Annotated in this window: 413 protein-coding genes, 1 tRNA gene and 9 pseudogenes (2 of these 423 running past the window's edge); 197 read left to right on the top strand and 226 right to left on the bottom strand. The window is 59.7% G+C overall.

Features of this window, described 5'->3' with window-relative positions; all coding sequences use genetic code 11:
• A protein-coding gene (locus ACA041_RS05765; protein WP_018926510.1) for a YajQ family cyclic di-GMP-binding protein crosses the window boundary here: on the bottom strand, positions 1 to 240 show its beginning. 246 nt of this gene lie to the left of the window's left edge; 240 of the gene's 486 nt are visible here — the first part of the coding sequence; its start codon is at positions 238 to 240; its stop codon lies off the left edge, out of view.
• 135 nt (positions 241 to 375) lie between these two features.
• Here ACA041_RS05765 and ACA041_RS05760 point away from each other — a divergent pair, with 135 nt between their 5' ends.
• The 3 genes from ACA041_RS05760 to ACA041_RS05750 are packed head-to-tail and all read left to right on the top strand — an operon-like array spanning position 376 to position 3,959.
• Complete coding sequence (locus ACA041_RS05760) at positions 376 to 1,293, top strand: putative 2-dehydropantoate 2-reductase (protein ID WP_497440261.1); 918 nt, start codon at positions 376 to 378, stop codon at positions 1,291 to 1,293.
• Between the two features lie 45 nt (positions 1,294 to 1,338).
• Positions 1,339 to 3,375 carry a sensor histidine kinase gene (locus ACA041_RS05755; RefSeq protein ID WP_497440260.1) on the top strand — a complete coding sequence of 679 codons (2,037 nt, stop codon included), beginning with the start codon at positions 1,339 to 1,341 and terminating at the stop codon, positions 3,373 to 3,375.
• 2 nt (positions 3,376 to 3,377) lie between these two features.
• Complete coding sequence (locus ACA041_RS05750) at positions 3,378 to 3,959, top strand: cob(I)yrinic acid a,c-diamide adenosyltransferase (protein WP_497440259.1); 582 nt, start codon at positions 3,378 to 3,380, stop codon at positions 3,957 to 3,959.
• 123 nt (positions 3,960 to 4,082) lie between these two features.
• On the opposite strand, the gene ACA041_RS05745 is transcribed toward ACA041_RS05750, so the two are convergent.
• The 4 genes from ACA041_RS05745 to secA form a co-directional block, all read right to left on the bottom strand.
• The gene (locus ACA041_RS05745; protein ID WP_497440258.1) at positions 4,083 to 5,027 is read right to left on the bottom strand and encodes a Nudix family hydrolase; all 945 of its coding nucleotides are present in this window, start codon (positions 5,025 to 5,027) and stop codon (positions 4,083 to 4,085) included.
• The gene (locus ACA041_RS05740) at positions 5,024 to 5,656 is read right to left on the bottom strand and encodes a glutathione S-transferase family protein (RefSeq protein WP_497440257.1); all 633 of its coding nucleotides are present in this window, start codon (positions 5,654 to 5,656) and stop codon (positions 5,024 to 5,026) included. The genes ACA041_RS05745 and ACA041_RS05740 overlap by 4 nt, the downstream gene beginning before the upstream one ends.
• Before the next feature lie 220 nt (positions 5,657 to 5,876).
• On the bottom strand, positions 5,877 to 7,094 hold the full coding sequence (gene argJ, locus ACA041_RS05735) for a bifunctional glutamate N-acetyltransferase/amino-acid acetyltransferase ArgJ (RefSeq protein WP_497440256.1): 1,218 nt from the start codon (positions 7,092 to 7,094) through the stop codon (positions 5,877 to 5,879).
• A gap of 121 nt (positions 7,095 to 7,215) precedes the next feature.
• Positions 7,216 to 9,951: a preprotein translocase subunit SecA gene (gene secA, locus ACA041_RS05730; protein WP_497440255.1), complete on the bottom strand. Its 2,736-nt coding sequence runs from the start codon at positions 9,949 to 9,951 to the stop codon at positions 7,216 to 7,218.
• A gap of 307 nt (positions 9,952 to 10,258) precedes the next feature.
• Here secA and ACA041_RS05725 point away from each other — a divergent pair, with 307 nt between their 5' ends.
• The gene (locus tag ACA041_RS05725) at positions 10,259 to 10,714 is read left to right on the top strand and encodes a DUF721 domain-containing protein (protein ID WP_497440254.1); all 456 of its coding nucleotides are present in this window, start codon (positions 10,259 to 10,261) and stop codon (positions 10,712 to 10,714) included.
• 36 nt (positions 10,715 to 10,750) lie between these two features.
• Here ACA041_RS05725 and ACA041_RS05720 read toward each other — a convergent pair whose 3' ends face one another.
• Positions 10,751 to 12,238 (bottom strand): helicase HerA-like domain-containing protein, encoded by a 1,488-nt coding sequence (locus tag ACA041_RS05720; protein ID WP_497440253.1) that lies wholly within the window; start codon positions 12,236 to 12,238, stop codon positions 10,751 to 10,753.
• 174 nt (positions 12,239 to 12,412) lie between these two features.
• Between ACA041_RS05720 and ACA041_RS05715 the strand changes: the two are divergent.
• From ACA041_RS05715 to gpgF, 5 genes and pseudogenes are all read left to right on the top strand, one after another.
• Positions 12,413 to 13,444 (top strand): annotated as a pseudogene (locus tag ACA041_RS05715) (HAMP domain-containing protein); the annotation flags it as partial.
• Between the two features lie 93 nt (positions 13,445 to 13,537).
• A complete protein-coding gene (locus ACA041_RS05710) occupies positions 13,538 to 14,302 on the top strand; it encodes a methyl-accepting chemotaxis protein (protein WP_497442011.1) in 765 nt (254 codons plus the stop codon).
• A gap of 188 nt (positions 14,303 to 14,490) precedes the next feature.
• Positions 14,491 to 15,612 carry an N-acetylglucosaminyl phosphatidylglycerol synthase gene (gene gpgS / locus ACA041_RS05705; RefSeq protein WP_497440252.1) on the top strand — a complete coding sequence of 374 codons (1,122 nt, stop codon included), beginning with the start codon at positions 14,491 to 14,493 and terminating at the stop codon, positions 15,610 to 15,612.
• A complete protein-coding gene (gene gpgD, locus ACA041_RS05700) occupies positions 15,605 to 16,381 on the top strand; it encodes an N-acetylglucosaminyl phosphatidylglycerol deacetylase (RefSeq protein WP_497440251.1) in 777 nt (258 codons plus the stop codon). The genes gpgS and gpgD overlap by 8 nt, the downstream gene beginning before the upstream one ends.
• Complete coding sequence (gpgF, locus tag ACA041_RS05695; protein ID WP_497440250.1) at positions 16,378 to 17,373, top strand: glucosaminyl phosphatidylglycerol flippase; 996 nt, start codon at positions 16,378 to 16,380, stop codon at positions 17,371 to 17,373. Before gpgD ends, gpgF begins: the two co-directional genes overlap by 4 nt.
• Here gpgF and ACA041_RS05690 read toward each other — a convergent pair.
• The 3 genes from ACA041_RS05690 to purU all read right to left on the bottom strand — a co-directional run bounded on the left by ACA041_RS05690 (position 17,370) and on the right by purU (position 19,411).
• Positions 17,370 to 17,549 (bottom strand): hypothetical protein, encoded by a 180-nt coding sequence (locus ACA041_RS05690; RefSeq protein WP_497440249.1) that lies wholly within the window; start codon positions 17,547 to 17,549, stop codon positions 17,370 to 17,372. The genes gpgF and ACA041_RS05690 overlap by 4 nt on opposite strands.
• 729 nt (positions 17,550 to 18,278) lie before the next feature.
• Positions 18,279 to 18,476 (bottom strand): hypothetical protein, encoded by a 198-nt coding sequence (locus ACA041_RS05685; RefSeq protein ID WP_497440248.1) that lies wholly within the window; start codon positions 18,474 to 18,476, stop codon positions 18,279 to 18,281.
• A gap of 86 nt (positions 18,477 to 18,562) precedes the next feature.
• Entirely contained in the window at positions 18,563 to 19,411 is an 849-nt protein-coding gene (gene purU, locus ACA041_RS05680; protein WP_497440247.1) for a formyltetrahydrofolate deformylase, read from the bottom strand.
• A gap of 338 nt (positions 19,412 to 19,749) precedes the next feature.
• Between purU and mvaT the strand changes: the two genes are divergently transcribed.
• Positions 19,750 to 20,127, top strand: coding sequence for a histone-like nucleoid-structuring protein MvaT (gene mvaT, locus ACA041_RS05675; RefSeq protein ID WP_007933316.1), 378 nt, complete (start codon positions 19,750 to 19,752; stop codon positions 20,125 to 20,127).
• A gap of 100 nt (positions 20,128 to 20,227) precedes the next feature.
• Here the strand turns inward: mvaT and sbcB are convergent, their stop codons facing one another.
• A complete protein-coding gene (gene sbcB / locus ACA041_RS05670) occupies positions 20,228 to 21,658 on the bottom strand; it encodes an exodeoxyribonuclease I (protein WP_497440246.1) in 1,431 nt (476 codons plus the stop codon).
• Positions 21,659 to 21,844: 186 nt separating this feature from the next.
• Here sbcB and ACA041_RS05665 point away from each other — a divergent pair, with 186 nt between their 5' ends.
• Genes ACA041_RS05665 through ACA041_RS05640 form a run of 6 tightly spaced genes read left to right on the top strand, consistent with a single transcriptional unit; the run spans position 21,845 to position 28,537 of the window.
• Entirely contained in the window at positions 21,845 to 22,570 is a 726-nt protein-coding gene (locus ACA041_RS05665; RefSeq protein ID WP_497440245.1) for an RDD family protein, read from the top strand.
• Positions 22,567 to 23,544 carry a stage II sporulation protein M gene (locus ACA041_RS05660; RefSeq protein WP_497440244.1) on the top strand — a complete coding sequence of 326 codons (978 nt, stop codon included), beginning with the start codon at positions 22,567 to 22,569 and terminating at the stop codon, positions 23,542 to 23,544. Before ACA041_RS05665 ends, ACA041_RS05660 begins: the two co-directional genes overlap by 4 nt.
• Complete coding sequence (locus ACA041_RS05655) at positions 23,531 to 25,051, top strand: DUF4129 domain-containing protein (RefSeq protein ID WP_497440243.1); 1,521 nt, start codon at positions 23,531 to 23,533, stop codon at positions 25,049 to 25,051. The genes ACA041_RS05660 and ACA041_RS05655 overlap by 14 nt, the downstream gene beginning before the upstream one ends.
• Positions 25,048 to 26,211, top strand: a complete 1,164-nt coding sequence (locus ACA041_RS05650) for a DUF4350 domain-containing protein (protein ID WP_497440242.1) — start codon at positions 25,048 to 25,050, stop codon at positions 26,209 to 26,211. The genes ACA041_RS05655 and ACA041_RS05650 overlap by 4 nt, the downstream gene beginning before the upstream one ends.
• Complete coding sequence (locus ACA041_RS05645) at positions 26,208 to 27,209, top strand: AAA family ATPase (RefSeq protein WP_497440241.1); 1,002 nt, start codon at positions 26,208 to 26,210, stop codon at positions 27,207 to 27,209. The genes ACA041_RS05650 and ACA041_RS05645 overlap by 4 nt, the downstream gene beginning before the upstream one ends.
• A complete protein-coding gene (locus ACA041_RS05640) occupies positions 27,206 to 28,537 on the top strand; it encodes a DUF58 domain-containing protein (protein WP_497440240.1) in 1,332 nt (443 codons plus the stop codon). Before ACA041_RS05645 ends, ACA041_RS05640 begins: the two co-directional genes overlap by 4 nt.
• Before the next feature lie 178 nt (positions 28,538 to 28,715).
• Here ACA041_RS05640 and ACA041_RS05635 read toward each other — a convergent pair whose 3' ends face one another.
• Together ACA041_RS05635 and ACA041_RS05630 are read right to left on the bottom strand one after the other, a co-directional pair.
• Complete coding sequence (locus ACA041_RS05635; RefSeq protein WP_497440239.1) at positions 28,716 to 29,075, bottom strand: PilZ domain-containing protein; 360 nt, start codon at positions 29,073 to 29,075, stop codon at positions 28,716 to 28,718.
• Positions 29,076 to 29,328: 253 nt separating this feature from the next.
• Positions 29,329 to 29,703: a tetratricopeptide repeat protein gene (locus tag ACA041_RS05630; RefSeq protein WP_497440238.1), complete on the bottom strand. Its 375-nt coding sequence runs from the start codon at positions 29,701 to 29,703 to the stop codon at positions 29,329 to 29,331.
• A gap of 157 nt (positions 29,704 to 29,860) precedes the next feature.
• Here ACA041_RS05630 and pyk point away from each other — a divergent pair, with 157 nt between their 5' ends.
• Entirely contained in the window at positions 29,861 to 31,312 is a 1,452-nt protein-coding gene (gene pyk, locus ACA041_RS05625; RefSeq protein ID WP_497440237.1) for a pyruvate kinase, read from the top strand.
• A 196-nt stretch (positions 31,313 to 31,508) separates the two neighbouring features.
• Here the strand turns inward: pyk and ACA041_RS05620 are convergent.
• The 3 genes and pseudogenes from ACA041_RS05620 to ACA041_RS05610 all read right to left on the bottom strand — a co-directional run bounded on the left by ACA041_RS05620 (position 31,509) and on the right by ACA041_RS05610 (position 34,320).
• Positions 31,509 to 32,256 (bottom strand): annotated as a pseudogene (locus ACA041_RS05620) (enoyl-CoA hydratase-related protein).
• A 29-nt stretch (positions 32,257 to 32,285) separates the two neighbouring features.
• Entirely contained in the window at positions 32,286 to 33,221 is a 936-nt protein-coding gene (locus ACA041_RS05615; RefSeq protein WP_497440236.1) for an iron-sulfur-binding ferredoxin reductase, read from the bottom strand.
• Positions 33,214 to 34,320, bottom strand: a complete 1,107-nt coding sequence (locus tag ACA041_RS05610) for a GGDEF domain-containing protein (protein WP_497440235.1) — start codon at positions 34,318 to 34,320, stop codon at positions 33,214 to 33,216. Before ACA041_RS05610 ends, ACA041_RS05615 begins: the two co-directional genes overlap by 8 nt.
• 301 nt (positions 34,321 to 34,621) lie before the next feature.
• On the opposite strand from ACA041_RS05610, the gene ACA041_RS05605 reads away from it, so the two are divergent.
• From ACA041_RS05605 to ACA041_RS05585, 5 genes are all read left to right on the top strand, one after another.
• Positions 34,622 to 36,145, top strand: a complete 1,524-nt coding sequence (locus ACA041_RS05605; protein WP_057960547.1) for a fumarate hydratase — start codon at positions 34,622 to 34,624, stop codon at positions 36,143 to 36,145.
• Between the two features lie 106 nt (positions 36,146 to 36,251).
• Complete coding sequence (locus ACA041_RS05600; RefSeq protein WP_497440234.1) at positions 36,252 to 38,018, top strand: sensor histidine kinase; 1,767 nt, start codon at positions 36,252 to 36,254, stop codon at positions 38,016 to 38,018.
• Entirely contained in the window at positions 38,012 to 39,346 is a 1,335-nt protein-coding gene (locus ACA041_RS05595) for a sigma-54-dependent transcriptional regulator (RefSeq protein WP_497440233.1), read from the top strand. Before ACA041_RS05600 ends, ACA041_RS05595 begins: the two co-directional genes overlap by 7 nt.
• 299 nt (positions 39,347 to 39,645) lie before the next feature.
• Positions 39,646 to 40,965, top strand: coding sequence for an MFS transporter (locus ACA041_RS05590; RefSeq protein WP_497440232.1), 1,320 nt, complete (start codon positions 39,646 to 39,648; stop codon positions 40,963 to 40,965).
• 239 nt (positions 40,966 to 41,204) lie between these two features.
• A complete protein-coding gene (locus ACA041_RS05585) occupies positions 41,205 to 41,834 on the top strand; it encodes a flavin reductase family protein (protein ID WP_497440231.1) in 630 nt (209 codons plus the stop codon).
• Here the strand turns inward: ACA041_RS05585 and ACA041_RS05580 are convergent, their stop codons facing one another.
• Both ACA041_RS05580 and ACA041_RS05575 read right to left on the bottom strand, forming a co-directional pair.
• The gene (locus ACA041_RS05580; protein WP_497440230.1) at positions 41,835 to 42,065 is read right to left on the bottom strand and encodes a hypothetical protein; all 231 of its coding nucleotides are present in this window, start codon (positions 42,063 to 42,065) and stop codon (positions 41,835 to 41,837) included.
• A 41-nt stretch (positions 42,066 to 42,106) separates the two neighbouring features.
• Positions 42,107 to 42,460 carry an antibiotic biosynthesis monooxygenase family protein gene (locus tag ACA041_RS05575; protein WP_497440229.1) on the bottom strand — a complete coding sequence of 118 codons (354 nt, stop codon included), beginning with the start codon at positions 42,458 to 42,460 and terminating at the stop codon, positions 42,107 to 42,109.
• Positions 42,461 to 42,793: 333 nt separating this feature from the next.
• On the opposite strand from ACA041_RS05575, the gene ACA041_RS05570 reads away from it, so the two are divergent.
• A complete protein-coding gene (locus ACA041_RS05570; RefSeq protein ID WP_497440228.1) occupies positions 42,794 to 43,723 on the top strand; it encodes an AraC family transcriptional regulator in 930 nt (309 codons plus the stop codon).
• A gap of 152 nt (positions 43,724 to 43,875) precedes the next feature.
• On the opposite strand, the gene ACA041_RS05565 is transcribed toward ACA041_RS05570, so the two are convergent.
• From ACA041_RS05565 to ACA041_RS05540, 6 genes are all read right to left on the bottom strand, one after another.
• Positions 43,876 to 44,931 (bottom strand): ABC transporter ATP-binding protein, encoded by a 1,056-nt coding sequence (locus ACA041_RS05565; RefSeq protein WP_497440227.1) that lies wholly within the window; start codon positions 44,929 to 44,931, stop codon positions 43,876 to 43,878.
• 17 nt (positions 44,932 to 44,948) lie between these two features.
• On the bottom strand, positions 44,949 to 45,797 hold the full coding sequence (locus tag ACA041_RS05560; RefSeq protein WP_497440226.1) for an ABC transporter permease: 849 nt from the start codon (positions 45,795 to 45,797) through the stop codon (positions 44,949 to 44,951).
• Positions 45,794 to 46,702: an ABC transporter permease gene (locus tag ACA041_RS05555; RefSeq protein WP_497440225.1), complete on the bottom strand. Its 909-nt coding sequence runs from the start codon at positions 46,700 to 46,702 to the stop codon at positions 45,794 to 45,796. Before ACA041_RS05555 ends, ACA041_RS05560 begins: the two co-directional genes overlap by 4 nt.
• A gap of 164 nt (positions 46,703 to 46,866) precedes the next feature.
• Entirely contained in the window at positions 46,867 to 47,970 is a 1,104-nt protein-coding gene (locus ACA041_RS05550) for an ABC transporter substrate-binding protein (RefSeq protein ID WP_497440224.1), read from the bottom strand.
• Between the two features lie 218 nt (positions 47,971 to 48,188).
• Entirely contained in the window at positions 48,189 to 49,637 is a 1,449-nt protein-coding gene (locus tag ACA041_RS05545; RefSeq protein WP_497440223.1) for an aldehyde dehydrogenase family protein, read from the bottom strand.
• A complete protein-coding gene (locus ACA041_RS05540; RefSeq protein WP_497440222.1) occupies positions 49,634 to 51,271 on the bottom strand; it encodes a 5-guanidino-2-oxopentanoate decarboxylase in 1,638 nt (545 codons plus the stop codon). The genes ACA041_RS05545 and ACA041_RS05540 overlap by 4 nt, the downstream gene beginning before the upstream one ends.
• A 159-nt stretch (positions 51,272 to 51,430) precedes the next feature.
• On the opposite strand from ACA041_RS05540, the gene ACA041_RS05535 reads away from it, so the two are divergent.
• A complete protein-coding gene (locus tag ACA041_RS05535) occupies positions 51,431 to 52,312 on the top strand; it encodes a LysR substrate-binding domain-containing protein (RefSeq protein WP_497440221.1) in 882 nt (293 codons plus the stop codon).
• Between the two features lie 58 nt (positions 52,313 to 52,370).
• Here the strand turns inward: ACA041_RS05535 and ACA041_RS05530 are convergent, their stop codons facing one another.
• Positions 52,371 to 53,252, bottom strand: coding sequence for an MBL fold metallo-hydrolase (locus tag ACA041_RS05530; protein ID WP_497440220.1), 882 nt, complete (start codon positions 53,250 to 53,252; stop codon positions 52,371 to 52,373).
• A gap of 220 nt (positions 53,253 to 53,472) precedes the next feature.
• Here ACA041_RS05530 and ACA041_RS05525 point away from each other — a divergent pair, with 220 nt between their 5' ends.
• Positions 53,473 to 54,378: a LysR family transcriptional regulator gene (locus tag ACA041_RS05525; RefSeq protein WP_497440219.1), complete on the top strand. Its 906-nt coding sequence runs from the start codon at positions 53,473 to 53,475 to the stop codon at positions 54,376 to 54,378.
• A gap of 129 nt (positions 54,379 to 54,507) precedes the next feature.
• Entirely contained in the window at positions 54,508 to 54,684 is a 177-nt protein-coding gene (locus tag ACA041_RS05520; RefSeq protein WP_497440218.1) for a hypothetical protein, read from the top strand.
• Positions 54,685 to 54,693: 9 nt separating this feature from the next.
• Here ACA041_RS05520 and ACA041_RS05515 read toward each other — a convergent pair whose 3' ends face one another.
• Complete coding sequence (locus ACA041_RS05515; RefSeq protein WP_497440217.1) at positions 54,694 to 55,590, bottom strand: helix-turn-helix domain-containing protein; 897 nt, start codon at positions 55,588 to 55,590, stop codon at positions 54,694 to 54,696.
• A 372-nt stretch (positions 55,591 to 55,962) separates the two neighbouring features.
• Here ACA041_RS05515 and ACA041_RS05510 point away from each other — a divergent pair, with 372 nt between their 5' ends.
• Positions 55,963 to 57,480 (top strand): MDR family MFS transporter, encoded by a 1,518-nt coding sequence (locus ACA041_RS05510; RefSeq protein ID WP_497440216.1) that lies wholly within the window; start codon positions 55,963 to 55,965, stop codon positions 57,478 to 57,480.
• An 86-nt stretch (positions 57,481 to 57,566) separates the two neighbouring features.
• Here ACA041_RS05510 and ACA041_RS05505 read toward each other — a convergent pair whose 3' ends face one another.
• From ACA041_RS05505 to ACA041_RS05490, 4 genes are all read right to left on the bottom strand, one after another.
• Positions 57,567 to 58,415: a cache domain-containing protein gene (locus tag ACA041_RS05505; RefSeq protein ID WP_497440215.1), complete on the bottom strand. Its 849-nt coding sequence runs from the start codon at positions 58,413 to 58,415 to the stop codon at positions 57,567 to 57,569.
• A gap of 90 nt (positions 58,416 to 58,505) precedes the next feature.
• The gene (locus ACA041_RS05500; protein ID WP_497440214.1) at positions 58,506 to 59,378 is read right to left on the bottom strand and encodes an ATPase; all 873 of its coding nucleotides are present in this window, start codon (positions 59,376 to 59,378) and stop codon (positions 58,506 to 58,508) included.
• Positions 59,379 to 59,485: 107 nt separating this feature from the next.
• Positions 59,486 to 60,478: an NAD-dependent epimerase/dehydratase family protein gene (locus tag ACA041_RS05495; protein WP_497440213.1), complete on the bottom strand. Its 993-nt coding sequence runs from the start codon at positions 60,476 to 60,478 to the stop codon at positions 59,486 to 59,488.
• A 54-nt stretch (positions 60,479 to 60,532) separates the two neighbouring features.
• The gene (locus ACA041_RS05490) at positions 60,533 to 61,426 is read right to left on the bottom strand and encodes a LysR family transcriptional regulator ArgP (protein WP_497440212.1); all 894 of its coding nucleotides are present in this window, start codon (positions 61,424 to 61,426) and stop codon (positions 60,533 to 60,535) included.
• 95 nt (positions 61,427 to 61,521) lie between these two features.
• Between ACA041_RS05490 and ACA041_RS05485 the strand changes: the two genes are divergently transcribed.
• The 3 genes from ACA041_RS05485 to ACA041_RS05475 all read left to right on the top strand — a co-directional run bounded on the left by ACA041_RS05485 (position 61,522) and on the right by ACA041_RS05475 (position 63,304).
• The gene (locus ACA041_RS05485) at positions 61,522 to 61,923 is read left to right on the top strand and encodes an ACT domain-containing protein (RefSeq protein ID WP_497440211.1); all 402 of its coding nucleotides are present in this window, start codon (positions 61,522 to 61,524) and stop codon (positions 61,921 to 61,923) included.
• 5 nt (positions 61,924 to 61,928) lie between these two features.
• Positions 61,929 to 62,531, top strand: a complete 603-nt coding sequence (locus ACA041_RS05480; protein ID WP_497440210.1) for a LysE/ArgO family amino acid transporter — start codon at positions 61,929 to 61,931, stop codon at positions 62,529 to 62,531.
• A 176-nt stretch (positions 62,532 to 62,707) separates the two neighbouring features.
• On the top strand, positions 62,708 to 63,304 hold the full coding sequence (locus ACA041_RS05475; protein WP_497440209.1) for a superoxide dismutase: 597 nt from the start codon (positions 62,708 to 62,710) through the stop codon (positions 63,302 to 63,304).
• 175 nt (positions 63,305 to 63,479) lie between these two features.
• Here ACA041_RS05475 and ACA041_RS05470 read toward each other — a convergent pair whose 3' ends face one another.
• Complete coding sequence (locus tag ACA041_RS05470; RefSeq protein ID WP_497440208.1) at positions 63,480 to 63,743, bottom strand: DUF6124 family protein; 264 nt, start codon at positions 63,741 to 63,743, stop codon at positions 63,480 to 63,482.
• Positions 63,744 to 66,009: 2,266 nt separating this feature from the next.
• Here ACA041_RS05470 and ACA041_RS05465 point away from each other — a divergent pair.
• The 7 genes from ACA041_RS05465 (at position 66,010) to ACA041_RS05435 (ending at position 78,007) form a co-directional block, all read left to right on the top strand.
• The gene (locus tag ACA041_RS05465; RefSeq protein ID WP_497440207.1) at positions 66,010 to 68,073 is read left to right on the top strand and encodes a putative bifunctional diguanylate cyclase/phosphodiesterase; all 2,064 of its coding nucleotides are present in this window, start codon (positions 66,010 to 66,012) and stop codon (positions 68,071 to 68,073) included.
• 255 nt (positions 68,074 to 68,328) lie between these two features.
• Complete coding sequence (locus tag ACA041_RS05460; protein WP_497440206.1) at positions 68,329 to 69,681, top strand: imelysin family protein; 1,353 nt, start codon at positions 68,329 to 68,331, stop codon at positions 69,679 to 69,681.
• Between the two features lie 320 nt (positions 69,682 to 70,001).
• On the top strand, positions 70,002 to 71,429 hold the full coding sequence (locus tag ACA041_RS05455) for a di-heme oxidoreductase family protein (protein WP_497440205.1): 1,428 nt from the start codon (positions 70,002 to 70,004) through the stop codon (positions 71,427 to 71,429).
• 27 nt (positions 71,430 to 71,456) lie between these two features.
• Positions 71,457 to 72,521, top strand: coding sequence for an imelysin family protein (locus ACA041_RS05450; RefSeq protein ID WP_497440204.1), 1,065 nt, complete (start codon positions 71,457 to 71,459; stop codon positions 72,519 to 72,521).
• A 14-nt stretch (positions 72,522 to 72,535) separates the two neighbouring features.
• Positions 72,536 to 73,633, top strand: coding sequence for a DUF1513 domain-containing protein (locus ACA041_RS05445; RefSeq protein WP_497440203.1), 1,098 nt, complete (start codon positions 72,536 to 72,538; stop codon positions 73,631 to 73,633).
• Between the two features lie 173 nt (positions 73,634 to 73,806).
• The gene (locus tag ACA041_RS05440) at positions 73,807 to 74,955 is read left to right on the top strand and encodes an efflux RND transporter periplasmic adaptor subunit (RefSeq protein ID WP_497440202.1); all 1,149 of its coding nucleotides are present in this window, start codon (positions 73,807 to 73,809) and stop codon (positions 74,953 to 74,955) included.
• Positions 74,956 to 74,968: 13 nt separating this feature from the next.
• A complete protein-coding gene (locus ACA041_RS05435; protein ID WP_497440201.1) occupies positions 74,969 to 78,007 on the top strand; it encodes a multidrug efflux RND transporter permease subunit in 3,039 nt (1,012 codons plus the stop codon).
• 171 nt (positions 78,008 to 78,178) lie between these two features.
• On the opposite strand, the gene ACA041_RS05430 is transcribed toward ACA041_RS05435, so the two are convergent.
• From ACA041_RS05430 to colR, 5 genes are all read right to left on the bottom strand, one after another.
• Positions 78,179 to 78,406 (bottom strand): hypothetical protein, encoded by a 228-nt coding sequence (locus ACA041_RS05430; protein WP_497440200.1) that lies wholly within the window; start codon positions 78,404 to 78,406, stop codon positions 78,179 to 78,181.
• A gap of 2 nt (positions 78,407 to 78,408) precedes the next feature.
• Complete coding sequence (locus tag ACA041_RS05425; protein WP_497440199.1) at positions 78,409 to 79,122, bottom strand: lipopolysaccharide kinase InaA family protein; 714 nt, start codon at positions 79,120 to 79,122, stop codon at positions 78,409 to 78,411.
• A 3-nt stretch (positions 79,123 to 79,125) separates the two neighbouring features.
• On the bottom strand, positions 79,126 to 79,794 hold the full coding sequence (locus ACA041_RS05420) for a class I SAM-dependent methyltransferase (RefSeq protein ID WP_497442010.1): 669 nt from the start codon (positions 79,792 to 79,794) through the stop codon (positions 79,126 to 79,128).
• 159 nt (positions 79,795 to 79,953) lie between these two features.
• Entirely contained in the window at positions 79,954 to 81,237 is a 1,284-nt protein-coding gene (locus tag ACA041_RS05415) for a sensor histidine kinase (RefSeq protein WP_497440198.1), read from the bottom strand.
• Positions 81,227 to 81,910, bottom strand: a complete 684-nt coding sequence (colR, locus tag ACA041_RS05410; RefSeq protein WP_008032118.1) for a two-component system response regulator ColR — start codon at positions 81,908 to 81,910, stop codon at positions 81,227 to 81,229. Before colR ends, ACA041_RS05415 begins: the two co-directional genes overlap by 11 nt.
• 218 nt (positions 81,911 to 82,128) lie before the next feature.
• Here colR and ACA041_RS05405 point away from each other — a divergent pair, with 218 nt between their 5' ends.
• A complete protein-coding gene (locus ACA041_RS05405; RefSeq protein ID WP_497440197.1) occupies positions 82,129 to 82,872 on the top strand; it encodes a phosphatase PAP2 family protein in 744 nt (247 codons plus the stop codon).
• 192 nt (positions 82,873 to 83,064) lie between these two features.
• Here ACA041_RS05405 and groL read toward each other — a convergent pair whose 3' ends face one another.
• The 4 genes from groL to ACA041_RS05385 form a co-directional block, all read right to left on the bottom strand.
• Positions 83,065 to 84,708, bottom strand: coding sequence for a chaperonin GroEL (gene groL / locus ACA041_RS05400; RefSeq protein ID WP_074874047.1), 1,644 nt, complete (start codon positions 84,706 to 84,708; stop codon positions 83,065 to 83,067).
• Between the two features lie 49 nt (positions 84,709 to 84,757).
• Positions 84,758 to 85,051, bottom strand: coding sequence for a co-chaperone GroES (locus tag ACA041_RS05395; RefSeq protein WP_007948593.1), 294 nt, complete (start codon positions 85,049 to 85,051; stop codon positions 84,758 to 84,760).
• Positions 85,052 to 85,298: 247 nt separating this feature from the next.
• A complete protein-coding gene (locus ACA041_RS05390) occupies positions 85,299 to 85,775 on the bottom strand; it encodes an FxsA family protein (protein WP_128872612.1) in 477 nt (158 codons plus the stop codon).
• Positions 85,776 to 85,841: 66 nt separating this feature from the next.
• Positions 85,842 to 86,573 (bottom strand): HugZ family pyridoxamine 5'-phosphate oxidase, encoded by a 732-nt coding sequence (locus tag ACA041_RS05385; protein WP_497440196.1) that lies wholly within the window; start codon positions 86,571 to 86,573, stop codon positions 85,842 to 85,844.
• A gap of 165 nt (positions 86,574 to 86,738) precedes the next feature.
• On the opposite strand from ACA041_RS05385, the gene ACA041_RS05380 reads away from it, so the two are divergent.
• Positions 86,739 to 87,497, top strand: a complete 759-nt coding sequence (locus ACA041_RS05380) for an SDR family oxidoreductase (RefSeq protein ID WP_497440195.1) — start codon at positions 86,739 to 86,741, stop codon at positions 87,495 to 87,497.
• Positions 87,498 to 87,622: 125 nt separating this feature from the next.
• Here ACA041_RS05380 and apbC read toward each other — a convergent pair whose 3' ends face one another.
• Complete coding sequence (apbC, locus tag ACA041_RS05375) at positions 87,623 to 88,717, bottom strand: iron-sulfur cluster carrier protein ApbC (protein WP_497440194.1); 1,095 nt, start codon at positions 88,715 to 88,717, stop codon at positions 87,623 to 87,625.
• Positions 88,718 to 89,024: 307 nt separating this feature from the next.
• Here apbC and metG point away from each other — a divergent pair, with 307 nt between their 5' ends.
• The 8 genes from metG to ACA041_RS05335 all read left to right on the top strand — a co-directional run bounded on the left by metG (position 89,025) and on the right by ACA041_RS05335 (position 95,900).
• Entirely contained in the window at positions 89,025 to 91,076 is a 2,052-nt protein-coding gene (gene metG / locus ACA041_RS05370; RefSeq protein WP_497440193.1) for a methionine--tRNA ligase, read from the top strand.
• A 129-nt stretch (positions 91,077 to 91,205) separates the two neighbouring features.
• On the top strand, positions 91,206 to 91,775 hold the full coding sequence (locus ACA041_RS05365; RefSeq protein WP_497440192.1) for an electron transport complex protein RnfA: 570 nt from the start codon (positions 91,206 to 91,208) through the stop codon (positions 91,773 to 91,775).
• Positions 91,772 to 92,782, top strand: coding sequence for an electron transport complex subunit RsxB (gene rsxB, locus ACA041_RS05360; protein ID WP_497440191.1), 1,011 nt, complete (start codon positions 91,772 to 91,774; stop codon positions 92,780 to 92,782). The genes ACA041_RS05365 and rsxB overlap by 4 nt, the downstream gene beginning before the upstream one ends.
• Entirely contained in the window at positions 92,769 to 93,761 is a 993-nt protein-coding gene (locus ACA041_RS05355) for an RnfABCDGE type electron transport complex subunit D (RefSeq protein ID WP_497440190.1), read from the top strand. The genes rsxB and ACA041_RS05355 overlap by 14 nt, the downstream gene beginning before the upstream one ends.
• Positions 93,758 to 94,369, top strand: a complete 612-nt coding sequence (locus tag ACA041_RS05350; RefSeq protein WP_497440189.1) for an RnfABCDGE type electron transport complex subunit G — start codon at positions 93,758 to 93,760, stop codon at positions 94,367 to 94,369. Before ACA041_RS05355 ends, ACA041_RS05350 begins: the two co-directional genes overlap by 4 nt.
• Positions 94,362 to 94,949 carry an Rnf-Nqr domain containing protein gene (locus tag ACA041_RS05345; protein ID WP_497440188.1) on the top strand — a complete coding sequence of 196 codons (588 nt, stop codon included), beginning with the start codon at positions 94,362 to 94,364 and terminating at the stop codon, positions 94,947 to 94,949. Before ACA041_RS05350 ends, ACA041_RS05345 begins: the two co-directional genes overlap by 8 nt.
• Positions 94,950 to 94,974: 25 nt before the next feature.
• A complete protein-coding gene (gene nth / locus ACA041_RS05340; protein ID WP_497440187.1) occupies positions 94,975 to 95,613 on the top strand; it encodes an endonuclease III in 639 nt (212 codons plus the stop codon).
• 107 nt (positions 95,614 to 95,720) lie between these two features.
• Positions 95,721 to 95,900, top strand: coding sequence for a PA3496 family putative envelope integrity protein (locus tag ACA041_RS05335; RefSeq protein ID WP_007898493.1), 180 nt, complete (start codon positions 95,721 to 95,723; stop codon positions 95,898 to 95,900).
• Between the two features lie 88 nt (positions 95,901 to 95,988).
• Here ACA041_RS05335 and ACA041_RS05330 read toward each other — a convergent pair whose 3' ends face one another.
• Positions 95,989 to 96,615 carry a response regulator gene (locus ACA041_RS05330; protein WP_497440186.1) on the bottom strand — a complete coding sequence of 209 codons (627 nt, stop codon included), beginning with the start codon at positions 96,613 to 96,615 and terminating at the stop codon, positions 95,989 to 95,991.
• Positions 96,616 to 97,109: 494 nt separating this feature from the next.
• On the opposite strand from ACA041_RS05330, the gene ACA041_RS05325 reads away from it, so the two are divergent.
• Positions 97,110 to 97,805, top strand: a complete 696-nt coding sequence (locus tag ACA041_RS05325) for a hypothetical protein (RefSeq protein WP_497440185.1) — start codon at positions 97,110 to 97,112, stop codon at positions 97,803 to 97,805.
• 145 nt (positions 97,806 to 97,950) lie between these two features.
• Here ACA041_RS05325 and ACA041_RS05320 read toward each other — a convergent pair whose 3' ends face one another.
• Together ACA041_RS05320 and ACA041_RS05315 are read right to left on the bottom strand one after the other, a co-directional pair.
• Positions 97,951 to 99,168, bottom strand: coding sequence for an argininosuccinate synthase (locus ACA041_RS05320; protein WP_007898502.1), 1,218 nt, complete (start codon positions 99,166 to 99,168; stop codon positions 97,951 to 97,953).
• 128 nt (positions 99,169 to 99,296) lie between these two features.
• Positions 99,297 to 100,205, bottom strand: coding sequence for a flagellar protein MotY (locus ACA041_RS05315; protein ID WP_497440184.1), 909 nt, complete (start codon positions 100,203 to 100,205; stop codon positions 99,297 to 99,299).
• Between the two features lie 158 nt (positions 100,206 to 100,363).
• Here ACA041_RS05315 and pyrC point away from each other — a divergent pair, with 158 nt between their 5' ends.
• Together pyrC and rnt are read left to right on the top strand one after the other, a co-directional pair.
• Entirely contained in the window at positions 100,364 to 101,410 is a 1,047-nt protein-coding gene (gene pyrC / locus ACA041_RS05310) for a dihydroorotase (RefSeq protein WP_497440183.1), read from the top strand.
• Positions 101,407 to 102,084 carry a ribonuclease T gene (gene rnt, locus ACA041_RS05305; RefSeq protein ID WP_497440182.1) on the top strand — a complete coding sequence of 226 codons (678 nt, stop codon included), beginning with the start codon at positions 101,407 to 101,409 and terminating at the stop codon, positions 102,082 to 102,084. The genes pyrC and rnt overlap by 4 nt, the downstream gene beginning before the upstream one ends.
• A 95-nt stretch (positions 102,085 to 102,179) precedes the next feature.
• Here the strand turns inward: rnt and ACA041_RS05300 are convergent, their stop codons facing one another.
• Entirely contained in the window at positions 102,180 to 102,782 is a 603-nt protein-coding gene (locus ACA041_RS05300) for a peroxiredoxin (RefSeq protein WP_008032158.1), read from the bottom strand.
• Between the two features lie 314 nt (positions 102,783 to 103,096).
• Between ACA041_RS05300 and ACA041_RS05295 the strand changes: the two genes are divergently transcribed.
• Complete coding sequence (locus ACA041_RS05295; RefSeq protein ID WP_497440181.1) at positions 103,097 to 103,315, top strand: bacterioferritin-associated ferredoxin; 219 nt, start codon at positions 103,097 to 103,099, stop codon at positions 103,313 to 103,315.
• Positions 103,316 to 103,514: 199 nt separating this feature from the next.
• Positions 103,515 to 103,988 carry a bacterioferritin gene (gene bfr / locus ACA041_RS05290; protein WP_010457685.1) on the top strand — a complete coding sequence of 158 codons (474 nt, stop codon included), beginning with the start codon at positions 103,515 to 103,517 and terminating at the stop codon, positions 103,986 to 103,988.
• A gap of 278 nt (positions 103,989 to 104,266) precedes the next feature.
• Here bfr and grxD read toward each other — a convergent pair whose 3' ends face one another.
• The 3 genes from grxD to plzR form a co-directional block, all read right to left on the bottom strand.
• Positions 104,267 to 104,608, bottom strand: a complete 342-nt coding sequence (grxD, locus tag ACA041_RS05285; protein ID WP_046047090.1) for a Grx4 family monothiol glutaredoxin — start codon at positions 104,606 to 104,608, stop codon at positions 104,267 to 104,269.
• 97 nt (positions 104,609 to 104,705) lie between these two features.
• Positions 104,706 to 106,811 (bottom strand): molybdopterin oxidoreductase family protein, encoded by a 2,106-nt coding sequence (locus tag ACA041_RS05280; protein ID WP_497440180.1) that lies wholly within the window; start codon positions 106,809 to 106,811, stop codon positions 104,706 to 104,708.
• Between the two features lie 134 nt (positions 106,812 to 106,945).
• Entirely contained in the window at positions 106,946 to 107,236 is a 291-nt protein-coding gene (gene plzR / locus ACA041_RS05275; RefSeq protein ID WP_497440179.1) for a PlzR type 4 pili assembly inhibitor, read from the bottom strand.
• 392 nt (positions 107,237 to 107,628) lie between these two features.
• On the opposite strand from plzR, the gene argF reads away from it, so the two are divergent.
• Together argF and ACA041_RS05265 are read left to right on the top strand one after the other, a co-directional pair.
• Positions 107,629 to 108,549 carry an ornithine carbamoyltransferase gene (gene argF / locus ACA041_RS05270; RefSeq protein ID WP_497442009.1) on the top strand — a complete coding sequence of 307 codons (921 nt, stop codon included), beginning with the start codon at positions 107,629 to 107,631 and terminating at the stop codon, positions 108,547 to 108,549.
• The gene (locus ACA041_RS05265) at positions 108,546 to 109,655 is read left to right on the top strand and encodes an ABC transporter ATP-binding protein (protein WP_497440178.1); all 1,110 of its coding nucleotides are present in this window, start codon (positions 108,546 to 108,548) and stop codon (positions 109,653 to 109,655) included. The genes argF and ACA041_RS05265 overlap by 4 nt, the downstream gene beginning before the upstream one ends.
• 120 nt (positions 109,656 to 109,775) lie before the next feature.
• On the opposite strand, the gene ACA041_RS05260 is transcribed toward ACA041_RS05265, so the two are convergent.
• Both ACA041_RS05260 and ybaK read right to left on the bottom strand, forming a co-directional pair.
• The gene (locus ACA041_RS05260) at positions 109,776 to 110,558 is read right to left on the bottom strand and encodes a PhzF family phenazine biosynthesis protein (RefSeq protein WP_497440177.1); all 783 of its coding nucleotides are present in this window, start codon (positions 110,556 to 110,558) and stop codon (positions 109,776 to 109,778) included.
• Positions 110,559 to 110,660: 102 nt separating this feature from the next.
• Entirely contained in the window at positions 110,661 to 111,131 is a 471-nt protein-coding gene (gene ybaK, locus ACA041_RS05255) for a Cys-tRNA(Pro) deacylase (protein WP_497440176.1), read from the bottom strand.
• Positions 111,132 to 111,502: 371 nt separating this feature from the next.
• On the opposite strand from ybaK, the gene ACA041_RS05250 reads away from it, so the two are divergent.
• The 10 genes from ACA041_RS05250 to aauR all read left to right on the top strand — a co-directional run bounded on the left by ACA041_RS05250 (position 111,503) and on the right by aauR (position 123,641).
• Positions 111,503 to 112,354, top strand: coding sequence for an MIP/aquaporin family protein (locus tag ACA041_RS05250; protein WP_497440175.1), 852 nt, complete (start codon positions 111,503 to 111,505; stop codon positions 112,352 to 112,354).
• 75 nt (positions 112,355 to 112,429) lie between these two features.
• Positions 112,430 to 113,935 (top strand): glycerol kinase GlpK, encoded by a 1,506-nt coding sequence (glpK, locus tag ACA041_RS05245; protein WP_497440174.1) that lies wholly within the window; start codon positions 112,430 to 112,432, stop codon positions 113,933 to 113,935.
• Between the two features lie 95 nt (positions 113,936 to 114,030).
• Complete coding sequence (locus ACA041_RS05240) at positions 114,031 to 114,786, top strand: DeoR/GlpR family transcriptional regulator (protein ID WP_497343380.1); 756 nt, start codon at positions 114,031 to 114,033, stop codon at positions 114,784 to 114,786.
• A 219-nt stretch (positions 114,787 to 115,005) separates the two neighbouring features.
• On the top strand, positions 115,006 to 116,544 hold the full coding sequence (gene glpD, locus ACA041_RS05235; protein ID WP_497440173.1) for a glycerol-3-phosphate dehydrogenase: 1,539 nt from the start codon (positions 115,006 to 115,008) through the stop codon (positions 116,542 to 116,544).
• Between the two features lie 446 nt (positions 116,545 to 116,990).
• On the top strand, positions 116,991 to 117,905 hold the full coding sequence (locus ACA041_RS05230) for a glutamate/aspartate ABC transporter substrate-binding protein (RefSeq protein ID WP_497440172.1): 915 nt from the start codon (positions 116,991 to 116,993) through the stop codon (positions 117,903 to 117,905).
• Between the two features lie 195 nt (positions 117,906 to 118,100).
• Positions 118,101 to 118,847: an amino acid ABC transporter permease gene (locus ACA041_RS05225; RefSeq protein WP_150763762.1), complete on the top strand. Its 747-nt coding sequence runs from the start codon at positions 118,101 to 118,103 to the stop codon at positions 118,845 to 118,847.
• Positions 118,847 to 119,518, top strand: a complete 672-nt coding sequence (locus tag ACA041_RS05220) for an amino acid ABC transporter permease (RefSeq protein WP_497442008.1) — start codon at positions 118,847 to 118,849, stop codon at positions 119,516 to 119,518. Before ACA041_RS05225 ends, ACA041_RS05220 begins: the two co-directional genes overlap by 1 nt.
• Positions 119,515 to 120,249, top strand: a complete 735-nt coding sequence (locus ACA041_RS05215; RefSeq protein ID WP_150763764.1) for an amino acid ABC transporter ATP-binding protein — start codon at positions 119,515 to 119,517, stop codon at positions 120,247 to 120,249. Before ACA041_RS05220 ends, ACA041_RS05215 begins: the two co-directional genes overlap by 4 nt.
• Positions 120,250 to 120,414: 165 nt before the next feature.
• Positions 120,415 to 122,316, top strand: a complete 1,902-nt coding sequence (gene aauS, locus ACA041_RS05210; RefSeq protein ID WP_497440171.1) for a two-component sensor histidine kinase AauS — start codon at positions 120,415 to 120,417, stop codon at positions 122,314 to 122,316.
• Positions 122,313 to 123,641 carry a two-component response regulator AauR gene (gene aauR, locus ACA041_RS05205; protein WP_497440170.1) on the top strand — a complete coding sequence of 443 codons (1,329 nt, stop codon included), beginning with the start codon at positions 122,313 to 122,315 and terminating at the stop codon, positions 123,639 to 123,641. The genes aauS and aauR overlap by 4 nt, the downstream gene beginning before the upstream one ends.
• Positions 123,642 to 123,829: 188 nt before the next feature.
• Here aauR and ACA041_RS05200 read toward each other — a convergent pair whose 3' ends face one another.
• Complete coding sequence (locus ACA041_RS05200) at positions 123,830 to 124,861, bottom strand: alpha/beta fold hydrolase (protein WP_497440169.1); 1,032 nt, start codon at positions 124,859 to 124,861, stop codon at positions 123,830 to 123,832.
• Positions 124,862 to 125,034: 173 nt separating this feature from the next.
• Positions 125,035 to 125,430, bottom strand: a complete 396-nt coding sequence (locus ACA041_RS05195; protein ID WP_497440168.1) for a hypothetical protein — start codon at positions 125,428 to 125,430, stop codon at positions 125,035 to 125,037.
• 27 nt (positions 125,431 to 125,457) lie between these two features.
• Here ACA041_RS05195 and ACA041_RS05190 point away from each other — a divergent pair, with 27 nt between their 5' ends.
• Positions 125,458 to 130,671: a dermonecrotic toxin domain-containing protein gene (locus ACA041_RS05190; RefSeq protein WP_497440167.1), complete on the top strand. Its 5,214-nt coding sequence runs from the start codon at positions 125,458 to 125,460 to the stop codon at positions 130,669 to 130,671.
• Positions 130,672 to 130,773: 102 nt separating this feature from the next.
• Here the strand turns inward: ACA041_RS05190 and metE are convergent, their stop codons facing one another.
• Positions 130,774 to 133,086: a 5-methyltetrahydropteroyltriglutamate--homocysteine S-methyltransferase gene (gene metE / locus ACA041_RS05185; RefSeq protein ID WP_497440166.1), complete on the bottom strand. Its 2,313-nt coding sequence runs from the start codon at positions 133,084 to 133,086 to the stop codon at positions 130,774 to 130,776.
• Between the two features lie 120 nt (positions 133,087 to 133,206).
• On the opposite strand from metE, the gene metR reads away from it, so the two are divergent.
• Positions 133,207 to 134,124, top strand: coding sequence for a transcriptional regulator MetR (gene metR / locus ACA041_RS05180; protein WP_138968990.1), 918 nt, complete (start codon positions 133,207 to 133,209; stop codon positions 134,122 to 134,124).
• Positions 134,125 to 134,245: 121 nt separating this feature from the next.
• Here metR and ACA041_RS05175 read toward each other — a convergent pair whose 3' ends face one another.
• From ACA041_RS05175 to nosR, 4 genes are all read right to left on the bottom strand, one after another.
• A complete protein-coding gene (locus ACA041_RS05175) occupies positions 134,246 to 134,743 on the bottom strand; it encodes a GNAT family N-acetyltransferase (RefSeq protein ID WP_497440165.1) in 498 nt (165 codons plus the stop codon).
• Between the two features lie 2 nt (positions 134,744 to 134,745).
• On the bottom strand, positions 134,746 to 135,384 hold the full coding sequence (locus ACA041_RS05170; protein WP_497440164.1) for a LysE family translocator: 639 nt from the start codon (positions 135,382 to 135,384) through the stop codon (positions 134,746 to 134,748).
• Between the two features lie 22 nt (positions 135,385 to 135,406).
• Positions 135,407 to 135,841, bottom strand: coding sequence for an NUDIX hydrolase (locus tag ACA041_RS05165; RefSeq protein WP_497440163.1), 435 nt, complete (start codon positions 135,839 to 135,841; stop codon positions 135,407 to 135,409).
• Between the two features lie 200 nt (positions 135,842 to 136,041).
• The gene (gene nosR, locus ACA041_RS05160) at positions 136,042 to 137,421 is read right to left on the bottom strand and encodes a response regulator c-di-GMP phosphodiesterase, NosR family (protein WP_497440162.1); all 1,380 of its coding nucleotides are present in this window, start codon (positions 137,419 to 137,421) and stop codon (positions 136,042 to 136,044) included.
• Between the two features lie 256 nt (positions 137,422 to 137,677).
• Between nosR and ACA041_RS05155 the strand changes: the two genes are divergently transcribed.
• The 5 genes from ACA041_RS05155 to ACA041_RS05135 are packed head-to-tail and all read left to right on the top strand — an operon-like array spanning position 137,678 to position 146,028.
• Positions 137,678 to 139,984, top strand: a complete 2,307-nt coding sequence (locus ACA041_RS05155; protein ID WP_497440161.1) for an EAL domain-containing protein — start codon at positions 137,678 to 137,680, stop codon at positions 139,982 to 139,984.
• On the top strand, positions 139,981 to 141,855 hold the full coding sequence (locus ACA041_RS05150) for a putative bifunctional diguanylate cyclase/phosphodiesterase (RefSeq protein ID WP_497440160.1): 1,875 nt from the start codon (positions 139,981 to 139,983) through the stop codon (positions 141,853 to 141,855). Before ACA041_RS05155 ends, ACA041_RS05150 begins: the two co-directional genes overlap by 4 nt.
• Before the next feature lie 44 nt (positions 141,856 to 141,899).
• Positions 141,900 to 142,859, top strand: coding sequence for a cytochrome-c peroxidase (locus ACA041_RS05145; RefSeq protein WP_497440159.1), 960 nt, complete (start codon positions 141,900 to 141,902; stop codon positions 142,857 to 142,859).
• Positions 142,856 to 144,667, top strand: a complete 1,812-nt coding sequence (locus ACA041_RS05140; protein ID WP_497440158.1) for a DAHL domain-containing sensor histidine kinase — start codon at positions 142,856 to 142,858, stop codon at positions 144,665 to 144,667. The genes ACA041_RS05145 and ACA041_RS05140 overlap by 4 nt, the downstream gene beginning before the upstream one ends.
• Entirely contained in the window at positions 144,664 to 146,028 is a 1,365-nt protein-coding gene (locus tag ACA041_RS05135) for an ATP-binding protein (protein WP_497440157.1), read from the top strand. Before ACA041_RS05140 ends, ACA041_RS05135 begins: the two co-directional genes overlap by 4 nt.
• Before the next feature lie 68 nt (positions 146,029 to 146,096).
• Here ACA041_RS05135 and ACA041_RS05130 read toward each other — a convergent pair whose 3' ends face one another.
• Positions 146,097 to 146,918, bottom strand: coding sequence for a carbon-nitrogen hydrolase family protein (locus ACA041_RS05130; RefSeq protein ID WP_497440156.1), 822 nt, complete (start codon positions 146,916 to 146,918; stop codon positions 146,097 to 146,099).
• Positions 146,919 to 147,045: 127 nt separating this feature from the next.
• On the opposite strand from ACA041_RS05130, the gene ACA041_RS05125 reads away from it, so the two are divergent.
• Positions 147,046 to 147,846, top strand: a complete 801-nt coding sequence (locus ACA041_RS05125) for a helix-turn-helix transcriptional regulator (protein ID WP_497440155.1) — start codon at positions 147,046 to 147,048, stop codon at positions 147,844 to 147,846.
• A 20-nt stretch (positions 147,847 to 147,866) separates the two neighbouring features.
• Here the strand turns inward: ACA041_RS05125 and ACA041_RS05120 are convergent, their stop codons facing one another.
• The 4 genes from ACA041_RS05120 to ACA041_RS05105 form a co-directional block, all read right to left on the bottom strand.
• Positions 147,867 to 149,423: a glucosyltransferase domain-containing protein gene (locus tag ACA041_RS05120; protein WP_497440154.1), complete on the bottom strand. Its 1,557-nt coding sequence runs from the start codon at positions 149,421 to 149,423 to the stop codon at positions 147,867 to 147,869.
• Positions 149,377 to 150,318: a glycosyltransferase family 2 protein gene (locus tag ACA041_RS05115; RefSeq protein ID WP_497440153.1), complete on the bottom strand. Its 942-nt coding sequence runs from the start codon at positions 150,316 to 150,318 to the stop codon at positions 149,377 to 149,379. The genes ACA041_RS05120 and ACA041_RS05115 overlap by 47 nt, the downstream gene beginning before the upstream one ends.
• Positions 150,315 to 150,689, bottom strand: coding sequence for a GtrA family protein (locus ACA041_RS05110; protein WP_497440152.1), 375 nt, complete (start codon positions 150,687 to 150,689; stop codon positions 150,315 to 150,317). Before ACA041_RS05110 ends, ACA041_RS05115 begins: the two co-directional genes overlap by 4 nt.
• Positions 150,690 to 150,860: 171 nt before the next feature.
• On the bottom strand, positions 150,861 to 152,282 hold the full coding sequence (locus ACA041_RS05105; protein ID WP_497440151.1) for an amino acid permease: 1,422 nt from the start codon (positions 152,280 to 152,282) through the stop codon (positions 150,861 to 150,863).
• A 606-nt stretch (positions 152,283 to 152,888) separates the two neighbouring features.
• Between ACA041_RS05105 and ACA041_RS05100 the strand changes: the two genes are divergently transcribed.
• Positions 152,889 to 156,026 carry a transglycosylase domain-containing protein gene (locus ACA041_RS05100; protein ID WP_497440150.1) on the top strand — a complete coding sequence of 1,046 codons (3,138 nt, stop codon included), beginning with the start codon at positions 152,889 to 152,891 and terminating at the stop codon, positions 156,024 to 156,026.
• A gap of 157 nt (positions 156,027 to 156,183) precedes the next feature.
• Positions 156,184 to 161,307 (top strand): NEL-type E3 ubiquitin ligase domain-containing protein, encoded by a 5,124-nt coding sequence (locus tag ACA041_RS05095; protein ID WP_497440149.1) that lies wholly within the window; start codon positions 156,184 to 156,186, stop codon positions 161,305 to 161,307.
• Between the two features lie 88 nt (positions 161,308 to 161,395).
• Here the strand turns inward: ACA041_RS05095 and ACA041_RS05090 are convergent, their stop codons facing one another.
• The 5 genes and pseudogenes from ACA041_RS05090 to ACA041_RS05070 form a co-directional block, all read right to left on the bottom strand.
• A complete protein-coding gene (locus ACA041_RS05090) occupies positions 161,396 to 162,181 on the bottom strand; it encodes a hypothetical protein (protein WP_497440148.1) in 786 nt (261 codons plus the stop codon).
• Between the two features lie 52 nt (positions 162,182 to 162,233).
• Positions 162,234 to 162,734, bottom strand: a complete 501-nt coding sequence (locus ACA041_RS05085; RefSeq protein WP_497440147.1) for a CS1 type fimbrial major subunit — start codon at positions 162,732 to 162,734, stop codon at positions 162,234 to 162,236.
• Between the two features lie 33 nt (positions 162,735 to 162,767).
• Positions 162,768 to 162,980, bottom strand: a pseudogene (locus ACA041_RS05080) (molecular chaperone); the annotation flags it as partial.
• Between the two features lie 43 nt (positions 162,981 to 163,023).
• A pseudogene (locus tag ACA041_RS05075) lies at positions 163,024 to 163,488 on the bottom strand (pilus assembly protein PapC); the annotation flags it as partial.
• Positions 163,489 to 163,600: 112 nt separating this feature from the next.
• Entirely contained in the window at positions 163,601 to 164,101 is a 501-nt protein-coding gene (locus ACA041_RS05070) for a CS1 type fimbrial major subunit (protein WP_497440146.1), read from the bottom strand.
• A gap of 518 nt (positions 164,102 to 164,619) precedes the next feature.
• On the opposite strand from ACA041_RS05070, the gene ACA041_RS05065 reads away from it, so the two are divergent.
• From ACA041_RS05065 to ACA041_RS05055, 3 genes and pseudogenes are all read left to right on the top strand, one after another.
• Entirely contained in the window at positions 164,620 to 165,201 is a 582-nt protein-coding gene (locus ACA041_RS05065) for a PadR family transcriptional regulator (protein ID WP_497440145.1), read from the top strand.
• Positions 165,198 to 165,983, top strand: coding sequence for a siderophore-interacting protein (locus tag ACA041_RS05060; protein ID WP_497440144.1), 786 nt, complete (start codon positions 165,198 to 165,200; stop codon positions 165,981 to 165,983). The genes ACA041_RS05065 and ACA041_RS05060 overlap by 4 nt, the downstream gene beginning before the upstream one ends.
• Before the next feature lie 3 nt (positions 165,984 to 165,986).
• A pseudogene (locus tag ACA041_RS05055) lies at positions 165,987 to 166,094 on the top strand (outer membrane lipoprotein carrier protein LolA); the annotation flags it as partial.
• 16 nt (positions 166,095 to 166,110) lie between these two features.
• Here ACA041_RS05055 and ACA041_RS05050 read toward each other — a convergent pair.
• The 3 genes from ACA041_RS05050 to ACA041_RS05040 all read right to left on the bottom strand — a co-directional run bounded on the left by ACA041_RS05050 (position 166,111) and on the right by ACA041_RS05040 (position 167,243).
• A complete protein-coding gene (locus tag ACA041_RS05050; RefSeq protein WP_497440143.1) occupies positions 166,111 to 166,752 on the bottom strand; it encodes a Pr6Pr family membrane protein in 642 nt (213 codons plus the stop codon).
• Positions 166,753 to 166,754: 2 nt separating this feature from the next.
• Complete coding sequence (locus ACA041_RS05045) at positions 166,755 to 166,985, bottom strand: VF530 family protein (RefSeq protein WP_007944895.1); 231 nt, start codon at positions 166,983 to 166,985, stop codon at positions 166,755 to 166,757.
• Positions 166,986 to 167,111: 126 nt separating this feature from the next.
• Complete coding sequence (locus ACA041_RS05040) at positions 167,112 to 167,243, bottom strand: hypothetical protein (protein WP_497440142.1); 132 nt, start codon at positions 167,241 to 167,243, stop codon at positions 167,112 to 167,114.
• 133 nt (positions 167,244 to 167,376) lie between these two features.
• Here ACA041_RS05040 and ACA041_RS05035 point away from each other — a divergent pair, with 133 nt between their 5' ends.
• The 9 genes and pseudogenes from ACA041_RS05035 (at position 167,377) to cmoB (ending at position 179,780) form a co-directional block, all read left to right on the top strand.
• The gene (locus tag ACA041_RS05035; protein ID WP_497440141.1) at positions 167,377 to 168,759 is read left to right on the top strand and encodes a carbohydrate porin; all 1,383 of its coding nucleotides are present in this window, start codon (positions 167,377 to 167,379) and stop codon (positions 168,757 to 168,759) included.
• A gap of 226 nt (positions 168,760 to 168,985) precedes the next feature.
• Entirely contained in the window at positions 168,986 to 171,397 is a 2,412-nt protein-coding gene (locus ACA041_RS05030; protein ID WP_497440140.1) for a glucose/quinate/shikimate family membrane-bound PQQ-dependent dehydrogenase, read from the top strand.
• A 501-nt stretch (positions 171,398 to 171,898) separates the two neighbouring features.
• Positions 171,899 to 172,262: pseudogene (locus ACA041_RS05025) on the top strand (DUF6124 family protein).
• Positions 172,263 to 172,487: 225 nt separating this feature from the next.
• Entirely contained in the window at positions 172,488 to 174,905 is a 2,418-nt protein-coding gene (lon, locus tag ACA041_RS05020; RefSeq protein ID WP_497440139.1) for an endopeptidase La, read from the top strand.
• A 190-nt stretch (positions 174,906 to 175,095) separates the two neighbouring features.
• Positions 175,096 to 175,488 carry a protease inhibitor I42 family protein gene (locus ACA041_RS05015; protein WP_497440138.1) on the top strand — a complete coding sequence of 131 codons (393 nt, stop codon included), beginning with the start codon at positions 175,096 to 175,098 and terminating at the stop codon, positions 175,486 to 175,488.
• Positions 175,489 to 175,490: 2 nt separating this feature from the next.
• Positions 175,491 to 176,129, top strand: a complete 639-nt coding sequence (locus ACA041_RS05010) for a lysoplasmalogenase (RefSeq protein ID WP_497440137.1) — start codon at positions 175,491 to 175,493, stop codon at positions 176,127 to 176,129.
• Positions 176,130 to 176,372: 243 nt separating this feature from the next.
• On the top strand, positions 176,373 to 177,920 hold the full coding sequence (locus ACA041_RS05005; protein WP_497440136.1) for a M4 family metallopeptidase: 1,548 nt from the start codon (positions 176,373 to 176,375) through the stop codon (positions 177,918 to 177,920).
• A gap of 127 nt (positions 177,921 to 178,047) precedes the next feature.
• Positions 178,048 to 178,827 (top strand): carboxy-S-adenosyl-L-methionine synthase CmoA, encoded by a 780-nt coding sequence (cmoA, locus tag ACA041_RS05000; protein WP_497440135.1) that lies wholly within the window; start codon positions 178,048 to 178,050, stop codon positions 178,825 to 178,827.
• Positions 178,824 to 179,780 carry a tRNA 5-methoxyuridine(34)/uridine 5-oxyacetic acid(34) synthase CmoB gene (cmoB, locus tag ACA041_RS04995; RefSeq protein ID WP_497440134.1) on the top strand — a complete coding sequence of 319 codons (957 nt, stop codon included), beginning with the start codon at positions 178,824 to 178,826 and terminating at the stop codon, positions 179,778 to 179,780. The genes cmoA and cmoB overlap by 4 nt, the downstream gene beginning before the upstream one ends.
• Positions 179,781 to 179,913: 133 nt before the next feature.
• Here cmoB and tadA read toward each other — a convergent pair whose 3' ends face one another.
• The 7 genes from tadA to treP all read right to left on the bottom strand — a co-directional run bounded on the left by tadA (position 179,914) and on the right by treP (position 189,351).
• The gene (tadA, locus tag ACA041_RS04990; protein WP_497440133.1) at positions 179,914 to 180,411 is read right to left on the bottom strand and encodes a tRNA adenosine(34) deaminase TadA; all 498 of its coding nucleotides are present in this window, start codon (positions 180,409 to 180,411) and stop codon (positions 179,914 to 179,916) included.
• On the bottom strand, positions 180,411 to 181,787 hold the full coding sequence (locus ACA041_RS04985; protein ID WP_497440132.1) for a multicopper oxidase family protein: 1,377 nt from the start codon (positions 181,785 to 181,787) through the stop codon (positions 180,411 to 180,413). Before ACA041_RS04985 ends, tadA begins: the two co-directional genes overlap by 1 nt.
• Before the next feature lie 116 nt (positions 181,788 to 181,903).
• Entirely contained in the window at positions 181,904 to 182,197 is a 294-nt protein-coding gene (locus ACA041_RS04980) for a PTS sugar transporter subunit IIB (RefSeq protein ID WP_497440131.1), read from the bottom strand.
• Between the two features lie 2 nt (positions 182,198 to 182,199).
• Positions 182,200 to 184,728, bottom strand: a complete 2,529-nt coding sequence (ptsP, locus tag ACA041_RS04975) for a phosphoenolpyruvate--protein phosphotransferase (RefSeq protein ID WP_497440130.1) — start codon at positions 184,726 to 184,728, stop codon at positions 182,200 to 182,202.
• 56 nt (positions 184,729 to 184,784) lie between these two features.
• Complete coding sequence (locus ACA041_RS04970; RefSeq protein ID WP_497440129.1) at positions 184,785 to 186,008, bottom strand: maltoporin; 1,224 nt, start codon at positions 186,006 to 186,008, stop codon at positions 184,785 to 184,787.
• A gap of 107 nt (positions 186,009 to 186,115) precedes the next feature.
• Positions 186,116 to 187,762 carry an alpha,alpha-phosphotrehalase gene (gene treC, locus ACA041_RS04965; RefSeq protein WP_497440128.1) on the bottom strand — a complete coding sequence of 549 codons (1,647 nt, stop codon included), beginning with the start codon at positions 187,760 to 187,762 and terminating at the stop codon, positions 186,116 to 186,118.
• Positions 187,763 to 187,908: 146 nt separating this feature from the next.
• A complete protein-coding gene (gene treP / locus ACA041_RS04960) occupies positions 187,909 to 189,351 on the bottom strand; it encodes a PTS system trehalose-specific EIIBC component (protein WP_497440127.1) in 1,443 nt (480 codons plus the stop codon).
• Between the two features lie 239 nt (positions 189,352 to 189,590).
• Between treP and treR the strand changes: the two genes are divergently transcribed.
• Complete coding sequence (treR, locus tag ACA041_RS04955; RefSeq protein WP_497440126.1) at positions 189,591 to 190,295, top strand: trehalose operon repressor; 705 nt, start codon at positions 189,591 to 189,593, stop codon at positions 190,293 to 190,295.
• Positions 190,296 to 190,305: 10 nt separating this feature from the next.
• Here treR and ACA041_RS04950 read toward each other — a convergent pair whose 3' ends face one another.
• From ACA041_RS04950 to ACA041_RS04925, 6 genes are all read right to left on the bottom strand, one after another.
• On the bottom strand, positions 190,306 to 190,824 hold the full coding sequence (locus ACA041_RS04950; RefSeq protein ID WP_497440125.1) for a helix-turn-helix transcriptional regulator: 519 nt from the start codon (positions 190,822 to 190,824) through the stop codon (positions 190,306 to 190,308).
• Positions 190,825 to 190,828: 4 nt separating this feature from the next.
• Complete coding sequence (locus tag ACA041_RS04945) at positions 190,829 to 191,107, bottom strand: hypothetical protein (RefSeq protein WP_497440124.1); 279 nt, start codon at positions 191,105 to 191,107, stop codon at positions 190,829 to 190,831.
• Positions 191,108 to 191,417: 310 nt separating this feature from the next.
• Positions 191,418 to 192,995, bottom strand: coding sequence for a glutamine-hydrolyzing GMP synthase (gene guaA / locus ACA041_RS04940; protein ID WP_497440123.1), 1,578 nt, complete (start codon positions 192,993 to 192,995; stop codon positions 191,418 to 191,420).
• Positions 192,996 to 193,093: 98 nt separating this feature from the next.
• Positions 193,094 to 194,563: an IMP dehydrogenase gene (guaB, locus tag ACA041_RS04935; RefSeq protein ID WP_109634587.1), complete on the bottom strand. Its 1,470-nt coding sequence runs from the start codon at positions 194,561 to 194,563 to the stop codon at positions 193,094 to 193,096.
• 142 nt (positions 194,564 to 194,705) lie between these two features.
• Positions 194,706 to 195,254, bottom strand: coding sequence for a sugar ABC transporter ATPase (locus tag ACA041_RS04930; protein ID WP_128872687.1), 549 nt, complete (start codon positions 195,252 to 195,254; stop codon positions 194,706 to 194,708).
• 97 nt (positions 195,255 to 195,351) lie between these two features.
• Positions 195,352 to 196,119, bottom strand: a complete 768-nt coding sequence (locus tag ACA041_RS04925) for a sulfite exporter TauE/SafE family protein (RefSeq protein ID WP_497440122.1) — start codon at positions 196,117 to 196,119, stop codon at positions 195,352 to 195,354.
• Positions 196,120 to 196,302: 183 nt separating this feature from the next.
• Between ACA041_RS04925 and xseA the strand changes: the two genes are divergently transcribed.
• A complete protein-coding gene (gene xseA, locus ACA041_RS04920) occupies positions 196,303 to 197,682 on the top strand; it encodes an exodeoxyribonuclease VII large subunit (protein ID WP_497440121.1) in 1,380 nt (459 codons plus the stop codon).
• Between the two features lie 3 nt (positions 197,683 to 197,685).
• Positions 197,686 to 198,507, top strand: a complete 822-nt coding sequence (locus tag ACA041_RS04915) for a peptidoglycan DD-metalloendopeptidase family protein (RefSeq protein ID WP_497440120.1) — start codon at positions 197,686 to 197,688, stop codon at positions 198,505 to 198,507.
• Between the two features lie 138 nt (positions 198,508 to 198,645).
• Here the strand turns inward: ACA041_RS04915 and ACA041_RS04910 are convergent, their stop codons facing one another.
• A complete protein-coding gene (locus tag ACA041_RS04910) occupies positions 198,646 to 199,002 on the bottom strand; it encodes a hypothetical protein (protein ID WP_497440119.1) in 357 nt (118 codons plus the stop codon).
• A 397-nt stretch (positions 199,003 to 199,399) separates the two neighbouring features.
• Between ACA041_RS04910 and leuA the strand changes: the two genes are divergently transcribed.
• Entirely contained in the window at positions 199,400 to 201,079 is a 1,680-nt protein-coding gene (gene leuA, locus ACA041_RS04905; RefSeq protein ID WP_497440118.1) for a 2-isopropylmalate synthase, read from the top strand.
• 207 nt (positions 201,080 to 201,286) lie between these two features.
• Here leuA and ACA041_RS04900 read toward each other — a convergent pair whose 3' ends face one another.
• The 21 genes from ACA041_RS04900 to trmJ all read right to left on the bottom strand — a co-directional run bounded on the left by ACA041_RS04900 (position 201,287) and on the right by trmJ (position 220,334).
• Positions 201,287 to 202,078, bottom strand: coding sequence for an amidohydrolase (locus ACA041_RS04900; RefSeq protein WP_497440117.1), 792 nt, complete (start codon positions 202,076 to 202,078; stop codon positions 201,287 to 201,289).
• Entirely contained in the window at positions 202,066 to 203,214 is a 1,149-nt protein-coding gene (locus ACA041_RS04895) for a pyridoxal phosphate-dependent aminotransferase (RefSeq protein ID WP_497440116.1), read from the bottom strand. Before ACA041_RS04895 ends, ACA041_RS04900 begins: the two co-directional genes overlap by 13 nt.
• Before the next feature lie 294 nt (positions 203,215 to 203,508).
• A complete protein-coding gene (gene der, locus ACA041_RS04890) occupies positions 203,509 to 204,978 on the bottom strand; it encodes a ribosome biogenesis GTPase Der (protein ID WP_497440115.1) in 1,470 nt (489 codons plus the stop codon).
• 236 nt (positions 204,979 to 205,214) lie between these two features.
• Complete coding sequence (gene bamB, locus ACA041_RS04885) at positions 205,215 to 206,366, bottom strand: outer membrane protein assembly factor BamB (protein WP_497440114.1); 1,152 nt, start codon at positions 206,364 to 206,366, stop codon at positions 205,215 to 205,217.
• Complete coding sequence (locus ACA041_RS04880) at positions 206,359 to 207,000, bottom strand: tetratricopeptide repeat protein (RefSeq protein WP_497440113.1); 642 nt, start codon at positions 206,998 to 207,000, stop codon at positions 206,359 to 206,361. The genes bamB and ACA041_RS04880 overlap by 8 nt, the downstream gene beginning before the upstream one ends.
• A 40-nt stretch (positions 207,001 to 207,040) precedes the next feature.
• Positions 207,041 to 208,330 carry a histidine--tRNA ligase gene (gene hisS, locus ACA041_RS04875; RefSeq protein ID WP_497440112.1) on the bottom strand — a complete coding sequence of 430 codons (1,290 nt, stop codon included), beginning with the start codon at positions 208,328 to 208,330 and terminating at the stop codon, positions 207,041 to 207,043.
• 23 nt (positions 208,331 to 208,353) lie between these two features.
• Positions 208,354 to 209,463, bottom strand: a complete 1,110-nt coding sequence (ispG, locus tag ACA041_RS04870; protein ID WP_010457850.1) for a flavodoxin-dependent (E)-4-hydroxy-3-methylbut-2-enyl-diphosphate synthase — start codon at positions 209,461 to 209,463, stop codon at positions 208,354 to 208,356.
• Positions 209,464 to 209,466: 3 nt separating this feature from the next.
• Positions 209,467 to 210,465 carry a RodZ domain-containing protein gene (locus ACA041_RS04865; RefSeq protein WP_497442007.1) on the bottom strand — a complete coding sequence of 333 codons (999 nt, stop codon included), beginning with the start codon at positions 210,463 to 210,465 and terminating at the stop codon, positions 209,467 to 209,469.
• A complete protein-coding gene (pilW, locus tag ACA041_RS04860) occupies positions 210,465 to 211,223 on the bottom strand; it encodes a type IV pilus biogenesis/stability protein PilW (RefSeq protein WP_497440111.1) in 759 nt (252 codons plus the stop codon). The genes ACA041_RS04865 and pilW overlap by 1 nt, the downstream gene beginning before the upstream one ends.
• 12 nt (positions 211,224 to 211,235) lie before the next feature.
• A complete protein-coding gene (gene rlmN / locus ACA041_RS04855) occupies positions 211,236 to 212,384 on the bottom strand; it encodes a dual-specificity RNA methyltransferase RlmN (RefSeq protein ID WP_074873948.1) in 1,149 nt (382 codons plus the stop codon).
• Positions 212,385 to 212,412: 28 nt separating this feature from the next.
• The gene (gene ndk, locus ACA041_RS04850; RefSeq protein WP_007916882.1) at positions 212,413 to 212,838 is read right to left on the bottom strand and encodes a nucleoside-diphosphate kinase; all 426 of its coding nucleotides are present in this window, start codon (positions 212,836 to 212,838) and stop codon (positions 212,413 to 212,415) included.
• 92 nt (positions 212,839 to 212,930) lie between these two features.
• The gene (gene iscX, locus ACA041_RS04845) at positions 212,931 to 213,131 is read right to left on the bottom strand and encodes a Fe-S cluster assembly protein IscX (RefSeq protein WP_017340315.1); all 201 of its coding nucleotides are present in this window, start codon (positions 213,129 to 213,131) and stop codon (positions 212,931 to 212,933) included.
• A gap of 14 nt (positions 213,132 to 213,145) precedes the next feature.
• Entirely contained in the window at positions 213,146 to 213,487 is a 342-nt protein-coding gene (gene fdx, locus ACA041_RS04840) for an ISC system 2Fe-2S type ferredoxin (protein WP_059403383.1), read from the bottom strand.
• Complete coding sequence (gene hscA / locus ACA041_RS04835; RefSeq protein ID WP_497440110.1) at positions 213,487 to 215,352, bottom strand: Fe-S protein assembly chaperone HscA; 1,866 nt, start codon at positions 215,350 to 215,352, stop codon at positions 213,487 to 213,489. The genes fdx and hscA overlap by 1 nt, the downstream gene beginning before the upstream one ends.
• 51 nt (positions 215,353 to 215,403) lie before the next feature.
• On the bottom strand, positions 215,404 to 215,925 hold the full coding sequence (gene hscB, locus ACA041_RS04830) for a co-chaperone HscB (protein ID WP_497440109.1): 522 nt from the start codon (positions 215,923 to 215,925) through the stop codon (positions 215,404 to 215,406).
• Between the two features lie 8 nt (positions 215,926 to 215,933).
• A complete protein-coding gene (gene iscA, locus ACA041_RS04825) occupies positions 215,934 to 216,257 on the bottom strand; it encodes an iron-sulfur cluster assembly protein IscA (protein ID WP_007903589.1) in 324 nt (107 codons plus the stop codon).
• A 34-nt stretch (positions 216,258 to 216,291) separates the two neighbouring features.
• Positions 216,292 to 216,678 carry a Fe-S cluster assembly scaffold IscU gene (gene iscU, locus ACA041_RS04820; RefSeq protein WP_150798805.1) on the bottom strand — a complete coding sequence of 129 codons (387 nt, stop codon included), beginning with the start codon at positions 216,676 to 216,678 and terminating at the stop codon, positions 216,292 to 216,294.
• 84 nt (positions 216,679 to 216,762) lie between these two features.
• Entirely contained in the window at positions 216,763 to 217,977 is a 1,215-nt protein-coding gene (locus ACA041_RS04815) for an IscS subfamily cysteine desulfurase (RefSeq protein WP_497440108.1), read from the bottom strand.
• 50 nt (positions 217,978 to 218,027) lie between these two features.
• On the bottom strand, positions 218,028 to 218,519 hold the full coding sequence (gene iscR / locus ACA041_RS04810; protein WP_150748552.1) for a Fe-S cluster assembly transcriptional regulator IscR: 492 nt from the start codon (positions 218,517 to 218,519) through the stop codon (positions 218,028 to 218,030).
• Between the two features lie 264 nt (positions 218,520 to 218,783).
• Positions 218,784 to 219,560 (bottom strand): serine O-acetyltransferase, encoded by a 777-nt coding sequence (gene cysE / locus ACA041_RS04805; protein WP_497440107.1) that lies wholly within the window; start codon positions 219,558 to 219,560, stop codon positions 218,784 to 218,786.
• A 3-nt stretch (positions 219,561 to 219,563) separates the two neighbouring features.
• Complete coding sequence (trmJ, locus tag ACA041_RS04800; RefSeq protein WP_128869516.1) at positions 219,564 to 220,334, bottom strand: tRNA (cytosine(32)/uridine(32)-2'-O)-methyltransferase TrmJ; 771 nt, start codon at positions 220,332 to 220,334, stop codon at positions 219,564 to 219,566.
• Between the two features lie 145 nt (positions 220,335 to 220,479).
• Here trmJ and suhB point away from each other — a divergent pair, with 145 nt between their 5' ends.
• Complete coding sequence (suhB, locus tag ACA041_RS04795; protein WP_008070994.1) at positions 220,480 to 221,298, top strand: type III secretion system regulator SuhB; 819 nt, start codon at positions 220,480 to 220,482, stop codon at positions 221,296 to 221,298.
• Positions 221,299 to 221,545: 247 nt separating this feature from the next.
• Here the strand turns inward: suhB and ACA041_RS04790 are convergent, their stop codons facing one another.
• From ACA041_RS04790 to queA, 6 genes are all read right to left on the bottom strand, one after another.
• A complete protein-coding gene (locus ACA041_RS04790; RefSeq protein WP_497440106.1) occupies positions 221,546 to 222,094 on the bottom strand; it encodes a glycine zipper 2TM domain-containing protein in 549 nt (182 codons plus the stop codon).
• 119 nt (positions 222,095 to 222,213) lie between these two features.
• Positions 222,214 to 223,128: a protein translocase subunit SecF gene (gene secF, locus ACA041_RS04785; protein ID WP_497440105.1), complete on the bottom strand. Its 915-nt coding sequence runs from the start codon at positions 223,126 to 223,128 to the stop codon at positions 222,214 to 222,216.
• Between the two features lie 9 nt (positions 223,129 to 223,137).
• A complete protein-coding gene (gene secD / locus ACA041_RS04780; RefSeq protein WP_497440104.1) occupies positions 223,138 to 225,006 on the bottom strand; it encodes a protein translocase subunit SecD in 1,869 nt (622 codons plus the stop codon).
• Positions 225,007 to 225,069: 63 nt separating this feature from the next.
• Complete coding sequence (gene yajC, locus ACA041_RS04775) at positions 225,070 to 225,405, bottom strand: preprotein translocase subunit YajC (RefSeq protein WP_007982729.1); 336 nt, start codon at positions 225,403 to 225,405, stop codon at positions 225,070 to 225,072.
• Positions 225,406 to 225,448: 43 nt separating this feature from the next.
• Positions 225,449 to 226,564, bottom strand: a complete 1,116-nt coding sequence (tgt, locus tag ACA041_RS04770) for a tRNA guanosine(34) transglycosylase Tgt (RefSeq protein ID WP_497442006.1) — start codon at positions 226,562 to 226,564, stop codon at positions 225,449 to 225,451.
• Between the two features lie 14 nt (positions 226,565 to 226,578).
• Positions 226,579 to 227,628: a tRNA preQ1(34) S-adenosylmethionine ribosyltransferase-isomerase QueA gene (queA, locus tag ACA041_RS04765; RefSeq protein ID WP_008025479.1), complete on the bottom strand. Its 1,050-nt coding sequence runs from the start codon at positions 227,626 to 227,628 to the stop codon at positions 226,579 to 226,581.
• A 107-nt stretch (positions 227,629 to 227,735) separates the two neighbouring features.
• On the opposite strand from queA, the gene ACA041_RS04760 reads away from it, so the two are divergent.
• A tRNA-Leu gene (locus tag ACA041_RS04760) sits at positions 227,736 to 227,820 on the top strand.
• Positions 227,821 to 227,978: 158 nt separating this feature from the next.
• Positions 227,979 to 228,308, top strand: a complete 330-nt coding sequence (locus tag ACA041_RS04755) for a hypothetical protein (protein ID WP_497440103.1) — start codon at positions 227,979 to 227,981, stop codon at positions 228,306 to 228,308.
• A 226-nt stretch (positions 228,309 to 228,534) separates the two neighbouring features.
• Here the strand turns inward: ACA041_RS04755 and ACA041_RS04750 are convergent, their stop codons facing one another.
• The 3 genes from ACA041_RS04750 to ACA041_RS04740 form a co-directional block, all read right to left on the bottom strand.
• Positions 228,535 to 228,927, bottom strand: coding sequence for a hypothetical protein (locus ACA041_RS04750; protein WP_497440102.1), 393 nt, complete (start codon positions 228,925 to 228,927; stop codon positions 228,535 to 228,537).
• A 468-nt stretch (positions 228,928 to 229,395) separates the two neighbouring features.
• Entirely contained in the window at positions 229,396 to 230,367 is a 972-nt protein-coding gene (locus ACA041_RS04745) for a hypothetical protein (RefSeq protein WP_497440101.1), read from the bottom strand.
• Positions 230,368 to 230,378: 11 nt separating this feature from the next.
• Positions 230,379 to 230,867, bottom strand: coding sequence for an Hcp family type VI secretion system effector (locus tag ACA041_RS04740; protein ID WP_497440100.1), 489 nt, complete (start codon positions 230,865 to 230,867; stop codon positions 230,379 to 230,381).
• Between the two features lie 604 nt (positions 230,868 to 231,471).
• Here ACA041_RS04740 and ACA041_RS04735 point away from each other — a divergent pair.
• From ACA041_RS04735 to ACA041_RS04725, 3 genes are all read left to right on the top strand, one after another.
• Positions 231,472 to 231,783 (top strand): DUF3077 domain-containing protein, encoded by a 312-nt coding sequence (locus ACA041_RS04735; RefSeq protein WP_497440099.1) that lies wholly within the window; start codon positions 231,472 to 231,474, stop codon positions 231,781 to 231,783.
• Positions 231,784 to 231,954: 171 nt separating this feature from the next.
• Entirely contained in the window at positions 231,955 to 233,091 is a 1,137-nt protein-coding gene (locus ACA041_RS04730; protein WP_497440098.1) for an ImmA/IrrE family metallo-endopeptidase, read from the top strand.
• Positions 233,088 to 233,588, top strand: coding sequence for a DUF4411 family protein (locus ACA041_RS04725; protein ID WP_497440097.1), 501 nt, complete (start codon positions 233,088 to 233,090; stop codon positions 233,586 to 233,588). Before ACA041_RS04730 ends, ACA041_RS04725 begins: the two co-directional genes overlap by 4 nt.
• A 437-nt stretch (positions 233,589 to 234,025) precedes the next feature.
• Here ACA041_RS04725 and ACA041_RS04720 read toward each other — a convergent pair whose 3' ends face one another.
• The 5 genes from ACA041_RS04720 to ACA041_RS04700 all read right to left on the bottom strand — a co-directional run bounded on the left by ACA041_RS04720 (position 234,026) and on the right by ACA041_RS04700 (position 236,955).
• Positions 234,026 to 234,496 carry a hypothetical protein gene (locus ACA041_RS04720; protein WP_497440096.1) on the bottom strand — a complete coding sequence of 157 codons (471 nt, stop codon included), beginning with the start codon at positions 234,494 to 234,496 and terminating at the stop codon, positions 234,026 to 234,028.
• 113 nt (positions 234,497 to 234,609) lie between these two features.
• Positions 234,610 to 234,975, bottom strand: coding sequence for a hypothetical protein (locus ACA041_RS04715; protein WP_497440095.1), 366 nt, complete (start codon positions 234,973 to 234,975; stop codon positions 234,610 to 234,612).
• Complete coding sequence (locus ACA041_RS04710) at positions 234,972 to 235,943, bottom strand: hypothetical protein (RefSeq protein WP_497440094.1); 972 nt, start codon at positions 235,941 to 235,943, stop codon at positions 234,972 to 234,974. Before ACA041_RS04710 ends, ACA041_RS04715 begins: the two co-directional genes overlap by 4 nt.
• An 11-nt stretch (positions 235,944 to 235,954) precedes the next feature.
• Complete coding sequence (locus ACA041_RS04705; protein WP_497440093.1) at positions 235,955 to 236,443, bottom strand: Hcp family type VI secretion system effector; 489 nt, start codon at positions 236,441 to 236,443, stop codon at positions 235,955 to 235,957.
• A 173-nt stretch (positions 236,444 to 236,616) separates the two neighbouring features.
• On the bottom strand, positions 236,617 to 236,955 hold the full coding sequence (locus ACA041_RS04700; RefSeq protein WP_497440092.1) for a hypothetical protein: 339 nt from the start codon (positions 236,953 to 236,955) through the stop codon (positions 236,617 to 236,619).
• Between the two features lie 90 nt (positions 236,956 to 237,045).
• Between ACA041_RS04700 and ACA041_RS04695 the strand changes: the two genes are divergently transcribed.
• The gene (locus ACA041_RS04695; protein WP_497440091.1) at positions 237,046 to 237,357 is read left to right on the top strand and encodes a DUF3077 domain-containing protein; all 312 of its coding nucleotides are present in this window, start codon (positions 237,046 to 237,048) and stop codon (positions 237,355 to 237,357) included.
• A 162-nt stretch (positions 237,358 to 237,519) separates the two neighbouring features.
• On the opposite strand, the gene ACA041_RS04690 is transcribed toward ACA041_RS04695, so the two are convergent.
• The 3 genes from ACA041_RS04690 to ACA041_RS04680 form a co-directional block, all read right to left on the bottom strand.
• Complete coding sequence (locus tag ACA041_RS04690; protein ID WP_150748538.1) at positions 237,520 to 237,888, bottom strand: PH domain-containing protein; 369 nt, start codon at positions 237,886 to 237,888, stop codon at positions 237,520 to 237,522.
• Between the two features lie 59 nt (positions 237,889 to 237,947).
• Complete coding sequence (locus tag ACA041_RS04685; protein WP_497440090.1) at positions 237,948 to 238,400, bottom strand: hypothetical protein; 453 nt, start codon at positions 238,398 to 238,400, stop codon at positions 237,948 to 237,950.
• 360 nt (positions 238,401 to 238,760) lie between these two features.
• Positions 238,761 to 239,120 carry a potassium channel family protein gene (locus ACA041_RS04680; protein WP_497440089.1) on the bottom strand — a complete coding sequence of 120 codons (360 nt, stop codon included), beginning with the start codon at positions 239,118 to 239,120 and terminating at the stop codon, positions 238,761 to 238,763.
• A 434-nt stretch (positions 239,121 to 239,554) separates the two neighbouring features.
• On the opposite strand from ACA041_RS04680, the gene ACA041_RS04675 reads away from it, so the two are divergent.
• The 6 genes from ACA041_RS04675 to ACA041_RS04650 all read left to right on the top strand — a co-directional run bounded on the left by ACA041_RS04675 (position 239,555) and on the right by ACA041_RS04650 (position 247,339).
• On the top strand, positions 239,555 to 240,031 hold the full coding sequence (locus tag ACA041_RS04675) for a formate dehydrogenase subunit gamma (protein WP_497440088.1): 477 nt from the start codon (positions 239,555 to 239,557) through the stop codon (positions 240,029 to 240,031).
• On the top strand, positions 240,028 to 241,590 hold the full coding sequence (locus ACA041_RS04670; RefSeq protein WP_497440087.1) for a formate dehydrogenase beta subunit: 1,563 nt from the start codon (positions 240,028 to 240,030) through the stop codon (positions 241,588 to 241,590). Before ACA041_RS04675 ends, ACA041_RS04670 begins: the two co-directional genes overlap by 4 nt.
• On the top strand, positions 241,587 to 244,469 hold the full coding sequence (gene fdhF / locus ACA041_RS04665) for a formate dehydrogenase subunit alpha (protein ID WP_497440086.1): 2,883 nt from the start codon (positions 241,587 to 241,589) through the stop codon (positions 244,467 to 244,469). Before ACA041_RS04670 ends, fdhF begins: the two co-directional genes overlap by 4 nt.
• The gene (locus tag ACA041_RS04660; RefSeq protein WP_201196574.1) at positions 244,466 to 244,687 is read left to right on the top strand and encodes a formate dehydrogenase subunit delta; all 222 of its coding nucleotides are present in this window, start codon (positions 244,466 to 244,468) and stop codon (positions 244,685 to 244,687) included. Before fdhF ends, ACA041_RS04660 begins: the two co-directional genes overlap by 4 nt.
• A 139-nt stretch (positions 244,688 to 244,826) precedes the next feature.
• Positions 244,827 to 246,758 carry an alkaline phosphatase D family protein gene (locus ACA041_RS04655; protein ID WP_497440085.1) on the top strand — a complete coding sequence of 644 codons (1,932 nt, stop codon included), beginning with the start codon at positions 244,827 to 244,829 and terminating at the stop codon, positions 246,756 to 246,758.
• Positions 246,759 to 246,838: 80 nt separating this feature from the next.
• Complete coding sequence (locus tag ACA041_RS04650; RefSeq protein ID WP_497440084.1) at positions 246,839 to 247,339, top strand: P-loop NTPase family protein; 501 nt, start codon at positions 246,839 to 246,841, stop codon at positions 247,337 to 247,339.
• 225 nt (positions 247,340 to 247,564) lie between these two features.
• On the opposite strand, the gene ACA041_RS04645 is transcribed toward ACA041_RS04650, so the two are convergent.
• Positions 247,565 to 248,740 (bottom strand): aspartate aminotransferase family protein, encoded by a 1,176-nt coding sequence (locus ACA041_RS04645; protein WP_497440083.1) that lies wholly within the window; start codon positions 248,738 to 248,740, stop codon positions 247,565 to 247,567.
• A gap of 102 nt (positions 248,741 to 248,842) precedes the next feature.
• On the opposite strand from ACA041_RS04645, the gene ACA041_RS04640 reads away from it, so the two are divergent.
• Positions 248,843 to 249,748 carry a LysR family transcriptional regulator gene (locus tag ACA041_RS04640; protein ID WP_497440082.1) on the top strand — a complete coding sequence of 302 codons (906 nt, stop codon included), beginning with the start codon at positions 248,843 to 248,845 and terminating at the stop codon, positions 249,746 to 249,748.
• A 43-nt stretch (positions 249,749 to 249,791) separates the two neighbouring features.
• On the opposite strand, the gene msrA is transcribed toward ACA041_RS04640, so the two are convergent.
• Both msrA and msrB read right to left on the bottom strand, forming a co-directional pair.
• Complete coding sequence (gene msrA / locus ACA041_RS04635; protein ID WP_497440081.1) at positions 249,792 to 250,499, bottom strand: peptide-methionine (S)-S-oxide reductase MsrA; 708 nt, start codon at positions 250,497 to 250,499, stop codon at positions 249,792 to 249,794.
• A gap of 57 nt (positions 250,500 to 250,556) precedes the next feature.
• Positions 250,557 to 251,075: a peptide-methionine (R)-S-oxide reductase MsrB gene (msrB, locus tag ACA041_RS04630; protein WP_497440080.1), complete on the bottom strand. Its 519-nt coding sequence runs from the start codon at positions 251,073 to 251,075 to the stop codon at positions 250,557 to 250,559.
• A gap of 151 nt (positions 251,076 to 251,226) precedes the next feature.
• Between msrB and ACA041_RS04625 the strand changes: the two genes are divergently transcribed.
• From ACA041_RS04625 to ACA041_RS04605, 5 genes are all read left to right on the top strand, one after another.
• Positions 251,227 to 251,937, top strand: a complete 711-nt coding sequence (locus ACA041_RS04625) for a response regulator transcription factor (protein ID WP_497440079.1) — start codon at positions 251,227 to 251,229, stop codon at positions 251,935 to 251,937.
• Positions 251,938 to 251,942: 5 nt separating this feature from the next.
• Positions 251,943 to 253,463: a sensor histidine kinase gene (locus ACA041_RS04620; RefSeq protein ID WP_497440078.1), complete on the top strand. Its 1,521-nt coding sequence runs from the start codon at positions 251,943 to 251,945 to the stop codon at positions 253,461 to 253,463.
• 218 nt (positions 253,464 to 253,681) lie between these two features.
• Positions 253,682 to 254,182 (top strand): hypothetical protein, encoded by a 501-nt coding sequence (locus tag ACA041_RS04615; protein WP_497440077.1) that lies wholly within the window; start codon positions 253,682 to 253,684, stop codon positions 254,180 to 254,182.
• Between the two features lie 106 nt (positions 254,183 to 254,288).
• Complete coding sequence (locus ACA041_RS04610; RefSeq protein WP_497440076.1) at positions 254,289 to 254,993, top strand: hypothetical protein; 705 nt, start codon at positions 254,289 to 254,291, stop codon at positions 254,991 to 254,993.
• Between the two features lie 222 nt (positions 254,994 to 255,215).
• Positions 255,216 to 256,646, top strand: coding sequence for an aminotransferase-like domain-containing protein (locus ACA041_RS04605; protein ID WP_497440075.1), 1,431 nt, complete (start codon positions 255,216 to 255,218; stop codon positions 256,644 to 256,646).
• Between the two features lie 67 nt (positions 256,647 to 256,713).
• Here ACA041_RS04605 and ACA041_RS04600 read toward each other — a convergent pair whose 3' ends face one another.
• The 10 genes from ACA041_RS04600 to ACA041_RS04555 form a co-directional block, all read right to left on the bottom strand.
• Positions 256,714 to 257,514, bottom strand: coding sequence for an N-acyl homoserine lactonase family protein (locus ACA041_RS04600; RefSeq protein WP_497440074.1), 801 nt, complete (start codon positions 257,512 to 257,514; stop codon positions 256,714 to 256,716).
• Between the two features lie 14 nt (positions 257,515 to 257,528).
• Entirely contained in the window at positions 257,529 to 258,488 is a 960-nt protein-coding gene (locus tag ACA041_RS04595; RefSeq protein ID WP_497440073.1) for a diiron oxygenase, read from the bottom strand.
• Between the two features lie 67 nt (positions 258,489 to 258,555).
• Positions 258,556 to 259,314: a TauD/TfdA family dioxygenase gene (locus ACA041_RS04590; RefSeq protein ID WP_497440072.1), complete on the bottom strand. Its 759-nt coding sequence runs from the start codon at positions 259,312 to 259,314 to the stop codon at positions 258,556 to 258,558.
• Positions 259,315 to 259,335: 21 nt separating this feature from the next.
• Positions 259,336 to 260,208 (bottom strand): branched-chain amino acid aminotransferase, encoded by an 873-nt coding sequence (locus ACA041_RS04585; RefSeq protein WP_497440071.1) that lies wholly within the window; start codon positions 260,206 to 260,208, stop codon positions 259,336 to 259,338.
• A 24-nt stretch (positions 260,209 to 260,232) separates the two neighbouring features.
• Positions 260,233 to 261,573 carry a KamA family radical SAM protein gene (locus tag ACA041_RS04580; RefSeq protein WP_497440070.1) on the bottom strand — a complete coding sequence of 447 codons (1,341 nt, stop codon included), beginning with the start codon at positions 261,571 to 261,573 and terminating at the stop codon, positions 260,233 to 260,235.
• 40 nt (positions 261,574 to 261,613) lie between these two features.
• Complete coding sequence (gene yfcF / locus ACA041_RS04575; RefSeq protein WP_497440069.1) at positions 261,614 to 262,261, bottom strand: glutathione transferase; 648 nt, start codon at positions 262,259 to 262,261, stop codon at positions 261,614 to 261,616.
• A gap of 224 nt (positions 262,262 to 262,485) precedes the next feature.
• Positions 262,486 to 262,953, bottom strand: coding sequence for a cupin domain-containing protein (locus tag ACA041_RS04570; RefSeq protein WP_497440068.1), 468 nt, complete (start codon positions 262,951 to 262,953; stop codon positions 262,486 to 262,488).
• Positions 262,954 to 263,036: 83 nt separating this feature from the next.
• Positions 263,037 to 263,531, bottom strand: coding sequence for a RidA family protein (locus ACA041_RS04565; protein WP_497440067.1), 495 nt, complete (start codon positions 263,529 to 263,531; stop codon positions 263,037 to 263,039).
• 47 nt (positions 263,532 to 263,578) lie between these two features.
• A complete protein-coding gene (locus ACA041_RS04560; RefSeq protein ID WP_497440066.1) occupies positions 263,579 to 264,859 on the bottom strand; it encodes an ATP-grasp domain-containing protein in 1,281 nt (426 codons plus the stop codon).
• 42 nt (positions 264,860 to 264,901) lie between these two features.
• A complete protein-coding gene (locus ACA041_RS04555; RefSeq protein ID WP_497440065.1) occupies positions 264,902 to 266,002 on the bottom strand; it encodes an MFS transporter in 1,101 nt (366 codons plus the stop codon).
• Between the two features lie 147 nt (positions 266,003 to 266,149).
• Here ACA041_RS04555 and ACA041_RS04550 point away from each other — a divergent pair, with 147 nt between their 5' ends.
• Positions 266,150 to 267,568, top strand: coding sequence for an aminotransferase-like domain-containing protein (locus ACA041_RS04550; RefSeq protein ID WP_497440064.1), 1,419 nt, complete (start codon positions 266,150 to 266,152; stop codon positions 267,566 to 267,568).
• 256 nt (positions 267,569 to 267,824) lie between these two features.
• Here ACA041_RS04550 and cyoE read toward each other — a convergent pair whose 3' ends face one another.
• From cyoE to ACA041_RS04490, 12 genes are all read right to left on the bottom strand, one after another.
• Positions 267,825 to 268,712, bottom strand: coding sequence for a heme o synthase (gene cyoE, locus ACA041_RS04545; protein ID WP_497440063.1), 888 nt, complete (start codon positions 268,710 to 268,712; stop codon positions 267,825 to 267,827).
• An 11-nt stretch (positions 268,713 to 268,723) separates the two neighbouring features.
• Positions 268,724 to 269,059, bottom strand: a complete 336-nt coding sequence (cyoD, locus tag ACA041_RS04540; RefSeq protein ID WP_194691338.1) for a cytochrome o ubiquinol oxidase subunit IV — start codon at positions 269,057 to 269,059, stop codon at positions 268,724 to 268,726.
• Complete coding sequence (locus tag ACA041_RS04535; protein WP_497440062.1) at positions 269,060 to 269,686, bottom strand: cytochrome o ubiquinol oxidase subunit III; 627 nt, start codon at positions 269,684 to 269,686, stop codon at positions 269,060 to 269,062.
• A gap of 3 nt (positions 269,687 to 269,689) precedes the next feature.
• On the bottom strand, positions 269,690 to 271,720 hold the full coding sequence (gene cyoB / locus ACA041_RS04530; RefSeq protein ID WP_497440061.1) for a cytochrome o ubiquinol oxidase subunit I: 2,031 nt from the start codon (positions 271,718 to 271,720) through the stop codon (positions 269,690 to 269,692).
• Between the two features lie 3 nt (positions 271,721 to 271,723).
• On the bottom strand, positions 271,724 to 272,668 hold the full coding sequence (gene cyoA, locus ACA041_RS04525) for a ubiquinol oxidase subunit II (protein ID WP_497440060.1): 945 nt from the start codon (positions 272,666 to 272,668) through the stop codon (positions 271,724 to 271,726).
• Positions 272,669 to 273,493: 825 nt separating this feature from the next.
• A complete protein-coding gene (locus ACA041_RS04520) occupies positions 273,494 to 274,003 on the bottom strand; it encodes a disulfide bond formation protein B (RefSeq protein WP_338920591.1) in 510 nt (169 codons plus the stop codon).
• A gap of 239 nt (positions 274,004 to 274,242) precedes the next feature.
• On the bottom strand, positions 274,243 to 275,019 hold the full coding sequence (locus ACA041_RS04515; RefSeq protein ID WP_497440059.1) for an ABC transporter substrate-binding protein: 777 nt from the start codon (positions 275,017 to 275,019) through the stop codon (positions 274,243 to 274,245).
• 319 nt (positions 275,020 to 275,338) lie between these two features.
• Positions 275,339 to 275,791 (bottom strand): molybdopterin synthase catalytic subunit MoaE, encoded by a 453-nt coding sequence (gene moaE, locus ACA041_RS04510; protein WP_497440058.1) that lies wholly within the window; start codon positions 275,789 to 275,791, stop codon positions 275,339 to 275,341.
• Positions 275,792 to 275,794: 3 nt separating this feature from the next.
• Positions 275,795 to 276,037, bottom strand: coding sequence for a MoaD/ThiS family protein (locus ACA041_RS04505; RefSeq protein ID WP_169843163.1), 243 nt, complete (start codon positions 276,035 to 276,037; stop codon positions 275,795 to 275,797).
• The gene (moaC, locus tag ACA041_RS04500; protein WP_033061025.1) at positions 276,034 to 276,507 is read right to left on the bottom strand and encodes a cyclic pyranopterin monophosphate synthase MoaC; all 474 of its coding nucleotides are present in this window, start codon (positions 276,505 to 276,507) and stop codon (positions 276,034 to 276,036) included. The genes ACA041_RS04505 and moaC overlap by 4 nt, the downstream gene beginning before the upstream one ends.
• A gap of 155 nt (positions 276,508 to 276,662) precedes the next feature.
• A complete protein-coding gene (locus ACA041_RS04495; RefSeq protein ID WP_497440057.1) occupies positions 276,663 to 278,057 on the bottom strand; it encodes a PhoH family protein in 1,395 nt (464 codons plus the stop codon).
• Positions 278,058 to 278,406: 349 nt separating this feature from the next.
• The gene (locus ACA041_RS04490; RefSeq protein WP_497440056.1) at positions 278,407 to 279,531 is read right to left on the bottom strand and encodes a polysaccharide deacetylase family protein; all 1,125 of its coding nucleotides are present in this window, start codon (positions 279,529 to 279,531) and stop codon (positions 278,407 to 278,409) included.
• A 243-nt stretch (positions 279,532 to 279,774) separates the two neighbouring features.
• Here ACA041_RS04490 and yaaA point away from each other — a divergent pair, with 243 nt between their 5' ends.
• The 15 genes from yaaA to ACA041_RS04415 all read left to right on the top strand — a co-directional run bounded on the left by yaaA (position 279,775) and on the right by ACA041_RS04415 (position 299,697).
• Complete coding sequence (gene yaaA / locus ACA041_RS04485) at positions 279,775 to 280,554, top strand: peroxide stress protein YaaA (protein WP_497440055.1); 780 nt, start codon at positions 279,775 to 279,777, stop codon at positions 280,552 to 280,554.
• A gap of 825 nt (positions 280,555 to 281,379) precedes the next feature.
• Positions 281,380 to 282,696, top strand: coding sequence for a nucleotide sugar dehydrogenase (locus ACA041_RS04480; RefSeq protein ID WP_497440054.1), 1,317 nt, complete (start codon positions 281,380 to 281,382; stop codon positions 282,694 to 282,696).
• 184 nt (positions 282,697 to 282,880) lie between these two features.
• Positions 282,881 to 284,362 carry a mannuronan synthase gene (gene alg8, locus ACA041_RS04475; RefSeq protein WP_497440053.1) on the top strand — a complete coding sequence of 494 codons (1,482 nt, stop codon included), beginning with the start codon at positions 282,881 to 282,883 and terminating at the stop codon, positions 284,360 to 284,362.
• A 35-nt stretch (positions 284,363 to 284,397) separates the two neighbouring features.
• Positions 284,398 to 285,567 carry a PilZ domain-containing protein gene (locus ACA041_RS04470; protein WP_497440052.1) on the top strand — a complete coding sequence of 390 codons (1,170 nt, stop codon included), beginning with the start codon at positions 284,398 to 284,400 and terminating at the stop codon, positions 285,565 to 285,567.
• A 15-nt stretch (positions 285,568 to 285,582) separates the two neighbouring features.
• Positions 285,583 to 287,103 carry an alginate biosynthesis TPR repeat lipoprotein AlgK gene (gene algK / locus ACA041_RS04465; protein ID WP_497440051.1) on the top strand — a complete coding sequence of 507 codons (1,521 nt, stop codon included), beginning with the start codon at positions 285,583 to 285,585 and terminating at the stop codon, positions 287,101 to 287,103.
• Positions 287,100 to 288,587: an alginate export family protein gene (locus tag ACA041_RS04460; protein WP_497440050.1), complete on the top strand. Its 1,488-nt coding sequence runs from the start codon at positions 287,100 to 287,102 to the stop codon at positions 288,585 to 288,587. Before algK ends, ACA041_RS04460 begins: the two co-directional genes overlap by 4 nt.
• 26 nt (positions 288,588 to 288,613) lie before the next feature.
• Positions 288,614 to 290,200, top strand: a complete 1,587-nt coding sequence (algG, locus tag ACA041_RS04455) for a mannuronan 5-epimerase AlgG (protein ID WP_497440049.1) — start codon at positions 288,614 to 288,616, stop codon at positions 290,198 to 290,200.
• A 10-nt stretch (positions 290,201 to 290,210) separates the two neighbouring features.
• Entirely contained in the window at positions 290,211 to 291,671 is a 1,461-nt protein-coding gene (locus ACA041_RS04450; protein ID WP_497440048.1) for an alginate O-acetyltransferase, read from the top strand.
• A 7-nt stretch (positions 291,672 to 291,678) separates the two neighbouring features.
• A complete protein-coding gene (locus ACA041_RS04445; protein ID WP_497440047.1) occupies positions 291,679 to 292,800 on the top strand; it encodes a mannuronate-specific alginate lyase in 1,122 nt (373 codons plus the stop codon).
• A 211-nt stretch (positions 292,801 to 293,011) separates the two neighbouring features.
• Positions 293,012 to 294,577 (top strand): MBOAT family O-acyltransferase, encoded by a 1,566-nt coding sequence (locus ACA041_RS04440; RefSeq protein ID WP_497440046.1) that lies wholly within the window; start codon positions 293,012 to 293,014, stop codon positions 294,575 to 294,577.
• An 11-nt stretch (positions 294,578 to 294,588) separates the two neighbouring features.
• Positions 294,589 to 295,764 carry an alginate O-acetyltransferase gene (locus ACA041_RS04435; protein WP_497440045.1) on the top strand — a complete coding sequence of 392 codons (1,176 nt, stop codon included), beginning with the start codon at positions 294,589 to 294,591 and terminating at the stop codon, positions 295,762 to 295,764.
• 14 nt (positions 295,765 to 295,778) lie between these two features.
• Complete coding sequence (locus ACA041_RS04430; protein WP_497440044.1) at positions 295,779 to 296,432, top strand: alginate O-acetyltransferase AlgF; 654 nt, start codon at positions 295,779 to 295,781, stop codon at positions 296,430 to 296,432.
• A gap of 216 nt (positions 296,433 to 296,648) precedes the next feature.
• A complete protein-coding gene (locus tag ACA041_RS04425; protein ID WP_497440043.1) occupies positions 296,649 to 298,100 on the top strand; it encodes a mannose-1-phosphate guanylyltransferase/mannose-6-phosphate isomerase in 1,452 nt (483 codons plus the stop codon).
• A gap of 220 nt (positions 298,101 to 298,320) precedes the next feature.
• Positions 298,321 to 298,785: a multidrug transporter gene (locus ACA041_RS04420; protein ID WP_497440042.1), complete on the top strand. Its 465-nt coding sequence runs from the start codon at positions 298,321 to 298,323 to the stop codon at positions 298,783 to 298,785.
• An 87-nt stretch (positions 298,786 to 298,872) separates the two neighbouring features.
• Positions 298,873 to 299,697, top strand: a complete 825-nt coding sequence (locus ACA041_RS04415; protein WP_497440041.1) for an SDR family oxidoreductase — start codon at positions 298,873 to 298,875, stop codon at positions 299,695 to 299,697.
• A gap of 147 nt (positions 299,698 to 299,844) precedes the next feature.
• Here ACA041_RS04415 and ACA041_RS04410 read toward each other — a convergent pair whose 3' ends face one another.
• The gene (locus tag ACA041_RS04410) at positions 299,845 to 300,726 is read right to left on the bottom strand and encodes a LysR family transcriptional regulator (RefSeq protein WP_497440040.1); all 882 of its coding nucleotides are present in this window, start codon (positions 300,724 to 300,726) and stop codon (positions 299,845 to 299,847) included.
• 110 nt (positions 300,727 to 300,836) lie between these two features.
• Here ACA041_RS04410 and ACA041_RS04405 point away from each other — a divergent pair, with 110 nt between their 5' ends.
• Both ACA041_RS04405 and ACA041_RS04400 read left to right on the top strand, forming a co-directional pair.
• The gene (locus ACA041_RS04405; RefSeq protein ID WP_497440039.1) at positions 300,837 to 302,216 is read left to right on the top strand and encodes an MFS transporter; all 1,380 of its coding nucleotides are present in this window, start codon (positions 300,837 to 300,839) and stop codon (positions 302,214 to 302,216) included.
• Positions 302,213 to 302,611 (top strand): DUF4440 domain-containing protein, encoded by a 399-nt coding sequence (locus ACA041_RS04400; RefSeq protein ID WP_497440038.1) that lies wholly within the window; start codon positions 302,213 to 302,215, stop codon positions 302,609 to 302,611. Before ACA041_RS04405 ends, ACA041_RS04400 begins: the two co-directional genes overlap by 4 nt.
• A gap of 144 nt (positions 302,612 to 302,755) precedes the next feature.
• On the opposite strand, the gene ACA041_RS04395 is transcribed toward ACA041_RS04400, so the two are convergent.
• The 4 genes from ACA041_RS04395 to ACA041_RS04380 are packed head-to-tail and all read right to left on the bottom strand — an operon-like array spanning position 302,756 to position 307,537.
• Positions 302,756 to 303,610 carry an efflux RND transporter periplasmic adaptor subunit gene (locus tag ACA041_RS04395; protein ID WP_497440037.1) on the bottom strand — a complete coding sequence of 285 codons (855 nt, stop codon included), beginning with the start codon at positions 303,608 to 303,610 and terminating at the stop codon, positions 302,756 to 302,758.
• Between the two features lie 10 nt (positions 303,611 to 303,620).
• Positions 303,621 to 303,821 carry a DUF1656 domain-containing protein gene (locus ACA041_RS04390; RefSeq protein ID WP_007896379.1) on the bottom strand — a complete coding sequence of 67 codons (201 nt, stop codon included), beginning with the start codon at positions 303,819 to 303,821 and terminating at the stop codon, positions 303,621 to 303,623.
• Positions 303,811 to 306,003 carry an FUSC family protein gene (locus tag ACA041_RS04385; protein ID WP_497440036.1) on the bottom strand — a complete coding sequence of 731 codons (2,193 nt, stop codon included), beginning with the start codon at positions 306,001 to 306,003 and terminating at the stop codon, positions 303,811 to 303,813. Before ACA041_RS04385 ends, ACA041_RS04390 begins: the two co-directional genes overlap by 11 nt.
• A gap of 34 nt (positions 306,004 to 306,037) precedes the next feature.
• On the bottom strand, positions 306,038 to 307,537 hold the full coding sequence (locus ACA041_RS04380; RefSeq protein ID WP_497440035.1) for an efflux transporter outer membrane subunit: 1,500 nt from the start codon (positions 307,535 to 307,537) through the stop codon (positions 306,038 to 306,040).
• Between the two features lie 262 nt (positions 307,538 to 307,799).
• Between ACA041_RS04380 and ACA041_RS04375 the strand changes: the two genes are divergently transcribed.
• From ACA041_RS04375 to ACA041_RS04360, 4 genes are all read left to right on the top strand, one after another.
• Complete coding sequence (locus ACA041_RS04375; RefSeq protein ID WP_497440034.1) at positions 307,800 to 308,768, top strand: LysR family transcriptional regulator; 969 nt, start codon at positions 307,800 to 307,802, stop codon at positions 308,766 to 308,768.
• A 436-nt stretch (positions 308,769 to 309,204) separates the two neighbouring features.
• Complete coding sequence (locus ACA041_RS04370; protein ID WP_497440033.1) at positions 309,205 to 309,510, top strand: DUF6124 family protein; 306 nt, start codon at positions 309,205 to 309,207, stop codon at positions 309,508 to 309,510.
• 176 nt (positions 309,511 to 309,686) lie between these two features.
• The gene (locus ACA041_RS04365) at positions 309,687 to 310,661 is read left to right on the top strand and encodes a 2-hydroxyacid dehydrogenase (RefSeq protein ID WP_497440032.1); all 975 of its coding nucleotides are present in this window, start codon (positions 309,687 to 309,689) and stop codon (positions 310,659 to 310,661) included.
• Between the two features lie 221 nt (positions 310,662 to 310,882).
• Complete coding sequence (locus ACA041_RS04360; RefSeq protein WP_497440031.1) at positions 310,883 to 311,392, top strand: DUF2165 family protein; 510 nt, start codon at positions 310,883 to 310,885, stop codon at positions 311,390 to 311,392.
• Between the two features lie 11 nt (positions 311,393 to 311,403).
• On the opposite strand, the gene ACA041_RS04355 is transcribed toward ACA041_RS04360, so the two are convergent.
• Positions 311,404 to 312,306: a DMT family transporter gene (locus ACA041_RS04355; RefSeq protein WP_497440030.1), complete on the bottom strand. Its 903-nt coding sequence runs from the start codon at positions 312,304 to 312,306 to the stop codon at positions 311,404 to 311,406.
• A gap of 278 nt (positions 312,307 to 312,584) precedes the next feature.
• On the opposite strand from ACA041_RS04355, the gene ACA041_RS04350 reads away from it, so the two are divergent.
• Positions 312,585 to 313,460 carry a helix-turn-helix domain-containing protein gene (locus tag ACA041_RS04350; protein WP_497440029.1) on the top strand — a complete coding sequence of 292 codons (876 nt, stop codon included), beginning with the start codon at positions 312,585 to 312,587 and terminating at the stop codon, positions 313,458 to 313,460.
• A 134-nt stretch (positions 313,461 to 313,594) separates the two neighbouring features.
• Here the strand turns inward: ACA041_RS04350 and ACA041_RS04345 are convergent, their stop codons facing one another.
• The 8 genes from ACA041_RS04345 to ACA041_RS04310 all read right to left on the bottom strand — a co-directional run bounded on the left by ACA041_RS04345 (position 313,595) and on the right by ACA041_RS04310 (position 321,792).
• Positions 313,595 to 316,024, bottom strand: a complete 2,430-nt coding sequence (locus ACA041_RS04345; protein WP_497440028.1) for a TonB-dependent siderophore receptor — start codon at positions 316,022 to 316,024, stop codon at positions 313,595 to 313,597.
• A 215-nt stretch (positions 316,025 to 316,239) separates the two neighbouring features.
• Positions 316,240 to 317,229, bottom strand: coding sequence for a FecR family protein (locus ACA041_RS04340; RefSeq protein WP_497440027.1), 990 nt, complete (start codon positions 317,227 to 317,229; stop codon positions 316,240 to 316,242).
• A complete protein-coding gene (locus tag ACA041_RS04335) occupies positions 317,226 to 317,789 on the bottom strand; it encodes an RNA polymerase sigma factor (RefSeq protein ID WP_497440026.1) in 564 nt (187 codons plus the stop codon). The genes ACA041_RS04340 and ACA041_RS04335 overlap by 4 nt, the downstream gene beginning before the upstream one ends.
• A 4-nt stretch (positions 317,790 to 317,793) precedes the next feature.
• Entirely contained in the window at positions 317,794 to 318,120 is a 327-nt protein-coding gene (locus tag ACA041_RS04330) for a DUF3325 domain-containing protein (RefSeq protein WP_497440025.1), read from the bottom strand.
• A complete protein-coding gene (locus tag ACA041_RS04325; protein ID WP_497440024.1) occupies positions 318,120 to 319,700 on the bottom strand; it encodes a PepSY-associated TM helix domain-containing protein in 1,581 nt (526 codons plus the stop codon). The genes ACA041_RS04330 and ACA041_RS04325 overlap by 1 nt, the downstream gene beginning before the upstream one ends.
• Positions 319,697 to 320,002: a DUF3649 domain-containing protein gene (locus ACA041_RS04320; RefSeq protein WP_497440023.1), complete on the bottom strand. Its 306-nt coding sequence runs from the start codon at positions 320,000 to 320,002 to the stop codon at positions 319,697 to 319,699. Before ACA041_RS04320 ends, ACA041_RS04325 begins: the two co-directional genes overlap by 4 nt.
• Before the next feature lie 216 nt (positions 320,003 to 320,218).
• Positions 320,219 to 320,629: an HPF/RaiA family ribosome-associated protein gene (locus tag ACA041_RS04315; protein WP_497440022.1), complete on the bottom strand. Its 411-nt coding sequence runs from the start codon at positions 320,627 to 320,629 to the stop codon at positions 320,219 to 320,221.
• A gap of 215 nt (positions 320,630 to 320,844) precedes the next feature.
• A complete protein-coding gene (locus ACA041_RS04310; protein WP_497440021.1) occupies positions 320,845 to 321,792 on the bottom strand; it encodes a LysR substrate-binding domain-containing protein in 948 nt (315 codons plus the stop codon).
• Between the two features lie 135 nt (positions 321,793 to 321,927).
• Here ACA041_RS04310 and ACA041_RS04305 point away from each other — a divergent pair, with 135 nt between their 5' ends.
• The 3 genes from ACA041_RS04305 (at position 321,928) to ACA041_RS04295 (ending at position 325,273) form a co-directional block, all read left to right on the top strand.
• A complete protein-coding gene (locus ACA041_RS04305; protein WP_497440020.1) occupies positions 321,928 to 323,304 on the top strand; it encodes an L-serine ammonia-lyase in 1,377 nt (458 codons plus the stop codon).
• A gap of 63 nt (positions 323,305 to 323,367) precedes the next feature.
• Positions 323,368 to 324,669: a serine/threonine transporter gene (locus tag ACA041_RS04300; protein ID WP_497440019.1), complete on the top strand. Its 1,302-nt coding sequence runs from the start codon at positions 323,368 to 323,370 to the stop codon at positions 324,667 to 324,669.
• A 286-nt stretch (positions 324,670 to 324,955) separates the two neighbouring features.
• Positions 324,956 to 325,273 (top strand): DUF3509 domain-containing protein, encoded by a 318-nt coding sequence (locus ACA041_RS04295; protein WP_497440018.1) that lies wholly within the window; start codon positions 324,956 to 324,958, stop codon positions 325,271 to 325,273.
• Here ACA041_RS04295 and ACA041_RS04290 read toward each other — a convergent pair.
• On the bottom strand, positions 325,270 to 325,770 hold the full coding sequence (locus ACA041_RS04290) for a phosphate-starvation-inducible protein PsiE (protein WP_497440017.1): 501 nt from the start codon (positions 325,768 to 325,770) through the stop codon (positions 325,270 to 325,272). The two genes, ACA041_RS04295 and ACA041_RS04290, sit on opposite strands and share 4 nt — an antisense overlap.
• A gap of 299 nt (positions 325,771 to 326,069) precedes the next feature.
• Here ACA041_RS04290 and ACA041_RS04285 point away from each other — a divergent pair.
• Positions 326,070 to 326,309 (top strand): annotated as a pseudogene (locus ACA041_RS04285) (YebG family protein); the annotation flags it as partial.
• A 217-nt stretch (positions 326,310 to 326,526) separates the two neighbouring features.
• On the opposite strand, the gene ACA041_RS04280 reads toward ACA041_RS04285, so the two are convergent.
• Positions 326,527 to 327,546, bottom strand: coding sequence for a Glu/Leu/Phe/Val dehydrogenase family protein (locus ACA041_RS04280; protein ID WP_497440016.1), 1,020 nt, complete (start codon positions 327,544 to 327,546; stop codon positions 326,527 to 326,529).
• 183 nt (positions 327,547 to 327,729) lie between these two features.
• Here ACA041_RS04280 and ACA041_RS04275 point away from each other — a divergent pair, with 183 nt between their 5' ends.
• Complete coding sequence (locus tag ACA041_RS04275) at positions 327,730 to 328,533, top strand: SirB1 family protein (protein WP_497440015.1); 804 nt, start codon at positions 327,730 to 327,732, stop codon at positions 328,531 to 328,533.
• 118 nt (positions 328,534 to 328,651) lie between these two features.
• Here the strand turns inward: ACA041_RS04275 and maiA are convergent, their stop codons facing one another.
• From maiA to hmgA, 3 genes are read right to left on the bottom strand one after another with little or no spacing between them, the layout of a single operon-like run.
• Positions 328,652 to 329,287: a maleylacetoacetate isomerase gene (gene maiA / locus ACA041_RS04270; protein WP_497440014.1), complete on the bottom strand. Its 636-nt coding sequence runs from the start codon at positions 329,285 to 329,287 to the stop codon at positions 328,652 to 328,654.
• 12 nt (positions 329,288 to 329,299) lie between these two features.
• Complete coding sequence (fahA, locus tag ACA041_RS04265) at positions 329,300 to 330,604, bottom strand: fumarylacetoacetase (RefSeq protein ID WP_497440013.1); 1,305 nt, start codon at positions 330,602 to 330,604, stop codon at positions 329,300 to 329,302.
• 3 nt (positions 330,605 to 330,607) lie between these two features.
• Entirely contained in the window at positions 330,608 to 331,912 is a 1,305-nt protein-coding gene (gene hmgA, locus ACA041_RS04260; protein WP_497440012.1) for a homogentisate 1,2-dioxygenase, read from the bottom strand.
• 163 nt (positions 331,913 to 332,075) lie between these two features.
• Here hmgA and ACA041_RS04255 point away from each other — a divergent pair, with 163 nt between their 5' ends.
• Entirely contained in the window at positions 332,076 to 332,864 is a 789-nt protein-coding gene (locus ACA041_RS04255; protein WP_497440011.1) for an IclR family transcriptional regulator, read from the top strand.
• Here ACA041_RS04255 and ACA041_RS04250 read toward each other — a convergent pair.
• From ACA041_RS04250 to ACA041_RS04240, 3 genes are all read right to left on the bottom strand, one after another.
• The gene (locus ACA041_RS04250; protein WP_497440010.1) at positions 332,857 to 335,409 is read right to left on the bottom strand and encodes a helix-turn-helix transcriptional regulator; all 2,553 of its coding nucleotides are present in this window, start codon (positions 335,407 to 335,409) and stop codon (positions 332,857 to 332,859) included. The genes ACA041_RS04255 and ACA041_RS04250 overlap by 8 nt on opposite strands.
• A gap of 141 nt (positions 335,410 to 335,550) precedes the next feature.
• Entirely contained in the window at positions 335,551 to 336,918 is a 1,368-nt protein-coding gene (locus tag ACA041_RS04245; protein ID WP_497440009.1) for a DUF1329 domain-containing protein, read from the bottom strand.
• Positions 336,919 to 336,940: 22 nt separating this feature from the next.
• Positions 336,941 to 338,734: a DUF1302 domain-containing protein gene (locus ACA041_RS04240; RefSeq protein WP_497440008.1), complete on the bottom strand. Its 1,794-nt coding sequence runs from the start codon at positions 338,732 to 338,734 to the stop codon at positions 336,941 to 336,943.
• Between the two features lie 605 nt (positions 338,735 to 339,339).
• On the opposite strand from ACA041_RS04240, the gene ACA041_RS04235 reads away from it, so the two are divergent.
• The 3 genes from ACA041_RS04235 (at position 339,340) to ACA041_RS04225 (ending at position 341,815) form a co-directional block, all read left to right on the top strand.
• Positions 339,340 to 340,107, top strand: a complete 768-nt coding sequence (locus ACA041_RS04235; protein WP_497440007.1) for an N-acetylmuramoyl-L-alanine amidase — start codon at positions 339,340 to 339,342, stop codon at positions 340,105 to 340,107.
• Positions 340,108 to 340,517: 410 nt separating this feature from the next.
• Positions 340,518 to 341,561: an S-type pyocin domain-containing protein gene (locus ACA041_RS04230; RefSeq protein ID WP_497440006.1), complete on the top strand. Its 1,044-nt coding sequence runs from the start codon at positions 340,518 to 340,520 to the stop codon at positions 341,559 to 341,561.
• On the top strand, positions 341,558 to 341,815 hold the full coding sequence (locus tag ACA041_RS04225) for an immunity protein (protein WP_497440005.1): 258 nt from the start codon (positions 341,558 to 341,560) through the stop codon (positions 341,813 to 341,815). Before ACA041_RS04230 ends, ACA041_RS04225 begins: the two co-directional genes overlap by 4 nt.
• A gap of 56 nt (positions 341,816 to 341,871) precedes the next feature.
• Here the strand turns inward: ACA041_RS04225 and ACA041_RS04220 are convergent, their stop codons facing one another.
• From ACA041_RS04220 to ACA041_RS04200, 5 genes are all read right to left on the bottom strand, one after another.
• The gene (locus tag ACA041_RS04220) at positions 341,872 to 342,783 is read right to left on the bottom strand and encodes an SDR family oxidoreductase (protein WP_497440004.1); all 912 of its coding nucleotides are present in this window, start codon (positions 342,781 to 342,783) and stop codon (positions 341,872 to 341,874) included.
• 294 nt (positions 342,784 to 343,077) lie between these two features.
• The gene (locus tag ACA041_RS04215; protein ID WP_497440003.1) at positions 343,078 to 343,980 is read right to left on the bottom strand and encodes an alpha/beta fold hydrolase; all 903 of its coding nucleotides are present in this window, start codon (positions 343,978 to 343,980) and stop codon (positions 343,078 to 343,080) included.
• Positions 343,980 to 344,762, bottom strand: coding sequence for a class II aldolase/adducin family protein (locus ACA041_RS04210; protein WP_497440002.1), 783 nt, complete (start codon positions 344,760 to 344,762; stop codon positions 343,980 to 343,982). The genes ACA041_RS04215 and ACA041_RS04210 overlap by 1 nt, the downstream gene beginning before the upstream one ends.
• 138 nt (positions 344,763 to 344,900) lie before the next feature.
• Positions 344,901 to 345,587 carry an LrgB family protein gene (locus ACA041_RS04205; protein ID WP_497440001.1) on the bottom strand — a complete coding sequence of 229 codons (687 nt, stop codon included), beginning with the start codon at positions 345,585 to 345,587 and terminating at the stop codon, positions 344,901 to 344,903.
• Positions 345,577 to 345,954 (bottom strand): CidA/LrgA family protein, encoded by a 378-nt coding sequence (locus tag ACA041_RS04200; RefSeq protein WP_497440000.1) that lies wholly within the window; start codon positions 345,952 to 345,954, stop codon positions 345,577 to 345,579. The genes ACA041_RS04205 and ACA041_RS04200 overlap by 11 nt, the downstream gene beginning before the upstream one ends.
• 96 nt (positions 345,955 to 346,050) lie before the next feature.
• Here ACA041_RS04200 and ACA041_RS04195 point away from each other — a divergent pair, with 96 nt between their 5' ends.
• A complete protein-coding gene (locus tag ACA041_RS04195) occupies positions 346,051 to 346,947 on the top strand; it encodes a LysR family transcriptional regulator (protein WP_497439999.1) in 897 nt (298 codons plus the stop codon).
• On the opposite strand, the gene ACA041_RS04190 is transcribed toward ACA041_RS04195, so the two are convergent.
• Positions 346,928 to 347,383 carry a flavodoxin gene (locus ACA041_RS04190; RefSeq protein ID WP_497439998.1) on the bottom strand — a complete coding sequence of 152 codons (456 nt, stop codon included), beginning with the start codon at positions 347,381 to 347,383 and terminating at the stop codon, positions 346,928 to 346,930. The genes ACA041_RS04195 and ACA041_RS04190 overlap by 20 nt on opposite strands.
• Before the next feature lie 142 nt (positions 347,384 to 347,525).
• Here ACA041_RS04190 and ACA041_RS04185 point away from each other — a divergent pair, with 142 nt between their 5' ends.
• Both ACA041_RS04185 and ACA041_RS04180 read left to right on the top strand, forming a co-directional pair.
• Positions 347,526 to 348,002 (top strand): PAS domain-containing protein, encoded by a 477-nt coding sequence (locus tag ACA041_RS04185; protein WP_497439997.1) that lies wholly within the window; start codon positions 347,526 to 347,528, stop codon positions 348,000 to 348,002.
• A gap of 56 nt (positions 348,003 to 348,058) precedes the next feature.
• Entirely contained in the window at positions 348,059 to 348,664 is a 606-nt protein-coding gene (locus ACA041_RS04180) for a hypothetical protein (RefSeq protein ID WP_497439996.1), read from the top strand.
• 1 nt (position 348,665) lies between these two features.
• Here the strand turns inward: ACA041_RS04180 and ACA041_RS04175 are convergent, their stop codons facing one another.
• Positions 348,666 to 349,625 (bottom strand): MerR family transcriptional regulator, encoded by a 960-nt coding sequence (locus tag ACA041_RS04175; protein ID WP_497442005.1) that lies wholly within the window; start codon positions 349,623 to 349,625, stop codon positions 348,666 to 348,668.
• 222 nt (positions 349,626 to 349,847) lie between these two features.
• Here ACA041_RS04175 and folM point away from each other — a divergent pair, with 222 nt between their 5' ends.
• The 4 genes from folM to ACA041_RS04155 all read left to right on the top strand — a co-directional run bounded on the left by folM (position 349,848) and on the right by ACA041_RS04155 (position 351,907).
• The gene (gene folM, locus ACA041_RS04170) at positions 349,848 to 350,558 is read left to right on the top strand and encodes a dihydromonapterin reductase (protein ID WP_497439995.1); all 711 of its coding nucleotides are present in this window, start codon (positions 349,848 to 349,850) and stop codon (positions 350,556 to 350,558) included.
• Between the two features lie 21 nt (positions 350,559 to 350,579).
• Positions 350,580 to 351,140 carry a GTP cyclohydrolase I FolE gene (gene folE, locus ACA041_RS04165; protein WP_497439994.1) on the top strand — a complete coding sequence of 187 codons (561 nt, stop codon included), beginning with the start codon at positions 350,580 to 350,582 and terminating at the stop codon, positions 351,138 to 351,140.
• A gap of 2 nt (positions 351,141 to 351,142) precedes the next feature.
• A complete protein-coding gene (gene folX / locus ACA041_RS04160; protein ID WP_497439993.1) occupies positions 351,143 to 351,514 on the top strand; it encodes a dihydroneopterin triphosphate 2'-epimerase in 372 nt (123 codons plus the stop codon).
• Positions 351,515 to 351,610: 96 nt separating this feature from the next.
• The gene (locus tag ACA041_RS04155; RefSeq protein ID WP_461984293.1) at positions 351,611 to 351,907 is read left to right on the top strand and encodes a DUF1244 domain-containing protein; all 297 of its coding nucleotides are present in this window, start codon (positions 351,611 to 351,613) and stop codon (positions 351,905 to 351,907) included.
• 124 nt (positions 351,908 to 352,031) lie between these two features.
• Here ACA041_RS04155 and ACA041_RS04150 read toward each other — a convergent pair whose 3' ends face one another.
• The gene (locus ACA041_RS04150) at positions 352,032 to 353,030 is read right to left on the bottom strand and encodes a LysR family transcriptional regulator (RefSeq protein WP_497439992.1); all 999 of its coding nucleotides are present in this window, start codon (positions 353,028 to 353,030) and stop codon (positions 352,032 to 352,034) included.
• A gap of 395 nt (positions 353,031 to 353,425) precedes the next feature.
• On the opposite strand from ACA041_RS04150, the gene ACA041_RS04145 reads away from it, so the two are divergent.
• From ACA041_RS04145 to ACA041_RS04110, 8 genes are all read left to right on the top strand, one after another.
• Positions 353,426 to 353,800 (top strand): cupin domain-containing protein, encoded by a 375-nt coding sequence (locus ACA041_RS04145; protein WP_497439991.1) that lies wholly within the window; start codon positions 353,426 to 353,428, stop codon positions 353,798 to 353,800.
• A 14-nt stretch (positions 353,801 to 353,814) separates the two neighbouring features.
• Positions 353,815 to 355,050, top strand: coding sequence for a diaminopimelate decarboxylase (gene lysA, locus ACA041_RS04140; RefSeq protein WP_497439990.1), 1,236 nt, complete (start codon positions 353,815 to 353,817; stop codon positions 355,048 to 355,050).
• Positions 355,051 to 355,456: 406 nt separating this feature from the next.
• Positions 355,457 to 355,795: a HopJ type III effector protein gene (locus tag ACA041_RS04135; protein WP_497439989.1), complete on the top strand. Its 339-nt coding sequence runs from the start codon at positions 355,457 to 355,459 to the stop codon at positions 355,793 to 355,795.
• A 220-nt stretch (positions 355,796 to 356,015) separates the two neighbouring features.
• Positions 356,016 to 357,266: a 2-aminoadipate transaminase gene (locus ACA041_RS04130; RefSeq protein WP_497439988.1), complete on the top strand. Its 1,251-nt coding sequence runs from the start codon at positions 356,016 to 356,018 to the stop codon at positions 357,264 to 357,266.
• A gap of 130 nt (positions 357,267 to 357,396) precedes the next feature.
• Entirely contained in the window at positions 357,397 to 358,371 is a 975-nt protein-coding gene (locus ACA041_RS04125; RefSeq protein WP_497439987.1) for an amino acid ABC transporter permease, read from the top strand.
• Between the two features lie 6 nt (positions 358,372 to 358,377).
• Complete coding sequence (locus ACA041_RS04120; RefSeq protein ID WP_497439986.1) at positions 358,378 to 359,169, top strand: amino acid ABC transporter ATP-binding protein; 792 nt, start codon at positions 358,378 to 358,380, stop codon at positions 359,167 to 359,169.
• Between the two features lie 46 nt (positions 359,170 to 359,215).
• A complete protein-coding gene (locus ACA041_RS04115; protein ID WP_497439985.1) occupies positions 359,216 to 360,043 on the top strand; it encodes a transporter substrate-binding domain-containing protein in 828 nt (275 codons plus the stop codon).
• A 230-nt stretch (positions 360,044 to 360,273) separates the two neighbouring features.
• Positions 360,274 to 361,557, top strand: coding sequence for an NAD(P)/FAD-dependent oxidoreductase (locus ACA041_RS04110; protein ID WP_497439984.1), 1,284 nt, complete (start codon positions 360,274 to 360,276; stop codon positions 361,555 to 361,557).
• 182 nt (positions 361,558 to 361,739) lie between these two features.
• Here the strand turns inward: ACA041_RS04110 and trxB are convergent, their stop codons facing one another.
• Positions 361,740 to 362,702 (bottom strand): thioredoxin-disulfide reductase, encoded by a 963-nt coding sequence (trxB, locus tag ACA041_RS04105; RefSeq protein WP_064679687.1) that lies wholly within the window; start codon positions 362,700 to 362,702, stop codon positions 361,740 to 361,742.
• A gap of 315 nt (positions 362,703 to 363,017) precedes the next feature.
• On the opposite strand from trxB, the gene cysZ reads away from it, so the two are divergent.
• Both cysZ and ACA041_RS04095 read left to right on the top strand, forming a co-directional pair.
• Positions 363,018 to 363,770, top strand: a complete 753-nt coding sequence (cysZ, locus tag ACA041_RS04100; protein WP_497439983.1) for a sulfate transporter CysZ — start codon at positions 363,018 to 363,020, stop codon at positions 363,768 to 363,770.
• Between the two features lie 40 nt (positions 363,771 to 363,810).
• Positions 363,811 to 365,010: a glycosyltransferase family 4 protein gene (locus tag ACA041_RS04095; RefSeq protein WP_497439982.1), complete on the top strand. Its 1,200-nt coding sequence runs from the start codon at positions 363,811 to 363,813 to the stop codon at positions 365,008 to 365,010.
• A 136-nt stretch (positions 365,011 to 365,146) separates the two neighbouring features.
• Here the strand turns inward: ACA041_RS04095 and ACA041_RS04090 are convergent, their stop codons facing one another.
• From ACA041_RS04090 to ACA041_RS04080, 3 genes are all read right to left on the bottom strand, one after another.
• Positions 365,147 to 366,250: an NADH:flavin oxidoreductase gene (locus tag ACA041_RS04090; RefSeq protein WP_497439981.1), complete on the bottom strand. Its 1,104-nt coding sequence runs from the start codon at positions 366,248 to 366,250 to the stop codon at positions 365,147 to 365,149.
• A 217-nt stretch (positions 366,251 to 366,467) separates the two neighbouring features.
• Positions 366,468 to 366,950 carry a glutathione peroxidase gene (locus ACA041_RS04085; RefSeq protein ID WP_497439980.1) on the bottom strand — a complete coding sequence of 161 codons (483 nt, stop codon included), beginning with the start codon at positions 366,948 to 366,950 and terminating at the stop codon, positions 366,468 to 366,470.
• A gap of 121 nt (positions 366,951 to 367,071) precedes the next feature.
• Entirely contained in the window at positions 367,072 to 367,557 is a 486-nt protein-coding gene (locus ACA041_RS04080; protein ID WP_007901600.1) for an FKBP-type peptidyl-prolyl cis-trans isomerase, read from the bottom strand.
• Between ACA041_RS04080 and ACA041_RS04075 the strand changes: the two genes are divergently transcribed.
• Genes ACA041_RS04075 through yihG form a run of 3 tightly spaced genes read left to right on the top strand, consistent with a single transcriptional unit; the run spans position 367,526 to position 370,927 of the window.
• The gene (locus ACA041_RS04075) at positions 367,526 to 367,864 is read left to right on the top strand and encodes a DUF3565 domain-containing protein (protein WP_497439979.1); all 339 of its coding nucleotides are present in this window, start codon (positions 367,526 to 367,528) and stop codon (positions 367,862 to 367,864) included. The two genes, ACA041_RS04080 and ACA041_RS04075, sit on opposite strands and share 32 nt — an antisense overlap.
• 60 nt (positions 367,865 to 367,924) lie before the next feature.
• Entirely contained in the window at positions 367,925 to 370,024 is a 2,100-nt protein-coding gene (gene pta / locus ACA041_RS04070; RefSeq protein WP_497439978.1) for a phosphate acetyltransferase, read from the top strand.
• Positions 370,025 to 370,927: a 1-acylglycerol-3-phosphate O-acyltransferase, YihG family gene (yihG, locus tag ACA041_RS04065; RefSeq protein ID WP_497439977.1), complete on the top strand. Its 903-nt coding sequence runs from the start codon at positions 370,025 to 370,027 to the stop codon at positions 370,925 to 370,927.
• A 108-nt stretch (positions 370,928 to 371,035) separates the two neighbouring features.
• On the opposite strand, the gene ACA041_RS04060 is transcribed toward yihG, so the two are convergent.
• The 5 genes from ACA041_RS04060 to cysD all read right to left on the bottom strand — a co-directional run bounded on the left by ACA041_RS04060 (position 371,036) and on the right by cysD (position 376,674).
• Positions 371,036 to 371,944, bottom strand: coding sequence for a hypothetical protein (locus tag ACA041_RS04060; protein WP_497439976.1), 909 nt, complete (start codon positions 371,942 to 371,944; stop codon positions 371,036 to 371,038).
• Between the two features lie 3 nt (positions 371,945 to 371,947).
• Entirely contained in the window at positions 371,948 to 372,532 is a 585-nt protein-coding gene (locus tag ACA041_RS04055; protein WP_497439975.1) for a 2OG-Fe(II) oxygenase, read from the bottom strand.
• Complete coding sequence (locus ACA041_RS04050) at positions 372,513 to 373,067, bottom strand: hypothetical protein (protein WP_497439974.1); 555 nt, start codon at positions 373,065 to 373,067, stop codon at positions 372,513 to 372,515. Before ACA041_RS04050 ends, ACA041_RS04055 begins: the two co-directional genes overlap by 20 nt.
• A gap of 781 nt (positions 373,068 to 373,848) precedes the next feature.
• The gene (gene cysN, locus ACA041_RS04045) at positions 373,849 to 375,747 is read right to left on the bottom strand and encodes a sulfate adenylyltransferase subunit CysN (RefSeq protein WP_497439973.1); all 1,899 of its coding nucleotides are present in this window, start codon (positions 375,745 to 375,747) and stop codon (positions 373,849 to 373,851) included.
• A 9-nt stretch (positions 375,748 to 375,756) separates the two neighbouring features.
• Positions 375,757 to 376,674: a sulfate adenylyltransferase subunit CysD gene (gene cysD / locus ACA041_RS04040; RefSeq protein WP_497439972.1), complete on the bottom strand. Its 918-nt coding sequence runs from the start codon at positions 376,672 to 376,674 to the stop codon at positions 375,757 to 375,759.
• Positions 376,675 to 376,797: 123 nt separating this feature from the next.
• Between cysD and ACA041_RS04035 the strand changes: the two are divergent.
• A pseudogene (locus ACA041_RS04035) lies at positions 376,798 to 376,923 on the top strand (outer membrane lipoprotein carrier protein LolA); the annotation flags it as partial.
• Positions 376,924 to 376,949: 26 nt separating this feature from the next.
• Here ACA041_RS04035 and ACA041_RS04030 read toward each other — a convergent pair.
• The gene (locus tag ACA041_RS04030) at positions 376,950 to 377,708 is read right to left on the bottom strand and encodes a Nif3-like dinuclear metal center hexameric protein (RefSeq protein ID WP_497439971.1); all 759 of its coding nucleotides are present in this window, start codon (positions 377,706 to 377,708) and stop codon (positions 376,950 to 376,952) included.
• A 102-nt stretch (positions 377,709 to 377,810) separates the two neighbouring features.
• On the opposite strand from ACA041_RS04030, the gene algW reads away from it, so the two are divergent.
• On the top strand, positions 377,811 to 378,971 hold the full coding sequence (algW, locus tag ACA041_RS04025) for a Do family serine endopeptidase AlgW (protein ID WP_497439970.1): 1,161 nt from the start codon (positions 377,811 to 377,813) through the stop codon (positions 378,969 to 378,971).
• A gap of 125 nt (positions 378,972 to 379,096) precedes the next feature.
• On the opposite strand, the gene hisC is transcribed toward algW, so the two are convergent.
• The 10 genes from hisC to ACA041_RS03975 form a co-directional block, all read right to left on the bottom strand.
• Positions 379,097 to 380,149 (bottom strand): histidinol-phosphate transaminase, encoded by a 1,053-nt coding sequence (gene hisC / locus ACA041_RS04020; protein WP_497439969.1) that lies wholly within the window; start codon positions 380,147 to 380,149, stop codon positions 379,097 to 379,099.
• A 2-nt stretch (positions 380,150 to 380,151) separates the two neighbouring features.
• Positions 380,152 to 381,489 carry a histidinol dehydrogenase gene (gene hisD / locus ACA041_RS04015; protein ID WP_497439968.1) on the bottom strand — a complete coding sequence of 446 codons (1,338 nt, stop codon included), beginning with the start codon at positions 381,487 to 381,489 and terminating at the stop codon, positions 380,152 to 380,154.
• 125 nt (positions 381,490 to 381,614) lie between these two features.
• Entirely contained in the window at positions 381,615 to 382,250 is a 636-nt protein-coding gene (hisG, locus tag ACA041_RS04010; protein WP_007901570.1) for an ATP phosphoribosyltransferase, read from the bottom strand.
• Positions 382,251 to 382,391: 141 nt separating this feature from the next.
• Positions 382,392 to 383,657, bottom strand: coding sequence for a UDP-N-acetylglucosamine 1-carboxyvinyltransferase (murA, locus tag ACA041_RS04005; protein ID WP_128872995.1), 1,266 nt, complete (start codon positions 383,655 to 383,657; stop codon positions 382,392 to 382,394).
• 22 nt (positions 383,658 to 383,679) lie between these two features.
• A complete protein-coding gene (locus ACA041_RS04000) occupies positions 383,680 to 383,919 on the bottom strand; it encodes a BolA family protein (RefSeq protein ID WP_128872996.1) in 240 nt (79 codons plus the stop codon).
• A 115-nt stretch (positions 383,920 to 384,034) separates the two neighbouring features.
• A complete protein-coding gene (locus tag ACA041_RS03995) occupies positions 384,035 to 384,340 on the bottom strand; it encodes an STAS domain-containing protein (protein WP_497439967.1) in 306 nt (101 codons plus the stop codon).
• The gene (locus tag ACA041_RS03990; RefSeq protein WP_497439966.1) at positions 384,337 to 384,990 is read right to left on the bottom strand and encodes an MlaC/ttg2D family ABC transporter substrate-binding protein; all 654 of its coding nucleotides are present in this window, start codon (positions 384,988 to 384,990) and stop codon (positions 384,337 to 384,339) included. The genes ACA041_RS03995 and ACA041_RS03990 overlap by 4 nt, the downstream gene beginning before the upstream one ends.
• A gap of 11 nt (positions 384,991 to 385,001) precedes the next feature.
• Entirely contained in the window at positions 385,002 to 385,469 is a 468-nt protein-coding gene (gene mlaD / locus ACA041_RS03985) for an outer membrane lipid asymmetry maintenance protein MlaD (protein WP_128872999.1), read from the bottom strand.
• Positions 385,469 to 386,266, bottom strand: coding sequence for a lipid asymmetry maintenance ABC transporter permease subunit MlaE (mlaE, locus tag ACA041_RS03980; protein WP_497439965.1), 798 nt, complete (start codon positions 386,264 to 386,266; stop codon positions 385,469 to 385,471). The genes mlaD and mlaE overlap by 1 nt, the downstream gene beginning before the upstream one ends.
• A complete protein-coding gene (locus ACA041_RS03975; RefSeq protein ID WP_497439964.1) occupies positions 386,266 to 387,075 on the bottom strand; it encodes an ATP-binding cassette domain-containing protein in 810 nt (269 codons plus the stop codon). The genes mlaE and ACA041_RS03975 overlap by 1 nt, the downstream gene beginning before the upstream one ends.
• A gap of 277 nt (positions 387,076 to 387,352) precedes the next feature.
• Here ACA041_RS03975 and ACA041_RS03970 point away from each other — a divergent pair, with 277 nt between their 5' ends.
• The 10 genes from ACA041_RS03970 (at position 387,353) to ACA041_RS03925 (ending at position 394,380) form a co-directional block, all read left to right on the top strand.
• On the top strand, positions 387,353 to 388,327 hold the full coding sequence (locus tag ACA041_RS03970) for a KpsF/GutQ family sugar-phosphate isomerase (RefSeq protein WP_497439963.1): 975 nt from the start codon (positions 387,353 to 387,355) through the stop codon (positions 388,325 to 388,327).
• Positions 388,327 to 388,851, top strand: coding sequence for a KdsC family phosphatase (locus ACA041_RS03965; protein WP_497439962.1), 525 nt, complete (start codon positions 388,327 to 388,329; stop codon positions 388,849 to 388,851). The genes ACA041_RS03970 and ACA041_RS03965 overlap by 1 nt, the downstream gene beginning before the upstream one ends.
• Positions 388,852 to 388,858: 7 nt before the next feature.
• The gene (gene lptC / locus ACA041_RS03960; RefSeq protein ID WP_497439961.1) at positions 388,859 to 389,431 is read left to right on the top strand and encodes an LPS export ABC transporter periplasmic protein LptC; all 573 of its coding nucleotides are present in this window, start codon (positions 388,859 to 388,861) and stop codon (positions 389,429 to 389,431) included.
• A complete protein-coding gene (gene lptA, locus ACA041_RS03955; RefSeq protein WP_497439960.1) occupies positions 389,418 to 389,966 on the top strand; it encodes a lipopolysaccharide transport periplasmic protein LptA in 549 nt (182 codons plus the stop codon). The genes lptC and lptA overlap by 14 nt, the downstream gene beginning before the upstream one ends.
• Complete coding sequence (gene lptB, locus ACA041_RS03950) at positions 389,966 to 390,691, top strand: LPS export ABC transporter ATP-binding protein (protein WP_007901537.1); 726 nt, start codon at positions 389,966 to 389,968, stop codon at positions 390,689 to 390,691. Before lptA ends, lptB begins: the two co-directional genes overlap by 1 nt.
• A 184-nt stretch (positions 390,692 to 390,875) precedes the next feature.
• Positions 390,876 to 392,369, top strand: a complete 1,494-nt coding sequence (locus ACA041_RS03945) for an RNA polymerase factor sigma-54 (protein WP_162439252.1) — start codon at positions 390,876 to 390,878, stop codon at positions 392,367 to 392,369.
• Positions 392,370 to 392,443: 74 nt separating this feature from the next.
• On the top strand, positions 392,444 to 392,752 hold the full coding sequence (gene hpf, locus ACA041_RS03940; RefSeq protein WP_003178005.1) for a ribosome hibernation-promoting factor, HPF/YfiA family: 309 nt from the start codon (positions 392,444 to 392,446) through the stop codon (positions 392,750 to 392,752).
• A gap of 12 nt (positions 392,753 to 392,764) precedes the next feature.
• Positions 392,765 to 393,229, top strand: coding sequence for a PTS IIA-like nitrogen regulatory protein PtsN (gene ptsN, locus ACA041_RS03935; protein WP_497439959.1), 465 nt, complete (start codon positions 392,765 to 392,767; stop codon positions 393,227 to 393,229).
• Positions 393,230 to 393,231: 2 nt separating this feature from the next.
• Positions 393,232 to 394,089, top strand: a complete 858-nt coding sequence (rapZ, locus tag ACA041_RS03930) for an RNase adapter RapZ (protein ID WP_497439958.1) — start codon at positions 393,232 to 393,234, stop codon at positions 394,087 to 394,089.
• A gap of 15 nt (positions 394,090 to 394,104) precedes the next feature.
• Positions 394,105 to 394,380, top strand: coding sequence for an HPr family phosphocarrier protein (locus ACA041_RS03925; protein ID WP_497439957.1), 276 nt, complete (start codon positions 394,105 to 394,107; stop codon positions 394,378 to 394,380).
• A gap of 11 nt (positions 394,381 to 394,391) precedes the next feature.
• Here ACA041_RS03925 and ACA041_RS03920 read toward each other — a convergent pair whose 3' ends face one another.
• The 6 genes from ACA041_RS03920 to pmbA form a co-directional block, all read right to left on the bottom strand.
• Positions 394,392 to 395,285, bottom strand: coding sequence for a ZIP family metal transporter (locus ACA041_RS03920; RefSeq protein ID WP_497439956.1), 894 nt, complete (start codon positions 395,283 to 395,285; stop codon positions 394,392 to 394,394).
• Between the two features lie 30 nt (positions 395,286 to 395,315).
• The gene (locus ACA041_RS03915; RefSeq protein ID WP_497439955.1) at positions 395,316 to 395,927 is read right to left on the bottom strand and encodes a superoxide dismutase; all 612 of its coding nucleotides are present in this window, start codon (positions 395,925 to 395,927) and stop codon (positions 395,316 to 395,318) included.
• 2 nt (positions 395,928 to 395,929) lie between these two features.
• Positions 395,930 to 396,358, bottom strand: coding sequence for a DUF2753 family protein (locus ACA041_RS03910; RefSeq protein ID WP_497439954.1), 429 nt, complete (start codon positions 396,356 to 396,358; stop codon positions 395,930 to 395,932).
• A 27-nt stretch (positions 396,359 to 396,385) separates the two neighbouring features.
• Positions 396,386 to 397,762, bottom strand: coding sequence for a class II fumarate hydratase (locus ACA041_RS03905; protein WP_497439953.1), 1,377 nt, complete (start codon positions 397,760 to 397,762; stop codon positions 396,386 to 396,388).
• Complete coding sequence (locus ACA041_RS03900) at positions 397,743 to 398,150, bottom strand: FagA protein (RefSeq protein ID WP_497439952.1); 408 nt, start codon at positions 398,148 to 398,150, stop codon at positions 397,743 to 397,745. The genes ACA041_RS03905 and ACA041_RS03900 overlap by 20 nt, the downstream gene beginning before the upstream one ends.
• Before the next feature lie 250 nt (positions 398,151 to 398,400).
• Complete coding sequence (pmbA, locus tag ACA041_RS03895; protein WP_497439951.1) at positions 398,401 to 399,747, bottom strand: metalloprotease PmbA; 1,347 nt, start codon at positions 399,745 to 399,747, stop codon at positions 398,401 to 398,403.
• A 108-nt stretch (positions 399,748 to 399,855) separates the two neighbouring features.
• Here pmbA and yjgA point away from each other — a divergent pair, with 108 nt between their 5' ends.
• On the top strand, positions 399,856 to 400,380 hold the full coding sequence (yjgA, locus tag ACA041_RS03890) for a ribosome biogenesis factor YjgA (RefSeq protein ID WP_064679728.1): 525 nt from the start codon (positions 399,856 to 399,858) through the stop codon (positions 400,378 to 400,380).
• 48 nt (positions 400,381 to 400,428) lie between these two features.
• Here the strand turns inward: yjgA and tldD are convergent, their stop codons facing one another.
• From tldD to mreB, 8 genes are all read right to left on the bottom strand, one after another.
• Positions 400,429 to 401,871: a metalloprotease TldD gene (gene tldD / locus ACA041_RS03885; protein ID WP_497439950.1), complete on the bottom strand. Its 1,443-nt coding sequence runs from the start codon at positions 401,869 to 401,871 to the stop codon at positions 400,429 to 400,431.
• A gap of 5 nt (positions 401,872 to 401,876) precedes the next feature.
• Entirely contained in the window at positions 401,877 to 402,737 is an 861-nt protein-coding gene (locus ACA041_RS03880; RefSeq protein WP_497439949.1) for a carbon-nitrogen hydrolase family protein, read from the bottom strand.
• Positions 402,738 to 402,933: 196 nt separating this feature from the next.
• Entirely contained in the window at positions 402,934 to 406,737 is a 3,804-nt protein-coding gene (locus ACA041_RS03875; RefSeq protein ID WP_497439948.1) for a YhdP family protein, read from the bottom strand.
• Between the two features lie 73 nt (positions 406,738 to 406,810).
• Positions 406,811 to 408,268: a ribonuclease G gene (rng, locus tag ACA041_RS03870; protein WP_497439947.1), complete on the bottom strand. Its 1,458-nt coding sequence runs from the start codon at positions 408,266 to 408,268 to the stop codon at positions 406,811 to 406,813.
• 57 nt (positions 408,269 to 408,325) lie between these two features.
• Positions 408,326 to 408,922, bottom strand: coding sequence for a Maf family protein (locus ACA041_RS03865; protein WP_497439946.1), 597 nt, complete (start codon positions 408,920 to 408,922; stop codon positions 408,326 to 408,328).
• A 48-nt stretch (positions 408,923 to 408,970) separates the two neighbouring features.
• On the bottom strand, positions 408,971 to 409,462 hold the full coding sequence (gene mreD / locus ACA041_RS03860) for a rod shape-determining protein MreD (protein WP_064679735.1): 492 nt from the start codon (positions 409,460 to 409,462) through the stop codon (positions 408,971 to 408,973).
• Positions 409,462 to 410,580, bottom strand: a complete 1,119-nt coding sequence (gene mreC / locus ACA041_RS03855) for a rod shape-determining protein MreC (RefSeq protein WP_497442004.1) — start codon at positions 410,578 to 410,580, stop codon at positions 409,462 to 409,464. Before mreC ends, mreD begins: the two co-directional genes overlap by 1 nt.
• Before the next feature lie 185 nt (positions 410,581 to 410,765).
• Complete coding sequence (gene mreB, locus ACA041_RS03850) at positions 410,766 to 411,803, bottom strand: rod shape-determining protein MreB (RefSeq protein ID WP_002555108.1); 1,038 nt, start codon at positions 411,801 to 411,803, stop codon at positions 410,766 to 410,768.
• A gap of 210 nt (positions 411,804 to 412,013) precedes the next feature.
• Here mreB and gatC point away from each other — a divergent pair, with 210 nt between their 5' ends.
• From gatC to ACA041_RS03820, 6 genes are all read left to right on the top strand, one after another.
• Complete coding sequence (gatC, locus tag ACA041_RS03845; RefSeq protein ID WP_045061473.1) at positions 412,014 to 412,301, top strand: Asp-tRNA(Asn)/Glu-tRNA(Gln) amidotransferase subunit GatC; 288 nt, start codon at positions 412,014 to 412,016, stop codon at positions 412,299 to 412,301.
• A gap of 16 nt (positions 412,302 to 412,317) precedes the next feature.
• On the top strand, positions 412,318 to 413,769 hold the full coding sequence (gene gatA, locus ACA041_RS03840) for an Asp-tRNA(Asn)/Glu-tRNA(Gln) amidotransferase subunit GatA (protein WP_497439945.1): 1,452 nt from the start codon (positions 412,318 to 412,320) through the stop codon (positions 413,767 to 413,769).
• Between the two features lie 10 nt (positions 413,770 to 413,779).
• On the top strand, positions 413,780 to 415,225 hold the full coding sequence (gene gatB / locus ACA041_RS03835; protein ID WP_497439944.1) for an Asp-tRNA(Asn)/Glu-tRNA(Gln) amidotransferase subunit GatB: 1,446 nt from the start codon (positions 413,780 to 413,782) through the stop codon (positions 415,223 to 415,225).
• A 148-nt stretch (positions 415,226 to 415,373) separates the two neighbouring features.
• Positions 415,374 to 415,748: a septal ring lytic transglycosylase RlpA family protein gene (locus tag ACA041_RS03830; RefSeq protein ID WP_497439943.1), complete on the top strand. Its 375-nt coding sequence runs from the start codon at positions 415,374 to 415,376 to the stop codon at positions 415,746 to 415,748.
• A 50-nt stretch (positions 415,749 to 415,798) separates the two neighbouring features.
• Positions 415,799 to 416,860 (top strand): calcium/sodium antiporter, encoded by a 1,062-nt coding sequence (locus ACA041_RS03825; RefSeq protein ID WP_497442003.1) that lies wholly within the window; start codon positions 415,799 to 415,801, stop codon positions 416,858 to 416,860.
• The gene (locus ACA041_RS03820) at positions 416,857 to 417,237 is read left to right on the top strand and encodes a carboxymuconolactone decarboxylase family protein (protein WP_497439942.1); all 381 of its coding nucleotides are present in this window, start codon (positions 416,857 to 416,859) and stop codon (positions 417,235 to 417,237) included. Before ACA041_RS03825 ends, ACA041_RS03820 begins: the two co-directional genes overlap by 4 nt.
• A 146-nt stretch (positions 417,238 to 417,383) precedes the next feature.
• Here the strand turns inward: ACA041_RS03820 and ACA041_RS03815 are convergent, their stop codons facing one another.
• From ACA041_RS03815 to ACA041_RS03775, 9 genes are all read right to left on the bottom strand, one after another.
• On the bottom strand, positions 417,384 to 418,325 hold the full coding sequence (locus tag ACA041_RS03815) for an AEC family transporter (protein ID WP_497439941.1): 942 nt from the start codon (positions 418,323 to 418,325) through the stop codon (positions 417,384 to 417,386).
• 198 nt (positions 418,326 to 418,523) lie between these two features.
• Positions 418,524 to 420,077 carry a galactarate dehydratase gene (garD, locus tag ACA041_RS03810; protein WP_497439940.1) on the bottom strand — a complete coding sequence of 518 codons (1,554 nt, stop codon included), beginning with the start codon at positions 420,075 to 420,077 and terminating at the stop codon, positions 418,524 to 418,526.
• Positions 420,078 to 420,088: 11 nt separating this feature from the next.
• Positions 420,089 to 421,456 (bottom strand): MFS transporter, encoded by a 1,368-nt coding sequence (locus tag ACA041_RS03805; RefSeq protein WP_497439939.1) that lies wholly within the window; start codon positions 421,454 to 421,456, stop codon positions 420,089 to 420,091.
• A gap of 153 nt (positions 421,457 to 421,609) precedes the next feature.
• Positions 421,610 to 423,055, bottom strand: a complete 1,446-nt coding sequence (locus ACA041_RS03800) for an aldehyde dehydrogenase family protein (RefSeq protein WP_497439938.1) — start codon at positions 423,053 to 423,055, stop codon at positions 421,610 to 421,612.
• Positions 423,056 to 423,116: 61 nt separating this feature from the next.
• Entirely contained in the window at positions 423,117 to 424,028 is a 912-nt protein-coding gene (kdgD, locus tag ACA041_RS03795) for a 5-dehydro-4-deoxyglucarate dehydratase (RefSeq protein WP_046045831.1), read from the bottom strand.
• Positions 424,029 to 424,485: 457 nt separating this feature from the next.
• The gene (locus tag ACA041_RS03790) at positions 424,486 to 425,235 is read right to left on the bottom strand and encodes a FadR/GntR family transcriptional regulator (protein WP_497439937.1); all 750 of its coding nucleotides are present in this window, start codon (positions 425,233 to 425,235) and stop codon (positions 424,486 to 424,488) included.
• A 190-nt stretch (positions 425,236 to 425,425) separates the two neighbouring features.
• On the bottom strand, positions 425,426 to 427,153 hold the full coding sequence (locus tag ACA041_RS03785) for an ABC transporter ATP-binding protein/permease (RefSeq protein WP_497439936.1): 1,728 nt from the start codon (positions 427,151 to 427,153) through the stop codon (positions 425,426 to 425,428).
• 97 nt (positions 427,154 to 427,250) lie between these two features.
• Positions 427,251 to 427,817 carry a response regulator transcription factor gene (locus ACA041_RS03780; RefSeq protein WP_497439935.1) on the bottom strand — a complete coding sequence of 189 codons (567 nt, stop codon included), beginning with the start codon at positions 427,815 to 427,817 and terminating at the stop codon, positions 427,251 to 427,253.
• Complete coding sequence (locus ACA041_RS03775) at positions 427,810 to 429,072, bottom strand: ATP-binding protein (RefSeq protein WP_095129467.1); 1,263 nt, start codon at positions 429,070 to 429,072, stop codon at positions 427,810 to 427,812. The genes ACA041_RS03780 and ACA041_RS03775 overlap by 8 nt, the downstream gene beginning before the upstream one ends.
• Before the next feature lie 319 nt (positions 429,073 to 429,391).
• On the opposite strand from ACA041_RS03775, the gene ACA041_RS03770 reads away from it, so the two are divergent.
• The 9 genes from ACA041_RS03770 to ACA041_RS03730 all read left to right on the top strand — a co-directional run bounded on the left by ACA041_RS03770 (position 429,392) and on the right by ACA041_RS03730 (position 441,400).
• A complete protein-coding gene (locus ACA041_RS03770; protein ID WP_497439934.1) occupies positions 429,392 to 430,108 on the top strand; it encodes an SIMPL domain-containing protein in 717 nt (238 codons plus the stop codon).
• A 516-nt stretch (positions 430,109 to 430,624) separates the two neighbouring features.
• A complete protein-coding gene (locus ACA041_RS03765) occupies positions 430,625 to 432,250 on the top strand; it encodes an ABC transporter substrate-binding protein (protein WP_497439933.1) in 1,626 nt (541 codons plus the stop codon).
• Between the two features lie 305 nt (positions 432,251 to 432,555).
• Positions 432,556 to 434,157, top strand: a complete 1,602-nt coding sequence (locus ACA041_RS03760) for an ABC transporter substrate-binding protein (protein WP_497439932.1) — start codon at positions 432,556 to 432,558, stop codon at positions 434,155 to 434,157.
• Positions 434,158 to 434,326: 169 nt separating this feature from the next.
• Positions 434,327 to 435,760 carry an OprD family porin gene (locus tag ACA041_RS03755; RefSeq protein WP_497439931.1) on the top strand — a complete coding sequence of 478 codons (1,434 nt, stop codon included), beginning with the start codon at positions 434,327 to 434,329 and terminating at the stop codon, positions 435,758 to 435,760.
• 78 nt (positions 435,761 to 435,838) lie between these two features.
• The gene (locus tag ACA041_RS03750; RefSeq protein WP_497439930.1) at positions 435,839 to 437,434 is read left to right on the top strand and encodes an ABC transporter substrate-binding protein; all 1,596 of its coding nucleotides are present in this window, start codon (positions 435,839 to 435,841) and stop codon (positions 437,432 to 437,434) included.
• A 74-nt stretch (positions 437,435 to 437,508) separates the two neighbouring features.
• Positions 437,509 to 438,519, top strand: a complete 1,011-nt coding sequence (locus tag ACA041_RS03745; RefSeq protein WP_064679756.1) for an ABC transporter permease subunit — start codon at positions 437,509 to 437,511, stop codon at positions 438,517 to 438,519.
• 10 nt (positions 438,520 to 438,529) lie between these two features.
• Positions 438,530 to 439,441 (top strand): ABC transporter permease subunit, encoded by a 912-nt coding sequence (locus ACA041_RS03740; protein WP_497439929.1) that lies wholly within the window; start codon positions 438,530 to 438,532, stop codon positions 439,439 to 439,441.
• Positions 439,442 to 439,451: 10 nt separating this feature from the next.
• Complete coding sequence (locus ACA041_RS03735; RefSeq protein ID WP_497439928.1) at positions 439,452 to 440,420, top strand: ABC transporter ATP-binding protein; 969 nt, start codon at positions 439,452 to 439,454, stop codon at positions 440,418 to 440,420.
• Positions 440,420 to 441,400: a peptide ABC transporter ATP-binding protein gene (locus ACA041_RS03730; protein ID WP_064679758.1), complete on the top strand. Its 981-nt coding sequence runs from the start codon at positions 440,420 to 440,422 to the stop codon at positions 441,398 to 441,400. Before ACA041_RS03735 ends, ACA041_RS03730 begins: the two co-directional genes overlap by 1 nt.
• Before the next feature lie 190 nt (positions 441,401 to 441,590).
• On the opposite strand, the gene ACA041_RS03725 is transcribed toward ACA041_RS03730, so the two are convergent.
• Positions 441,591 to 441,824, bottom strand: coding sequence for a hypothetical protein (locus ACA041_RS03725; protein WP_497439927.1), 234 nt, complete (start codon positions 441,822 to 441,824; stop codon positions 441,591 to 441,593).
• Positions 441,825 to 442,026: 202 nt separating this feature from the next.
• Here ACA041_RS03725 and ACA041_RS03720 point away from each other — a divergent pair, with 202 nt between their 5' ends.
• Positions 442,027 to 442,374 (top strand): nuclear transport factor 2 family protein, encoded by a 348-nt coding sequence (locus tag ACA041_RS03720; RefSeq protein WP_497439926.1) that lies wholly within the window; start codon positions 442,027 to 442,029, stop codon positions 442,372 to 442,374.
• Between the two features lie 218 nt (positions 442,375 to 442,592).
• Here the strand turns inward: ACA041_RS03720 and ltrA are convergent.
• Both ltrA and ACA041_RS03710 read right to left on the bottom strand, forming a co-directional pair.
• A pseudogene (gene ltrA / locus ACA041_RS03715) lies at positions 442,593 to 444,043 on the bottom strand (group II intron reverse transcriptase/maturase).
• A gap of 480 nt (positions 444,044 to 444,523) precedes the next feature.
• Positions 444,524 to 446,107 carry a peptide chain release factor 3 gene (locus tag ACA041_RS03710; RefSeq protein ID WP_150745476.1) on the bottom strand — a complete coding sequence of 528 codons (1,584 nt, stop codon included), beginning with the start codon at positions 446,105 to 446,107 and terminating at the stop codon, positions 444,524 to 444,526.
• Positions 446,108 to 446,553: 446 nt separating this feature from the next.
• Between ACA041_RS03710 and ACA041_RS03705 the strand changes: the two genes are divergently transcribed.
• The 5 genes from ACA041_RS03705 (at position 446,554) to ACA041_RS03685 (ending at position 451,671) form a co-directional block, all read left to right on the top strand.
• Entirely contained in the window at positions 446,554 to 447,270 is a 717-nt protein-coding gene (locus ACA041_RS03705) for an ABC transporter permease (RefSeq protein ID WP_128871943.1), read from the top strand.
• Positions 447,271 to 447,290: 20 nt separating this feature from the next.
• The gene (locus tag ACA041_RS03700; protein WP_497439925.1) at positions 447,291 to 448,208 is read left to right on the top strand and encodes a glycine betaine ABC transporter substrate-binding protein; all 918 of its coding nucleotides are present in this window, start codon (positions 447,291 to 447,293) and stop codon (positions 448,206 to 448,208) included.
• 18 nt (positions 448,209 to 448,226) lie between these two features.
• Positions 448,227 to 448,880 carry an ABC transporter permease gene (locus ACA041_RS03695; RefSeq protein ID WP_307339599.1) on the top strand — a complete coding sequence of 218 codons (654 nt, stop codon included), beginning with the start codon at positions 448,227 to 448,229 and terminating at the stop codon, positions 448,878 to 448,880.
• Entirely contained in the window at positions 448,877 to 450,034 is a 1,158-nt protein-coding gene (locus ACA041_RS03690; RefSeq protein ID WP_497439924.1) for an osmoprotectant ABC transporter ATP-binding protein OsmV, read from the top strand. The genes ACA041_RS03695 and ACA041_RS03690 overlap by 4 nt, the downstream gene beginning before the upstream one ends.
• Positions 450,035 to 450,507: 473 nt before the next feature.
• Positions 450,508 to 451,671, top strand: a complete 1,164-nt coding sequence (locus ACA041_RS03685; protein ID WP_064679767.1) for a type III PLP-dependent enzyme — start codon at positions 450,508 to 450,510, stop codon at positions 451,669 to 451,671.
• Between the two features lie 169 nt (positions 451,672 to 451,840).
• Here the strand turns inward: ACA041_RS03685 and ACA041_RS03680 are convergent, their stop codons facing one another.
• Together ACA041_RS03680 and ACA041_RS03675 are read right to left on the bottom strand one after the other, a co-directional pair.
• A complete protein-coding gene (locus ACA041_RS03680) occupies positions 451,841 to 452,554 on the bottom strand; it encodes a tetratricopeptide repeat protein (protein ID WP_497442002.1) in 714 nt (237 codons plus the stop codon).
• A 57-nt stretch (positions 452,555 to 452,611) separates the two neighbouring features.
• The gene (locus ACA041_RS03675) at positions 452,612 to 453,292 is read right to left on the bottom strand and encodes a Fe2+-dependent dioxygenase (protein ID WP_497439923.1); all 681 of its coding nucleotides are present in this window, start codon (positions 453,290 to 453,292) and stop codon (positions 452,612 to 452,614) included.
• Positions 453,293 to 453,499: 207 nt separating this feature from the next.
• Here ACA041_RS03675 and ACA041_RS03670 point away from each other — a divergent pair, with 207 nt between their 5' ends.
• Together ACA041_RS03670 and ACA041_RS03665 are read left to right on the top strand one after the other, a co-directional pair.
• Complete coding sequence (locus ACA041_RS03670; protein ID WP_497439922.1) at positions 453,500 to 455,815, top strand: TonB-dependent receptor; 2,316 nt, start codon at positions 453,500 to 453,502, stop codon at positions 455,813 to 455,815.
• A 237-nt stretch (positions 455,816 to 456,052) separates the two neighbouring features.
• Complete coding sequence (locus tag ACA041_RS03665; protein ID WP_497439921.1) at positions 456,053 to 458,581, top strand: PepSY domain-containing protein; 2,529 nt, start codon at positions 456,053 to 456,055, stop codon at positions 458,579 to 458,581.
• Positions 458,582 to 458,649: 68 nt separating this feature from the next.
• Here ACA041_RS03665 and ACA041_RS03660 read toward each other — a convergent pair whose 3' ends face one another.
• Together ACA041_RS03660 and ACA041_RS03655 are read right to left on the bottom strand one after the other, a co-directional pair.
• Entirely contained in the window at positions 458,650 to 460,191 is a 1,542-nt protein-coding gene (locus ACA041_RS03660; RefSeq protein ID WP_497439920.1) for an alkaline phosphatase D family protein, read from the bottom strand.
• Positions 460,192 to 460,283: 92 nt separating this feature from the next.
• Positions 460,284 to 461,373: the 3' portion of a PTS fructose-like transporter subunit IIB gene (locus ACA041_RS03655; RefSeq protein ID WP_497439919.1), read on the bottom strand. Its footprint extends 650 nt past the window's final position; the window shows 1,090 of its 1,740 coding nt (coding positions 651–1,740); the start codon falls outside the window, past its right edge — the gene reads right to left on this strand; its stop codon occupies positions 460,284 to 460,286.

Here is a 461,373-nt window from a genome sequence, read left to right as displayed (position 1 = left end):
GACTTCAAGGCACTGCACGTCGATTTTGCGCTTGACCAGGGCCAGCTTGAGGATCTCAATCATCGCTTCGAGCTGGAAATCGGCCTCAGCGGTCAGGTTGACGGTCAGGTCCTTTTCCTTGAACTCGAAGCTGCCTTTGCCTTTCAGGTCATAACGACGATCGAGTTCCTTGACGGCGTTCTCGACCGCGTTGGTGACTTCGTGTTTGTCCAGTTCGGATACCACGTCGAACGACGGCATGTAATCTCTCCAAATAAAAAGGCGCACCAATGGAGCACGCCTGGCTTGCGGTTAAAATCCGCGCTGATTATAACGGGTCTTTCCCATCATTCACTGCGGGCCTCCCATGCGCGCCTCAAACAGAGCGAAAAACTGATGTCCACCACCTGGCATGTTCTGGGCGCCGGCAGCCTCGGTACCTTATGGGCGACACGCCTGGCACGGGCCGAGGTGCCGGTCCGGCTGATTGTGCGCGACGCCGCGCGCCTGCGTGACTATGAGGCGGCAGGCGGGTTGACGCTGGTCGAACACGGTGAAGCGCAACGCTATCCCATACCCGCCGAGACGCCCGACAGCGGTGAACCGATCAAGCGCCTGCTGGTGGCCTGCAAAGCCTACGACGCCGAGCACGCCGTGGCGCAACTGGCGCCGCGCCTGGCCCCGGGCGCCGAGCTGATTCTGTTGCAGAATGGCCTTGGCAGCCAGGACGCCGTCGCGGCACAGGTTCCGCAGGCGCGTTGCATTTGCGCTTCGAGCACCGAAGGGGCCTTTCGCGATGGCGACTGGCGCGTGGTATTCGCCGGGCACGGATACACCTGGCTGGGGGACGCCGGTCATCCGGTGGCGCCGATCTGGCTGGATGATCTGGACGCCGCGGGTATTCCCCACGAATGGAGCACCGAGATTCTGACCCGGCTGTGGCGAAAACTGGCACTCAACTGCGCGATCAACCCGTTGACCGTGCTGCACGATTGTCGCAACGGCGGCCTGCAGGACCATCATTGCGAAGTCGCCACCCTGTGCGTCGAACTGACGGAACTGCTCGAACGTTGCGGCCAGCCGGCAGCCGCCGAGGATCTGCAATCGGAAGTCGAACGGGTGATCCACGCCACCGCCGCCAATTATTCGTCGATGTACCAGGACGTCAGCCAGCGGCGCCGGACCGAAATCAGCTACCTGCTGGGTCATGCCTGCAAAGTTGCCTCACGGCATCAGTTGAACCTGCCGCACCTCAATCAACTTCAGCAGCGGTTGACGACCCATCTGCACAGCCGTGGATTGCCCAGCGACTGAGCAGCGGCTACGCTGGCCACTTGTTCCTTTGCAGCGATTAACCTGATGCCATTGCGCCAGCGCCTTGAAAACCTTCCAGTCGGCCAGAAACTGCTGGCCGCCCTGCTGGTGCTGTTGACCACCGTCCTGCTGGTCGCCAACCTGACCTTTATCAGCGCTGCGTACTACATCTCCCAGGAAAGCATGGCCCCCCAGGCCTTGCAGACCATCGGGCGACTGGTGTCCAACCCGAGCCTGGTGTCCGACGCCCTGAAGTCGCCGCAAAGCGCCGAACGCCTGCTCAATGAACTCAACAGCTATTCGCCCCTGCGTGCCGCGGCCCTTTATGACGGCAAGGGCGAGCGTCTGGCGCAATTGCAGCATGGCGACAAACTGAACCTGCCCGAACGCTACCGGCACATCGAATCCTGGCAGGCCACCGAATTTCGCAGCAATCAAGTGATCACCCTGCCCCGCCCCGGTACCGCGCCCGGGCACCTGTTACTGGTGGCCAGCAGCGAATTGCCGATGGCGTTCTACACCGGCACCCTGACCGCCAGCCTCGGGATCCTGATCTTCAGTGTGCTGTTATGGCTGGTGATCGCCCGGCAGATCAAACGCCTGATCACCCGGCCGATCCATCAGCTCGAGGAGTTGTCCCGGCAAGTCACGCGGGAGGAGAACTACGCCCTGCGCGCCTCTCGTGGCAACCATGATGAAATCGGCAGCCTGGCCGAGGCGTTCAATACCATGCTCTCGCGCATCGAGGCCCGCGAGCAGCAACTCAAGCGGGCGCGGGATGATTCCCAGGCGGCCTATGACCAGGCCCAGGGCCTGGCGGAAGAAACCCGTCATACCAATCGCAAACTGGAACTGGAAGTCCAGGTGCGCAGCAAGATCGAGAAAAAGCTCACCGGGTTCCAGAACTACCTCAACAGCATTATCGACTCCATGCCCTCGGCCCTGATTGCCCTCGACGAGCAGCTCTATGTCACCCAGTGGAATCAGGAGGCCAGTGCCCTGTCCGGCACGCGCCTGGACGAGGCCTTGAACCAGCCGATCTTTCTCGCCTTCGAACCGCTCAAGCCGTTTCTGCCGCAACTCAAGCAAACCGTCGAACAGCACACCGTGGCGAAGATCGAGCGGGTGACCTGGTTCAAGGACGAAGAACCCAGGCACTATGCCTTGACGTTCTATCCGTTGATGGGCGGCGCCGGGCGCGGCGTGGTGATCCGGATCGACGACATCACCCAGCGCCTGTCGCTGGAAGAAATGATGGTGCAGTCGGAAAAAATGCTCTCGGTGGGCGGTCTCGCCGCCGGCATGGCCCATGAGATCAACAACCCGTTGGGTGCGATCCTGCACAACGTGCAAAACATTCGTCGGCGCCTGTCCCCGGACCTGCCGAAAAACCTAGAGCAGGCCGAACAAGTCGGTATCGCGCTGGAAACCGTCAACCAATACCTGCAGGCGCGTGAAGTACCGCAGTTGCTCGACGGCATTCAACAGGCGGGCGCCCGGGCGGCGAAGATCGTCACCCACATGCTCAGCTTCAGCCGCCGCAGCACCCGGCAGATGGCGCCGTGCGATCTGCCGGCGCTGATCGATCAGGCAGTGGAAATCGCCGGTAACGACTTCGATCTGGCCATCGGTTTCGATTTCAAGGGGCAGGCGATCATTCGCCAGTTCGATCCGGCATTGGGCCCGGTGCCCGGCACGGCCAACGAATTGGAACAGGTGCTGCTCAACCTGTTGAAAAACGCCGCTCAGGCGATTCACCAGCGCGAAGACGACCGCGAACCGGGACGGATCATTCTGCGCACCCGGCTGAACCCTCCCTGGGCGGAAATCCAGGTCGAGGACAACGGCATCGGCATGAGCGAGAGCGTGCGCAAGCGTACGTTCGAGCCGTTCTTTACCACCAAGGAAATCGGCCAGGGCACCGGCCTTGGCCTGTCGGTTTCGTATTTCATCATCACCAACAACCACAAGGGCCAGATGGAAGTGCAATCGACCCTCGGACAAGGCACCTGCTTTACCTTGCGCCTGCCCTTGGCGGGCACCCCGCTCGTCTCTCAAGAACTCAATCAGCTATCGAGGTAACCATGGGCTTTCGCTTGTCGAAAATTTACACCCGCACCGGCGACAAAGGCGAAACCGGGCTGGGAGACGGTCGCCGCGTGCCCAAGGATCATCCGCGGATCGAGGCCATTGGCGAGGTCGATACCCTGAACAGTCAGGTGGGTGTGCTGTTGGCCGGGTTGGCGGCGCAATGTGGCGAGTTTCCAGGGCTGAGCGAAGTGATCGAGGTGTTGGCGCCTTGTCAGCATCGGTTGTTCGACCTGGGTGGCGAACTGGCGATGCCGGTGTATCAGGCACTGGACCTGGCAGAGATTGAACGGCTGGAGGCGGCGATCGATCTGTGGAATGAAGAGCTCGGGCCATTGGAGAATTTCATCTTGCCGGGTGGTTCGGCGTTGATTGCCCAGGCTCATGTGTGCCGGAGCCTGGCCCGCAGTGCGGAGCGGCGGTGTCAGCAGTTGAATGCGACTGAACCGCTGGCCGGGGTTGGCCTGGCCTATATCAATCGGTTGTCGGATTTGTTGTTTGTGGTGGCGAGGTTGATTGCCAGGCGGCAGGGGGTTGCGGAGGTTTTATGGCAGGCGGCGGTGAAGCCTGGGGTTTAGGCGGCGCCTGTCAGGACGCCATCGCGAGCAAGCTCGCTCCCACAGTGGACCGAGTTCTTCCTGAAGAAATGCGATCCACTGTGGGAGCGAGCTTGCTCGCGATGAGGCCGCCTCACCGCAGAATCAGGCCTCAGGCCAAAACGCCCGAATCCCCGCCACACCCTGCGCCCCGGCCTCCCAGGCCTTCTGCTGCTCAGCCGGGCCAACACCACCAAGCAAAAACACCGGCTTGCTGAAACCTTCGATCAACGCCGAAGCCTGCTCCCAACCCAAAGGCTGAGCATCCGGATGAGTCTGGGTCGGCTGCACCGGCGACAGGGTCACAAAGTCCACGCCCATCTGTTCGGCCAGCGCCAGTTCTTCAGCGTTATGGCAAGACGCCGCCAACCAGCGCGATGCCGGTAGCGGGCGACCCGCCGCCGCGTACTTGCGCAGTTGCTTTGAAGTGATGTGCCAGCCGGCCGATGGAAAATCCCCCAGCCATTCAAACGGCCCCTTGATCATCAGCTGCGCCTTGCCGGCACACAGCCCCGCTGCGTCCACCGCCAGATCGCGGTATTTCGGATCGTAGCCGTTGGGCGCCCGCAGCTGGATCAGTTTGATACCGCCCGCGATGGCTTTCTGAATACCGCGCAGCAGCGCCGGGGTTTCCAGGTCTTCAGGGGTGATCAGGTACTGCGCGGGGAGTCGTGCTGCCGCGACGATCGGCTGGTTGGCCGCCGGGAACTCGTAGTTCAGCAGGTCACGGGGCGCGACCCATTCCAATGGCTGGCCTTCGGCGCCATGGGGCTCGCCGGAAAAGTCCGAGACTTCCCAGACGTCCAGCAACACCTGCTTGTCGGGGTAATCGTGCCGGACCTTGATCAACGGGCGCGCCGCGTTGACCACGATGCCCAGCTCTTCATGGAGCTCGCGGGCCAGGGCGGTTTCGACGGATTCGTCGTCCTCGACCTTGCCACCCGGGAACTCCCACAGGCCGCCCTGGTGCTGGGTGTCGGCACGACGGGCGATGAGTATTTTGCCGCTGCTATCGCGGATGACGGCGGCGGCTACATGCACTCGTTTCACTGACCCACCTCCTCCAGACCTGCTTTCTGCCAGGCCTTGAAGGCTGACCATTGGTAGATAGTGTTGACGTAGGCTTCGTCCGCCGCCGGCAGCTTCACCTGATAGGTACGCAGGCGCACGGCAATCGGTGCAAAGAAAGCATCGGCCAGGGTGGCACCGCCAAACAGGAACGGTCCGGTTTCGCTCGCGCTGGTGCGGCACTCGGCCCACAACGCCAACATGCGATCGATGTCGGACTGGACGTCAGCCGGCATCGGCGACAGCGGGGCGTCGTGGCTCAGGTCGAATGGCATGTGATTGCGCATGGCAAAGAAACCGCTGTGCATCTGCGCACAGGCCGAACGGGCCTGGGCACGGGCGGCAACGTTCCTGGGCCAGAGGCCGGCGTCGGGGAACTGTTCGGCCAGGTATTCGGCAATGGCCAGGGAATCGGCGATGGTGCCGTGTTCGGTCTTCAGCAGCGGGACTTTCGCGGTGGGCGAATGCTTGAGCAGCCGTTCGCGGGTGTCCGGCTGGTTGAGCTTGATCAATTCTTCGGTGTGAGGGGCGCCAGCCAGGTCGAGGGCCAAGGCGCCGCGCAGGGACCAGGAGGAATACAGTTTGTCGCCAATTATCAGGTGGAGGCTCATGTTCGGGACCTTTTGATGGAGGGAACAAGCCAGTCTATGCAGTGACTGACAGACCGTCATCGCGAGCAAGCTCGCTCCCACATTTGATCCTGCAGCACACACCTATTATGTTCACTGAAGATCCCTGTGGGAATCCTGCAGCAAACACCTGTTGTGTTCACTGAAGATCCCCTGTGGGAGCGAGCTTGCTCGCGATTGCAGCGACACGGTCTAAACGTAATTACGTGCGGTACTCAGCGTTGATCTTCACGTACTCGTGGGACAAATCAGTGGTCCAGATGGTTTCGCTGCAATCGCCGCGACCCAGTTCGATCCGGATGGTGATTTCTGCCTGCTGCATCACCGCCGCGCCCTGGGCTTCGGTGTAGGTCGATGCGCGGGCGCCACGGCTGGCGATGCACACTTCGCCGAGGAACACGTCGATCTTGCTCACGTCCAGGTCCGGTACCCCGGCACGCCCCACAGCGGCCAGGATACGGCCCCAGTTCGGGTCGGAGGCGAACAGCGCGGTCTTGATCAACGGCGAGTGGGCCACGGTGTAGCCGACGTCCAGGCACTCCTGATGATTGCCGCCGCCGTTGACTTCGACGGTGACGAACTTGGTCGCGCCCTCTCCATCGCGAACGATGGCCTGGGCCACGTCCATGCACACTTCGAACACCGCCTGCTTGAGCTTGGCGAACAATTCACCGCTGGCCGTGGTGATTTCCGGCAGCGCAGCCTGACCGGTGGCGATCAGCATGCAGCAGTCGTTGGTCGAAGTGTCGCCATCGATGGTAATGCGATTGAACGACTTGTTGGCGCCGTCCAGCAGCAGGTTTTGCAGCACTTCGCGAGAGACTTTGGCGTCGGTGGCGATGTAGCCGAGCATGGTCGCCATGTTCGGACGGATCATGCCCGCGCCTTTGCTGATACCGGTGACGGTGATGGTCACGCCGTCATGCTCGAACTGGCGGCTGGCGCCCTTGGGCAGGGTGTCGGTGGTCATGATGCCGGTGGCGGCAGCTTCCCAGTTATTCACCGACAGATCATCGAGTGCGGCCTGCAGCGCGCCTTCGATCTTCTCGACCGGCAGCGGCTCACCGATCACGCCGGTGGAGTACGGCAGAACCTGGCTGGCATCGACGCCGGTCAATTCAGCCAGCCTGGCGCAGGTGCGCTCGGCGGCGGCCAGGCCTGGTTCACCGGTGCCGGCGTTGGCGTTGCCAGTGTTGGTCAGCAGGTAGCGCACCGGGCCTTGCACGCGCTGTTTGGCCAGGATCACCGGCGCTGCGCAAAACGCGTTCAGGGTAAACACGCCCGCCACGGTGGAGCCTTCGGCGCAGCGCATGACCACGACATCCTTGCGCCCGGGGCGCTTGATGCCGGCCGAGGCGATACCGAGTTCAAAACCGGCAACCGGGTGCAACGTTGGCAAAGGACCAAGACCAACAGCCATGAATGCGCTCCTTAATAAATGATGTCAGCACCGTTTTCAGCAAAGACGGTGGTTTAAATGGCAAAACGCCGCGACGGCTGAAGCCGGTCGCGGCGAGGGTATTTCAGCGTACAAACGGGTGTTACTGGATCTGCCCGTGGCAATGCTTGAACTTCTTGCCCGAACCGCAGTAGCACAGTTCGTTGCGGCCCAGCTTCTGTTCGTTGCGCACCGGTGCGGTGGCGAGGGCTACATCGACCTCTTCACCGAGCAACTCCGGCTGCTCGAGACCCGGTGCTTCGTCGTGCTGGAACTGCATGCGCGCCGCCAGTGCCTCGGCTTCCTGACGCAGGCGTTGCTCTTCTTCGATCGGGTCTTCGCGGCGCACCTGAACGTGGGACAGCACACGGATCGAATCGCGTTTGATCGAATCCAGCAGCTCGGAGAACAGCGTGAACGACTCGCGCTTGTATTCCTGCTTCGGGTTCTTCTGGGCATAGCCACGCAAGTGGATGCCGTGACGCAGGTGATCCATGGTCGACAGGTGGTCTTTCCACAGGTCGTCGAGCACACGCAGCACGATTTGTTTCTCGAAGGTGCGCAGTGCTTCAGCACCGGCCTGGTCTTCTTTCTCGTTGTACGCGGCGATCAGTTCGCTCAGCAGCTTCTCGCGCAGGGTTTCTTCGTAGAGATGATCGTCTTCGTCGAGCCATTTCTGGATCGGCAACGCCACACCGAAGTCGCTCTGCAATGCCGCTTCCAGACCGGCCACATCCCACTGCTCAGGCAGCGATTGCGGTGGAATGTGCGCGCTGACAGTGGCGTTGAGCACGTCCTGACGGAAATCGGAGATGGTTTCGCCGATGTTGTCCGCGGCGAGCAACGTATTACGCATGTGATAGATCACTTTACGCTGTTCGTTGTTGACGTCGTCGAACTCGAGCAGTTGCTTGCGGATATCGAAGTTACGGCCTTCAACCTTGCGCTGGGCCTTCTCGATGGCGTTGGTCACCATACGGTGCTCGATCGCTTCACCTGACTGCATGCCCAGGGCCTTCATGAAGTTCTTCACCCGGTCGGAGGCGAAGATACGCATCAGGCTGTCTTCCAGGGACAGGTAGAAGCGGCTGGAACCGGCATCACCCTGACGACCGGCACGACCACGCAGCTGGTTGTCGATCCGACGCGATTCGTGACGCTCGGAAGCGATCACCTGCAGGCCGCCCGACTCCAGCACTTGCTGGTGGCGTTTCTGCCAGTCGGCCTTGATCTGGGCGATCTGCTCCGGCGTTGGATTTTCCAAGGACGCGACTTCCACTTCCCAGTTACCGCCCAACAGGATGTCAGTACCACGACCGGCCATGTTGGTGGCGATGGTCAGTGCGCCCGGACGACCGGCCTGGGCAATGATCTCGGCTTCCTTTTCGTGAAACTTGGCGTTCAGGACCTTGTGTTCGATGCCTTCCTTGTCGAGCAGGGTGGACATGTGCTCGGAGGTTTCGATGGTCGCAGTACCCACCAGCACCGGACGGCCCTGGGTCATGCATTCCTTGATGTCATTGATGATCGCCGCGTATTTCTCTTCGGCGGTCAGGAACACCAGGTCGTTGTAGTCTTTACGCGCCAGCGGCTTGTTCGGCGGGATCACCATGACCTGCAGGCCATAGATCTGATGGAACTCGAACGCTTCGGTATCGGCGGTACCGGTCATGCCGGACAGCTTGTTGTACAGGCGGAAGTAGTTCTGGAACGTGGTCGATGCCAGGGTCTGGCTTTCGGCCTGGATGTTCAGGTTTTCCTTGGCTTCGATGGCCTGGTGCAGACCTTCGGACAAACGGCGGCCCGGCATGGTACGACCGGTGTGTTCGTCGACCAGAACCACCTGGCCGTCCTGCACGATGTATTCGACGTTGCGATTGAACAGTTTGTGCGCACGCAGGCCAGCATAAACGTGGGTCAGCAGGCCCAGGTTGTGGGCCGAATACAGGCTCTCGCCTTCAGCCAGCAGGCCGACGCTGGTGAGCATGTCTTCGATGAACTGGTGACCGGCTTCGTTGAGCTCGACCTGACGGGTCTTCTCGTCGACGGTGTAGTGGCCGGCCTTGGTGACTTCGCCTTCCACTTCTTCGACGTGCAATTGCAGCTGCGGGATCAGTTTGTTGATCTCGATGTACAGCTTGGAGCTGTCCTCGGCCTGACCGGAAATGATCAGCGGGGTACGGGCTTCGTCGATGAGGATGGAGTCGACTTCGTCGATCACGGCAAAATTGAGTTCGCGCTGGAATTTCTCTTCCATGCTGAACGCCATGTTGTCGCGCAGGTAGTCGAAACCGAATTCGTTGTTGGTGCCGTAGGTGATGTCGGCAGCGTACGCGGCGCGCTTCTCTTCCGGCGGCTGGAATGGCGTGACCACGCCGACCGTCATGCCGAGGAACTCGTAGAGCGGACGCATCCAGTTGGCGTCACGGCGGGCCAGGTAGTCGTTCACGGTCACAACGTGCACGCCCTTGCCGGACAGCGCGTTGAGGTAAACGCCCAGGGTTGCCACCAGGGTCTTGCCTTCACCGGTACGCATTTCCGCGATCATGCCTTCATGCAAGGTCATGCCGCCGATCAGCTGGACATCGAAGTGGCGCATACCCATGACACGCTTGCCGGCTTCGCGGGCGACCGCAAAGGCTTCCGGCAGCAGTTTGTCGAGGGTTTCCCCTTTGGCGATGCGGGCCTTGAACTCGTCTGTCTTGGCACGCAATTGATCGTCCGAAAGGGCCACCATTTGCTCTTCGAAGGCATTGACGAGTTGCACCGTCTTGAGCATGCGTTTGACTTCACGCTCGTTCTTGCTTCCAAAAAGTTTCTTTAACAAAGGCGCAAACATATCGGCAGGATCTTCCACACTAAAGGGATGGAGGGCGGCCCCGTGAGTCGCCCGAGCAGCCCTCATGGCCGCATGCGAACGAGCATTCTACCCGGAAACGATGGTGAGGAAAGTGGCGTTATTCCACGATGCTGGCACAGCGCTGTGACGGGGCTCATTTAAAATAAGGGCTTTTTGCTCAACTTCAAGCCATTCACCGCATAAGTTACCCGTTGATTTAATGGGTAAAGCGCTCGCAAAGCAATGGGTCGGGCGCCTGCGGTGCTTTCTGCTACCATGGCCGCTCTGTTACTTCAGGTGTCTGATCATGGCATTTCGCCCTCTTACGGCCAGAGCACCCGCCGTTCTGCTTCGCGAAGCCAAACCGCTCAAAGCCATCTTCGGCCACGCTCAACGCCTGGGTCATTTGCAACGCCTGGTGGAAAGCCAGTTGCAGCCTGCTGCCCGCGAACATTGCCATGTGGCGTCGTGGCGCGAAGGCAGTTTATTGCTGATTGTCACCGACGGTCACTGGGCCACTCGTTTGCGTTATCAGCAAAAGCGTCTGCAACGGCAATTGCAGCTGTTCGATGAGTTCGCCAGCCTGACGCGGATCCTGTTCAAGGTGCAGCCGCCGACCGTACAGCAGGGGGCGGCTGGGCATACCATCAGTTTGTCGATCGATGCGGGCGCGACCATTCAGGCCACGGCCGATGGCATCAGCGATCCGAATCTGCGGGCAGCGCTGGAGCGCCTCGCGGCGCACGCCAAACCCAAGGATTGATACAAATCCAATGTGGGAGCGGCGGTGCCCGCTTTGTTAGCGGCGTTTGCTGCCGCCGAGCAGCGAGCCCATCAAACCGCGTACCAGTTGTCGGCCCAATTGATTCGCCGCCTGGCGCATCGCTGATTTCAACGCCTGTCCCGCTGCCGTACCGAGGAATTCCCCGGCCTTGTCGGTGAAACTGGGCTCTTCGGCTGCCGGCTTACCTGGAGCAGCGTCCGGCTCTGGGGCCAATCCTTTGCGCCCCATCAGCACTTCATAGGCAGATTCCCGGTCAATCGGCTTGTCATACCGCCCCTTGAACGGCGAGCCGGCGATCAGCACGGTGCGCTCAGTCTCGGTCAGCGGCCCGATCCGCGATTGCGGCGGTGCAACCAATACACGCTGGACCATTCCCGGCGTGCCCTTGTCTTGCAGGGTACCGACCAGCGCCTCGCCGATGCCCAACTCCGTCAACACCGACAAGGCGTCAAATGCCGGGTTCGGCCGGAAGCCCTCGGCCACCGCACGCAGGGACTTCTGCTCCTTGGCGGTGAACGCGCGCAATCCATGCTGAATGCGCAGGCCCAGTTGCGCCAGTACGTCATCCGGCAAATCGCCTGGCGACTGGGTAACGAAATACACGCCGACACCTTTGGAGCGAATCAGCCGCACCACCTGCTCCAGACGATCCTGCAAGGCCTTGGGCGTACCGGCGAACAACAAATGCGCCTCATCGAAAAACAGCGCCAACAGCGGCTTGTCGCAATCGCCGCGCTCGGGCAGTTGCTCGAACAGTTCGGCCAGCAGCCACAACAGGAACGTTGCATACACCTTCGGCGCTTCGTGGACCAGGCGACTGGCATCGAGCAAGTGAATGCGCCCGCGGCCATCGGCGCCCGGTTGCAGAATGTCTTCAAGTTGCAGCCCCGGTTCGCCGAACAGCGCTTCTGCACCCTGTTGTTCCAGGGTTGCCAGACGCCGCAACAGTGCCTGGCTGGAACCGGTGGTCATCAACGCGGCATCATCACCCAGCAATTCAGGCTGCTCACGCAGGTGATTGAGCAGCGCCTTCAGATCCTTCAGATCCAGCAGCAACAGCCCTTCGCGGTCCGCGACCTTGAACGCGGCATACAGTGCCGACTGCTGGCTGTCGGTCAATTCCAGCAGGCTGCCGAGCAGCAACGGCCCCATTTCACTCAAGGTCGTACGCAAGGGATGCCCGGACTGACCGTGAATGTCCCACAAGGTTACCGGGTACGCCTGGGGTTTGTGGTTCAGCCAAGGCATCCCCGCGATCCGCTCGGCGACCTTGCCCTGAGGAGCTCCGGCAGCGCCCAGGCCGCACAGGTCGCCTTTGATATCGGCCGCGAACACCGCCACGCCGGCGTCGCTGAAGGCTTCGGCCAGACGCTGCAGGGTGACAGTCTTGCCGGTGCCGGTAGCGCCCGCAACCAGGCCATGCCGGTTTGCCAGCCGCATGGCCTGGGCAATCGGCTGCCCGCTGAGGTCGGCACCGATAACGAGTTGCAGTGAATCAGGCATTTTGTCACCCCATGGTTAAGCTTTGATCCTTCACGGCCGATATAAAAGACTGAATAGCATCGGTAGTTCCCTAGGGAGAGTACGGAAATATCAGCTTGTTCTCACTGCCGCCCATTGTGCGTTCCTTTATAAAAGCACGCCTTTGGCACCAAGACCTTAGCGGAACCCCAAGCCATGAACAAAAATCTGCGTTTCAGCCATAAAATCCTGCTTGCCGCTGCCCTCATCGTCATGGCCGCCTTTGCCTCGTTCACGCTGTACAACGACTATCTGCAGCGCAACGCCATCCGCGAAGACCTGGACAACTACCTCAATGAGATGGGAGACGTCACCGCCCACAACATCCAGACCTGGCTGGCCGGTCGTATCCTGTTGATCGACAACCTCGCCCAGAACATCGCGATCAATCCTGAGCCGTCCACCGTCGCCAGCCTGCTTGAGCAGAAAGCCCTGACGTCGACCTTCATGGCGTCCTACCTGGGCGATGCCACCGGCAGCTTCACCATTCGTCCGGATACCAAAATGCCCGCCGGTTTCGATCCACGGGTGCGTGCTTGGTACAAAGGCGCTGAAAGCAGCAGCACAGCGACCCTGACCGAACCCTATATCGATGCGGCCACTGGCCAGACCATCATCTCCATCGCATCCGCTTCAAAAAAGGCCGGGCAAAGTGTAGGGGTGGTGGGCGGCGACCTGAGCCTGCAGACCCTGATCGACACCCTTAGCGCCCGGGACTTCGACGGCATGGGCTACGCCTTCCTGGTCAGTGCCGACGGCAAGATCCTGGTCCACCCGGACAAAGCCCTGGTGATGAAGACCCTGAGCGAGGCCTATCCGGACAATGCCCCGCGTATCAGCCGCGACTTCAGTGAAGTGGAAGTCGACGGCAAGACCCGCATCGTCACGTTCACTCCGATCAAGGGCCTGCCCTCGGTCAACTGGTACATCGGTCTGTCGATAGACAAGGACAAAGCCTTCTCGATGCTCACCGAGTTTCGTGCCTCGGCGGTCGTCGCGACGCTGATTGCCGTGGCCATCATCATTGCCCTGCTGGGCATGTTGATTCGTATGCTGATCCAGCCGTTGCATGTGATGACCCGCGCCATGGCAGACATTGCCGACGGCGACGGTGACCTGACCAAACGCCTGACCATCCAGAACAACGATGAATTCGGCGTCCTCGGTACCGCGTTCAACCGCTTCGTCGAGCGTATTCACGGCTCGATCCGCGAAGTGTCCTCCGCCACCGGGCAAGTCAACGAAGTGGCTTTGCGCGTGGTAGCGGCCTCGAACTCGTCGATGTTCAACTCCGACCAACAGGCTTCACGCACCAGCAGCGTCGCCGCGGCCATCAACCAGCTTGGCGCCGCCGCCCAGGAAATCGCCCGCAACGCCGCGCAAGCGTCGAGCCAGGCCAGCGATGCCCGCAGCCTGGCTGAAGATGGCCAGCAAGTGGTGGATCGCAGCATTGTCGCGATGAATCAGCTGTCGAGCATGCTTAGCGCCTCGAGCAACAATATTGAATCGCTGAACAGCAAGACCGTGAACATCGGGCAAATTCTCGAAGTGATCACCAGCATTTCCCAGCAAACCAATCTGTTGGCGCTCAACGCCGCCATCGAAGCGGCGCGCGCCGGTGAAGCCGGACGGGGTTTTGCCGTGGTCGCCGATGAGGTCCGCAACCTGGCCCACCGCACGCAGGAATCGGCGCAGCAGGTGCAGACCATGATCGAAGAACTGCAAGTCGGCGCCCGCGAGTCCGTCAGCACCATGAGCGATAGCCAGCGCCACAGCCAGGACACGGTGGTCATCGCCAACCTGGCGGGTGAACGGCTTAACAGCGTCACCTTGCGCATCGGTGAAATCGACGGCATGAACCAGTCGGTGGCGACGGCGACCGAAGAGCAGACGGCTGTGGTGGAGTCGATCAACGTCGACATTACCGAGATCAACACGTTGAATCAGGAGGGGGTGGAGAATCTGCAGTCGACGTTGCGCGCTTGTGCGGATCTTGAGCAGCAGGCGGGGCGGCTCAAGCAGTTGGTAGGCAGTTTCCGTATTTAGTGTCTGATAGGGCCTCTTCGCGGGCAAGCCCGCTCCTACAGGTTCACGCAAACCCTGTGGGAGCGAGCCTGCTCGCGAAGGCGGCCTGTAATACACCGCAAAAACCCCGCCCGCCCCCGTCCACAAAACCCCAACCGAACATCTATCCTTCATAAAGGTCAACCAAGGGAGAACTACGGACCGGAGGGATGTTCATCGTGCATATCGCTGACATAACCATGTTCTACGCCCCTGCCAGCGGTGGCGTGCGCACTTATCTGGATGCAAAGCACCGTCGCCTGGGCAACAAGCCGGGCATCCGCCATAGTTTACTGATCCCTGGTTCCTCCTTGAGTGAACGGGATGGCGTTTACACGGTTCCGGCTCCCGCCCTGCCCTTCGGCAAAGGTTATCGTTTCCCCCTCCGTCTCGCGCCCTGGCGCAATGTCCTGCAGGATCTGCAGCCCGACCTGATCGAAGTCGGCGACCCTTACCTCACCGCCTGGGCTGCACTCGATGCCCGTCGGCAACTCGATGTGCCGGTGATCGGCTTTTATCATTCAGACCTGCCGCTGCTGGTCAGCAACCGCATGGGCAACTGGGTAACGACCAATGTCGAAGCCTATGTCAGCAAACTCTACGGCAACTTCGACCGGGTCCTGGCGCCGAGCCAGGTGATGGCCGACAAGCTGATCGGCCTCGGGGTGAAAAACGTCTACGTGCAACCCCTCGGTGTCGACTTGCAAACCTTCCATCCTGAGGCGCGGGACCCGGGTCTGCGGGCCGAACTGGGGATCGATGAACATACTCACTTGCTGATCTTCGCCGGACGCGGTTCCAAGGAAAAAAACCTGCCGGTCCTGCTCGACTGCATGAAACGCCTGGGCCGGCGCTATCACCTGCTGCTGGTTGGCTCGTCGATGCCAGCCCTGGTGCCGGATAACGTCACCGTGGTCGATGAGTTCTGCCCGGCGGTGCAAGTCGCCCGGCTGATAGCCAGCGCCGACGCGCTGCTGCATGCCGGTGACCAGGAAACCTTCGGCCTGGTGATTCTTGAAGCCATGGCCAGTGGCATTCCGGTGGTGGCCGTGGCGGCTGGGGCCTTTCAGGAAATCGTCACCGATCAATGCGGCTTGTTGTGCCCGCCGAACAATTCCATGGCGATGGCCAACGCTGTACGCGAATTGTTCAGTACAGGCAGCGCCATTCTGGGCAAACAGGCTCGCAGCCATGCCGAGCAGCATTACTCCTGGGATACGGTGGTCAACAGCCTGCTGGGACACTATCACGCCGTGCTCGGCAACCACTGGTCGCTGGCCGCCAATGGTTGAGTCCATGAACCCGCCCGGCTTGCTACTGGTGCTGCACGACGTCGCGCCACAAACCTGGGCCGATTACCAACCCTTTGTCGCCGCGGTCGACGCCATGGGCGCGGTGCCGATGACCTGGCTGGTGGTCCCGGATTTTCATCGCCAGAATAATCTGGACGCCCATCCGGATTTTCGACGTATGCTCTGCGGCCGGGTCATCCGTGGCGACGAACTGGCGCTGCACGGTTACTTTCATTGCGATGAAGCCCCCACGCCCAGTAACCCGCGAGACTGGTTCATGCGTCGGATCTACACCCACGAAGGGGAGTTTTACAGCCTGTCCACAGATGCCGCCCTCACCCGCCTGCGCGCCGGCATCGACCTGTTCCACCGATACGACTGGCCGTTGGCAGGTTTCGTCGCCCCGGCCTGGCTGATGAGTGAAGGCACGCGCCAGGCCTTGCGCCAATTGCCTCTGAGCTACACCAGTGACCCGCAACATCTCTATCGCCTGCCGGATTTTTCGCCGATCGACGCCCCTGGGCTGGTCTGGAGTGCGCGCAGTAACTGGCGTCGGGGCTTGTCGAAACTGCTCAGCGACCAGCGCGAACGACGCTGGCGGCAGGCACCGGTGATTCGCCTCGGCCTGCACCCGGTGGACATGCGCCATGAGTTCTCCCGTACTTACTGGCTGCAGACGCTCAAGCGCCTGCTCGACGGTGGGCGAGTGCCGATGACCAAGGCGCGCTGGCTGGCCATGCAAACCGACGCTGTCGGACGCGCCGCATGAGTCGCGGGATCCTGCTGCTCGTCGCGCTGCTCGCCGCAGTGCTGATTCCCTCATTGCTGGGGGGTAACGAAACCTGGTCTCGACTGCGAAGCTTTCCGCTGCATTGGCTGCTGATCATGTTCGGCATGATCCTGTTGTGCTGGGTGCTGAACACGATGCGCTTGCGTCTGTTGCTCGGCGATCAGCGCGACAAGGTGGGCCGGATCAAGAGCCTGGGGGTGGTGATGGCCGCCGAGTTCGCGTACTGCGCCACCCCCGGCGGCAGCGGCGGGCCACTGACCATCATGGCGCTGCTGGCGCGTAATGGTGTGCGTCCGGCCAAGGGCAGTGCCGTGTTCGCCATGGATCAGCTGAGCGATCTGCTGTTTTTCCTCTGCGCCCTGAGCGGGATTCTGATTTATGCCCTGTTCCAGCACCTGAGCGAGCGCATGGAATGGCTGCTGACCGTCAGCGCCGTTTCGATGGCTGGCGGCTTGCTCACCTGTGTGGTGGTGGCGCGCTACCACCGTCTACTGATTCGCCTGAGCGGTCGCTTGCTCGTTCGACTCAACGTCAAAGGCACCACGCGCCTGCGCTGGGCGCGAAAACTGCTGCACTTCCTGGCGGCGTTTACCGACACGTTGAAGTTGCCCTGTCAGACATTGATCACGGTGTTTGCCCTGACCTGCCTGCATTGGGTCTTGCGTTACAGCGTGCTGTATCTGGCGTTGCGCGGGCTCGGAGCGGATTTGCAGTGGGCCTGGAGCTTTCTGATCCAGATGCTTTCATTGAGTGCAGGGCAATTCAGCCTGCTGCCGGGCGGTGCCGGTGCGGCGGAGCTGACCTGCGCCGCCCTGTTGGCGCCGATGGTGGGAAAATCCACCGCGGCGGCGGCAATTCTGATCTGGCGGGCGGTGACTTATTACTTCTATCTGCTGGTGGGCGGGCCGGTGTTTTTGTTGATGCTCGGGCGGCCGCTGTTGAAGAAATTGATGAAGTTCAAGCAGGCTTAGGAGCGTGGGCATGCTTTGGCTGAGTTTTTTTGATCGTGTACATATCCGTTTTTGCGGTAACGGCTACTTAGGGTTCCGCCCTTACGGCGGGTCACTTTGAAAAACGGAATGCCGCCCAGCGCAAAGTAACCAAACGCTTTTATCCCGCCATTCGGTGCCTCGCTCAGGCTCGGCATGCCCTCACTCCGGCATTGCTCCGGGGGCCCGCCGCCATCGGCCATCCATGGCCGGGGGCGGCTACCGCGGCATCCTTGCCGCGGTGCCTCCTGCGCAACGCCTGCGTTCGGCCTCTGGGAAAGGGGCGGCAGATCTGAAGCCAAAGCAAAGCAAAGCCAAGCAAGATCAAAAGATCGCAGCCTCGCTTCGCTCGACAGCTCCTACAGGGGCAGGTGATCGGGGCGTACACAAATCCCGAGTCCGGCAAAGATCAAGTGGGAGCGAGCCTGCTCGCGAATGCGAACTGACATCCGGCGTCGATGTCGACTGGCACGGCCTCTTCGCGAGCAGGCTCGCTCCCACAGGTAATCGAGTCGTACACAAATCCCCTGTCCGACCAGCCCGGCCGGTAGGCCGCATCGCTTTGGCTTTGCTTTTGCTTTTGCTTTTGCTTTTGCGGTATACGCCCCCTCGAGAGGCCGAGCGCAGGTTCTGCGCAGTGGGCAACCCGGCATGGATGCCGGGTTAGCCGCCCCCGGCCATGGATGGCCGATGGCGGCGGGCCCACGGAGCAGGACCGGAGCGAGGGCATGCCGAGCCTGAGCGAGGCACCGAACGAAAGGGGCAAGAGCCCTTGGTTACTTGGGGCTTTTCCAAGTGACCCGCCGTCAGGGCGGAACCCTAAGTAGCCGTGACCGCAGAAACGGATATGTACACGTTCAAAAAGCCCAATCGGCCATTGCCAAACTTCACGTCTGCTTCTCCGGCACCCCACCCCCCACAGGTACAAAGTCAGGCTCCGAATTCAAAGCGTCCCACAACTGCGCAGCACCAGGAAACTCCGTACCATCCTCAGCGCTCAAGTCATCCGGATCATAACGACTCAAACACCCCTCACCCAACGTGGCAGGCGCTCTGGAAGTGGCTTTGTCGAGTGGATCGGCCATAAACATATCCTCAGGTCAGCAACGGCAAAGGGCCTGAAGCAATTGAACGCCCAGGCCCCTTGAACTTCAACCGTACTGTATCGCTGTCAGAACACCACGGTCTTGTTGCCATGCACCAACACCCGATCCTCCAGGTGATAACGCAGGCCACGGGCCAGTACCATCTTCTCGACGTCGCGACCGAAACGCACCATGTCTTCAATACTGTCACTGTGGCTGACGCGCACCACGTCCTGTTCGATGATCGGGCCGGCGTCCAACTCTTCGGTCACGTAATGGCAAGTAGCGCCGATCAACTTCACGCCACGCATGGATGCCTGGTGATACGGCTTGGCACCGACAAACGAAGGCAGGAAGCTATGGTGAATGTTGATGACCTTATGGGCATATTCGCTGCACAACGCGGGCGGCAGAATCTGCATGTAACGGGCAAGTACCACCACTTCGGCATCGTGCTGTTTGACCAGGCGCGAGACTTCGGCGAATGCCGGTTCCTTATCCTGCGCATTGACCGGCACATGGTAGTAAGGAATGCCGTGCCACTCGACCATGCTGCGCAGATCGTCATGGTTGGAAATCACGCAGGAAATTTCGCAATCCAGTTCGTCGCTGTGCCAGCGGTGCAGCAAGTCGGCCAGGCAGTGAGACTCGCGACTGGCCATCAACACCACGCGCTTCTTTTGCTCGGTATCGGTGATGCGCCAGTTCATCGAGAATTCTTCGGCAATGGGTGCAAACGCTTCGCGAAAGGCCTCAATACCGAAGGGCAGCGAATCGGCACGAATTTCGTGACGCATGAAGAACCAGCCACTGAGATTGTCCGAGTGGTGGCTCGCTTCAGTGATCCAGCCATTATGTGACGCCAGAAAGTTACTGACTTTAGCAACGATGCCGACGCGGTCCGGGCAAGCAATCACCAGCCGAAAAGTGCGCATGAGGGTCAAACTCCAGAACTTCGCAAAGGTCGCCATTCTAGCGATTGCGCAGCAAAACTGCAGTATTGATGACGTCTGGCGATGCAGGAAGGTGGGCGAGCCGGGTTCAGGCTACACCTGCCCCCCGCGCGATGGTGTTCTTTTAGCCATTCTTCAAGTGCCAAAAATGTGACTGTCTGTGATGCCTGTTGACGACGATTAAACTGTGCCGGAAATTTGCGGCCTATTCACCGCAACTAAATTAAATAAACTTGGGTTAAATGTTTACTTGATGAAACAGCCTGACTATTATTGCCGCACTGTCACCTGCCACCAGCGCCCAACATAAGGTAGTCCTCATGTCCTTGATCAACGAATACCGTGCCACCGAAGAAGCTATCAAAGAGCTGCAAGCCCGTTTGAAGAACCTGTCCCAAGACGACAAACTGCAAACCGAGCTGGAATTTGAAGGCAAACTGCGCACCTTGATGGGCGAATACTCCAAGTCCCTGCGTGACATCATCGCGTTGCTGGATCCTGAGTCCAAAACCAAAGCTCCACGCGGTGGCGCAGTAAAAACTACCGGCACCAAACGTGCTCGCAAAGTTAAACAATACAAAAACCCGCACAACGGCGAAGTCATCGAAACCAAAGGTGGCAACCACAAGACTCTGAAAGAGTGGAAAGCCAAGTGGGGCGGTGATGTGGTTGAAGGTTGGGCTACTCTGCTGGGCTAAGCCGCAGAGCTTTGTCAAAGATTCGTCCGCGACAAAAATAACGCCAGCCGCTGCTGGCGTTTTTTTATGCCCGACGTTCAATCCGACGACATGTTCGTTTTCAAAGACTCAAACGTTTGCGTAATTCCTCAACATAATTGTGCCAATCATTCAACACCCCTCGCTGAAACGATGTAGCTGTAGCGCTCAATTGGGCGCTGGCTTCTACAAAAGTTTCCAGTGTATTGGGCGCCCCCCACTCGGATGCCGTCAGACGGTTCTGACAGAATATTCGCCAGCGTTGTTGCTCTTCGAAACTCAACGTATCGGGGAAGTTACGTGCGCGATATCGAAACAATAATTCCGGCAAGCGTTCATCATCGAAAGGCCACTGCGCTTGTGCCAATTGCCCAGGATCCGCCGCTCTGACCTGCTCACATAGGCGCCGATCCCGATCACCGATAAAACCATCGTATAACTGTTGCTCGGGATCCTGGCTCGGGGTGAAATCCTCGTTGGCATAAATGGCCTGAACTTTATCTCGCCAAACTGATTGTGCGTCACTTAGTCGCAGCGCGCGCTCCTGATAGAGCGTCATATCCAGTTCCAGGCGTTGCTGATCTTGGGGGCGAAGCACCGACAGCGGCGCCACCACCGGACATTTATTGATGTGGATGAGCTTGAGCGGCACCGGCAACTCGCCCTCGGCCAGATCATCGCGACGGGTATACAAGCGCTGACGCAAGGCTTCGACACTCAGATCCAGCAAGCCTTGGGGATCCAGGTGCAAGTCACAAACAATCAGAGCGTTCTTGTTACGCGGATGCCAGGCCAGGGGCAGCACCACACCAACATAGTTGCGCGCCGCCGAAAAGCGCCCGGAGATGTGCACCATTGGCTGCAACAGTCGAATCTGATCCATCACCTTTTGCTTGGCGCGCAATTGAAACAGCCAGTCATAGAGCTTCGGCTGCTTTTCGCGGATCAGCCGCGCAAGGGCGATCGTGGCGCGAACGTCCGACAGCGCTTCATGGGCATGGCCGTGATCGATACCGTTGGCGGCACTCAGGCGCTCCAGCTTGAGCGTCACACGCCCCTCGTCGTCCGTCGGCCAAACCAGGCCATCGGGGCGCAAGGCGTAGGCCGCACGCACCACATCAATCAGATCCCAGCGACTGTTGCCGCCTTGCCACTCACGCGCATAAGGGTCGAAAAAATTGCGGTACAAGCTGTAACGGGTCATCTCATCGTCGAAACGCAAGGTGTTATAACCGGCCCCGCAGGTGCCGGGCGCAGCCAGTTGGGCATGCACCCGGGTCATGAAATCGGCTTCGCTCAAGCCTTGCCCGGCCAGTCGGCTCGGCGTGATACCGGTAATGGCGCAGGCCGCGGGATGAGGCAGGATGTCATCACTGGGCTGGCAGTAAAGATTGACCGGCTCGTCTATTTCATTGAGTTCAACGTCAGTGCGAATTCCCGCCACTTGCAGCGGACGGTCGCAACGGGGGTTGATGCCGGTGGTTTCATAGTCGTACCAGAAGATGGAGGTCACGGGCTATTCCTGAACTGAAGATCGGCGAAGTCTAGGCGTTCACATCCCGCCCCGGCCAGTCATCTTGCCATTCAATCACCCCGGCCGCTTAGCCGTGCACTACATAGTTATGTCGTTTCCCCCCGGGAGGCTGCTAGCATCTCCCGGACAGAGACCTCCCGATCAGGCCACATCATCAGGTTGCCCATGCTCGAGACCACAGCACTGCCAAGGAAAGCAACGCTGTCCCCACCACTGGATACGCGGTACCAGATCGAAACGCCGGAAGGCATCGACTTGCCATTGCGCCCGGCCGGGTTGATGGTGCGTGCGCTGGCGTTCGCCATCGACCTTGGCCTGCGCGGGTTGATCCTAGGCTCGCTGTTTATTGTCCTGGCGTTTCTCGGAAAGCTCGGCGCCGGTCTTGGCTCGATCCTGCTCTTCGTGGTGAGCTGGTGGTACATGGTGCTGTTCGAGGTGCTCAATCAAGGTCGCTCGCCAGGCAAGCAGTGGATGGGCCTGCGGGTGGTCCAGGACGATGGCACCCCCATCGGCTGGTCTGCTTCGCTGCTGCGTAACCTGCTGCGCTTCGTCGATATGTTGCCGTTTGGTTATTTCCTCGGGGCCATCAGCTGCCTGCAGCACCCCAACTTCAAGCGTCTCGGCGACCTGGCCGCCGGCACGCTGGTGATCTACCGCGAACATCCGCTCACCCGCCCCCAATTACCGGCCGCCGAGCCCCGGCGCCCAGCCTTTGCCCTGACGCTTGCCGAGCAACGCGCGATTCTCGGGTTTGCCGAACGCCAGGGTAAACTCTCCGAGGCGCGGGTCACTGAACTCGCGGCCATTCTCGCGCAACCCCTGCAGGTTCCAACGCCACAGGCGGTGGCCGAGCTCAACGGGATTGCCCGCGGCTTGTTGGGCCCTACATGAAGCAAAGTCTTTTCGAGAGTCGCCACAAGGCCGAATGGGAGCAGTTTGCCCTGCTGCTTGAAAGACTGGAACGCAACCAGAACGCCTCCCGTGCCGCCAGTTTCCCAGGTGATTATCGTCGTCTGTGCCATCACTTGGCCTTGGCCCAGGAGCGCGGTTACAGCAGTTTCCTGATCGACTCCTTGCAGCAACAGGTCTTGCGCGGGCATCAACAGCTTTATCGGCATCGCAGCCGACTGGGCGCCAAGGCATTGGGTTTCATCCTGGCGGACTTCCCCAGACTGGTGCGTGAACTGTGGCGCTTCGTGCTCGCCGCCGGCCTGATGTTTTTTGGCAGCCTGATCGGCATCGCCCTGCTGGTGTATCTGTTTCCGGATCTGGTCTACAACCTGATCCCGGCCGAGCAGGTCAGCGAGATGCAGAGCATGTACGACCCCAACGCCGGTCACCTGGGGCGCTCGGCGGAACGGGCGGCCAGTGAAGACTGGGTCATGTTCGGCTACTACATCATGCACAACATCGGCATTGCCTTTCAGACCTTTGCCAGCGGCTTGCTGTTTGGCCTGGGCAGCGCGTTTTTCCTGTTCTACAACGGCTTGATGATTGGCGCGGTGGCCGGCCACCTGACGCACATCGGCTACGGCCAGACCTTCTGGTCATTCGTGGTCGGCCACGGTGCCTTCGAACTCAGTGCCATTGCCCTGGCGGGGGCCGCTGGCCTGCAACTGGGTTGGGCATTGATCGCACCGGGACGCCTGCGCCGCGCCGAGGCCTTGCGCCTGGCGGCGCGCAAGAGTGTGATGCTGATTTGCGGGGTGATGCTGTTTCTACTGATTGCGGCGTTTATCGAAGCCTATTGGTCGTCGATGACCGGGGTCGCGCCAATGACCAAATACCTGGTCGGTGCGGTGCTCTGGTTACTGGTGGCGGTCTATCTGCTGTTTGCCGGACGGACCCGCCATGCGCCTGAGTGACGCCAGTGTGGTGATTCGCCCACGCCTCAATTGGGAGGCCATGGACCTGGGCGTGCTGCTGAGTCAGCGCCACCGCCGCCTGCTGATGACCAGCTGGGCCATCGTGACCTTGCCGGTCTTCGCCCTGCTCAGCCTGCTGCTCTGGGACTCGCCCGCCCTCGCGGTGTTTATTTTCTGGTGGCTGAAACCGGCGTTCGAACGCCTGCCGCTGTACATCCTGTCCACAGCCATGTTCGGTGAGACGCCGACATTGAAACAGGCATTGCGCCAATGGCCGCGACTGCTCAAGCCGCAACTGCTGGCCAGCCTGACCTGGCGACGCCTGAGCCTGAGCCGCAGCTTCGTGATGCCGGTCATGCAACTCGAAGGCCTCACAGGTGACGCGCGGGAGCAGCGTTTGCAGGTGCTGTTGCAGCGTAACGCCGGCGCCGCGAAGTGGCTGACGATCATCGGCGTGCACCTGGAAGGCGCCTTGTGGATCGGCCTGATGGTGCTGTTCTACCTGTTGTTGCCGACACAGGTAGAACTTGACTGGAGCTGGCAGACCTTGATCACCGCCGCCACACAGGACTGGCGCTGGCTGGAACACCTGACCAACTTCTTCTACGCACTGGTGCTGGTGGTCTGGGAACCGGTCTATGTAGCCTGCGGCTTCAGCCTTTATCTGAACCGGCGCACGGTGCTGGAAGCCTGGGATATCGAACTGGCGTTCCGCCGCCTCCGCCAACGCCTGAGCAGCGCCGCCATGCCCCTGCTGCTGGCGGTGTTGCTGTTGACGCCCACCGCGCAAACCGCCTGGGCCGTCGAGCCGATCGTTTCGCCCGACAGCCCGCGCCTGTTGGACCAGCCCCTGAGCAGCCAGGCGTCCCGGGACAGCATCAAGGCGATCCTCGATCAGCCTCCGTTCAAAAACAGGGAAACTGTCACGCGCTATCGTTTTGGCGAGGAGACGCCGACTGCCTTCTCCCCGAACGATGACCGGATGCCCGAATGGCTGACAGCGCTGCTCAATCTATCGACCACATTGATTGAGGTGGTGCTGTGGGGGACAGTGGTCGGCACCCTCGGCTTTTTGATCTGGCGTTACCGGGCCTGGTTGCAGGCCTTTGTCAGCCGTCGCCCGGTGTTGAACGGTAAAGTCCCGCGACCGTTACCGCAGCAGGCGTTCGGCCTGGACCTTAACCGCGACACCCTGCCCGCCGACATTGCCAGCAGCGCCGAAAACCTCTGGCAAAGCCACCCTCGCGAGGCCCTTGGCTTGCTCTATCGCGCCCTGCTCAGCCATTTGCTGCACGACTGCGACATGGCCTTGAAACCCGCCGATACCGAAGGCCAGGTGCTGGAACGTGTCGAACGATTGCAACAACCCGAGTTGCTGGCCTTCAGTAAAAAGCTGACCGGACACTGGCAGAACATGGCCTACGGGCATCGACTGCCCCCCGCGCCCGCGCAACGGGAACTCTGTGACGGCTGGCGTGCGTTGTTCGACCAGGGAGCCGCCCGTTGAACCGACGCTCCTGGCTCGCGGCCGGCATATTCTGCGCGGTGCTGCTGGGCGCGCTGAGTATTTACCTGTACCTGAAGGCGACGCCCTATCAGCAAGTGATCGACCACGGCCCCGCGCCCGAAGCCTTGGCCAATCCTTATCTGGCCGCCGAGCATTTCCTGCGCAAACAGGGCCTGACCGTCAGGCATGCCGACGGTCTCGACGTCCTGCCTTCGATCGAGCCGCGACAGCACAGCCTGTTGTTGCTCGGTGACCGGTCCAACATGACCCCGCGCCAGATCGATCAAGTGATGAACTGGAGCCGGGCCGGCGGGCGCCTGTTGTTCGTGGCCCAGTCGCTGTGGGATGAGAAACTCGGCCAGAGCAATGACCTGTTGCTCGACCGGGTCCAGGTGCATCAGTTGCTGAGCAAAAACCTCAAGGGCCCGCCACCCGACAGCAGGGCCGACCCCTACCCCAAATTGACCAAGCTGTACCTTGAAGACGAAGACGCGCCGGCCTACGCCGGCTTTGACACCGCCTTCCATCTCGAAGACCCGAAAAACCTCGCCCAGGCCTGGGCCAACAGTGCCAAGGCCACCCACATGATGCAGCTCAATCACGGGCTCGGTTCGATCATCGTGATCACCGACGCCGACCTGTGGAAAACCCCGGTCATCGATCAGTACGACAACGCCTGGCTGCTCTGGTACCTGACGGCGGATACCGACGTGACCTTGCTGTTCAACACCGATCATGACGACCTGCTGACCTTGCTGCTACGCTACTTCCCCCAGGCGCTGGTAGCGCTCGTTGCCCTGATCGGTGTGTGGTTCTGGCAGGTCGGCGTGCGTCATGGCCCGCTGCTGGAACCGGCTCCGCGTGCCCGTCGGCAACTCCAGGAACACCTGCGCGCCAGTGCCTATTTCCTGTTAAGGCGCAAGGGGCAGGACAGCCTGCTGCAAATCTTGCAGCATGACATTCTGCGCCGCGTGCGGCGCCGCCATCCCGGTTTTGAACAACTCGGCGTCGCCGAACAATGGCTGGTGATCGCACGCCTGACCGACCAATCCACACGCGCTATCAGCCAGGCCATGAGCCCACGGCCGAAGCAACGGTTTTCCAGCGTTGATTTCAGCCGTCAGGTCGCCTACTTGCAAACCTTGAGGAATGCGTTATGAGTGAACAGATCAAGCCCGACGTTCCGAACCACGCCGACCAGCAACGCCAGCGCGCCAGTCAATTGGCTCAGGCGCTGCGTAGCGAGTTGCAGAAGGTGGTCATCGGCCAGGACGCGGTCATCGACGACGTTCTTACGGCCCTGATCGCTGGCGGTCACGTGCTGCTCGAAGGCGTGCCAGGGCTGGGCAAGACCCTGTTGGTGCGGGCGCTGGCGCGCTGCTTCGGCGGCGAGTTCGCGCGCATCCAGTTCACCCCGGACCTGATGCCCAGCGATGTCACCGGGCACGCGGTGTATGACTTGCAGACCGAGCAATTCAAGCTGCGCAAAGGGCCGTTGTTCACCAACCTGCTGCTCGCCGACGAAATCAACCGCGCCCCGGCAAAGACCCAGGCCGCGCTGCTCGAAGCCATGCAGGAACGGCAAGTAACCCTCGAAGGCCGCGCCCTGCCCATCGTGCAACCGTTCATGGTGCTCGCCACGCAAAACCCCATCGAACAGGAAGGCACTTACCCGCTGCCGGAAGCCGAGCTCGACCGCTTCATGCTCAAGGTCCGCATGGACTACCCCGATGGCGACGAGGAGCTGAACATGGTGCGCCAGGTCAGTCGCTCGACCCGGGCCGACATGCTCGACGTGCAACCGTTGCGCACGGTGTTGCAGGCCAAGGACGTACTGGCGTTGCAGCGCATTGCCAGCGACCTGCCGCTGGACAATCAAGTCCTCGACTACGCCGTACGCCTGGCCCGCACCACCCGCAGCTGGCCGGGACTGACCCTTGGTGCCGGTCCCCGGGCTTCCATCGCGCTGGTGCGTTGCGCCCGGGCACGGGCGCTGTTGCGCGGTGGCGAGTTCGTGATTCCGGATGACATCAAGGGCTGCGCCCTGGCGGTGTTGCGCCATCGCGTACGTCTGGCGCCAGAGCTGGATATCGAAGGGCTCGAGGTCGATCACGTGCTGCGCCAACTGCTCGATCAAGTGCCGGCACCGCGACTGTGAAACCCTCGCGCCTGCTGTTGATCTGGCTCGCAATCCTGCTGGTCATCGGTATCGTCCTGGGCACCTTGCGGGCGCTGGACATCGCGATGCCAGCGAGTCTGCTGTCGATCAACTGGGGACTGCTGTTGGCACTGCTGGCCCTGGCCATACTCGACGCCATCCGCCTGAAACACCTGCCCACCCCCGGCGTCAAACGACAACTGCCCGGCAGCCTGGCGCTCGGCCGTTGGGGCGATGTGCGACTGGAGGTCGAACATGACTTTGCCCAGCCGCTGAACATTCAACTCTTCGACCACGTCCCCGCCGGCCTGAGCTTCGAAAACCTGCCATTGTCGGTCGAGCTTCAGCCCGGCCTGCACAGCCAGATCGGCTACCGCCTGCGTGCGCTGAAGCGCGGGCATTTCCATTTCGAACAATGCGAAATCAGCCTGCCGAGCCCATTGGGCCTGTGGTCCGACAAACGCTTGCTGAACGTGACCGCCGACACCCGGGTCTACCCCGACTTCGCCCGCCTCTACGGTGGCCAGCTGCTGGCGGTGGACAACTGGCTCAGCCAACTCGGCGTGCGCCAGCGCCCACGACGCGGCCTGGGCCTGGAATTTCATCAGCTACGGGAATTCCGCGAAGGCGACAGCCTGCGCCAGATCGACTGGAAAGCCACCGCCCGCCAGCGCACGCCGATTGCACGGGAGTATCAGGACGAACGTGACCAGCAGATCATTTTCATGCTCGATTGCGGCCGGCACATGCGCAGCCAGGATGGTGAACTGGCGCACTTTGATCACGCGCTCAATGCCTGCCTGTTGCTCAGCTATGTCGCCCTGCGCCAGGGGGATGCCGTGGGCCTTTGCACTTTTGCGCACGAGCAGCCGCGCTACCTCGCCCCGGTCAAGGGCACCGGCCAACTCAATGTATTGCTCAACCACGTCTACGACCTGGACAGCAGCCAACGCAGTGCCGACTACCAGGCCGCTGTAACCGAGTTGCTGGCTCGGCAAAAACGCCGGGCGCTGGTGGTATTGGTCACCAACCTGCGGGACGAAGACGACGAAGAACTGCTCACTGCGGTCAAACGCCTGGGCAAGCCACATCGGGTGCTGGTCGCCAGTCTGCGCGAAGACGTGCTCGACCGTTTGCGTCAGGCACCGGTGCAAACCTTGTCCGATGCGCTGATCTATTGTGGCACCGTGGATTTCCTCAATGCCCGGGCCGAACTTCATGAGCGATTGAACGCTCATGGCGTGCCGGTGGTGGATACGACCGCTGTCGAGTTGGGCGCTGCGTTAGTGACGCGTTACCTGGAATGGAAGAAGGCCGGGGTGTTTTAGGGGCTGGGATGCGCAGAACCCGCTTACAGCCTTTGAATATCGGTTGCTTGATCAGACGCCTTCGCGAGAAAGCCCGCTCCCACACTAAATCTTTGGTGATCGCAAACTATGTGTCCACAGCCGATCAATTGTGGGAGCGAGCCTGCTCGCGAAGGCGATCGCCTGAACCCCGCAGATTTCAGGCCGAAGCAGGCATCGGCTGAAAACTGAAGTACTGCTTCAGTGCATCCACCAATTGCCCATACTCCGGCGGGGCCTGTTGCAGGCTGAACCCGGCGTCGTAATGGTGGGGAGTCGCGTCTTCATGGCACCACAGGCAGCAGGCATTGAGGTCGATCACCTGGTGGCAGCCTCCGGCCATGGGAATTTTCAGGCGCAAGGCGAAATCGGCACCGATCATCATCGGCAGCTGGCTGATGAGCATCAGCCCGTCTTCAGAGACATTGCCTAAAAAGCCGATGGGCTTATCGGTAACGCTGTTGAACACTCTCAGAAAATACGGCAGTTGATGCCGCTCGATCCGGCGGTCGGTGAACATGTTGAATTCGCTACGCAAGACCCTTAAGCAGGGCCGCACTAATGCTTCGGAACGGGCCTGCCTGCCTTTATCAAACAGCCAGGCAACGGGCACGCTCTCCCTGATCCTGGTGCGACACGCCTTGAACCGCTGTCGCTGACTTCTGCCGATCACAGGTGTTTCGCCGATTTATTTAAAGCCAAGGCTCTGAAATCGATCTATTGGACTATAGCTCACCCCCGTCGGGGAGCCAGCGGCGCGATGCCAACGGCGATCAGAACCGGGTCGGGCGAACAACGGTGGCACTGCGTAGCGGGTAATGCCCCAGGGACTGCAAGGTTTCCAAGCGGGCGCGGGCGCGGAAGGCATATTCACTTTGCGGGTACGACGCCAGGATGAACTGATAGGTCTGGGCGGCATCAACGAACAGTTTCTGACGCTCAAGACACAAACCGCGCAGCATCGAGACTTCTGGCCATACATAAGGCCGCGCTCGGCTCGCGCGTTCGACTTTGGACAATTCGAGCGTCACCTGCTCGCAATTGCCACGGTCATAGGCGCTGTAGGCGTTATTCAAATGATGGTTCATCGACCAACGGGTGCAGCCCGTGACACTGAGTGCAAGGGCGGCGATGAGCACGAATCGCATGGGGGTTCTCCTATCTTGAACTCTGTATCGACCCGTTGGCGAAAATCTTCAGGATTGTTCGTTTAAAGAAACAAACGAATAAGTAGTGCACATGAACAATGACTACACCCCCAGAGCATAGTAGCCTCACTCAGCGCTTGAACTCAGGAGTCTTTGCATGTCCGTCCGTCGTACCAAAATCGTCGCTACCCTTGGCCCGGCCAGTAACTCGCCGGAAGTTCTCGAACAGCTGATTCTGGCTGGCCTGGACGTCGCCCGTCTGAACTTCTCCCACGGCACCCCCGACGAGCACAAGGCTCGCGCGAAGCTGGTGCGTGACCTGGCCGCCAAGCACGGTCGCTTCGTCGCCCTGCTGGGTGACCTGCAAGGTCCGAAGATCCGTATCGCCAAATTCGCCAACAAGAAGATCGAGCTGAAGATCGGTGATCAATTCACCTTCTCCACCAGCCATCCGTTGACCGAAGGCACCCAAACCATCGTCGGCATCGACTACCCGGACCTGGTCAAGGACTGCGGCGTCGGCGACGAGCTGCTGCTCGATGACGGTCGCGTGGTGATGCGCGTCGACACCGCCACCGCAACCGAACTGCACTGCACCGTGCTGATCGGTGGCCCGCTGTCGGACCACAAAGGCATCAACCGTCGCGGCGGTGGCCTGACCGCACCGGCCCTGACCGAAAAAGACAAGGCCGACATCAAGCTCGCCGCAGAAATGCAGGTCGACTACCTCGCCGTGTCCTTCCCGCGTGATGCCGCCGACATGGAATACGCCCGTCAACTGCGCGACGAAGCCGGCGGTACCGCCTGGCTGGTGGCGAAGATCGAACGTGCTGAAGCCGTGGCCGACGATGAAACCCTCGACGGCCTGATCGCCGCTTCCGATGCCGTCATGGTTGCCCGTGGTGACCTCGGTGTGGAAATCGGCGACGCCGAGCTGGTGGGTATTCAGAAGAAGATCATTCTGCACGCACGCCGCCACAACAAGGCAGTGATCGTAGCGACCCAGATGATGGAGTCGATGATCCAGAACCCGATGCCGACCCGCGCCGAAGTGTCCGACGTGGCCAACGCCGTGCTCGACTACACCGACGCCGTGATGCTTTCGGCCGAGAGTGCGGCCGGTCTGTACCCGCTGGAAGCTGTGCAGGCCATGGCCCGCATCTGCATCGGCGCGGAAAAGCACCCGACCAGCAAGACCTCCAGCCACCGCATCGGCAAGGTCTTCGAAAGCTGCGACCAGAGCATCGCCCTGGCCGCGATGTACACCGCCAACCACTTCCCGGGTGTGAAGGCGATCATCTCCTTGACCGAAAGTGGCTACACGCCGTTGATCATGTCGCGCATCCGTTCTTCGGTGCCGATCTACGCGTTCTCGCCGCACCGCGAAACCCAGGCCCGCGCGGCCATGTTCCGTGGTGTCTACACCGTACCGTTCGACCCGGCGTCCCTGCCGCCTGAGCAAGTCAGCCAGGCCGCGATCGACGAGTTGCTCAAGCGCGGTGTCGTAGAGAAAGGCGACTGGGTCATCCTGACCAAGGGCGACAGCTACCACACCATCGGCGGCACCAACGGCATGAAGATCCTGCACGTTGGCGACCCGATGGTCTGAGTGATCGCCTGCTGAAAAACAAAAGCCCTGCCATGTGAATGGTGGGGCTTTTTGCTTTCTGACCTGGTAGATGTATCGGCTGGGCCGGCCCCTTCGCCGGCAAGCCGGTCTCGCTCCCACAGCGGATCTGTGTTGCGCACGCGGTCAATGTGGGAGCGGGCTTGCTCGCGAAGAGGCTGGCACTGTCAGCGAATATTCAATGCCGGTTGATAAACCCCGACAACGCCGCAATTGCTTCCGGCGAGCGCAAACGCTCAGTGAACAGCGTGCCCTCTTCTTCTATCGCCTTGCGCAATTGCTCGCGATCGGGTGCTTTCATCAATTGCTTGCTGATCCGCACCGCCTCCGGTGGCAGGGTCTCGAAACGCAACGCCACTTCCCGCGCCTTGGCCAACGCCGCTCCGCCACTGCCCAGGGCTTCGGTCGCAATACCCCACGCCGCCGCTTGCACCACTGAAACCTTCACCCAGCAGCAACAATTGCGCGGCTTTAGCCTGGCCGAGCAAACGCGGCAGGAGCAGGCTGGAACCGAATTCCGGGCATAACCCGAGATTGACGAACGGCATGCGTAATTTTGCATCTGCACTGACATACACCAGGTCGCAATGCAGCAACAACGTCGTGCCAATACCCACCGCGGCACCGGCCACGGCTGCGATCACCGGTTTACGGCATTCGAGCAGGCTGAGCATGAAGAGGAACACCGGGCTGTCGAGACTGGTCGGCGGTTGCTGCAGGAAGTCGGCGATGTCGTTGCCGGCGGTGAAGCACTCGGCGGACCCGGTGATCAGCACGGCGTTGATCTGCGGGTCGGTGTCGGCCTGTTGCAGCGCTTCGGCCAGGTGGCTGTACATGGCGCGGGTCAGGGCGTTTTTCTTGTCGGGGCGGTTCAGGCGCAGGGTCAGCAGGCCGCGCTCGCGCTCTATCTGGATGGCATCGGTCATGAAAGGTCTCGCGTCTGAAAAATCAGCGCTCAACCGCGGGGCAGGAAAACGTCAGCCAGCAGTTGATTGCGCGGCAGTCCCGCCAGGTACAGGCGCCGGGCAAAGGCGTCGACACTGTCGGGGGCCCCGCAGAGTAAGGCCTGGGTTTGCCGGGAAACAAGCCGCAGTTGCGCCAAAGCCGCGGGCAACTCGGCCGGGGTCCACAGCTCGACGCTGAGGTTCGCACGGCTGGCGGCCATGGCTTGCAGGGGTTTGGCCAGATAATGCTCGTGGGCATCATGGGCCAGGTGAATAACGCGGATGGCGCCGTGGTGTTCCTGGCGTAGCGCTTCACGCAGGATGCCGAACAACGGGCCAAGCCCGGTACCGGCGGCCAGCAGCCACAACGGCCGGTTGTTCCAGTCGACGTCGTAATGCAATGCCCCGCCGCGCAACTCGCCGAGACGGATCGAATCGCCGATCTTCAATTGACGTGCCGCATCGCTGAACGCCCCCGGCTGGCGACAGTCGAGGTGAAACTCCAGAAAGCGGTCTTCTCCCGGCAGGCTGGCGAGGGAGTACGGCCGCGCAACGTTGCCCGCCCACAACACCAGGTGCTGCCCGGCGCTGTAGCGCAAAGGCCGTTCAGGTGTCAGGCGCAAACGCAACACATGGGCGCTCAACCAATCCGCGGCAGCCACCGCGGCCGGGCGACCGTCCTGTTGCGGATCGAAGGTGTGCACTTGCAAGTCTTCGACTACCTGACACTGGCATGCCAGGCGCCACCCTTGTTGACGCTGGTCGGCGCTCAAGGCATCAGGTCGACTATCACTCGGCAGCCCTTGCACACATTGCACCAGGCACGCATGACAACTGCCGGCGCGACAACTGTAGGGCACTGCCACGCCGTTGCGATTCAACGCATCGAGCAGATTACTGCCGGCCGCCACCGACCATTGGCACTCACCGACCCTTAATTCAGGCATCGACGTTCTCCCACGCCGCCGCACACCGATTGCGGCCATCGCGCTTGGCCCGATACAGCGCTTGATCAGCCCGTTGCAAGGCATCGTCGAGATCGTCGCCCAGTTCCAGCAGGGTCATGCCCACCGACAAACTGAGAGGACCGACGTTGAGGCCGATCAACTGGATATCGGTGAACGCAATGCGCAACCGCTCACAGCAAGAAGTCAGGCGTTCGGCATTACAGTCTGGCAGCAGCAGCACGAACTCTTCACCGCCGTAACGGGCCAGCACATCGTCCTCGCGCAGGCAGGCGGAGGCGACACCGGCGAAGGCTTGCAACACCTGATCGCCGGCGGCATGGCCGTGTACATCGTTGATCCGTTTGAAATGGTCGAGGTCAATCAGCGCCAGGCCATGCATGACATCGGCGTCCATGGCTTTGAGCTCGCGGGACGCCAGGCGCAGGAAATGCCGGCGATTGAACAGCCCGGTCAACTCGTCGGTGGCCACCAGGTCTTCGAGCTGGCGCATCATGCCACGCAGGGTGTCCTGATGCGCCTGCAAGGCGAATCGACGCTGACGCATGCGTTGACGCGTGGCCTGCACGTGCCGGGCATACAGCTCCAGCCAGACCAACACGATGAGCAGCACGCAGACCTGCAAAGCTGCGAGCGCCGGGTCGGGCAGCTGAAAGTTGTAGCCCTCCCACAGGGTGATCGCGCTGAAACTGAAAAACACCAGCAGCATGCAGCGCAAAAAGGCCCGGCGCGACAGATGAAACAAGCCGAACAGCAGGATCAGTACGTAGAACACCAGAAACGCACCGCGTGCTTCATCCAGATTGGCCATCAGCCAGGTTTGCCAGGCCAGCCCCAGCAACACCTGCACTTCGGTCAGGCTGGGGTCGGAAAATCGCACATTGCATCCGCTGTAAAACACCGCGAACAAGGTGGCCTGGCTGATGACCAGCAACGCACTGCCGACGGCCACGTTGGTCAACGGCTCATCGAAATGGCCGGTGAAATACGCCAGCCACAGCAGCAGCAAAGCCAGGGCGTAAGTGCCGGCGGCGAGGGCAAAACGCTTTAACAAAAGGCGCTGGATGGCGTTATGGGTCAATCGTTGACTCACCGTGCGAGGGAGGCTGTCAGAGTGTCCTACTCTACAGACCGAATGCCACTTTAGTGGCGCGACCGATAAATGACCATCCCTGCGCAGGTTTCATCTGCATCGCCGGCTTATGCGACCAACGATTGACTGTCGGCGGGTGTTTACCGAACCGAGGCGCGGTATACTGCCGCGCCTTTTTAGCGTCGCGCCAGCATGCCCGGCGTGCCTTGAAAGGTGCTTGCAACCGACCGATGCACCCAAGCTGCAAGCACCTTATTGAATGTTCCCGTCTTTTAGAGGAGCGCGACTCATGACCGTGATCAAGCAAGACGACCTGATACAGAGCGTTGCCGACGCCCTGCAGTTCATTTCCTATTACCACCCCGTGGATTTCATCCAGGCGATGCACGAGGCCTACCTGCGTGAAGAATCGCCGGCGGCTCGCGATTCGATGGCGCAGATCCTGATCAACTCGCGCATGTGCGCCACCGGCCATCGGCCGATCTGCCAGGACACCGGCATCGTCACCGTGTTCGTGCGCGTGGGCATGGACGTGCGTTGGGATGGCGCCACCATGGGCCTGGACGACATGATCAACGAAGGCGTGCGCCGGGCCTACAACCTGCCGGAAAACGTCCTGCGTGCTTCGATCCTCGCCGACCCGGCGGGCGCTCGCAAGAACACCAAGGACAACACCCCGGCCGTGATCCACTACTCCATCGTTCCGGGTAACACCGTGGAAGTGGACGTGGCGGCCAAGGGCGGCGGTTCCGAGAACAAATCGAAAATGGCCATGCTCAACCCGTCCGACTCGATCGTCGACTGGGTGCTCAAGACCGTTCCGACCATGGGCGCCGGCTGGTGCCCACCGGGCATGCTCGGCATCGGCATCGGTGGCACCGCCGAGAAAGCCGCGGTGATGGCCAAGGAAGTGTTGATGGAATCCATCGACATCCACGAGCTGAAAAAGCGCGGCCCGTCCAACCGTATCGAAGAGATGCGCCTGGAACTGTTCGAGAAGGTCAACCAACTGGGCATCGGCGCCCAGGGCCTGGGCGGCCTGACCACCGTGCTCGACGTGAAGATCATGGATTACCCGACTCACGCCGCTTCGTTGCCGGTGTGCATGATCCCGAACTGCGCCGCCACCCGTCACGCGCACTTCGTGCTCGACGGTTCCGGCCCGGCCTCGTTGGAAGCGCCACCGCTGGACGCCTACCCGGAAATCGTCTGGGAAGCGGGTCCTTCGGCTCGCCGCGTCAACCTCGACACCCTGACCCCGGAAGACGTACAGAGCTGGAAGCCGGGCGAAACCGTCCTGCTCAACGGCAAGATGCTCACCGGTCGCGACGCTGCGCACAAGCGCATGGTCGAGATGCTGAACAAGGGTGAAACCCTGCCGGTGGACCTCAAGGGTCGCTTCATCTACTACGTCGGCCCGGTTGATCCGGTGCGCGAAGAAGTGGTGGGCCCGGCTGGCCCGACCACCGCGACGCGCATGGACAAGTTCACCCGGCAGATCCTCGAGCAGACCGGCCTGCTGGGCATGATCGGCAAATCCGAGCGCGGTCCGACCGCAATCGAAGCGATCAAGGACCACAAGGCGGTTTACCTGATGGCAGTCGGTGGCGCCGCTTACCTGGTGGCGCAAGCCATCAAGAAGTCCCGCGTAGTGGCTTTTGCCGAACTGGGCATGGAAGCGATCTACGAGTTCGACGTCAAAGACATGCCTGTGACCGTAGCGGTTGATAGCAAGGGTGAGTCCGTACACATCACCGGTCCTGCCATCTGGCAGAAAAAGATCAGTGAAAGCCTAGCGGTAGAAGTGCAGTAAGCGCTTCGACTGATACGGCAAAGGCGACAGGGGTGATCCTCCTGTCGCCTTTTTTGTTGCCCATGTTATGGTGCGCGCCCTCCGTATTCATTGTGTAATGCCCGGCATGTCTGAGTCTTCTCGCACCCTGCGCCTGACGCTGTACATATTTCTTATCCTGGCTGGCGCAGCCCTCGCCGCCACCCTGGCCATACGCCACGCCGAGCGTCAGGCCTTGGTGGAAGATGCTGCCCGCGCCAATCAGCAATTGGGGTTGTACGCCACCTCTCTGCACACCCTGATCGAACGGTACCGCGCCCTGCCCGCCGTGCTCGCCCTGGACCCTGAACTGCGTTCGGCACTCAAGGGCCCGCTGAGCCCCGAGCAACAGGATGCGCTGAACCGCAAACTGGAAAAAATCAACGGTGCGGCCGAGTCCTCGACCCTCGAACTGCTCGATCACACCGGGCTCGCCGTCGCGGCGAGCAACTGGCGTTTGCCCAGCAGTTACGTTGGCCATAACTACGGCTTCCGTCCCTATTTCAGCCAAACCCGCACCCAGGGCACCGGGCGCTTTTATGCGGTGGGGGTGACCAGCGGGATTCCCGGTTACTTCCTGTCCAGTGCGGTCACCGATGACGATGGCCGGTTTCTCGGCGCGATGGTGGTGAAGCTCGAGTTTCCGGAGCTGGAGCGCGAATGGCGCCAGGGCAGCGACACCCTGCTGGTCAGTGACGCACGGGGAATCATTTTCATCGCCAATCAACCGGGCTGGCGTTATCGCCTGTTGAAACCGCTGAATGACAGTGATCATGCCGAACTGAAAATGACCCGCCAATACGACAAGCAGCCCCTGACGCTGCTCGACTATCAATCCCTGCACCGTTTCGACGACGACAGTGATCTGACACGGGTCGACGGCCCTGGTGGCAAGGCCGATTACTTGTGGGAATCCTTGCCGCTGGCCGCCGAAGGCTGGACCCTGCACCTGTTGCGCCGCCCGCAAGTGGCTTTTGAAGATGTGCGCAACGCCGCGCTGGCCGCTGCCGGGCTGTGGCTGGCGCTGGTGTTCCTGCTGTTGTTCCTCAACCAGCGCTGGCGCTTGGCGAAAATGCGCCAGCGCAGCCGCGAGGAACTCGAACAGCTTGTGGAAGAACGCACCCGCGACCTGCGCACGGCCCAAGACGGCCTGGTGCAATCGGCCAAACTCGCGGCCCTCGGCCAGATGTCCGCCGCATTGGCCCATGAAATCAACCAGCCGCTAACCGCCCAGCGCATGCAACTGGCTACGCTGAGGCTGTTGCTCGACCACGGCCGGGTCGACGACGCCTACAAGGCGCTCAAACCGGTGGATGAGATGCTCACGCGCATGGCCGCCCTCACTGGCCATTTGAAAACCTTCGCCCGTAAAAGCCCCAGCGGCTTGCGTGAACGCCTGGACCTGGCGGCGGTGGTGGATCAATCGCTGCAACTGCTCGATACACGCCTGCGCGATGAACAGGTGAGCACAGTGCTGCACCTGACACGCCCGGCGTGGGTGCGCGGCGATGCGATCCGCCTGGAGCAGGTGCTGATCAATGTGCTGCGCAACGCCCTGGATGCGATGCAGGATAAACCTTGCAAGCGCCTGGAAATACGCCTCGAAGCCGACGAACAACTGTGGCGCCTGAGCGTGATCGACAACGGCACCGGCATCGCCGAGGAAAACCTGGCGAAGGTGTTCGATCCGTTCTTCACCACCAAGCCGGTGGGCGATGGCCTGGGCATCGGTCTGGCCGTATCCTTCGCCATCGTCCACGAATCGGGCGGACGCTTGAGCGCCGATAATCATGCCAACGGCGCGGTGTTCACCCTCACCTTGCCAATCGACCCGGAGGTCCATGGCGCATGCTGAATTCAGTGATGGTGGTCGACGATGAAAGCAGCATCCGCAGCGCTGTCGAACAATGGCTGAGCCTGTCGGGTTTCGAAGTGCAGCTGTTCAGCCGTGCCGATGAGTGCCTGGCACAGTTGCCGAAGCATTTTCCCGGGGTGATCCTCAGCGACGTGCGCATGCCCGGCATGACCGGTCTGGAACTGCTGGCCGAAGTGCAGCGGCGCGATGCCGATCTGCCGGTGATCCTGCTGACCGGCCACGGCGACGTGCCGATGGCGGTCGAGGCGATGCGCGATGGCGCCTATGACTTCCTCGAAAAGCCTTTCAGCCCGGAAACCCTGCTTGGCAGCCTGCGCCGCGCGCTGGACAAGCGCCGGCTGGTCCTGGAAAACCGCTCGCTGCACGAGCAGGCGGACAATCGCGCCAGACTCGATGCCACGCTGCTGGGCGTGTCCCGTGGCTTGCAGACCTTGCGTCGGCAGGTGCTGGACCTGGCGGCGCTGCCGGTCAACGTGCTGATCCGCGGTGAAACCGGCAGCGGCAAGGAACTGGTTGCCCGTTGCCTGCATGACTTCGGACCGCGAGCGGACAAGCCGTTTGTGGCCTTGAACTGCGCGGCGATTCCCGAGCAGTTGTTCGAGGCCGAGCTGTTCGGTCACGAGAGCGGCGCGTTTACCGGCGCTCAGGGCAAGCGCATCGGCAAGCTCGAATACGCCGATGGCGGCACGCTGTTTCTCGATGAAATCGAAAGCATGCCCCTGGCCCAGCAGGTGAAATTGCTGCGCGTATTGCAGGAGCAGAAGCTGGAGCGACTGGGTTCCAATCAGAGCATCCGCGTGGATCTGCGGATCATCGCCGCGACCAAACCCGACTTGCTGGACGAAGCGCGGGCCGGACGCTTTCGCGAGGATCTGGCCTACCGCTTGAACGTGGCCGAGTTGCGCTTGCCGCCGTTGCGCGATCGTCGCGAAGATATTCCGTTGTTGTTCGAATCGTTTGCGCAGAATGCCGCCGAGCGTCTGGGGCGCACCTTTCCCCCCTTGAGCGGGCCGCAGTTGAGCCATCTGCTGAGCCACGACTGGCCGGGCAATGTGCGCGAACTGGCGAACGTCGCCGAGCGCCAGGTACTGGGGCTGGACGAACCGGGATCACCAGGCGTCGATCCCGGGCAGTCGCTGGCGGCGCAGCAGGAAGCGTTTGAAGCCCATTGCCTGCGCGGGGCATTGACCCGGCACAAAGGTGATGTGAAAGCGGTGCTTGAAGAACTGCAACTGCCGCGCCGCACCTTCAATGAAAAGATGCAACGGCATGGACTGACCCGCGAGATGTTCCTGCCCGAAAGTTGATTTTTGTAGTGTTTGATCGGGCCCCTTCGCGAGCAGGCTCGCTCCCACAGGGTCCGGCATGCACCGATCTACTGTGGGAGCGAGCCTGCTCGCGAAGGGGCCGGCACAGGCAACGCAACCCATGACCCCATAAGCGATTTTCCGCTCACCGCTAACATTAAATAAGCGGATTTCCGCTCAACAAACCGCCCTACCCCCCTCTAAACCGGCCTTCCCAAGATTGGCACAGCTCCTGCTATAGCCAAGGCAGGCTGCGTTTAATCGCGCTCCACAAAAACAATTAAACGAAGGATCCTTCAATGGATAACTCCAATACCCTGCCCCTTGGGTCGGCTGCCGCGCCAGCCAAAGCGAGAACCACCGCCAGCCGCATCAAGTCGATCTTCAGCGGCTCTGTCGGCAACATGGTCGAGTGGTACGACTGGTACGTCTATGCCGCCTTCTCCCTGTACTTCGCCAAGGCCTTTTTCCCCAAAGGCGACACCACCGCGCAACTGCTGAACACCGCTGCGATCTTCGCCGTGGGCTTCCTGATGCGCCCGATTGGCGGCTGGCTGATGGGCCTTTACGCCGACAAAGTCGGGCGCAAAGCCGCATTGATGGCCTCGGTGTACCTGATGTGCTTCGGCTCGCTGCTGATCGCCCTGAGCCCTGGTTATGAAACCATCGGCATCGGCGCGCCGATCCTGCTGGTGTTTGCCCGTCTGCTGCAGGGCCTGTCGGTCGGTGGCGAGTACGGCACCTCGGCCACCTACCTCAGCGAAATGGCGACCAAGGAACGTCGCGGCTTCTTCTCCAGCTTCCAGTACGTGACCCTGATCTCCGGCCAGCTCATAGCGCTGGGCGTGCTGATCGTGTTGCAAAATACCCTGACCACCGAAGAACTGTACGCCTGGGGCTGGCGCATCCCGTTCGCCATCGGCGCACTGTGTGCCGTGGTCGCGCTCTACCTGCGTCGTGGCATGGAAGAAACCGAGTCGTTCACCAAGAAAGAAAAAGCCAAGGAAAGCGCCATGCGCACCTTGATGCGCCATCCGAAGGAACTGATGACCGTGGTCGGCCTGACCATGGGCGGCACCCTGGCGTTCTACACCTACACCACCTACATGCAGAAATACCTGGTGAACACGGTCGGCATGAGCATCTCCGACTCCACCACCATTTCGGCGGCCACGCTGTTCCTGTTCATGTGCCTGCAACCGATCATCGGCGGCTTGTCGGATAAAGTCGGTCGTCGGCCGATCCTGATCGCCTTCGGTATTCTCGGGACGCTGTTCACCGTGCCGATCCTGACCACCCTGCACACCATCCAGACCTGGTGGGGTGCGTTCTTCCTGATCATGGCGGCGCTGATCATCGTCAGCGGCTATACCTCGATCAACGCGGTGGTCAAAGCCGAACTGTTCCCGACCGAAATCCGTGCCCTGGGCGTTGGCCTGCCGTATGCGCTGACCGTATCGATCTTCGGCGGTACCGCTGAATACATCGCACTGTGGTTCAAGAGCATCGGCATGGAAACCGGTTACTACTGGTATGTCACTGCGTGCATTGCCGTGTCGTTGCTGGTGTATATCACCATGAAAGACACCCGCAAGCATTCGCGGATCGAGACGGACTGATTCGGCCCGCGCAATAAAAACAGGGGCAGACCTTAACGGGTCTGCCCCTTCTCTTTGCCCGAACACAAAACCTGTGGGAGCGAGCTTGCTCGCGATAGCTGACTGACATTCAACAGAGATGTCGACTGTTACACCGCTATCGCGAGCAAGCTCGCTCCCACAGGGACAGCGTCGACTGGAAATCAGGTGTTCGTCCTTGCACTATGGACGTCCCCCGAATAATGCCCGGAACTTCTTTCATGCCCGACGACATCCACTTCTACGAACCCGCCAACGGCCACGGTCTGCCGCATGACCCGTTCAACGCCATCGTCGGCCCCCGGCCCATCGGCTGGATTTCCTCCCAGGACGCCAACGGGCGCTTGAACCTCGCGCCCTACAGCTTCTTCAACGCCTTCAACTACATTCCGCCGATCATTGGTTTTTCCAGCGTCGGCCGTAAAGACAGCCTGAACAACATCGAACAGACCGGCGAATTTGCCTGGAACCTGGCGACCCGGCCGCTGGCCGAGCAAATGAACCAGAGCTGCGCCATGGTCGCGCCTGAGGTCAATGAATTCGAGTTGTCCGGGTTGACGCCAGTTGCCTCGAAAATCATCCAGGTGCCACGGGTCGCCGAAAGTCCGGTGTCGTTCGAGTGCAAGGTCACGCAGATCATTCAGTTGCAGCGGGCAGACGGCAACGTCGTGCCCAGCTGGCTGATCCTCGGCGAAGTGGTCGCCGTGCATATCGCCAAATGGCTGCTCAAGGACGGGGTATACGACACCGCCGCGGCAGAACCGATTCTGCGCGGTGGTGGGCCAGCGGATTATTTCCAGCTGGGGCCTGAGGCATTGTTCAAGATGTATCGCCCTGGGGCGAAAAGGTAATTACCAGATCAGGTCGCCGTCTTCGCTGACGTCTTTGAGGCGTGTCAGCTCCAGTGCGGCGGCTTCATCGGCCTCGCGGGCAGTTTTGAAGGTTTGTTCTTCGAGCAGCTTATGAAAGCGCGGTGCACCCGTACCACCGATGGCTTTGGTGGCGATTGCGGCGTGATAACCGCCCTCGCGGGGCACTACGGCAGATACGGCTTCGAAGGTTTCAAAGGCTTTGCGTGCCATGTCGCGGATCCTGGCTAATGGAGAATTGCGCCATTAAACCCTCAACCGGCCAGTTTGTGTACCGGTGCCTGTGCATGGCCGAGGGCTTGAGCGGCCGAGACGTCCCTGAAGGTATGGCAATCCAGGCTGTTGACCACCAGCTTCTGCACCAGCTCGGCAAAGATCTGCATGGCCGGACTGCTGAAATACGCGGTCATGGCCTGTTGATTGACCCAGAAACCGGACACCAGCCACAACTCGGGATCACATTGCGAATGCTGCAAGGCAAAGCTCAGGCAGCCTGGCGCGTTACGCGACGGCTCGATCAAGGCACTGAGGCGCGCGCCGAGTTCCGCCGAACGCCCGGCGCGGGCACGGACAAAGGCCATATGACTGACGGGGATCTGCGTAGACATGTTCAACCCTCCCAGGTAGTCGACCGCAGCCGTGGGACGGGCTGCGACAGGATCCAAGGTTAAGCGCGACCCGATAATCGGGGTTAGTCGATTCCTGCCGGCTTGTTGCACAATCCTGCGTGGATGGACCCGACACCTGTAACAACGTGTAAGACCTGTCACAGGGCTGTCATACGACTTTCAAGCAAGTTTTCCCGGCGCTGAACGGTCATGGCAGCGCGACCGCCCAGGCTGGTGCAGAATCAGGCAAGCTTTTCGCAGGATGTGTCTACCGCTGTGCCTTGCACAAACTTAAGCTCTGCTCATTACCCACGCTTCAAAGAGGATGCCTGCATGTCTTCGCTCGATCATTTTCAGGCCCCGCTGGACGCCGAGATGGAGAAGCAGCGCACGGAACTGGCCGCCATCATCCGCCGTAACACTCACGACGATGGCACTTATGCCACAGCCGTGGGCTCGCTGTTCATGTCGCGCCACAGCCAGTCCCATGAATTTGCCCCGGTGCTGGCGCAACCGGCGCTGTGCATCATGGCCCAGGGGCGCAAGGAAGTGCGGCTGGCCGACGAGTTCTTCAACTATGACCCGTTGAATTACCTGGTGGTGTCGGTCTCGATGCCCTTGAGCGGTCGGGTGGTCAATGTCTCGCCCGAAGCACCGATCCTTGCCGTACGGCTGGATATCGACCCGGCGGAAATCACCGCCCTGATTGCCGATGCCGGGCCGCTGGGTGTGCCCACCCGCCCCACTGGCCGCGGCCTGTATGTCGAACGGCTCGACAGCGCGATGCTCGACGCCGTGCTGCGCCTGGCGCGCCTGCTGGACACCCCGAAAGACATCGCCATGCTCGCACCGCTGGTGCGCAGGGAAATCCTCTATCGATTGTTGCGCAGCCAGCAAGGCCATCGACTGTATGAAATTGCCATCGCCAACAGCCAGAGCCACCGCATCAGCCAGGCGATCAAATGGCTCAACGGCAATTACGAGCAACCGCTGCGCATCGATGATCTGGCCAAGGAAGTGAACCTGAGCGTGTCGACCTTGCATCATCGGTTCAAGGCCATGACGGCCATGAGTCCGTTGCAGTATCAGAAGCAGTTGCGTCTGCAGGAGGCGCGGCGGTTGATGCTGGCCGAAGGGCTGGAAGCGTCGGCGGCGGGGTATCGGGTGGGGTATGAAAGCCCGTCCCAATTCAGCCGGGAGTACAGCCGGTTGTTCGGGGCGCCGCCGTTGCGGGATCTGGCGCGGTTGCGGTTGTCGGTCTGATCCGGCATTTGTGGTGTGGCTGATGGCCTCATCGCGAGCAAGCTCGCTCCCACAGGGATAATTGGTGGTCACTGAATTGTGTGAACACCGACGAACCCTGTGGGAGCGAGCCTGCTCGCGAAGGGGCCGGCACAGTCAACTCACCTCTTGATTCAGGCGCTGAGCACCCGGCAAGCCTCGGCCGGCAAGGTCACCGACACCGGATTGCCAATGCTCAACCCAAACCCCTGACACGGCGTGCTCAACGCGGTAAACGACACCCCGGAACACTCCACGGTGGTTTCAATCGTAGCGCCAATATCCCGCACGAACGTCACCTTGCCCAGCAACCGGTTACCCGCTGTCGCTTGCGGCTGTGACAGCTGCAGGTCCTCAGGGCGAATCAGCATCTTGATCTTCTCCCCGACCACAATGCTGCTGCAGATCGGCACCTCCAGTGCATCGCCACCCGGCAAGCCTACCTTGCCGTTGCCCAGCGCAGTGGCCGGGAAAATGTTGCCCGAACCGATAAAGTCCGCGACGAATTCGTTGGCCGGATGGCGGTAGATTTCGATCGGCGTCCCCACTTGTTGCACGCGATGCTCGCCCAGCACGACGACGATATCGGCCATGGTCATGGCTTCACGCTGGTCGTGGGTGACCATGATAGTGGTGATGTTCAGACGCTGTTGCAGCTGACGGATTTCCACCTGCATCGACTCACGCAGCTTGGCGTCCAGCGCCGACAGCGGTTCATCCAGCAACAGGATTTTCGGGTGATTGGCAATCGCCCGGGCAATCGCCACGCGCTGACGCTGGCCGCCGGAAAGTTTTGCCACCGGGCGGTCAATCATTTCCTGCAGTTGAATCAGCTCAAGCAATTCCACTACCCGCGCTTGCTGATCAGCCTTGCTGACCCCGCGCAGTTTCAGCGGATAAGCGATGTTCTCGCCCACGGTCATGTGCGGAAACAAGGCCAGGGATTGAAACACCATGCCGAAGTTGCGCTGATGCGCCGGGGTGTGGCCGATGTCTTCACCGTCCAGGCGAATCTCGCCGCCGCTCAGGGTTTCGAGCCCGGCGATCATGCGCAACAAAGTGGTTTTGCCGCAGCCCGACGGGCCGAGGAAACACACCAGCTTGCCTTCCGGCAAATGCAGGTTCACATCTTTTACCGCGCAAGCCGAGCCGTAGTGTTTCTCGACGTTTTCCAGAATCAGACCAGACATATGAATCACCTCAAGAATCAGAACGAAACGCCACCTTCACCGACCAGCTTCTCCAACGCCCAGATCAGGACGAAGTCGATCAGCACGATCAGCACGGCAAACGAAAATACGGTGGGGTCGAGCGACGACACGGTGCGGCTGTACATCCAGATCGGCACGGTCATGACGTCGATGGTGTAGAGGAAATAGGTCACGGTGAATTCGTTGAACGAAACGATGAACGCCAGCAGCATCCCCGCCAGGATCCCTGATTTCATCAACGGCACCACCACATCGACAATCGCCCGCAGCGGTGAGGCGCCAAGCATTTGCGCGGCCTCCTCGACTTCGCTGCCGATCGAGAGCATGGCCGCGGTGCAGTTCTTCACCACGAACGGCAGCGCCAGAATGACGTGGGCGATCACCAGTCGCGACGTGGTGATCTGGAACGGCAAGCTGTCGAACACCAGCAGCAACGCCAGCCCCAACACCACCATCGGGAACACCAGGGGCAGCGACATCAGCTGCAGCGCCACGGCCTTGCCGCGGAACTCGCAACGGGTCAGCGCATAAGCGGCGGGTACCGCCACTATCGTGGCGAAGACCATGGTCAGGGAGGCGACCATCAGGCTGGTGGTCATGGCCTTGCCCAGGCTCAGCACGTCGCTGGAGTCCGGCGAGACGAAGGTATGCCAGGCGGCCTTGTACCATTGCAGGCTGTAGCTGCTGGGCGGGAAGTCGAGGTTCGACGCACCGCTGAACGACATCACGATCATGGTCAGGATCGGCAACACCGCCAGCAGCAGGATGAAGCCCGACAGGATACCGGCAAACTTGCCGGTCTCGCCGGGCAGCAGCCCATAACGCTTCTTGGTCAGGGTGCTCATTGGGAAGCCTCCAGCATGCGCCGACGACGGCCAGTGATGAATTCGGAAAAGGTCATGATCGCCAGGGTGGTGACGATCAGCACCACGCCGGCAGCGGAGGCGGCGGGCCAGTTCATCAGCGGGGCGATCTGGTCATGCACCATCACCGCCAGCATCGGCACGCGACGGCCGCCAAGCAGCAAAGGCACCACGAAGCTGCTGGCGTTGTAGGCAAACACCAGGGTCGCGCCGGTGATGATCCCCGGCATGCTCATCGGCAGCACCACCTGGCGGAACACCTGCAAGCGACTCGCACCCAGGGTCGCCGCGGCTTCTTCATACGTGCGGGCGACACCGCGCATCGCGCTGGCAATCGGCAGCACGGCCAACGGGAACGCGGTTTGCACCAGGCCCATCAGCACGCCGTTCTGGTTGTAGAGCAGCATGATCGGACGCTTGATCAGGCCCAGGCCCATCAGTGCCTGGTTGAGCATGCCGCCAGGGCCCAGAATCACCAGCCAGCCGTAGCTTTGCAGCAGCAGGTTGACCAGCAACGGCAGCAGCACCGCGGCGAGGAAGATCCGTCGCACAAAGGGTGAAGTCAGGCGCGACATGGTGTAGGCCACGGGGATCGCCAGCACCACGGCGATCACCGCACTGATAAGTGCCAGGCGCAGGGTCAGCAGCAAGGACTTGAGGTAATACGGTTCCAGCAATTGGGCGTAACTGGCCAGGCTGAAGCCGGTCCATTCCGCGCCCTTGGTGCCCACGCTCATGCGCAGGACCAGCAGGCTGGCGGCAATCAGTACGCCCAGAAACAGCATCGACGGCGAGAGGAAAAACCAGGCGCGGGTCGTCGGCGAAACACCCCGGTTGGCGCGCACGGGGGCCACGCTTACCGGGTGAGTCAGAGGTTGGTGTTCCATAGCAAGGGTCTCGTCAATGGAAAATCAATGGCACACGGATGCGGGGTGTCAACCCGATCCCCTGTAGGAGCGAGCTCGCTCGCGAAGGACGTGAGGGCGCCGCGTTCATCCAGGCAGCCCTCGTCATCGTTAACGTCCATCGCGAGCGAGCTCGCCCCTACAGATCAGGAAGAAAAGATTTCCGTGTAACGACGAATCCATTGGTCATGCACGGAGGCCAGGAAGGCGTTGTCGTGCATGATCGCCTTCTCGGCAATCTGCTCTGGCGTGAGGATGTACGGGCTCTTGCGCGCTTCGGCGGAGATGATTGCCTTGGCGTTGACCGGACCGTTGTAGATGTCTTCTGCCATCTTGCCCTGCACCAGCGGGTCCAGGGAGTGGTTGATGAAGGCGTAGACCAGGTCGGTATCGCCAGGACGGTTCTTTGGCATCACCGAGAGCATCAGGTCGGTGTAGAAGCCTTCCTTCATGCCGAAGGTGGCGCCTAGGCCGTAGGCCGGATCACGGATCTGTTTCGGAAAGAACGCCGGGGCGTACAGGCCGCCCATGTCCAGGGAACCGGTGCGGAACAGTTCGGCGATCTGGTTCGGGTTTTCACCCAGGGTCACCACCCGATCCTTGAGCTCGGCGAGTTTCTTGAAGCCCGGTTCGATGTTGTGCTCGTCACCACCGGCCAGTTTGGCGGCGATGATGATCAAGTCCATGGCCTCGGTCCAGTTCGGCGGTGGCAGGAAAATGTTCGGCGACAGGTCGGCGTCCCACAGGGCGGCGTAGCTCTGCGGCGCCTCCTTCACGGTGCGGGTGCTGTAGACCAGGCTGTTGCACCAGAGCAGGTAGCCGATACCGTGGCCACTGGCACCGGTGCGGTATTTCTCGGGGACATCCACCAGGTTGGGAATGCGGTTGAGGTCCGGTTTTTCCAGCAACCCGGCCGCCGCGAGGCCTTCGGCACCAACACCGGCCAGGGTGATGACGTCGTATTGCGGACGATCACCGGCGGCCTTGAGCTTGGCGACCATTTCCGAAGTACTGCCGGTGCGGTCAGCGATGACCTTGCAACCGTACTTGTCTTCGAAGGTTGCCGCGATGTTGCGCAGTGCGGCCAGCCCCGTGTCATCGGACCAGGTCAGCAGGCGCAGGGTCTTACCCTGGAAGCGTGTGTCGCTGGCATTGGCCTTGACGAAGGGCAAACTCATGGCCGCCGCGGCTACCGACGCCACGCCCACGGTTTTGATGAATTGACGTCTGTTCAGATCGTGCTCGCCCATGAAGGACTCCCTTTGTTTTTTTAAGTATGAGGTAGGTCGCAACCCTTGCATCCGCGCGATCGGATCTGCTTAAAGCCCCCGGTTTCAAAGGGTTTCAGCTGAGCCGACCGCTTCATCCTGAGGTCGTGCAAAACACCTGACTATCGATAAAAACTCATTGAAGCCATGACGCCAATGCATGCCTCATCAAGAGGCATGCATTGACCGTTTTCGAGCCGTCAGAGCGCTCGAATCACGTGTTTGATTTCTTGAAAAGCCTGCAGTCCCCATGGGCCCAATTCGCGACCGATGCTGCTCTGCTTGTAGCCACCCCAGGCGGTCTGCGGGAAGATCACTTGCGGTGCGTTGATCCACACCAGCCCCGCCTGCAAGGCGTTGGCGACCCGATCGGCCGCTGCGGCGTCGCGGGTAACGACGCTGGCCACCAGACCGAACTGGCTGTCGTTGGCCAGGGCAATCGCCTCGGCTTCGCAAGAGAAACTGCGCACGCAGATCACCGGGCCGAAGATCTCTTCACACCACAGCGCACTACCAGGGGGCACGTCGGTGAAAATCGTCGGCTGCAAAAAATAGCCGCGCGGCAGGTCTGCAGGGCGATTACCGCCGCAAACCAGGGTGGCACCGGCACTCAGACCACGATCGATGTGACCCAGTACCCGCTGGTATTGCGCCTGATTGACCAATGCGCCCATTTCCACGTTCGGGTCGAACGGGTCGGCCACGCGGATGGCTTCGGCGCGGTTCTTCAGGCGTATCAAAAATTCTTCCGCCAGTTCCTCGGCGACCAGCACGCGGCTTGTGGCGGAACACATCTGCCCGGCGTTGAAGAACCCGCCGCCACAGGCCACTTCGACGGCCAGTTCGAGGTCGGCGTCCTTGAGCACCAGCAGCGAGGATTTGCCGCCCAGTTCCAGGCTCACGCCCTTCACGGTTTCCGCTGCACGCTGCATGACCTGCACGCCGACGGCGTTGCTGCCGGTGAAAGAAATCTTGGCAATTCGCGGATCAGCCGATAACGGCGCACCGACCGCCAGGCCAGTGCCGCAGACGAGGTTGAACACGCCCTTGGGCAGACCGGCCTCGGCGATGATCGCCGCCAGTTCCAGCTCCGGCAGTGGCGTGACTTCCGAGGGCTTGAGCACCACGCAACAACCGGCGGCCAGGGCCGGGGCGAGTTTCCAGGCGGTGGTGACCATCGGGAAATTCCAGGGCACGATCAGGCCGACCACACCGCACGGCTCACGGCGCACACGGGCGCTGAAGTCGTCGGTCGGCAGCTCGACGGCGCTGTCCTGTTTAGCGTCCAGGCCCTCTGCCAGACCCGCGTAATACTCGAATGTGGCGATCACGTCATCGACGTCAATGGCCGCTTCGAACAGCGGTTTGCCGTTGTTGCTCGATTGCAAGTGGATCAACTGTTCGCGACCAGCCTGCACGCCCGCCGCGATCTGGCGCAGGATCGCACCCCGCTCGGCGCCCGTGGTTTGCGACCATTGCCTGAAGGCTTCGGTTGCGGCGCTCACGGCCTGATCAACAGCTTTTTCATCGCCGCCGTTAACGGTGGTCAACAGCGCTTCGGTCGCGGGGTTGATCACACGCAGATGCTCGCTGCCGGCCGACCACTGGCCATTGATGAACAAGCCATCGAGGGTCGTAGGAAAACTCATTTCGACACCGCCTTCATCCACTGGGCCTGATCGATTTCGATCAGGGTCGGGCCCTGGCGATCGGCAGCGGCACGCAACGCGCTGCGCAGTGGCTCGACACCGTCGACGGCTTCGGCCGCACAACCCAGCGCCTTGGCCACACCGATGAAGTCCGGGGTGTAGATATCCACGCCGACCGGCTCGATGGCACGGTTGACCATGTACTTCTTGATCTCTTCGTAGCCCTGGTTATTCCACAGCAGGACAATCACCGGCGTGCGCGCTTCAACGGCGCTGGCCAGTTCCGGCAGGGTGAATTGCAGGCCGCCGTCGCCGATCAGGCACACCACCGGTGGACGCGCACCGTTTTCGATGCTGCCGCCCAGCCAGGCGCCAATCGCTGCCGGCAGGGCATAACCGAGGGTGCCGTAACCGGTGGAGGAATTGAACCAGCGACGGGGACGTTCAGGGTTGAACGTCAGGTTGCCGGTGTACACCGGCTGGGTCGAATCGCCGACGAATACAGCGTCCGGCAATTCGTGCAGCACGGTTTCCAGAAAGCGGGTCTGGGCCAGGGTCGGCGCATCCCAGTCGGCGGCCAGTTCGTCGCGCAAGCGAGCGGCACGGACCTGACCCCAATCGTTGCGACGCTCGGCCAGCGATTTATGGGACAGCGTGCTGAGCAAGGCCTGGGCGGCGTTACGCGAGTCGGACACCAGCGCCACGTGCGGTGGATAGTTGCGCACAGTCTGGTCCGGGTCGATGTCCACGCGCAGCAGCTTGCCAGGAATCTCGAAACCACCGGCGAAGGTCACGTCGTAGTCGGTCTCCGCCAGTTCGGTGCCGATGGCCAACACCACGTCGGCCTCGGCAACCAAGGCCCGGGTGGCGACCAGGCTCTGGGTCGAACCGATCAGCAAAGGATGCCTGGATTCGAGCATGCCTTTGGCATTGATGGTCAGGGCGACTGGCGCGTCCAGCAACTCGGCCAGTTCCGTCAGCTCGGCCGCGGCATCGATCGCGCCGCCACCGGCGAGAATCAGCGGGCGTTTGGCAGCGGCCAGCAATTCGCTCATGCGCGAAACCGCCGTGGGCGACGCACCCGCGCGGTCGATGTGCACCGGGACACTGGCGAGCAGTTCATCAGCCTCTTCGACCAGCACGTCCAGGGGAATCTCGATGTGCACCGGACGCGGACGACCGGCCTGGAACAGAGCAAAGGCACGGGCCAGCACGCCTGGTAATTCGGATGCCGACATCAGGGTGTGGGAGAACGCCGCCACACCGCCGACCAATGCACTCTGGTTCGGCAGTTCATGCAACTTGCCGCGACCGCCACCCAACTGGTTGCGGGTCTGCACGCTGGAGATCACCAGCATCGGGATCGAATCGGCGTACGCCTGGCCCATGGCGGTGGTGATGTTGGTCATGCCAGGGCCGGTGATGATGAAGCACACGCCCGGCTTGCCGCTGGTGCGAGCGTAGCCGTCGGCCATGAAACCGGCGCCCTGTTCGTGCCGCGGAGTGACGTGGTTGATGCTCGAACGGGCCAGGCCACGGTACAGCTCCACGGTGTGCACCCCAGGAATGCCAAACACCTGCTCGACCCCGTAATCTTCGAGTAACTTGACCAATACTTCGCCGCACGTCGCCATGTGATTGCCCTTCTTGTTCGTTTGAGACGCCGGGCCTGCGCAGTGTTTATGATGAATGGGCAGGTCCAGGGATGGCCTCATTGGAACGGGCGACACGTAGCCGCAACAATGGATAAAAAGTCATACTAGCCATGTCCTCACGTCATACCTTGGATCCCCATGAAACGACTGCCTCCCCTGCCGGCGCTGCACACTTTTCTGATCACCGCGCAGTGCTGCAACTTCACCCGGGCCGCCGAACAGCTGTACATCACCCAGGGCGCGGTCAGTCGGCAGATCGCCGGGCTGGAAGATCATCTGGGCTATGACCTGTTCATTCGCCAGGCCCGCGGCCTGGACCTGACCGCCGAAGGACGCGAGTGGCTGCCACGGGTCCAGCAGATTTTCGGCTTGATCGACGAGGCGGTGGAGCAGATCGGCGAGAAGCGCGAAACCCTGCAACTCAAGGCCCCTACCTGTGTCATGCGCTGGTTGTTGCCGCGGCTGATGCAATGGCAACGTGAGCGTCCGGACGTGCCGGTGGAATTGACCACCACGGTCAAGCATGGCGTGGACTTTCATCGCGAACAGTTCGATGCGGCGGTGATGTACGGTGCACCGCCGGACAGCGCGCTGGCCTCTTATCACTTGTTCGATGAGCAACTCACACCAGTCTGTTCCCGGCCGATGCTGGAAGGGCCGATGGCCTTGCAGACACCTGCGGATCTGCAACACCACTTGCTGTTGCACCCCACCCGCGATGAGCGCGACTGGAACGCGTGGTTGAAAGCGGCGGATCTTCAATTGAGCAACGTCAGCAAAGGGCAGCATTTCGAAACGCTGGACCTGGCGATGTCGATGGCGTCACAGGGGACGGGTGTGGCGATCGGCGATTGGTCGTTGATCGGCGATGACCTGAGCGCCGGAAGGCTGGTCATGCCGTTTGAGTTGAAGGTGAAAACCGGGTTGGCGTATTACCTGGTGTTCCCCGACAAACCTGGACCATCTCCGAAATTGCGCGAGTTGATGGGGTGGTTGATGGAGCAGGCTCAGAGTCGGTAAAGCCTGAAAAGCTTCGCGAGCAAGTCGAATGATTCAAGCCACGCCATCAATCATCCGGTTACCACTTCATCTCGCCTTTGGCGACTTTAGCGCTCAGCTCCAGGGAGCTTTCTTCACCCAGGGTCGGGTAGCGTTTTTTCATCGCGGCGATCAGCGCCGTGGAGTCTTTGGCTTTGGCAGTTTCTTCGTCGAAGGCCTTGATGTAGTCGGCGGTGAACTGCACGGCTGCCAGGGACCGGGCGCTTTCACCCAGGTAATGACCCGGCACGACAGTGTTCGGTTTCAGGGTTTCGATCGCGTGCAAGGTCGTCAGCCAATCAGCATGGGACTGAGGCGTTTGGGTATCGGCCATCCAGACATGGAGGTTATCCGCGACCACCACGCCACCGACCACAGCCTTGATCGACGGGATCCACACGAAGCTGCGATCCGGCTGCTTGCCGTCCAGGCCAACCACCTGCAGTTTCTGCCCCTCAAGCATCAGGCTGTCACCCTCGAGCACGCCTGGCACGATGGTTTTAACCGGTACGTCAGCCCCCATTTTCGGGCCCCAGAAGGCCAGTTTGCCGTCGACGGTTTTCTTGATGTGATCCACCGTTGGCTGCGAGGCAAGCACCTTGGCCTTGGGGAACGCAGCGGTCAGGGTGTCGAGGCCGAAGTAGTAGTCCGGGTCGCCGTGACTGATGTAGATGGTCGTCAGTTGCTTGCCACTGGCGCGGATTTTCTCCACCACCTGTTCGGCCTGGGATTTGCCGAATTGTGCATCCACCAGGATCGCGTCCTTCTCGCCGCTGACCAACACTGAGGTCACCGGGAAGATGGCCTTGTCGCCGGGGTTGTAGACGTCCAGGGTCAAGGTCGACGCCGCCGCTGCATGGGCCGCGAAACCTAGGGTGGCGGTGGTCAGCAAAATACGTTTGAGAGAGGTGAAGCCGATCATCTGTTGCTCCGTTGTTCGATTGCCTTGGCGATAGGTCCTTTGTAGGAGCTGGCTTGCTCGCGATGGTCGTTAACGATAACGCGTGCCCGCCGGATAAACGCGGTGCTTCTGAGTCCATCGCGAGCAAGCTCGCTCCTACAGGGGAACAGAGCTTAGTTGCCTGACTCAGTACAAAAAATGCGATGCTGGGACATAGTTTGTTTCTGAAAGCGGGCAAATCATGGATCGTCTACAAGCAATGCGGGTGTTCGTCACGGTGGTCGATCTTGGTAGCCAGTCGGCCGCCGCCGATCATCTGGACCTGTCCCGGCCGGTGGTATCCCGCTATCTGGCGGAACTGGAGGATTGGGTCGGCGCGCGCCTGATGCATCGCACCACCCGCAAGTTGAGCCTGACCGCCGCCGGCAGCGAAATCCTGCCGCGCTGCCGGCAGATGCTCGAGCTGTCCACGGACATGCAGGCCGCCGTCAGCGAACCGGACGAGGCGCCGCGCGGTGTATTGCGGATCAGCGTCAGCACTTCGTTCGGCCAGGCCCAACTGGCGGACGCCATGGCGGCCTACGTCAAGCACTACCCCGGCGTCAGCATCGAACTGCAGATGCTCGACCGCACGGTAAACCTGGTAGATGAACGCATCGACCTGGCGATTCGCACCAGCAATGACCTGGACCCGAACCTGATAGCGCGGCGGTTGACGGTCTGCCGCTCGGTGATCTGCGCCTCCCCCGCCTATCTGCGCGAGCATCCGACACCGCAGCGGGTCGAGGACCTGAGCCAGCACAACTGCCTGACGCACTCCTACTTCGGCAAAAGCCTGTGGCATTTCGAGCAGGACGGCGAGCAGGTGTCGGTGCCGGTGCAGGGCAACATCAGCGCCAACGAAGCCAGCACGCTGCTGCGCGCCACCCTGGCCAGTGCCGGGGTCGCGATGTTGCCCAGTTATCAGGCTGGCGTGCATATCCACAGCGGCGAACTGATTCGCCTGCTGCCCCAGGCCGAGCCGAGGCAGATGAACATGTATGCGGTGTACGCCTCGCGCAAGCACATGCCGGCGACGCTGCGCAGCATGCTGGATTTTCTGGTGCTCAGGTTTCCGGAAGAACCGGCGTGGGATATCGGCCTGTAACCCGCTCCCACAAGGGTTATCAGCGTTCTGAATACCGGGTTACATGCGCAGGCCGCACCACTGGCATCTCACCGGCTCTGACCTATGCTCAAAGTAATACCGAAGGGTATTCGTTCAGAGGTCAACGCCATGAACATCAAAACAAGAAGGTATCTCGCAATTTTCATCACCTGCGCCGCCACGCTTGCGCTGTATGGCACCGCAGCATGGCGCGTCGAGCAGTTGCGGCAACAGCCCCGTGAATATGCGAGTTGCAACTTTGAGCGCTGCATTCCCCACAACGCGACCCTCAACACCCTGCGCTAACAGGGTGGATCAGGCGTCTTTGCCCTGATCGGCCTTCAAGCGGTCGCGAAAAGCCTTGGGCGAGATCCCCACCCGGCGTCGGAACAGGCGCGTGAAGTTGGTCGGATCGGAAAAGCCCAACACCTCGGACATCTCATAAATGGTCATGCTGGTGTAAGTCAGCAGGCGCTTGGCTTCCAGCAACTGGCGTTCGTGCATGATCTGCAACGCCGGTTGCCCCGCCAGCTCACGGCATGTGCCGTTGAGGTGGGACACGGAAATGCCCAGCCGATGCGCCAGGTCTTCGACCTTGACGTGCTGGCGGTAGGTTTCTTCCACCAGCTGGATAAAACCGTTGAGGTACTCCCGGGCGCGTTGTGGACGCTGGCTGGCATTGCGGCGCGAAATCACCTGACGGCTGACCCACACCATGATCACGCTGACCAGCGAATGCATCAGCATTTCCCGCGCCAGTTGATGGCCGGTGTACTCGTCCTGCAGCGCGGCAAACAGGCTGTTGAGGTACTCGCCATCCTTGCCAGCCGGGTAACTTTCAGCCAGGGCCAGGGCATTCACCGCGTTGCCCAGTTGCGCCTGCAGATGGGTGACCAGCGGCGCGGCCAGGGTCACTACAAACCCTTCGACGTCCTCGGAAAAGCGGAAGCCGTGCACCGACAGCGGTGGCAGGATCTGGATCGCCGGTTCGGTCAGTTGAGTACGTTTGCCTTCGATTTCAAGCTCTGCCTGACCTTTGAATACGAAGAGCAATTGGCACAAATCGGCGTGGCGGTGGGGTTTGATTTCCCAGTGATGTTCGCGGCTGCGATTGGAAATGGTTTCGCAGTGCAACAAGTCCGGGGTCGGCCAGTCCAGGCCTTCACCGTAGAGCTTGAACACTGGAATCGACGACAGGTCAGGCTTGTTCATCACTTCAATCCAGGCCTCGGAGTAGCGGGCGATAGTCGCACCGATTGGCAGAATGTACAGCTATTGGCTCAGTTTTCACCTTCAATGGACCGACCCGCAAGTGAAAAATGCAAGCACTCGATCCATAAAAATCACTCACTGTGCCGGTCGTGTCGGATTTGTAAGCAACCGAAGTCGCCCGCGACCTGATGGCCGCTCGTCAGGTCGCCGTTGTGCAGACAATCTACCGGGCCGTGGACGTCGTGCCCATGACATGCAAACCTGCGTCGGGTTTCCGTATGAGGCTATCGAATAGCCTACTACCGACTTACACTGGCGAGCATCCCCGCTCGCCATGCCTCTGGCGGGTCAATCACTGCCCGCAGGTTTAACGTGACCAATCTCAACCAGCCTGAGACGCCCAAACCGGCCATTCGCAGCGTACTGATCGCCCTGATGCTGGCGATCTTCCTGGGGGCGCTGGACCAGACCATCGTTGCCGTTTCGATGCCCGCCATCTCCGCGCAATTCAAGGACGTCAGTCTGCTGGCCTGGGTCATTTCCGGCTACATGGTGGCGATGACCGTAGCGGTGCCGATCTACGGCAAGTTGGGCGATCTGTACGGCCGTCGCAAGTTGATGCTGTTCGGCATGGGCTTGTTCACCCTTGCTTCGTTGTTTTGCGGCATGGCCCAGAGCATGGAACAGCTGGTGCTGGCGCGGATTTTTCAAGGCATTGGCGCTGGCGGGATGATTTCGGTCAGCCAGGCGATCATCGGCGACATCGTGCCGCCTCGGGAACGCGGGCGTTATCAGGGCTATTTCAGCAGCATGTACGCGGTCGCCAGCGTCGCCGGCCCGGTGCTCGGTGGCTACATGACCGAATACCTGTCCTGGCGCTGGGTGTTCCTGATCAACTTGCCCCTGGGCCTGGGCGCATGGCTGGTGGCCAATCACACATTGGTGGGGCTGCCGGTGCCGCAGCGCAAACCGATCATCGATTACTTCGGCACGCTGCTGATGATCATCGGTTTGACCGCGCTGTTGCTGGGCATCACCGAAGTCGGCCAGGGCCATTCGTGGCGCAGTGCCGAGGTGTCCGGCCTGCTTGCCTGCTCGGTGGTGGTCCTGGCGTTGTTTGTCTGGCATGAGCGTCGGGCGCGGGAGCCGTTGCTGCCGATGCATCTGTTCGCCAACCGCACTGCGATGCTGTGCTGGTGCACGATTTTCTTCACCAGTTTCCAGGCGATCTCGTTGATTGTGCTGATGCCGTTGCGCTATCAGAGCGTCACCGGTGCCGGGGCTGACAGCGCCGCGTTGCACCTGCTGCCACTGGCGATTGGCTTGCCGATCGGTGCGTACTTCGCCGGGCGCCGGACCTCGGTGACCGGGCGCTACAAGCCGATGATCCTGGCCGGCGCCGTGCTGATGCCGATTTCGATTCTCGGCATGGCGTTCAGTGCGCCCCAGGCGTTGTTGCTGAGCAGCCTGTTCATGTTGCTCAGCGGGATCGCCTCCGGGATGCAGTTCCCGACTTCGTTGGTGGGGACGCAGAACTCGGTGGCTCAGCGCGACATCGGTGTGGCCACCAGCACCACCAATCTGTTCCGCTCGTTGGGTGGCGCCGTGGGCGTGGCGTTGATGTCCGCGTTGCTGCTGGCGTTGCTGCAGGATTCGAGCTTCGCCCAGATGGCCGGCGCTTCGATGGTTGCCGAGGGGAGTTCGGGGAATGTCTTGCTGGACGGTTTGAACGCCGCACCGGGGGAGGCGCAGAATGCCTTGCGGGCGGAGTTGCTGCTGACTTTCCGGCATTTGTTGATGGTCAGTGCGGCGGTGTCGCTGCTGGGGTTGGCGGCGGCGGTTGCCATGCCGAACCTGGTGTTGCGGGGGCGGGAGGATAAGGTTAGGTAGATGGACCGGGTCGCGGCCTTCGCGGGCAAGCCTCGCTCCTACGAGAGCGGGCTTGCTCGCGAATACGGACTGTCAGTCACCGCCAATCAAGGGCTGTAATACCCCACAGCCACCAGCAGATGCCCGACCTTTTTCAGGTAGGCATGCTTGTCCTCGACCTTCCCGGTCACCGGGTTTTTCCAGCGATACTCGTATTCGCCGTAATCCTGCTTGGCGATCAGCGCCAGGATCGGCTCACCAACCGGTTTGCCCTCCGGGTCTGTGATCTTGCCGAAATCGGTATTGATCAATCGCAGGTTGGTGCCGTGGGCGACGTAACGCCGGGTGTTCAAGTCGACGACGAACACATACAGGTCATCCTGCAAGTAACCGCCCTTGAGGTCATTGACCGCCTTCAGCGTGCCCTTCTCGTCCTTGGCCAGGTCGGTCGCCGCCTTGTTCAGCAAGGCCATTGCCTGCTCCGCCGACGCCCGCGGCAGGTAATACCCCACCGCCAGAATCCTTTGGCCTACACGCTGATAGAACACATGCTTGCGCTCGATCCTGCCGTCGGACCAGTTCTGCCAACGATACTCCGCCTGCTGAATGCCGTTGCCCTCGGGCACTTTCAAGGCGTCCTTGAAGGCTTTCTGCAAATCCGGCCCGAGCACATCGGATACGTCACGCCCAATCAACGCCGAAGACGGCCCGCCGCTGGCGAGCATCACGCCCTCGGTGTCGACCACGAACACATAACGATCCTTGTCGACGAACTCGCCCTGGCGGCTGAACGCCGCGAAGGCCTTGTCGCCGTTGTCGTGGTAGTAGGCCAGTGCCTTTTCCAGCAAGGCGATGGCAGCCTTGCTGTCATCCTTTTCCGTCCCGGCGGCTTGAGCCTGACCCAGGCACAGCAAAGCCATCGCGCCCAGCAACGCCAACTTATGCAAAACCCCCATTGCGCATTCCTCGTTCTCGTCGGTGTTTCAAGAGCGTAGACGGCTTGGGGATATAGCACCCTCGCTACGGCTGCGCTGTCAGCCAGATACTTACGGCCGGGCGCGCAGTTGCTGCGCCAGATTCTGGATCTGCGCCTGCAGGGTGTTGATGTTGCGCGTGACCTGGCCACGGAAGGCGTCGAATTCGGCAGTGGTGGCGCCTTGTGCCGCACTCGGACGATTATCCTGCTGGCTCTTGAGGACAATCATGTCCTGTTCCAGACGGTCTATGGCGGCGCTCGGGTTGCCTTGCTTCTTCAGCGCGGCGATGTCGGCGCCCAGGCTTTTGAGCTGAGCGTCGATCTTGCTGGTGTCGGTCGGGGCACTTTTCAGCGCGGCCACTTCACTGTCCAGCGCTTTGATCTGCGCCTGCAACTGCGTGTTGGCGCTCTGTTGCTCGGTGTTCTGGGTGGTCATTTGCGTCAGTCGCTTGTCCAGCTCGGTGGTTTGCGCGGTCATCTGCGCCAGACGCTTGTCCAGCTCGGAAGTCTGGCCAACCACACCTTGCTGCTGCTTGCCTTGATCCTGAAGTTTGCTTTCCAGCTGTTTGATCTGCAGCTTCAGCGCTTCACTGTCGCTGCTGACATTGGTCTGGCTGGCGACCACCTTGCCGGAAATGTCCTGCAGGCGCCCCGCCGCGTCCTCGCTGATACGGGCGAAACTTTCCTGAGTCGCCACCAGTTGCTGCTCCATCAGCGAGATTTGCTGAAAGCTCCACCAGGCAAGGCCGGCGAACGCAAAGAACAAGGCGCCTACCAGCGCCCACAACGGGCCGGTGCTCGGGCCTTTGACCTTGACCACGGGCGTGGTGCGCGAACGCACGGAGGTGCGCGCGGTGGGCACTAAATCATCGTCGTCGAGGCTGTCGGCACGCAGGCTCGGTACATCGTCGAAGTCGTCGTTGGCATCGTTACGCATGGACATTGAGGCAACCTTTGTGGAACGCGGTGATGGCTTGATGCGGCGAGTATAACCTCCACTGCCGCACCGATTGACCCTGCCGTCCGGACGCGGTTCGTTACAGACTTTTTTCAGTGAATGTCCTGAGCCTTCCACCAACCGCAGAATTCATCCAGGGCGGTCCAGAGACTGACCTTGGGATCGTAATCCAGATAATGCCGCGCCCGGCTGATGTCCAGGGTGAAATTTTTGTTCATGACCTGCATGCCCAGGCGCGACAGGGTCGGTTCGGGGCGGCCCGGCCACAGCTTGCACACGCCTTCGTTGAGCGCCGCCACGGTGTAGGCCAGACCGAAGGAACGGTAGCGGGTGACCTGTGGCACGTCCATTTTGCGCATCACGTAATTGACCACATCCCACAACGGCACCGGTGTGCCGTTGCTGATGTTGTAGGCCTTGCCCAGGGCCGAGCCCGTCGCCAGCAAGCTGCTGAGCAACGCTTCATTGAGGTTCTGCACGCTGGTGAAATCCACCTTGTTCAGACCGTTACCGATTATTGCCAGGCGACCTTTGCGCTGCATGTTCAGCAACCGCGGAAAAATACTCATGTCGCCGGCGCCCGTGACGAAACGCGGGCGCAGGGCCAGGGTTTCGAGGCCGAATTCCTGGGCACCGAAGACCTTCTGCTCGGCCAGGTACTTGGTCGCGGCATAGGGATGCTTGAATCGCTTGGGCACCTGCTCTTCGGTCAACCCCAGATGATTGCGGCCATCGAAGTAGATCGATGGCGACGACAGGTGCACCAATCGCCGAACCCGTTGCTTCAGGCAGGCTTCGACCACGTTTTCGGTGACCTGTACGTTACCTTGATGAAAGTCCTGGTAGCGGCCCCACAAACCGACCGCGCCAGCGCAATGGACCACCGCTTCGACGCCGGAACACAGGTTGCGCGCCAGCTGCGGATCAGTCAGGTCGCCCTGAATGAACTCGGCACCACGGCGCACCAGATGCTCCACACTCTCGGCCCGGCGACCGTTGACCCGCACGTCCAGGCCCTGCTCCAGGGCGAAACGCGCAAAGCGCCCGCCAATGAAGCCGCTTGCGCCGGTAACCAGAATCTTCATGAATCGCTCCGAATATTTCGTTTTGCGTAGTGCGTGAGGTCTTGACGCTGCCCATCAGTCCAACGGCACCAGCCATTGCTTCGATGAGCGCACCAATTGATCGGTGAGTAAACCCAACAGCTGACCGCCATTGCGCCAATGATGCCAGTACAGCGGCACATCGATCGGCTTATCTGGCAAAAGCTCCAGCAAAACGCCTTTTTCCAATTGATCACGCACCTGCAGCTCAGGCACCAGCCCCCAACCCAGGCCCGCCTCCGTGAGACGGATGAAGCCCTCGGATGACGGGCATAAATGGTGTTCGAAACCGCCGTCCACACCCAGAGAGGCAAGATAGCGATGCTGCAGGAAGTCGTCCGGGCCGAATACCAGGGCCGGGGTCCGGGCCAACTGATCGGCGCGCACGCCTTCAGGAAAATGTCGGGCAATGAAGGCCGGGCTGGCCAACGCGCGATAGCGCATCGCCCCCAGCAAAACACTGCGAGCACCGGCCACCGGGCGCTCGCTGGCGCAGACGCAGGCCGCCACTTCACCTGCGCGCATGCGTTTGAGGCCGACGGTCTGATCTTCGACCACCAGGTCCAGCAGCAGGTGCTGCTGCGCGCAAAAGTCGGCCACCGCCACGGCCCACCAGGTGGCCAGGCTGTCGGCATTCAGGGCGATGCGCAGGCGTTCCGGCAAGCCTTCTTCGTCCAGCGCCGGGACCAGGGTCTGCAGATCCCGTTCAAGTAAACGCACCTGCTGCACATGGTTGAGCAACCGTCGGCCGATTTGCGTCGGGGCTGGCGGCGTGACCCGCACCAGCACCGGCTGGCCAACCCGCGCCTCCAGCAACTTGATGCGCTGGGAGATCGCCGACTGGGACAAACCCAGCACCTGCGCCGCGCGTTCGAATCCGGCCTGTTCGACCACCGCAGCCAGGGCAGAAAGCAATTTATAGTCGAACATCAGTTTTCCTAATGAGTGATCAGCAGGATTGGTTTTTCTTATACCGCGTTGCACCACAGAATAGCCAGCAAGCACTTCTGAACAGGAACATCGACATGGCTGGCGAAACTTCACTGGCAACACTGCTGCGCAGCATGAGCCCGCACCTCAATGCCGGCGAATACGTGTTCTGCACCCTGCGCGACGGCAAGCTGCCGGTTGGTCTTGAGATCGTCGGCAGCTTCCGCGAACAGGAAGGGCTGACCGTGATTCTTGAACGCTCCAACGCCGAGAAAGCCGGTTTCAGCTTCGACTATGTCGCGGCCTGGATCACCTTGAACGTGCACTCGGCCCTTGAAGCCGTCGGCCTGACCGCCGCGTTCGCCAGCGCACTGGGCCAGGCCGGAATCAGCTGCAACGTAGTCGCCGGCTACTACCACGATCATCTATTCGTCGGCCTGGCCGATGCCGAACGGGCCATGCAGGTGCTGCGGGACCTGGCAGCCAACGCGGAGTAAACCTTATGTGGCAAAGCTATGTGAACGGCCTGTTGGTGGCCGCGGGGCTGATCATGGCGATCGGCACCCAGAATGCCTTCGTGTTGGCCCAGAGCCTGCGGCGCGAACATCACCTGCCGGTGGCCGCGCTCTGCGTAACCTGCGATGCGCTGTTGGTAGCGGCCGGGGTGTTTGGCCTGGCGACGGTACTGGCGCAAAACCCGACATTGCTGGCCTTTGCCCGTTGGGGCGGCGCGGCGTTTCTTTTGTGGTACGGCAGCCTGGCACTGCGTCGGGCCTGCTCCAGGCAAAGCCTGCAACAAGGTGAGAACCAGACCGTACGCTCACTGCGCGCGGTGCTGCTCAGCGCCCTGGCCGTGACCCTGCTCAACCCGCACGTTTATCTCGATACCGTGCTGCTGATCGGCTCCCTCGGCGCCCAACAAACCGAACCCGGTGCCTATGTCGTGGGCGCGGCGAGCGCTTCGTTGCTGTGGTTCTTCACCCTGGCGCTCGGTGCTGCGTGGCTGGCGCCGTGGCTGGCCCGCCCCAGTACCTGGCGAATGCTTGACCTGTTGGTTGCGGTGATGATGTTCACCGTAGCGTTCCAATTAATCAGCGCCGGCTGATTTATTCCAAAAGGCTCTGGAACCTCTATTCCACACAGTTGTTGCGTGGTTATGCCGCCCCCCCGGTGCTATGATCCGAACCCTGCGCCGCAAAGAGTACAAACTCCCCGGCGCTTGTTTGGCCGCCCGTGATCGGCCTTGCGCTCACCGCAACTGACCTGATTAGGAGAATCATCATGGCTTTCGAATTGCCGCCGCTGCCGTACGCACACGATGCCCTGCAGCCGCATATTTCCAAGGAAACTCTGGAATACCACCACGACAAGCACCACAACACCTATGTCGTGAACCTGAACAACCTGGTGCCAGGCACCGAGTTCGAAGGCAAGACCCTGGAAGAAATCGTCAAGACTTCCTCGGGCGGTATCTTCAACAACGCCGCTCAGGTCTGGAACCACACCTTCTACTGGAACTGCCTGGCGCCAAACGCCGGCGGCCAACCAAGCGGCGCACTTGGCGACGCCATCAATGCTTCCTTCGGCTCGTTCGACAAGTTCAAGGAAGAGTTCAGCAAAACCTCCATCGGCACCTTCGGTTCCGGTTGGGGCTGGCTGGTGAAAAAAGCTGACGGTTCCCTGGCCCTGGCCAGCACCATCGGCGCCGGCAACCCGCTGACCAGCGGCGACACCCCGCTGCTGACCTGCGACGTCTGGGAACACGCTTACTACATCGACTACCGCAACCTGCGTCCGAAGTATGTCGAAGCGTTCTGGAACCTGGTCAACTGGAAATTCGTGGCTGAGCAGTTCGAAGGCAAAACCTTCACCGCTTAAGATCGATGCCAGTCAAAAAACCCGGCTTTTTTAGCCGGGTTTTTTTATGCGTGCGGGAAAGCCCCGGGGCGGCCGTCAAGCCGCCTTCGCGAGCAGGCTCGCTCCCACAGGTGCAGTGGTGTCCTTGTGGGAGCGAGCCTGCTCGCGAAGAACGATAACGCGGTTAGCCTGCGCACTACTGCGGATCGACATTATCCAGCGCGCGGTTCACCGCCAACTCCGCCAGCATGATGATCTGCGCGATGGCCAGCGCAGTGCTGCGTTGGGGTCCGCTCAGGTAGGTGGCGAAATCACTCGCAATGACGTTGGCTGAAGCCAATGACTCACAGGCGTGAGCGAGGAGACTTTCGGTATCCGTGTCGGGGACGATCATGAACAGGGTGCTGGGGCTATAGGGTTTGGTGGTGTTGAAGGGGGGATCGGGGATTAATTTATCCACTGGAATATTCCTATGCGGTGGGTGCCACCCATTACCGTTTCTCACACGGCGAAGAGGTGACAGCTATGTGCGAGGTGAGAAAACCGGTCATAGGCACCCGGCCAGACAAAAGTCTGCCCGCACACAGCCGCCATAACGCATTTACAGACAGCGGATAAGCTGGCGGCAATTATGCGGATACTGGCACTGGATGACTATGACTTGCCGGGTTCTCACACCCGATCACTGAGTTTTCAGCGACAGTTAGAGGCTATTGAGTTCGCTTCCGACGGACAACCTGAAAATTGCGTGGGAAAGTTCTGGCGCTTTCCTACACCGCATAAACGCACAAAAACGGAACGCGGAGCGTCCCTGGCGGCATTCCCACGCAGGAGCATGGGAACGATCAGTTGGGGGCAGCAGGAAGAAATTGGTCGGCTTTCAGGTCGCTTTCGCAGGCAAGCCAGCTCCTACAATGGGTCCGGGTACATTCGTAGAATCAGGTCGGCTGTCAGGCCGCCTTCGCGAGCAAGCTCGCTCCCACATTTTGATCCGGGTACATCCGTAGAATCAGGTCGGCTGTCAGGCCGCCTTCGCGAGCAAGCTCGCTCCCACATTTTGATCCGGGTACAGCCGCAGAATCAGGTCGGTTGGCAGGCCGCCTTCGCGAGCAGGCTCGCTCCCACATTTTGATCCGGGTACAGCCACAGAATCAGGTCGGCTGTCAGGCCGCCTTCGCGAGCAAGCTCGCTCCCACATTTTGATCCGGGTACAGCCGCAGAATCAGGTCGGCTGGCAGGCCGTCTTCGCGAGCAGGCTCGCTCCCACATTTTGATCCGGGTACAGCCGCAGAATCAGGTCGGCTGGCAGGCCGTCTTCGCGAGCAGGCTCGCTCCCACATTTTGATCCGGGTACAGCCACAGAATCAGGTCGGCTGGCAGGCCGCCTTCGCGAGCAACCTCGCTCCCACATTTTGATCCGGGTACAGCCACAGAATCAGGTCGGCTGGCAGGCCGCCTTCGCGAGCAGGCTCGCTCCCACATTTTGATCCGGGTACAGCCACAGAATCAGGTCGGCTGGCAGGCCGTCTTCGCGAGCAGGCTCGCTCCCACATTTTGATCCGGGTACAGCCACAGAATCAGGTCGGCTGGCAGGCCGCCTTCGCGAGCAACCTCGCTCCCACATTTTGATCCGGGTACAGCCACAGAATCAGGTCGGCTGGCAGGCCGTCTTCGCGAGCAGGCTCGCTCCCACATTTTGATCCGGGTACAGCCACAGAATCAGGTCGGCTGGCAGGCCGCCTTCGCGAGCAGGCTCGCTCCCACAAGTTGATCCGGGTACAGCCACAGAATCAGGTCGGCTGGCAGGCCGCCTTCGCGAGCAACCTCGCTCCCACTTTTTGATCCGGGTACAGCCACAGAATCAGGTCGGCTGGCAGGCCGCCTTCGCGAGCAGGCTCGCTCCCACATTTTGATCCGGGTACAGCCACAGAATCAGGTCGGCTGGCAGGCCGCCTTCGCGAGCAGGCTCGCTCCCACATTTTGATCCGGGTACAGCCACAGAATCAGGTCGGCTGGCAGGCCGCCTTCGCGAGCAAGCTCGCTCCCACAGAAGAGCAGATCGGCGCACACTCGCTCGTCACCACTCAACAGGCCGAGCGTTAGCTCGCCTGCAGCTCTTGATCTTGATCCACCCGCCCCTTCGGGAGGCTGAGTGGAGGTGTGCATCCGGGGAGTGGCGCGTAGCGCCGTTCGACGCAGTCGAACACGCTGCATGTAGGTCGTCGCGAAGCAGACCGGAGGGCAGTGTCCCCGGATGGATACCGGAGCGAAGGAACGCCGAGCCTTAGCGAGGGGCCGGACGCCGGGGCGAGCCTTTTTGGGTACTTTTTTGGCGTTTGAAAAAAGTGCCTCGCTGTAAGAGCGAAACCATAAGCGGCCGTTACCGCAGGAATGGATATACACCCCATCACCAAGAACCTGGTCGGCTACCAGGCCGCCAAGTCCTAAACACGCCAATTTCCCACAATGAAACCAGCATTCACCCCCTTGCCTCGGCGCCACACCCGTCTACCATCAACCAGAAGGAAAATAAGTCAAAATCCCCCCTCAAGTTGAAGGACCCAACAACCGACACAGTACCAATAGGGAAATTGCTCCCGGCAACAGCATTTCGGCCAACCCACAGGCAAATACCCCTGTGCTTGATTGTCCCTTTGACTGCCATCACCGGATTGCCAATACTCATGGCAACTTGATGCTACCCGCACGGAACAAGGAATGACTCTTTGAAGCTGGAACTCAAGAACAGCTTGTCGGTGAAGTTGCTCCGGGTCGTGCTCCTGTCGGCATTGATCGTGGGCGTGGTCTTGAGCTGCGCGCAGATCGTTTTCGATGCCTATAAAACGCGTCAGGCCGTGGCCGGCGACGCCCAGCGCATCCTCGACATGTTCCGCGATCCCTCGACCCAGGCCGTCTACAGCCTGGACCGGGAAATGGGCATGCAGGTGATCGAAGGCCTGTTCCAGGACGCCGCCGTGCGCCAGGCCTCCATCGGCCATCCCGACGAAGCCATGCTCGCGCAAAAATCTCGCGAGTTGCAGCAATCCAACAGTCGCTGGCTGACCGACCTGATCCTCGGCCAGGAACGCACCTTCACCATCCAACTGGTGGGCCGCGGTCCTTACAGCGAATATTACGGCGACCTGAGCATCACCCTGGACACTGCCACTTACGGCCAGGGGTTTATCGTCAGTTCGGTGATCATCTTCATCTCCGGCGTATTGCGCGCCCTGGCCATGGGGCTGGTGCTGTACCTGGTTTATCACTGGCTGCTGACCAAACCGCTGTCGCGGATCATCGAGCACCTGACCGAAATCAACCCGGATCGCCCCAGCGAGCACAAGATTCCGCAGCTCAAGGGCCACGAGAAAAACGAACTGGGGATCTGGATCAACACGGCCAACCAGTTGCTCGAATCCATCGAGCGCAACACCCATCTGCGCCACGAAGCGGAAAACAGCCTGTTGCGCATGGCTCAGTACGACTTTCTGACCGGCCTGCCAAACCGTCAGCAATTGCAGCAACAACTGGACAAGATCCTGGTCGACGCCGGCAAGCTGCAACGGCGGGTCGCGGTACTGTGCGTCGGCCTCGATGACTTCAAGGGCATCAACGAACAGTTCAGCTACCAGACCGGCGACCAACTGCTGCTGGCCCTGGCCGATCGCCTGCGCGCCCACAGCGGTCGTCTCGGCGCCCTCGCCCGCCTCGGTGGCGACCAGTTCGCCCTGGTTCAGGCCGATATCGAGCAACCCTACGAAGCGGCTGAATTGGCCCAAAGCATCCTCGATGACCTGGAAGCGGCGTTCGCCCTCGATCATCAGGAGATCCGCCTGCGCGCCACCATCGGCATCACCCTGTTCCCCGAGGACGGTGACAGCACCGAGAAGCTGCTGCAAAAGGCCGAGCAGACCATGACCCTGGCCAAGACCCGCTCGCGCAACCGCTATCAGTTCTATATCGCCAGTGTCGACACCGAGATGCGTCGCCGTCGCGAACTGGAAAAAGACCTGCGCGATGCGTTGGTCCGCAACCAGTTCTACCTCGTTTACCAACCGCAGATCAGCTATCGCGACCATCGGGTGGTAGGCGTCGAGGCGTTGATTCGTTGGCAGCATCCCGAGCACGGGCTGGTGCCACCGGAACTGTTCATCCCGCTGGCCGAGCAGAATGGCACCATCATCGCCATCGGTGAATGGGTCCTGGATCAGTCCTGCAAGCAGTTGCGCGAATGGCATGACCAGGGTTTCGCCGACCTGCGCATGGCGGTCAACCTGTCCACCGTGCAGTTGCACCACGCCGAGCTGCCACGGGTGGTCAACAACCTGCTGCAGATGTACCGCCTGCCACCGCGCAGCCTGGAACTGGAAGTCACCGAAACCGGCCTGATGGAAGATATCAGCACCGCCGCCCAACACCTGCTGAGCCTGCGTCGCTCCGGTGCACTGATCGCGATCGACGACTTCGGCACCGGTTATTCGTCACTGAGCTATCTGAAAAGCCTGCCGCTGGACAAGATCAAGATCGACAAGAGCTTCGTGCAGGACCTGCTCGACGACGACGATGATGCGACCATCGTTCGGGCCATTATCCAGCTGGGCAAGAGCCTGGGCATGCAGGTGATCGCCGAAGGCGTGGAAACCCCGGAGCAGGAGGCCTACATCATCTCCGAAGGTTGTCATGAAGGTCAGGGCTATCTCTACAGCAAGCCGTTGCCGGCGCGGGAGTTGAGCGCTTATCTCAAGCAGGCTCAGCGCAGTGATGCGGCTATTTTCAAGATTACCCTGTAGGAGCAGCCGGTCGACGCTCGATTGCTCGGGTAAAACCTGCAGGCGACGCGTTCTTCCAGGCAGCACGCGTCATCGTTCACGTCCATCGTCGGAACGCCGCCCGGAGCAAGCTCGCTCCCACAGGTGCGATGACCGTTTGAATAAGAAATATTTACAAGCACAACCCTTTACACATAATGCGAAAGATTTGCATTATGTCGCAGTTTTGCGCCTTTACTGCGCCATTCCACCCCCTCTCGAAGCAGGATGTTCGCCATGATTCGTATGCCTCTGGCTACCGCCAGTCTGTTGGCCATCGCTATTTCCCTCGCCGGCTGTGGCGAAGGCAAAGACAAGGCTGCCGCTCCGCAAGCGCCTACTCCAGCCGCCACCACCACGGCGCCGGCACCGGCTGTTGCGCCTGCTGCTACCGGCAAAGTCGACGAAGCCGCCGCCAAAGCCGTTGTCGCGCATTACGCCGACATCGTCTTCGCCGTGTACAGCGATGCCGAATCCACCGCGAAAACCCTGCAAACCGCCGTCGACGCCTTCCTCGCCAAGCCAAACGCCGACACCCTGAACGCCGCCAAGGCCGCGTGGGTCGCTGCTCGCGTTCCATACCTGCAGAGCGAAGTGTTCCGCTTTGGCAACACCATCATCGACGACTGGGAAGGTCAGGTGAACGCCTGGCCCCTGGACGAAGGCCTGATCGATTACGTCGACAAATCCTACGAACACGCGCTGGGTAATCCGGGCGCCACGGCCAACATCATCGCCAACACTGAAGTCCAGGTCGGCGAAGACAAGATCGACGTCAAGGACATCACCCCGGAAAAACTCGCCAGCCTGAACGAGCTGGGCGGTTCCGAGGCCAACGTCGCTACCGGCTACCACGCCATCGAATTCCTGCTGTGGGGCCAGGACCTGAACGGCACCGGCCCTGGTGCCGGCAACCGTCCGGCTTCGGACTACCTGGAAGGCACCGGTGCCACTGGCGGTCACAACGATCGCCGGCGTGCCTACCTCAAGTCCGTGACCCAACTGCTGGTCAGCGACCTGGAAGAGATGGTCGGTAACTGGAAGCCGAACGTGGCTGACAACTACCGCGCTACCCTGGAAGCGGAACCGGCTGAAAGCGGCCTGCGCAAAATGCTGTTCGGCATGGGCAGCCTGTCCCTGGGCGAACTGGCGGGCGAGCGCATGAAGGTTTCCCTGGAAGCCAACTCTCCGGAAGACGAACACGATTGCTTCAGCGACAACACCCACAACTCGCAGTTCTACGATGCCAAAGGCATCCGTAACGTGTACCTGGGCGAATACACCCGCGTCGACGGCAGCAAAATGACCGGCGCCAGCCTGTCTTCCCTGGTGGCCAAGGCCGACCCGGCGGCCGACACCGCACTGAAAGCCGACCTGGCGGCGACCGAAGCGAAGATGCAGGTCATCGTCGATCACGCCAACAAAGGCGAGCATTACGACCAGCTGATCGCCGCCGGCAACACCGCCGGCAACCAGATCGTCCGTGACGCCATCGCTTCCCTGGTCAAGCAGACCGGTTCGATCGAAGCCGCTGCCGGCAAACTGGGCATCAGCGACCTGAACCCGGACAACGCCGATCACGAGTTCTGATCAACGCTGGCTGAACAAAAGGCGACCTTCGGGTCACCTTTTTCATGCCTGGCCGAACGCTGACCCTGTAGGAGCGAGGCTTGCCCGCGAAGGCGACGTCACATCCAACGGATGGGGTGACTGATACACCGCTTTCGCGAGCAAGCTTGCTCCTACAGGGACGGTGTCGACCTGTGGGAGCGCGGCTTGCCCGCGATGGCCATCACTCGGTCTGAAGAGAACGCTTGCCCCACACCAACCAAACGATAATTCCTCTTATTCAATCCCCCCTGCCCTGTTAGACTTTGCGCCCTTGTTTTGCTCGTCTTGCAGGATGTCTGATGCCCTCGCTGCCTCTTCGCTTGTCCGCACTGTTGCTGGCCCTGGGCCTGAGTGCCTGCGATGACGCCCCGAAGTTCACCCAGGCCGAACCCGGTGAAGCCCGGTCCGGTGGCAATGCGACCGTGCGCAAGACTGATCAGAACGCATTCTCCCTGCCGTCCGCCAACCTGCCGCCCTCTCGGCGCGTGGACTTCAGCGTCGGCAACAGTTTCTTCCGCAACCCCTGGGTGATCGCCCCGTCGACCACCACCGCCCGGGATGGCCTCGGCCCGTTGTTCAACACCAACGCCTGCCAGAACTGCCACATCAAGGATGGCCGCGGTCATCCGCCCGCGCCTGATGCAGCGAACGCCGTGTCGATGCTGGTGCGCCTGTCGATCCCCGATGCGCCAGCCTATGCCAAGGTCATCGAGCAGCTCGGCGTGGTGCCGGAACCGGTCTACGGCGGGCAATTGCAGGACATGGCCGTGCCGGGTGTCACCCCGGAAGGCAAGGTTCGCGTCGAGTACACACCGGTGCCGGTGCGGTTCAAGGACGGCACCGAAGTCGAGTTGCGCAAACCGACCTTGCAGATAACCCAGCTCGGCTACGGACCGATGCACCCCGATACCCGTTTCTCGGCCAGGGTAGCACCGCCGATGATTGGCCTGGGCTTGCTCGAAGCGATTCCCGAGGAGGCGATCCTGGCCAATGCCGAAGCTCAGGCCCGCGAGAAAAATGGCGTCGCCGGGCGCCCGAACCGGGTCTGGGATGACGCACAACAGAAGTCCGTTCTCGGGCGATTTGGCTGGAAAGCCGGGCAGCCGAACCTCAACCAGCAGAATGTCCACGCCTTTTCCGGCGACATGGGCCTCACGACCAGTCTGCGCCCCGTCGATGACTGCACCGCCGGGCAAACCGCCTGCCAGCAGGCGCCCAACGGCAATGGCCCGGATGGCGAGCCGGAAGTCAGCGATAACATCCTGCGCCTGGTGCTGTTCTATAGCCGTAACCTGGCCGTACCGGCGCGCCGCGATGTCGGTACACCGCAAGTGCTGGCGGGCAAGAACCTGTTTTTCCAGGCGGGCTGCCAGTCCTGTCACACCCCCAAATACACCACCGCCGCCAACGCCGCCGAACCTGAACTGGCCAATCAAGTGATTCGCCCCTACAGCGATTTGCTGCTGCACGACATGGGCGACGGCCTGGCCGACCACCGCAGCGAGTTCCAGGCCAGCGGCCGCGACTGGCGCACGCCGCCGTTGTGGGGCATCGGCCTGACGCAGGCGGTCAGTGGCCACACCCAGTTCCTGCATGACGGCCGCGCCCGCAATCTGCTCGAAGCCGTGCTCTGGCATGGCGGCGAAGCCAAGGCGGCGCAGCAACAGGTTTTGTCTTTCAATGCCGAGCAGCGCGCTGCGTTGCTGGCGTTTCTGAATTCCCTTTAATAGTTATTCCTCAAGCGGGAGCCCGACATGTTCCGTCCCAAATTGTTGTTCACCAGCCTTGCCGCGCTAGCCCTGGGCGCCTGTTCACCGCAGGATCCGCAGGCCGTCACCTCGGCGGCCATCGCCAAGTCGGTGATCCTGCCGACCTACACGCGCTGGGTCGAAGCCGACCGCCAACTGGCCGTCAGTGCCCTGGCCTACTGCGAAGGCAAGTCGGACCTCAACACCGCCCGCGCCGACTTCCTGCACGCGCAAAAGGCCTGGGCCGAGCTGCAGCCCCTGCTGATCGGGCCGCTGGCCGAGGGCAATCGCGCCTGGCAGGTGCAGTTCTGGCCGGACAAGAAAAACCTCGTCGGCCGCCAGGTCGAGCAACTGGTCAGCGCCCAGCCGCAGATCGATGCCGCCGCCCTGGCCAAATCCAGCGTTGTGGTGCAAGGCCTGTCCGCCTACGAATACATCCTGTTCGACAGCAAGCCTGATGTGGCCAACGCTGAACAGAAAGCCAAGTACTGCCCGCTGCTGATCGCGATTGGCGAGCGTCAGAAACAACTGGCCGAAGACATTCTCAAAGGCTGGAACAACACCGATGGCATGCTCGCGCAGATGAGCAAATTCCCGAACCCGCGCTACGCCGATTCCCACGAAGCCATCGCCGATCTGCTGCGGGTACAAGTCACCGCCCTCGACAGTTTGAAGAAAAAACTCGGCACGCCGATGGGCCGCCAGAGCAAGGGTGTGCCGCAACCGTTCCAGGCCGATGCCTGGCGCAGCCAGTCTTCCCTGACGGGCCTGGAAGCCAGCCTCGCCGCGGCCAAAACGGTGTGGGAAGGGGTCGACAACAAAGGTCTGCGCGGCCTGTTGCCGAGCGAGCAGAAGCCCTTGGCCGACAAGATCGATGCCGCTTATGCCGCGTCCCTGAAGCTGTTCGCCAGCAACCAGCGCTCGTTGACCGAAATGCTCAACGACGATGCCGGTCGCCAGCAACTGAACGACATCTATGACAGCCTCAACGTCGTCCACCGCCTGCATGAAGGCGAACTGGCCAAGGCGCTGGGCATCCAACTGGGTTTCAACGCCAACGACGGTGACTGATGAGGGCGAGTGCCATGTTGCGACGCCAGGCTCTGACTTTAGGTAGTTTGCTGCTGGGAGCAGTGACACTGGGCGGCTGGACGCTGTTCAAGCAGAAGGACAAAGGCCCGCTGCTGCTGTCGGCGCGGGACGATGGCGACGGCAAGCACTACGCCGTCGGTTATCGGCTGGACGGCACCCGAGTGTTCGCCACCCGGGTCGGCCAGCGCTGCCACGACATCATCAACCACCCGACGCTGCCGATTGCGCTGTTCGTCGCCCGTCGTCCGGGCACCGAAAGCTACTTGATCGACTTGCGCGACGGCACGCTGCTGCAAACCGTGGTCTCGCAACCGAACCGGCATTTCTACGGTCACGCGGTGATCCACCAGAGCGGCGACTGGTTGTATGCCACCGAAAACGATACGTCCGATCCGGGTCGCGGCCTGCTCGGGGTGTATAAATTCGAGGGTGAGCGGCTGGTGCACAGCGGCGAGATGTCCACCCATGGCATCGGCCCGCATCAGGTGTCGTGGATGCCCGATGGCGAAACCCTGGTGGTGGCCAACGGCGGCATCCGCACCGAGGCCGAAAGCCGGGTCGAGATGAACCTCGATGCCATGGAACCGAGCCTGGTCCTGATGCAACGCGATGGCACCCTGCTGAGCAAGGAAACCCTCGCCCAGCCAATGAACAGCGTGCGCCACCTGGGGATCGCCAGCGACGGCACCATTGTCGCCGGTCAGCAATTCATGGGGCCGTCCCATGAGTCGTCGGAACTGCTGGCGATCAAACGACCGGGGCAGCCGTTCGTGGCCTTTCCGGTGCCCGAGCACCAATTGCAGGCCATGGGGCATTACACCGCCAGTGTCGCGGTGCATAGCGAGCTGCGGCTGGTCGCCCTGACTGCGCCACGGGGCAATCGCTTTTTCATCTGGGACCTGGACAGCGGCGAGGTGCGCCTGGATGCGCCGCTCCCCGATTGCGCCGGGGTCGGTGCGGTGGCCGACGGGTTTGTCGTGACCTCGGGGCAAGGGCGAGGCCGGTACTACGATTGCCGCCAGACAGATTTGGTTGCAAAACCACTGGAGCTTCCCGCAGGGCTCTGGGACAACCACCTGCATTTGATCTGATCTCTCTCCCCTGTGGTGGATTCACCTTGTGGCGAGGGAGCTTGCTCCCTCGCCACAGTTTTTTGTTCGCCGCATTGCATTTTCGCCTGTAAAAAGTGCCAGTTGGAATCACCCTCCCACTCGGAGTAATGTGCCGGACTGTATGACCTGATTTTCTCCAAGGAAGTGGAAATATGCTGCGTCGCCGCATGCTGATCATGTTGGGTGTCGTTTTGCTGATCGTACTGGTCCTGGCCGGTTACAAAGCCTTCTCCATCTACACGATGATTCAAGGCTTCTCCGCGCCGAAACCGCCGATCAGCGTCGCCGTGGCCACCGCCACCGAACAGCCGTGGCAAGCCCGCCTGCCTGCCGTTGGCACACTCACGGCGCTGCAAGGCGTGGACCTGAGCCTTGAGACAGACGGCACCGTCATCGATTTGCAGTTCGAGTCAGGACAAAAGGTCAAGGCTGGCCAACCACTGCTGCGACTCGACAGCGCCGTGGAAAGCGCCTTGCTCGAAACCGCCCTGGCCGACCTCGGGCTTGCCCAGCTCGATTACGGTCGCGGTAGCCAACTGGTAGGCAGCCAGGCCATTTCCAAAGGCGAATTCGACCGACTTTCGGCGGTGCTGAAAAAGAGCAAAGCCACGGTCAATCAACTCAAGGCAGCGCTCGGCAAAAAAAGCATCGTCGCGCCCTTCAGCGGCACCATCGGCATTCGCCAGGTGGACGTCGGCGACTACCTCGCCAGCGGCACCATGATCGCCACCCTGCAAGACCTCAGCAGCCTCTACGTCGACTTCTTCGTGCCCGAGCAGTCGGTGCCGAAGATCGGCGTCGGCCAACCGGTCCAGGTCATTGTTGCGGCCTACCCGACTGAAAACTTCCCCGGCACCATCAGCGCAATCAACCCGAAAGTGGAAAACAGCACGCGCAACGTTCAGGTCCGTGCCACCCTGGCCAACCCCGACGGCAAGCTGCTGCCCGGGATGTTCGCCAGCCTGCAGGTGATGTTGCCCGACCCGCAGCCACGCATCGTCGTGCCGGAGAGTGCGATCACCTACACCCTGTACGGTAATTCGATCTACGTCGTCGCGCAGAAAAAAGCCGAAGACGGCAGCCTGGAAAAAGACGACAAGGGCCAACCGATCCTGATCGCCGAACGGCGTTTCATTGAGACCGGTGAGCGCCGCGATGGGCAGGTAATGATCACCAAAGGTGTGAACAACGGCGAGAAAGTGGTCACGGCCGGCCAGATCAAACTGGACAACGGCGCACACATTGCCATCAGCGACGACAAGACTTTAGCCGAGAAGAACAGCCCGCCGCGCGTGGACTGATCAAGGAATCACCATGGCTTTTACCGACCCGTTCATCCGCCGCCCGGTGCTCGCCACCGTGGTCAGCCTGTTGATTGTGCTGCTGGGCTTCCAGGCCTGGAGCAAGCTGCCGCTGCGCCAGTATCCGCAAATGGAAAATGCCCTGATCACGGTGACCACCGCTTACCCCGGGGCCAACGCCGAGACCATCCAGGGTTATATCACCCAACCGATGCAACAGAGCCTGGCCAGCGCCGAAGGCATCGACTACATGACCTCGGTCAGTCGCCAGAACTTCTCGGTGATCTCGATCTACGCGCGCATCGGCGCCAACAGCGACCGTCTGTTCACCGAGCTGCTGGCCAAGGCCAACGAAGTGAAAAACCAGTTGCCCCAGGACGCCGAAGACCCGGTACTGAGCAAGGAAGCCGCCGACGCCTCGGCGCTGATGTACATCAGTTTCTTCAGCAAGGAACTGAGCAACCCGCAGATTACCGACTACCTGTCGCGGGTCATCCAGCCAAAACTGGCGACCCTGCCGGGCATGGCCGAAGCCGAGATTCTCGGCAACCAGGTATTCGCCATGCGCCTGTGGCTGGACCCGGTGAAGCTGGCCGGTTTCGGCCTGAGCGCCAGTGACGTCACCGACGCCGTGCGCCAGTACAACTTCCTCTCCGCCGCCGGCGAAGTGAAAGGCGAGTATGTGGTCACCAGCATCAACGCCAACACCGAGCTCAAATCCGCCGAAGCCTTTGCCGCGATTCCGCTCAAGGTCGAGGGTGACAGTCGCGTATTGCTCAGGGATGTCGCGCGGGTGGAAATGGGCGCGGAGAACTACGACACCATCAGTTCCTTCGGCGGTACCCCTTCGGTGTACATCGGCATCAAGGCCACGCCCGGCGCCAACCCGCTGGACGTGATCAAGGAAGTGCGCAAGATCATGCCGGAGCTGGAAGCCCAGCTGCCGCCGAACCTCAAGGGCGAAATCGCCTACGACGCAACGCTGTTCATCCAGGCCTCGATCGACGAAGTGGTGAAAACCCTGTTTGAAGCGGTGTTGATCGTGATTGTGGTGGTGTTCCTGTTCCTGGGGGCGCTGCGTTCGGTGGTGATCCCGGTGGTCACCATCCCGCTGTCGATGATCGGCGTGATGTTCTTTATGCAGATGATGGGGTACTCGATCAACCTCCTGACCCTGCTGGCGATGGTCCTGGCTATCGGCCTGGTGGTGGATGACGCCATCGTCGTGGTGGAGAACATCCACCGACACATCGAAGAGGGCAAGACGCCGCTGGATGCGGCCATCGAAGGCGCCCGGGAAATCGCCATGCCGGTGGTTTCGATGACCATCACCCTGGCGGCGGTCTATGCGCCGATCGGCTTCCTGACGGGGCTGACCGGGGCGCTGTTCAAGGAGTTCGCCCTGACCCTGGCCGGGGCGGTGGTGATCTCGGGCGTCGTCGCCCTGACCCTGTCGCCAATGATGTGTGCCTTCCTGCTACGCCACGATGAAAACCCCAGTGGCCTGGCCCATCGCCTGGACCTGATTTTCGAAGGCCTCAAGCGCCGTTACCAGAGTCTGCTGCACGGCACGCTCAACACCCGGCCGGTGGTGCTGGTGTTTGCGGTGATCGTGCTGTGCCTGATCCCGGTACTGCTCAAGTTCACCAAGTCGGAGCTGGCACCGGATGAAGACCAGGGCATCATCTTCATGATGGCCAATGCCCCGCAACCGACCAACCTCGATTACCTGAGCACATACACCGACGAGTTCATCAACATCTTCAAGGCCTTTCCCGAGTACTACTCCTCGTTCCAGATCAACGGCTTCAACGGCGTGCAATCGGGCATCGGCGGCTTCCTGCTCAAACCGTGGAACGAGCGCAGCCGCACTCAGATGGAAATCCTGCCCGAGGTCCAGGGCAAACTGGAAAGCATTCCGGGGCTGCAGATTTTCGGCTTCAACCTGCCCTCCCTGCCGGGTACTGGCGAGGGTCTGCCATTTCAGTTCGTGATCAACTCCGCCAACGATTACGAATCGCTGCTGCAAGTGACGGACCGGGTGAAAAAGCGCGCGCTGGATTCCGGCAAGTTCGCCTTCGTCGACCTCGACCTGGCGTTCGACAAGCCCGAAGTGGTGGTCGATATCGATCGCGCCAAGGCCGCGCAGATGGGCGTGTCGATGCAGGATCTGGGCGGCACCCTGGCAACTTTGCTGGGTGAAGCGGAGATCAACCGCTTCACCATCGAAGGGCGCAGCTACAAAGTCATCGCCCAGGTCGAGCGGCCCTTCCGGGATAATCCCGACTGGCTGAACAACTATTACGTCAAGAACACCCAGGGCGAACTGCTGGCCCTGTCGACCCTGATCACCGTGACCGACCGGGCGCGTCCGCGGCAATTGAACCAGTTCCAGCAGCTCAACTCGGCGATTCTTTCCGGTGTCCCGCTGGTCAGCATGGGTGAAGCCATCGACACCGTGCGCCAGATCGCCCGGGAAGAAGCTCCGGCGGGTTATGCCTTCGACTACGCCGGCGCTTCACGGCAATTCGTTCAGGAAGGCAGTGCACTATGGGTCACCTTCGCCCTGGCATTGGCGATCATTTTCCTGGTACTGGCCGCCCAGTTCGAAAGCTTCCGCGACCCGCTGGTGATCCTGGTGACGGTGCCGCTGTCGATCTGCGGCGCGTTGATCCCGTTGTTCCTGGGCTGGTCGAGCATGAACATCTACACCCAGGTCGGCCTGGTGACGCTGATCGGTTTGATCAGCAAGCACGGGATCCTGATCGTCGAGTTCGCCAATCAATTGCGCAAGGAAAAAGGGCTGACGGCGCGCGAGGCGGTGGAGGAAGCCGCGGCGATTCGCCTGCGTCCGGTATTGATGACCACCGCCGCCATGGTGTTCGGCATGGTGCCGCTGATCATCGCCACCGGTGCGGGCGCGGTCAGCCGGTTCGATATCGGCACGGTGATCGCTACGGGGATGTCGATCGGGACGTTGTTCACGCTGTTTGTGTTGCCGTGCGTTTACACGTTGCTGGCTAAACCCGACAAACCTAAAGAATACTGGTAACCCTGTGGGAGCGAGCTTGCTCGCGATGACGGTGGCACATTCAGCGATGATGTGACAGTTACACCGCTATCGCGAGCAAGCTAGCTCCCACATGGACGGTGCAAGGCTCGAAATCAAGGCAACAAAAAAGGCCTCGCAATTGCGAGGCCTTTTATTTGGGCTTCAATGTGTTCAACTCTGCGGCCTCAGTCCTTGAGAAAGTCCGAACATGAACAGCAATAAATCATGATCGGGTTGGGTGGCCACGACTGCCTTCGCAACCCGTGGCATTGGACAACGTGCGTCTCCGTTCATCGAACTGAAGACTTGCGGACGAGGCTGTTCCCAAGCCGCCACCGCCAGTGAAGCAACTGCCAAGGCTCCAATCAAGAACAAACCTCGTGCAATTTCGAGTTTCATTACTATAAACCCTTGATAGCGCTGCCAAACGCCTTCTCATAAAAGTAGACGAGTTTTTGCCAGTCCGTCGTGCTGAACGACGAGTGGCGACGCAATTGCTTCAGGTCATGCGATGCCGCGGAATGGGCAGTCAACCGCTGGCGGCCCTTCTCCAGATCGATCAAGGCAACCTCGACCCTGGCCGCATCGCCTTCACCGGTGACACGGACGAAGACGTGCTTGATGTAGAGACAGCTGTGCTGCCAACGCCCCTTGTGCATGCGGGCAAGGTTCTCGGCCAGTTCCTTGAGCACGCGGTCATGCACCGCCTCACCGTGACGCTCGCGACCGCCGCCGGCGTACCAGTGTTCGATTTCCTCAAAACCATCCAGCGACCTGGTCACCAGCAGCGCGCGCCATTGGTGCTCGGGATCGCGTTGTGCGCCGCAGAAGACGATGTCCGGAACGCAGACATCGATCAGGCGCAGGCCGATCAGGGCATCACGCTCGCGCAACACAGTCGGGCGCCCGAACGGGTACCGCAAGCTGCGATAGATATGTCCGGTCTGACGTTTGGTGTAGAGCAGCTGTCCATCACTGCCCAGAACACGCTGCACGCCACTTTCCCCACCACGTCGGACGTTGGGTTCTTCAACCCATTCACCGCGCAGGTTCCAGAAGTAGTCGAAGCGATCCTGGGAACAGACCTCTGCTTGCGCCGCACATTGCACTGCCATCTGTTACCTCTTGCGTAATACGTAAACCCGCCACATGGCATAGAGCGGTAAGAAATCCAGGCGTTGCTGGATGCGGAATCCCGCCTGTTCGAACTCCTGTTCGACCGTAACAGCCGGTAACACAAATCTGTTTTGGTAACTTTCATGCCCGCGACGTCCCTCGAGCCGCTTGCGTTTCCAGGCTTTGAAGTTGCCATCTACCCACAACGAAAGGATCACGCTGTCGCGGGTTACGCGCTCAAACTCACGCAGAATCGCCAGTCGATGCTCGGCTTCACCGATGTGATGGAGCAAACGCATGCAGAAAATGCTGTCGACGGCGTTATCAGGCAAGGCGATGTCGAATGCAGAAGTGTGCAAGGGTCGTACCCGTTTCACGACTTCCGCGGGTTGCGCCTGCAGGGCAATCTTGAGCATCGACTCGGAGTTGTCGGCTCCGATGATGGCTCGATTGTTTTTTTCCGCCAGCAACGGCCAGAAACGCCCGGCGCCACAGGGCAAGTCGAGGACCAGCCCCGGTTCGCCCACCAGGCTCAGCGCCTTTCGCGCCAGTTGTACGTCGCGCCAGTGGGACAGGCGGCGAGCAAGGCCGTCCTGATGCTTGCGCAGATATTGTTGAGCGTGTTGATCGTTATATTTTGCGGAAAAATCAAGTTTGATCGGGTCGTCCATCGCCAGGTCTCCTGAACTCTGATGGACCCACGGTAGGCGGCGCCGTGTCAGCGCCAGGTCATGCCATTGTGAAAAATACGTCATGTAAAACCCGGAACTATTTCGAGGTTTTACACGATTACAGCGATGGCTCTGGGCCAGCATTTTTCAACCGGCCGATCAGTCGACCTGCGACGGATACAGTTCCACCTGAAAACGGCAGCCGTTGGGTACGGTGTTCGTCAGGCTGACCTGCCAACCCTGGTTTTCGCAGATCCGCTGCACCAGCGACAATCCCAACCCCAGGCCCTCTCCGCGTTTTTCGTTGCCCCGCACGAAAGGCTCGAACATCGCCTCGCGTTTTTCCTCGGGAATGCCGACGCCACTGTCTTCGACCACGAATCCGGTCGTGGTCAGGGTCAAGCGGATAAACCCGTGTTCGGTGTAATGCAGTGCGTTACGCAGCAGATTGCCCATGACGGCGTGCAACAGGGTAGCGTTGTAGCAGGTGTTGGCCGGACTCCCCGGTTCGAAGATCAGCCTCAGCCCCTTGGCCTCGATCGGCTCACGCCATTGATTGAGCAGCCCGTCGGCCACTTGGCCCAAGGTCTGCTGCAGCGCCATGCCGGCGTCTTCATGTTGCGCGCGCGCCAGCATCAGGAAGGTTTGCACCAGCTCACGCATCTCTTCGCAGGCCCGGGCGATTCGCTCCACCTGGGCGCGACCGCGCTGATCGATGCCGGGGTTTTCCAGCAGCAGCTCACAGGAACTGGCCAACACCATCAAGGGTGTGCGCAGTTCGTGGCTGACGTCACTGGTGAACAAGCGCTCTCGAGTCAACGCCTGGCGCAAGCGTCCCAGGGTGGCGTCGAAGGCCACGGCCAGTTCCCCGACCTCATCTGCCGCGTAATCCGGAGCCAGGGGTGGTGCCAGCCCCAGCAATTGGTCGCGGTGACGGACTTGACGGGCCAGCCGCACCACCGGCGCCATGACCTTGCGCGCCAGCACCCAGCCCAGAAACACCGCCAACGCCAGGCTCAGCACGAACCCGACCAGCACCACGGCAAACAGCACCCGTTCACGCTCCTCGAAATCGCTCTGGTCCTGCATCAGCACGTAACGCCGACCGTCGACGACTTCGACCATCGCGTGGTACGACAGCTGCTCGCGAAACACTTCGTGAAAACCGGGGTCCAGGTGGCGCAAATCCTTGGGCAAGTCGAAGTCGCCCGGCCCGCCACTGAAATAGAACAGCTGGTCCGGCTCCGGGCGATGGCTCCAGTCCGACACACTGTCCATCAGCAACAGGCGTTGCAAATCGCCGCCCAGACCTGCCGAGATCAGTTTTTCTTCCACCAGGTGCACGGTCGCCACAATGCCCATGGCGAAGGCCCCTGCCACCAATGCGCTCATCAGCGCAAAGGCGATGATGATCCGTTGCGCAAGGCTCTGTCTAAACTCCATCACGGCCCTCGGCCAAGCGATAGCCCACACCGTGCACGGTTTGCAGCAAAGGCTTGGCGAACGGCTTGTCGATCACCTGGCGCAATTGGTGGACATGGCTGCGCAGGCTGTCGCTGTCCGGGCAATCGTCGCCCCACAGCGCCTCCTCGAGAATTTCCCGGCGCAGGACATGCGGACTTTTCTGCATCAGCACCGCCAGTAACTTCAAGCCTACCGGGTTGAGCTTCAGCAGGCGGCCTTCGCGGGTGACTTCCAGGGTATCGAGGTCGTAGCTCAGATCACCGACTTGCAAGGTGCGGCGACCGCCACCCTGGGCCCGACGCATGACTGCTTCGATGCGCGCCGCCAATTCAGACAGGGCAAAGGGTTTGATCAGGTAATCATCGGCGCCGGACTTGAAACCTTGCAGGCGGTCGTCCAGTTGATCGCGAGCGGTGAGCATGATCACCGGCGTGTCGCGACGGGCGTCTTCGCGCAGGCGCTTGCACAAGGTGTAGCCGTCGATGCCGGGCAACATGATGTCGAGCACGATCAGGTCGTAATGCTCGGTGGCCGCCAGGTGCAGACCTGACAACCCGTCCTGTGCGCAATCCACGGTATAGCCCTTGAGCCCCAGGTAATCGGCCAGATTGGCCAGGATGTCGCGGTTGTCTTCAACCAATAGAATTCTCATGGGAACCTCCTGCGCACACAGTAACGGCCGTCTTGGCCCGCGCAGCTTAAGGCCAAGTGCGACTCAGGGCCAGAACTGCGTGCAGTGGTCAATCCAGGCTGTAGCGCGATTGCGGCCTTGACGACTTTTTCACTATCGGTTCACAGGCAGACGACAGGATCAAGCCCAGACTTCGCGCGATTGCGCCCTTAGAACATTCAACCGACCAAGGAACTGCCATGGTGTCGACCGCTGTTCGCCCCGCCTCGCGCCCCCTCAATCTCTGGGTATGCCTGGGTGCTCCCGCTGTTGCGGCGATCATTCTCCTGCTGCTTGAACTGACGTCGCTGGACATGAACCTGGCCAGGCTGTTCTATGACCCGGTCGCGGGTGATTTTATCGGGCGCCATAGTTACCTCCTCGAAAACATCCTGCATGACCGGGCCAAACAAGTGGTCATCGGGTTTTCGGTGTTGGCCATTTTCGGTTTCATCGGGTCTTTTTTCATGGACCGACTCAAGCCGATCAAACGGGAACTGGGCTGCCTGGTGCTGTCCCTGGCGCTGGCCACCTCGTTTGTCACGCCAGTCAAGGCGCTGACCGCGGTGCAATGCCCGTGGAGCCTTGAACAGTTCGGCGGTGATGAAATCTATAGCGAGCTGCTCAGCCCTCGCCCGCCAACCGACAAACCCGGCCGTTGCTGGCCTGGGGGTCATGCGGCGACCGGTTTTACGCTGTTTGCACTGTTCTTTGTGCTGCGTGACCGTCGCCCGCGCCTGGCGCGCACGGCGTTTGTCTTCGCCTTCACGTTGGGCTCGGTGTTTTCCATCGGCCGGATGATGCAGGGAGCGCATTTCTTTTCGCACAATGTGTGGACGGCGATTTTCTGCTGGTTGATTTGTCTGGGGGCGTATTACTACGTTCTTTATCGGCCGGCGGTGAAGGTTGATCGGGTGACCAAGGCAGAACCGGTCTGCGCCTGAACACCGATGAATAATGTGGGAGCGAGCCTGCTCGCGAAGGCGGAGTTTCAGCCAACATCTTTGTTGAATGTTAAACCGCTTTCGCGAGTTGGCTCGCTCCCACAATGGTCCGGTGTGACCATCAAAAATCCTGGCAATAAAAAACCCCGCCTGCGTTCGCAGGCGGGGTTTTAGTACAGGGGTAAGGCTGGCTTACATCATGCCGCCCATGCCGCCCATACCGCCCATGTCTGGCATGCCGCCGCCAGCTGGTGCGTCGTCCTTGATCTCGGCGATCATGGCTTCGGTGGTGATCATCAGGCTGGCAATCGACGAAGCCGCTTGCAGAGCCGAACGAGTCACTTTAGCCGGGTCCAGGATGCCCATTTCGATCATGTCGCCGTATTCGCCGGTCGCAGCGTTGTAACCGTAGTTACCCGAACCCTGCTTGACCTTGTCTACGACTACGCTTGGCTCGTCGCCGGAGTTGGCAACGATCTGGCGCAGTGGCGCTTCAACAGCGCGACGCAGCAACTGGATGCCAACGTTCTGGTCATCGTTGTCGCCTTTGAGCTCGGAGATAGCCTGCAGAGCGCGAACCAGTGCCACGCCGCCGCCAGGTACCACGCCTTCTTCAACGGCTGCACGGGTAGCGTGCAGGGCGTCTTCAACGCGGGCTTTCTTCTCTTTCATTTCAACTTCGGAACCGGCGCCAACCTTGATCACTGCAACGCCGCCGGACAGTTTGGCCAGACGCTCTTGCAGTTTTTCACGGTCGTAGTCGGACGAAGTGTCGGCCACTTGCTGACGGATCTGCAGAACGCGAGCCTGGATATCAGCTTCAACGCCGGCACCGTCGATCACGGTGGTGTTTTCTTTGGACAGGATCACGCGCTTGGCATTACCCAGGTGTTCCAGGGTAGTGCTTTCCAGGCTCAGACCGATCTCTTCGGAGATAACGGTACCGCCAGTCAGGACAGCGATGTCCTGCAGCATGGCCTTGCGACGGTCGCCGAAGCCTGGAGCCTTGACGGCTGCGACTTTAACGATGCCACGCATGTTGTTCACAACCAGAGTCGCCAGGGCTTCGCCTTCAACGTCTTCGGCCACGATCAGCAGTGGACGGCCGGCTTTGGCAACGGCTTCCAGTACTGGCAACATTTCGCGGATGTTCGAGATTTTCTTGTCGACCAGCAGGATCAGCGGACCGTCCAGCTCGGCAGTCATGGTCTCTGGCTTGTTGACGAAGTACGGGGACAGGTAGCCACGGTCGAACTGCATGCCTTCAACAACCGACAGTTCGTTTTCCAGGCCCGAGCCTTCTTCAACGGTGATCACGCCTTCTTTACCGACTTTTTCCATGGCTTCGGCAATGATGTCGCCGATGGAGCTGTCGGAGTTGGCCGAGATGGTGCCGACCTGAGCGATGGCCTTGGTGTCAGCGCAAGGCTTGGACAGGGCTTTGAGCTCTTTGACAATAGCGATGGTCGCTTTGTCGATGCCGCGCTTGAGGTCCATCGGGTTCATGCCGGCAGCGACGGCTTTCAGGCCTTCGTTGACGATCGATTGAGCCAGAACGGTAGCGGTGGTGGTGCCGTCGCCTGCGTCATCGTTGGCACGGGAGGCAACGTCTTTGACCAGCTGCGCGCCCATGTTTTCGAAGCGATCTTTCAGCTCGATTTCTTTGGCAACGGACACGCCGTCCTTGGTGATGGTCGGAGCGCCGAAGCTCTTCTCGATGATCACGTTACGGCCTTTAGGGCCCAGGGTCGCTTTTACTGCGTCAGCCAGGACGTTGACACCGGCGAGCATTTTCTTGCGGGCGGAATCGCCGAATTTAACTTCTTTAGCAGCCATGATCGATATTCCTTAAATACTTTGTAGTAGCGGGAAAATGAGCGGGGAATCAGCCTTCGACAACAGCGAGGATTTCGCTCTCGCCGATGACCAGCAGGTCTTCGCCGTCAACTTTCACAGTGTTGCTGCCGGAGTAAGGGCCGAACACAACCTTGTCACCCACTTTCACGGACAGCGCACGCACTTCACCGTTGTCCAGGACTTTGCCTGGGCCTACGGCGAGGACTTCGCCCTGGTTTGGCTTTTCAGCAGCCGAACCTGGCAGGACGATACCGCCAGCGGTTTTCTTTTCTTCTTCGCTGCGACGGACGACGACGCGGTCATGCAGAGGACGAAGCTTCATTGTCGATCTCTCCTAATTGTGGTTTTCATCGGCCGGTGTAGTCCCGGCGGGTTTAACAAAATCCGGCAATGCCGGGTGCGGTTCGTCAAGCGAACCGCGGAAGTCTGTCTGGCGTAATTGCCAGAAACCTTGCGGTGACAGTTACATAAGGGCGTACAAGCCTATTACAAGGGTGGGGGTCAAAAATTTTTCACGTTCATGCCCCGAAAACGAACACGGCACCCGAAGGTGCCGTGAGCTGAAACGATTACTTGGGATCGCGGTGTTCGAACTCGCCTTCGATCACGTCCGGTTCGCGCCCCAGAGGCTGGCGCGGCGCCGGACCGCCACGGGGCTGAAGGTCGTCGGCGAACGCACGCTGGCGTATCGCCTGTTCCTCGGCACGCTGGCGCATCTTGTTGGCCAGCAACCGGCGCGAGATCGGCAGCAGCATGATCAGGCCCAGCACGTCGGTGACGAAGCCCGGCAGGATCAACAGGCCACCGGCCAGCGCCAGCATCAGACCTTCGAGCATGGTCTGGGCCGGCAGCTCGCCGCGGTTCAGGCTTTCACGAGCACGCAGTGCAGTGGCCAGACCGGCGATACGCAGCACGAACACGCCGAACATCGAGCCGAGAATGACCAGCAGCAGGGCCGGGAAAAACCCGATCGCCCCGCTTACCTTGACGAATACGAACAGCTCCAACACCGGAAACAGTACAAAGAGCAATAAAAAAGGGCGCATCAAATGGTTCCTCAACGCAAGAATGCCTTGCCAGTCTTCCCTAGATGACGTCGCCGTTTCGTGAATTCAAGCGTCGGCCCCTGCATTTTTCGGCCAATGCTCGGCGTGAGCCAGGAAAACCAAGGCTTCGCGCACTTGTGTCGGCGTATTACACGGTGTCTGGAACGGTAGCCAGTACAGCCCCTGACCGATGCGCAGGTGCATGCCCTCGGTGTCGATACCGGCCAGTTGTGCCGGTTCGGTCCGCGGCAGACCGGTCAGCTCGACATAGTGGGCGATGGCCTTGGCGTGATCGGCATTCATGTGCTCGACCATGCTCGCCTCGGCCTTGCCGGCGAACGGGTTGGCCAGGGTCAACTGATCGACCCAGTGAATGGCGCCGAAACCGCCGATGTAACGGTGGCGCACTGGCTTGAGCACCCAGAAATCGAAATCGTGGGCCTTGTGGTAGCTCTGCGACTCCGGGAAATAGCGGTAGTAACGGTCCGCCGCCGCTTCGATGGCGGCTTCGTCTTCGAGCTTTGCTGCTTCGGCGAGGTAGGTCAGGCGACCAACGGCTTGCACGTCTTCAGCCCCGCGCTCGCCCACGAACAGGGAGCATTTGGGATCTTTTTGCAGATTGTGGGTGTGCTGGGCGATACGGCTGATAAGGATCAGCGGCCAGCCCTGTACGTCCAGACAGTACGGTACTACGGAGCCAAACGGGAAACCGGGCATCGCCTTGGAGTGTGTCGAGAGCACTCCACGGTATTCCTTGAGAAGCAATTCTCGGGCATTCTTGGCCGCTTCAACACTCAATTTATGACTCCTTAAATAGAATCCGTCGAAAAAACGGACAGGCGACTGGGGAAAAGTTCCTGTGCGCCATCGGGGCAGTTCTCATGTGCAACCAGGCCGCAACAGGTGCAGACGAGAGGCCCTGTAGAAGGATCCACTCTTCTGACCTGCTATTGGGGCATGCGAATGCAACTCACTGACAAAGTAATCATTATCACTGGCGGTTGCCAGGGTTTAGGCCGTTCCATGGCCGAGTATTTCGCCGGCCTTGGCGCGAAGCTGGCGCTGGTGGACCTCAACCAGGAAAAACTCGACGACACAGTCGCCGCGTGCAAGGCCAAGGGAGTCGAGGCCCGCGCGTACCTGTGCAACGTCGCCAATGAAGAGCAAGTGACGCACATGGTCGCCAGGGTGGCTGAAGACTTCGGCGCGATCCATGGCCTGGTCAACAATGCCGGGATTCTGCGCGACGGCCTGTTGATCAAGGTCAAGGACGGCGAAATGAGCAAAATGAGTCTGGCCCAGTGGCAGGCGGTCATCGACGTCAACCTGACGGGCGTGTTCCTGTGCACCCGGGAAGTCGCGGCGAAAATGATCGAGCTGAACAACAGCGGCACGATCATCAATATCTCGTCTATCTCCCGCGCCGGCAACGTCGGCCAGACCAACTACTCCGCCGCCAAGGCCGGTGTGGCGGCGGCGACCGTGACCTGGGCCAAGGAACTGGCGCGCTACGGCATTCGCGTGGCGGGCATTGCGCCGGGCTTTATCGAGACCGAAATGACCTTGGGCATGAAGCCGGAAGCGCTGGAGAAGATGACCTCAGGCATTCCGCTCAAGCGCATGGGCAAGCCTGATGAGATCGCTCATTCGGCGGCGTACATTTTCGAGAACGACTATTACACGGGGCGGATTCTGGAGATGGATGGCGGGTTGCGTATCTAAAGCCCCATAGATCAATGTGGGAGCTAGCCTGCTAGCGATTGCGGTGGTTCAGCCAACATATTTGTTGAATGTGAATCCGCTATCGCTAGCAGGCTAGCTCCCACAGTTGATTGTGTTTCAGGCCATCAATCGTCGCTGATGGTGATATTCGGCATCGCCGGCGATACCGCTTCCTGCAACACGATCCGCGCGCCTACATGGCGGGCCAGTTCCTGATACACCAGCGCAATCTGGCTGTCCGGCTCGGCGATCACCGTAGGCTTGCCACCATCGGCCTGCTCGCGAATGATCATCGACAGCGGCAACGAGGCCAGCAGTTCGACGCCGTACTGGTTGGCCAGTTTCACGCCACCGCCTTCACCGAACAGATGCTCGGCATGTCCGCAATTGGAGCAGATGTGCACGGCCATGTTTTCCACCACGCCCAGCACCGGGATGTTGACCTTGCGGAACATCTCCACGCCTTTGCGCGCGTCCAGCAGCGCCAAATCTTGTGGCGTGGTCACGATCACCGCACCGGCCACCGGGACTTTCTGCGCCAGGGTCAACTGAATGTCGCCAGTGCCAGGTGGCATGTCGATGACCAGGTAATCCAGATCGCCCCAGGCCGTTTGAGTGACCAGTTGCAACAACGCACCGGAGACCATCGGCCCGCGCCAGACCATCGGCGTGTTGTCGTCGGTCAGGAACGCCATGGACATGACTTCGACGCCATGGGACTCGATCGGCACGAACCATTTCTGATCCTTGATCTTTGGCCGGGTGCCTTCGGGGATACCGAACATGATGCCCTGGCTCGGACCATAGATGTCCGCATCGAGGATCCCGACCCTGGCGCCTTCGCGAGCCAGCGCCAGCGCCAGGTTGGCGGCGGTGGTGGACTTGCCCACGCCACCTTTGCCGGACGCCACGGCCACCACGTTCTTGACGTTGGCCAGGCCCGGAATCTGTGCCTGGGCCTTGTGCGCGGCGATGACGCTGGTGATGTCGACGCGGGCGGTGGTTACGCCATCCAGGCCTTCGATGGCCATTTGCAGCATCTGTGCCCAGCCACTCTTGAACAGGCCGGCGGCATAACCCAGTTCCAGCTGGACGCTGACGCGATCGCCCTGGATGTCGATGTTGCGCACGCACCCGGCGCTGACCGGGTCCTGGTTCAGGTAAGGGTCGGTGTATTGGCGAAGGACGGCTTCCACCGCTGCGCGATTGACGGCGCTCATGGGCAACTCCGATAGCAAGACTGGAAAATCAGGCGGGTATCCTACGCCGGACACTCATTTGTGGCGAGGGAGCTTGTTGGATCGCCGCACCGTCCCGTTCTGCTGCGCAGCAGTCGCAATTGGACTGACCGGTTTGTCTGATAGATCGGCATCGTCGGGTTTGGGGCGGCTTCGCCACTCAGCGGGAGCAAGCTCCCTCGCCACAGTTTTTTGCAATCGCCGCATTTGGATACAGGCACACGGGGTGAAAAATATGCGCCGGCGCTTTATAGTGGCCGACCTCCGTTTCATCAAGTAGCCGAGCCCCATGTCCGAGCCACGCAAGATCCTCGTTACCAGCGCCCTGCCCTATGCCAATGGTTCGATCCATCTTGGCCACATGCTGGAATACATCCAGACCGATATGTGGGTGCGCTTCCAGAAGCACCGCGGCAACCAATGCATTTATGTCTGCGCCGACGACGCCCACGGTTCGGCGATCATGCTGCGCGCGGAAAAGGAAGGCATCACCCCGGAACAACTGATCGCCAACGTCCAGGCTGAACACAGCGCCGACTTTGCCGAGTTCCTGGTGGACTTTGACAACTTCCACTCCACTCACGCCGAAGAAAACCGTGAGCTGTCGAGCCAGATCTATCTGAAGCTGCGCGACGCCGGGCACATCGCCACGCGTTCGATCACGCAGTACTTCGACCCGGAAAAGAAAATGTTCCTGGCCGATCGCTTCATCAAGGGCACCTGCCCGAAATGCGGCACCGAAGACCAGTACGGCGACAACTGCGAAAAATGCGGCGCGACCTACGCACCGACCGACCTGAAGGATCCGAAGTCGGCCATCTCCGGCGCCACCCCGGTGCTCAAGGACTCCCAGCACTTCTTCTTCAAGCTGCCGGACTTCCAGGAAATGCTCCAGGCCTGGACCCGCAGTGGCACATTGCAGGAAGCCGTCGCCAACAAGATCGCCGAATGGCTCGATGCCGGCCTGCAACAATGGGACATTTCCCGTGATGCACCGTACTTCGGCTTCGAGATTCCCGACGAGCCGGGCAAGTATTTCTATGTCTGGCTGGACGCGCCGATCGGCTACATGGCCAGCTTCAAGAACCTGTGCGACCGCAAGCCGGAACTGGACTTCGATGCGTTCTGGAGCAAGGACTCCACCGCCGAGCTGTACCACTTCATCGGCAAGGACATCGTCAATTTCCACGCGCTGTTCTGGCCAGCCATGCTCGAAGGCGCCGGGTACCGCAAACCGACCGGCATCAACGTGCACGGCTACCTGACCGTCAACGGTCAGAAAATGTCCAAATCCCGCGGCACTTTCATCAAGGCCCGGACTTATCTGGATCACCTGTCGCCGGAATACCTGCGTTACTACTACGCGGCCAAGCTCGGCCGTGGCGTCGACGACCTGGACCTGAACCTCGAAGACTTCGTGCAGAAGGTCAACTCGGACCTGGTCGGCAAGGTCGTCAACATTGCCAGCCGTTGCGCGGGCTTCATCCACAAAGGCAACGCTGGCGTGTTGGTGGCCGGCAATGCCGCGCCGGAACTGACCGACGCGTTCCTGGCGGCTGCGCCAAGCATCGCCGAAGCTTACGAAGCGCGCGATTTCGCCCGCGCCATGCGTGAAATCATGGGCCTGGCCGACCGTGCCAATGCCTGGATCGCCGACAAGGCGCCGTGGTCGCTGAACAAACAGGAAGGCAAGCAGGAAGAAGTGCAGGCCATCTGCGCCCTGGGCATCAACCTGTTCCGCCAGCTGGTGATCTTCCTCAAGCCGGTGTTGCCACTGCTGGCTGCCGACGCCGAGGCGTTCCTCAACGTCGCGCCGCTCACCTGGAATGACCATGCGACCCTGCTCAGCAACCATCAGCTGAACGAGTTCAAACCGCTGATGACCCGCATCGACCCGGTCAAGGTGCAAGCCATGACCGACGCTTCGAAAGAAGACCTGACCGCCAGCCAGACCGACACCGGCGATGCTGCGCCTGCCGGCAACGGCGAACTGGCAAAGGATCCGCTGTCGCCGGAAATCGAGTTCGACGCCTTTGCCGCGGTCGACCTGCGCGTCGCCCTGATCCTCAAGGCCGAAGCCGTGGAAGGTGCTGACAAACTGCTGCGCCTGACCCTGGACATCGGTGACGAGCAACGCAACGTGTTCTCCGGGATCAAGAGCGCTTATCCGGATCCGTCCAAGCTCAATGGTCGTCTGACCATGATGATCGCCAACCTCAAGCCACGGAAAATGAAGTTCGGCATCTCCGAAGGCATGGTGATGGCGGCCGGCCCTGGCGGTGAAGAAATCTACCTGCTCAGCCCCGACAGCGGCGCCAAGCCAGGTCAGCGCATCAAGTAACGCCTTGCGGTAAATCGATCCCACAGTCGTGCCTGGCGCGCCTGTGGGATTTTCATGTCTGGCCCACCCTCCGTCCTTGCCGGATAATGCCTAACCTTGTTAGACAGGCCTATTTTTGCCGGCACGATCATGACCGAGATACTTCTAACGCTTATCAGCGCTGCCCTGATCAACAACATCGTGTTGCACTGGCCGCTGGGTGTCGATCCACTGCTGGGCACCGAGCGTCGCCAGGTGCATGCGCTGGGCATTGCGACGACGTGCCTGATGCTGATTGTCGGCATGTCGAGCTACGCGCTTTACCACGGGCTGCTGGTTCCTTTGGACCTGATGCCACTGCGCCTGTTCGTGTTTGTGCCACTGAGCGTGCTGTTGATCGCGCCGCTGCTGAAGCTGCTTGGCCGATTGTTTGCCAGGCTTTCGTTCGAAGGCCTCTGGCCGCTGCTGCTGGGCAACGCCGGCGTGCTCGGCCTGGCGCTGATCAATGTGCAGAACGACAAGGGTTTCTTCCACGCCACCGCCCTGAGCCTTGGTGCAGGCTTGGGTTTCTGGCTGGTATTGAGCCTGTTCAGCGACTTGCGCCAGCGCACAGTCGATAACGATGTCCCCCTGCCCTTTCGTGGGCTGCCGATCGATCTGATCGGCGCCGGCCTGATCGCAGTGGCTTTTCTCGGATTCAGCGGGCTGATCAAAACATGAGTCTGATTCAACGCATCGACGCCCTCTTGCCGCAGACCCAGTGCGGCAAGTGCGGCCACCCGGGATGCAAGCCGTACGCCGAAGGCATCGCCAGCGGCGAACCGATCAACAAGTGCCCGCCGGGTGGCAGCGAAACCATCGAGGCCCTGGCGCAGCTGCTGAAGGTCCCAGTGCTGGAGCTGGACACCAGCCGCGGTCCGGCGCCCGCGCAAATCGCCTACATCCGCGAGGCCGAGTGCATCGGTTGCACCAAATGCATCCAGGCGTGCCCGGTGGACGCCATCGTCGGCGCAGCCAAGCTGATGCACACGGTCATCGTCGACGAATGCACCGGTTGCGACCTGTGTGTCGCGCCTTGCCCGGTGGATTGCATCGAGATGCGACCTCTGCCGCTGGCTACGGTAGTGCCGGTGGTCGGCGGCCTGGCGTTCAGTCTTGAAGAGCAACAGGCGCGCGCCGCCAAACGCAATCACGCACGGCGCCGCTTCGAACTGCGCAATGCCCGCTTGCATCGTGAAGAACAACACAAACTCGCCGAGCGCCAGGCCCGGGCGCAACGCGCCGTGCCGCAGCACAGTGACGTGGCGCTCGATCCGGTGCAAGCAGCGCTCGAGCGCGTACGCGCACAAAAGGCCGCCAATGCCGATGCGGCATTGAAAAAGGCCAAGATCGATCTGGCGATGAGCCGCGCGCAACTGAACAAATCGCTCAAGGCTTTCGGGCATCCGCCGACGTTCGAACAGCAGTCGCAGCTGATCGTGCTGCAGCAGCAGTTCGAGGCCGCCGAGCAAGCCTTGGCCAGAATGGAGAGCGCTGCTGCACCTGCCCCGGCGCCCGTTGCCCCGGTGAAGAATGCGCAGCTGAATCGGGCGAAGATCCAATTGGCCATGCGCCGTGCCGAACTCAAGAAAGCCCAGGCCAATGACGCACCGGCCGACCATATCGCAGCGCTGGCGCGCGCGGTCACTGAGGCCGAGCACCAGGTGGATGCCCATGCCACTTCCTGAATCGGCCGACGAACGCCTTCAACAGGCGATGGCCCAGGTCTTGCTGGCCACGGTGCCGGGGCTGCTGGCGCTGTTCTGGGTCTATGGCTGGGGGGTGTTGATCAACCTGATCCTGACGGGTGTGACCGCACTGGCGGTTGAAGCGCTGGTGTTGCAACTGCGCAAGCGCCCTATCAAGCCGACCTTGAGCGACGGCAGCGCGCTGGTCAGTGCGACGCTGTTGGCACTGGCATTGCCGCCTTATTGCCCTTGGTGGCTGACAGTCAGCGCAGCGGCCTCTGCGCTGTTGCTGGGCAAGCACCTGTATGGCGGCGTCGGCAAGAATCCGTTCAACCCGGCCATGCTCGGTTTTGCCTTGGTGCTGGTGGCCTTTCCGCAGCAGATGACCCACTGGCCATCGTCCCATGGCATGGACTTGTTCGGTGGCTTGCGGCAGGTATTCGGCTTCAGTCTCGGTCAGACGCCGGATGCCTGGGCCCAGGCCACGGCACTGGACAGCCTGCGGATCAACAAAAGCCTGACCATGGACGAACTGTTCGTCGACAACCCGGCATTCGGCCAGTTCGGCGGGCGCGGCATGGAATGGGTCAACCTGGCCTTTTTGGCCGGCGGTGCGTTTCTGCTGCAAAGGCGGGTGTTCACCTGGCATGCGCCGGTCGGCATGCTGGCCAGCCTGTTCGTGATCAGTCTGCTGTGCTGGAACGGCTCCGGCTCCGATTCCAATGGCTCGCCGCTGTTTCATCTGCTCACTGGCGCGAGCATGCTGGGCGCATTTTTTATCGTCACTGAACCTGTGTCCGGCGCAAAAAGCCCCGGTGCCCGATTGCTGTTCGGCGCGGGCGTGGGATTGCTGACGTATCTGATTCGTACCTGGGGCGGCTATCCGGACGGCGTCGCCTTTGCCGTACTGCTGATGAACCTGTGCGTACCTGCGCTGGAGCGAATGGCAGCGTCCAGGCAGGAGCGGACCGAGCCATGAGCCGACCATCGAGCGTTGTGATCCTGTTGTTACTGGCAGGCCTGGGCATTGGCGCGACCTACCTCATTCAGCGCACCGGCACGCCGCACATTGCCGCGCAACAACGCCTGATCGACAGTCGGAACCTGCTCGACCTGCTGCCCCCGGACAGTTATGACAATCAACCGCTGGAACAGCCCCTCGACCTTGCAAAAACAGGCTTGCCCAACAGTACGCTGCTGAGCGGCTACCGGGTGACCAAGGCCGGCCATCCCAGCGCCGTTTTGCTGCGCAGCCAGACCCTGGGTTATGCAGGTTCCATCGAGTTGCTGATCGCCATCGGGGCAAATGGCCAACTGCTGGGCGTCAAAACCCTCAAGCAATCGGAAACCCCTGGGCTGGGTGGCAGGATTGCCGACCGGCCCAGTGCCTGGCTTCAAGCCTTTGCCGGCAAATCCCTGGCCCAACCCGGCGATGCGGGCTGGGCGTTGAAAAAAGATCAGGGGACATTCGATCAGATCGCCGGCGCGACTATCACTTCAAGGGCGGTGATCAACGCCATTCACGACGCATTGCGCTACTTCGATGAACACTCGCAGCAGCTGATCGGGAGCAGCGCCCATGAATAACTCTTCGACTGTGCAAAACTCGCTGATGCTGGCGCCACTGATCGGTGCGACGGATTCAATGATGCAGGCGCTGGGCGTGTGGCTGATGTTCATCCTGGTGAGCAGTGTCTTTGGCCTGTGCATGGGCGCCTTGCGCCCTCGACTGATCCCGGCGACACACGTATTGGCCGGTGTCGTGCTGGCGGCCACGCTGACCAGTTGCGCGGAACTCGGGGCGCAAGCCTGGTCGCTTCAGTGGCATCAACATTTGGGCTTGTATGCCGGATTGATTGCCTTGCAATGCGTGGTCATGGACCAGACCGGCTTTTTCCAGCATACCTGGCGTGCTCGCGTGCGCCTGTGTGGCCTGTTCGGGGCGTTGATGACAGGTATGGGCTTGCTGCGGGAACTGATCGGCAGCGGCACCCTGGGCAGCCACTTGCCGTGGTTGGCCGGCACCACACAACCGGACTGGCAAGGCTGGGTCCTGACCGCTGACGGCGGGCTGCGCCTGGCTGTGCTGGCTCCAGGTGGATTCATTCTGCTCGGACTGCTGCTTGCCGCCTGGCAGGCCTGGAACCACCGGACTCCTTCACACTGACTGTCTTCGAGGAAAATCACTGTCCATGAATGCCGCAAAACGCCTGGAAATTTTCCGCAGGTTTCACGAAGACAACCCGGAACCGAAGACCGAACTGGCTTACTCGTCGCCGTTTGAATTGCTGATCTCGGTGATTCTTTCGGCACAGTCGACCGACGTCGGCGTTAACAAGGCCACTGCCAAACTCTATCCGGTAGCCAATACGCCAGCGGCGATTCATGCCTTGGGTGTCGCGGGGCTATCGGAATACATCAAGACCATCGGCCTGTTCAACAGCAAAGCGAAAAACGTGATCGAGACCTGTCGCTTGCTGCTGGAGCGCCATGGAGGCGAAGTGCCGCAAACCCGCGAAGCGCTGGAAGCGTTACCCGGTGTCGGTCGTAAAACAGCCAACGTGGTGCTCAATACCGCATTCCGTCAACTGACCATGGCCGTGGACACCCACATCTTCCGGGTCAGCAACCGTACCGGGATTGCTCCAGGCAAGGATGTGGTCGAAGTCGAGAAAAAACTGATGAAATTCGTGCCCAGGCAATACCTGCTCGATTCACATCACTGGCTGATACTTCACGGACGTTACGTTTGCCTGGCTCGCAAGCCCCGCTGCGGCAGTTGCCGGATCGAAGACCTGTGCGAATACAAGCACAAGACCTCGGACGATTGAGGCACCATTAGTTTTATTGATCAATCGATTGAAAAAATCTTTTTTACCCGCCGCAAGAATGTCGATATAAGGAGCGCCAAAGGCAGTCTTAGCCTGGAGTTCACCTTATGAGTACTGGCAAAGAGCAATTGGACGTAGAAGACGACTTCACCCCCGTTGAGGCTGATGACGCCGAACCCGTGGTTGAAGTGGCAAAGACCAACCTTAGCAAACGCCGCACCATTGACAATCTGCTCGAGGAGCGCCGACTGCAAAAGCAATTGGCCGATTACGATTTTGACCTATGACACCTGAAAAGCCTCCCGAAACGGAGGCTTTTTACCAAGTGCCGGCCCCTGATAAACCCGTGGTACCTATCGTCCAACATTGCCGTTGTCACACCAGGCCATTGCGCTGCGCCAATTCGATCAGATCGACCAGGGAACGGGCATTGAGCTTCAATAGCAAGCGAGTCTTGTAAGTACTGACGGTTTTATTGCTGAGGAACATTCCGTCTGCAATCTCCTTGTTGGTCTTTCCCTGGGCCAATTGCTGCAAGACCATCATTTCCCGTCCCGACAGACGATCCACCATATCGGACTCACTGGCATTGCCCAGACTGGAACGCACTGTGTGCAAGGCTTGATTCGGAAAGTAACTGTAGCCTGACAATACAGCCTTTATTGCGCTCAGCAGTTCAGTGAGATCCTGTTGCTTGCAGACATATCCGGCAGCGCCCGACTGCATGCATCGCATGGAGAAATGCCCAGGCGCCTGGGACGTCAGGATCAAAACTTTCATTGGCATTGCTGCCGACGTCAGACGCGCAATGACTTCCAACCCGTCGAGTTTCGGAATGCCAATATCGAGGATGACAATATCGGGCATCAGTTCACGAGCAAGCTGTAACGCGTCCACGCCATTATCTGTTTCTGCAATGACTTCGTAGCCATGACGTTCCATCAGCATACGTACCGCAAGACGAATGACGGGGTGATCATCCACGATCAGCACTTTATTCATGGGCAAGTCCAATTTTCGCTGTTCGAATTTTTAGAGCCCGCACAATAGCCTAGTCGTTTCACCCATGGCATGCCGCCCCCCCCGGCCACCCACAGCAAGAGACATTCCCTACACACAACACAGATTATTCTTACAAAAATTCTTCGAATTCAGTGCATCCGAAAACCTGGCAGTCTCTCGACCTTCCATTTTCCCATAGTTTTTTGTATCGACTTGCGACCATAAATAGTACAAAAATACTGGGAGAGCGAAAATCAGGCGCACTTTGGCGGTTGAACTATCCTGAAAAGTAACCGATATTTTCCGAGCCGCCACTCATACCCAACAACATCATTCAACGAGTACCCACTCACTCATGCCTTCAAATAATAACGAATATGTAAATGCAACAAAACCGCTCTACCTTAAACTCTAACAAACAGTTACCATCCAGAAGAACAGAGCAAACACTTCCACCCCCCATGAGAAAAGACATAATTGAATGAGAATAAAATATGGAAAACATCAAACAGAAAATCACCAACCCCATGACACTCATTGCGATATTCGCAACACTGTCTGAAACTTCAGCCGCTATTTCACTACCCTTCCTTGACGAGGAAGACAGAGATATCTATGTCTGGTTCTTGATCAGCTTTCCTTTTTATTTGCTCTTTCTTTTCTTTGCCACACTTAACTTCAATTACCGGTCGCTTTACGCCCCTTCCGATTTTGAAAAAGGCGAGCACTTCATGGAAGTCATGAACAACACCAAGCGCCCGAAAGAAAGCGACTCCAGGCTCACTTCAAAAAAATCGGCCCGTCGTCATTCGATGATCGATTCCCGATCCTCTTACCCTCCCGGTTACGCAGAAGACCCACCCGAGACGGATCGACAGCCACCGACGGAGCACCACGTGCACCTGCCGGAACCACTCAAGGACCTGTACATCGTTGATATACGCGGGATGAACAAGAAAATCGAAATGGGCGCTTCGCTGAAGAAAATTCAACAAGAACAGGGTAAACCTGCCCAAGCAATCGTGTTCATCACCTGCGCTGAATCGGAGAGACTACTGAAAGAGAGCACATTCAAACATTCAAAAAACGCCAGGAAACAGAGTGCTGCATCGCTCTTTGCTTATAATTTGAATTCGAATGGCGTGACGGTCCTTGATCAAACCTATCCATCGACGCAAAGCGGTCAATAGGGTTTGAAGACCAGGCAGAAAGCAGGAAGGTATTCAGAACACTGCATCGCAATAACAGGCAGAACATCCCCCTTTCAGATTGGCGGCCTTGTCAACGACAAGGCCACCTATCCATTACGGTCCTACCACTACAGGGTCAAAGGCCTCAGAAAAGCTTCCGGCCTTTGTTCGCCGCGATACGCATGCGCAAGGCGTTGAGCTTGATAAAGCCCGCCGCGTCGGCCTGGTTGTAGGCGCCGCCATCTTCCTCGAAGGTCGCGATGTTGGCGTCGAACAACGACTCGTCGGACTTGCGGCCGGTGACGATCACATTGCCCTTGTACAGCTTCAGGCGCACAACGCCGTTCACGTGAGCCTGGGAAGCATCGATCATCTGTTGCAGCATCAGGCGCTCAGGGCTCCACCAGTAACCGGTGTAGATCAGGCTGGCGTATTTAGGCATCAGCTCGTCTTTGAGGTGAGCCACTTCGCGATCCAGCGTGATCGATTCGATTGCACGGTGCGCGCGCAGCATGATGGTGCCGCCCGGGGTTTCGTAGCAGCCGCGGGATTTCATGCCCACGTAACGGTTCTCGACGATGTCGAGGCGGCCGATGCCGTGTTCGCCACCGATACGGTTCAGGGTCGCCAGCACGGTGGCCGGGGTCATTTCGACGCCGTCCAGCGCGACGATGTCACCGTTGCGGTAGGTCAGTTCCAGGTATTGCGCTTTATCTGGAGCCTTCTCCGGGGAGACGGTCCATTTCCACATATCTTCTTCGTGCTCGGTCCAGGTGTCTTCCAGCACGCCGCCTTCATAGGAGATGTGCAGCAGGTTGGCATCCATTGAGTACGGGGATTTTTTCTTGCCGTGACGCTCGATCGGGATGTTGTGCTTTTCAGCGTAATCCATCAGCTTTTCACGGGACAGCAGGTCCCATTCACGCCACGGAGCGATCACTTTCACCCCTGGCTTCAAGGCGTAGGCGCCCAGTTCGAAACGAACCTGGTCGTTACCCTTGCCGGTAGCGCCGTGGGAAATGGCGTCAGCACCGGTTTCGTTGGCGATTTCGATCAGGCGCTTGGCGATCAACGGACGAGCGATGGAAGTGCCCAGCAGGTACTCGCCTTCGTAAACGGTGTTGGCGCGGAACATCGGGAACACGAAATCACGCACGAATTCTTCGCGCAAATCGTCGATGTAGATTTCTTTTACGCCCATGGCCTGAGCCTTGGCGCGGGCCGGCTCGACCTCTTCGCCCTGACCCAGGTCAGCGGTGAAGGTCACGACTTCACAGTTATAAGTATCCTGCAGCCACTTGAGGATCACCGAAGTGTCCAGGCCGCCGGAATACGCCAGAACGACCTTGTTTACGTCCGCCATGCCATTACTCCACGGGGTTTACGGAAAGCCGTCAAGTCTACCGGGCATGCAGAATAATTTACAGAGGCGCGACAGCTTATGACGACGAAGCGACAGATTATGTCGAGCGAGCGACGACTACCGCCCTTTCAGGAAGTCTTCGCCGCGCTCGCCGATGCGGTTGCCTGAGGCGCCAGCGGACCGGCGGGTGCTACCCGCGCCAGATGCACATTGACCCGGCGGTTCTTCGCCCGGTTGGCGGCCGAGGTGTTGGGCGCCAATGGATAGCGTTCGCCATGGAAGCGCAGGGTGATCTGCGATTCCTGAATGCCGTTGGCCTTGAAGAACCCCATGACCGCCAGGGCCCGGCGCCGCGACAGGTCACGGTTGGTCAGGCGGTTGCCGCTGTTGTCGGAGTGACCGTCGAGTTCGACGTGATTGACGGTCGGGTCGGCCTTCATGAACTCCAGCATCACCTGTAATTGTGCCTTTGCCTGCGCGTCGAGATCGATGCCTTCGCCAGGGAAGCCGATCTGCGATTGTTTAACCTGCTCGAAATTTTTCGGCAGCAGTTTTGCCACACAGCCCTGGTAGTCGTTGAAAGCCTTGCTGAACCTGACCGGCAATAGCCGCACCTCCGAGACCCGGCCATCACCCGAGTAATGTCGAACCACCGGACTGCGGCCGTCCATCAAGCCGCTGATCAAGCGCCCGGCCTGAACCTGCGAGCTGTTGAACAGCACATTGCCGCTGCCGATTTGCACGGAACCGAGGTTGATATCGCCTCGCCCCGGCTGCCAGGGCGCTGCGGCCGCCAGCAGGATCGCCGAACCGCCGCCGATCATCGCGTTATAGGCCTTCAGACGAAAGATTGCCTGCTCACCGGCGCGGCGCACGAACTCACCCGAGCCGAAATCGGTGATCGGTTGCGCCAGGCGGCATTCGAACCTGTCCCCTTCGACCGTCCACTCGATGCTCTCCAGCCGGGTCTGAAAAGTGAGCGCCATCGCAGGCAGGCTGGCAAACACGCTGAGCAAGGCTAAATAACGCTGGCGCACGGGAGGCTCCACTGGCTTCTTCCACAAAAACACCGACACATACTGTTAACGGCATACCTGTTGGATATCGGAAGCTTCCTGCAAAACTTGATAGCGAGTGCCTGGAAGAGTCTTTTCCGGTAGCATTCCCCAGAGTTTGACCCGCCTGGAATCCCCTCATGTCCGACCGCCTGACCCTGCTGCGTCCCGACGACTGGCACATTCATCTTCGCGATGGTGCCGTGTTGACCAATACCGTTGCGGATGTTGCGCGCACCTTTGGTCGCGCCATCATCATGCCCAACCTGGTACCTCCGGTGCGTAACGCCGCTGAAGCCGATGGCTATCGACAGCGGATTCTCGCTGCGCGCCCGGCCGGCAGTCGCTTCGAACCGTTGATGGTGCTGTACCTGACCGACCGCACCCAGCCCGAAGAAATTCGCGAGGCCAAGGCCAGCGGTTTCATTCACGCCGCCAAGCTTTATCCGGCCGGCGCGACCACCAATTCGGACTCCGGTGTCACCAGCATCGACAAGATCTTCCCTGCACTCGAGGCCATGGCCGAAGTCGGGATGCCCTTGCTGGTTCACGGTGAAGTCACCCGTGGCGATGTCGACGTGTTCGATCGCGAAAAACTTTTTATCGATGAGCACATGCGTCGTGTGGTCGAGCGTTTCCCGACGCTCAAAGTGGTGTTCGAACACATCACCACCGCTGACGCCGTGCAGTTCGTCAACGAGGCCTCGGCCAACGTCGGCGCGACCATCACCGCCCATCACCTGTTGTACAACCGCAACCACATGCTGGTGGGCGGGATTCGGCCGCACTTCTACTGCCTGCCGATCCTCAAGCGCAACACGCACCAGGAAGCCCTGCTCGACGCCGCCACCAGCGGCAGCGACAAGTTCTTCCTCGGCACCGACTCGGCGCCCCATGCCCAGCACGCCAAGGAAACGGCCTGTGGCTGTGCCGGTTGCTACACCGCCTATGCCGCGATCGAGATGTATGCCGAAGCCTTCGAACAACGCAACGCGCTGGATAAGCTGGAAGCCTTTGCCAGCCTCAATGGCCCGCGTTTCTATGGCTTGCCGGTGAACACCGATCGCATCACCCTGGTCCGCGATGAGTGGACCGCCCCGACCAGCCTGCCCTTTGGCGAGCTGACTGTAATCCCGCTGCGCGCCGGTGAAAAACTGCGCTGGCGCCTGCTGGAGGAAAACGCGTGAGTGAAGACCATTTCGACGACGAACAGGACGGTCAAAGCGGCGGAGGTGGCTCGCGCCACCCGATGGCTGAACGCTTCCGTGGGTACCTGCCAGTCGTTGTCGACGTTGAAACCGGTGGTTTCAACTCTGCCACTGACGCCTTGCTGGAAATTGCCGCGACCACGATCGGCATGGATGAAAAAGGGTTTGTGTACCCCGATCACACCTATTTCTTTCGCGTAGAACCGTTTGAAGGCGCGAACATCGAAGCGGCAGCCCTGGAATTCACCGGGATCAAACTCGATCACCCGCTGCGCATGGCCGTCAGTGAAGAAGCGGCGTTGACCGATATCTTCCGCGGCATCCGCAAGGCCCTGAAGGCCAACGGTTGCAAACGGGCGATTCTGGTCGGGCACAACAGCAGTTTCGACCTGGGTTTCCTTAACGCCGCTGTCGCGCGCCTGGACATGAAGCGCAACCCGTTTCATCCGTTCTCCAGCTTCGACACCGCCACCCTTGCCGGCCTGGCTTACGGTCAAACCGTACTGGCCAAGGCCTGTCAGGCAGCCGATATCGACTTCGACGGCCGCGAGGCCCACTCGGCCCGCTACGACACCGAGAAGACGGCCGAGTTGTTCTGCGGCATCGTCAATCGCTGGAAGCAGATGGGTGGCTGGGAAGACTTCAACGACTGATCCTGTCGCTGACGCAAACCTGTGGCGAGGGAACTTGCTCCCGCCCATAAAAAAACCGGCCTCCAGGGCCGGTTTTTTTATGCCTCAAACGTGCCTTACAGCGCGGCAGCGTTCTCGGTCAGGTAAGCTGCGACGCCTTCGGTCGAAGCGGTCATGCCTTTGTCGCCTTTTTTCCAGTTGGCAGGGCAAACTTCGCCGTGCTCTTCGTGGAATTGCAGAGCGTCGACCAGACGGACCAGCTCTTCGATGTTACGACCCAGCGGCAGGTCGTTGATGATCTGCGAGCGGACAACGCCTTTGTCGTCGATCAGGAACGCGCCGCGGAAAGCTACGCCGCCTTCGGATTCAACGTCGTAGGCCTTGGCGATTTCGTGTTTCAGGTCAGCAGCCATGGTGTAACGAACTTCGCCGATGCCACCGTTGTTGACCGGGGTGTTGCGCCAGGCGTTGTGGGTGAAGTGCGAGTCGATCGAAACGGCGATCACTTCCACGTTACGCGCCTTGAAGTCGGACATGCGGTTGTCCAGAGCGATCAGCTCGGACGGGCAAACGAAGGTGAAGTCCAGCGGGTAGAAGAACACCAGGCCGTATTTGCCTTTGATGGCCGACGACAGGGTGAAGCTGTCGACGATTTCGCCATTGCCGAGTACGGCCGGTACGGTGAAGTCAGGGGCTTGCTTGCCTACGAGTACGCTCATTGGATATCTCCTGGTGTAAAAACGTGAAGTTCCGGGTTTGCGCCAGCCTGCCACCTTCAGGCGACAGCCCTGTGACACCAACCCGCTTCATAAGGACCGGCCATCATACACTGCGTTTTTGAGCTGTCCTCAACGGTTTTTTCCAGGCAGGTAAAATTGTCGTCATCGCGGTTACTGGCAGATCGCCCAGAAGGAAACCGTTCGTCAGCCGAGCGCTCTTATAACGGGAAGCTTTCAGAAACCACTTTGACAATCATTCTCGTTAACATTAAGATCCATCGCAATTGAGTCACAACCAGCGACGGTTTTCACTTATGTATGTCTGCCTCTGCACTGGCGTCACCGACGGCCAAATCCGCGATGCAATCTATGAAGGATGCTGCAGCTACAAGGAAGTCCGTCAGGCCACCGGCGTTGCCAGCCAATGCGGTAAATGCGCCTGCCTTGCCAAGGAAGTGGTGCGTGAAACCCTGACCAAGCTGCAATCGTCCCAGGCGGCGATTCCTTATCCCGTAGAATTTAGTGTCGCGTAATTACCCTGTTTCGAAGAACCGGACTTGATGTCCGGTTTTTTTATGTCTGAAAATCAATCGCTTACGCGCTAGACGCGGAACACAAACATTCTTATTCCGATTAATTTTCACTTAAGTTTCAATAACTTAGGTTTGACACTCTTAATTGCGCGGCTCAAACTCTGCCCTATAGACAGCTAATACAGGGCAGGACCCCATCATGAAAGGCGACATTACAGTCATCCAGCATCTCAACAAGATCCTTGCCAATGAGCTGGTCGCGATCAATCAATACTTTCTGCATGCGCGCATGTACGAAGATTGGGGTCTGAACAAGCTCGGCAAGCACGAATACCACGAATCCATCGACGAGATGAAACACGCGGACAAGCTGATCAAGCGCATCCTGTTCCTCGAAGGCCTGCCGAACGTCCAGGACCTGGGTAAGCTGCAGATCGGCGAGCACACCCAGGAAATGCTTGAGTGCGACCTGCGTATCGAAAAAACCGGTCATGCCGACCTCAAGGTTGCAATCGCGCATTGCGAAACCGTTGGTGACTTCGGTAGCCGTGAACTGCTCGAAGATATTCTTGAGTCCGAAGAAGAACACATCGACTGGCTGGAAACCCAACTGGGCCTGATCGATAAAATCGGTCTTGAGAATTATCTGCAGTCGCAGATGGGCGAAGAGTAAATCAGCGCCCGCTGAACTCGAGACAACAAAAAGCCCCGCTCTCTTTTACAGAGGCGGGGCTTTTTTATTTGTACAAGATGGGTAATCACTGTAGGAGCGAGCTTGCTCGCGAAGAATCTTTAGACAACACGTTTCATCCAGACAACCCGCGTTATCGTTAACCTCCATCGCGAGCAAGCTCGCTCCTACAGAATGTGAAAAGCCCCCGATACCGTAAGGTAGCGAGGGCTTTTTGATACACGGGTTTCAGGTTTTCCCGAAACCGGTGTTCAGACCAATCAGGCTTCGGTCTTGCCAGCTGCGGCTTTTTCTACAGCAGCCTTGATGGTGGCCTGCAGCGAACCATCAGCAGACATTTCAGTCATGATGTCGCTACCACCGACCAGTTCACCACCGACCCACAGTTGCGGGAAGGTTGGCCAGTTGGCGTATTTTGGCAGATTGGCGCGGATTTCCGGGTTCTGCAGGATGTCCACGTACGCGAACTTCTCACCACACGCCATCACGGCCTGCGCAGCTTTCGCAGAAAAGCCACACTGCGGGGCATTCGGCGAACCTTTCATGTAAAGCAGAATGGTGTTGTTGGCAATCTGCTCTTTAATCGTTTCGATGATATCCATGGAGCACCTCGGCTGAACTTTCCGACTCAGAGGTCGGCACGGTGGCGCATTGTAACGGAAACCCGAGCGCCCTGCTCGGTCTCCCCGACAGACATGTTCAAGCCGCCGCCACGGTCACGGGCACGCCGTTCAACGCCGCATTGCCCGACAACTCATCGAGCTGACATTCGTCGGTGAGGTCGTTGGCGCTGGAGCCCGGCTGGCCACTAGCGATCGTCATCTGCACACCCGGCCGCGCATGGCCCCAACCGTGAGGCAGGCTGACCACGCCTTTCATCATATCCAGGCTGCTCAGCACTTCAACTTCGATCACGCCGACCCGCGAACTGACCCGCACGCGCTGCCCGTCGTTGAGCCCGCGACTGGCCAGGTCGTCCGGATGCATCAGCAATTGATGGCGCGGCTTGCCCTTCACCAGGCGGTGATAGTTATGCATCCAGGAGTTGTTGCTGCGCACATGACGGCGACCGATCATCAGCAACTCGTCTGCGACTGGAGCTTGCAGGGCAGCGAAGCGTGCCAGGTCAGCGAGTATGGCGGCGGGCGCCGCCTGCACTCGTTGATCAGCCGTTTTCAGTCGCGCAGCCAGGTTGGGTTTCAGCGCCCCGAGATCGATGCCATGGGGGTGATCGAACAAGGTCGCCAGCGACAGCTTGTGCGCAGATGCATCGCCATACAGTCCCATGCGCAAGCCACGGTCAATCATCTGCGCCGGCGGGATCGTCGGTTTCAGCTCCTTGCCGGTCTTCGCGGCAAAAGCCTTGGCCAGCCCCACGAAAATTTCCCAGTCATGCAACGCACCTTCAGGCTTGGCCAGGATCGCGCGGTTAAACCGGCTGACGTTGCGAACCGCGAACATATTGAACGTGGTGTCGTAGTGATCGTTTTCCAGGGCCGAGGTCGACGGCAGGATCAGGTCGGCATAACGCGTGGTTTCATTGATGTACAGGTCGACGCTGACCATGAACTCCAGGCCATCCAGCGCCTGTTCCAATTGCCGGCCATTGGGGGTGGAGAGCACCGGATTGCCCGCCACGGTAATCAGCGCCCGGACCTGCCCTTCGCCTTCGGTGAGCATCTCTTCGGCCAGCGCCGACACCGGCAGTTCGCCGGCGTATTCGGGACGCCCGGACACCCGGCTCTGCCACAGATTGAAATGCCCGCCCGAAGTCGAGGCCACCAGATCCACCGCCGGTTCAGTGCACAGCGCACCACCCACGCGGTCCAGGTTACCGGTGACCAGATTGATCAGTTGCACCAGCCAATGGCACAAGGTGCCAAAGGCCTGGGTCGAAACGCCCATGCGGCCGTAGCAGACCGCCGTCGGCGCCGCCGCGAAGTCACGCGCCAGTTGGCGGATCTGTTCGGCCGGCACGGCGCACAGCGGGCTCATGGCCTCGGCGGTGAAACCCGCCACCGCCGCACGCACCTCTTCCAGTCCGTCCACCGGCAAATGACTTTCGCGGGTCAGGCCTTCAGCGAACAGCGTATTGAGCAGCCCGAACAACAACGCCGCATCACCACCCGGGCGCACGAACAGATGCTGATCGGCTATCGCCGCCGTTTCGCTGCGGCGCGGATCGACCACCACCACTTTGCCGCCCCGGGCCTGAATGGCCTTCAGCCGTTTTTCCACATCCGGCACGGTCATGATGCTGCCGTTGGACGCCAGCGGGTTACCGCCCAGGATCAGCATGAAATCGGTGTGATCGATGTCCGGGATCGGCAACAGCAAGCCGTGGCCGTACATCAAATGACTGGTCAGGTGGTGGGGCAACTGGTCGACCGATGTCGCGGAAAACCGGTTGCGGGTTTTCAACAGGCCGAGAAAGTAATTGCTGTGGGTCATCAACCCGTAATTGTGCACGCTGGGATTGCCCTGATAGACCGCCACCGCGTTCTGCCCGTGACGCTCCTGGATCGCCGCCAGACGCTCGGCCACAAGGTTGAAGGCCTCTTCCCACTCGATGGGTTGCCACTCACTCCCAACACGCCGCATTGGTTGACGCAAGCGATCCGGATCATTCTGGATATCCTGCAGGGCAACGGCCTTGGGGCAGATATGCCCGCGGCTGAACGTATCCTGGGCATCACCCTTGATCGAGGTGATCTGCACGCCGCCCTCGACCTCGGTGGTTTCGATGGTCAGGCCGCAGATGGCTTCACACAGGTGGCAGGCACGGTGATGGAGAGTCTTGGTCATGGCCAGTCTCTGTCTTGTTCTGGGCGGGCGATGTCGGCCGCGGGAACAAAACTATGGCGCGTGCCCCGCCGCTGCGCCAGCGACGTTCGTCTTGTGAATTGGTGGCCATCAGGCCAGCCGATGGCTGCCCGGATTCAGTTTGGCGGCACGCCGGGCGGTGCCTGCAACTGAATCTCCTGGATGGTTTCGATCTGTTCCTGGGCAAGATGCACGCCGGTCAGCTCACCGATCAGCCGCCAGTGCTCGTCGAGACCGGTGCTGATCGTCGCCATGCGGTCGATCATCCGCCGGCCGGCGGCCTTGGTGACTTCGTCGTTACTGCGCATCAGCTCGAAGGACATCGAGGTCATGGAGGCGGTGAGATGGGTCAGTGAGCGGGCCGTGAGGCCGAGTAATTCCATTAACTGCTGTTCTTTCGATTCCATTCCAAAGGCTTCCTGCGTCGCTTGAGCCTTAGTTATAACCCAGCCCCCTGCTTTATCAAATGTTTCAGACCACCAAAGCTCCGAATGGCAGGGTCAGTAACCGACCGTCGCCATGGCATCCCTGTCTCGTTTTATTGCAATGTCCTGCAAGCCCGGTGTACAAATGACGGGCTGCTGTCAGTAAACCGGCTTCAAAAGCGCTAATGCGGTCCCGCCGTAGCCCCTCTGAAATACCCAAACACCGTAGCCTATTGGAAAAACGCGACATTTAATGTCAATATCGCGCCTTCCCCTATTTCGTCGCCCCGTGCGGCTTACGCCGCAGGTCTCGCCCGTTTTTCATTTAAACAAGGCTCTGAGTATCTGCGGTCTGTTGCAAAAGGTAGTCAATGATGAGCGCAAGGCACTTTCTCTCCCTGATGGATTGCACGCCCGAAGAGCTGGTCAGCGTGATCCGTCGAGGCGTTGAGCTCAAGGACCTGCGTAACCGCGGCGTACTGTTCGAGCCTCTGAAAAACCGCGTGCTCGGGATGATTTTCGAGAAGTCCTCGACCCGCACCCGTATTTCGTTCGAAGCCGGCATGATCCAGCTCGGTGGCCAGGCAATCTTTCTTTCGCCGCGCGACACGCAACTGGGCCGTGGCGAGCCGATCGGCGACTGCGCAATCGTTATGTCGAGCATGCTCGATGCGGTGATGATCCGTACCTTTGCCCACAGCACCCTGACCGAATTCGCCGCCAACTCCCGCGTGCCGGTAATCAACGGCCTGTCCGACGACCTGCACCCGTGCCAGTTGCTGGCCGACATGCAGACGTTCCTCGAACACCGCGGCTCGATCCAGGGCAAGACCGTGGCCTGGATTGGTGACGGCAACAACATGTGCAACAGCTATATAGAAGCGGCGATCCAGTTCGACTTCCAGCTGCGCATTGCTTGCCCGCAAGGCTTTGAGCCCAACCCTGAATTCGTGGCCAAGGCTGGCGATCGGGTGACCATCGTCCGCGATCCGAAGGACGCCGTGCGCGGCGCCCACCTGGTGAGCACCGACGTCTGGACCTCCATGGGCCAGGAAGAAGAAACCGCCAGGCGCCTGAAGCTGTTCGCGCCGTTCCAGGTCACCCGTGCCCTGCTCGACCTGGCTGCCGAAGATGTGCTGTTCATGCACTGCCTGCCCGCTCACCGGGGCGAGGAAATCAGCCTCGACGTGCTCGACGACAAGCGTTCCGTCGCCTGGGATCAAGCGGAAAACCGCCTTCACGCACAAAAGGCCCTGCTCGAGTTTCTGGTCGAGCCGGCGTATCACCACGCATGAGCCATCCATTACTGCTTAACCTGCGCAACCTCGCCTGCGGCTACCAGGACCAGCGGGTCGTGCAGAACCTCAACCTGCATTTGAATGCCGGCGACATCGGTTGCCTGCTGGGCTCTTCAGGCTGCGGCAAGACCACCACCCTGCGGGCGATTGCCGGTTTCGAACCGGTGCACGAAGGTGAAATCCAGTTGGCCGGCGAGACCATTTCCCGCGCCGGTTTCACCCTCGCTCCGGAGAAGCGCCGGATCGGCATGGTGTTCCAGGACTACGCACTGTTTCCGCATTTGAGCGTGGCCGAGAACATCGCCTTCGGGATCCGCAATCATCCGCAAAAAGGTCGCGTCATCGAAGAGTTGCTGGAACTGGTCAACCTGAAAAACCTCGGCAAGCGCTTCCCCCATGAGCTGTCCGGTGGCCAGCAGCAACGTGTCGCCCTGGCCCGGGCCCTGGCACCGGAACCGCAATTGCTGCTGCTCGACGAACCCTTCTCCAACCTCGATGGCGAACTGCGACGCAAGCTCAGCCACGAAGTGCGCGACATCCTCAAGGCCCGTGGCACCAGCGCGATCCTGGTGACCCATGACCAGGAAGAAGCGTTCGCGGTGAGCGACCATGTAGGGGTTTTCAGGGAGGGTCGCCTGGAGCAGTGGGACACGCCCTACAACCTGTATCACGAACCGCTGACACCCTTTGTGGCCAGCTTCATCGGCCAGGGTTACTTCATTCGCGGTTTGTTGAACAGCCCGGAGTCGGTGCAGACCGAGCTGGGCGAATTGCGCGGCAACCGGGCTTACACTTGGCCGATCGGTGGTGCAGTGGACGTGCTGCTGCGTCCGGATGACATCGTTTACGCGCCGGACAACGGTTTGAAGGCGCGGATCGTCGGCAAGTCCTTCCAGGGGGCGTCGACCTTGTATCGCCTGCAGCTGCCGACCGGCGCGCAGCTTGAGTCGATTTTCCCCAGCCATGCCGATCATCTGGTCGGTGCGCAGGTCGGGATTCGTGTTGCGGCGGAACACCTGGTGTTGTTCCAGGCGTCGGGCAGTACGGCGGCGCAGATTCCGACGACCGAGTCCGGTGTCCGGCGTCACAGCACCGCCAGCTGACTACACGCGGACAAAGTAATGTGGGAGCGAGCCTGCTCGCGAATGCGGTGTATCAGTCGACACCATCGTCAACTGACACGCAGCCTTCGCGAGCAGGCTCGCTCCCACATTGGCTTTGAGTCACCCCAGGATCAGCGTTCCGCTCGCGACCAGGGTTGCATTCCCGCCGATTTTCACCCGATCGCCCTCCAACCGGCAGAATAACTCCCCACCCCGCGCTGAACACTGATAAGCCGTCAGGCTAGACTTGCCCAAGCGTTTCGACCAATACGGAATCAGGCTGCAATGGGTCGATCCGGTCACCGGGTCTTCATTGATGCCGATCGCCGGGGCGAAGTAACGGGAAACGAAGTCGTGCTTGTTGCCCCGCGCCGTCACGATGGCGCCCAGCCACGGCAGTTTCGCCAGGGCAACCATGTCGGGCTGACAATCGAGCACGGCTTGCTCTGACTCCAGCACCACAAACAACTCATTCGAACCCAGTACATCGACCGCTTCCACGCCGAGCGCCCGCTCGACATCCAGGGTCACGCCCACTTCCGAGGGGATGATGGAGGGGAAATCCAGCCACAAACGCTGATCCTCACGGCTCACGCTCAAGGGGCCGGACTTGCAGATGAAGTCCAGGCGCTCGACCGGTTCCCGGTAGATTTCAAATAGCACGTAAGCGCTGGCCAGGGTCGCGTGACCGCACAGCGGGACTTCGGTACTCGGGGTGAACCAGCGGATGTGCCAGTGCTGCCCTTCCCGCACCACAAAGGCGGTTTCGGCGAGGTTATGCTCGGCGGCGATTTTCTGCATCAACTCGTCGGCGAGCCAGGCATCGAGACGATAGACCATCGCCGGGTTGCCACTGAACGGCCGATCACTGAACGCATCGACCTGATGAAACTCAAGCTGCATAACACTCTCCTTATGTCCGGAAACCGAGCATGAAGCCGCACCAGCCCGGGCACCAGTGACAGAGCCGGCTGATTTTCACCATACAGCACCTGATTGCCCTCCTCAGGCGCGACCGATATCGGCGAACTTCGCCTGGGTATGTTCGGCCAGTACCGCAGGCGCCAGCTCGACTTCCAGGCCACGCCGCCCGGCGCTGACAAAAATGCTGGCAAAGGGCTGGGCGGAGTTGTCGATAAAGGTGCGCAAGCGTTTTTTCTGCCCCAATGGACTGATCCCGCCCAACAGGTACCCGGTGGATCGCTGCGCAGCGGCCGGATCGGCCATTTCGACTTTTTTCACCCCCGCAGCATGTGCCAGGCCCTTCAAGTCGAGACTTCCGACGACCGGCACCACGGCCACCAGCAATTCACCTTTTTCACTGGCCGCGAGCAAGGTCTTGAACACCTTCGCCGGGTCCAATCCCAGCTTCTGCGCGGCCTCCAGCCCATAGGACGCTGCCTTCGGATCATGTTCGTAACTGTGCACGCGATGTTCGGCACGAACTTTTTTCAACAAATCCAATGCGGGGGTCATGGCAGCTCCAGGCGTGGTGAGAGAAGGAAAATTCTGCACTGGATTCTAGGACATTGATCGACAAATGGCGCTATTGCGCTGCCATTTCAATGGCTTGGCGGCGCCTTGTGCCGTTCGTCCATGTCCGGCCTGCCCCGTGAACGAAGTGGTCATTCACGTGACTAATAGTTCGATTGTGACTGACGGTTCACTTTCGACCTTTGACAGCAGCGTTTCTTGTCTATATTTTTTCGAATCTGAATACTGTACGAATGTATCACCGCAGCACCCAGCAGCAGGCCGAGAACAGGATGGGGATCCTGCCTCGGTGAAAATCGCGCTTTGACCACGATGAAAAAAGCGCCAGACAACAACAATAAACGAGGTTTTCAATGACAACTGCTTTACAACAACCGTCGCTATCGAGCCAATGCATGGCCGAATTCCTGGGTACTGCGCTCCTGATCTTTTTTGGTACGGGCTGTGTTGCCGCGCTCAAGGTGGCGGGTGCCAGCTTTGGCCTTTGGGAAATCAGCATCATCTGGGGCATCGGCGTGAGCATGGCGATCTACATGACCGCCGGTGTTTCCGGGGCCCACCTCAATCCTGCCGTCAGCATTGCCCTGAGCATTTTCGCCGACTTCGAAAAGCGCAAACTGCCTTTCTATATTCTGGCCCAGATCGCTGGTGCCTTCTGTGGAGCGTTGTTGGTTTACACGCTGTACAGCAATTTGTTCTTCGATTACGAACAAACCCACCAGATGGTTCGGGGCACTCAAGCCAGCCTCGAATTGGCGTCGGTGTTCTCCACCTTCCCCAACCCGGTCTTGTCCACGGCCCAGGCCTTCCTGGTGGAAGTGATCATCACCGCCATCCTGATGGGCGTGATCATGTCCCTGACCGACGACAACAATGGCTTGCCAAAGGGTCCGCTCGCTCCGCTGCTGATCGGCCTGCTGATTGCCGTGATTGGCAGTTCGATGGGGCCGCTGACCGGTTTCGCGATGAACCCGGCGCGCGACTTCGGTCCCAAACTGATGACTTTCTTCGCTGGCTGGGGTGAAATTTCCCTCACCGGCGGGCGCGATATCCCGTATTTCCTGATTCCGGTTTTTGCACCGATTGTCGGTGCCTGCCTCGGTGCTGCCGCCTATCGCGGGCTGATTGCCCGTCATCTGCCCAGCGCCCTACCTGCTACAAAGGACGCAGCACCGGCCATTGACGGCAAACCACGAACTTCTTGATAGCGTTGGCGTGCGATCCTGCCCATTCGATCCCGCGCCTGATCCCACTCCCTTATTTCGTCCAAGGCAATCGACATGACCGACATTCAGAATAAGAACTACATCATTGCCCTCGATCAGGGTACGACCAGCTCCCGCGCGATTATTTTCGACCGTGACGCGAACGTGGTCTGCACCGCCCAGCGCGAATTCGTCCAGCATTACCCGCAACCAGGATGGGTTGAACACGACCCAATGGAAATCTTCGCCACCCAAAGCGCGGTGATGGTCGAGGCCCTGGCGCAAGCCGGCCTGCATCACGACCAGGTGGCGGCCATCGGCATCACCAACCAGCGCGAGACCACCGTGGTCTGGGACAAGATCACCGGCCGCCCGATCTACAACGCAATCGTCTGGCAGTGCCGGCGCAGCACCGAGATCTGCCAGCAGCTCAAGCGCGACGGCCATGAGCAATACATCAGCGAAACCACCGGCCTGGTCACCGACCCGTACTTCTCCGGCACCAAGCTCAAGTGGATCCTCGACAACGTCGAAGGCAGCCGCGAGCGCGCACGCAAGGGCGAACTGCTGTTCGGCACCGTCGACAGCTGGCTGATCTGGAAATTTACCGGCGGCAAAGTGCACGTCACCGACTACACCAACGCCTCGCGCACCCTGCTCTTCAACATCCACACCCTGGAGTGGGACGCGAAGATGCTGGAGGTGCTGGATATTCCGCGCGAGATGCTGCCGCAAGTGAAGTCCTCGTCCGAAATCTACGGCCACACCAAAAGCGGCATCGCCATCGGCGGTATTGCCGGCGACCAGCAAGCGGCCCTCTTCGGCCAGATGTGCGTCGAGCCGGGCCAGGCGAAAAACACCTACGGCACTGGTTGCTTCCTGCTGATGAACACCGGCGACAAAGCCGTGAAGTCCAAGCACGGCATGCTCACCACCATCGCCTGCGGCCCGCGCGGCGAAGTGGCTTACGCGCTGGAAGGTGCCGTGTTCAACGGCGGCTCTACTGTTCAATGGCTGCGTGACGAACTGAAGATCATCAACGACGCCCACGACACCGAATACTTCGCCAACAAGGTCAAGGACAGCAACGGCGTGTACCTGGTGCCAGCCTTTACCGGCCTGGGCGCGCCGTATTGGGACCCGTACGCCCGCGGCGCCTTGTTCGGCCTGACCCGCGGCGTGCGCGTGGACCACATCATCCGTGCCGCGCTGGAGTCGATTGCCTACCAGACCCGCGACGTTCTCGACGCCATGCAACAGGACTCCGGCGAACGCCTGAAGGCCCTGCGCGTGGATGGCGGCGCCGTGGCGAACAACTTCCTGATGCAATTCCAGGCCGACATCCTCGGCACTCGGGTCGAGCGTCCGCAAATGCGCGAAACCACCGCACTGGGCGCCGCCTACCTGGCCGGCCTGGCCTGTGGCTTCTGGGGCAGCCTGGATGAGTTGCGCGGCAAGGCGATAATCGAGCGCGAATTCGAACCGACCCTGGAAGAAAGCGCCAAGGAAAAACTCTACGCCGGCTGGAAAAAAGCCGTCAGCCGTACACGTGATTGGGAACCACACGAAGGCGCTGAATAAGCCAGGCCCGGTACTCGTATCGGTATGTAACTGGCAGGGAGCAGATTCCTCCGGCATCATGGGCAAATTTTGCACGGCAGCCCAAAGGACGCCCCATGAATCTGCCTCCCCGTCAGCAGCAAATCCTCGAACTGGTCCGCGAACGCGGCTATGTCAGCATCGAGGAAATGGCCCAGCTGTTCGTCGTTACACCGCAAACCATCCGCCGCGATATCAATCAGCTCGCGGAAGCCAATCTGTTGCGTCGCTACCACGGCGGCGCAGCCTACGACTCCAGCGTCGAAAACACTGCCTACGCCATGCGCGCCGATCAGATGCGCGATGAAAAACAGCGCATCGGCGAAGCCATTGCCGCGCAGATCCCCGATCACGCCTCCCTGTTCATCAATATCGGTACCACCACCGAATCGATTGCCCGGGCACTGCTCAATCACAATCATCTGAAGATCATCACCAACAACCTGCACGTCGCCTCGATGCTCAGCGCCAAGGATGATTTCGACGTGCTGCTGACCGGTGGCAACGTGCGCCGTGACGGCGGCGTGGTCGGTCAGGCCAGTGTCGATTTCATCAACCAGTTCAAGGTCGACTTCGCCCTGGTGGGCATCAGCGGCATCGACGAAGACGGCAGCCTGCTGGACTTCGATTATCAGGAAGTGCGGGTGTCGCAGGCGATCATCGCCAATGCCCGAAAAGTGATCCTGGCGGCTGACTCCAGCAAATTCGGGCGCAATGCCATGATTCGCCTGGGGCCGATCAGCCTGATCGATTGCCTGGTGACCGACCAGCAGCCTGTGCCGGCCTTGGCGCAGTTGTTGAATCAGCACAAGATTCGGCTCGAGGTCGTTTAAACCTGACATCCATGGCGCCTGTACCGGCGCCTTCGCGATACCCCTTACGGGCCCTACCGCGCATCTAAAATGTTCGAAAATTTTCCTTTTCCAGCCCTTCGATCAGTATTTTCAATCGAAGTTAGCTGGCTGTGGGCGGCTTTATGGGCTACCATTTTCGCAAATGAACATTAATGTTCGAAATCCAATACCGAAAATCAAAAAACCCGAGGCCAGCCGATGCCCACTTCTACCTTGCCTACGCCCCCTCTCGCCGAGGTCTACGATATCGCCGTCATCGGTGGTGGGATCAATGGCGTGGGGATAGCAGCGGATGCCGCCGGCCGCGGTCTTTCGGTGTTCCTTTGTGAAAAGGATGACTTGGCCAGCCACACCTCGTCGGCCAGCAGCAAGCTGATCCACGGTGGCCTGCGCTACCTTGAACATTACGAATTCCGCCTGGTGCGCGAAGCCTTGGCCGAGCGCGAAGTGCTGCTGGCCAAAGCTCCGCACATCGTCAAGCAGATGCGCTTCGTGTTACCGCACCGTCCGCACCTGCGCCCGGCCTGGATGATCCGCGCCGGCCTGTTCCTTTATGATCATTTGGGCAAAAGGGAAAAACTCGAAGGCTCGAAGAGCTTGAAGTTCGGTGCGGACAGCCCGCTGAAAAGCGAAATCACCAAAGGTTTCGAATACTCCGATTGCTGGGTCGATGACGCGCGCCTCGTGGTACTCAACGCCATGGCCGCCCGCGAAAAAGGCGCCCACGTTCACACCCAGACACGTTGCGTCAGCGCCCGGCGCACCAAGGGCCTGTGGCACCTGCATCTGGAACGCGCCGATGGCAGCCTGTTCTCGATCCGCGCCAAGGCGCTGGTCAATGCGGCTGGCCCGTGGGTGGCCAAGTTCATCCGTGACGACCTGAAAATGGAGTCGCCGTACGGCATCCGTCTGATCCAGGGCAGCCACCTGATCGTGCCGAAGCTGTACGAAGGCGAACACGCGCACATTCTGCAAAACGAAGATCAGCGCATTGTGTTCACCATTCCGTACCTGAACCACTTCACCCTGATCGGCACCACCGACCGCGAGTACACCGGCGACCCGGCCAAAGTGGCGATTACCGAAGGCGAAACCGATTACCTGCTCAAAGTGGTCAACGCCCACTTCAAGAAGCGCATCAGCCGCGACGACATCCTGCACAGCTATTCCGGGGTTCGTCCGCTGTGCAACGACGAATCCGACAATCCCTCTGCCGTTACCCGCGACTACACCCTGGCGTTGTCGGGCACCGGCGAAGAAGCGCCGTTGCTGTCGGTGTTCGGCGGCAAGCTGACCACCTACCGCAAACTGGCAGAGTCGGCGTTGGCGCAGCTGGCGCCGTACTTCAAGGACATCAAGCCGAGCTGGACCGCCACTGCCACCTTGCCGGGCGGCGAAGAAATGACTACGCCACAGGCACTCAGTTCGCTGATCCGCGACAAGTTCGACTGGGTACCGAGCGAGATCTCTCGCCGCTGGGCCACCACCTACGGCAGCCGCACCTGGCGCATGCTTGAAGGTGTGCAGAGCCTGAACGATCTGGGCGAACACATCGGTGGCGGTCTATATACCCGCGAAGTCGATTACCTGTGCAGCGAAGAATGGGCGACCACGGCCCACGACATTCTGTGGCGCCGCAGCAAGCTCGGGTTGTTCACTACTCCGGCAGAACAGCAGAAGCTGGCGGATTATCTAGGCAAGGTCGAACACAACCGCAGCAAGATCGAAGCGGCCTGATCGACAAGCCGGTTGCAGCAAAGCCCCTGAATTTCACGATTCAGGGGCTTTTTTGCATTCTGCCGGTCCACCCTCTACCCCCTGTGGGAGCGAGCCTGCTCGCGAAAGCGCAATGTCAGGCAACATCAATGCTGGATCTGATGGCCTCTTCGCGATCAGGCTCGCTCCCACAGGGAATGTGTCCGGCCTGATATTCGGTTTTCCGAACGCGACCCGGCGGTCGATTCGGTTAACCGGACTATTCATCGCAAGCAGCTACACCATAAATATTTAATCCCCTTATAAATCAATAGGTTGACCTAATAGCCCTGGCCTGGCACGAGTCATGCTCTACACTCTTGGACGAATGCCTGTTGTGCCGACACTTCAGGGGCCGTCAGGCATTCGAAGCACAAAAAGGGCCGATGAACTGGCTCCATAAAAAAAACAATGTCGAGGAAAATTTGATGCGCATCGTTCCCCATCTCCTGGGCGCAGCCATTGCTGCCGCTCTGATTAGCACTCCAGTTTTCGCTGCCGAACTCACTGGCACACTGAAGAAGATCAAAGAGTCCGGCACCATCACCCTCGGGCATCGTGACGCTTCCATTCCGTTTTCCTACATCGCGGATGCTTCCGGCAAACCGGTGGGCTACTCCCACGATATTCAGCTGAAAATTGTCGAAGCCATCAAGAAAGACCTGAACATGCCTGACCTCAAGGTCAAGTACAACCTGGTCACCTCGCAGACCCGTATCCCGCTGGTGCAGAACGGCACCGTGGACGTCGAGTGCGGCTCCACCACCAACAACGTCGAGCGTCAGCAGCAAGTTGACTTCTCTGTCGGCATCTTCGAAGTGGGTACCCGCCTGCTGTCGAAAACCGCCTCGGAATACAAGGACTTCGACAACCTGAAAGGCAAGAACGTGGTGACCACCGCCGGCACCACGTCCGAGCGCATCCTCAAGTCGATGAACGCCGACAAGCAGATGGGCATGAACGTGATCTCCGCCAAGGACCATGGCGAGTCCTTCCAGATGCTGGAAACCGGCCGCGCTGTTGCCTTCATGATGGACGACGCCTTGCTGGCCGGTGAAATGGCCAAGGCCAAGAAGCCGACCGACTGGTCGGTGACCGGTACTGCCCAGTCCTACGAAATCTACGGCTGCATGGTTCGCAAGGGCGACGATCCGTTCAAGAAGGTGGTCGACGACGCAATCGTCGCGACCTACAAGTCGGGCGAGATCAACAAGATCTACGAGAAATGGTTCATGCAGCCGATCCCGCCTAAAGGCCTGAACCTGAACTTCCCGATGAGCGACAAGCTCAAGGAACTGATCGCCAATCCGACCGATAAAGCGGCTGACGAAAAGAAATCCTGATTTCTGACTAATCTTATCTCCTGACAGGGCATCTGCCCTTTCAGGAGGTTGTCACTCCCTGCTGGCATTTTTGGAAAACACTCGAACCGGTGTCTGTCGAGCCGCTCGCGTGTGCCTGATCATCAAGATCGGGCGGGAACGGAGTTTCCCCCAAGCGGGTATCTGTACATCGATTGAATCCGAGGGGAGACCCTGATGAATTACAACTGGGACTGGGGCGTTTTCTTCAAGTCCACCGGCGTGGGCAGCGAGATTTATTTCGACTGGTACCTGTCCGGCCTGGGCTGGACCATCGCCATCGCCGTCGCGGCCTGGATCATTGCGCTGCTGCTGGGCTCGATTCTGGGCGTCATGCGCACGGTGCCGAACCGCATCGTGTCAGGCATCGCGACCTGTTACGTCGAACTCTTCCGAAACGTGCCGCTGCTGGTGCAGCTGTTCATCTGGTACTTCCTGGTACCCGACCTGCTGCCGCAAAACCTGCAGGACTGGTACAAACAGGACCTGAATCCAACGACTTCGGCTTTCCTCAGCGTCGTCGTGTGCCTGGGCCTGTTCACCACCGCGCGAGTCTGCGAACAAGTGCGTACCGGTATCCAGGCGCTGCCCCGCGGCCAGGAATCCGCCGCTCGCGCCATGGGCTTCAAGCTGCCGCAAATCTACTGGAACGTGCTGCTGCCCCAGGCTTACCGGATCATCATTCCGCCGCTGACCTCGGAATTCCTGAACGTGTTCAAGAACTCCTCCGTGGCTTCGCTGATCGGTCTGATGGAATTGCTCGCGCAGACCAAACAGACTGCCGAGTTCTCCGCCAACCTGTTCGAAGCCTTCACCCTGGCCACGCTGATCTACTTCACCCTGAACATGGGCCTGATGCTGCTGATGCGCGGCGTCGAGAAGAAAGTTGCCGTACCGGGCCTGATCTCCGTAGGGGGTAAATGATGGAATTCGACTTCTCGGGCATCATCCCGTCCCTGCCGGGCTTGTGGAACGGCATGGTCATGACCCTGCAACTGATGGTGCTGGGCGTCGTCGGCGGGATCATCCTCGGCACGATCCTGGCACTGATGCGCCTGTCCCACAGCAAACTCCTGTCGAACATTGCCGGCGCCTACGTTAACTACTTCCGCTCGATCCCGCTGCTGCTGGTCATCACCTGGTTCTACCTGGCGGTACCGTTCGTGCTGCGCTGGATCACCGGCGAAGATACGCCGATCGGCGCGTTCGCATCCTGCATCGTGGCCTTCATGATGTTCGAAGCGGCGTACTTCTGCGAAATCGTCCGGGCCGGCGTGCAGTCGATTCCCAAGGGCCAGATGGGTGCTGCCCAGGCCCTGGGCATGAACTACGGCCAGATGATGCGTTTGATCATCCTGCCGCAAGCGTTCCGCAAGATGACGCCGCTGCTGCTGCAACAGAGCATCATCCTGTTTCAGGACACCTCATTGGTTTACGCGGTCGGCCTGGTGGACTTCCTCAATGCCTCGCGGGCCAGCGGCGACATCATCGGTCGCTCCAACGAGTTCCTGATTTTCGCCGGTTTCACCTACTTCATCATCAGCTTTGCCGCCTCGCAGCTGGTCAAGCGTCTGCAAAAAAGGTTCGCCGTATGATCTCTATCAAGAACGTCAACAAGTGGTATGGGGACTTCCAGGTACTGACTGATTGCAGCACCGAGGTCAAAAAAGGCGAGGTGATCGTGGTGTGCGGACCGTCCGGCTCCGGCAAATCCACCCTGATCAAATGCGTCAACGCGCTGGAACCGTTCCAGAAAGGCGACGTGGTGGTCGATGGCACGTCCATCGCCGACCCGAAGACCGACCTGCCGAAACTGCGTTCGCGCGTCGGCATGGTGTTCCAGCATTTCGAACTGTTCCCGCACCTGAGCATCATGGACAACCTGACCATCGCTCAGGTCAAGGTGTTGGGTCGCAGCAAGGATGAGGCCTCCAAAAAAGCCCTGCAACTGCTCGAACGCGTCGGTCTTTCCGCCCACGCCAAAAAGCACCCCGGCCAACTCTCCGGTGGCCAGCAGCAGCGTGTGGCGATTGCCCGTGCACTGGCGATGGACCCGATCGTCATGCTGTTCGACGAACCGACCTCGGCGCTCGATCCGGAAATGGTCAACGAAGTGCTCGACGTGATGGTGCAACTGGCCCATGAAGGCATGACCATGATGTGCGTGACCCACGAAATGGGCTTCGCCCGTAAAGTGGCGGACCGGGTGATCTTCATGGACCAGGGCAAGATCATCGAAGACTGCAAGAAAGAGGAGTTCTTCGGCGACATCAACGCCCGCGCCGAGCGTACGCAGCACTTCCTTGCCAAGATTTTGCAGCACTAAGTCCTGCCACCGCTTCCACCCCTGTGGGAGCGAGCCTGCTCGCGAAGACGGCTTAACAGTCAACATCGAAATTGACTGACCCACCGCTTTCGCGAGCAGGCTCGCTCACACAAGGGCCGGCGGCGATTCACAAGTAAGTGTTGTGGTTGACCCAAGGCATCTGTGATGAAATGCGACCCCACCCTCTATCGCGCCGCGCCGCCATCACTCGCCGTGAAACCCCGTCTGATTCGTCATCTGTTCCTGCCGCCACTGGTCATCGCCCTGATGATCGGCCTGGGTTATCTCGGCTTCTGGATCAGTGAGCACTACGGGATCCGCAGTCTTAGCGAGAACGGCCAGCGTCAGCTGGAACTGCATGCCCGCGCCGTCGAGAGCGAGATCAGCAAGTACACCTACCTGCCCAGCCTGCTGGAGCTCGAATCCAGCGTGTCCAGGCTGTTGAGCGACCCGTCGCCGGAGCATCGGCAGACGGTCAATGAATACCTCGAAGGCCTGAACCGGCGCAGCCGCAGTCGGGCCATCTACGTGATGGACACCACCGGCCGTGTCATGGCCACCAGCAACTGGCGCGATGTCGACAGTTACCTGGGTGAAGACCTGTCATTCCGAGCCTACTTCCAGAACGCCGTTCGGGGCCAGCCGGGGCGTTTCTATGGCATCGGCAGCACCAGCGGCGAGCCCGGGTACTACCTGGCCCATGGCCTGGAAGCACAGGGCAAGATCATCGGCGTCGCGGTGGTCAAGGTCCGCCTCGAAGCCATGGAAGAACGCTGGCAGCGGGCGCGCCTGGAAGCGTTCGTCAGCGACGAGAATGGCATCATCATTCTTTCCAGCGATCCGGCCCGACGGCTCAAGTCGGTGGTGCCGCTGAGCGACGAAACCAAGGAAAAACTCGCCCGCAGCCTGCAGTACTACTGGTTCCCGCTGAACGAACTGCAACCGCTGGCCCGGGAAAAACTGGCTGAAGGCGAGGAAAAACTGACCTTCCCGTCCAACAGCGAACTAATGTCCGAAGAAGAAAACATCAGCTACCTGTCGCAAACCCGACCGCTGAGTGACACCCCGTGGAACTTCACCCTGCTCACGCCCCTGCAGGACCTGCGCCGTGAAGCGATCAATCAGGGGATTCTGGTGGCGGTGGCGTTTGCCCTGGTGGCGTTCCTGCTGATCGCCTGGAACGAGCGGCGCAAGGTAATCGCCACCCGCCTCGCCGCCCGGGAAGCCTTGCAGGAAGCCAACAATCAACTGGAGCGTCGGATTACCGAACGCACCACCGACCTGCGCGCCAGCAACGAACGGCTCAAGGGCCAGATCCGCGAACGGCGCCAGGCCGAAGAGACCTTGCGCCGGGCCCAGGATGAACTGGTGCAGGCCGGCAAACTGGCGGCCATCGGCCAGATGTCGACCAGCATCGCCCATGAACTGAACCAGCCACTGGCAGCGCTGCGCACCTTGTCCGGCAATACCGTGCGGTTTCTCGAGCGTGGTCAGCTGGACGTCGCCAGCACCAACCTCAAGACCATCAACGAATTGATCGACCGCATGGGTCGGATCACCGCCAGCCTGCGCTCCTTTGCCCGTCGCGGCGACGACAAGGGCCAGGCCAGCCTCGGCAAGGCGGTGGACGCAGCCCTGCAACTGCTCGGCAGCCGCATGGAAAGCGCGCACCTGCAATTGCATCGGGATTTCACCGACGAGCAGGTGCAGATCGACCAGACCCGGCTGGAGCAGATCCTGGTCAACCTGATCGGCAACGCCCTCGATGCCATGCAGGCCCAGCCGCTGCCGCAGTTGTGGCTTGAAGGCGAGGTGTTTGATGGCAAATACCGTCTTCGGGTTCGCGACAATGGCCATGGCATCGACGCCGAAGCGCGCAAGCATCTGTTCGAACCGTTCTTCACCACCAAACCCGGCGAGCAGGGCCTGGGCCTCGGCCTGACGCTGTCGGCGAGCCTGGCCGCCGCCACCGGCGGACACCTGGGTGTCGAACACCCGGCCAACGGTGGTACCACCTTCGTCCTCAGTTTACCGTTGGTAAGCTCCCTTCACGCCGAGCCAATATGAACAACGACCTTAGTGTGCTGATCGTCGAAGACGATCCCCATGTCCTGCTCGGCTGCCAACAGGCGCTGACCCTGGAAGACATTCCCTGTGTGGGCGTGGGCAGCGCCGAAGAAGCGCTGGAGCGCGTCGGTGACAATTTTGCCGGGATCGTCATCAGCGACATCCGTCTGCCGGGGATCGACGGCCTGGAACTGCTGACCCGACTCAAGGCCCGGGATCGCAGCCTGCCGGTGGTGCTGATCACCGGTCACGGCGACATCTCCATGGCCGTCGGCGCCATGCAAAAAGGCGCCTACGACTTTATGGAGAAACCTTTCTCCCCCGAGCGTCTGGTGGATGTAGCCCGTCGTGCGCTTGAACAACGTAGCCTGGCGCGGGAAGTCTCCTCGCTGCGCCGACAACTGGCCGAACGAGATTCCCTCGAAGGACGGATCATCGGCCGCTCGCCGGCCATGCAGAACCTGCGGGAATTGATAGCCAACGTCGCCGATACCTCGGCCAACGTGTTGATCGAAGGCGAAACCGGCACCGGCAAGGAGCTGGTCGCGCGTTGTTTGCATGACTTCAGCCGCCGACACACCAAACAATTCGTCGCGCTGAACTGCGGCGGCCTGCCGGAGAACCTGTTCGAAAGCGAAATCTTCGGCCATGAAGCCAACGCATTTACCGGTGCCGGCAAACGGCGGATCGGCAAGATCGAACATGCCGACGGCGGCACGCTGTTCCTCGATGAAGTCGAAAGCATGCCGCTGCCGTTGCAGATCAAGCTGTTACGGGTGCTGCAGGAACGCACCCTCGAGCGCCTCGGCTCGAACCAGAGCGTGACGGTGGATTGCCGGGTAATCGCGGCGACCAAGTCCGATCTCGACGAGTCGAGCAAGGCCGGCGAATTTCGCAGCGACTTGTATTACCGCCTGAACGTGGTGACCCTGGAACTGCCACCGCTGCGCGAACGTCGCGAAGACATCCTGCAGCTGTTCGAACACTTCCTGCAGCAATCGTCCCTGCGCTTTGACCGCGCGATGCCGGAGCTGGACAACCTGACCCTGTCGAACCTGATGAGCCACGACTGGCCCGGCAATGTGCGTGAACTGCGCAACGTCGCCGAGCGCTTCGCCCTCGGTTTGCCGGCCTTCAAGAAATCCGGCGCCAGCGGCAGCAATCAAGGCCTGGCCTTTGCCGAAGCGGTGGAAGCCTTCGAACGCAACCTGCTCGGCGACGCCCTGCAACGCAGCGGCGGCAACCTGACCCAGGCCAGCCTGGAGCTGGGCATGGCCAAGACCACGCTGTTCGACAAAGTGAAGAAGTACGGGCTGAGTCACTGAGGGATCGGGGTGTACGCAAATCCCGAGTCCGGCAAAAATCCAATGTAGGAGCTGGCTTGCCAGCGAAGAGGGCGGCACATCCAACATCGATGTCGCCTGACACACCACCTTCGCTGGCACATTCAATATCATTGTTGCCTGACACGCCGCCTTCGCTGGCAAGCCAGCTCCTACAGGGGGGTGTGGGGTTACAGGAGGTTCGGTGCCGGCACCGGATCAATCTGCGCCCAATGCGACGTATCTTCGCGATGGGCCTGCAAGTACGGCAACACCGCCGCCAGCAACGGCGTCTTGAACGCTTCCTGGAAGCGATGGGCCAGGCCCGGGATCAGCTTCAACTGGCTGCCGCGGATATGCGCCGCCAGGTGTACGCCATGCATCACCGGCAACAGCGGATCGGCGGTGCCATGCACCACCAGCGTCGGTACCCGCAATTGGTTGAGCAGCGCCACCCGGCTGCGCTCGGCGAGGATCGCCATGATCTGTCGCTTCACGCCCTCGGGATTGAAGGCCCGGTCGTAGGACTGCGCGGCCTGATACAGCAGGGCTTGGCGATCATCGCTCACCGTCGGACTGCCCAGCGCTGCCAGCAAATCAGCCTGTTGTTCGAGGGCCACCTCACGATTTGGCGCTTCCCGGCGCGACAGCAGCTGCACCAGCGCCGCGCTCGGCGCCGGCAAGCCTTCGGCACCGGAACTGGTCATGATCAGGGTCAGGCTCTCGACCCGTTGCGGCGCCATGGCCGCCATATGCTGGGCGATCATCCCGCCCATGCTCGCGCCCAGCACGTGGAACTGCTCGACGTGCAAGGCATCCATCAGGCCAAAGGCATCGTCCGCCATGTCGGTCAGGGTGTACGGTGCCGCCACCGGCAAACCGAGTTTGTAGCGCAGCACTTCGAAGGTCAGGTTGGCTTCGACGGGCGTTTGCCGCCAGGTGGACAGACCGACATCGCGATTGTCATAACGGATCACCCGAAAACCCTGCTGACACAGCGCGACCACCACCTCGTCCGGCCAATGAATCAACTGCCCGCCCAGGCCCATGACCAGCAGCAACGCCGGATCCGACGCACGGCCAATGCTCTGGTACGCCAGCCTCACCTGCGCCAGATCGACCCGTTCGGTGGCAACATTTACCTCACAACGAGACGCCGCCATGGACGGCAGGCTGAACAGCGCGGCCAGAAAAATGGCCCCTGAAAAAAACAAAGCACGCATGAAAAACACCAAAACGCAGAACCCCAGTAGAGCGCGAGTCTGATGATATTTGTTCAAGTGCGCTGCCACAGTTGCGTGACAGTTTGATGAATATCGCTCAGTGGTCGATGCGGTAACTATGTAGTGCCAATGCCACGCAGAACTTTCTTTAAATGGCTCGCTCAGGAGCGGATTCACCACTCCCCACACCGAGCCATGTAGCCATGACCGATAGACTGCTCTTCGACCTCCCCTTCCCGGCGCCGGCTGTCATACCACCCTTCTCCCCGGTACCGCCCCTTCACGACGAAAGCCTGTTTCTGGATGCCTCGGCACGCTGGCGCGAAAGCAGCCAGGGCCTGCCCAAGCTGGTTGACACCGGTCCGGGAATTCGCGACACGCTCGATCAAATGCTCAAACAGCAACTGGATCTGGATGGACAACAAGCAGGCTTGCTCTTCGCGGCCACCAATGAACAGTCGGAACATTTTGTCAGCTTCACCCAGGCCTGCGCCTTTGTCCTGCAACACCCGACGCTGGAACCAGACCTTGATCGGCGCTGCCGCGTTGCCGGCCTGAATCAGATCCATCCCCTGTCCACCCTGCCTCCCCTGCAGATGCTCGAACGACTCAAGGCGCTCAAGCCGGTAGAGTCGCACGGCGAGCGCTGGCGAACCTTTTGGGACACCCGAGCCCCCGGTACCGCGATATCGCGACGAGCACGGGCGGTACAGCTCTACCGGAATCATTTCGAGGCCGCCGCCCAACTGGCACTCGCCCGCAAAACCCTGACAGCGGAGCAGTTCAAACCCTTGCAGTTGCTCATCGACCCACCCGTCGGGGCGCTGACTCTGAACGACCAGCCCATCCACACCGAGCAACTGGCCCTGGTGTTAAGCAACCACAGCAGAGTCAAACTCACGGGGGCGTGGGTCATCACCACGGGCGTTGCGGCTGACGTCAGCCAGTTGTTGTATTTGCCCAGCCGGCCCGTCGCCATCCAGCGATTCAATCAGCGCAGCGACATGGAAGACTGGCTGTCGCGACAGGCACTGGTCCCGACCGGCCTGCCAACCGATAACATACGCTTTGAGTACACCGCAGCAACCGACCCGATGGTCGTGGGTTCAAGCGATCTGTTCGCGGCTCACCAGCAAGCCCAGATCAGCGCTCTACTCCACGGAACCCGCGGCAAACCGGGGTTGGCGATGCATGGCGCACAATCCCTCGTCCAGGCCGACCAGATTGGTCGGGACCGTAATAAGGTCACCGTTTTCGCCTCGCCGCCCAGGCTCGAAGTCGCCGAAAACAATACCGAGGCAGATCGAGCGTCACTGTTCGGCAACCTGTATGCCGATATCCCCTGGTCCTTGCGCCAGGCTGCGCTGAAAAAACAGCGCGATGCACTCGAAACACTGGTGAAAAAAGTAGGTGTGGGCGAGGGTCTGCAACCGTTCAAGGACTCGATCGACACTTTGGAAACCGCCGAACAAGACGCCGACAAGGCTGCCTCGGCCTTGCTGGAACGGTCGCGAACACTGGAGCCTGTAGCATTCCAGCGTGAATTGACCGCCCTGCACAACGCCCATAAGGCAGGACTGCACGCCGAGGCCGCGCTGCAATTGGCCCTCGAGCAACTGAGCGACGATGAATGCAACTTGCTCAAGGCCCTGCTGGATACTCCCGACGATCCGGGCCCCGACCCGGTGGCGGCTGGCCTGACGCTATCGATGAGCAAACAGGACGGTGACAAAACCACGGTCACCACCCAGGAATTCAACGGCGCGTTTATCATCACCCGAGGGGATGCGCTGGGCGATCCCGACTCGCCACACAGCATGCTGCTTTACTTGTCTGGAACCGGCGGTGGTCTGCAACGGTTCGCCAACCGTCGCGAACTGGAGCGCCAGGTATTCAAGGTTCATGATCGGGACGGCGAACTGACGGTGCAGCTGAAAAAAATCACCGGCGACGCGCTCCAGTATGGCTTGAACCAACTCTCCAGCGAATTCGAAGGACAGGCCGACGCATTACGCCAGCGTCATTCAGAACCGGACCAGGCCGCACAGCTTGCCGAACAACTGGACATTTTGCGCAAGCGCGCCCTCGCCACCTTGCAGGTTCCGGTGCATGCCGCCAGAAGCCTGGCGTTTACCCATGTGCTCGAGCAAAACCGCAGTGGCACCCTCGCTTCCAATCTGCCGGACTGGCTCCGTACACTGAAAGAGACTGATCGCGGCCGGCTCAAAAAACTGATCGCAGCGTACATTTTGGCGATGCGCCAAAGCCACAAGCTCATGACAATCGCCCTGGAACCGCGGGACGACTACACCCGCAAACACTTGCACGCCCGCCTGAGCAAAGATTTCTCGCTCAAGGGTCATTTCGACGTGCATGTGAATCTGCCCGACTCCGTCACGTGGGAAACGCAACACTCCTCAGGGCCATCCGGACCGCAGCGAACGTCGGTCATGGTGCCCAGCACCACGTACAGCAAAATGTCACTGGCAGACTTGGGCCAGCTCAACATCGACCCGCTTAAATCGGTGCAACAGGATCCGCTGTCGCAGCGATTGGTCTTCATGCGACTGGAGGTCACCGCCACGGATTCAGCAGAACGCTTTCGTCTGCTCAACGGCATCAATCTGCAGTACCTGCGCAAAACCCTGCCGGAACTGGACCTGCCTAAAACTTACGAACAACTGATCCGCGATGCCTTCCAGGGCGGGCTCAGCGAGTCCGCTTTCGTGAAGGAACATCGCCGTGAGAGCCTGATCGAGCCCTGGCGCTTGATGCTCAAATTGCAGGGAGAATGCGCGCACCAGCAAAAACAGCTCAACGACGACCAACTGAAAGTGCTGAACATCGCCATCGACGCCAACACGCCTGAAGCCTGGGACGCCGATGGCCAGCGCATCGTCATACTGGCGGTCGACCTGAGCGTGGGTGGTAAAGATACACCCAATCAATTGGGCGTCACTTTGTCCGGGGTGACGCTCATCGAAGAACAGATCAGCGGCAAGTTTCTGCTGTATTTGCCCGACAGCCCTGATGGCCAGTTCCTGCACCGTTTCAACAGTCGTGCCGAGGCGTGCGAGAGACTGTTCAAACTGTGCGTGCATGACAAGTGGGTCAGCTATCTGGCCGGCCGGGCCCTGAAGGGTGACGTACGAGCCCATGAAAGTCGCATCAAACAGGCTGTGCTTAACGACTTCAAAACCTTATTCGAGGTTGGAGAACGCTGGACGCCGACCACTTCATTGGCCGCGCACCTGCTCAACGCCCATATGGGACGCCTGATCGAAGCCCATCGCGACACATCCCGATCCAACGATGCACTGTACTTTGAGCGTCACGCCCTTTCCGGTCCCCGTGCCTTCAATTACATAAAAATGGCTATGGGGGTGGTGCCCTTTGTCGGTACGGTCCTCTCCCTTTACGATGCCTGGACCGCCGCGAACCGGGCAACGGCGGCCTTTTTACGCGGCGATGTGGGCGACGGCCTGACGGAAGTCGAATCGATGTTGTTGTCGTTGGTCGACGCGCTCATGGATCTGCTTCCCGGTGAAGCGATCACCGGGGTGCTTTCCCGGACAGCCCGCTCCCTTACGCGTACTCGCCAGGCTCATAAGCTGCTCAGAAATGTCGCCGCGATGCATGGAATCTCACAGCGTCAGGCCCGGCATGTGGTGAAACGCTTTATCGGCTACGAATATGAAAAGCCGATGTCCTTGACCGGGGTGCAGCCGGCCACTCACGGCATTTACCGTGGCATCTACCGTCATGCCGACGGTGACTTCATCGAACGCCAGGGGCGCATCTTTCAAGTGGAGCTCAGCAAGGATTCACGCAACTGGCGATTGTTCGGCAATTCCAGAAAAACCTACAAGCAGCCCATTGCCCTGGATGAAACAGGCCATTGGGACACCTGGTACGGCGTCTATGGGACGACCTTCGAAGGCGGTGGGCTCGGCGGCGGGCAAGTGTTCGGGCTCCTGGCAGATGCATTCGATCCGATCTGGCCGCAGGTGATTCGTCAACGGTTGCCACGCTATTTGACCGATGCGACTTATCGCCGCATCGAGCAGTTGAAAGCCACAATTGAAGACCTTGGCAACCGATTTGACACCCAACGACTTCGAACCGATGCTGCGCTCGAGCGGTTCAGGAACGGCCAAAAGGAAATGCTCCCAAAACTTGAGCAGACTGCCGAGGCCGCTTGCAAAGCCGATATCGATCTGGGCATTCGGCGATACGAGGCAGCAGTTGAACTTCAGCGTCTAAACGGTCTCGATACGAAAGGCGCGCAAACCGAATGCACCTGGATGCTGGCTGACCGGTTCAAAATTCGCCTTCACTTGACCGGTAGCCGGATCACGTCATTAGTGGATGAGGCTGAACAGCTTTCGAAGCGACTGGACGAATTGCCGGAAGGGGCGCTCGATCAGTACCTGAGCCTGATGGAGAATCTGCGTCAAGTGCGTGTAAAAATCGTGAGCGGAATGGATCAGATGGACGAATTCATGGACAAGATGAACCGATGGTTCCATGCGACCCCCCCTCCGCCAAAAAATAAGAAAAATCCGACGAAAGATCAAATAACCTTCGACGCACTGAGGAAGGAAATTGAATTTTTAAATCAACAGCTCAGCACTTTCAAAGTGCTGGTGGTGAAAACCGGCCACCTGATGGAAATAGTCAAGCGCGTTGGCACCACCAGCGATATGTCCTGGATCGATTTGCAAAAACAGACAAGGAGCCTTCGCGAAAAGTTTGACCGCGCCCTGTTTACGCATCATAGCCTGGGGGAAATCAATACCACCCGAACACAGCGCAATCAGATACTTCAGGATTGTCTCGAGATTTACACGCAATTGCGTCGCGGTATGCGAGCCTGGACCGCCAGCTATCCTCAACACTTCCATCTGGAGGCGGTTGAGCCGCTACTGACAAACATCGAAAAGATGGCCGAGCGAGCCCGCAAAGCCATCGGCAAGGCCACCGTCGATAAACCGACCGGACAGGGTGACAAAAAAGTCTTCACCACCGAAGACGATCAATTGCTTATCGGGACGGAGCAATGGGAAAAAACGACCCAGACGCGGCAATACGTCTTGACTGGGACAGGTGGAGCCGAGGAAATCTGGGAGCAAGCCAGCAACGGCAAATTCCGTCTTTTGAACCCGCAAGACACGGTATCGACGCCACCTCAACGCAATCTCGCAGCGGTACTGGCCGATGCGCAGCAACGCCTGGATGCCCAACCGACCTATCAGGCCAAGGTTCAGTCCTACGCCGACCAGGACATGCTCCCGGTCGACCTGCAACACATGATGGACAGTGAAGCCGACGAACTGACCCGCCGCGCCCTGCGCCTCGAGGAGATGGATGCGCAAAACCCGCTCATTCAACAACTGCGCGACAAGGCCATCGAACTCACGGCCACCGGGCGAGCCATGCGTACCCGGCAAACGCTGAGTACCAAAAAACCCACGGATGGAATGCTCGAGGATCTGCTCAAACAAAAAGTCGTGAAAATCTTTAAAAACAGTCCGCTCAAAAACCTTGGCAAACGCAAGGATGGACGCACCGACTACATGCAGGAATATGAAGTCTGGACGGACTCACCTGAGAAGTTGTTATGGTATGCCCACTTTCACTACTCCAGTGCGAAACCGGTGATGCGCCAATTCGAGAAAGCCCACCTGAAGTTACCCGAGCACCGGTTTTTGACTCACGCGGACGACGCTAACCTGCCCTACGCGGATGTTGGCAAACAATCAGGCGTGGTTGCTGATTTCGAAGAGGCCAAGCCTAAGGTTGATCTGTAACAAGTTGCCCGCATCCCTCTATCTCGCGGGATTCGCTGAAACAAAAAAACCTGTTGAACCGCTAGGTTCAACAGGTTTTGCATAACTGAATCAGCCAGCCCCTTAAGCCAACTGACTGCGCAACTGCCGAGCCGCCGCCACCATGTTCACCAGCGCCGCCTCGGTCTCCGGCCACGCCCGTGTCTTCAACCCGCAATCGGGATTGACCCACAAGCGTTCGGCCGGGATCCGTTTCACCGCTTTGCTCATCAACTTGACCATCTCGGCCGTGTCCGGCACCCGTGGCGAGTGGATGTCGTAGACGCCCGGGCCAATATCGTTCGGGTAGTCGAACGCTTCGAACGCCTCCAGCAATTCCATGTCCGAGCGCGAAGTTTCGATGGTGATCACGTCAGCGTCCATGGCCGCGATGGCCTGGATCACGTCGTTGAATTCGCTGTAGCACATGTGGGTGTGGATCTGGGTTTCGTCACGGACACCCGAGGCGGTCAGGCGGAACGCTTGCACGGCCCAATCCAGATATTCCTGCCACTGTGCGCGGCGCAGCGGAAGGCCTTCACGAAACGCCGCTTCGTCGATCTGTACGATCTTGATCCCGGCACTTTCCAGATCAACCACTTCGTCACGCAGCGCCAAGGCCAGTTGTTGCGCCTGGATTTTGCGCGAGACATCTTCGCGCGGGAACGACCACATCAGCATGGTCACGGGACCTGTCAGCATGCCTTTCATGACCTTGTCGGTCAGGCTTTGTGCATAGGTGATCCAGTCGACGGTCATGGCGCTCGGACGGCTCAGGTCGCCGTAGATGATCGCCGGTTTCACACAACGCGAACCGTAGCTCTGCACCCAGCCGAAGCGGGTGAAGAGATAACCATCAAGCTGCTCGGCGAAGTACTCGACCATGTCGTTGCGTTCGGCTTCACCGTGTACCAGCACGTCCAGCCCCAGGCGCTCCTGGACTTGCACGGCATGGCGGATTTCGCTGTGCATGGCGTCGGTGTAATCGTTGGCTGACAGCTTGCCTTGCTTGAAGGCCTGGCGTGCCAGGCGGATCGAACCGGTCTGCGGAAACGAGCCGATGGTGGTCGTGGGAAACGCCGGCAGTTGCAGGCGAGCGCGCTGCTGCTCGATACGTTTGGCAAACGACGAATGACGTTGGCTGTCCGCGGTGCCAATGGCATTGATGCGCGCTTGTACCTCGGCTTTATGGATGCGCGGCGACTCGACACGACTCGCCTGAACGGCGCGGCTTTCGGCCAGTGCGGCTTGCACCTTGGGCGATTGCGGATCGTTGAGGGCATCACGCAGTACCGCGATTTCACCGCACTTCTGCACGGCAAACGCCAGCCAGCTTTTCAGTTCCGGGTCGAGCTTATCTTCGCGCTCCAGATCCACCGGGCTGTGCAGCAGCGAGCAGGAACTGCTGACCCACAGGTTGTCGCCGAAACGTTCCTGGGCAAATTGCAGTTGTTCAAGCACGGGCTCCAGCTCACAACGCCAGACGTTGCGCCCGTTGACCAGGCCCACCGAGAGAATCTTGTAGGTTGGCAGGCGATCGAGCACGTGCAGCAGTTGGTCGGGGGCACGCACCGCGTCGATGTGCAGGCCTTGTACCGGCAGGCCGACCGCCAGGCCGAGGTTGTCTTGCAGACCGCTGAAGTAGGTCGCAACCAGCTTTTTCAGTGGCGAGTATTGAAGGATGTGGTAAGCGCGCTCGAACGCATTTTTCCAGGCTTGCGGCAGGTCGAGGGTCAGGATCGGTTCGTCAATCTGCACCCACTCCACGCCTTGTGCGGCGAGGCGACTGAGGATTTCAGCGTACACCGGCAGCAGGCGCTCCAGCAGGTCGAGCTTGTCGAAGTCGTTGCCTTTAGCCTTGCCCAGCCACAGGTAAGTCAGCGGGCCGATGATCACTGGCTTGACGTTGTGGCCCAGGGCCTTGGCTTCGTCGACTTCATCGAACAGCTGTTCCCAGCTCAACTTGAACTGCTGGTCAGCGCTGAACTCCGGGACCAGATAGTGGTAGTTGGTGTCGAACCACTTGGTCAATTCCTGAGCGTATTGCGCCTTGCCGTGTTCACCGCCGCAGCAGGTCGCGGTAGCGCCACGGGCCATGGCGAACAGGGTGTCGAGGGTTGGCAAGCGCTGTTCGTCCCTGGCGCTGTCGAAACGCTCGGGGATCACGCCGAAGGTCAGGGAATGGGTCAGCACCTGGTCGTACCAGGCGAAGTCGCCGACCGGCAGCAGATCGATACCGGCATCTTTCTGCAACTGCCAATGGGTGGCGCGCAGTTGGCTGCCGACGCTTTTCAGCGCATCCTGATCGAGGTCGCCTTTCCAGTAGGATTCGAGGGCTTTTTTCAGTTCGCGGTCAGCGCCGATGCGTGGGAAACCAAGTGTGTGTGCCAGGGCCATGATGAAAATTCTCTCCATAAAAGATGCTGTAAAACATGGCGCTATTGTCGACACTCAACCCAACATGAGACAAACTCAACCTTTTCGTGTTGATCACAAGTTTTCCTCATGGAGCCCCCGGTGCTTGAAATCCGTCACCTGAAGACCCTGCACGCCTTGCGCGAAGCCGATAGCCTGGTGGATGCGGCCGACCGCCTGCACCTGACCCAGTCGGCCCTGTCCCACCAGTTCAAGGAGCTGGAGGAGCGCATGGGTATGCCGCTATTCGTACGCAAGACCAAACCGGTGCGCTTCACCAGCGCCGGCTTGCGCCTGCTGCAGCTGGCCGACGCCACCCTGCCGCTGCTGCGTGGCGCCGAACGGGACATCGCGCGGCTGGCCGGTGGCACCGCCGGGCGTTTGCACATGGCGATCGAATGCCACAGCTGCTTTCAGTGGTTGATGCCGACCATCGACCAGTTCCGCGATGCCTGGCCGGAAGTCGAACTGGACCTGGCCTCGGGCTTCTCCTTCGCCCCACTGCCAGCCCTGGCCCGAGGCGACCTGGACCTGGTGGTGACCTCCGACCCGCTGGAACTGGCCGGGATTACCTATGTGCCGCTGTTCACTTACGAAGCGATGCTCGCGGTGGCCAATCAGCACCGCCTGGCCGGCAAGGCCTATATCGTCCCGGAAGATTTGCTCACGGAAACCTTGATCACCTACCCGGTGGAGCGTGATCGGCTGGACATCTTCACCCGCTTCCTGGAACCGGCCGACATCGAACCGGCCCAGGTCCGCACCTCGGAACTGACGGTGATGATGATGCAACTCGTGGCCAGCGGCCGCGGGGTGTGCGGCATGCCACATTGGGCGCTGCATGAGTACAGTTCACGGGGTTATGTGAAGGCCAAGCGGCTGGGGGAAAAGGGTTTGTTCGCGACCCTGTATGCGGGGATTCGCGCCGATATGCTGGATGCGCCGTACATGCGCGATTTCCTGCTGACGGCCAAGGACACGTCGTTCTCGACCCTCGATGGCGTCAGCGCGGTTCGTTGACCCCCTGTAGGAGCGAGCTTGCTCGCGATGGACGTGAGGGCGCCGCGTTAATCCAGGCAGCCCCCGTCTTCGTTAACGTCCATCGCGAGCAAGTTCGCTCCTACAGGGGATTGTGGTGGTATCAGATTTCTCGCCACATATGGAGCTTGTCGAAGTACTCCTCGCCTACCCGTACCGCCATCGGCTCGAGGCCGAACTGGATGAAGCCGCAGCGCTCGTAGAGGTTGATCGCCGCTTCGTTGCCGGCGGTCACGGTCAGCTGGACCAGCTTCAGGCCCTGACGGTCCTGTGCGTCAGCCAACGCTGCCTGCATCAGCGTGTAACCCAGCCCGCGCTGCCGGAATTTGCCGGACACGTACATGCCAAACACTATCGCCTTGTGCCGGGCTTTCTCCCGTGGCTCGAAGGCCAGGCCGACGATGCCCGCCAGCGCGCCCTCTTCGAACGCGCCGAACAGCACGTCGAGTTTGCTGGTCAGGCGCGATTCCCACCAGCTCAGCGGCATCACGGCGCGCTCGCGTACGCTGGAGGTAAACGCCTGGGGATGCAGGTCATAGGCTTCGAGCATCAGTGCCCGATAGTCAAGGGCATGACTGGCATCCAGCCGCTCGATCCACATGTTCAGGCTGTCCGTCGTTGCTCAAGCATCAGCCGCACTGCCAGTCCCGACAGTACAAACCCCATGAAGTAGCGCTGCACTGACAGCCAGGACGGGTTGTTGACGAACCACGACGCAATGCCCGCCGCAAAAACGGCGATCAACAGATTGACGCAGAAACTGACGCTGATCTGGGTCAGGCCGAGGATGATGCTCTGGGTAAACACCGAGCCATGCTCAGGGGTGATGAACTGAGGGAACACCGACAGATAGAACACGGCGATCTTCGGGTTCAAGGCACTGGTCAGAAAGCCCATGGTCATCAGTTTGCGCGTCGAGTCCGGCGGCAATTGCTGCGCTTCGAAGGGTGAACGCGCACCCGGCTTGACCGCCTGCCAGGCCAGCCACATCAGGTACAGCGCGCCGGCCCACTTCAGCACTTCATAGGCCATCGGCACCGCCAGGAACACCGCGGTCAAACCGGCCGCCGCCGCGAACAGGTGCACGAAGAACCCCGCGACCACGCCGAGCAACGACGTTACTCCGGCCTTGCGCCCCTGGCAGATCGAACGGGAGATCAGGTAAATCATGTTCGGCCCCGGCGTCAGTACCATCAGCAACGCGGCGGCGGCGAAGATCAGCAAGTCTTGAAGCGGGATCATGGCAGGTCCTTGGCGTGAATGATCAGGCGATTGCGGTCAGCGAGGCTCGATAAAACGGCAAGATCAGGTCCCGTGTCAATGGCGCCAGGAAGAGATTGCCATCGGTGGCCGGGTCGATCCAGCGCACCTCTTCGATCTCCGCCGCCGGGGACACGTCTGAATCGATGGTCAGCTGAAAGAGCTCGGCCTGGACGACAAAACCCGGTTCGTTGGCGGCCGGTGCCGAGAATTGCCCCAGGTAAGTAGCCTGCGCCGGATCGATGAGCAGTCCCAGCTCTTCATCCAGTTCACGGGCCAGGGCATCGACAGGTTGCTCATGGGCATCGATCTTGCCCCCAGGTTGCATGAAGGCTTCGGTTCCGCGTTTGCGGACCAGTAGCGTGCGACCGTCCGGGCCGATCAACAGGGCGGCGGCGATGCGGATGATGTCGGGTGAAGCGGCGGATGCAGGTGTCATGGATCAATAATGGCCTTGAATGCAAAGGCGCAAGGATCACATGTATATCGAGACGTCGTCACGCCGAAAAAAAATCTGCACAGCCCAACCGCCCCCTGTGGGAGCGAGCTTGCTCGCGATGGACGTTAACGATAATGCGTTGTTTCTGAAGAAAAGCGTCGCCCTTGAGACCATCGCGAGCAAGCTCGCTCCCACAGGGGTCAGTGTTGAGCCTGGAAAGCCTCACCCGACTCGAGAAGCGCGCCATGCACATCCTCCGGGATTGTCACAAAGATGCTGTACTTCGCCCCCTCCATCGCTTCGAAGGCGATCAGCTTTTCCACCAGCGCCCCGCTCAACACCTTGCCGGCATTGAGCAGCAGCATGCCATTGTCGGCATTGAGGTTGCGCGCCAGGATCATGCCCGCCGCCACTTCCCGCGTGGTCAGCACCTTGACCGCAGGATCGGCCAGCGAGACATCGCTCAAGTACGCCGCACACACCTGAATGAAATCCTCCACCATCCCGGGATCATAGAGCCGCCCGGCATAGTTGCGGATATAGACCAGCGCTTCATCACTGTTCATCTGCCGCTCAAGAATCAGCCCACGCTGCAACTCGATGAAATCCACCGCCAGTTTCAGCAGCCGTGACCCGAACGGAATCGCCTCGCCCTTGAGCCGGTCGGGAAAGCCGTTGCCATCCCAGCGCTCCTGATGGTGAAGAATCAGACGCGCCGCATCCTTCATCGGATCGAGGGTCATCAACAGCGACTCGCTCTGCTTCGGATAACCGCGATAGCGCTCCCGATCATTGTGATGCAGCAGATCCGCCGGTGCGGTCATCATGTTGTCGGTCCAGCTCAGCTTGCCAATGTTGTAGAGCGCCGCGGCCATGGTCAGGTCGCGACCGGTGCCCTCATCCAGGCCATGCCGTTGGCAGTAGACCCGCACCAGCTCGATGATCTGGCGGTTGGTCTGTTTGGCCGGCGGCAAGCGCAGGTTGGCCAGCAAGGAGAAGACCTCGGTGCCGGTGACGTAGCTGTGCTTGAGTTCCTCGTAGGCCAGGTCGAGCATGTCGGCGGTCTGCTGCAATTCGGCAGTACGGGAGGCGACGTTTTTCTCCAGGGTGGCATTGAGCAGCTTCAATTGCTCGTTCTGATCCCACGTCTCCTGCACCAGCCGCAAGCGTTCACGCTCGGAATGCCGGTAGGCGAGTGATTGGCGCAACGTCAGCAGCATTTCCTCATCGTGCCAGGGCTTGCTGATGTAACGATGGATCTGCCCTTCGTTGATGGCTTTGATAATGGCCGACGGATCAGCATACCCCGTGAGCATGATCCGGATGGTGTCGGGGTAGCGCTGATGGATGTGGGCCAACAACGTGGCGCCGTCCATATTGGGCATGCGCGCATCGCTCATCACCAGGGCGATGGGCTGTTGCGCCATGATTTCCAGGGCCTGGGCACCGCTGGTCGCCAGCAACACGTCGTAGGGTTGGCCGCGCAGCAGGCGACGCAGGCTGTTGAGGATCGACTCCTCATCATCGACCAGCAGCACTTTGGGTTTATCGGTCAAAGTCGTGGGGAGTTGCTCTTCCATGGCGTCACCTCAGGTGAAACGGCGGTATCGCGGTCAGGATCCGGACAAACATCCCCTATTGTCGGAGCCTGTCCTTCAGGCTAGATGATATTCAGCGTGTCCCGCGAAATCATTCCGGACATTCAGTCGCGCGAAGTCCCGGACGGAGGACTATGCTCAGCTGACTCGGATCCATAATCTGTACGTTCGGCCAGGTGATCAGGGAAAGGATGCCCCCTATGAGCACACCCCACCAAACCGCTGCCGGTCCCGGCATATGTCGATGAACACGCTGCTGGTGCGGACCAACCGGCGGATTCTGATCGTCGACGATACCGCCTCGATTCATGCGGATTTCGCCAAGATTCTCAGTCCACCCTCGTTCGAAGACGATAACCTGACCAGCGCCGAATATGCGCTGTTCGGAACGTCTGCGGCGATGTCACTGCAAAGTTTCGTGCTCGATTCGGCCTTCCAGGGCCTCGAAGCACTGGACAAGGTCGAGACCGCACTGGCCAACGACCTGCCCTACGCGATGGCCTTTATCGACATGCGCATGCCACCGGGCTGGGACGGACTGGAGACCATCGAACGGCTGTGGCAGGTCGATCCCAAGCTGCAAGTGGCGCTTTGCACCGCCTATTCCGACTATTCCTGGGAAGACATCGACGAGCGCCTGGAGCTGGGCGATCGCTTGCTGATTCTGAAAAAACCCTTCGATGCCATCGAAATCCGCCAGATGGCCAGCGCGCTGACCGCCAAGTGGCAGATGACCGAAGACGCGGCGCTGAAGATGTCGCTGCTGGAGCAAGCGGTCGAGGAGCGCACCCGGGAGTTGTCGGATGCCAACATCATTGTGCAGAACAGCCCGACCATCCTGTACCGGCTGCGGGGCGAACCGTCGTTTCCGCTGATGTACATCTCCCACAACATCACCAAGTACGGTCACCTCGCAGCAAACCTGGTGGCCTCGGCCAACTGGGCCCAGGAACTGATCCATCCCGACGATCAATCGAAGGTCGACACCGCCATGGCCCGGGTGCTCGACCGCCATGCGGCGGGCGCTTCCATCGAGTTCAGGATGCGCACCGCCAATGGCGCCTGGCGCTGGGTGGAAAACCGCTACATCCCGGTGCGCGACGATGAAGGCCGCCTGCTGGAAGTCGAAGGCATCATCATCGACATCACCGAACGTAAAGTGGCCGAGGAGAAAATCGCCCTGCTGGCCCGCACCGACGGGCTGACAGCCCTGGCCAACCGCGCGACGTTGATCGAGCGGCTGCACCAGGCGTTCGCCGCCGCGCGACGGGGCGCGGCCACCTTTGCCATGTTTTACCTGGACCTGGATCACTTCAAGCGCATCAACGATACCCTGGGTCACCCGGTGGGCGACCTGTTGCTGCAAGAGGTCGCCCGCCGGATCAAGGCCTGTGTGCGGGAAAACGACGTGGTCGCGCGCCTGGGCGGTGACGAGTTCGCGATCTTGCAGCTGGACGTCAGTGACCCTACCCACTCCGCCGCCCTGGCCGCCAAGGTCCGCGATGCGCTGGTGCTGCCCTACGCCCTGGCCGGCAATGATGTACGGGTCTCGGTCAGTATCGGCATCAGCACCTACAGCGCGGCCTGCACCAGCGCCGACGGCCTGCTGACCCAGGCCGACATGGCGCTGTATCGCTCCAAGGAAAAGGGCCGCAACCAGTATCACTTCCACTCCGAGGAGATCAATCAGGAAGTGGTCGAACGCATGGCCATCGCCAGCGACTTGCGCGAAGCCATCGAGCACGAGGAACTCGAGCTGCATTACTGGCCGGAAGTGGACTTGAGCAGCGGCAAGATCCTCGGCATGGAAGCGCAGGTCAGCTGGCACCACCCCGAGCGCGGGCTGCTGGAAGGCTCGGCGTTTCTGCCCGCCGCGGAAAAAACCGGCACCATCGTCGCCCTCGGTCACTGGGTGCTGGACCGCGCCTGCCGGCAAATGCGCCAGTGGCGCGACGCAGGCATGGCGCCCCCGGTGATTGCGATCAAGCTGTCCCTGGCCCAACTCAAGAGCGGGCCCGAGCTGATCTATGACGTGCTGCGCACCACCGCACGCTGGGAACTGTGCCCCTGGGACCTGCGCTTCGACGTCACCGAAGCGACGCTGGCCCAGACCAAATGGACCCACAACGATGTATTGCCACGCCTGCGCGAGCTGGGGGTAAAGATCGCCATCGACGACTTCGGCACCGAATATTCATCGTTCGACTACCTCAAGACCTACCAGGTCAATCACCTGAAACTCGCCCAGGCCTTCATCGACACCGCCGCCCGCGACCCGGCCAGCGCGAACACCTTGCGCGCCATCATCAACTTCGCCCGGGAGGTCGGGATCGGCATCATTGCCGAGGGCGTCGAAACCCAGGAACAGCGCAGCTCGCTGATGGCCACCGGCTCGCCAATGAACGCCCAGGGTTATTACTTCAGCAAAGCCGTCAGCAGCCAGCAGGCCGCCGAACTGCTGAAGGCCGGCAGCATCGTCCCGCCGAACCACGACAGCGGACCCGTTCGGGACAACCCGCAACGCTCTGCGGAGGACAAGGGATGAAAACCCCTTTCGTGCGGACCAACCGGCGCATCCTGATCATCGATGACACACCCTCGATCCATGAGGATTTTCGCAAGATCCTGGGTCCTGAGCCCGAAGGTGAACACACCCTCGCCAGCACCGAAGAAGCCCTGTTCGGCACGCTGCAGCTCGATCGACTGACGTTCCAGCTCGACTCGGCCTATCAGGGTCAGGAAGCCCTCGAACTGGTGCGCTGTGCACTGGCCGAAGGTCGACCTTATGCCATGGCCTTCATCGACATGCGCATGCCACCGGGCTGGGACGGCCTGGAAACCATCGAACAACTGTGGAATGCCGACCCGCACCTGCAAATCGCGCTGTGCACCGCCTATTCCGATTACAGCTGGGAAGACATGGCTGAACGCCTGGAATTCGGCGACCAGTTGCTGGTGCTGAAAAAGCCCTTCGACAGCCTGGAAATCCGGCAGATGGCCAGTGCCCTGACCTGGAAGTGGCAGATGACCCAGGACGCGGCGATGAAAGTCCTGAGCCTGGAACAAACCATCGAGGCCCGGGTTCACGAACTGCTCAAGGTGTCGCATCTGTTGCAGTACGACGTCCTGACCGAGCTGCCCAACAGCACCTTGCTGGGTGACCGCTTGAACCAGTCGCTGGCCCTGTCCCGGCGCCATGACAAGCAACTGGCGGTGATGTTTCTCGGGCTCGACCGCTTCAAGCGCATCAACAATGCCCTGGGCCATCCGGCCGGTGACGCCATGCTCAAAGAGGTCGGGCGCAATCTGTTGGCCTCGGTGCGCGAATCCGACTCGGTGTTTCGCTACGGTTCCGACGAATTCGTGGTGATCCTCGCCGATATCCGCCATCCCCAACAAACCAAGGGCATCGCCGAAAAACTCCTGAAGGCCATCCGTGCACCCCAGCACATTGCCGGCCACGACCTGAGCGTGACGGCGAGCCTGGGCATCAGCGTTTACCCCGATGACGGCTTCGACGCCATCTCGCTGATCAAGAAAGCCGAAACCGCGATGCGCAACGTCAAGGAAAGCGGCCCCAACGATTTCAGTTTTTTCATCGACGAAATGAACCAGCGCGCCCGGGATCAGCAAAGCATCGAGACCGGCATTCGCCTGGCGCTGGAACGCAACGAATTTGTCCTGCATTACCAACCCAAGCTGGACCTGAACAGCGGTCAGGTGGTCGGCGCCGAGGCCTTGATCCGCTGGCACAAACCGGGGAATGGCTGCGTCTACCCTTCGGACTTTATCGCCGTGGCCGAAGACAGCGGCCTGATCGTCCCGTTGAGCAAATGGGTGCTGGCCCAGGCCTGCCGCCAGGCCTGCGCGTGGCAAGCAGCCGGGCTGCCGAAGATCTGCATGTCGGTGAACGTGTCGGCCATCGATTTCCGCCAACGGGATTTTGTCGATGGCATCGAGCAGGTTCTCAGGGAAACCGGTATGGAGCCGGCCTTGCTGGAACTGGAAATCACCGAAGGCGTGTTGATGCAAAACATCGATGCCACCGTCACAGCCCTGAACCGGATCAAGGCCCTGGGGGTGCGACTGGCCATCGATGACTTCGGCACCGGTTATTCCAGCCTGAGCTACTTGCGGCGCTTTCCCATCGATGTGTTGAAAATCGACCAGTCATTCATTCGCAGCCTGGGCAGCGACAGCAACGACGCCGCCCTGGTCAGCGCCATCATCAGCCTGGGCCGCAGCCTCAAGCTGACCATCATTGCCGAAGGCGTGGAAACCCTCGAGCAGCTGGATTTCCTCAAGGCCCATCAATGTGAGGAAGGCCAGGGTTACTACTTCAGCAAGGCTGTGGAGCCGGAGGCCTTCGTCCGGTACCTGCGGTCGGTGAAACTGTCCTCACCCGCCGCCACGTGAACGAAGCACCACGACACTCAGGCCATCGGCCAAGGAATCATCAGATGTCGCTCTCCTTTCACCGCCTGCTCCTGCTGCCGTTGTTCGGGATTTGCCTGAGCATCGGTGCCGTGCCGCTGGACGAACCGCTCAAGCCTCTGCCGGCAGTGCCCCAACAGAATCCGCTGCGGGTCGAGCTCGGTCGCCAGTTGTTCAACGAACCGCGGCTGTCGGTCAACGGTTCTTTAGCCTGTTCCAGCTGCCATCAGCTGGACAAAGGCGGCGCCGACAACAAGGCATTTTCCATCGGTTTCGCCGGTGTTCCGGTAGGGGTCAACACCCCCAGCGTGTTCAACGCCAGCCTGAACTTTCTGCAATTCTGGAATGGTCGGGCCGACACCCTGGAAGCGCAGATCCACGAAGTGGTGCAGAGCCCCAGCGAGATGGGCAGCAACTGGGTACACGTGGTGAAGACGCTGTCCGTCGACCCGGCTTATCGGGCCTCGTTCGCCAACGCCTACCCCGACGGCGTGACCCTGAACAATGTGCAAAACGCCCTGGCCACCTACGAACGCACGCTGATCAGCAGCAACTCACGCTTCGACCAATACCTGCTGGGAGATACCGCGATTCTCACCCGGGAGGAGAAATACGGTTACCAGCGCTTCAAGGAATACGGCTGCATCGCCTGTCATCAAGGGGTGAACATCGGCGGCAACATGTTCCAGAAGTTCGGGGTGATGGGTGATTACTTCCAGGTTCGGGGTCAGCCTGTCGAATCCGATCTGGGACGTTATCTGGTGACCCGGGATGAAGAGGACCGCAACGTGTTCAAGGTGCCGAGCCTGCGCAACGTCGCCGTGACCGCGCCGTACTTTCACGACGGCTCGGCCAAAACCCTCGAAGAAGCGGTGGACGTGATGTTCAAGTTCCAGCTCGGGCGCATTCCTTCCACCGAGGACAAAGTCCTGATCATCAAATTCCTCAAGACCCTGACCGGTGAATGGGAAGGCAAACCCTTATGAGAATTTCTCACCGGCGCAACCTGGCGTTGCTGGGCATCGTCGCCGTGATGCTCGCGTCGACACTGTTGTTCCTGTACATCAAATCCAACTCGAACCAGACCACGATTTACGCCGAATCCCGGGACCTGATCGGCCGGATCAAACGACTGAACGCCCAGTGGGAAACCGAAATCCTCAAGGCCAGGATCGCCATCAGTCACAACTACGATCCGCTGGTCACACCCTTGACCGAAATCACGCAACTTTGGCAGCGGTTCGACACCATGGAATCGAACCATGGCCGCAATGACTCCCCCATCTGGCGCACCAGCCATGAGGCCTACCTCAGCGCCATCCACGAAAAGACCCGCCTGGTGGAGCAGTTCAAATCGCACAACGCGGTGCTGCGCAACTCACTGGCGTTCCTGCCCACCGCCGAGGACGACATTCAGGAACAGCTGGCTCAGTTGGTGGACGGCGACAAGTTGCAGCTGCAGAACATCGCCACCGACACCTATGACTTGTTGCTCAGCAGCCTGGAATTCGCCCAGGTCACCTCCGACGACAAGGCGGCCGACATTCTGCTCGGGCTGAGCAAACTGGCGGTGAACAAAGAGCGTCTACCTGAACAGTTCCACAGTCCGATCGATATTCTAAGCAGCCACATTTCACTGATCCTGCGCGAACAACCGGTGGTCAATCGGTTGCTGCACAACATCGAAGCCATTCCCGTGGCCGAACGCCTGGACGACATCATCGGGCTGCTGAACAAGGATCAGCAACGGGCCGATGCGGTCGACCAGCGCTATCACTTCTACATGTTGGTGTTTTCAGTCCTGCTGGTGCTGTTGCTGGTGTACCTGGCGATTCACCTGATGCGCAGTTTCACGGTGATCCATCGCGTCAACAAAGCCCTGCAAACCGCCAACGACGACCTTGAATTGCGCGTGGAAGAGCGCACCCGTGAACTCAAGGACACCCAGAGCGAACTGCTCGACACCGCACGCCAGGCCGGCATGGCCGAGATCGCCACCAATGTCTTGCACAACGTCGGCAACGTGCTCAACAGCGTGAACATTTCCGCCGACCTGGTCACCCGCAAACTGCGCGCCAGCAAGACCCAGGGCCTGGGCAAGGCCATGCAGCTGATCAACGAGCATCCAGGCGACCTCGGCACCTTTCTCACCCAGGACGAGAAAGGCAAGTTGCTGCCCGGGTACCTGAATCAACTGGTGGAGGCGATTGCCCTGGAACAACAAGGCATGACCGAGGAACTGGCGCAGCTGTGCAAAAGTGTCGACCACATCAAGGACATCGTCGCCACCCAGCAATCCTATGCGGGTGCCAACAACCTGATGGAACCGCTGTACATCAGCGAGTTGCTCGAAGACGCCCTGCGCATGAATTCCGGCGCCCTGACCCGGCATCAGGTGACTGTGATCAAGGAGTACAGCGAAGTGCCGCAGGTCATGGGCGACAAGCATCGGCTGCTGCTGATCCTGATCAACCTGATCAGCAACGCCAAGTACGCCATGTCCGATCTCGGCAATCGCCCACGGCAAATGACCCTCGGGGTGAAAATAGTCGATGACTCCGTCCTGCAAGTCAGTGTCAAGGACGACGGTGAAGGCATTGCCGAAGAGAACATGACACGGATCTTTGCCCACGGCTTCACCACGCGCAAGGAAGGCCACGGCTTCGGCCTGCACAGCTGTGCCCTGGCGGCCATCGAGATGAACGGCCACCTCACCGCCCACAGTGACGGCCCGGGCAAGGGGGCGCTGTTCACCTTGCAGATCCCGCTCAAGGCCGTCCCGGAGCCTGCATGAGCGAGCTTTCCAACCGGCATATCCTGCTGATCGACGATACGCCCTCGATTCATGTGGATTTTCGCAAGATCCTCATGCCGACGCCGCTGCAGACCGTCGCACTGGACGAGATGGAGGCGACGCTGTTCGGCAGTGAGGTGAAGTCCACCCGCGTGCGGTTCGAGCTGGACTCGGCGTACGGCGGACAGGAGGGGCTGGGCAAACTCAAATGGGCGCTGCAGGAAAACCGTCCCTACGCCCTGGCTTTCGTCGACATGCGCATGCCCGAGGGTTGGGACGGCGCGCAGACCATCGAACAGCTGTGGCAGGCAGACCCGCGCCTGCAAGTAGTGGTGTGTACCGCCTATTCCGACTATTCCTGGGATGAACTGCTCGATCGACTGCAGGCCCATGACCGGCTGCTGATCCTGAAAAAGCCGTTCGACAATATTGAAGTGCAGCAGATGGCCAACACCCTGCTGACCAAATGGGACATGACCGAACGGGCCTGTCTGCAGATGAACCATCTGGAGCATTTGGTGCAGCGGGAAATCGACGAACGCAAACAGCTTGAATCGCAACTGGTGCAATCGGAAAAACTCGCCTCCCTGGGGCAACTCGCAGCGGGCGTCGCCCATGAGATCAACAACCCCATCGGCTTCATTTCCTCCAACCTCGGCACCCTCGATGGCTACTTCAAGCAACTGCAGGAAATGCTCGATGCCTACCGGGAAGCGGAAGAGGCGATCGGCTCCAGCCGGCTTGTCGAAGGTTTGCGACAACTGCGCGAACGGGTCGAACTGGAGTTCCTGCGCGACGACATTCCGCTGTTGATCAAGGAATCCAAGGACGGTATCAGTCGGGTCGGGCAGATCGTCAAGGACCTCAAGGACTTCTCTCGCGTGGACTCCAACCTGGAATGGCAGTGGGTCAACCTGCAACAGGGCATCGAATCGACCCTGAACATTGTCGCCAATGAACTCAAGTACAAGGCCGATGTGGTGAAGGAGTATCAGGAACTGCCCGACATCGAATGCCTGCCTTCACAAATCAACCAGGTGATCATGAACCTGATCGTCAATGCGTCCCAGGCCATCGGCCCGGAACGCGGCACCTTGACCCTGCGCACCGGGCTCGGGGTTGAAAGGGTGTGGATCGAAGTTGAAGACACCGGCTCAGGTATCGCGCCGCAGAGTCTGCAGAAAATCTTCGACCCGTTCTTCACCACCAAACCGGTGGGCCAGGGGACGGGGCTTGGGTTGTCGCTGTCGTATGGCATCGTGAAGAAACACCGGGGGGAGATTTCGGTGCATACCGAGGTTGGGGTGGGCACAACGTTTCGCGTCGAATTACCGATACGCCAAACAAAACCAGCCGCCTGAACACCAATCAAAAATGTGGGAGCGAGTCTGCTCGCGAAGGGGCCGGTGAAGGCAATGCAAACCCCGGATCAACTCGAAGGAATCAGCAACTCCCGCACTCCCGAAGCATGCTCAACCCTCTCCCCCGGCAACTTCAGCCGCTGATCATCCAGGTAACGATAATCCTGCCGCGCCGCCGTCAGCCGATTCAAATCCAGCTCCACCGCAAACCGCCCTTCTTCCCGCCCGGCCTCGAACAGCAGCGTGCCCAGCGGATCCACCAGCGCACTGCCACCGGCAAACAGCAACCCGCCATCGCCCTCCTCCACCCGGTTGACCATCAGCGCAAACGCCTGGTTTTCCTGGGCGCGGGCCATGATGGCGGTGCGGTGGGTCGGGCCGTAAGGGTCCATGTTGCCGTTGGTCACGATCAGCAGTTCGGCACCCAGTTGCGCCAGGGCGCGGGCGGTTTCGGGGAATTCGATGTCGTAGCAGATCAGCAGGCCGACCCGTACGCCGTTCCACTCGCAGGTGGCATAACGGTCGCCGGCCTCGAACACGCCGCGGTCCGACGCCCACAGATGGGTCTTGCGGTATTTCAGCGCGATGCCTTGCGGGGTGATCAGCAACGTGGTGTTGAAGAAGCGGCCGTTGTCGTTCTCGGCCATGCCGATCACCACGGCGATCTCGTGTTCACGCGCCGCGGCGATAATCGCGCTGACGGTCGGGCCGTTCAGGGGTTCGGCGATCGCTGCCACCGTCTCGGCCGATGGGAAGCCCATCAGGTGGCTTTCGGGAAACATGATCAGCTGCGTATCGTCGGCGCAGGCGGCAATCGCCGCCAGTGCACGTTCGAGGTTGTAAGCCGTATCGTTGTCACGGCCCGCCAATTGGGCAAGTTCGACTTTCATGGGTATTCCTTGTTATCGGTGCCGGGCTGGCAGAAAGATTGCCCGGTCGTTGTCTGTGCGCCAGTATGCGCAGCAAACCACCGGCCGGAAAATCACGCCGCCGGGGTAACCCGATAGGGGTAGATGCATGACGCTCTCGTTAGACGACATCGCCTGGCACCGTTCGGTCGGGCAACTGATCGACGCCCTCGACAAGCCCAATTTCTGGACGCAGCTTGTACGCTTGCTGGATCAATACGTGCCCTTCGACAGCTGGGTGGCACTGCTTTTCAGCGCCGACCGGCACCCGCAAGTGTTCGCCGAGTGCCCCGGCGCGGATGGCAGTCCCGACCAGTTGTTCCAGGATTACCTGCGCGGGCTTTATTTGCTCGACCCGTTCTACATCGCCTGCCGCGAGCAGTCGCGTACCGGGCTCTATCGCCTGTCGGAAGTGGCGCCGGAGCACTTCGAGCTGACCGAGTACTACCAGCGCTATTTTCGTCTGAACGTGGTCGCCGATGAGATCCAGTTCAATTGCCAGCTCGAAGGCGACCGCACGTTGTGCCTGTCACTGGGCAGCAAGCAGCGGTTCAGTGGCGAGCAGATCGCCCTGCTATCGTTGATCCAGCCGTGGGTGCTCGGTTTGTTGCGCCAGCGCCTGCCCTACGAAATCAACGAAGTCGTGGCCCTCGCGCCAGCACCGATCCAGGGCGACTGGCGGGTCCAACTGGAAGCTTCAGTGCAGCAACTCAAGGGGGCGCAATTGACCGCTCGGGAGCTGGATGTCGGGCGCTTGATGCTCAGCGGCTGCTCCAGTAAAGAAATCGCCCGCAAGCTGGAGATCTCTGTGGAAACCGTGAAAGTGCATAAGAAACACATGTACAGCAAGCTGGGGATCAAGTCCCAATCCGAGCTGTTTTCGATATTTCTCCAGGCGCAGAATGCCTGACCGGCATCTGATCCACGCCGTCACCAATGCAGCACCTTGATCGGGGCCGGTTCTTTCATGACGATAAACCCGTAGTCGCCCAGCAGATAAATTCGGTAGTACTGGTTTTCCAACAACGGCGGGTAACCTCGATAACCGACCCGGGTCGCGTTACGTCGCTCCCTCTCCGCCACCACATTGGTGATGCCCAGCTTCGGCAGGTTTTCGGCCATCACCAGAAAGTCGATGTTGAGCAGATAGTGCAACACCGGCATCTGCTTGAACGAGCCCGCGGCGCCCACCAGCCAGTGATCGGAATAGGTCACCGACAGGTAAATACGCTTGGCTTCGCGCAGCTCTCTACGGGATGTAATGTCGTACGCCATGCTGGATACCGCGTTGGTGGCGAAGACTTTCTGCACCGTCAGCACCCGACCATAGGCATACGCCAGAGACAGCATCGCCACCAGCGGAATCACCAGCAGCAACGGCAGTCGCTCGTGGATTCGGGCCAACGCCAGGTGGCTCAAGTAGAACAACAACAGAAGCAGGACGGCGAACCCCATCAGCGTCCTTGCACCCTCATTGAAATCCCGGAAAAACAGGGCCATCCCCGACACCAGCAGTATCACCAGCGGCACTGTCAGCACACAGAGCAGGCCGATCAACGTCTTCTTCACTGCGCTGTCCCGACCTGCGGCGACGTTGAGCCCCAGACGAATCGCGCCGGCCACGGCACACAGCAACAACCCGCCGAACACCCAGGCAAATCCACCGTGAAACAGCAGCACGACTTTTTCCAGCACCCGGCCGATGTTGATGTGCAGTTGCAGCAGCGGCTCCGCCGTCCAGTTCAGTAGCGAAGTGCGATTGTGCTGGGTAAACGGATAAGCACTGACAGCGTAAATCAGGCAGCCGAGGACCGCCTGGGCCATTTTCCAGCCAATCAAACCGCACCACTGCGGCCACGTCATTTTGTCATTGGCGCCCCTGAGCGCCTCCAGGCAACACAGCCCGAGAAACACGTTGAAGCTCACCTGATACAGCCCCAGTGCCAGGGCCACCAGAAACGACGGCACCAGCCACTGCAGACTGCGCGAGGGGTGACGGAAAGTGATGGCGTAGATGACCGCCACCAGGCTCAAGGTCATGGCGGGGCCGTCGTATTGATACGACAGGTTTTGTAGAAAGAAGGGGTTGTACCAGAGCGGCAACAGGACCAGGCAACAACCCAGCGTCGGCTGCCGATAGTAATGAAATGTCAGGCGTGACAACGCCGCGGCCATGGCCAGCGTGGCGATCAGCAGCGGCAAAGGAAATATGTTCGGCGCGCCGTCGCTGAACGTCAGCAGGTTGTAAAACAGCTCGGTAAACAATCGCCCCTGCTCCGCCCAGGCCATACCGGCCGAGAGCGAGCGCCAGTTGTCGTCGATGTAGGGATAGTCGGCGAGGATCAACGGCAGGACGTACACCAGGGTCGCGAGCAGGAAAAACCGCCAGACCTGGCGACTACCAAGTTCTTCGCTGACCAGTCGCTTGAGCCGGCCCACGCTAAAGCCCGCGCCGGTCTTTGCCGCCGACGATATCCTTGACCACATAGCGCGGCCGATGCTTGGCTTCGATGTAGATGCGGCCAACGTACTCGCCGAGGATGCCGATGCCGATCAGCTGTACGCCGCCGAGAAACAGAATCGCAGTCATCAACGACGGGTAACCGGGAACGCTGTTGCCGAAGAAAATCTTGTCCAGCACCATGTACACCGCGTACAGCACCGCGAAGATCGAAATGCCACCACCGATATAGGTCCACAACCGCAACGGTACGGTGCTGAACGAAGTCACGCCTTCGAGCGCCAGGTTCCAGAGTTTCCAGCCATTGAACTTGCTGGCCCCCGCCACTCGCTCGGCGCGCGCGTACTCGACGACCACCGTGGTGAACCCGGCCCACGACAGCACGCCTTTCATGAACAACTGATGCTCGGGAAGTGCGCGAATCACGTCGACCACTTTGCGGTCCATGAGGCGGAAATCACCGACGTTTTCTTCGATCCGGGTGTACGCAATGCGGTTCAGCACCTGGTAGAACAGCGCTGCACTGAGGCGTTTGAGGAAGCCGTCGGCGGTGCGATCGCGTCGTTTGGCCAGCACCACATCGGCGCCTTTTTGCCACTCTTCAATCAACCGCGGGACGACGCTGATCGGGTCCTGCAGGTCCACGTCCATGGGGATGACCGCATCGCCGCTGGCATATTCCAGGCCGGCGAACAGTGCCGGTTCCTTGCCGAAATTACGCGAGAAGTTGATCAGCAATACCTGCTCATCGGCTTGTGCCAGGGCCTTGATCTGCTCGGCCGTGCGGTCGGAACTGCCATCGTTGATGAACACGATCTCGAACTCGACCTGTTCGAGTTGCAACTCACGCCGCACCGCTTGATAGAACAGGTCGATCGCCTGTTCCTCATTGAATACCGGGACGATCAACGAAATCTTCATTGCTCACGCTCGCGAAACACCACGTACTTGGAAAACAAAAAGCCCAACACCAGGCTCAAGACCGAAAACAGGGCCACTGTCAGCAAACCATGAAGCCGCCACACGTCACCGGCATGGCCGACGCCCAGGCTCAAGGCCCCCATGGCTCCCAAGAATAGAAGATAACCGCCGAACGAGGCCTTGGTATCAAAGGTATACAGCGCGTTCATGTAAAAGGAGAAAGAGGCGGCAACACAGAAGGCTGCCAGGTTGCTCAGGGCCTGGCTGAAGTCGGCCGCCTCACTCAGCAGGAAGAAGATTTGCCAGTGGATCAGCGTATTGGCGACCCCGACCACCGTGTAGCTGGAAAATCCTTTCCACAAGCGCCTCATGGTGCCCCTCCATTTCGCGTCATAAAGCTTTGAGCCTGGCTACTGTCAGAAATCACAGGCCTGATGGCCTTTCCAGACCAGTGGTTCTCCATCACAACTGCGAGTTGATCTTCTTCCAAATGAAAAAGCCCCGACCAAATGGCCGGGGCTTTTCATTTCAAGCGTGACGTTTTATGAAACTGGACGCACCGCGCCCTGCGACACATTGGTCGGTTGCAGCTTGAACACGTAGAACAATACCGTCAGCAACACCAGGAATGCCGGGCCGACATAGAGCGCCACGCGGGTTTCCGGAAAGTACGCCATCAGACCGACCACCAGCACCAGGAACGCCAGCGCCAGATACGAACTGACCGGGTACAGCCACATCTTGTACTTCAGGCCGGCACGTTCGCTGGCGCTCAGACCTTTGCGGAACTTGAGCTGTGCCAGCAGGATCATCACCCAGGTCCAGATCGCACCGAAGGTGGCAATCGCCGTGACCCAGACGAAGACCTTCTCAGGTACCAGGTAGTTGAGCAACACACCCAGCAGCAAGGCACCGATCGACAGCAGCAAGGCGCGACGTGGCACGCCATTGCTCGAGGTCGTGGCAAAACCGGCCGGGGCCTGGCCGTTCTGCGCCAGGCTGTAGAGCATGCGCCCGGTGCTGAAGATGCCACCGTTGCACGACGACAGCGCAGCAGTGATCACCACGAAGTTGATGATACCGGCGGCGGTCTTGATGCCCAGACGCTCGAAGGTCATCACGAACGGGCTACCCTGGGTACCGATTTCGTTCCACGGGTAGATCGACAGGATCACGAACAGCGCGCCGACGTAGAACAGCAGGATCCGCCAGAACACCGAGCCGATCGCGTTGGGAATGGTCTTCTGCGGGTTTTTCGCTTCACCGGCGGTCAGGCCGATCATCTCGACGCCGAGGTAGGCGAACATCACCATCTGCAGCGACATCAACACGCCTTGCACGCCGTTGGGCATGAAACCGCCATGGGCCCAGAGGTTGGAAATCCCCAAGGCGACGCCGTCGTTGCCGAAGCCGAACGCGATCACGCCGACACCGCCGATCACCATCGCGATGATGGTGACGATCTTGATCAGGGCGAACCAGAATTCAAACTCACCGAAGGCTTTGACCGCGATCAGGTTGATCGAGCCCATGCTGATCAACGCAGCGAGTGCCCAGATCCAGCGCGGCACCTCGGGGAACCAGACGCCCATGTAAACCGCCACCGCGGTAATTTCCGCGACGCAGGTCACCAGCCACAGGAACCAGTAGTTCCAGCCGGTGAGGAAGCCCGCCAAGGGGCCAAGGTAGTCTTGGGCGTAACGGCTGAAGGAGCCGGCAACCGGGTTATGCACGGCCATCTCGCCGAGGGCGCGCATGATCACCAGGATCGCCAGACCGCCGATGATGTAGGACAGCATGATGGCCGGGCCGGCCATTTCGATGGCCTTGGCCGATCCGAGGAACAGGCCGACGCCGATACAGGCACCGAGCGCCATCAAGCGAATATGCCGTTCGCCGAGTTCGCGTTTAAGCGGGCCGCCCTGAGCGGTCTCGCCGTGAGGCAGGTGATTGCCGACTGGCATAGGGGTACAACCTCGTCTTGTTATTGGATATGACCACCGAGTGTCGAAGCGCTGACCGATAAGCCATTGCTTGCCTGGAACCGGGCCTGCTTCGTGGGCAGTACCGTCTTGCGGGATAAAACCTGCAAGATCAGCGGGGCGTGCAGTATAAAAAGCTTCTTATAGGGTTTTTCACTCTATAAACCACAACATTCAGCAAGAACTCTCGGGAAAAGCCCGGTTAGCGGAGGGGCATTACCTGGCTTGTGTAGGATTATTCGCCGCGAAATCGGCGCGGAGTATTGCACGACAATGGTGCATCGTCATGTCCAAATCCTCGCAGCATTCCACTCCAACGTGTCTAGCACAACACTTACAGCCTTCAGCCCCCTCTGTGGCGAGGGAGCTTGCTCCCGCTCGGCTGCGCAGCAGTCGCAACCCCCCCAGAGCCAGTTTTCTCAGACAAACCGCGATTGGGGCTGCTTCGCATCCCAGCGGGAGCAAGCTCCCTCGCCACAGTCGCAGTGCGCACTAGACTTTTGGTTATTAACAATTTTTTCACCAACGCCATCCACCGTCTAAGCTTCAAGCAAGTCCGATCAATCTGTGGGGATGGATCAGTCGACTATGGGCGCTTTATGGCAAACCGATTCGAGTAAAACCGTGGTTCCGACTGAACGAGTGGATGAAGCGCCGTTACCTGAAAAACCTGGTCGTTCCCGGCACGGCTGGGGGGCCTTCTGGTTGTTGTTGCTGATTATCGCGATCGTCGTGGGGCTGGCTGCCGCCAAGGAAATGCGCACATCCAAATTTCAGTCGCGCGAAGTCAGCAAATTTGCCGCGTCCCTGAAATATGACATGCAACCCGGCCCCAGCGACGCCATTCACTACCCCGGCGCCGGGCCTTTCGATCTGCGCCTGGGCTACAGCTCACTGGATGAGTTTCTGCCACGGCTGCTCAAGCGTGACTACGTCGTTGCCTCGCAAACCCGCTTCTCCGAGGCGCTGATGAACTACAGCGACAAGGGCTTTTTCGTGCCCTATCCAGAGAAAATCCAGGCGGGGTTGTTGATCACCGATTGTCGTGCTGCACCGCTTTACCAGTACAAATACCCGCAACAACTTTATTCAAGCTTTGAGGCCATTCCGCCAGTGGTGGTCAGCAGTCTGTTGTTCATCGAAAATCGCTTCCTGCTTGATCCCCGTCAGCCCCAGGCCAACCCCGCGGTGGACTGGCCACGGTTCGGCATGGCGGCGTGGTCTCAGGTCGCCAAAATTCTGCACCTGCCGGGTCAGTCGGCGGGTGGCAGTACCCTGGCGACGCAGCTTGAGAAATACCGACACTCGCCCGATGGCTTGACCGTCTCCGGCGCGGAAAAAATTCGCCAGATGATTTCCGCCAGCGTACGCGCCTATCAGACCGGACCCGATACCCTTGTCGCCCGGCAGAATGTGATTCGCGATTACCTCAACAGTGTGCCGCTGTCGGCCGTACCGGGGCACGGTGAAGTGCATGGCATGGCCGAAGGCTTACGCGTCTGGTATGGGGCCGACTTCAACGAGGCCAACGAACGACTGACCAGCGCGGCGACAGATCCGAAAAGCATGGCGGAAAAAGGCCTGGCCCTGCGTGAAATACTGTCATTGATGATTGCCCAGCGCCGCCCTTCCTATTATTTGACCAGGGGCCATGAAGAACTGGCCGGCCTCACCGACAGTCACGTTCGCCTGCTGGCACAGAACGGCGTGATCGATGCGCCCCTGGCCGCAGCGACATTGGCGAGCAAAGTGACGTACCGCGACTGGGCAACCCAGCCCACCATCCAGCCGATCGAAACCAACAAGGGCATCAGTGTGGCGCGCAGTCGCCTGGCCGGGTTGCTTAATCGTCCGCTGTACGATCTCGACCGCCTCGACCTGTCGGCGACCAGTACTTTGCAAGGCGAGCTGCAAACCCAAGCCACCGAGTACCTCAAGCGCCTGGCCGATCCAGACTTTGCGACACAGATCGGCTTGATCGGCGAACGCCTGCTGACCCCTACCAGCACCACTCAGGTGCGCTACAGCTTCACCCTGTTCGAACTGACGCCGGACGGCTCGCGGGTGCGGGTGCAGACCGACAGCACCGACCAACCGTTCGATATCAACGAAGGCAGCAAGCTGGAACTGGGCTCCACCGCCAAAATGCGCGTGCTCACCACCTACCTGCAGATCATCGCCGAGCTGCACGATAAATACGCCACGATGACCATTGCTGAACTGAAGAAAGTCGAGGTCCCGGACCAGGATCGCCTGAGCCGTTGGGCCGTCGATTATCTGATCCAGAATATAGACCGCAACCTGCAAGCAATGCTGGGCGCGGCGCTGGATCGCAAATATTCGGCCAGCCCCGGTGAAGCATTTTTCACCGGTGGCGGGCTGCACACCTTCGTCAACTTTCGCAAGGAGGATAACGGCCGCCTGCCGACGCTGCGCGATGCCCTGCGTGAGTCGATCAACCTGCCATTTATACGGCTGATGCGCGATCTGGTGCGCTACACCACGTATTCAGGCCCCAGCAACAGTGCCGAATTGCTCAAGGATGATCACGACCCGCGACGTCAGGAATACCTGGCCTCGTTCGCCGACCGCGAGGGCACCTCGTTCCTGCTCAAATTCTGGAAGAAGTACAAGAACAAGGACACCCGGGCGCGGCTCGAGACTTTTCTCGACGGCATGCGCCCGACCCCGATCCGCATGGCCGCCGTGCATCGTTACCTGTTTCCCCAGGCCGACCAGGATAGCTTCAACACCTTCGTGCGCTCGCACCTCAAAGGCGCCAAGCTCACTGAAAAACTCACCGACGAACGCCTGGAGCGGCTGTACCTGAATTACGGCCCCGGCTCCTATGACCTGCCGGACCAGGGTTTCATTGCCAAGGTGCACCCACTGGATCTGTGGCTGATTGGCTACCTGTTGAATAACCCTGACGCCAAGTTCAGCCAGATCGTCAAAGCCAGCCAGTTCGAGCGTCAGGAAGTCTACAGCTGGCTGTTCAAAAGCCGGCACAAGGGGGCCCGCGACAGTCGCATCCGCACCATGCTGGAAATCGAGGCGTTCCTCGACATTCACCAGCGCTGGCAAAAAGTCGGCTACCCCTTCGATCACCTGGTGCCATCGCTGGCGACCGCCATCGGCAGCTCGGGCGATCGCCCGGCGGCGCTGGCCGAGCTGATCGGCACCATTCTCAACGACGGGGTACGGATGCCGACACTGCGTATCGACAGCCTGCACTTCGCGACAAACACGCCCTTTGAAACCAGATTGATCAGTAATCCGGATGCCGGCAAACGGGTGATGCCGTCCGAGGTGGCCAGGGCCATGCGCGAAGCCTTGTCGCAAGTGGTGGATGCCGGCACGGCCAAACGGGTCGCCGGCAGTTTCATTACGCCCGATGGCAAAGCATTGGCCATGGGCGGCAAGACCGGCACCGGCGACAACCGCATCGAAGCCGTCGGCTCGGGCGGGCGGATTCTCAGCTCGAAATCGATCAACCGTACCGCGACCTTCGTGTTCTTCATCGGCGATACCCACTTCGGCACCATGACCGCGTTCGTGCCCGGGCGCACGGCCGAAGCCTTCAAGTTCACCTCGGCGTTGCCGGTGCAGGTGCTCAAGGGCATGGCGCCGATCCTCACGCCGTACCTGCAACCAGGTAGCGCTTCACAATGCCATCCGGTGGAGGGTTCATCCCTGGTGGCCGCCGATCCTGTATCGCAGCGCTGAGTTTTCGATACCACAGGTGGTATTTAGTTATTTTTCGGACTCGAATATTCAACACTTAACCGGCTAAAAGCGCCGGTTGGGCGCAAATATCCAGGCTTTTTTTTTTAGCCCCGACAGATAGGCTGATCATTCTTATAAACAATCAAGGATGATTGCCATGTCTGACACGTCCACGCCTGCCCGGAATACGAATAAAGGCCGGCACTACGAGTACATCAAGAACACCATCAGCGACAACTTCAAAACCGCGACCGTTAGCAGAGGTAAGGCACTGGCGGCCACCGGATTGAAGATCGAGCCCTGGTACACCACGGCACCCGCCACCCATCACGAAAAACTGAAAGCTGCCAACCTCAAGGCGTGGGGCTCGCAGAACCAGGTCGACCGGCTCTTCAAAAATCTGCAGGACGTCCATTCGTTTGCCGCGCCCCTGCTCCAGGCGAAGCTCAAGGAACAATACGGAATCGAGCACGACGTCAAAACGACCTACCTGCGCCTGTACATCCCCAAGAATCTGCCTTGGTACGCGATTGACCTTTATGACGGTGTCACGACCCGGAACGTGTCCCTGCTGGATGCGGCGCTGCACAACTTCGCAAAGACCGAAACGGTCAATGCCGACTCGCAATTCATCACCAAACCCGACAATCGCGGGCACTTCGATGTCATTGCGATCAAAGACAAAATGACCATCAGCCAGTTCCAGACGCTTTGCCGGGAACTGGATATTGGCGCGCTTTACAAAGCACACCTCGAAAGCTATCTGCTTACCGGCGAACCTGTGGCTGAAGCTGTCCTCAAGCATAAGGTGAGCGAAAGTCTGAAAGACGCACTCACCGTCGCCGCGCAACTGGCGTTGACGACCCGGGATATTGAATACGATGCCTACAAGCTGATCCTGGATCTGGCAAAAGACAAACCGCTCTTGCTCAATGGCAGAGCCATGCAGTGCCGCGACCTCTCGATGATGGGGACGCGCCTGACCGGCATGTTTGTGCTGTACCCGGAAAAGCTGGACGGCAGCGGCATTCGCCGCCTCCTGGTGTATATCCCGCATGACCCGGATCACCCGCTCAAGGAGTACGCATCGCCAGACCAGTTCATGACTGAACTGGCGCGCCAGTTGCGCGAAAACAAAACCGGCGCATCCTCGCAGCTCAGTTATCGACAGTTCTTCAGCCAGTTCGTCGATCAGCAGCAGCGCGGGCACTTTTTCGCTGAACTCGATCGACGCCTTACCACCTTGAAATGGCACGATAAAGAAGATCAGACGGATCCGCGTCCGCCATGGCGGGAGGAACCCGTGCCGTCTCTGCACTTGCAATTCCAGCCCCTGAAAATCTCTGGAAGTTACTGGGCACACGCCTACCAGAAAAAATTCAACAAGATCCTCAACGATGCACGTGAAATCGCCGTGTCCACCGCCGACACCGACAGCAAGGAGCGCTGGGCCTGGTGGGACAACTTCAAGAAAATCGTCTCGGACATTTTCAACGTCGCCCTGTTGATCGCCACGCCGTTCGTGCCGGGGTTGGGCGAACTGATGATGGCTTACACCGTTTATCAACTGACCAATGATGTCATCGAGGGCATCGTCGATCTGGCCGAAGGTCTCGGCCTTGAAGCGGCCGAACATGTGATCAGCGTGGTCACGGATCTCATTCAACTGGTGGCGTTCGGGGCGGGTGCTGAAATAGGCACCACGTTCAAACTCAAAGTGTCTGCGCTGGTGGAGGGCATGAAATCCGTCAAGCTGCGCGATGGCACCCAAACGCTGTGGCATCCCGATCTCGCCCCCTACGAACAGAAGCATCTGACGCTATCGACCGATTCGAAACCCAACGAACACGGCCTGCATCGAAACGCCAATCAAGACATCCTGCCGCTGGAAAACAAGCTCTACTTCGTCGAAAAGGCCTCGCAAGAGCCGAGCGACACGACTCACCGTGTAAAGCACCCCACTCGCCCCAATGCCTATTCACCCACGATGGAACATAACGGCCACGGCGCCTGGGTACACGAGGCAGAAAATCCGGGTAACTGGGAAGACGAAAAATTGATGCGTCGCCTCGGGCACAGTGTCGATCGCTTTTCGCCCGTCGAGCGGGAACAGATCCGCATCAGCAGCGGCACTGACGATAATGTGCTGCGCCGAATGCATGTCGAGAATGCTCCGCCACCACCGGTGCTGGCCGATACCATCAAGCGCTTCAGTGCCTACGACGACGTCCGAACCGCGAGTGCGAATATCCGTGGAGGGCGGCCGATCGATCCACTGTCGGCGTGGTTTGAACCTATGGTGACGAGCCTGCCAGGCTGGCCTGCCGAACGGGCGCTGGAGGTGTTTGAAAATACTGATCTGACGGGCAGTTCGCGCAAATACGGCAACGCCAATGCAACCGACGCCAACACGTTGAGCATAAGTCTCGCCGACGTCATGTCCGGTAAATTGCCCGAAGGCGTCGTGGGTTTTCTGAATGAGACCGAGATCACGGCGTTGCTCGGTCGCGACGTTCAGAGTGCCGAACGCACCCAGGCATTGCGTGATCAACTGGCGGACGCCGTCGACGCACGTAAAGGCGAGATATCCAAATACGTGTACCGGGCAGGAGAACGGTCGAACAAGGCGCAGGTCCGCTTGCTGAAGCAGGTGTTCCCGGACATGCCGTTCACCTTCACTGAAAAAATCCTGAGCGAGGCCAAGGCAGCCGAGCGCCAGACAATGGACGATGAAAATCGCCTGCCGCTGCGCGTTAAAACCCAGGCGCGCGAATTCAATTTCGAAGCCGGCACCGCTCGCGCCTACGACGGCTTTTATCAGGACGAGCTGGTTGTACCGGATACCGAGCGCCTGGCGCTGAACACGCTCAAATTCAATACCGACATCTTTGGCGACTTGCGCATCGAGGTGCGTGACGGCACCTATGACGGCGCACTGCGGTGCAGCGTCGGCCCGGATGACGCTGCAACGGTTCGGCGGCTGATCAGGGATGAGCATGGCCAGTACGAGGTGCTCGACGGGACCCACAAAAAACTCCACGATGCCGGCAACTTCTACGACTCGATTCTGCGCGCCCTGCCTGACGACAAACTGGCGGCCGTGGGCTACCAACGCGATCAGGGCCGTCTGCTGAAACTGTGGATCATGGAAAAATCCGCGTCGGCTGCCGAACGCCGAACCCTGATGGCAGAACCGCCGATTCGTCCAGTTGCCAGTATTGAAACCGAGAATCTGGTGCGTGGGTGGTCCTGGTTTTTTGGCCCGAAGACACCTGAAGAAAAGGTGAAGAACCTTTATCCGACATTGAACGAACGAGAGGTACAAACATTCGTCGAGGTGTTGCGTGCCAAGGGTGATCCTGACCAGGCCATGGACCGGCTCAGGGATGAACTCGAGGAGTTGCGCAGTACATTGCGAAAATGGCGCCAAGACCAATATCCCGACTCGGACAACTTGGAAGAGCTCCGCAAACTGCGAAAGTTCCTGCACGAGGGTGGTCTTAAAATACATGACCAGCTTCTCGAATGCTTCGAACGCAAAAGCAAGGCATTCGGTGAACGCAGTACCCATCCAGAATCCGGCTACACGCTGGACTTATCCTCAGACTTGACTCACCCGAATCTCGATCATTGGTGGAAGGATCTGCGTGAACAACCCAATATCAAAAAATTCCTCGATCAGGTGACGGTGCTGAACGTGGACAACACGCGTTTCTCATCTGGCACCGATGGCCTGTTGCGTGATTTCCCCCACATTCGTCGTTTGAGTGCCCGCCACAGTAACCTGACTCAACTACCGACCGGAATCGGCAGAATGCGTCTGCTCGAAACCTTGCGCCTGTCAAACAATAGAATCAGATTAACCCCTGAGTCCGCCGGCCAGTTGAGAGACCTCACTCGCCTGGAAACCCTAAGGCTGGATGACAATCCCTTGATGCAACCGCTGGATGTCGGTCGCATGCCCAGACTGAAAGTGCTGAGCCTGAGAACGACCGGTCTCGACGACTGGCCGGCAGGTCTTTTCAAGGACGGGATTATCGCGAAATCCCGCCCGCGCGGTTTTCATCTGGACCTGCGCAGCAGTCCGATCAAAACCATACCCGAGGTCGTGCCAGGCTCCACTCACGCATTGATCGTGGCACGCACGCGTCTGGACACCAATAAACTTCACGATATCGATCGAGTCCGGCTGGGAAGCTACCGCGAGTCGGTAGGCCTTGCTCCCGAACATGTCTATGAACAGGTTGCGGCCAATGAGATAGCCCATTGGAGGTCGTTATCGGACGACTCGCAAATTTACAGTTACTCCACTGGGGTCGGAACCTATCGGGCTGAGTCCTGGGACGAGGTGGCGTCGGAACCTGGCTCCGAGGATTTTTTCAGCGTTATTCGCAAACAAAGAGAGAGCAGTGACTACAAGTATCCCGAGTCGCGAAAACAGCTGACCAAGCGGGTCTGGCAGATGATCGACGCCGTCGCTCTGGACACCGACCTGCGCGAAGAATTGTTCAAACAGGCCAGGCACCCTGAAACCTGCGGTGATGCCGGGTCTCAACTGTTCAACAATATGGGAATAAAAGTGTTGGTGTCGAAGGCGCACGCGGAGTCGACATCTGCCCTGGATCTTGAAAACAACCTTGTCAACCTGGCCAGGAGCGCTGCACGTCTGGACCAGGTGGGGGAGATTGCCCGAGTGGAAATCCGCGCTCAGCTCGAGATGAGCCGACGCGTTCCGCCGATAGAGGATTACCACGCGCCGGATGAAGTGGAAGTCCACTTGGCATACGAGACGGGGCTGGCCAATCGATTGGATTTACCTTGGCGGTCTGAAAGCATGCTGTATCAGGGGACGTCGCGCGTGGACCAGAAAATGATCGACACCGCCTATGAGACGGTCATCGAGCGCGAAGAAGGCGACGGATTGGTCAATGCGATGATTGATCCATTCGAGAATCCGTTTTGGGTTAAACATTTGCGAGACACTCACCCTGCCGAATTCGAGACGAATAGTCGTCTTTTCGAATCGAAACAAGAGCTGGTCGAAGATCTGCGCATAGCCCAGCAAGACTGGGTGAACGAAACGGATGTGAAGAATTTGGCCTCGCGTAAAAAAACGCTGGAGGATTTGGCGAAACAGCTGAATGTTCCAGAGAGCGAACTGTTCGGCGAAGAAGAAATGAGCACGCAGCAGTATGAGCGGCTGGTGTCAGATTTGAGTTATGAACGAAATAATCTGGCCAGAAAACTGACCCGTGAAGCGATGACAAGAGCCGGGATCTGAAAAATGTAACGCTCCATGGCCACTATTGAATAACCCCAGCCAGTCCTGAGTTTCATCCCCTCGGGACTGGGTTTTTACGACACGTTGATCAGCCCGCTTCCGAATCCCATATGACGGTGACATTGCCCGAATAACTTCGGGAGACACCCGGCTTGAGCATTTCCGGAACCGCCTCGCGGGCGACTTCGAAATGCAGGGTGCCGGGTTTGCGATCCAGGTAAAAGCCTGGCTGAAACAACTCGGTGCCAATGCCATCACGCCGCAGTGGACGACGATTGACTGGTTGCCCCGCTGCATCCGTCAGTCCCGCAGGCAGGGTGACGCTGACTTCGAGCGGCACCGGGTGGCCGGCGGCTGGCTCCAACAAAGCACAGTTATTACCACTGGCATACTGGCAACGCAGGTTCATCTTGAAACGACTCGACGCTGAAATATTGAAGGTTTGATCACGGAACAACCGAGTGGGTTTACGCCCTTGCGTCAGCCAGAATTGCCAGCCGCCTTGCGGCTCACCCGAGGCGTGGTTCACCGTCACGTCTCGCCAGTCGGAAGCGACTTTGGCCATTCCGCCCTGACGCGGATCGGCATGATTGGCCCTGATCGGCGCATTGGCGGTAAATGGAATACGCGCGATAAGGCTGAACAGGCCCGAAGGTTCGCAGGCCTGTGGCACCTGCTGACAAAAGCCTTCGGACGGTGTCTGGTTCTTGAACTGATTTTTTTGTGGGTTCGAAGAATCCGGCTGGAACGTGGCCTCGATGTCATGCACCTCGGCCCGTGCGGTAACAGCGAACAGGGCGAACAGGGCGAACAGCAGACCGATCCGCGCCCCGCCGCGCCCACATTTGAAGCATTCTCTGCGGGTAAGATTCATCGGCTTGTACCCTTGAATCAGAGTCTGGATGTCCTTTTGACAACTCACACGCTCACTCCCCCGGCGCCCTGGCGCTAAACAACAACAGCACGTTGCCGCTGTATTCCCCAGGACGGTACCCTCCAGCCGGTTTCACCGGCTCGATCTCCAGCAACACCCGCTTGCCCGCCGCCGCGTCGGCCGCCGACACCACTTGCCGCGGGGCAATGTCAGGGCTCAACTCCACCCCGTTGAAACTGACCCGCAACGCAATGTCGTCACCCGGCTTGCCGTTCGACAGGAAGGGCGCTGCTTCCAGGCGCGCTTCAATCGCGCTGGTGTCATGGCGCACGTCGAAATTTTTTCTCACGCTGCTCAGCGTGGAGGTCGGGTAGTCCCAGTTCAGTCGCTGGGGCCGGTGAATCCAGTCCGGTTCGGCCGGGATCAGGTAAAACGAGCGGTTGGGGATGGTCAGTGACACCTCGAAGGTGTGCTCTTCCCGGGCCGCCCATGTCGAAGAGCCCATCAGTACGGTGGTTGCCATCAGCGCGACGGCGGCACATTGCTTGATCATGTTCGATACCCCTTGCGTCAATGGAAAACCGACCTATCGACTGGCGATCTTCAGGACTTTTTTAGTGTCGCCTTCGATCAGGGTGAAACGGTATTCGCGTCCCTTTTCCTTATCGAAGCCAAAGGCCTTGCCGGCCATGACGTGGTGTTTAGTCGTCGCGCCGCAGTCGCTCTCGTTGCTCAATGAGCAGCTTTTGAATTCATCGACGATGACCACAGTGTTGCCGTTATTGCGCAACTCGAGGCGGTGTAAGCCCCTACACCGCTGTACTGGCAGGGCGCTGGTGCATACCGCCCTCGGGCTGTTCGTAGTAACGCCTGGCTTCTACATCGCGCTCAGCATTTTCGGTGAGGATCGAGACCAGCGAGTTTTCCAGGTTGTAGTGCACGGCCAGCACCTGATCCGGACAGGCACCGGTGCAATTGCCCAGCGGCACACCCGGCTTGAGATAACTTGCCCATTTTTCCCGCTCGGCGGGGCCGAAGCGGTTTTCGCTGGTGTCGGTAAATTCGAGCAGGGTGATGCGATCATCGCGAGACAACACCACCATGGCCTCCCCCAGGGGCTGCTGATCGAGTTCCACCCGAACAGCCAGGGGCACATCAAAGAAATGCTCCTCGAAATCCGCCGGCAGGCCTTTGGCCTGGGCCAACAGACTTCGCGGTGTCGTACCGGCGGAAGAAACAGGGGCCGCCGCCGCACTGGCACAAAACAACAGCGCAAGCGCAGCCGCGATGGGTGTCATCGGGAACATGAACTCTTACTCTGATTACGAACAAGTTGAAGTCCGGTGGGACATACGAGGCTGTTTGCCCCACCGGGTAACGCGACCAGGAACAGTCAGCGCTTAATGCCTGATCGCTCGATCAAGGCGTGCCTACCGGAGGCACGGCGTCGAAGGTCATTGCCACGACACCGGTGTAATCGCCAGGCGCGGGAGTGGCCCCCGTTGCGTCCGCAACTGCAATGTTCAGCGCCGCACGGAAGTTCACGTCTGACTCGGCTTCCCCCACAATCGCTTTCGGCGTCGTCGAGAGTTCAACGTTATTGATCTTGACCTTCAGATCAATGGCCTCGGAGCCGGAAATCAGCTTTGGCGCGCTGTCCAGGCTGGCGTGTACCGAACCGTTGTTATTACGGATATCGAAGAACCCGTTGACTTCGCCCATTTTGCCAGTGCTCGGCTGGTAGCTCATGTCCTGGTCCTTGTTCACCAGATCAGGATTGGTTGGCACTACATAGAAACCGTTGGTCGGGACGTGGGCGATGATGCTGATGGAGTGCGCCGCTTCACCTGCAGCGAATGCACCGGAGGAGCCCAGTGCCAGAAGAGCCAACGGAGCTGCGATTGCGATTTTCTTGAACATTGGTAAGTACCTGTTTTTTTCTAGATGGAGTCGGTTCATTGAAAGTTCAAAAGTCACTTCCCTGTCATGGGTCGTTTTGTTTGAACTTCCAACGCCGGTGCATCTTCACCTTCCCGTTCCGGAAAGTAAGCAGGCAACTTCCTAGGAGCGCGTAGTAAAACCACCTTACAACTCGAAGGAAAAAGATACAAAAAACCAAGATATAAAACAGTGACTGTAAGTTACGGCCTACATACAGATTTACTTAAAAAACCATACAGGAATTTCCCGTAATGAATACTAGACTTATAAGGACTTTAGAATAAAAGCTCAACTTATATTAGAGCAATTGCTTTAAGTCCTTTCAATTTTTGATTTTTTGAAAAAACCACCTGCATGCAGAGGTATTTTCAGCGCAATTTCACCCCTTGCATGAATCCACCGCTCGTCGACAGAGGCGTGCTTTTGGCAAAAAACGTCTTGCACTCAAATTAAGATATATCTTAAGTTGTATCTAAACACGACGAGAGCAAGCAAAAATGAGAGACCATCATTCCCAGCACCGTGAACATAACGACGGCCGCGACGGCTTCGAAAAACGCCCGGGCCCCGGCCGCGAACGCGGTGGGCGTGGCCCGCGGGTCTTTGCCCCAGGCGATCTGAAGCTGCTGCTGTTGGCGCTGATCGCCGAGCAGCCATGTCACGGCTACGACCTGATCCGCCAGATTGAAAACATGTTTGACGGCGCCTACAGCCCCAGCCCCGGCGTGATCTATCCGACCCTGACCTTCCTGGAAGAAAGCGAAATGATTCAGGGCGACGCCGACGGCGGAAAAAAACGCTACAGCGTGACCGACGCCGGTCGCGTTTCCTTGAGTGAGCAAGTCATTGCCCTGGACGGCGTGCGCATGCGCATCGACGTCAGCAAGCGCTCATTGCGCGGCCATGATCGCCCGGCCGAAATTCACGAAGCCGTGCACAACCTGCGCCATGCCTTGCAAATGCATCATGGTCGCTGGAGTCCGGAAGAAATCCTGCGAGTGCGCGACTTGCTCAATGACACCGCTAAAGCCATCGTCGACGGCCCCGCCGTTCAAGCCGCACAGGAGAAAGCCGAATGACCGATGTTGATACCCAAACCATTCACCGCGTCATGCATGAAATAAAGCGCCGTCGGCTGCAAGTCCTGCGGGTGGTCGACCTGACCCCACGCATGCGCCGGATTACCTTGGGCGGCCCTGAGCTGGCAGGTTTCGTCAGCCTTGGTACCGACGATCACGTCAAACTGCTGTTCCCGCAGAACGCGGCGGAACAGGCGACGCTGGAAACCCTGGTACTCGGTGCCGGCAAAGACCACGGCCCGATGCCAGCCATGCGCGACTACACCCCGCGGCGCTACGACCTCGACACGCTGGAACTGGACATCGACTTCGTGCTGCACGGCGACGGTCCGGCCGCGACCTGGGCCGAACAGGCCACACCCGGCCAGTTCCTGCACATCGGCGGGCCACGGGGTTCGATGATCGTGCCGGACATCTTCGACAGTTACCTGCTGATAGGCGACGAGACCGCCCTGCCCGCCATCGCTCGACGCCTGGAAGGCCTGGCGGCTAACCGCCGGGCGCTGGTCATTGTGGAAGTGGAGAACGGTGCCGAACAACAACGGCTCGAAAGCCCGGCGCAGATCAATGTGATCTGGGTCTTGCGCGAAGGCGGCAGGAACAACCTGCTGACCACCGTGAAACAACTGCAAGTGCCCAGCGGCAATCTGTACGCCTGGGTGGCGACCGAAACCAAGGTGTCGCGGCAGATTCGCCGGGTATTGCTCGATGAGCACGGTCTGGACGAGCAGTTCGTCAAAGCGGTGGGCTACTGGCGGCTGGATGAAACTACCGAAGAATAAACACGCCCCCCTGTAGGAGCGAGCTCGCTCGCGAAGGTCGTTAACGATGACGCTGGGCACCTGACACCCCGCGGCGTTCTCCGGCTTTTCGCGAGCAAGCTCGCTCCTACAGGGGTCCCCAGGTGATTCAGGGATTGCGCCGCCACCGGTCCAGACCAATCACCAGCAAGGCAATCCCCACAAACCCCACCAACAACCCACCGGCATTGATAAACACCTGTGGATAACCCAGCTTGTCGACATTGATGAACGGATACGGATAAGCCGCCAGCAGATGCCCACGCAGCAGCGCATAAGCGAAGTACACCAGCGGATAGATCAGCCACAACGCGATGTGCCGTAGACGCAAGATACCTTTGGGCACATAGCACCACCACCAGCCCAGAAACAGCAGCGGCATCACATCATGCATCAGCTCATCAGCCAGAAACTGCCAGCCTTCGGGGTGCCATAAATGGCGCAACAACAGGCTGTACGCCAGCCCCACCAGCGCCATACTCACCGCGATACCACTGCTCACCCCCGGCTGCAAAAACCAGCGTCGCGCCGCCGACTCGCGGGACGTCGATTCACAGGTCAGTACCGTTGCCGCCAGCGTGTTGGTCAGCACGGTGAAGTAGCTGAAAAAGCTCATCAGCCCGCCAAGCAAACTGGCTTCGATACTCCAGCGCAAGTAAAGAATCAGATACAGCTGAATGCTCAATCCCGCCCAGCCGAGGCAGGCCGCCACGGCGACCAGACGACGCCGCGCGCCAGACTGGGCGAGCATGCTCAGACCGGACGCTTGGTACGCATCAACTTCACGTACAGGCGCTCGACCTTCTCCCGCGCCCAAGGGGTTTTGCGCAGAAAGGTCAGGCTCGATTTAATGCTCGGGTCGCTCTTGAAGCAGCGGATATCGATGCGCTCGGCCAGCCCCGACCATTCGTAATGCTCAACCAGGGCATTGAGGATCTGCTCCAGCGTCACGCCGTGCAGCGGGTTGTTGTTCTGTTCGGTCATGCCGGGCCTTCGAGCGAAGTAGGAATTGGAAGCCGCGCACCTTAGCCGAGGGCTTCGTTGGGGGGAAGCAATCTGTTTCCCGCCTGCTAACTGTAGGTGAATCCCTAAACATCTTCCGAACCGACATCATTCAACCGTAGGAGCGAGCTTGCTCGCGAAGAACTTGCAGGCGGCGAGGTCATCCAGACAGCGCACGTCATCGTTCACGTCTATCGCCAGCAAGCGTGCTCTACTGTTACCGATTACGAAAAGCTCCATGTCAGCAAAAGCCCTTTCTCTATTTGTAACAGAACATTATCCTTACGCCCGTCCAGCTGAAACGCTTCAACTGCCCGCTTCATGCCTGCTGCTTTCAGTTCATCCCCAGAAAAAGATCAAGAATTCCTTCTCTATGCCTTATTTTCAATCCTCGCGAGACAGCGCTGTCTGCACGACTGCTGCCAGCCGAAAAGCCCTGAACCTGATGGGCGGTTTCGCCGTTTTAAGCCTCACCACTTGCGTTCAGGCCGCCCCGGCGTTCGACAGCGATTCGCCGTGGATGCTCGGCGACTGGAACGGCACGCGTACCGAGCTATCGGAAAAAGGCTACGACTTCAAAGTCGATTACACCGGTGAAATGGGCAGCAATCTGCACGGCGGCTACGACCACGATCGCACGGCCCGCTACAGCGACCAATTCGGCTTCGGCACCCATCTGGACCTGCAGAAGATCCTCGGCTGGAGCGACGCCGAATTTCAGCTGACCATCACCGAGCGCAGCGGCAACAACATCAGCAACGACCGGATCAACGATCCACGGGTCGGCGGCTTCACCTCGGCCCAGGAAGTCTGGGGCCGTGGCCAGACCTGGCGCCTGACGCAAATGTGGTACCAGCAGAAATTCTTCGATCAAAAGCTCGACATCAAAGTTGGTCGCTTCGGCGAGGGGGAAGACTTCAACAGCTTCCCTTGCGACTTCCAGAACCTGGCGTTCTGCGGCTCCCAGGTCGGTAACTGGGTCGGCGGCATCTGGTACAACTGGCCGGTCAGCCAATGGGCGATGCGAGTCAAATATCACCTGACGCCGCAGCTGTATGCGCAAGTCGGCGCCTACGAGCAAAACCCGTCGAACCTTGATCGCGATAATGGGTTCAAGCTCAGCGGCAGCGGCACCCAGGGTGCGATCTTGCCGGTGGAGCTGGTGTGGTCGCCAAAATTCAATGGTCTGCCAGGCGAATACCGCGCCGGTTACTACTACAGCAACGCCAACGCCACCGACGCCTACAAGGACAGCAACGGCCAGCCCGCCGCCCTGAGCGGTGAGGCTTACCGCAGTGCGTCGAGCAAGCACGGCGTGTGGCTCGGTGTGCAACAGCAACTGACCAGCCGCGCCAGCGACAACTCCCGCGGCTTGAGCGTCTTCGCCAACGCCACGATGCACGACAAGAAGACCAACGCCATCGACAACTATGTCCAGGCCGGCGTCGTCTACAAAGGCCTGTTCGATGCCCGCACCCGGGACGATATCGGTTTCGCCGTCGCCCGGGTTCACGTCAACCCGGCTTATCGCAAGAACGCCGAGGCGACCAATCAAGCCCGCGCGGTCCACGACTTCGACGACCCGTCGTTCCTGCCACCGCAGGACACCGAATACAGCGCCGAGCTCTATTACGGCGTGCACGTCACGAACTGGCTGACCGTGCGCCCGAACCTGCAATACATCCGCCACCCCGGTGGCGTGGACAAGGTCGATGACGCGCTGATTGGAGGGATCAAGATCCAGTCGTCGTTCTAACGAACACCGCAACCCCTGTAGGAGCGAGCTTGCTCGCGAAAAACCTGAGGACGCCGTGGGGTATCAGGCCCGGAGCGTCATCGTTGACGACCATCGCGAGCAAGCTCGCTCCTACAGGGGACCGCATTCAACACCGCACCATTTTTATCTGAACCCTGCCCGCACAGGATCGTCATCTACAGTGAACTTGCGCGGGACTACTTAAAACGTCACGGAGAACCACACTATGAGCACTGATGGTGCTTTGAGTCGAAGCCGTCTGCTGCCGAGCCTGCTCGGTGTCCTGCTTCTGCTAATGGGCCTGGCCATGCTGGCCGGGGGGATCAAGCTGAGTCTGCTCGGCGGCTCGCTGTATTACCTGCTGGCCGGTATCGGCCTGGCGCTGACCGGCGTGCTGCTGATTGCCGCACGCCGCGCTGCACTGGGCCTGTATGCACTGGTGCTGTTCGCCAGCACCGTATGGGCCCTGTGGGAAGTCGGCCTCGACTGGTGGCAACTGGTGCCGCGCCTGGCCATGCTGTTTGCGCTGGGCCTCGTCATGCTGTTGCCGTGGTTCCGCCGTCCGCTGTTGCGCGCAGGCGCCGCGCCGATGGGCACCGGCGCGCTGAGCGTGGCCGTGGTGCTGGCGGGCGCTACCGCGTTGGCCAGCCAATTCACCAACCCCGGTGAGATCAAAGGCCAACTGGACCGCGACAGCGTGCCGGGCATGACCAACACCGCCCCGGCCATGCCGGACGGTGACTGGAACTCCTACGGCCGCAGCGCCCACGGCGATCGTTACTCGCCATTGGCGCAGATCACCCCGCAGAACGTGAACAAACTGGTACCGGCCTGGACCTATCGTACCGGCGACCTGCCAGGGCCGAACGACCCGGGCGAAACCACTGCCGAAAACACCCCGCTGAAAGTCAACGGCATGCTCTACGTGTGCACGCCGCATAGCCAGGTGATCGCCCTGGACCCAGACACCGGCAAGGAAATCTGGCGTTTCGATCCGAAGCTCTCCACGCAAAACGCGGAGAACTTCAAGGGCTGGGCGCACATGACCTGCCGTGGCGTGACCTATCACGATGACGCCGTCTACGCCTCCGAGCAGAGCCCGACCGGCACGGCCAGCACGACGCCCGTCAGCACCGTCTGCCCACGTCGCATCTTCCTGCCCACCGCCGACACGCGCCTGATCGCCCTCGACGCCGACACCGGCAAGATGTGCGAAGACTTCGGTGACAAAGGCCAGGTCGACCTGCGCGCCAACATCGGCGGGTTCACCGCCGGCGGTTACTACTCAACTTCGCCACCGGCGGTCACCAAGGATCTGGTGGTGATTGGCGGTCACGTGACCGACAACGTCTCCACCGACGAGCCAAGCGGCGTGATCCGTGCGTTCGACGTACACACCGGCAAGCTGATGTGGAACTGGGACAGTGGCAACCCGGACGACACCACCCCGATTGCCGAAGATGAGGTCTATACCCGCAACTCGCCGAACATGTGGTCCATATTCGCCGTCGACGAAAAGCTCGGCATGCTCTACCTGCCGATGGGCAACCAGACCCCGGATCAGTTCGGCGGCGATCGGACGCCTGAATCGGAACTGCACGCCGCCGGCCTGACCGCCCTCGACATCGCGACCGGTCAGGTGCGCTGGCACATGCAGTTCACCCACCATGACCTGTGGGACATGGACGTCGGTGGCCAACCAACCCTGATGGACCTGAAGACCGCTGACGGCGTGAAGCCGGCGGTACTGGCGTCCACCAAGCAAGGCAGCATCTACGTGCTGGACCGCAGCACCGGCCAGCCGATCGTGCCGATCAACGAAGTACCGGTTCCGCAAGGCGCTGTCGAAGGTGACCACACCTCGCCAACCCAACCGAAATCCGAGTTGAACCTGATGCCGCCGCCGCTGCAAGAGCGCGACATGTGGGGCGTCACCCCGTTCGACCAGCTGATCTGCCGGATCGACTTCAAATCCCTGCGCTACGACGGCCCGTTCACCCCGCCATCGCTGCAAGGTTCGATCGTCTACCCAGGCAACTTCGGCGTGTTCGACTGGGGTGGCATCGCGGTTGACCCGGTGCGTCAGATCGCCTTCGTGAACCCGAGCTATATGGCGTTCAAATCGAAAATGATCCCGGCATCGGAAATCGCCGCCCAAGGCCCGCGTAAAAGCGAAACCGAAGGCGTGCAGCCGAACAAAGGCGCGCCATACGGCGTAATCCTCGAAGCACTGCTGTCGCCAATGGGCCTGCCGTGCCAGGCACCCGCCTGGGGTTACGTGGCGGCGGTCGACCTGACCACCAGCAAAACCATCTGGATGCACAAGAACGGCACCGTGCGCGACAGCTCGCCGGTTCCGATTCCCCTGAGCATGGGCGTGCCAAGCCTGGGCGGGACCTTCACCACGGCCAGTGGCGTGGGCTTCCTCAGCGGCACCCTGGACCAGTACCTGCGGGCCTACGACGTGAAAAACGGCAAGCAACTGTGGGAAGGCCGCCTGCCAGCCGGCGCGCAAACCACGCCGATGACCTACACCGGCAAGGACGGCAAGCAATATGTGCTTGTGGTTGCCGGCGGTCACGGGTCGCTGGGCACTAAACAGGGTGACTATGTGATTGCGTACAAACTGTCCGAGTAAGTTTTAGCGGCAGTCAAATCAAAGGCGACTCCTGTGAGGGGGTCGCCTTTTTTTTGGAACGCAATTTTTGCCACACTGCAGAACAACTGTGGGAGCGGGCTTGCTCGCGAAAGCGGTGTGTCAGCCAACACAGATGGTGAATGTTAAACAGCCTTCGCGAGCAAGCCCGCTCCCACATTTGATCGATTTTCAGCCTGAAAACATTTGCGCACGTCCTACAGTCATGACTGTTCCGGAGGACAATTCCGACAAGCTCTATCGGTTGTCGTGTCGGAAGCCCGGGCGATAGGCTTTCGGGGTCGCTGCAAATTCAGCGAACGGGTTTGGTCGCCCAGGTTTAGAATGTCGCACTTTTCGTGCTTGCTTCATGGCGAGCTGTGCGTGGGAGGGCTTCGGCCCTGCCGGGTTCCATTCCCTGGTCGACCAACCTGCGTACGGTTCGCCACCCAACTGCTTGGTCGCAGTCGTGGCGAACTCCCTTTCTTCGAATGGAGCTTCACCATGTTCAAACAATCCCCGAATCCCCCCGAAACCGACGCCGTTTCCCCCTACGAATCAACTGACTCAAACAAACTCAACGAAGCCGCTGAACGCGCCCTCGATTTCCACTTCCCGTCGATGGCCGACATCAAAGCCACCCCGCGCACGCCCAGCACCCCTGTTCACGGTGGACCCAAAGGCCACGACCGAAACCCTCGTGGTTTATCTGGTCGAGACGCTGGCCTCGGTCGACGTGATGGTCCATCACCTGGTGGACCACCTGGACGGCGGGTCCCGCAATGCCCTGCTGGGTATTTCAAACAGCATCATGCTCGCGGAGATCACGGCGAACCGCGTTCTCGATCAAATCGATCCTCCCCGGTAAACACCGTGGTCTGTGGCGAGGGAGCTTGCTCCCGCTGGGTTGCGAAGCGACCCCAAAAAACGGGACGGCTACGCCGTCCAGCGGGAGCAAGCTCCCTCGCCACGTGCTTATTGAGCAATAATCGGACGCGCCCTGCACACTCCAATACCTTGAATTAACCGCGACCATTGAAACCACCTCCCACCTGCCCCATCTAACACCCATAGTCCATTGCGCAGGTGCCCCATGAGCGACCAGCAAGAATTCCCTGAAGACCCCACCGAATACGCCGACCCGGAAAACGTCGAACATCACTCCACCGGCAAAGGCCTCGCCCTGCCAGGCCAGAACCTGCCGGACAAGGTCTACATCATCCCGATCCACAACCGCCCGTTCTTCCCGGCCCAGGTACTGCCGGTCATCGTCAATGAAGAACCCTGGGCTGAAACCCTGGATCTGGTCAGCAAATCGGATCACCACTGCCTGGCCCTGTTCTACATGGACACGCCCCAGGAAGATCCGCGCCACTTCGACACCTCGGCCCTGCCGCTCTACGGCACACTGGTCAAGGTGCATCACGCCAGTCGCGAAAACGGCAAACTGCAATTCGTCGCCCAGGGTCTGACCCGTGTGCGTCTCAAGACCTGGCTCAAGCACCATCGCCCGCCGTATCTGGTGGAAGTCGAATACCCGCACCAGCCCACCGAGCCGACCGATGAGGTCAAGGCCTACGGCATGGCGCTGATCAATGCGATCAAGGAACTGCTGCCGCTCAACCCGCTGTACAGCGAAGAGCTGAAGAACTACCTCAACCGCTTCAGCCCCAATGACCCGTCGCCGCTGACCGACTTCGCCGCCGCCCTGACCTCGGCCACCGGCAGCGAACTGCAGGAAGTGCTCGACTGCGTGCCGATGCTCAAGCGCATGGAAAAAGTCCTGCCGATGCTGCGCAAGGAAGTCGAAGTTGCGCGCCTGCAGAAAGAGATTTCCGCCGAAGTTAACCGCAAGATCGGCGAGCATCAGCGCGAGTTTTTCCTCAAGGAACAATTGAAGGTCATCCAGCAGGAGCTGGGCCTGACCAAGGATGACCGTAGCGCCGATATCGAACAGTTCAAGCAACGTCTGGAAACCAAGGTGTTGCCGGCCCAGGCGCAAAAACGTATCGACGAGGAAATGACCAAGTTGTCGATCCTCGAGACCGGCTCGCCGGAGTATGCGGTCACCCGCAACTACCTCGATTGGGCGACTTCGGTGCCCTGGGGCGTGTATGGCGAGGACAAACTCGACCTCAAGCACGCGCGCAAGGTGCTGGACAAGCACCACGCCGGCCTCGACGACATCAAGGACCGCATTCTCGAATTCCTCGCGGTGGGTGCCTATAAAGGCGAGATCAGCGGTTCCATCGTGCTGCTGGTGGGCCCGCCGGGTGTGGGCAAGACCAGCGTCGGCAAATCCATCGCCGAATCGTTGGGCCGGCCGTTCTATCGCTTCAGCCTCGGCGGCATGCGCGACGAGGCCGAGATCAAGGGCCACCGCCGCACCTACATCGGCGCGCAGCCGGGCAAACTCGTCCATGCGTTGAAAGACGTCGAAGTGATGAACCCGGTGATCATGCTCGACGAGATCGACAAGATGGGCCAGAGCTACCAGGGCGACCCGGCCTCGGCGCTGCTGGAAACCCTGGACCCGGAACAGAACGTCGAATTCCTCGACCACTACCTGGACTTGCGCCTGGACCTGTCGAAAGTGCTGTTCATCTGCACCGCCAACACCCTGGACTCGATCCCCGGCCCCTTGCTGGACCGAATGGAAGTCATCCGCCTGTCGGGCTACATCACCGAAGAAAAGATCGCCATCGCCAAGCGTCACCTGTGGCCCAAGCAGCTTGAGAAAGCCGGCGTGTCCAAAGGCAGCCTGGCCATCAGCGACAGCGCCCTCAAAGCGTTGATCGACGGTTACGCCCGTGAAGCCGGGGTTCGCCAGTTGGAAAAGCAACTGGGCAAACTGGTGCGCAAGGCGGTAGTAAAGTTGATCGACGAGCCGAAAGCGGTGATCAAAATTGCTCCCAAGGACCTGGAAGCCTCATTGGGCCATCCGGTGTTTCGCAATGAGCAGGTGCTGTCTGGTACCGGCGTCATCACTGGCCTGGCCTGGACCAGCATGGGCGGCGCGACCCTGCCGATCGAAGCGACGCGCATTCACACGCTCAACCGTGGCTTCAAACTCACCGGGCAATTGGGTGACGTGATGAAAGAGTCGGCAGAAATCGCCTACAGCTATGTCAGCTCCAACCTGAAGTCGTTTGGCGGTGACCCGAAATTCTTCGACGAAGCCTTCGTCCACCTGCACGTTCCGGAAGGGGCGACCCCCAAAGACGGCCCGAGCGCCGGCGTGACCATGGCCAGCGCCCTGCTCTCGCTCGCCCGCAACCAGCCACCGAAGAAAGGCGTGGCCATGACCGGCGAACTGACGCTGACCGGGCATGTACTGCCGATTGGGGGGGTGCGCGAGAAAGTGATTGCGGCGCGGCGGCAGAAGATCTTTGAGTTGATCTTGCCGGAGCCGAATCGTGGCAGTTTCGAGGAATTGCCGGATTATCTGAAGGAAGGAATTACCGTGCACTTTGCCAAGCGTTTTGCGGATGTGGCGAAGGTGCTGTTTTGACAAGCATGTAGTGCCTGCACCATTGCTATCGCGAGCAAGCTCGCTCCCACAAGTACAGTGATAAACCTGTGGGAGCGAGCTTGCTCGCGATGGCGTCGGCACTCACGACGCTAACTCCCCGTCGCCGTCACAATTTGTCTCATCTTCAGCTATGCTCGCCGTTCGTCGTGAATGCCGGAGCTGCTCACTTATGTCCCCCACCCGCTTGTTGGTCCCCCTAGCCCTCGCCTTGCTGGCCGCTTGCACCTCGCAGCCGAAACAGAACCTGAGCGTGGAAAAACAGAGCGCATGCCCGGCGAAGCTGCACAACGGGCAGACCCTGATTCTGAGCCTGCCCAGCAATCCGACCACGGGTTACCGCTGGGCGATCCAGGACTCTGCCGGGGGTGTCTTGCGCGCACTGGGCCCTGAGGTTTACAGCAATCCGGAAGACGCCGGCGTCGTCGGCGCGGCCGGGGTCTCGACCTGGCGCTTCCAGGCCTTCGCCAACGGTACCGGGCGCTTGCGCCTGACGTCCCAGCAGCCCTGGGCACCGGAAGTGCTGCCGGTGGAAACCTTTGAATGTGCCATCTCGGTTAACTGATCGTGGGCTGGCTGATTCTGGCGCTGATGGGCGCGGTGATGTACCTCTACGGTCTGAGCGTGCATGCGGCATTGATGTGCCTGTTGGTGAAACCGTTGCCGGTACTCGCGTTGCTCGGCTGGCTGCACGACGCACCGCCCAGCGAGTATCGACGCTGGATCAGCCTTGGATTGATATTCTCCCTGCTCGGCGATGTGCTGCTGGCGTGGCCGCAGGATTTGTTTGTGTTCGGCCTCGGGGCGTTTCTGCTGGCCCATCTGGCCTATCTGAAAGCGTACTTGAGCGATTGCCGGCGGTTGGCGATGTTACCGCTGATCGTCGCTTTGGGCGTCGGCGCGGTGTTGCTGGGGATTTTGATTGCCAATGGTCTGGGTCCATTGCTGATCCCGGTGATCGTCTATGCCCTGGCCATCAGCGCCATGCTCTGGCGGGCGCTGGCCCGACTTGGCAGCGATGTGCCCGAACGCTCGGCACTGTTGGCGGCAGCGGGCGCGGTGGCGTTTGTGTTTTCGGACAGCGTGATTGGCATCGACCGCTTCGTCGCGCCGTTCCATGCCGCGCCTTATGTGATCATCCTCAGCTATTGGTTGGGGCAATGGGGGATTACGGCGTCGGCGTTCATTCGGAAAAAGCGCAAATAAGTAACAAAGGCTTGCGCCCAGTACTCAAGTGTTCGCAACGCTTGATTTCCATACTCGGACGCACAATAACTTCCCACCGCTAACACCCTCTCCCGCGCGAATAAAATACAAATAGATTATCTCATTCCGGTTGGGCCCGAACCTATCAGTTCTGCTAGGTAGACACACTGCCAGGACTTTTCAATACTCCACTGCATAAACAATGGGACTTTGGATATCAGGGTCATTCAACGCTAATAAACAGTGAATAACATTTTTATGCGTAGTCGCCTCTCAGCCACTCTTCTTGGCATTCTGTACGTCATGTTGCCACTCTTGGCACAGGCCGCTTCCGTTGAAACAGTTGACGATAAGGGAATCGCTTCCAACACGCCCAACCCATACGTACTCAAACTGGATCAACTGCATCTTGAAGCAACGGGTGAGCCTATTGCACTTGCTGGTCAACGATCGGTGCAACGTATGACTCAAACCTATCAAGGGGTGCCAATATATGGCCATAGCGTTACCTTTGAGCGCAACGCCACGGGAGAGGTAATCCATGCCAGCGGCCGCTATCTGCAAGGGATTGAGCAAGATATACCCCGCGTCGAGCCGACTTTAAATCCGGATCAGGCTGTACAGGCATTGCGAGAGCAGTGGCGCCTCAAAAAGGGAATAACTACCCAGCCTCCGACGCTCACACGCATCAAACTTTTTATCTATCAGCCACACCACGAAACTAGGGCGCGACTGATTTATCGGGTGTCCTACAGCATCGATACTAAAACCGGGATCCCGTCTAATCCGACCGGGCTGATCGATGCCATGACCGGAGAAGTGCTCAAATGGTGGGAAGGCGTTGCGTCGCTTGAGACCCGCCCTACGAATGGGCCGGGTGGCAATGTATTGATTGGTGAATATCATTACGGAAAAGAACGCCCCACACTACCCGCCGCGCAGCGAGGCCAGTCCTGCTCGTTCGATCACAACGGCATTCAGGTGTTCTTCGGCACCATCTCGGTCAACTCCCCCCCTTGGATTTTCCCTTGCCCTGTTAGTGTTCAAGAGCCGATCAATGGCGGCTACACCCCGATAAACGATTTATATTTCCACACCATTGTTACCAAAGACTTGTATCTAGACATCCTTGGCATCCAGCCAGTAATTGGGGGGCTGAAAGTGGTGTTCTTAACTGCCGAAGGCGACGGAGCGTTTTGGAATGGATCTCAAAACACTGGGCTCTTCCTTGCCGGTGCTAAGTCGTTTTATCCGTTCGTAAGTCAGGACGTCGTAGCTCATGAGATCAGTCATGGGTTTACCCAGCAGAACTCAGGCCTGGAAGATAATTCTCGCCAGGAAGGGGGGATTAATGAGGCGTTCTCGGACATGGCAGGCGAAGCGGCCAAGTTTCGCAGGGACGGCAAGAGTGATTTTGTCGTATTGAGTGCCATTACCAAGCCCGACGGCGAGTACGGTCATTTAGGTGGCCTGCGCCAGATGTGTCATCAGTCCACCGATGGCAAATCCATCGAACATGCATCGCAGTTCGACATGGGCATGGATGCGCATAATTCCAGCGGTGTCTACAACAAGGCTTACTGCTTATTGTCCAAGACACCGGGCTGGGATCAGCGCAAGGCGTTCCAGGTGTTTGCGTTGGCCAATCACAGCTATTGGAGTCAAGAGGAAGACTTTAATACCGCCGCTTGCGGCGCTGATGAGGCAGCCCGGGCACTGGGTTATCCCGTTGCTAACTTGCAAACGGCCCTGGCAGCGGTGGGCGCGCGCTGTGTCGTCGGGGGGCAATAGAGCTTAACGTAAACCTCCCGGCCGGTCCTTCCCTCTTGCACACGAGGGAAGGGCTGGAAATACTCGCCATCGACAAGCCCGACACAACCTCTAAATCCCATCGCAGCACTCCTGTACCTACGTTAAAATGCCGGCCTTTTCCACCTACGCCGCTGGAACCGCCGTGAGCAAAGAACCCGATCGCCTTTTCGCCCAGCCTTTGGCCCAGGTGCCCGACTTCGCCTTTAACGAGGACGTGGTGCGGGTGTTCCCGGACATGATTAAACGCTCGGTGCCGGGTTATCCGACCATTGTCGAAAACCTTGGCGTGCTCGCCGCGCAATTCGCCCAGCCCAACAGCGTGCTCTACGACCTGGGTTCGTCCCTGGGGGCTGTCACCCAGGCGTTGCGCCGCCATGTGCGCACCGACGGTTGCCGCGTTATCGCTGTGGATAACTCCGCGGCGATGGTCGAACGCTGCCGCGAGTACCTCAACGGCCAGGACTCGATGTTCCAGGAGTTGCTGCCGGTTGAAGTGATCGAAGGCGACATCCTCGCCCTGCAATTCCAGCCGGCCTCGGTGGTTGCACTGAACTTCACCCTGCAATTCATCGCCCCGGACCAGCGCACCGCGTTGCTGTCGCGCATCCGCCAGTCGCTGCTACCCGGTGGCGCGCTGATTCTCTCGGAAAAGCTGCGTTTCAACGATCCCGAAGAGCACGCGTTGCTCACCGACCTGCACGTGGCCTTCAAACGCGCCAACGGCTACAGCGAACTGGAAATCGCCCAGAAGCGCAGCGCCATCGAAAATGTCATGAAGCCCGACAGCCTCGACGAACATCGCGAACGCCTGTTGGCCGCCGGGTTCTCGAAAGTCGTGCCGTGGTTCCAGTGTCTTAATTTTGCCTCGTTGATTGCCTTGCCATGATTGATCTGTCCCCCCTCGCCCGCCGTCTGGCCGGTACGCCGCTGGCCGATTGGGCCAATACCCTGCAAGCACAGCTCGACAAGAAAATGGAAAAAGGTCACGGCGACCTGGAGCGCTGGCAGAGCGCGCTGGACGCCTTGCCAAAGATTCAGCCGAGCGAAGTCGATTTGCTCAATGGACTGACCCTGGACACCGATTGCGACGATGAAACCCGCGCACAAATGCGCACCGCGTTGATGGGTTTGTCGCCATGGCGCAAAGGACCGTTCGATCTGTTTGGCGTGCACGTCGACACCGAGTGGCGCTCAGACTGGAAGTGGTCGCGGGTAGCAAAGCACCTGGACCTGAAAGGCAAACGAATCCTCGATGTCGGCTGCGGCAATGGCTACTACATGTGGCGCATGCTTGGTGCGGGCGCCGACAGCGTGATCGGCGTCGATCCAAACTGGCTGTTCTTCTGCCAGTTCCAGGCAGTGCAGCGTTACCTGTCCGAGCCCAATGCCTGGCACTTGCCGTTTCCCTTCGAGGATCTGCCGCCCAATCTGGAAGGCTTCGACACGGTGTTTTCCATGGGTGTGTTCTACCACCGTCGCTCGCCGATCGAGCACTTGCTGGCGCTGAAGGACTGCCTGGTCAAGGGTGGTGAGCTGGTACTGGAGACGCTGGTGATCGAGGGCGATCAGCAGCAGGTACTGGTGCCGGAAGACCGTTATGCGCAGATGCGCAACGTGTGGTTCCTGCCATCGGTGCCGGCGCTGATGCTCTGGTTGCGTCGTGCCGGGTTCACTGACGTGAAATGTGTGGATGTGAGTGTGACCACGGTCGAGGAACAGCGTGGGACGGAGTGGATGAAGTACCAGTCGTTGAGCGACTTCCTGGATCCTGAGGACCACAGCAAGACGATTGAAGGCTTGCCGGCGCCGATGCGGGCGGTGATTGTCGCCCGCAAATAACCCCCGATCTCCCTACCGAACGGAGATCCCCTGTGGGAGCGAGCCTGCTCGCGAATGCGGTTTATCATTCAATAGAGATGTTGACTGATCCACCGCTTCCGCGAGCAAGCCCGCTCCCACATTGGGTTGGTGTTCAGTCTGCTGGTTTTGCTCGACGGGCCTTGAAGAACTCGCTCAAAACGGCCCCGCACTCCTCGGCCAACACCCCACCTTCAAACAGCACCCGGTGATTCAAAAAGCCCTGGGTAAAAAACTGCCCCTGGCTCTGCACAATCCCGGCTTTGGGCTCCAGCGCGCCATACACCACCCGCGCTATCCGCGAATGCACGATCAGCCCGGCGCACATGCTGCACGGTTCAAGCGTGACGTAGAGCGTGCTGCCTGGCAGTCGGTAATTGCTCGCAGCCTGGGCAGCGGCGCGGATGGCGACCATCTCGGCATGGGCGCTCGGATCACTGGCGCTGATCGGGCAATTGAAGCCGCGACCGATGATTTCACCGTCCTGTACCAGCACCGCGCCCACCGGCACTTCGCCCAGTGCGGCGCCTTGGGCGGCGAGCGCCAGGGCTTCGCGCATGAAGTCGCGATCACGGCTGCGGTCGATGATCGCGGCGGGACGTATCTGACGCATCAGGCCACCTCGATGGCGGCCATCAGGCCGGTTTCCATGTGATCGATCACATGGCAATGGAACATCCACACCCCGGGATTATCCGCCACCAGCGCCACCTGGGCGCGTTCGTTCTTGCCCAGCAGGTAGGTGTCGGTGAAGTACGGAATCACCTTGTGCCGGTTCGAGGCGATGACCTTGAAGCTCATGCCGTGCAAGTGGATCGGGTGCTGATACTGGGTCATGTTCTTCAATTCAAAAATGTAGCTCTTGCCCTTCTGTAATCTGGCAATCGGGCGGTCGGCGCAGGTCTTGTCGTTGATGTCCCAGGCCTTGCCGTTGATCTGCCACAGGCTTGGCGGTTGGCCGTTATCAAGGTTGACCGACACCGAACCCACCCATTCGAAATTGAAGTTGAGTTTCTCGGCATTGGCCAGGTCCGGCTCGGCCACCGGGTTGGCGGGCAACGCGGGTGGCCACTGGGTCGGTGCATCGGTGTTCGCCACCGAACGCAAAGTGCCCAGGCGTACCGGGCCGTTGCGCAGGGACAGCTCTTGACCGGCCGGCGGCGCCTTGATCGCCAGGCAGATGCGCATGCCGGGGCCGAGCCAGTATTCCTTGCCCAACGGGCGCGGCTCGATGGGATTGCCGTCCAGCGCGTAGATCTGCGCTTCGACCCCGGGGATGTTGAGGCGATAGGTCAGGGTGTTGTCGAGGTTGAGCAGGCGTACCCGGGTGATCTGCCCGGCAGGCAGCTCGATCACCGCCTGCGACACACCATTGATGGTCGACAAGCGCCCTGCCGTGCCGCCACGGGCCGCTTCGCGAGGAATGCTGAACGCGACAAAGGCGCCCTCTTCATCGACGTGCCAACTCTTGAGGCTCAAGGTTTTCTCGTACTTGAAGCCGGTGGGCTCGCGCTCTTCGATGATCAGCGGGCCGACCAGGCCGCGGCCGAGCTCTTCGCTGCTGTTCACATGCGGGTGATACCAGTAGCTGCCGGCGTCGGGCACGCGGAATTTGTAGTCGAAGAACTCGCCCGGCAGCACCGGAAGCTGCGAGACGTAGGGCACGCCGTCCATTTCCAGCGGCAGGCGGATGCCATGCCAGTGGATGGTGGTCGCGACCGGCAGGTGGTTGATAAACCGCACCCGCAGCCATTCGCCCTGCCGTACCCGCAGTTCGGTGCCCGGTGCCGACGGACCGAACGCCCAGGCCGGCGTCTGGTGCCCGGCCACCAGTTCGACGTCCAGCGGCGCCGCGATCAGCTCGTAGTCGTGGCCCGCATCGGCGTCAGCCATTTTGCCCAGCCAGTACCGCGACGCGCCCCCCGCTCCGACACCAACGACAACAAGACCGGCCAGGCCACCGAGGATTTGGCGACGGGTAAAGGACATGAACTCAACTACCTCACGTATCAGCGACAGGCGCGAAGGCCTGTAAAAGGCGAATACGATACACCTGCGGTTGAGAAACAGTAAGGGTGGGGCGGCAACCGGTCACAGTCGGTCGATCAGTGCGCGGTGAGCCCAGTGATCAGATGCACAACCCCGTCGTCCAGCGTCATCACCCCTGGTATCCCCGCCGCCGTCAAAGCCTGCCGATCCACCTTCCCCACATCGCGCAATTCCACCCGCACCCGGGTCAGCGCCACCGGCTGCTGCGACTTGAGGTTATCCACCCCGCCCAACGCCGCCACGACATTCGCCGCCAACCCGCCAACCGGCTGTGCAACCACCTTCGGCTCATCCACCACCAGATCCGGGGTCAAGGCCTTCCAGAACGCTCGCTGCATTTTCTCGAACATGTTCAGTTCTCCAGAACCAGTGAAGTATCGACCGTCGCCTCGTGGTACAACCGCAGCGCTTCGCGCACCTGCCCGGCGCTTTCCAGGCCCAGCACCTGCTGGGCGATGGACTGGCAGTCCACCAGGTCCACTTCGCGAACCGCCGCCTTGATCGCCGGAATCAGCGGCACGCTCACCGACAGTTCGTCCACCCCAAGTCCCAGCAACAACGGCACCGCCAGCGTCTCCGAAGCCATCGCGCCACAGACACCGACCCATTTGCCATGGGCGTGGGCGGCCTTCACAGTACTGGCGATCAGGCGCAGCACCGAGGGATGGAAGCTGTCGGCCTGAGCGGCCAGGCGTGGATGATCACGGTCCATGGCCAAGGTGTATTGGGTCAGGTCGTTGGTACCGATCGAGAAGAAGTCCACCTCGGGTGCAAACAGGTCCGCCATCAATGCCGCCGCCGGCACTTCGATCATGATCCCCAGTTTCGGCAGTTCGTTGAGCCCCAATGCCTGTGCCTCTTCTTCCAGCAGCTTGCGGGCCAGTCGCAACTCCGATAGCTGCGTGACCATCGGCAGCATGATGTGCAGGTGCGCCAATCCGGCGCTGCTCAGAATCGCCTTGAACTGATCACGTATCAGCTGCGGGCGCTCCAGGCACAGGCGAATCCCGCGCATGCCGAGGAACGGGTTGGTTTCGCTGTCCATCGGTACGTAGGCCAGTGGCTTGTCACCGCCGACATCCAGGGTGCGCACCACCAGACTGCGTGCTGGCCCCAGGGCTCGGGCGATGGCGCTGTAAGTGGAGGCCTGTTCTGCATGGCTCGGCGCGTGGTGGCGATCCAGATAAAGAAACTCCGAACGCAACAGCCCGACGCCCTCACCGCCCAGGCTCATGGCCTGCTCGGTCTCGCTCAGCGAGGCGACGTTGGCCGTGACTTCGACGCGATGACCATCGCGGGTGCAGGCGACCAGCGTGGCGTGCGCCAGCTCATGTTGCTGGCGTTGCTCCTGGCGCTGACGATTGACCTGCAGTTGCTCGATGGCCGCCAGTTCCGGGTCCAGGTGCAGCTCGCCCTTGTCGGCGTCGAGCAACACCAGGCTGCCGTTCCTCAGCGTCAGTACCTGGACCGGCAACCCGCAGATCGCCGGCAAACCGGCCGCCCGGGCGAGAATCGCGACGTGGCTGGTAGCCCCTCCACCGACCGTGGCGAAACCCAGGACCTTGCGGGTATCGAGCCCGGCGGTCTGTGACGGTGTCAGTTGATCGGCGATCAGGATCGACCCTTCAGGCAACTCAATCGCCTGATCCTGCACGCCGAGTATCAGCTTGAGCACCCGCTGACCAACGTCCGCCAGGTCTGCCGCCCGTTCGGCCAGCAAGGCACTGCCCAGGCCCTTGAACAAGGCTGCCGCCGCCTCGGTCGCTGCGCGCCAGGCAAAGGCCGCGCTCTTGCCTTCGCTGATCAGCGCTTCGGCCTGATCCAGCAGGCTCGGGTCTTCAAGCAACTCCTGATGGGCCTTGAAGATCTGGGCCTGAGCATCCCCGGTGGCCTCGTCACGCAGGTGCTGCAAGGCCAGGTTCGCCTCGGCCAAAGCCCGAGACAGATGCTCGCGTTCAACCGGCGCACCGCTGCCGGACTCGCTGACTTCAAGCGCCTGTTCGGCGACCTGCACCACCTGGCCAAAGGCCGAACCCGGTGATGCACACACGCCGCGCAATACCTTCAACGATGGAGGCTCTAGTGCCGCGACTGGCGCTGGCGCCACCACTGCTTCCCCACAGCCTGCGGTCAACAATGCGCCCAACGTGCTGATCGCCTCTTGCGCATCCGGGCCCGCCGCACTGACTTGCACGATGTCGCCGAAGGCGGTCTGCAACGCCATGATCGCCACCAGGGATTTGGCGTTGGCGCTCTCCTGCTGTTTATGCAGGTAAATGGTGGCCGAAAAACCCTTGGCAGCCTGGGCGAACACCGCGGCGGGACGGGCATGCAAGCCGTTCGGGTTGGGCAGTGTCACGGGTTTGGAGAACAGCGCCTCGCCCTCTTGCGCCACCGGCTCTTCGATTAATGGCTCGACGGGGCTCAGACTCAACAGCGGCTGACCACCTTCCACTGCCCCCGTTTCCGGTACCAGCCACGTAAAGGGTTCGCCGCTGACCACCACCATCAAGGTCAACAAACTGCGGGCATGCAAGGCGATGTAATCGGCGTCGAACTCGATCAGCGCCTGCCCCGCCTCAACCCGCTGGCCTTCTTCCACCAAGCGGGTGAAACCCTTGCCGGCCAGGTTCACGGTGTCGAGCCCGATGTGCATCAGTACCTGCACGCCGTTGTCGTCGGTGAGGCTGATGGCATGCCCACTGGCCTGGACATTGCTGACCACCCCCGCCAGCGGAGCGCTCAAGGTGTGCGAGGTTGGATCGATGCAAAGGCCGTCGCCAATCACGCGACTCGAAAATACCGGATCCGGCACCTGATCCAGTGGCATCAACACGCCGGACAAAGGTGCCAGCAGTTGCAATTGTTGGGGTGTGGCCATGACGTCACCTGCTGTTTTGTTCTTTATAAAGACTAGCGATCTCGTGGTTCCGGCGGTTACTTCCACCAGTACTCGACCTGCAATCCGACATTCGCACCATGTCGCGCGGTGCCGAAGGCGCCCGTGTCGGACAACGCCGACCCCTTCGCCAGCGCATTGGCCGCCCGTTTGGCCGCCTCGTTCCAGCTGGCATAGGTGTAATACATTCGCACCTCGGGGCGCGCCCAGAATTCCGGCCCCTTGGGCGACCAGGTCGGGGCGAAGGTGAACTTGCTCAGCTTGCGCGTGCCGCCCGTGGCGTCCACCTGATCGTGCCCCAGTTCGGTCACCAGTTTGAACTGCTCGGTGATCGCGTAGGCCGGACGAACACCGAGGGACATCCAGTTCTGATCCCTGCCCTGCGCACGAACATCTTTCTGATAAACCGCCTGGATCTGCCCGCCAAATCGCGGCGTCAGCTGCCAGTCGAAGAACTCCACCACACGGTAACTCTTGTTGCTGTCATCGAGCTTGACGTTACCGGTATAGCCCAACCCGGTGCCCGGACCTTCGCCGTACTGGAAGGCCAGTTTGTTCTTGCCGCCCAGAAAGCCTTGCTGCACGTGCTGGGTGGTGATCGCCCAGCCACGGTGGGCGTCGCGACTGTCGGGTTTGTCGATGTAGCTCAGGCCGAACTCCAGTTCACCGCCGGGATTGGTGTCGAAGCCGGCGACATTGAAATCGTGGCGGTTGATGTAGTCCTTCTGGTACAGGTTGTCCTTGCGCGAGAAGGCGTAGCTGTATTTCAGATCACCGATCAACACGTCCTCGATACCGCCGCCGGTGGCGCTCTGGTTCCAGTAGTAGAAGTCGGAAATATGGATATCGTTGCGCTTGTAGTAACGCCGCCCGGCCCACAGCGAACCGCCGTTGAGACTGGGCATGTTCGACCATTGCGCGTACAGCTGCGGCATGCGCACCGAACCGTTATCGCCCTTGAAGGTCAGGCGGCGGTCGTACTTGTTATACAGCGAGGCCATGCCGTCGACGCTGAGCACCGATTGGTCATCGAACGTGTACACATCCTGACGCAGCTCCAGCTCCCCATACTGCTCGCATTCGTTGCCCAAGCGATATTTGGTCTGTGCGCCCGGCAACTGAAAACACGACTGGGAACTGCTGTTGACCGAAGTGCCGACACCGCTGCGCAAGTAGCCGCCGAACTCCAGGGCTTGCGCCGACAACGGCAATGCCAGGCAGCCGCACACGAGCGCAAGACTGCGATTTATTGTTGTTTTCAAGAATCACCCCATTATTTTTATTGTGTGCAACCACAAAATCGACGCGCAAAAATCCCCCGCGCAGCGTTCTGCGTGTTTTTTCAGCTCGGTGTTTTTCTAGTGGTTGGTCAGTCGGTCAGGTGCAACACCAGCGACTCATATGGCCGCAAAGAGACCTGCCGATTTCGCGGCGGACAGTCCGGGTAGTTGCTGATCACCAGACGCTGGACCATCGTTTCGCTGATCACTTCATCCGGCAACAGGACTTCGCAGGGCGTGCCGTAGAAGTTGTTCAGCACCAGCAAACGCTCGCCATGGCCTTCACGCACATAGGCCCAGATTTGTGTATGGTCAGCCAACAATTGCCGGTAGATGCCGTCGCAGATCAGCGCTTGCGTACGGCGCAACGCGATCAGTTGCCGGTAGTGATGCAGCACGGAATCCGGGTCTTCAAGTTGGGTGGCGACGTTGATCTGAGCCGCGTTGGCTGGCACGCCGATCCAGGGCTCGGCCACACTGAAACCTGCGTTCGGCCCGGCGCTCCAGTGCATCGGCGTACGACCGTTGTCCCGGGACTTCTGCATGATCGCCGCCATGTTGTCGGCGTCGCTGGCTCCGGCCTCGCGCTTGAGCCGGAAGATGTTCAGCGTCTCGACATCGCGGTACTGATCGATGTGATCAAAGCCCGGATTGGTCATGCCCAGTTCCTCGCCCTGATACACGAATGGCGTGCCCTGGAGGAAATGCAGCGCGGTGGCGAGCATCTTCGCCGACAGCACACGATATTCACCGTCATGGCCAAAACGCGAGACCACCCGTGGCTGGTCGTGGTTACACCAGAACAATGCGTTCCAACCGCCACCAGCCTGCATGCCGGTCTGCCAGTCGGAGAGGATGCGCTTGAGTTCGAGGAAGTCGAAGTCGGCGCGTATCCACTTCTGCAGGTTCGGGTAATCGACCTTCAGGTGATGGAAATTGAACGTCATCGACAGTTCTTTCGATTCCGGCCGCGAGTAGCGAATGCAGTGTTCCAGGCTGGTGGACGACATCTCGCCGACATTGATCAGGTCATGGCCTTCGAATACTTCGCGGTGCATTTGCTGCAGGTATTCGTGGACGTGCGGGCCGTCGGTGTAGAAGCGCCGGCCGTCACTGTCGTCGTCGGGGAAGTCCGCCGGTTTCGAGATCAGGTTGATCACATCCAGGCGGAAACCGCCCACGCCCTTGTCCCGCCAGAACCGCATCATCTTGAAGACTTCGGCGCGCACCTTGGGGTTGTCCCAGTTCAGGTCGGCCTGGGTATGGTCGAACAGGTGCAGGAAGTACTGGCCGGTCTGCGCCTCGTACTCCCAGGCCGAGCCACCGAACTTGGATTCCCAGTTGTTCGGCTGGTCGCGCCAGATGTAGAAGTCGCGGTACGGGTTGTCGAGGCTGCTGCGGGCCTGCTGGAACCAGCTGTGCTCGATGGAGGTGTGGTTGACCACGATATCGAGCATCAGCTTGATCCCGCGCTTGCCGGCTTCGGCAATCAGCAACTCGCAATCGGCCATGGTCCCGTAGCTCGGATCGATGGCGTAGTAATCACTGATGTCGTACCCGTTGTCGCGCTGGGGCGAACGCAGGAACGGCGTAATCCACAGGCAATCGACGCCCAGCCAGTGCAGGTAGTCGAGCTTGGCCACGACACCGAGCAAATCACCCGTGGGGTTGCCGGCGTGGCTGTGAAAACTCTTCGGGTAGATCTGGTAGATCACCGAACGTTGCCAGTCTTGCATGGCGCTATTCCTTCAGTAAGTTTTGTATCGGCCTTGAGGGCCCCTTCGCGAGCAGGTCGGATCGCCGCACCGTCGCTCCCACATTGGAATGCGATCAACTGTGGGAGCGAGCCGGCTCCGGGCGGCGATCCGACGAATACGATCTATCAGGCGACCCGATAGCCCGGCCGAACGATCTTCATGCTCAACGCACAGGTCAGAACAAACGGCACAATCATGGCAATCACCATCCCGATCACAAACATCGGGATGAACTGCGGAATGATCGAGATGAATCCGGGCAAGCCACCGACGCCGATCGCCGAGGCCTGGACCTTGTTCAGCGACAAGAAGATGCAACCCAGGGCCGAACCGATCAGCGCGGCGTAGAACGGAAACTTGTAGCGCAGGTTCACCCCGAACATCGCCGGCTCAGTGATGCCGAAGTAAGCGGAAATCGCCGAGGTCGAGGCCATGCTTTTATCCCGCACATTGCGCGTCATGTAGAACACCGCCAACGCTGCGCTGCCCTGGGCGAGGTTAGACATGACGATCATCGGCCAGATGAAAGTACCGCCCTGGGTGGAGATCAGCTGCAAGTCGACCGCGAGGAACATGTGGTGCATGCCGGTGATCACCAGCGGCGCGTAGAGCAGGCCGAAAATCGTCCCGCCGACCATCGGCGCCAGGTCGAACAGCATGACCACGCCTTCGGTGATGAGGATGCCCAGGTGTCGCGTCACCGGGCCGATCACCGCCAGCGCCAGCACGCCGGTGACGACGATGGTGGTGATCGGCACCACCAGCAATTGCACCGCGTTCGGCACCCGCGCCCGCAGCCATTTCTCGATGACGCTCATGACGTAGGCAGCCAGCAGGATCGGCAGGATCTGCCCCTGATAACCGACCTTCTCGATCTGGAACAGGCCGAGGATGTCGAAGTACGGCAGGCTCTGCCCCTCCAGACCGGCCACCGCCTTGCCGTAGTTCCAGGCGTTGAGCAGATCCGGGTGCACCAGCATCAGGCCGAGCACAATGCCGAGGATCTCGCTGCCGCCAAACCGCTTGGCCGCCGACCAGCCCACCAGTGCCGGCAGGAACACGAACGAGGTGTTGGCCATCAGGTTGATCAGGCTCCAGAGCCCGTCAAGCTTCGGGTAGGCGTCCAGCAGCGTCTGGCCTTCGATGAACATGCCCTTGGCGCCGATCAGGTTGTTGATGCCCATCAGCAGGCCGGCAATGATCAGCGCCGGCAGGATCGGCATGAACACATCCGAAAACACCCGCACCAGACGCTGCATGGCGTTGATCTTGTCGGCGCTTTTCTGTTTAACGTCGGCGATGGTAGAAGCTGCGAGACCGGTTTGACGGCGCAATTCGGCGTAGACCTTCTCCACCTCGCCCGGGCCGATGACCACCTGGAACAGGCCACCGGTGAAGAACGATCCCTTGACCAGGTCAATCTGGTTCAGCGTGGCGCTGTTGACCAGGCCCGGGTCCTTGAGGGCCAGGCGCAGCCGGGTGACACAGTGCGCGGCCTGCTCGAGGTTGTCGCTGCCACCGAGGCTGAGCAGCAGCTCGGTGACGATGTTCGGATAGTCGTGGCTCATGCTTGTTCTTCCGCTGTAGTTTTTTGTTATTGGCAGCACGCCGAGGTGAAAAGTACTCGTCTGTACGAGTTAAAGCAACAACTCGTACAGACGAGTTTCAATTTGTTTAAAATCTCCCAAACCTACAGACGATGAAATTTCCTACATCCGAAACGGATGAAATCCATACCCGCATGGACAATTCCCTACCCGGCCCTTAAGGTTCAAACCCTTGAGCATTGCGCCATAGAGCCATCCCCATGAGTAAATACAACCAGATCTACAGCGATCTGCTTGCCAGTATCACGACCGAACGTCTGGAACGCGGTGCTCGCCTGCCTTCCGAAACCGAACTGATGGACAGCTACCAGGCCAGTCGCGGCACCGTGCGCAAGGCCATCGAACAACTTCAGGAACGCGGTTTCGCCCAGAAGGTCCACGGCAAAGGCACTTTCGTCCTGTCGACCAACCCGATCGAATTCCAGCTCGGCGGCATCGTCAGCTTCCAGGAGACCTACCCGCGGTTGGGCAACGACGTCAGTACCGAGGTGGTGGAGTTCACGCAACTTTCTCTTGAAGGTGCCCTGCTGGAACACATCCAGGCCGAAGAAGGCAGCCTGATCATCCGGATCAAACGCGTGCGGCGGATCGACGGCAAACGGGTGATTCTCGACATCAACCATTTCGTCAGCGATGTGATTCCCGGTCTGTCCCGGGACATCGCCGAGCACTCGATCTACGCCTTTATCGAGCAGACCCTGCAACTGCAAATCGCCTATGCCCAGCGCACCATCGAAGCGATGCCGCGGAGCAAGGATGACCAGCAACACCTGGACCTCGACGGCCAGAGTCATGTGATTGTGGTCAGTAACCAGACGTTTTTGCAGGATGGGAGACAGTTCGAGTACACCGAGTCACGGCACACCCTGGACAAGTTCTATTTTTCGGATGTGGCGAGGCGCTGAAAGAGTGGCGTCAAACCAGTGCCTGCCACTCGGCGCCAAGGGCGACAACCCGGCGCGATTCTTTGACGAGATTGACGCTTTGCGCGATACGGGCGACGTCGATCACCGGTTGTTCAAGGTTGTAGCCGCCCTTGGCATCCAGCCAGCTCAATACCTCAGCCAGGTGCCAGACCGAGGTCTTGCCTTCATGCACCGCCAACGGGAAGCTGCTGCCATGGGTAAGCATCAGTTTGCGCATGTTCTGACGCGAAACGCCGACGATGTCGGCAATGTCCGTCAGACCGACGAAGTCTGGTGCTACCTCCACCAGACGCGCGTCAGGGATGATGCGCTTGACGTCCATCAGCGCGCTCAACAACGCCGCTTCGGCAGTCTCGGCCTCGCGGGTGAACTCCAATGCCAGGCGGCCGGTCAGCCCGACACCGACCAACGCGTCATCGCATCCTTGGGCGTATAGACGCTCGACCAATACGTCAGGATCGCTATCGCACTGCGCTAGCTGATACTTGAGAGTGAAAACGTAGTCCATTGAATTACTCCTTGAGTCGAGGTGTCGACTTCCTGTCAATCACCTGTTGTGTCGTACAGTTATCGACCACTCGCCGCAGTGCCCTCGCGTGATTGAAAGGGTTGCTCGGCGTGCTGCACACGCTGGTGATACAGAATTCGCCACAACGACAAAGGTCATGCCTGAAAGGGCAGTAGATCTTTCCCCAAGCGTGACTGCCACCGACTTCTATGCGCCAGCCTCGATCTTCGGCATGACGCAGGGCCATTTCGATTTCTTTTTTCGGGTGAGATGCACGAGCCATCCATAGCCTCCAGTCTCCTCAGGATTTTAATGGTTGTCAACTGACAACCATCGAGAAAACTCTACCAACATCACTTGAGCTGCGAAGACAGTCCAGACAAGTTGGGAAAATTGTCTCGAAGAGAGTACAGATGAGGCTGAGGTTGGGGCTGGCTCATGTCTTTCAGATTATTGCCAAGGTTTTTTCTCCTTACACATAACCCGTTCTGCCTCCCGATTTTTTTTGCCTGACCGGAAAAAACAAAACCCCGGCCTGAGCCGGGGTTTGGTCTATCGGTTGACGCCCTGTATAGCGGAGCGTCAGCGCGGGATTACTCCCACTCGATCGTCGCTGGCGGCTTGCTCGACACGTCGTAAGTGACGCGGGAGATTCCTTCGATTTCATTGATGATGCGGCCGGAAACAGTTTCCAGCAGTTCGTAAGGCAGGTGTGCCCAACGCGCGGTCATGAAGTCGATGGTTTCCACGGCACGCAGGGCCACCACCCAGGCGTAACGACGGCCATCGCCGACCACGCCCACCGATTTCACCGGCTGGAACACCACGAAGGCCTGGCTGACCTTGTGGTACCAGTCGGCCTTGCGCAGTTCTTCGATGAAGATGTGGTCGGCGCGACGCAGCAGGTCGGCGTATTCCTTCTTCACTTCACCGAGGATCCGCACACCCAGGCCCGGGCCCGGGAACGGGTGACGGTAGACCATGTCGTACGGCAGGCCGAGTTCCAGGCCCAGACGACGGACTTCGTCCTTGAACAGCTCGCGCAGGGGTTCCACCAGCTTGAGGTTCATTTCTTCCGGCAGGCCACCGACGTTGTGGTGCGACTTGATCACGTGGGCCTTGCCGCTTTTAGCGCCAGCCGACTCGATCACGTCCGGGTAGATGGTGCCCTGGGCGAGGTACTTGATGTTGTCCAGTTTGTTGGACTGGGCATCGAACACGTCGATGAAGGTGCGGCCGATGATCTTGCGCTTTTTCTCCGGGTCGCTTTCGCCAGCCAGGTTGTCGAGGAACTGGTCTTCGGCGTTGGCGCGGATCACCTTGACGCCCATGTTCTCGGCGAACATGGCCATCACTTGCTCGCCTTCGTGCAGACGCAGCAGGCCGTTGTCGACGAAGACGCAGGTCAGCTGGTCGCCAATGGCTTTGTGCAGCAGCGCGGCAACTACCGAGGAGTCCACACCGCCGGACAGGCCGAGCAGTACGTTGTCGGTGCCGACCTGGGCGCGAACCTGGGCGATGGCGTCTTCAGCAATCTTCGACGGGGTCCACAGCGCTTCGCACTCGCAGATGTCGAGGATGAAGCGCGACAGGATGCGACCGCCCTGCTTGGTGTGGGTCACTTCCGGGTGGAATTGCACGCCGTAGTAGCGGCGCTCATCGCTGAACATGCCGGCGATCGGGCAGCTCGGGGTGCTGGCGAGGATGTGGAAATCTTCCGGCATCCGGGTGACTTTGTCGCCGTGGCTCATCCACACGTCGAGGCCGAACAGGCCGTCGGCGTCGATGTGGTCTTCGATGCCATCGAGCAGGCGGCTCTTGCCGACCACGTCGACGCGGGCGTAACCGAACTCACGCAGCTCGGAACCTTCGACCTTGCCACCCAGCTGTTCAGCCATGGTCTGCATGCCGTAGCAGATACCGAAGACCGGCACGCCCAGGTCAAATACCGCTTGCGGGCAGCGAGGGCTGTCGGCTTCGTGCACGGACTCGGGACCACCGGCGAGGATGACGCCTTTGGGTGCGAATTCGCGAATCGCTTCGTCGTCCATGTCGAACGGATGCAGTTCGCAGTACACGCCGATTTCACGCACGCGGCGGGCGATCAGCTGGGTGTACTGGGAGCCGAAATCGAGGATCAGGATACGGTGAGCGTGAATGTCGAGGGCCATGATTCAGTCTCGTCTAGAAATTCAGAAACAGTCGTGATTCAGAAACAACTCGGGGCTGAATAAAACAGCCCCGGTTACATAACTTTTTGCTGGAAGGCTCAACCTACGCGGTAGTTTGGCGCTTCCTTGGTGATCTGCACGTCGTGGACGTGGGACTCGGCCATGCCAGCGCCGGTGATCCGCACGAACTCAGGCTTGGTGCGCATTTCTTCGATGTCGGCACTGCCGGTGTAGCCCATCGAGGAACGCAGGCCGCCCATCAGTTGATGGATGATGGCGCTCAGGGAACCCTTGTAAGGAACGCGCCCTTCGATGCCTTCCGGAACCAGCTTCTCGGCACCCGCGGAGGAGTCCTGGAAGTAACGGTCGGAGGAACCCTGGGCCTGGGACATGGCGCCCAGCGAGCCCATGCCGCGGTAAGCCTTGTACGAGCGACCCTGGAACAGTTCGATCTCGCCTGGCGCTTCTTCGGTACCGGCGAACATCGAGCCCATCATCACGCAGGAAGCGCCGGCCACGATGGCCTTGGACAGGTCACCGGAGAAACGGATGCCGCCGTCGGCGATCAACGGCACGCCAGTGCCTTCAAGGGCAGCGGCGACGTTGGCGATGGCACTGATTTGCGGGACGCCGACACCGGCGACGATGCGGGTGGTGCAGATCGAGCCAGGGCCGATACCGACCTTGACTGCATCGGCACCCGCTTCGGCCAGGGCCTTGGCGGCAGCGCCGGTGGCGATGTTGCCGCCGATGACCTGCACTTCAGGGAAATTCTGTTTGACCCAGCGAACGCGGTCGATCACGCCTTTGGAGTGACCGTGTGCGGTATCGACTACCACCACGTCAACGCCAGCGTTGACCAGCGCAGCTACTCGGTCGCCGGTGTCTTTACCGGTACCGACCGCAGCGCCAACGCGCAGACGACCTTGATCGTCCTTGCTGGCCAGCGGGTAAGCCTTGGCTTTTTCGATGTCGTTGACGGTCATCATGCCTTTGAGGGCGAATTTGTCGTCGACGATCAGCACGCGTTCGATGCGGTGCTTGTGCAGCAACTCGCGAACGTCGTTCTTGTCGGCGCCTTCCTTGACCGTGACCAGACGCTCTTTAGGCGTCATCACTTCGCGGACAGTGGCTTCCAGACGGTTCTCGAAACGCACGTCACGGGAAGTGACGATGCCGACCAGGTCGCCATTGTGCAGCACAGGAACGCCGGAGATGTTGTGCTGGCGGGTCAGTTCGAACAGCTCACGAACCGTGGCGTCGGCCTCGATGGTGATCGGGTCCTTGACCACACCGGCTTCGTAACGCTTGACCTTGCGCACTTCGGCAGCTTGCTGCTCGATGGTCATGTTCTTGTGGATGATGCCGATGCCACCTTCCTGAGCCATGGCAATTGCCAGACGGGCTTCAGTGACGGTGTCCATTGCGGCAGAAACCAGTGGAATATTCAGCTCGATGCCACGGGTAAGGCGGGTCTTGAGACTGACTTCGTTAGGAAGCACCTCGGAATAACCGGGCACTAGGAGAATGTCGTCGAATGTCAGAGCTTCTTGGCTGATACGCAGCATCGCGGGGGCTCCCGAGCGGGAAAATGGAAGCGCGCCATTATAGTCAGACACCCCCTCGGGTTCAATGTAAAACTCTGTCTATTATCGATGCGGTGATCGGCGGGGTATTGAACGCACAAATCCCGTAGGAGCGAGGCTTCGGTTACAGCTCTACTTTCACCCAACTCACCGGCTGATCCAGCCAATCGGCAAATTCATCAATAAAGCTCTGCTTGAACCCGGCCTCGGCCCAGTTATTAAAGATGAACCCCAGGTTGGAAAAGCCGCATTCCTGCAAGAACAGAAAGCCGTTGATGTCGTCTTCATGCCCGCATTCGGGGCAGGTGAAGTTATCGGTGCGTCCCGGCATCCAGTCTTCCAGGCTGTCGAACAGCGCTTCGCCGACTTCCTTGCGGCATTCGGCGCAGCCGGCTTCTTCGAGGAATCCCTTGGCCGGCGTATAGATGCAACGCTTGGTGATGATTTCCAGGCCATTGATCGGTTCGCCGAACGGCAGGGCTTGCGGGTGCAGGACCACCGCGCGGGCACCGTCGGCGATGGCGTGGGCCATGCGGTTGCCGGTGCGCCCGCAGGTGGTCAGTTCTTCCTTGATGATGTTCTTGCGCACCAGCCAGCGCACGACCGCCCGGGCCCGGGGTTCGTGTACCGGCAGCGTGGAGATTTTCGGGACAATAATGCTTTGCGAATTCATGGGCACAAGCCTGCAAATACTGAATGATCACCCCTGTGGGAGCGAGCTTGCTCCCACAGGGTTTGCGGCCGGCAGCTTAATCCCTGACACACTCAGGTCAAGCACTCAAATACCGCCCGATCAAGGCGATTCCGCTGGCCAGCACTAACCAGGTCACCAGCCGCACAAACGCCTCGCGGGACAATCTCATGGTCAACCGTCGGCCGATCCACAGCCCCAACGCCATGGCCGGCAACAAACACAGGGCCAATACCAACAAGGGTAGCTCGGCATACACACCCGCGACAGCAAACAGGCTCAACCGCACGACTGTGCTGCAACTGATCAACGCACTCTGCGTGGCCCGGGCCGCCTCCTTGGGCAACCGGCTGTTCAAATAGATCGCATATAAAAAGCCGCCACTGCCAAACAACGCGCCGAACATCCCGCCCACCGTGCCCATCGGTACCGACCAGGCGGCGGACAGTTGCGTCGGACGGGTTTTGACCCACAGGCTGTAAATCGCATAGGCGCTGATAAACAGCCCCATCAACAGCAGCAACACGTCGGAATGCAGGTTCAGCAGAAAAATCACCCCCAGGGTGCAGCCGACCGCCATGCAGGGCAGCAGCCGCATCAACTCGGTTTTCTCCACATCGCGCCGCGAGGGCAGCAGATTGCCAAACGCGGCGACGAAATCCAGCAGCACCAGCAGCGGCACGATCTTCGACAACGGCATGAACAGAATCAGTATCGGCCCTGCCACCAATGCGGTGCCGAAGCCGGCGATGCCGAACACGATATAGGCCAGGGCAATGCCCAGTCCGATCACCAGCCAATCCATCGTGCCGAAGGGCCATTGGTGCAGCAGCTCAAATACATTCATTCCATGTCTTCCTTGAATTCAGCGCCTGACTGTACCCCTTGTGGGAGCGAGCTTGCTCGCGATTGCGATCGACCTTTCAACGTTATATCAACTGACACACCGCTATCGCGAGCAAGCTCGCTCCCACAGGGATTTGCGTTGACTCATGGAGATTCAGCGCCGAATGCCTTTAAACTGCGCCCCATGATTAAAGATCCCTTTGCAAGACTCGGCCTTGACCGGGAAGTCCTGACTGTCAGCCAGCTCAACGGCCGTGCGCGGGTGTTGCTTGAAGACGTGTTCAGCAATATCTGGGTCGAAGGCGAGATCTCCAACCTCGCGCGCCCGGCGTCCGGCCATGTGTATTTCACCCTCAAGGACAGCGGCGCCCAGGTGCGTTGTGCGCTGTTCCGGCAGAACGCGGCGCGGGTGCGCCAGGCGTTGAAGGATGGCCTGGCGGTCAAGGTGTGCGGCAAGGTTTCGCTGTTCGAGGGCCGCGGCGACTATCAGTTGATCCTGGATACCGTGGAGCCGGCCGGCGACGGTGCCCTGCGCCTGGCCTTCGATGCGCTGAAGGAAAAGCTCAGCGCCGAAGGCCTGTTCAGTGCCGAGCGCAAAGTGCCGCTACCGGCGCACCCGCAACGCATCGGCATCATCAGTTCGCCGACCGGCGCGGTGATCCGCGACATCATCAGTGTGTTTCGCCGCCGCGCGCCGCAGGTGCAACTGACGCTGATCCCCACCGCCGTGCAAGGCCGCGAAGCCACCGCGCAGATCGTCCGCGCGCTGAAACTGGCGGACGCCCGTGGCTTCGACGCACTGATCCTGGCCCGTGGTGGCGGCTCGCTGGAAGACCTCTGGTGTTTCAACGAAGAAGCCGTGGCCCGCGCCGTGGACGCTTGCGTGACACCGATTGTCAGCGCCGTCGGCCATGAAACCGACGTGTCGATCAGCGACTTCGTGGCCGACGTTCGTGCCCCGACGCCTTCCGCTGCCGCCGAGCTGCTCGCGCCGGACTCCAGCGACCTGGTGCGACGGGTCGAGAGCCTGCATCGACGGCTGGTGATGCGTATTCGCGACCGCTTGATGCGTGATCGCCTGCGCCTGGAAGGCATGTCCCGCCGCCTGCGTCATCCCGGCGAACGCCTGCGCCAGCAAGCGCAGCGCCTGGATGACCTGGACATGCGCATGCGCCGGGCGTTCGAACGCAGCCTCAATACCCGTCGCGAACGCTTGATCCGCCTGGAAACCCGCCTGGCCGGGCAACATCCCGGTCGGCAACTGGCGATGCTCCGTCAGCGCCTCGACAGCTTTGCCGAGCGCCTGCCCCGGGCCATGCGCGAAGGGCTCAAGAGCCGCCGCCTGCGACTGCAAAGCCAGATGCAGACACTGCATGTGGTCAGCCCCCTGGCGACCCTCAGCCGCGGCTACAGCATCCTGCTGGATGAACGGGGCAATGCGATCCGTAGCGCCGCGCAGACACACACCGGCCAGCGCCTGAAAGCCAAGCTGGGCGAAGGCGAACTGCACGTCCGGGTCGAAGACAATCACCTGACGCCTGTCACTCTTTCTTTACTGGATTGATCCATGCCGCGCTTTCTTGCTCCGCTGCTGTTGCTCTGCCTGACCTTCAACGCCCACGCCGACAGTTACATCACCCGTCTGCTGAACAAGCCGGTACCGGGGGGTGTGGCGGTGGTGGACCTGGGCACCTCCGCCCAGGCACCGAAAGCCAGTTACCAAGGCAAACCGGTATTGGTGGTCAAGGAACAGAACAACTGGCTGGCCATTGTCGGCGTGCCATTGACGGTCAAGCCGGGTCCGCAGCAAGTCAGCAGTGGCGGGCGTAACTTGAGTTTCACCGTTGGCAACAAGAAATACCCGGAACAGCGCATCACCCTGAAGAACAAGCAGCAGGTCAATCCGGACCCGGAGAATCTCAAGCGTATCGAGGGCGAGCTGGCGGAACAGGTCCAGGCCTACCGCACCTTCAGCCCGAATACACCGAGCAACCTGTTGCTGGACAAACCGGTCAATGGGCCGTTGTCGAGCAAGTTCGGGGTGCGTCGGTTCTTTAATGGTGAAGAGCGCAATCCTCACGCCGGCCTGGATTTCGCGGTGCCGGCGGGAACGCCGATCAAGACCCCGGCGGCGGGCAAGGTGATTCTGATCGGTAACTACTTCTTCAATGGCAACACGGTGTTTGTCGATCATGGGCAGGGCTTTATCAGCATGTTCTGTCACATGTCGAAGATTGATGTGAAGGTCGGGCAGCAGTTGGCCCGTGGCGGTGTGGTCGGGAAGGTTGGCGCAACGGGACGTGCGACCGGGCCGCATATGCATTGGAACATCAGCCTGAACGATGCGCGGGTGGATCCGGCCATCTTTATAGGTGCATTTCAGCCTTGAATATTGAGTGAAGCGACTGGCCCCATCGCGAGCAAGCTCGCTCCCACATTTGATCTTCTGTGAACATAAATTTTGTGAACGCCAGAGATCAACTGTGGGAGCGAGCTTGCTCGCGATGGGGGCATCACAGGCGGCCGCTTACTCCGCCTCCAGGTCCTCAATCCCATGAATTTCCCTGTGCGCCAGACACTCCTTGATCCAGGCCCGGGTTTCCTCCGAGAAGCCCGCCAGTTCTTCAGAAGTGATCAACTCATGGGTACACAGCCCCAGCAAATGAGCAGGCGCCTCACTGCGTGAGTGACTGAACACATCAAACGCCCAATACAACTCCTGCTGACCCGCCTTCAACCTTTCTTCACTGGCCTCAATACGCTCATAAGGCGTAATGCTTTTATCCAGCACCGTACGCTCGACTTGCTCCATGATCCGAATACACATCCGCTCATGGGCCACCGGACGCAGTGCGCTGTAAAGCTTCCAATCCAATTCGTTCATTGCCGACTCCTGCTTCCCAAGTCGTCTGGTTGAGGCTTTAAGGATAGCTGCGCCGACCAGGACAAGACCGACAACTTTCAATTGCGCATCCCGTATACCACGCGCAAACATCAAGACAAACACTGACATTTACCGCAACAAAATCTCGATAAACCGTCCTTTTCGAGGATTCCTCTCAATTTTTTTCGACCGCTTGCCATCCTTTCCCCCCGCGGTTAGGGTTGAAGGCATGAAAACCTCTCACACCCTCATCCAGCTTCGCCAGCACCGCAGCCTGTGCCTCGTCAGTGCACGACTGCCGGGCTGAATCGCGGTGCCTCGCCCCACGCTTTTCCCAAGAACATTTTGATCCACCGGCAGGCCGCCTTTTTTCGGCCCACACAATAAGGATTTCCCGATGAGCATGCTCAAAGACCCGTCTTCGAAATACCGCGCGTTCCCGACCATCGACATCCCGGACCGCACCTGGCCGTCGAAGACCATTACCGCCGCGCCGATCTGGTGCAGCTCCGACCTGCGTGACGGTAACCAGTCGCTGATCGAGCCAATGGACGCGGTCAAGAAGCTGCGTTTCTGGAAAACCCTGGTGCAGGTCGGCGTCAAAGAAATCGAAGCCTCGTTCCCGGCGGCTTCGCAAACCGACTTCGACTTCGTGCGTACCCTGATCGAAGGCAACCACATCCCGGACGACACCACCATTCAGGTGCTGACCCAGGGTCGTGAAGACTTGATCGAGCGCACCTTCGAATCCCTGCGCGGGGCGAAGAAAGCCATCGTTCACCTGTACAACGCCACCTCCCCTTCTTTCCGCCGCATCGTCTTCAACCAGGACAAGGAAGGGGTCAAGGCCATCGCCGTGAACGCGGCCAAGCTGTTCGTCAAATATGCCGCCCAGCAGCCAGACACCGAGTGGACCTTCGAATACTCACCAGAAACCTTCAGCGCCACCGAGCTCGAGTTCGCCAAGGAAGTCTGCGACGCGGTGATCGAAGTCTGGAACCCGACGCCTGAGCACAAGGTGATCCTCAACCTGCCGGCCACCGTCGAATGCGCGACCCCGAACATCTATGCCGACCAGATCGAATGGTTCGGCCGTCACATCAACCGTCGTGACAGCGTGATCATCAGCCTGCACACCCACAACGACCGTGGCACTGGCGTTGCCGCCACCGAGTTGGGCCTGATGGCCGGCGCCGACCGTGTCGAAGGCTGCCTGTTCGGCAACGGCGAGCGCACCGGTAACGTCGACCTGGTAACCGTGGCCCTGAACCTCTACACCCAGGGCGTGCACCCTGAGCTGGACTTCTCCGACATCGACGGCGTGCGCAAGGTCGTCGAAGAGTGCAACCAGATCCAGGTGCACCCACGTCACCCGTACGTCGGCGACCTGGTTCACACCGCGTTCTCCGGCTCGCACCAGGACGCCATCCGCAAGGGCTTCGCCCAGCAGAAACCGGACGCGCTGTGGGAAGTGCCGTACTTGCCGATCGACCCGGCCGACATCGGCCGCAGCTACGAGGCGGTAATCCGCGTCAACAGCCAGTCGGGCAAGGGCGGTATCGCTTACCTGCTGGAACAGGAATACGGCATCAGCTTGCCGCGCCGCATGCAGATCGAGTTCAGCCAGGTGGTGCAGCGTGAAACCGATCGCCTGGGCCTGGAGATGACCGCCAAGCAGATTCACTCGCTGTTGATCAGCGAATACCTGCAAGCCAACACCCCATACGCGCTGGTCAGCCATCGCCTGCAGGAAGAAAACGGCAATAGCGCCGTCGAAGTGGAAGTGGCCAGCAAGGGTCAGGGCGAAACCAACCTGCACTGGCGCGGCAAGGGCAACGGCGCCCTGGAGGCGCTGGTGGCCGGTCTGCCAATTCCGGTAGAAATCATGGACTACAACGAACACGCGATCGGTGCGGGTACCAATGCCAAGGCGGCGGCCTACATCGAGCTGCGGGTGAACGGTGAGCGTGCGGTGCATGGCGTGGGGATCGATGAAAACATCACCACTGCCAGCTTCAAGGCGCTGTTCAGCGCGCTGAACCGGTCGTTGAGCCAGCCGGAAGCGAAAGCGGCGTAACTGATCGCTGAAAATGCAAAAGGCCCCTTGGTGCGAACCTTGGGGCCTTTTTGTTTGCCTGCCTGTTTTTGTATTGCCTGTCCCGGCCTCTTCGCGAGCAGGCTCGCTCCCACAGTGGATTTTTGGTGTACACAGAATCTGTGTTCACATCGATCAAATGTGGGAGCGAGCCTGCTCGCGAAGAGGCCGGGTCAGGCAACCAAGATCTCAAGTGAATTCGAAAGTATCGGCATCCAGATTAGCCGGGAACCGCGTACGGTACGCTTGCAGATCCGCAGCGTTCAGAACGACCTGAAACACCCCATCAGCCTCCCCCGCACTGAGCAAGGTCTCACCCTGGAAATCCAGCACCTGACTGTCACCGGTATAGGCAAAACCCTTGCCATCAGTCCCGATGCGATTCACCGCCGCCACATAGCACAGGTTTTCAATCGCCCGGGCCGGCAGCAATCGGTTCCAGTGCTGACGCCGTGCACCCGGCCAGTTGGCGGTGTACAGCAGCAGGTCGGTGTCCTGGGCGTCGCGGCTCCACACCGGGAATCGCAGGTCGTAGCAAATCAGCGGGCGCACCCGCCAACCCTTGAGCTCGAACTGCACCTGGCGCTCACCGGGAGTGTAGTGATTGTGTTCACCGGCCATGCGGAACAGATGGCGCTTGTCGTAGTGCAACACCTCCCCGTCCGGTCGCGCCCACAACAGCCGATTGTGATGACTGCCGTCGGCGGCCTGGACGATGATGCTGCCGGTAATCACCGCGTCGTACTTCGCTGCCTGAACCCGCAGCCATTTGCTGGTTGGGCCGTTTTCCGCTTCGGCGAGGGTCTCGGATTCCATGGAAAAACCGGTGGTGAACATCTCCGGCAGGATGATCAGGTCAGCGCCGCGAGCCTGCTCCAGCAATTGCTCGAAATGCTCCAGGTTGGCCTGGCGGTCGTGCCAGGCCAGGGTGGTCTGGATCAGCGCGATGTTCAGATTGGGCAGCGCACTCAGATCACGCATAATTTTTCCGCTGCTTCACGCAGGGTCTCCTCGCGTTTGGCGAAGCACAGGCGCACCAGGCGCTGGCCGACCGGTGGAGTCTGGTAGAACACCGAGATCGGGATGCTTGCAACGCCGTGTTCGCGGGTCATCCACAACGCCATCTCGACGTCGTTGAGGTCGGGGCGGATCTGCGAGTAATCGACCAACTGGAAATAGGTACCGGCCACCCGGGTGAAACTGAAGCGCGATGGCGTCAGCAGGTCGCAGAACAAATCGCGCTTGGCCTGATAGAACGCCGGCAGTTCGTCCACATGTTCCGGGTATTCGGCCATGTAGTCGGCCAAGGCGTATTGCAACGGCGTCACGCCGCAGAAACTGACGTACTGATGCACTTTGCGCAGCTCGGCGGTCAGGGCCGGCGGTGCAACCACGTAGCCGGTTTTCCAGCCGGTGACGTGATAGGTCTTGCCGAACGAGCTGACCACAAAGGCGCGCTGATACAGCTCTTCATGAGCCAGCACACTGACGTGGGGCAGACCATCGAACACCAGGTGTTCGTAGACCTCGTCGCACACCAGATAAATGTCACGATCACGGATCAACGCCGCCAGCTGGTCCAGCTCGGCACGGCTGATGAGTGCACCGCTGGGGTTATGCGGGGTATTGAGGATGATCATCCGTGTGCGCGTCGTTACGGCTTCAGCGAGTTTCTGGAAGTCGATGGAGAAGTCTTTCAGGCCCAGCTGCACATGCACGCAACGACCACCGGCCAGTTCCACCGAAGGCTCGTAGCTGTCGTAAGCCGGATCGAACACGATCACTTCGTCGCCACTGTGGATAACCGCCTGAATCGCACAGAAAATCGCCTGGGTCGCGCCAGGGGTGACCGTCACTTCATCGTCGGCATCGACATTGACCCCGTAGCTGCGGGCGATCTTCGCCGCAATCTGCTGACGCAACGCCGGCAGGCCGGTCATCGGCGAATACTGGTTGTGGCCATTGGCGATATGCCGACCGACCGCATCGCACAGGGCTTGCGGAGCATCGAAATCGGGAAAACCCTGGGACAGGTTCAGCGCCCCGGTTTGCGCCGCGAGCTGAGACATCTGAGTGAAGATAGTGATGCCGACATTCGGCAGCTTGCTGGTGATCATCGGTGATTCCCTGCTCTACACCCGGCTCTAACGGCGGCGCGGGAGAGCCCGAGGATAGCCCATCCGGCGCCCATAAAAAAAGGGCGCCTACTGGCACCCTTCTTCTACAACATTCACTGCATACCTGTGGCGAGGGAGCTTGCTCCCGCTGGACCGCGACGCGGTCCCAACATCTGCAACCGAGATCGTTCAGATAGAACCCACCGGCTGGTCTTGCGACTGCTGCGCAGTCGAGCGGGAGCAAGCTCCCTCGCCACAACAATCCCACACACAAAATGGTGTGGGGCTTGTGAATCAGCGCTTATCGCGACGCTTCTTATCGGCTTTCTTGTGGTGCGACATCATGCGACGCTTCTTGTTGACCTGACGGTCGGTGAGCGAGTTCTTGTTGCCTTCGTACGGGTTCTCGCCACCCTTGAACTCGATACGGATCGGCGTACCGACCAGCTTCAAGACACGACGGTAAGTGTTTTCCAGGTAACGGACGTAAGACTTCGGCACCTTTTCGATCTGGTTACCGTGAATCACGATGATCGGCGGGTTCGCACCACCCAAGTGGGCATAACGCAGCTTGATCCGGCGGTTGTTGACCATCGGTGGCGCGTGCTCGCCGACCGCATCTTCCAGGATCTGGGTCAGGCGGTTGGTCGGCCAGCGGGTGACCGCAGACTTGAACGAGTTCTGTACCGAGGCGTAGAGGTTGCCCACGCCAGTGCCGTGCAAGGCCGAGATGAAGTGGATGTCGGCGAAATCGACGAAGAACAGTCGGCGTTGCAGCTCGACCTTGACGAAGTCGCGCTCACCCGGCGTCATGCCGTCCCACTTGTTGATCGCGATGACCAGCGCACGACCTGCTTCAAGGGCAAAGCCCAGCAGGTTGAGGTCGTGATCCACCACGCCTTCGCGGGCGTCCATGACGAAGATCACCACGTTGGCGTCTTTGATCGCCTGCAAGGTTTTGACCACGGAGAATTTTTCGACTTCTTCGTGGATCTTGCCGCGCTTGCGCACACCGGCGGTGTCAATCAGCGTGTACTTCTCGTCGTTACGCTCGAACGGGATGTAGATACTGTCGCGGGTGGTGCCGGGCTGGTCATAGACGATGACCCGGTCTTCACCGAGCATGCGGTTGACCAGGGTCGACTTGCCGACGTTCGGGCGGCCGATGATGGCGATCTTGATCCCGTCTTTTTCGCTCGGGCCAGGAATGCGCTTGGCTTCCTCGCCTTCGGCAACGATCTCTTCCTCGCCTTCTTCCGATTCATCGTCGTCTTTGGGGAAGTCGCTCAGGGCGATTTCCAGCATCTGGGTGATGCCACGACCATGGGCACCGGCGACCGGGATCGCGTGGCCCATGCCCAACGGGGCGAATTCGGCGCGGGCCATTTCCGGGTCGATGTTGTCGACCTTGTTGGCTACCACGTAGGAACGCTTGTTACGTTTGCGCAAATGCTCGGCGATCATCTGGTCGGCGGCGGTGAAACCGGCCTTGGCATCTACCAGGAATAGAACGACATCCGCTTCTTCAATGGCCAGCAGCGACTGCTCGGCCATTTTTTCGTCCATACCGTGCTCGTCACCGGAGATACCGCCGGTGTCGACCAGAATGTAGGAACGCCCTTGCCACTTGGCCTCACCGTATTGGCGATCACGGGTCAGACCGGACAAGTCGCCGACGATGGCGTCGCGAGTCCTGGTCAGGCGGTTGAACAAGGTGGACTTGCCGACGTTCGGTCGGCCCACCAGGGCGATTACGGGAACCATGCGGCTCTCCACTTCGTTATTTCAGAAAATACAAAAGCCGCTGCGAGGCAGCGGCTGGTGCTCGGGGCAATCACTGTGTGTTTTTCTGTAGGAGCGAGCTTGCTCGCGAAAAACGCAAAGACACCGCGTATATTCAGGTCGCCAACGTAATCGTTGACGTCCATCGCGAGCAGGCTCGCTCCCACATTCATACCCACAAGTGAAGCAGCCTGGGGTGTTAACCCCAAGCATAGTTCTTACTTAATGGTCAGGGCTTCCAGTTTGCCACTGTTGCCATATACATAAATCGTATCACCCACCACCAGCGGACGGGCACGCAGGCCATCGCTGTCGATGCGCTCGCGGCCGACGAAACGACCGTCCACCTGACTCAGCAGGTGCAGGTAACCTTCCAGGTCACCGACTGCCACGTAGCTGGAAAACACTTCCGGAGCCGACAGCTGACGGCGAGCCAGCGAATCGTTGCTCCACAAGGCTGTGGTGGAACGTTCGTCGATGCCTTCGACAGTGCCCGAAGACAGGCTCACATAGACGCTGCCGAAACCCTGGGCGACACCGGCATAGCTGGAAGCATCACGCTGCCAGAGCTGACGACCGCTATCCAGGTCCAGTGCCGCAACGCGACCCTGGTAACTGGCGACATACAGCGTACTGCCGGACAACAGCAGGCCACCGTCGATATCGACCACACGCTCCAGTTCCGAACGGCCCTGTGGAATCGCCACCCGTTGTTCCCACACCGGCACGCCGTTGGAGATATCGAGAGCGACCACTTTACCCGTCGACAGGCCAGCCACCGCGAGGCGATTGGTGACGATCGGCGCACTGGTGCCGCGCAGGGTCAGGACGGCTGGGGTGCTGTCATACAACCAGCGCTGGTTGCCGGTCGCGGCATCCAGGCCGATCAGACGATCGTCCTGAGTCTGCACCACCACCACGTCACCGTTGTTGGCCGGCGGCGCGAGCACTTCGCTGGACACGCGAGCGCGCCATTTCTCTTCGCCGCTGCTCGCATCGAGGGCAACGATTTCACCCTTGAGCGTGCCGATGGTGAGCAACCCGTAAGCCACGCCGACGGCACCGGAAACAGGCAGATCGAGATCCTTCTCCCATTTGACGTCGCCGGTGCTGCGATCCAGCGCCATCACCTCACCGGTAACGTCGGCAGCATAGATGGTATCGCCATCGACCGCCGGAACCAGCATGTTGTAGGTTTCGCCCTGACCGTCACCGATCGAACGACTCCACTGCTTCTGCAGAACCACTTCTTCCTTGAAGTCGGTCAACTCGGCCGGTGGCAGTTCTTTCTTGCTGTTGCTGCTGCAACCCGCGGCCAGTACGGCCAGAGCCAGCAATGCTGCATGTTTCCAACGAATCACGTCACGCATCCCCTTTGGCCAGGTCGTCCAGCTTGATTTGTAGGCCGCCGACTGCCGCTTCATCCGACAGTGCCGCCTTGGCTTTTTGATACGCCGCGTTCGCTTCGTCGGTACGACCCAACTGCACCAGCAGGTCGCCCTTGAGCTCCTCGCGAGTGGCCAGGAAAGCGGCATCGGCATCGCCTTCGAGCAGTTTCAGGGCTTCATCGGCCTTGTCCTGCGCGGCCAGCACCTGCGCCAGGCGCTGACGGGCAATTTCTTTCAGTGCCGGGTTGGCCGGTTTGGCAACGATGGCTTTCAGCTCGGCCGCCGCGTCGTCCAGCTTGCCGCTGTCGACCGCGACTTTCGCCACGAACAGGCTGCCGTACTGCGCGTAGGCGCTGCCGCCGAACTCGCTGTTGAGCTTGCCGGCCAGGTCCGAAACCCGGGCGGCATCAGGCTTGCCGTCAGGCGTCAGCGTGGTTTCGAGCAATTGCTGATAGAGAATCGAGGCGCCTTGCGACTGATTGCTCTGATACTTCTGCCAGGCCTGCCAGCCGAACACGATGACCAGCGCCAACAGGCCGCCAGTGACCAGGGGCTTGCCGTTGCGTGTCCACCAGTCCTTCAAATCCGCCAGCTGTTCGTCTTCGGTACTCGACACCCCAATACTCCTTAATCGCTAAATCGGCTGTTTGACAGCTTCAACCCTGCACGACGCAGGTGGCCAGGTGTGCAGCAAGCGCATCCCAGGCAATGCTTTGTTGTTCGCCCTGGCCACGCAGGGGTTTGAAACCTACCACTTGCTGGGCCATTTCATCATCGCCGAGGATCAGCGCGTACAGCGCACCGCTCTTGTCGGCCTTCTTGAACTGGCTTTTGAAGCTGCCGGCGCCGGCATTGACTTGCAGGCGCAGGTTGGGCAATTGATCCCGAACACGCTCACTCAAGGCCAGGCCGGCCAGCTCGGCTTCTTCACCGAAGGCGCAGAGGTAGACGTCGACCTGACGGGAAATTTCTTCCGGGATCTGCTCCAGGGTTTCAAGCAACAGCACCAGACGCTCGATACCCATGGCGAAACCGACGCCAGGGGTCGGCTTGCCGCCCATCTGCTCCACCAGACCGTCGTAACGACCACCGGCACACACGGTGCCCTGGGCGCCGAGCTTGTCGGTGACCCATTCGAAAACGGTCTTGCTGTAGTAATCCAGCCCGCGAACCAGCTTCGGGTTGATCACGTAAGGAATGCCGGCGGTGTCCAGGCGAGCCTTGAGGCCCTCGAAGTGCACGCGGGATTCTTCGTCGAGGTAGTCGGCCATTTTCGGCGCGTCCACCAGTACCGCTTGAGTGTCGGCGTTCTTGGTATCCAGAACCCGCAATGGGTTGGTCTTCAAACGGCGCTGGCTGTCTTCGTCCAGCTTGTCCAGGCGGGCCGAGAGGAACTCGACCAGCGCTTCGCGATAGCGACCGCGGGACTCAGCGGTGCCCAGGCTGTTGAGTTCGAGCTTGACCGCATCACGGATGCCCAGCTCGCCCCACAGGCGCCAGGTCAGCACGATCAGCTCGGCATCGATGTCCGGACCGTCGAGGTTGAAGACTTCGCAACCGATCTGGTGGAACTGGCGATAACGGCCTTTCTGTGGACGTTCGTGGCGGAACATCGGGCCGATGTACCAGAGTTTCTGCACCTGGCCACCGCCGGTGATGCCGTGCTCGAGCACCGCACGCACGCAGGCCGCCGTGCCTTCAGGGCGCAGGGTCAGGGAATCGCCGTTGCGGTCGTCGAAGGTGTACATCTCTTTTTCGACGATGTCGGTCACTTCACCGATCGAGCGCTTGAACAGCTCGGTGAACTCGACGATCGGCATGCGGATCTGCTTGTAACCGTAGTTATCCAGCAGACGCGAGACGGTGCCCTCGAAATGACGCCACAGGGGAGTCTGTTCGGGCAGGATATCGTTCATGCCACGTATGGCTTGCAGAGACTTGCTCACTTTAAATCCTTAAATTCGTTCGATCAGCCGCGAGCGATTACAGCCGCGTCGGCTTCGACCTTTTCGGCCGCTTTCTGGCGGATCAAGCGTTCAAGCTCATCCACCAGATTGTCATTCGTCAGTTTCTGCGACGGCTTGCCGTCGATGTAAATCAGGTTGGGCGTGCCGCCGGTCAAGCCGATATGGGCTTCCTTGGCTTCGCCCGGCCCGTTGACCACGCAACCGATGACCGCCACATCCAGCGGCACCAGCAGGTCTTCGAGGCGCCCTTCCAGCTCGTTCATGGTCTTGACCACATCGAAGTTCTGCCGCGAGCAGCTCGGGCAGGCGATGAAGTTGATGCCACGGGAACGCAGGTGCAGGGATTTGAGAATGTCGTAGCCGACTTTCACTTCCTCGACCGGGTCGGCCGCCAACGAGATGCGAATAGTATCGCCAATCCCTTCGGCAAGCAGCATACCGAGGCCCACGGCGGATTTCACCGTGCCTGAACGCAAACCACCGGCTTCGGTGATCCCCAGGTGCAGCGGCTGGACGATTTCCTTGGCCAGCAAGCGATACGCTGCGACGGCCATGAACACGTCCGAGGCTTTCACGCTGACCTTGAAGTCCTGGAAGTTCAGGCGCTCCAGGTGCTCGACGTGACGCAAGGCAGACTCGACCAGCGCCGCCGGGGTCGGCTCGCCGTATTTCTTTTGCAGGTCTTTTTCCAGGGAACCGGCGTTGACGCCGATCCGGATCGGAATCCCGCGATCGCGGGCGGCATCGACCACGGCGCGCACACGGTCTTCGCGACCGATGTTGCCCGGGTTGATGCGCAGGCAGTCCACGCCCAGTTCGGCTACGCGCAGTGCGATCTTGTAGTCGAAGTGGATGTCGGCAACCAGAGGCACCTTGACCAGCTGCTTGATCTTGCCGAACGCTTCGGCGGCGTCCATATCCGGCACGGAAATGCGCACGATATCGACACCGGCGGCTTCCAGGCGATTGATCTGGGCCACGGTGGCGGCCACGTCATTGGTGTCGCTGTTGGTCATGCTCTGCACCGCGATCGGCGCATCGCCGCCCACAGGCACGTTACCGACCCAGATCTTGCGGGATTCGCGACGTTTGATTGGAGATTCGCCGTGCATGACTTATTGACCCAACTTCAGGCGAGCAGTCTCGCCACTGGTGAACGGAGCGACATCAACCACCTGCCCGTTGTAACTGACCTGCGCACCACGGGCAAAGCCCAGGCGCACGGTAAAGGGTGGTTTGCCGCTGACGGAAACGTTTTCGCCCTTGCGCTTGAGACCACTCAACAGCACCTTGCCGGTACCGTCGGTGACTTGCGTCCAGCAATCGGCGGTGAATCGCAGTTGAACCTGACCCTGGCCGGCAACCGGAGCCGCCGCGGCAGGAGCCGGAACGGTCGGCGCCACCGGAGTGGTGACCACGGGGGCCGGTACTGCGGGCACAGCGGGAGCCGGCGTTGCCGGAGTGCTGACGATCGGCGTGGTGCCGGGCGCCGGTGCAGCGGGCGCGGTGGCTTCAGTGTCGATCGAGGTGTCCGCGGAAGTGTCGGCTTGCGGCAAGGCGAGCGCGGTGGTGCCTTCAGCCTGGCCTTGCGCGACGGCCTGGTCTTCCGGCTCGTCCAGCGGATGGATTTGCGTCGTGCCATCGGCACCTTCGACTTCCACGTGTTCCGGGCTCAGGCTGATCGGGTCCTTGGTGCGCGACGAAGTCTGATCCTGCCACCAGATAAACCCGCCACCGATCACCGCGACCAGCAACAGCAGGCTGACAATTCGCAAAATGGTGTGGGAAACCCGCACCGGCTCTTCAATACGACCCAGGCTGTGGACGCTGCTGCCCTGGGAGTCGGTGCCGGTGGACAGGTCGAACTGCTGCACCAGCACGGTTTGATCCATGCCCAGCAATTTGGCGTAGGCGCGGATATAGCCGCGGGCAAAGGTGTGCCCAGGCAGCTTGTCGAAAGCGCCGGCTTCCAGATTGCTCAGGGAATTGACGGTGAGGTTGAGCTTGAGGGCCACTTCGGCCAGCGACCAGCCATTGCTTTCGCGAGCCTGGCGCAATGTCTCACCGGGATTAACGCGATTCGCTGCTACAACTTCGGGATGCGCCGCTTTCATCATTGCTCCGACAGGTATTGCTGATATTCCGGCGTACCCGGATAGAGTCGTTTTAGTTGCAGGCCAAAACTGGCAGCCTTGTCGCGATCTTCAAACACTTTTGCCAGCCGCACGCCGAGCAATAGACTACGTGCATTTTGCTCGGTGAGCTGGCTAAAACGGTCGTAATAGTCACGCGCGGGCACATAATGCCTGTCTTCGTAAGACAACTCAGCCATTTCCAGCAAGGCACGTGGCTGTTGACGGTTCAAGCGCAGGGCTTTTTCCAGTTGTTGCTGAGCCAGGTCACGCTGGCCCAGTTTGGAAGCGGTCATGCCCAGGTTCTCGAATACTCGCGAACGCTCAGGATACAGGGTATCGGCGGCGGCCTGCTCGAAGCGCTCGTAAGCCTCTTTGTAACGTTTCTGTTCGAAAAGAAAACTGCCGTAGTTGTTCAGGATGCGCGCATCGTCGGCGCGGGCAGACAGCGCCTTTTGAAAATGCTGGTCGGCCAGTTCCGGCTCCATCTCGGCCTGGAACACCAGCCCCAGCGCCGCATTGGCGTCAGGGTCCGAGCTGTCCAGTTCCAACGCCTTCTTCAGCGGCACCTTGGCGCGCTCGGTCATGCCCTGTTGCAGGTAGCCAAGCCCCAATTGCACATAGGCGACCCGCGCTTCATCGCGGCCTTTGCTGGTCTTCATCGGGTTGAAATCGCCCGACAGGACACAACCAGTACAAAGACTGGCCAACAGCACAAGCAGCGCGAAGCGCAGGGACATAGAGATCCTCTCTTAATTATTGTTCGCAGCGTTCTGTGCGATATCGTTTTCGGCGCTCAACTCGCGCACGGCGATATAACGTTCGCTGCGACGGGTGCGATCCAGCACCTGCCCTACCAATTGGCCACACGCGGCGTCGATGTCTTCACCACGAGTGGTGCGTACGGTGACATTGAAGCCGGCATGGTGAAGCTGATCCTGGAACCGTCGAATCGCGTTGTTGCTCGGACGCTCGTAACCGGAGTGCGGGAACGGGTTGAACGGAATCAGGTTGATCTTGCACGGGATGTTCTTGAGCAACTCGATCATTTCGACCGCGTGCTCGACCTTGTCGTTGATGTCCTTGAGCAAGGTGTACTCGATGGTCAGCACGCGCTTTTCACCGAGGGACGACATGTAGCGCTGGCACGACTCAAGCAGCATCTTGAGCGGATACTTCTTGTTGATCGGCACCAACTGGTTACGCAATGCGTCATTTGGAGCGTGCAGTGACAACGCCAGGGAGACGTCGATGTGCTTGGACAGCTCATCGATCATCGGCACCACGCCCGAGGTGGACAGGGTCACGCGGCGCTTGGAGATCCCGTAGCCCAGGTCATCCATCATCAGATGCATGGCGGCCACGACGTTGTCGAAGTTCAGCAGCGGCTCACCCATGCCCATCATCACCACGTTGGTGATGGCACGGTCGGCGGTCGCCGGGATGCTGCCGAACGATTTATTGGCAATCCACACCTGGCCGATGACTTCGGCGGCGGTGAGGTTGCTGTTGAAACCTTGCTTGCCGGTGGAGCAGAAACTGCAGTCCAGGGCACAGCCTGCCTGGGACGAAACGCACAAAGTGCCGCGTTTGCCCTGGGGAATGTACACGGTCTCGACGCAGCTGCCGGACGCCACGCGCACCACCCACTTACGGGTGCCGTCGGTGGAAATGTCCTCGCTGACCACTTCGGGGCCGCGAACTTCGGCAATGGCCTTGAGCTTGTCGCGCAAGGCCTTGCTGACGTTCGTCATGGCGTCGAAATCATCGACGCCAAGGTGGTGAATCCATTTCATTACCTGACCGGCACGGAAACGCTTCTCCCCGATCGAGTCGAAGAATTTTTCCATTTCCTGTTGAGTCAGACCCAGCAGGTTGGTTTTTACAGTCGATGTAGTCATGGATTCACCTTCACTCTTAAGCCAATGCTTAGCGAGTGGTTACTTCAGTAGCTGCGAAGAAGTACGAGATTTCGCGAGCAGCAGCGGCTTCGGAGTCCGAACCGTGCACAGCGTTGGCATCGATGGAATCAGCGAAGTCAGCACGGATGGTACCGGCAGCAGCTTCTTTAGGGTTGGTAGCGCCCATCAGCTCACGGTTCAGAGCGATAGCGTTTTCGCCTTCCAGAACCTGAACGACAACCGGACCGGAGATCATGAAAGCAACCAGGTCGCCGAAGAAACCACGAGCGCTGTGCTCAGCGTAGAAGCCTTCAGCTTCGGCTTTGGACAGTTGCTTCAGTTTCGAAGCTACAACGCGCAGGCCAGCTTTTTCGAAACGAGTGGTGATCTCGCCGATAACGTTTTTAGCAACAGCGTCAGGCTTGATGATGGAGAAAGTACGTTGAACAGCCATGGTGTAACTCCAGAAACGGTAATTTGTGAAAAATTAAACCCGCGAATTATACGCGGGTTCTTGGGTATTGCCTAACTGCGTACGGTGCAGAGTTAATCTGCTTCTTCGATCCAGGCGGCCTGAATGGCTTCAAGCACCTTCTCGCCACCGCGGGTCGGATCATCGCTGAACTCGGGCAATGCCAGCACCCATTTGTGCAGATCGACGAAGTTCACGTAGCGCGGATCCACTTCCGGCTTCGATTCAGCCAGCTGAATCGCGATTTCCAGCACATCAACCCATTTCAGACTCATGTCGGTTCCTTGAATCAGTGCGGCGCTTCGGCGGCATGGTTGAGCGAGTATTTCGGAATTTCGACGGTCAGGTCTTCGGTCCCGACGATCGCCTGACAGCCTAGGCGCGATTGCGCTTCCAGACCCCAGGCCCGATCAAGAAAGTCCTCTTCCAGCTCATCGGCTTCTTCCAGCGAGTCGAAACCTTCGCGGATGATGCAATGACAGGTGGTGCAGGCGCAGACGCCGCCACAGGCGCTTTCCATCTCGATATGGTGTTCATGGGCCAGCTCGAGAATGGAGGTACCCGGCTCAGCCTCCACAACCATGCCATCCGGGCAAAACTTATCGTGTGGTAGAAAAATGACCTGCGGCATCAATTATCCTCGATTTCATTCAGGTTGCGCCCCGCCAGCGCGGCTTTCACCGTCGAGTCCAGGCGGCGGGCGGCAAAGGCATCGGTCACTTGCGACAGACGCTTGGTCTGTTGCTCGATGGCGTAACCATCGGTGCCTTTCATCAGTTCGGTCAGTTCCTGCATCTGCAGTTCGATGACCATGCGCTCTTCGGCGTCGAGCAGGCGCTCGCCGTCGGCATCGAGGGCACCCTGCACCGCTTCGAGCAGGCGCCGGGCATCGACCTGCTGCTCACGCAGCACACGGGCAACCTTGTCGTCATTGGCGTGCTGGAACGAGTCCTTGAGCATCTTGGCGATTTCGCCGTCGGTCAGGCCGTAGGACGGCTTGACCTGGATGCTGGCCTCGACACCCGAACCCAGTTCGCGCGCCGCAACACTGAGCAGACCGTCGGCATCGACCTGGAAGGTCACACGAATCTTCGCCGCACCGGCCACCATCGCCGGAATGCCGCGCAATTCGAAGCGTGCCAGGGAGCGGCAGTCGCTGATCAGCTCGCGCTCACCCTGCAGCACGTGGATCGCCATGGCCGACTGGCCGTCTTTATAAGTGGTGAAGTCCTGGGCACGGGCGACGGGGATGGTGGTGTTGCGCGGAATCACTTTCTCCATCAGGCCGCCCATGGTTTCCAGCCCCAGGGACAACGGAATCACGTCAAGCAACAGCAACTCGTCGCCGTCGCGTTTGTTGCCGGCCAGGGTATCGGCCTGGATCGCAGCCCCGATGGCTACCACTTGATCCGGATCGATTTCGGTCAGCGGCTCGCGACCGAAGGCTTCAGCTACGGCTTCGCGAACGCGAGGTACACGCGTCGAGCCGCCAACCATGACCACCGCGTGCACTTCTTCCAGCTCAATACCGGAATCACGCACCGCACGACGGCAGGCTTTAAGGCTGCGAGCGACCATAGGCTCGATCAATGCATTGAAAGCTTCACGGGTCAGTCCGGCTTTCCAGTCGCCATGAGCGACTTCGACGGACGCGGCATTGGTCAGGGCTTCCTTGGCCGCACAAGCGGTTTGCAGCAGGTGGCGTTGCGCACCCGGATCAAGGTCGGCGGACAGACCCGCGCTCTCGATGATCCAGCCGGCGATGGCGTGGTCGAAGTCATCGCCACCCAGGGCGCTATCGCCGCCGGTCGCCAGCACTTCGAACACACCGCCCGTCAGGCGCAGGATCGAGATATCGAACGTGCCGCCACCCAGGTCGTAAATGGCGACCAGGCCTTCAGCGTGCTGATCCAGACCGTAAGCCACCGCGGCGGCGGTCGGCTCGTTGAGCAGACGCAACACGTTCAGACCGGCCAGTTTGGCCGCATCCTTGGTGGCTTGACGCTGAGCGTCGTCGAAATAGGCCGGAACGGTGATCACTGCACCGACCAGTTCGCCACCCAATGTCGCCTCGGCGCGCTGACGCAACACCTTGAGGATATCGGCGGAGACTTCGACCGGGCTTTTCGGGCCCTGGATCGTATCGATGAACGGCATGTGCGACTCGCCGCCGACGAAGCGGTACGGCAATTGGTCGCCCAGCTGCTTGACGTCGGACAGACCACGACCCATCAAGCGCTTGACCGACAGCACGGTATTCAAAGGATCGGAAGCGGCAGCCAGCCTGGCGGATTCGCCGACTTCAACGCGATCGGCGTGATAGCGCACGGCAGACGGCAGGATGACCTGCCCGTCAGCGTCGGCCAGAGGCTCGGAAAGACCACTGCGCAAGGCAGCGACCAGCGAATTGGTAGTGCCCAAGTCGATCCCCACAGCCAGACGACGCTGGTGCGGTTGAGGACTTTGGCCGGGTTCGGCGATCTGCAGTAGGGCCATCGTAATCAGGACTTATCTGTATATCAGGCGTGCGACCGGAGCGGCACTGGGTTAATCGTCGAGGCGCTCTTCCAGCTGGCGCACTTCGTAGGTGAGCTTGTCGAGGAACTGCATGCGCCGCATCAGGCGTTCGGCCTGTTCACGTTGCGCCGCATCATCCCAACAGGCTGCGAAGCTTTGGTTCAGTTCATCCTGAGCGGTTTTCAGGCGACGCTTGAACGCTGCAATACCGGCCATGTCGGCGCTGTCCTGCAGGTCTTCGAGCTCTTCACGCAGCTCCATCTGCTGCAGAAGGAACTCCGGATCGTGCACCGTGACCTCCAGCGGCAGCTCGCGACCACCCATGGCGAGCAGGTAACGCGCGCGCTTGGGGGAGCTTTTGAGCGTCTGGTAGGCCTCGTTGAGGCTCGCGGATTGCTCTAGCGCCAGCCGCTGCTCACGCTCGGAAGCGTCGGCAAAGCGGTCTGGATGAACACCGCGCGCCAACTCACGGTAGCGCGTGGCCAGCTGATCGAGATCCAGATTGAAGCTCGGTTGCAGCTGAAATAAAGCGAAATGACAAGGAGTACCCACAAGAAGCCTCAGATATTGAAGCTTTCGCCGCAGCCACATTCACCGCGCACGTTGGGGTTGTTGAACTTGAAGCCTTCGTTCAACCCTTCCTTGACGAAATCGAGTTCGGTGCCGTCCAGGTAGGCCAGGCTTTTCGGGTCGATGATCACTTTTTCGCCGTGACTTTCGAACACCTGGTCCTCTGCGACCACCTCGTCGACGAACTCCAGCACGTAGGCAAGGCCGGAACAGCCTGTGGTGCGAACACCCAGACGAATCCCTTCACCTTTGCCGCGCCCGTTGAGGGAGCGTCGCACGTGTTGAGCTGCCGCTTCTGTCATGCTGATAGCCATCGGTGACTCCTTACTCGTCGCCAAAACTTGAAAGTCAGATCAAGCCTTTCTTCTGCTTGTAGTCGCGAACGGCCGCTTTGATAGCGTCTTCAGCAAGTACGGAGCAGTGAATTTTTACTGGCGGCAGAGCCAGTTCTTCGGCCAGCTGAGTGTTCTTGATGGTCTCTGCTTCATCCAGAGTCTTGCCTTTCATCCACTCGGTAGCCAGGGAGCTGGAGGCGATAGCCGAACCGCAACCGTAGGTCTTGAACTTGGCGTCTTCGATGATGCCCGCTTCGTTAACCTTGATCTGCAGGCGCATCACGTCGCCGCACGCCGGAGCGCCGACCATGCCGGTGCCGACATCCGGGTCTTGCGCGTCCATCTTGCCGACGTTACGCGGGTTTTCGTAGTGGTCGATGACCTTTTCGCTGTAAGCCATGATTCTTAATCCTCACTCATCAGAGAGTCGCTCTTGAAGCCCTGCACCCGAGGGTTCACAGGGCCGGTTTGCGGCGACTTGAAATCAGTGTGCCGCCCACTCGATTTTCGAAATGTCGACACCGTCTTTGTACATGTCCCACAGCGGCGACAAGGTGCGCAGCTTGGTAACGGCCTCGCAGACTTTCTGCGCGGCGTAGTCGATTTCTTCTTCGGTGGTGAAACGGCCGAAGGTGAAGCGAATCGAGCTATGTGCCAGTTCGTCGTTGCGGCCCAGGGCGCGCAGTACGTACGAAGGCTCAAGCGAAGCCGAGGTGCAGGCAGAACCGGACGAAACCGCCAGATCCTTGAGCGCCATGATCAGCGACTCGCCTTCAACGTAGTTGAAGCTCAGATTCAGGTTGTGCGGAACGCGGGCGGTCATGCTGCCGTTGACGTACAGCTCTTCCAGGTCTTCGACCTGTTTGAAGAAGCGATCGCTCAGGGCCTTGATCCGCACGTTCTCGGCAGCCATGTCTTCCTTGGCTACGCGGAAAGCTTCACCCATGCCGACGATCTGGTGGGTCGCCAGGGTGCCGGAACGCATGCCACGCTCGTGACCGCCGCCGTGCATGGTCGCTTCGATGCGCACACGCGGCTTGCGGCTGACGTACAGCGCGCCGATGCCTTTAGGGCCGTAGGTTTTGTGGGCAGAGAACGACATCATGTCGACTTTCAGTTTTTGCAGGTCGATCTCGACCTTGCCAGTGGACTGAGCGGCGTCGACGTGGAACAGGATGCCCTTGGAGCGGAGCAGTTCACCGATGGCCGCGATGTCGTTGATGGTGCCGATTTCGTTGTTAACGTGCATGACCGAAACCAGGATGGTGTCGTCGCGCAGGGCGGCTTCGATCATCTCTGGTGTCACCAGGCCATCAGTGCGCGGCTCGAGGTAGGTCACTTCGAAACCTTCACGCTCCAGTTGGCGCATGGTGTCGAGGACAGCCTTGTGCTCAATCTTGGTGGTGATCAGGTGTTTGCCTTTGGTCGCATAGAAATGCGCCGCACCCTTGATTGCCAGGTTGTCGGATTCGGTGGCACCGGAGGTCCAGACGATTTCACGCGGGTCGGCGTTGACCAGGTCAGCGACCTGGCGACGGGCGTTTTCGACGGACTCTTCAGCTTTCCAGCCGAACACGTGGGAACGGGACGCCGGGTTACCGAAGTTTCCGTCGACCAGCAGGCATTCACTCATCTTTTGCGCGACACGCGGATCAACCGGGGTGGTCGCAGAGTAATCAAGGTAAATCGGCAATTTCATGGACTATCTCCTAAATCAGGCTGGCTGGCGTGCCGCTAGCTCTATGGCTGTCATTCGACGGCGGACGCTTCAATCTTGTCCAGGCGTGGCGCCTTGCTGTTGCAACGGCGCTGATCCTGACGCTGGGCTACTTCTTGTACCTCACGGCGAGTGACAAGGTCAGCCAAGCTGATACCGCTCAGAAATTCGTGAATCTGCAGGCTCAGGTCGCACCACAAATGGTGGGTCAGGCAGGTGTCGCCGTGATGGCAATCGCCCTGGCCCTGGCACTTGGTGGCATCGACCGATTCGTTCACCGCATCGATCACCTGGGCCACCTGGATGCCCTGCATGTCGCGCGACAGCTGGTAGCCGCCGCCTGGGCCCCGGACGCTGGACACCAGATTGCTGCGGCGCAGCTTGGCGAACAGCTGTTCGAGGTAGGACAGGGAGATGCCTTGGCGCTCGGAGATATCGGCCAGGGACACCGGCCCGTGCTGCGCGTGCAACGCCAGGTCGAGCATGGCGGTCACGGCGTATCGGCCTTTTGTAGTCAGTCTCATGGACAATTACCACGGAGTTCGGAATGGGGCGAGTATGCAATTCCCGAGTATTTAAGTCAACTATAAGACCTAGTACTTTAGTCAGGATTACCCGCAAAAGAGCGGCCGCATCATAGCAAAGGCTGGCGGCGTACAGCCAGCAGTACCGCGTTATCGTTCATCGCGAGCAAGCTCGCTCCCACAGGGCCCCGGGTGAAGCACAGATTACGTGAACACCGAAAATCCCTGTGGGAGCGAGCTTGCTCGCGATGAAGTTGACGCGGTCTAGCCGGCCTGACTCTGATCCTTATCCTTCACACAGGCAAAGTCTTCTTCCCGCAGCTCAGGCAGTTCCTTGGCGCAGTAATTACTGCCCAGATCCTTCAACGCCCCGCACATCCCCTCCAGACGCCCATCAACCGCCTGCAAGTGATCGAGCAACTGATTGATGGCACGCGCAACCGGGTCAGGCATATCTTCACCAACCCCATAAGCATCGAAGCCGATCTTCTCGGCCATGGCCTTGCGCTTGGCATCGACCTCGTCATCGGACTTGACGATGATCCGCCCCGGAATCCCCACCACCGTCGCCCCGGCCGGAACCGCCTTGGTCACCACGGCATTGGAGCCGACCTTGGCCCCGGCACCGACCGTGAACGGCCCCAGCACCTTGGCGCCCGCGCCGACCACCACGCCATCTTCCAGGGTCGGGTGACGCTTGCCCTTGTTCCAGCTGGTGCCGCCCAGGGTCACGCCCTGATAAAGGGTGACGTCGTTGCCGATCTCGGCGGTTTCACCGATGACGATGCCCATGCCATGGTCGATAAAGAAGCGACGCCCGACCTTGGCGCCCGGATGGATCTCGATCCCGGTCAACCAGCGACCGAAGTTCGACACCAGGCGCGCCAGCCACTTCCAGCCCATGCCCCACAGGGCCGCCGACAGGCGATGGATCCAGATGGCGTGCATGCCCGGGTAGCAGGTCAGGACTTCAAAGGCGTTGCGCGCTGCCGGGTCACGATGGAAAACACTCTGGATATCTTCACGCAAACGCTCGAACATTTCTTAATCCTTCCGCTTTAGAAGCTCGCCACGGGCCGCTTTCTGGGTTTCCGTGAGGATGCCACGCAATATATTCATTTCCGCCCGGCTGACCGAGCTTCGTCCGTACAACCGGCGCAGGCGCGCCATCAAGTGCCGTGGCTTTTCCGGATCGAGGAATTCGATGGCCACCAGGGTCTGCTCCAGGTGTTCATAGAATCGCTCCAGCTCATCCATGGTCGCCAGCTCACCACTCTTGGTGGACGCCACTTCATCCTTCTCGACCTTGCTCGGCTGACCTTGGGCCGCGAGCCAGGACATGCGCACTTCATAGCTCAACACCTGCACCGCCGCCCCGAGGTTCAGCGAACTGAACTCGGGGTCCGATGGGATGTGCACGTGATAATGACATCGCTGCAGCTCGTCATTGGTCAGGCCGGAATCTTCACGACCGAACACCAGCGCAATCTCGGTGCCCTGCGCGGCCTCCTCCACCACTCTCACCCCGCATTCGCGCGGATCGAGCAATGGCCAGGGGATACGCCGGTCACGGGCGCTCGTGCCCAGCACCAGCGTGCAGCCGACCAGGGCATCTTCCAAGGTGGCGACGACTTGCGCGTTTTCAAGGATGTCCCCGGCGCCGGATGCACGGGCATCGGCCTCGTGGTGCGGGAACAGCCGCGGTTCGACCAGCACCAGCCGCGACAGGCCCATGTTCTTCATGGCACGCGCAGCCCCGCCGATATTCCCGGGGTGGCTCGTATTGACCAGGACGACACGAATGTTTTGCAGCAAGGGAGGCACTCTCGAACACATCAAAGGGGAGCAAATCTTACAGTTCCTCCTACCGTTAAGCTACGAAAGCGCACGCCGTCCTTCACCTGTAGAAACTTTCTGATAGAATGCCCGGCTTTCTTTAACAACCTTAGGTGACACATCCATGCAGCCCATGCTGAATATCGCGCTGCGCGCCGCCCGCAGCGCCAGTGAATTGATCTTCCGCTCCATCGAGCGCCTGGATACCATCAAGGTCGACGAAAAAGACGCCAAGGATTACGTATCCGAGGTGGATCGCGCCGCCGAACAGAAAATCATCGACGCGCTGCGCAAGGCCTACCCGAATCACTCGATCATGGGTGAAGAAACCGGCATGCACGCCGGCAGCGGGATCGAAGGCGAAGAATACCTGTGGATCATCGATCCACTGGACGGCACCACCAACTTCCTGCGCGGCATTCCTCACTTCGCAGTCAGCATCGCCTGCAAATACCGCGGTCGCCTGGAACACGCAGTGGTCCTGGACCCGGTCCGCCAGGAAGAATTCACCGCCAGCCGTGGTCGCGGCGCCCAACTGAACGGTCGTCGCCTGCGCGTCAGCGGCCGCACCAGCCTGGACGGCGCCCTGCTGGGCACCGGCTTCCCGTTCCGTGACGACCAAATGGACAACCTCGACAACTACCTGGGCATGTTCCGCGCCCTGGTAGGCCAGACCGCCGGCATCCGCCGCGCCGGCTCGGCAAGCCTGGACCTGGCCTATGTGGCTGCCGGCCGTTTCGACGCCTTCTGGGAGTCGGGCCTGTCCGAGTGGGACATGGCAGCAGGCGCCCTGCTGATCCAGGAAGCAGGCGGCCTGGTGAGCGACTTCACCGGCGGTCACGACTTCCTCGAGAAAGGCCATATCGTTGCCGGTAACACCAAGTGCTTCAAGGCAGTGCTGACGGCGATCCAGCCGCACCTGCCGGCCTCGCTGAAGCGCTAAGCTTCCAGCGACAGAAAAAGCACCCTGCGGGGTGCTTTTTTTACGCCCCCAAAAACACCACAAGCCCACTGTAGGAGCGAGCTTGCTCGCGAAGGTCGTCAACGATAACGCGGGAAATCTGGATAAACGCGGCGCACTTGGGTTCTTCGCGAGCAAGCTCGCTCCTACAGGGTGTTGTGGTGGCGCATGAATCGTGGGCACAAAAAAAGCACCCCGCAGGGTGCTTTTTTAACTGGATACCAGCCGATCACTGACCCTGCTGATTCTCCGACAGGATCAACTTACCTTCCTTATCAACAGGGATCTGGTTCCCCGGATCACGATCCATTCTTACCTTGCCTTCCTTGCCATCCAGCGAATAACGCACGTCGTAACCCACAACCTTGTCACTGATGTCATTCACTGTATTACAGCGAGTCTGGGTCGTGGTGTAGGTATCGCGATTCTGCATACCCTCCTGCACCTTGTTACCCGCGTAACCACCGCCGACCGCACCGGCTACCGTGGCAATTTTCTTGCCCGTACCGCCGCCGACCTGGTTACCGAGCAAGCCACCGGCAACGGCACCGATGGCGGTACCGATAATCTGGTGTTGATCTTTGACCGGCGCCTGCCGGGTCACTGCTACGTCCTTGCACACTTCACGTGGCGTCTTGATTTGTGTCTTGACCGGTTCAACGGCTAGAACTTGCGCATACTCAGGGCCGCTTTTAACCAGGCTGTAGGTGGCAACAGCACCCCCGGCAGTCACACCGACAGCACCCAATACCGCACCAACCAGCAACGACTTGTTCACATGAACCTCCTGACCATCACATGCGGGACGCGCCCGCGCTTCTCCCAGCCTTGGAGCACAAAAAAAGGCGCGAGTTCAACTCGCGCCTTTTTGGATGACACCGCTGGAGGAATGTTCCTTCAAGGACGGTCGTCGACTTCCTTGTCGGTAGCCACCGGAGGAATCAGGTCCTCGGTACTCAGGTTCAGCCAGATCAACACCACGTTGGCGATGTAGATCGACGAATAGGTACCGGCCATCACACCGACGAACAGCGCGATGGAGAAGCCCCACAGGTTGTCACCGCCGAAGATCAACAGCGCGCCGATCGCCAGCAAAGTGGAGATCGAAGTCGCCATGGTCCGCAGCAGGGTCTGCGTGGTCGAGATGTTGATGTTATCGATCAGCGAGGCCTTGCGCAGCACCCGAAAGTTCTCGCGAACCCGGTCGAATACCACGATGGTGTCGTTGAGCGAGTAACCGATGATCGCCAGTACCGCCGCCAGCACCGTCAGGTCGAAGGTGATCTGGAAGAACGACAGGATACCCAGGGTCACGACCACGTCGTGGATCAACGAGACGATGGCACCGACCGCGAATTTCCACTGAAAGCGGAACGCCAGGTAGATCATGATGCCGCCCAGCGCCATCAGCATGCCGAGGCCGCCCTGGTCGCGCAGTTCTTCACCGACCTGCGGGCCAACGAACTCGACGCGCTTCACCACGGCCGGGTTGTCGCCGCCAGCCTTCTGCAGGGCTTCAGCCACCTGGTGACCCAGTTGCGGGTCTTCGCCAGGCATGCGCACCAGCAGATCGGTGGTCGCGCCAAAGCTCTGCACGATGGCGTCGCTGTAACCCGACGCCGTCAGCTGCTCCCGCACCTTGGTGACATCGGCCGGACGCTCGTAGGTCAGCTCGATGAGCGTACCGCCGGTGAAGTCCAGCCCGTAGTTCAGGCCCTTGCTGAACCAGCTGAACAACGCCAGAACCGTAAGGAGCAATGTGACGCCGAACGCAACGTTGCGAACGCCCATGAAGTTGATTGTACGTAACATGGCAGCCCCTTAAATCCACAACTTCTTGAAGTCACGACCGCCGAAGATCAGGTTGACCATCGCGCGGGTCACCATGATGGCCGTGAACATCGAGGTAAAGATCCCGAGGGACATGGTCACTGCGAAGCCCTTCACCGGGCCTGTGCCCATGGCGAAGAGAATCCCGCCGACCAGCAAGGTGGTCAGGTTGGAGTCGAGAATCGCAGTGAAAGCCCGGCCGAAGCCTTCGTTGATTGCCCGTTGCACGGTCATGCCCGCAGCGATCTCTTCACGAATCCGCGAGAAGATCAGCACGTTGGCGTCGACCGCCATGCCCATGGTCAAGACGATACCGGCGATACCCGGCAGGGTCAGCGTGGCACCCAGCAGCGACATCAAGGCCAGCAGCAGCACCATGTTCACCGCCAATGCGACGGTGGCGATGATGCCGAAGAAGCGGTAGATGGCGATGATGAACAGCGAGACGAACAGCATGCCCCACAGCGATGCATCGACACCTTTGACGATGTTGTCGGCACCCAGGCTCGGGCCAATGGTGCGCTCTTCAGCGAAGTACATCGGCGCCGCCAGACCACCGGCACGCAACAGCAGCGCCAGCTCGGACGACTCGCCCTGGCCGTTCAGGCCGGTGATGCGGAATTGAGCACCCAGCGGCGACTGGATGGTCGCCAGGCTGATGATCTTCTTCTCTTCCTTGAAGGTCTGCACCGGTACGTCTTTCTCGACGCCGTTGACCACTTGCTTGACGTAAGTGGTGACCGGACGCTGCTCGATGAAGATCACCGCCATGCTGCGACCGACGTTGCTGCGAGTCGCACGACTCATCAGCTCGCCACCGTGACCATCCAGGCGGATGTTCACTTCCGGCGTGCCTTGCTCGCCGAAGCCAGCCTTGGCGTCGGTCACCTGGTCACCGGTAATGATCAGGCCACGCTCGATCTGTGCCGGCGGACGATTGCCTTCACGGAACTCGAAGGATTCGGAAGTGGCTTTCGAAGCGCCAGGCTCAGCGGCCAGGCGGAATTCGAGGTTGGCCGTCTTGCCGAGGATACGCTTGGCTTCTGCGGTGTCCTGCACGCCCGGCAGCTCAACCACGATGCGGTTGGCGCCCTGGCGCTGAACGATAGGTTCGGCCACACCCAGCTCGTTGACGCGGTTACGTACCGTGGTCAAGTTCTGCTTGATGGAGTATTCGCGGATTTCCGCCAGCTTGGCCGGGGTCATCGCCAGACGCAGCACCGGCTGGCCATTGAGGTCGGCCGGAACAATGTCGAAATCGTTGAAATTCTTGCGGATCAGGGCACGGGCCTGTTCGCGGGCAGCTTCATCGGTGAAGCCCAGCTGAATGGCACCCTCGACTTGCGGCAGGCTGCGATAACGCAGTTTCTCTTTGCGCAACAGGCTCTTGACGTCGCCTTCGTAGACTTTCAGGCGCGCGTCGAGGGCTTTGTCCATGTCCACTTCCAGCAGGAAGTGCACACCACCGGACAAGTCCAGACCCAGCTTCATCGGGTGCGCGCCAAAGCTGCGCAGCCATTGCGGGGTGGTTTGCGCCAGGTTCAGTGCAACGACGTAGTCATCACCCAATGCCTTGCGCACAACGTCTTTGGCCGGCAGCTGATCTTCAGCCTTGGTCAGGCGTAGCAGACCGCCCTTGCCGCTCTCGGCCAGGGTGGCCGCCTTGACGTTGATCCCGGATTCCTTGAGCGCTGTGCTCACGCGATCCAGATCGGCCTGGGTCACCTGCAGCGAAGTGCTGGCACCGCTGATCTGAATGGCCGGATCATCAGGATATAGATTGGGAGCGGAATAAATCAGACCGACCGCCAGCACCGCCAGGATCAGAATGTATTTCCACAGAGGGTATTTGTTCAGCATCACGCCGCCCGCTTATGACGCGGGGCGCCTTGCGCGCCCCGTCGATTGAGTAGAAGTTGAAACTTAGATCGCTTTGAGCGTGCCTTTTGGCAGCGTGGCGGCGATGGCGCCCTTCTGGAACTTCATTTCGACGGTGTCGGAAACTTCCAGAACCACGAAGTCGTCGGCCACTTTGGTGATCTTGCCGGCGATACCACCGGTGGTCACCACTTCGTCGCCTTTCTGCAGGCTGCTCAGCAGGTTTTTCTGCTCTTTGGCGCGCTTGGCCTGTGGACGCCAGATCATCAGGTAGAAGATGACCAGGAAACCGACCAGGAAAATCCACTCAAAGCCGCCGCCCATTGGGCCGGCAGCAGGTGCAGCAGCGTCAGCCATGGCGTTAGAGATAAAAAAGCTCATTTAGCACTCCAGTTGCAAATGTTGAATCTTGGGGTCAGAAAACTCAGTCCAAAGGCGGAACGGGAAGTCCGCGTTTGGCGTAGAAGGCATCGACAAAGGCGGCCAATGTACCCTGTTGAATAGCCTCGCGCAAACCAGCCATAAGCACCTGGTAATGGCGCAAATTGTGGATGGTATTCAACATGCTACCCAGCATTTCGCCACACTTGTCCAGATGGTGCAGATAAGCACGGGAGAAGTTCTGGCAGGTGTAGCAATCGCACGTCGGATCCAGCGGCGTATCATCATGGCGATGGAACGCGTTACGGATCTTCAGCACGCCTGTATCAATGAACAGATGCCCATTGCGGGCATTACGGGTTGGCATCACGCAATCGAACATGTCCACACCGCGGCGCACACCCTCCACCAGATCTTCCGGTTTGCCAACGCCCATAAGGTAACGAGGTTTGTCAGCCGGCATCTGTCCCGGCAGGTAGTCCAGCACCTTGATCATCTCGTGCTTGGGCTCGCCCACCGACAGCCCGCCAATGGCCAGGCCATCGAAGCCGATATTATCGAGGCCTTCCAGGGAGCGCATGCGCAGATCCTGGTGCATGCCGCCCTGCACGATGCCGAACAGCGCCGCCGTGTTGTCGCCATGGGCCTCTTTCGAACGCTTGGCCCAACGCAACGACAGCTCCATGGAAATACGAGCGACGTCTTCATCAGCCGGATACGGTGTGCATTCATCGAAAATCATCACGATGTCCGAACCCAGGTCACGCTGGACCTGCATCGACTCTTCCGGGCCCATGAACACCTTGGCGCCATCCACAGGAGAGGCGAAGGTCACGCCCTCCTCCTTGATCTTGCGCATCGCGCCCAGGCTGAACACCTGGAAACCGCCGGAGTCGGTCAGAATCGGGCCTTTCCACTGCATGAAATCGTGCAGGTCGCCGTGCTTCTTGATCACTTCGGTGCCAGGACGCAGCCACAAGTGGAAAGTGTTGCCCAGAATGATTTCCGCGCCGGTGGCGGTGATATCCCGCGGCAGCATGCCCTTCACGGTGCCGTACGTGCCCACCGGCATGAAGGCCGGGGTCTCGACGGTACCGCGAGGGAAGGTCAAACGACCGCGACGAGCCTTGCCGTCAGTAGCAAGCAACTCAAACGACATACGACTTTGGCGACTCATTCTTTGTCCTCAGGGCCACGTGGTGCGGGGTTACGGGTGATAAACATCGCATCACCGTAGCTGAAAAAGCGGTATTCATGCTCGACGGCGGCTTTATAGGCGGCCATGGCTTCGGGATAACCGGCGAACGCCGAAACCAGCATCAACAGCGTGGATTCGGGCAAATGGAAGTTGGTGACCAGGGCATCGACCACATGAAACGGGCGGCCAGGGTAGATAAAGATGTCGGTATCGCCACTGAACGGCTTGAGCACGCCATCGCGCGCGGCACTTTCCAGGGAACGCACGCTAGTGGTCCCCACCGCCACCACCCGACCACCGCGAGCACGACAGGCGGCAACCGCATCCACCACATCCTGGCCGACTTCCAGCCATTCACTGTGCATGTGGTGATCTTCGATCTTCTCGACCCGCACCGGCTGGAACGTCCCCGCACCCACGTGCAAGGTCACGAACGCCGTCTCGACGCCCTTGGCGGCAATCGCCTCCATCAGCGGCTGATCGAAATGCAGCCCCGCCGTCGGCGCCGCCACCGCGCCCAAACGCTCGGCGTACACCGTCTGATAACGCTCGCGGTCCGAGCCTTCATCCGGGCGGTCTATATAAGGAGGCAACGGCATATGCCCGACGCGATCAAGCAGCGGCAACACCTCTTCGGCAAACCCCAGCTCGAACAACGCATCGTGACGCGCCAGCATCTCGGCCTCGCCACCGCCGTCGATCAGGATCTTCGACCCCGGCTTGGGCGACTTGCTGGAACGCACATGGGCCAGCACACGATGGCTGTCCAGCACCCGCTCCACCAGAATTTCCAGCTTGCCGCCGGAAGCCTTCTGGCCAAACAGCCGCGCCGGAATCACCCGGGTATTGTTGAACACCATCAAATCGCCAGGGCGCAAATGCTCCAGCAAATCAGTGAATTGACGGTGTGCCAGGGCGCCGCTGACCCCATCCAGGGTCAACAGGCGACTGTTGCGACGCTCGGCCAACGGGTGGCGGGCGATCAGCGAATCAGGGAGCTCGAAGGTAAAGTCAGCAACGCGCATGATGGGGTTCGTCTAGCAGGGCCGGGAAGTCTAGCGGAATTATCAAAAATTCTCCATGTACCTGATTGACCGACGGTTATCTCATCTCTATACTTCGCCGCCATTGAGCCCTGATGGCGGAATTGGTAGACGCGGCGGATTCAAAATCCGTTTTCGCAAGAAGTGGGAGTTCGAGTCTCCCTCGGGGCACCAAAATTAAGAAAGGTCTTGCTTTGCAAGGCCTTTTTTTTCGTCTGCGATAAAGTGACTGACACCCCGCCGACCTGTAGGAGCCGGCTTGCTGGCGATGCTTTTGATTCTGCTCTTCCACGCCACCCGCACCGCCAGAACATCTCACAAGGATTCCTCTCATGGAATTGCTGCTGGAAACCGTTGCCCTGCTCTCACTCAAGCTCGCTTATGAGACGGAAGACTCGAGTCCGATTCTGCGGGATGATCTGATGATGAGTGATTATGAGCGGGAGGTCTTTGGGTTGCTGGTGCGTCGGGGGGATGTTGAGGCGATTCAGTTGAAAGTGGATGAGTGCTTGGGTCTGGCACTGAACGCCATCGGCGGCATTGATACAGTCTTGGGACGCGAGCTGAATAGGTTGGCGTCAAATTTCAGCACTGTTAGAACGATTGAGCAGCTTGATTCACCGCTGATCGCACTCAAGGATTACTTGAAAGATATACAGTAAATGATGGGCCGGGGCCTCGAGGTTTTTCGTTAAGAAAGGAGAAAAAAATATTTCATTTTATTAATATTTACCCCCCTTTTCTATTAATAAGGAGTGAATAAAAAATGATATGCAAACAGAGCATTTCCCACTCTAATCAAACAAACTATAGCGCAATTCTTTGCCAAAGAAAATAGATACGAAATACAAAATAAACCCTGCCCACAGACTGATTTTCATTATTTCCCTAAACAGCTGCTTGCAAGAGCAACGATAGCGATTGACTACAATCACCAGATAACGTACCAACTGAGAGCAACATCAACGCCACCGCTGGCACGGCAACTTCCAAGCCTTTGAATTCCAACAACCTTGAATACCCACGACCTCCATAAGGCAGCACGAGATATTTAAAACAAACTGCATAAACGTCTAATGTTAAAAACATAAAGGAAAAAACGCTAAGCACGATCATTAATCGGATTTTATGTACCCGCGACACAGTTTTTTCTTTTGATTCATGCCTAGATTTTCTACACTCATAACAGAGACCGATTTTAATTCGTCTTGTTCCTGCTTCGCTTAGTGCGCCGCAGCATCTGCATTTTCTTGCTATTGGCTTAAATTTTCCACGAGCCATCAGCCCGCCCCCTTCCTCATGTATAACTTGCCACTAATTCCCTACGGCTGTGGTGGTCTATGCAAAACCCGCCCAAGGGGAAGGTGCCTCCAATTACGCCTTAGAATCAAACGACAAAAAGCCAATAGATAAACGCCGCAAATAATGAAATACCACTAATAACCCATGGCACCAACAACTTTCGTTTTAGGTGGACCGGGAGATTCAACAACTCATCTTTTTCTATGAGGCCACGCCTTTCACAGAGCCGAGGAATCAAAAACATTAGTGCCATTGCACAATTCCGGATGAGCAGCCCCATCAAACCTGCATGGGAAAGCACCTTGCGATTACTCGCTACAAACTTACTTTTATTCAGGTAACTTTCCACCAACTCAGTAAAAAGATATGAAGACAAAATAATCCAGCACGCTGATACTACTCCAAGAAAAAGTATCGATATTACGATGATCGCCAGCGCAACATTACTCACTGTGGCAAGATCTCATAAATAACTTCTCCACCCGACTCTCCTATTTTTCCACCTATCTCACCTCCATAATAGCCGCCGACGCCACCCCCAATGACTGCGCAAGCTAGCGCACCAGGGCCGCCGGTTACGGTGCCTAAAGCCACAGCGCATCCTAACATTGCCATACCAGCTCCGACGGATCCACCCACAGTTCCGAGGGCAAGACTTCCAGTGAATTTGCCACCTTCAACATATTTAGCTTTTCTGCACTGTATTTCGCGCCCGGTGGTACACGCGGCGTAGATAGATGTTCCTGTTGCAGCCACATTCAGACCTATACCCAAGTAAGTGCCTGCTTTCATGAAATGCGAAGCTTTGGCCACGCTGTTAATAGTTTCTGCATAGCCTGTTATCACCCCTGAGTGCAAATAACTTTTTGTGGATATCCCAAGCATATTTTTTATCGAGCCCTGATTGCGTAGACCTGACCCATACTTGGCAAAACCTTTAAGTTGATCATCCAGCCTCTTAAATAGCACCTCGCGCGTTGCTAAAAAATCACTTCGAGCCAGAGTCGTCCCACGGCTGAGATGATCACGATGAGCCACTTCGATGTCTTCAAGGGTTTGCTTGATACCATCAAGGTGTTTACTCCAGGCACCGCCAACGCTACCTACACCTATAGATGAATACCCAAGCATTCTTGTTATGAGCGCATGATTTTCAACTAAAAAACTATCACCCTGCATTCCATTGGCCATTAATGCTAAATGGACTTCAATGGCCTTCTTCATGTAGAACGCTTCTTCGGCCGTACAGGTCGGTGTCGAATCATCACCGACGATTATTAACTCGCCTGGCAGCACAACTGTATTGATAACATGTGTATTCAACACATCAAATTTTGACATTGAGTTTTTACCAAGCCGCAATGTCGACTTCAAATATGAATAAGGCTGCATTCTTGGATTTATAAAGGTCTCTGGCATTGATGGCGACCTCAGGAGTATTTTTTATTGCTGATTCGATCCCAGCCACCTGCTACGTTGCCTCCTCCACTACCATCCGTTCTTTTTTGCTGAGTGTAGATCGTTTTAATACGTCCGTAGTTCAGGCTGAGGCTTTCAGTAGGCACGCCATCATTTGCATTTTGTGAATAGCTTGAAATGATGACCTCTTCCAGCGTGATCTCAAAATACTTCTGCTTCTCGCCACCAGCGCGATGCAGTGTCAGGACGACTTCCTTCAGATGATCACCTGCGCAGCTGATTTCTATGAGCTTACAGCTGGATTTGTCCAGGTTCTTGGTGAAGGTGAAGTCGCTAACGGTCGTGCGGCCCGATGAGGCGCCACCTGCAGAGCTGGCTGTAGCTGAAGTGCCTTGATGAGTGCCGAAGCTGTATCCGGTAATTTCTATCCAGTCCTTGTGTTGCTCATCAAGCGCTTCGCCTGGAATACCTTCGATTTTGATAAAAGCGTCAAACGCCATGCGACCGCTCCTCGGCAATAGTTTGTTTATAAATTTTGCACGAGGAAATGTACAACTTCTGGAAAGGTCAATCGCTCATCCAGATATCGTTAAATTCAAGATTCAGATCTTTCCTATTGTATATTGGCTGGCTGATGTAGGACGTTTCCCACGCAATAAGCATACGGTACACTTTCATTACTCCTTCTTATGGTTGTATTGAGTTAACACCTTTTCGAAGGTTGCAGGAACGGGGGCTAAGCGATACCCTTCCACCGTCGCTGCCAATTCAGCGACCGGGTGTGGAAACCCGTGTAATTCAAGGCGCAACAGCGCCCCCATCACGTCTGCCGGCGCTTTTTTTGTGCCTGCGGCGTGAGTTATGGCGGCTGTGCGTGGGACGTCTTCGGGCGTGCCGGTTTCCTTGATTCCCGGTTTTCCACCCTGCGCACAGCTGTCACCCATTCGTGTGGAAACGAATGTGGCAGCTCCCCATATCAAGGAGTCTGATAATGCGCAGCATCGATCCGTACGAAATTTGGCTTTTCCCTCTACGCAATTCCCAATCGCGTAACAATTCGTCACGCACCCTCTCCCACCGCCTCTCCATCATCGGAGGTGGCAAATGACCGAACAATCAGAGCTCAAAACCATCGGTTTAACCCCCGCCATCTACTGCGCGGACCAAGCCCTATTCCATGTCACACGCGGCGTCCCTCTCGGGGATGCGTTAGCCATGGCTTCTGATTTTCTATTTCTCGCCAAAGCACTCACCGAAGACGCTGCCTACGCCAGAGACACCGACCGCCACGCCTGGGCCGCTCATTATCTGACGTCCATGAGTAAGGCCGTGGTTGATGATGCGGTGAAGGTTCTTACGCGCGATCGGGCTCCGGCACCGATGCCTAAGCAGACGGCGGCGAAATCCGAAAGCTAGCGGCTGAGCCCCAATGAGCCCCGAGTTCTTCGGGGCTTACAATTGTGCAGCGCTCGGCGGCCGAAAACAGGTGACGGCGCCCCGCCCTTGTAGTCAGATACGGCTATCGTTTGAATTTGCTGTGCAACGGCTTTTGGCGGGAATGGTTATGACACCCAATCGGAATCACACATGGAAGCGCTGATTAATCCGGACGTTCTGCGATGGGCGCGTGAGCGGGCATCCCTGAGCACGAGCACCTTGGCAAAAAGTCTTGGTACGCAGGAAGACAACGTTCTGGCGTGGGAGCAAGGCAAGAAAAAGCCCTCCTTCAACCAGGCGATGAATTACGCCCGGCAGACGTACATCCCATTTGGTTACCTTTATCTGTCTCAGCCGCCGGAGGAAAACCTTCCTCTACCGGATCTGAGAACGGTCAATGGAAAACGCGACCCCGGATACAGTCTCGCCCTCATGGATACCATCAGGTGGGCCATGGAGAGACAAGATTGGTATCGCGACTACCTGAGCAGCCAAGGCGTCACTGAAAACAGAATCGTTGGAAGATTTTCCGTGAGCGACAGCGTCGAGGAGATCGTTGCTGACATCCGAACAACCTTGGGGATAGCCAACAAACCAAACCGTGGCGATTTTGATGACTATTTCAAAAGCCTGGTAGGCAAAATTGAGGCTGCGGGCATAATTGTGATGCGCAACAGTATTGTGAACAACAATACGAGTAGGCCATTGCTTGTGGAAGAGTTCCGGGGCTTTGCAATCAGCGACAAGCTAGCTCCGGTCATTTTCATCAACACAGCCGATTGCCCTGAGGCAAGACTGTTCACTTTGGCTCATGAACTGTCGCATATCTGGATAGGTCGCTCTGGCGTGTCTGATGGCGAGCCTCAAAATCATAGATCGGAAGAGAGCTTGTGTAATGCGGTAGCGGCAGAACTCTTAACTCCTAAGTGCGAATTCCTTTCCGTTTGGGACGCCGATGTTGAGTGGCAAGAAAACATCCCGCCCTTAACAAAATTCTTCCATGTTAGTGGCTGGGTGATAGCCAGGCGCGCCCTGACTTTCAATCTCATAACGGCGTCTGAATACGGTGCATTTATCGCCAGAAAGATCGCCGAGCACAAAGCTCGCAGCAAGACTGGAGCACCGCCCTACAATAGACTGCAGACAGGGCGAGTCAGCAAAACGCTTGCTACAGCTGTGGCAAGTGAAGCATTAAGCGGAAGAATGCTTTATCGAGATGCAGCGCGCCTGATTGGCGTGAAGCCGCACAAGCTATCTGACTATTCTAAAAAGGAACTTGGATTTTGAGTTATCTGCTAGATGCGAACTCCTACATACAAGCGAAAAATACTCACTACCGAATGGGCTTCTGCCCTGGTTTCTGGGACTGGCTAGACAGCGCATATGACGCCGGCAAGATCTCCAGCGTATCACTTGTATACAAGGAATTGGTTGACTATGGCGACGAGCTATCCAGATGGGCGAAAAACCGGCCAAACCACTTTTTACCCGTCGACGACTCCAGCACACAGATAACCTTTGCGCAGATCGCTACGTTTGTTATGGATCTACCGCTCGCTAAGCAAGCAGAAAAAATACGCTTTCTCGATGGTGCCGATCCATGGTTGATTGCAAAAGCGAGCGCAACCAGGCAGACCGTTGTAACCCACGAGGTGTTGGTGCCTCCGACCAGTCAGAAAATCAAAATTCCAAATATTTGCCAGCAATTCGATGTGCCCTATATCAGCGCATTTGATCTACTCGATGCGCTTAATGCCAAACTTATTCTTGGCACCCATTCTTAGATAAAAAATACGAAAAAACAGGATATACGACGTTCTCCTACTACCAATCAATTCTACGATCCTCGTCATCGGCACGGGTCTTGGATTTGCATTCTCCGCTGGTCAGCAGCGCAACCAAATCAGGTATGTACGGAACGGTTTCAGCGGAGCTGGGGGTAGAAAACTTTCATGTCCGAGAAACAAGAAGGCCCGAACGTAATGCCGGACTGAGCCAGCACCAGAGGATCGGGCGCGATTGGGGTAGATGCTGCCGAAGCCAGATGACCAAGTCAATGTGTACGTCACATAAAACGCCGAGGGAAGGGGACAGGGACGACGGGAAAGGGGGACAAATTTATTTCCGTTTGAGTAATAATCCTATCCCCCTTTTCTTTTAACAGAGAGCGGAAAGAAAATAGACACGCCAAGATATTACGCCCATTTTAATTGGGTAACCTTTAGCGCAAATCGTTACCAAAGAAAATAATTACTGAATACAAAATTAAGCCTGCACACAGACTGATTTTCATTATTTTCTTATACACCTTTTCGTTAGAGCTACGATGATGGTTGACTGCAACGATGGATAACATACTTACTGAGAGCAGAATCAGCGCCAGCGCTGGCACTATAACCCCCAAACCTTTGAACTCCAGCAACATAGATCGCCCACGACTTCCATAAGGCAGCACGAGATGTTTAAAATAAATTGAATGACCAGCCAATGTTAAAAAAATCAAGGAAATAACGCTGAGCGCAACCGTTAACCGGACTTTGGCCTCCTTCGACATACTGGGCCTTGTTGATTCATGCATTGATTTTCTGCATTCATAGCAGAGACCTCTTTTAATTTGCCTTAGACCTGCTTCATTAATTATGCCGCAATATTTGCATTTTTTTGCTATTGGCTTCACTTTTCCACGAGCCATCAGTCCGTGCCCTTCGTTATGTCTAACTTTCCACTAACAACTCCTTACTGCTGTCGTGATCCAAGCAAGGCCAGTCCAAGAAAAGGAAGGACGCTTCCAACTAAGTGTTAGAGTCACACGACCAAAAGCCAAAAAACGAACAATGCAAAAAACAATACTCCACCAGTGATCCATGGCGCTAACAACTTCCTCTTCAGGTGAACCGGCAAATTCGCCAATTCATTTTTTTCGATAAGACCTCGTTTCTCACAAAGCTTCGGAATCAAAAACATCAATGCAATTGAACAGTTCTTCATAACTGTACCGAGCAACCCTAAACCCGACAAACCCTCTCGATTATTCGCTACAAACTTACTTCTACCAAGATAGCTTTCAATTAATTCGGTAAACAGATAAGAAGACAAAAATATCCAGCATATCGCAAGAAATAAGCATACCATTATAACTAGCCCAACGACCGCCAACGTAAGTTCACTCATGGTAAAGTGCTCTCATAAATTACGTCGCCTATCCGCTCTCCGGCTTTACCACCAATTTCCCCACCACCCCATCCACCTAACGCGCCCCCAATTACAGCACAAGCCAAGGCTCCAGCGCCTCCAGTGACGAATCCGAGTACCGCAACACAACCAATCGTAGCCGCACCGCCTCCTACTGTACCTCCGAAGGTTCCACCAATAATACTTCCAGACAATTTACCACCTTCAATATATTTAGCTTTTCTGCATTGCGTTTCCCGCCCAGTCGTACACGCGGTGTAGATAGATGATCCAGTTGCAGCCACACTCAGACCGATACCCAGGTAAGTGCCTTTTTTCATGAGATTAGAAGCTTTCGCCACGCCATTAATAGTTTTGGCGTAACCTGCTATCACCCCTGAGTGCAAATAGCTTTTCGTGGATATCCCAAGCATATTTTTTATAGAGCCTTGGTTACGCAGACCCGACCCATATTTGGCGAAACCTTTTAGTTGATCATCAAGCTTTTCAAATAGCACCTTGCGCTTTGCGTAAAAATCATCTCGAGTCTGAGTCGTTCCACTTCTGAGGTGATCGCGATGAGCCGTGTCAATGTCCTCAAGGGTTTGCTTGATGCCATCAAGGTGTTTACTCCAGGCACCGCCAACGGCACCCACCCCTAGAGATGAATACCCAAGTACTTCTGTTATTAACGCATGATTTTCAACTAAAAAGCCATCACCCTGCATTCCATTTGACATTAGGGCTGAATGAACTTCAGATGCCTTCTTCATGTAAAACGCATCTTCGGTTGTACAGGAAGGTGTCGAATTATCACCCATAACTATTAGCTCGCCTGGCAGCACTACTGTATTGATAATATGTGCATTTAATACATCAAATTTTGACATTGAGTTTTTGCCAAGCTGCAATGTCGACTTCAAATATGAATAAGGCTGCATTCTTGGATTTATAAAGGTCTCTGGCATTGATGGCGACCTCAGGAGTATTTTTTATTGCTGATTCGATCCCAGCCACCTGCTACGTTGCCTCCTCCACTACCATCCGTTCTTTTTTGCTGAGTGTAGATCGTTTTAATACGTCCGTAGTTGAGGCTGAGGCTTTCAGTAGGCACGCCATCATTTGCATTTTGTGAATAGCTTGAAATGATGACTTCTTCCAGCGTGATCTCAAAATACTTCTGCTTCTCGCCACCAGCGCGATGCAGTGTCAACACGACTTCTTTCAGATGATCACCTGCGCAGCTGGTTTCTATGAGCTTACAACTGGATTTGTCCAGGTTTTTGGTGAAGGTGAAGTCGCTAACGGTCGTGCGGCCAGATGAGCCGCCACCTGCAGAGCTGGCTGTAGCGGAAGTGCCTTGGTGAGTGCCGAAGCTGTATCCGGTAATTTCTATCCAGTCTTTATGTTGCTCATCAAGAGCTTCGCCTGGAATACCTTCTATTTTGATAAAAGCGTCAAACGCCATGCGACCGCTCCTTGGCAATTAGTGGATTATCAATCTTCAGGACGGAATATATGGCTTTTGGAACAAGCAATCGCTCATCCAGATATCGTTAAAATCGAGATTCAGATCTTTCCTATTGTGTATCGACTGGTGGATGTAGGACTTTTCCCACATAACAAACAAACGGTCCGCATTCAATAACCCTCTTTATGATGGAATTGAGTTAACGCCCCTTCAAAGGTTGCAAGAACGGAGGCTGCGCGATATTCTTTCGCCGTCGCTGCCAATTCAGCGACCGGGCTTGGTAACCCGAGGTAAATCACTGCGCAACAGTGCCATGCGTTCGCAGGCGCTTTTTTTTCGCCTGCGATCTGCGTTATGGCGGCTGTGCGTGGGACGCCTTCGGGCGTGCCGGTTTCCTTGATTTCCCGGTTTACCAACCTGCGCACAGCTGCCACCCATTCGCTTGGTAACGAATTGTGGCAGCTCTTCAAATTAAGGAGCTTTGCAATGCGCAGTATGGATCCGTACAAAATTTGGCTTTTCCCTTTACATAACTCCCAATTGCCTACCGCCCCACCGTTTACCCTCTCCCACCGCCTCTCCGTCATCGGAGGTGGCAAATGACCGAATCAACAGAGCTCAAAACCATCGGCCTGACACCCGCTATCTATTGTTCAGACCAACCACTGTTCCACGTCACTCGCGACGTCCCTCTCGGCGATGCGTTAGCCATGGCTTCCGATTTCCTGTTTCTCGCCAAGGCGCTTACAGCAGATGCTGCCTACGCGAAGGACACCGACCGCCACGCCTGGGCTGCGCATTATTTGACGGCGATGAGTAAGGCGGTGGTTGATGATGCGGTGAAGGTGCTTACGCGGGATCGGCCTTCCACAGTCCCACCTAGGCGGACTACGGCGACGTCTGAAGCGTAGTTTTTGAAAAATGGGGAGCGGGTTGCTTGCGAAGATGGCAGGGTTTTCAACATTGATGTTGGCTGGTCTGGCGCTTTCGCTGGCAAGCCAGCTCCTACAGGGGTTGAGGTGAGCTGACTGGCATTGTTAGCCCCGAGTTTTCGGGGCTTTTGATCATTCGGCTCAGAGCACGTGCTGGGAAATCAGTTTTGATATTTCCACCATCGATGTCCTGCCGGTGAATTCGAATTTCACTTTTCCCAACGACGAAAAATAGATTTCGAGCTCGGAATCCAGGTCGAACGTTCCCGAGGTTTCCACCGAGTAGGCCACGATGTTTTTGTACGGCAACGAGGTGAAGTCTTTCTTGCTGCCGGTGAGGCCCTGCACGTTGACGGCGATGATGCGTTTGTTGGTGAATACCACGCCATCGCGCATGGATTTGTAGGAGTCGATGACGTGTTCCCCGTCGAGCAAAAGGGCGGAAACGCGTTCGGCGTATTCTTCGTTTTGCTTGAGTTTGAAGAATCCCTTGTTGTTGAAGTCAATCATTTGCTGCTCCTGTTTTTCAATGCACTTCGACGCTTCACGCCACACGATCGCACAAAAAGCTACTCAATCTGAATCGGTCCCTTGGTCCCGGCATCGCTGTCCATCCAGTAGTCTTCATTCTGCAGGCGACGATCACCCTGAATGGTGAAGAGGATCTTGCCCTGGCGGAATTGCAGCGTGCCGTCGGTGCGCTTGGCGTCGACCCGTTGGCCGTTGACCCAGACTTGTTCCTTGGCATCGATGCGGATGGTGGCTACGGTGTCGCCTGAATCGCTCTTGGCCACCCACTGCCCGACATAAGGGGTCTGGGTGATTGTGCTGTCCGCGGCGGGGTTGGTGAATCCGGCCTTGGCGTTTTCCGCCTTGGTCCTGTGGATATCGCAGCCTTGGGTTTCGCTGACCTGGGTGCAGCCGGATTGCTCGAGTTGTTGGCGGTATTTGTCGTTGATGGCGTGTGCCGGGGATTGAGTCGCGATCAAAATGGCCAGCGCGGGCAGGATGATTTTATTCATGTGGGCTCCTTTGCGATCTATATCGAACGGCATCGCACGTTCACTGTAGCTGGCTGATCACGTCCTTCAATACCCGCGCCAGGACAGCAGCACCTGTGGATAACTCAACCAGCGCGGTAGATCGAAGTCCGGGATGTCCGGGTGGTCGGAGTGCATCGCTACCACGAAATTTTACAGTGAGTGAACGCCTTGGGTGGTGGGTGTCGCCTTACTGGGTCTGAACCTTTGCCAAATGAAATCGATGAAATGGATTGGTCCGAGCTTCGTCGCCCCATTCATGAAAAATACGGGTGAGGGGGATGAACCTCCAAAGAGGCTGGCTGAGAAGGCACGCCTTGCTCATCCGGACCAAGCATGACTTCACGCCGTCGGCTTATCCGACTCGTCCTGCCCCGCCGCCCGCACTGCAACCTCAATCGCCCGAACACTGATCGCCGCAAATATCGCTGTTATCAGCACCCCGTTGAACCCCAGAAAAATCGCCAGAACCCGCGAGACGCCAAGTTTCGGCACGAGTTCTCCATAACCAATGGTCAAACCGGTCACGAAGCCGAAATAGATGCCGTCAAAAGGATCCCATCCCTCCAGGTGGCTGATGATGAGGCCGATCAGCACGATCAGAAAAAACAGTATGGAAAAGATCGGCCAGACAACACGCAAGTAGAACCCGATTGCTTTGAAGAATTCTCGACGGACGTGCGATGCATGAGTGGTCTTCATGGCATGGGTTTCCTGAGGTTTGCCTGAGCGGCAGGCGTATTAACACTCCATCAGCTTGGCACAAGCACTGGAAACTGGTGCATCAGCAGCGGGTCGGGGGTGGTTCAAGCATGATTCGCGATAGCGCTGCACATAGTCCCCGACCATTCAGGGACGACGCCGAGGGCCGCACTCTTCTAGACTCAATAGAAGGTCGTGGAAAGAACCGAGCACGTCGCTTTGGTGCAGATGAATTGAAAGCCCCGTGGCAAGCTGATTTATGCCCTTTTGAGGTGCGGCGAAGACCGCGCCGGGCACAACAAGATGCCCGCTCAGGGTGCCCTGGCCAACGGCCTGAAAATGCCACGATACCGTGACGTGGTGTGAGTGCCGCAGCCGACACTTTCGGACGACCGACAACCGCCTGGTTTGTCCGTGACCGTGAGGATTGCTGAATGCCTGATGAGATGTTGCACCTGCCGATGGTCAACAGCCTGCTGGAGCGCCACAAGGGCTCCCCGGGCGCACTGTTGCCCATCCTTCATGATATTCAGGAACGCATCGGTTACATCCCCGATGCGGCCGTGCCCGAGATTGCCCACGCGCTGAACCAGAGTCAGGCCGAGGTTCGCGGAGTGATCAGTTTTTACCATGATTTCCGTACCGCGCCGCCGGCCCGGCATATCCTGCGGCTGTGCCGGGCCGAGTCCTGCAAAAGTCGCGGCGCCGAGCAGCTTGCGGCGCAGTTGCGCGACCGTCTGCAACTGGATGACCACGGCAGCAGCGCCGACGGCAGCATCAGTTTGCGCCCGGTGTATTGCCTCGGCGCCTGTGCCTGCTCGCCTGCTCTGGAATTGGATGGCCGGGTGCATGCGCGGCTCAGTGCCGAGCGTCTGGATGCATTGCTTGACGCTTGCCGGGAGGACGCATGATGCCGTCGCTCTATCTGCCCAGTGATTCGCTGGCCCGTGCCGTGGGTGCCGATGAAGTGGCGGTGGCCCTTATCACTCAGGCCCGGGAACGCAATCTGCCCCTGGAGTTGCAGCGCACCAGCTCGCGCGGCCTGTATTGGCTGGAACCGCTGCTGGAAGTGGACAGCCCGCAAGGCCGTATCGGCTTCGGCCCGCTGACCGCTGCCGATGTGCCGTCCGTGCTCGAAGCCCTGCAAGGCGAGCCGTCCGCGCATCCACTGGCCTTGGGCTTGGTGGAAGAGTTGCCTTATCTCAAGTCTCAACAACGCCTGCTGTTCGCCCGCGCCGGCATTACCCAGCCGCTGTCGCTGGACGATTACCGCGCTCACGGCGGCTTCGAGGGCTTAAAAAGGGCCGTCACCGTGGGCGGCGAGCAGACCGCGACGGAAGTGTTCGATTCGGGCCTGCGTGGCCGTGGCGGCGCGGCTTTTCCGGCCGGGATCAAATGGCGCACGGTGCGCGCCACTCAAGCGGCGCAGAAGTACATTGTGTGCAACGCCGATGAGGGCGACTCCGGCACCTTCGCCGATCGCATGTTGATGGAAGGCGACCCCTTCCTGCTGATCGAAGGCATGGCCATTGCCGGCATCACCGTCGGTGCCACTTACGGCTACATCTATGTGCGTTCGGAATATCCAGACGCCGTAGCCACCCTGCGCCAGGCGCTGACCATTGCCCGGTCCGCCGGTTACCTCGGCGCCAATGTCGGCGGCAGCGGCCAGGCCTTCGATATGGAAGTGCGCGTCGGTGCCGGCGCTTACATCTGCGGTGAAGAAACCGCGCTGCTGGACTCGCTCGAAGGCAAGCGCGGGATCGTTCGCGCCAAGCCGCCGATCCCGGCCTTGAAGGGCTTGTTCGGTCTGCCGACCCTGGTGCACAACGTGCTGACCCTGGCCTCGGTGCCGCTGATTCTGGCCAAGGGCGCGCAGTTCTATCGCGATTACGGCATGGGCCGCTCCCTGGGCACCATGCCCTTCCAGCTGGCGGGCAATATTCGTCACGGCGGGCTCGTGGAACGGGCCTTTGGCCTGACCCTGCGCGAACTGGTGGAAGACTACGGTGGTGGCACTGCGAGTGGCCGGCCGCTGAAGGCGGCGCAGGTGGGCGGTCCGCTCGGCGCTTGGGTGCCGCCGTCGCAATTCGACACGCCGCTGGATTACGAGGCCTTCACCGCCATCGGCGCCATGCTCGGTCACGGTGGTGTGGTGGTGGCTGATGACAGCCTGGACATGGCCCACATGGCGCGCTTCGCCATGCAGTTCTGCGCCGAGGAGTCCTGTGGCAAATGCACCCCGTGCCGTATCGGCTCGACCCGGGGCGTGGAGGTGATCGACCGCCTGCTGGCCGCGCCTGACCAGAGCGATCGTGATCAGCAGCTGATCATCCTCAAGGACCTCTGCGACACCCTGCAATACGGTTCGCTGTGCGCCTTGGGCGGCATGGTCTCCTTTCCCGTCGCCAGCGCCCTCAAGCACTTCCCCGCCGACTTCGGTCTGCAAGCCTCGGAGGCCGACCAATGATCACCCTCTTCGACCCGAACACAGACATCGATCTTGGCACTCCGGCCCGCGACAGCCAGGTGCAAGTCACCCTGAACATCGACGGCCGCAGCATCAGCGTGCCCGAAGGCACTTCGGTGATGCGCGCCGCCGCGCTGCTGGGCACCACCATTCCCAAGCTCTGTGCCACCGACAGCCTGGAAGCCTTCGGCTCCTGCCGTATGTGCCTGGTGGAGATCGACGGCATGCGCGGCTACCCGGCGTCCTGCACCACGCCGGTCACCGAGGGCATGAGCGTACACACCCAGACGCCGAAGCTCGCCACGCTGCGGCGCAACGTCATGGAGCTGTACATCTCCGATCACCCGCTGGACTGCCTGACCTGTTCGGCCAACGGCAACTGCGAGTTGCAAACCGTCGCCGGCCAGGTTGGCCTGCGGGAAGTGCGTTACGGCTATGAAGGCGACAACCATCTGGCCGACGTCAAGGACACCTCCAACCCCTACTTCGACTACGACCCGAGCAAGTGCATCGTCTGCAACCGTTGCGTGCGCGCCTGCGAAGAAACCCAAGGCACCTTTGCCCTGACCATTACCGGGCGCGGTTTCGAATCCCGGGTCGCGGCCGCCGGTGGCGACAACTTCCTCGACTCGGAATGCGTGTCCTGCGGCGCCTGCGTGCAAGCCTGCCCCACCGCGACCCTGATGGAAAAAAGCGTGGTCGAACTGGGTCAGCCCGAACGCAGCGTGATCACCACCTGTGCCTATTGCGGCGTAGGCTGCTCGTTCCGCGCCGAGATGAAAGGCGACCAACTGGTGCGCATGGTTCCCGACAAGAACGGCCAAGCCAACCACGGCCACTCTTGCGTCAAAGGGCGCTTTGCCTGGGGCTACGCCACCCACCCGGATCGCATCACCAAGCCGATGATCCGCCAGCACATCAACGACCCTTGGCAGGAAGTCAGCTGGGATGAAGCGGTGACCTACGCCGCCAGCGAATTCCGTCGGCTGCAGCAAAAATATGGCCGCGATTCCATCGGAGGCATCACCTCCAGCCGCTGCACCAATGAAGAAACCTACCTGGTGCAGAAACTGGTGCGCGCCGCCTTCGGCAACAACAACGTCGACACCTGTGCGCGGGTCTGCCACTCGCCGACCGGCTATGGCCTGAAACAAACCCTGGGCGAGTCCGCCGGCACCCAGAGTTTCGACTCGGTGATGCAGGCGGATGTGATCCTGGTGATGGGCGCCAACCCCAGCGACGCCCACCCGGTGTTCGCCTCCCAGCTCAAACGTCGCCTGCGTGAAGGCGCGCGGCTGATCGTCATCGACCCGCGACGCATTGATCTGGTGGACTCGGTGCATGCCCGCGCCGAACTGCACCTGGCCCTGCGCCCGGGCACCAACGTCGCCATGCTCAACGCCTTGGCCCACGTCATCGTCACCGAAGGCCTGCTCAACCAAGCCTTTATCGACGCCCGTTGCGAGGGCAGTGATTTCGCCCGCTGGAGCGAGCTGGTCAGCCGCGCGGAAAACTCGCCGGAAGTCCTTGGTCCCATCTGCGGCGTAGAACCTGCCGACATCCGTGCCGCCGCCCGTCTGTATGCCACCGGCGGCAACGCGGCGATCTACTACGGTCTGGGCGTCACCGAGCACAGCCAGGGCAGCACCGCGGTCATGGGCATCGCCAACCTCGCCATGGCCACGGGCAACATCGGCCGCGAAGGCGTGGGCGTGAACCCGCTGCGTGGGCAGAACAACGTTCAGGGTTCCTGCGACATGGGCTCCTTCCCCCACGAGTTGCCTGGCTACCGGCACATCTCCAACGAGGTGGTGCGGGCGCAGTTCGAACAGGCCTGGAACGTGACCCTGCAACCCGACCCGGGCCTGCGCATCCCCAACATGTTCGAGGCAGCGCTGGGCGGCAGCTTCAAGGGCCTGTATTGCCAAGGCGAAGACATCGCTCAAAGCGATCCCAATACCCAGCACGTCACCGCGGCGCTGTCGGCCATGGAATGCGTGGTGGTGCAGGACATTTTCCTCAACGAAACCGCCAAGTTCGCCCACGTGTTCCTGCCGGGCAGCTCGTTCCTGGAAAAGGACGGCACCTTCACCAACGCCGAGCGGCGCATCTCCCGGGTGCGCAAAGTCATGGAGCCCCTGGGCGGTAAGGCCGACTGGGAAGGCACCGTGGCCCTGGCCAACGCCTTGGGTTACCCGATGAACTACCAGCACCCGTCAGAAATCATGGATGAAATCGCCAGCCTGACGCCGACCTTCACCAACGTCAGCTACGCCGAACTGGATCGCCACGGCAGCCTGCAATGGCCGTGCAACGCCGCGGCACCGGACGGCACGCCGACCATGCACATCGAGGAATTCGTACGCGGCAAGGGGCGCTTCATGCTCACCGGCTACGTGCCCACCGAGGAAAAGGTCAACAATCGCTACCCGCTGCTGCTGACCACCGGCCGCATCCTCAGTCAGTACAACGTCGGCGCCCAGACCCGGCGTACCGACAACGTCGCCTGGCACGCCGAAGACCGCCTGGAAATCCACCCGACCGACGCCGAGAGCCGTGGCATCAACGAAGGCGACTGGGTCGGCATCGGCAGCCGCGCCGGCCAGACCGTACTGCGTGCACGGGTCACCGAACGGGTCGCCCCGGGCGTGGTGTACACCACCTTCCACTTCCCTGAATCGGGGGCCAACGTGATCACCACCGACAATTCCGACTGGGCCACCAACTGTCCGGAGTACAAGGTCACCGCCGTGGAAGTCAGCCGCGTGTACCACCCTTCCGAGTGGCAAAAACGCTACCAGGCCTTCAGCGACGAACAGGACCGTTTGCTCAAGGATCGCCGTCAGGCCCGTGGCGCCAAAGCGGAGGTGCGCCGATGAGCACTGACAACCTGATCAAAATGGTCAACCAGATCGCCCAATACTTCGCCAGTGAGCCGGACCAGCAACTGGCCGTGCTCGGCGTGCGTAATCATCTGCAGATGTACTGGACGCCCGGCATGCGCAAGGAGTTGCTGGCCTGGCAGACGGAGCATCAGGGGGCAGACTTGCACCCATTGGCGCAGGCGGCGGTCAGTGGGGCGGGCTGGGAGGCTTAGGTTCAAACGATCGATTGGGATTGTCCCTTGGTCTGTGAAGGCAGGCCAAGGGGCAGCAACCCGAAATAAGTCGGCAACGATTCATTGACACCAGCTGCGTTATCATCCCGCGTCCCTGCACCTTGAGTCTTGAACCCGGATGCCCATGTCTTCACCCTCGCCCGACGCTCATCAACCCCTGCCTCCTGTCCTCGTCGGCCCGCTGTTGCGGCGCCTGGAGCCCACGCGATTGGTGCTGTGGCTGGTGGGGTCGCGGGCATTGTCGTTGACGTTGCGGCTGCACAATGCCGGCGATATCCGCCTGGACGACACGCAGTGCACGGTCATCCCGGTCGGCATTCACGCGTTCGTGCATCTGATCGATGTGCCACTGGACAGCCCCCTGCCCTGCGACACGCTGATCGAGTACGACCTGTTGATCGGCGAAGACGATGGCGCCGAGTCGGGCATCGCCGACTGGGCTCCGCATTTGCTGTACGGCGAGGCCGGTTGCCCGAATTTCGTCCTGCGTTCACGGATCGACCAACTGTTGCACGGTTCCTGCCGCAAGCCGCACTTCCCGGCGCCGGATGGTCTGCTTTGTGTCGATCGTTTGCTTGCGTCCGAGCCGGATGCGGAAAAACGTCCGGCGCTGTTGATGATGAGCGGCGATCAGGTGTATGCCGACGATGTCGCGGGCCCAACGCTGCGGGCTATTCATGCCTTGATCGAGCGGCTGGGACTGTTTGAGGAATTCCTCGAAGGTGCGGTGGTGAGCGACAGCGCCAAGCTCTACAACCACCCGGCCAGTTACTACCATCGTGCGGATTTGTTACCGGCGCTGCAGAGCAACGAAACCCTGCGTGACCGATTTTTCGGTGGGGCGCGCAAGCCGATTTTCACCAGTAGCAGCGCCGACAACCATTTGGTGACCTTCGCCGAGGTCATGGCCATGTACCTGCTGGTATGGTCGCCGACGCCCTGGACGTTGATCGCCCCGAAACCGCCGAAACTGATTCCCGAACGACGCGAGCGCTATGCGCTGGAGCAGACACGGATCGATGGCTTCAAGGCGGGCCTTGGCAATGTCGCCCGAGCGCTCGCGCATGTGCCGTGCCTGATGATCTTCGACGATCACGACATTACCGATGACTGGAACCTTTCCGCGCAATGGGAGGAAACGGCCTATGGCCATCCATTCTCCAAGCGCATCATCGGCAATGCGCTGATCGCCTACATGCTGTGCCAGGGCTGGGGCAACAATCCGGATGCGTTCAGCGATGTGCTGGAGAAAACCCGTTTGTTGAGTGCCACGGGGCAGGACCGTTACCTCGACAGTGATGTCCAGGACGAGTTGATCGATGAGCTGCTGAGGTTTCAAAACTGGCATTTCGTGCTGCCCACCAGCCCGGCAATGGTGGTGCTCGACACCCGCACCCGGCGCTGGCGCAGCGAGATGACACTCAAGCAACCTTCGGGATTGCTGGATTGGGAAGCCCTCAGTGAGCTGCAACAGGAATTGCTGGATCATCCCTCGGCAATCATCGTTTCACCGGCGCCGATCTTCGGCGTCAAACTGATCGAAACCGTACAGCGTGTGTTCAGCTGGCTGGGTTACCCATTGCTAGTGGACGCGGAAAACTGGATGGCCCATCGCGGCGCGGCCCAGGTAATCCTGAACATTTTCCGACACTCGCGCACACCCGGTAACTACGTGGTGCTGTCGGGCGATGTGCATTATTCCTTCGTCTATGAAGTGCTTATCCGACATCGCAAGGCGGGGCCGAGGATCTGGCAGGTCACCAGCAGCGGCATAAAAAACGAATTTCCGCCGAGTCTGCTGGAGTGGTTCGACCGGCTCAACCGCTGGCTCTATTCACCACGCTCGCCACTGAACTGGCTGACCAAGCGCCGGCGCATGCGCATTATTCCGCATGTTCCGGAGCATGCTGAAGCGGGGGAGCGGCTGTGGAACTCGGCTGGGATCGGGCAGGTGTTCTTTAATGAGAAAGGACAGCCGCAAGAGATTTATCAGTTGAATGCGGATGGGTCGCCGAAGACCAGGATGGTGCCGCCTGTGGAAGATGACTGATGGGGGAGATCGAGTCGCCTGCTTCGTCGGAACGCCGCCCGGAGCCGGCTCGCTCCCACACATATTGATCGGTGTCGCTTATGAACCTTACTCGAACGCTGATCATTGGAAACTCCGGTTCCGGCAAGAGCTGGCTGGCCGAGCGATTGGCCGTAGTACTGCAGGTGCCGTGGGTTGATCTGGATTCGATTCACTGGCTATCCGACGAACACTGCATCGCCCGTCCCCGAGGCGATGCCTTGGCGATGGCGCGGATTGCGGCCAGTGAAGAGCGCTGGGTGATCGAGGGGGTTTATGGCTGGATGGCCAGCGAACTGATCCACCGTGCTACAGCGCTGATCTGGCTGTGTGCTGAAGATGAAGAGTGCGTCGCCAATATTCGCCAGCGAGAGGCCAGGCGCGATGACCATGACGAGTTGTTGATTGCCTTGCTGGACTGGGCACGCAGCTATCGGACGCGTGACGACTCCAGTGGGTTTGCCGCGCATCAGCGATTGTTCGATGGGTTTACCGGTTCGAAACAACGGCTGACGGACCAAACAGAGGTGGCGACATTCGCAGGTACGATTCGAAAAACCTAATGATCTCACCCGCAATTTTCTACTTACAAGGGTAGGTATGTTTTCACGGACGCCAAAGCAATTGATGAAACCGCCTACCTTTTGAGCTCGGTAGCCAATGCGAAGCGATTGCAGAAGTCGATCGCAAACTTACGGGCAATAAAGCTGATTTCACTGAAGGAGACATCGACCCCGTAGTTGTTGCCGAGGGCTAATCCTACGGGGTTGGATGTGTTCCGGGATATATCAAGAAGCGCCAAGCGCCCGACAAACCCCTCTGACAATCATCTCCACCTCCCGCTCATCGATCGTCAACGGCGGCAGCAGGCGGATGGTCTTGCCTCGTGTCACATTGATCAGCAAGCCGTGATCCCGGGCGGCGATCAGCGTCAGGTCGCGAATCGGCTGCTTGAGCTCAATGCCGATCATCAGGCCCTGGCCACGGATGGCCAGGACGTTTGGATCGTCCGCCAGTTCGGTGCGTAATCTGCTCAGCAAGCGTTCGCCCTGCAGCCTGGCGTTTTCCAGCAGGCCCTGTTCTTCGATGATCTCCAGTACCGTGCAACCCACGCGACACGCAAGTGGATTGCCGCCGAACGTGCTGCCATGACTGCCGGGGGTAAACAGCTCAGCGGCTTTGCCCCGGGCCAGGCAGGCACCGATGGGGATGCCATTACCAAGGCCTTTGGCCAGGGTCATGACGTCCGGGACGATGCCTTCGTGCTGGAACGCAAACCATTGCCCGGTGCGGCCGATGCCGGTCTGGATCTCGTCGAGCATCAACAGCCAGGCGCGCCGGTTGCACAGCTCGCGCAGGGCTTTTAGGTAGCCGTGTGGTGCCAGTTGCACACCGCTTTCGCCCTGGATCGGTTCCATCAGGATCGCGACGATGCGCGGGCCGTGAGCATGCTGCACCTGGTCCAGGGCCTTGAGATCGCCAAACGGCACCTTGACGAAATCCCCCGGTAGCTCATTGAAACCAAGACGCACGGCCGGGCCATCGCTGGCGGACAAGGTGCCGAGGGTGCGGCCGTGGAAAGCGTTCTCCATCACCACCACCAGCGGCTGCTCAATGCCTTTGTGCCAGCCATATAAGCGCGCCAGTTTCAGCGCGGTTTCGTTGGCTTCGGCACCGGAGTTGTTGAAGAAGGCCCGATCCATGCCCGCCAACTGCGTCAGCTGCTGCGCCAGTCGCTGTTGCCAGTCAATGGTGTAAAGGTTGGACGTGTGCAACAGCAGGCCCGCCTGCTCGCTGATGGCGGAAACGATTTTCGGGTGGGAGTGACCGACGTTGGTCACCGCCACGCCTGCCACCGCGTCCAGGTATTCACGACCAGCCTGATCCCACAGGCGTGTACCCAGGCCTTTGCTGAAACTCAAGGCCAGGGGTTGGTAAGTGCTCATCAGGCAGGCGGCGGTCATGACATCAGGCTCCATCAGTAGTCGGTGTTTTTGCAGTATGGTTAGCCACCTGAGCTGGATAAACGCTGCCACACTTCAATCATTTAAAAGCTGGGCTTGATAATGGATCTGTTCCAGGCAATGACCGTCTACGTGAAAGTGGTGGAGGCCGGCAGCATGACCGGTGCCGCTGCAGAGTGCGAAATGTCCACGACCATGGTCGGCAATCATCTGCGGGCCCTGGAGCAACGCCTGGGTGTACGCCTGCTCAACCGTACGACGCGGCGCCAGCGTCTGACGGAATTCGGCACGGCGTACTATCAGCGCTGCCTCGAAGTCCTGGGGCTGGTCGCTGACTCCGAGCGCTTGGCCGAACAGGCGCTGGACGAGCCAAGCGGCACCCTGCGCATCACCGCGCCCCTGACGTTTGGCACCGAAAAGCTGGCGCCGGCCCTCAGCGAATTCGCCCTGCTGTGTCCGCGGGTCAAACTGGACGTGGTGCTCACCAACCGGCGCCCGGATTTACTCGAGAACGGTTTCGACGTGGCCTTTCGCCTGGGCTTTACCGAACAGTCCAACCTGATCGCTCGCCCACTGCTTGCCTATACCCTGACCATGTGCGCATCGCCGCAATACCTGGCGCGCCGCGGCGTGCCGCACATACCGGATGATCTGCAACACCATGACTGCCTGTCCTTTGCCTACCCGGCTGGCGATGACTGGCACTCGGTGGAAAAACAATGGCGCCTGACCGGCCCCGAAGGCGAAATCGCGGTGGCGGTCAATGGACCGATGCTGATCAACAGCTCGGCAGGGCTGCATCAAGCAGCGCGAACCGGCATGGGCATCGTGATGCTGCCCGATGCGTTGGTGGAACAGGACCTGAAAGATGGAAAACTGGTGGCATTGATGCCGGGTTACCAGCTGCCGAGCCGGCCGATGCATCTCATGTACGCGCAGGATCGCTACCGGCTGCCGAAATTGCGAAGTTTCGTCGACTTCGCCTTGCAGAGATGGGGCAAGCACTAGCCGGCTCACCAGGCCTTGAACCATGAGGCCATGTCCTGCCTGCTCACATCCCCGCCTTCACCAGCACTGGCTTTTCCTGATACCGATCCGGATACAGAAGCTTCAACTGTGCCACCTTCGGCAGGTCGTTGATCACGATGTAGGGATAGGTCGGATGTTCGGTCAGAAAGTCCTGATGCTCCTCCTCCGCCGGGTAGAAACCGTTGTAGCTTTCGAGCTTCGTTACAATGGGCTTGTTAAACGAATGGGCGGCGTCAAGCTGGGCGATGTAGGCCTGCGCCACGCGCTGCTGTTCGCTGCTCAGCGGGAAAATCGCCGACCGGTACTGGGTACCGGTGTCCGGCCCCTGACGATTGAGTTCGGTCGGGTTGTGGGCCACCGAGAAGTAGATTTGCAGCAAGGTGCCATAACTGACCTGAGTCGGATCGAAGGTCACTTCGACGGACTCCGCGTGGCCGGTATCCCCCTCGCTGACCCGCTCATATCGAGCTGTGTCGGCTGCGCCTCCGGCGTAACCGGAGACGGCCTTCTTCACGCCTTTGACATGCTGGAACACGCCCTGGACGCCCCAGAAGCAACCGCCGGCAAGGACCGCGGTTTCGCTGGGGGCCCGGGTCGTTTCATCGAGGGTCGGAGGAGGAATGATGACCGCTTCTTCGGCGCCGCCGAAGGAAAACGCCGCGCATTGACCGATGACGCCAGCGGCGACCAGTCCCAACAGGGCGCGACGCCAGGTGAACAGGGTTTTCATGAGGCTGACTCCTGGGTGAATGAAAGTTCTGCGCATGCGCCAGGCTGTTGAGAAGGATCAAGCCACTTGTGGCTTGAAGGTCAGCGCCAGTCCGTTCATGCAGTAACGCAGCCCGGTGGGCTTGGGCCCGTCATCGAAGACATGTCCCAGATGACCGCCGCAGCGCCGGCAGTGAACCTCTTCGCGCACTACGCCCAAGGACCGGTCCTGACGGGTGGCCACGGCCTTGTCCAACGGCGCCCAGAAGCTCGGCCAGCCGGTGCGGCTGTCGAACTTGGTCGTGGAGGAAAACAGCGGCAGATCGCAGCCGGCACAGGCAAATATGCCGTCACGGTGCTCGTTGTTCAGCGGGCTGCTGTAGGCCCGTTCGGTGCCTTCTTCGCGCAGGATTTCATACTGTTCGGCGCTGAGCATGGCGCGCCATTCGCTGTCGCTGTGGGTCACCTCGAAAACTTCCGCCGCGCTGGCAACACTGACCAGGGCAGGGCTTGCGGCAAATTTTGGCAATACACCGACCACCAGGGCTGCAGCTCCCAGCCCGCCGCACGCTCCAAGAAACTGCCGTCGTGAAAACATGGTCTTCTCCGATAAATCCAGGTGCCTGACAGGGAACACAGCGTAGGCTTGGATTGATCGCCAAACCCTCACGGAGAGTTAAACAATTCGTGATAACTCCAACCGAGGAAAACCCGCACAATGCGCACATTGCGCCAAAGGATTGAGCTGGATGGAACAGACCAAACGCGTCCTCGTGGTCGAGGACGACCTGCATATCGCCGACCTTATCTGCCTGCATCTACGCGATGAGCAATTCGAGGTGGTGCACTGCGCCGACGGCGACGAAGGCATGCGCCTGCTGCAGCAAGGAAGCTGGGATGCACTGATCCTCGACCTGATGCTGCCCGGTGTCGACGGCCTGGAAATCTGCCGCCGGGCCCGCGCCATGGCCCGTTACACGCCGATCATCATCACCAGCGCGCGCTCCAGTGAAGTCCATCGCATTCTCGGGCTCGAACTCGGTGCCGACGACTACCTGGCCAAACCCTTCTCCATACTCGAGCTGGTCGCACGGGTCAAAGCGCTGCTGCGACGGGTCGACGCCATGGCCCGCAACCTGAAAATGGACGCTGGCAGCCTGATCATGGACGGCCTGGGGATCGATCCGATCACCCGCGAGGTATCCCTCGATGGCCGCCGCCTCGACCTCACACCCCGGGAGTTCGACCTGTTGTATTTCTTCGCCCGCCAGCCCGGCAAAGTGTTCTCGCGCATGGACTTGCTCAATGCCGTGTGGGGTTACAGCCACGAAGGCTACGAGCACACGGTCAACACCCACATCAACCGCCTGCGCGCGAAAATCGAGGCCGATCCGGCCCAACCGGTGCGAATCCTCACGGTGTGGGGTCGTGGCTACAAGTTCGCGGCGAAGGAGCAATAGCGCTCATGAGGCTGACCCTGACGCAACGCCTGTCCCTGGTCTTCGCCGTGCTGTTGCTGGTGTGCTGCGCTACCTCGGCGTGGATGCAGGTGCGCTCCAGCCAGATGCATGAACTGGAGGTGGTGCAAGGACTGTCGCGTAATCTGGCCCAGCATATCGCCCACGACACGGTACTGATGGATGCCAATGGCCTGATGCCTGATGCCGTGCGCGATTTGTTCAGCAAGCTGATGCAAGTCAACCCCAGCGTCGAGGTCTATCTGCTGGACACCGAAGGCAGGATTGCCGGCAGCGCGGCACCCGAAGGGCGGATACGTCGACAGCGGGTGGACCTGGAGCCGATCCAGCGTCTGCTCAAGGGTGATGCCCTGCCGATTCTCGGTGACGACCCGCGCAGCGCCGACGGCCGCAAGGTGTTCAGCGCGGCGCCGCTGCAGGTCAATGGCAAACCGGCAGGCTATCTGTACGTGGTGTTGCTCGGCGAAGAGCGCGACCGCCTCGCCGAACGCGGCGCCACCAGCGCAGCCCTCGATACCGCTCTGTTATCCATCGCATTGGTGGCCTTGCTGTGTCTTATAGCCGGCCTGACGGCCTTTGCGTTGATCACCCGGCCGTTGCGTCGCTTGACCGAAAACGTCAGTCAATTCGACATCGACGGCGTACCGGTGCCGCCACCGGCCTTGGCTCCGGTAGAAAAACCCGCCAGTCACGATGAAATAGCCGTACTCGACGCCACCTTCCGGCAGATGCAAGCCCGCCTCAGTGAACAATGGCGCTCGCTGACTCGCCAGGATCAGGAACGCCGCGAACTGGTGGCGAACATTTCCCACGATCTGCGCACGCCTCTGGCCTCGCTGCACGGTTACCTGGAAACCCTGTCGCTCAAGGATGCCACCTTGTCCCCCGCCGAGCGTCGCCGCTACCTGGGCATAGCTCTGGATCAAAGCCGCAAGGTCGGTGGCCTGGCGCAGTCGCTGCTGGAACTGGTGCGCCTGGAACACGGTTTCGTGCAACCGGTGCTGGAGCGCTTCTCCCTGACCGATCTGGTGCAGGACATCTTTCAGAAATTCGAACTGACGGCCGAGGCGCGCCAGGTCGCGCTGAAAGCCAGTTTCGCTCCCAATGTTCCGACCGCCTGCGCCGACCTGGGGTTGATCGAAAGAGTGCTCACCAACCTGTTCGACAATGCCCTGCGCCATACCCCGCAAAGTGGAGAAATCGAACTCAGCCTGCGTCCTCAAGGGTCTTTTGTCGAAGTCACTGTCAGCGACACCGGCCCTGGCATTGCGCCTGAACTGCGCGAGGGCCTGTTCCTGCGACCGTTCAATATCGGCGGGGCGCGACGTGATGGCGGGCTTGGGTTGCGCATCGTCCATCGGATCCTGCAATTGCACGGTCGCGAGATCCAGCTGATCGATATTCCCGGACGCGGCGCGAGCTTTCGCTTTTCGCTGGCGGTGGATGAACAAACCGCGTCTGCAATGGCGGTGCTCTCAATGAACCTGAACACACCGGGACAAGCGTGAGGAATCGTGGCGCCTGCATCGCCGGTAAAGCGAAATCACGCGGGTCTCATCAATCAAAAAATAATTCGTCGAACTGTCAACTTTGACAGTATCACGCCCCTGAAAACCCACGTTCAATGTCCAGTGACTGCTGCGGCCCGATGAGGGCAGTAAGAATTTCTCTTCGAACGCCTGCACCCGCTTCAACTTCTATGTCCATTCCACAAGGAAGCGGCAAAATGCTCAACACCCTGCAAAACACCCCGCTGTGGGTCTACATGATATTTCTGCTGCTCTGCTACTTTGGCATCAGAGCGCTTTCCCCAACCCGCGAAAGTAAAACTTTCTTGTTGGCCACCCCGCCGATTTTGCTCGGCTGGTCGTTGTATTCGCTGGGCCTGACAATTCATCCGCTGCTATCGATCAGTTGCTGGATGGCCGCAGTGATGTTCGGAAGCATCGTCGCGCTGGTGATTTTTTCCCGCGAGGGTGTCGAGCTGGATGAAACGGAAACCGGGTTGATCCTGCCGGGCACGATTAATACCCTGGTGCTCTATCTCATGTTTTTTGCCGATAATTACTTCTTTGGCTTCGCGGCCGAGGTTGACCCGACGTATGCGGCGACGCTGGCGATGGTGTTGCTCAAGGCCTGTGCGTCGGGCCTTGCGTGTGGTTTGTTTTGCGGACGTTCGATCAGGTTTTATCAGATATTCCACACCCTGAAGACGGCGCCCCTGTAGGAAATTCACCCGTGACAACGCAGCGTAGGTCCAATAGATTAGGCGGCCTGAAAAGGCCCCGTGCTTTCTCGCCCCAACCCAAGTTAAAAGAAGTAGTGAAATTTCAATGTCCGATTCCAACACCGCTGAATCCGTAGTCACCTTGTCGTCCAAAGCGGAATACGAAAAATCCATCAATCTTTCACAGCATGTGCCCCAGGCCAAGACCATCAGCGAGATGGTCCTGGATGCTTTCCAGTCCACCCGGGAAAGTGACCAGATCCGCGAGCTGCGCGCCGCGATTCGCCAGGCCCATGACCGCTTCGATGACGACAAAGCCTACGAACTGATGGGTGAACTCAAGCAACTCAAGGACGCCGAAGCGGCCGACATCGCGGCCCTGGAAGACCTGAGCGGCAAATTCCCGATCAGCCGGATTCTGTCCAGCTTCAAGGACGATCCAGCCTTTCAGGAAATCGTCTACGGTTTGGCGCTGAAGGTGCTGAACCAGACTCACCAGGCCATCAGCAACCCGACCAGTGGCAAAAGCAAGGCTGCCCGGGCCAAGAAAGAAGCCGAAGTGTTCACCATCAGCAAAGACGGCGAGAGCGTCACGCTGCCGTTGCGCACTCCACGTTCGCGACTGAACGTTGACCGCAAGGCCCTGGAGTTCCTGGGCCTGACCTTCGTCGGCGAAGGCGATGAAGCGGAACTGGAAAGCGAAACGTTCCTGGACAATGCCGGGACCGAGCAAGCGGTCAGCCGTAAAAACATCATCAGCGCGCTTCAGCAGCAAACCGCGTTCGATGGCTACAGCATCGCCGCCCAGTAACAACTCCCGCCAGCGGCGCTTCAGTCGCCGCTGACCCAAGAGCCCCGCCCTAGAGCGGGGCTTTTTATTGCCCGCGATTCCTGCAAAACCACGATTACTCTCTCAGTATCGACACCAGAAAAAACACTTCCCTTAACCCTTGAACACCACGGGTCCGCCTGCGGGGGAGCGTCAACTCACTTTCCAGCCCAAGACTTCAGTGGTGCGATTGCTGAGGTCATCATGCACACGCTCCCCTTGTACCGTCAGTTAGCCAACCACTACCTCGATGCGATCCGCAGCGGCACCTTGAAAACCGGGGAACGGTTCCCCTCCATTCGGCTGATGATGGAAAAACACGCCGTCAGCCTGTCGACCGCGGTGCAGGTGTGCCGGGAGCTCGAGGACTGTGGCGTGCTGGAAGCCCGCCCGCGATCCGGCAACTACATTCGCCAGCCTGACACCTTGCCCAAACCAGGCGCCATCTCCCCTCCCCAACCGCTGGACACCAGCATCTACGCCGGCATACACGAACAGGTGTCGTTGGTCCTCAAGGCCAGTCAGCGTGCGACGATCAAGGTCAATTTCGCCAGTGCCTACTGCGCGCCGCAACTCTATCCGCTGAAGACGTTGCAGGACCATATGATCAAGGCGCTGCGCCAGGATCAGCATCTGCTCGGCGCTGCAGGTTCGACCTGCGGCAACAGCGCATTGCGTAATATCCTTGCCCGACGGGCGCTGACCGCCAAAGCGAGCCTCTGCGCGGAGCGGATCGTGATCACCAATGGCGCGACCGAAGCAATCAACCTGGCCTTGCGCGCGGTCACCCAGCCCGGTGACACCGTGGCTGTCGAGTCGCCAACCTTCTACGGCCTGCTGCAAATTCTCGAAAGCCTGAATCTGCGGGTGCGGGAAATCCCGGCGACCGCGCATGCGGGGATCAACCTGCTGGCCCTCGACCAACTGCTGCAAGGCCCGGAAAAAATTCAGGCGCTGATCGTGATTCCCAACCTGCAAAATCCCTTGGGCAGCATTATGCCCGACGCCAACAAGGCACTGCTGGTGCAGTTGTGTGCCGAGCACAATACGGTGCTGATCGAAGACGACACCTATGGCGACCTGGTGGATACCGCGCAGCCGTTGTCCACGCTCAAACACTGGGACCTTACCGACAACGTGATCTATTGCGCGTCGCTGAACAAAACCCTGGCACCGGGCATGCGCCTGGGCTGGATCAGTGCGGGGAAATGGCACGAGCGCGTGGAAATGCTCAAGTACACCCAGTCCCGTGGTTGCGAGGCATTGTCGCAACTGGCGGTCAGTGCATTCATGAAGACCCCGTCCTATGAACGTTACCTGCGAAGGTTGAGGAAAATTCTTACGCTACAGCGCCAGCAAATGAGCGCGGCGATCATCCGTTACTTTCCCCCGGGCACCTGCGTGACCAAACCGCAAGGTGGCACGCTGCTCTGGGTGGAATTGCCTCGCCACTTTTCGTCCATGGTGTTGTTCCACGAGGCGTTGAAGGTAGGCATTCAGATTTTGCCTGGGGATATCTTTTCCAATACCAAGCGTTTCGATCACTTTGTGCGCATTGGCTGCGGCGCGCCCTATTCACCACGCATCGAAGAGGCGCTGGCAACGCTCGGCCAATTACTCAAAAACCAGAGCTAAGCAATTCCTGTGGGAATTGTGAGTGAATACAAAATCGGTGTGCGACCGCTCCCACAGGGGTGAGTCGTCAAGCCGGGTTCTGGTGCAGGCAGATGATGTGCGGATCATCGTCCCAGTGCGGGAAACGCTCGGCGATCAGCGGATCGTGGCCGGGGATGACGTGGTCCTCGCTGTCGGCCAGACGGTCTATTTCGATGAACGCTTCCAGCGTCTGCGCCAGGTCATCCAGAATCGGAAACGGGCTGCGCTGGCGAATATTGGCCCACAGATGCGCAGCATCCGACGCCAGGACAATCCACCCCCGCGCAGTATTCACCCGCACCACCTGGCTACCCGGCGTATGCCCGCCCACCGGGTGCAGGGTCACGCCAGGCGTCACCTCTACCGTGCCGGTATGCAAACGCATCCGCCCTTCGAACAGCGGTGGCAGCGCCGACATCACATCGTCGACCTCGTAGGTTTTATTCACCGTGCGATGAGCCATTTTCGGCCCGGTACAAAAACGCAACTCCGCTTCCTGCAAATGCACGGTGGCTTTCGGAAACAACCCCAGGTTACCGGCGTGGTCCCAGTGCAAATGGGTGAGAATCAGGTTATCGACCTGGGCCGGATCAATGTCCAGTTGGCGCAGGGATTCTTCCGGCAGGCGATACATCTGACGATTGCGCCGATCCGCCGTTGCCGGTTGAAAACAGGTGTCGACCACGATCACCTGCTGCTCGTTGCGAATGACCCAGAAGTAATAATCCAGCGGCATGGATGCATCGGGATCGCCGCAGCAGGCATCGTAGAGAAAATTCTCCCGGGCGGTGCGCTGGGCATTGGCGCCGACACGGATCGCGAACACTTCGTACACAGGAACCGACATATTCATCTCCTGATTCAGGCCGCTGCGGTGGCTTTCAAGGTCGGACGAAAGTCGAAATCGATCTCGTCGCTGATCCCCAGATCCCGGGCCAGACGATGCAGGCCGCTGTAGTCACGCATGATCGTCGCGTTCTTGTTGCTCTCCCGGGTGTCGGCGATGATCAGCGCAGCATCCCCTACCCCGAGCTGCGTCAGAATCGCCTCCCACATCGAGTAGTCCTGAGCGACAAAGGCACTCAGCGCCACCGACAAGGTCCGTGCGAAAAATGTCCGCTGAGCCGGCTGCATGTTGGCGTACATGACCTTGGCCACTTCGGCGAGAATCTTGCTGTGGGCATACTCGTCACGGTTATGCAGTTCGGCCACGCGCCGGTTTTGCGGCTGAATGCTCTGATCGTCGGCCAGCAGATCCAGATAGGCGTTGACGCTGATCTCGGCCACCACCGCAAAAGTGATCGCCGCCAGGTCGCGCTGCCATTGCTCGGGCAGCTCCTCGCGCAGGGCGATCAGGCGCAGGTAAGTCACCGACGGCGGCAAGTCCAGATCCTGGTCGAGTGCTCGCTCTTCCCTGGTCCGTTCGATAGCGCGCAGGTGCATGAGCGTGTGGTAGTGCTCGTCGATCAAGGTCTGCTGCATCGCCTCGCGAAAATGCCAGTCGTTCTTGCCCAGGTACTGATTGGCGATGACGCTCAGCGCCGGGTTGACCACATGTTCCTCGGCGGTCACCGTGCGCAGGTTGTAGCCGATCCAGCCCCAGGTCAGCACGGTGCTCTTGAGCTCATCGCTCAGGGACTGGAATTTCGGGTGATGGAAAAACGGCACCATGCACTCCGGATAATCCGGGCGCGACGGGTCGAACGCTTCGCTGGCTTCGGCCTTGTCCGGTGCACACACCGTGGCTCTTTTGGTCCAGGCCTGATTGAGCCGCACGACCAGTTGATGATCGACCTTGGCGATCTCGATTGCTGTTTGCATGACGCGATACCTGTAGGACGCGTACCCGCGCAGGGGTACGCCGATGGAGTAATGGGCGACGGATAAATCAGGCCAGCCAATAGCGGGTCAGGTTTCGCGCCGGGTCAGTGTATCGACTGCGCGCGTGGATCATTCGCCAGTTGTCCCAAATCAGCATGCACCCGTCGGGAATCAGCACCGGCGTGTTGTGCTGCACGAAATACGCTTCACCCAGTAGCGCAAACCTGGCCAGCGGCGAAGCGCTGTTGGCGACCTGCGAATGCAGCAGATCGTCCTTGGAAGGATTCACATCGCCGTAGTGAAACTGGTTGTAGCTGAAGCGGAAAATATCCCCGTCCTCGGTGGGCGTCAGGATGTATTCCTTGACCCGCCGTTGCGCGGCTTCGCCGGGTTTGGCGGTGGCGACGAACTCCACGGGCGTGTCGTCGATCCACTCACGCAGCTCGGGCTCGGTGCGTTCGAGCGATGCCAGGAATTGATACCCGTCCACCAACCCGGTATGCCCGCCACCGCAGGTGGCCTGCCGATGACAATGCAGCGCCAGGTAACGCGGCGGCGGACCGTAGACCGGTGCTTCGGTGTGCGGACCGATGCCGTTCATGCTCTGGGAATACGGCAGGTCTTCGTATCCCGGCTTGCGGGTGATGGCGAATGCCGTCTGCCCATTGAATTGCGGAATGACCGGGCCGAACTCATGCAGCGTGCCTGCGACATCATCGGAAAATTCCTCCGGTGTCAGCACCGTCCAGCCCCGCGCCGATAACTCTTCATGCCGATGGCCCAGTGAAACGTAGGGTGCAGACGCAACAATCCCTTGATCTGTCATGGTGATATTCCTGGCTGTTTATCAGGCGTTTACGGTTGAGGTGTAAGCGGCAATGAAGTCGCGGCAGGCGTTGCCCGGTCGATAGCGTTGTTCGTCGATGCGCTGCACCGGGGTGATTTCGGCAGCGGTGCCGGTGAGAAAACATTCGTCGAAATCACCCAACTCCGCAGGAACAATGGTTCGCTCGACCACCTGGTAATCCAGCGCCTTGGCCAGTTCGATGACGGTCTGACGGGTGATGCCGTTGAGGAAACAATCCGGCACAGGAGTGTGCAACGTTCTGCCTTTGACGAAGAACACGTTGGCGCTGGTGGCTTCGGCGACATGGCCGCGCCAATCGAGCATCAAGGCGTCGTGATAACCATTGTTTTCAGCATCGTGCTTGCTCAGTGTGGCAATCTGATAATGCCCGGATGCCTTGGCTTCAAACGGGCTGCAGCTCGGTGGTGGACGACGCCAGGCGGCGGTCTTCAAGCGAATGCCGGCCATGTGCCCGGCCGGGTCGAAATAACTCGGCCACTGCCAGCAGGCGATCGCCAGATGCACGCGGTTGAAACGGGCCGAGGTGGAAATCATTTCACTGCCGCGCCAGGCCACCGGCCGCAGATAACCGTCGACCACGCTGTTGCGTTGCAGCAGTTCATGGCTGGCCGCTTCCAGTTCGGCCAATCCATAGGGAATGACCAGATCCATCAACTGCGCCGAGCGATACAAGCGTTCGCTGTGTTCGCGCAACTTGAAAATCCTGCCGTTGTAGACACGCTCCCCTTCATACACGGTGCTCGCGTAATGCAAGCCATGGGTCAGCACATGCAACCGCGCCTGGGACCACTCGACGAACTCGCCGTCGAGCCAGATAAAACCTTCTCGCTGATCAAACGGAATACCGCTCATATCCCTATCTCCTGATGAAACGTCCTACGCCGTCTCGAGCAGTACCGGTATCAATTCCGGCGCTGCCACGGGTTCGGGCTGAAAGAAGAACGAGCGCTCGCCAAACGCCGGGCGCAACTCGTCGAACCAGGTCGCCAGGGGATCGAATCGCGCATAGAAGGTGCGCAACACCCATTGCGGATCCCGCGCCTGGAGGAACTGCAGGACGAAGACCTTTTCCCCGGCCACGGTCTCGATGCCATTGATCAATACCTTGCCGTAGAAGGTGCTCATGGACGGCCCGCGCACCGTGCGTGCCAGCCCGGACACCGTGCGATAGGCCGCTTGGAAAATTTCGAAGGCCCGGGCCAGCGGCATTGCGAAGTAATGGCTGGGCCCGGTATCGCGCTCGACGAACATGTAATACGGCACCGCGCCGAGCCGCACACCCTCGGTCCATAACGCTGCCCAATCGGCGGGGTTTTCGTTGATGTGCCGAATCACTGGCGCCTGCATGCGCAGGGTGGCCCCGGTGGAGCGAATGCGTTCGACGGCCTGACGGGCAATGTCCTGGCGGATCTCCACCGGGTGGTTGTAATGCCCCATGATGGACAGGTTTTTCCCCGCCGCGACGATCCGCCTGAACAGCTCGAGCAGTTCGGGCGCATCCTTGTCGCTGACAAAGCGTTGCGGCCAATAGGCCACGGACTTGGTGCCGATACGGATGCTTTTGAGGTGGGGCAAGTCCAGCAACGGCTCGATGTAGCCGGCCAAAGAGCGGGTATTCATGATCATCGGATCGCCGCCGGTGATCAGTACGTCGGTGACTTCGGTGTGTACCCGCAGGTAGCTCACCAGCTCGCAGGATTCACGTGCATTGAACTTGAGCTCTTCTTCACCGATGAACTGCGCCCAGCGGAAACAGAAGGTGCAGTAGGCGTGACACGTCTGACCGGCACCGGGGAAAAACAGCACGGTCTCGCGGTACTTGTGCTGAATGCCCGACAGGACTTTTCCATCAAGGGTCACGCCGTTGTGCGTCAGCTGCCCGGCCGGATGGGGGTTCATGCGTAGCCAGATCGCTTCGATCCGGCGCTTGATGGCGGCGGCGTCATCCCGGTCGATCAGTTGCTTGAGCGAGGCGTACTCGTCGGGCAGCAACATGTCCTTGTGGGGAAAGGTCATGCGAAAAATCGGATCGTCGGGGATGTTGTTCCAGTCGATCAGCGTGCCCAGTACGTATTCGTTAGTGCGAAACGGCATGACCCTGGCGACTACAGTCATGGCTTCCTGCAGCGCGGGTGTCAGTTTGTGCCAGTACGGTGTTTCGCGGATGGTGCGTGAGTTATAGGGTTTGTATCTTTCCTGCTCCGACAGTCCCTGCATGGCAGCGCTCCTGGTGATTGCCTGGCGGTGGCCTGAAAATTCAGAGCGCGATGGCTGGCGCTGCGCGCTCTATATCCATCCACGCGCGAACGCTGTCGCGATCCCACTGGCGGCGCACATACGCCGCGAGTCGCGCGGGCACCTGATCACCATTGGCGAGCAGTCGGTTGAGCATGATTGCCAGGTCGGTGTCGGCAATGCTCCAGTCGCCGAACAGGTGATCAGCCCCCTCTTCTAGCAGCCGATCGGCCACGAAGAACAATCTGCCGACGGCGGCTTGGGCCTCGTCGGACAGCGGGTGGTCTTTTTTGCCGAAGTAGATGAGGTCCGCTGGGCGTTCTTTGCGAATCACCAGCAGATCGCTGCGCAGCCAGGCCTGGAGTTGCCGAGCGCGAGCGCGCTGTTTGATGTCCCGTGGGAACAGTGTGTGATGCCCCGGCGCCAACTCCTCAAGGTATTCGGCAATGGCCGAAGATTCCGACAGGGCAAAACCGTTGTGCACCAGCGTAGGGATCTTGCAGGCCAGCGATATATCCCGATAGTTTGCCTGATAGTTTTCTCGCGCTTTTAAATCCAGCGTGACACAGTCAAATGAAAGTTGTTTTTCTTTTAGCGCGACAAATGCCGACATTGCAAAAGCACTGACAAAATCCGCGCCAACATAGAGTTTCAACCTGATACTTTCCATAGAACGCTCCCTTGCATTAAGCACATTAATCCGTTGCCTTGGAAGCGATCCTAGTTAGTTGATCCAACGCTGAACAGATACAGAAATTATCTGTTTCTATCGATACAGAACTTCGCAAACGCAGATCACGTGGAGGGTGCTGGAGGGGCGTCAGAAATGAAAAAGGGAGTCGGCGAATGCGGACTCCCTGGTGTGCAACGGAGGGGAAATGATGGCTGGTGGGATCAGGCCATGGCGGCAGGCGAATGGGAGAGCAGCGCGATTTGCGGCATGTTGCTCATGTTCAGCATGGCCAGCGGTTCGGTAGCGCTGGTGTTGACGAACCCGTGCCGGGTCCAGGCCGGCACCAGCAATACGTCGCCGGGGCTGACGCTCACCTCATCGGCATCGCCCAGGGTCAAGGCGCCGCTGCCGCACTGAATGATGAACAGGTGCCACCAGGCATGCACATGACCGTTCAACACCATGCCCGGTTTCAACCATTGCATGGACACCGCCATCCCTGGCGTCAACTTGCAACCATCGATGCTTTGGTCGTGGGCCAACGCAACAATATCGACTTCGCTGGCCTCAAGGCGCTGACGCATGTCTGTCAGTTCACTGCCCTTCCACACCCGTGCACTGAGCGGCGGCTGATGCAAACTCTGGCGAAAGTCCTTATATGAAAAAAACGCACCTTGAACGTTATTCATCCGCGAGTTCCAACTTGTTTGTCGACTTGAATGACCGAACCTTAGGCCAACAACTCTGCACTGTAAAGTCGAACAACTAATACTTATAACGCCGAAGGCCTCAACGCGGCGATCATATCAACTTCCACCGCGGCATTTTTCGGCAGCTGATAAACACCCACCGTCGTTCGAGTATGTTTACCTGCATCCCCGAGGACATGACTGAATACATCCGAGGCACCGTTGGCCACTTCGCTCAGGTCTACAAAGTCCGCCGTGGATTTCACATAGACCGTGATCCGGATCAGCGATTTGATTTTATCCAGCGAACCGATGGCGTCCACGATCAGCGCCAGCCCGCGCATCGCGCTGATACTGGCGGCGGATTGAGCGTCCGTGAGACTCAGCTCCAGCCCGACCCGGCCGGGGTACTGCATTTTACCGTTCATGCGCGGCACCAGGCCACTGATATAGAGTTCATCGTGATGTCGAATCAGCGGCGCGTAATGCCCGCCGGCGGTGTTCTCGCCGTAGATGTCATAACCCAGCTCCTTGGCCAGGTCGATGAAACGCTCATCACAGCTCTTTTGCTCAATCATTTACCCACCCTCTTGATCAGTACTGCAAAAACGTCGCTCTGCGCGACTCAGCCCACCGCTCTCGCCGGCGCTGCCAGGCAAGTGACCTCGACCCGCGACTCGATCGCCTCTGCCAGGCGCAGCAAATCAGCACTGAGCTGCCCGTAGTCCTCGCTGAACAACACGATGTGGCCGATGAACGAGGTGTTGTCTTTCACCAGTGCCGTCACCGAATCGGTGAGGCGCTTGGCGTACACCGCTTCTACCAGCTTGATATCGAGCTCCCGGGCCAGGGCCTCGATGTCCGGCACGTAGCGCAACAGCCCGCCGGCCGGCGCCCGCAGCAGACGAATGCCGCAATAGCCCCGGGCGACGGGGGCCTTATGATCGGTCTTGCCCTCCACCGCCCATCTGACCCAGCGCTCCCAGGGATCGAAGTCGACGAACGCCAGGCGGGCCAGGTCCCAGATGTGCATGCCACCAGGGCGCATGTTGGTTTCCACCGCCGAGGTCAGGCCGTCGCTGCGCAGGAAAATCTCGTTGTGGTAAGCGCCGTTATCCAGCGAAACCAGCCCGGCCATGTGCTGGCCGGCTGCCGCCAGGCGCGCCTGCACTTCGGGCGTCAACGGTGCTGGCACCACTTGCTGGATTTCCGCGCGATAGGCGCCTTCGGTAGTGGTTTTCTCGGTGACCCAGGTGCTGCCGGCCACGTAGTCCCAGCTGTATTCCCGGGCGTTCTGAATCAGTTCCTCGAGTACGATGCCCCCGTCGCGATAGGGCTTGAGCGCCTGCCACGCCTCATCGCATTCCGACGGATGACGGATGACCCGGCAGCCTCTGCTCGCACCTTCGCAGGCCGGTTTGATGAAGGCTCTGCCGCCGAGCTCGACGACCCGCTGGCGCAACTCGCCCAGGCTTGCGATTCGGGCGGAAAACACCGGACGGTAATGATCTGGCGAACTGCTGGCCGTGGCTTCCAGCTTGCGGAAAATCTGTTTATCCAGCCCCGCACGCGCCTCGCCCGGGGTGATGCCGGGCAAGCCGTAATAGGTCGCCAGCGCCGCACCGAGCAACACGCCACGGTCAGAAAAGGGCAGCACCCCGATCAGCTTCCAGCGGTCGGCGCCCAGGCAACCAGCCACCAGTTCGAGAGAGTCCGCCACGTCTTCCGGCGCCAGGGAAGTGCAGCACACGTGATCCGCCACCTGATCATCATCAGGTTGAATCTGCTCGACCAGCAGGATCAATCGGGCGTTGTAGCGTTTTCTGCAGAGGTCGCGCAGCTTGCGGATATCGTGAACCCGATTGCCGTTGTACCCGACCACTACCACGCAAGATGTCGTATTCATGAAGCACCCGACCTGTGAAGAAAAAAACGGAAACGCGATGACTCAGTCGTGCAGCGACGCGTTGGATTTACGGTTGAGCCAGTACCAGGCCAGAATCCCGCCCGCACCGATGGCCGCCAGAATCAGGGCGTTGTACGGCGGTGGCGTGACCCGCATGATCAGCACCGTCAGCCCGGCGCCGACGCCCAGGGACACTTCCTTGACGAACATGTTGTTCTGTTTGACCGAGAAGTAATCGAGGTAGCTGAACGCACATTCGGCGATGGACAGCAGCGCCACCCAGATCAGCGCACCGACCAGGGTTTCGACGTGGAAAGCTTCCGGAGACGAGAGCACCGCAAAGCCGCCGATGATGATGCCGATCACCGCGACCACCTTGAAGCGCCCGGTGCGCTCGATCAGCTTCATCACCGGGACCTGGGCGAACACCACCACCGCGCTGTTGAGGATCAGCATCAGGCCATACCAGGCCGGCAGTTCACCGGTCTTGAGCAGGATCGCCTGGGGCAGGATCGAGAACACACCGAACAGTTTGATCCCCATGATGATGCCGGCGATCACCCACGGCAGTTTGTTGCGCCAGCCGCTGCCATCGTGGGTGGCCAGGCTGGCCGCCACCGTTTGGGTGGTGAAGGTGGCGCCCATGGCGATCGGCAGGCACAGCAGGACGAAACTCGCAGCGCCGAGGAAAAACATGGTGGGGGTCAACAGCGGCGAGAGCAGGATCAGCCCCGCCACCAGGCTGCCCATGTTCATGGCGACCCGGTTGTAGGCCGCACCTTCCTTGGTCTGGGCCGCTTCGCTCTTGATCAGGTACCCGGCGATGGCGATACCGTAGGCAAACAGCGCCGCGGCAAACATCACCATGCCCTGGTTGCTGGTGACCGCGAGCAGTACCAGCCCGAGGGCGGCGCACAACAGCGTGACGCTCAGGGAGCGACGGCCCAGCACCAGCAACGTCAGGGGCAGGAGCAACAACAAGGCCCGATAACCGAGGGCGAGAATGCTGTTGGTGGCGGTGTCGAGCCAGACGTTGGCCTTGCCCAGCACCGCAAACAGCGACACGGCGGTAATGATCCTGATCGTGAACAGGCGGATGTTGATCACCGGTTTGGCGACGACGACCGTTGTTTGAACACTCATGCAACACCTCTGAGCCAAGCGATACCGGGACCGCAGGCGCCGACAACCAGGAAAGTCTGTAAGGTGATGGTAGAGAGGAAGGCTTGTTCTGATCAGAGCAAGTTCGTATAGAATCAAACGAACTTTACTGTCGGAGAGACCAGTAAAATGCAGGTTCAACGCGCAGTCATCGCCGCCATCGAATTCCAGCCCGGCGCGCCGCTGGTGCAGCAGATCGTCGATCAGTTGACCGTTGCGATCAGCCAGGGCGGCCTGCCCCATGGCTCCAGGCTGCCGCCGATTCGCGAACTCTCCGATTTGATGAACGTCGGCAAGTCCACGGTGGTCGATGCCCTGGACCGCTTGCGGGCCAAGGGGTTGGTGGTGTCACGCCAGGGTTCGGGGCATTTCGTGCACCGTTCCAGCGCCCCGATCCAGACCGATGCCGGCCCGGACCTGCAACCTCAAGACACCCTCAGCGTGGTCCGCCGCGCGGTGTTGCTGGACAATGGCGCGTTGCGCCCTGGCGCCGGTTTCCTGCCGTCCTCGTGGCTGCCGGCTGACGAGCTGCTCAAAGCCGTGCGCGGCACCCTGCGCGCAACCTCCCTGCGCATGGGCGAATACGGCGTTGCCGGCGGTTACCTGCCGCTGCGCGAGGCGTTGCGGGTGAAGCTGTCGACCCACGGCATCGAAGTGCCAGTGGACCAGATCATCACCACGGCCAACACCGTGCAGGCCATCGACATGCTGATGCGCCTACTGGTCAAACCCGGCGACACCGTGCTGCTCGACGACCCCTGTTACTTCACCATGCACGCCAACCTGGCCTTGCATGGCGCCAAGGTCATCACCATCCCCCGGGATTGTGACGGCATGGACCTGGAAGCCTTCGAGCAATTGCTGATCGCCCATCGTCCTGTGCTCTACATGACCAACAACGCACTGCACAACCCGACCGGGCACTCGTTCTCGCCCGCGCAGGTGTATCGCCTGCTGGAGTTGAGCCACCGTTATGGTTTCCACATCCTCGAAGACGACTTGTATTGCGACATACAGCAACGCATGACGCCACGCCTCGCCGCGGGCGGGCTGGACAACGTCAGTTACGTGTCCGGTTTCTCCAAGACCCTGACGGCTAACAGCCGCGTCAGCTATGCGGTGCTTTCGCCACAACTGGCCGCACGGATGGTCACCCTGAAAATGACCTGCGGCGGCATGACGTCGGAATTGGCGGAACAGATTATCTGCACGATGCTCAGCGATGGCAGTTATGCCAAACACACCCGGCGCACGGTGGACCGGCTTTACGAGTCGAGCAGTCGGGTGACACGCTGGCTGCTGGAAGCAGGTTGCTCGGTGTCATCGCTGCCCCATGAAGGGTTATTCATCTGGACGCGATTGCCCGAAGGGCATCATGCCGAAACCCTGGCGAGGAAAGGTCTGGACATAGATCTGGTACTGGCTCCCGGCACCCTGCTCAGCAAAGCGCCGGATGCGAGCCACTTCCTGCGCTTCAACGTTGCCCACAGCGATAACGTGCAGGTGCGGGAACGATTCTTCCGGTTGCTCGACACAAAAAGCAAATAACTGCCCACCACTGACCTTGTGGGAGCGAGCCTGCTCGCGAAGAGGGCCGCACATCAATATTGCCTGACACACCGCCTTCGCGAGCAAGCCCGCTCCCACAGGGGTTCAGCGTCGTGCTCAGGACGCGGGGGCTACCCCGATCAACTGTGGGAGCGGGCTTGCTCGCGAAGGCGGCAACTCGGTCGCCAGAAAATCCCCAAAAAAAAACCCCGCCCTTCTCTCAAAGGGCGGGGTTTCTCTTTTCAGCATCCGACGCTTAAGGCGCGTAAGTCAGCAACAACTCACTCGGCACCTGGAAATCCAGCGACATCATCACGCTCAACGCGGTAATGGTGAAGATCGAGAACACGAACAGCTTGCGTGCCCAGACCGTATCGTCCACTGCCTTGTAACCGGTCCAGGCCATGTACAACCAGTACATGCCCATGGCCGCGGCGACGGCGAGGTAACTCATGCCGGCGTAGCCGCTGAAGGTCAGCATCAGGGTCGCCACCAGGAAGGCCAGGATGTACAGCAGGATGTGCTTCTTCGCCACTTCAATCCCGCGCTTCACCGGCAGCACCGGAATCGATGCGGCCAGGTAATCGTTGAAGCGGAAGATCGCGATGGCATAGGAATGCGGCATCTGCCACAGGCTGAACATCACCAGCAGCGTCAGGGCGGCCATGTCGAAGCTGTTGGTCACAGCCACGTAGCCAATCACCGGTGGCATCGCCCCCGACAGGCTGCCCACCAGCGTACCGTGAACCGACTTGCGCTTGAGGTACAGGCTGTAGAAGCCGACGTAGATGACGAAGCCGATCACCGCGAACAACGCGGCCAACGGGTTGGCCACCTTGTACAACAGTGCAACGCCGAAAACACCAAGGACGGTCGCAAAAGCCAGGGCCAGTTTCAGGGAGATCAAGCCCTGGACCAGCACCCGGTTCTTGGTGCGTTCCATCTTGAGGTCGATGTCGCGGTCGATGCAGTTGTTGAACACGCAACCGGAAGCTACCACCAGGGACGTGCCGATCATCGCGGCCAGGAAGATGGCCAGATCGACATGCCCTTTGGAGGCCAGGAAAAATCCGCCTGCCACTGAAAGCACGTTACCGAAAATGATCCCCGGTTTGGTGATTTGGATAAAGTGCTTCAAGGACATCCGGATTTACCTCAGTGCGCCATCATGTTGGTGTGGATGCTGAACATGATCCACAGCGACAGGCCTACCAGCAGGACGATGACCAGGGCAGCGAAGATAAACGCGATCACGTTGTTTCGCTGGGCGGCCGAACGGTCCAGGTGGAGGAAGTACACCAGGTGCACCAGCACCTGGACGACTGCGAAGATCAGTACGATCCACAGGGTCATGGCTTTCGGCAGCGACGGGTACATCACCAGGCCGAATGGAATGACGGTCAGGATCACCGACAGAATGAAACCGATAGCGTAGGACTTGACGCTGCCGTGGCCGGCGTCGTGGCTATCGTGGGAATGAGCGTTAGCCATTTACATAGTCCCCATCAGATAAACAACGGTGAATACGCAGATCCACACCACGTCCAGGAAGTGCCAGAACAGGCTCAGGCAGCTCAGACGGGTCTTGTTGGTCGCCGTCAGGCCGTTTTTCTGCACCTGGTACATCATGATCGCCATCCAGATCAGACCACTGGTCACGTGCAGACCGTGGGTGCCGACCAGGGTGAAGAACCCGGACAGGAAGCCTGAGCGGCTAGGGCCGTAGCCTTCGGCGATCAGAATGTGGAACTCGTTGATCTCCATGGCGATAAAGCCGGCGCCCAGCAGGAAGGTCATGCCCAACCAGGTCAGCACACCCTTCTTGTTACCCTTGAACAACGCCAGCATGGCGAAGCCGTAGGTGATCGAGCTGAACAGCAGCAGAGCGGTTTCGCCCAGTACGTACGGCAGCTCGAAGATGTCGTGGCCCGACGGGCCACCCGCTACGTTGTTAACCAGTACCGCGTACACCGCGAAGATCGACGCAAACAGAATGCAGTCGGTCATCAGGTAGAGCCAGAAACCGAATACGGTCATCTCGCCCGAGTCGTGGTGATGGTCATCGTGCCCATGTCCATCGACATGGGTGTGTCCAGCATTGGTCACTAAGTTCGACATGGTTTAAGCCTGTTCCAACGAGGTTTCAACACGGGTGGCGGTGGCTGGGACTTTCCCGGCCGCTACCAGACGTTTGTGCTGCTCGGCTTCGATGCGCTCGATGACATCCACCGGCACCATGTAGCCCTGGTCGTCACGGGCGGCATGGATGGTGAAATACACCACGGTGCCGACCAGACCGACGATGGCCAGCCACCAGATGTGCCAGATCATCGCGAAACCGAACACGGTCAACAGCGCGCCCATGACCACACCGGTGGCGGTGTTGTTTGGCATGTGGATCGGCTCGTAGCGGGCCGGAGCCTGGTACGCGGTGCCGTTTTCCTTGGCTTCGGTGAACGGGTCGATCACTTCGGCTTTTGGCAGCACGGCGAAGTTGTAGAATGGTGGTGGCGACGAGGTCGACCATTCCAGGGTATGGGCATTCCACGGGTCACCGTGTTCGCACATGTTCTCTGGCTTGTTGCGGTCACGAACGCTGACGTACAGCTGGATCAACTGGCAGGCGATACCGACGGCGATCATCACCGCACCGAACATGGCCACGTACAGGTACGGTACCCACTCAGGGTTGGTGGTGGCGTTCAGACGACGGGTCATGCCCATGAAGCCCAGGACATAGAGCGGCATGAACGCGACGAAGAAGCCGGTGATCCAGAACCAGAACGCTGCCTTGCCCCAACCCTCGTGCAGCTTGAAGCCGAACGCTTTCGGGAAGTAGAAGGCGAAGCCTGCGATGTAGCCGAATACCGCGCCGCCGATGATCACGTTGTGGAAGTGCGCGATCACGAACAGGCTGTTGTGCAGGACGAAGTCAGCACCCGGGATGGCCAGCAGTACGCCGGTCATGCCGCCGATAGCGAAGGTCACCATGAAGCCCAGGGTCCACAGCACCTGGCTGGTGAAGCGCAGACGGCCCTGGTAGATGGTGAACAGCCAGTTGAATAGCTTCACCCCCGTCGGGATCGAAATCAGCATCGTCGCCAGACCGAAGAAGGCGTTGACGCTGGCACCCGAACCCATGGTGAAGAAGTGGTGCAGCCAGACCATGAAGCCCAGGATCGAGATCGCGCCGCTGGCGTAGATCATCGAGTGGTGGCCGAACAATTTCTTGCCGGAGAAAGTCGAGATGACTTCGGAGAAGATCCCGAACGCCGGCAGAATCAGGATGTACACCTCGGGGTGACCCCAGGCCCAGAACAGGTTGACGTACATCATTGGATTACCACCAAGTTCATTGGTGAAAATGTGGAAATCCATGTAACGGTCAAGCGTCAGCAGTGCCAGGGTAGCGGTCAGGATCGGGAACGAAGCCACGATCAGGACGTTGGCCCAGGTGCAGGTCCAGGTGAAGATCGGCATGTCCATCAGCTTCATGCCAGGGGTGCGCATTTTCAGCACGGTGGCCAGGAAGTTGACCCCCGTCAGCGTCGTCCCCAGCCCGGATAGCTGTAGCGCCCAGATGTAGTAATCCATCCCCACGCCCGGACTGTATTGCAGGCCCGACAGCGGCGGATAGGCAACCCAACCGGTCTTGGCGAATTCGCCGACGCCCAGGGACAGGTTGATCAGCACCACGCCCGACACCAGCAGCCAGAAGCTCAGGGAGTTCAGGAACGGATAGGCCACGTCACGGGCGCCGATCTGCAGCGGCACTGCCAGGTTCATCAGGCCGGTGAAGAATGGCATCGCCATGAAGATGATCATGATCACACCGTGGGCGGTGAAGATCTGGTCATAGTGTTCAGGCGGCAGGTAGCCAGGCGAACCCTCGGTGGCCATGGCCAACTGGGTACGCATCATGATGGCGTCGGCAAAACCGCGCAGCAGCATGACCATGGCGACGATGATGTACATCACGCCGATTTTCTTGTGGTCGACCGACGTCAGCCACTCGGTCCACAGGTAGGTCCACTTCTTGAAATAGGTGATTGCAGCGAACAGCGCCAGACCACCGAGCGCGATCATGGCGATGGTTATCATCACGATCGGTTCGTGGAACGGGACCGCTTCCCAACTTAATTTACCAAACATCGTTTACTCCTCTGCCCCGGCAGCTGAATGCGCGTTCATGTCCGTTCCTTGCGTAGCGGCCACTTCTTTCTCTTTCTTCTCGTGCTTGACCTTCGGACCCGGTTTCATGCCTTCGTACTTGTCGACGATGATCTGGAACAGGTTCGGGGTGACCGAGGAGTAGAGCTCGACTGGGTTGTTCTGGCTCGGCTTGGAAAGGGCTGCGTATTCAGCTTCTTCAAGCTGTTTAGGTGCCTTTTTGACTTCACTTACCCAGGCGTCGAAATTTTCCTGAGAAGTTGAGATCGCTTGGAATTTCATGCCGGTGAAACCTGCGCCGCTGTAGTTGGCGGAGATGCCTTCCATTTCAGCGTCACGGTTGGCAATCAGGTGCAGCTTGGTCTGCATACCGGCCATCGCGTAGATCTGGCCGCCCAGGCCAGGGATGAAGAACGAGTTCATCACCGAGTCCGAGGTCACCTTGAAGTTGACCGGCGTATTCGTCGGGAACACGATCTTGTTAACGGTCGCGATGCCCTGCTCCGGATAGATGAACACCCACTTCCAGTCCAGGGCGACCACTTCGATGGTGATCGGCTTGACGTCGGATTCCAGCGGACGGTACGGGTCCAGTTCGTGGGTCGACTTGTAGGTGATGTAACCCAGGGCAATGATGATCAGGATCGGAACGGTCCACACCGCGATTTCAATCTTGGTGGAGTGGTTCCATTTCGGGGTGTAGGTCGCGTTGGTGTTCGACGCGCGGTATTTCCAGGCGAACAGGAAGGTCATGACGATGACCGGGACCACGACCAACAGCATCAGCAACGTTGCGGTGATGATCAGGTTTCGCTGCTCCAGGCCGACCTGGCCCGTGGGATTGAGCAAGGTCATGTTGCAGCCTCCCAGCAACAGCGTGCCGAGCAGCGGCAATATGCCTAGTAGTCTTGGGTACCTGTTTTTACTCATCTCACGACCTCTAAAGCAGCTTGCGCAATGCAGTTGGGTTTTGATCGCCAACACTTCACCCTGCCAAGGGTTGGCATTTTTCTTTGATTGAATAAGGGCTGCCCGTCGCGCGTCAGACGCTGTTCGACAAATCCTGGGTCAGCGGTGAGTTCTTATTCGAATTCGTGGTCAAAGGCCTTGTTACAGACCAATTCCATTTGGTGCGGATAGTGGAAGGCACCGACGTCTGGGAGTCGCATGAAGCCATCGGGCTTCTCGACACCCTGTCCCTGCTCATGCGCCTGAGTCAGGGTGAGCAGTGTCGGGGAATTCAGTGCGGGCGATTGTAGATATGTAACGATTCATAAACCATGTCTCATCCCGAAATAATTTATATCCGTATCGGCAACAATCATTCACGAATCCCGCAAAAGTCCGGCATGTTATCGAAATTCATTCTCAACAAAAACACCAAAAATAGTAGGTCTACCGCACTCGGATCAGACAGTATCGAAGGCTCTACACTCGCTTTCGACCCAGCCCTAGCCCCTATCCGACAAGGGCTTCGGCGATTCGCCAGGCCCTGTTAAAACTGCCTGCTCGGGAGTTGGAGGGTCGAAGCCGCCAGGCAACGAAAAGCCGTTTTTTGTTGTGCCGCAATGGGGGAATTCACGACCTGGAAATGCCTTGCGACACTCGCGCTGTGACAACATGTCGCACACATGCCGTACCCAAACTTGTCGCGCATCAAGGTCTTTTCACCTGCCTGTGCAATGCAAAACGCCCCGGCGCTCTCAACGAGGACCGGGGCGTTTTCGGATTGTCATGGCGATGCGCAGGATGAACTCAGCGCAGGGCTTTACGGTTACGCGATGTCAGCAGCGGCACCAGGATGACCACAAGCACAAAGGCGACCAACGCCCATTGGGCGAGGGACAGGCCAAGAATCGGCGGGTAGGGAGTCGAGCAGAAACCGTCGACCTGGAAGCCCAAAGGGAAGATCTTTGCCAGCGGCAAACCGTCGACAATCGGTTGCAGCACATCGATGCCGCAGCTGACCGTCGGATAGAACTGGGTATAGACGTGATGCCCGGCCACTCCGACCCCGGCCAGGGCGCAGATCACCACCAGGGTTTCAAACACTGTGATGCTGCGGCGGGTGCGCATGGCCGCGCCGATGAAGGCGAATATCGCAATCAGCAGCAAGGCGTAGCGTTGCAGGATACACAGCGGGCACGGCGCCTCGCCCAGGACGATTTGCATGTACAGCGCGCCGCCGATCAGCGCCAGGCAGATGGCGCCCAGCAGCACCAGATAGCGCCGTTCACGGCCCAGCCGCATTGTTTCCTCGCTCATTGCGTTTCCCTTCTGAATATCGAATGCCCAAATTCTACACGCTGGGCTCGACGTTTGAGAGCCTGGCGCGCGCGGGCGGGTATCGGGGAATAGACGACAAGCCGGTTAAGAAGGGATTAACTTTCAGCGATGCACTGAATTTTGTATAAGCCGAAGGCCTCTTCGTCGGAGCGCCGCCCGGAGCCGGCTCCGGGGGGCGTTCCGACGAAGGCGTTCGAACGGACGCGCCTGGGCTTCGATCAGTCGCCGTAGATATCCGACTTGAAGTACTTCTCGGAAATCTTCTGGTATTCGCCACTGGCGCGGATGCCGTCGATGGCCGAGTTCAGCTGGGAGACCAACTCGGTGTTGCCCTTGCGCACCGCTATCCCGGCGCCCTCACCCACGTATTTCGGGTCCTTGAGCTCCGGCCCGGCGAAGGCATAGCCTTTGCCCCGGGGCATCGTCAGGAAGTCATTGAGCGGAATGGTGTCGGCAAAAATGGCATCGAGGCGACCGGCCGCCAGATCCATGTAGATCTCTTCGTTGTTGCTGTAACGCTTGACGTTGATGCCCTTGGGTTCGAACACCTCGGTGGCATACCGGTCGGTGGTGGTCGCACGCTGCACGCCGACCGTCTTGCCCTTGAGGCTGGCGTACTGGTCATCCACCACCGCGCCTTCCTTCATCACCAGGCGCGATGAGGTGAAGTAGTACTTGTGGGTGAAATCCACCGACTTCTTGCGGTCTTCGTTGATGGTCATGGAGGACAATGCCATGTCGATTTTCTTCACTTTCAGCGAAGGAATCAGACCGTCGAACTCACCTTCGACCCACTGGCACTTGACCTGCATCTGCGCGCACAGGGCATTGCCGATGTCGTAGTCGAAACCGACAATCTTGCCGTCCGAGCTCTTCGAGGCGAACGGTGGATAGGCCGCTTCAATGCCGATGCGCAGGGTTTTCTCGGCGGCGAACACAGTGCTGCACGCCAACAGGCTCAGGGCCAGACCGGTGATGAGGGGGAATTTCTTCATGTTCGTTCTCTCGCAGGTTGTTGTTGGTTTGGCAAGACAGAAGAAAGAGCAGGAACGGGGGGGAGCCTTTTTTTGTACTTATAAATCCATACTGGACTTTTATGTATCGGCCGTCAATTGGGCGTGCAGGGTTAAATCGGCATCTGGTCGGGAGATAAATCAGGGGGAAATCGGGTGTTGCAGACGGCCTCTTCGCGAGCAGGCTCGCTCCCACGGTTAATCTCCATGAACACAAATTTTGTGTACGACGAAGATTCCCTGTGGGAGCGAGCCTGCTCGCGAAGGGGCCAGAGCAGTCGACAACAACACAACAGGTTGTTTACTGCCTCCAACGATCCGCCGCCGCATGATCACTGTCGCGCCCTTCCACCCAGCGCGCACCATCAGGGGTATGCTCTTTCTTCCAGAACGGCGCGCGGGTTTTCAGGTAGTCCATGACAAAAGCGCAGGCGTCGAACGCCGCCTGGCGGTGGGCGCTGGCGGCGCCGACGAAGACGATCGGCTCACCCGGCTCCAGGGCGCCGATGCGATGCAGCACTTCCAGCTTGAGCAGCGGCCAGCGCTGCTCGGCCTCGACGGCGATCTTGCCCAGGGCTTTCTCGGTCATGCCCGGGTAGTGCTCCAGAAACATCCCGGCCACCTCCAGCCCGTCGTTGAAGTCGCGCACGTAGCCGACAAAACTCACCACCGCACCGACCCCGACATTGGCCGCGTGCATGGCATTGACTTCGGCACCCGGATCAAACGCCGTGGACTGCACACGAATCGCCATGGCTCAGCCCCCGGTCACGGTGGGAAAAAAGGCGACTTCATCGCCATCGCTCACCGGCTCATCGAGCTGGCACAGGTCTTCGTTGCGGGCGCACATCAGGTTCTGTTCGCTCAGTACCTCGGCGCCATCGCGCTGGACAAGCAGCGCACGTACGTCATCGACGGTAGCGAAATCACCTTCAACCTTCACCGAGTCGACGCCGAGCGCTTCCCGGTAACGGGCGAAAAACTTCACGGTGAGGTTCATGGCTGGTCCGCCTGGAAATGGCCGCTTTTGCCGCCGAGCTTCTCCAGCAGCCGTACGCTTTCGATGGTCATGCCGCGGTCCACGGCCTTGCACATGTCATAGATGGTCAGCGCAGCAACGCTGGCAGCGGTCAGGGCTTCCATTTCGACGCCGGTCTGCCCGGACAACTTGCAGCGCGCGACGATGCGCACGGTGTCGTCGCCCTCGGCACTGAGTTCGACCTTGACGCCGGTAAGCAGCAGCGGATGGCACAGGGGAATCAGATCGCTGGTTTTCTTCGCCGCCTGAATGCCGGCGATACGCGCCACGGCAAACACATCACCCTTGGGGTGACCGCCGCTGACGATCATTTGCAGGGTTTCGGGCAGCATGCGCACCAGCGCCTGGGCCGTCGCTTCGCGGAACGTCACGGCTTTTTCGGTGACGTCGACCATGTTGGCGCGACCTTGGGAATCGAGATGAGTCAGCACAGGGATACTCCTGATCAGGAGTCCCGATTGTAAACCTGCGGGTCAGATTTCCGCACCTTTGATTATCCGATCACTACAAGCCCCCTCCCACAGTTTGATTTGTGTAAGGCATTAAAAAACCGGGCGACCTTGAGGCCGCCCGGTTCTGGTGAAGATTACAAATGCGACTCTGCGTATTCAGCCAGAATCGAACGCGGCACCCCTTGCAGGGTGATGTGCACGCCATTGGGAAAGTCTTTAAAACGTTCGGTCAGGTACGTCAGCCCGGAGCTGGTCGCGGACAGGTAAGGGGTGTCGATCTGCGCCAGGTTGCCCAGGCACACCACTTTGGACCCTGCGCCGGCACGGGTGATGATGGTTTTCATCTGGTGCGGCGTGAGGTTCTGGCATTCATCGATCAGGATCAGGCTCTGCTGGAAGCTGCGGCCCCGGATGTAATTGAGGGATTTGAACTGCAACGGCACTTTGCTGAGGATGTAGTCGACGCTGCCATGGGTGTTTTCGTCATCCATGTGCAAGGCTTCGAGGTTGTCGGTGATCGCGCCCAGCCAGGGTTCCATCTTTTCCGCTTCGGTGCCGGGCAGGAAGCCGATCTCCTGGTCCAGGCCCTGCACGCTGCGGGTAGCGATGATCCGCCGGTAGCGTTTGCTGACCATGGTCTGCTCGATGGCCGCCGCCAGGGCCAGGATGGTTTTACCCGAGCCGGCGGCGCCGGTCAGATTGACCAGGTGGATATCCGGATCGAGCAAGGCGTACAGCGCCAGGCTCTGATAAATGTCACGCGGTTTCAAGCCCCAGGCTTCCTGGTGCAACAGGGGTTCCTGATGCAGGTCGAGAATCAGCAGGCGGTCTTCCTCAATCTCCTTGATCCAGCCGACAAAACCCTGCTCGTCGATGATGAACTCATTGATATGCACCGCCGGCAGGTTGTCGATCAGCTGCACCTGGTGCCAGGTGCGACCATGGTCCTGACGGGTTTCGACATTTTTCACGCGGTCCCAGAAGGAGCCGTCCATGTTGTGATAACCATTGGGCAGCAGCGAGACGTCGTCAACCAGCTGGTCGGTGCTGTAGTCCTCGGCCGCAATCCCGCAGGCCCGGGCCTTGAGGCGCATGTTGATGTCTTTGGTGACCAGCACCACGGGCAGATCGGGCTCGCGTGCGTGCAGGTCGATCAACTGGTTGATGATGATGTTGTCGTTCAGATGCTCGGGAAGAATGATGTTCGGTTCGGCGCGCTTGCTCATCAGAATTGACAGCAAACCCTTGGGCCCGCTTTTGCCACGCTGGATCGGCACACCGAGTTCGACGTCTTCAGGGCTGGCGTCGCCCAGGGTCTTGTCGATCAGGCGAATGGCCTGGCGGCATTCGGCCGCCACGCTGTGATGCCCGCTCTTGAGCTTGTCCAGCTCTTCAAGCACGGTCATGGGGATGGCGACGTGGTGTTCTTCGAAGTTAAGCAGGGCGTTTGGATCGTGAATCAATACATTGGTATCGAGTACATAAAGGATTGGCTGGTTGGAGGAAGAACTACGTCCGTGATCATCCATACTCGGTCACCTGTGTGAGAGCCAGTCGACGCAATACCGTGACAGTGCTGCGCCTCGAAGTGGCCACCGAATTCACCCCGCCCCAGGACAAACAGCAGGACTCAAGTGAACTGAACACAAGGAGTCTTGGAAGACGCCACCTGTGTTGCAGGTTTCGGCGGTCTGTCTTCGTAATACTCCAAAACCTGTGACAGAAAAAAGTACTTTGACGCTTTTTTGAAGTTTATTTTTCAGAGTGACGAATAGCCCTTGGCGTGCAGGCAATGTGCCGTTAAAGTCAGAAGTCCGCCTGCACCGAATTCTCTTCAGAAATCACCCTTCGCCCAATGTTTCCGGGCTTTTGTCGTTTTCAGCGAAACCCGTCCTGACAGTCGTCCCAACCGATCCCGCTTTGCGCCGTTTGCGTGATAAGCCAAGGCATCGCCGTTTTCACCCCATCCTGCTTCACGTTGAAGTTGATCACTCCGTGGCGCCACAGCAGCATCAGGGTCAATACCCGTTGCGCGCTCTGCTCCGGCTTGAGCTTGCCCGCGCCGTCCTGGGCATCGATGTCCCACAGTGCTACTTGCAAGCCTTGGGCGCTGAAGAAGCTTTCGGCGTCTGCACGACGTTGGCCATCCGGCGGACGAAACAGCGGCACGTAATTTTCCGGCAGTTTGCCTTTGACCAGTTCGACACTGCGTCGTACCGAGTCCTGCCAGTCCTGCCAATGGCTGTGGGAGCGGAACTCCCAGCCCTGCACACCGATGCATTGCGTTGAATAAGTCGCCTGCAGACTGGCAACCGAGCGCTCAGCCAGGCGCGCCTGGATATCCTTGCCGAGGACGAAGAAGGTGCCGCTCATGTTCGACTTGCGCAGGTACTCGGTGACCCAGGCGGTGTTGTCCGGTGCGGCATTGGCGGCGCTGTCGAAGGTCAGCAGGAACAGCCGGTCATTCATCTGATCGCCATCGCGCTCGAAGTCGCCGAAACGATCGACTTCGCTGCTGGTTTGCGGGAACAGCGCAGCCTTGCGCAGTTGCTCGTCCAGGTATCGGGCATGGAACTGCCGACTCGGCTCGGCCCACTTGATGTAGTAGCTGTCGTCACTGACCTGAAACTTGGCCGCTTGCTGGCGCAAGGTCTCCAGGTCCTCGACCAGGAAGCAGAAGGAGGCGTCCTGGTCGCAGCTTTGCTGGGCGAAGTTGTAGTTGCCCAGCAGGCGCTGCCATAGACGCTGACGCAGGTGGTTGACCGACGCCAGATTGATCGCACGCAGGCCCAGCCGCTGGGCCAGGCTCGCTTCGTCCAGGGCTTCGCTCGCCAGCAGCACTCTGGCGAACATCAGAATCTCGGCCCGCGACGCGACGTCGAACAGGGTCGGGCTGTTGAGCTGTTCGGGCCAGGTGCTGCGATCAAGCGTCGCCACCTCGCCCGGTGCCGCCAGGGCAGCGAAACTCAAGAGCCACGCCGAGAATAGAAAAGCGATACGCAATGGGATGTCTCCATAACAAAACCCGGGCGGCACTATAGCTGATGCGGCCGGGACCTGTAGGAGCGTGGCTTGCCCGCGAAGGCGGCGGCACATCCAATATCAATCTTCCTGACACACCGCATTCGCGAGCAAGCCCGCTCCTACAGGGATTGTGCAAAGCCATCGATCACCTATTACCTCGATAGCTGGAGTCAACAAGGACAACCCCCTAGAATCGCCCCCACGATTAAAGGAGACGACTTCATGCTGATGGTGATTTCCCCCGCCAAGACCCTCGACTACGAAACACCGCCGGCGACCCAGCGCTTCACCCAGCCGCAATACCTTGACCATTCCCAGGAGCTGATCCTGCAATTGCGCGAGCTGACTCCGGCGCAGATCAGCGAGTTGATGCATGTCTCCGACAAGATCGGCGGGCTCAACGCCGCGCGTTTTGGCAGCTGGACGCCGGCCTTTACCCCAGCCAACGCCAAACAGGCGTTGCTGGCGTTCAAGGGCGACGTGTACACCGGGCTGAATGCGCAAACCTTCAGCGAAGCCGACTTCGATTACGCCCAGCAGCACTTGCGCATGTTGTCCGGACTCTATGGCCTGTTGCGTCCACTGGATCTGATGCAGCCGTATAGACTGGAGATGGGTACCAAACTGGCCAACGCCCGCGGCAAGGACCTGTATGCCTTCTGGGGCACGCGGATCAGCGAATGGCTGAACGAAGCGCTCGCCGATCAAGGTGACGACGTGCTGCTGAACCTGGCGTCCAACGAGTATTTCTCGGCGGTTAAGCGTAGCGCCCTGAACGCGCGGATCATCAATACCGAGTTCAAGGACCTGAAGAACGGCCAGTACAAGATCATCAGCTTCTACGCGAAAAAAGCCCGGGGAATGATGAGCCGCTTTGTCATTGAAGAGCGCGTGAACGACCCGGCCGCCCTTAAGCGGTTCGACGTGCAGGGCTACCGCTACAGTGCCGAGCAGTCTTCGCCGGACAATCTGGTGTTTCTGCGCGATCACGCTCCAGAGTAGGCAACCGGTCGGCGCGGGCCCCTTCATGATCCGTCCCGCGCCGCCGTCTGATCGTCCGACAATACCCCGCCCTGTTCGCCGTATTATTGGCGCCAAAAACCCAACACCCAAATCCCTAACTTTAGTTTCACTCGACACTGCTGAAATTTTTCCGTAGTGGCACCGAAAATTTTCAGCAGTAGTGGCACAAAAATATCTAAGCCGCTCAAAACCCTATGTATCAAGGGTGAAACAGGCAATGCCATCAATATGAGAGCAGTGCCATCTTTCTCAATATTTCAAGAAATTTCAGCATTCGCGATGAGCGGACCGGAACTATGTCCAAATGCGTAGTTCATACCACCGGTAACGATTCTCACGGTGCATGTACGAGATAACTTACGCAGAGAAGTGATTCACGCAGCAAAGTTTTTCACATCAACTTCTGCTGCCAATCCCTGATTTGGGCAACACATGAAGGACAGGAGATAACGCATCAACACTATCCCCTGCCAGGCCAAGGCCGCGCCCCTATAAACGTGCTCAGCTGAGCACCCAACCGCTTGATTTACGGGCTTATTGCCTGGCATTGAGCGCGCAAGACCTTTGCACCAATGACTTCTGAACAGAAGCTTGGCTGCATGACAGGGCACATCATAATAACAAGGCCTAGTTGCGCACATCTTGAGTGCACTTATTTAGACACTCGGAACTTAGATGCGTGCTCGCTGCATTGTGACGCCTGTAAGGCCGCACTTGCGAGCGCACTATGACCGCTTAACACCATTAATCCCGGCCATGTAATGGCTTGGTGAAACAGGCTTGATTAACTGAGAGGTAAATGCGATGCGCATCAGCATATTTGGTTTAGGTTACGTCGGTGCAGTATGTGCCGGTTGCCTGTCTGCACGGGGCCATGACGTCGTTGGCGTCGATGTCGCCAAAGACAAGATCGATATGATCAATGCCGGCAAATCGCCGATCGTTGAACCGGGTCTGGGCGAACTTCTGCAACAGGGTATCGAAACGGGCCGCCTGCGCGGCACGACCAACTTCGCCGAAGCGATTCGCGACACCGACCTGTCGATGATTTGCGTCGGCACGCCGAGCAAGAAAAACGGCGACCTGGAACTGAACTACATCGAAGCCGTGTGCCGCGAGATCGGTTTTGTCCTGCGTGACAAGACCACCCGCCACACCATCGTGGTTCGCAGCACCGTTTTGCCGGGCACTGTCGCAAACGTTGTCATCCCGATCCTCGAAGACTGCTCCGGCAAGAAAGCCGGTGTCGACTTCGGCGTTGCAGTGAACCCTGAGTTCCTGCGTGAAAGCACCGCGATCGCCGACTACGATCTGCCACCGATGACCGTCATCGGCGAGTTCGACAAGGCTTCGGGCGACGTTCTGCAATCGCTGTACGAAGAGCTCGACGCACCGATCATCCGCAAGGACATCGCTGTTGCCGAGATGATCAAGTACACCTGCAACGTATGGCACGCCACCAAGGTGACCTTCGCCAACGAGATCGGCAACATCGCCAAGGCTGTCGGCGTCGATGGTCGTGAAGTGATGGACGTGGTCTGCCAGGACAAGACGCTGAACCTGTCCCAATACTACATGCGCCCTGGTTTCGCGTTCGGCGGCTCCTGCCTGCCCAAAGACGTTCGCGCCCTGACCTACCGCGCCGGTTCCCTGGACGTGGAAGCTCCGCTGCTCAACTCGCTGATGCGCAGTAACGAGTCTCAGGTGCAGAACGCTTTCGACATCGTCTCCAGCCACGGCAAACGCAAAGTCGCCCTGCTGGGTCTGAGCTTCAAGGCCGGCACCGACGACCTGCGCGAAAGCCCGCTGGTTGACCTGGCGGAAATGCTGATCGGCAAGGGCTACGACCTGAGCATCTACGACACCAACGTCGAGTACGCCCGTGTTCACGGTGCGAACAAGGATTACATCGAGTCGAAGATCCCTCACGTCTCGTCCTTGCTCAACGCCGATTTCGACGAAGTGATCAACAACTCCGACGTGATCATCCTCGGCAACCGTGACGAGAAATTCCGCGCCTTGGCGCAACAGGCTCCTCACGGCAAGCAAGTGATCGACCTGGTCGGTTTCATGTCCCAAGCCACCAGTGTCAGCGGTCGTACCGAAGGCATCTGCTGGTAACCGGCGGGTTGTAAGCGCTTCGCGCTGATCGCCAGCAAGCCGGCTCCTGTAGGAGCTGGCTTGTCGGATCGCCGCATCGCAGCGAAGGCGTCATCCCAGACGCCACAACCTTCGGCATTTACGCCTGCCTTAACCCCATCGGGCCACCCCACAGGCTCGCCCGAGATCGAGACGGATGCAGATTATGCACAGGCTAAAGCACGGCCTACTTCAGGCCGCCGGTTGGCTGTTCTACCTGAGTTTATTGATGGGCATCGCCATGGCGTTGCCTGCGTCCACATTCGACTCCGAGTCGAGGGACTTTATCTTCCTGATCGGTATCGTCGGTATCTGGCGCTACTCGATGGGAGCCACGCACTTTCTGCGCGGCATGCTGTTTCTGTACGTGGTCTACCCGCACCTGCGGCGCAAAGTGCGCAAGCTGGGTAAAGCGGCAGACCCGTCCCATGTATTCCTGATGGTCACCAGTTTTCGTATCGACGCGCTGACCACCGCCCAGGTCTACGCCTCGGTGATTCGCGAAGCGATCGACTGCGGCCTGCCCACCACCATGGTCTGCTCCATCGTGGAAATGTCCGATGAGTTGCTGGTGAAAAGCCTGTGGTCCCGGATGAACCCACCAGACCGCGTCAAGCTCGACTTCGTGCGCATTCCCGGCACCGGCAAGCGCGATGGCCTGGCCTACGGTTTCCGCGCCATCTCCCGCCACTTGCCGGACGACCGCGCCGTGGTTGCAGTGATCGATGGCGACACCGTGCTCGCCGAAGGCGTCGTGCTCAAGACCGTGCCGTGGTTCCAGCTGTTCGGCAATGTCGGCGGCCTGACCACCAACGAGTTCTGCGAAGTGCGCGGCGGCTACATCATGAGCGAATGGCACAAACTGCGCTTCGCCCAGCGCCACATCAACATGTGCTCGATGGCCTTGTCCAAGCGCGTACTGACCATGACCGGCCGGATGTCGGTATTCCGCGCCTCCGTGGTCACCAACCCGGACTTCATCGCTGACGTCGAAAGCGACTCGCTGCAACATTGGCGCCTGGGTCGCTTCAAGTTCCTGACCGGTGATGACAAGTCGAGCTGGTTCAGCCTGATGCGCCTGGGTTACGACACGTTCTACGTGCCGGACGCCGCGATCCACACCGTGGAACACCCGCCGGAAAAAAGCTTCATCAAGGCCAGCCGCAAACTGATGTTCCGCTGGTATGGCAACAACCTGCGCCAGAACTCCCGCGCCCTTGGCCTGGGGATGAAACGCCTCGGCCTGTTCACCTCGGTGGTGCTGTTCGATCAGCGTGTGTCGATGTGGACCTCCTTGCTGGGCCTGACCGTGGCGATCATTGCCACCTTCAAGTACGGCGCCGCGTTCATCCTGGTTTACCTGCTGTGGATCGGCATTACCCGCCTGATCCTGACCGTGTTGCTGTCTTTGTCCGGTCACAAGATCGGCCCGGCCTACCCGGCGATTCTCTATTACAACCAGATCGTCGGCGCGCTGGTGAAGATCTACGTGTTCTTCCGCCTCGACCGACAGTCCTGGAGTCGCCAGCCCACTTCTCTGACCCGTGATCTCGCCAGCTTTCAAGGTTGGTTCAACACTTGGTCGTCTCGGACCATGACCTTCTCCGCCGGCAGCATTTTTGTTGCCGTGCTGCTGATGATGGTCTGACCGAACTCGCCTGAATTAACTAGGAAATCGTCTATATGAATACCGCCGTCAACGCCAACGTAGTGCATGAATCAGAAGCCCAGCGCCAACACGCCCGAGTGAAAATCCCGGCCAAGCTGCGTTTCTTCGGTCCTGACCGGACTCCGGTTGAAGCCCGGGTCATCGACCTCTCCGCTGGCGGCCTGGCTTTCAACGCCGGTCAGTTGCCCCTGAAGGTCGGCGAGGTCTACAAGGCTCGCCTGCAATTTGTTATCGATAACCTCGGCCTGGCCATGGACGTGGAGCTGCAAGTGCGCTCCTTCGATCGCGAAACCGGCCGCGCCGGTTGCCAGTTCCAGAACCTGGAGCCGCGGGACATTTCCACCCTGCGCCACCTGATCACCTCGCACCTGGCTGGCGATATCGTCAGCGTCGGCGAGATGCTGGCGACCCTGCAGCGCGACAACTTCACCAAGGCGCGCAAGGTCAAGGATGGCGGCCACGGCATGACCCCGTTCGGTCGTCTGCGCGCAGTGACCTTCAGCCTGGCGATTTTCCTCGTCGGTCTGACGGCCTTCGGTTTCATCTTCAAGTCGGTGTACGGCATGTACTTCGTCAGCCACGCCCAGGCCGGCCTGGTGAGCGTACCGGCGATGAACATCACCATGCCCCGCGACGGCACCGTGCAGAGCCTGATCAAATCCGACGGCGTTGCCGCCAAAGGCGCCCCGCTGGCAACTTTCAGCACCAGTATGCTCGACGTGCTCAAGGGCCATCTTGACGAAGATCAACTGCAACCGGCCAAGGTTGAAGAACTGTTCGGCAAGCAAATGACCGGCACCCTGACCTCGCCGTGCGATTGCACCGTGGCCCAGCAACTGGTTGCCGACGGTCAGTACGCCAGCAAGGGCGACGTGATCTTCCAACTGGTGCCGCGTAACAGCGAAGCCAACGTTGAAGCGCGCTTCTCCTATCGCCAGTTCGGCGAAGTTCTGCCAGGCAGCACGGTCAGCTTCCAGATCGCCGGCGAAGACAAAATCCGCAGCGGCAAGATCGTCAGCAGCACCAGCCTGAACAGTGCCGACCTGTCGTCCGACATCCGCGTGCAGATCAAACCCGACGAGCCGCTGAACAGCGCTTTCGCCGGTCGCCCGGTTGAAGTGAACAGCACCCGTGGTCCGAACCTGAACTGGCTGATCGACAAAGCCATGGCCGCCGGTCTTTAAGCAGAGGACATGCCCGTGACGACTCCAAATATCCTCAGCACACCGCATACCCTGTGGGAGCGAGCTTGCTCGCGATGGGATCGGCGCGGTCTGTCTGATGCACCGAGCCGGTCGAGCGCGACCCTGGCTGATCGCGAGCAAGCTCGCTCCCACAAAGGTTATGCATTCTGTGCACTGGCCCTGGCGGTCAGCCTCAGCGGTTGCGCCGGCCTGCCCGACCAGCGTCTGGCCAACGAAGCCCTCAAGCGCGGCGATACCGCGCTGGCGGCGCAGAACTACAAGCAACTGGCGGACCTGGGTTACAGCGAAGCCCAGGTCGGTATGGCCGATATCCAGGTCGACAGCCGTGACCCGGCTCAGATGAAACAGGCCGAGGCGACTTACCGCGCCGCGGCCAGCGTCTCGCCGCGGGCTCAGGCACGCCTGGGTCGTCTGCTGGTAGCCAAACCCGGCTCCACCGAAGCCGAACAGCAGGAAGCCGAAGGCCTGTTGAAGAAAGCTTCCGCCGCCGGAGAAGGCAATACCCTGATCCCGTTGGCGATGCTGTACCTGCAATACCCCCACAGTTTCCCCAATGTCAACGCACAGCAGCAGATCAGCCAGTGGCGCGCCGAAGGCAAGCCGGAAGCGGGCCTGGCCCAGGTGCTGCTGTATCGCACCCAAGGCACTTACGACCAGCATCTGGACGAAGTGGAAACCATCTGCAAGGCCGCGTTGGCCACCACCGACATCTGCTACGTCGAGCTGGCCACGGTCTATCAGAAGAAAGCTGCGCCTGAGAAACAGGCCGAGCTGATCAAGCAGATGCAAGCCGCCCAGGCTCGCGGTGCGGTGTCCGCTCAGCGCGTGGACAGCGTGGCTCGCGTTCTGGGTGATGCTTCCTTGGGCACGACCGACGAGAAAACCGCGCAGTCGCTGCTCGAAGGCATCGCACCGGGCCACCCCGCTTCCTGGGTCAGCCTGGCGCAACTGCTCTACGACTTCCCTGAGCTCGGCGACGTCGACACCATGATGAAGTACCTGGACAACGGCCGCGCCGCCGACCAGCCCCGCGCCGAACTGTTGCTGGGCAAGCTCTACTACGAAGGCAAAATGGTCCCGGCCGATGCCAAGGTCGCCGAAGACCACTTCAAGAAAGCCGTCGGCAGAGAAGTGGCCGCCGATTACTACCTCGGCCAGATTTATCGCCGTGGCTACCTGGGCAAGGTTGACTCGCAAAAAGCCCTGGATCACTTGCTGACCGCTGCGCGCAACGGTCAGAACAGCGCCGACTTCGCCATCGCCCAATTGTTCTCCCAAGGCAAGGGCACCAAGCCCGACCCGCTCAACGCTTACGTCTTCAGCCAGTTGGCCAAGGCCCAGAACACCCCGCAAGCCACCGAGCTTGCGCAAACACTCGAAACCCAGCTGCCGCCTGCCCAGCTTGCCGAGGCCCAACGCCTGTTGAAACAAGAACAGGCCGTTCGTGGTGCCTCGAGCCAGAACACCCTGGAACTGCATGCCCTGGAAGAAGAAGACGGCGAGGAATCCCTATGAAGTTGAATCCATTCGTGAAGGCCGGTATCGGCCTGTCATTCGCCCTGTTGTGGTCGTGCCCGACCCTGGCAGCCTTGACCGAAAGCAAGAACTACGGTCTTGACGTGAAAATCACCGCCCAGTCCGAAGACGATACCGACCTGGGTACGGCGAGCGGCGGCGACGTCAACGGCGTCGGCCTCGACCTGCGTCCGTGGATCTATGGCGAGAGCGGCGCGTGGAGCGGCTACGCCATGGGCCAGGCCGTGACGTCCACCGACATCATCGAGACCGACACCCTGCAGCAGTCCGACAGCGACGGCACCCAGGCCACCGACAACGGTGATCGCAAGAGCAAGAAAAACTACCTGGCGATGCGCGAGTTCTGGGTCGGCTACAGCGGCCTCACGCCCTACCCCGGCGAGATCCTCAAGCTCGGTCGTCAACGCCTGCGCAATGACGACGGCCAATGGCGCGACACCAACATCGAAGCCCTGAACTGGACGTTCGACACCACCCTGTTGCGCGCCAACGCCGGTGTGGCCGAACGCTTCAGCGAATACCGCACCGACCTCACCGAACTCGCGCCCAAGGACAAGGATCGCCTGCACGCTTACGCCGATGCGGCGTATCAGTGGACCCCGGGCAACTGGGTCGGCATTCGCGGGCATCACACCCACGATGACGGCAAGCTCGATTACGCGGAGCCAGGCGTGGCCGCCGATTCTCTGGACAAGAAAGAGAACGGCGACATCAGCTGGATCGGCCTGACCGCCGACAGCGATGCCTATAACTGGCGCAACACCAATACCGTCAATTACTGGGGCAGCATCACCGGCATGAGCGGCGACCGCGACACGGTCAACCCGCTGAACGCCGACGGCACCGCGCCGGCACAAGCCAAGAGCGGCGGCAACATTGATGGCTGGGCCACCGACCTGGGCGTACGCCTGCGTCTGGATCCGCAATGGCAAGTCGGTGCAGCCTATGCCCGCGCCAGTGCCGATTACGAACAGAACGGCCTGCAAAGCAACCGCTCGAACTACACCGGTACCCGCTCGCGGGTTCACCGTTACGGCGAAGCCTTCCGTGGCGAAATGAACAACATGCAGACCGCCACCCTGTTCGGTTCGTGGATGCTCAACGACGAATACGATGCCAGCGTGATCTACCACAAATTCTGGCGCGTCGACGGCAACAAGCCGGTCGGCAGCAACGGCATCAACGCCGTGCAGAACGACACCGATGACGTGACCGGCGCCGTGCTCTCCAGCACCTCGCTGCCGCTGGAAGATGGCAACAAGGACCTCGGTCAGGAAATGGACGTGGTCGTCACCAAGTACTTCAAGCAGGGCCTGCTGCCCGCGGCCTTGAGTCAATCGATCGATGAGCCTTCGGCCCTGGTGCGTTTGCGTGGCGGTGTGTTCAAGCCGGGCGATGCCTACGGCAAGGGTGTCGACTCGTACATGCACCGTGCGTTCGTCGACGTGATCTGGCGCTTCTGATGCGAACAGCGAAGGGAGTTCCTCACATGAACAGTCCGAAGAGAGGCTCGATCGCCTTGCTGGCCGGCGCGATGCTGCTGGCAAGCTCGGCGGCCTTCGCCAGCGTGGAACCGGCTACCCCTCAACAAGGCAAGCCGGCCACCGTGGCCAAAGAGCTGCAACAGGCCAAGACCTACACCGTCGCCAGCGCGCCGATCGCGCCGCTGGAGCTGGAGAAACCGAAACTGCCGGACACTTCCGGCTACACCGCCGAAGCCATGGCCGCGAAAATCGTGCGCACCAAGCCCGGCAAAATCAGCGTGCGTCGGATGATGCAGGAAAACGCCCTGAAGGACTTCATCGGCGGCGACAACAAGATGGCCGAGTGGGTGGTGCGTCAGCACGGCATCCCGCAGGCGATCTTCGTCGACGACGGCTACATGAACCTCAAGGACCTGGCGAAGAAGGTACCCAAGCAGTACTTCAGCGAAACCTCGCCGGGTGTGTTCCTGGCGAAGTTGCCGATCGTGGTCGGGAACAAGGGCATCCTGGAAATCGACAAGCAGACCCAAGAGTTGCGCCTGTCCCAGGAAGCCGGCTCGTTCCTGGTCAACGACGGCCAGCTGTTTGTGCACGATACCAAGATCACCGGCTGGCGCGAGAAGGAAAACGGCCCGGCGACCTTCAAGTCGCCGAAGGAATTCCGTCCGTTCCTGCTGGCCTGGGGCGGCACCCAGACCTACATCGCCAACAGCAAGATGGCCAGCTTCGGCTACGCCAACAGTAAGTCCTACGGCGTGAGTATCTCGCAGTACACGCCGAACATGGCCAAGATACTCAAGCGCGCTGAACCGACCGGCTGGATCATCGATTCCGAGTTCTCGGACATGTGGTACGGCTTCTACTGCTACGAAACCGAAGACTTCGTGGTCAAGGGCAACACCTACAAAGACAACATCGTCTACGGCATTGACCCCCATGACCGCTCGCACGGTCTGATCATCGCCGACAACACGGTGTACGGGACCAAGAAGAAGCACGGGATCATCATTTCCCGTGAGGTCAACGACAGCTTCATCTTCAACAACCGCAGCTACGACAACAAGTTGTCGGGCCTGGTGATCGACCGTAACAGCGTGAACAACCTGATCGCCGACAACGAGATCTACAAGAACCACACCGACGGCATCACCCTCTACGAGAGTGGCAACAACCTCTTGTGGGGCAACAAGGTGATCGGCAACCGCCGCCACGGCATCCGGATTCGTAACAGCGTGAACATCCGCCTCTACGAAAACCTGGCCATGGCCAACGGCCTGACCGGCGTCTACGGCCACATCAAGGACCTGAGCGACACCGACCGGGACATCGACCTCGATCCGTTCGACGCCCAGGTGTCGCTGATCATCGTCGGTGGCGAACTGGCCGGCAACGGCAGCGGACCGCTGTCCATCGACTCGCCGCTGAGCGTCGAGTTGTATCGCGTGTCCATGCTTGCGCCGACCAAATCCAGCGGCATCAGCTTCAACGGGATTCTTGGCGAACGCCAGGATGAAATTCTCGACCTGCTGGTGCGCCAGCAGAAAGCCGTGCTGATCGACCCTGTCGAACGCCAGACCGAAATGCAGGACTGAGGATAATTTTATGCGCCCACACTTGATCAAATTACTCAGCCTGTCGGCCCTGACTGCCGGCATTCTCGCGGCCAGCGCCGGTGCCCGCGCCGATGAAGCTGCCGGTAACACAAGCCCGCCCAGCTTCAGCGCCGAACCGTGCTGCAACCTCTGCCCAGAAGCCCACGACGCGAAGAACTACACCACGCGCTACCAGCAGAACTTCACCACGCTGGTACAGGCCCAGGGTGACTGGCTGTTCCGGACCCAGGAAGACTTGCGCACCGAATTTGACACCACGCCCGCCGGCTACAAACGCATGAAAGAGTTGCACGATGCGTTCAAGAGCAAAGGCGTGGAGCTCGTTGTGGTTTATCAACCCACTCGTGGCCTGGTGAATCGCAACAAACTGAACCCGCAAGAGAAAGCCCAATTCGATTTCGACAAGGCGCTGAAGAACTACAAGACCATGCTCGGCCGTTTCGCGCAGATGGGCTATGTGGTACCGGACCTGTCGCCACTGACCAATGAATCGCTGCCCGACACCCTGCAGGCCCACGACTTCTACTTCCGCGGCGACCAGCACTGGACACCGTATGGCGCCCAGCGCACGGCAAAGATCGTGGCCGAGAAGGTCAAACAGATTCCGGGCTTCGCCGACATTCCAAAGCGTGAATTCGAGACCCATAAGTCGGGTCGCATGGGTAAGACCGGAACATTACACAACATGGCCGGTCAACTCTGTGGCACCAGCTACGCGATCCAGTATATGGATCAGTTCACCACCGAGCCCAAGGGCGAAGCGGGCGATGGCGATCTGTTCAGTGACTCCGGCAATCCGGAGATCACCCTGGTCGGCACCAGCCACAGTGGCAAGAACTACAACTTCGCCGGTTTCCTCCAGGAGGCCATCGGCGCCGACATCCTCAACGTGGCGTTCCCCGGCGGTGGCCTGGAAGGTTCGATGCTGCAGTACCTGGGCAGCGAAGAGTTCCAGACCAAGCCGCCGAAGATTCTGATCTGGGAATTCTCGCCGCTCTATCGCCTCGACCAGGAAACCACCTACCGCCAGATGATGGCGCTGCTGGACAACGGTTGCGAAGGAAAGGATGCACAGATGACCGGCAGCACCACGTTGAAACCGGGCAAGAACGAATTGATGGTCAACAGCAAGAACCTGAACCTGCAGAACAGCAGCCATCAGGTTGATATCCGCTTCGCCGATCCGTCGGTGAAAACCCTGCAAGCCACCCTCTGGTACATGAACGGTCGCCACGAGGACATCAAGATCGAAAAACCGGAAACCTCCGACACCGACGGGCGTTTCGCCTTCGAGTTGCGCACGGACGAAGACTGGGGCTCGCAGAATCTGCTGGCCGTCGAAGTCCAGGGCCCTGAAGCAGGTGCCGCGCCGCAGAAAGTCGAAGCGAAGATCTGCAAACGCAACGTGTTCCCTGGCACTGGGCAGCGTACCGCCCAGGCCGGGCAATGAGGCTACTATGCAAACCCGAACTTTGAAAAAGCTGCTCGCGCCCTCCCTGCTGACGCTGGCGATGTTCGCCGGCGCCACCCAGGCCGCCGCGCCCCTGCGTCCACCCCAGGGTTATTTCGCGCCGATTGAAAAAGTCAAAACCGGCGACAAGAGCGAAGGCTGCGATGCAATGCCAACGCCCTACACCGGCTCGCTGCAGTTTCGCAGCAAGTACGAAGGCTCCGACAAGGCCCGTTCGACCCTGAACGAGGCATCGGAAAAAGCGTTTCGCGACACCACCGCCGACATCACCAAGATCGAGCGCGGCGTCAGCAAGCGCGTGATGCAGTACATGCGTGACGGGCGTCCGGAACAGCTGGAATGCACCCTGAACTGGCTGACCGCCTGGGCCAAGGCCGATGCGTTGATGTCCAAGGACTTCAACCACACCGGCAAGTCCATGCGCAAATGGGCTTTGGGCAGCATGGCATCGTCCTACATCCGCCTGAAGTTCTCCGACTCGCATCCGTTGGCGAACCATCAGCAGGAGTCGCAACTGATCGAAGCCTGGTTCAGCAAGATGGCTGATCAGGTGGTCAGCGATTGGGACAACCTGCCGCTGGAAAAAACCAACAACCACTCGTACTGGTCCGCCTGGTCGGTGATGGCAACCTCCATCGCCACCAACCGTCGCGATCTGTTCGACTGGTCGGTGAAGGAATTCAAGGTCGGCGCCAATCAAATCGACGCCCAGGGTTACCTGCCCAACGAGCTCAAGCGCAAGCAACGCGCCCTCGCCTATCACAACTATGCCCTGCCGCCGCTGGCGATGATCGCCAGCTTCGCCCAGGTCAACGGAGTGGATTTGCGTCAGGAAAACAACGGCGCGTTGAAACGCTTGGGTGATCGAGTGCTCGCCGGCGTTGAAGACCAGGACGAGTTCGAAGAGAAGAGCGGCAAGGAACAGGACATGACCGACCTCAAGGTCGACTCGAAATTCGCCTGGCTCGAACCGTTCTGCTCGCTCTACACCTGCTCGCCGGATGTGCTGGAGAAGAAACACGAGATGCAGCCGTTCAAGACCTTCCGCCTCGGGGGTGACCTGACCAAGGTCTACGACCCGGCTAACGCCAAAGGCAAAGGTTCCTAGAGCAAACATAAAACCCTGTGGGAGCGAGCTTGCTCGCGATGACTGAGTGTCAGTCGACATCGATGCTGAATGTCAGACCGCAATCGCGAGCAAGCTCGCTCCCACAGGGTTAGCGTCAGGCATGAATTGTGTGTAATGCCCCCCGGTTTTCGGTGGGGGGTTTGGGGGGGGCTGCGGCCCTTGACTGTTGGTTAAACACGGAGAGATCGGGATGGTATTTTCGTCCAATGTATTCCTGTTTTTGTTCTTGCCGATCTTTCTCGGCATGTACTACTTGAGCGGAATACGCTATCGCAACCTGCTGCTGCTGCTCGCCAGCTATGTGTTCTATGCCTGGTGGCGTGTGGACTTTCTTGCGCTGTTCGCAGCCGTCACGCTGTGGAACTACTGGATCGGCCTCAAAGTCGGTGCCGCAGGCGTCAGGACCAAACCGGCACAACGCTGGCTGCTCCTGGGCGTGGGCGTCGACCTGTGCATTCTCGGCTACTTCAAGTACGCCAACTTCGGCGTCGACAGCATCAACGCGATGATGACTTCGGTCGGTCTGTCGCCGTTCATCCTGACCCACGTGCTGTTGCCGATCGGGATCTCGTTCTACATCTTCGAGTCCATCAGCTACATCATCGACGTCTACCGCGGTGACACCCCGGCGACCCGCAACCTGATCGACTTTGCTGCGTTCGTCGCGATCTTCCCGCACCTGATCGCCGGCCCGGTATTGCGTTTCCGCGACCTGGCCGACCAGTTCAACAACCGCACCCACACCCTCGACAAGTTCTCCGAGGGCTGCACGCGGTTCATGCAGGGTTTCATCAAGAAAGTCTTCATCGCCGACACCCTGGCGGTGGTGGCCGACCATTGCTTTGCCTTGCAGAACCCGACCACGGGCGATGCCTGGCTCGGCGCCCTGGCCTACACCGCACAGCTGTACTTCGACTTCTCCGGTTACAGCGACATGGCCATCGGCCTGGGCTTGATGATGGGTTTCCGCTTCATGGAAAACTTCAAGCAGCCGTACATCAGCCAGTCGATCACCGAGTTCTGGCGTCGCTGGCACATCAGCCTCTCCACCTGGCTGCGTGACTACCTGTACATCACCCTCGGCGGTAACCGTAAAGGTACGTTGATGACCTATCGCAACCTGTTCCTGACCATGCTGCTCGGTGGTCTGTGGCACGGCGCGAACATCACTTACGTCATCTGGGGCGCCTGGCACGGCATGTGGCTGGCGATCGAAAAGGCCCTCGGCCTGAATACCTCGCCGCGCAGCATCAACCCGATCCGCTGGGCGCTGACCTTCCTGCTCGTGGTCATGGGCTGGGTGATCTTCCGCTCGGAAAACCTGCACGTCGCCGGCCGTATGTACGGCGCGATGTTCAGCTTCGGCGATTGGTCGCTGTCGGAACTCAACGCGGCCAGCCTCACCGGCCTGCAAGTGGCAACTCTGGTGGTGGCGTACGCAACCCTGGCGTTCTTCGGCATCCGTGATTTCTACAGCAACCGGCCGCCAGAGAAGACCCAGCCTGCCGTGAACGTCGAGGCCGATGGCCCGGCCACTGCACAACCAGGAATGATCAAGGCCGTACCGGGCGACAACCCGGCCAGCATCCACGAGCCTGGCTACACCGTCGGCGTTGAAGCGACCGTGCAACCGGCCTACTGGACCGCTGACTGGTCGCGTTATGTGATGCGCGCCCTGGTGCTGCTGCTGTTCATCGCCTCGATTCTCAAACTCTCGGCGCAAAGCTTCTCGCCGTTCCTTTACTTCCAGTTCTGAGGGATCTGACCATGACCCGCTCATTACGCATCTTCTACATCGCCCTGTTCATGCTGACGCTGTTGGCCCTGGGCGTGTGGTCCACGCGCAGTTTCCTGGGCTTCAGCACCAACGCCGATGCGACGGTGCTAAACGGCCGCTGGTCCAAAGCCGTGGAGACCCATTACGACGAAGAGTTCCCGATCAAGCGCCTGGGCACCAACCTCTGGGCCGCGCTGGATTTCAAACTGTTCAACGAAGGTCGTCCGGGCGTCGTGCTCGGTCGCGACCAGTGGTTGTACAGCGATGAGGAATTCAACCCGATCGTCAACGAAGAGTTGAACCTGCAAGGTAACTACGCGCTGGTCGAAGGCGTGCGCCAGACCCTGAAAGAGAAAGGCGTGAAACTGGTGATGGCGATCGTGCCGGCCAAGACTCGCCTGTACCCGGAACACCTGGGTGAGGTGAAGCCTTCGAGCATCCACGCCAACCTTTATCAGGATTTCCATGCCCGTGTCGCGGCCAACAAGGTGATTGCTCCCGACCTGCTCGGCCCGCTACTCAAGGGCAAGCTGGACGGTCAGCAAGTGTTCCTGCGCACCGACACCCACTGGACCCCGGAAGGCGCGCAAATCGCTGCCCAGACCCTGGCCAAAACCATTGCCGACAAGACGCCGCTGAGCGGTGAGCCGCAAAAATTCGTCACCGAACCTGCGGAAAAGGTCACGCACAAGGGCGACCTGCGTCTGTTCCTGCCGCTGGATCCGCTGTTCGAAAACCTGATGCCGGCCACCGAGCCCCTGCAGAAGCGCAACACCGTTGTCGCTGATGGTCAGGCCGGCGGTGACGACGCCCTGTTCGCCAACACTGAAGTACCGGTGGCCCTGATCGGCACCAGCTACAGCGCCAACCCTAACTGGAACTTCGTCGGTGCGCTGAAAGAAGCGCTGCACAGCGACGTGGTCAATTACGCCGAAGACGGCCACGGCCCGATTCTGCCGATGCTCAGCTATCTGCAAAGCGATGCTTTCAAGAACAGCCCGCCACAGGTGCTGATCTGGGAGTTTCCTGAACGTTATCTGCCTGTGAACAACGAAATCGGCGACGCCGACCCGAAGTGGGTCGCAGAGCTCAAAGAAGCTGGTGCTCGCCAACAAAACGTAGCCGCAAACACTAAATCCGAGACGCCCGACCGGGCGCAAAACTGAAAGAGAGGTACACCATGACTTTCACTACTACTCCTCGCCGTCTCGCCAAGACTTTCGCTCTCGTCGCTGGCATGAGCGTGTTGTCGATGTCCGCCTTCGCTGGCGACGCCGCACTCTACGGCCCGACCGCACCGAAAGGCTCGAGCTTCGTGCGTGTCTACAACGCCGGTAACGCTGAAGTCAGCGCCACCGTCGGCAGCACCAACCTGGCCGAAGTCGCGCCGCTGTCCAGCACCGACTTCAGCTTCATGCCCGGCGGCGACTACAGCGCCAAGGTCGGCAGCCAGACCCTGCCGGTGAAACTGGCCGGCGACCACTATTACACCCTGGTCAACAACGCCAGCGGCGCGCCGCAACTGATCGAAGAGCCGCCGTTCAAGAACAAGCAGAAATCCCTGGTTCGCGTACAGAACCTGAGCGACAAGGCCCTGACCCTGAAAACCGCCGATGGTAAGACCGAAGTCGTGCCGAACGTGGCCGCCAAGGGCCGTGGTGAGCGTGAAATCAACCCGGTCAAAGTCAGCCTGGCGCTATACGATGGCGACAAGAAAGTCGGCGACGTGAAACCGGTTGCCCTGGAACGCGGTGAAGCCGCCGTGCTGTACGTCACCGGCAAAGGCAGCAGCCTGTCGCCAGTCTGGGTAAAACGCCCGGTTTCGACGCGCTAATCAATTTGCCTGATTGCTGAAAATTCACCCCAGGACCGCTGAAAAAACGCGGTCCCCTGTAGGAGCTGGCTTGCCAGCGAAGGCGCCCTCGAGGACGCCATCGCCAGCAAGCCGGCTCCTACAGAGGGCGAAGGCAATCCGGACACGAAACAAGAAAAAGAGTGAAACGACAGAACGCAGTAGCTCTGACCCAAACGATTTTCAAGGAGTAACAACATGATTCCGGTGATTTTGTCAGGTGGTAGCGGCTCACGTCTTTGGCCGCTTTCGCGTAAGCAATTCCCCAAGCAATTCCTCGCCCTGACCGGCGAACACACGCTGTTCCAGCAAACCCTGGAACGCCTGGTGTTCGAAGGCATGGACACCCCGATCGTGGTCTGCAACAAGGACCATCGCTTTATCGTCAACGAGCAGCTGCTGGCCCGTAACCTCGACACCCAGCGCATCCTGATGGAACCCTTCGGCCGCAACACTGCGCCGGCGGTGGCCCTGACGGCGATGATGCTGGTCAATGAAGGTCGCGACGAATTGATGCTGGTGCTGCCGGCCGACCACGTGCTCGAAGACCAGAAAGCCCTGCAACGCGCCCTGGCCCTGGCCACCGTCGCTGCCGAAAACGGCGAAATGGTGCTGTTCGGCGTACCGGCCACCAAACCGGAAACCGGCTACGGCTACATCAAGTCGACCAACGACTCGCTGCTGCCCGAAGGCGTCAGCCGTGTTTCGCACTTCGTCGAAAAACCGGACGTGAAACGCGCCACCGAGTTCGTCCAGTCCGGCGGTTACTTCTGGAACAGCGGCATGTTCCTGTTCCGCGCCAGCCGCTTCCTCGAAGAGCTGAAAAAACACGATCCGGACATCTACGACACCTGCGTCCTGACCCTGGAACGCAGCGAACAGGATGCCGACACCGTCGACATCGATTCCGCTACCTTCGCCTGCTGCCCGGACAATTCCATCGACTATTCGGTCATGGAAAAAACCCAACGCGCCTGCGTCGTGCCACTGACTGCTGGCTGGAGCGATGTCGGCTGCTGGTCGTCGCTGTGGGACGTGAACAAGAAAGACGCCAACGGCAACGTCACCAAAGGCGACGTGGTCATCCAGGACAGCAAGAACTGCATGATCCATGGCAACGGCAAGCTGGTGTCGGTGATCGGCCTGGAAAACATCGTGGTCGTCGAAACCAAGGACGCCATGATGATCGTCCACAAGGACAAGGTCCAGGGCGTGAAACAGATGGTCAACACCCTGAACGAGCAAGGCCGCAGCGAAACCCAGACCCACTGCGAAGTCTATCGTCCGTGGGGCTCCTACGACTCGGTGGACATGGGCGGCCGCTTCCAGGTCAAGCGCATCTCGGTCAAGCCGGGCGCGTGCCTGTCGCTGCAAATGCACCACCACCGCGCCGAACACTGGATCGTGGTCAGCGGCACTGCCGAGGTGACCTGCGATGAGAACGTGTTCCTGCTGACTGAAAACCAGTCGACCTATATTCCGATTGCTTCGGTCCACCGCTTGCGTAACCCGGGCAAGATTTCACTCGAGATCATCGAAGTGCAGTCGGGCAGCTACCTGGGTGAAGACGATATCGAGCGGTTTGAAGATATCTACGGTCGCTCCAACCCGATCGAACGCGGCGTGTCGGTGAAAACCATCGCGCAGTAAACGTTCGGTAATACTAAAGCCCCCATCCCGCCCACTGCGTTCCTATCCGCGGTGGGTTGGGTGGGGGCTTTTTTTCGCCTGAGTTTTTTTGTTGCCCCGGCTGTCCCATTCGCCGGCAAGCCGGCGAAAAGGCCAGATAACCCACCGCCGAAACAAGCCCATCGCCAATCGCCCCTGCGCTTAGGTAGGATGACCCTCTCTACCCTGGAGGTTTCGCGTCATGTTCATCGGCGTCCTGCTGGTCATCACCTGGCTGATCCTGTTGCTGCGCTATCCGGCCAAGGCCTTGCCCGTCTCTGTGGCGGCCGCCATAGGCTTGGGCGTGGTAGCCACTTGGGTCATCTGGGCGGACAACCGCGAGGTCAAGCAATTGGCGCGCCTGGAACTGCGCATCAGCTACGCGCCAGAACACTGTCCGGCGGATCGTCCGCTGAAGTTGACCATGAACAATGGCAACGACGTGCCCCTGACCGAGTTGCGCTGGCGTGTCGCGGCATACGCGCCGGGCGATACGGTGAACCTGGCCGACAATCAATACGCCGCGCCCCGTTATCGCGGCCCGGGTGAACTGCAGGCTGGCGCGAATTGGGAAGACTGTTTGCCCATTCCGCCACTGCGTCCCGGTTATCGCCCGCAAACCCTGGAGTTTCGCGCCGAGCGGTTGCAGGGTAGTTTCTCCGACTGACCGCGTTATCGTTCTTCGCGGGCAAGTCGGATCGCCGCACCGCCCGCCCTGCAAAATCACCCCTTTCTATTGCACAAGGACCGCGCCATGCCCGTTGCGTTGATTACCGGTTGTTCCAGCGGCATTGGCCGCGCCCTGGCCGACTCCTTTAAAGGTGCCGGTTACGATGTCTGGGCCAGCGCCCGCAAGGCTGAAGATGTCGCGCTCCTGGCCGCCGCCGGGTTCACCGCCGTGCAACTGGACGTCAATGATGGCGCGGCGCTTGAGGTATTGAGCACTCGGATCAATCAGGAGCGCGGCGGCCTCGATGTATTGATCAACAACGCCGGTTATGGCGCCATGGGGCCGTTGCTCGATGGCGGTGTACCAGCCATGCAGCGCCAGTTTGAAACCAATGTATTCGCCATCGTCGGCGTGACCCGCGCGATGTTTCCGGTGCTGCGTCGCGCCAAAGGATTAGTCGTTAACATTGGTAGCGTGTCCGGGGTTCTGGTGACGCCATTCGCCGGTGCTTACTGTGCGTCAAAAGCCGCGGTGCATGCCTTGAGCGATGCCTTGCGCATGGAGCTGGCGCCGTTCGGTATTCGCGTCATGGAGGTTCAGCCGGGTGCCATCGAGTCCAGCTTCGCCAAAAATGCCGGTCACGAGGCCGAGCAGTTGATCACCGAGCAGTCGCCGTGGTGGCCGTTGCGTGAAGGCATTCGGGCACGGGCCAAGGCGTCTCAGGACAAACCGACGCCGGCCGGTGAATTTGCCGCCGGTTTGTTGAAGGCAGTACAGCAAAGCAAACCGCCTCGGTTGATTCGCCTGGGTAACGGCAGCCGGGCGTTGCCGTTGTTGGCGGGGTTGTTGCCCAAGGGATTGCTGGAGTCGGGGTTGATGAAGCGGTTCGGGTTGCGTGGGCAGCTCTGAACCGAGTAATCGTTCTTCGCGAGCAAGTCGAATCGTCGCACCGCCACTCCCACATTGATCGCTGGTGAACACATAATTTGTGTACGACACAAAACAACTGTGGGAGCGAGCCTGCTCGCGAAGAGGCCAGAACATTCACCAAAAAACTCAACCCCACCCCTTCATGAAATCAATGAACGCCCGCACCTTCAGCGGCAAATGTCGGGTGTCCGGGTACAGCGCATACACCCCTTGCCGGGCGAATGAATGATCCGCCAGCAAGCGCACTAACCGCCCCGCCTGAAGATCCTCTACAACCAGCCACTCAGGCAGGATCGCCACGCCTTGCCCGGACAACGCGAACGCCCGCAAGGTGGCCGAGTTGTCCGCGACAATTGCCGTGCTCCCCGGCCCCGGCTGGTACAGATGCTCCGCGCCCTCGGGATCCGTCACTGTCAATTCCGCCACTCGTCCATGCCCCAAAATCGGCCAATGGTCCAGCGCCGCCAATGTCGACAGGGGTGCAAAGCGGTCGATCAGGGCCGGCGCCGCCACTGCAAAAATTTCAAAGGTCGATAGCTGCACCGCGCGCAAGTTGGAGTCAAGCATGCGCCCCAGCCTGATCGCCAGATCAAAGCGTTCGGAAATCAGATCGGCATGGGTCGAGGACGTCGACAGGTGAACGTTGAGCTGTGGATGCTGCTCGCGAAAGACCGTCAGCGCGGGCACCACCTGCGCCAGCGCAAACTCGACCGTGGTGGTGATGCGCAATGTACCCCGCAGTTGCGAGTGCTCGGAACGGGCCTCCTCGACGGCCATCCGGGCTTCGTCCAGGGTTCGTACGCAACGCAGGTAAAAACGCTCGCCGGCATCCGTCAGCGCAAGTTTGCGTGTGCTGCGGGTGAGCAGCGTGACGCCGAGTTCGGCTTCCAGACGCTTGAGATTGAAGCTCACGACCGCGCGCGTCTGCCCCAGCAGATCAGCCGCAGCCGTCAGCGATCCGGCCTCGACCACAGCCTTGAAGGTGTCAAAACGGTCCAGGCTGACCATGGGCGCGGGCACTCCTTGTCAAAATAATTTTGACAAAGTAGCAGCCAAACCGGCGTTTCCATAGCGCTTGTGGCGCCCTACCCTGCACGCTTCAACACAGGGAAGTCGCCATGACCTATCGCTCGAAAGTCGCGCTGGTGTATCTGCTGGGGTTTGCCCTCGATCTGCTGAACATGTTTGTCGCCAGCATTGCCTACCCCGACATCGCACAAGAACTGCACGCCTCGGTGACCAAACTGGCGTGGATCAGCAACGCCTACATGCTGGGCCTGACGCTGATCATTCCGTTGAGTGTTTGGCTGGCAACGAAGGTCGGCGAGCGCCGCTTGATCCTCGCTTCACTGTTGTTGTTCGGCCTCGCTTCGCTGCTGGTCGCAGGGGCTGGTTCGATTGAAACGCTGATCGGCTGGCGACTGGTACAAGGTCTTGGCGGCGGGTTGTTGATTCCAGTCGGTCAGGCGCTGGCCTTTCGTCACTGCCCGGCGCCACTGCGCAGCCGCTTGACCCTGTGGGTCCTGTCCGTGGCCTTGCTGGTGCCGGCGCTGTCACCGGCGGTCGGTGGATGGATTGTCCAGGCACTGTCCTGGCGCTGGGTCTTTTACCTGAACCTGCCTTTGACGTTGCTAGCTTTCGCGCTGGCAGCCGTGTGGTTGAAGGCCGATCCCCCGGTGTCTCATCGTCCAACCCTGGATGTTCGTGGCCTGCTGCTCGCCGCCTCAAGCCTGAGTTTGTTGCTGATTTCCTTGAGCCTGTTGAGTGAAGCCCCTAGTCGTCATTTCGGACTGATCGGCCTGGGCTTGAGCGCCGTTACGTTGTGGCTGTACCTGCACGATGGTTGGCACAAGCCCGACGCACTCCTCGATTTGCAACTACTGCACAGCCCTTCGTTGCGGCTGGCCATGTGCGTGTACTTGTTGGTCCCCGGCGTGTTCATCGGCACCAGCCTGATCGCGGTGCTGTACCTGCACCAACTCGGTTTCGGCACTGCGCGAATCGGCGCATTGATGTTGCCTTGGGCGCTGGGTTCGGCCGTTGCGATTGTTGTCGGTAAACAGGGCTTCAATCGCTGGGGACCCAAGCCTTTGCTGGTGGCCGGCATGCTGCTGCAAAGCGTTGGCATCGGCTTGCTGATACTGATCGATCAGACCCAAGGGTGGCTGCCGATCATTGCATACGCCTTGATGGGACTGGGTGGCAGCTTGTGCAGCAGCAGCGCGCAAACCCTGGCCTTTATCGATATGTGTGCTGAACGCATGAACCACGCCAGCGCACTGTGGAACATCAATCGCCAGCTGAGTTTTTGCCTTGGCGCGGCAGTGTTGAGTTCCTTGCTGGGCGCCCTCGGCCCTCACTCGCCAGAGGCCTTCAAGCACTGCTTTGTTATCGCCTCAGCCCTGACCTTGCTTCCGATCTTCTCCGTCCTGCACTTCGATGCAACGCGCGTGCAGGCCCTTGTTCGTCCCTCTCACCTACAGGAAAAAACCTCATGAATGATTACCGTGACTACTTTGATGAAGTGGTGCAAGCCCACCGGCAGATCGAACAGTGGTTCGCCCGCCCCCAGGAAAGTGCCGCACTGGAAGACTTGCTGACGCGGTTTTCACCACGGTTTTCGATGATCTCGCCGTTGGGTCGGGTATTGGATCTTGATGCGTTGAGTGCGTTGTTCCGGCTGGCTGGCGGAACGAAGAGCGGGTTCAGGATCGAGCTCAGTGAGTTGAACGGGATTGATTTGCATGAGCGTGGCGCGACAGTGAGTTATCGCGAGCGGCAAATGGATGCGACCGGGGCGCAGTCAGATCGGCGGTCGACGGTGGTGTTTGAGAGGCAGGCCGGCGGGGCGCTGCTATGGCGCCATTTGCAGGAGACCTTTTGCGAGGCGTGATCCTTTGTCTTCTGCCTGTTGGACCGAGTCGCCTGCATTCGCGAGCAGGCTCGCTCCCACATTGATCGCATTGGGTGCTGATTTGGCAAGCGACGCAAATCTCCTGTGGGAGCGAGCCTGCTCGCGAATGCAGGCGACTCGGTCTTACTGTGGCGTGACCACCACCGTGCAGGTAATCCCCGCCGCCAGCAGCACCCCTTGCGGCACTTCATCGATGTGAATCCGCACCGGCACTCTCTGGGCCAGACGCACCCAGTTGAAGGTCGGGTTCACATCCGCGATCAATTCACGGCTTTCCGGATTATCCCGGTCGTAGATCCCGCGAGAAATGCTTTCCACATGCCCCTTGAGCACTTCCCCGCTCATCAGTTGCATGTCGGCTTTGTCACCCACCCGCACATGGGGCAATTTGGTTTCTTCAAAGAAGCCATAAACCCAGAACGAGTTCATATCGACCACGGCCATTTTCGCTTCACCAATACGTGCATAGTCGCCGCGATGCACGTTGAGGTTAGTCACGTAGCCATCCACCGCCGCCCGCACCTCGGTGCGTTTAAGGTTCAGCTGGGCAGCTTCCAGTTGGGCCTGGGCGTGCTGATAATCGGCCAGGGCCGAGTCGGCGATGTTGCTGGCGTCGTCGCGGTTTTCCCTGGAGATCACCAGGTTGTCCATGTCGGCGCGGCGATGGGCGTTGACCTTGCGCATTTCCCAGGTCGACTTGCGTGAAGCCACCAGCGATTGTGCCTGTTTGACCACGACGCGGTAATGCTCGGGGTCGATGCGCATCAGCAGATCACCCTTTTTTACCAGCTGGTTGTCGTGTACCGGCACGTCCACCACTTCCCCGGTCACGTCAGCGGCAACGTTGATGATGTCGGCGCGCACCCGGCCATCGCGGGTCCACGGCGTATTCATGTAGTGCTGCCACAGGGTGCGGCCGATCCAGATCGCGAGGATCAGCACCAACAGCGTGGCGAGCAGACTGAAAAGCTTTTTCATCAGGACGTTCTCAACGGTAGACAGTCAGCGCCAGGGCGCCGAACAGACAGGTAAACAGACTCAGGCGCAGCAGCGCCGGGTGCCAGAAGAAGCGGTACAGGTCGAACCCGGACAGGAACCGGTCAAGTGCCCAAGCCAGTGCCGCGGCGATGAAAAACATCAGCGTCATGGTCGGCATGTAGACGCCGTGGAAGGCGATTTCACGAGGCATGTTCAAGTCCTTGGGGCTGGGTGCCGGCATACGCCGCAAGCGGTGATTGCGGGTCGAGCAATGACGTGCGGATAAAGTGCAGATAGCTCTTCACCCGGCGCAATGCCGAGGTGTCGAAGTGCGGGGCGAAGGGTTCGTCGGTGGCTTGCACCCGGCTGATCGCATGGTCGACCGCGACCAGGCTGCGCTGCAGATTGCTTTGGCTCGGTTGCAGAAACAGCCGCACCAGCGAACGGCCCATGACGCGAATGGCCTGGCGCCACGGCTGGGATTGGGCATAGGCCGGATGCACCGGCAGAATCGCCTGCTCCTTGCGCAACTCGATGATCGCGTGCCCGACTTCCAACACCACGAACATCCAGCGCAGCAGGTCCCGTTGTACCTGTGGCTGACCTGCGGCGAGCCCGTAAGCCTGGTGCAACAAGTCCCGGGTGCGGCTTTCAAAACCCGATGCCAGCCCTTTGAGCTTGCCACTGATGGCGTACACCACCTGACCACGCAAATCCTGCTCCAGCCGACGCCATAACCAGCGACTGTTGGGCGGCAGGATGATCGCCCCGGCTGCCGCGCACACCAGCATGCCGAGCACCATGGCGATGTAGTCGTTGATGAAGGCGTAGGGGTTGTAGACGGTGAGGTTGTCCGGCACCGAACCGGTGCTGAAGAAGATCAGCAAACCGAGACCGACACCGGCGTATTGCGGCCGTGAGCTGAGGAACGAACCGAGCACGATCACCGGCGCGAGCATCACGCAGAGCAATGGAAAACCGTCGATCCACGGAAAGATGAAAAACATCTCGACGAAGCCGATCAAGGCCCCGAGCAGGGTGCCGCAGGCCATCTGGAACGCCATGCGTTTTGGGTTCGGTGTCGCGGCTGAAAGGCCCACGGTGGCGGCGGCAATCAGGGTCATGGTCGCCCCGCTCGGCCATGCGGTGGCGACCCAATAGCTGCCCAGCACCAGCAGAATGAACGCGGCGCGAATCCCCGACGCGGCAGACGCCAGCCAGTTGGTTTGCGGGGTGAAAGGTTCGTCCCAGCGTTCACGTTCATGGCTGTGATCGGCCAGGGAGGCGTGGGTCTGTGCATAACTGTGCAGATCGTCGACGAAGCGATAGAGCAATTCGTAAGCAGTGTGGAAATCCAGCTGTTCGGCGTCGCTGGGATCACTCTCCTGAAAGGTCGCCCTCAGACTGCGCACTTGCGTCGGCAAGTCTGCCTTATAGGTGGTCAATGCCGTCGTCAGCCGTGCGGCATCGGGACTGGTCAGGGCGCGACCGCTGAAGCCGTCGAGCAGTTCGGCGAGGTCCTGCAAACCCGGCTTGATCGCGACGACGACGTGGTCGGCGCCGCTGCTGCGCAAGCGTTCGAGCAGCTGGTGCAAGGCGTTGAAACGCGTGGTGATGCCCATGAATTCGCTGTTCAAGCGACTGAGTCGTCCATTGCGTCGACGCATGTGCGGGTCTTCGAACACGGTGACGCTGCGCAGGCTTTCCAAGCCCACTGCCTCAGCAATAAAGCGCACGTTGCCGGCTTCAAAAGCGTCCCGTTTGCTGCGGCCGCGCAAGCCATCGGTGACAAACAACGCAAACACCCCGAAGCGCTGGTACAAGGCATTACGCATCGCGGCGCTGGCGGTTTGCGGCAGGATCGCGGCGCTCACCACGGTGGCGCAAAGAATCCCCAGGGAGATTTCCAGCACCCGCCACACGGCGGCCATGAACGCGCCATCCGGGTGGGCCAGTGCAGGCAAGCCGACCATCGCCGCGGTGTACCCGGCGAGCACAAAACCATAGGCGCGAAAGTTGCGACAACGCGCCGCGCCGGCGGAGCAAATGCCGACCCAGATCGCCAGCGAGCCGAGGAACAGTTCAGTGTTTTGCGCGAACAAGGCAATCAGCGCGACCATCACCGCCGACCCGGTCAAGGTGCCAAGGAAGCGATAAAAGCTCTTGGCGAACACCTGACCGCTTTGCGGCTGCATGACAATGAACACGGTGATCATCGCCGTGCGCGGTTGCGGCAACTCCAGGCGCATCGCCAGCCACAGCGTCAGGAACGCGGCGAACAGCACCTTGAAAATGTAGACCCAGGTCACGCCGTCACTGCGTGCCCAGTCAAGGAAACCCCGGCGCCATTCGAGGGAGTGCAGCCAGCGCAAGGGTGCGGGCAAGGGAGTCATGGGATCCTGCTCAGTGGAACCTGTGGTGTTTTGTTCAACGCAAAAGGCTCGGGGTTTTTGGTGCTGTGGTCTGGCTGTCTGTTGGCGCATCGTTGCCCGCTTCGAGTCCACCGCCGAGCGCCGTCACCAGTTCGGCATGGGCACCGAGGCGCGCGGCCTGAACCTGTTGCTGCACTTGTTGTTGCTTGAACAACAACGTCTGGGCGTTGAGCACGTTGAGGTAATCGGTAAGGCCGCGCTGGTAGGCGATCATTGCGATGTCGTAGGTCTTCTGCGCGGTGGCCACTGACTCGGTGGCGAAGGCTTGCTGCTTGTCCATGGATTCGCGGCGGATCAACTGATCGGAGATGTTTTTCAGCGCGTTGACCAGGGTCTGGTTGTACCTGGCCACGGCCATGTCGTAACCGGCGCTCGCCTCGCCCAGCTCCGAGCGCAAACGGCCACCGTCGAAAATCGGCAACGAGATGGCCGGGCCGACGCTGTAGTTGAGCTTCTTGCCGGTCAGGAACTCCAGCGCCCCGCCGCCGGTGGCCATGTAACCGAGGCTGCCGACCAGGTCGACGTTGGGGTAGAAGCCGGCGTGGGCAACATCGATGCCTCGCGCCTGCGCCGCCACTTGCCAACGACTGGCAACCACGTCCGGGCGCTGACCCAGCAATTGCGCGGGCAGCGACGACGGCAGTTTCAGCGCCGCGCCCAGCGACAATGTCGGCCGCTGTAACTGCGCGCCCTCTCCTGGGCCCTTGCCGGCCAGGGCTGCGAGCTGGTTGCGGCTCAGGGCGATTTCTTCGTCCAGCGCATCGATCTGGCGATGGGTTTCCGGCAACGGCGTTTCGGCCTGGCTGACTTCGAAATGGGTGCCGATACCACCTTCCAAACGTTTTTGCGCGAGGTCGAGAATTTGCTGTTGCTGTTTAAGCGTCGCCGCGACGATGTCCCGTTGCGCGTAATGCAACGAGAGTTCGATATAGGCCCGCACGACGTTGTGCTGCAATTCGAGCTGGGCCAGGCGCGCTTCGGCGGCGCTCATGTGGGCCATGTCCACGGCGCGCTCGGTGGCATTGCTTTCGCGCCCCCAAAGGTCGAGGGCGTAACTGAAACCCAACGCCGCGTTGTTGTCCCAAGTGGTGGTATTGGCCAACTCCCCCGGCCCATAGAACTGATCGGTAGGCCAGTTGTGGCGCTTTAGAGTGGACTCGCCGTTGATCTGCAGCGACTCGGCGGACTCGATGATGCCCGTCAGGGCTCTGGCCTGACGCACCCTGGCGGCGGCCATGGCCATGGTCGGGCTGCCTTGCACGGCGAGGTCGATCCAGCGGTTCAGTTGCGGGTCGCCATAGGCCTGCCACCATTGCGCGGCGGGCCAGTGAGCATCCTGCGCGGCGCTCTGGATCGCCTCGTCGGTGGCCAGTGAATTGGCCTCCAGTGCCTTGCCCTGCGGGACAATACCTGCGGTTCCGATGCAGCCGCTGATTGCCAGGGTTAAGGCCAGAACACTGAGCGTCGTTAGCGCTCTGTTGATGCGACGCGGCACTGTTGCGATTTCCTGAAAGAAGGGGGGCTGTAGGAGCCGGCTTGCTGGCGATGGCATCACCGCGGTGTATCTGAAAGACCGCAGTGATGCCATCGCCAGCAGCCGGCTCCTACAGCGGAGGCAATTCTATTGGTCGACCGGAAGGGCGATAAGCTGGGATTCTTGTGAATCTTTATTACCGTTCGCGCGATAATCCCTTGGTCGGGGGTCTCAGACTCTGAAACTTCGTGTCACAATTTGCCATTCGCCCAGAGAGCACCCCATGGACACTTTGCAAAACATGCGCGCCTTCAGTTACGTGGCCGAGGCCGGCAGCTTCACCGCCGCCGCCGTGCAACTCGACACCACCACGGCCAACGTCTCGCGCGCGGTCTCCAACCTGGAAGCCCACCTGCAAACCCGCCTCCTCAACCGCACCACCCGCCGCATCGCCCTGACCGAGGCCGGCAAGCGTTACCTGTTGCGTTGCGAGCAGATCCTGGCCTATGTCGAAGAAGCCGAAGCCGAGGCCAGCGACGCCCACGCCCGCCCGGCCGGGCAACTCAAGGTGCACACCATGACCGGCATCGGTCAGCACTTCGTGATCGACGCCATCGCGCGCTACCGCAAGACCCACCCGGACGTCACCTTCGACCTGACCCTGGCCAACCGCGTACCGGACCTGCTGGACGAGGGCTACGACGTGTCCATCGTCCTCGCCAGCGAACTGCCGGATTCAGGCTTCGTCTCCCAGCGCCTGGGCATCACCTACAGCATCGTTTGCGCCTCGCCGGCCTATGTAAAAGCCAACGGCTGCGCCCATAAACCCAGCGACCTGCTCAACCACGCCTGTCTGCGCCTGGTGAGCCCGGTGATCCCCCTGGAGAAATGGACCTTCGATGGCCCGGAAGGCCAGGAAATGGTCACCATCAACAGCTCACCCTTTCTGGTGAACTCCGCCGATGCCATGAAAACCGCGATCATCAGCGGCATGGGGGTGGGTGTGTTGCCGGTGTATGCGGCGATTGAAGGACTGCGCAATGGCACACTGGTGCGGGTGATGCCGAACTACCGCTCGCAGGAATTGAACCTGTATGCGATCTACCCTTCGCGACAGTATCTTGATGCGAAGATCAAGACGTGGGTCGAGTACTTGCGCGGATCGCTGCCGGAGATACTGGCGGCGCATCAGGCGGAATTGGCGGCGTATGAATTGAGCGGGAGTCTGGCCGGGGTCCGGTTGGCGAACTGACCACCGATTACTGTAGGAGCGAGCTTGCTCCGGGCGGCGTTCCGACGATGGTCGTTAACGATGACGCTGTAAACCTGACATCCAGCGCTGGCCTCACGTTTTTCGCGAGCGAGCTCGCTCCTACAAAAGGTGCGATGTCTGAGGATGTTTCCGACACGTTCTGTCGGTTGTCGTGTGGGAAGCGAAATAGGTAGGCTTTGGGGGTCGCTGACGAATCAGCGATCAGGCCTGGAAAACCTGACCACTACCACAGCTCATGGCATACTGCGGCGCTTTTTTATGCTCGCAATGTTATGGCGGCTGTGCGCGGGAGACCTTCGGGTCTGCCGGCTTTGGTCTGTGGTCCGGTTTTTCCAGTCCGCGCACAGCTGCCACCCTATCGTCTGGAAAACGAAAGGTGGCGGTCCTGACACACCGACCATAGAGATACGCCCTTATGTTTAAACCAACCCCTAACCCCCCCGAAGCTGACTGCATTTCCTCACCAAAACCACTCAACTTCAAAGCCTCCATCCCGCCCCACACACCCAGCCATCTATTCGTTGTCGCCCCCAACATCAACACCGAAACCCTATTGGTCCACGCCAGCGAATCCCTCGCCTCGGCCAGTGTCATGGCCAGTGACCTCGCCGGATTTCTGGACGGTCCCCACCGCAACGCCTTGTTGGGCATCCAGCAGGTCATCATGCTGGGCGAACTGGCCGTCAATCGCGCGCTGGACAGTATCGATCCGCAGGATTAAGAATCCGCGCCGGCTCCTGCAGGAGCCGGCTTGCCGGCGATCGCTGCAACAAGGTGTACCTGACACTCCGCCATCGCTGCGGTGCGGCACATCCGACGCATTCAGGTACTCGCACAACGTCCGGGAAGAATGTTAGCGTGCTTGGCATTCTCCAATGCCCGACGAGCCCTCCTCCCATGAAAAAGACAGTCCTGGCCTTCAGCCGCGTCACTCCCGAGATGATCGAACGCCTCAAGCAAGACTTCGACGTCATCGTGCCGAATCCGAAAAACGGCGACATCAACGCCCAATTCAACGAAGCCCTGCCCCACGCCCACGGACTGATCGGCGTCGGTCGCAAACTGGGCCGCGCCCAACTGGAAAACGCCAGCAAACTCGAAGTCGTCTCCAGCGTCTCGGTCGGCTACGACAACTACGACGTCGCCTACTTCAACGAGCGCGGGATCATGCTCACGAACACCCCCGACGTGCTCACCGAAAGCACCGCCGACCTGGCCTTCGCCTTGCTCATGAGCAGTGCCCGGCGCGTCGCGGAACTGGACGCCTGGACCAAGGCCGGCCAATGGCAAGCCACCGTCGGCGCGCAGTTGTTCGGTTGCGATGTGCATGGCAAGACCCTGGGCATCGTCGGCATGGGCAACATCGGCGCCGCGATTGCCCGTCGCGGGCGCCTGGGTTTCAACATGCCGGTCATCTACAGCGGCAACAGCCGCAAGACCGGACTGGAACGCGAACTCGGCGCGCAAATGCGCAGCCTCGACCAACTGCTGGCCGAAGCCGACTTCGTCTGCCTGGTAGTGCCGCTCAGCGAAAAGACCAGACACCTGATCAGCCATCGTGAACTGGCGTTGATGAAACCGAGCGCCATTCTGGTGAACATCGCTCGCGGTCCGGTCGTCGACGAACCGGCCCTGATCGAAGCCCTGCAGAACAACCGTATCCGCGGCGCCGGCCTGGATGTCTATGAGAAAGAACCGCTGGCCGATTCGCCGCTGTTCCAGTTGAAAAATGCTGTCACATTGCCGCACATCGGCTCTGCTACCCATGAAACCCGCGAAGCGATGGCCAATCGGGCCTTGAGCAATCTGCGCAGCGCCTTGCTGGGCGAACGACCACAGGATCTGGTCAACCCTCAGGTCTGGCAGGGCTGAGTGACCCACGGCACGTCTGGATGGACGTGCCATTTCCATCACGGCCGCAGGAATGTTCAGCGACGGATGACACCCCTCCTCTTTCGACACTTCAATTACTTGGCCTGCGCCATAACAGAAGACATAACTTGCAACTCAGTCCTCGCCAGACTTATTCAAAAAACGTTATAAGCTTCAAAAATCTGGAGGCAATACCAAACGGACTTTTGGAGAACAAATAGATGAATAAATTCACCGCCGCCTGCGCAATCAGACGCAGCAAAGTGCTGATTGTCTTGATGGCAGCAATATTCGGTATCGCCACGCTAATCAATAATTTTACCGACTACACGGCCTACACCGAGTATATCGGGCGAATCATCAGTATGAGCGATACCCAAGGCAACGATTCCCGACGCTACCGGGCTGTCACCTCGACCCTGTTTCACCACCGGTTTTACTGGGCAATCATCACGTTCGAGGTCATTTTCACTTTCAGTTGCCTGTATGGGTCCTATCAGCTTTACCGGAAACTTGATGCGCCGCGCAACGATTTTCACGAGGCCAAGAAGTTTGCCATAGTGGGTTTGACCACCGCTATTTTTGTTTATTACGTCCTGTACATCATCATACTTAATGAGTGGTTCGACCTGGAGTATTCCGCTCAGGGCAATGCCTTTGAATGGGCACGAAGCAACATTGAATACATGTTCCTAGCATTGATATACCTGGCACTGGTAAACGACAAATAACAGTGTTCAGTTCATGCAAACTTACCCGGTACCGGTTTGCCCCCCACGCCGGGTTTGCGAAACACCAGCACATTACCCAGCATGACCATCACCAGGCCCGCCAGCGCCGGAGCGGTCCACTGGTAACCCTCGACAACGGCCGACACGTTGAGCGCCACCACCGGAAACAACACCGTGCAATAGGCTGCCCGCTCCGGGCCCATGCGCCCGACCAGCGTCAGGTAGGCAGTAAAACCGATAACTGAACCGGGAATCACCAGATACAACAACGAGCCGATGTAACGGGCGTTCCACTCCATATCGAACGCAATACCTTTGACCAGGCACCAGACCGAGAGCATCGCCGCGCCATAGGCCATGCCCCAGGCGTTGGTCGTCAGCGGTCTGAGACCGGCCTTCTGCTGCAGACTCGAGAGCATGTTGCCGGCCGAAAAGCACAGGGTGCCGAGCAATGCCAGTCCCAGCCCGAGCAAGGTTTCCGGGCTGGCGGTATGACCGGCGAGTTCAGGCCAGAACAACAGGCCGAGCCCGAGCAACCCCAGCGCTCCGCCCGTCAGCACATTGCGGGCAATTTTCTGACCGAAGAAAACCCGCGCATTGAAGGCGTTCCACAGCGTGGCGGTGGAAAACACCACCGCCACCAGGCCGCTGGGGATCCACTGGCTGGCGGTAAGGAAACACATGAAATTGATGCAAAACAGGCACAGCCCCTGCGCCACGCAGATCAGATGCCCGCGGCGGTTCATCACTTGCAGCTTGCGGCTGAGCAGCAACATCACGAACAGCACCAATGCGGCGAGGCCAAAGCGATAGACAATCGACACGGGGATGGCCACCACGCCCAGTTGCCATTTCAGGGCAATCCAGGTGGTGCCCCAGATCAGCACGGTCAGCAGATATAACGAAAGGTTCATGACAAAGACTCCGGAATGGGGCAACGCTGTTCGATTCTGTGGCGAGCGAGCTTGGCTCCGGGCGGCGATCCGACGCTGGGCTGCGCAGCGGCCCTTTTTGTGAGTGCTGCGCACTCAAGCGGGAGCAAGCTCCCTCGCCACAGGACATTGCCTGGTCAGGTGCCCAGTGTCCTGCGCCAAACCTTTTCGCACTTGCATAAACTTGCGCTTTTGTCGGCCGACGGGCTGGCAGGCCAAGGGCTACGGAGTAGGATGCAAGGCGTTGGAGAGAACCGATCATGCCCGCACTGGAATCCCTGCAAGTGTTTCAAGCCCTCAACCGCTCGCCCAATGCTCACCTCGAGCACAGCGCCGAGCTCGGTGACGGCATGGCTGCAGCCTTGTGGAGCAACCATCACGATGCACAGGATTACGAAGCCCCCAGCCATCACACACTGTCCTGCTACATCGCCGGCGGCACCGGCACCTTTCGCCGCGACCGGCCCGGCATCAAGGGCGGCCCGGACAAGCTGTGCATCCTGCCGGCCGAACACCGGTCGGCCTGGGTGATCAATGGCGACATTCGCCTCGCCCATGTTTATTTCAGCCCCGAACAGTTCGCTCTGGGCTGCGTCACGCTGCTGGATCGTGAACCGCGCGAACTTCAGTTACGTGAAAGCACCTTCCTCGATGATCCGCAGCAAGCCCGACGCTTTCGGCAGTTGATCACGCTCAATTGGCAGGAGCCCGGCGAACGTCTGCTCACCAGTAGCCTGGCGCATGAGATGCTCAGTCACGTATTGCTCGGCCAGGTCGGAATGCGCGAGGGCTTGCGGCTCAAGGGCGGGTTGGCGGCGCATCAGCGTCGGCAGTTGGTCGAGTTCATCGACAGTCAGTTGGCCGAGGCCATCAGCCTGGGACAGTTGGCGGGGTTGTGCGCGCTGTCGGAGTATCACTTTGCGCGGATGTTCAGGCAGAGCTTTGGCTTGCCGCCGCATCAGTATGTGCTGGCGCGACGGTTGAGCCGGGCGCGGGAATTACTGCGCACGACGTTACAGCCGTTGGGGGACATTGCGTTGGCGTGTGGGTTTGCCAGTGCCAGTCACTTTACCAACCGGTTTCGCCAGGCGCTGGGGGGGACGCCTGGGGAGTATCGGCAGGCGTTTTTGCGCTAGTTCCAAGATTTTCAGCGCCTGACAGGCCGTCTTCGCGAGCAGGCTCGCTCCCACACTGGATCGCATTTCATTCAAACAATTCGGTCAACTGTGGGAGCGAGCCTGCTCGCGAAGAACGATGACGCGGTCCTTCGTTAAAACTCCAAGGTGCTGGAAAGCGTCACCTGCCGCGAATCCCCCATCGACACAAAGAACCGGCTCGCCGCAGACGTGTAATAAGTACGGTCAAACAGGTTCTTCACATTCAGCTGAAACTTGACCTTCTGCCCTTCGACCTTGGTGTCGTAGCTGGCGAATGCATCGGCCACGGTGTAGCTCGGCAGGTCGAAATCGTTCACCGCATTCCCCGCTCGCTCCCCCACATACCGCGCCCCCGCACCGACCCGCAGTTGATCGCCGCCGATGAGGGTGCCGAAGTCGTAGACCGCCGACAGCGAGCCGGTATTCTTCGCTACGTTTTGCAGTTTCTTGCCTTTGTAGGTCGGGTCTTCAGTGACCTCGGCATCCGTGTAGGCATAACTACCGATCATGCTCCAGCGATCACTGAGCTGGCCGGTCAGATCCACTTCCAGGCCACGGGATCGCACTTCACCGGCAGCGCTGTAGATCGTCACCGGGCCTTCGGAGTTGGCCACCAGCACGTTGCGCTTCTTGATGTCGAACAGCGCGACGTTACCGGTCACGCGACCAGGGATATCCAGCTTGGCCCCCACTTCCCAGGACTTGGCTTCTTCCGGCGCGACGCTGCCGTCGAGCACGGTGCTGCTGCCACTGAGCGGGGCGATGGTCGAGTTGGGTTTGAAGGATTCGGTGTAGCTGCCGTAGAACGACAACGCGTCGGTGTAGCGATAGACCAGACCGGCGCGCGGTACCCATTTTTGCCCATTGCTGTCGGTGTTGGCCTGGAACGGTACGCCTTTGCCGGCGTACTGGTCGTACTCCTGGAAGCGTGCGCCAGCCACCAGGATCCACTGGTCGGTGAGGTGAATCGAGTCCTGCACAAACACCGAATCGCTGCGCAGCTTATCGGTCTGCGCACTGTCGGCCGGGCTGATGGTAGTACCGGCGACTTCGCGGCCGTAAACCGGGTTGGTGTAGCTGAAGGTGCTCAGGCTTCTCTGGCGGATCAGGTCTTCGCGGTAGATCTTGCGGTACTCGTCATCGATGCCGAACACCAGGTCATGCTGCATGCCCGCGACATTGACCTTGCCTTCGAGGCTGGCGGTGGTGAAGCGGTCGGTGCTGATGGCGTTCTGCGTGCCATCCATGCTCCGGGTCAGCGTGCCTCGGTTGGTGTCGATGGCCGTGATGCGCACCTGGCTGGCATCGTAGGTTTCGCGGTTCCAGCTGTAGCCGAAGTGGGCGTTCCAGTTTTCGTTGAGCTCGTGGTCGGCCTCGAAGTGATAAAGGTCCGAGCGCCCTTCCATGTCGTTGAACGGCTCGTCGAGGCGACGTTCACGGGAGATGTCCAGCGGATGGTTATCACGTGGATCGATGATCGTGCCACGGTCGAACGGGGTCAGAAATTCGCGGTGTTCATAGGCGAACAACAGCTTGGTGCTTTCACCGAACCAGGCCAGGGACGGCGCCACCAGCGTCTCGCGATGGGTGCCGTAGTTGCGCCAGTAGTCTTCGTCTTCATGGTCCAGGATCATGCGATACGCCAGCCCTGAATCACCCAGGGCGCCGGTGCTGTCGAGGCCGCCACCGCCGCCGTTCTTGCCGTCGCCGTAGGTCGAGCCGCGCAGGGTCAGCGCGTTGTACTGCTCAAGTTCGGGCTTCTTGCTGACCATGTTCACCACACCACCCGGATCCTGGATGCCGTAGAGCAAGGAAGCCGGGCCCTTGAGTACTTCGATGCGCTCGACGCTGGCATTGAGGCCACGGCCCTGCACCACCGGCATGCCGTCGCGCATGATCGAGCCGTTGCGGTTGTCGCCGAAGCCGCGGGTCATCACCGAATCCTGGGTGCTGCCCAGCGTATTGCCCTGGGTGATGCCGCTGACGTTGGCCAGCGCATCGTCCAGGTTGCGCGGTGCCTGATCGCGAATGACCTGGGCCGGGATCACGTTGACGGTCTGGGGGATTTCCTGGAGCAAGGCCGAGGAGCGCATCACCGAACTGGTGGGCGGCGGCTGGTAGCTCGTGGTTTGATCCATCACCGAGGTGATGGTGGTCGCCCCCAGGTTCAAGGTGCCTGCGGTGGGCAACGGTTCCAGGACCAGGGTGTGGCCGTCGGTGCGGCGAAAGGTGAAACCCGAGCCGCCGAGCAATCGCTGCATCGCCTGCTCGGCACTCATCTGCCCGCTGACTGCCGGCGCGGTGATGCCGTAGGGCGCCTCATCGGTGTAGACCACACTGATGCCGGTGACCCGGCTGAAATCGCTCAAGGCCTGGGGCAGCGGTTTGGCGGCCAGGGCAAAATTGAACTGCGCACGCTGCTGGTCAGTGCCGACCTCAGCCGCCAGCGCCGCACTCGACGGCAGCCATGCCAACGCCGAAAAGCTCAAGGCAGAAACACCCAACCATTGTTTGACCCAACCCGGCATTGCCTTGGACTTCATTGCTCATGACCTGTGTAGAACCGCTTCGGATGCGAATGAATCGCAGTTTCAGTCACTACACGGATGGCGCCCGGGTTTACCTCACCCTTTTTTTGAAAATAGTTTTATAGGGAGGATGTGTTGTTTGATCTGGCGCCTTCGCGAGCAGGCTCGCTCCCACAATTGGAATGCGTTCCCCTGTGGGAGCGAGCCTGCTCGCGAAGGGGCAATAGGCCTCACCGCAAAATAATCAACTGCCCCAAAACGGTGTGCTGCTCAAACCCCAACACCCCCTGCAACGAACTCAACACCGCCCGCGGATCCTTGCTCGGAAAACTGCCACTGACCCGCCGCGCCGCCAGTTCATCGTTAAGCAGTACAATCCGCCCCGGGTAATAACGCCCCAGGTCCTGCACCACCTCGGCCAATGTCGCCTTGTAGTAATTGAGCCAACCCTGACGCCAGGCCAACTGCGCTTCGCTGTCGACAGCATGAAGTTTTTCCGCCGAACCTTCGCCATACGCCACTTGCTGTCCAGCGCTCAGGACCTGCTGTTCGGCTTGGCCGTCCGCCGTGACGCCTACCCGACCGGACAACACCGTGACCTGCGCGCCATGGGGTTGCAGGCGGACTTCGAACTGCGTGCCCAGCACCCGTGCCTGACCCTTTTCAGCCTCGACCACAAACGGCTCGCCGGTATGGCTCACGCTGAAAAAACCGGCACCGCGACGCAGCTGTACACGCCGCTCACCACGACTGAAGTCCACGGCAATCGCACTGTCGGCGTCCAGCGTGACTTGCGACTGATCGGCCAGCGTGACGGTACGGATCTCCCCCGGTGCCGAGACATAGTCCGCGCCCAGATCATCGACCCAGCGTGAAGGCTGCCAACCAGCACCCAGGCTGATCATCAGCAGCAGACAGGCCGCCATCGCCAACGCACCGGACCAACGTCGCACGCTGGAGCGGCGCGGGCGGTTCATGGCGTTGAGGTAACCCTGCAAGGCAAAGGCTTCTTCATCGGCCAGGGTTCGCGCCGGTGCTTCGGTCAACTCCCACACCACTTGCGCCTGGGCGTACGCCTCGGAATGGGCGGGATCAGCCTGCAGCCAATGGCTGAAGGTCGCCTGATCAGCGCTGCCGGGCTGGTCATGCAACAGACTCAGCCAGGCGAAAGCCGCCTGCTCCTGAGCGGGCGTCGGCGTCACGCGTTCAATGGTGTTCACAGTGCTTTCCCTGGCGTGCGCGGTTCGGATTCGCGCAGGCTGGCCTTGCAGGCTTCGAGGGCGCGCATCATATGTTTTTCCACGGCGCTTTGGGACAGGCCCATGGCCTTGGCGATTTCGGCGTATTTGCGGCCATGGATGCGATTGAGCAAAAAGATCTGCCGCGTACGCTCCGGCAATGCGCGCAACGCGGCTTCGACGTGGCGCAGATCGTTGCCCGCCTCCAGCGCGGCTTGCGGTTCACTGCCATGACTGTCCGGCGCGTCCGGCATCCAGCCTTCGTTGACCCGCACCCGCGTGCCTTCACTGCGCAAATGGTCAATGGCGATGTTGCCGGCGCAACGCAACAGGTAGGTGCTGAGTTCCTCGACCTGCACCAGCGGACGACGCCAGAAGCGCAGGAACAAATCCTGCACCAGGTCTGCCGCTGTCGCCCGACAACCGACCCGACGGCTCACCAGCGCTTCCATCTGCGAACGCTGGGACAAGAACACCTGCAGGAAATGCGCACGGGCGCCGCGATGTTCCTCGTCGTGGGATTCCGGTGGGCTGGCGATCATCGGGTCAGCACTGCGCAAACGCGGCGACGGGGCTGGCGAGCAGGCTCAAGCCGGCCAACGACAACGCCAGGCGCGGGCGATACGGCAGCAACAATACCAACAGCAAGGCACTGAGCATCAATACCGCGAACCACTGCACCAGCCCCAGCCCCCAACCGGTCGTCGCCACCGCCGCCCACAAAGACGAGGCCAGCAACAGCCAACCACCGAACTTCATACCCTGGCGGCGACGGGCCGAGGGCTTGCGACCCAGCAGTTCGGCGTGATGTCGCTCCATCGATAAACAGAGCGCGGTGAAACCGCCATAGCAGAGCAACAGGGCCAGCAACATCAGCGTGCCCCTTGCTCAAGCGTGACCGGTTGCGCACGTCGTCGGGTGACGCTGGCAACCTGCCCCGCGCGTTGCATTTTCCACGCGGCCCAAGCGAAAAACATCCCGCTGCCCAGGCACGTCAGGTCGAAACCGGCCATGGCCCAATCGCCCTGCTCCAGCGTAACGCCCAAGTGATAAGGCGTGGTCAGGGCGTTCAACAGCGGTACCGCGCCAAACAACAACGCCGCCAGCGCCAACTGCTCGACCCACGCCACGCGCCCAAGGCGAACCATGGCATGCAGTGCGCTCAAACCCCAGACAATGAAGAAGCTGTTGACCTCCCAGTCCCCACGCCCGGCCATCCCGACCGGCAGCAATCGATTGGCCCAGAAAAACGCCGCCACTGCGACCATCAACCCCGACATGCTGGCGATATTGAGCACTTCCACCAGCCGCAACTCGAACGGCATCACGCCGCTTTTCGCATGTTTGAGCTGACGCTTGCCGAGCCAGATCACCAGCCCGGTGCCGATCATCGCCGTGCCCGCCAGCCCGCAAACGAAGTACAGCCAACGCAACACCGGCCCCGCGAAATGGCCCATGTGCAAGCCGTAGAACCCGCCGGCAATCGCCCGCGGCAACGATTGTTCCGGGGTCGTGCCGAGTAGCTGGCCGGTGACGCCGTTGAAGGTCACTGCGCGGCCAAAGTCGTGGACCACGCGATCGGTACCGTCACGAACGAGCACCACCGAGGCGTTCGCGTCCCCCGGATTGTTGACCGTCAGGCGCCCCACCCGGCCGCCGGACCACTGCTCGCGGGCCTGTTCCAACAGCGGTGCCAACGGCGCCAGTTGCCCCGGTTTACCGGCGAGTTCAGGCGTATTGGAGGCGGGAAACACCTCATCGTAAAACGCCCGGACATCCCCGTTGTAGGAGACAAGAATGCTCGCCGGCATCACCATCGACATGAAAATCACCAGGCTGCTGTAGGTGATCATCAGGTGAAACGGCAACACCAGCACGCCCACCGCGTTGTGTCCGTCGAGCCAGGAGCGTTGGCCCTTGCGCGGGCGGAAGGTGAAAAAGTCCTTGAAGATTTTCTTGTGGGTGATGATCCCGCTGATCAGCGCGACGAACATCACCATGGCGGCGAGGGTGGATAACCAGCGCCCCCACGGATAGGGCATTTGCAGCTGGAAGTGAAAGCGGTAGAAGAAGTCGCCGCCCCTGGTTTCCCGACCCTGCACTTGGGCACCGGTTTGCGGGTCGAGAAGTTTTTCGGTGAATTGGCCGCGTTCGCCACGCTTGGCCGGGGCTTGCTGCCACCGCACCGCAAGGGCTGGTTCGCGCTCGTCGGGCAAGTCGATGGACCAGCGCGAGGCTCCGGCGGCGTGTTGCTCAAGATAGTGCTGGGCCAGGGTCAGACTGGCTTCGGATGACACTGAACGGAGGGGAATCTCCGGCTGCATCCAGTGACTGATCTCGTCCTTGAAATAGGCGAGCGTGCCGGTCAGGAAGATCGCAAACAACAGCCAGCCAAAGGTCAGCCCGGCCCAGGTGTGCAACCAGGCCATGGCCTGACGAAAGCCCTCTTTCATGAGTGGCCCACCCAGTACGCCAGGCCCGACACTGCCGCCAGTACCAGGCCTGGCACCAGCAGTCCGAACCAGGCCTGCCATGCGCTGCGACAGGCAAAGCACCAGAGTACGGCGCCAAGGTAGGCCAGGAACGAGGTCATCATCCCGGTCACCACGGCGTCCGCACGGCCCATGGGCAACCACAGGGTCAGGCTGACACTGGCCAGCGCCGCAACGAGGTAACCGCCCAACACAGCTGCCAGCACCCGCGATGTGACTGCCAGTCGGTAGGAAACGGGGAGTGTGCGGAGTCTGCCTTTCATGTTTCGACCTTGAAACCGGTGAAGCCGCGTGCATGTCACGGGGCCAACAAGGCCGCAATATTAATGATAAATATTCTCATACGCAAAGCAGATCCGATGAGGTCGCCATCGATTGCAGACCTGAACGCTGGAACGCACAAAAAAAACGGGCCTGCATAAGCAGGCCCGCTTTGTATGGTGGAAAAGACTGTGGGACGGTTAACACTGAATCAGACTTCAGCCGTTCAGCGCAGCCTGTTCGTTTTCGAGAAACTCTTCTTCCAGAAGCACATCTGCGTGCGCCCCCCTCTCGAAAGGCACTACAGCGGCACGTGGTTTGCCCCGCAGTTTGCCAAACAGGTGATCCAGCGCATGTTCAAGTTTGGTGGCTGCCCCGTCGATCGCCAGTTCCAGGGAGTCAGCTTTGTGGGTGACAGAAATCGGTTGATGGCCTTTTGGCCGCGCTTCCAGCTGGCAGCGCATGTCGTGCGGTCCGGGCTTGTCGCCGTTTTCGTCCCGCAGGTGAACCTCGACACGGGTCAGGTCCTCTTCATAACGTTCGAGCGTGCTCTCAATGGTAGTACGTACCCACTCCTCCAGTCGGATGCTGCTTTGAATATGGTTATCACTGTTGACTTGGATTTGCATAGTTCATCCCTTATTTCAGCTAGCTCGCGAGAGGCGCATCGGCTGGCCCTTGGGCGTCATCACCGTGACCTCTTACTTACACAATCGGTGTGCGCGCTGAACAATTCAACCCCTGGATAAAGATAAATATGGTTTTGCAAAAAAAGCCGGACAACCGGTAAAAGCGCTGCTAAGGTCGGGAGTTGGGTCGCCTTGCCCTGAGGTCCCGAGCCGACTTACATCTGCCGCTCCGCCAACGGATGCATGCTGCGAAAAATCCCCGCCTCTTCCACCAGCCAGTCATGCACCGCACGCACGCCCGGATGGCTCAGCGCGCCCGGCGCATAGAGCAGCACATAACGCTTGTGATTGGGTACCGCCAGGCCAAACGGCACGATCAACGTGCCACGATCCAGCTCATCGTTCAGCAGCGTTCGCCGCGCAATCGCCACGCCCATGCCGGCAATCGCCGCTTCGATGGTCAAGTGATTGCGATTGAAGGTGTGCCCGCGCCGTACGTCCGCGCCTTCAAAACCGATGGCATCGAGATAGAACTCCCATTCCGCGTACTCATAACTGCCCCGCCAGGCCGTGATGTCGTGCAGCAGCGCAAAGTGCATCAGGTCCGCCGGACCATGCAGCGGTGGCCGACCGCGTAACAGGCTCGGCGCACAGACCGGGAAGATCTGCTCGTCGAGCAGGGTTGTAGATAACAGGCCGGGGTAACTGCCGTCATTGAGGTCAATGGCCAGGTCGAAGTCGCCCTCGTGCAACGGCACGTTGCTGTCCTCGGCGACCAGACGCAATTGAACATCCGGAAAACGCTGTTGCAATCGCGGTAACCGCGGAGTCAGCCACTTGCTGAGGAAGGATGGAATCGAGCGCAGTCGCAGGATCCCACTGATCATTCCGGCATCCAGTCGTCGCAATTCCGCATCAATGCTGCCGTAAGCCTCGTTGACCGTGATGGCCAGTCGCTGGCCTTCGGCGCTCAATTCCACGCCGCGAGCACGCCGGTGGAACAGGCGAAAACCCAGCCGCTCTTCGAGCTGGCGAATTTGCTGACTGACCGCACCCGGCGTGATGTGCAGCTCTTCGGCGCATCGGGTGAACGACAAGTGCCGCGCGGCACAGGAAAACACATGCAGCCAGACATAAGTCTGGGCATGTAATTGACGACTCATCGTTTAGTCCTACTAAAGGCTGTCTTAGGAAATTTCGTTGGTCACGTAGGACCTTGGGAGGCAGTATCGCCGATATTGCGCTTGTCCTACAAAAATGGCAGCGATTTTTCTCCCATTGCTTGTATAGGCTTTAGCATGGCTATCAGTGTTTTCGATCTCTTCAAAGTCGGTATCGGCCCGTCCAGCTCCCATACCGTCGGTCCGATGCGCGCTGCAGCAACCTTCGCCCAGGCACTGATTGACCAGGATTTGCTGAAGTCTGTACGTCGGGTAGAAATCCGCCTTTACGGCTCGCTTTCCGCCACCGGCGTCGGCCACGCCACCGACCGCGCCTGTGTCATGGGCCTGATGGGCGAATGGCCGGACAGCATCGACCCGACCAGCATCGACAGTCGAATCGGACAGTTGCGCGAAACCGGCGAACTGTCCCTGGCAGGCCAATCGACCATTGCCTTCGATTGGCAACGCGATCTCCTGCTGCTCGACGAGAGCCTGCCCTACCACCCTAACGCCATGTCCTTGACCGCTTTCGGCGAAACCGGTGAGTTGTCGGAGCAGACGTACTACTCGATCGGCGGTGGTTTCATCATCGAAGCGGCCGAAGCCGAGTCCGGCATCGCGCCCACCAGCGATGTGGTGCTGCCATACGACTTCTCCAGCGCCGCCGAATTGCTCAAGCTCTGCAACCAGCACGGCTTGCGCGTTTCCGAACTGATGATGGCCAACGAACAGGCCTGGCGCAGCGAAGCCGAAATCCGTCAGGGCCTGCTGCACATCTGGTCGGTGATGCGCGAATGCGTCGAGCAAGGCTTGCGTCACGAAGGCATCCTGCCCGGCGGTCTGAATGTTCCGCGACGCGCGGCGAAATTGCACCGCAGCCTGTTGGAAATCGGCAAACCGAATGTCATCACTTCGACCTTGTCGGCCATGGAGTGGGTCAACCTGTTCGCCCTCGCGGTGAACGAAGAAAACGCCGCCGGTGGACGCATGGTCACGGCACCGACCAACGGCGCGGCCGGGATCATTCCGGCGGTACTGCACTACTACATGAAATTCAACCCGGACGCCTCGGACGATGACGTGGTCGCGTTCTTCCTCGGCGCTGCGGCCGTCGGCATCCTGTGCAAGAAAAACGCTTCGATCTCCGGCGCCGAAGTCGGCTGCCAGGGCGAAGTCGGTTCGGCCTGCGCGATGGCCGCCGCCGGCCTGGCAGACGTGCTCGGCGCCACCCCGGAACAATTGGAAAACGCTGCCGAAATCGGCCTGGAACACAACCTCGGCCTGACCTGCGATCCGGTCGGCGGGCTGGTCCAGGTGCCGTGCATCGAGCGCAACGCAATCGCCGCGGTGAAGGCAATCAACGCCACGCAAATGGCCCTGCGTGGCGACGGCAAACACTTCATTTCCCTGGACCGGGTGATCCGCACCATGCGCGATACCGGCGCCGACATGCACGACAAATACAAAGAGACTTCACGGGGCGGCCTGGCGGTGAGCTGGGTGGAATGCTGAGGAGCATTCCCTGACCGTCCGTAACACGTGAGCCCGAGCAAGAACAATAACGAGGCCTGAACGATGACCGATGTACGTACAACTGCTGCCGATAATCCCGCTGTAGACCTGACACGCAATACCGAATTAACCCACAAGGGCTGGAGCAAACACGACACCACCTGGATGCTCGGGCTCTACGGTACGGCCATTGGCGCCGGCACGCTGTTCCTGCCGATCAACGCCGGCGTCGGTGGTTTCTGGCCGTTGCTGATCCTGGCCATACTGGCGTTCCCGATGACCTTTTACGCCCACCGCGGGCTGACCCGTTTCGTGCTGTCCGGTCGCTCCGGGGACATCACCGAAGTGGTGGAAGAGCACTTCGGCATCGGCGCCGGCAAACTGATCACGCTGCTGTACTTCTTTGCCATCTTCCCGATCCTGCTGGTGTACAGCGTGGCGCTGACCAACACCCTGAGCAGTTTCATGGAACATCAGTTGCACATCGCGCCGCCACCGCGGGCCATTCTGTCGTTGGGGTTGATCCTCGGTCTGATGGCGATCGTTCGTTGCGGCCAGGGCGTCATCGTCAAATGCATGAGCGTGCTGGTTTACCCGTTCGTCGCGGCGCTATTGCTGCTCGGCTTGAGCCTGATACCGAACTGGAACGGCGCCTTCTTCGCCACCGCCAGTGAAGGCATGCCCTTGCCGATGTTCTTCAAGACGCTGTGGCTGGCGATCCCGGTGATGGTGTTCTCGTTCAACCATTCGCCGATCATCTCCGCCTTCGCCGTCGATCAGAAGCAACGTTATGGCGAACAGGCCGAGCGCAAAAGCAGCGGCATCCTGGCCATCGCCCACGGCATGATGGTGGTGACCGTGATGTTCTTCTGCTTCAGCTGTGTGCTGGCGCTGTCCCCGGCCGATCTGGCCGCGGCGAAGGCCCAGAACATCTCGATCCTGTCGTACCTGGCCAACCACTTCCAGACCCCGGTCATTGCCTACGCGGCGCCGCTGATTGCGCTGGTGGCGATCACCAAATCCTTCCTCGGCCATTACATCGGCGCCAGCGAAGGCTTTCAGGGCCTGATCGTGAAAAGTTTGCGCGGCCGTGGCCGGGTGATGTCGGCAAGCTGGCTGAACCGCGCGACGGCGCTGTTCATGATCCTCAGCTGCTGGGCCGTGGCGACCTTCAACCCGAGCATACTCGGGATGATCGAAACCCTCGGCGGGCCGATCATCGCCTGCCTGCTGTTCCTGATGCCGATGTACGCCATCCGCCGCGTACCGGCCTTGCGCCAGTACTCGGGACAGGCCTCGAACGTGTTCGTGGTGCTGATCGGTTTGATTGCACTGTCTGCGATCATTTATTCGTTCATGCCCTGAAACGGGCAACCGGTTGGCTGTAGGAGCGAGCTCGCTCGCGATGGATATTAACGATGACGCGTTATTTCTGAATTAACGCGTCGCCCTCTAGTCCTTCGCGAGCAAGCTCGCTCCTACAGTGTCAGCGTCAACCCCCCTCCCGCACTCATTGTTCGACAATTTTTCCGGCATGCCCCTTGCTATGTCCTACGTCAGCAATGGCGGCAGATGCCAATGGTCTGGTGTTGCGAACCAATCCGATCTCTGCCGGTCAACAACTGCACGTTCAATCAGGCGGTAACGCATCATGGACAATCCCTTTCAGCTCATTACCGATGCCTTTGCAGCCGATTACCAGATCAACCTGAGCATCCAGGGTCTGGATGGCAGCATCATGCTGACCCTGTCCAACAGCGGCCATGTGGTCGCCAAAAGGCTGATCAGCGCCGAACAACGCAATGACCCCAAACGCCTCAAACGCCTGGTGCAAAGCATTCAGTTCGGCATTGCCATCGAACAGGGCCACAGCGCCGTGGCCATCCTCGAAGCCATGACCGACGGCGACAATCGCAACCTGCCGCCGCCCAAGGTCAAAGGCCAGCCCCGGCCGTCGATGGGGCTTTAGATCTCGCCCTTCTCCACTTCGGGATGTTCACCGGAACCCGCACCAATCTTGCGCTGCGGGTGTTCGATCTTCACCGAAGGGAATTGCGACGAGGCATAGCGCACCACCAGGATCGCAAACGCCAGCAGCAGAATCCCGCCACACAGGTAGATGATCCCCAGGTCCGGCGGATTGTGGTGCGAGACGTTGGAGATCAGCAGTCGCGTCAGCGCCGTGATCGCCACGTAGATCAGGAAGCGCACCGGCATGTGGTTAGTCTTGAAATAAATCCCGACCATCGCCCCCAGTTCCAGGTAGATGAACAACAGCAGGATGTCATCGATCTTGATGTGCCCCTCTTCGAGCATCCCCAGGAATTCCATCACCGCCGCCCACGCGGTCACCGCACCGATGGCGAACAGCGCCAGGTAGTGGAAGGTCTCGACGAACAGGTTGCCCAGGGACTCGGCCAGTTGGTGCACGTTCTGCCGCAGCTTCTCGGCCCAGTTGATTTTCACGATGATTCTTCCTTAGCTCGGTTCGAGCGGATGATGCGGGTTGGACGTGACGGTTGTTCTGCATGCAGAAAAAAGGCCAGAGGCTGGATTGAGATGAAGGCTGCGAGTCATGAGACACGTCGGCGCTGTCTGGACGGATGCCTTCGCGAAGGGAGCGACACGGTTTAACTGACAAACCCTGAATCCGGTCTACATTGAAAAGCCACTACCCAAAGCGTGCGGATTCGCTTATCCTTTCGCTGTATATAGATACAGTAGTCGATACAGACAACTTAATGTGAAGGCATGTGAGGTGGTGAATGGCCGTCGAAGTGGTATACCGCAGCAGCCGAGATCTGGAGCGCTTGTTCATGGATAAAGCCGAAGCTGACCGTCATGACAAAATGCTCGAACTGGCCGAATTGCTGGCCGAGGTGTTGCAAAAAGCCGTTCCGTCCCTGACTGAACAGCAAGTGGAAGAAGCCGGGATCTACATGGCGAAGAATCGCGATGTGTTCGCCAAGGCGTTCAAGAGCCAGCCGGATGCCTTGTCCGAACTGCTGAACGCTCCAGTTGAAGTCGCTGAACCCGAAGTTGCTGCACCCAAAGTTGCTGAACTCGAAGTGGCTGCCCCTGGGGAAGAGGCAAGCGTCGAGCCGACCAAGCCGACCAAGCCCGCCAAGGCTGCGAAGACGCCGAAGTAAGCAGCGCCCGAATTGAACAGGCCCTGAGTCAAATGGCTCAGGGCCTTTTTCATGTCCGTGGGAATTGCGTTGCTCAGCGGTACAGCACTTTCTCCGCCAGCTCGTCCGCCACCCGCGCCGGGGAGCGTTTTTCGGCCTGGGCATGGGCGAAGACTTCGGTCAGTCGCGAGCTGATTTTCGACAGGTGTGCAGTGATGGTCGTCAGCGCTTCGCCGCGGTGCTTGAGCGACACATAGATCAGCCCGCCGGCATTGATCACATAGTCCGGGGCATACAGGATGCCCCGCCGCTCCAATTGATCGGCGACTTCCAAATGGATCAGCTGGTTGTTGGCGGAACCGGCCACCGCCGCGCAGCGCAGTTGCGTCACGCTGTTGCTGTTGAGCACGCCGCCGAGGCCACAGGGCGCGAGAATGTCACAAGGCGTGCTGAGCAACGCATCGTTGGCAATCGGGTGCGCGCCCAGCTGTTCCATCGCCAGTTGCACCTTGCCGTGATCGATATCGCTGACCAGCAGTTCGGCGCCCGCGGCATGCAGTTGCTCGGCCAGGGCATACCCCACGTTGCCAAGCCCCTGAATCGCTACTCGCAGGCCTTCGAGGTTATCGCTGCCCAGGCGGGCCATGGCCGTGGCACGAATGCCGGTGAATACGCCCATGGCTGCGTGGGGCGCAGGGTCGCCCGCCGAGGTGGTGCTGGTGACGTGTTGGGTCTGTTGGGCGATGCAATCCATGTCCGCCACCGAGGTGCCGCTGTCGATGGCCGTGATGTAGCGGCCGTCGAGCTGATTGATGCAGCGTCCAAAGGCTTCGAACAACGCGGCACGGTTTTCCACATGCACCGGTCGCATGATCACCGCGACGCCGCCGCCCTGGGCCAGGCCAGCCAGCGCCGCTTTGTAACTCATGCCTTGAGCCAGGCGTACAGCGTCCTCGACCGCGGACTCGTCATCCGGATAGGCCAGGTAACGGCAGCCTCCCAAGGCAGGTCCGAGACGACTGTTATGAATGGCAATCACCGCCTTCAACCCGGTGATCGGGTCGACGCTCAAATGCAGCGATTCAAGGCGAGTGCTTTGCATGAGAGCGAACATCGCAGGGCTCCCGAATGACTACTCGTAGTCGCCAGTATAGGCTTGCGCCCAAAAATTGCAGAAGCGCACCGGAATAAGCGTAGCCGCCAAACAGCCTTTCGGAAATAACCCGGGATGGCTTGCGCGGGGTACTGGACGAATGTCGCAGACGAGGCTAAAACGAGGCATACCCCGGAGATTTTGATGACCCCGCGCCAATGCTTTTTCGCCTGTCTGCAACGATCACCGCCCGCGCTGTTCGAGGCGGCGCTGTGGATCGCGGCCGAACACGACAAAGAGCTGAATCCCGAGGCGGTCCTGAAAAACTTCAATGACCTGCAGCAACGCGTCAGCTACGGCCTGCCGATGTTACCGGTCAGCGAACTGGCCCAGCCGCTGTTGCGGCGCATGAATGACCTGGGATTCGCCCAGGACGACTTCACGCCATTGCGCCCGCAAGTGGCCTTGGTCAATAAGGTGCTGGAGCGCAGACGCGGCCAGCCGCTGGCCTTGGGATTGATTGCGCTGGAACTGGCCAGGGGACTGGAAATCCCAATGGTCGGGGTGAACTTCCCCGGGCATTTCCTGCTGCGCGTACCGGGTGCCGACCACCTGCTTGACCCGTGTGGCGGCCGTCGCCTGTACCCCAACGATTGCCGGGAACTGCTGCAGCGCCAGTACGGCCCGAACATGAAACTCAGCGCCGAGCATTTGCTGACCGCCGAACCGGTGCCGATGCTGCAACGGCTGTCGCGCAACCTGCGCCAGCTACACCTTTCCCACGATGATTACATCGGCGCCCTGATCGACGCCGAGCGCGTGCTGGAACTGGGCAACGCCAGCGCTGCCGATTACCTGGCACGGGCGAGCCTCTATCAACGGTTGGAATGCCCGAATGCCGAGCGCTTTGACCTTGAGCATGCGTTGCTGCTCAGTGACGATCCGATTCAGCGGATTCGCCTGACGGAACGACTGGGACACCTGCCGCCCAACTCCATCGTCCATTGATCACCGACCCCCTGTAGGAGCGAGCCTGTTCGCGAAAGCGGTGTGTCAGCTGCGTTAATGTGACTGACACTCCCTCTTCGTGAGCAGGCTCGCTCCCACAAGGGGACCGGGTGTGGCGTCAAGGGGTGTCTGGCTGGTTTGCCGGATGCGCCTTTATGAATGCCGGATGCTGCGCCGACAACGCCGCCACTCGGCGAATCCGCGGATACGCCTCAAGCGAAATGTTGAAGCGCTCCGCCGCATACAGCTGCGGGATCAGGTAGGTATCCGCCAGACCGGGCTGCGGTCCGAAGCAATAACCTTCATCGCCGATCAACTGCTCCACCGTCGCCAATCCCTGGCTGATCCAGTGCCCGATCCACTCCACCACCTGCGCTTCATCGTGGCCCAACTGCCGCAGCCGGTTGAGCACGCTGACGTTGTGCAGTGGATGAACATCGCAACCGATCACCGCTGCCACGCCCCGCTCGCGGGCGCGGGCAGTGAGGTCTTTGGACAGCAGCGGCACCTGTGGATAACGCTCCTCCAGGTACTCGATGATCGCCGGTGACTGGATCAGCAGGTCACCTTCGTCGGTGCGCAAGGCTGGCACCCGGCCCTGCGGATTGATGCCGAGATAGGGCGATTGGCGGTGCTCGCCACCCGCAGGGGCGATCAGGTTGACCGGCAGCGCCTGGTAATCCAGCCCCTTCAACGCCAACGCGACCCGCACCCGATAGGACGAGGTCGAACGGTAGTAGGTATAGAGTTCCATGAGCCGCTCCTCTTAGCGCGCCGGCAATACTTTGCCGCGGCATTCGCCGAAACCGATGGAAGCAAAACCGTCGCGGCTGCAACGGGCGCGCAGGATGATCTCGTCGCCGTCCTCGAGGAACTTGCGCACCTCGCCCGACGCCAGTTCGATCGGCTTTTTGCCGCCCTCGGTGATTTCCAGCAAGCTGCCGAACTGACCGTTTTCCGGTCCCGACAAGGTTCCCGAACCGAACAGATCACCGGCCTGCAGCTGACAGCCGTTGACGCTGTGGTGCGCGACCAGTTGCGCCACGGTCCAGTACATGTGTTGAGTGTTGCTCAAGGTCAGGCGATGGGCCGGCAGGTTCTGCTCGCGCATGGCTTCAGTGAGCAGCAGCACTTCCAGTTCGATGTCGAAGGCGCCAGCGGCCTGATCGCGTTTATCCAACAGGTACGGCAGCGGTTGCGGATCGCTTCCAGGACGCACCGGCTGGGCACGACGGAACGGCTCCAGCGCCTCGGCGGTCACCACCCAAGGCGAAATGCTGGTGATGAAACTTTTCGACAGGAACGGCCCCAGTGGCTGGTATTCCCAGGCCTGGATATCCCGCGCCGACCAGTCGTTGAGCAGGCAGAAACCGGCGATGTGATCGGCGGCGTCGCCGATGGCGATGGAGTCGCCTATCTCGTTGCCCTGGCCGATCCAGATGCCCAGTTCCAGCTCGTAATCCAGACGGGCGCAGGGGCCAAAGGTCGGTTCGGTCTGACCGGCCGGCAGGGTCTGGCCTTTCGGACGGCGCACGTCGGTGCCGGACGGGCGAATGGTCGAGGCGCGGCCGTGGTAGCCGATCGGCACGTACTTGTAGTTCGGCAGCAGCGGATTGTCCGGGCGGAACAGTTTGCCGACGTTTTGCGCGTGCTCGATGCCGACGTAGAAGTCGGTGTAGTCATTGATTCTTGCCGGCAGCTGCATCTCGCAATGGGCCGCCAGTGGCAGCAACTTCGAGCCTTGGGCTTCGATCTTGCCGTGCAGGGTGCTGCCCTCTTGCAACAGCTCCAGCAGACGTTCGCGCAACGCAACTCGTGCTTCGCGACCCAGTTCGAAAAAGGCGTTCAGCTGGCCGCCACGGGTGGCTTCGACCGCCGTTTTTGCAGCCCCCTCGAACAGACCCGCATCGAGTGCCGCTTCCAGATCGAAAATATGCTCGCCGATGGCCACGCCACTGCGAGGTGCCGAGCCCTTTACAGTGAACACGCCCAATGGCAGGTTTTGCAGCGGGAAATCAGCGTGGCCGTTGGCGGAGGCAACCCAGCTACGAGTGATGGAAGTCTGAGTCATGGGTTATCTCCGGGTCGGGTCGAAAGTGGCGGGCAGCGTGGCCCAGCAAGCATCGTAGGTGGTTTGCAGTTGCGGGCAGTCCAGGGCGAAACGGCTCGGGCGCAGCACCTGGCTGGTCTCGAACATGAAGGCCATGGTGTTGTCGATTTTCGCCGGAGCGAGCTCGGCGTTGATCGCCCTGGTGCAGGTCTCGCCGTCCGGGCCGTGGGCGCTCATGCAGCTGTGCAACGACGCGCCGCCCGGCAGAAAGCCTTCAGCCTTGGCGTCGTATTCGCCCTGGATCAGGCCCATGAATTCGTTCATCAGGTTACGGTGGAACCACGGTGGACGGAAGGTGTTCTCGGCCACCATCCAGCGGGGCGGGAAGATCACGAAATCGAGGTTGGCCAGGCCGTGCACGCTGGTGGGCGAGGTCAGGACGGTGAAGATCGACGGATCCGGGTGATCGAAACTGACTGTGCCTATGGTGTTGAAACGGCGCAGATCATACTTGTACGGCACGTTATTGCCGTGCCAGGCGACCACGTTCAGCGGCGAATGATCAAGCTCGCAACCCCACAACTCGCCGAGGAATTTCTGCACCAGGGGGGTCGGTTGCTTGAGGTTTTCGTAATGGGCAACCGGGGTCAGGAAGTCCCGCGCATTGGCCAGGCCGTTGCTGCCGATCGGTCCCAGATCCGGCAGGCGCAGCGGCGCGCCGTGGTTCTCGGCGATGTAGCCGCGGGCTTGCGGGTCGAGCAGTTCAACGCGAAATTTCAGGCCGCGCGGCAAGACGGCGATTTCCAGCGGTTCCAGGTCCAGTACGCCGAGTTCGGTGGCGATGCGCAGGCGCCCCGATTGCGGCACCAGCAACAGTTCGCCGTCGGCGTTGAAGAACACCCGCTCCATGGAACGGTTGGCACGGTAGCTGTAGATGCTGATCCCGGCCGGTTTTTCCGCAGCCGAATTGGCCGCCATGCTCACCAGCCCGTCGATGAAATCGGTGGGCTCGCTCGGCATATCCAACGGGTTCCAGCGCAGCCGGTTGGGGGTCACTTCACCCAGCGGGCCGCCGGCCAATTGCCGGTCCAGCTTTACGAATGCTGGGTGATTGGCCGACGGCTGTATGCGGTACATCCAGGTGCGCCGCGCTTCACTGCGGGCCATGGTGAACGCCGTGCCGGAGAACAATTCGGTGTAGAGGCCATACGGGGCTTTTTGCGGGGAGTTCTGGCCGACGGGCAATGCACCTGGCAAGGCTTCGCTGCTGAATTCGTTGCCGAAGCCTGACTGATAAGCCAGCGCTGGCGCCGTTGAATCGAGGTTCATGGAGCCTCCTGAACAGAGAGTAGGCAGTGCCCTTTCACTCGATTGAAGAGGTCTTGGCACATCGGGTTATTTTTATCGTAATTCAATTACGCATAACGTAATTTGATTGGTATTGACCGTCAAGCTATAAAGACGTCCATTTGTAACGGGACCAATCACCTCCATGAGCAGCGAAAGTAACGGTAAACAGAAAGTCCGCTCGGCCGAGGTGGGTACCGACATCCTCAAGGCGTTGGCGCAGTTGTCACCTTCGACGTCCCTTTCACGGCTGGCCGAACACGTGCAAATGCCGGCAAGCAAGGTTCACCGCTATCTGCAGGCCTTGATCGCCAGCGGGTTTGCCGAGCAGAACACCACCACCAACCATTACGGCCTGGGCCGCGAAGCCTTGCGCGTCGGGTTGGCTGCCCTGAACAGTATGGACGTGCTGAAAGTCGCCGCCCTGCCCTTGGCCGAGCTGCGCGATGAACTGAACGAAACCTGCTTTCTGGCGGTGTGGGGTAATCAGGGCGCAACCGTGGTGCATATCGAGCCGGCGGTGCGCGCGGTGACGGTGGTCACGCAATTGGGCTCGGTGCTGCCATTGCTCAGTTCATCGACCGGGTTGGTGTTCGGCGCTTACCTGCCCAACCGTGAAACCGTGGATTTGCGCGAGCAGGAACTGCAAAACGACGACGCTCACGCCCTTGCCGACGATCAGGGCTATGAAACCCTTTTCGGGCAGATCCGTGAGCGTGGCTTGCATCATGTGCACGGTTTGCTGATGCCTGGGGTCGATGCGTTGTCGGCACCGGTGTTCAATGCCGTCGGGCACGTGGCGGCGGTGATCACCATTGTTGGCCCGGCCTCCCTGTTTCATGCCGACGAAAACGGACCGGCGGCGCAGCGGTTGCTGGCGGCGACACGGGCCGTGAGCTGGCGGATGGGGTATGAGTCGCCCGCCCTCAAATAACAATTCCCAGTACCTTTGCCCGGGCCACAGCCTGGGTTCGACGCTCCACCCCCAACTTGCCATTGATGCGGCGCGCGTGGGTTTTCACCGTGTGCAAAGAGATAAATAACAGATCGGCAATTTGCTGGTTCGAGTTGCCCTGTGCCACTAACCTGAGCACTTCGATCTCACGTTGACTCAGTCGGTTGCGGGCGGTGGCCATCTCCTGCGGATCATTACCTTCAGCCCGCCCGATGGCCTCCAGCAACCGTGGCTGGCGCAACTGCAAATCGCGCAAGGCCTGTTGCAGGTTACAACGCTGGATCAGTGCCAAGCCTTCCTGCAACGATTGCCGGGCTCCTGCCGGGTTGTCGCTCAGCCAGGCAACTTCAGCCAAAGCCAGGTGCAATTGCGCTTGCAGTCCCGACATCCCACGCTGGCTGGCCCACTGCAATAGCGCCTCAAGCCGGGCCGAGGGCATTTGCTCCTGTCCCAGGTAAACCTCGGTCAGTACCAGCAGATATTCCAGGCCTGGAATCAGCTCCAGCGTTGCCGGTGGGGCCTGACGCGCATGCGGGCCATGATAGTGGCGCAGCACCCGGGTCAGGGCTTCGTGAGCCAATTGCGGCCGTCCCTGCTGTAGCCAGAAATGACAGCTCATTTGCAGCAGAACACTGCGGTACACCGTGTCTGGAATGCGCCGTTGTTGCATCAACCGTTCGGCGTCACGCAGCAGGACGAAGGCTTGAGCGTAATCCAGCCGATTGGCCGCCAGTTGTGCCAGGCCGAGGAACCCGTACAGCACTCGTTTATCCTGATTGCGCAGGCAGATCTGCAGGCCGGTCTCGAAATACGTTGCCGCCTGCACTTCCCGGCCCTGACTCAAGCTCAGCCGCCCACGACGCAGGGCAATCCGCCCCAGCAAGGGTTCGGCGAGCGGTTGCTGCCGGGCGAGCAGGCCGTACATGTTGGCGAGCAACTGCTCAGCCCTGTCGCACGCCCCGCGTTGCTCGAGCAACTGCGCGTGATCGAGCTCCAGCAGCCCCTCAAACACCAGCGAGCCTTGCGCCCGGGCCAGGCACAACGCCTCACGGTTGAGCGCCTGTGCGACCTCAAGTTCGCCCCGGATCAGCGCCTGTTGCGTCAAACCGGACAGGCACATCAGCCGGACGGGCCAGAACTGCGGTCCCAGTTCACTGAGCGCTTCGAGAAAGTGTGCCCGGGAAGCGCTCATGCGCCCCTGCACATGCAGCAACCAACCTTGTTGCGCTTGCCAGCGGGCGATCAATTGCCGCTGCAGGAACGCTGACGACTGAGGATTGAAACGGGACAAATGTTCGATGCATTCACCCGCCTGCTCAAAGCGTCCGGCAAACAACAAGGCCGCGGTGATCAGCCCGACCAATTGTGGCGAGCCGAGCATCAGGTCCTCACCTTGTTGCTCGTGCAATCGCAACAGCAGCACCACGGTCTGCTCATGGAACAGATGCTCGAAACTGAAATGCTGCAACAGGCTGACGGCGACCTCGAACTCTTCGGCCAGCAAGGCGTGTTCGAAGGCGGCCTTCCAGTCCAGTTCGGCGGCGAACCACTGGCAGGCACGCCGATGCCAGGAGCGCCCGGCCGGCCATTGCTCTTCACGCATCAACCGGCTTAGGGGAGCGAATATCTGCAGCCAGTCTGTCGAGTCTTGCCAGGGCTCAATGAAGCAGCCCAATGCCTGCAGCGCGCTCAAGCATTGGGCACCCTCACCCGCACCGAACAGGTGATCGCAGAGCCGGGCATTGAAGCGTGGCAAGTGGGCCAGCACCCGCCAGGCTTCAGCAAGCTCCGGGGTCAGGTTGGCGAAGAGCTCATGGTCGAGGTAATCGTGCAGGGTATCCGGCCGAACCTGGAGTGTGTCGTTGCGTGACCAATCGCATTTTTGCAGCAGTGCGATCCGTACGCCGGCGCACCAGCCACCACTGCGCTGGAAGATACTCTGGGCAACTTTCGCGGCCTGGGCCGGCTCCAGGTGTTGCAACAACTGTTCGATTTCAGCTTGATCGAACGCCAGCGTGGCGCGCTCGCAATCGTACAGGTCGTCATCCAGTAGCAGCCGTGGCCAATTGCATTGCGGACGGCGCCGACCACTCAGCCACCAGGTGACCATCGGGCTGCTGATGGCCAGCAACCGGTCGAGCAGCACATCCAGTTCCGGATGGGGAGAACGGCAGTAGTCATCGAGAAACAACCAGGTCGCTGTCTGTAGTCGCGCCAGATACTCTAGTAACGCTGGCTCATCCGATGCTGGCAGCCCCAGGGTTTGAGCCAGGCGCTGGCGAAAATCAACCACACTGATCGGCTCTCCCGCCAACGGCAGCCAATGCACCTGACAGTGCGCGGGCGCCTGCAACAGGCATTCGACAAGCAGCGCACTCTTGCCACTACCCGCGGGTGCGCAGAGCAATCTCACCCGCGCCGTCGATGCCAGCAGGGGGTCGAGCAACCGACCGCGAGACAGATGGTGGCAAGACAAACGGGGCAGGAGTCCAGGACGGTCCAGACACAGCGTCATGGCAGTCATAGTGGTGCGCCTTTTTATAATTGTGGCGCCACCCTAGCCCTGTCCTCACAACATGTTGAAGAAGTATTCAACACACTGATCAACCCCTATAAAAAAGGTGACCTTATGTCACCTTTTTCTGTAGGAGCACTGTAGGAAGGATTACCTCACCCCCGTACTCCGCAAGGCTGCTGGCGTGTAGTCTCCCGATTTAGCAGCGACACCGAACTCGAAGCTGCGCTTCTCCTCGTTCTTCATCCCCAGCGCAATGTAGCGACCGGCGATCAGGTCATACAGCGCTTCAACGGTATAGGCCGGGACCTGGTGATCGTAGTAGAACTGAGCGTGCCCTTCGGCGACGCGCCAGAGCTGGCCACGTCCGTCGTAGTGATCGGCCAGCGCCACCTGCCAGCTGTCTTCATCAATGTACATGTGACGCTTGGCATAGACGTGCCGCTCGTTCGGCTTGACCGTAGCGACCACCTCCCAGACCCGGTGCAACTCATACCGGGTCAGGTCCTGATTGATGTGCCCGGCCTGGATCACGTCGGTGTACTTGAGTTTGGGTGAGTCGAGCTTGTAGCTGTTGTACGGGATGTACATTTCTTTCTTGCCGATCAGCTTCCAGTCGTAGCGATCAGGTGCACCGGAAAACATGTCGAAGTTGTCGGTGGTCCGCAGCCCGTCGGACGAGGTACCCACGCCGTCATAGGCGACTTGCGGCGCACGTCGTACGCGTCGCTGTCCGGCGTTGTAGATCCAGGCCTTGCGCGGTTCCTGGACTTGGTCGAGGGTCTCGTGCACCAGCAACACATTGCCCGCCAGCCGCGCCGGCGCGGTGACTTCCTGCTTGAAATAGCTGAGCACGTTCTCATCGCTGCCCGGTTTCAAATCCCCCAGCAGCGAGGGCACGGCGACCTCATCCTTGAAGCGGATGACCGTGAAATCACCATTGGACTGGGGTGTTGCCTGGGTGATGGTGCGACGCAGGTTGCCGCCGTGATAACGGGTGACGTGGTTCCAGATCACCTCGACGCCATTCTTCGGAATCGGAAAGGCGTAATAGCGATTGCCGGTGAAATTGGCCAGGCCGTTACCGTCGTTGATCGGCGTCACGTTCAAGGCGCTGCGTTTGGCCGACTCGTTGATGTCCGCTGGGACGGCCACGGTACGGTGGGTTGGATACACCGGGATCTTGTAGGTCTCGGGATAGCGCTTGAACATCGCTATCTGGCCATCGGAGAGCTTGTCCTTGTACTTGTCCACCGTCGCGGCGGTGATGGTGAACAGCGGCTTTTCATTGGCGAACGGGTCGGCCAGAAAACCTTTGCTGTCCACCGCACCGGCGTTTTTCGGCAGGCCACCGGTCCAGGCCGGAATCGAGCCGTCGGCGTTGCCGGCCTTCTCGCCACCCAGTGGGGTCAGGCTGGTACCGAGTTTGTTCGCTTCTTCCGGCGACACCGCGGCCATCACGTTGGCAGCCAACAGGCTCAGGGCCAGGGCGCCGCATTGCAGAATCATCTTGCGCATTGAAATTATCCTCTCAGCCAAATCAGAAGTTCACGCCAAAGCTCAACGCCATGAAGTCGCGATCTTCCAGGGTGTTGTAGTCACCGCCGAAGAAATCGGTGTAACTCAAGCTCGCGGTATAGGTGTTGCGGTAGTCGGCATCGACGCCGACGCTGATCGCCTTGGCGCCTTCGTTGAACAACCCGTTGGGGCCGTAACCGGCGACGTCATGGGACCAGGACAGGTTGGGTTTGAAGTTGATCCCGGCGATGACGTTGTTGTAATCCAGGATGGCGCGGGCGCGGTATCCCCAGGAGGTGGACGTGACGAAACCGTCGGTATCACCACGGAAACCGTATTGGCCATACACTGAGTCGCGGCCATAACGCAGCCTGGAGCGACCTTCCAGCCCACCGACGTGAACGACGGCCGCCTCACCCACCAGGGTCAGCCGGTCCGCACCCATCACCTGGTCGATGAAGTGGGTCAGGGTGCTCTGGATCTGCGTCACTTCCTTGCGCCGATAACCTTTGTTGTCGGCCCCCGGCGTGGTCGCGATAGGCGATGCCGCGCCACCGGCGATCGGGTTGAGCAGCGCCAGCGTCAGGTCGGTGCTGTTGATCTGCACCGGAGCGTTGGGTCGATAGCTGATCTCGCCGGTCCATGCGGTGCCGGTAGGCAAGGTGGTGGAGAAGCTCGCGCCGTAGAGGCGAATGTCTTCCGGGTATTCGAGGTAGTACTGGCCGCGACCGAGCATCACACTCTGAGCCAAGGCCGAACCCGTGCCGGGTGCAATCGCGTTGGCGGTACCGACGATGGCCGGGATCTGTGACAGCGTGCCCAGGCCTGCGGTCGTGGTTCCGACATTCGGCGTGCGGCTGTGGTAGTTCATGAAGTACAGACCGTATTCGGTGTCGTCGCCCAACCAGCGCAACGCCGTGCCCCATTGCCCGGAGTCGCGGGCGTCGCGGTCACCGCCGCGGGGAACAATCACGCCTTCCCTGCCGACCTGGAAACCCTGGCCAAACGCTGCGGCGACCGGTTGCAATGGCGCGATGGCCGGGCTGGCCACGGTGTATCCCGTGGTGCAACCGTCCGCCGCCACGTCACCGCCGAAAAAGGTGCCGCAGTTGTCGAGAACGGTCTGGTCCCACTCCAGTTGATAGAAGCCTTCCACCGTGAGTTTGTCGGTCAGGCCCTGGGAAGCGAACAGCATGTTCACCGGGATCAGCCCTTCCTTGATCTCGGCACCAGGGCGACGGAACGCCGAAACGTCGACCGGGTTGATGCTGTTGATCGAGTTGCCGATGAAGGTGCTTTCACCCCAACTGACCACCTGCTTGCCGGCACGCACAGTGCCCGGCAGGTCGGCAATGGAATAGTTGTGATAGACGAAGGCATCGAGAATCTGCGCGCCGGAAGACTTGGAGCCTTCCTTGCGATTGTGGTCGCTGATCGGCTTGAATTCGCGATCCTCGTCCTTCAATTCGAAGTCGTACCAATACTTGCCACGGACGAATACCCCGGTGTCGCCGTACTTCAGTTCGAGATCGTGAATCCCCTTGAAGATCTTCGAAAAAGTCTCGCCTTTCTTGAAGTTCAGCCGCCCGTCATCACCGGTCGACGCCTGGCCGGTCCCGCCATTGACGGTGCCCACCAGCGACTTGTCGGCATCGCGCATGCCCCAGCTCGCGCCGACGGACAGGGAGGAGTCGAAGGTCCCCTCGATTTCGCCAACGTTGAATGAAACGGCCTGCGCCTGGGCACAGCACCCCAAGGCTACCGCGGCGGCCAGCGCCTGCGGTTTGAAGATGGCGCGCATTGTTGTTTTTGTCATGCGTCTTCCCCGGTGAGTGACAGAAGGCCACACCCTACTGCTGCATGACGGGACCGATAAGCGCACCAAGGAGGTATTCGTGGTGTCGCTCGAAAGGATGAATGGCCTTGGGAGAATGGGGTTTGCCAGGGACATGGATGAGCTGGATGGAGGGTCATCAGCACAGGGCATGGCGCAGCGGCGATGGGTCAGCAACTGTTACCCAAACCGCAACAGTGCATGTCGTAAAGTGCTATTTTTCCTTTGCGGACAAAGGCTTATTCTAAGCGGGCTTTCACGGCAAACCGCCTGAAAGCACAGAACCAATGGCCGGTGATCGATCCCTTCCATTGGTGACGAATTCAGATGAATTGAAGATTTCGACTCATCGCCCCGTGTTCACTGACGTTGATTTGTTGCTCCTTGATCCAACGTCTTACTTTGGCCGCTGCGTTTGCAGCGGCCTTTTTTATGGGCGAAACTTTTCCATCGCCTACGTGACTTTCGGAAAGTGACTACATGACTCTGTAAACATGTGAAGCACCCAATGCTTGAAGTTAATAGCAGCCAACGTTCATTTGCAATCGTGCGCTGCCGTCAACTTTATTCATTAAGAGTACGCTTCCATGATATCGACTGATTACAAAAATACTCACTGCACAAAAAGCTTTAAAAATCAGATACAATTTCTGATCTTTCACTATACAGCCGGCAACTTTGCCAGTTCGCTAAAAGTGCTGACCGGCCCGGATGTCAGCGCCCATTATCTGGTGCCTGACATGACGGACCAGAGCTACATTAAAGCAGACCATACCGGGCAGAAAGTTTTCAACCTGGTCGACGAAACCATTCGCGCCTGGCATGCGGGCGTCAGCCGCTGGGGCGAACGGATTTATCTGAATGACGCTTCCATCGGCATGGAAATCGTCAACCTTGCTTCTGACAACCAAGGCAAGTTCAATTTTCCGCCCTATCATCCAGCGCAGATGGCAGCAGTTGAAGCGCTGGCATTGAACATCCTGGAACGCTATCCGGATATCAACCCCACTCATGTCCTGGGCCACTCCGACATTGCGATCGGTCGCAAGAGTGACCCGGGACCGCAATTTTCCTGGCATGCCCTTTACCTGAAAGGTATCGGTGCCTGGTTCGACCAGGACACTCGAGACGCATGCCTGCAGCAATACACCAAGTCCGGCATTCCCGCCCGAAGCGAGCTTATCGAATTATTCAAGACTTATGGGTATGACGTTTCCGGAGCGACAACCGAGCAAGGCTTCATGCACCTTGTTCGGGCATTTCAGCTGCACTTTCGACCAGAAAATTATGACGGAATTATGGATGCGCATACGGCGGCGAATCTGGTGGCGTTGGTTCGTAAGTATTTTTCTTGATAAGCATTCAATTGGCCACGGAGTTCACTGCGGCCTTTTTCCAGTATTTTGATGGCAGCGATAGCAACAGCAACTGCTATACAGTCGATCCTACAAGAGATTTCCTATGGCAGTGTAAGAAATTTATTTTTATGGGAGGGGCAATATCGCTCTCACTCAAGACTTGTGGAAACATCCTTCAGAACTCAAAGTAAAGCCTTACATATCTCTCAGACCCATCACTATAAAACTTGATATAAATTTTAATAAGCCGATCAACATCAACTGGCTAAAGCACACCAACAAAATCACATGTCAAATTTCGCAAAAAATCAAAAGGATATGAATATGCGAACGCCACTTGGGCCACCACCGTAGCGGCGGGAGCCGTCTCTACCAGCACGGCGACCACCCTGGCCATCCAGACCAGTTTGCGCGCAGCCGTCAAAGCTGTGATTGCGGCAGCGGCAGCATCGGCAGGTGCGGTTGTTGGCGGGTTTGCCGCGCTGCTGTTGCCCTCGCCGCTGGGTAACAGTGACCTCTACACCCTGAGCGTGCCGCTAACGGACCTCACACCCCACGCCCCCCATGACTTGCAGGCGATTGCCGAGGCCAATGGGGAGATCGCTCTGCCGGTAGCTGTGGGCTCCAGAACTGTGGGTAACACAACGGAGTTCTTTGTCGCCGCCACAAACGGCACGACGGTGCCGGCCAAAGTGCCGGTGCGGCTCGCCGCTTTCGATCCAGGCCTGAACATCTACAAGTCCTACAACCCGGATGTGCCATCCATTGGCATGACCTGGACGCCGATTGTAACGCCTAACGATGCGTCCACTACGTTGCCAGCGGACGAGCAGAAAATTGCTGTCTATGACGGCGCCACCGTGACGGCACTGGAAGGAAGGCTCGATGAGTTTCCGGAGTTGGACTTATACAGCTTTGGTGGCTTCATCAATGTTTTTCCAGCTGATTCGGGTATTCCACCTCTTTACATCGTGTTCAACAGCCCATATGAGGGTGCAACTGTCAAAGGTAAATACAGTGAGCGCGATTTCAACCCGGAGCAAGCGGGTGGACCTATTCTTCATTTGGACTGGCGTACAGCAGTGCTCACCCGGCAAGGAATTGATTTAGTTAAACTGCATATTGCGCGACTCGATCAATCTGATGCCAATGAAGTGATGATTCAGCGTCTAGAAAACATACTGAAAGGCGCGTTGGATATATCCGATACAGATCGACGGTACTATACTCATGAAATTCGGGAACTGGAAAGGTTCAGAGCCATGGGACTGAGTGACAAATTCAAACCCGAAAAAGACTCGCCCAGCTGGAACAATGCGCACACCGCAACACTTGAGGATTACAAGCTGCAAGACGTCGAATCATTGCTCTACACCAAAGAAGCCATCACGGCGGCCGACCGACAGGATGAGCTGTTTTTTAGAAATCTTTTAAAAGGAGTTAATCAATGAGTGTAGTTGAGCAGATTGTAAAAAATGAAACAGTGGAAGATATCCTTACTGTTTTCGCCCTTGGATCCGCAATTCCTTCACTGGACAGAATGTTTGGTCGTTATCGGCATGAAGTAATAGAAAGTGGTGAGTTGCTAAAAACCTACGCAAGGCTATTTGAAAAAGGCGTACTGGCTAATGGCGATGGCCCGATCGCCGTGAAAGGTCCCAACTGGAAAGCTCCTGCCTTCTTCGTAGAGCAACGATACGTCTAATACGCCCCTGCAATAACTACCAAGCTGCTCGCCCAGCGGCTTGGTAGCCTCAGCTCCTAAATCGAATACCTCTGCAAATTCCCCATCATCTCCTTCAGCGCCTCAATATTGTCCTTCGGATGCACCGCCCCTTCAAAATCACAAATCTGCTGCCAATGCGCCGCCACGTCTTCCGGCGAGAACCCCACCCGTGGATCAAACCCGGCGCCCAGGCTGCGTTCCCAGCGGACCTTGCCCATCCAGCCGCCACCGACTTCAAACAGTCCTGACGTTTCCTGGCAGTTTTCGCTGGCCAGGTACACCACCAGCGGGCTGACCAGTTCCGGTTTGAGTTGTTCGAAGACTTGCGGCGGGATCAGGCCTTCGGTCATGCGGGTGCCGCCGGTGGGGGCGATGGCGTTGACCAGGATGTTGTTCTTGCGGCCTTCGATGGCCAGGGTGCGGGTCAGGCCGTAGAGGCCGAGCTTGGCCATGCCGTAGTTGGACTGGCCGAAGTTGCCGTAGATGCCCGAGGTCGATGCGGTGAAGATCACCCGGCCGTAGTTTTGCTCGCGCAGATGCGGCCAGGCGGCGCGGGTGACTTTGTAGGCGCCTTCGACGTGGACCCGGTAAACCAGGTCCCAGTCGCCGTCTTCCATCTTGTGGAAGGTCTTGTCCCGCAGGATCCCGGCGTTATTGACCACGACGTCGACCCGGCCGAACACGTCGAGGGCGTGCTGGACGATTTTTTCGCCGTCGGTGACGGAGTCATGGTTGGACTCGGCAATGCCGCCCGCCTCGCGGATTTCGGCCACCACGCGGTCTGCCGCCGAAGCGTTTGAGCCTTCGCCCTGGGTCGAGCCGCCGAGGTCGTTGACCAGCACTTTGGCGCCTTGCTTGGCGAACAATAGCGCATGCGCCCGTCCCAGGCCGCCACCCGCACCGGTGATAATCACGACTTTATCTTCGAAGCGCACAGACTCGTTCATTGGGGGACTCCAGCAGGCCAGGGACAATGGGGCCGAGTGTCAGGCACGGCGATGCTGGTCACAATGAACACGGGGGAGGCTGAATGGTGTGCGATAAGGCTGAGGGATGATGAGTGCGCTGATGGGCTGCAAAGAACCTGTGGCGAGGGAGCTTGCTCCCGCTCGGCTGCGCAGCAGTCGCACCCCCCTATGAATCAATGTACCTGACTCGCCTCATTGAATGGTTCGGGGCTGCTTCGCAGCCCAGCGGGAGCAAGCTCCCTCGCCACAACAGCTGCTTTGCCTCAGTAGAAATCAGGAACACGCCACCTTGCGCGGCGGCGAAAGCTGCTGATCGCGAAATTCCAGATAGTGCTTGAGCACCAGTCCCGGCGCTTCGGTCTGCGGGTAGTGGCCGATGCCAGGCAACAGGACCGTGTCCGGGTTCGCGATCAACTCCCGATAGCGCTCGACCATGTGCGCCCCGGAGACCGGATCGACCTCGCCATCGATCACCCGCAGCGGCACTTCACCGCGCTGCATCGCACCGACCCAGCGCTCGCGCTGCACTCGTCGCTCGGGGATATAGGCGATCAACTTGTGCAAGACCCGTGTCCCGTGATTGCTCTCGACCAGGCTCCAGAAATCATCCATCTCGCTTTCGGTGGGTCGGCTCTGCGGACCGAAGACCTGCCGGAAACTCTTCACCAGGCCGTCCCGGGAAAAGGCTCGCCCGATCATCCAGCCCAAGGGGCTGAGCAATAGTTTTTGCATCAGTACCGGGCGATGGGTTTCGGGGAACAGGCCGCCGTTGAGGAATACGCAGCTGGCGATATGAGCGCGCGCTTCGTAATGCCTGGCCAACAGTTCCTGGGCGACACTGTCGCCATAATCGTGGGCGAGCACATGCACCGGCTGCTCGACGTTCAAATGCGCCAGTAACGCCTGCTGCAGATCCGCCTGCTCGAGCAGGCTGTATTCATGGTCCTGCGGTTTGGCGGAGTCGCCAAAGCCAAGCATGTCGCAGGCAATCACCCGATACCGCTGGACCAGGGGTTGCCACAGGTAATGCCAGTCCCAACTGGCGGTCGGGAAGCCATGGATGAGCAACAGCGGCTCACCCTGCCCCGCCGTCCAGTAACGGATGGTCTGGCCACGGAATATCAACGTTTGGGCGCGCTTGCGCCAGACACACAGGGGGATCTCGGCGAGAGGCATCAGAGTTTATAACCCGTGTCCAGTTTATCGAGTTTGCGCAGCAGCGCTGGCCAGGCCAGCGCGCCACCCATGCCTTGAGTACTTTTGGTGACGCCGGCGATCATGGCCTTGGCGCCCGCCAGAACCTGCGGTTCGATGGCAATCAGCTCGGCGCCACCGTTCTGCGCCAGCACCTGGATATCGCAGGCGCGCTGGAAGTTGAACATCATCAGGAAGGTGTCGGCGATGGTGCTGCCACAGGTCAGCAGACCGTGGTTGTGCAGCATCAGGAAATTGTTGTCACCGAGGTCGGCTTGCAGTCGGGCTTTCTCTTCATGGTTCAGCGCGACACCTTCATAGGCGTGATAAGCCAGGCTGGACAGGACGAACAACGATTGCTGGCTGATCGGCAACACGCCTTGCTTCTGCGCCGACACCGCAACGCCGGCCGCCGTGTGGGTGTGCAGGACGCAAACGACATCATGACGCACTTCGTGCACGGCGCTGTGGATGGTGTAGCCCGCGGGGTTGATCTCGTAGGGACTGGCCATCAGCTTGTTACCCGCCTGATCGACCTTGACCAGGCTCGAGGCGGTGATCTCGTGGAACATCAGCCCGAACGGGTTGATCAGGAAATCTTCGGTGCCCGGCACTTTGGCCGAAATGTGCGTGAAAATCAGGTCATCCCAGCCATGCAGGGCGACCAGACGATAGCAGGCAGCCAAGTCGACGCGGGTCTGCCACTCGGCGGCACTGACCTGGTCTTTGACACTGGGGGGCGATTGCACAGGGGTTACGCTCACGGCAAGGAACCTCGGTTTTTTTATTATGGAGTGTTGCCAATGACTACCGAGTCTAGTCAGCCTCCAGCGATCCTGTAGTTGCATTCGCAGCCAGCTTGGTGGCCTAGCGAGTCAGTGCTCCACCAAACGGGATCCGTGTCAAAGTACCGCCGCCAGCAAGGGTGCAGCGAACAGGTTCAACAGCCCCGTCAGAACCATGACCAACCCCGCCACCGAGCCTTCTTCACCTCCCGCTTCATGGGCCCGACTGACCCCGGCCCCGTGAGCGCCGACGCCAAACAAGGCGCCTCGCGCCAAGGCACTGCGCAGGGGCAGCCACTTGAGCAGGACACCACCGAGCATCGCCCCGAACACGCCGGTGAACATCACGAACACCGCGGTCAATTCCGGCACGCCACCCAAATCGTGAGCCAGCGGCATGGCAAAAGGTGTCGTAATCGAACGCGGTACCAGGGACATCGTCACCGAGCTGTCCAGGGCCAGTGCCTTGGCCAGACCGAACGAACTGCCGATGGACGCCGCACTGCCCGCCAACATTCCGAGCAACAAGGCCGACCAGTGGCGCATCAGCATCTGCCGCTGTTGCCAGATCGGTATCGCGAAGGCGACGGTGACCGGTCCCAGCACTAGCATCAGCCAGTGGGTATTGCTCGAGTATTCGGCATAAGCGGTGTGCAGCGGCACGGCAAGCGCCAGCAGCAGCGCCGGGACCAGAATCAATGGCGACAGCAGGTAACGACCGGTGCGCCGATAGATCCAGCGGCTGAACAGATAGGCCAGCACGGTGAAGGCCAGCCAGAACATCGGCATCAGCTCAAGCTTCATGGGACCTGCTCAACCGCACCACCAGCTCCACGGTAAAGGCGGTCACCAGCATCACCATCAGCGTGCTGACCCCGATCACCAGCAGAATCCGCCAGCCATCGGCGCGCAGCAGTGCGCCGTAATCGAGCAGGCTCATCAGCGCCGGAATGAAGAACAGCAGCATCTCGGCCATCAGCAGTCCCGCGCCCGTTTGCAGGGTCGCCGGCTTGACCACGCCCGATGCGAACGCCAGCAACAACAGCACCATGCCGATCACCCCACCGGGTATCGGCCAGGCCAACCATTCGGCCATCTGGCAGCCGAGCAGGTAGATGCCCAGCAGCACGGCCAATTCAGTCGCCAGTCGAGTCAGATATTTCAGGTTCATGTCTTCGATCCTCACAGAAGATCATTTTACGGAGCGGGCTGCTATCGCCGAAGCGAATTGTTAGACTTGAAGCCATTCCATATTGGAATCACGAACATGGAATTCAGACAGCTGCGCAGCTTCGTCGAGGTCATGCACCAGGGTGGTTTCACTCAAGCCGCCAAGACCTTGCATATCAGCCAGTCGGCGGTGAGCAAGCAGGTGGCACAGCTGGAACAGAGCCTTGGCACACCGCTGCTCGAACGGCTGGGCTCACAGCTTCGCCTGACTGCTGCCGGCAGCGTGGTCCTGCAACGGGCCGAGGGCATGTTACGCCTGCGCAACGAACTGCTCAGCGAGCTGGATGATCTGAGCCAGCTGGCCCGCGGGGAATTGCGCCTGGGCCTGCCGTTACTGGGCAGCGATGCGCTCTTCGCCGGCCTGTTTGCCGAATACCGGCGGCGCTACCCGAATATCAGCATTCAATTGCTTGAGGGCGGCAGCCTGAACATTGAACAGGCCGTATTGAGCGGTGAACTGGAGTTGGGTGGCAGCCTGTTGACCAAGGATCCGCAGTTTGCCTTCCAGCCCTTTTGCGACGAACCGCTGGACGCCCTGCTGCCGGTCGATCATCCGCTGGCGATGCGGACTGTGATCGGGTTGCAGGAGCTGGCCGATACGCCGTTTCTGCTGTATCAGCGCAGCTTCGTGCTCAACGATCGCTTGCTGCAAGCGTGCCAGCAACTGGGATTCACGCCGAAGGAAGGCGGACGCAGTGGCCAGGCGGACTTTCTCGCAGCCCTGGTGGCAGCCGGCCAAGGCGTGGTGTTGTTGCCGCGCGTGGTGGCCCGCGGACTGGAGCGGCCAGGCGTGGTCCGCCTGACCTTGAACGCTCCGGACTATCTGCGCTGGGATATCGCCTTTATCTGGCGTCAGGGTGCTTACTTGTCAAAAGCGGCTCAAGCCTGGCTCGCACTGCTGCGCGAGCGGCCGATCAGCCCCGCAGAGCGCTGATCAATTCCGCCAGCCAGGGCTCGGCGTCGGTTTCCGGGGTCACGCTTTCGCTGGCGTCCAGGCGCAGCATGGGCAGGACTTCGCGAATGCCCAGTTCGCCGAACAGTTCACGCATCAGTTCCCCGCCGCCACAGAAGGTGTCGCCGTAGCTCGCATCGCCCAGACCGATCACGGCGCCCGGCAAGCCACGCCAGGCCGCTGGCAACTGGTCGCGAATGGCGAAATACAACGGCTGCAGGTTGTCCGGCAGCTCGCCCATGCCGGTGGTCGAGGTCACGGCCAGGAAGGCTTCGGGGCCAAAGGCCTGGACATCGGCGAGACTCGCACGGGGGTTGTGCCAGGCCTGGAAGCCCGCGGCGTTCAAAATGCTCGCGGCGTGCCGGGCGACTTCTTCTGCCGTGCCGTACACCGAGCCGGAAAGGATGGCGACTTTCATCAATCTGATCCTGAAGCTGAGTAAAAAGAGGGGGATATTAACAGCCGCAGCAAAAAAGCTGCGATTACCTCTCATTTAGCATTGAAGGCCGCTAGAGTTCTTTTAGAATGCTGCGCTCAATCAATCTGGAAAGGATTCTCCAATGATCAACGCCCAACTGCTGCAAATGGTGATCAACGCCTCCAACGACGGCATCGTGATTGCCGAAAAGGAAGGCGAGCAGGATAACATCCTGATTTACGTCAACCCGGCGTTCGAACGTTTGACCGGTTATACCAGCGAAGAAATCCTCTACCAGGATTGCCGTTTTCTTCAGTCCGGGGATCGCGACCAGGAAGCCCTGCCGTTGATCAGAGAGGCATTGCGCAGTGGCGGTAGCTGTAGGGAAATCCTCAGGAACTACCGCAAGGACGGCACACCGTTCTGGAACGAGCTGTCGCTTTCGACGGTGAAAAATCCGAGCGACGGGCAGACTTATTTTGTCGGTGTGCAGAAAGACGTCAGCGTTCAGGTCAAGGCGCAGCAGCGGGTGGCCCAGCTGGAGGCGCAAGTGGCAGAGCTTCAGGCCGAGCTTGCGGCACTCAAAGCGACGAACGGTGAAAACCAAATCGCGAATTAAGTGTCCTTTACTAGAATCACCGATGAATGTGCACACATATTTCCTTCGAGCAGATCATGCAGCGCGACGCACTCCTGACCCAGGATGAGCTGGATTTTATCCAGACCATGCAGCACAACCCGCAACTCAATGTGCGGGATGCGACGTCGAGCCTGCTCGTCAACGGTGGTTCGCAGATCCGCGACTTGCTCACGCGCCTTGCCGCCCATGAGCAAGTCACGCTCCAGGCCAACTTCGAAAATCAGCAGATGACCTTTCCGCTGCATCTGGTGGAAGACGAGTTTCACGCGCTGCATCTACGCCTCGGGGTGCCCAGCATCTATGAAGACGGGCCGATGATCCGGCCCTGGCGACTGGTGCTCGAGGAGCCGGTGGCGCTGGAAAATGCCCGAGGCCATCCTGGCACGATGTGGGTGCACGAAGTGTCGTTCAAAGGGGTTTTGCTGGAGGCTCGCAACAAGACCAAACCGCCCAAGCATTTCGCCTTGTGGTTCAGCCCGTCAGGCTATGAGCGGATCGCGTTGCGTGGCACCTTCGAGAAAGAAACCGACAATGGCTTTTATGCCTATCAGTTGAATCAGGCCGACAAGGACGAGACCGAGCGTCTGCGCCAGTTCATCCTGCAGCAGCATCGGTTGACGCATCCCGCCCTGCATCTGTAACTCAAGTATCGAGATTGCCTGCCAGGAACTGCTTCAACCGCTGGCGCATCACCATTGCCTCGTTCCCCAGACAACCAATGGAAGATCCGGCCAGGCTCTCCTGCGCCAGATCGGACGCTTCCCCCGCCAGCATCAACTGGCAATCCAGACTCAAGGCCAGGCGATTCAAGCGTCGTGGCAGCTCGGGTGCTGGCATATGATTGGAAAACAGCACCAGCGCCCGGGGCTTGACCCTGTCGCAGACCAGTGTCAATTCGTCGAATGGCTGACCCAGCGCCAGCACTTGAATCGCTGAATCGACACTGCTCAGAAACAGCGCCGCCAACAGCAGTTCCAGTTCATGGCACTGATCGTTCAGCGCACAGACAATCACGCGTCGCGGTTGCATGACCCGCACCAGCAGCAGACGTTGCAATACACGAGATCGCAGAAAACCATCCAGGAACAGCCATTCGCTGGTCTGGCCAAAGGCTTGCTGGCGTTGCAGCAACAGTCTCCAGAGCGGAAGCAGGATGTTCTGGAACACCACATTCAACGGGTAACTGGCGAAGATCTGCCCGTAGACCTGCTCCAATCGCATTTCGTCAAAGGCGCTGACCGCCGCCTGGACCTGCTCCTGCCATTGCGTGTAGTCCGCTTGCACGAGGTCATTGGGGATGATGGGCGAAACAGACTTCAGCGGTGCGGTCCTGGCCAGTATCTTGCCGACCTTGCTGACCGCAACACCGCGCTCGATCCAGTCGAGAATGCTGCGTATCCGCTCGATATCGTTCATCGAATACAACCGATGCCCGCTGTCGGTGCGTGTCGGCTGAATCAGGCCATAGCGTCGTTCCCAGGCGCGTAGCGTGACCGGGTTGACGCCGGTCAGGCGCGCCACTTCACGAATCGGAAACAGGTCTTCCCGTTCAAGGGAGGGAGTCCCCTGCACAGTTGGGAAAACATCGGTCAGCACAGGCATTGGAAAGTCTACGTCCATGTGAATTGGATCCTATTGTAGCGCGCTTGCGCTATGACTATTCAAGACGTTGATGAACCACAATGCTTGCTGGCTGGTTGAACAGCACATCGCGACGGCCGTTGCCCCCGCAGGAGCGAGGCTTGCCCGCGAACCGCTGCTACAAAAGCCACCTCAGAGCCCGTCGCTGGTATAGTTTTGCTCTCACTGCGACGCGAGCCGTTCATGACCTCTTCTTCCGCCCCGATCCTCATCACCGGTGCCGGCCAGCGTGTTGGTCTGCACTGTGCGCAGCGACTGCTCGAAGACGGCCACCCGGTGATCTTCAGCTACCGCAGCGAACGCCCCGGCGTGCAAGCCTTGCGTGACCTGGGGGCGACCGCGGTGTTTGCGGACTTCTCCACGCAAGCCGGGATCTTCGCCTTCATCGGCGAACTGAAAACCCACACCGAACGGCTGCGGGCGATCGTGCATAATGCGTCCGAATGGCTGGCCGAAACCCCGGACACTGACGCCGCAGCCTTCACTCGCATGTTCCACGTGCACATGCTGGCCCCCTACCTGATCAACCTGCATTGCGCCGAGTTGCTTGAACGCTCAAGCCCGGCCGACATCGTGCACATCGGCGATGACGTGACCCGCAAGGGCAGCAGCAAGCACATCGGCTACTGCGCCACCAAGGCCGGGCTCGACAACCTGACGCTGTCTTTTGCCGCCAAGTACGCGCCGGCCATCAAGGTCAACGGTATCGCGCCAGCCCTGCTACTGTTCAATCCCGACGACGACGCGGCGTACCGCGCCAAGGCCCTGGCCAAGTCGGCACTGGGTATCGAACCCGGCAGCGAAGTGATCTACCAGAGCCTGCGCTATTTGCTCGACAATCCTTATGTCACCGGCACGACCCTGACCGTCAACGGCGGACGGCACATCAAATAAGCGGCTTCGTGAGGAAGTTCCATGACGTTATCCCTGTCCCAGAGCTACCGCGAGATCCTCATCGGCCTCGGTGAAAACCCCGATCGCGAAGGCCTGCTCGAGACCCCGGTGCGCGCGGCCAAGGCCATGCAGTACCTGTGTCATGGTTACGAACAAAGTGTCGAACAGATCGTCAATGGTGCGCTGTTCGCTTCCGACAACGATGAGATGATCATCGTCGACAACATCGAGCTGTATTCGCTCTGCGAACATCACATGCTGCCCTTCATCGGCAAGGCTCATGTGGCTTATATTCCAACGGGCAAAGTGCTGGGCCTGTCGAAGATTGCGCGACTGGTGGACATGTTCGCCCGTCGCCTGCAAATCCAGGAAAACCTCACCCGGCAAATCGCCGACGCGGTGCAACAGGTGACCGACGCCGCAGGCGTTGCGGTGGTCATCGAAGCCAGGCACATGTGCATGATGATGCGCGGCGTCGAGAAACAGAATTCGACCATGAACACCTCGGTGATGCTCGGCGCCTTCCGCGAGTCGAGCAACACCCGCCAGGAGTTCCTGCAATTGATTGGACGGAGCAAGTAGCAATGCCACAACTTCAACCAGGAATGGCACGTATCCGGGTCAAGGACCTGTGCCTGCGGACTTTCATCGGGATCAACGAGGATGAAATCCTCAACAAGCAGGATGTGCTGATCAACCTGACCATCCTCTATGCCGCCCAGGAAGCGGTGCGTGACAACGACATCGATCACGCGCTCAATTACCGGACCATCACCAAGGCGGTCATCGCCCACGTGGAGGGCAATCGCTTCGCCCTGCTCGAACGCCTGACCCAGGAAATTCTCGATCTGGTCATGGCCAATGAATCGGTGTTGTATGCCGAGGTCGAAGTCGACAAACCCCATGCCCTGCGTTTCGCCGAGTCGGTGTCGATTACGCTTGCAGCGAGCCGCTAGTTTCAAGCGGCAAGCTTCAAGCTGTAAACTTCCAGCTACCGCAATCCATCTTGCAGCTTGAAGCTTGCCGCTTGAAGCTGTCTCGCAGAGACCCCCATGAACGATCAACAACGCCTGGAACTTGAAGCCGCCGCCTTCCGCCGGCTGGTCGCCCACCTGGACAGCCGCAAGGATGTGCAGAACATCGACCTGATGAACCTCTCCGGTTTCTGCCGCAACTGCTTGTCCAAGTGGTACAAGGCCGCTGCCGACGAACGCCAGATCGAAGTCAGCCTCGACGACGCCCGCGAAGTGGTTTACGGCATGCCGTACGCCGAGTGGAAAGCCCAATACCAGCAAGAAGCCAGCGCCGAACAACAAGCGGCGTTTGCCAAAGGAAAACCCAATGATTAGGCGCTCGCTAAGTGTTAACAACAGGCCAGCTTTACGAACAAGGCGTTAAATAGCTTCAGACGCTATGGCTTAAGCCTCTGACGCTGAGTGCTGATTTGATCGGTCCCGATCCCATTCTTCGTCGCTACCCCAGCAAAGTGTGAAGCTGTTGGTGCAACTCACCGGAGCTCAACTTCATCTCATCAATGAAGGCCGTAGCGACTGACGTCTGTGGCCGATACAGCGGTGTGATGAGGTTGACGCAAAATGGTATCGAAATCGAAAACCGCCGCAAGCACACACCCTGATCGGCGAAACTCAATGCCGTCAGTGGATTGATGATGCCGACCCCGACGTTTTGCTGAACGAAGAAGCAGACGGCCGCTGCGCTGTGGGTTTCTATGACCGTGCGACATTTAACCTGGGCGTCGGCAAGTATCTTGTCGAGGATGATCCGGTACGGATCCTGACCCGACAGGCTGACCATGTTGATACCGGCCATATCCAGAGGCGTAATCACCTTTTTGCCGCACAGCGGATGGCTGGATGGCAGCACGCACACTTCATCGCCTGTAAAGATGTTTTCACATCGAGTACCTGGCGGCGTTTCGCTGTTTTCAGTCAGCCCGAAATCATGCCGTTGGGCCGTCATCCACTCCTCGAGCAGAGGGGACTCCTGCGGGGTGATGTTGATGTTCACTTCCGGGAACGCATTGATGAACCGACCACACACATAGGGCAACAGGCTCTGCGAAAAGGCAGGCAAGCATGCGATCGTGAGACTGCTCTGGAAATTCTTGATCGATTGCGCCGCATTGTGGATGCGTTCGAGCCCGTAATAGGAGGTTTTCACTTCCTCAAACAAGCTCAGCCCCTGAGTGGTTGGCTGCAAGCGCGCTTGTGTTCGTTCAAACAGTTTGAGCCCCAGGACATGCTCGAATCGTGCGATTTCACGGCTGACGGTCGGCTGTGAGGTTTTGAGCAATGCCGCCGCCTTGGTCACGCTGCCTGTGGTCATGATCGCCCAGAATATTTCGACTTGCCTGAAACTGAATCTCACTCTATCCCCCAAGACAGATACGGCCTGAATCCCTTGAAAAGCGCCAGCGAGCATAGCATGCGGGGCCGTTTCAGCCTTGCTCAAGGTATATCAAAAATGAAAGGAACCTCAAAATAAATGATATTTTGAATGTAGTGGCCATGTAATTACACTGGCCCGACAAATAAACCTCTACCACTCTGCTCCCTTAAGATGTGCGATCGGGTGCCTGTTCTTCAGCGGCGCCGATAGGGTCGTATCAATCCCGTTGCACTGCCCGAGGGTGTGCACGAACTCAGTCTTTACAAAGGCGTCGGAGATTTTTCCGACAGGGACGCACAGAACTTCGAAACCCGTGAAGGCCATGTGGAGTGGTTTTGGCCGATCGAGCATCAGGACACACCTGACTTCATGTTTCAAACTGCCAGGCTCTCAGCCGACCTGTTTGAAATCGAACGAAACTGAACCCGATCCTGCCAAATTCTTCATGAGATAAAAGCATGTTCGACAATCGCCACATTCGTTCGCTGGCCAACCCGGCCATGGAATTGATCGAGTACGCAACACCACCGGAAAAGTGCACGCAGGGTCGTCCGGTGCAAACTTTTCACAAGCAGTTCGAGAGCGCTGACCGGTTATTCTCGGTAGGAATCTGGGAATGCAGCGTGGGCAGTTTTACGGTGAACTTCACCGGGCATGAATTCGCCAGTCTGCTGGAGGGGCGGATCATGATCGAAGACGAGCAGGGCACCCAAGTGTTGTTTTTGCCCGGTATGCAACTGGTCTTTCCCGCCGGTTACAAGGGCGAATGGAATGTGCTCGAACCGTCCCGAAAAGCTTATGTCTGGTACGAATTAAGCCCTCCGGCTCTTTGAACGGGTGCCTCACTTTGAACAACATCAACGATTCACTGATCAACCAACTGGCGCACGAGTTCGGCACGCCGTTCTGGCTGTATGACGCCGATTCCATTCGTCGCCGGACCGCACAATTGCACGCATTCGACGTGATTCGCTATGCGCAGAAAGCCAACCCGAACATTCAGATACTCAAGTTGATGAAAAGTCTGGGCGCCATGGTCGACGCGGTGTCACTGGGCGAAATTGAACGAGCCCACAGAGCCGGATTTCGCAACGATGAGGGTCACGCCCAAATCGTTTACACCTGTGATGTCCTGGACGAAGCGACGCTACAGCGGGTGATCGAACTGAACATTCCGCTCAACGCCGGCTCACCGCAAATGCTGGAGCAACTGGGCAAGGCGAGTCCCGGGCATAAAGTCTGGTTGCGGATAAACCCGGGATTCGGTCATGGCCATAGCCGCAAAACCAATACTGGGGGCCAACACAGCAAGCACGGCAACTGGCATGAAAATCTGGATGTATGCTACCAACTGATCGAAACCTACGGTCTGGAGTTGGTGGGGCTGCACATGCACATCGGCTCCGGCGTCGATTACGAGCATCTGCAACGTGTCTGCGCGAGTATGGTCGAGCACGTGCTGCGTTGTCCGTTCGATATTTCGGCGATCTCGGCGGGGGGCGGATTGCCGATCGCCTATCGCGACGATGATCCGCAGATCGACATCGACGAGTACTTCCGGATCTGGGATCTGGCGCGTCGCCAGATTGAAGAACATCTTGGGCACTCGGTGACGCTGGAAATTGAACCGGGGCGCCTTCTGGTCGCTGAATCCGGGTGCCTGGTGGCTCAGGTCAGGGCCAAAAAGGATGTCGGGACGAATCATTTCGTGCTGGTGAACTCCGGTTTCAACGATCTGATACGACCGGCCATGTATGGCAGTTTTCACCAGATCACCGCTATTCAGAAAGTCCCTGTGTCTGATCGGGGGTTGTGGCGCAATACCGTGGTGGCTGGTTCGTTGTGCGAGGCTGGCGATGTGTTCACTCAGCAGAGCAACGGCGAAATCGATCAGCAATTGCTGCCGAATCTGCAGGTGGATGATTTGCTGGTTTTCCATGATTGCGGCGCCTACGGAGCAAGCATGTCATCCAATTACAACACCCGACCGTTAATCCCGGAGTTAATGCTGGATGGCGACTCGGTCAGGGTTATTCGTCGTCGTCAGACTTTCGTCGAGTTACTTTCGCTAGAAACGATTTAAACCAATAAGAACGGATGAAGGGTGCAGACACACAACCAGTTCAATCACATCGAGGTGCAGCTCAATCGTGCGCATGGCTGTCGCGACACCGTGCTTGCCAGCAAGACATCGGGAGACGTTCGCTGGGATCGGACCAAGCGCAATGAGAGCGAAGCATTGATCACCTGACTTCAGGCAAAATGCCCGCTCTTCGCCGGTTTCGGCCGTTCATGGCTACGATGCATCCTGGTCAAGTCCAACGCAAATTCCTGGTCAGTTCGAATGCAAATGGGTGCTCAAGTCCGTGCAATTACCCCGCGTGCATGTGGCTCGAAATAACCTCAAAAAAGTAAAAAAAGTTACTATATGTAAGTGCCTGAATAGTTTGTAAATATCACATGTAACAGTTAAGAAGGAGTCGTAAGCCATGAGTGATTTGAACACCCTGCGCGCCAGCCTCAAGAGTGGCGAACATGTTTTCGCCGACACCCTGGCCTTTATCGCCGTCGGCTACGCCTATCAGCCCCAGGCATTCAACAATGGCGGCGTGGAAAACGCAGCCGGGCAGAACGAAGGTTCGTGCAAGACCCTGGGCCTGGCCCTGCTGGAAGGTCTGAGCGATGAGGAAGCGCTGTTGGCGTTCGGCGAGCATTACCGTTCGGTGGTGGCGACGCCTGAAGGCAGTGACCACGGCAATATCCGCGCGTTGATTGCTCATGGCCTGGCTGGCGTCAAGTTCACACAGCAGCCACTGACCCGCCGTTAAACTGCAGGAGCGAGCTTGCTCGCGAAAAACGCATGGGCGCCGCGAGCATTCAGACAGCCCGCGTCATCGTTAACGTCCATCGCGAGCAAGCTCGCTCCTACAGTTGTTTAACCCACATCCCGACTTTTAAGATTGACCCGGCAACTTTATTTCGTTTGCCGGGTACCGCTGCTCACGGCTTAGATAAAAAGAAGCGCCCCTTCTTCTGAGTCAGGTATCCATGAGCAGCGAAACCATCAGCCAGTCGATCAACATCGTGCACCCCGTCACGCTCAGCCACGGCAAAAATGCCGAAGTCTGGGACATCAATGGCAAACGCTACATCGACTTTGTCGGCGGCATCGGGGTACTGAACCTCGGCCATTGCCATCCACGCATCGTCGAGGCCATCCGTGAACAGGCCACGCGGCTGACCCACTACGCGTTCAACGCCGCCCCCCATGCGCCCTACCTCGAACTGATGGATCGCCTGACGGCATTTATTCCGGTGGATTACCCGGTCAGTGGCATGCTCACCAACAGTGGCGCGGAAGCGGCGGAAAACGCCCTGAAGATCGTCCGTGGCGCCACCGGGCGTACGGCAGTCATCGCCTTTGACGGCGGCTTCCACGGCCGCACGCTCGCCACCCTCAACCTCAATGGCAAGGTCGCGCCCTACAAGCAAAAAGTGGGTGTGCTGCCTGGCCCGGTGTACCACCTACCCTTCCCGAGCCAGGATAACGGCGTGAGCTGTGCCGAGGCCCTGAAAGCCATGGAGCGTCTGTTCAGCGTCGAGATCGACGTCGAAGACGTGGCCTGTTTTATCGTCGAACCGGTGCAGGGCGAAGCGGGTTTCCTGGCGATGGATGTGGAATTCGCCCAGGCACTGCGGCGCTTCTGTGATGAAAAGAACATCGTGCTGATTGCCGATGAAATCCAGTCCGGCTTCGGTCGCACCGGCCAGCGCTTCGCGTTCTCGCGGCTGGGCATCGAGCCGGACCTGATTCTGCTGGGCAAAAGCATTGCCGGTGGCGTGCCACTGGGTGCGGTGGTCGGGCGCAAGACTTTGCTCGACACCTTGCCCAAGGGCGGACTGGGCGGCACCTATTCGGGTAATCCCATTGCCTGCGCCGCGGCGTTGGCGACCCTGGACGAAATGACTGACGCACATCTGCAGGCATGGGGCGCACAGCAGGAAGAAGCGATTGTCAGTCGCTATCAATCCTGGCGCACCAGCAAACTGTCGCCGTACCTGGGTCGCCTGACCGGTGTCGGTGCGATGCGCGGCATCGAGCTGGTCAACGCCGACGGCACACCGGCCTCGGCGCAGTTGACGCAACTTTTGGCCTTGGCTCGCGATGCGGGTTTGCTGCTGATGCCCAGCGGCAAGTCACGCCACATCATCCGGCTCCTGGCACCGTTGACCACCGAAGCGGCCGTGCTGGAGGAAGGGTTGGACATTCTTGAGGCATGCCTGGCGAAACTTTCCTGAAAGCAAACTACGATCAGGGACTGACGTAGCGAATTATGTTCGCTTGTAGTCCCTGATTTTGCGTCGCAATACTGACCCGATAGCCCTTTTACCCAGCGAGATCACGACCACCTACAAGCCTGAGGCATTCATGTATCACGACAATATAATTTATAAAAAAAAGTCCAATGATCCTCAGTTCCTGCTTGGCGTAGCCGTGGTGTTGTTTCTCGGCTCTTACTTGATGAACCTGGGCAACAGCGCCCTCAGTCATTTCCTGCACCCGCTGCTGGGCAATGCCCCGGACAGCCTGACCGCACGCAATATCGCCATCGGCCTGGGTATCGCCGCACTGGGCACGCTGAACTTCCACGTGCTCGGGCGCTTGAAGTTCAAGGTGCAGACCACCGTGGTATGGATCGAACTGTTGATCCTGTTCCTGGCGTTCTTCGACACCTTCGACCTTTCCTACAGCTTCATCCTCGACAAGATCGGCTTCCTGATCATCCAGGGTGCCGCCACCACGCTGTACATCTCCGCCATCGCGATCATGATTGCCTTCGTCCTGGCGCTGATCGGAGCGGTGGCCAAGCTGTCGAACAACGGCCTGGCCAATGCCATCGCCTCGTTCTACACCTCGTTCTTTCGCGGTGTGCCGCTGCTGATCCAGATCTACCTGATTTACCTGGGGCTACCGCAACTGGGTTACGTGGTCGACGCAGTACCGGCCGGCATCCTCGCGTTGTCACTGTGCTACGGCGCCTACATGACCGAGATTTTTCGCGCCGGTATCCAGAGCATTCCGGTGGGTCAGTGGGAAGCTTCGCGGGCACTGGGCATTAACCCGTTCAAGACCCTGAGCCGGGTGATCATGCCGCAGGCCTTGCGGGTGATCATCCCGCCCACCGGCAACCAGTTCATCGCCATGCTCAAGGACAGTTCGCTGGTGTCGGTGATCGGCGTCTGGGAACTGATGTACCTGGCCAAGACCCAGGGCCGCGCGGACTTCCGCCACCTGGAAATGCTGATCACCGCCGCGATGATTTATTGGGCCCTGTCGTTCATCCTCGAACGGGTGCAGGCGCGAATCGAAAAACGGGTCAATCGATCCATAGCAAGGGGCTGATGGCTGATGACTCGGACCAATACTGCGGAACTGCCCGACCTGGCACCTGCTGCGCAGACCAGCCCGTCGATGATTTCCATCATCGGTTTGAACAAGTGGTACGGCAATTTTCATGCGTTGCGCGATGTCGACCTGAACGTCGCCGCCGGTGAAATCCTGGTGGTGTGCGGGCCGTCCGGGTCGGGCAAGTCGACGATGATTCGTTGCATCAACCATCTGGAAAACTTTCAGAAAGGCCAGATTCAGGTCAACGGCATCACCCTCACCAGCGAGGCCGAAAGTGTCAGCGCGGTGCGCCGGGAAATCGGCATGGTGTTCCAGAGCTTCAACCTGTTCCCGCATTTGAGCGTGATGGACAACCTGACCCTGGCCCCGCAACTGGTGCAGGGCGTGTCGAGCGCCGAGGCGAAAAAACGCGCTCAGGTGTACCTGGAGCGTGTGCGGATTGCAGAGCACGCAGACAAGTACCCGTCGCAACTGTCCGGCGGTCAACAGCAGCGCGTGGCAATCGCCCGGGCGCTGTGCATGAACCCCAAGGTGATGCTGTTCGACGAACCGACCTCGGCCCTGGACCCGGAAATGGTCCACGAAGTGCTGGACGTGATGGGCGAGCTGGCCAACGACGGCATGACCATGATTTGCGTGACCCACGAAATGGGATTCGCCAGCAAGGTCGCCGATCGTGTTCTGTTCATGGACCAGGGCCAGGTCATCGAACAAGCCACCCCAGCCGAATTTTTCAACAACCCGCAGACCGAACGCGCGCAGCAATTCCTGTCACAAATCATTGGTCACTGAGCACCGCTTTGCCGCCCCAAAACAATAACGATAAGTGGAGATGGACATGATCAGCAAAAAACACGTCTTGGCAGCCGCAATCTCGCTGGTATTCGTCGGCGCCGCCAACGCCGGAGCGGTCCTCGACAAGATCCAGAGCAGCAAAACCATGACCGTCGCCACGTCGGCGACCTGGCCACCCCAGGGCTTCATCAATGACAAGAATGAAATCGACGGGTTCGATATCGATGTCTCCAAGGAGATCGCCAAGCGTATGGGGGTCGAGGTCAAGTTCATCACCCCCGACTGGGACGTGATCACTGCCGGCAAGTGGAACGGGCGCTGGGACATGTCGGTGGGCTCAATGACCGCCACCAAAAGTCGCGCGCGGATCCTCGACTTCCCCGCCACTTATTACTACGTGCCTTACGTGTTCGCGGTTCACAACAAATCCACACTCACCGACCACAAGGCCCTCAATGGCAAGACCATCGGCGTCGAAGGTGGCACCACGTCCGAGGATTACTTGAACCAGGCGCTGGCCATCGAGGCGACTGACATGCCCCCTGTCGCCTATGACGTACAGACCAAGAAGATGAAGACCTATGCCGGCTCCCTCGGGCCCCTTGATGACTTGCGCCTGGGCGATGGCGTGCGCCTGGACGGCATCCTCACCCAGCGCAGCACGCTGGAAGCTGCCATCAAGAAAAACTACCCGCTGCGCGCCGTCGACGACGGGGTGGTGTTCTACGAACCACTGGCCATTGCCACCGACAAGGGCGATCCGGAGCTGAAAGCCAAACTGGGTGAAATCATCGGTGCCATGCACAAGGACGGCACGCTGACCAAGCTGTCAAACAAGTGGTACGGCGTGGATTACTCGACCGTCAAGTGATACGCCGTCGAACCTGTAGGAGCGAGCTTGCTCGCGAAGGACGTCAACGATGACGCGGGGTGTCTGAATACACACGGTGCCCTTGCGTTTTTCGCGAGCAAGCTTGCTCCTACAGATTCGTACACCGCCAAATTTGCGCGCGATGACGTCAACGATGACGCGGGTTGTCTGAATGCATGCGGCGCCCCTGCATTTTTCGTGAGCAAGCTCGCTCCTACAAAGGATTGACCATGTCCTTCCCCACCACCTGGTATTCCCAGACCTCGCTGCCCCGCGCAGCCCGGCCAGAATTGAACGCCGATGAAAGCTGCGACGTCTGCATCATCGGCGCCGGTATCGCCGGCCTTACCGCCGCCCTGGAACTGACCCGGCGCGGCAAACGCGTGGTGATCCTCGAGGCCCACCAGGTCGCCTGGGGCGCGTCCGGTCGCAATGGCGGCGTGGTCTCGCCGGGTTGGGCGCAAGGGTCGGGGGCGATCCGCAAGAAACTGGGACTGGATCACGCCAAGGCGCTGTTCCAGATGTCGGTCGAGGGCGTGGCGATTGTCCGCCGCAACATCGCCGAACTGGCACTGCCCGGTTGCGATCCATCCGCAGGCACGATTTGCGTCAAGCGCTACGACGACAGCGCGGGTGTGAAAAACCACATCGATACCCTGCGCCGCGACTTCGGCTATGAACTCAACTTCCTCGATACCCCTCAGGTTCGCGAACGGGCTCACACCCTGCGCTATTTCCAGGGTGTCGAAGACCCGAACGCCCTGCACTTCCATCCGCTGAATTATTGCCTGGGCCTGGCCCTCGCCCTCGAAGCAACAGGAGTTCGGATTTTCGAGCAATCGAAAATGCTCGCCTGGCGTCGCGAAGGCGCCGACAAAATCGTCCGGACCGCCCACGGTTCCGTGCGCTGTCAGGACCTGGTGTTCTGTGCAGGCGGCTACGGCGGCCCGGAGTTGCAAAAACTCAGCCGTGCCTACTTGCCGATCGCTACCTATGTGGTGTTGACCGAACACCTGGGCGACTCGATCAAGAACGTCCTAGACTCCGGCGCCGCGTTCTCCGACGACCGCCGCGCCTCGGACTATTACCGCGTGGTCGAAGGCGATCGCCTGCTGTGGGGCGGACGCATCACCACCCGCAACGAACAGAACGAACAAGCCCTGGCGACCATGCTGAAGGCCGACATGGTCTCGGTTTATCCGCAATTGGCACCGGTCAGGATCGAATTGGCCTGGTCCGGTTTGATGGGTTACTCCACCAACAAAATGCCCAATCTGGGATTACTGGAACCGGGTGTGTGGGCGTGCACTTCGTTTGGCGGCCATGGGCTGAATACCGGTTCGATTGGCGGCAGGGTGATCGCCGAGGCCGTGTGCGGGGAGAGTGCGCGCTATGAGTTGTTCAAACCGTACTTGCTGGACTGGAACGGCGGGCCGTTCGGGCGTGTGGCCGCCAATGCGATCTATCAATCGCTGAAGGTCATGGACTTCGTCCACGAGCGATTTCGCGGTTGATCGCAATTTCCCCAAACCCTGTTAACCCTGTGGGAGCTAGCCTGCTAGCGATGGTGTGTCAGCTACATCGATGTGACTGACACACCATCGCTAGCAGGCTAGCTCCCACAAGGTTTGGGTTGACCGCACTTTCTGGGGGCAAAAAAAAACCGGCCAAGGCCGGTTTTTTCATTGCTGCGAAATCAGAACTTGGCGTTCTGCAGATCGTCGAGGTAACGCTCGGCATCCAGTGCCGCCATGCAGCCGGCGCCGGCCGAGGTGATGGCCTGACGGTAAACGTGGTCAGCCACGTCACCGGCGGCGAAGATACCTTCCAGGCTGGTCGCCGTCGCGTTGCCGTCACGGCCGCCCTGCACCACCAGATAACCGTCTTTGAGGGTCAACTGGCCTTCGAACAACGAAGTGTTCGGGGTATGGCCGATGGCGATGAACACGCCGTCAACCGTCAGCTCGTCGAAGCTGCCGTCGTTGTTCTTCAGGCGAGCACCGGTCACGCCCATGTTGTCGCCCAGGACTTCGTCCAGGGTCGCGTTCAGCTTCAGGATAATCTTGCCTTCGGCAACCCGCGCATTGAGCTTGTCGATCAGGATCTTCTCGGCACGGAAGGTTTCGCGACGGTGGATCAAGGTCACAGTGCTGGCGATGTTGGCCAGGTACAGCGCTTCTTCGACAGCCGTATTACCGCCACCGACCACGGCCACTGGCTTGTTGCGGTAGAAGAAACCGTCGCAGGTTGCGCAGGCCGAAACGCCCTTGCCCATGAACGCTTCTTCCGACGGCAGGCCCAGGTAACGGGCGCTGGCGCCGGTGGCGATGATCAGTGCATCACAGGTGTAGGTCGCGCTGTCGCCGGTCAGGGTGTACGGCTTGGCGGCGAAGTCGACGGCATTGATGTGATCGAAGACGATCTCGGTTTCAAAGCGCTCGGCGTGCTCTTTCATCCGTTCCATCAGCGCCGGGCCGGTCAGGCCATGGACGTCGCCCGGCCAGTTGTCGACTTCGGTGGTGGTGGTCAGTTGACCGCCGGCCTGCATGCCGGTGATCAGCAAAGGCTTGAGGTTGGCACGGGCGGCATAGACGGCGGCGCTGTAACCGGCAGGGCCGGAACCGAGAATAATCACTCGCGAATGACGGACTTCAGACATGACCTGCTCCTGTTGACCGGCCTGGAATACCTGGCGCGGAACGCCGGGTTGCCGGCGGGAATAAAAAAGGACCGTTGAAAGCACTTGGGGAAGGCTTGGGCTCGACAGTCCTGTAAAAAGATTGGGTGCAGCGTATCGAGGGGGCGAAGATTAAGGAAATACCGATTAACAATCCAGCTCATAGGCAGTCTCTATCCCATCACGATGGATACATAGGCACCTTTGTTACAGTTAATGTCGATGCTGCTACCGCGCTTTCACCTGTCAGGCAAAGCCGGTAAGGTCGGCGCGTTTCCCCTTTGCTCGGAGCACGATATGCCCGCCCCCGTTCTGTCCGGCCCGCAATACCTGCGCGAAGGCCTCAGGTTGGTCCTGAGCCCCAGCCTGCGCTTGTTCGTATTGTTGCCGCTCGCCATCAACCTGGTGCTGTTCGTCGGATTGATCTATCTGGCCAGCCATCAATTCAGTATGTGGGTCGATACCTTGATGCCGTCCCTGCCGGAATGGCTAAACTTCCTCAGTTACGTCCTCTGGCCGCTGTTCGTGGTGCTGGTGGTGTTGATGGTGTTTTTCACCTTCACCATGCTCGCCAATATCATCGCCGCGCCGTTCAACGGTTTCCTCGCGGAGAAAGTCGAAGTGGTGGTGCGCGGCACCGACGATTTCCCGGCCTTCAGCTGGGGTGAACTGATTGCAATGATTCCCCGCACCCTGTCGCGGGAGATGCGCAAACTTGGCTACTTCCTGCCACGCGCCATCGGGCTGTTCATCCTTTCGTTCATCCCGGTGGTCAACATCATCGCCGCGCCGCTGTGGCTGCTGTTCGGAGTGTGGATGATGGCGATCCAGTACATCGACTACCCGGCGGACAACCACAAGCTGGGCTGGAACGAAATGCTCGCCTGGCTGCGGCAAAAGCGTTGGCAGAGCATGAGTTTCGGCGGGATGGTTTACCTGGTGTTGCTGATTCCAGTGGTCAACATCCTGATGATGCCGGCCGCCGTGGCCGGGGCGACTCTGTTCTGGGTCCGTGAACGCGGCGCGGAAAACCTGGTGGTCCAGCGCTGAACCGGTCACAAATCCATCATCGAAACGCCACAATGACGACATGGCCCCGGCCCACACTGGGGTCATGACGACAGCTCTGCATATCACTCTGATCACCGAAACCTTCCCCCCCGAAATCAACGGCGTGGCCAACACCCTCGGCCGCCTGTGCGACGGCTTGCGCGCGCGCGGGCACCAGGTGGAACTGGTGCGGCCACGCCAGGTGTGCGACCAGCAACTGGGCAGCGACGATGAGTTGCTGTTGTGTCGGGGCTGGCCGCTGCCGGGATATCCCGGTTTGCAATGGGGCCAGTCGTCGATGCACAAGTTGCTGCGACGCTGGCAACGTCAGCGCCCGGACGTGCTGTATATCGCCACCGAAGGGCCGCTGGGGTTGTCGGCATTGCGCGCGGCACGGCGCCTGGGGATTTGCGTGGTCAGCGGTTTTCACACCAATTTCCAGCAATACACCCATCAGTACGGGCTGGGCTTGCTGACCCGTTTGCTGACCCACTACCTGCGCTGGTTCCACAATCGCACGTCCCTGACCCTGGTGCCGAGCGTCAGCCAGCGCCTGGAGCTGGAACGCCGGCATTTCGAGCGGTTGGCGTTGCTGTCGCGAGGCGTCGACAGCCAGTTGTTCCATCCGAGCAAACGGCTGCAGTCGCTACGCGAACAGTGGGGCCTGGCCGAGAGCGACATTGCCGTCATCCACGTCGGGCGCCTGGCACCGGAGAAAAACCTGGGTTTGCTCAAGCGCAGTTTCGATGCGCTGAAAGCGGCTTATCCACGCCGCACGCTAAAGTTGATCGTGGTCGGTGACGGCCCGCAACGAGCAGCACTCGAGAAGGAACTGCCTGACGCCATTTTCTGCGGCACACAACGCGGTGAAGCCCTGGCCAGTCACTATGCATCGGCGGACGTGTTTGTGTTCCCGAGCCTGACCGAGACCTTCGGCAACGTGGTGCTCGAAGCGCTCGCTTCGGGGTTGGGCGTGGTGGCTTACGATCAGGCCGCGGCCGCTCAGCATATTCGTCAGGGCTACAACGGCGTACTGGCGATGCCGGGGGATGAAGAGGCGTTCTGCGATGCCGCGGTGTGGTTGCTGGAAGAGGAGGAAACCTTGCGTTGTGTGCGGCTCAATGCGCGCCAGCATGCGAGTCGCCAGGGCTGGGCGGCGATTATCGAACAGTTCGAGGGGCAGTTGCGGGGGGCTTGTGTTGGGGAGCAGGTGGTGCCGAATGCATCGACCATGCCCTGAATCTTTGGTGACATTGAGTCAGTCTTCGCCGGCAAGCCGGTCTCGCTCCCACAGGTGACCGGATTCTGCCAGAGGAATACGGTTGAATGTGGGAGCGAGACCGGCTTGCCGGCGAAGGCGTCAGTGCGGGCGGCGCTTAAACCAGGGTCATCAACGCCTCACGACTGAACGGCAGGATATCTTCCTCACGCCCGTCACGCACTTTCTGCGCCCAGTCCGGGTCCACCAGCAGCGCACGCCCTACCGCCACCAGGTCGAACTCGTCGTTGTTCAAGCGCTCCAGCAGTTTTTCCAGGCTGGCCGGCTGGGCGATCTTGTCGGTGTTGACCATGAACTGCAGGAACTCGCCGTCCAGGCCGACGCTGCCCACGGTGATGGTTGGTTTGCCAGTGAGTTTGCGCGTCCAGCCCGCCAGGTTCAGCTCAGAACCGTCGAATTCCGGCTCCCAGAAACGGCGTGTCGAGCAGTGGAAAATATCCACGCCAGCGTCAGACAACGGCTTGAGGAATTCACTCAACGCTTCTGGGGTTTGTACCAGGCGCGCGGTGTAATCCTGCTGTTTCCACTGGGAGAAGCGGAAGATGATCGGGAACCCTTCGCCGACCGCCGCACGCACCGCCTGAATCAATTCGATGGCGAAACGCGAACGGTTGGCCAGGCTGCCGCCGTATTCGTCGGTGCGCTGGTTGCTGCCGTCCCAGAAGAACTGGTCCACCAGATAGCCGTGGGCGCCGTGGATTTCCACGCCGTCCATGCCGATGCTCTGGGCATCCTTGGCCGCCTGGGCGAACGCGGCGATCACGTCCTGGATGTCCTGCCGGGTCATGCCGTGAACCACCACCTGGCCGTCCTTGAGTTTTTCCGACGGACCGTAACCTGGCACGCTGGCATCTGGCTCGGTGCCGATGCGGCGCACGCTGCCGACATGCCACAGTTGGGGAACGATCTTGCCGCCTTCGGCGTGGACTGCGTCGACGACTTTCTTCCAGCCAGCCAATGCTGCTTCACCGTAGAAATGCGGAACGTTCGGATAACCGTTGGACGCTTTGTGGTCGACGGTGGTGCCTTCGGTGATGATCAGCCCGACGCCGGCGGCGGCGCGACGACGGTAGTACTCGATGACTTTGGAATTGGGCACGCCACCCGGCGAAAACGAGCGGGTCATCGGGGCCATGACGACGCGGGTCGGCAGTTCGAGGGTGCCAAGGTGGAACGGTTTAAACAGGGCTTTGACGGGCATGGGACGCTCCACGAAACGGAATCGACGGGACATAAATTTTATGACGGCGATAATATGCGCAGTGTCGAGCGATGCACAGCACTATTGATTGCGGTGATTAAGATCTAAAAGTCACACGAAACTGTAGGAGCCGGCTTGCTGGCGATACTGGCGACGCGGTATGTCAGAAATACCGCGTCGCCAGTATCGCCAGCAAGCCGGCTCCTACGGTAGGGAATCAGTTCAGCGCTTTTTCGATCGCCTGGATGACCGAAGGATCATCCGGCGGTGTGCGCGGCGAGAACCGTGCGAGCACGCGCCCGTCCTTGCCGAGCAGGAATTTTTCGAAGTTCCAGGTGATGTCACCCGGGAACTCGGCGCCCTCGCCCGCCAGCAGACGGTACAACTGATGACGATCGTGCCCGTTGACTTCCAGCTTGCTGGACAACGGAAAGGTCACGCCATAGTTGAGGCTGCAGAACTCCTGGATCTCTTGCTCGGTGCCCGGTTCCTGTCCTGCAAACTGGTTGCACGGCAGGCCCAGTACACTGAAGCCTTTGTCCTGGTACTTCTGAAAAAGTTTTTCAAGCGCTGCGTATTGTGGGGTCAAGCCACATTTGGAGGCGACGTTGACCACCAGCACGACACGCCCCTTGAAAGGCGCCAAAGGTAGCTCCTGACCATCCAGGGCTGTCAATTTAAGGTCGTGAAAAGCACTCATGACGAACTCCAGATTCCCGTGTTCTCGAAACAGCCACTTGGCGGCATCGCCAGGGACAGCCGCGGACTAAAAAAGGCGCCCTCGGGCGCCTCTCCAGTTCTCGAAAGCTTAGCGCAGAAAATCAGTGATGATGGCCACCTTCGCCATGGACGTGACCATGAGCGATTTCTTCCTGGCTGGCATCACGGATGTCGATGATCTTGACCTGGAAATTCAGGCGCTGACCGGCCAACGGGTGGTTGCCGTCGACGGTGACATCGTCGCCGTCCAGATCGCGAATGGTGACGATCTGCATCTGGCCGTCCGGAGCGGAAGCGTGGAACTGCATGCCCACTTCCAGTTCGTCCACGCCTTCGAACATGCTGCGGCTCAGGGTGCTGACCAGTTCGGCAGCGTATTCGCCGTAGGCGTCTTCAGGTTCCACGGCAACCGTCAGTTCATCACCGACTGCCTTGCCTTCCAGCGCCTTTTCCAGGCCCGGGATGATGTTACCTGCGCCTTGCAGGTAGACCAGCGGCGCGCCGCCGGCGGAGCTGTCGATGACCTCACCGGCGTCGTTGGTCAGGGTATAGTCGATGGAGACAGCCTTATTGGCGGCGATCAGCATGGGGCGAGACCTTTTGCATAAGAATATAGAAAGACCCAGTTTAGCGAAGCAAACGCCCGAAAGCGAACACAACCCGGACAGACGGGGTGCGGCGCAAGGCTCTACGGTCACAGGCTTCCATCAGGATGAGGACGGCCACTGGGTAGCCGAGCTGTCCTGCGGCCACACCCAGCACCTGCGCCATCAGCCGCCATGGCAGTCCCGGGCCTGGGTCATGAACCCTTTGCTGCGTAATGAAAAAATAGGCCAGCCCTTTGCTTGCGGTTGGTGCGCACAAGGCTCGGTTAGCGATAACCTTGGCGACTGAATATCGGTAGAACGCCAGCCATAGGCGCTCACCATTGCCATGCTCCCTTAGAGAATCCGCATGCAAACTTTTTTTATCGCGCCCACCGATTTTGGTGTGGGTCTGACCTCCATCAGCCTCGGGCTGGTACGTACCCTTGAGCGGGCCGGCCTGAAGGTCGGCTTTTTCAAACCGATTGCCCAGCCCCATCCGGGGGACACCGGGCCTGAACGTTCCACCGAACTGGTGGCACGCACCCACGGCCTCAAACCGCCCAAGCCGCTGGGCCTGGCCCATGTCGAGCGCATGCTCGGTGACGGCCAGCTCGACGAGCTGCTGGAAGAAATCATCACCCTTTATCAGCAAGCGGCTGTCGGCAAAGACGTGCTGATCGTCGAAGGCATGGTGCCGACCCGCAGCGCCAGCTATGCCGCGCGGGTCAATCTGCACCTGGCCAAAAGCCTCGATGCCGACGTGATCCTGGTCTCTGCCCCGGAAAACGAAGTGCTGGCCGAACTGTCCGGCCGGGTGGAGTTGCAGGCGCAATTGTTTGGCGGGCCGAAAGACCCGAAAGTCCTCGGCGTGATCCTCAACAAGGTCAAGACCGATGAAAGCATGGAGGCCTTCGCCTCGCGCATGAAAGAACATTCACCCTTGCTGCGCAGCGGCGATTTCAAATTGCTCGGCTGCATTCCGTTCCAGCCGGAACTCAACGCGCCGCGCACCCGCGACGTCGCCGACCTGATGGGCGCGCAGATTCTCAATGCCGGCGATTACGAAACCCGGCGCATGACCAAAATCATCATCTGCGCCCGCACCATGCGCAACACCGTGGAACTGCTCAAGCCCGGCGTGCTGGTGGTTACCCCCGGCGACCGCGACGACATCATCCTCGCCGTCAGCCTCGCAGCGATGAATGGCGTGCCCCTGGCCGGCCTGCTGCTGACCAGCGACACCCTGCCCGACCCGCGCATCATGGAACTCTGTCGCGGTGCGTTGCAGGCGGGACTGCCGGTGTTGTCGGTGAGCACCGGCTCCTACGACACCGCCAACCAGTTGAACGGCCTGAACAAGGAAATCCCGATCGATGACCGCGAACGTGCGGAGATCATCACCGACTTCGTCGCCAGCCACCTCGATGCCAACTGGCTGCACCAGCGCTGCGGCACGCCGCGGGAAATGCGCCTGTCGCCGGCGGTGTTCCGCTATCAGCTGATCCAGCGCGCCCAGTCCGCCAACAAGCGCATCGTCTTGCCCGAAGGCAGTGAACCCTTGACCGTGCAGGCGGCGGCGATCTGTCAGGCGCGCGGCATTGCCCGCTGCGTGTTGCTGGCCAAACCCGCGGACGTGGAAGCCGTGGCCCGCGCGCAAGGCATCGAGCTGCCACCGGGGCTGGAGATTCTCGACCCGGACCTGATCCGCGAGCGGTACGTCGAACCCATGGTCGCCCTGCGCAAATCCAAAAGCCTCAATGCGCCAATGGCCGAGCAACAACTGGAAGACACCGTGGTGATCGGCACCATGATGCTGGCGCTGGATGAAGTCGACGGCCTGGTGTCCGGGGTCATTCATTCCACCGCCAACACCATTCGCCCGGCCCTGCAGCTGATCAAAACGGCACCGGGCTGCACGCTGGTGTCGTCGGTGTTCTTCATGCTGTTTCCGGAGGAGGTGCTGGTCTATGGCGACTGCGTGATGAACCCGCACCCGAGCGCCAGCGAACTGGCCGAGATCGCCCTGCAAAGTGCGGACTCTGCCGCGGCGTTCGGCATCACCCCGCGCGTGGCGATGATCAGCTACTCCAGCGGTGAGTCGGCCAGCGGCGAAGAAGTCGAGAAGGTGCGCGAAGCGACATTGCTCGCCCACGAACAACAGAACTCGCTGTTGATCGACGGCCCATTGCAATACGACGCCGCCGCCAACGAAACCGTCGCCCGGCAACTGGCGCCGAACAGCCAGGTCGCCGGTCGCGCCACAGTGTTCGTGTTCCCCGACCTCAACACCGGCAACACCACCCACAAGGCCGTACAGCGCAGCGCCGACTGCGTCAGCCTCGGGCCGATGCTGCAAGGCCTGCGCAAACCGGTGAACGACCTGCCGCGCGGCGCGCAGGTCGATGACATCGTCTACACCATCGCGTTGACCGCGATTCAAGCTGCCAACCGACCTCTGGATCTTTAAATGCCGGATTCCTTACCTGCACCCGTGCGCGGCGTAATTGCATCGTTGTTGCTGGCCCTGAATACCATTTTGCTATGCTCGTTTCTGTTCTGCGTGGCGATCTTCAAGGTACTGCCTTTCGCCCTCACCCAGCGCTTCACGCGCTGGCTGATGAGCCATACCCATGAAGCCTGGATCAGCAACAACAAAGCCTGGATGGACCTGGTCTGCCGCACCCGCTGGCACCTCAGCGGCCTGGAAAGCCTGGACTATCGACACTCGTACCTGATCACCAGCAACCACCAGAGCTGGGTCGACATCATGGTGCTGCAATACGTGCTCAACCGGCGCATCCAGCCGCTGAAATTTTTTCTCAAGCAAGAGCTGATCTGGGTGCCGGTGATTGGTCTGGCCTGGTGGACCCTGGGCTTTCCGTTCATGAAGCGCTACTCCAAGGCCTACCTGGAAAAGCACCCGGAGAAGAAAGGCAAAGACCTGGCAACCACGCGCAAGACCTGTGCGAAGTTCCGCCATGACTCGGTGGGGATTTTCAATTTCGTCGAAGGCACGCGCTTCACCGAGGGCAAACATGCGCAGCAGAAATCACCGTTCAAGTACCTGCTCAAGCCCAAGGCGGGTGGCATTGCGTTTGTGCTGGATGCGATGGGCGAGCAGCTCGAGTCGATCGTTAACGTGACCATTCACTACCCGGGCGGGCGTCCGGGGTATTGGGACTTGCTGTGTGGGAATGTGAAGGATGTGGTGGTGCATTTTCAGGAGTTGAAGATTCCGCCGGAGTTTATCGGCAGGAATTACGATCAGGATGGCGAGTATCGATTGCAGTTTCAGGGGTGGATCAATCAGCTGTGGCTGGATAAGGATGCGCTGCTTGAGCAGATGCATCGGGAGTATCCCGCCAAGTAATCAGGTGATTGTGCTCGCGAAGGCGTCCGACCAGACACAGAAAAACCCGCCGATGATCACTCATCGGCGGACTTTATTGTCTGAACGCGAACTTACTAATGAAAACCACTAAACATAACCGTCACTTCCTCCTGTACAGCAACCATACTCATCACCATTATCGTCAGAGCCAGCGCTTCCGTCGCCAAAATCAAGAGGACCAATGGTAACTACTGGAACTATTTCAGGAATGGGAGCTGGCGAAACAGGAACTGTAGGAGGAAAAGAGCCACTACCACCACTACCACTACCACCCTCTACCTCCGCTACATCCGCTACCTCCGCTACCTCCGCTACCTCCGCTACTTCTGCTACCTCTGCCCCCTCCCCAACAACACCATCACCAATGCCTTCAGGGGGAACAGCCATCGGGAACGCTTGCAACTCTCCAGTTTCAGATATCCATTGACAGGAAAGCATCTGATTACCGTATGCGTCTCTCAACGTATTTCGATGAACGATTTGCATATCGGGGGCGCAAGCATAGTCAAGATAGCTATCCAATGTATTGTCTTTAAAAAAGTTTGCTGCGCTTTTCGTAATTTTCTTATACGTTTCAGTATCCAGAACTGAATACAGCCCAGCTCCTACAGTGACAATACCTAAACCTGCAATAATCCAAGGTGTTGCGCCGCCCAATATTGCCATTGTAGCAATCACACCTGCTACATTTCCGACAAGACTAAAAACGTCACCCTCCTTAATTTTAGCGCCATCCCTGATGTCTATTCCAATTTTCAGAAAGGTAATAGTTCCCGCAACTATGTTGGCTGGCATACTCACAATCGGAACATAAGGCCCCGCCAGCTTTGTCACGGAGGTCACACTCGCTATCACAGCGCCTGTTTGCGCCGTTTGATTCAACAGCACCATTCCAGTCCCGTTAACTAGAAACTGATCTGAGACTGCAGTCGCACCCGCGCCAATAGTTACACCGTCATTGATAACGCCTACAAAAATTACGGCTTTACCTGCCATATACTACTCCTTAATCACTGTCTTAAATGCAAGTGTCATTCTTACCTGATCACACTTCACAGAAGGCGATCTTGCAGCATGGGGAATCCGCCCATCAAAAATCACCACCCGCCGTGATTTAGGCAACACGGACTTGATGACGTTTTCTTTTTTATCATCATAGAAAACAAGCTCCCCTCCCCGGGACGTAGGCCAATGCTCATTACAGAAGACGATGACTGTCAGCCCAGGATGAGTTTTATTATCCCGATGAATAATAGTATCTTGTCCGAATGTCTGACCATTGGCGTAAACGCCCAACAAGGTAATGTTGAAGTCATGTAATTTTGACAACCTCTCCCAAAACCCTATCAGGAACCGCCATGATTCGTTGCTGTTCAGTTCCTCTACACAAGACTGCCTATCAGGACGACCTTTACCCGCAATAAAAACATGCCAACAGGGTCTAACAAAGGGGAGTTCCTCATAATTCGGCCAGTTGTATCTCCAGACCGAACTTTTAAGCTGAACGTTTATGCTTTCCTCTTCACTTCGAGTTAAGAACTCGTCGATTACAAATATTTCATTTTCAATTTGCTCTATTTCCACACGCTATCCTTTTCGCTAAAAATCTATTCCAAACACCATGTTTGAAAAGCACAAACAGCAAATACAGAGACAGAAAACCCCATGTAACAATCACAAAATAATTTGCCGAGTTTCTGTATTGGGCCCACTGCAAAATATCTTTACGACTTATCAACAACCCTAGTTCATTATCATACACCCCCCAAACAAATCGTTTACTCCGATCCGGCTCTACAGCGACCCATAGCTTTCGTGACTTACCCAGATCCAGGCGCTGAATATCCTGAGCAAACGCCTCGATAACATAGTCATACGCCTCATCATCCGGCCCAACCCTGAGATACAAATTCGAAGTAATTTTTGAGGCCTCCGAAATATTTCTATATATAAAAGCGCGCTCCAAAACAACTTTCCTGGGAGTCGAAGGAATCTCTATCACCTTACCGAGGTGATACAAGGAAACAACAGAAAAACACGTAATAATAACAACCAAAAAAACAATTTCAAAAACACTAGGCACATAACCCTTGGGAACATCGAATATTTTATATCGCACACCACAACTCCCCCGACGACAACACAAGCGACTCTAATACAGGCACACACTTTATATACGGCCGGGAATCGAGCCTACTTGCCTTACAAACAACACTATTCAATACACAAATAAATGGAACTCACCCACTTCCGATATTTTTGTAGTCCAAATCCGATAGCATTAATGAAGCTGGCAGTTCGTACGGCTGTGAAATTAGCGGAGGCTTACTCCCGCATTGGGACTATCCACTCCGAAAATGGAGCGGCTTCGGTAAGCAGCGCAGAGGGAACATTATTAATAGTGCGACAAGCACGATTATTTCCATCCGAACAAGGGTTGCTTTCCAGGCTGAAGTCAACTTTACCGGCATAGTTCATCCCCCTAGTTAAAGTGTTAGCGAAGCGGCATCCGCCCGATAGAAACAACACGCTTCATCTGCCGAAATACTACTTGAGCACTTTAATTAATGTTAGCTACCGACTTCCGAGGAAGGTGTAATCCTCGTCTGATAGAGAACTGTCATTTGGGTAATTACGTATAGGAAAAGGTTACAAATGGAGTTTTCCTACAACCTTGAGGTTTTCGGACTACTTTTGGCTGGGAGAGATGCAAAGGGAGTATTCAGTGTGATCTTGAGGTGGCTGTACCGGCCTCTTCGCGAGCAGGCTCGCTCCCACAGTTGATCTGCAGTGAACATTTGACCTTGTGGGAGCGAGCCTGCTCGCGAAGGCTATCTGGAAGACACAAAAAAACCCGCCGATGATCACTCATCGGCGGGTTTTTTATTGACGGCTAACGCTTAGATCGCGCCACGCTGACGCAACAGATCCAGCACTTGCTTGACGCTTTCTTCCAGCGACAGCGACTGGGTGTCGACCACGAGGTCGGCGTCCAGGGGCACGTCGTACGGGAAGGAGTCGCCCGGGATGTTGTCGCCACCCGCGGCGTACAGACCTTGCGGATCACGCTCGGCACAGACCGTCGGCGAGGCCTGGACGTAGACCGTCAGCAGACGCTCCTTGCCGATCAGCTCCCTGGCCTGTTCGCGACCTTCGGCACTTGGTGCCACGAAGGCGGCCAGGGTCAGCAGGCCGGCTTCGTTGAACTGACGCGCAACGTGCGCCGCACGACGCCAGTTCTCGGTACGCCCGGCGCGATCCTGTGGCAGACCTTTGTTCAGGTCGTGACGCAGGTTCTGGCCATCGAGTACGAACACCGCACGGCCCAGGTCGAACAGCTTGCGTTCAACGGCGTAGGCCAGGGTGCTTTTGCCGGCGCCCGACAGGCCGCTGAACAACACGGTGGCCGGTTGCTGGCCGAAGCGCTGGGCGCGTTCTTCGGTGGCGACGTGCGCCAGTTTGCCGTGGTGCGTGCTGGTGCCATGCGCCAACGGCTGGGCGATGATCATGCCGGCAGCAACGGTGCCATTGGTCAGACGGTCGATGACGATGAACGAACCGGTGGTGCGGTTGCTCGCGTAACCGTCCAGCGCGATGGGCGCGTCGAGGCTGATCTTGACCCGACCGATTTCGTTCAGCTGCAATGAACTGGCCGGGCCTTCTTCCAGGGTGTTCACGTCTACGCGGTTGACGATGCTGGTGATCGAACCCGGCACGTAGCTCGTGGCGCGCTTGATGTCGTATTTCTTGCCCGGCAACATCGGCTCTTCCGCCATCCATACCAGCATGGCGTCGAAGGCGTCGGTCACTTGCGGCTGGTTGTCGGCGTGCACCAGCAAATCGCCGCGGGAGATGTCGATCTCGTCTTCCATGGTCAGCGTCACCGCTTGGCCAGGACCTGCGTGTTCCAGTTCACCTTCGAAGGTGACGATGGACTTCACGCGGCTGCTCTTGCCCGACGGCAGCACCACGACTTCATCGCCCTTGTGCACGATGCCGCTGGCCAGGGTGCCGGCGAAACCACGGAAGTTCAGGTTCGGACGGTTGACGTACTGCACCGGGAAACGCAGGTCGGTGTAGTTGCGGTCGCTGGCGATTTCGACGGTCTCGAGGATTTCCATCAGCGACTGGCCGGTGTACCACGACGAGCGCTCGGACTTGTTGACCACGTTGTCGCCCTTGAGCGCCGACATCGGCACGAAGGCCATGGTGGTCGGCTTGAACGCGATGCCTTCGGCGAACTTCAGGTAATCGGCCTTGATCGACTCGAACACGCTTTCGTCGAAGCCATTGAGGTCCATCTTGTTGATGGCGACCACGATGTGCTTGATGCCCAGCAACGAGGCGATGAAGCTGTGGCGACGGGTCTGGGTCTGCACGCCGTAGCGGGCGTCGACCAGGATGATCGCCAGATCACAGGTGGAGGCACCGGTGGCCATGTTGCGGGTGTACTGCTCATGGCCAGGGGTGTCGGCGATGATGAATTTGCGCTTGGCGGTGGAGAAATAGCGGTAGGCGACATCGATGGTGATGCCCTGCTCACGCTCGGCCTGCAGGCCGTCGACCAGCAAGGCCAGGTCGATGTCTTCGCCGGTGGTGCCGACTTTTTTCGAGTCGCGGGTAATGGCTTCCAGGTGATCTTCGTAGATCATCTTGGAGTCGTGCAGCAGGCGCCCGATCAGGGTGCTCTTGCCGTCGTCGACGTTGCCACAGGTCAGAAAGCGCAGCATTTCCTTGCGTTCGTGCTGGCCCAGGTAGGCGAGGATGTCCTCGCTGATCAAATCAGATACGTGCGACATGACAACCCCTTAGAAATAACCCTGACGTTTCTTTTCTTCCATCGAGCCTGCGCCATCGTGGTCGATGACCCGGCCCTGGCGTTCGGAAGTTCGCGTCAGGAGCATTTCCTGAATGATGTCGGTCAGGCTGGTGGCCTCGGACTCGACCGCACCGGTCAACGGGTAGTCACCCAGTGTGCGGAAACGGACCTTTTTCTTGACGATGCGCGCCTTGTCTTCGTCGCTCAGGTGATTGAGCAGGCGTTCGTCGTCGATCATGATCCAGGTGCCGTTCATCTCGATGACGTCGCGCTCGGCGGCGAAATACAGCGGCACGATCGGGATGCCTTCGAGGTAGATGTACTGCCAGATGTCCAGCTCGGTCCAGTTCGACAACGGGAACACACGAATGGATTCGCCCTTGTTGACGTTGCCGTTGTAGACGTTCCACAGCTCCGGGCGCTGGTTCTTTGGATCCCAGCGGTGCTTGGTGTCACGGAAGGAGTACACGCGCTCTTTGGCACGGGATTTCTCTTCATCGCGACGGGCACCACCGAACGCGGCGTCGAAGCCGTGTTTGTCGAGGGCCTGCTTGAGGCCTTCGGTCTTCATGATGTCGGTGTGCTTGGCACTGCCGTGGGTCAGCGGGTTGATGCCCTGCGCCACGCCCTCGGGATTGACGTGCACGATCAGGTCCAGTCCAAGCTCTTCGACCATACGGTCGCGGAACGCGTACATTTCCTTGAACTTCCACCGGGTGTCGACGTGCATCACCGGGAACGGCAGTTTGCCCGGGAAGAATGCCTTGCGCGCAAGATGCAGCATTACGGCGGAGTCTTTACCGACGGAGTACAGCATCACCGGGTTATCGAACTCGGCGGCGACCTCGCGGATGATGTGGATGCTTTCGGCCTCCAGCTGTTTCAGATGCGTCAGTTTGTCGACCATGGCTACTCACGAAAACGATCTTATGGACGGCCAGCGGGCCGTGTTCGAGCGGGGAATGCTAGCACAGCGACCTCTTCTAATCAGGACGCGGGCTAGATCGAAAGGGTATATGAATATACCCCCGTGTTTGGGCGCTGCAGACCCCCAGTAGGAGCGAGCTTGCTCGCGAGGGTCGTCAACGATAACGCTGGAAACCTGACACCCCGTGGCGTTCTCAGGTTTTTCGCGAGCAAGCTCGCTCCTACAGTGATGGGGGATGTCAAAAGAATCTGTTATCAGATCGGATTCGGGCAATCGATGAAGATGTGCTCGAGGGCAAACCGTCGCGCCAGGTAATCGCCCAACGCCTGAACGCCGTAGCGCTCGGTGGCATGGTGGCCGGCGGCGATGAAGCTGATGTCGTTTTCCCGGGCGCTGTGGAAGGTTTGTTCGGATGCTTCACCGCTGAGGTACAGATCAACGCCGGCCAGCACCGCCTGGTCGATGTACCCTTGGCCACCACCGGTGCACCAGCCAACGCGGCGAATCATCTCGCTGCCTTCGATCAGCAAGGGTTCGCGGCCCATGACTTCCTGGACGCGGCGCGAGAAGTCACGGGGCGTCACCGGTTCGCTCAATGAACCGACCAGACCGACAACTTTAAGGTTGTCCGGGTCCAGCGGGCCTTCGACAGTGATGTCCAACTGACGCGCCAGCTGCACGTTGTTGCCGACTTCGGGGTGCAGATCCAGCGGCAGATGGTAGGACAACAGGCTGATGTCGTGCTTGAGCAGCGTCTTCAAGCGACGCTGCTTCATGCCGGTGATGCACGGGTTCTCGCCTTTCCAGAAATAACCATGGTGCACCAGCACCAGGTCGGCGTTGGCTTCCACCGCGGCGTCGAGCAACGCCTGGCTGGCGGTGACGCCACTGACGATGCGCATCACCTGCGGCCGGCCTTCGACCTGCAAGCCGTTGGGGCAGTAATCGGCAATCTTGGCACTGTTGAGGTAACGGTCGGCTTCTTCGACCAGGGTGCTCAGGGCGACGGCCATAAAAGACTCCTAAATATCCCGTTCAGAGGCACGCTTGGCCTCGTATAATGCGCGACATTATGGGCGGTCTCATACCGCCTGCAACCTCTCAGGACGTGCTTAATGCTCAAGGCGCTGCGTTTTTCCGGCTGGCCGCTGTTGGCCGGCGTGCTTATCGCTCTGTTGATCATCCAGCGTTACCCGCAATGGGTCGGGCTCCCGAGCCTCGACGTCAACCTGCAGCAAGCCCCGCAAACCACCATCATGCAACAGGGCCCGGTGTCCTATGCCGACGCGGTAACCACGGCCGCGCCGTCGGTGGTCAACCTGTACACCACCAAGGTCATCAACAAACCGAACCATCCGCTGTTCGAGGACCCGCAGTTCCGCCGCTTCTTCGGCGACAACTCGCCCAAGCAGAAGCGCATGGAATCGAGCCTCGGCTCCGGTGTGATCATGAGCCCGGAAGGCTACCTGCTGACCAACAACCATGTGACCAGCGGCGCCGACCAGATCGTGGTTGCCCTCAAGGATGGCCGTGAAACCCTGGCCCGAGTGATCGGCAGCGACCCGGAAACCGACCTTGCGGTGCTGAAAATCGACTTGAAGAATCTGCCCTCGATCACCGTCGGCCGCTCCGACAATATCCGCATCGGCGACGTGGCCCTGGCCATCGGCAACCCGTTCGGCGTCGGCCAGACCGTGACCATGGGCATCATCAGCGCCACCGGGCGCAATCAGTTGGGCCTGAACAACTACGAAGACTTCATCCAGACCGATGCCGCGATCAACCCGGGCAACTCCGGCGGTGCGCTGGTGGATGCCACTGGCAACCTGACCGGCATCAACACGGCGATATTTTCCAAATCCGGCGGCTCCCAAGGCATCGGTTTTGCGATTCCGGTCAAACTGGCCATGGACGTGATGAAGTCGATCATCGAACACGGCCAGGTGATCCGCGGCTGGCTGGGGATTGAAGTGCAACCCTTGACCCAGGAGCTGGCGGAGTCCTTTGGTCTGTCCGGGCGGCCGGGGATCGTGGTGGCGGGGATTTTCCGTGATGGCCCGGCACAGAAGGCCGGCCTGCAATTAGGCGATGTGATCCTCGCCATCGATGGCGAACCGGCTGGCGATGGTCGTCGTTCGATGAACCAGGTGGCGCGGATCAAGCCGACCGACAAGGTCGCGATCCAGGTGATGCGCAACGGCAAGGAGTTGAAGCTCACGGCGGAAATCGGCTTGCGCCCGCCGCCGGCGCCGGTCAAAGAGAAAGAAGAAGAGTAAACAGCAACACCCTACCCCCTGTAGGGGCGAGGCTTGCCCGCGAAGAACGATGATTCGGTGTACCAGATACACCGCGTTATCGTTCTTCGCGGGCAAGCCTCGCTCCTACAGGGGGCGGCTGTGGTTTAGAGATCGCCCAGGCCGTCAATCAGCGCCTGGTTCTGCTCCGGGGTACCGATGCTGATCCGCAGGAACTGGGCAATCCGCTCCTGCTTGAAGTGCCGAACAATCACACCCTGTTCTCGCAACTTCGCCGCCAGTCCGGCTGCATCGTGCTGCGGATGACGGGCAAAAATGAAGTTGGCCGCCGACGGCAATACCTCAAAGCCCTTCTCTTGTAACTGCGCGACCACCTTTTCGCGATTCTCGATCACCAACCGACAGGTCTTGTCGAAGTACTCACGGTCCTCGAACGCCGCCGCTGCACCGACGTTCGCCATTCGATCCAGCGGATAGGAGTTGAAGCTGTTCTTGATCCGCTCCAGCGCTTCGATCAGGTCCGGATGCCCCACCGCCAGGCCCACTCGCAGGCCGGCCAGCGAACGGGACTTTGACAGGGTCTGGGTGACCAGCAGGTTCGGATAGCGGTCAACCAGGGTGATCGCCGTCTCACCGCCGAAGTCGATATAAGCCTCGTCCACCACGACCACCGAATCCGGGCTGGCCTGGAGGATCTGCTCGACGGCGTCCAGCGCCAGCAGGCAACCGGTCGGCGCGTTCGGGTTAGGGAAAATGATCCCGCCATTGGGCTTGGCATAATCAGCCGGGTTGATCTGGAACTGCGAGTCCAGTGGCACCGCGTCGAAGTTGATGCCGTACAAGCCGCAGTAGACCGGATAGAAGCTGTAGCTGATGTCCGGGAACAGCACGGCGTTGTCGTGTTGCAGCAAGCCGTGAAAAATGTGCGCCAGGACTTCGTCCGAACCGTTGCCAAGGAATACCTGGTTCGGCTGCACGCCGTAATAGGTGGCCACGGCGTTTTTCAGCAGATCGCTGTTCGGGTCCGGGTACAGGCGCAAATTATCGTTCAGTTCGGTCTGCATCGCCGCCAAAGCTTTGGGCGATGGGCCGTACGGATTTTCATTGGTGTTGAGCTTCACCAGTTTCGCCAGCTTCGGCTGTTCGCCCGGTACGTAAGGCACCAGATTCTTGACGAACGGGCTCCAGAATTTACTCATCTTCATTTCCCCTGCCCTTGTGGAAAGTCTTCGTCAACGATGCGGTATTCGGCGCTGCGGGCGTGCGCGGTCAACGACTCGCCACGAGCCAGCACGGATGCGGTCTTGCCCAGTTCGGACGCACCCTGCTCGGAGCAGAAGATAATCGACGAGCGTTTCTGGAAGTCGTACACACCCAGCGGCGAGGAGAATCGCGCGGTGCCGGAAGTCGGCAGTACGTGGTTCGGACCGGCGCAGTAATCGCCCAGGGCTTCGGAGGTGTGACGGCCCATGAAGATAGCGCCGGCGTGACGGATCTGCGGCAGCCAGGCTTGCGGATCGGCAACGGACAACTCGAGGTGTTCCGGCGCGATGCGATTGGCCACTTCGATGGCCTGGTCCATGTCGCGAACCTTGATCAGCGCGCCACGGCCATTGATCGAGGTTTCAATAATCTCGGCGCGCTCCATGGTCGGCAGCAGTTTGGCAATGCTGGCGGCGACCTGGTCGAGGAACTCGGCATCCGGGCTGACCAGAATTGCCTGGGCGTCCTCGTCGTGCTCGGCCTGGGAGAACAAGTCCATGGCAATCCAGTCCGGATCGGTCTTGCCATCGCACACCACAAGGATCTCCGACGGACCGGCGATCATGTCGATACCGACCTGGCCGAACACGTGGCGCTTGGCGGTGGCGACGTAGATGTTGCCCGGCCCGACTACCTTGTCGACCTTCGGCACGCTTTCGGTGCCATAAGCCAGCGCAGCAACCGCTTGCGCGCCACCAATCGTGAAGACGCGGTCGACACCGGCAATGCACGCGGCGGCCAGCACCAGCTCGTTGATTTCACCGCGCGGGGTCGGCACCACCATGACCACTTCGGTCACACCGGCGACCTTGGCCGGTATCGCGTTCATCAGCACCGAGGACGGATACGACGCCTTGCCACCCGGTACGTACAGACCGGCGCGATCCAGCGGCGTGACCTTCTGGCCCAGCACCGTGCCATCGGCTTCGGTATAGCTCCAGGAATCCTGCTTCTGTTTTTCGTGGTAGCTGCGCACCCGGGAGGCGGCTTTTTCCAGGGCTTCGCGCTGAGGCACGGTGATCCGCGTCAGGGCCAGTTCCAGGCGTTCACGCGGCAGGATCAGGTCGGCCATGGAGGCAACGTCCAGTCCGTCGAACTGCCGGGTGTAGTCCACCAGCGCCGCATCGCCGCGCTCACGCACGGTCTTGATGATGTCCAGCACTCGCTGATTGACCGAGTCGTCGGACACACTTTCCCAGCTCAGCAGATGATCCAGATGATGCGCGAAATCCGGGTCAGCAGCGTTGAGTCGGCGAATTGCAGTCGGTGCGGTCATAGCGAGAGCCTCATAGGATTGGCAAAAACTCAGGCGCCCTAACTTAGCAGTCGTTTCCGCTTGGGCACCTGAGAATTCTGGCTATGAGGCGGATAGACGGCGCGACTCAGCGTCGCGCAGGTGAATCAGCCGCGGTGTCGTGACTCCACTGCCTTGCGCAGGGTGTCGATCAACGCCTGGATACGGGCGTGCTGCATTTTCATCGAAGCTTTGTTGACGATCAGGCGGGAGCTGATGTCGGCAATGAAATCCTGGGGTTCCAGGCCATTGGCGCGCAGGGTGTTGCCGGTGTCGACCACGTCAATGATCTTGTCCGCCAGACCGATCAGCGGTGCCAGTTCCATCGAGCCGTAGAGCTTGATGATGTCGACCTGACGGCCCTGTTCGGCGTAGTAGCGCTTGGCAACGTTGACGAACTTGGTCGCCACCCGCAGACGGCCCTTGGGCTCGACATCGCCAACACGGCCAGCGGTCATCAGCTTGCAGAGGGCAATTCGCAGATCCAGAGGCTCGTACAGACCCTGGCCGCCATATTCCATCAGCACATCTTTACCGGCGACACCCAGGTCGGCGGCGCCATGTTCGACGTAAGTCGGCACATCGGTGGCGCGCACGATCAGCAGGCGGACATCGGCCTGGGTCGTGGGGATGATCAGCTTGCGGCTCTTGTCCGGATTCTCGGTCGGCACGATGCCCGCTTCAGCCAGAAGCGGCAGGGTATCGTCAAGGATGCGGCCCTTGGACAGTGCGATGGTCAACATGGGAAACGTCAGTCCTTATCAAGGTACTCATGTCCGGTCGCAAACGGCGCCGGACACACGTCGAGGCTTTCTTAACAATGAAAAGGCACCCTCGACTTCGAACAATTCAACGGGCACGTCCCTGTGCCCATGCAACCGAAACTAGCCTGGTACGCGGCGGATCTTGGCGCCGAGCATCTGCAGCTTCTCTTCGATGCACTCGTAACCACGGTCTATGTGGTAGATGCGGTCGATCAGGGTGTCGCCTTCGGCGATCAGCGCCGAGATCACCAGGCTGGCCGATGCACGCAGGTCGGTGGCCATGACTGGCGCGCCCTTGAGCTTCTCGGTACCGGTGACGATGGCGGTGTTACCTTCGACCTGGATCTTGGCGCCCATGCGGTGCAGTTCGTACACGTGCATGAAGCGGTTTTCGAAGATCGTCTCGATCACGGCACCGGTGCCTTCGGCAATGGCGTTGAGCGAGATGAACTGTGCCTGCATGTCGGTCGGGAATGCCGGGTACGGAGCGGTACGCACGTTGACGGCTTTTGGCCGCTTGCCGTGCATGTTCAGCTCGATCCAGTCTTCGCCGCAGGTGATTTCAGCACCCGATTCGCGGAGTTTTTCCAGGACGGCTTCGAGTATGGTCGGATCAGTGTCCTTGACCTTCACACGACCGCCGGTGACCGCCGCCGCCACCAGATAGGTGCCGGTCTCGATACGGTCAGGCATCACCTTGTAGGTGGTCGGGTGCAGACGCTCGACGCCATCGATGGTGATGGTGTCGGTGCCGGCGCCAGTGATCTTGGCGCCCATGGCGTTCAGGAAGTTCGCCAGGTCGATGACCTCAGGCTCGCGAGCGGCGTTTGCCAGCACGCTGCGGCCCTTGGCCAGAGCGGCGGCCATCATGATGTTCTCGGTACCGGTCACACTGACGGTGTCGAAGAAGAAGTGCGCACCGCGCAGCCCACCCTCAGGGGCCTTGGCCTTGATGTAGCCACCTTCTACGTCGATGACCGCACCCATGGCTTCGAGGCCACGGATGTGCAGGTCGACCGGACGCGAACCGATGGCGCAACCGCCAGGCAGTGCGACTTCGGCTTCACCGAAACGGGCAACCATCGGGCCCAGCACCAGGATCGACGCACGCATGGTTTTAACCAGTTCGTACGGGGCGATCAGGGTCTTGATGGTGCGCGGGTCGATTTCGACGCTGAGTTTCTCGTCGATCACCGGCTCAATGCCCATGCGACCGAACAGCTCGATCATGGTGGTGATGTCGTGCAGGTGCGGCAGGTTGGCAACGGTTACCGGGCCATCGCACAGCAAGGTGGCAGCCAGGATCGGCAGGGCAGAGTTCTTTGCCCCGGAGATGCGGATTTCGCCATCAAGACGAACGCCGCCGGTAATTATCAATTTATCCATAAGAATCTCGACGCCCTTGGGCTCAGGTGCGCTCGGCCCAGGCCGCGCTGCTGAAAAATTTCATAGTGACCGCATGGATGCTGCCATCGGTGATCCATGGGTTCAAATGGGCATAGATCTGCTGCTGACGCTTCACCGGGCTCAACGCCGCCAGTTCATCGCTAATCACGTTCAGCTGAAAGTTGCAGCCTTCGCCCTCGACTTCTACTAGGGTTCCTGGCAGCTTTCCTTCAAGGAAGCTCTTCACTTCGGTGGCCTGCATGCTCAACCTCAATCGGCGCCCTGTGCGCGCGGGTCGGACATCATACAAAAAAAGCCCCGCGCCTGCGAACCCCGCGGAGCAGGACTCTGACGGGGGGCTTGTTCATAGATGCTGTTCAGGGTTGCGCCAACAGCTCGGTCAATTCGCTGACCTGAGCGATTTCACGCATGTCTTCCGGCATCCCACGGATGCTCAGCGGCTTGCCGGCCGCCTCTGCATCACGCATGAAGCACAGCAACAGCGACAAGCCGACACTGCTGGACTTCAATACTGCCGAACAATCGACCACCAGCGCAGCGGCCTTGCTGGACTTGATCAGCGCCTGGCCCTGCTTGCGCAGGCCGGGACCGGTGCGGTAGTCCAGCATGCCGCTGAGCAGCAGCTCGCCGGCTTCGCTCATGCGAATGCCCGACACACTCATTGAGCTTGCTTCTCGGCAGCTTTTTCGGTGGTTTGCTTGGCCTTGGCGACTTCCCCGGCCCAGTTATCGATGGTCTTGTCCAGGTCGTTGCCGTTGCGCTGCATCGCGTCAGTGAACTGATCGCGGAACAGCTTGCCGATGTTGATGCCGTTGATGATCACGTTGCGCACTTTCCACTCGCCGTTGATTTTCTCGAGTGTGTAGGACACAGGATAGATCGAACCGCTGCTGCCCTTGACCTGCATGTCGACGCTGGTCCGGGTGCCGCTTTCGTCCTTGGCCGGCGAAACGGTGATGCCCTGGTTGTTGTATTCGAGCAAGGCGTTGCCATAGAACTGCATCAGGCTGCGCTTGAAGTTTTCCTGGAAGCGCTGCATTTGCTCGGGCGTGGCTTTGCGCGAGTATTTCACGGTCATGATGCTGCGCGAGATGCCGTCGGCATCGACCACCGGGCCGACGATACCGTTGAGGGCGTTGTAGAACTCGCTCGGGCTTTGCTTGTATTTTTCTTTGTTGGCAGCCAGGTCGGCCAGCAACCGGGTGGTCGTGTCCTGTATCAGATCGTGCGCCGACGGCGCCGCCACGGCGTTAGCCATCAACGGCAAGGCCGCGAGCAATATCAACAGGCCACGTCGCAAGATAGAGATCATTCAAAAACTCCTCATTTGGCTTCTTTGCTAACGGTATTGAGCAGGAATTTACCGATCAGGTCCTCGAGCACCAGCGACGACTGGGTGTCGTGAATGGTTCCACCATCCTTGAGCAAGCCTTCTTCGCCGCCCACGCTGATGCCGATGTACTTCTCGCCCAACAGGCCAGCGGTCAGGATGGATGCAGTGGAGTCAGTCGGCAGATTATCCACGGACTTTTCCAGCTGCATGGTCACTCTCCCGGTGAAACTGTCGCGGTCCAGATCGATCGCGGTGACCTTGCCGATGGTTACACCGGCCATGGTCACTTTAGCTCTGACCGTCAAACCGGCGATATTGTCGAAATAGGCATAAAGTTTATACGTATCGGTCGTAGCGCTCGGGGACAGGCCACTCACCCGCAACGCCAGCAACAGCAAAGCCAGGATGCCAGCCAGCAAGAAAAGGCCGACACCGATTTCCAGGGTGCGGTTTTGCATCAGAAATCTCCAAACATCAAGGCGGTCAGAATAAAGTCCAGGCCGAGGACTGCCAAAGAGGCATACACCACGGTCTTGGTAGTGGCACGACTGATCCCCTCGGAAGTGGGCTCGCAGTCGTAGCCTTGGAATACGGCGATCCAGGTCACGACAAAGGCGAAGACGATGCTTTTGATGACGCCGTTGAGCACATCGTCGGCAAAGGTCACGCTGTTCTGCATGTTCGACCAGTAGGAGCCTTCATAGACACCCAGCCAGTCGACGGCCACCCACGAACCACCCCAGATACCCACCACGCTGAAAATCATCGCCAGCACCGGCAGGGAAATGAAGCCGGCCCACAGGCGCGGGGCAATGATGTACTTGAGCGGGTCGACACCGATCATTTCCAGGCTGGAAAGCTGCTCGGTAGACTTCATGTTGCCGATTTCAGCGGTCAGGGCAGACCCTGCGCGCCCGGCGAAGAGCAATGCGGTGACCACCGGCCCCAGTTCACGCAGCAACGTCAGCGCAACCATCTGCCCTACCGCCTGCTCCGATCCATAGCTGGACAGGATGTTGAACCCTTGCAGCGCCAGCACCATGCCGATGAACACCCCGGAGACCACGATGATCACCAGGGACATCACGCCCACCGAGTGCAGCTGCTTGACCAGCAGCCCGAAACCGCCGCCGATGCCGCCACGGCCGAATAGGGCATGGAACAGGAATATCGCCGAACGGCCGAACACTCCCAGCACATCGATGCCGGAATGGCCGAAGCGGCGCACTCTTTCTATCAGTGAAATCTTGCGCATCAACGCTTCCCCAGAAGATCTGCGCGGTAATCCGTCGCTGGAAAGTGATAGGCGACCGGTCCGTCAGGTTCCCCCGTCATGAACTGACGGATGCGTGGCTCACTGGAATTCATCAATTCATCAGGCGTGCCCTGCCCCAACACCTGCCCGTCACCCACCACATAGATGTAGTCGGAAATGCTCGCGGTCTCGGCCAGGTCGTGGGATACCACGATGCTGGTGATGCCCAGCGCATCGTTGAGCAGGCGGATCAGGCGCACCAGCACGCCCATGGCGATCGGGTCCTGACCGACAAAAGGCTCGTCGTACATGAGGATCTGCGGATCGAGGGCAATCGCCCGGGCCAGCGCGACACGGCGCTTCATGCCGCCGGACAGTTCGTCAGGCATCAGGTCGATGGCGCCACGCAAGCCCACGGCCTGTAATTTGAGCAGGACGATGTCCCGGATCATTTCTTCCGGAAGCTCGGTATGGACCCGTAGCGGAAAGGCGACGTTCTCGAACACGTCGAGATCGGTGAACAGCGCGCCACTCTGAAACAGCACACCCATGTGCTTGCGCGCATCGAACAGGTCGCTGCGCGACAGCTTGGGCAGGTTTTGGCCATTGACCCAGACTTCACCCTTGCTCGGGCGCAATTGTGCGCCCATCAGCCGTAGCAGCGTGGTCTTGCCACACCCGGAAGGCCCCATGATGCCGGTGACCTTGCCGCGTGGTATACGGATATCGACGTTATTGAAAATGCTGCGCGCACCGCGCTTGAAGGTCAGTCCCTTCAGCTCGACCGCGTAGGCGTTATCGGCACTCATCTAAACTCCTTGCGATGCAGCCTCTCACTCGGACGCCTGACTTTCTTGCGAAAGCACATACCTCCACGGGCAGGCCGAACTGGCGGCGAACTATATCACTGCAAAGGCCAAGCGCCCAAGGCCCACGCCGGCTCATGTTCAGCAACATGACAGGGCAAAAGCCTGTATCTGGAGGGATTAAGTAACAGGGAGTGACAAAGCGCAACGAACTTGCGTGAGGGTTTTGATCATTACCGTTATAATCGCCGCCTTTTCATCAGGCTATACGATTTCCGACATGAGCCAATCCAGCGACCTGATTCAGTCTGCACAACGCACCATCCGCCTCGAACTGGAAGCCGTTACAGGCTTGTTGCCCCGTATCGACGCGGATTTCGTACGCGCTTGCGAGATGATTCTGAACAGCAAGGGCCGCGTGGTCGTGGTCGGCATGGGCAAATCGGGGCACATCGGCAATAAGATCGCCGCCACCCTGGCCAGCACCGGCACCACGGCTTTTTTCGTGCATCCGGCCGAAGCCAGCCACGGCGACATGGGCATGATCACCCGCGATGACATCATCCTGGCATTGTCGAATTCCGGCTCGACCAATGAAATCGTGACCCTGCTGCCGCTGATCAAGCGCCTGGGTATCCAGCTGATCAGCATGACCGGCAACCCCGATTCGCCGCTGGCCAAGGCTGCCGAAGTCAACCTCAACGTGAACGTCGAGCACGAAGCCTGCCCGCTGAACCTGGCGCCGACGTCATCGACCACCGCGGCGCTGGTCATGGGCGACGCCCTGGCCGTTGCACTGCTCGAAGCCCGTGGTTTTACCGCTGAAGATTTCGCCTTTTCCCACCCCGGCGGCGCACTGGGCCGACGCCTGCTGTTGAAAGTGGAAAACGTCATGCACGCCGGGCAAGAGCTGCCGCAGGTCCAGCGCGGCACCCTGCTCAAGGACGCGCTGATGGAAATGACCCGCAAAGGTCTGGGCATGACCGTGATCCTGGAGGCCGATGGTAAACTGGCCGGGATCTTCACCGACGGCGATTTGCGCCGCACCCTGGACCGTGCCATCGACATCCATCACGCCACCATCGACCAGGTCATGACCGTGCATGGCAAGACGGCTCGCGCTGAAATGCTGGCAGCCGAAGCCCTGAAAATCATGGAAGACCATCGAATCAACGCACTGGTGGTAGTGGACAAGGAGGACCGTCCAATCGGCGCCTTCAACCTGTCCGATCTGCTGCGTGCAGGAGTAATGTAATGAGCACCGATCTGCTGGAACGCGGCAAAAACATCAAGCTGGCGGTATTCGACGTCGACGGCGTACTGACTGACGGGCGCCTGTACTTCCTGGAAGACGGCAGCGAATTCAAGACCTTCAACACGCTCGACGGCCAGGGCATCAAGATGTTGATGGCCGCCGGCGTGCAGACCGCTATCATCAGCGGCCGCAAGACCCCGGTGGTCGAGCGGCGGGCGAAAAACCTCGGCATTCCACATCTGTACCAGGGTCGCGAAGACAAACTGGTGGTGCTCGACGAGCTTCTTGCCCAACTCGACCTAAGCTATGACCAGGTCGCCTACCTCGGCGACGACTTGCCGGACCTGCCGGTGATTCGCCGCGTCGGCCTGGGCATGGCGGTGGCCAGTGCCGCCAGCTTCGTGCGTGAACACGCCCACGGCATCACCCAGGCCCGCGGTGGCGAAGGTGCCGCTCGCGAATTCTGCGAATTGATCCTGCGCGCCCAGGGCCGTCTCGATGCGGCCAACGCCGCGTACCTGTGAGCCAACTATGCTGAGCAAAAAGATTCGCAAATACCTGGTGTTCGGTTGCATCGCCGCGCTTTTTGCCGCGGTCGGCTACTGGAACATCAGTCCGGAGCGTTTCCTCGACAAGCCCCTCGTCAAGGCCGATGAAACCAAAATCGACTGGTACGCCACCAATACCCATAGCGTGCAGTACCTGCCGGACGGCAAACTGCAGTACGACATGACGTCAGACAAAGTCGAACACGTGAAAGCCAGCGACGTTACGCTGGTCAGCAAACCGGACTTGAACATGTTCCGCGGTACCGAATTCCCGTGGCATGTGCAGAGCGAACGGGGTGAGGTCAACTCCGGTGGCACCGAAGTCGAACTGATCGACTCGGTACGTATCGCCCGAACCGACGAAAAAAAGCGTACGACCATTATTACCAGCAGTCGCATGACCGTGTTCCCTGAGCAGCAATATGCGCAGACCGAGCAACCCGTTAGAATCGACGGCGCTGGTGGCGTGTCGACCGGCAAGGGCATGAAAGCGTATTTGAAAGAAAGCAGGATACACCTGCTATCGAACGTAAGAGGACAGTATGAGGCTCGTTAAAACCCTCCCTATTTTGCTCAGTCTGGGCGCAGCACTGGGAAGCGTGAGCGCCTGGGCTCTGCCGGACGATAGAAATCAGCCTATCCGCATTCAGGCCGACGACGCCCAACTGGACGACAAGCAAGGTATCGCCACCTACAAGGGTGATGTGATCATCACCCAAGGCTCGATGAAGGTCACCGGCAACACCGTGACCATCACCCGCACCGCCGATGGCGACATAGACGTGGTGACCTCGATCGGCAACCTGGCCTACTTCGAGCAGATGCAGACGGCCGGCGATTCCAAGCCGGTTCAGGGTTACGGCGTCACGATCCAGTACCACGCCTCGCAAGACCGCGTCGTGCTGATCGACCGCGCCAAAGTCATCGACAAGGATGGCAACGTCACCCAAGGCGAGAAAATCGTCTACGACACGGTCAAGAAACTGGCTAACGCCGGCCGCGCCACAGGCACCAAAGTCACCGAACAACGTCCGCGCGTCGACATGGTGATCCAGCCGAAGAAGAAATCCGACGAGCAAAAGGCCCCGTAATGGCAACTCTGAAAGCTCAGCATCTGGCCAAGAGCTACAAGAGCCGTCAGGTCGTGCGCGACGTCAGCCTGTCCATCGACAGCGGTCAGATCGTCGGCTTGCTTGGCCCTAACGGCGCCGGCAAAACCACCTGTTTCTACATGATTGTCGGGCTGGTGCAGGCCGATCAGGGTCGTGTACTGATCGACGACCTGGATGTCAGCCACCAGCCGATGCACGGTCGCGCGAAGGCTGGTATCGGCTATTTGCCGCAAGAAGCGTCGATCTTCCGCAAACTCTCGGTGGCCGATAACATCATGGCGATTCTCGAGACCCGCAAGGAACTCGACAAGGCCGGCCGCCGCAAAGAGCTGGAAAGCCTGCTGCAGGAATTCCACATCCACCACATCCGCGACAACCTCGGTATGAGCCTGTCCGGTGGTGAACGCCGCCGGGTGGAAATCGCCCGCGCACTGGCGACCAACCCGAAATTCATCCTCCTCGACGAACCTTTCGCCGGCGTGGACCCGATTTCGGTGGGTGACATCAAACAGATCATCCATCACCTCAAGGCCAAGGGCATCGGTGTGTTGATCACCGACCACAACGTCCGCGAAACCCTGGATATCTGCGAAACCGCGTACATCGTCAACGATGGCCAACTGATCGCCGAAGGCGATTCTGCCACCATCCTGGCCAACGAACTGGTCAAGGAAGTGTATCTGGGCCATGAGTTCCGCCTGTAAGCGCTGAGGTGTCCAGCTTGTCGCTCAAGCGCTTGTCTCGATAAAAAATCAACACTTTTTTATTGTTACAGCGCTCTAGGCAAACGCTAAAGTTTCGGGCATATAATTTGCTTATGTTTGGCGCTTCGGCGCCCTGTAGTGGATGGCGCATGTGCGCCGGCGAATAAGGTGTTAAGCCCCTGCCATGAAACCATCGCTAGTCCTGAGAATGGGCCAGCAGCTGACGATGACACCGCAGCTGCAACAGGCCATCCGCCTGCTCCAATTGTCGACCCTGGACCTGCAACAGGAAATCCAGGAGGCCCTGGAGTCCAATCCGATGCTCGAACGCCAGGAAGAAGGCGACGACTTCGATAATGCCGACCCCTTGGCCGACAAAGCCGAACAGCAACCCAACGCCGACGTTTCGGAACCCTCTTACCAGGAAACCGCCCCGACGGTGGATAACCTCGAGGAAGGCGACTGGAACGAGCGCATTCCCAACGAACTGCCCGTCGATACCGCGTGGGAAGACGTTTACCAGACCAGCGCCAGCAGCCTGCCGAGCAACGATGACGACGAGTGGGATTTCACCACCCGTACATCGGCCGGTGAAAGCCTGCAAAGCCATCTGCTTTGGCAACTGAACCTGGCGCCGATGTCCGACACCGATCGCCTGATCGCCGTGACCCTGATCGATTGCATCAACAATCAGGGCTACCTGGACGAAACCCTCGAGGAAATTCTCGAAGCCTTCGACCCGGAACTGGACATCGAACTCGACGAAATAGAAGCCGTCCTGCATCGCATCCAGCAATTCGAACCGGCCGGCATCGCCGCCCGCAACCTGGGCGAATGCCTGCTCCTGCAATTGCGCCAGTTGCCCGCCAAGACCCCTTGGCTGGCCGAGGCCAAGCGCCTGGTCACCGACTACATCGATCTGCTCGGCAGCCGCGACTACAGCCAGCTGATGCGTCGCATGAAGCTCAAGGAAGATGAGCTGCGCCAGGTGATCGAACTGGTCCAGAGCCTCAACCCGCGTCCTGGCTCGCAGATCGAGTCCAGTGAAGCCGAGTACGTCGTCCCCGATGTCATCGTGCGCAAGGACAACGAGCGCTGGCTGGTGGAGCTCAATCAGGAATCGGTGCCACGGCTGCGGGTCAATGCCCAATACGCCGGCTTCGTGCGCCGTGCCGACACCAGTGCCGACAACACCTTCATGCGCAATCAGTTGCAAGAGGCCCGCTGGTTCATCAAGAGCCTGCAAAGCCGCAACGAAACCCTGATGAAAGTGGCCACCCAGATCGTCGAGCATCAGCGCGGCTTCCTGGAGTACGGCGACGAAGCCATGAAACCGCTGGTGCTGCATGACATCGCTGAAGCGGTGGGTATGCACGAATCGACGATTTCACGAGTGACCACACAGAAATTCATGCATACCCCTCGGGGCATCTATGAGTTGAAATACTTTTTTTCCAGCCACGTCAGCACCTCCGAAGGCGGCGAATGCTCGTCAACGGCGATCCGCGCGATCATCAAAAAACTGGTTGCGGCGGAAAATCAGAAAAAGCCGTTGAGTGACAGCAAGATCGCTGGTTTACTGGAGGCACAAGGCATTCAGGTGGCTCGCCGCACCGTCGCCAAATACCGCGAATCCCTCGGGATCGCGCCTTCGAGCGAACGCAAGCGGTTGATGTAGAGCCACGCCACAGCGTTCCAGTGGTAGATCATCGGGTCTACCGCTTTATGCACTGGCAACGAAGGAGAAGCTGTATGCAAGTCAACATCAGTGGACACCAACTGGAAGTGACCGAACCTCTGCGCACCTACATCGGCGAAAAACTCGACCGATTGGAGAGGCACTTCGACAAGATAACCAACGTGCAAGTCACGATGAACGTCGAAAAGCTGCTGCAGAAAATCGAAGCCACGCTGCATATCCCCGGCGGAGAAGTGGTCGCCAACGCTGAGCATACTGACATGTATGCCGCGATCGACCTGCTGACCGACAAGCTGGATCGCCAACTCAAAAAGCATAAGGAAAAGACCCAGAGCCTCCTCCAGGGCGCAACCGGTCGTTAACACTCCCAACTCATGATCCGACTTGAAACCATCCTGACCCCCGGCCGTTCCCTCGTGAACGTGCCGGGCGGCAGTAAAAAGAAAGCCCTCGAACAAATTGCCAACCTGATCCACCGCGAAGTACCGGATCTGGAGATGCAAGACGTCTTTGAGGCTCTGATTGCCCGTGAAAAACTCGGCTCGACCGGTTTTGGCAACGGCATCGCCATCCCTCACTGTCGCCTCAAGGGCTGCACTACGCCCGTCAGTGCCTTGATGCACTTGGACGCCCCCATCGATTTCGACGCCATCGACGGTGCCCCGGTTGACCTGCTGTTCGTTCTGCTGGTCCCGCAAGCCGCTACCGATGCGCACCTGGAGCTGTTGCGCCAGATCGCCAGCATGCTCGACCGCAAGGAAGTGCGTGAAAAACTGCGCAGCGCCCCGAGCAATGAAGCCTTGTATCAGGTTGTCCTGGACGAGCAAAACGGTCAGTAATCATGCGCTTGATCATCGTCAGTGGCCGCTCAGGCTCAGGTAAAAGTACCGCGCTCGATGTTCTCGAGGACAACGGCTTCTACTGCATCGACAACCTGCCTGCCGGGCTCCTGCCGGAACTCGCCGAGCGCGCGCTGATCCACACCGAGCTGGCCCAGCCGCTGGTTGCCGTGTCCATCGACGCGCGCAACTTGCCGAGTCACCTGTCGCGTTTCCCCGAGCTGTTGGAGGAAGTTCGCAGTCGGCACATCCAGTGCGATGTGCTGTATCTGGACGCCGACGAAGAAACCTTGCTCAAACGTTTCTCGGAAACCCGCCGGCGCCATCCGCTGAGCAATGCCAATCGTTCGCTGGCGGAAGCGATCAGCGACGAGAGCATGCTGCTCGGGCCAATTGCCGACCTCGCCGATCTCAAGGTCAACACCACCAACCTGAACCTGTATCAGCTGCGCGATACCATCAAGTTGCGCCTGCTGAACCAGCCGGAGCCCGGTACCGCGTTTTTGGTGGAGTCCTTCGGATTCAAGCGGGGCATGCCGGTGGACGCCGATCTGGTGTTCGACGTACGCTGCCTGCCGAACCCTTACTGGAAGCCGGAGTTGCGCGAGCAATCCGGTCTCGATAAACCGGTTGCCGATTACCTGGCGTCACAACCGGACGTCGAGGAAATGTTCCAAGACATTAGCACTTACCTGCTCAAGTGGCTGCCCCGCTTTGCGGCCAGCAATCGCGCTTATGTCACTATCGCCATTGGCTGCACCGGCGGACATCACCGCTCCGTCTACCTGACCGAACGTCTGGGTCAGGTCCTGCAAAAAACCCTGAAGAACGTCCAGGTCCGCCACCGCGACCTCAGCTAAAGGATTCACATCGCGATGCCTGCTCTGGAAATCGAAATCATCAACAAGCTGGGCCTGCACGCTCGCGCTTCTGCAAAATTTGTCGGGGTTGCCGGTCAATTCAAGGATTGCTCGATCAGGGTGGGACGTACGCCGGAATCAACGGTCGACGGCAAAAGCATCATGGCCATGATGATGCTGGCTGCGGGCAAGGGCACCAAAATTCATTTGAGCACGCAAGGCGAGCAGGAACAGGAAGCGCTGGATGCGCTGGTGACGTTGATCAACAACTACTTTGACGAAGGCGAATAAAAAGCCTCATTTCAAGCCAGCGCGGTATCCATCACCATCATCAAACAAAACCCGACCAGCAACCCGAGACTGGCCAGCTTGTCATGACCATGGCGACGCGACTCGGGAATGACTTCATGCGTGACCACCAACAGCATGGCCCCAGCCGCCAGTGCCAACCCCAAAGGCAACAGCAGCTCGGCCAGACTGACCAGCCAGGCGCACAACAGCGCGAAGACCGGCTCGACCAACCCTGACGCCGCGCCGATCAGGAATGCCTTGATCCGCGACATCCCTGCCCCGACCAACACCAACGCAATCACCAATCCTTCCGGCACATCCTGCAAGGCAATGCCCATGGCCAGGCTGTCGGCATCCGGCATGCCGCCTCCGGCCGAGACGCCCACCGCCATGCCTTCGGGAATGTTATGGGCAATGATGGCAAACACAAACAGCCAGATCCGTGGCGGAATGACTGGTCGTTCCAGCGTTCCGACGAGCATTTCCGGCGAAGCGCCGGACACCTTTCGATCCACCAGAAACAGCCCGAATGCGCCGAGCAGGATACCGAAGCTGATCAGGCCGCTGGCCGCCCAAGGCGTCAGCCCCAGGTTTTCCGCAGCGGAGATACCCGGGACGATCAGCGAAAACGCCGTCGCCGCGAGCATGACCCCCGCCCCGAAGCCGAGCAAGCTGTCGCTGACTGCCTGGGGCATCCGTCGAATAACCAGCACGGGAACCGCCCCCAAGGCAGTGCCCAAGGCGCATATCGCCCCGCCTTGCAGTGCGCGCGACAGTTTCGGTTCGAGGTCCAGCCACGCCAGCCCATGGGCGACCAACAGCGTCATGCCCGCCAACAGTAACAGCGATCCCAACGCGTAACGAAACATTCGTCCACTTCCGATCGCCAGTGTTTCAGTGCCCATAATCAGCCTTGGATGGTTTTTATAGAAGACTCAAGCCAACGCAGCCTGATAGCGCGCGGTAACTTCAGGCCAATTGATCACGTTGTAGAACGCACTGATGTATTCCGGTCGGCGGTTCTGATACTGCAGGTAATAAGCATGCTCCCAGACATCGAGGCCGAGGATGGGCGTATTACCGCCCATCAACGGACTGTCCTGATTGCCGCTGCTTTCAACGACCAGCGTCTTTTGCGGCGTGACACTGAGCCAGGCCCAACCGCTGCCGAAACGGGTCAGTGCAGCTTTGGTGAACGCCTCTTTGAAACTGTCCAGGCCACCCAGTTGCGCATCGATTGCCTCAGCCAGCGCACCTTCGGGTTTGCCGCCGCCCTGGGGCGCCATCACTTCCCAGAACAGCGAATGGTTGGCATGGCCGCCACCCTGATTGATTACTGCGGCACGGAGTTTTTCCGGTAGCTGCTGAACGCTTGCCACCAGTTTCTCCACCGGCCACTCGGCAAACTCGGTGCCTTCCACCGCGGCATTGAGGTTGTTGATGTAAGTCTGGTGGTGCCTGGTGTAGTGGATCTCCATGGTCTGCGCATCGATGTGCGGTTCCAGGGCATCGTAGGCGTAAGGCAAGGCAGGCAGGGTAAAAGCCATGTTCAATGGACTCCATGATGTAGGGGCGCAGGCGAGGCGGCATCCATGTGCAGCAAACGATGAGTGCGCGGGTACTCGCCGTGTTCGCTGATGAAATTCAGCAATTCAACGTAGGTCTTGCTGCTCTGGCGCAAGGCCGCCTCACGAAGAGCCGGCGCCAGGCGCTGGTCTTGCATGGTCTGCAGCAACCGTTGGTGGATGGCGCACAAATACTCGGCGCTCTCTTCCGGCTGGTTCAGGCGCAGATGCAGGTCTGCCAGGTTGTGGTGGGAAATCACGCAAGCCGCGACCGCTTCATCGGCATCCGCCCAGCGCTCGAACAACACCTGGGCCAGGGCCAATGCCTGCAAGTAAGCTTCGCGGGCATCGACCAGTTCGCCCAGCATGAAACAGCGATTTGCTCTTTCGATCGTGCGTTTCCAGTGCTCCATGGTGAGCCTCCAAAGCGGTAGCGGTGATTACACGCCGCCCGCGGTGAGTTTTTCCGGGTTAAGCAAAACCTCAAGCTGGCTGCGAGTGAGGTCGGTGTGCTCCAGGGCGACGTCGATCACCGGGCGGCCCTGCTGATAAGCCTTCTTGGCGATTTCAGCGGCTTTCTGGTAACCAATGATCGGGTTGAGCGCAGTGACCAGGATCGGGTTGCGCGACAGCGCTTCCTTGATCCGGGCTTCGTTGACCTTGAAACCGGCGATGGCCTTGTCCCCCAGCAGACGGCTGGAGTTGGCCAGCAATTCGATACTGCTCAGCAGGTTTTGGGCGATGATCGGCAGCATCACGTTCAGTTCGAAATTACCCGACTGACCGGCGATGGTAATGACCGTGTCGTTGCCGATGACTTGGGCGGCGACCATGGCGGTGGCTTCCGGGATCACCGGATTGACCTTGCCCGGCATGATCGAAGAGCCCGGCTGCAAGGCTTCGAGTTCAATCTCTCCCAGACCTGCCAGAGGGCCTGAGTTCATCCAGCGCAGATCGTTGGCGATTTTCATCAGCGAGACCGCTGTGGCTTTAAGCTGCCCGGAGACAGCAACGGCGGTGTCCTGAGAACCAATGAGCGCGAACAGATCCTTGCCCGGCGTGAACTGCACCTGGGTCAGCTGGGTCAGTTGTTGACTGAAACGCGCCGCAAACTCGGGGTGTGCGTTGATTCCGGTGCCCACCGCCGTGCCGCCCTGAGCCAGGGATTGCAGGCTCGGCAGCAAATCCTGCAAATGACTGATGTTGGCCTTGAGCTGTTGCGCCCAACCGTTCAGCACCTGGCTCATACGCACGGGCATGGCATCCATCAGGTGCGTGCGCCCGGTCTTGACGTGGTGATGAACCTCCTCGGCCTTGCGTTCGATCACCTGCACAAGATGCACCAGCGCCGGCAGCAATTGCTCATGCAACGCCAGCGCAGCGCTGACATGGATGGTGGTCGGGATGATGTCGTTGCTGCTCTGGCCGCAATTGACGTGATCGTTGGGGTTCACCGGCTCGCCGAGCAGGCGGCTGGCCAGGGTGGCAATCACTTCGTTGGCGTTCATGTTGGAGCTGGTGCCGGAGCCGGTCTGGAAGATGTCCACCGGGAAGTGCTGCATGAAGTCGCCTTCGAGCAGGCCTTGAGCCGCATCGACGATGGCTTTGCCCTGGGACTCGCTGATTTGCTTGAGCTCGACGTTGGCCCGCGCAGCGGCGGCCTTGGCCAGGATCAGCGCACGGATGAACTGCACCGGCAAAGGTTTGCCGCTGATCGGGAAGTTATCCACCGCACGTTGGGTCTGTGCGCCGTAGAGGGCGTCTTGCGGGACCTGGAGTTCACCCATGCTGTCGCGCTCAATACGTGTCTTGGTCATCTGAAAATCCTTGCACCAGTTCTATGAGAGGAATCGAGGGTTGCAACTCGCAGGTCGCCAGTTGCCAGGTGTAGCTTTGCCAGCGCTTGAGGCGGCATTTACACAGGGAAAGGCGCTCCAGCTCCCGCAGCGGACGCCAGGCCTGGTCCAGGCAACAGGTGCGCCAGTGCCACGGCAGCGCGACGTCGGCGGCGGTGTCGAGCAGTAAACGGAAGGAAGTTTCGGCGATGGTCCAGGGTGAGGTTGCCGTGCAACACGCCAGATACCGGCCTTCGGCCAGGTAATGTTCGATCAGGCGCGGTTCGTCGGGATCCATAGCGCAACGGATCTGGCGACTCATCCAGCGCCAGCTTTCGAGGTAAGGCTGCTCGTGCAAGGCAGAACTCATGATCCGGGCTCATTCGGTAATGAGATTTATTATTAGATGATAATGAGAAGCAAAACAACCCCGGCGATGTAAGCGAGATCTAAAACTGTGGGAGCGAGCTTGCTCGCGATGGCGGCCGAACATTCATCATGTGTGTCGTCTGACACACCGCTATCGCGAGCAAGCTCGCTCCCACAGGGGATCGATGTAGGACGCATAAAAAAGGCGCACCACCCGATTGGGTGGCGCGCCTTTGGTGTAGCAGTTTGCGTCAGCTGCCCGCCACCGTCATCCGCTCGATCAACACAGACCCGGTGCGGATGTTGCTGCGCAGCTCCAGGTCATTCCCCACGGCAATGATCTGCTTGAACATGTCGCGCATGTTGCCGGCGATGGTCACTTCCTGGACCGCGAACTGGATTTCGCCGTTTTCGACCCAATAACCCGCCGCGCCACGGGAGTAATCACCGGTGACCATGTTCAGCCCCTGCCCCATCAGTTCGGTCACCAGCAGGCCGCGGCCCATCCGGCGTAGCAAGGCGGCCTGGTCTTCGTCGCCGTGGGTGACGAACAGGTTGTGCACGCCGCCGGCGTTGGCGGTGCTCGGCATCCCGAGCTTGCGACCGGAATAGGTGCCGAGGATGTAGGACACCAGCTCGCCTTTTTCGACGAACGGCTTGGCATAGGTCGCCAAACCGTCGCCATCGAACGCAGCACTGCCCATGGCCTGCATCAAGTGCGGACGCTCATCGATGGTCAGCCATTCCGGGAACAGTTTCTGCCCCAGCGTGCCCTCGAGGAAGGACGATTTGCGATAGAGGCTGCCACCGGAAATCGCCGACAGGAAGCTGCCGAACAAACCACCGGCCAGTTCTGCGGAAAACAGCACTGGCACTTCGCAGGTCGGTACCGGACGTGCGCCGAGACGGCTCGCTGCCCGTTGCGCGGCGCGCTGGCCAATGCTCAGCGGGTCGGCCAGCAAGCTGCCCTGTCGGTTCACGTCATACCAGTAATCGCGCTGCATCTGGCCGTCGGCCTCGGCGATCATGACGCAGCTCAGGCTGTGACGGGTCGACGCATAACCGCCGACGAAACCGTGGCTGTTGCCGTAGACGCGGCAGCCCTGGTGGGTGCTGAGGGTGGTGCCGTCGGCGTTCTTGATCCGGCTGTCGGCGGCAAACGCGGCCGCTTCACAGGTCAAGGCCATCTCGATGGCTTGTTCCGGGGTGATGTCCCACTGGTGGAACAGGTCGAAATCCTGCAGATCCTTGGCCATCAGCGCGGCATCGGCCAGGCCGGCAGCTTCGTCTTCCGAGGTGTGTTTGGCGATGGCCAGTGCGGCAGCGACGGTCTCGCGAATCGCCTCGGGGCCACTGGCCGACGTACTCGCCGAACCCTTGCGCTGGCCGACATACAAGGTGATGCCAAAGCCCTGATCGCGGTTGAATTCGACGGTTTCGACTTCACGCTGGCGCACGGTCGTGGACAGGCCCTGCTCCAGGGACACCGCCACTTCACAGGCGCTGGCACCCTGACGCTTGGCTTCAGCGATGATCTGCTCGACTTGTTCTTGCAGTGCCGGCAACGCTTGTGGGCCGACGCTTTCAACTGCACTCATGCTGTTCTCCACTCAAATTCTGCTTTCGGCTGGGGCCTTCGAGCGACCGGGCCGGACAAGTGGCCCCCGACTGGTTATCATGGCGGCGTTTCTTTGCGGACGGCCACCATGGTTGATTCTTACGACGACTCCCTCGATACGGGAGAAAAAAGCAAATCCCAGGTTAAACGCGAGCTGCATGCTCTGGTTGACCTCGGCGAGCGCCTTACAACGCTCAAGCCTGACTTGCTGGCAAAACTGCCGTTGACCGACGCTATGCGCCGGGCACTGGCCGATGCCCCCAAGCACACCGCGAATATCGCGCGTAAACGGCACCTCATGTTCATCGGCAAACTGATGCGCGACCAGGACACTGACGCCATTCTGACTCTGCTCGATCAACTCGATGCCTCCACTCGGCAGTACAACGAACGTTTCCATGGCCTGGAACGCTGGCGCGATCGCTTGATCGCGGGCGACGACGGCGTCCTGGAGAAGTTCGTGCTCGACTACCCGGAGGCTGATCGTCAGCAATTGCGCTCCCTGATCCGTCAGGCCCAGCACGAACTGGCGACCAACAAGCCACCGGCATCGAGCCGTAAAATCTTCAAGTACATCCGTGAGCTGGACGAGACTCAACGCGGTCTGCGTTGATTCCCGAATCGGGTGAGTCGCCAAGCGGCTCACCCGAAGCTCCATCCATCATGATCCTGTGCCACCCACAGTGATCGCATCGATTTTCAGCGTTGGCTGGCCGACACCCACCGGCACCGACTGCCCATCCTTGCCACACGTCCCCACTCCGCTGTCCAGCGCCAGATCGTTACCGACCATCGACACCTTGCTCATGGCTTCCGGTCCGTTGCCGATCAGGGTCGCGCCTTTGACCGGGGCGGTGATCTTGCCGTCTTCGATCAGGTACGCCTCGCTGGTGGAGAACACGAACTTGCCGCTGGTGATGTCCACCTGACCGCCGCCAAGGTTGGCGCAGTAGATGCCCTTCTTCACCGAGGCGATGATTTCTGCCGGATCACTTTCGCCCGCCAGCATGTAGGTATTGGTCATGCGCGGCATCGGCAGGTGCGCGTAGGATTCACGACGGCCGTTACCGGTGCGGGCCACGCCCATCAGGCGCGCATTGAGCTTGTCCTGCATATAACCCTTGAGCACGCCGTTTTCGATCAGCGTGGTGCATTCGGTCTGGGTGCCTTCATCGTCGACATTCAGGGAACCGCGGCGACCGGCCAGCGTGCCGTCATCGACGATGGTGCACAGCTTGGACGCAACCATCTCGCCCATGCGCCCGCTGTAGGCGGAGCTGCCCTTGCGGTTGAAGTCGCCTTCCAGGCCGTGACCGACCGCTTCGTGCAACAGCACGCCGGACCAGCCCGAGCCCAACACCACCGGCAACGTACCGGCCGGTGCCGGAATGGCTTCAAGATTGACCAGCGCCTGACGCAGCGCCTCACGGGCATAGCTCATGGCCCGGTCTTCGGCGAGGAAATAACGGTAATCGGTACGACCGCCACCACCATGACCGCCGCGCTCACGGCGACCGTTCTGCTCGACGATCACACTGACATTGAAACGCACCAGCGGCCGCACATCCGCCGCCAGGCCGCCGTCGGTGGAAGCCACCAGGATGCGCTCCCATACACCGGCCATGCTCACGGTCACTTGCTGGATACGTGGATCGAGGGCGCGGGTCGCGACATCGATGCGCTTGAGCAATTCGACTTTCTCGGCGCGGGTCAGCACTTCCAGCGGGTTGTCCGGCCCATACAACTGGGCAACGTCCTGCGTGGTGAAGGCCTGTACGCTGCCGTTCTGCCCGGCACGGGAGATCGAGCGAGCCGCGCGAGCCGCCGCGCCCAAGGCTTCCAGCGTGATGGCATTGCTGTAGGCAAACCCGGTTTTTTCACCCGATTGCGCCCGCACTCCGACGCCTTGGTCAAGGTTGAAGCTGCCTTCCTTGACGATCCCGTCTTCCAGCGCCCAGGACTCGGAAATCTGCCCCTGGAAGTACAGGTCGGCCGCATCGATGCCCGGACCGGCCAGGTCGCCGAGCACACCTTGCAGGCTCTCGATCGTGACGCCACCGGGCGCCAGGAGGTGTTCACTGACTGAGGACAACAACTCGCTCATATTCTTTACGCCTTAAATTCGTCGTTCCGGGCAGGTCGCTGTGCGCCCTGCGAGAAAAAGCGCCGGTGACTGGACACCGGCATCCGCGCCCTGATGGACGCCTGTTCGCTGCTATCGCGTTCGGCCAGCAGCACGGCCTCGCCTTGATCCTTTTGTGCCAGCACACGACCCCAGGGGTCGATAATTGCGGCATGCCCCCAGGTTTCCCGTGGCCCCGGATGGGTCCCACCCTGGGCGGCCGCGAGCACATAACATTGTGTCTCGATGGCCCGTGCGCGAATCAGCACCTCCCAATGCGCCGCGCCGGTCACCGCGGTAAAGGCCGACGGCGCGGTAATCAACTCCGCGCCGGCAGCACGCAATTCGCTGTACAGCTCCGGAAATCGCAAGTCGTAACACACCGTCAGGCCGACTCGACCGACGGGCGTGTCCGCCACCACCACACCACTGCCATAAGCATAGTCATCGGATTCGCGATAACGACCACGATTGTCCGCGACATCCACGTCGAACAGGTGCAGCTTGTCGTAGCGCGCCACTGTCTCGCCCTGGTCGTTCACCAGCAACGAGCAGGCATGCACTTTTGCCGTCGGTTGATCCACCGGCGGCAATGGCAACGTGCCGGCCACTATCCATAAGTTGAGGTCGCATGCGGTCTGTTTCAACCATGGCAGGATCGGACCTTCGCCCGATGCCTCGGCGCGACCGATATCGGCAACGTCGCGACGGCCCATGGCGGCGAAGTTTTCCGGCAGCACGGCCAGCTTAGCGCCACCGGTCGCCGCCTGCTCTAGCAAACGCCGAGCCTGAACCAGGTTGGCCAGCACATCACTTTGGCTGACCATTTGAATCACCGCTACAGACATGGCTTTATCCTTTTTGAAATCAACACATTCCCTGTAGGAGCGAGCTTGCTCGCGATGGACGTCAACGATGACGCGTGCTGTCTGGCTAAACGCGTTGTCCTCACGTTTTTCGTCGGAACGCCGCCCGGAGCAAGCTCGCTCCTACAAGGGTGGCGTCGCTTCGGCCATGCTACTCCATCAGGCCGGGGGCATGATTTCAAAAAGGTTTGTCGTAGGTGATTTTCGGATCTTTCCACGGCCCTTTGACGGTGTACTTCACGCTGGCAAAACGTGCCACGCGGTCACCGATCAGCTTGTCGATCAGGAACAGCGCCCCGCCAATGGCCGGCGCGCCGACGATCAGCGCAGCGATCGGCAGGTTGTTGGTCACCGGCAAGGTCACCAGCAACTTGGCGTCTATCTTGTCCCCCACCAGATCCAGGGTGCCGTCGAGTTCAAGATTGCTCGACGGACCGGTCAAGCGGATGGGTTCGCGGGTGACATACACGCCGTTGGTCGCCACCAGCAGGCCCTTGACCCGGTCGTAACTCAGGCCTTTGCCAAACAGGTCGGAGAAGTCCAGGCGCAGACGGCGGCCAATGGAGTTGAAATTGAGCAGGCCAAAGACTCGCAACGCCTGTGCACTGCCCTCGACCTCGACGAACTGGCCCTTGTTCAACGAAGCATCGAGGGTTCCGGAAAAGCGCTTGGTGGCCAGCCAGGCGGGCGAGCCAGGCCAGCGACCGTCGACGTCCATATGGAAGTTTTCACTGGTGACGCTCGGCGCAAAGCCCCAGCCTTTGAGCACATCGGCGAGATTCTTGCCGCTGACCCGGCCTTTGAACCAGCTGCTGGAGGAGCCGGGCGTGCCTTCCCAGCCGCCGTTACCCTGCAAAAGAATGCCTTTGAGGCCCAGATCCAGCGTATTGAGGGCAATGCCCTTGGCGGTCGGACGAACCTTCAATGACCAGCCGCCCACCAGGTCCTGCCCCTGAAACAGTTGATTGAGGGTGATGTCCAGCGCCGGGATTTTCGTCGGGTCTACCGTAGCCAGCGGATCAGGCGAGTTTTCGTCGGCCAGCACCGTCGGATCCGGCGCCGGCAAACGCACGTACTGCAGATTGATCGCAATCGGCGCGGCTTTGGCATCGGGGATGCTGGCGCTGCCCTTGGCCTGCTGACTGTCAAGTTGCAAGGCCCACGCGCTCGGTTTGCGGTTCAGCTGTACGGCGGCCTGATCGAGGGTGGGACCGACACCGCTGAGCTTGCCGACCTTGAAGTCCACGCTGCTGAGCAACTGTTTGGCGCTGCCGCCCGGGTCCTGGCCGGAGTATTTGCCCAGCAGCTCCTTCCACGGGCCGACATCCAGTTCCGGCAGCGCGCCACGCACCCGCAGGCCTTTGGCACCGGGTAGCACGGCAGTGCCGCCACCGATGATCAACTCACCGCGACCGCCAGCAAAATTGCCGGGGGGCGCCGCGAAGGTGAAGTTGGCCAGCTCGCCATGGTTGACCCAGTAACGCCGCTCCGGACCTTGCAGGGTCATGCGAAAGGTGGTGTCGCGACCGGCATCGGCCGCCAGGCCGAACGGCGGCGGCAAATCGACCGCTACGCCTTTGAGACTGGAACTGACCATCAATTGACTGTCAGCCCCCTCCAGGTTCAATTGCAGTTGATAGGGGATCAGGCCCGAGACGGGCAACGGCTGGGTGACGCTCAACCAGTCAGTGAGTTTCTTGACCTCGACCTGACCCGAGGCGGCAACGCGAGTCTTGAGATTGCCCGGGCTGCCATCGGCGAAAATCTGCGCCGTGACCGGTTTGTCGAAGGCCCGCGCGCTGATGTTCTGCCCGCTCAAGCCCTTGGTGCTGTCGAAACGGAAATCGCCCTTGAGCTGGGTCAGTTCCAGGCTCGGCTCGGCCAGTTTCAGGCGGGCCTTGGCCGTCTTGAAGTCGACGAGGATCTTCGGCTGTTCGCCTTTGGCCAAGGGGATGTCGAGCTTGAGCTTGCCCTGCAGATCACCCTCGCCTTCCCAACCGGCAAAGGTCTCGGCGGTGCCGATCGGTGCTTGCTGAAGAATCTTCAGGCCATCGCCCAACCCGCCGGCGAACGCGCCGTCGAGGAACAGGTGGCTGGCTTGCCCGGCACGCACGTGGGGAATGTTGACGTAGATATCGCGCACCTGGGTGTCTAGCAGCTGGCCCTTGCTGGCCAGGATGCGCACCCCGCTGTCTTCGACGAACACGTCACCCGTGACCTTGCTGACATGTGGCCAGCCCGGCTGGAATGCCAACTCGGCATCGTGCACCTTGAAGAACAGGCTGATGCTGCGGTCCGCCTCCGCGGCGCCTTTTCTCAGCGAACCCTGATACTGGAAGAACCCCTGGTCCACCGCACCTTTGAGAATCGCTGTACGCAGCCATTCGTCCAGCGCCGGGCTGAGCATTGTCGGCAGGTACTTGGCCGTGTACTTGCCATCGCCGTCCACCAGACCGACCCGCAGGTCCATGTAATCCTCCTGGGTGTGATCGAAATGCAGGCGGATCAGGAAATCGCCAGCAATCTTGCCCTCTTCGCCCAGTACCTTCAGGTAGGGCGCCACCAGCGTGAAGCCTTGCTTGTCGAGCTTCCAGGTCAAGGTGGCATTGGCCTGGATGTATTGCCAGGGCTTGGCGAAGATCGGGTCCAGGTGCAGGGAAAAATCCTTGCTGTCCATGCGCAACTCACCGCGCCCAAGGTCACCGCTGATACTGCCACTGACGTTACGCGCCGCCGGCGCGCCGTGATAGGCGTCGAAGCCGACCCGATCCAGGTTGGCAGCAAAGCTGAACTTGCTGTCGTCCGTGGCGTTGGGCCGGAAATCGATCAGGACATTGCGCAAACCACCGGTCACCTTCAGCCGCTCCACCGCCGTGGAAACACCCTGGGGTAGCGGCCCCAAAGCATCCAGCAAGGGCGTGAGCGCGGTGAGGTCCAGGCGATCGGCCTGTAGATGCCAGAGCTCTCCAGTATTGCCGGTGGCCACGCTGCCCTTGAGTTGCAAGCGCGATTCCCAGCGCGTCTCGCCAAGGTTCATGGCCAGGGAGTCCAGGCTCGCGAGGAAGCCTTCGGCACTGCGCTGGAAATAACCGTTGAGCGCCAGATTGTTGATCTGGATCGGTTTTCGCTCGGCGTAGGCACCCTTGAGTTGTGGCGCATTCAAACGGACTGAGGCGCTTTGCAGGGCCCCCTTGTTCCAGTTCAGCCAAAGCTCGCCGCCCGCCTTGAACTCGGAAAAATTCCACTGCTGGGTCAGCCGTTCCGGCAGCCATTTCGACCAATCGCTTTGCGGCAGGCTCAGGTAGGCATCCGCCTCGCCATCCTTCCACTCACTGGCGCGAATACGGGTACGCAGACTCATGGCCACCGGTTGGCCATCGGGCAGGGTCAGGCGGGCGTCGAGTCGCTGGCGGGAAGCGCCGGTTTGCAGACTCAAGCCCACGTAAGTCAGGGTCAGCGGAGGCTGATCCAGTGGCTGCAAGGTCACCTGGCTGTCGAGTACCGACAGCTGCTGGACCATCTGCATCCGATTGAGCAGCTGTTGCGGATCCAGCGGCTGATCCTGCTGTACCGGCAGGCCTTCCAGCGCCCAGTGACCGTCTTGCCCTTCCTTGAGGCTGATCTTCAGGCCATTGAGTTCCAGGTGAGCGATGCGCACTTCCCGTGCCAGCAGGCTGGCCCAGACGTCCGGCACCGCACGCACCTGATCCAGGCGCAGGGCATTGGCGCCTTCGCCAACCATGACATCGTGAGCCCGCAGAATCGGCGCAAAACCGCTCCAGTTGCCTTCCAGTTCGCCGATTTGCACCGGCATCCCCAAGGCTTGCCCGGCTTTGGTTTCGACTTCGGTGCGGTATTCGGCTACCAGCGGGGTCAACTCCCGGCCGAGGCTGACGTAAAGTGCCATCAGCACCAGGACCAACGCGCACAGGCCCAGACCCCAGCGGGTCAGTGCGGCCAGTATGCGTGTCAGACGCTCCATGTCAGTTGGCTCCCGTGGTAAAGACATTGCAAAAAGCTGAGGCCAGCTGTTCTAGAGATTGAAACACGACGGTTCAGAGCAGCACCACGTCGTATTGTTCCTGGGAATACATGGTTTCCACCTGGAAGCGAATGGTGCGACCGATAAAACCTTCCAGCTCGGCCACATTGCCCGACTCCTCATCGAGCAGCCGATCGACGACTTTCTGGTTCGCCAATACACGATAGCCTTCAGCCTGATAGGCGCGCGCCTCACGGAGGATTTCGCGGAAGATTTCGTAGCAAACGGTTTCCGGCGTCTTCAGCTTGCCCCGGCCCTGGCAACTGCTGCAGGGTTCGCACAGCACTTGCTCCAGACTTTCGCGGGTACGCTTGCGGGTCATCTGCACCAGGCCCAACTCGGTGATACCGATGATGTTGGTCTTGGCGTGATCGCGTTCCAGTTGTTTTTCCAGGGTGCGCAGCACTTGCCGCTGGTGCTCTTCATCTTCCATGTCGATGAAGTCTATGATGATGATCCCGCCGAGATTGCGCAGGCGCAGCTGACGGGCGATGGCGGTCGCGGCTTCGAGGTTGGTCTTGAAGATGGTTTCTTCGAGGTTGCGATGACCGACGAAGGCCCCGGTGTTGACGTCGATGGTGCTCATGGCTTCCGCCGGATCCACCACCAGGTAGCCGCCGGATTTGAGCGGCACTTTACGCTCGAGGGCTTTCTGGATTTCGTCTTCGACGCCGTACAGGTCAAAGATCGGCCTTTCACCGGGGTAATGCTCCAGGCGATCGGCGATTTCCGGCATCAGTTCGGCGACGAATTGCGTGGTTTTCTGGAAGGTCTCGCGCGAATCGATGCGGATCTTCTCGATCTTCGGGCTGACCAGGTCACGCAGGGTGCGCAGCGCCAGGCCCAGGTCTTCATAAATCACACTCGGCGCACTGATGGTCTTGATCTGGTCGTTGATCTGATCCCAGAGCCTGCGCAGGTAGCGGATGTCCATGAGGATTTCATCGGCGCCGGCACCTTCGGCGGCGGTACGCAGGATGAAACCGCCGGCTTCCTTGATGCCTTCCTTTGCCACGCAATCGGTGACCACTTGCTTGAGGCGGTCGCGCTCGCCTTCGTCTTCAATCTTCAGCGAAATGCCGACGTGGGCAGTGCGCGGCATGTACACCAGGTAGCGCGATGGAATCGACAGCTGGGTGGTCAGGCGTGCGCCCTTGGAACCAATCGGATCCTTGGTGACCTGCACCACCAGGCTCTGGCCTTCATGGACCAGGGCGCTGATGCTCTCGACTGTCGGGCCTTCGCGCAGGGAAATTTCCGAAGCGTGAATGAACGCCGCGCGGTCCAGGCCGATGTCGACGAAAGCCGCCTGCATGCCCGGCAATACCCGAACGACTTTGCCTTTATAGATGTTGCCGACAATGCCACGCTTTTGCGTGCGTTCGACGTGAACCTCTTGCAGGACACCGTTTTCAACCACCGCCACGCGCGATTCCATCGGCGTGATGTTGATCAGGATCTCTTCACTCATGGCAGGGTCTCGTTCAGGCATGTTCACGATAATGGCCGCATCTTGTCAGTACGACGCTCAGCGCGCGTTAAGGGTTTGCCAACAGGGTATGCCGAAATGGCCGAGCAGCTCGAAGGTTTCGCACAACGGCAATCCGACCACCGCCGAATAGCTGCCATTCAGCCCGGCGACAAACACCGCGCCCAGCCCTTGAATGCCATAACCACCGGCCTTGTCCCGCGGTTCGCCGCTGGCCCAGTAGGCCGCCGCTTCATCGCGACTGATGCGGCGGAAACGCACCAGGCTACGCACCACCCGAGACTCGTAGCGCTCACCCTCGAGCACCGCGATCGCCGTCAGAACTTCATGTTCGCACCCGGACAACATCATAAGCATGGCGCAAGCTTCAACTTCATCAACCGGCTTGCCGAGAATTTTCCCGTCCAGCACCACGGCGGTATCGGCGCCCAGCACACAGAAATCTGCATTGGACACGACCGTCCGGCGCCCGGCCTCGGCCTTGCCGCGCGCCAGGCGCTCGACATAGGCCGACGGGGATTCATCTTTTAAAGGGGTTTCATCGATGTCCGCACTGATGACGGAGAACGGCACGCCGATCTGCGTGAGCAGTTCACGCCGACGCGGCGAGCCTGAGGCGAGATAAAGCTTTTTCATCAAGACATCTCCCTGTCTACTGCAGGCGCGGGCAAATGCCTGACCGAATTAATTGATTCTGTAACGTCGACGCAACCCGCGCAAACCGTAGCTGACCCAAGGCCAGAGCAACGCACTGACCAAGGCCGGCAAGACCAGCGCCAGCGTCGGTTGACGATTGCCGGTCAGGGCGCTGAGCCATAGTTGCACCAGCTGGGCCAGGCCGAAGATCACCAGGATCACCAGGCTCTGTTGCCACATCGGGAACATCCGCAGGCGTTGTTGCAGCGCCAGCACCAGGTAAGTGATGAGCGTCAGGATCAGCGCATTCTGACCCAGCAGCGTGCCATACAGCACGTCTTCCGCCAGGCCCAGGCACCACGCGGTGACCATGCCGACTTTCTGCGGCAGGGCCAGCGCCCAGAACGCCAGCAGCAAGGCGAGCCACAACGGGCGCAGGATTTCCATGAATTGTGGCAACGGCGAAACACTGAGCAGCAGGCCGATGGCAAACGTCAGCCAGACTATCCAGCCGTTTCGGGAGGCGGTAATACCGACCATTATTCTCTTCCCCCAGTGGTGGCCGGCGCGGAGACAGGCGGTTTGGCAGCAGGCTTCACGGCAGCGGGTTGCGTCGCCGGTGGTTTGGCGGCGGCCGGTTGCGTCGCGGGCGGTTTGGTGGCGGCCGGTTTTGCCGCGACAGGCTTGGCCGCAGTGGCAGCAGGGCTGACCGGGGTGGCAGCGGCAGCAGGTGCGGCAGCAGGTGCGGGTGCCGCAACGGCAGCCGGGACAATCGCGGCAGGTACGGCAGGTCTCGGCACCGTCGCTGGAATGATTGGCCCACCGCCCTGCGCATCGAGATCTGCCTGAGCCTGCGCGGCGTCGTTGGCGCGTTCTTCCGGGGTACGGGTGTCGCTGAACACCAGCAGCAGGTAACGGCTGCGATTCAAGGCAGCGGTCGGCACGGCGCGGACAATGGCGAACGGCTGGCCTGAATCGTGGATCACTTCCTTGACCGTGGCCACCGGGTAGCCCGCCGGGAAACGCTGACCGAGACCGGAACTGACCAGCAGATCGCCTTCCTTGATATCGGCCGTATCGGCGACGTGACGCAATTCCAGGCGCTCCGGGTTGCCGGTGCCGCTGGCTATCGCCCGCAAGCCGTTGCGGTTCACCTGTACCGGGATGCTGTGTGTGGTATCGGTCAGCAGCAGCACGCGGGAGGTGTAAGGCATCAGTTCGACCACCTGGCCCATCAGGCCGCGGGCATCGAGCACCGGCTGGCCGAGCACCACACCGTCGCGCTCACCCTTGTTGATGATGATGCGGTGGGTGAAGGGGTTGGGGTCCATGCCGATCAGCTCGGCCACTTCGACCTTCTCGTTGACCAGTGCAGAGGAGTTGAGCAACTCGCGCAGCCGCACGTTCTGCTCGGTCAAGGCGGCAAGCTTTTGCATGCGGCCCTGCAACAACAGGTTTTCGGTCTTGAGCTTTTCGTTTTCCGCGACGAGTTCGGTACGGCTGCCAAACTGGCTGGCCACACCTTGCCATAGCCTCTGCGGCAGGTCGGTGATCCAGTAAGACTGCATCAGCACCAGCGACATTTGGCTACGCACCGGCTTGAGCAGTGTGAAGCGGGCATCGACCACCATCAGCGCGACCGATAGCACGACCAGCACCAACAAGCGCACGCCCAGTGAAGGCCCTTTGGTGAAAAGCGGTTTAATAAGCCGCTCCTCCCAGGCAAATGTTCTCGTTATTCATAGGCAGACCGGCCTGGATGCAGACTGACAGAAGATAAACGCAACAGGCAGCACTGCAAAGTGCTGCCTGCGCGCCAACAGCATAGATGCAACCGGCGATATCACTCGCTGGAAAGCAGGTCCATGGTGTGTTTATCCATCATTTCCAAGGCACGGCCACCGCCGCGGGCAACGCAGGTCAGCGGATCTTCGGCAACGATCACCGGCAGACCGGTTTCCTGGGCCAGCAACTTGTCGAGGTCGCGCAGCAAGGCACCGCCACCGGTCAGTACCAGGCCACGTTCGGCGATATCGGAAGCCAGTTCCGGCGGTGATTGCTCCAGCGCACTTTTCACTGCCTGAACGATGGTTGCCAGGGACTCTTGCAGAGCTTCCAGCACTTCATTGGAGTTCAGGGTGAATGCGCGTGGAACGCCTTCGGCCAGGTTACGACCGCGAACGTCGACTTCGCGAACTTCGCCGCCCGGGTAGGCGGTACCGATTTCCTGTTTGATGCGCTCGGCGGTGGACTCGCCGATCAGGCTGCCGTAGTTGCGACGCACGTAGGTGATGATCGCTTCATCGAAGCGGTCGCCGCCAACCCGTACGGATTCGGCGTACACCACACCGTTCAGGGAGATCAGCGCGATTTCAGTGGTACCGCCACCGATATCGACAACCATCGAGCCGCGAGCTTCTTCAACCGGCAGACCGGCACCGATCGCAGCCGCCATCGGCTCTTCGATCAGGAACACTTCACGGGCACCGGCACCAAGAGCCGATTCACGGATGGCACGACGCTCAACCTGGGTGGATTTGCAGGGAACGCAGATCAGTACACGAGGGCTGGGCTGCAAAAAACTGTTTTCGTGAACCTTGTTGATAAAATACTGCAGCATTTTTTCGCAGACGCTGAAGTCGGCGATCACGCCGTCTTTCATCGGACGAATGGCAGCAATGTTGCCTGGCGTACGGCCGAGCATGCGCTTGGCCTCGGTGCCAACGGCAACGACACTTTTCTGGTTACCGTGTGTCCGAATGGCCACAACCGATGGTTCATTCAGAACGATTCCGCGCTCGCGCACGTAAATAAGGGTGTTGGCAGTGCCCAGGTCAATAGAGAGATCGCTGGAAAACATGCCACGCAGTTTCTTGAACATGGGGAAAGGACCCTAGGCAACGCGTGGGTAAAAAAGTGCGGCAAACTCTAACAACGACAGGGATTTTGGGCAAGGCGCCAATATGTTAAATTGGCCGCTTTTCTGTGCACCAACCCCCACAATCGCGGCCTTATGACCGTAGAAATGCGGTAGTGTTCCGACAATCTAACACACGGACGCGGTCCGTTCTGTTTTCCACTGGAGATTCCCATGGCGCTTGAACGCTCCGACGTGGAAAAAATCGCTCATCTGGCCTGCCTTGGCCTCAATGATGCCGATCTTCCACATATCACTTCGGCCCTGAACAGCATTCTGGGACTGGTCGACGAAATGCAGGCGGTCAATACCGACGGTATCGAGCCGCTCGCCCACCCACTGGAAGCCAGCCAGCGCCTGCGTGCAGACGTCGTGACCGAGACCGATCATCGCGAGGCCTACCAGTCCATCGCACCAGCGGTCGAAAACGGCCTGTACCTGGTTCCGAAAGTCATCGACTAAAGGGAAAGAGCCTGCAATGCATCAATTGACTCTGGCCGAGATCGCCCGCGGTCTCGCCGACAAAAAGTTTTCTTCCGAAGAGCTGACCAAGGTCCTGCTGGCGCGCATTACCCAGCTCGATCCGCAGCTCAACAGCTTCATCAGCCTCACCGAAGACCTGGCGCTGCAGCAGGCCAAAGCCGCTGACGCCCGCCGGGCCAATGGTGAGAGTGGCGCCCTGCTCGGCGCGCCGATCGCCCACAAGGACCTGTTCTGCACCCAGGGCATCCGCACCAGCTGCGGCTCGAAGATGCTCGACAACTTCAAGGCCCCGTACGACGCCACTGTCGTTGCCAAGCTGGCGGCTGCCGGCGCAGTGACCCTGGGCAAGACCAACATGGACGAATTCGCCATGGGTTCGGCCAACGAGTCGAGCTACTACGGCGCGGTGAAAAACCCGTGGAACCTGGAACACGTTCCGGGTGGTTCGTCCGGCGGTTCGGCTGCAGCCGTTGCTGCTCGCCTGCTGCCGGCTGCCACTGCGACCGACACCGGCGGCTCGATCCGTCAACCCGCCGCGTTTACCAACCTGACCGGCCTGAAACCGACCTACGGTCGTGTTTCGCGCTGGGGCATGATCGCTTATGCCTCCAGTCTCGATCAGGGCGGCCCGCTCGCCCGTACCGCCGAAGACTGCGCGATCTTGTTGCAAGGCATGGCCGGTTTCGACGCGAATGACTCCACCAGCATCGACGAGCCCGTGCCAGATTACAGCGCCAGCCTCAACGAGTCGCTGCAAGGCCTGCGCATCGGCGTGCCGAAGGAATATTTCAGTGCCGGTCTCGACCCGCGAATCGCCGAGCTGATCCACAACAGCATCAAGGAGCTGGAAAAGCTCGGTGCCGTGATCAAGGAAATCAGCTTGCCGAACATGCAGCACGCGATCCCTGCGTACTACGTGATCGCCCCGGCAGAAGCGTCTTCCAACCTGTCGCGGTTCGACGGCGTGCGTTTCGGCTACCGCTGCGAAGACCCGAAAAACCTGATCGACCTGTACAAGCGTTCCCGTGGCGAGGGTTTCGGCCCGGAAGTGCAACGCCGGATCATGGTCGGTGCCTACGCGCTGTCGGCCGGCTACTACGACGCCTACTACCTGAAGGCGCAAAAGATTCGCCGCCTGGTGAAGAACGATTTCATGGCCGCCTTCAATGAAGTCGACATCATCCTCGGCCCCACCACGCCGAACCCGGCCTGGAAGCTCGGCGCCAAGAACAGCGACCCGGTCGCTGCGTACCTGGAAGACGTCTACACCATCACCGCCAACCTCGCCGGCCTGCCGGGCTTGTCCATGCCTGCCGGTTTCGTCGACGGCCTGCCGGTCGGCGTGCAGTTGCTCGCTCCGTATTTCCAGGAAGGCCGCCTGTTGAACGTTGCCCATCAGTATCAAATGATTACTGACTGGCACACCCGCACCCCAACCGGCTTCTGAGGAGAAACACATGCAATGGGAAGTCGTGATCGGGCTGGAGATTCATACCCAGCTCACCACCCGGTCGAAAATCTTTTCCGGTAGTTCCACCACCTTCGGTTCCGAGCCGAACACTCAGGCCAGCCTGGTTGACCTGGGTATGCCCGGCGTATTGCCGGTGCTGAACCAGGAAGCGGTGCGCATGGCGGTGATGTTCGGCCTGGCCATCGATGCCGAGATCGGCCAGCACAACGTGTTCGCCCGTAAAAACTATTTCTACCCGGACCTGCCCAAGGGCTACCAGATCAGCCAGATGGAATTGCCAATCGTCGGCAAGGGCCACCTGGACATCGCCCTGGAAGACGGCACCGTCAAACGCGTCGGCATCACCCGCGCGCACCTGGAAGAAGACGCCGGTAAAAGCCTGCACGAAGAGTTCAACGGCGCCACCGGCATCGACCTGAACCGCGCCGGCACGCCGCTGCTGGAAATCGTCTCCGAGCCGGACATGCGCAGCGCCAAGGAAGCCGTGGCTTACGTCAAGGCGGTCCACGCGCTGGTGCGCTACCTGGGCATCTGCGACGGCAACATGGCCGAAGGCTCGCTACGTTGCGACTGCAACGTATCGATCCGTCCGAAAGGCCAGGCCGAATTCGGCACGCGCTGCGAGATCAAGAACGTCAACTCGTTCCGCTTCATCGAGAAGGCGATCAACACCGAAGTGCAGCGTCAGATCGAGCTGATCGAAGACGGCGGCAAGGTGATCCAGCAGACTCGCCTGTACGATCCGAACAAGGACGAAACCCGTCCGATGCGCAGCAAGGAGGAAGCCAACGACTACCGTTACTTCCCCGATCCGGACCTGCTGCCAGTCGTCATCGAGAACTCGTTCCTCGACGACGTGCGCGCGACATTGCCGGAATTGCCACCGCAGAAACGCGAGCGCTTCCAGGCCCAGTTCGGCCTGTCGGTCTACGACGCCAGCGTCCTGGCCACCAGCCGCGAGCAAGCCGATTACTTCGAGAAAGTCGTGAGCATCAGCGGCGACGCCAAACTGGCGGCCAACTGGGTGATGGTCGAGCTGGGCAGCCTGTTGAACAAGCAAGGCCTGGACATCGATCAGTCGCCGGTCTCGGCCGAGCAACTGGGTGGCATGCTGCTGCGCATCAAGGACAACACCATCTCCGGCAAGATCGCCAAGGTGGTGTTTGAAGCCATGGCCAGCGGCGAAGGCAGCGCGGACGAGATCATCGACAAGCGCGGCCTCAAGCAAGTGACCGACAGCGGCGCCATCTCGGCGGTGCTGGATGAGATGCTCGCGGCCAACGCCGAGCAGGTCGAGCAATACCGCGCGGCAGACGAAGCCAAACGCGGCAAGATGTTCGGCTTCTTCGTCGGCCAGGCCATGAAAGCCTCCAAAGGCAAGGCCAACCCGCAACAGGTCAATGAACTGCTGAAAAGCAAGCTCGAGGGCTGATGAGCATCGAGCCAGCTCTGACTACTGGCTCAATTCCCTGTGGGAGCGAGCTTGCTCGCGATAGCGGTTCGGCATTCAATAATGAGTTGACTGTCAAAACGCCATCGCGAGCAAGCTCGCTCCCACATTTGTTTTTGGGAGCTTCCAAATGAAGCGTCTACTCAGTGCCTGCGCCCTGCTCTCCCTGCTGGCCGGTTGTTCCAGCAACGACATCATCGATCCACACGGCTACGACAAGACCGGCACAGCCTCCTACTACGGCGCCAAACACCAAGGCAAACGTACCGCCAGTGGCGAGCGTTTTAACAAGAATTCCCTGACCGCCGCCCACCGCCAGCTACCCTTTGGTACACGGGTGAAGGTCACGAACCTGAATAACGACAAGTCCTGTGTGGTGCGCATCAACGATCGTGGGCCACATACCCGCGGGCGTCTGATCGATATTTCACACGAGGCCGCCGAACGACTGGGTATGCTCAGAAGCGGCACCGCACGGGTTCGCGTGCAAGCCCTCGACGATTGACCGACGGAGCGCCGACCATCTTCGGACTTGCCGATCTACCCCTGCTCAGCGTGATTGAACTGCTCAGCGGCCTGTTGTTACTGATCGCCGGCGCCGAGCTGATGGTGCGCGCCGCCGTGCGCCTGGCCGCACGCCTGCACGTCCGGCCGCTGATCATCGGCCTGACCATCGTTGCCCTCGGCAGCAGTGCGCCGCAGATGGCGGTCAGCCTGCAAGCGACCCTGGCGCAAAACGCCGACATCGCCGTCGGCAGCGTGATCGGCAGCAGCATTTTCAACATTCTCGTCACACTCGGGCTCTCGGCGCTGATCATCCCGTTGCGGGTGTCGCGCCAGCTGGTGCACCTGGATATTCCACTGATGATCGGCGCCAGCCTGCTGGTGTTCGTGTTGGCGTGGAATGAAGAGCTGACCCGGGTCGACGGCGTTCTGCTGCTGGCAGCGCTGGTGCTGTATCTGGGCTTGCTGCTGCGCCAGTCGCGGCACTCGGCCCGTCCACAATCGACCACCCAGGATGTGGTGCAAGCGCCTTGGCTCAGCAGCCTGCTGATGATCGTCATCGGGTTGGCGATGCTGATTTACGCCGGACACCTGCTGTTGGGCGCCGCGGTGTCGGTCGCTACCGATCTGGGGCTTTCCGAGCGGATCATCGGCCTGACCATCGTCGCCGTCAGCACCTCCCTGCCGGAACTGGCCACCTCGTTGATCGCGGCGTTGCGCGGGGAACGGGAGATCGCCGTGGGCAACGTGATCGGCAGCAACCTGTTCAACCTTCTGGGTGTGCTCGGCTTTACCGCGCTGATCGCGCCATCACCGCTGTCGGTGTCGCCCAATGCCCTGGATTTCGATTTGCCGGTGATGCTCGGCGTCGCGGCGCTGTGCCTGCCGGTATTCTATTCCGGCTACCGGTTGACCCGTGTCGAAGGCCTGCTGTTTCTGGGTTTGTACCTGGCTTACGGCCTGCATGTGGTGTCATTCACCACCGGCATGCCACTGGCGGGCAAGCTTGAACACCTGATGCTGTTTTTCGTCCTGCCGGCGCTGGTGGCGTATTTGCTGTTCACGTCGCTGCGCGCCTGGCGTCGCCAACACCACAAGAGGGAATTGCCATGACCGACACTAAAAAGCCCGGCGTTGAAGTCCGTCGCCAAGTGATGGGCGACGCTTTCGTCGATCGCGCACTGGGCAATGCCACCGAGTTCACCCAGCCCCTGCAGGATTTCGTCAACGAACACGCATGGGGCAGCGTCTGGAACCGCGAAGGCCTGCCGTTGAAAACCCGCAGCCTGATCACCCTCGCCGCGCTGACGGCGTTGAAATGCCCGCAGGAATTGAAAGGCCACGTACGCGGTGCGCTGAACAACGGCTGCACCGTGGAAGAGATCCGCGAGGCGCTGCTGCATTGCGCGGTGTATGCCGGCGTGCCGGCGGCGATCGATGCGTTTCGGGCGGCGCAGGAAGTGATTGATAGCTACCAGAAGCCGGAGTAAGTCGCCGAGAACAGCAGCGACTGTTCGGCCGTCTTCGCGAGCAAGCCCGCTCCCACATTTGACCGAGTTCCTCCAGAAAGAATGCGATCAATGTGGGAGCGGGCTTGCTCGCGAAGAGGCCCTATAAAACACCGCAAATCCTGAAGCTAGATCCACCCACCCCACTGCAACAAAAAGATCCCGATGTTGGTGGTGACCGCCGCCATCAGGGTGGTGATCACGATGATCGCTGCCGCCAGTTCATGATTGCCATTGGCCTGACGGGCCATGACAAAGCTGGCGGCGGCGGTCGGGCTGCCGAAGTACAGGAACAGAATCCCCAGTTCCGCACCGCGAAAGCCCCAGAGCCAGGCGCCCAGCGTCGCCAGGATCGGCAGGCTGATCATCTTCACCAGGCTTGAGCTCAGCGCCATCGAGCCGCTTTTGCGCAACGCCGCCAGCGACAGGGTGCCGCCGATGCAGATCAGCGCCAAGGGCAAGGTGGTTTGCGCCAGGTACTGACCGGAGGTCTCCAGCCAACCCGGCAAACCGATATTGAAGTAGGCAAACGGCGCCGCCGCAAACACGCTGATGATCAGCGGGTTGATCATCACGCTTTTAAAGATGCTCCACGGGTCGGACTTGATCACCGGGCTGTAGACCGCCAGCACGATGCTCGAGAGCGTGTTGTATAGCAGGATCACCAGTGCCGCGAGAATCGCCCCAAGGGAAATCCCATAGTCACCGTACATGCTCGCTGCCAGCGCCAGGCCGATCACCCCATTGTTGCCGCGAAACGCACCCTGGGTGTAGATGCCTCGATCTTCCCGTGGGCACTTCCAGATCGCCCAGCCCCAGGCAATGGCGAAACACACCAGGGTGGCGATAGAGAAATAGATCAGCAGCGCCGGTTGCAGCGCGGCGTGCAGGTCGGCATGCAGGATGCCCAGGAACAGCAATGCCGGCATGGTGACGTTGAACACCAGGGCCGACGCGGTGTGAATGAAGTTGTCGTTGATCCAGTCGATGCGCTTGAGCAGCACCCCCAGAAACAGCATGGCAAACACCGGCGCGGTGATGTTCAGGGTTTCGAGGAAGATAGCCAGCATGCCGGGGGTAACCTTGGGTGGGCGTCGTTAGGGGGCTAATGATAAGCCACTGGGGACGTTGGCGTCTGGTAGAACGCCTTCGCGAGCAGGCGATGAGCAACCTGTGGCGAGGGAGCTTGCTCCCGCTGGGTCGCGAAGCGGCCCCAAAAGATGGGACTGCTACGCAGTCCAGCGGGAGCAAGCTCCCTCGCCACAGTCTTACGTGATTGGCGCCGGGTTGAACAAGGTGATGTCGTTATGCAGCTTGTGCTTCTCGGCCCACGTCTGCTTCTTGCCGCTGGCCACATCCAGATAGTAGTGGAACAACTCCCAGCCAAGGTCCTCGATCGAAGCCCGCCCGGTGGCAATCCGCCCGGCATCGATGTCGATCAGGTCCGGCCAGCGCTGCGCCAATTCGGTGCGGGTCGATACCTTCACCACTGGCGCCATGGCCAGACCATAAGGCGTACCGCGACCGGTGGTGAACACGTGCAGGTTCATCCCCGCCGCCAACTGCAACGTCCCACAGACAAAATCACTGGCCGGGGTCGCGCAGAAAATCAGCCCTTTGCGCTTGAAGCGTTCGCCAGGGCCAAGTACCCCGTTGATCGCGCTGCTGCCGGATTTGACGATCGAGCCCAATGACTTCTCGACAATGTTCGACAACCCGCCCTTCTTGTTTCCCGGTGTGGTGTTGGCACTGCGGTCCGCTTCCCCCTTGGCCAGGTAACGGTCGTACCAGTCCATCTCCCGCACCAGTTCCTGGGCAACCTCCTCGGTTTCGGCACGGGAGGTCAGCAGGTAAATGGCGTCACGCACTTCGGTGACTTCGGAAAACATCACCGTCGCACCGGCCCGCAACAACAGGTCTGAGGCATAACCCAGCGCCGGGTTGGCGGTGATTCCGGAAAATGCATCGCTGCCGCCGCACTGCATGCCCAGAATCAGCTCGGACGCTGGCACGGTTTCCCGGCGACGCTGATCGAGCTTCTTCAAGCGGCTCTCGGCCAATGCCATGATCTGCTCGATCATCTCGGTGAAACCATGACTCGAATCCTGCAAGCGGTACAGCCACGGCTCGCTCAAATCCACCGAGCTGTCGTTCTCGTGCATCACCTGTCCGGCCTGCAGCTTCTCGCAACCCAGACCGATCACCAGCGCTTCGCCACCCAGGTTCGGGTTGCGCGCCAGGTTGCGCACGGTACGGATCGGGATGTACGCATCAGTCGCAGTGATCGCCACACCGCAGCCGTAGCTGTGGGTCAGCGCCACCACGTCATCGACGTTCGGGTACTTGGGCAGCAACTCGTCCTTGATGCGCTTGACCGCATGGTCCAACACCCCGGTGACACACTGAACCGTCGTGGTAATCCCCAGAATGTTGCGCGTGCCAACGGTGCCGTCGGCGTTGCGATACCCCTCGAATGTAAAACCTTCCAGCGGCGCCTGTGCCGCCGGCACCTCGGTGGACAGCGGCAAGCTGTCCAGCGGTGGCGCGGTCGGCATGCGCAGTTGATCTTCCTTGACCCAGCTGCCACGTGGAATCGGTTGTAACGCGTAGCCAATGGTCTGGCCGTAACGGATCACCTGTCCGCCCTCGGGAATATCTTCAAGGGTGACCTTGTGGCTCTGCGGAACGAAATCCACGGTGACCAGGCCGTCCGGAAACTCGGTGCCGGCCGGTACGCCCTGATCGTTGACGACGATGACCACGTTGTCCCGCTCGTGCAGGCGGATGTAGCGCGGCGAGTCGGAATGTTCAATCAACTGCATGACGCCGCTCCTCAGGAATGCGCTTGAGACAATTTGTTATTGGTTTCAGGACCGCTGACTGGCGGCTCCTTGAGCACCACACGCTTGATCGGACCCACGATCACCAGGTAGCTGAACACCGCGACCAGTGCGTTGCAACCGACGAACACCAGCGCCCATTTGAACGAACCGGTGGAGCTGATGATGTAGCCGATCACGATCGGGGTGGTGATTGAGGCGATGTTGCCAAAGGTGTTGAACAGGCCACCGCTCAGTCCGGCGATCTGTTTCGGCGAAGTGTCGGACACTACAGCCCAACCCAGCGCACCCACGCCTTTGCCGAAGAACGCCAGGGCCATGAAGCCGACGACCATCCATTCAACGTCCACGTAGTTGCAGGCCACGATGCTGCTGGAAACCAGCAAGCCGGCGATGATTGGCGCCTTGCGGGCGAAGGTCAGGGAATGGCCCTTGCGCAGCAGGTAGTCAGAAATGACCCCGCCGAGCACACCACCGATAAAGCCGCAGATCGCTGGCAACGAGGCAATGAAACCGGCCTTGAGGATGGTCATGCCGCGTTCTTGCACCAGGTACACCGGGAACCAGGTCAGGAAGAAGTAGGTGATGCCGTTGATGCAGTACTGGCCCAGATACACGCCGAGCATCATGCGGTTGGTCAGCAGTTGGCGGATGTAGTCCCACTTCGGGCCGTCGGCTTTTTTGCCTTTGCCTTTGTCCTGATCCATGTCGACCATGCCGCCGTTGTCGGCGATGTGCTTGAACTCGGCTTCATTGATCATCGGATGCTGGCGCGGGCTGTAGATAACTTTCAGCCAGATCCCCGAGAAGATGATGCCGATCACGCCCATGACGATGAACACGTGCTGCCAGCCGAAGCTGTAGACAATCCAGCCCATCAGCGGCGCAAACAGCACGGTGGCAAAGTATTGCGCCGAGTTGAAGATCGCCGAAGCCGTGCCGCGTTCAGCGGTCGGGAACCAGGCCGCAACGATGCGTGCATTACCAGGGAAGGATGGCGCTTCGGCCAGGCCCACCAGGAAACGCAGCATGAACAGCGCAACCACCGCCGTGGACATGCCGAACTCGCCGACATAACCCTGCAGCACGGTGAACAGCGACCAGGTGAAGATGCTCAGCGCGTAGATTTTTTTCGAACCGAAACGGTCCAGCAGCCAGCCACCGGGAATTTGCCCGGCCACGTAGGCCCAACCGAATGCGGAGAAGATGTAGCCGAGGGTGACCGCGTCGATGCCGAGGTCTTTTTGCAGGCTGGAGCCCGCGATGGCAATAGTGGCCCGGTCGGCGTAGTTGATCGTGGTCACCAGAAAAAGCATGAGCAATATCAAATAGCGGACGTGGGTCGGCTTGGTCGCTTGCATGTAGATGTACTCCCACTGATTATTTTTATGCGGGTAATAACGGTGTTGTTTTTGTGGGAGCTGGCCTGCCAGCGATGCGGGCACCTCGGTGTGCCAGTCACACCGCGGTGATGCCATCGCTGGCAGGCCAGCTCCCACAGGTATTGCGGTGGATCAGGAACCGACGTAGGCAGTTTTTACGACCGTGTAGAACTCTTGCGCGTAGCGACCTTGCTCGCGGGATCCATAGGATGAACCTTTACGCCCACCGAATGGAACGTGGTAATCCACGCCCGCCGTCGGCAGGTTGACCATCACCATCCCGGCCTGGGAATGGCGCTTGAAGTGGTTGGCGTACTTCAGCGAGGTAGTGGCGATGCCCGCCGACAGACCGAACTCGGTGTCGTTGGCCATGGCCAGCGCAGCGTCGTAATCGGCCACGCGCACGATGTTGGCCACCGGGCCGAAGATCTCTTCGCGGCTGATGCGCATCGCCGCTTCGCTGTCGGCAAACAGGGTTGGCGCGAGGTAATAGCCTTCGGTATCGCAGGTCACCAGACCACCGCCGCTGACCAGACGTGCACCTTCGGACTGGCCGATGTCGATGTACTTCATGTCCTGTTCAAGCTGCGCTTGCGAGACGACCGGACCGATGTCGGTGCCGGCCTTCAGCGCGTGACCGACCTTGATCGACTTCATGCGCTCAGCCACGGCTTCGACGAACTTGTCGTGAATCCCGGCGGTGACGATGAAGCGACTCGAAGCGGTGCAACGCTGGCCAGTGGAGTAGAACGCGCTCTGCACCGACAGCTCGACCGCTTGCTTGAGGTCGGCGTCGTCGAGAATGATCTGCGGGTTCTTGCCGCCCATTTCCAGCTGAACCTTGGCCTGGCGCGACACGCAGTTGACTGCGATCTGACGACCGACACCCACGGAACCGGTGAAGCTGATGCCGTCGACTTTCGGGCTCTGAACCAGCGCATCGCCAACCACCCGACCGCTGCCCATCACCAGGTTGAACACGCCGGCCGGGAAGCCTGCGCGGGAGATGATTTCAGCCAGCGCCCAAGCGCAACCCGGCACCAGATCGGCCGGTTTCAGGACGACGCAGTTGCCGTAGGCCAGGGCCGGGGCGATTTTCCACGCTGGAATCGCGATCGGGAAGTTCCATGGAGTGATCAGACCGACCACACCCAGCGCTTCGCGAGTCACTTCGACGTTCACACCCGGACGCACGGACGGCAGATAGTCGCCGGACAGACGCAGGCATTCACCGGCGAAAAACTTGAAGATGTTGCCGGCGCGGGTCACTTCGCCGATCGCTTCGGGCAGGGTCTTGCCCTCTTCCCGAGCCAGCAAGGTGCCGAGCTCTTCGCGGCGGGCGAGGATTTCAGTGCCAACTTTATCCAACGAATCGTGACGAGCCTGGATGCCCGACGTGGACCAGGCCGGGAACGCGGCGCGAGCGGCGTCGATGGCGGCGTGAACCTGAGCGAGATCAGCCTTGGCGTATTCGCCAATGGTGTCGGTCAACTCCGACGGGTTGATGTTGGTGGAGTAATCGCTACCCGCAACCCACTCACCATTGATGTAGTTATCGAAACGCTTTGCATTTGCCACTGGATATTCTCCTCACGCAAAAGGCCGCTGATTACTCAGCGGCCTTGTTTAATCGGGTGTGTTACTGAGCACCTTGCTTGTCGATCAGCGCTGCGAGCATTTCATACTCTTCGCCGGTCAGATCAGTCAGCGGCGCACGCACAGGACCTGCGTCATAGCCGACAATTTTTGCCCCAGCCTTGACGATGCTCACCGCGTAGCCTGCTTTGCGGTTACGGATGTCCAGGTATGGCAGGAAGAAGTCGTCGATGATCTTGCCGACGGTGGCGTGATCTTCGCGGGCAATGGCGTGGTAGAAATCCATCGCGGTTTTCGGGATGAAGTTGAACACCGCCGAGGAGTAGACCGGTACGCCCAAGGCCTTGTAAGCCGCGGCGTAGACTTCGGCGGTCGGCAAACCACCCAGGTAGCTGAAGCGATCACCGAGGCGGCGACGGATCGACACCATCAATTCGATATCGCCCAGGCCATCCTTGTAGCCGATCAGGTTCGGGCAGCGCTCGGCCAGACGTTCCAGCAGCGGCGCGGTCAGACGGCAGACGTTGCGGTTGTAGACCACCACGCCGATTTTCACCGACTTGCACACGGCCTCAACGTGGGCGGCAACGCCGTCCTGGCTGGCTTCGGTCAGGTAGTGTGGCAACAGCAACAGCCCCTTGGCGCCCAGACGCTCGGCTTCCTGAGCGTATTCGATGGCTTGACGGGTCGAACCGCCAACACCGGCCAGGATCGGCACGCTGGTTTCGCAGGTGTCGACGGCGGTCTTGATGATTTCCGAATATTCGCTGGCCGCCAGAGAGAAGAACTCACCGGTACCGCCTGCGGCGAACAGCGCCGAGGCGCCGTATGGGGCCAGCCATTCGAGACGCTTGATGTAGCCAGCGCGATGGAAATCGCCCTGGGCATTGAAGTCGGTGACCGGGAAAGACAGCAGGCCGGAAGAGAGGATGGACTTCAGTTCTTGTGGATTCATTATTCGAACACCCTGGGTAGCGACGTTTGTGTGAGAGAAAACCGTTCAGCTCTCGCCGAGTTGTAGGTCATCGTACAACTTAAATAATAACCGTCAACTGCATTTCATCGCTGCGGGTGTAAATTGTTGGACAAGATGGGCTGGCGACGAATGAATCTGGGCCTTCGGTTCAGAAAAAAGGGATGCACGGACGCCGCGCCCGATGGGCGCTTAGGAGATACGTTGTCGGAAGATCGAGGGGGGATTAGCGAGGGGAGCTGATTTCAGGAGAGAAAATGGTGGTATGGCAACCGGCCCCTTCGTCGGAACGCCGCCCGGAGCCGGCTCGCTCCCACATGGGATCGACTGTGAACACAGGGTTTGTGAACAACGCAATCAACTGTGGGAGCGAGCCGGCTCCGGGCGGCGTTCCGACGAAGGCGGCCTCTCAGGCGATACATCACCCGAATCAGAAATCTTACCCCCGCTGCGCCTCAGCCTCTTCGTGGGCATTGCGCAGCCGCTCACGGCTGTTGGTCAGGTGCAAGCGCATGGCCGCACGGGCTGCATCGGAATCCTGGCGGGCAATCGCGTCGTAGATCTCTTCGTGCTCACGACTCAGGCGGTTCATGTAATGCTGCTGGTCATCATGGGCCAGGCGTGCCGAATTGAGTCGCGTCCGCGGAATGATACTGGTGCCCAGGTGCGTCATGATATCGGTGAAGTAGCGGTTGCCGGTCGCCAGGGCGATCTGCAGGTGGAACTGGAAGTCGGACGCCACGGCATCGCTGGCGTGGGAGACACTTTCATTCAATGCGTCCAGCGCTGCCCGCATCAGCGCCAGCTGCTCGGCGCTGCGGCGCTGGGCGGCAAGGCCGGCGGATTCGACTTCCAGGCTGATGCGCAGTTCGAGAATCGCCAGTACGTCACGCAGGGTGACCACGGTCGCCGGGTCGATACGAAAACCGCTCGGGCTCGGGGTATCGAGGACGAAGGTGCCGATGCCGTGGCGGGTTTCAACCTGCCCGGCCGCCTGCAAACGGGAAATCGCCTCACGCACCACCGTCCGGCTAACGCCATGGGCGTCCATGATCGCCGACTCGGTGGGCAATTTGTCGCCGCGCTTGAGATGACCGTCGCGGATCTGCTCGGACAGCACCGTCACCAGTTCCTGTGCGAGGCTGCGGCGCTTGCGAGGGAGGCGTGGAGCGTCGATCGGGTTTTCCATGGTGAACGTCATTCTCGAAAAATTCGGCTGAACCCGCATCATAGCTCAACGCAGTTGTACGATCACCCACCACCCCCCTGTAGGAGCGAGCTTGCTCGCGATGGTCTTGAGGCCGCGGAGGTAAACCTGATGCCCGCGTTATCGTTAACCTCCATCGCGAGCAAGCTCGCTCCTACAGGGGGTGGTGGTGTCAGGCGGTCACTGTCTGGTCCACCAGATGGCCATTCTCGATGCGAATGTGCCGTGGATGGAAGCGCTTCAGGCTGCTGCGGTGGCCGACGCTGACAATGCTCAACCCCGGTACCTCATCAATCAGGGCCTGATACAGCGACGCTTCGTCCTCTTCGTCCATTGCCGAGGTCGCTTCGTCCATGTACAGCCATTGCGGTGCATAGAGCAATGCACGGGCGAACGCCAGACGTTGCTGTTCACCCGGCGACAACATGCGCTGCCAGTGGTTGGCTTCATCCAGACGCGCCACCAGGTGCGGCAAGCGACAGGTTTCCAGCACCTGCACGTAGCGCTCGTGCGGGTAGGTGTCGCCGGACTGTGGATAACTCAGCGCTTCACGCAGCGTGCCAATCGGCAGATACGGTTTCTGCGGCAGGAACAGGTAGCGCGCCGCTGGCAGGCGAATACTGCCATGCCCCGCCGGCCACAAATGCCCCATGGCCCGCAACAAGGTCGATTTGCCGCTGCCGGAACGACCGCTGAGCATGACGCGCTCGCCCTCCTCCACGGTCATGTCGGCGTTGGTCAACAGGTGACGGCCGTCCGCCAGGTCGAGACCCAGGTTGTGCACCTTCAACTCCGAGCCCGCATTCTGCACATCGATCATCGGCGCGCGCTCTTCGTTGTCCGTCATGGCCTGGCGGAAACTCAACAGACGATCGCAGGTGGCGCGCCAGGAAGCGAGGCTCTGGTACGCACTGATAAACCAGCTGAAACTCTCTTGCACGTTGCCGAACGCCGAACTGATCTGCATCAGCTCACCGAGTTCGATCTTGCCCGCGAAGTAACGCGGCGCGGCGACCATGAACGGAAAGATGATGGCTGCCTGGCTATAACCGGCGGTAAAGAACGTCAGGCGCTTGGACACCTTCATGATGTCCCAGAAGTTGTGCCAGACCAGCCCGAAACGACTGCTCAAGCGACGGTTTTCATTCGGCTCGCCGTTATAAAGAGCGATGCTTTCGGCGTTTTCGCGAATCCGTACCATGGAGAAACGCAGGTCCGCTTCGAAGCGTTGTTGCCGGTTGTTCAAGCCGATCAGGCGACGACCGATCAAATGCGTCAGCCAGCTGCCGATCACCGCATAGACCAGCACACACCAGAACATATACCCGGGAATGGTAAAACCGAAGACTTCGATACTGCCCGACACGCCCCACAGGATGATCGAGAACGACACCAGGCTGACAATGTTGCGCAGCAGTCCAATGCCCAGCTCCAGGGTGTTGGAGGTGAAGTTGTTGAGGTCTTCGGAGATCCGCTGATCCGGGTTATCGGTGTAGCCGCCTTGCTCAAGGTGATAGTAATTCTTGTTGCCTAACCAGCGGGCGAAATGCTTTTCGGTCAGCCAGGCCCGCCACCGGATGGTCAGCATCTGGGTCAGGTACAGCCGGTATACCGCGCCGACAATCGCCACCGCCGCAATCCCGCAGAAATACAGGATCAGCCGCCAGAACGCAGCCTCGTCCTTTTGTTGCAGGGCATTGTAAAAATCCTTGTACCAGGTGTTGAACCACACCGAAATCCCCACGCTGACCAGCGACAGTACGATCACCGCGATCAGCAGTGTCCAGGCCTTGACCTTCTCTTCACTGCGCCAGTAGGGCGTGATCATCGCCCAGACTTTGCGAAAAAACTGCCCGCGCACAGCATCATTGACCGCGGAATATTCAGCGTTCTGATTCATGGAAAAGGCTCATTGGAGAAAAGAACGACACACGAACCGATCATAGATGATCAGTTCGTGTTGTAACGCGGTGTGACACCAATTGTTCAGCACCGGTTCAGCGACGGACCGGACGCTTCTGCAGTTTGCGCTGCAGCGTACGGCGGTGCATGCCCAGGGCGCGGGCCGTGGCGGAGATATTGCCTTCGTGTTCGGTCAGCACGCGCTGGATATGTTCCCACTGCAGGCGGTCCACGGACATCGGGTTTTCCGGCACCAGGGTGTCGAGGTCGGCGTGCTCGGAAAGCAGCGCAGCCAGCACATCGTCGGCGTCCGCCGGTTTGCACAGGTAGTTGCAGGCGCCGCGCTTGATCGCCTCGACCGCGGTGGCGATGCTCGAGTAACCGGTGAGGATCACCACGCGCATTTCCGGGTCCAGCTCCAGCAGCTTGGGCAACAGGACCAGGCCGGAATCGCCGTCCATTTTCAGGTCCAGCGCGGCGTAGTCCGGCAGATCGGCCTGGGCAATGATCAGGCCTTCTTCGGCGGAACCGGCGGTGCTGACGCGAAAACCGCGGCGGGACATGGCGCGGGCCATGACCCGGGTGAATGTTGCGTCGTCGTCCACCAGCAGCAAATGTGGCAGTTCTTCGCCTTCGCCTTCGACTGGGATATCGTCACTCATGTTCGTCTCCTCGGGCGACACGTGGCAGGCGCAGCTCGGTGAGCGTGCCGCCTTCCTCATGACTGTAGAGTTTCACTGAGCCGCCGGCGCGTGTCACGCTGGCCTTGCTCAAAAACAGGCCAAGGCCGAAACCTTTGCCCTTGGTGGTAAAAAACGGCTTGCCGATCTGCTCGGCAATGGCCAGCGGCACACCGGCGCCGTGGTCGCGGATGCTGATCGTCAGGTCCTCGGCATTCCAGTCCAGCGTCACTTGCAACCCTTCGGGGCAAGCGTCGGCGGCGTTGTTGAGCAGATTCAGCAGCGCCTGGGTCAGGTCCGGGGGCGGCGCCATGCGGGGCACAGTCCCCTGGCCCAGGCGCTGGAAGCGATAACTGGCTTCGGGGCGCATCAGGTGCCAGCGGTTGAGCGCTTCGTCGAGCCAGTCGGTGACGTCCTGCATCTCGACCGCCAGACGGCGATTGGCCTCCGCCGCCCGAACCAGTTGCTGCAAGGTTTCCTTGCAGAGCTTGACCTGATCCTGCAGTACGCTCAGGTCGTCCTGCAACATCGGGTCGTGGTGGTCCTGACGCATTTCCTTGAGCAACACACTCATGGTCGCCAGCGGCGTGCCCAGTTCATGGGCGGCACCGGCCGCCTGGGTCGCGACGGCCAGCAGTTGCTGATCGCGCAGTCCCTCTTCGCGACGGATGGCACGCAGCTCTTCCTGACGGCGCAACTCTTCGGCCATGCGCGCGGCGAAGAACGTAATGACCGCCGCGGCCAGGGCGAAGCTCAGCCACATCCCGTATACCTGCAGGTTTTCCCGAGCGATCGGGAAGGTCTGCAGCGGGTAGAACCGCGCCAGCAACAGGGTGTACATCGTCAATGCGATGCCGGACAGAATTACCGAATACCGCCACGGCAAGGTCACGGCAGCGATGGTCAGCGGCACCAGGTAATAAGAGACGAAAGGGTTGGTTGAGCCACCGGAAAAATACAGCAGGGCGCTGTGGATAAACAGATCGCACGCCAGCTGCACGGCATATTCAAGCTCGGTGACCGGCCACGAAGTGCGCAGGCGAATCGCCGTGAACGCGCACAGCAGCATCGAGCAACCCAGGGTCGCGGCCAGTTGAAACCAGGGCAGCGGCAACAGATCGAGCCAGTAAGCCAGGCCCACGGAACCGGCCTGGGCAGCCAGCACCAAAGTGCGGATGAACGTCAGCCGCCAGAGATTCTGGCGAGTCGCGGAAGTGATTTGAACGGGGGCGAGCATGAGCTCTCCTGATGAGCGCTCCAGGCGGATCGCAGGGAGTATAACCAAGCACGGGGGCTGGCAGGCGAAAGTGCGGCAAACGGCCACATGGCGGGAAAGATTACGGCGTCTATAAGGCCGCCTTCGCGAGCAGGCTCGCTCCCACATTAGAATGCGTTCTCCTGTGGGAGCGAGCCTGCTCGCGATTGGCTGCGAAGCGGCCACCTACCATCATCTGTATAGAAGTTGTAACAGCGCGAACCAGATCATTAAAGCCAGAGTCTGATAGTTTCACGCAGGCCCGGACCTTTAACCCCTGCGCATCGCCCAAGGAGTTTTCATGCACACATTTCGCCGCAGCGCCGCCCTTCTTGCCCTTAGCGCAGGCGCCGTCGCCAGTCTCCCGGCCCTGGCCGCCGACGAGTTGCATTACAACCAGATCGCCCTGCGCGCCGAAGTCAGCCAGGAAGTGGCCCGCGACCTGATGATCGTGACCCTCTATACCGAAGAACAGAACAGCGACCCGGCCAAACTTGCCGCCGACGTCAGCACCACCATGAACAAGGCGCTGGCCCAGGCCAAGCAGGTCAAGGACATCACCCTGCGCCAGGGCAGCCGCAACAGCTACCCGATCTACGACACCAAGGGCCAGAAAATCACCGGCTGGCGTGAACGCGCCGAACTGCGCCTGGAAAGCTCCGACTTCGCCGCCCTGTCGAAACTGACGGGCGAACTGCTCACCGACCTGAAAATGGGCGGCATGGACTTCGCCATCGCCACGCCAACCCGCAAGGCCAGCGAAGACGCCCTGCTCAAAGATGCCGTCACCGCCTTCAAAGCCCGCGCACAACTGGCGACCGACGCTCTCGGCGGCAAGGGTTACAAGATCGTCAACCTGAACTTGAACAGCAACGGTTATCCACAGCCGTACATGCGCGGACCGATGATGATGAAAGCCGCGAGCATGGACAGCGCGCCGGTGACCCCGGAAGTTGAAGCGGGCACCAGCCAGGTCAGCATGACGGCGGATGGGTCGATTGAAGTATTGATGCCTTGATTCGTTAACCCGTACCAAAAAAAACGGCGATCACCGGAGTGATCGCCGTTTTTTATTGCCGGGCCGAAATTCATTTAGTGCCTCCCGGGTTTGCGTATAACCGGGAAAGGTGGGTCGGCTGTCAAGACGCCTTCGCGAGCAGGCTCGCTCCCACAATGGGATCGGGTACAGCCGCGAGATCAGGTCGGCTGTCAGGCGGCAGTACCAAAAACCGCATCTGGCCAAGCAACAAATTGCCGATAGGTATAAATAAGTAACACCACGCGCCAATAGGGTGCGCCAGGCGCCCCGGTTGCCCTATTCCGATACGCAGGTTGCACCACAAAAACCGCGCGCAAACGGTCAAATGCGCAGATATTTATACATATGCGACATTAAGGTACGTTCGTGCCACTGTTTAAGGTTTGTAGCGGATCCGGATCTTGCATTGGGTATGGCCCCTGCATAAGTATCCGCAGGCACGACTCACGAGGTCGTCCTCTAATTCCAAAAATGACAACAAATCATGAGGCCACCATGCTTAAACACGCGGTCATTCCGTTTTTAGTCGGCGCCGGCCTGTTGGCCAGCGCACCTTTCGCCCAAGCGGCGACTAACCTGGTGTTCTGCTCCGAAGGGAGCCCGGCCGGTTTTGATCCGGGTCAGTACACCACCGGAACCGACTTCGACGCCTCTGCTGAAACCATGTTCAACCGCCTGACTCAGTTCGAGCGCGGCGGCACCGCCGTTATTCCTGGCCTGGCGACCAGCTGGGACATCTCCACAGACGTGCTGACTTACACCTTTCACCTACGTGAAGGCGTCAAGTTCCACACTACCCCGTATTTCAAACCGACTCGTGAGTTCAACGCCGACGACGTGCTGTTCACCTTCAATCGCATGATTAACAAGGATGACCCGTTCCGCAAAGCGTACCCGACCGAATTCCCGTACTTCACCGACATGGCCATGGACACCAACATCGCCAAGGTCGAGAAGGTTGACGATCACACAGTCAAATTCGTCCTGAACAGCGTTGACGCAGCCTTCATTCAGAACCTGGCCATGAGCTTCGCCTCCATCCAGTCTGCCGAGTACGCCGCCCAGCTGCTCAAGGAAGGCAAGCCAGGCGACATCAACCAGAAGCCGATCGGCACTGGCCCGTTCGTGTTCAAGAGCTACCAGAAAGACTCCAACATCCGCTACACCGGGAACAAGGACTACTGGAAGCCTGAAGACGTCAAGATCGATAACCTGATCTTCGCCATTACCACCGACCCGTCGGTACGTATCCAGAAGCTGAAGAAAAACGAGTGCCAGATCACGCTGTTCCCGCGTCCTGCCGACTTGAAAGCACTGCGCGAAGACAAGACCCTGAAGCTACCGGAACAGGCTGGCTTCAACCTGGGCTACATCGCCTACAACGTCATGCCCGTGCTCAAGGGCCGCACTGACAACAACCCGCTGGCTGACTTGCGGGTCCGCCAGGCGCTGGACATGTCGGTGAACAAGGCACAGATCATCGATTCGGTATATCAGGGCGCCGGCCAGCTGGCTGTCAACGCCATGCCACCGACCCAATGGTCCTATGACACCACCATCAAGGATGCCAAGTACGACCCTGAGAAAGCCAAGGAGCTGCTCAAGGAAGCCGGCATCAAGGAAGGGACCCAGATCACTCTGTGGGCCATGCCGGTACAGCGTCCGTACAACCCGAACGCCAAATTGATGGCTGAAATGCTGCAGTCGGACTGGAAGAAAATCGGCCTGAACGTCAACATCGTCAGCTACGAATGGGGCGAGTACATCAAGCGTTCCAAGGGTGGCGAGAACCAGGCGATGATCATCGGCTGGAGCGGCGACAACGGTGACCCGGACAACTGGCTCAACGTGCTGTTCGGCTGCGACTCGCTGAGCGGCAACAACTTCTCCAAATGGTGCGACAAGGACTTTGACAAGCTGGTCAAAGACGCCAAGAAGACCCCTGACCAGGCCAAGCGCACCGAACTGTACAAGCAGGCGCAACACCTCCTCAAAGACCAGGTTCCCATGACACCTATCGCGCACTCGACGGTGTTCCAACCCATGCGCGCCAACGTGCAGGACTTCAAGATCAGCCCATTCGGCTTGAACTCCTTCTACGGCGTCAGCGTCAGCAAATAAGGTGGTGCAACGGCGACGTTTTTGACGTCGCCGTTGCGTTATCTACCGAGAAAGCAGGAATTTGCCTACGTCCTGATCCACTGCGAAATACAGCAGAGGTCTAGGACGTATCGCCTTTTCCTACGAGTTTTTAGGACTTTTCGCATTTACTGCCGGACCCACGATTCATACCGTCGGGATCCGACCAGTTGATCTGTGAGCTCTCGGTTATTGCTGCACGTCATGGCTTGAGATCAATGAGGCCTCCACGTCCCCGGGCGGGACAAAGTCTCATTGTCAAAAACACTAAAAAAATAGGGAGCGTCATGCGCCATTCCTTGGTTTTTTCCGCATTGCTGGGCACCGGCCTGTTGGCCGCCAGTTCCATCAGCCTGGCGGCCAGCAACAGCCTGGTGTTCTGCTCCGAAGGCAGCCCGGCGGGCTTCGACACCGCGCAGTACACCACCGCGACCGATAACGACGCGGCCGAGCCGTTGTACAACCGACTGGCAGAGTTCGAAAAAGGCGCCACCAACGTAGTACCCGGTCTGGCAACAAGCTGGGATATTTCCGAGGACGGCCTCAAGTACACTTTTCACCTGCGCGAAGGGGTGAAATTTCACACAACGGCGTACTTCAAGCCGACCCGTGACTTCAACGCCGATGACGTGCTGTTTACCTTCAATCGCATGCTCGATCCGCAGCAACCCTTCCGTAAGGCTTACCCGACCGAATTCCCGTACTTCAACGGGATGAGCCTGAACAAGAACATCGCCAAGGTCGAGAAGACCGGCCCGCTGACCGTGGTCATGACGCTTAACAGCGTGGACGCCGCGTTCATCCAGAACATCGCCATGAGTTTTGCCGCCATTCTCTCGGCCGAATACGCCGACCAGTTGCTGGCGTCCGGCAAGCCGAGCGACATCAACCAGAAGCCGATCGGCACCGGCCCGTTCGTGTTCAAGAGCTACCAGAAAGACTCCAATATCCGTTACAGCGGCAACAAGCAGTACTGGGACCCCAGCCGGGTGAAACTCGATAACCTGATCTTCGCCATCAACACCGACGCCTCGGTGCGAGTGCAGAAGCTCAAGGCCAACGAGTGCCAGATCACCCTGCACCCGCGCCCTGCCGACGTGACCGCACTGAAGAACGACGCCAGGCTCAAGCTTATCGAAAAGCCTGGTTTCAACCTCGGTTACATCGCCTACAACGTGCGTCACAAGCCCTTCGACCAGCTCGAAGTGCGCCAGGCACTGGACATGGCGGTGAACAAGCAAGGCATTCTCAACGCCGTTTACCAGGGTGCCGGTCAATTGGCGGTCAACGCCATGCCGCCGACCCAATGGTCCTACGATGACACCATCAAGGATGCCGCCTACAACCCGGAAAAAGCCAAGGAACTGCTCAAGGCTGCCGGCGTGAAGGAAGGCACCGAAATCACCCTCTGGGCGATGCCGGTCCAGCGCCCTTATAACCCCAACGCCAAATTGATGGCCGAGATGCTCCAGGCCGACTGGGCCAAGATCGGTCTCAAGGTCAAGATTGTCAGCTACGAATGGGGTGAATACATCAAGCGCACCAAGAACGGCGAACACGACGTCAGCCTGATCGGCTGGACGGGTGACAATGGCGATCCGGACAACTGGCTCGGCACGCTTTACAGCTGCGACGCCATTGGCGGCAACAACTACTCCATGTGGTGTGATCCGGCTTACGACAAGCTGATCAAGCAGGCCAAGGTCGTCACCGACCGTGACCAGCGCACCGTGCTCTACAAACAGGCTCAGCAATTGCTCAAGCAGCAAGTGCCGATCACGCCTGTCGCCCACTCGACGGTCAACCAGCCGTTGAGCGCCAAAGTCGAAGGATTCAAGGTCAGTCCTTTCGGCCGCAACGTGTTCTCGGGTGTCAGCCTGGAAAAATAACCGATTAGCCAGAACCGCTGGGGGCGCTTGCGCCCTCACGCAAGCGTATTGCCGCAATTCGCCAAATTGACCTGCTGCAAACGTTTGCGATGCCTTGTATGAGTTCTAACCAATAGCCGGATCACCAAAAAAAGACCGGCATAAAAAAAGAAAGTAAGGAGCTTCACCCATGAAACTGAGCAGCACCGCGTTATTGGCCCTGGCCATCAGCAGCGTCACCGCCACGGCCTACGCAGAATCCCAGAGCCAGGCGTTTACCCCGGTTACCGTGAAAGAGAAAAGTGCCCAGAGCGAGGCCACCGGCTTCGTCGAAGGTCAGTCGATCAGCGGCACCACGCGTAACTGGTATGCAAACGAGCAACTCAAACGTGGTGGCCAGTTCGCCTACAAGAAAAACGGCGTGTCGACCGATACCGATCGTCGTATCAACTGGGTGCAAGGCACCATCATCAAGTACAACTCCGGTTTCACCGAAGGCACCGTGGGGATCAGCACCGAAGTGGCGGCGTACAACGCCATTGCCCTGGATCGTGATCGCAAGGACCTGGCGTCCAACAACGGCGGCGCACCGGGCACTCGTCCAGGCGCGGGCAACAATCGTACCCTGACCGAAGAAGGCGGCGACGCCGTAGACCAGTGGAGCAAGCTCGGCCTGGCCAACGTCAAGGCCCGTGTCTCCAACACCACCCTGACTGCAGGTCGCCAGAACTTCAGCAGCCCGATGGTCGATGTGATCGGCAACCGTGCACTGCCTTCGAGCTTCGAGGGTGTGAGCCTGCACAGCGAAGAGCTGGAGAACCTGTCCTTCGACGTGGGCACCTTCGATCGCAACTCTCCGCGCACGGAGCAAAGCCAGCGCAAGTTCCGCACCGAATACGCCAACGGCATCGTTGAGAGCGATCACGTCCACACCGCGGGCATCACCTACACGCCGTTCGCCAGCCTGACCACCAGCCTCTGGGCCACCCAGGCCGAAGACATCTGGAACCAGTACTACTTCGGCGCCAGCCATGTGATGGGCGACAGCCAGGTTTTGAGCCTGACCACTGGCCTGAACTACTACAAGACCCAGGAAGAAGGCAAAGCGCTGATCGGCAACATCGACAACGATACCTACTCCCTGTCGTTCGGCCTGACCCACCAGGCCCATAGCCTGACCTTCTCGTACCAGGAAATTAACGGTGACGAGTACTTCGACTACCTGCACGAAACCAACGGCATTTACCTGGCCAACTCCCTGCTGTCGGACTTCAACGGCCCGAACGAGAAATCCTTCCAGGTGGCCTACGGTCTGAACATGGCCGAATACGGTGTCCCGGGCCTGAAGTTCAACCTCTACAGCGCTCGCGGCTGGGGTATCGACGGTACTCACTACAAGGGTAACGAAGGCGTGGCGGGCAAAGGCTACGACGGCATCCAGGCCCAGGATGGCGAACATCACCAGGAATACGGTATCGGCGCTGCGTACGCCGTGCAGAGCGGCCCGCTTAAAGCCACCGCTATCCGCGCGACCTACACCACTCACCGCGCCAGCGAAAACCAGGCCGATGGCAGCATCAACGAGTTCCGTCTCGTGACCACCATCCCGTTCAACATTCTGTAAATACGCCAGCCAGACGGCTGACTCGTCACGGGTCGGCCGTCCGGCGTTGATCCTTTAACCGATTGCAGAGGGTTCTTGATGAAAATGCTTCCCCTACGTGCGGCCATCGCGGCCGCGTTGCTGAGCATCGCTGTTGGCGTCTCGGCCAAGCCCCTGGTGGTCTGCACTGAAAACAGCCCGGAAGGCTTTGACACAGCCTTGTACACGACTGCAGTCACCGCCGATGCCGCGGCCGAAACCATTTTCAATCGCCTGGCCGACTTCAAGCCCGGCACCACTGAAGTGATTCCGGCGCTGGCAGAGTCCTGGGACATCAGCGAAGACGGCCTGACCTACACCTTCCACCTGCGCAAAGGCGTCAAGTTTCACACCACCGAATACTTCAAGCCGACCCGCGACCTGAATGCCGACGACGTGCTCTGGAGTTTCCAGCGTCAACTGGACCCGAATCACCCGTGGCACAAACAATCGAGCGTGGGCTTCCCTTACTTTGAAAGCATGGGCTTCAAGGACCTGCTCAAGAGCGTGGAAAAAGTTGACGACAACACCGTCAAGTTCACCCTGACCCGTCGCGAAGCGCCGTTCCTGGCTGACATCGCCATGGCATTCGCCTCGATCTATTCGGCCGAGTACGCCGACCAACTGCTCAAGGCCAACAAGACCGGCGACCTGAACAACAAACCGGTCGGCACCGGCCCGTTCGTGTTCCAGCGCTACAACAAGGACGCTCAGGTCCGCTTCAAGGCCAACCCGGACTATTTCCGGGGCAAGCCACCGGCAGACGCACTGATCCTGGCCATCGCCACCGACAACAACGTGCGCCTGCAAAAGCTCAAGGCCAACGAATGCCAGGTCGCGCTGTACCCGAAGCCGGATGACATCCCGAGCATCAAGAAAGACACCAACCTGAAGGTTGATGAACTGAACGCGATGACTGTCTCGTACATCGCCATGAACACCTCGCACAAGTACATGAGTGACGTGCGGGTGCGCAAAGCCATCGACATCGCTTTCGACAAGGAAGCCGCGGTCAACGCGCTGTTCGGTAAAGGCAATGCCACCGTGGCGGTCAATCCGTTCCCGGACACCCTGCTGGGCTACAACCACCAACTGACCAACCCGCCCCGCGACCTGGTCAAGGCGCGCGCCCTGCTCAAGGAAGCCGGCGTGCCGCAAGGCACCGTGTTCACCCTATTCACCCGCAACGGTGGGGGCGCGACCAACCCGAACCCGATGCTCGCCGCCCAGATGATGCAGGCTGACCTGGCGAAGATCGGCCTCACGGTCGACATTCGCGTCATGGAATGGGGCGAAATGCTCAAACGCGCGAAAAACGGCGAACACGACATGGTGGCGGCCGGATGGGCGGGCGATAACGGCGACCCGGATAACTTCCTGACGCCTATGCTCAGTTGCGAGGCCGCTAAAAACGGCGAAAACTACGCGCGCTGGTGCAACGAGAAGTTCCAGGCGCTGCTCGATGAAGCCCGGGCCAAAGTGAACCCGGACGAGCGCGCGGCGCTCTACGAGCAAGCCCAGGCCATTTTCAACCAGGACCAGCCATGGATCAGCATGGCGCACACCCGTATGTTCACCGCAATGCGCAACAACGTAGAGGGCTATCAAATCAGCCCGCTCACCACTAATAATTTCGCCACCACCCAGGCGAAGTAGATAAGAAAACTCCCGGCGTCCCTGACACCAGGGACGCCAGGCACGCCTAACCGGCTGATGAGGTACACCACACGATGTTTAGTTTTATTGCCCGCCGACTGGGGTTGTTGATCCCCACGTTCTTCGGCATCACCTTGCTGACTTTCGCGTTGATTCGCATGATTCCAGGCGACCCCGTGGAAGTGATGATGGGTGAACGTCGGGTCGATCCCGAAATGCATGCTCAGGCAATGGAACGCCTTGGTCTTAACAAACCCCTGTATGCCCAATACCTGGATTACATTGGCAAACTGGCCCAGGGCGATCTCGGCGAATCCCTGCGCACCCGGGAAAGCGTCTGGACCGAGTTCAGCTCCCTCTTCCCCGCGACCCTGGAACTGTCCATGGCCGCCCTGTTGTTCGCCGGCATCCTGGGTCTGCTGGCCGGGGTGATCGCGGCACTCAAGCGAGGATCCCTGTTCGACCATGGGGTGATGGGCATCTCCCTGGCGGGATACTCGATGCCGATCTTCTGGTGGGGCCTGATCCTGATCATGTTCTTCTCGGTGTCCCTGGGCTGGACTCCGGTGTCCGGGCGGATCGACCTGCTCTACGACATCGAGCCGCGGACCGGATTCATGCTGATCGATACGCTGCTGGCCGATGACGTCGGTGCCTTCTTCGACGCCCTGCACCACCTGATTCTGCCGGCCATCGTGCTCGGTACCATCCCGCTGGCGGTGATTGCGCGGATGACCCGTTCTTCGATGCTCGAAGTGCTGCGCGAAGACTACATCCGTACCGCCCGCGCCAAAGGCCTGTCGCCGTCGCGCGTGGTGTTCGTGCATGGCCTGCGCAACGCGCTGATTCCGGTGCTGACCGTGGTCGGCCTGCAAGTCGGCACGTTGCTGGCCGGTGCGGTCCTGACCGAAACCATCTTCTCCTGGCCGGGCATCGGCAAATGGCTGATCGAAGCCATTGGCGCACGGGATTATCCCGTGGTGCAGAACGGCATCCTGTTAATCGCCTGCCTGGTGATTCTGGTCAACTTCGTAGTGGACATCCTCTACGGCTTTGCCAACCCACGCATTCGTCACCAGCGCTGAGATCATGACCATGACCACTCCAATTCCAGCGGCAGCAGTCGATCAAAGCCTGCTGTATCCGTCCCCGTACAAAGAATTCTGGCACGCCTTCTCCCGCAACAAAGGGGCCGTCGCCGGCCTGATGTTCATGTTGCTGGTGATTTTCTGCGCGCTGTTCGCCCCGTGGGTAGCGCCGCATAACCCGAGCGAGCAATACCGCGACTTCCTGCTGACCCCGCCGGCCTGGCTGGAAGGTGGGCAGATGCAATTCCTGCTCGGCACCGATGAACTCGGTCGCGACCTGTTGTCGCGGCTGATCCAGGGCTCACGCCTGTCCTTGCTGATCGGCTTGTCGTCGGTGGTGATGTCGCTGATCCCCGGGATCCTGCTGGGTCTGTTCGCCGGGTTCTTCCCGCGCCTGCTGGGCCCGACCATCATGCGTCTGATGGACATCATGCTGGCCCTGCCGTCCTTGCTGCTGGCCGTGGCGATTGTCGCCATCCTCGGCCCTGGCCTGATCAACACCGTGATCGCCATCGCCGTGGTGTCCCTGCCGTCCTACGTCCGCCTGACCCGCGCCGCGGTGATGGGCGAACTGAACCGCGACTACGTGACCGCCGCACGCCTGGCCGGTGCCGGTCTGCCGCGCCTGATGTTCATCACCGTGCTGCCCAACTGCATGGCGCCGCTGATCGTACAGGCGACCTTGAGCTTCTCCTCGGCGATTCTCGATGCCGCGGCACTGGGCTTCCTCGGCCTTGGCGTGCAACCGCCAACGCCTGAGTGGGGCACCATGCTGGCTTCGGCTCGCGACTACATCGAACGCGCCTGGTGGGTCGTCAGTCTGCCTGGTTTGACCATTTTGCTCAGCGTGCTGGCAATCAACTTGATGGGCGACGGCCTGCGCGATGCGCTGGACCCGAAACTCAAGAACGCCGCCTGAGGAGATTCAAATGTCACTGTTAGAAATCAAGAATCTCAATGTCCGCTTCGGCGACAAGAACGCCGTTCCGGTGGTCGACGGTCTCGACATTACCGTGGACAAGGGCGAAGTCCTGGCCATCGTTGGCGAATCGGGTTCCGGCAAGTCCGTGACCATGATGGCGCTGATGGGCTTGATCGAACATCCGGGAATCGTCACCGCCGACGCCCTGAATTTCGACGGCAAGAACATGCTCAAGCTGAGCAACCGCCAGCGTCGGCAGATCGTCGGCAAAGACCTGGCCATGGTCTTCCAGGACCCGATGACCGCGCTGAACCCGAGCTACACCGTCGGTTTCCAGATCGAAGAAGTGCTGCGCCTGCACTTGAAAATGTCCGGCAAGCAAGCCCGCGCACGGGCCATCGAACTGCTGGAAAAAGTTGAAATCCCGGGCGCCGCCAGCCGTATGGATGCCTACCCGCATCAACTCTCCGGTGGTATGAGCCAGCGTGTTGCGATCGCCATGGCGATTGCCGGCGAACCGAAACTGCTGATCGCCGACGAACCGACCACGGCACTGGACGTAACGATTCAGGCGCAGATCATGGACCTGCTGCTGGCCCTGCAGAAAGAGCAGAACATGGGCCTGGTGCTGATCACCCACGACCTCGCGGTCGTGGCCGAAACCGCTCAGCGCGTGTGCGTGATGTACGCCGGCCAAGCGGTCGAAGTGGGTCAGGTGCCTCAACTGTTCGACATTCCGGCGCACCCGTACAGCGAAGCGCTGCTCAAGGCGATCCCTGAACACAGCCTCGGCGCCTCGCGCCTGTCGACGTTGCCGGGCATCGTCCCCGGTCGTTACGACCGTCCGCAAGGCTGCCTGCTGTCGCCGCGCTGCCCCTACGTGCAGGAAAACTGCCGCACGCAACGTCCGGCCCTTGACCCGAAAAGCCACAGCCTCGCCCGCTGCTTCTACCCGCTGAATCAGGAGGTGGCGTAATGGCCGTCGTACTTACCGCCCGCAACCTGACCCGTCACTACGAAGTGTCCCGTGGCCTGTTCAAGGGTCATGCGACCGTGCGCGCCCTGAACGGGGTGTCGTTCGAACTGGAAGCCGGCAAGACCCTCGCCGTCGTTGGCGAATCCGGTTGCGGCAAATCCACCCTGGCCCGTGCCCTGACCCTGATCGAAGAGCCTTCTTCCGGCTCGTTGAAAATCGCCGGCCAGGAAGTCGCCGGTGCCGACAAGGCCCAGCGCAAGCAGCTGCGCAAAGACGTGCAGATGGTGTTCCAGAGTCCCTACGCGTCGTTGAACCCCCGGCAGAAAGTCGGTGACCAGCTGGCCGAACCGCTGCTGATCAACACCAACCTGAGCGCCGCGGAACGTCGCGAGAAAGTCCAGGCGATGATGAAGCAGGTGGGCTTGCGCCCTGAGCACTACCAGCGTTATCCGCACATGTTCTCCGGTGGTCAGCGCCAGCGGATCGCCCTGGCCCGGGCGATGATGCTGCAACCGAAAGTGCTGGTGGCGGACGAACCGACTTCCGCGCTGGACGTGTCGATTCAGGCGCAGGTGCTGAACCTGTTCATGGATTTGCAGCAAGAGTTCAACACCGCCTACGTGTTCATCTCCCACAACCTGGCCGTGGTGCGTCATGTGGCCGATCACGTGATGGTGATGTACCTCGGCCGTCCGGTGGAAATGGGTCCCAAGGAAGACATCTACACCCGTCCCCTGCACCCCTACACCCAGGCGCTGTTGTCGGCGACGCCAACCATCCATCCGGATCCGGACAAGCCGAAAATCAAGATCGTCGGCGAATTGCCCAACCCGCTGAACCCGCCGTCCGGCTGCGCTTTCCACAAACGCTGCCCGTACGCGACCGAGCGCTGCAGCACTGAAGAGCCAGCCCTGCGCCTGCTCGACAGTCGCCAGGTGGCATGCCATTACGCCGAGCAGTTCCTCGACGGCGCGGCGTAAAAAAATGTGGGAGCGGGCTTGTTCGCGAAGGCGTTATGTCAGTCACATCATTGTCGACAGACAGACCGCATTCGTCGGATCGCCGCCCGGAGCCGGCTCGCTCCCACAGGGGTAATTGATCGGCCCACAGACCTCTTCTACTTCGACGGCGTATCAGTCGGTGCAGAAGAGGTTTTCTTTTACCTGCGTTTTACGTCTGGCTGTCGTCCTCTTCGTCAGTCATCGAGTCGTCATCGCCCTCGCTACCAGCCAGATTCTGGTTACCAGACTCAGATCCGGATTGGGCGATCATCGTCTCACTCTTCGTGTCCTGCCAATTCCAGGCCTGCTTGTCATGCTGCTCACATTCCGCCCACGCCGCTGACGAACCGAGGGACAGCAGCACCAATACCTTCAACAACACACCGCGTAGAAACATGCTCATAGCCGATGCCCTCCTGCCAACGACGAACCCGGATGCCGTGGCGTTGTGCGAGATCCAGATGTGATCGAGCGGGTTCTCAAACCAGGACATTAATGATGGTCGGGAAACGCCATGGCGGACAGATTGGTTTTGCATAATTGCTATGGCGAATGGTTATTTAAGATGGTGTTAACTTTCTACATTTCGAAAGAAGGCTAAAACAATGGATCTGTTGCCAACGTTACTGCAGCTCGAACAACGTCTGATGGTGCAAGCCACCCGACGCGATGCCGAAGAGCTCTCCCGGCTGCTCGCCGACGACTTCACCGAATTTGGCGCCAGTGGCGGCGTCTGGAACAAAACTGACGTGGTCGAGCGACTGCCTGATGAGATTTTCACCGAACGCACCATCAGCGAATTCGCGGTTAAACCGCTCTCGGAGCATACCGCCCTGGTGACCTATCAATGTCACACCGCTGCCAACTCCAGCTTGCGCAGTTCAATCTGGCGCAAGCAGGAAGAGCAATGGCAGATGGTTTTTCATCAGGGAACATGTATTCCGAAGGAATGAATGCAGTCCGCCATGGCTTGTAGGAGCGAGCTTGCTCGCGAAAAACGTCAACGATAACGCGGGTTGCCTGACGAACAGTGGCGTCCTGAAGTCCATCGTCGGAACGCCGCCCGGAGCAAGCTCGCTCCTACAAAGAATTGCGTTAGAATCGAGTAGGAGGCAGATTTACATCTGCCGTCCTCTCACACCACCGTACGTACGGTTCCGTATACGGCGGTTCAGGTTATACGGTTAAGCCGGTTAATCGTATCCAGTATCGAGACCAGCCCGAGTCGGTCCCACAGCTTCTTCGGCAACGCCTGATTCATATGGGGCGCTCCCGAGTTCCACCATGGGCCTCGGCCATTGGCTGCCGATTTCCGCGCCCGCGCCTCATTGAGTCCCAGACGTATCAGGTTGCGCACCCTCGCAGAGGGCCGCTTCCATTGTCGCCAGACGACACAACGAAGCTTGTGACGCACCCAGCCATCAAGTGTCTCCAGCGCTCGCTTGCCTTGGGTCAGCTTGAAGTAGCCCGCCCAACCGCGCAGCACGGGGTTTATCCGCTCGATGACAGTCGCCATCTTGCGGCCCCGCGCTTTACGTAGCAGCTCCCTGAGTCGGTCGCGCAAACGACGCAGGCTCATGGTTGCCACTCTCAGCCTCGGTTGCTGGTGCCAACTCATCCCGTAACCCAAGTAATCACACATCCAAGACCCGGCTACTTGGCTCTTGTCCCGGTTCAGCGTCAGTTTCAGACGCTGATTCAGGAAGCGCTCAACACTCCTCATCACTCGTTCGCCAGCACGAGGGCTGCGCACATAAATGTTCGCATCGTCGGCATAGCGTACAAAACGATGACCCCGTCGTTCCAGCTCGCGGTCGAGTTCGTTGAGCAGGATGTTCGACAGCAACGGCGAGAGCGGACCGCCTTGCGGCGTCCCTTCCTGCCGTCGGCTGGCGATCCCGCCCGACATCACACCGGCTTCGAGGTAACGGCGGATCAGCCTGAGCACGCGTTTATCTTCGATTTGGCGCGCCACGTACGCCATCAGGACATCGTGGTTGACCCGATCAAAGAACTTCTCAAGATCAAGTTCCACGCACCAGCGATGCCCTGCCGCCACATGGGCGCGGGCTGTCTCGATGGCTTGGTGGGCGCTTCTGCCCGGTCGAAAGCCGTAGCTGTAGTCCGAGAACAGCGGGTCGAAGATCGGCGTGAGCTGTTGCAGCAGTGCCTGTTGGATCAGGCGATCCACGACGCTGGGAATGCCCAGCTGTCGGGTGCCGCCTTTGGGTTTGGGGATGTCAACGGCGCGCACACCTTGCGGGTGGTACTCGCCGGCCAGCAGCCTCCTCTGGAGGGTTGGCCAATACTGTTTCACGTAGCCCGCCAAGTCGTCGACCGTCATGCCATCGGCACCCGGCGCGCCCTTGTTGTTGACCACGCGCTGATACGCACGCCTGAGGTTGGCCGGTGCAAGCACGCACGCCTGAGGTTGGCCGGTGCAAGCACCCGCGCCATCAGCGTGTCCGGCTCCGCGTTCGTCCACGTCACAGATGCCGTCGATACCTTTGCGCTGTCAGCCGTCATCCTCGGATTCTGTCCGGGACTCGGGGTAACAGTTTCCTCTTGGAGAAATTTCTGCATTTCGGTATTCAACGAGACTCTGACGCCTACTGGCGGCATAACCTGTTCGGCCCTTGGTGGCGCGGTTAACCGCCACTTACTACGGCTTCGGCTGACTTCTGCTCGCTCATCCCGTCGCCTCGCGGCGCTCGGTAGCACAGTGGCAAACGTGCAGATCTCCCAGGGTAATTCGCGCGACCTTCCTGCTTATGCCTGTCGGATCTACGTCACAGCGTTCCGTGCAAGTATTGGGCTTTAGTGATTATGGCCACCTTACCCCGCTGCACCGCCTCATCCGCTTCCTGTTCGTCAAGCCAGCATTTTGCCTCGGGCTTCCTTCAGATTCGCGGTCACCCGCGACACCCTTGCCTTCGGCTAACACTTCCCCTTGCCGGGTGTGTAGAGGACTTGCACCTCCAAGTCACCAGCGTGGCCACCACAGCCAAGCTGGTTGCGCTTGCGCGCAACGCGCCATGCCTGGCGCACCACAAAAAAACCCCGCAGCTTTCGCAACGGGGCTTTTGGGTTACAACTCAGCGCTTAATGATGCTCACGCGTCGCGCGGAATTTCACGTCCGGCCAGCGCTCTTCCATCAGCGCCAGGTTGACCCGGGTCGGGGCCAGGTAGGTCAGGTGACCGCCGCCGTCGACCGCGAGGTTTTCCACAGCCTTGACCCGGAACTCCTCGAGCTTCTTCTTATCGTCGCAATCGATCCAGCGCGCGGAATACACGGTGATCGGCTCGTACGAGCACTCGACCTTGTATTCCTCTTTCAAGCGGCTGGCGACCACATCGAACTGCAGCACACCGACGGCGCCGAGGATGATGTCGTTGCTGCGCTCGGGGAAGAACACCTGGGTGGCGCCCTCTTCCGCCAGTTGCTGCAAGCCCTGACGCAGTTGCTTGGATTTCAGCGGATCACGCAGGCGTACGCGGCGGAACAGTTCCGGGGCGAAGTGCGGGATGCCGGTGAAGCCCAGGACTTCGCCTTCGGTGAAGGTGTCGCCGATCTGGATGGTGCCGTGGTTGTGCAGGCCGATGATGTCGCCAGCAAACGCTTCCTCAAGCTGCTCACGCTCGGAAGAGAAGAAGGTCAGCGCGTCGCCGATCCGCACGTCCTTGCCGGTACGCACGTGGCGCATCTTCATGCCTTTTTCGTACTTGCCGGAGCAAATGCGCATGAAGGCGATACGGTCGCGGTGTTTCGGGTCCATGTTCGCTTGGATCTTGAACACGAAGCCGGCGAATTTCTCTTCAACCGGTTCCACGGTGCGCTCGTTGGCCACACGGGCCAGGGGTTTCGGCGCCCAGTTGACCACGGCGTCGAGCACGTGATCGACACCGAAGTTGCCCAATGCAGTACCGAAGAACACCGGGGTCAGTTGGCCGTCGAGGAATTCCTGTTGATTGAATTCGTGGCAGGCGCCCTGTACCAGTTCCAGCTGATCAACGAAACGATCGTACTCGTCGCCCAGGTGCGCACGGGCTTCATCGGAGTCGAGCTTCTCGATGATTTTCACATCGGTGCGCTCGTGGCCGTGGCCGGCGGTGTAGACGATGATGTAGTCGTCGGCGAGGTGATAAACGCCCTTGAAGTCGCGGTAGCAACCAATCGGCCAGGTGATCGGCGCCGCCTTGATCTTCAGGACCGCTTCGATTTCGTCGAGCAGTTCGATCGGGTCGCGGATGTCACGGTCGAGTTTGTTGATGAAGCTGACAATCGGCGTGTCACGCAGACGGCAGACGTCCATCAGCGCGATGGTCCGTGGCTCTACACCCTTACCGCCGTCGAGAACCATCAAGGCCGAGTCCACCGCTGTCAGGGTGCGGTAGGTATCTTCGGAGAAGTCTTCGTGGCCCGGGGTGTCGAGCAGGTTGATCATGTGCTCGCGATACGGGAACTGCATGACCGACGTGGTAATGGAAATACCCCGTTGTTTTTCCATTTCCATCCAGTCGGAGGTGGCATGGCGGTCGGATTTACGAGATTTCACCGTGCCGGCAACCGCAATCGCCTTGCCCATCAGCAAGAGCTTCTCGGTGATGGTGGTTTTACCGGCATCGGGGTGGGAAATAATGGCGAAAGTGCGGCGTTTCGCGACTTCGGCGGCCTGTTTGGTCATGGGAAATCGCCTGGCAGGTGATTCAAAAAAGGGCCGCGATTATAGCCCATGTTGAACAAGGAACCGAACCGTTGAGCACATTAGGGGTGGCCAAATGCTGCTTCAGATGGGAACCTTTCAGCGCGTGGAGGCGTCCACTCCCCTGTTACGACTATTCGTCAGGGTTGAAAAATCAGCAAGTTAGCCTGACGAGGCTGCGCTTATGGCTCGATAAGCCGTACGTTTTCTCCCCGTAGGAGCGAGCTTGCTCGCGAAAAACGTCCAGACAATGCGTTCATTCAGACCGCACGCGTCATCGTTGACGTCCATCGCGAGCAAGCTCGCTCCTACAAGGGAAAGCGCTCGGCATGAGGAGCTGCTTCTCGCGAACGTTGTTTTCCCGGCAGCCAGGAATGGCATGCCACACGGGACTGCGTTCGCCGACAAAGAAAAAAAGGAGTCCGCCTGTGGCTATTCGCTATGGCAAGGGGCTTATTGGAGGTGCGGTTGTCGTCGCCCTCCTGGCCCTGCTGGTCCACTGGATTGGCATCAACACGATCGAACATTACCGCGACGATTTGTTGTTTTACCTGCAAGCTCATTTGATTCTCGTCCTCGTTTCCATGCTGGCCGCCCTTGTTGTGGGCATACCCGCCGGGATCTTCCTCAGCCGCCCGACCATGGTGGGCCGCGCTGAACGCTTCATGCAGATCTTCAACATCGGCAACACCGTGCCGCCTCTTGCCGTACTGGCCATCGCCCTGGGCATCCTGGGTATTGGCAGCGGTCCTGCGATCTTTGCCCTGTTCCTCGCCTCGCTATTGCCGATTGTGCGCAATACCTATGAAGGCCTGAAAAACGTCCAGGGTTCGCTCAAGGAAGCGGCCGTCGGCATCGGCATGACACCGACTCAGGTGCTGTGGCGGGTCGAACTGCCGAACGCCGTGCCGATCATCATCGGTGGCGTGCGCGTGGCCCTGGCGATCAACGTCGGGACTGCACCGCTGGCGTTCCTGATCGGCGCCAACAGCCTGGGCAGCCTGATTTTCCCCGGCATCGCCCTGAACAATCAGCCGCAACTGATGCTCGGCGCGGCCTGCACCGCCCTGCTGGCCTTGCTGCTCGACGGTCTGGTGACACTCGCCAGCCGCCTCTGGCTCGAACGCGGCTTGCGCCCGTCTTAAGCCTCGGCAAAGGAATTGATATGAAAGCTCTTTGTTTAAAAGGCAGTAGCTTATTACTAGCCTGTGCCCTGCTGTTCGCAGGAATTGCCCAAGCCGCTGAAAAACCCGTGATCCGCATCGGCGCCCGGGTGTTCACCGAACAAACCCTGCTGGCGGAAATCACTTCCCAGTACCTGCGCACCAAGGGTTACGACGCCCAGGTGACGGGCGGTCTGGGCAGCAGCCTCGCTCGCAGCGCTCAGGAAAGTGGCCAACTGGACCTGATCTGGGAATACACCGGCGTGTCGCTGGTGGCATACAACCACATCACCGACAAGCTCGACAGCGCTCAGTCCTACGCCAAAGTGAAAGAACTCGACGCGAAAAAAGGCCTGATCTGGCTGACCCCGTCGAAATTCAGCAACACCTACGCCCTGGCGTTGCCGGAAAAAACCGCGAAGGCTTATCCGCAGATCAACACCATCAGCGAGCTGAACACGGTGATGCAGGCTGAGGCGAAGACCAACCACCTCGTCGCCCTGGACACCGAGTTTGCCAACCGTTCCGACGGCATGGCCGGCATGGTCGACCTCTACGGCATGAACCTGACCCGTAAAAACACCCGCCAGATGGATGCCGGGCTGGTCTACACCGCCCTGCGCAATAGTCAGGTGTTTGCCGGTCTGGTCTACACCACCGACGGTCGCTTGAACGCCTTCAAACTGAAGCTGCTGGAAGACGACAAGCACTACTTCCCTGACTACACCGCAGCGCCCGTGGTACGTCAGGCTTACCTCGACGCTCATCCGAAACTGGCGGAAGAAATCAAACCGCTGGCCGAACTGTTCGATGACGCAACCATGCGTGCGCTGAATGCACGGGTCGATGTCGATCACGAAAGCCCTTCATCCGTTGCCGCCGATTTCCTGCGCCAGCATCCACTGCTGTCTGTTCATTAAGGCAGAGGAGAAAAAGACATGGAATTTCTGAACGCCTTTTCCCATCTCGACTGGGCGCAGGTCCTGCAACTGACCGGGCAGCACATCACCCTGGTCGGCATCGCCGTGACCCTGGCGATTCTGGTCGGCGTGCCGCTGGGTATCCTGATGACGCGTTTTCCGACGCTCGCCGGGCCCTTGCAAGCCAGCGCCACGGTGCTGCTGACCGTGCCGTCGATTGCCCTGTTCGGCCTGCTGCTGCCGTTCTACTCGAAATTCGGCCAGGGCCTGGGCCCGATGCCGGCGATCACTGCAGTGTTTCTGTACTCGCTGCTGCCGATCATGCGTAACACCTACCTCGCGCTGACCGGCGTCGAACCCGGTATTCGCGAAGCCGCCCGCGGCATCGGCATGACCTTCGGCCAGCGCCTGCGCATGGTCGAACTGCCGATCGCGGTACCGGTGATCCTCGCCGGTGTGCGCACCGCCGTGGTCATGAACATCGGTGTCATGACCATCGCCGCGACCATCGGCGCCGGTGGCCTCGGTGTACTTATTCTCGCTTCAATCAGCCGCAGCGACATGTCGATGCTGATCGTCGGCGCCGTGCTGGTCAGTCTCCTGGCCATATTCGCCGACCTGCTTCTGCAATGGCTGCAACGCACGCTGACTCCAAAAGGACTCCTGAAATGATCGAACTTCAAAACCTCATCAAGACCTTCCAAAGCAACGGCAAAGATGTGAAAGCCGTGGACTCGGTAAGCCTGACCGTCAATGAAGGCGAGATCTGTGTGTTCCTCGGGCCATCGGGCTGCGGCAAAAGCACCACGCTGAAGATGATCAACCGGCTGATCAAGCCGACTTCGGGCAAGATCCTGATCAACGGCGAAGACACCACCGACCTCGACGCCGTGACCCTGCGCCGCAACATCGGTTATGTGATCCAGCAGATCGGTCTGTTCCCGAACATGACCATCGAGGAAAACATCACCATCGTTCCGCGCCTGCTGGGCTGGGACAAGCAGAAATGCCACGACCGCGCCCGCGAGTTGATGAGCATGATCAAGCTTGAACCCAAGCAGTACCTCAATCGCTACCCGCGTGAACTGTCCGGTGGTCAGCAGCAGCGGATCGGCGTGATTCGCGCGCTGGCGGCAGATGCGCCGTTGTTGCTGATGGACGAGCCGTTCGGCGCGGTCGACCCGATCAACCGCGAAATGATCCAGAACGAGTTCTTCGAGATGCAGCGCGCGCTGAACAAGACCGTGATCATGGTCAGCCACGACATCGACGAAGCGATCAAGCTGGGCGACAAGATTGCGATCTTCCGCGCTGGCAAGCTGCTGCAGATCGACCATCCGGACACGCTGCTGGCGCACCCGGCGGATGACTTTGTCAGCAACTTCGTCGGCCAGGACAGCACTCTCAAGCGCCTGTTGTTGGTGAAAGCCGAAGATGCGGCGGACAACGCGCCGTCGGTGAGCCCGGAAACGCCGGTGGCCGAAGCCCTGGAATTGATGGACGAACTGGACCGTCGTTATGTGGTGGTTACTGACGGTGAGAACAAGGCGATGGGGTATGTACGACGTCGCGACCTGCACCGTCAGACAGGCAGCTGCACGCAATACCTGCGCGAGTTCAACGCCACCGCGGCGTACGACGAGCATTTGCGCATCCTGCTGTCGCGCATGTACGAGTTCAACCGCTCGTGGCTGCCGGTGATGGATGCCGAGCGGGTGTTCCTGGGTGAAGTGACCCAGGAATCGATTGCAGAGTATTTGAGCTCTGGTAAGTCTCGTGGGGGCAAGACCAGTATCGTTTCGCCAGCCGAAACTGCTGCCGCCTGACCGAAAATGTAGGAGCGAGCTTGCTCGCGAAGGACTTGAAAGCGCCGCGTTGATTCAGAATACACGCGTTATCGTTGTCCTCCATCGCGAGCAAGCTCGCTCCTACAGGTGGTTGCAACAAATCCCTCTGCAACACCTCAAATTCCCCTCCTACGGGAACATCACACTGTCACGCAGGTCCGTTACATCAGTAGATGTCCGGGACCGCACGACGGAAGCGTGCAAAAACGCGACATTTTTTGTTGATCTCAAGCCCCTCACGCCCTAAAGTTCGCGCCGAACGTCCATGCTGGAAACGATCCATCCGGCTCAAGTACTGACGACGAGACAGCAAGGCCAAGGGAAGCACCGCCTCCCGTGGCCTTTTTGCTTTCGGCGACATGCCTTGGGAAGTAGGCGAACCAAAGTGGGGATACGGAGGACGTTCATATGCACCCATTGTTAATTTCAGTTTGCCCTTAGGAGTCTCCAGCATGTCGATCAACGTCGAAGATTATTTCGAGCGCGCCACCTTTGACAAAATGAAGGCGTTCGCCGACAAGCAAGAAACCCCGTTCGTGGTGATCGACACCGCGATGATCAGCCAGGCCTACGATGACCTGCGCGCCGGTTTCGAATTCGCCAAAGTCTATTACGCGGTAAAAGCCAACCCGGCTGTCGAGATCATTGACCTGTTGAAAGACAAGGGGTCGAGCTTCGACATCGCCTCGATCTATGAGCTGGACAAGGTGATGGACCGCGGCGTCAGCGCCGACCGTATCAGCTACGGCAACACCATCAAGAAATCCAAAGACATCCGTTATTTCTACGAGAAAGGCGTGCGCCTGTTCTCCACCGACTCCGAAGCCGACCTGCGCAACATCGCCAAGGCCGCACCGGGTTCGAAAGTCTACGTGCGCATCCTCACCGAAGGCTCGACCACCGCCGACTGGCCTCTGTCGCGCAAATTCGGCTGCCAGACCGACATGGCCATGGACCTGCTGATCCTCGCCCGTGACCTGGGCCTGGTGCCGTACGGCATCTCGTTCCACGTCGGCTCGCAACAGCGCGACATCAGCGTCTGGGACGCGGCGATCGCCAAGGTCAAAGTGATCTTCGAGCGCCTGAAGGAAGAAGACGGCATCGTACTCAAGCTGATCAACATGGGCGGCGGCTTTCCAGCCAACTACATCACCCGCACCAACAGCCTGGAAACCTACGCCGAAGAAATCATCCGTTTCCTCAAGGAAGACTTCGGTGACGACCTGCCGGAAATCATCCTCGAACCGGGCCGTTCGCTGATTGCCAACGCTGGCATTCTGGTCAGCGAAGTGGTGCTGGTTGCGCGTAAATCCCGTACCGCCGTCGAGCGATGGGTGTACACGGACGTGGGCAAATTCTCCGGCCTGATCGAAACCATGGACGAAGCCATCAAGTTCCCGATCTGGACCGAGAAGAAAGGCGAAATGGAAGAAGTGGTCATCGCCGGCCCGACCTGCGACAGCGCCGACATCATGTACGAAAACTACAAGTACGGTTTGCCGCTGAACCTGGCCATTGGTGATCGTATGTACTGGTTGTCGACCGGTGCCTACACCACCAGCTACAGCGCCGTTGAATTCAATGGCTTCCCGCCGCTGAAATCGTTCTACGTGTAAGCACTGCACGCAGAAATCAAAAAGCCCATGACGTGTCATGGGCTTTTTTGTGCCTGGAATACACCGCCCCCCCCTGTAGGAGCTGGCCTGCCAGCGAAGGTCGTTAACGATAACGCGTGCTTGCTGACGGCACGTGGTGCTCTTTAGACCTTCGCTGGCAAGCCAGCTCCTACAGGGGTACGAGTTCCAGCTCAAGTTCGGCGTGGCGCCGGGCATAGTCGGTGGCCAGGGTGCGAATGTGCGGGTCGCTCGCTTCCTGCAACGCCTTGCTCGCCACCCGCAAAAAATTCAGATTGCCGCCAGCCAGTGCCTTGCGCAACCAGACCTGCGCCTCCTCGATATTCCCTTCATCCGCCAGCACGGCGGCATAACTGAACTGCCCGCGAAAGTCCCCGCCGACCGCCGAGCGTTGATACCAGTCACGCGCAGCCTGCGGATCAGCCGGGCATACCCGCCCGTCCTCCAGATAACGTCCCAGCAGGTTCATTGACTTCGCATGTCCCAGTTCCGCGGCGCGGCGATAAAGATCCAGCGCTTGCAGCTGATCCTCGGCCACTCCACGACCGGTTGCCAGCAGGTTCGCGAAGTTGTACATCGCCCAATCCAGCCCGGCTTCGGCGGCGACACGGTAATGGCTGGCGGCAGTCGAGGCGTCGGCGCTGCAACCCCAGCCATGTTCGTGGCAACGGCCAAGCATGTTGCGCGCCATCAGATGCCCACGTTGCGCGGCGATCTCGAACCAGCGCACCGCCAGCGGCTGGTCCTGCTCGATCCCGCGTCCATCCAACAGGATCTGCCCGAGCAACGCCTGAGCATCGAGAACACCTTCACCTGCGGCGATCAGGATCGCCTGGGCGGCGCGCGCCGGGCTTTCTTCAAGCATCGCCTTGAGACGATCACCGTCGAGGACTTCTTCGCGGCGAATACGAAAATCCGCCACCTACACCTCGACCCAACGACGCAACAGGTTGTGGTACGTGCCGGTCAGGCGGATCAGCGAAGGATGGTCGGGCACGTCCCGGGTCAGCTGCTGGATCGCCCCGTCCATCTCGAACAACAAGGCCCGTTGGCTGTCTTCACGCACCAGGCTTTGGGACCAGAAGAATGAGGCAAAGCGTGTACCGCGAGTGACGGCGTTGACCTTGTGCAGGCTGGTGCCGGGGTACAGGACCATGTCGCCGGCGGGCAACTTCACGCGCTGGGTGCCGAAGGTGTCCTGGATTTCCAGTTCGCCGCCGTCATAGTCGTCCGGCTCGCTGAAAAACAGCGTCGCCGACAGATCGGTGCGCACCCGCTCGATGCTGCCCTTGGGCTGTCGCACGGCGTTGTCGATGTGAAAATCGAAGCTGCCACCGGCGGTATAACAATTCAGCAAGGGAGGGAAGACCTTGTGCGGTAGCGCCGCGGACATGAACAGCGGATTTTTCCACAGCCGTTCAAGCATCGCCGCACCGACTTCCTTGGCCAAAGGATGACCTTCAGGCAGTTGCAGATTGTGCTTGGCCTTGGCCGACTGATAGCCGGCGGTGATCTTGCCGTCCGCCCAGTCGGCCTGTTCCAGAGCTTCACGAATGCGCTGCACTTCTTCTTTCGCGAACAAGCCGGGAATGTGCAGCAGCATGGGGCAAACACCTGAAGATAAAGGGGCGCCAATGGTATTGATTCTTATTGCCCGTGTACAACCCTCGCGACGAATGAAACATCAAAAACCGTAAGGTCAAATTGTAAAGAATGTAAATTCAGCGCGAATAGTAATATTTCGCAATTGATACAAATACCTGTTTACCCTATATTCCGCGGCCTCAAATCCTTGGGGAGGGGAATGCTCATGTCACGCCAACTATCACAATTACCGGTCAGTTCACCGCGTTTGCTCGCGTCTGCAATTGGCGTGGCGATCACTGCCGGCTCCGCTGGCCATATGGTTTTCGCGGCTGAGAAGACCGACGAGAAAGCGCCGGGCAATGCCATTTCCCTCGACGCGACCGCGATCACCGGCGAGGCGCAGGACCATACTTCCTACAACGTCGAGAAAGCCTCCTCGCCCAAGTACACGGCGCCGCTGGTGAACACCCCGCGTTCGGTCACGGTCATCCCGCAACAAGTCCTCAAGGACACCGGCGCCCTCAACATGCAGGACGCGCTGCGCACGGTCCCCGGCATCACCTTTGGTGCCGGCGAAGGCGGCAACCCACAGGGTGACCGTCCATTCATTCGTGGTTTCGATGCCCAGGGCGATACCTACCTGGACGGCGTGCGCGATACCGGCTCGCAGAGCCGCGAGATCTTCGCCGTCGAGTCGATCGAAGTCAGCAAGGGCCCGAACTCCGCCATTGGCGGCCGTGGCGCTGCCGGTGGCAGCATCAACCTGGTCAGCAAGAAAGCGCACTTGGGCGAGTCACTCAACGGTGGATTCACCTGGGGCTCGGACCAGACCCAGCGCTACACATTCGACGGCAACTACCAGTTCACCGACACCGCCGCCGGCCGTCTGAACCTGATGAGCCACGAAAGCAATGTTGCCGGCCGGGACAAGGTCGATTACGACCGTTGGGGCATCGCACCATCGCTGGCGTTCGGCCTGGGCACCGACACTCGCGTGAACCTCGATTACTACCACCTGGAAAGTAACGACACGCCGGATTCGGGCATTCCGTACACCATTCCTGTCGCAGGCTCGGCCGCCCGCACCAAATCCAATCCGGACAAGCCTTACGCCGGTGGCGATGACAGCAACTTCTACGGTCTGGACCGCGATTTCCGCAAGGGCCGCACCGACACCGCGACCTTCGCCATCGAGCACGACCTGAGCGACTCGCTGACCGTCAAGAACACCTTGCGCCACGGCAGCAGCATGCAGGATTACATCCTGACCCAGCCGGACGACAGCAAGGGCAACGTCAACAACGGCAGCGTCTGGCGCCGCGCCAACACCCGTGTCAGCAACACCGACACCACCACCAACCAGACCGATCTGTTTGGTGATTTCTACATCGCCGGCTTCAAGAACAGCTTCTCCACCGGTATCGAGTTGAGCCACGAGGACAGCGAAAAATCCTCATACAACGTCAATACCGACACCACGCCGGGCACCACACCGGTGACCACCAACTGCTCCCCGGCACTGATCGGCGCGCCAAGCGGCTACAACTGCACCTCGCTGTCCAGCCCGAACCCGAGCGACCCGTGGAACGGTGCGATCTCCCGTAACTACGCCGGCACCGACACCTCCAGCACCACCCGCGCGCTGTACGTGTTCGACACCCTCGAATTGTCCGAGCAGTGGCTGGTGAACATGGGCCTGCGTTACGACCATTTCGACACCAAGTACAAGACCTACACCGCAGCTGGCAACACCACGGCCAAGGGCGACGACACCAGCGAATTCGTGACCGGGCAGTTCGGCGTGGTCTACAAGCCGACTGAAAACGGCAGCATCTATGCGTCGTATGCCACTTCCGCCACGCCCCCGGGTGCCACCCTGGGCGAAGGTCAGGAAGGCAACCCGCTGGGCGGCACTGCGGATCGCGCCGGCAACCTGCTGAGCAGCGACATGGAGCCGGAAACCACCAAGAACTACGAGATCGGCACCAAGTGGGATCTGCTCAACGATCGTCTGTCCCTGACCGCCGATATCTTCCGCACCGAGAAGGATAACGCCAGGGTACAAGTCGACACCACGTCCTATGAAAACGCCGGTAAAACCCGCGTTCAAGGTATCGAGCTGTCGGCCACCGGCAAGATCACCGACAAATGGCAAGTGTTCGCCGGGTATGCCTACATGGACAGCGAGCAAGTCGACGGCGGCCCGTTGGGCGCGGCCAACGACGGCAACGAGCTGCCGAACACGCCGAAAAACAGCGCCAGCCTCTGGACGACCTACCAGGTCACGCCGAAGCTGACCATCGGTGGCGGTGCGTTCTACGTCGATGACGTATTCGGCAGCGTGGCTAACACCACCATGGTTGATGACTATGTGCGCTACGACGCCATGGTGGCCTACAAGCTGACCAAAAATGTCGACCTGCAGCTGAACGTGCAGAACCTGACCGACGAAACCTACTACGACAAGGCCTTCTCGACCCACTTCGCCAACCAGGCGGCAGGCCGTACAGCGTTGCTGAGCACCAACTTCCACTTCTGATAGAACCTGTAGGAGCGAGCTTGCTCGCGAAGGTCGTCAACGACAACGCGGCAAAGCTGACACCCGCGTCGTCCTCGGGTTTTTCGCGAGCAAGCTCGCTCCTACAAAGGTTGGCATTGGGCCAGGCCCCGTTCATCCAGATGGACGGGGCTTTTGTGTGTAAAAAGAATGCTTCTCGACAACCCACGGCATAATGCGCGCCGTGATGATTATTTTCGAACGGACAAGGCGAGTGACGTGTTGAAGAAAACCCTGTTCCAGTTGCACTGGTTTTTCGGTATCAGTGCCGGGCTGGTCCTGGCCCTGATGGGCATTACCGGGGCCACGGTTTCGTTTGAGGATGAAATCCTGGGTGTGTTGAACCCCTCGGTGCTGCAGGTCGAAAAACAGGTCGCCGGCGTGCTTCCGCCTGCGGAGCTGGTGGAGAAAATCGAAGGTGCCACGGGCAAGAAAGTCGCGATGATCTGGGTCGAGACCGACAGCGACAACGCCGCGCGAGTGTCCTTCACCCCGCCACCGGGTGAACGCCGTGGCGAGATGCGCTACTTCAACCCGTACACCGCCGAGTTCATGGGCGACGTCACCGGCCAGGACTTCTTCGGCTTCATGCTGAAACTGCACCGCTTCCTGGCCATGGGCGACACCGGTCGTCAGATCACCGGTGCCTGTACCCTGATCCTGGTGTTCTTCTGCCTGTCCGGCCTTTATCTGCGCTGGCCGCGCCAGTGGAAAAGCTGGCGCGCCTGGCTGACCCTCGACTGGAAGAAAAAGGGCCGCAGCTTCAACTGGGACCTGCACTCCGTGGCCGGTACCTGGTGCCTGGTGTTTTACCTCCTGGCGGCGCTGACCGGGTTGACTTGGTCTTATGAGTGGTACAACAAGGGCCTGACCCGGCTGCTTTCCGATTCGCCGCAGAACGAGCGGGTCCGGGGTGGTCGCGGTCCTGCGCCAACGGGTCCTGCGCCGACGGCCGATTATGCGGCCATGTGGAGCAGCATCTACAGCGCTGCGGGGCCGAACCTGGCCGCCTACAACATTCGTATGCCGCCCGTGGCCGGCCAGCCAGCGACCGTGTTTTACCTGCTGGACTCCTCGCCGCACGATCGTGCGCTGAACCAGATCAGCCTCGACCCGGCCACCGGCATCGTCAAACGGCATGACCGTTACAGCGACAAGAGCCTCAAGGCGCAATTGCTGACCAGCATCTACGCGCTGCACGTCGGCAGCTATTTCGGCATTGTCGGGCGGATCATCCTGACGCTCAGCGCGCTGACCATGCCGCTGTTCTTTGTCACGGGCTGGTTGCTGTACCTCGATCGTCGACGCAAGAAAAAACAGGTCAAGGATGCCCGCAAAGGCCTCGCGCAATCAGACAGCAATGCGCCAGCCTGGTTGATCGGTTTTGCCAGCCAGAGCGGATTTGCCGAGCAACTGGCGTGGCAGACCGCCGGGCAATTGCAGGCCGCCGGCCTGCCGGTAAAGGTCCAGCCGCTGGCGGATGTCAGTGAGCAGGATCTGCGCGATTCCAGCAACGCGCTGTTCGTGGTCAGCACCTTCGGCGACGGTGAAGCGCCTGACAGCGCCCGGGGCTTCGAGCGCAAGGTGCTGGGCCAGGCGCTGAGCCTGGAGAGCCTGAACTATGCCGTGCTCGGCCTCGGCGATCGGCAATACCAACACTTCTGCGGCTTCGCCCGACGCCTGCACTCCTGGTTGGGCGAGCACGGCGGTAAGACCCTGTTCGCCCCGGTGGAAGTCGACAGCGGCGACCCCTACGCCTTGCGTCACTGGCAGCAGCAACTCGGCCTGGTGACCGGACAGGCACCTGTGGACACCTGGAAAGCGCCCGGCTACGACAACTGGACCCTGGTTCGCCGGGATTTGCTCAACCCTGACAGCAGCGGCTCGGGCGTGTACTTGCTGGGCCTCGCCGCCCCCAACAGCAGCAGCTGGCTGGCCGGTGACCTGGTGGAAGTACTGCCGCGCAATTGCCCATGGGCCATTGAACACTTCCTCGATGGCCTGGGGATCGACGGTCGGGCCATGGTTAAGCTCGATGACCTGTCGCAACCGCTGGAGCAAGCCCTCGCCAGTCGACAACTGCCCGCGAACCGGACTCATCTGGTCGGTCTGCACGCACAAGCGCTGGTGGATGCCCTGGTGCCGTTGGCCATGCGCGAATACTCCATCGCTTCGATTGCCGCCGATGGCGTGCTGGAACTGATCGTGCGCCAGGAACTGCATCCCGACGGCAGTCTCGGCATCGGTTCCGGCTGGCTGACCGAACACGCACCGGTGGGCAGTACCATCAGTCTGCGAGTGCGGCGCAACAGCGGTTTCCATCTGCCGACCGAGCCGGTGCCGATGATCTTGCTGGGCAACGGTACCGGACTGGCCGGGCTGCGCAGTTTGCTCAAGGCACGGATTGCCGACGGGCAGCAACGTCATTGGTTGCTGTTTGGCGAGCGCAATCGCGAGCACGACTACCTGTGCCGCGATGAGCTTGAAGAATGGCTGATTTCGGGTGACCTGGAGCGGCTGGACCTGGCGTTCTCGCGGGACCAGGCCGAAAAGATCTACGTGCAGGATCGACTGCGCGAGTCAGCCACTGAACTGAAGAAATGGCTGGCCGATGGTGCGGTAATCTACATCTGCGGCAGCTTGCAGGGGATGGCTTCAGGGGTGGATCACGCGCTCAACGAACTGATCGGAATCGAAGCGGTCGACCGCCTGATCGAACAAGGCCGATACCGCCGCGACGTTTACTGACCCACCACAATCCCATGTGGGAGCAAGCTCGCTCCCACATTGATCGGGTGTCGGCTTGCCGATCCTTCTCAAACCGGCTGCAGCGTCTGCTCAAACACCCCCACCCCATCCAGATCCCGCAACACCACACTCAACTCCCCCGTCTGCCCATCGATATTCACCTCTCCAAAAAACTGAAAACCGGCAAACGGTGAAGCGTTCTGCGAAGGTGGCGCCTTCTCGAACACCACTTCAGGGCCAAAGGTTTTATCCAGCGGATCAGGGCCGAAACTCCCTGCGTTCAGCGGCCCGGCGACGAACTCCCAGAAGGGTTCGAAATCTTGAAAAGCCGCGCGATCCGGGTGGTAGTGATGGGCCGCACAGTAATGGACATCCGCCGTCAGCCAGACGAAATTGCGCACCTGCTGCGCCCGCAGGAAACCAAGCAATTCGGCAATTTCCAGTTCACGCCCCTGGGCCGGCCCTGGATCGCCGTTGGCCACCGCTTCCCAGCGCCCTACGCCCGGGCTGACTTCCCCGTCGGAGACGCCGAGGCCGATCGGCATGTCGGCGGCGATGACTTTCCACTGGGCACTGGAGTCCTTCAACTCGCGCTTGAGCCAGTCCAGCTGTTCGCGTCCAAGGAAGGGCTTGGCGGCGCCTAGGTTGTCGTCGTTCGCCCCACGATAGCTGCGCATGTCGAGTACGAATACATCGAGCAACGGCCCATAACCCAGCTTGCGATAAATCCGCCCGCCGCTGTCGGCGCTTTGCAATCGCATCGGCGCATATTCGAGCCAGGCCTGGCGCCCCCGCCCCACCAGGCTGTGGATATCCTTGTTGGTGTAACGCGGGTCCAACTGCTTGCCCGGCGACCAGTTGTTCACCACTTCGTGGTCGTCCCACTGCCAGATCTGCGGGACCTCGGCGTTGAAGCGACGGACGTTTTCGTCCATCAAGTTGTAGCGGTAATTGCCACGATAGTCGTCGAGGGTCTCGGCAACTTTGCTCTTGGCTTCGCAGGTGATATTGCGCCACATGCGGCCACTCTCAGTCATAAGCTGCGCCGGCACCGGGCCGTCGGCGTAGATGCTGTCGCCGCTATGGATAAAAAAGTCCGGCAGGCGCAACCGCATGGCTTCGTAGATGCGCATGCCGCCGATGTCCGGATTGATACCGAAACCCTGGCCGACGGTGTCGCCGCTCCAGACGAAGCGAATGTCGCGACGGGTCTGGGGCACGCTACGCAGGTGACCGAACCAGGGTTCGCTGGCGACCCCGCTTTGGGCATCTTCGAAATACTCACGATAGAAAATCGCCTGGTCGGCGGGCAGTCCGCTGAGTTCGACCCGGGCGGTGAAGTCAGTGCGGGCATCGGCCAATGGCGAGACGAAGCGACGGGGGTTGCTGAACAGGCTGCGGGTGTCCCACTCCACCACCATCCGCGCCGGGCGGTCGCTGCGGCTCCAGACCATCGCCCGGTCGCCCAGCAGGTCGCCGGACTGCACGCCATCGGTGAGTTGCGGACGCTCCTTGACCGAGGCAATCACCGCCGGCGCAAGGCCGGGAAGCAGCAGCCCGGCGCCGACGGCTTGCATGACACGACGGCGACCGAGGTCGAATTCGCTCATGGGGTTCTCCCTGAAAAAGGAAAACTAAAGCATGGCCATGTGACCCGGGCATGACACAAAACCTGCCAACACCGCAGGTCCCTTGTGGGGTGTCAGGCGTTGACGGGCTGTATCGCCAGTCCAACTGCCTCAGGCCGCTTGAGCAACGCATACGCCACCGCCGTCAGCAGGCTCCCGGCCACAATCGCCAGCAGATACAACAAGGCATGATTGATCGCATTCGGAATCGCCAGCACGAACAACCCGCCATGGGGCGCCATCAGTTTGCAGCCGAAATACATCGACAACGCACCGGTCAGCGCACCGCCGGCAATGCTCGCCGGGATCACCCGCAGCGGGTCCTTGGCGGCGAAAGGAATCGCACCTTCGGAAATGAAACACAACCCCAGTACCAACGCCGCTTTCCCGGCTTCGCGTTCAGTCTGGGCGAATTTGCGCCGGGCAATGAAGGTGGCGATGCCAAGGCCGATCGGCGGCACCATGCCGGCCGCCATGGTCGCGGCCATCGGTGCATAACTCTGCGACGCCAGCAGCCCCACCGAGAAGGCGTAAGCGGCCTTGTTGATCGGTCCGCCAAGGTCGACACACATCATGCCGCCCAGCAACACACCGAGCAGGATCGCATTGGTGGTGCCCATGCTGTCGAGGAAGTGGGTGAGCCCGGTGAGCATCCCGGCTACCGGCTTGCCGACCACATAGATCATGACCAGGCCGGTGAACAGACTCGCCAGCAACGGGATGATCAGGATCGGCTTCAGCGCTTCGAGACTTTGCGGCAAGCGCGCATAGCGATTGATCGCCTGCGCCGCATAACCGGCGATGAAACCGGCAATGATCCCGCCGATAAACCCGGCCCCCAGGGTACTGGCCAGCAGACCACCGATCATCCCCGGCGCCAGGCCTGGACGGTCGGCGATCGAGTAGGCGATGTATCCCGCCAGCAACGGCACCATCAACTTGAACGCGGTTTCGCCACCGATCTGCATCAGGGCTGCGGCGAGGGTGCCTTCCTCCTTGAACGCGGTGATGCCGAACACGAACGACAACGCGATCATCAGGCCGCCCGCCACCACCATCGGCAGCATGAACGAGACCCCGGTCAGCAGGTGCTTATAGACGCCGGTCTTCTCTTGCTTGACCGGGCCTTGACCTCCGAGTGCAGCCGTTTCCTGCTTGCCTTCG

The organism is Pseudomonas sp. LBUM1676 (assembly GCF_059695605.1).
This window is presented reverse-complemented; position numbering and strand designations above follow the sequence as displayed.

Excerpts from the sequence above, each read along its gene's own strand:
- ACA041_RS04690 (WP_150748538.1), bottom strand. The coding sequence starts at position 237,888 with ATGATTGACTTCAACAACAAGGGATTCTTCAAACTCAAGCAAAACGAA.
- ACA041_RS03710 (WP_150745476.1), bottom strand. The coding sequence starts at position 446,107 with ATGACCAAACAGGCCGCCGAAGTCGCGAAACGCCGCACTTTCGCCATT.
- ACA041_RS05350 (WP_497440189.1), top strand. The coding sequence starts at position 93,758 with ATGAGCCGACCATCGAGCGTTGTGATCCTGTTGTTACTGGCAGGCCTG.
- ACA041_RS03670 (WP_497439922.1), top strand. The coding sequence starts at position 453,500 with ATGTCACGCCAACTATCACAATTACCGGTCAGTTCACCGCGTTTGCTC.
- ACA041_RS05150 (WP_497440160.1), top strand. The coding sequence starts at position 139,981 with ATGAAAACCCCTTTCGTGCGGACCAACCGGCGCATCCTGATCATCGAT.
- ACA041_RS03880 (WP_497439949.1), bottom strand. The coding sequence starts at position 402,737 with ATGTCTGTAGCGGTGATTCAAATGGTCAGCCAAAGTGATGTGCTGGCC.
- ACA041_RS03760 (WP_497439932.1), top strand. The coding sequence starts at position 432,556 with ATGCGCCATTCCTTGGTTTTTTCCGCATTGCTGGGCACCGGCCTGTTG.
- ACA041_RS04740 (WP_497440100.1), bottom strand. The coding sequence starts at position 230,867 with ATGGCGTTTGACGCTTTTATCAAAATCGAAGGTATTCCAGGCGAAGCG.
- ACA041_RS04580 (WP_497440070.1), bottom strand. The coding sequence starts at position 261,573 with ATGCAGGGACTGTCGGAGCAGGAAAGATACAAACCCTATAACTCACGC.
- ACA041_RS05580 (WP_497440230.1), bottom strand. The coding sequence starts at position 42,065 with ATGGCACGCAAAGCCTTTGAAACCTTCGAAGCCGTATCTGCCGTAGTG.
- folM (WP_497439995.1), top strand. The coding sequence starts at position 349,848 with ATGACCTCTTCTTCCGCCCCGATCCTCATCACCGGTGCCGGCCAGCGT.
- ACA041_RS05405 (WP_497440197.1), top strand. The coding sequence starts at position 82,129 with ATGGTGTCGACCGCTGTTCGCCCCGCCTCGCGCCCCCTCAATCTCTGG.
- ACA041_RS04360 (WP_497440031.1), top strand. The coding sequence starts at position 310,883 with ATGAATAAATTCACCGCCGCCTGCGCAATCAGACGCAGCAAAGTGCTG.
- ACA041_RS05300 (WP_008032158.1), bottom strand. The coding sequence starts at position 102,782 with ATGAGCGTACTCGTAGGCAAGCAAGCCCCTGACTTCACCGTACCGGCC.
- ACA041_RS04250 (WP_497440010.1), bottom strand. The coding sequence starts at position 335,409 with ATGACTGCCATGACGCTGTGTCTGGACCGTCCTGGACTCCTGCCCCGT.
- ACA041_RS05170 (WP_497440164.1), bottom strand. The coding sequence starts at position 135,384 with ATGATCCCGCTTCAAGACTTGCTGATCTTCGCCGCCGCCGCGTTGCTG.
- ACA041_RS05015 (WP_497440138.1), top strand. The coding sequence starts at position 175,096 with ATGTCCCCCACCCGCTTGTTGGTCCCCCTAGCCCTCGCCTTGCTGGCC.
- ACA041_RS04425 (WP_497440043.1), top strand. The coding sequence starts at position 296,649 with ATGATTCCGGTGATTTTGTCAGGTGGTAGCGGCTCACGTCTTTGGCCG.
- ACA041_RS05440 (WP_497440202.1), top strand. The coding sequence starts at position 73,807 with ATGCTGCGTCGCCGCATGCTGATCATGTTGGGTGTCGTTTTGCTGATC.
- ACA041_RS05090 (WP_497440148.1), bottom strand. The coding sequence starts at position 162,181 with ATGAATCTTACCCGCAGAGAATGCTTCAAATGTGGGCGCGGCGGGGCG.
- ACA041_RS04375 (WP_497440034.1), top strand. The coding sequence starts at position 307,800 with ATGGACACTTTGCAAAACATGCGCGCCTTCAGTTACGTGGCCGAGGCC.
- ACA041_RS03830 (WP_497439943.1), top strand. The coding sequence starts at position 415,374 with ATGAAGCGTCTACTCAGTGCCTGCGCCCTGCTCTCCCTGCTGGCCGGT.
- ACA041_RS05355 (WP_497440190.1), top strand. The coding sequence starts at position 92,769 with ATGCCACTTCCTGAATCGGCCGACGAACGCCTTCAACAGGCGATGGCC.
- ACA041_RS05335 (WP_007898493.1), top strand. The coding sequence starts at position 95,721 with ATGAGTACTGGCAAAGAGCAATTGGACGTAGAAGACGACTTCACCCCC.
- ACA041_RS05595 (WP_497440233.1), top strand. The coding sequence starts at position 38,012 with ATGCTGAATTCAGTGATGGTGGTCGACGATGAAAGCAGCATCCGCAGC.
- murA (WP_128872995.1), bottom strand. The coding sequence starts at position 383,657 with ATGGATAAATTGATAATTACCGGCGGCGTTCGTCTTGATGGCGAAATC.
- ACA041_RS03910 (WP_497439954.1), bottom strand. The coding sequence starts at position 396,358 with ATGGAGCACTGGAAACGCACGATCGAAAGAGCAAATCGCTGTTTCATG.
- ACA041_RS05105 (WP_497440151.1), bottom strand. The coding sequence starts at position 152,282 with ATGCCAGTCGGCAATCACCTGCCTCACGGCGAGACCGCTCAGGGCGGC.
- ACA041_RS03915 (WP_497439955.1), bottom strand. The coding sequence starts at position 395,927 with ATGGCTTTTACCCTGCCTGCCTTGCCTTACGCCTACGATGCCCTGGAA.
- ACA041_RS05240 (WP_497343380.1), top strand. The coding sequence starts at position 114,031 with ATGAATCTGCCTCCCCGTCAGCAGCAAATCCTCGAACTGGTCCGCGAA.
- ACA041_RS04315 (WP_497440022.1), bottom strand. The coding sequence starts at position 320,629 with ATGCAAATCCAAGTCAACAGTGATAACCATATTCAAAGCAGCATCCGA.
- ACA041_RS04080 (WP_007901600.1), bottom strand. The coding sequence starts at position 367,557 with ATGCTGATCGCCGCCAATAAGGCTGTCTCCATCGACTATACCCTGACC.
- ndk (WP_007916882.1), bottom strand. The coding sequence starts at position 212,838 with ATGGCTGTTCAACGTACTTTCTCCATCATCAAGCCTGACGCTGTTGCT.
- mreD (WP_064679735.1), bottom strand. The coding sequence starts at position 409,462 with ATGGTCGGTATTACCGCCTCCCGAAACGGCTGGATAGTCTGGCTGACG.
- der (WP_497440115.1), bottom strand. The coding sequence starts at position 204,978 with ATGGTTCCCGTAATCGCCCTGGTGGGCCGACCGAACGTCGGCAAGTCC.
- ACA041_RS05050 (WP_497440143.1), bottom strand. The coding sequence starts at position 166,752 with ATGCTCGCCCAGTCTGGCGCGCGGCGTCGTCTGGTCGCCGTGGCGGCC.
- ACA041_RS05120 (WP_497440154.1), bottom strand. The coding sequence starts at position 149,423 with ATGTGGTCAAGGATATCGTCGGCGGCAAAGACCGGCGCGGGCTTTAGC.
- ACA041_RS04815 (WP_497440108.1), bottom strand. The coding sequence starts at position 217,977 with ATGAAATTGCCGATTTACCTTGATTACTCTGCGACCACCCCGGTTGAT.
- ACA041_RS03745 (WP_064679756.1), top strand. The coding sequence starts at position 437,509 with ATGTTTAGTTTTATTGCCCGCCGACTGGGGTTGTTGATCCCCACGTTC.
- ACA041_RS05605 (WP_057960547.1), top strand. The coding sequence starts at position 34,622 with ATGACCGTGATCAAGCAAGACGACCTGATACAGAGCGTTGCCGACGCC.
- ACA041_RS04415 (WP_497440041.1), top strand. The coding sequence starts at position 298,873 with ATGCCCGTTGCGTTGATTACCGGTTGTTCCAGCGGCATTGGCCGCGCC.
- lptC (WP_497439961.1), top strand. The coding sequence starts at position 388,859 with ATGCTGAGCAAAAAGATTCGCAAATACCTGGTGTTCGGTTGCATCGCC.
- maiA (WP_497440014.1), bottom strand. The coding sequence starts at position 329,287 with ATGGAACTCTATACCTACTACCGTTCGACCTCGTCCTATCGGGTGCGG.
- ACA041_RS05445 (WP_497440203.1), top strand. The coding sequence starts at position 72,536 with ATGTTGCGACGCCAGGCTCTGACTTTAGGTAGTTTGCTGCTGGGAGCA.
- ACA041_RS05450 (WP_497440204.1), top strand. The coding sequence starts at position 71,457 with ATGTTCCGTCCCAAATTGTTGTTCACCAGCCTTGCCGCGCTAGCCCTG.
- ACA041_RS03765 (WP_497439933.1), top strand. The coding sequence starts at position 430,625 with ATGCTTAAACACGCGGTCATTCCGTTTTTAGTCGGCGCCGGCCTGTTG.
- ACA041_RS03770 (WP_497439934.1), top strand. The coding sequence starts at position 429,392 with ATGCACACATTTCGCCGCAGCGCCGCCCTTCTTGCCCTTAGCGCAGGC.
- gatC (WP_045061473.1), top strand. The coding sequence starts at position 412,014 with ATGGCGCTTGAACGCTCCGACGTGGAAAAAATCGCTCATCTGGCCTGC.
- pilW (WP_497440111.1), bottom strand. The coding sequence starts at position 211,223 with ATGTCCCTGCGCTTCGCGCTGCTTGTGCTGTTGGCCAGTCTTTGTACT.
- ACA041_RS05540 (WP_497440222.1), bottom strand. The coding sequence starts at position 51,271 with ATGGCGACGTGCGGCGAAGTATTGGTCAAGTTACTCGAAGATTACGGG.
- plzR (WP_497440179.1), bottom strand. The coding sequence starts at position 107,236 with ATGGAATCGAAAGAACAGCAGTTAATGGAATTACTCGGCCTCACGGCC.
- ptsP (WP_497440130.1), bottom strand. The coding sequence starts at position 184,728 with ATGGCCACACCCCAACAATTGCAACTGCTGGCACCTTTGTCCGGCGTG.
- cyoB (WP_497440061.1), bottom strand. The coding sequence starts at position 271,720 with ATGTTTGGTAAATTAAGTTGGGAAGCGGTCCCGTTCCACGAACCGATC.
- aauR (WP_497440170.1), top strand. The coding sequence starts at position 122,313 with ATGAACAACGACCTTAGTGTGCTGATCGTCGAAGACGATCCCCATGTC.
- pmbA (WP_497439951.1), bottom strand. The coding sequence starts at position 399,747 with ATGAGTGCAGTTGAAAGCGTCGGCCCACAAGCGTTGCCGGCACTGCAA.
- ACA041_RS05140 (WP_497440158.1), top strand. The coding sequence starts at position 142,856 with ATGAGAATTTCTCACCGGCGCAACCTGGCGTTGCTGGGCATCGTCGCC.
- ACA041_RS05175 (WP_497440165.1), bottom strand. The coding sequence starts at position 134,743 with ATGTGGATCGAGCGGCTGGATGCCAGTCATGCCCTTGACTATCGGGCA.
- ACA041_RS03685 (WP_064679767.1), top strand. The coding sequence starts at position 450,508 with ATGTCGATCAACGTCGAAGATTATTTCGAGCGCGCCACCTTTGACAAA.
- ACA041_RS05535 (WP_497440221.1), top strand. The coding sequence starts at position 51,431 with ATGAAACGACTGCCTCCCCTGCCGGCGCTGCACACTTTTCTGATCACC.
- ACA041_RS03975 (WP_497439964.1), bottom strand. The coding sequence starts at position 387,075 with ATGAGTGCCGATAACGCCTACGCGGTCGAGCTGAAGGGACTGACCTTC.
- ACA041_RS05390 (WP_128872612.1), bottom strand. The coding sequence starts at position 85,775 with ATGCGCCCTTTTTTATTGCTCTTTGTACTGTTTCCGGTGTTGGAGCTG.
- yajC (WP_007982729.1), bottom strand. The coding sequence starts at position 225,405 with ATGAGCTTTTTTATCTCTAACGCCATGGCTGACGCTGCTGCACCTGCT.
- ACA041_RS04305 (WP_497440020.1), top strand. The coding sequence starts at position 321,928 with ATGGCTATCAGTGTTTTCGATCTCTTCAAAGTCGGTATCGGCCCGTCC.
- ACA041_RS05265 (WP_497440178.1), top strand. The coding sequence starts at position 108,546 with ATGAGCCATCCATTACTGCTTAACCTGCGCAACCTCGCCTGCGGCTAC.
- gpgD (WP_497440251.1), top strand. The coding sequence starts at position 15,605 with ATGGTTGAGTCCATGAACCCGCCCGGCTTGCTACTGGTGCTGCACGAC.
- nosR (WP_497440162.1), bottom strand. The coding sequence starts at position 137,421 with ATGGAAGAGCAACTCCCCACGACTTTGACCGATAAACCCAAAGTGCTG.
- ACA041_RS04215 (WP_497440003.1), bottom strand. The coding sequence starts at position 343,980 with ATGCCTCTCGCCGAGATCCCCCTGTGTGTCTGGCGCAAGCGCGCCCAA.
- ACA041_RS04615 (WP_497440077.1), top strand. The coding sequence starts at position 253,682 with ATGCTCAACACCCTGCAAAACACCCCGCTGTGGGTCTACATGATATTT.
- algG (WP_497440049.1), top strand. The coding sequence starts at position 288,614 with ATGAACAGTCCGAAGAGAGGCTCGATCGCCTTGCTGGCCGGCGCGATG.
- ACA041_RS04900 (WP_497440117.1), bottom strand. The coding sequence starts at position 202,078 with ATGCGTGATCTGAGTGCGCTGCCCAATCTGAACATCGCGCTGATCCAG.
- ACA041_RS04520 (WP_338920591.1), bottom strand. The coding sequence starts at position 274,003 with ATGAGCGAGGAAACAATGCGGCTGGGCCGTGAACGGCGCTATCTGGTG.
- pyk (WP_497440237.1), top strand. The coding sequence starts at position 29,861 with ATGTCCGTCCGTCGTACCAAAATCGTCGCTACCCTTGGCCCGGCCAGT.
- suhB (WP_008070994.1), top strand. The coding sequence starts at position 220,480 with ATGCAGCCCATGCTGAATATCGCGCTGCGCGCCGCCCGCAGCGCCAGT.
- ACA041_RS05215 (WP_150763764.1), top strand. The coding sequence starts at position 119,515 with ATGATCTCTATCAAGAACGTCAACAAGTGGTATGGGGACTTCCAGGTA.
- ACA041_RS05250 (WP_497440175.1), top strand. The coding sequence starts at position 111,503 with ATGACAACTGCTTTACAACAACCGTCGCTATCGAGCCAATGCATGGCC.
- ACA041_RS05555 (WP_497440225.1), bottom strand. The coding sequence starts at position 46,702 with ATGGAACACCAACCTCTGACTCACCCGGTAAGCGTGGCCCCCGTGCGC.
- ACA041_RS04645 (WP_497440083.1), bottom strand. The coding sequence starts at position 248,740 with ATGACCGCCGCCTGCCTGATGAGCACTTACCAACCCCTGGCCTTGAGT.
- iscR (WP_150748552.1), bottom strand. The coding sequence starts at position 218,519 with ATGAGACTGACTACAAAAGGCCGATACGCCGTGACCGCCATGCTCGAC.
- ACA041_RS04355 (WP_497440030.1), bottom strand. The coding sequence starts at position 312,306 with ATGAACCTTTCGTTATATCTGCTGACCGTGCTGATCTGGGGCACCACC.
- ACA041_RS04715 (WP_497440095.1), bottom strand. The coding sequence starts at position 234,975 with ATGAGTGAACTTACGTTGGCGGTCGTTGGGCTAGTTATAATGGTATGC.
- ACA041_RS03925 (WP_497439957.1), top strand. The coding sequence starts at position 394,105 with ATGCCTGCTCTGGAAATCGAAATCATCAACAAGCTGGGCCTGCACGCT.
- yihG (WP_497439977.1), top strand. The coding sequence starts at position 370,025 with ATGCCGGATTCCTTACCTGCACCCGTGCGCGGCGTAATTGCATCGTTG.
- ACA041_RS05515 (WP_497440217.1), bottom strand. The coding sequence starts at position 55,590 with ATGAACAAGCCTGACCTGTCGTCGATTCCAGTGTTCAAGCTCTACGGT.
- ACA041_RS05755 (WP_497440260.1), top strand. The coding sequence starts at position 1,339 with ATGCCATTGCGCCAGCGCCTTGAAAACCTTCCAGTCGGCCAGAAACTG.
- ACA041_RS05455 (WP_497440205.1), top strand. The coding sequence starts at position 70,002 with ATGCCCTCGCTGCCTCTTCGCTTGTCCGCACTGTTGCTGGCCCTGGGC.
- purU (WP_497440247.1), bottom strand. The coding sequence starts at position 19,411 with ATGCGCACTTTTCGGCTGGTGATTGCTTGCCCGGACCGCGTCGGCATC.
- ACA041_RS04560 (WP_497440066.1), bottom strand. The coding sequence starts at position 264,859 with ATGAATACGACATCTTGCGTGGTAGTGGTCGGGTACAACGGCAATCGG.
- ACA041_RS03690 (WP_497439924.1), top strand. The coding sequence starts at position 448,877 with ATGATCGAACTTCAAAACCTCATCAAGACCTTCCAAAGCAACGGCAAA.
- ACA041_RS04400 (WP_497440038.1), top strand. The coding sequence starts at position 302,213 with ATGAATGATTACCGTGACTACTTTGATGAAGTGGTGCAAGCCCACCGG.
- cysZ (WP_497439983.1), top strand. The coding sequence starts at position 363,018 with ATGCCCGCCCCCGTTCTGTCCGGCCCGCAATACCTGCGCGAAGGCCTC.
- ACA041_RS04320 (WP_497440023.1), bottom strand. The coding sequence starts at position 320,002 with ATGAAAGGCAGACTCCGCACACTCCCCGTTTCCTACCGACTGGCAGTC.
- ACA041_RS05570 (WP_497440228.1), top strand. The coding sequence starts at position 42,794 with ATGTCTTCGCTCGATCATTTTCAGGCCCCGCTGGACGCCGAGATGGAG.
- ACA041_RS05420 (WP_497442010.1), bottom strand. The coding sequence starts at position 79,794 with ATGGACGACCCGATCAAACTTGATTTTTCCGCAAAATATAACGATCAA.
- ACA041_RS04945 (WP_497440124.1), bottom strand. The coding sequence starts at position 191,107 with ATGGCTCGTGCATCTCACCCGAAAAAAGAAATCGAAATGGCCCTGCGT.
- ACA041_RS04430 (WP_497440044.1), top strand. The coding sequence starts at position 295,779 with ATGACTTTCACTACTACTCCTCGCCGTCTCGCCAAGACTTTCGCTCTC.
- algW (WP_497439970.1), top strand. The coding sequence starts at position 377,811 with ATGCTCAAGGCGCTGCGTTTTTCCGGCTGGCCGCTGTTGGCCGGCGTG.
- ACA041_RS05565 (WP_497440227.1), bottom strand. The coding sequence starts at position 44,931 with ATGTCTGGTCTGATTCTGGAAAACGTCGAGAAACACTACGGCTCGGCT.
- ACA041_RS05725 (WP_497440254.1), top strand. The coding sequence starts at position 10,259 with ATGGCATTTCGCCCTCTTACGGCCAGAGCACCCGCCGTTCTGCTTCGC.
- ACA041_RS04280 (WP_497440016.1), bottom strand. The coding sequence starts at position 327,546 with ATGTTCGCTCTCATGCAAAGCACTCGCCTTGAATCGCTGCATTTGAGC.
- ACA041_RS04735 (WP_497440099.1), top strand. The coding sequence starts at position 231,472 with ATGACCGAACAATCAGAGCTCAAAACCATCGGTTTAACCCCCGCCATC.
- ACA041_RS05225 (WP_150763762.1), top strand. The coding sequence starts at position 118,101 with ATGAATTACAACTGGGACTGGGGCGTTTTCTTCAAGTCCACCGGCGTG.
- ACA041_RS05395 (WP_007948593.1), bottom strand. The coding sequence starts at position 85,051 with ATGAAGCTTCGTCCTCTGCATGACCGCGTCGTCGTCCGTCGCAGCGAA.
- hisG (WP_007901570.1), bottom strand. The coding sequence starts at position 382,250 with ATGTTGACCATCGCACTGTCCAAGGGCCGCATCCTTGACGATACCCTG.
- rsxB (WP_497440191.1), top strand. The coding sequence starts at position 91,772 with ATGAGTCTGATTCAACGCATCGACGCCCTCTTGCCGCAGACCCAGTGC.
- ACA041_RS04335 (WP_497440026.1), bottom strand. The coding sequence starts at position 317,789 with ATGATCGCCAGCCCACCGGAATCCCACGACGAGGAACATCGCGGCGCC.
- gpgS (WP_497440252.1), top strand. The coding sequence starts at position 14,491 with ATGTTCATCGTGCATATCGCTGACATAACCATGTTCTACGCCCCTGCC.
- ACA041_RS04300 (WP_497440019.1), top strand. The coding sequence starts at position 323,368 with ATGACCGATGTACGTACAACTGCTGCCGATAATCCCGCTGTAGACCTG.
- secF (WP_497440105.1), bottom strand. The coding sequence starts at position 223,128 with ATGTTACGTACAATCAACTTCATGGGCGTTCGCAACGTTGCGTTCGGC.
- ACA041_RS05635 (WP_497440239.1), bottom strand. The coding sequence starts at position 29,075 with ATGTTCACCGACCGCCGGATCGAGCGGCATCAACTGCCGTATTTTCTG.
- ACA041_RS04370 (WP_497440033.1), top strand. The coding sequence starts at position 309,205 with ATGTTTAAACCAACCCCTAACCCCCCCGAAGCTGACTGCATTTCCTCA.
- ACA041_RS04030 (WP_497439971.1), bottom strand. The coding sequence starts at position 377,708 with ATGGCCGTCGCCCTGAGCACCCTGGTCGAAGAAGCCGACCGTTACCTC.
- hisC (WP_497439969.1), bottom strand. The coding sequence starts at position 380,149 with ATGAGTAAATTCTGGAGCCCGTTCGTCAAGAATCTGGTGCCTTACGTA.
- ACA041_RS03905 (WP_497439953.1), bottom strand. The coding sequence starts at position 397,762 with ATGACCAAGACACGTATTGAGCGCGACAGCATGGGTGAACTCCAGGTC.
- ACA041_RS04220 (WP_497440004.1), bottom strand. The coding sequence starts at position 342,783 with ATGAACGAGTCTGTGCGCTTCGAAGATAAAGTCGTGATTATCACCGGT.
- ACA041_RS05095 (WP_497440149.1), top strand. The coding sequence starts at position 156,184 with ATGTCTGACACGTCCACGCCTGCCCGGAATACGAATAAAGGCCGGCAC.
- ACA041_RS05135 (WP_497440157.1), top strand. The coding sequence starts at position 144,664 with ATGAGCGAGCTTTCCAACCGGCATATCCTGCTGATCGACGATACGCCC.
- ACA041_RS04445 (WP_497440047.1), top strand. The coding sequence starts at position 291,679 with ATGCAAACCCGAACTTTGAAAAAGCTGCTCGCGCCCTCCCTGCTGACG.
- ACA041_RS05380 (WP_497440195.1), top strand. The coding sequence starts at position 86,739 with ATGCAACTCACTGACAAAGTAATCATTATCACTGGCGGTTGCCAGGGT.
- ACA041_RS03965 (WP_497439962.1), top strand. The coding sequence starts at position 388,327 with ATGAGCACCGATCTGCTGGAACGCGGCAAAAACATCAAGCTGGCGGTA.
- ACA041_RS05110 (WP_497440152.1), bottom strand. The coding sequence starts at position 150,689 with ATGAGGCGCTTGTGGAAAGGATTTTCCAGCTACACGGTGGTCGGGGTC.
- metG (WP_497440193.1), top strand. The coding sequence starts at position 89,025 with ATGTCCGAGCCACGCAAGATCCTCGTTACCAGCGCCCTGCCCTATGCC.
- trxB (WP_064679687.1), bottom strand. The coding sequence starts at position 362,702 with ATGTCTGAAGTCCGTCATTCGCGAGTGATTATTCTCGGTTCCGGCCCT.
- ACA041_RS04515 (WP_497440059.1), bottom strand. The coding sequence starts at position 275,019 with ATGAAGAAATTCCCCCTCATCACCGGTCTGGCCCTGAGCCTGTTGGCG.
- ACA041_RS05600 (WP_497440234.1), top strand. The coding sequence starts at position 36,252 with ATGTCTGAGTCTTCTCGCACCCTGCGCCTGACGCTGTACATATTTCTT.
- yjgA (WP_064679728.1), top strand. The coding sequence starts at position 399,856 with ATGGTTGATTCTTACGACGACTCCCTCGATACGGGAGAAAAAAGCAAA.
- ACA041_RS04435 (WP_497440045.1), top strand. The coding sequence starts at position 294,589 with ATGACCCGCTCATTACGCATCTTCTACATCGCCCTGTTCATGCTGACG.
- ACA041_RS04440 (WP_497440046.1), top strand. The coding sequence starts at position 293,012 with ATGGTATTTTCGTCCAATGTATTCCTGTTTTTGTTCTTGCCGATCTTT.
- ACA041_RS04730 (WP_497440098.1), top strand. The coding sequence starts at position 231,955 with ATGGAAGCGCTGATTAATCCGGACGTTCTGCGATGGGCGCGTGAGCGG.
- ACA041_RS04480 (WP_497440054.1), top strand. The coding sequence starts at position 281,380 with ATGCGCATCAGCATATTTGGTTTAGGTTACGTCGGTGCAGTATGTGCC.
- rlmN (WP_074873948.1), bottom strand. The coding sequence starts at position 212,384 with ATGACTACATCGACTGTAAAAACCAACCTGCTGGGTCTGACTCAACAG.
- ACA041_RS05320 (WP_007898502.1), bottom strand. The coding sequence starts at position 99,168 with ATGGCGGACGTAAACAAGGTCGTTCTGGCGTATTCCGGCGGCCTGGAC.
- ACA041_RS04535 (WP_497440062.1), bottom strand. The coding sequence starts at position 269,686 with ATGTCGAACTTAGTGACCAATGCTGGACACACCCATGTCGATGGACAT.
- alg8 (WP_497440053.1), top strand. The coding sequence starts at position 282,881 with ATGCACAGGCTAAAGCACGGCCTACTTCAGGCCGCCGGTTGGCTGTTC.
- ACA041_RS05560 (WP_497440226.1), bottom strand. The coding sequence starts at position 45,797 with ATGAGCACCCTGACCAAGAAGCGTTATGGGCTGCTGCCCGGCGAGACC.
- ACA041_RS04410 (WP_497440040.1), bottom strand. The coding sequence starts at position 300,726 with ATGGTCAGCCTGGACCGTTTTGACACCTTCAAGGCTGTGGTCGAGGCC.
- ACA041_RS04175 (WP_497442005.1), bottom strand. The coding sequence starts at position 349,625 with ATGCCTGTGCTGACCGATGTTTTCCCAACTGTGCAGGGGACTCCCTCC.
- ACA041_RS04450 (WP_497440048.1), top strand. The coding sequence starts at position 290,211 with ATGCGCCCACACTTGATCAAATTACTCAGCCTGTCGGCCCTGACTGCC.
- ACA041_RS05425 (WP_497440199.1), bottom strand. The coding sequence starts at position 79,122 with ATGGCAGTGCAATGTGCGGCGCAAGCAGAGGTCTGTTCCCAGGATCGC.
- ACA041_RS04750 (WP_497440102.1), bottom strand. The coding sequence starts at position 228,927 with ATGGCTCGTGGAAAATTTAAGCCAATAGCAAGAAAATGCAGATGCTGC.
- ACA041_RS04675 (WP_497440088.1), top strand. The coding sequence starts at position 239,555 with ATGCCTGATGAGATGTTGCACCTGCCGATGGTCAACAGCCTGCTGGAG.
- ACA041_RS03815 (WP_497439941.1), bottom strand. The coding sequence starts at position 418,325 with ATGCTGGCTATCTTCCTCGAAACCCTGAACATCACCGCGCCGGTGTTT.
- ACA041_RS05480 (WP_497440210.1), top strand. The coding sequence starts at position 61,929 with ATGTGGCAAAGCTATGTGAACGGCCTGTTGGTGGCCGCGGGGCTGATC.
- ACA041_RS04600 (WP_497440074.1), bottom strand. The coding sequence starts at position 257,514 with ATGTCGGTTCCTGTGTACGAAGTGTTCGCGATCCGTGTCGGCGCCAAT.
- lptA (WP_497439960.1), top strand. The coding sequence starts at position 389,418 with ATGAGGCTCGTTAAAACCCTCCCTATTTTGCTCAGTCTGGGCGCAGCA.
- ACA041_RS05520 (WP_497440218.1), top strand. The coding sequence starts at position 54,508 with ATGAACATCAAAACAAGAAGGTATCTCGCAATTTTCATCACCTGCGCC.
- bamB (WP_497440114.1), bottom strand. The coding sequence starts at position 206,366 with ATGCGTGACGTGATTCGTTGGAAACATGCAGCATTGCTGGCTCTGGCC.
- mreB (WP_002555108.1), bottom strand. The coding sequence starts at position 411,803 with ATGTTCAAGAAACTGCGTGGCATGTTTTCCAGCGATCTCTCTATTGAC.
- ACA041_RS05345 (WP_497440188.1), top strand. The coding sequence starts at position 94,362 with ATGAATAACTCTTCGACTGTGCAAAACTCGCTGATGCTGGCGCCACTG.
- gatB (WP_497439944.1), top strand. The coding sequence starts at position 413,780 with ATGCAATGGGAAGTCGTGATCGGGCTGGAGATTCATACCCAGCTCACC.
- argJ (WP_497440256.1), bottom strand. The coding sequence starts at position 7,094 with ATGGCTGTTGGTCTTGGTCCTTTGCCAACGTTGCACCCGGTTGCCGGT.
- hscA (WP_497440110.1), bottom strand. The coding sequence starts at position 215,352 with ATGGCCCTACTGCAGATCGCCGAACCCGGCCAAAGTCCTCAACCGCAC.
- ACA041_RS05365 (WP_497440192.1), top strand. The coding sequence starts at position 91,206 with ATGACCGAGATACTTCTAACGCTTATCAGCGCTGCCCTGATCAACAAC.
- ACA041_RS05100 (WP_497440150.1), top strand. The coding sequence starts at position 152,889 with ATGGGCGCTTTATGGCAAACCGATTCGAGTAAAACCGTGGTTCCGACT.
- pta (WP_497439978.1), top strand. The coding sequence starts at position 367,925 with ATGCAAACTTTTTTTATCGCGCCCACCGATTTTGGTGTGGGTCTGACC.
- treC (WP_497440128.1), bottom strand. The coding sequence starts at position 187,762 with ATGCAAGACTGGCAACGTTCGGTGATCTACCAGATCTACCCGAAGAGT.
- ACA041_RS03995 (WP_497439967.1), bottom strand. The coding sequence starts at position 384,340 with ATGAGTGTGTCGGGCATTCGCATGAGCGAAGCCGGCGAGCTGCTGCTC.
- ACA041_RS04365 (WP_497440032.1), top strand. The coding sequence starts at position 309,687 with ATGAAAAAGACAGTCCTGGCCTTCAGCCGCGTCACTCCCGAGATGATC.
- ACA041_RS04125 (WP_497439987.1), top strand. The coding sequence starts at position 357,397 with ATGTATCACGACAATATAATTTATAAAAAAAAGTCCAATGATCCTCAG.
- cysD (WP_497439972.1), bottom strand. The coding sequence starts at position 376,674 with ATGGTCGACAAACTGACGCATCTGAAACAGCTGGAGGCCGAAAGCATC.
- ACA041_RS03700 (WP_497439925.1), top strand. The coding sequence starts at position 447,291 with ATGAAAGCTCTTTGTTTAAAAGGCAGTAGCTTATTACTAGCCTGTGCC.
- ACA041_RS04950 (WP_497440125.1), bottom strand. The coding sequence starts at position 190,824 with ATGGACTACGTTTTCACTCTCAAGTATCAGCTAGCGCAGTGCGATAGC.
- ACA041_RS04605 (WP_497440075.1), top strand. The coding sequence starts at position 255,216 with ATGCACACGCTCCCCTTGTACCGTCAGTTAGCCAACCACTACCTCGAT.
- glpK (WP_497440174.1), top strand. The coding sequence starts at position 112,430 with ATGACCGACATTCAGAATAAGAACTACATCATTGCCCTCGATCAGGGT.
- mlaD (WP_128872999.1), bottom strand. The coding sequence starts at position 385,469 with ATGCAAAACCGCACCCTGGAAATCGGTGTCGGCCTTTTCTTGCTGGCT.
- ACA041_RS04610 (WP_497440076.1), top strand. The coding sequence starts at position 254,289 with ATGTCCGATTCCAACACCGCTGAATCCGTAGTCACCTTGTCGTCCAAA.
- ispG (WP_010457850.1), bottom strand. The coding sequence starts at position 209,463 with ATGCACGGCGAATCTCCAATCAAACGTCGCGAATCCCGCAAGATCTGG.
- bfr (WP_010457685.1), top strand. The coding sequence starts at position 103,515 with ATGAAAGGCGACATTACAGTCATCCAGCATCTCAACAAGATCCTTGCC.
- secA (WP_497440255.1), bottom strand. The coding sequence starts at position 9,951 with ATGTTTGCGCCTTTGTTAAAGAAACTTTTTGGAAGCAAGAACGAGCGT.
- ACA041_RS04555 (WP_497440065.1), bottom strand. The coding sequence starts at position 266,002 with ATGAGTGTTCAAACAACGGTCGTCGTCGCCAAACCGGTGATCAACATC.
- glpD (WP_497440173.1), top strand. The coding sequence starts at position 115,006 with ATGCCCACTTCTACCTTGCCTACGCCCCCTCTCGCCGAGGTCTACGAT.
- gpgF (WP_497440250.1), top strand. The coding sequence starts at position 16,378 with ATGAGTCGCGGGATCCTGCTGCTCGTCGCGCTGCTCGCCGCAGTGCTG.
- ACA041_RS05660 (WP_497440244.1), top strand. The coding sequence starts at position 22,567 with ATGAAGCAAAGTCTTTTCGAGAGTCGCCACAAGGCCGAATGGGAGCAG.
- ACA041_RS03695 (WP_307339599.1), top strand. The coding sequence starts at position 448,227 with ATGGAATTTCTGAACGCCTTTTCCCATCTCGACTGGGCGCAGGTCCTG.
- ACA041_RS04180 (WP_497439996.1), top strand. The coding sequence starts at position 348,059 with ATGCAGCGCGACGCACTCCTGACCCAGGATGAGCTGGATTTTATCCAG.
- ACA041_RS04085 (WP_497439980.1), bottom strand. The coding sequence starts at position 366,950 with ATGAGTGCTTTTCACGACCTTAAATTGACAGCCCTGGATGGTCAGGAG.
- ptsN (WP_497439959.1), top strand. The coding sequence starts at position 392,765 with ATGATCCGACTTGAAACCATCCTGACCCCCGGCCGTTCCCTCGTGAAC.
- ACA041_RS03720 (WP_497439926.1), top strand. The coding sequence starts at position 442,027 with ATGGATCTGTTGCCAACGTTACTGCAGCTCGAACAACGTCTGATGGTG.
- ACA041_RS04390 (WP_007896379.1), bottom strand. The coding sequence starts at position 303,821 with ATGCCTCGTGAAATCGCCTTCCACGGCGTCTACATGCCGACCATGACG.
- ACA041_RS04075 (WP_497439979.1), top strand. The coding sequence starts at position 367,526 with ATGGAGACAGCCTTATTGGCGGCGATCAGCATGGGGCGAGACCTTTTG.
- ACA041_RS04130 (WP_497439988.1), top strand. The coding sequence starts at position 356,016 with ATGAGCAGCGAAACCATCAGCCAGTCGATCAACATCGTGCACCCCGTC.
- ACA041_RS04590 (WP_497440072.1), bottom strand. The coding sequence starts at position 259,314 with ATGACAGATCAAGGGATTGTTGCGTCTGCACCCTACGTTTCACTGGGC.
- ACA041_RS05325 (WP_497440185.1), top strand. The coding sequence starts at position 97,110 with ATGGAAAACATCAAACAGAAAATCACCAACCCCATGACACTCATTGCG.
- ACA041_RS04910 (WP_497440119.1), bottom strand. The coding sequence starts at position 199,002 with ATGAACGAATTGGATTGGAAGCTTTACAGCGCACTGCGTCCGGTGGCC.
- kdgD (WP_046045831.1), bottom strand. The coding sequence starts at position 424,028 with ATGAATCCACAAGAACTGAAGTCCATCCTCTCTTCCGGCCTGCTGTCT.
- ACA041_RS04660 (WP_201196574.1), top strand. The coding sequence starts at position 244,466 with ATGAGCACTGACAACCTGATCAAAATGGTCAACCAGATCGCCCAATAC.
- ACA041_RS04145 (WP_497439991.1), top strand. The coding sequence starts at position 353,426 with ATGTTCGACAATCGCCACATTCGTTCGCTGGCCAACCCGGCCATGGAA.
- yfcF (WP_497440069.1), bottom strand. The coding sequence starts at position 262,261 with ATGGAAAGTATCAGGTTGAAACTCTATGTTGGCGCGGATTTTGTCAGT.
- ACA041_RS04915 (WP_497440120.1), top strand. The coding sequence starts at position 197,686 with ATGCCGCGCTTTCTTGCTCCGCTGCTGTTGCTCTGCCTGACCTTCAAC.
- hmgA (WP_497440012.1), bottom strand. The coding sequence starts at position 331,912 with ATGAACCTCGATTCAACGGCGCCAGCGCTGGCTTATCAGTCAGGCTTC.
- ACA041_RS05475 (WP_497440209.1), top strand. The coding sequence starts at position 62,708 with ATGGCTTTCGAATTGCCGCCGCTGCCGTACGCACACGATGCCCTGCAG.
- lptB (WP_007901537.1), top strand. The coding sequence starts at position 389,966 with ATGGCAACTCTGAAAGCTCAGCATCTGGCCAAGAGCTACAAGAGCCGT.
- ACA041_RS05525 (WP_497440219.1), top strand. The coding sequence starts at position 53,473 with ATGGATCGTCTACAAGCAATGCGGGTGTTCGTCACGGTGGTCGATCTT.
- ACA041_RS05125 (WP_497440155.1), top strand. The coding sequence starts at position 147,046 with ATGACGCTCTCGTTAGACGACATCGCCTGGCACCGTTCGGTCGGGCAA.
- ACA041_RS05615 (WP_497440236.1), bottom strand. The coding sequence starts at position 33,221 with ATGCCTGAATTAAGGGTCGGTGAGTGCCAATGGTCGGTGGCGGCCGGC.
- hpf (WP_003178005.1), top strand. The coding sequence starts at position 392,444 with ATGCAAGTCAACATCAGTGGACACCAACTGGAAGTGACCGAACCTCTG.
- ACA041_RS04120 (WP_497439986.1), top strand. The coding sequence starts at position 358,378 with ATGACTCGGACCAATACTGCGGAACTGCCCGACCTGGCACCTGCTGCG.
- ACA041_RS03660 (WP_497439920.1), bottom strand. The coding sequence starts at position 460,191 with ATGAGCGAATTCGACCTCGGTCGCCGTCGTGTCATGCAAGCCGTCGGC.
- ACA041_RS04755 (WP_497440103.1), top strand. The coding sequence starts at position 227,979 with ATGGAATTGCTGCTGGAAACCGTTGCCCTGCTCTCACTCAAGCTCGCT.
- ACA041_RS04240 (WP_497440008.1), bottom strand. The coding sequence starts at position 338,734 with ATGACAAAAACAACAATGCGCGCCATCTTCAAACCGCAGGCGCTGGCC.
- ACA041_RS05545 (WP_497440223.1), bottom strand. The coding sequence starts at position 49,637 with ATGAGTTTTCCTACGACCCTCGATGGCTTGTTCATCAATGGCCAGTGG.
- ACA041_RS05220 (WP_497442008.1), top strand. The coding sequence starts at position 118,847 with ATGGAATTCGACTTCTCGGGCATCATCCCGTCCCTGCCGGGCTTGTGG.
- ACA041_RS05550 (WP_497440224.1), bottom strand. The coding sequence starts at position 47,970 with ATGGGCGAGCACGATCTGAACAGACGTCAATTCATCAAAACCGTGGGC.
- ACA041_RS05505 (WP_497440215.1), bottom strand. The coding sequence starts at position 58,415 with ATGGGGGTTTTGCATAAGTTGGCGTTGCTGGGCGCGATGGCTTTGCTG.
- ACA041_RS05155 (WP_497440161.1), top strand. The coding sequence starts at position 137,678 with ATGTCGATGAACACGCTGCTGGTGCGGACCAACCGGCGGATTCTGATC.
- ACA041_RS04345 (WP_497440028.1), bottom strand. The coding sequence starts at position 316,024 with ATGAAGTCCAAGGCAATGCCGGGTTGGGTCAAACAATGGTTGGGTGTT.
- ACA041_RS03990 (WP_497439966.1), bottom strand. The coding sequence starts at position 384,990 with ATGATCTCTATCTTGCGACGTGGCCTGTTGATATTGCTCGCGGCCTTG.
- ACA041_RS05460 (WP_497440206.1), top strand. The coding sequence starts at position 68,329 with ATGATTCGTATGCCTCTGGCTACCGCCAGTCTGTTGGCCATCGCTATT.
- ACA041_RS05575 (WP_497440229.1), bottom strand. The coding sequence starts at position 42,460 with ATGTCTACGCAGATCCCCGTCAGTCATATGGCCTTTGTCCGTGCCCGC.
- ACA041_RS04325 (WP_497440024.1), bottom strand. The coding sequence starts at position 319,700 with ATGAAAGAGGGCTTTCGTCAGGCCATGGCCTGGTTGCACACCTGGGCC.
- ACA041_RS04670 (WP_497440087.1), top strand. The coding sequence starts at position 240,028 with ATGATGCCGTCGCTCTATCTGCCCAGTGATTCGCTGGCCCGTGCCGTG.
- ACA041_RS03790 (WP_497439937.1), bottom strand. The coding sequence starts at position 425,235 with ATGGAAAACCCGATCGACGCTCCACGCCTCCCTCGCAAGCGCCGCAGC.
- ACA041_RS05065 (WP_497440145.1), top strand. The coding sequence starts at position 164,620 with ATGAGAGACCATCATTCCCAGCACCGTGAACATAACGACGGCCGCGAC.
- metE (WP_497440166.1), bottom strand. The coding sequence starts at position 133,086 with ATGGCCCTGGCACACACACTTGGTTTCCCACGCATCGGCGCTGACCGC.
- ACA041_RS04710 (WP_497440094.1), bottom strand. The coding sequence starts at position 235,943 with ATGCCAGAGACCTTTATAAATCCAAGAATGCAGCCTTATTCATATTTG.
- ACA041_RS05260 (WP_497440177.1), bottom strand. The coding sequence starts at position 110,558 with ATGCAGCTTGAGTTTCATCAGGTCGATGCGTTCAGTGATCGGCCGTTC.
- ACA041_RS05415 (WP_497440198.1), bottom strand. The coding sequence starts at position 81,237 with ATGGAGTTTAGACAGAGCCTTGCGCAACGGATCATCATCGCCTTTGCG.
- ACA041_RS03775 (WP_095129467.1), bottom strand. The coding sequence starts at position 429,072 with ATGCTCGCCCCCGTTCAAATCACTTCCGCGACTCGCCAGAATCTCTGG.
- guaA (WP_497440123.1), bottom strand. The coding sequence starts at position 192,995 with ATGGCCCTCGACATTCACGCTCACCGTATCCTGATCCTCGATTTCGGC.
- ACA041_RS05280 (WP_497440180.1), bottom strand. The coding sequence starts at position 106,811 with ATGACCAAGACTCTCCATCACCGTGCCTGCCACCTGTGTGAAGCCATC.
- ACA041_RS04655 (WP_497440085.1), top strand. The coding sequence starts at position 244,827 with ATGCCCATGTCTTCACCCTCGCCCGACGCTCATCAACCCCTGCCTCCT.
- ACA041_RS03785 (WP_497439936.1), bottom strand. The coding sequence starts at position 427,153 with ATGAATCAGAACGCTGAATATTCCGCGGTCAATGATGCTGTGCGCGGG.
- ACA041_RS04155 (WP_461984293.1), top strand. The coding sequence starts at position 351,611 with ATGAACGATCAACAACGCCTGGAACTTGAAGCCGCCGCCTTCCGCCGG.
- ACA041_RS05195 (WP_497440168.1), bottom strand. The coding sequence starts at position 125,430 with ATGGATCTGATTCAGGCCGGCAACGCGGCAGCGCCGATCAAGGTCTGG.
- ACA041_RS05495 (WP_497440213.1), bottom strand. The coding sequence starts at position 60,478 with ATGAAGATTCTGGTTACCGGCGCAAGCGGCTTCATTGGCGGGCGCTTT.
- garD (WP_497439940.1), bottom strand. The coding sequence starts at position 420,077 with ATGCAGTTGATTGAACATTCCGACTCGCCGCGCTACATCCGCCTGCAC.
- ACA041_RS04705 (WP_497440093.1), bottom strand. The coding sequence starts at position 236,443 with ATGGCGTTTGACGCTTTTATCAAAATAGAAGGTATTCCAGGCGAAGCT.
- ACA041_RS04550 (WP_497440064.1), top strand. The coding sequence starts at position 266,150 with ATGCAGGTTCAACGCGCAGTCATCGCCGCCATCGAATTCCAGCCCGGC.
- ACA041_RS05330 (WP_497440186.1), bottom strand. The coding sequence starts at position 96,615 with ATGAATAAAGTGCTGATCGTGGATGATCACCCCGTCATTCGTCTTGCG.
- ACA041_RS05590 (WP_497440232.1), top strand. The coding sequence starts at position 39,646 with ATGGATAACTCCAATACCCTGCCCCTTGGGTCGGCTGCCGCGCCAGCC.
- ACA041_RS03865 (WP_497439946.1), bottom strand. The coding sequence starts at position 408,922 with ATGAAAAAGCTTTATCTCGCCTCAGGCTCGCCGCGTCGGCGTGAACTG.
- grxD (WP_046047090.1), bottom strand. The coding sequence starts at position 104,608 with ATGGATATCATCGAAACGATTAAAGAGCAGATTGCCAACAACACCATT.
- ACA041_RS04625 (WP_497440079.1), top strand. The coding sequence starts at position 251,227 with ATGGAACAGACCAAACGCGTCCTCGTGGTCGAGGACGACCTGCATATC.
- msrA (WP_497440081.1), bottom strand. The coding sequence starts at position 250,499 with ATGAAAACCCTGTTCACCTGGCGTCGCGCCCTGTTGGGACTGGTCGCC.
- ACA041_RS04620 (WP_497440078.1), top strand. The coding sequence starts at position 251,943 with ATGAGGCTGACCCTGACGCAACGCCTGTCCCTGGTCTTCGCCGTGCTG.
- ACA041_RS04200 (WP_497440000.1), bottom strand. The coding sequence starts at position 345,954 with ATGAACCTGAAATATCTGACTCGACTGGCGACTGAATTGGCCGTGCTG.
- ACA041_RS04275 (WP_497440015.1), top strand. The coding sequence starts at position 327,730 with ATGACCCCGCGCCAATGCTTTTTCGCCTGTCTGCAACGATCACCGCCC.
- ACA041_RS04405 (WP_497440039.1), top strand. The coding sequence starts at position 300,837 with ATGACCTATCGCTCGAAAGTCGCGCTGGTGTATCTGCTGGGGTTTGCC.
- cyoD (WP_194691338.1), bottom strand. The coding sequence starts at position 269,059 with ATGGCTAACGCTCATTCCCACGATAGCCACGACGCCGGCCACGGCAGC.
- ACA041_RS05030 (WP_497440140.1), top strand. The coding sequence starts at position 168,986 with ATGAGCACTGATGGTGCTTTGAGTCGAAGCCGTCTGCTGCCGAGCCTG.
- ACA041_RS04095 (WP_497439982.1), top strand. The coding sequence starts at position 363,811 with ATGGCCCCGGCCCACACTGGGGTCATGACGACAGCTCTGCATATCACT.
- rng (WP_497439947.1), bottom strand. The coding sequence starts at position 408,268 with ATGAGTGAAGAGATCCTGATCAACATCACGCCGATGGAATCGCGCGTG.
- tldD (WP_497439950.1), bottom strand. The coding sequence starts at position 401,871 with ATGAGCGAGTTGTTGTCCTCAGTCAGTGAACACCTCCTGGCGCCCGGT.
- ACA041_RS05710 (WP_497442011.1), top strand. The coding sequence starts at position 13,538 with ATGTTCAACTCCGACCAACAGGCTTCACGCACCAGCAGCGTCGCCGCG.
- ACA041_RS04350 (WP_497440029.1), top strand. The coding sequence starts at position 312,585 with ATGCCCGCACTGGAATCCCTGCAAGTGTTTCAAGCCCTCAACCGCTCG.
- ACA041_RS03750 (WP_497439930.1), top strand. The coding sequence starts at position 435,839 with ATGAAAATGCTTCCCCTACGTGCGGCCATCGCGGCCGCGTTGCTGAGC.
- ACA041_RS04720 (WP_497440096.1), bottom strand. The coding sequence starts at position 234,496 with ATGGCTCGTGGAAAAGTGAAGCCAATAGCAAAAAAATGCAAATATTGC.
- xseA (WP_497440121.1), top strand. The coding sequence starts at position 196,303 with ATGATTAAAGATCCCTTTGCAAGACTCGGCCTTGACCGGGAAGTCCTG.
- aauS (WP_497440171.1), top strand. The coding sequence starts at position 120,415 with ATGAAATGCGACCCCACCCTCTATCGCGCCGCGCCGCCATCACTCGCC.
- apbC (WP_497440194.1), bottom strand. The coding sequence starts at position 88,717 with ATGAGCGCCGTCAATCGCGCAGCGGTGGAAGCCGTCCTTCGCCAATAC.
- ACA041_RS04640 (WP_497440082.1), top strand. The coding sequence starts at position 248,843 with ATGGATCTGTTCCAGGCAATGACCGTCTACGTGAAAGTGGTGGAGGCC.
- nth (WP_497440187.1), top strand. The coding sequence starts at position 94,975 with ATGAATGCCGCAAAACGCCTGGAAATTTTCCGCAGGTTTCACGAAGAC.
- ACA041_RS04685 (WP_497440090.1), bottom strand. The coding sequence starts at position 238,400 with ATGAATAAAATCATCCTGCCCGCGCTGGCCATTTTGATCGCGACTCAA.
- ACA041_RS05585 (WP_497440231.1), top strand. The coding sequence starts at position 41,205 with ATGCCCGACGACATCCACTTCTACGAACCCGCCAACGGCCACGGTCTG.
- tgt (WP_497442006.1), bottom strand. The coding sequence starts at position 226,564 with ATGTCGTTTGAGTTGCTTGCTACTGACGGCAAGGCTCGTCGCGGTCGT.
- queA (WP_008025479.1), bottom strand. The coding sequence starts at position 227,628 with ATGCGCGTTGCTGACTTTACCTTCGAGCTCCCTGATTCGCTGATCGCC.
- ACA041_RS05295 (WP_497440181.1), top strand. The coding sequence starts at position 103,097 with ATGTATGTCTGCCTCTGCACTGGCGTCACCGACGGCCAAATCCGCGAT.
- ACA041_RS03740 (WP_497439929.1), top strand. The coding sequence starts at position 438,530 with ATGACCACTCCAATTCCAGCGGCAGCAGTCGATCAAAGCCTGCTGTAT.
- fdx (WP_059403383.1), bottom strand. The coding sequence starts at position 213,487 with ATGCCGCAGGTCATTTTTCTACCACACGATAAGTTTTGCCCGGATGGC.
- treP (WP_497440127.1), bottom strand. The coding sequence starts at position 189,351 with ATGAGCCACGACTATCCGAACATCGTCACCGAGCTGCTGCTCAGCCTC.
- ACA041_RS03675 (WP_497439923.1), bottom strand. The coding sequence starts at position 453,292 with ATGCTGCTGCACATTCCCGGCTTGTTCGCGAAAGAAGAAGTGCAGCGC.
- ACA041_RS04595 (WP_497440073.1), bottom strand. The coding sequence starts at position 258,488 with ATGCAAACAGCAATCGAGATCGCCAAGGTCGATCATCAACTGGTCGTG.
- ACA041_RS03680 (WP_497442002.1), bottom strand. The coding sequence starts at position 452,554 with ATGCTTGAAGAAAGCCCGGCGCGCGCCGCCCAGGCGATCCTGATCGCC.
- ybaK (WP_497440176.1), bottom strand. The coding sequence starts at position 111,131 with ATGACCCCCGCATTGGATTTGTTGAAAAAAGTTCGTGCCGAACATCGC.
- ACA041_RS05485 (WP_497440211.1), top strand. The coding sequence starts at position 61,522 with ATGGCTGGCGAAACTTCACTGGCAACACTGCTGCGCAGCATGAGCCCG.
- ACA041_RS05200 (WP_497440169.1), bottom strand. The coding sequence starts at position 124,861 with ATGCGTGCTTTGTTTTTTTCAGGGGCCATTTTTCTGGCCGCGCTGTTC.
- folE (WP_497439994.1), top strand. The coding sequence starts at position 350,580 with ATGACGTTATCCCTGTCCCAGAGCTACCGCGAGATCCTCATCGGCCTC.
- ACA041_RS05720 (WP_497440253.1), bottom strand. The coding sequence starts at position 12,238 with ATGCCTGATTCACTGCAACTCGTTATCGGTGCCGACCTCAGCGGGCAG.
- ACA041_RS04090 (WP_497439981.1), bottom strand. The coding sequence starts at position 366,250 with ATGCCCGTCAAAGCCCTGTTTAAACCGTTCCACCTTGGCACCCTCGAA.
- ACA041_RS05045 (WP_007944895.1), bottom strand. The coding sequence starts at position 166,985 with ATGACCGAACAGAACAACAACCCGCTGCACGGCGTGACGCTGGAGCAG.
- ACA041_RS04225 (WP_497440005.1), top strand. The coding sequence starts at position 341,558 with ATGAGTGTAGTTGAGCAGATTGTAAAAAATGAAACAGTGGAAGATATC.
- ACA041_RS05740 (WP_497440257.1), bottom strand. The coding sequence starts at position 5,656 with ATGAGCCTCCACCTGATAATTGGCGACAAACTGTATTCCTCCTGGTCC.
- ACA041_RS05430 (WP_497440200.1), bottom strand. The coding sequence starts at position 78,406 with ATGAAACTCGAAATTGCACGAGGTTTGTTCTTGATTGGAGCCTTGGCA.
- ACA041_RS05145 (WP_497440159.1), top strand. The coding sequence starts at position 141,900 with ATGTCGCTCTCCTTTCACCGCCTGCTCCTGCTGCCGTTGTTCGGGATT.
- ACA041_RS04745 (WP_497440101.1), bottom strand. The coding sequence starts at position 230,367 with ATGCCAGAGACCTTTATAAATCCAAGAATGCAGCCTTATTCATATTTG.
- ACA041_RS04255 (WP_497440011.1), top strand. The coding sequence starts at position 332,076 with ATGAGCAGCGAAAGTAACGGTAAACAGAAAGTCCGCTCGGCCGAGGTG.
- ACA041_RS05040 (WP_497440142.1), bottom strand. The coding sequence starts at position 167,243 with ATGGAGCTTTTCGTAATCGGTAACAGTAGAGCACGCTTGCTGGCGATA.
- iscU (WP_150798805.1), bottom strand. The coding sequence starts at position 216,678 with ATGGCTTACAGCGAAAAGGTCATCGACCACTACGAAAACCCGCGTAAC.
- ACA041_RS04115 (WP_497439985.1), top strand. The coding sequence starts at position 359,216 with ATGATCAGCAAAAAACACGTCTTGGCAGCCGCAATCTCGCTGGTATTC.
- ACA041_RS05760 (WP_497440261.1), top strand. The coding sequence starts at position 376 with ATGTCCACCACCTGGCATGTTCTGGGCGCCGGCAGCCTCGGTACCTTA.
- ACA041_RS05750 (WP_497440259.1), top strand. The coding sequence starts at position 3,378 with ATGGGCTTTCGCTTGTCGAAAATTTACACCCGCACCGGCGACAAAGGC.
- mlaE (WP_497439965.1), bottom strand. The coding sequence starts at position 386,266 with ATGCGCAAGATTTCACTGATAGAAAGAGTGCGCCGCTTCGGCCATTCC.
- ACA041_RS04205 (WP_497440001.1), bottom strand. The coding sequence starts at position 345,587 with ATGAAGCTTGAGCTGATGCCGATGTTCTGGCTGGCCTTCACCGTGCTG.
- ACA041_RS05230 (WP_497440172.1), top strand. The coding sequence starts at position 116,991 with ATGCGCATCGTTCCCCATCTCCTGGGCGCAGCCATTGCTGCCGCTCTG.
- ACA041_RS04865 (WP_497442007.1), bottom strand. The coding sequence starts at position 210,465 with ATGAAAGCGGCGCATCCCGAAGTTGTAGCAGCGAATCGCGTTAATCCC.
- leuA (WP_497440118.1), top strand. The coding sequence starts at position 199,400 with ATGAGCATGCTCAAAGACCCGTCTTCGAAATACCGCGCGTTCCCGACC.
- ACA041_RS04495 (WP_497440057.1), bottom strand. The coding sequence starts at position 278,057 with ATGGATGATCACGGACGTAGTTCTTCCTCCAACCAGCCAATCCTTTAT.
- ACA041_RS03945 (WP_162439252.1), top strand. The coding sequence starts at position 390,876 with ATGAAACCATCGCTAGTCCTGAGAATGGGCCAGCAGCTGACGATGACA.
- ACA041_RS04195 (WP_497439999.1), top strand. The coding sequence starts at position 346,051 with ATGGAATTCAGACAGCTGCGCAGCTTCGTCGAGGTCATGCACCAGGGT.
- ACA041_RS04235 (WP_497440007.1), top strand. The coding sequence starts at position 339,340 with ATGATATCGACTGATTACAAAAATACTCACTGCACAAAAAGCTTTAAA.
- msrB (WP_497440080.1), bottom strand. The coding sequence starts at position 251,075 with ATGTTTTCACGACGGCAGTTTCTTGGAGCGTGCGGCGGGCTGGGAGCT.
- ACA041_RS05435 (WP_497440201.1), top strand. The coding sequence starts at position 74,969 with ATGGCTTTTACCGACCCGTTCATCCGCCGCCCGGTGCTCGCCACCGTG.
- iscX (WP_017340315.1), bottom strand. The coding sequence starts at position 213,131 with ATGAGTCTGAAATGGGTTGATGTGCTGGAAATCGCGATTCAGCTGGCT.
- cmoB (WP_497440134.1), top strand. The coding sequence starts at position 178,824 with ATGATTGATCTGTCCCCCCTCGCCCGCCGTCTGGCCGGTACGCCGCTG.
- ACA041_RS04330 (WP_497440025.1), bottom strand. The coding sequence starts at position 318,120 with ATGTTGCTGGCCCTGTTGCTCTGCTATGGCGGTTTCACCGCGCTCTGT.
- ACA041_RS03755 (WP_497439931.1), top strand. The coding sequence starts at position 434,327 with ATGAAACTGAGCAGCACCGCGTTATTGGCCCTGGCCATCAGCAGCGTC.
- ACA041_RS05115 (WP_497440153.1), bottom strand. The coding sequence starts at position 150,318 with ATGAAGATTTCGTTGATCGTCCCGGTATTCAATGAGGAACAGGCGATC.
- fdhF (WP_497440086.1), top strand. The coding sequence starts at position 241,587 with ATGATCACCCTCTTCGACCCGAACACAGACATCGATCTTGGCACTCCG.
- ACA041_RS04000 (WP_128872996.1), bottom strand. The coding sequence starts at position 383,919 with ATGCAGGCCACCGAAGTGAAGAGCTTCCTTGAAGGAAAGCTGCCAGGA.
- ACA041_RS05060 (WP_497440144.1), top strand. The coding sequence starts at position 165,198 with ATGACCGATGTTGATACCCAAACCATTCACCGCGTCATGCATGAAATA.
- ACA041_RS04190 (WP_497439998.1), bottom strand. The coding sequence starts at position 347,383 with ATGAAAGTCGCCATCCTTTCCGGCTCGGTGTACGGCACGGCAGAAGAA.
- cmoA (WP_497440135.1), top strand. The coding sequence starts at position 178,048 with ATGCCGGCCTTTTCCACCTACGCCGCTGGAACCGCCGTGAGCAAAGAA.
- ACA041_RS04185 (WP_497439997.1), top strand. The coding sequence starts at position 347,526 with ATGATCAACGCCCAACTGCTGCAAATGGTGATCAACGCCTCCAACGAC.
- ACA041_RS03805 (WP_497439939.1), bottom strand. The coding sequence starts at position 421,456 with ATGCAAGCGACCAAGCCGACCCACGTCCGCTATTTGATATTGCTCATG.
- ACA041_RS05070 (WP_497440146.1), bottom strand. The coding sequence starts at position 164,101 with ATGTTCAAGAAAATCGCAATCGCAGCTCCGTTGGCTCTTCTGGCACTG.
- gatA (WP_497439945.1), top strand. The coding sequence starts at position 412,318 with ATGCATCAATTGACTCTGGCCGAGATCGCCCGCGGTCTCGCCGACAAA.
- ACA041_RS05530 (WP_497440220.1), bottom strand. The coding sequence starts at position 53,252 with ATGATCGGCTTCACCTCTCTCAAACGTATTTTGCTGACCACCGCCACC.
- guaB (WP_109634587.1), bottom strand. The coding sequence starts at position 194,563 with ATGCTGCGTATCAGCCAAGAAGCTCTGACATTCGACGACATTCTCCTA.
- secD (WP_497440104.1), bottom strand. The coding sequence starts at position 225,006 with ATGCTGAACAAATACCCTCTGTGGAAATACATTCTGATCCTGGCGGTG.
- ACA041_RS05490 (WP_497440212.1), bottom strand. The coding sequence starts at position 61,426 with ATGTTCGACTATAAATTGCTTTCTGCCCTGGCTGCGGTGGTCGAACAG.
- ACA041_RS05190 (WP_497440167.1), top strand. The coding sequence starts at position 125,458 with ATGCTCGAACGACTCAAGGCGCTCAAGCCGGTAGAGTCGCACGGCGAG.
- ACA041_RS04565 (WP_497440067.1), bottom strand. The coding sequence starts at position 263,531 with ATGATTGAGCAAAAGAGCTGTGATGAGCGTTTCATCGACCTGGCCAAG.
- ACA041_RS04110 (WP_497439984.1), top strand. The coding sequence starts at position 360,274 with ATGTCCTTCCCCACCACCTGGTATTCCCAGACCTCGCTGCCCCGCGCA.
- ACA041_RS04060 (WP_497439976.1), bottom strand. The coding sequence starts at position 371,944 with ATGGCAGGTAAAGCCGTAATTTTTGTAGGCGTTATCAATGACGGTGTA.
- fahA (WP_497440013.1), bottom strand. The coding sequence starts at position 330,604 with ATGACTCAGACTTCCATCACTCGTAGCTGGGTTGCCTCCGCCAACGGC.
- moaE (WP_497440058.1), bottom strand. The coding sequence starts at position 275,791 with ATGGCGATTCGTGTGCAGTCCACGGCGTTTGATCCGGGTGCCGAAGTC.
- ACA041_RS03875 (WP_497439948.1), bottom strand. The coding sequence starts at position 406,737 with ATGGAGCGTCTGACACGCATACTGGCCGCACTGACCCGCTGGGGTCTG.
- ACA041_RS04505 (WP_169843163.1), bottom strand. The coding sequence starts at position 276,037 with ATGAACCTCACCGTGAAGTTTTTCGCCCGTTACCGGGAAGCGCTCGGC.
- ACA041_RS04395 (WP_497440037.1), bottom strand. The coding sequence starts at position 303,610 with ATGAAAAAGCTTTTCAGTCTGCTCGCCACGCTGTTGGTGCTGATCCTC.
- ACA041_RS04385 (WP_497440036.1), bottom strand. The coding sequence starts at position 306,003 with ATGACTCCCTTGCCCGCACCCTTGCGCTGGCTGCACTCCCTCGAATGG.
- hisD (WP_497439968.1), bottom strand. The coding sequence starts at position 381,489 with ATGACCGCACCGACTGCAATTCGCCGACTCAACGCTGCTGACCCGGAT.
- ACA041_RS04570 (WP_497440068.1), bottom strand. The coding sequence starts at position 262,953 with ATGAATAACGTTCAAGGTGCGTTTTTTTCATATAAGGACTTTCGCCAG.
- ACA041_RS05690 (WP_497440249.1), bottom strand. The coding sequence starts at position 17,549 with ATGCCGAGCCTGAGCGAGGCACCGAATGGCGGGATAAAAGCGTTTGGT.
- argF (WP_497442009.1), top strand. The coding sequence starts at position 107,629 with ATGAGCGCAAGGCACTTTCTCTCCCTGATGGATTGCACGCCCGAAGAG.
- ACA041_RS05165 (WP_497440163.1), bottom strand. The coding sequence starts at position 135,841 with ATGACACCTGCATCCGCCGCTTCACCCGACATCATCCGCATCGCCGCC.
- ACA041_RS03725 (WP_497439927.1), bottom strand. The coding sequence starts at position 441,824 with ATGAGCATGTTTCTACGCGGTGTGTTGTTGAAGGTATTGGTGCTGCTG.
- ACA041_RS05645 (WP_497440241.1), top strand. The coding sequence starts at position 26,208 with ATGAGTGAACAGATCAAGCCCGACGTTCCGAACCACGCCGACCAGCAA.
- ACA041_RS03970 (WP_497439963.1), top strand. The coding sequence starts at position 387,353 with ATGAGCCAATCCAGCGACCTGATTCAGTCTGCACAACGCACCATCCGC.
- cysE (WP_497440107.1), bottom strand. The coding sequence starts at position 219,560 with ATGTTCGAGCGTTTGCGTGAAGATATCCAGAGTGTTTTCCATCGTGAC.
- colR (WP_008032118.1), bottom strand. The coding sequence starts at position 81,910 with ATGAGAATTCTATTGGTTGAAGACAACCGCGACATCCTGGCCAATCTG.
- tadA (WP_497440133.1), bottom strand. The coding sequence starts at position 180,411 with ATGCGTCAGATACGTCCCGCCGCGATCATCGACCGCAGCCGTGATCGC.
- ACA041_RS05035 (WP_497440141.1), top strand. The coding sequence starts at position 167,377 with ATGCCTTATTTTCAATCCTCGCGAGACAGCGCTGTCTGCACGACTGCT.
- pyrC (WP_497440183.1), top strand. The coding sequence starts at position 100,364 with ATGTCCGACCGCCTGACCCTGCTGCGTCCCGACGACTGGCACATTCAT.
- ACA041_RS05685 (WP_497440248.1), bottom strand. The coding sequence starts at position 18,476 with ATGGCCGATCCACTCGACAAAGCCACTTCCAGAGCGCCTGCCACGTTG.
- cysN (WP_497439973.1), bottom strand. The coding sequence starts at position 375,747 with ATGTCGCACGTATCTGATTTGATCAGCGAGGACATCCTCGCCTACCTG.
- ACA041_RS04470 (WP_497440052.1), top strand. The coding sequence starts at position 284,398 with ATGAATACCGCCGTCAACGCCAACGTAGTGCATGAATCAGAAGCCCAG.
- ACA041_RS05500 (WP_497440214.1), bottom strand. The coding sequence starts at position 59,378 with ATGTCCATGCGTAACGATGCCAACGACGACTTCGACGATGTACCGAGC.
- ACA041_RS03780 (WP_497439935.1), bottom strand. The coding sequence starts at position 427,817 with ATGAGTGACGATATCCCAGTCGAAGGCGAAGGCGAAGAACTGCCACAT.
- ACA041_RS04930 (WP_128872687.1), bottom strand. The coding sequence starts at position 195,254 with ATGAATTCGCAAAGCATTATTGTCCCGAAAATCTCCACGCTGCCGGTA.
- ACA041_RS04650 (WP_497440084.1), top strand. The coding sequence starts at position 246,839 with ATGAACCTTACTCGAACGCTGATCATTGGAAACTCCGGTTCCGGCAAG.
- ACA041_RS04420 (WP_497440042.1), top strand. The coding sequence starts at position 298,321 with ATGTTCATCGGCGTCCTGCTGGTCATCACCTGGCTGATCCTGTTGCTG.
- ACA041_RS03900 (WP_497439952.1), bottom strand. The coding sequence starts at position 398,150 with ATGAGTTCTGCCTTGCACGAGCAGCCTTACCTCGAAAGCTGGCGCTGG.
- iscA (WP_007903589.1), bottom strand. The coding sequence starts at position 216,257 with ATGGCTATCAGCATGACAGAAGCGGCAGCTCAACACGTGCGACGCTCC.
- yaaA (WP_497440055.1), top strand. The coding sequence starts at position 279,775 with ATGCTGATGGTGATTTCCCCCGCCAAGACCCTCGACTACGAAACACCG.
- cyoA (WP_497440060.1), bottom strand. The coding sequence starts at position 272,668 with ATGAGTAAAAACAGGTACCCAAGACTACTAGGCATATTGCCGCTGCTC.
- ACA041_RS05655 (WP_497440243.1), top strand. The coding sequence starts at position 23,531 with ATGCGCCTGAGTGACGCCAGTGTGGTGATTCGCCCACGCCTCAATTGG.
- ACA041_RS04980 (WP_497440131.1), bottom strand. The coding sequence starts at position 182,197 with ATGTTCGAGAAAATGCAGCGAGCGTTCTGGAAGGCCTTGACCCCGGAT.
- ACA041_RS04245 (WP_497440009.1), bottom strand. The coding sequence starts at position 336,918 with ATGCGCAAGATGATTCTGCAATGCGGCGCCCTGGCCCTGAGCCTGTTG.
- ACA041_RS04680 (WP_497440089.1), bottom strand. The coding sequence starts at position 239,120 with ATGAAGACCACTCATGCATCGCACGTCCGTCGAGAATTCTTCAAAGCA.
- treR (WP_497440126.1), top strand. The coding sequence starts at position 189,591 with ATGAGTAAATACAACCAGATCTACAGCGATCTGCTTGCCAGTATCACG.
- cyoE (WP_497440063.1), bottom strand. The coding sequence starts at position 268,712 with ATGTCCTTGAAGCACTTTATCCAAATCACCAAACCGGGGATCATTTTC.
- ACA041_RS04135 (WP_497439989.1), top strand. The coding sequence starts at position 355,457 with ATGAGTGATTTGAACACCCTGCGCGCCAGCCTCAAGAGTGGCGAACAT.
- ACA041_RS03820 (WP_497439942.1), top strand. The coding sequence starts at position 416,857 with ATGACCGACACTAAAAAGCCCGGCGTTGAAGTCCGTCGCCAAGTGATG.
- rapZ (WP_497439958.1), top strand. The coding sequence starts at position 393,232 with ATGCGCTTGATCATCGTCAGTGGCCGCTCAGGCTCAGGTAAAAGTACC.
- ACA041_RS03735 (WP_497439928.1), top strand. The coding sequence starts at position 439,452 with ATGTCACTGTTAGAAATCAAGAATCTCAATGTCCGCTTCGGCGACAAG.
- ACA041_RS05665 (WP_497440245.1), top strand. The coding sequence starts at position 21,845 with ATGCTCGAGACCACAGCACTGCCAAGGAAAGCAACGCTGTCCCCACCA.
- ACA041_RS05085 (WP_497440147.1), bottom strand. The coding sequence starts at position 162,734 with ATGATCAAGCAATGTGCCGCCGTCGCGCTGATGGCAACCACCGTACTG.
- ACA041_RS04925 (WP_497440122.1), bottom strand. The coding sequence starts at position 196,119 with ATGAATGTATTTGAGCTGCTGCACCAATGGCCCTTCGGCACGATGGAT.
- ACA041_RS04895 (WP_497440116.1), bottom strand. The coding sequence starts at position 203,214 with ATGATCACCAGCAAGCTGCCGAATGTCGGCATCACTATCTTCACTCAG.
- lon (WP_497440139.1), top strand. The coding sequence starts at position 172,488 with ATGAGCGACCAGCAAGAATTCCCTGAAGACCCCACCGAATACGCCGAC.
- ACA041_RS05630 (WP_497440238.1), bottom strand. The coding sequence starts at position 29,703 with ATGCGATTCGTGCTCATCGCCGCCCTTGCACTCAGTGTCACGGGCTGC.
- ACA041_RS04695 (WP_497440091.1), top strand. The coding sequence starts at position 237,046 with ATGACCGAATCAACAGAGCTCAAAACCATCGGCCTGACACCCGCTATC.
- ACA041_RS03920 (WP_497439956.1), bottom strand. The coding sequence starts at position 395,285 with ATGGGCACTGAAACACTGGCGATCGGAAGTGGACGAATGTTTCGTTAC.
- ACA041_RS05130 (WP_497440156.1), bottom strand. The coding sequence starts at position 146,918 with ATGAAAGTCGAACTTGCCCAATTGGCGGGCCGTGACAACGATACGGCT.
- ACA041_RS04460 (WP_497440050.1), top strand. The coding sequence starts at position 287,100 with ATGAAGTTGAATCCATTCGTGAAGGCCGGTATCGGCCTGTCATTCGCC.
- folX (WP_497439993.1), top strand. The coding sequence starts at position 351,143 with ATGCCACAACTTCAACCAGGAATGGCACGTATCCGGGTCAAGGACCTG.
- mvaT (WP_007933316.1), top strand. The coding sequence starts at position 19,750 with ATGTCCTTGATCAACGAATACCGTGCCACCGAAGAAGCTATCAAAGAG.
- ACA041_RS03730 (WP_064679758.1), top strand. The coding sequence starts at position 440,420 with ATGGCCGTCGTACTTACCGCCCGCAACCTGACCCGTCACTACGAAGTG.
- ACA041_RS04985 (WP_497440132.1), bottom strand. The coding sequence starts at position 181,787 with ATGTCCTTTACCCGTCGCCAAATCCTCGGTGGCCTGGCCGGTCTTGTT.
- groL (WP_074874047.1), bottom strand. The coding sequence starts at position 84,708 with ATGGCTGCTAAAGAAGTTAAATTCGGCGATTCCGCCCGCAAGAAAATG.
- ACA041_RS04295 (WP_497440018.1), top strand. The coding sequence starts at position 324,956 with ATGGACAATCCCTTTCAGCTCATTACCGATGCCTTTGCAGCCGATTAC.
- ACA041_RS04585 (WP_497440071.1), bottom strand. The coding sequence starts at position 260,208 with ATGAGCGGTATTCCGTTTGATCAGCGAGAAGGTTTTATCTGGCTCGAC.
- ACA041_RS04310 (WP_497440021.1), bottom strand. The coding sequence starts at position 321,792 with ATGAGTCGTCAATTACATGCCCAGACTTATGTCTGGCTGCATGTGTTT.